At 43.8% G+C, this 407458-nt stretch carries 354 protein-coding genes, 3 tRNA genes and 3 pseudogenes; 210 read left to right on the forward strand and 150 right to left on the reverse strand.

The window, feature by feature from the left end:
• Nucleotide 1: 1 nt before the first annotated feature.
• The 5 genes from MD536_RS17190 (at nt 2) to MD536_RS17210 (ending at nt 4788) form a co-directional block, all read left to right on the forward strand.
• Nucleotides 2-769 carry an SDR family NAD(P)-dependent oxidoreductase gene (locus MD536_RS17190; protein WP_239602379.1) on the forward strand — a complete coding sequence of 256 codons (768 nt, stop codon included), beginning with the start codon at nt 2-4 and terminating at the stop codon, nt 767-769.
• Between the two features lie 133 nt (nt 770-902).
• On the forward strand, nt 903-2666 hold the full coding sequence (locus tag MD536_RS17195) for an alpha-L-fucosidase (RefSeq protein ID WP_239602381.1): 1764 nt from the start codon (nt 903-905) through the stop codon (nt 2664-2666).
• A 111-nt stretch (nt 2667-2777) separates the two neighbouring features.
• Nucleotides 2778-3188, forward strand: a complete 411-nt coding sequence (locus tag MD536_RS17200; protein WP_239602383.1) for a hypothetical protein — start codon at nt 2778-2780, stop codon at nt 3186-3188.
• 9 nt (nt 3189-3197) lie between these two features.
• Nucleotides 3198-3692: a hypothetical protein gene (locus tag MD536_RS17205; RefSeq protein WP_239602384.1), complete on the forward strand. Its 495-nt coding sequence runs from the start codon at nt 3198-3200 to the stop codon at nt 3690-3692.
• 22 nt (nt 3693-3714) lie between these two features.
• Entirely contained in the window at nt 3715-4788 is a 1074-nt protein-coding gene (locus tag MD536_RS17210) for a TlpA disulfide reductase family protein (protein WP_239602385.1), read from the forward strand.
• A gap of 20 nt (nt 4789-4808) precedes the next feature.
• Here MD536_RS17210 and MD536_RS17215 read toward each other — a convergent pair whose 3' ends face one another.
• Entirely contained in the window at nt 4809-5237 is a 429-nt protein-coding gene (locus MD536_RS17215) for a carboxymuconolactone decarboxylase family protein (RefSeq protein WP_239602387.1), read from the reverse strand.
• A gap of 79 nt (nt 5238-5316) precedes the next feature.
• The gene (locus tag MD536_RS17220) at nt 5317-5892 is read right to left on the reverse strand and encodes a Crp/Fnr family transcriptional regulator (RefSeq protein WP_239602389.1); all 576 of its coding nucleotides are present in this window, start codon (nt 5890-5892) and stop codon (nt 5317-5319) included.
• 112 nt (nt 5893-6004) lie between these two features.
• On the opposite strand from MD536_RS17220, the gene MD536_RS17225 reads away from it, so the two are divergent.
• Nucleotides 6005-8344: a glycoside hydrolase family 3 N-terminal domain-containing protein gene (locus tag MD536_RS17225; RefSeq protein WP_239602391.1), complete on the forward strand. Its 2340-nt coding sequence runs from the start codon at nt 6005-6007 to the stop codon at nt 8342-8344.
• A gap of 3 nt (nt 8345-8347) precedes the next feature.
• Here MD536_RS17225 and MD536_RS17230 read toward each other — a convergent pair whose 3' ends face one another.
• Nucleotides 8348-9541, reverse strand: a complete 1194-nt coding sequence (locus tag MD536_RS17230) for a hypothetical protein (RefSeq protein ID WP_239602393.1) — start codon at nt 9539-9541, stop codon at nt 8348-8350.
• 177 nt (nt 9542-9718) lie between these two features.
• Nucleotides 9719-10480: a response regulator transcription factor gene (locus tag MD536_RS17235; protein WP_239602395.1), complete on the reverse strand. Its 762-nt coding sequence runs from the start codon at nt 10478-10480 to the stop codon at nt 9719-9721.
• Nucleotides 10481-10623: 143 nt separating this feature from the next.
• Between MD536_RS17235 and MD536_RS17240 the strand changes: the two genes are divergently transcribed.
• The 3 genes from MD536_RS17240 (at nt 10624) to MD536_RS17250 (ending at nt 17147) form a co-directional block, all read left to right on the forward strand.
• The gene (locus tag MD536_RS17240; protein ID WP_239602397.1) at nt 10624-13254 is read left to right on the forward strand and encodes a glycoside hydrolase family 2 protein; all 2631 of its coding nucleotides are present in this window, start codon (nt 10624-10626) and stop codon (nt 13252-13254) included.
• Between the two features lie 6 nt (nt 13255-13260).
• Nucleotides 13261-14616, forward strand: coding sequence for a sulfatase-like hydrolase/transferase (locus tag MD536_RS17245; RefSeq protein ID WP_239602399.1), 1356 nt, complete (start codon nt 13261-13263; stop codon nt 14614-14616).
• A 74-nt stretch (nt 14617-14690) separates the two neighbouring features.
• Entirely contained in the window at nt 14691-17147 is a 2457-nt protein-coding gene (locus MD536_RS17250) for a glycoside hydrolase family 95 protein (protein WP_239602401.1), read from the forward strand.
• A 5-nt stretch (nt 17148-17152) separates the two neighbouring features.
• Here the strand turns inward: MD536_RS17250 and MD536_RS17255 are convergent, their stop codons facing one another.
• The gene (locus MD536_RS17255) at nt 17153-21259 is read right to left on the reverse strand and encodes a hybrid sensor histidine kinase/response regulator transcription factor (protein WP_239602405.1); all 4107 of its coding nucleotides are present in this window, start codon (nt 21257-21259) and stop codon (nt 17153-17155) included.
• Nucleotides 21260-21745: 486 nt separating this feature from the next.
• Here MD536_RS17255 and MD536_RS17260 point away from each other — a divergent pair, with 486 nt between their 5' ends.
• From MD536_RS17260 to MD536_RS17285, 6 genes are all read left to right on the forward strand, one after another.
• Nucleotides 21746-24853 (forward strand): SusC/RagA family TonB-linked outer membrane protein, encoded by a 3108-nt coding sequence (locus tag MD536_RS17260; RefSeq protein WP_239602406.1) that lies wholly within the window; start codon nt 21746-21748, stop codon nt 24851-24853.
• A 17-nt stretch (nt 24854-24870) separates the two neighbouring features.
• Nucleotides 24871-26655, forward strand: coding sequence for a RagB/SusD family nutrient uptake outer membrane protein (locus tag MD536_RS17265; protein ID WP_239602407.1), 1785 nt, complete (start codon nt 24871-24873; stop codon nt 26653-26655).
• Nucleotides 26656-26750: 95 nt separating this feature from the next.
• The gene (locus MD536_RS17270) at nt 26751-28202 is read left to right on the forward strand and encodes a vanadium-dependent haloperoxidase (protein WP_239602408.1); all 1452 of its coding nucleotides are present in this window, start codon (nt 26751-26753) and stop codon (nt 28200-28202) included.
• 20 nt (nt 28203-28222) lie between these two features.
• Nucleotides 28223-31549 carry a VCBS repeat-containing protein gene (locus tag MD536_RS17275; protein ID WP_239602409.1) on the forward strand — a complete coding sequence of 1109 codons (3327 nt, stop codon included), beginning with the start codon at nt 28223-28225 and terminating at the stop codon, nt 31547-31549.
• 2 nt (nt 31550-31551) lie between these two features.
• Nucleotides 31552-33609: a thioredoxin domain-containing protein gene (locus tag MD536_RS17280; protein WP_239602410.1), complete on the forward strand. Its 2058-nt coding sequence runs from the start codon at nt 31552-31554 to the stop codon at nt 33607-33609.
• A gap of 67 nt (nt 33610-33676) precedes the next feature.
• Complete coding sequence (locus tag MD536_RS17285) at nt 33677-35347, forward strand: glycoside hydrolase family 43 protein (RefSeq protein WP_239602412.1); 1671 nt, start codon at nt 33677-33679, stop codon at nt 35345-35347.
• A gap of 1 nt (nt 35348) precedes the next feature.
• On the opposite strand, the gene MD536_RS17290 is transcribed toward MD536_RS17285, so the two are convergent.
• Genes MD536_RS17290 through MD536_RS17300 form a run of 3 tightly spaced genes read right to left on the reverse strand, consistent with a single transcriptional unit; the run spans nt 35349 to nt 38665 of the window.
• Nucleotides 35349-36551, reverse strand: coding sequence for an MFS transporter (locus MD536_RS17290; RefSeq protein WP_239602414.1), 1203 nt, complete (start codon nt 36549-36551; stop codon nt 35349-35351).
• A 55-nt stretch (nt 36552-36606) separates the two neighbouring features.
• The gene (locus MD536_RS17295) at nt 36607-37173 is read right to left on the reverse strand and encodes a Crp/Fnr family transcriptional regulator (RefSeq protein WP_239602416.1); all 567 of its coding nucleotides are present in this window, start codon (nt 37171-37173) and stop codon (nt 36607-36609) included.
• 16 nt (nt 37174-37189) lie between these two features.
• Nucleotides 37190-38665 (reverse strand): arylsulfatase, encoded by a 1476-nt coding sequence (locus MD536_RS17300; protein WP_239602418.1) that lies wholly within the window; start codon nt 38663-38665, stop codon nt 37190-37192.
• A gap of 144 nt (nt 38666-38809) precedes the next feature.
• Here MD536_RS17300 and MD536_RS17305 point away from each other — a divergent pair, with 144 nt between their 5' ends.
• The 4 genes from MD536_RS17305 to MD536_RS17320 all read left to right on the forward strand — a co-directional run bounded on the left by MD536_RS17305 (nt 38810) and on the right by MD536_RS17320 (nt 45630).
• The gene (locus MD536_RS17305; RefSeq protein ID WP_239602420.1) at nt 38810-39397 is read left to right on the forward strand and encodes an RNA polymerase sigma factor; all 588 of its coding nucleotides are present in this window, start codon (nt 38810-38812) and stop codon (nt 39395-39397) included.
• Between the two features lie 67 nt (nt 39398-39464).
• Nucleotides 39465-40577 (forward strand): FecR family protein, encoded by a 1113-nt coding sequence (locus MD536_RS17310; RefSeq protein WP_239602422.1) that lies wholly within the window; start codon nt 39465-39467, stop codon nt 40575-40577.
• A 174-nt stretch (nt 40578-40751) separates the two neighbouring features.
• Nucleotides 40752-44024 carry a SusC/RagA family TonB-linked outer membrane protein gene (locus MD536_RS17315; RefSeq protein ID WP_239602424.1) on the forward strand — a complete coding sequence of 1091 codons (3273 nt, stop codon included), beginning with the start codon at nt 40752-40754 and terminating at the stop codon, nt 44022-44024.
• Nucleotides 44025-44043: 19 nt separating this feature from the next.
• The gene (locus tag MD536_RS17320) at nt 44044-45630 is read left to right on the forward strand and encodes a RagB/SusD family nutrient uptake outer membrane protein (RefSeq protein ID WP_239602425.1); all 1587 of its coding nucleotides are present in this window, start codon (nt 44044-44046) and stop codon (nt 45628-45630) included.
• A 73-nt stretch (nt 45631-45703) separates the two neighbouring features.
• On the opposite strand, the gene MD536_RS17325 is transcribed toward MD536_RS17320, so the two are convergent.
• Nucleotides 45704-47173, reverse strand: a complete 1470-nt coding sequence (locus MD536_RS17325; protein WP_239602428.1) for a sulfatase family protein — start codon at nt 47171-47173, stop codon at nt 45704-45706.
• A gap of 144 nt (nt 47174-47317) precedes the next feature.
• Here MD536_RS17325 and MD536_RS17330 point away from each other — a divergent pair, with 144 nt between their 5' ends.
• The gene (locus MD536_RS17330; RefSeq protein ID WP_239602430.1) at nt 47318-48703 is read left to right on the forward strand and encodes an arylsulfatase; all 1386 of its coding nucleotides are present in this window, start codon (nt 47318-47320) and stop codon (nt 48701-48703) included.
• Nucleotides 48704-48756: 53 nt separating this feature from the next.
• Here MD536_RS17330 and MD536_RS17335 read toward each other — a convergent pair whose 3' ends face one another.
• Entirely contained in the window at nt 48757-49206 is a 450-nt protein-coding gene (locus MD536_RS17335) for an SWIB/MDM2 domain-containing protein (protein ID WP_234867971.1), read from the reverse strand.
• Nucleotides 49207-49627: 421 nt separating this feature from the next.
• On the opposite strand from MD536_RS17335, the gene MD536_RS17340 reads away from it, so the two are divergent.
• From MD536_RS17340 to MD536_RS17360, 5 genes are all read left to right on the forward strand, one after another.
• A complete protein-coding gene (locus MD536_RS17340; protein WP_239602431.1) occupies nt 49628-50650 on the forward strand; it encodes a flavin reductase family protein in 1023 nt (340 codons plus the stop codon).
• 98 nt (nt 50651-50748) lie between these two features.
• The gene (locus MD536_RS17345; RefSeq protein WP_239602433.1) at nt 50749-52344 is read left to right on the forward strand and encodes a tetratricopeptide repeat protein; all 1596 of its coding nucleotides are present in this window, start codon (nt 50749-50751) and stop codon (nt 52342-52344) included.
• A gap of 214 nt (nt 52345-52558) precedes the next feature.
• Nucleotides 52559-55288 (forward strand): TonB-dependent receptor, encoded by a 2730-nt coding sequence (locus tag MD536_RS17350; RefSeq protein WP_239602435.1) that lies wholly within the window; start codon nt 52559-52561, stop codon nt 55286-55288.
• A 15-nt stretch (nt 55289-55303) separates the two neighbouring features.
• Complete coding sequence (locus MD536_RS17355; protein ID WP_239602437.1) at nt 55304-56332, forward strand: hypothetical protein; 1029 nt, start codon at nt 55304-55306, stop codon at nt 56330-56332.
• A 9-nt stretch (nt 56333-56341) separates the two neighbouring features.
• Nucleotides 56342-57421, forward strand: coding sequence for a phytase (locus MD536_RS17360; protein WP_239602438.1), 1080 nt, complete (start codon nt 56342-56344; stop codon nt 57419-57421).
• Here MD536_RS17360 and MD536_RS17365 read toward each other — a convergent pair.
• The 3 genes from MD536_RS17365 to MD536_RS17375 all read right to left on the reverse strand — a co-directional run bounded on the left by MD536_RS17365 (nt 57418) and on the right by MD536_RS17375 (nt 59796).
• Complete coding sequence (locus MD536_RS17365) at nt 57418-58290, reverse strand: helix-turn-helix domain-containing protein (protein WP_239602440.1); 873 nt, start codon at nt 58288-58290, stop codon at nt 57418-57420. The two genes, MD536_RS17360 and MD536_RS17365, sit on opposite strands and share 4 nt — an antisense overlap.
• 72 nt (nt 58291-58362) lie before the next feature.
• Nucleotides 58363-59412 carry an LLM class flavin-dependent oxidoreductase gene (locus MD536_RS17370; protein WP_239602442.1) on the reverse strand — a complete coding sequence of 350 codons (1050 nt, stop codon included), beginning with the start codon at nt 59410-59412 and terminating at the stop codon, nt 58363-58365.
• 3 nt (nt 59413-59415) lie between these two features.
• Nucleotides 59416-59796 (reverse strand): winged helix-turn-helix transcriptional regulator, encoded by a 381-nt coding sequence (locus tag MD536_RS17375; protein ID WP_239602444.1) that lies wholly within the window; start codon nt 59794-59796, stop codon nt 59416-59418.
• Nucleotides 59797-59843: 47 nt separating this feature from the next.
• Here MD536_RS17375 and MD536_RS17380 point away from each other — a divergent pair, with 47 nt between their 5' ends.
• Nucleotides 59844-60563, forward strand: a complete 720-nt coding sequence (locus MD536_RS17380) for a 3-ketoacyl-ACP reductase (RefSeq protein WP_239602445.1) — start codon at nt 59844-59846, stop codon at nt 60561-60563.
• A gap of 11 nt (nt 60564-60574) precedes the next feature.
• Here MD536_RS17380 and MD536_RS17385 read toward each other — a convergent pair whose 3' ends face one another.
• The 3 genes from MD536_RS17385 to MD536_RS17395 all read right to left on the reverse strand — a co-directional run bounded on the left by MD536_RS17385 (nt 60575) and on the right by MD536_RS17395 (nt 64031).
• Complete coding sequence (locus MD536_RS17385) at nt 60575-61042, reverse strand: DUF983 domain-containing protein (protein ID WP_239602448.1); 468 nt, start codon at nt 61040-61042, stop codon at nt 60575-60577.
• A 69-nt stretch (nt 61043-61111) separates the two neighbouring features.
• Nucleotides 61112-62491, reverse strand: a complete 1380-nt coding sequence (locus MD536_RS17390) for a UDP-N-acetylmuramoyl-tripeptide--D-alanyl-D-alanine ligase (protein WP_239602450.1) — start codon at nt 62489-62491, stop codon at nt 61112-61114.
• Nucleotides 62457-64031, reverse strand: coding sequence for an SUMF1/EgtB/PvdO family nonheme iron enzyme (locus tag MD536_RS17395; protein ID WP_239602457.1), 1575 nt, complete (start codon nt 64029-64031; stop codon nt 62457-62459). Before MD536_RS17395 ends, MD536_RS17390 begins: the two co-directional genes overlap by 35 nt.
• Before the next feature lie 148 nt (nt 64032-64179).
• Here MD536_RS17395 and porU point away from each other — a divergent pair, with 148 nt between their 5' ends.
• The 5 genes from porU to MD536_RS17425 all read left to right on the forward strand — a co-directional run bounded on the left by porU (nt 64180) and on the right by MD536_RS17425 (nt 72253).
• Nucleotides 64180-67596 carry a type IX secretion system sortase PorU gene (porU, locus tag MD536_RS17400; protein WP_239602459.1) on the forward strand — a complete coding sequence of 1139 codons (3417 nt, stop codon included), beginning with the start codon at nt 64180-64182 and terminating at the stop codon, nt 67594-67596.
• A 161-nt stretch (nt 67597-67757) separates the two neighbouring features.
• The gene (porV, locus tag MD536_RS17405; protein ID WP_239602461.1) at nt 67758-68915 is read left to right on the forward strand and encodes a type IX secretion system outer membrane channel protein PorV; all 1158 of its coding nucleotides are present in this window, start codon (nt 67758-67760) and stop codon (nt 68913-68915) included.
• A 185-nt stretch (nt 68916-69100) separates the two neighbouring features.
• The gene (ispF, locus tag MD536_RS22000) at nt 69101-70030 is read left to right on the forward strand and encodes a 2-C-methyl-D-erythritol 2,4-cyclodiphosphate synthase (protein WP_262916047.1); all 930 of its coding nucleotides are present in this window, start codon (nt 69101-69103) and stop codon (nt 70028-70030) included.
• 3 nt (nt 70031-70033) lie between these two features.
• The gene (gene lolB1 / locus MD536_RS17420; RefSeq protein WP_239602463.1) at nt 70034-70852 is read left to right on the forward strand and encodes a lipoprotein insertase outer membrane protein LolB1; all 819 of its coding nucleotides are present in this window, start codon (nt 70034-70036) and stop codon (nt 70850-70852) included.
• 48 nt (nt 70853-70900) lie between these two features.
• Nucleotides 70901-72253, forward strand: a complete 1353-nt coding sequence (locus MD536_RS17425) for a murein hydrolase activator EnvC family protein (RefSeq protein WP_239602465.1) — start codon at nt 70901-70903, stop codon at nt 72251-72253.
• Nucleotides 72254-72266: 13 nt separating this feature from the next.
• On the opposite strand, the gene bshA is transcribed toward MD536_RS17425, so the two are convergent.
• Nucleotides 72267-73403 (reverse strand): N-acetyl-alpha-D-glucosaminyl L-malate synthase BshA, encoded by a 1137-nt coding sequence (bshA, locus tag MD536_RS17430; protein ID WP_239602470.1) that lies wholly within the window; start codon nt 73401-73403, stop codon nt 72267-72269.
• 67 nt (nt 73404-73470) lie between these two features.
• On the opposite strand from bshA, the gene MD536_RS17435 reads away from it, so the two are divergent.
• Nucleotides 73471-74877 carry a M20/M25/M40 family metallo-hydrolase gene (locus MD536_RS17435; protein WP_239602472.1) on the forward strand — a complete coding sequence of 469 codons (1407 nt, stop codon included), beginning with the start codon at nt 73471-73473 and terminating at the stop codon, nt 74875-74877.
• 29 nt (nt 74878-74906) lie between these two features.
• Nucleotides 74907-75320 (forward strand): hypothetical protein, encoded by a 414-nt coding sequence (locus MD536_RS17440; RefSeq protein ID WP_239602474.1) that lies wholly within the window; start codon nt 74907-74909, stop codon nt 75318-75320.
• A gap of 1 nt (nt 75321) precedes the next feature.
• On the opposite strand, the gene MD536_RS17445 is transcribed toward MD536_RS17440, so the two are convergent.
• Together MD536_RS17445 and MD536_RS17450 are read right to left on the reverse strand one after the other, a co-directional pair.
• On the reverse strand, nt 75322-76032 hold the full coding sequence (locus MD536_RS17445; protein WP_239602476.1) for an SAM-dependent methyltransferase: 711 nt from the start codon (nt 76030-76032) through the stop codon (nt 75322-75324).
• A 2-nt stretch (nt 76033-76034) separates the two neighbouring features.
• On the reverse strand, nt 76035-76793 hold the full coding sequence (locus MD536_RS17450; protein ID WP_239602478.1) for an EI24 domain-containing protein: 759 nt from the start codon (nt 76791-76793) through the stop codon (nt 76035-76037).
• Nucleotides 76794-76851: 58 nt separating this feature from the next.
• On the opposite strand from MD536_RS17450, the gene MD536_RS17455 reads away from it, so the two are divergent.
• Complete coding sequence (locus MD536_RS17455; RefSeq protein WP_239602479.1) at nt 76852-77430, forward strand: DNA-3-methyladenine glycosylase; 579 nt, start codon at nt 76852-76854, stop codon at nt 77428-77430.
• A 4-nt stretch (nt 77431-77434) separates the two neighbouring features.
• Here MD536_RS17455 and MD536_RS17460 read toward each other — a convergent pair whose 3' ends face one another.
• Nucleotides 77435-78445, reverse strand: a complete 1011-nt coding sequence (locus MD536_RS17460) for a PorP/SprF family type IX secretion system membrane protein (protein ID WP_239602481.1) — start codon at nt 78443-78445, stop codon at nt 77435-77437.
• 53 nt (nt 78446-78498) lie between these two features.
• A complete protein-coding gene (gene upp, locus MD536_RS17465) occupies nt 78499-79149 on the reverse strand; it encodes a uracil phosphoribosyltransferase (protein WP_239602483.1) in 651 nt (216 codons plus the stop codon).
• Nucleotides 79150-79244: 95 nt separating this feature from the next.
• On the opposite strand from upp, the gene MD536_RS17470 reads away from it, so the two are divergent.
• Nucleotides 79245-80348 (forward strand): anhydro-N-acetylmuramic acid kinase, encoded by a 1104-nt coding sequence (locus MD536_RS17470; protein WP_239602485.1) that lies wholly within the window; start codon nt 79245-79247, stop codon nt 80346-80348.
• On the opposite strand, the gene MD536_RS17475 is transcribed toward MD536_RS17470, so the two are convergent.
• From MD536_RS17475 to ade, 5 genes are all read right to left on the reverse strand, one after another.
• Entirely contained in the window at nt 80345-81076 is a 732-nt protein-coding gene (locus MD536_RS17475; RefSeq protein WP_239602487.1) for a LytR/AlgR family response regulator transcription factor, read from the reverse strand. The two genes, MD536_RS17470 and MD536_RS17475, sit on opposite strands and share 4 nt — an antisense overlap.
• Nucleotides 81051-82112, reverse strand: coding sequence for a sensor histidine kinase (locus MD536_RS17480; protein WP_239602488.1), 1062 nt, complete (start codon nt 82110-82112; stop codon nt 81051-81053). The genes MD536_RS17475 and MD536_RS17480 overlap by 26 nt, the downstream gene beginning before the upstream one ends.
• Nucleotides 82093-82449 (reverse strand): DUF4288 domain-containing protein, encoded by a 357-nt coding sequence (locus MD536_RS17485; RefSeq protein ID WP_239602490.1) that lies wholly within the window; start codon nt 82447-82449, stop codon nt 82093-82095. The genes MD536_RS17480 and MD536_RS17485 overlap by 20 nt, the downstream gene beginning before the upstream one ends.
• A gap of 24 nt (nt 82450-82473) precedes the next feature.
• On the reverse strand, nt 82474-83217 hold the full coding sequence (locus tag MD536_RS17490) for a LiaF transmembrane domain-containing protein (protein ID WP_239602492.1): 744 nt from the start codon (nt 83215-83217) through the stop codon (nt 82474-82476).
• A 160-nt stretch (nt 83218-83377) separates the two neighbouring features.
• Nucleotides 83378-85009 (reverse strand): adenine deaminase, encoded by a 1632-nt coding sequence (ade, locus tag MD536_RS17495; RefSeq protein ID WP_239602494.1) that lies wholly within the window; start codon nt 85007-85009, stop codon nt 83378-83380.
• A 133-nt stretch (nt 85010-85142) separates the two neighbouring features.
• Between ade and MD536_RS17500 the strand changes: the two genes are divergently transcribed.
• The 5 genes from MD536_RS17500 (at nt 85143) to MD536_RS17520 (ending at nt 93691) form a co-directional block, all read left to right on the forward strand.
• The gene (locus tag MD536_RS17500; RefSeq protein ID WP_239602496.1) at nt 85143-85892 is read left to right on the forward strand and encodes a LolA-like protein; all 750 of its coding nucleotides are present in this window, start codon (nt 85143-85145) and stop codon (nt 85890-85892) included.
• 39 nt (nt 85893-85931) lie between these two features.
• A complete protein-coding gene (locus tag MD536_RS17505) occupies nt 85932-86654 on the forward strand; it encodes a LolA-like protein (protein WP_239602498.1) in 723 nt (240 codons plus the stop codon).
• Between the two features lie 61 nt (nt 86655-86715).
• Nucleotides 86716-89796: a WD40/YVTN/BNR-like repeat-containing protein gene (locus tag MD536_RS17510; RefSeq protein WP_239602499.1), complete on the forward strand. Its 3081-nt coding sequence runs from the start codon at nt 86716-86718 to the stop codon at nt 89794-89796.
• Between the two features lie 90 nt (nt 89797-89886).
• Complete coding sequence (locus MD536_RS17515) at nt 89887-93009, forward strand: WD40/YVTN/BNR-like repeat-containing protein (protein WP_239602501.1); 3123 nt, start codon at nt 89887-89889, stop codon at nt 93007-93009.
• Between the two features lie 13 nt (nt 93010-93022).
• On the forward strand, nt 93023-93691 hold the full coding sequence (locus tag MD536_RS17520) for a hypothetical protein (RefSeq protein WP_239602503.1): 669 nt from the start codon (nt 93023-93025) through the stop codon (nt 93689-93691).
• A gap of 3 nt (nt 93692-93694) precedes the next feature.
• Here the strand turns inward: MD536_RS17520 and MD536_RS17525 are convergent, their stop codons facing one another.
• The 5 genes from MD536_RS17525 to MD536_RS17545 form a co-directional block, all read right to left on the reverse strand.
• Entirely contained in the window at nt 93695-94060 is a 366-nt protein-coding gene (locus MD536_RS17525) for an iron chaperone (protein WP_239602505.1), read from the reverse strand.
• A gap of 73 nt (nt 94061-94133) precedes the next feature.
• Entirely contained in the window at nt 94134-94613 is a 480-nt protein-coding gene (locus MD536_RS17530) for a hypothetical protein (RefSeq protein WP_239602507.1), read from the reverse strand.
• A gap of 13 nt (nt 94614-94626) precedes the next feature.
• Complete coding sequence (locus tag MD536_RS17535; RefSeq protein ID WP_239602509.1) at nt 94627-95535, reverse strand: TraB/GumN family protein; 909 nt, start codon at nt 95533-95535, stop codon at nt 94627-94629.
• Between the two features lie 8 nt (nt 95536-95543).
• Nucleotides 95544-96269 carry a 2'-5' RNA ligase family protein gene (locus MD536_RS17540; protein WP_239602510.1) on the reverse strand — a complete coding sequence of 242 codons (726 nt, stop codon included), beginning with the start codon at nt 96267-96269 and terminating at the stop codon, nt 95544-95546.
• Between the two features lie 56 nt (nt 96270-96325).
• Nucleotides 96326-97381: a hypothetical protein gene (locus MD536_RS17545; protein WP_239602512.1), complete on the reverse strand. Its 1056-nt coding sequence runs from the start codon at nt 97379-97381 to the stop codon at nt 96326-96328.
• A gap of 72 nt (nt 97382-97453) precedes the next feature.
• On the opposite strand from MD536_RS17545, the gene MD536_RS17550 reads away from it, so the two are divergent.
• Nucleotides 97454-98242, forward strand: a complete 789-nt coding sequence (locus MD536_RS17550; RefSeq protein ID WP_239602514.1) for a hypothetical protein — start codon at nt 97454-97456, stop codon at nt 98240-98242.
• On the opposite strand, the gene MD536_RS17555 is transcribed toward MD536_RS17550, so the two are convergent.
• The 9 genes from MD536_RS17555 to MD536_RS17585 form a co-directional block, all read right to left on the reverse strand.
• The gene (locus MD536_RS17555; protein WP_239602515.1) at nt 98237-99394 is read right to left on the reverse strand and encodes a serine hydrolase domain-containing protein; all 1158 of its coding nucleotides are present in this window, start codon (nt 99392-99394) and stop codon (nt 98237-98239) included. The genes MD536_RS17550 and MD536_RS17555 overlap by 6 nt on opposite strands.
• A 110-nt stretch (nt 99395-99504) precedes the next feature.
• Nucleotides 99505-100059, reverse strand: coding sequence for a cupin domain-containing protein (locus MD536_RS17560; protein WP_239602517.1), 555 nt, complete (start codon nt 100057-100059; stop codon nt 99505-99507).
• 73 nt (nt 100060-100132) lie between these two features.
• Nucleotides 100133-100966, reverse strand: a complete 834-nt coding sequence (locus tag MD536_RS17565) for a helix-turn-helix domain-containing protein (RefSeq protein WP_239602519.1) — start codon at nt 100964-100966, stop codon at nt 100133-100135.
• Nucleotides 100967-101072: 106 nt separating this feature from the next.
• The gene (locus MD536_RS17570) at nt 101073-102050 is read right to left on the reverse strand and encodes a hypothetical protein (RefSeq protein ID WP_239602521.1); all 978 of its coding nucleotides are present in this window, start codon (nt 102048-102050) and stop codon (nt 101073-101075) included.
• A 24-nt stretch (nt 102051-102074) separates the two neighbouring features.
• Nucleotides 102075-102698, reverse strand: a complete 624-nt coding sequence (locus MD536_RS17575; protein ID WP_239602523.1) for a PEX28-32 family peroxisomal membrane protein — start codon at nt 102696-102698, stop codon at nt 102075-102077.
• Nucleotides 102699-102712: 14 nt separating this feature from the next.
• Nucleotides 102713-102997 (reverse strand): GldL-related protein, encoded by a 285-nt coding sequence (locus MD536_RS22190; RefSeq protein WP_369075811.1) that lies wholly within the window; start codon nt 102995-102997, stop codon nt 102713-102715.
• On the reverse strand, nt 102900-103664 hold the full coding sequence (locus MD536_RS22195) for a cbb3-type cytochrome c oxidase subunit I (RefSeq protein ID WP_369075812.1): 765 nt from the start codon (nt 103662-103664) through the stop codon (nt 102900-102902). Before MD536_RS22195 ends, MD536_RS22190 begins: the two co-directional genes overlap by 98 nt.
• A 9-nt stretch (nt 103665-103673) precedes the next feature.
• Entirely contained in the window at nt 103674-104024 is a 351-nt protein-coding gene (locus MD536_RS17580; RefSeq protein ID WP_239602525.1) for a hypothetical protein, read from the reverse strand.
• Nucleotides 104025-104163: 139 nt separating this feature from the next.
• Complete coding sequence (locus MD536_RS17585) at nt 104164-104457, reverse strand: hypothetical protein (RefSeq protein ID WP_239602532.1); 294 nt, start codon at nt 104455-104457, stop codon at nt 104164-104166.
• Between the two features lie 446 nt (nt 104458-104903).
• On the opposite strand from MD536_RS17585, the gene MD536_RS17590 reads away from it, so the two are divergent.
• Nucleotides 104904-106361, forward strand: coding sequence for an alpha-L-fucosidase (locus tag MD536_RS17590; RefSeq protein ID WP_239602534.1), 1458 nt, complete (start codon nt 104904-104906; stop codon nt 106359-106361).
• On the opposite strand, the gene MD536_RS17595 is transcribed toward MD536_RS17590, so the two are convergent.
• Nucleotides 106353-107120 carry a copper resistance protein NlpE N-terminal domain-containing protein gene (locus MD536_RS17595; RefSeq protein ID WP_239602535.1) on the reverse strand — a complete coding sequence of 256 codons (768 nt, stop codon included), beginning with the start codon at nt 107118-107120 and terminating at the stop codon, nt 106353-106355. The genes MD536_RS17590 and MD536_RS17595 overlap by 9 nt on opposite strands.
• A gap of 300 nt (nt 107121-107420) precedes the next feature.
• On the opposite strand from MD536_RS17595, the gene MD536_RS17600 reads away from it, so the two are divergent.
• From MD536_RS17600 to MD536_RS17615, 4 genes are all read left to right on the forward strand, one after another.
• On the forward strand, nt 107421-108014 hold the full coding sequence (locus MD536_RS17600) for an outer membrane beta-barrel protein (RefSeq protein WP_239602537.1): 594 nt from the start codon (nt 107421-107423) through the stop codon (nt 108012-108014).
• Nucleotides 108015-108100: 86 nt separating this feature from the next.
• Complete coding sequence (locus MD536_RS17605; protein ID WP_239602538.1) at nt 108101-110485, forward strand: glycoside hydrolase family 95 protein; 2385 nt, start codon at nt 108101-108103, stop codon at nt 110483-110485.
• 30 nt (nt 110486-110515) lie between these two features.
• On the forward strand, nt 110516-112681 hold the full coding sequence (locus tag MD536_RS17610) for a TonB-dependent receptor family protein (protein ID WP_239602540.1): 2166 nt from the start codon (nt 110516-110518) through the stop codon (nt 112679-112681).
• Between the two features lie 62 nt (nt 112682-112743).
• Nucleotides 112744-115401 carry a glycoside hydrolase family 3 N-terminal domain-containing protein gene (locus MD536_RS17615; protein WP_239602542.1) on the forward strand — a complete coding sequence of 886 codons (2658 nt, stop codon included), beginning with the start codon at nt 112744-112746 and terminating at the stop codon, nt 115399-115401.
• Between the two features lie 2 nt (nt 115402-115403).
• Here the strand turns inward: MD536_RS17615 and MD536_RS17620 are convergent, their stop codons facing one another.
• The 6 genes from MD536_RS17620 to MD536_RS17645 form a co-directional block, all read right to left on the reverse strand.
• The gene (locus tag MD536_RS17620) at nt 115404-117143 is read right to left on the reverse strand and encodes an alpha-L-arabinofuranosidase (protein WP_239602543.1); all 1740 of its coding nucleotides are present in this window, start codon (nt 117141-117143) and stop codon (nt 115404-115406) included.
• A gap of 91 nt (nt 117144-117234) precedes the next feature.
• The gene (locus MD536_RS17625; protein ID WP_239602545.1) at nt 117235-118518 is read right to left on the reverse strand and encodes a hypothetical protein; all 1284 of its coding nucleotides are present in this window, start codon (nt 118516-118518) and stop codon (nt 117235-117237) included.
• Nucleotides 118519-118528: 10 nt separating this feature from the next.
• Complete coding sequence (locus MD536_RS17630; RefSeq protein WP_239602547.1) at nt 118529-119677, reverse strand: glycan-binding surface protein; 1149 nt, start codon at nt 119675-119677, stop codon at nt 118529-118531.
• 35 nt (nt 119678-119712) lie between these two features.
• Nucleotides 119713-121383, reverse strand: a complete 1671-nt coding sequence (locus MD536_RS17635) for a RagB/SusD family nutrient uptake outer membrane protein (RefSeq protein ID WP_239602549.1) — start codon at nt 121381-121383, stop codon at nt 119713-119715.
• Nucleotides 121384-121394: 11 nt separating this feature from the next.
• A complete protein-coding gene (locus MD536_RS17640; protein WP_239602551.1) occupies nt 121395-124568 on the reverse strand; it encodes a SusC/RagA family TonB-linked outer membrane protein in 3174 nt (1057 codons plus the stop codon).
• A 137-nt stretch (nt 124569-124705) separates the two neighbouring features.
• A complete protein-coding gene (locus tag MD536_RS17645; protein WP_239602553.1) occupies nt 124706-128803 on the reverse strand; it encodes a hybrid sensor histidine kinase/response regulator transcription factor in 4098 nt (1365 codons plus the stop codon).
• Between the two features lie 98 nt (nt 128804-128901).
• On the opposite strand from MD536_RS17645, the gene MD536_RS17650 reads away from it, so the two are divergent.
• A complete protein-coding gene (locus MD536_RS17650; RefSeq protein WP_239602555.1) occupies nt 128902-129447 on the forward strand; it encodes a dihydrofolate reductase family protein in 546 nt (181 codons plus the stop codon).
• Between the two features lie 64 nt (nt 129448-129511).
• Entirely contained in the window at nt 129512-130540 is a 1029-nt protein-coding gene (locus MD536_RS17655) for an NHL repeat-containing protein (RefSeq protein WP_239602557.1), read from the forward strand.
• Nucleotides 130541-130619: 79 nt separating this feature from the next.
• On the opposite strand, the gene leuB is transcribed toward MD536_RS17655, so the two are convergent.
• The 18 genes and pseudogenes from leuB to MD536_RS17745 all read right to left on the reverse strand — a co-directional run bounded on the left by leuB (nt 130620) and on the right by MD536_RS17745 (nt 145911).
• Complete coding sequence (gene leuB / locus MD536_RS17660; protein ID WP_239602558.1) at nt 130620-131693, reverse strand: 3-isopropylmalate dehydrogenase; 1074 nt, start codon at nt 131691-131693, stop codon at nt 130620-130622.
• Nucleotides 131694-131712: 19 nt separating this feature from the next.
• Nucleotides 131713-133236 carry a hydroxymethylglutaryl-CoA lyase-like TIM-barrel protein gene (locus MD536_RS17665; protein WP_239602560.1) on the reverse strand — a complete coding sequence of 508 codons (1524 nt, stop codon included), beginning with the start codon at nt 133234-133236 and terminating at the stop codon, nt 131713-131715.
• Nucleotides 133237-133253: 17 nt separating this feature from the next.
• Nucleotides 133254-133850 carry a 3-isopropylmalate dehydratase small subunit gene (gene leuD, locus MD536_RS17670; RefSeq protein ID WP_239602561.1) on the reverse strand — a complete coding sequence of 199 codons (597 nt, stop codon included), beginning with the start codon at nt 133848-133850 and terminating at the stop codon, nt 133254-133256.
• Nucleotides 133851-133895: 45 nt separating this feature from the next.
• Nucleotides 133896-135299 (reverse strand): 3-isopropylmalate dehydratase large subunit, encoded by a 1404-nt coding sequence (leuC, locus tag MD536_RS17675; RefSeq protein WP_239602563.1) that lies wholly within the window; start codon nt 135297-135299, stop codon nt 133896-133898.
• A 309-nt stretch (nt 135300-135608) separates the two neighbouring features.
• Nucleotides 135609-135959, reverse strand: coding sequence for a DUF5615 family PIN-like protein (locus tag MD536_RS17680; RefSeq protein ID WP_239602564.1), 351 nt, complete (start codon nt 135957-135959; stop codon nt 135609-135611).
• Complete coding sequence (locus MD536_RS17685) at nt 135959-136189, reverse strand: DUF433 domain-containing protein (protein WP_239602566.1); 231 nt, start codon at nt 136187-136189, stop codon at nt 135959-135961. The genes MD536_RS17680 and MD536_RS17685 overlap by 1 nt, the downstream gene beginning before the upstream one ends.
• Nucleotides 136190-136277: 88 nt before the next feature.
• Nucleotides 136278-137111 carry a hypothetical protein gene (locus tag MD536_RS17690; protein WP_239602567.1) on the reverse strand — a complete coding sequence of 278 codons (834 nt, stop codon included), beginning with the start codon at nt 137109-137111 and terminating at the stop codon, nt 136278-136280.
• Between the two features lie 11 nt (nt 137112-137122).
• Nucleotides 137123-138532: a S41 family peptidase gene (locus MD536_RS17695; protein ID WP_239602569.1), complete on the reverse strand. Its 1410-nt coding sequence runs from the start codon at nt 138530-138532 to the stop codon at nt 137123-137125.
• Between the two features lie 11 nt (nt 138533-138543).
• The gene (locus tag MD536_RS17700) at nt 138544-139038 is read right to left on the reverse strand and encodes a hypothetical protein (RefSeq protein WP_239602570.1); all 495 of its coding nucleotides are present in this window, start codon (nt 139036-139038) and stop codon (nt 138544-138546) included.
• A 417-nt stretch (nt 139039-139455) separates the two neighbouring features.
• Nucleotides 139456-140379, reverse strand: coding sequence for a hypothetical protein (locus MD536_RS17705; protein ID WP_239602572.1), 924 nt, complete (start codon nt 140377-140379; stop codon nt 139456-139458).
• Nucleotides 140328-141044 carry a hypothetical protein gene (locus MD536_RS17710; protein WP_239602574.1) on the reverse strand — a complete coding sequence of 239 codons (717 nt, stop codon included), beginning with the start codon at nt 141042-141044 and terminating at the stop codon, nt 140328-140330. The genes MD536_RS17705 and MD536_RS17710 overlap by 52 nt, the downstream gene beginning before the upstream one ends.
• Entirely contained in the window at nt 141045-141533 is a 489-nt protein-coding gene (locus tag MD536_RS17715) for a hypothetical protein (RefSeq protein ID WP_239602575.1), read from the reverse strand.
• A 17-nt stretch (nt 141534-141550) separates the two neighbouring features.
• Nucleotides 141551-142545 (reverse strand): annotated as a pseudogene (locus MD536_RS22285) (IS30 family transposase).
• A gap of 219 nt (nt 142546-142764) precedes the next feature.
• Nucleotides 142765-143352 (reverse strand): hypothetical protein, encoded by a 588-nt coding sequence (locus tag MD536_RS17725; RefSeq protein WP_239602579.1) that lies wholly within the window; start codon nt 143350-143352, stop codon nt 142765-142767.
• 86 nt (nt 143353-143438) lie between these two features.
• On the reverse strand, nt 143439-143618 hold the full coding sequence (locus tag MD536_RS17730) for a DUF2625 family protein (RefSeq protein WP_239602580.1): 180 nt from the start codon (nt 143616-143618) through the stop codon (nt 143439-143441).
• 188 nt (nt 143619-143806) lie between these two features.
• Entirely contained in the window at nt 143807-144349 is a 543-nt protein-coding gene (locus MD536_RS17735; RefSeq protein ID WP_239602582.1) for a hypothetical protein, read from the reverse strand.
• A 43-nt stretch (nt 144350-144392) separates the two neighbouring features.
• Nucleotides 144393-144803: a ribosomal maturation YjgA family protein gene (locus MD536_RS17740; protein WP_239602584.1), complete on the reverse strand. Its 411-nt coding sequence runs from the start codon at nt 144801-144803 to the stop codon at nt 144393-144395.
• 388 nt (nt 144804-145191) lie between these two features.
• On the reverse strand, nt 145192-145911 hold the full coding sequence (locus MD536_RS17745; RefSeq protein ID WP_239602585.1) for a hypothetical protein: 720 nt from the start codon (nt 145909-145911) through the stop codon (nt 145192-145194).
• A gap of 104 nt (nt 145912-146015) precedes the next feature.
• Between MD536_RS17745 and MD536_RS17750 the strand changes: the two genes are divergently transcribed.
• From MD536_RS17750 to MD536_RS17780, 7 genes are all read left to right on the forward strand, one after another.
• Nucleotides 146016-147104, forward strand: a complete 1089-nt coding sequence (locus tag MD536_RS17750; RefSeq protein WP_239602587.1) for a Gfo/Idh/MocA family protein — start codon at nt 146016-146018, stop codon at nt 147102-147104.
• Between the two features lie 12 nt (nt 147105-147116).
• On the forward strand, nt 147117-147851 hold the full coding sequence (locus tag MD536_RS17755) for a glucosamine-6-phosphate deaminase (RefSeq protein WP_239602589.1): 735 nt from the start codon (nt 147117-147119) through the stop codon (nt 147849-147851).
• Entirely contained in the window at nt 147844-148683 is an 840-nt protein-coding gene (locus tag MD536_RS17760) for an ROK family protein (protein ID WP_239602591.1), read from the forward strand. The genes MD536_RS17755 and MD536_RS17760 overlap by 8 nt, the downstream gene beginning before the upstream one ends.
• Nucleotides 148684-148694: 11 nt before the next feature.
• The gene (locus MD536_RS17765) at nt 148695-150935 is read left to right on the forward strand and encodes a penicillin acylase family protein (RefSeq protein ID WP_239602592.1); all 2241 of its coding nucleotides are present in this window, start codon (nt 148695-148697) and stop codon (nt 150933-150935) included.
• A gap of 104 nt (nt 150936-151039) precedes the next feature.
• Nucleotides 151040-151864: a ZIP family metal transporter gene (locus MD536_RS17770; protein WP_239602594.1), complete on the forward strand. Its 825-nt coding sequence runs from the start codon at nt 151040-151042 to the stop codon at nt 151862-151864.
• A gap of 69 nt (nt 151865-151933) precedes the next feature.
• Entirely contained in the window at nt 151934-152155 is a 222-nt protein-coding gene (locus MD536_RS17775; RefSeq protein ID WP_239602596.1) for a hypothetical protein, read from the forward strand.
• Between the two features lie 46 nt (nt 152156-152201).
• Nucleotides 152202-152618, forward strand: coding sequence for a DsrE family protein (locus MD536_RS17780; RefSeq protein WP_239602597.1), 417 nt, complete (start codon nt 152202-152204; stop codon nt 152616-152618).
• A 70-nt stretch (nt 152619-152688) separates the two neighbouring features.
• On the opposite strand, the gene ypfJ is transcribed toward MD536_RS17780, so the two are convergent.
• On the reverse strand, nt 152689-153531 hold the full coding sequence (gene ypfJ, locus MD536_RS17785) for a KPN_02809 family neutral zinc metallopeptidase (RefSeq protein WP_239602600.1): 843 nt from the start codon (nt 153529-153531) through the stop codon (nt 152689-152691).
• 134 nt (nt 153532-153665) lie between these two features.
• On the opposite strand from ypfJ, the gene MD536_RS17790 reads away from it, so the two are divergent.
• From MD536_RS17790 to MD536_RS17800, 3 genes are read left to right on the forward strand one after another with little or no spacing between them, the layout of a single operon-like run.
• Nucleotides 153666-155945 (forward strand): GH92 family glycosyl hydrolase, encoded by a 2280-nt coding sequence (locus MD536_RS17790; protein WP_239602601.1) that lies wholly within the window; start codon nt 153666-153668, stop codon nt 155943-155945.
• A gap of 5 nt (nt 155946-155950) precedes the next feature.
• Nucleotides 155951-157384 carry a glycoside hydrolase family 125 protein gene (locus MD536_RS17795; protein WP_239602603.1) on the forward strand — a complete coding sequence of 478 codons (1434 nt, stop codon included), beginning with the start codon at nt 155951-155953 and terminating at the stop codon, nt 157382-157384.
• A gap of 2 nt (nt 157385-157386) precedes the next feature.
• The gene (locus MD536_RS17800) at nt 157387-157836 is read left to right on the forward strand and encodes an acetyltransferase (protein WP_239602604.1); all 450 of its coding nucleotides are present in this window, start codon (nt 157387-157389) and stop codon (nt 157834-157836) included.
• On the opposite strand, the gene trmD is transcribed toward MD536_RS17800, so the two are convergent.
• Nucleotides 157837-158514 carry a tRNA (guanosine(37)-N1)-methyltransferase TrmD gene (gene trmD, locus MD536_RS17805; protein ID WP_239602606.1) on the reverse strand — a complete coding sequence of 226 codons (678 nt, stop codon included), beginning with the start codon at nt 158512-158514 and terminating at the stop codon, nt 157837-157839. It lies immediately after the preceding gene.
• 62 nt (nt 158515-158576) lie between these two features.
• Here trmD and MD536_RS17810 point away from each other — a divergent pair, with 62 nt between their 5' ends.
• Nucleotides 158577-159509 (forward strand): hypothetical protein, encoded by a 933-nt coding sequence (locus MD536_RS17810; protein WP_239602607.1) that lies wholly within the window; start codon nt 158577-158579, stop codon nt 159507-159509.
• Between the two features lie 37 nt (nt 159510-159546).
• Nucleotides 159547-162303, forward strand: coding sequence for a CHAT domain-containing protein (locus MD536_RS17815; RefSeq protein WP_239602609.1), 2757 nt, complete (start codon nt 159547-159549; stop codon nt 162301-162303).
• Here the strand turns inward: MD536_RS17815 and MD536_RS17820 are convergent.
• The 5 genes from MD536_RS17820 to MD536_RS17840 all read right to left on the reverse strand — a co-directional run bounded on the left by MD536_RS17820 (nt 162264) and on the right by MD536_RS17840 (nt 166820).
• Entirely contained in the window at nt 162264-163016 is a 753-nt protein-coding gene (locus tag MD536_RS17820; RefSeq protein ID WP_239602610.1) for a tetratricopeptide repeat protein, read from the reverse strand. The two genes, MD536_RS17815 and MD536_RS17820, sit on opposite strands and share 40 nt — an antisense overlap.
• Nucleotides 163006-163632: an RNA polymerase sigma factor gene (locus MD536_RS17825; RefSeq protein WP_239602612.1), complete on the reverse strand. Its 627-nt coding sequence runs from the start codon at nt 163630-163632 to the stop codon at nt 163006-163008. Before MD536_RS17825 ends, MD536_RS17820 begins: the two co-directional genes overlap by 11 nt.
• Nucleotides 163633-163790: 158 nt before the next feature.
• Nucleotides 163791-164471: an ABC transporter ATP-binding protein gene (locus MD536_RS17830; RefSeq protein ID WP_239602614.1), complete on the reverse strand. Its 681-nt coding sequence runs from the start codon at nt 164469-164471 to the stop codon at nt 163791-163793.
• A 1-nt stretch (nt 164472) separates the two neighbouring features.
• On the reverse strand, nt 164473-165732 hold the full coding sequence (locus tag MD536_RS17835; protein WP_239602615.1) for an ABC transporter permease: 1260 nt from the start codon (nt 165730-165732) through the stop codon (nt 164473-164475).
• Complete coding sequence (locus tag MD536_RS17840; RefSeq protein WP_239602617.1) at nt 165729-166820, reverse strand: efflux RND transporter periplasmic adaptor subunit; 1092 nt, start codon at nt 166818-166820, stop codon at nt 165729-165731. Before MD536_RS17840 ends, MD536_RS17835 begins: the two co-directional genes overlap by 4 nt.
• A 55-nt stretch (nt 166821-166875) precedes the next feature.
• Between MD536_RS17840 and MD536_RS17845 the strand changes: the two genes are divergently transcribed.
• On the forward strand, nt 166876-167760 hold the full coding sequence (locus MD536_RS17845; RefSeq protein WP_239602619.1) for a TolB family protein: 885 nt from the start codon (nt 166876-166878) through the stop codon (nt 167758-167760).
• Here the strand turns inward: MD536_RS17845 and MD536_RS17850 are convergent.
• Nucleotides 167726-168985: a T9SS type A sorting domain-containing protein gene (locus MD536_RS17850; RefSeq protein ID WP_239602620.1), complete on the reverse strand. Its 1260-nt coding sequence runs from the start codon at nt 168983-168985 to the stop codon at nt 167726-167728. The genes MD536_RS17845 and MD536_RS17850 overlap by 35 nt on opposite strands.
• A 343-nt stretch (nt 168986-169328) precedes the next feature.
• Here MD536_RS17850 and MD536_RS17855 point away from each other — a divergent pair, with 343 nt between their 5' ends.
• Nucleotides 169329-170897 (forward strand): sensor histidine kinase, encoded by a 1569-nt coding sequence (locus tag MD536_RS17855; RefSeq protein ID WP_239602622.1) that lies wholly within the window; start codon nt 169329-169331, stop codon nt 170895-170897.
• On the opposite strand, the gene MD536_RS17860 is transcribed toward MD536_RS17855, so the two are convergent.
• From MD536_RS17860 to MD536_RS17895, 8 genes are all read right to left on the reverse strand, one after another.
• A complete protein-coding gene (locus tag MD536_RS17860; RefSeq protein WP_239602623.1) occupies nt 170881-171588 on the reverse strand; it encodes a sulfite exporter TauE/SafE family protein in 708 nt (235 codons plus the stop codon). The two genes, MD536_RS17855 and MD536_RS17860, sit on opposite strands and share 17 nt — an antisense overlap.
• Complete coding sequence (locus MD536_RS17865) at nt 171588-172034, reverse strand: FixH family protein (protein WP_239602625.1); 447 nt, start codon at nt 172032-172034, stop codon at nt 171588-171590. Before MD536_RS17865 ends, MD536_RS17860 begins: the two co-directional genes overlap by 1 nt.
• Before the next feature lie 4 nt (nt 172035-172038).
• On the reverse strand, nt 172039-173457 hold the full coding sequence (gene ccoG / locus MD536_RS17870; protein ID WP_239602626.1) for a cytochrome c oxidase accessory protein CcoG: 1419 nt from the start codon (nt 173455-173457) through the stop codon (nt 172039-172041).
• An 11-nt stretch (nt 173458-173468) separates the two neighbouring features.
• Nucleotides 173469-174656: a cbb3-type cytochrome c oxidase N-terminal domain-containing protein gene (locus MD536_RS17875; protein ID WP_239602627.1), complete on the reverse strand. Its 1188-nt coding sequence runs from the start codon at nt 174654-174656 to the stop codon at nt 173469-173471.
• A 22-nt stretch (nt 174657-174678) separates the two neighbouring features.
• Nucleotides 174679-174846, reverse strand: coding sequence for a CcoQ/FixQ family Cbb3-type cytochrome c oxidase assembly chaperone (locus MD536_RS17880; RefSeq protein WP_239602628.1), 168 nt, complete (start codon nt 174844-174846; stop codon nt 174679-174681).
• A gap of 76 nt (nt 174847-174922) precedes the next feature.
• Entirely contained in the window at nt 174923-177028 is a 2106-nt protein-coding gene (gene ccoN / locus MD536_RS17885) for a cytochrome-c oxidase, cbb3-type subunit I (RefSeq protein ID WP_239602629.1), read from the reverse strand.
• 20 nt (nt 177029-177048) lie between these two features.
• Nucleotides 177049-177213, reverse strand: coding sequence for a cbb3-type cytochrome oxidase assembly protein CcoS (ccoS, locus tag MD536_RS17890; RefSeq protein ID WP_239602630.1), 165 nt, complete (start codon nt 177211-177213; stop codon nt 177049-177051).
• A gap of 81 nt (nt 177214-177294) precedes the next feature.
• Complete coding sequence (locus MD536_RS17895) at nt 177295-179676, reverse strand: heavy metal translocating P-type ATPase (RefSeq protein WP_239602631.1); 2382 nt, start codon at nt 179674-179676, stop codon at nt 177295-177297.
• A gap of 128 nt (nt 179677-179804) precedes the next feature.
• Between MD536_RS17895 and MD536_RS17900 the strand changes: the two genes are divergently transcribed.
• The gene (locus MD536_RS17900; protein WP_239602632.1) at nt 179805-180860 is read left to right on the forward strand and encodes a response regulator; all 1056 of its coding nucleotides are present in this window, start codon (nt 179805-179807) and stop codon (nt 180858-180860) included.
• Here MD536_RS17900 and MD536_RS17905 read toward each other — a convergent pair whose 3' ends face one another.
• The 5 genes from MD536_RS17905 to MD536_RS17925 all read right to left on the reverse strand — a co-directional run bounded on the left by MD536_RS17905 (nt 180861) and on the right by MD536_RS17925 (nt 184615).
• Nucleotides 180861-181280, reverse strand: a complete 420-nt coding sequence (locus tag MD536_RS17905; protein WP_239602633.1) for a hypothetical protein — start codon at nt 181278-181280, stop codon at nt 180861-180863.
• A gap of 21 nt (nt 181281-181301) precedes the next feature.
• Entirely contained in the window at nt 181302-181718 is a 417-nt protein-coding gene (locus tag MD536_RS17910; protein ID WP_239602635.1) for an Hsp20/alpha crystallin family protein, read from the reverse strand.
• A gap of 116 nt (nt 181719-181834) precedes the next feature.
• Complete coding sequence (locus MD536_RS17915) at nt 181835-182209, reverse strand: RNA-binding S4 domain-containing protein (protein WP_239602637.1); 375 nt, start codon at nt 182207-182209, stop codon at nt 181835-181837.
• Complete coding sequence (locus MD536_RS17920; protein WP_239602638.1) at nt 182193-183575, reverse strand: dipeptidase; 1383 nt, start codon at nt 183573-183575, stop codon at nt 182193-182195. Before MD536_RS17920 ends, MD536_RS17915 begins: the two co-directional genes overlap by 17 nt.
• Nucleotides 183576-183598: 23 nt before the next feature.
• Nucleotides 183599-184615 carry a cation diffusion facilitator family transporter gene (locus tag MD536_RS17925; RefSeq protein ID WP_239602640.1) on the reverse strand — a complete coding sequence of 339 codons (1017 nt, stop codon included), beginning with the start codon at nt 184613-184615 and terminating at the stop codon, nt 183599-183601.
• Nucleotides 184616-184750: 135 nt separating this feature from the next.
• On the opposite strand from MD536_RS17925, the gene MD536_RS17930 reads away from it, so the two are divergent.
• Both MD536_RS17930 and MD536_RS17935 read left to right on the forward strand, forming a co-directional pair.
• Entirely contained in the window at nt 184751-185566 is an 816-nt protein-coding gene (locus MD536_RS17930; protein WP_239602641.1) for a phytanoyl-CoA dioxygenase family protein, read from the forward strand.
• Nucleotides 185567-185587: 21 nt separating this feature from the next.
• Nucleotides 185588-187438: a glycoside hydrolase family 2 protein gene (locus MD536_RS17935; protein ID WP_239602643.1), complete on the forward strand. Its 1851-nt coding sequence runs from the start codon at nt 185588-185590 to the stop codon at nt 187436-187438.
• A gap of 36 nt (nt 187439-187474) precedes the next feature.
• Here MD536_RS17935 and MD536_RS17940 read toward each other — a convergent pair whose 3' ends face one another.
• Together MD536_RS17940 and MD536_RS17945 are read right to left on the reverse strand one after the other, a co-directional pair.
• Entirely contained in the window at nt 187475-188239 is a 765-nt protein-coding gene (locus MD536_RS17940; protein ID WP_239602645.1) for a superoxide dismutase, read from the reverse strand.
• A 16-nt stretch (nt 188240-188255) separates the two neighbouring features.
• Entirely contained in the window at nt 188256-189704 is a 1449-nt protein-coding gene (locus MD536_RS17945; protein WP_239602647.1) for an LptF/LptG family permease, read from the reverse strand.
• A 36-nt stretch (nt 189705-189740) separates the two neighbouring features.
• On the opposite strand from MD536_RS17945, the gene MD536_RS17950 reads away from it, so the two are divergent.
• Complete coding sequence (locus tag MD536_RS17950; protein WP_239602649.1) at nt 189741-190337, forward strand: hypothetical protein; 597 nt, start codon at nt 189741-189743, stop codon at nt 190335-190337.
• Here MD536_RS17950 and MD536_RS17955 read toward each other — a convergent pair.
• Entirely contained in the window at nt 190334-190714 is a 381-nt protein-coding gene (locus MD536_RS17955) for an START-like domain-containing protein (protein ID WP_239602651.1), read from the reverse strand. The genes MD536_RS17950 and MD536_RS17955 overlap by 4 nt on opposite strands.
• 309 nt (nt 190715-191023) lie before the next feature.
• Here MD536_RS17955 and MD536_RS17960 point away from each other — a divergent pair, with 309 nt between their 5' ends.
• The 4 genes from MD536_RS17960 (at nt 191024) to rimM (ending at nt 194475) form a co-directional block, all read left to right on the forward strand.
• Nucleotides 191024-191899: a sigma-70 family RNA polymerase sigma factor gene (locus tag MD536_RS17960; protein WP_239602653.1), complete on the forward strand. Its 876-nt coding sequence runs from the start codon at nt 191024-191026 to the stop codon at nt 191897-191899.
• A gap of 81 nt (nt 191900-191980) precedes the next feature.
• A complete protein-coding gene (gene ffh / locus MD536_RS17965) occupies nt 191981-193309 on the forward strand; it encodes a signal recognition particle protein (protein WP_234864773.1) in 1329 nt (442 codons plus the stop codon).
• A gap of 116 nt (nt 193310-193425) precedes the next feature.
• Nucleotides 193426-193869 carry a 30S ribosomal protein S16 gene (gene rpsP / locus MD536_RS22105; protein ID WP_289623302.1) on the forward strand — a complete coding sequence of 148 codons (444 nt, stop codon included), beginning with the start codon at nt 193426-193428 and terminating at the stop codon, nt 193867-193869.
• 93 nt (nt 193870-193962) lie between these two features.
• Nucleotides 193963-194475 (forward strand): ribosome maturation factor RimM, encoded by a 513-nt coding sequence (gene rimM / locus MD536_RS17975; RefSeq protein WP_239602655.1) that lies wholly within the window; start codon nt 193963-193965, stop codon nt 194473-194475.
• Nucleotides 194476-194512: 37 nt separating this feature from the next.
• Here rimM and MD536_RS17980 read toward each other — a convergent pair whose 3' ends face one another.
• From MD536_RS17980 to MD536_RS17990, 3 genes are all read right to left on the reverse strand, one after another.
• Complete coding sequence (locus MD536_RS17980) at nt 194513-195088, reverse strand: DinB family protein (RefSeq protein ID WP_239602657.1); 576 nt, start codon at nt 195086-195088, stop codon at nt 194513-194515.
• 64 nt (nt 195089-195152) lie between these two features.
• Nucleotides 195153-195746, reverse strand: coding sequence for a Crp/Fnr family transcriptional regulator (locus MD536_RS17985; protein WP_239602658.1), 594 nt, complete (start codon nt 195744-195746; stop codon nt 195153-195155).
• Nucleotides 195743-196213 carry a hypothetical protein gene (locus MD536_RS17990; protein WP_239602660.1) on the reverse strand — a complete coding sequence of 157 codons (471 nt, stop codon included), beginning with the start codon at nt 196211-196213 and terminating at the stop codon, nt 195743-195745. Before MD536_RS17990 ends, MD536_RS17985 begins: the two co-directional genes overlap by 4 nt.
• A gap of 125 nt (nt 196214-196338) precedes the next feature.
• Here MD536_RS17990 and MD536_RS17995 point away from each other — a divergent pair, with 125 nt between their 5' ends.
• The 14 genes from MD536_RS17995 (at nt 196339) to MD536_RS18060 (ending at nt 213781) form a co-directional block, all read left to right on the forward strand.
• Nucleotides 196339-196881, forward strand: coding sequence for an RNA polymerase sigma factor (locus MD536_RS17995; RefSeq protein ID WP_239602662.1), 543 nt, complete (start codon nt 196339-196341; stop codon nt 196879-196881).
• A 47-nt stretch (nt 196882-196928) separates the two neighbouring features.
• Nucleotides 196929-198353 carry a FecR family protein gene (locus MD536_RS18000; protein ID WP_239602664.1) on the forward strand — a complete coding sequence of 475 codons (1425 nt, stop codon included), beginning with the start codon at nt 196929-196931 and terminating at the stop codon, nt 198351-198353.
• A gap of 43 nt (nt 198354-198396) precedes the next feature.
• Complete coding sequence (locus MD536_RS18005; RefSeq protein ID WP_239602666.1) at nt 198397-201669, forward strand: SusC/RagA family TonB-linked outer membrane protein; 3273 nt, start codon at nt 198397-198399, stop codon at nt 201667-201669.
• Nucleotides 201670-201698: 29 nt separating this feature from the next.
• Nucleotides 201699-203450: a RagB/SusD family nutrient uptake outer membrane protein gene (locus MD536_RS18010; protein ID WP_239602667.1), complete on the forward strand. Its 1752-nt coding sequence runs from the start codon at nt 201699-201701 to the stop codon at nt 203448-203450.
• 2 nt (nt 203451-203452) lie between these two features.
• Nucleotides 203453-204343: an endonuclease/exonuclease/phosphatase family protein gene (locus tag MD536_RS18015; RefSeq protein ID WP_239602669.1), complete on the forward strand. Its 891-nt coding sequence runs from the start codon at nt 203453-203455 to the stop codon at nt 204341-204343.
• A gap of 11 nt (nt 204344-204354) precedes the next feature.
• The gene (locus MD536_RS18020) at nt 204355-205962 is read left to right on the forward strand and encodes a hypothetical protein (RefSeq protein WP_239602670.1); all 1608 of its coding nucleotides are present in this window, start codon (nt 204355-204357) and stop codon (nt 205960-205962) included.
• Between the two features lie 2 nt (nt 205963-205964).
• Nucleotides 205965-206771, forward strand: coding sequence for an endonuclease/exonuclease/phosphatase family protein (locus tag MD536_RS18025; RefSeq protein ID WP_239602672.1), 807 nt, complete (start codon nt 205965-205967; stop codon nt 206769-206771).
• A gap of 91 nt (nt 206772-206862) precedes the next feature.
• Nucleotides 206863-208023, forward strand: coding sequence for a DNA polymerase IV (dinB, locus tag MD536_RS18030; RefSeq protein ID WP_239602674.1), 1161 nt, complete (start codon nt 206863-206865; stop codon nt 208021-208023).
• A gap of 63 nt (nt 208024-208086) precedes the next feature.
• Nucleotides 208087-208725 carry a peroxiredoxin gene (locus MD536_RS18035; RefSeq protein ID WP_239602676.1) on the forward strand — a complete coding sequence of 213 codons (639 nt, stop codon included), beginning with the start codon at nt 208087-208089 and terminating at the stop codon, nt 208723-208725.
• Between the two features lie 170 nt (nt 208726-208895).
• A complete protein-coding gene (locus tag MD536_RS18040) occupies nt 208896-209351 on the forward strand; it encodes a hypothetical protein (protein WP_234864781.1) in 456 nt (151 codons plus the stop codon).
• 42 nt (nt 209352-209393) lie between these two features.
• Entirely contained in the window at nt 209394-210671 is a 1278-nt protein-coding gene (locus MD536_RS18045; RefSeq protein WP_239602677.1) for a metal-dependent hydrolase family protein, read from the forward strand.
• 3 nt (nt 210672-210674) lie between these two features.
• Nucleotides 210675-211727, forward strand: a complete 1053-nt coding sequence (locus MD536_RS18050; protein ID WP_239602679.1) for an endonuclease/exonuclease/phosphatase family protein — start codon at nt 210675-210677, stop codon at nt 211725-211727.
• Nucleotides 211728-211797: 70 nt separating this feature from the next.
• Nucleotides 211798-212394 carry a 3-keto-disaccharide hydrolase gene (locus MD536_RS18055; RefSeq protein ID WP_239602681.1) on the forward strand — a complete coding sequence of 199 codons (597 nt, stop codon included), beginning with the start codon at nt 211798-211800 and terminating at the stop codon, nt 212392-212394.
• A 16-nt stretch (nt 212395-212410) separates the two neighbouring features.
• The gene (locus MD536_RS18060; RefSeq protein WP_239602688.1) at nt 212411-213781 is read left to right on the forward strand and encodes a Gfo/Idh/MocA family protein; all 1371 of its coding nucleotides are present in this window, start codon (nt 212411-212413) and stop codon (nt 213779-213781) included.
• On the opposite strand, the gene MD536_RS18065 is transcribed toward MD536_RS18060, so the two are convergent.
• The 5 genes from MD536_RS18065 to MD536_RS18085 form a co-directional block, all read right to left on the reverse strand.
• A complete protein-coding gene (locus MD536_RS18065; protein WP_239602690.1) occupies nt 213782-214501 on the reverse strand; it encodes an RluA family pseudouridine synthase in 720 nt (239 codons plus the stop codon).
• 1 nt (nt 214502) lies between these two features.
• The gene (locus tag MD536_RS18070; protein ID WP_239602691.1) at nt 214503-215615 is read right to left on the reverse strand and encodes a pseudouridine synthase; all 1113 of its coding nucleotides are present in this window, start codon (nt 215613-215615) and stop codon (nt 214503-214505) included.
• 89 nt (nt 215616-215704) lie between these two features.
• A complete protein-coding gene (locus tag MD536_RS18075; protein WP_239602693.1) occupies nt 215705-216217 on the reverse strand; it encodes a hypothetical protein in 513 nt (170 codons plus the stop codon).
• Between the two features lie 158 nt (nt 216218-216375).
• Nucleotides 216376-217419: a dual-specificity RNA methyltransferase RlmN gene (gene rlmN / locus MD536_RS18080; RefSeq protein WP_239602694.1), complete on the reverse strand. Its 1044-nt coding sequence runs from the start codon at nt 217417-217419 to the stop codon at nt 216376-216378.
• Nucleotides 217343-217549 (reverse strand): hypothetical protein, encoded by a 207-nt coding sequence (locus MD536_RS18085; protein ID WP_239602696.1) that lies wholly within the window; start codon nt 217547-217549, stop codon nt 217343-217345. Before MD536_RS18085 ends, rlmN begins: the two co-directional genes overlap by 77 nt.
• Nucleotides 217550-217900: 351 nt before the next feature.
• On the opposite strand from MD536_RS18085, the gene MD536_RS18090 reads away from it, so the two are divergent.
• A complete protein-coding gene (locus tag MD536_RS18090) occupies nt 217901-219091 on the forward strand; it encodes a thiolase family protein (RefSeq protein ID WP_239602698.1) in 1191 nt (396 codons plus the stop codon).
• An 87-nt stretch (nt 219092-219178) separates the two neighbouring features.
• Nucleotides 219179-219646, forward strand: a complete 468-nt coding sequence (locus tag MD536_RS18095) for a hypothetical protein (RefSeq protein ID WP_239602699.1) — start codon at nt 219179-219181, stop codon at nt 219644-219646.
• 11 nt (nt 219647-219657) lie between these two features.
• On the opposite strand, the gene hisS is transcribed toward MD536_RS18095, so the two are convergent.
• Nucleotides 219658-221025 (reverse strand): histidine--tRNA ligase, encoded by a 1368-nt coding sequence (hisS, locus tag MD536_RS18100; protein WP_239602701.1) that lies wholly within the window; start codon nt 221023-221025, stop codon nt 219658-219660.
• 7 nt (nt 221026-221032) lie between these two features.
• Nucleotides 221033-221488, reverse strand: a complete 456-nt coding sequence (locus MD536_RS18105; protein WP_239602702.1) for a low molecular weight protein-tyrosine-phosphatase — start codon at nt 221486-221488, stop codon at nt 221033-221035.
• Nucleotides 221489-221591: 103 nt separating this feature from the next.
• Here MD536_RS18105 and MD536_RS18110 point away from each other — a divergent pair, with 103 nt between their 5' ends.
• From MD536_RS18110 to MD536_RS18205, 20 genes are all read left to right on the forward strand, one after another.
• The gene (locus MD536_RS18110) at nt 221592-222407 is read left to right on the forward strand and encodes an energy transducer TonB (protein ID WP_239602704.1); all 816 of its coding nucleotides are present in this window, start codon (nt 221592-221594) and stop codon (nt 222405-222407) included.
• A 57-nt stretch (nt 222408-222464) separates the two neighbouring features.
• Nucleotides 222465-222701, forward strand: a complete 237-nt coding sequence (locus tag MD536_RS18115) for a hypothetical protein (protein WP_239602705.1) — start codon at nt 222465-222467, stop codon at nt 222699-222701.
• 17 nt (nt 222702-222718) lie between these two features.
• Entirely contained in the window at nt 222719-223639 is a 921-nt protein-coding gene (locus MD536_RS18120) for a PstS family phosphate ABC transporter substrate-binding protein (protein WP_239602706.1), read from the forward strand.
• Nucleotides 223640-223685: 46 nt separating this feature from the next.
• Nucleotides 223686-225341 carry a tetratricopeptide repeat protein gene (locus MD536_RS18125; RefSeq protein WP_239602708.1) on the forward strand — a complete coding sequence of 552 codons (1656 nt, stop codon included), beginning with the start codon at nt 223686-223688 and terminating at the stop codon, nt 225339-225341.
• A 160-nt stretch (nt 225342-225501) separates the two neighbouring features.
• Nucleotides 225502-225900 (forward strand): NADH-quinone oxidoreductase subunit A, encoded by a 399-nt coding sequence (locus tag MD536_RS18130; protein ID WP_234864800.1) that lies wholly within the window; start codon nt 225502-225504, stop codon nt 225898-225900.
• Between the two features lie 17 nt (nt 225901-225917).
• A complete protein-coding gene (locus MD536_RS18135) occupies nt 225918-226499 on the forward strand; it encodes an NADH-quinone oxidoreductase subunit B (RefSeq protein WP_234864801.1) in 582 nt (193 codons plus the stop codon).
• A gap of 20 nt (nt 226500-226519) precedes the next feature.
• A complete protein-coding gene (locus MD536_RS18140) occupies nt 226520-227035 on the forward strand; it encodes an NADH-quinone oxidoreductase subunit C (RefSeq protein ID WP_239602710.1) in 516 nt (171 codons plus the stop codon).
• Nucleotides 227036-227082: 47 nt separating this feature from the next.
• On the forward strand, nt 227083-228324 hold the full coding sequence (locus tag MD536_RS18145; RefSeq protein WP_239602712.1) for an NADH-quinone oxidoreductase subunit D: 1242 nt from the start codon (nt 227083-227085) through the stop codon (nt 228322-228324).
• A 166-nt stretch (nt 228325-228490) separates the two neighbouring features.
• The gene (gene nuoE / locus MD536_RS18150) at nt 228491-228988 is read left to right on the forward strand and encodes an NADH-quinone oxidoreductase subunit NuoE (protein WP_239602719.1); all 498 of its coding nucleotides are present in this window, start codon (nt 228491-228493) and stop codon (nt 228986-228988) included.
• 32 nt (nt 228989-229020) lie between these two features.
• Nucleotides 229021-230379, forward strand: coding sequence for an NADH-quinone oxidoreductase subunit NuoF (gene nuoF / locus MD536_RS18155; protein WP_239602721.1), 1359 nt, complete (start codon nt 229021-229023; stop codon nt 230377-230379).
• 70 nt (nt 230380-230449) lie between these two features.
• Nucleotides 230450-231571, forward strand: coding sequence for an NADH-quinone oxidoreductase subunit G (locus MD536_RS18160; RefSeq protein ID WP_239602723.1), 1122 nt, complete (start codon nt 230450-230452; stop codon nt 231569-231571).
• 9 nt (nt 231572-231580) lie between these two features.
• The gene (nuoH, locus tag MD536_RS18165; protein ID WP_239602725.1) at nt 231581-232654 is read left to right on the forward strand and encodes an NADH-quinone oxidoreductase subunit NuoH; all 1074 of its coding nucleotides are present in this window, start codon (nt 231581-231583) and stop codon (nt 232652-232654) included.
• 59 nt (nt 232655-232713) lie between these two features.
• A complete protein-coding gene (gene nuoI / locus MD536_RS18170) occupies nt 232714-233253 on the forward strand; it encodes an NADH-quinone oxidoreductase subunit NuoI (protein ID WP_239602726.1) in 540 nt (179 codons plus the stop codon).
• Nucleotides 233254-233287: 34 nt separating this feature from the next.
• Nucleotides 233288-233785, forward strand: a complete 498-nt coding sequence (locus MD536_RS18175; protein ID WP_239602727.1) for an NADH-quinone oxidoreductase subunit J family protein — start codon at nt 233288-233290, stop codon at nt 233783-233785.
• An 89-nt stretch (nt 233786-233874) separates the two neighbouring features.
• Entirely contained in the window at nt 233875-234216 is a 342-nt protein-coding gene (nuoK, locus tag MD536_RS18180) for an NADH-quinone oxidoreductase subunit NuoK (RefSeq protein ID WP_239602729.1), read from the forward strand.
• 1 nt (nt 234217) lies between these two features.
• Nucleotides 234218-236119 carry an NADH-quinone oxidoreductase subunit L gene (gene nuoL / locus MD536_RS18185; protein WP_239602731.1) on the forward strand — a complete coding sequence of 634 codons (1902 nt, stop codon included), beginning with the start codon at nt 234218-234220 and terminating at the stop codon, nt 236117-236119.
• A gap of 31 nt (nt 236120-236150) precedes the next feature.
• Nucleotides 236151-237608, forward strand: a complete 1458-nt coding sequence (locus tag MD536_RS18190) for a complex I subunit 4 family protein (protein WP_239602733.1) — start codon at nt 236151-236153, stop codon at nt 237606-237608.
• A gap of 22 nt (nt 237609-237630) precedes the next feature.
• On the forward strand, nt 237631-239007 hold the full coding sequence (locus MD536_RS18195; protein WP_239602734.1) for an NADH-quinone oxidoreductase subunit N: 1377 nt from the start codon (nt 237631-237633) through the stop codon (nt 239005-239007).
• A 125-nt stretch (nt 239008-239132) separates the two neighbouring features.
• Nucleotides 239133-240407: an ABC transporter permease gene (locus tag MD536_RS18200; RefSeq protein WP_239602736.1), complete on the forward strand. Its 1275-nt coding sequence runs from the start codon at nt 239133-239135 to the stop codon at nt 240405-240407.
• A 31-nt stretch (nt 240408-240438) separates the two neighbouring features.
• Nucleotides 240439-240933 carry a DUF4304 domain-containing protein gene (locus MD536_RS18205; RefSeq protein WP_239602737.1) on the forward strand — a complete coding sequence of 165 codons (495 nt, stop codon included), beginning with the start codon at nt 240439-240441 and terminating at the stop codon, nt 240931-240933.
• Here the strand turns inward: MD536_RS18205 and MD536_RS18210 are convergent.
• On the reverse strand, nt 240878-241276 hold the full coding sequence (locus MD536_RS18210; protein WP_239602739.1) for an FEKKY domain-containing protein: 399 nt from the start codon (nt 241274-241276) through the stop codon (nt 240878-240880). The two genes, MD536_RS18205 and MD536_RS18210, sit on opposite strands and share 56 nt — an antisense overlap.
• An 88-nt stretch (nt 241277-241364) precedes the next feature.
• Nucleotides 241365-243920, reverse strand: a complete 2556-nt coding sequence (locus MD536_RS18215) for a zinc-dependent metalloprotease (RefSeq protein WP_239602741.1) — start codon at nt 243918-243920, stop codon at nt 241365-241367.
• 293 nt (nt 243921-244213) lie between these two features.
• Here MD536_RS18215 and MD536_RS18220 point away from each other — a divergent pair, with 293 nt between their 5' ends.
• The 5 genes from MD536_RS18220 to mnmE all read left to right on the forward strand — a co-directional run bounded on the left by MD536_RS18220 (nt 244214) and on the right by mnmE (nt 248830).
• Nucleotides 244214-245071 carry a MotA/TolQ/ExbB proton channel family protein gene (locus tag MD536_RS18220; RefSeq protein WP_239602742.1) on the forward strand — a complete coding sequence of 286 codons (858 nt, stop codon included), beginning with the start codon at nt 244214-244216 and terminating at the stop codon, nt 245069-245071.
• A 149-nt stretch (nt 245072-245220) separates the two neighbouring features.
• Nucleotides 245221-245886, forward strand: coding sequence for an ExbD/TolR family protein (locus tag MD536_RS18225; protein WP_239602744.1), 666 nt, complete (start codon nt 245221-245223; stop codon nt 245884-245886).
• 27 nt (nt 245887-245913) lie between these two features.
• Complete coding sequence (locus MD536_RS18230) at nt 245914-246474, forward strand: ExbD/TolR family protein (RefSeq protein WP_239602745.1); 561 nt, start codon at nt 245914-245916, stop codon at nt 246472-246474.
• A 45-nt stretch (nt 246475-246519) separates the two neighbouring features.
• Nucleotides 246520-247356, forward strand: coding sequence for an energy transducer TonB (locus MD536_RS18235; RefSeq protein WP_239602747.1), 837 nt, complete (start codon nt 246520-246522; stop codon nt 247354-247356).
• 73 nt (nt 247357-247429) lie between these two features.
• A complete protein-coding gene (gene mnmE, locus MD536_RS18240; protein ID WP_239602748.1) occupies nt 247430-248830 on the forward strand; it encodes a tRNA uridine-5-carboxymethylaminomethyl(34) synthesis GTPase MnmE in 1401 nt (466 codons plus the stop codon).
• Nucleotides 248831-248849: 19 nt separating this feature from the next.
• Here the strand turns inward: mnmE and MD536_RS18245 are convergent, their stop codons facing one another.
• Nucleotides 248850-249950, reverse strand: a complete 1101-nt coding sequence (locus MD536_RS18245; protein ID WP_239602749.1) for a Fic family protein — start codon at nt 249948-249950, stop codon at nt 248850-248852.
• 95 nt (nt 249951-250045) lie between these two features.
• On the opposite strand from MD536_RS18245, the gene MD536_RS18250 reads away from it, so the two are divergent.
• The 9 genes and pseudogenes from MD536_RS18250 (at nt 250046) to MD536_RS18290 (ending at nt 256401) form a co-directional block, all read left to right on the forward strand.
• Nucleotides 250046-250909, forward strand: a complete 864-nt coding sequence (locus MD536_RS18250) for an AraC family transcriptional regulator (RefSeq protein ID WP_239602751.1) — start codon at nt 250046-250048, stop codon at nt 250907-250909.
• 91 nt (nt 250910-251000) lie between these two features.
• The gene (locus tag MD536_RS18255) at nt 251001-251225 is read left to right on the forward strand and encodes a putative antibiotic biosynthesis monooxygenase (protein ID WP_239602752.1); all 225 of its coding nucleotides are present in this window, start codon (nt 251001-251003) and stop codon (nt 251223-251225) included.
• Nucleotides 251226-251229: 4 nt separating this feature from the next.
• A complete protein-coding gene (locus MD536_RS18260; protein ID WP_317208134.1) occupies nt 251230-252234 on the forward strand; it encodes an NAD(P)/FAD-dependent oxidoreductase in 1005 nt (334 codons plus the stop codon).
• Between the two features lie 10 nt (nt 252235-252244).
• Nucleotides 252245-253249, forward strand: a complete 1005-nt coding sequence (locus tag MD536_RS18265; protein WP_239602754.1) for an alpha/beta hydrolase — start codon at nt 252245-252247, stop codon at nt 253247-253249.
• A 4-nt stretch (nt 253250-253253) separates the two neighbouring features.
• On the forward strand, nt 253254-254216 hold the full coding sequence (locus MD536_RS18270; protein WP_239602755.1) for an NAD(P)-dependent alcohol dehydrogenase: 963 nt from the start codon (nt 253254-253256) through the stop codon (nt 254214-254216).
• Nucleotides 254217-254314: 98 nt separating this feature from the next.
• Nucleotides 254315-254962: pseudogene (locus MD536_RS22290) on the forward strand (porin family protein).
• Nucleotides 254959-255621: a CPBP family intramembrane glutamic endopeptidase gene (locus MD536_RS18280; protein ID WP_239602758.1), complete on the forward strand. Its 663-nt coding sequence runs from the start codon at nt 254959-254961 to the stop codon at nt 255619-255621. The pseudogene MD536_RS22290 and the gene MD536_RS18280 overlap by 4 nt, the downstream one beginning before the upstream one ends.
• Complete coding sequence (locus MD536_RS18285) at nt 255579-255776, forward strand: hypothetical protein (RefSeq protein ID WP_239602760.1); 198 nt, start codon at nt 255579-255581, stop codon at nt 255774-255776. Before MD536_RS18280 ends, MD536_RS18285 begins: the two co-directional genes overlap by 43 nt.
• 28 nt (nt 255777-255804) lie before the next feature.
• Nucleotides 255805-256401, forward strand: coding sequence for a short chain dehydrogenase (locus tag MD536_RS18290; RefSeq protein WP_239602761.1), 597 nt, complete (start codon nt 255805-255807; stop codon nt 256399-256401).
• Nucleotides 256402-256457: 56 nt separating this feature from the next.
• Here MD536_RS18290 and MD536_RS18295 read toward each other — a convergent pair whose 3' ends face one another.
• On the reverse strand, nt 256458-257651 hold the full coding sequence (locus MD536_RS18295; protein ID WP_239602763.1) for an alpha/beta hydrolase family protein: 1194 nt from the start codon (nt 257649-257651) through the stop codon (nt 256458-256460).
• Between the two features lie 178 nt (nt 257652-257829).
• On the opposite strand from MD536_RS18295, the gene MD536_RS18300 reads away from it, so the two are divergent.
• Entirely contained in the window at nt 257830-258996 is a 1167-nt protein-coding gene (locus MD536_RS18300) for a helix-turn-helix domain-containing protein (RefSeq protein WP_239602764.1), read from the forward strand.
• Between the two features lie 31 nt (nt 258997-259027).
• On the opposite strand, the gene MD536_RS18305 is transcribed toward MD536_RS18300, so the two are convergent.
• A complete protein-coding gene (locus tag MD536_RS18305; protein WP_239602766.1) occupies nt 259028-259714 on the reverse strand; it encodes a LytR/AlgR family response regulator transcription factor in 687 nt (228 codons plus the stop codon).
• Complete coding sequence (locus MD536_RS18310) at nt 259711-260766, reverse strand: sensor histidine kinase (RefSeq protein ID WP_239602768.1); 1056 nt, start codon at nt 260764-260766, stop codon at nt 259711-259713. Before MD536_RS18310 ends, MD536_RS18305 begins: the two co-directional genes overlap by 4 nt.
• Before the next feature lie 188 nt (nt 260767-260954).
• On the opposite strand from MD536_RS18310, the gene MD536_RS18315 reads away from it, so the two are divergent.
• The 3 genes from MD536_RS18315 (at nt 260955) to MD536_RS18325 (ending at nt 263695) form a co-directional block, all read left to right on the forward strand.
• Nucleotides 260955-262505 carry a serine hydrolase domain-containing protein gene (locus tag MD536_RS18315; RefSeq protein ID WP_239602769.1) on the forward strand — a complete coding sequence of 517 codons (1551 nt, stop codon included), beginning with the start codon at nt 260955-260957 and terminating at the stop codon, nt 262503-262505.
• Nucleotides 262506-262639: 134 nt separating this feature from the next.
• Nucleotides 262640-263056: a DoxX family protein gene (locus tag MD536_RS18320; protein WP_239602770.1), complete on the forward strand. Its 417-nt coding sequence runs from the start codon at nt 262640-262642 to the stop codon at nt 263054-263056.
• 39 nt (nt 263057-263095) lie between these two features.
• Nucleotides 263096-263695, forward strand: a complete 600-nt coding sequence (locus MD536_RS18325) for a sugar O-acetyltransferase (protein WP_239602772.1) — start codon at nt 263096-263098, stop codon at nt 263693-263695.
• Here the strand turns inward: MD536_RS18325 and MD536_RS18330 are convergent.
• Nucleotides 263692-264033, reverse strand: a complete 342-nt coding sequence (locus MD536_RS18330; RefSeq protein WP_239602773.1) for a winged helix-turn-helix transcriptional regulator — start codon at nt 264031-264033, stop codon at nt 263692-263694. The genes MD536_RS18325 and MD536_RS18330 overlap by 4 nt on opposite strands.
• A gap of 113 nt (nt 264034-264146) precedes the next feature.
• Here MD536_RS18330 and MD536_RS18335 point away from each other — a divergent pair, with 113 nt between their 5' ends.
• A complete protein-coding gene (locus MD536_RS18335; RefSeq protein WP_239602776.1) occupies nt 264147-265040 on the forward strand; it encodes an SDR family oxidoreductase in 894 nt (297 codons plus the stop codon).
• Between the two features lie 185 nt (nt 265041-265225).
• Nucleotides 265226-265804: a DeoR family transcriptional regulator gene (locus MD536_RS18340; RefSeq protein ID WP_239602778.1), complete on the forward strand. Its 579-nt coding sequence runs from the start codon at nt 265226-265228 to the stop codon at nt 265802-265804.
• Nucleotides 265805-265875: 71 nt separating this feature from the next.
• On the opposite strand, the gene MD536_RS18345 is transcribed toward MD536_RS18340, so the two are convergent.
• From MD536_RS18345 to MD536_RS18355, 3 genes are all read right to left on the reverse strand, one after another.
• The gene (locus MD536_RS18345) at nt 265876-266892 is read right to left on the reverse strand and encodes a type II TA system antitoxin MqsA family protein (RefSeq protein ID WP_239602779.1); all 1017 of its coding nucleotides are present in this window, start codon (nt 266890-266892) and stop codon (nt 265876-265878) included.
• A 2-nt stretch (nt 266893-266894) separates the two neighbouring features.
• On the reverse strand, nt 266895-267248 hold the full coding sequence (locus MD536_RS18350) for a hypothetical protein (RefSeq protein ID WP_239602780.1): 354 nt from the start codon (nt 267246-267248) through the stop codon (nt 266895-266897).
• Nucleotides 267249-267318: 70 nt separating this feature from the next.
• Nucleotides 267319-267993, reverse strand: a complete 675-nt coding sequence (locus tag MD536_RS18355) for a VOC family protein (RefSeq protein ID WP_239602781.1) — start codon at nt 267991-267993, stop codon at nt 267319-267321.
• Nucleotides 267994-268039: 46 nt separating this feature from the next.
• Here MD536_RS18355 and MD536_RS18360 point away from each other — a divergent pair, with 46 nt between their 5' ends.
• Nucleotides 268040-268651 (forward strand): Crp/Fnr family transcriptional regulator, encoded by a 612-nt coding sequence (locus MD536_RS18360; RefSeq protein WP_239602782.1) that lies wholly within the window; start codon nt 268040-268042, stop codon nt 268649-268651.
• On the opposite strand, the gene MD536_RS18365 is transcribed toward MD536_RS18360, so the two are convergent.
• Entirely contained in the window at nt 268635-269264 is a 630-nt protein-coding gene (locus tag MD536_RS18365) for a hypothetical protein (protein ID WP_239602783.1), read from the reverse strand. The two genes, MD536_RS18360 and MD536_RS18365, sit on opposite strands and share 17 nt — an antisense overlap.
• 143 nt (nt 269265-269407) lie before the next feature.
• Here MD536_RS18365 and MD536_RS18370 point away from each other — a divergent pair, with 143 nt between their 5' ends.
• From MD536_RS18370 to MD536_RS18395, 6 genes are all read left to right on the forward strand, one after another.
• Complete coding sequence (locus MD536_RS18370) at nt 269408-269845, forward strand: DoxX family protein (RefSeq protein WP_239602784.1); 438 nt, start codon at nt 269408-269410, stop codon at nt 269843-269845.
• Nucleotides 269832-270227, forward strand: a complete 396-nt coding sequence (locus MD536_RS18375; RefSeq protein ID WP_239602785.1) for a nuclear transport factor 2 family protein — start codon at nt 269832-269834, stop codon at nt 270225-270227. Before MD536_RS18370 ends, MD536_RS18375 begins: the two co-directional genes overlap by 14 nt.
• 35 nt (nt 270228-270262) lie before the next feature.
• On the forward strand, nt 270263-271630 hold the full coding sequence (locus MD536_RS18380; RefSeq protein WP_239602786.1) for an NAD-dependent succinate-semialdehyde dehydrogenase: 1368 nt from the start codon (nt 270263-270265) through the stop codon (nt 271628-271630).
• A gap of 17 nt (nt 271631-271647) precedes the next feature.
• The gene (locus tag MD536_RS18385; RefSeq protein ID WP_239602787.1) at nt 271648-272679 is read left to right on the forward strand and encodes a LacI family DNA-binding transcriptional regulator; all 1032 of its coding nucleotides are present in this window, start codon (nt 271648-271650) and stop codon (nt 272677-272679) included.
• 118 nt (nt 272680-272797) lie between these two features.
• Nucleotides 272798-275716 (forward strand): PAS domain S-box protein, encoded by a 2919-nt coding sequence (locus MD536_RS18390; protein WP_239602789.1) that lies wholly within the window; start codon nt 272798-272800, stop codon nt 275714-275716.
• Between the two features lie 38 nt (nt 275717-275754).
• Nucleotides 275755-276141, forward strand: coding sequence for a DUF1801 domain-containing protein (locus MD536_RS18395; RefSeq protein ID WP_239602791.1), 387 nt, complete (start codon nt 275755-275757; stop codon nt 276139-276141).
• 3 nt (nt 276142-276144) lie between these two features.
• Here the strand turns inward: MD536_RS18395 and MD536_RS18400 are convergent, their stop codons facing one another.
• Together MD536_RS18400 and MD536_RS18405 are read right to left on the reverse strand one after the other, a co-directional pair.
• Nucleotides 276145-276957 (reverse strand): DUF2490 domain-containing protein, encoded by an 813-nt coding sequence (locus MD536_RS18400; protein WP_239602792.1) that lies wholly within the window; start codon nt 276955-276957, stop codon nt 276145-276147.
• Nucleotides 276954-278876, reverse strand: a complete 1923-nt coding sequence (locus MD536_RS18405; protein ID WP_239602793.1) for a hypothetical protein — start codon at nt 278874-278876, stop codon at nt 276954-276956. The genes MD536_RS18400 and MD536_RS18405 overlap by 4 nt, the downstream gene beginning before the upstream one ends.
• A 121-nt stretch (nt 278877-278997) precedes the next feature.
• Between MD536_RS18405 and MD536_RS18410 the strand changes: the two genes are divergently transcribed.
• Complete coding sequence (locus MD536_RS18410) at nt 278998-280254, forward strand: DUF819 family protein (protein ID WP_239602794.1); 1257 nt, start codon at nt 278998-279000, stop codon at nt 280252-280254.
• On the opposite strand, the gene MD536_RS18415 is transcribed toward MD536_RS18410, so the two are convergent.
• Nucleotides 280239-282812 (reverse strand): cation-translocating P-type ATPase, encoded by a 2574-nt coding sequence (locus tag MD536_RS18415; RefSeq protein WP_239602797.1) that lies wholly within the window; start codon nt 282810-282812, stop codon nt 280239-280241. The genes MD536_RS18410 and MD536_RS18415 overlap by 16 nt on opposite strands.
• Nucleotides 282813-282817: 5 nt before the next feature.
• On the reverse strand, nt 282818-283819 hold the full coding sequence (locus tag MD536_RS18420) for a sodium:calcium antiporter (protein WP_239602799.1): 1002 nt from the start codon (nt 283817-283819) through the stop codon (nt 282818-282820).
• A gap of 174 nt (nt 283820-283993) precedes the next feature.
• On the opposite strand from MD536_RS18420, the gene MD536_RS18425 reads away from it, so the two are divergent.
• From MD536_RS18425 to MD536_RS18450, 6 genes are all read left to right on the forward strand, one after another.
• Nucleotides 283994-285622, forward strand: a complete 1629-nt coding sequence (locus tag MD536_RS18425) for a sensor histidine kinase (protein WP_239602801.1) — start codon at nt 283994-283996, stop codon at nt 285620-285622.
• A gap of 116 nt (nt 285623-285738) precedes the next feature.
• Nucleotides 285739-287076, forward strand: coding sequence for an ethanolamine permease (eat, locus tag MD536_RS18430; RefSeq protein WP_239602803.1), 1338 nt, complete (start codon nt 285739-285741; stop codon nt 287074-287076).
• Nucleotides 287009-288370 (forward strand): glutamine synthetase family protein, encoded by a 1362-nt coding sequence (locus MD536_RS18435; RefSeq protein WP_239602805.1) that lies wholly within the window; start codon nt 287009-287011, stop codon nt 288368-288370. The genes eat and MD536_RS18435 overlap by 68 nt, the downstream gene beginning before the upstream one ends.
• Nucleotides 288371-288379: 9 nt before the next feature.
• Nucleotides 288380-289531 (forward strand): iron-containing alcohol dehydrogenase, encoded by a 1152-nt coding sequence (locus tag MD536_RS18440; protein WP_239602807.1) that lies wholly within the window; start codon nt 288380-288382, stop codon nt 289529-289531.
• A gap of 5 nt (nt 289532-289536) precedes the next feature.
• Nucleotides 289537-290244 carry a gamma-glutamyl-gamma-aminobutyrate hydrolase family protein gene (locus MD536_RS18445; protein WP_239602809.1) on the forward strand — a complete coding sequence of 236 codons (708 nt, stop codon included), beginning with the start codon at nt 289537-289539 and terminating at the stop codon, nt 290242-290244.
• Complete coding sequence (locus MD536_RS18450; protein ID WP_239602817.1) at nt 290241-291614, forward strand: aldehyde dehydrogenase family protein; 1374 nt, start codon at nt 290241-290243, stop codon at nt 291612-291614. The genes MD536_RS18445 and MD536_RS18450 overlap by 4 nt, the downstream gene beginning before the upstream one ends.
• 12 nt (nt 291615-291626) lie before the next feature.
• Here MD536_RS18450 and rbp read toward each other — a convergent pair whose 3' ends face one another.
• The 3 genes from rbp to MD536_RS18465 form a co-directional block, all read right to left on the reverse strand.
• The gene (rbp, locus tag MD536_RS18455; protein WP_239602819.1) at nt 291627-291905 is read right to left on the reverse strand and encodes an RNA-binding regulator; all 279 of its coding nucleotides are present in this window, start codon (nt 291903-291905) and stop codon (nt 291627-291629) included.
• A 145-nt stretch (nt 291906-292050) separates the two neighbouring features.
• Nucleotides 292051-293163 carry a family 20 glycosylhydrolase gene (locus tag MD536_RS18460; RefSeq protein WP_239602821.1) on the reverse strand — a complete coding sequence of 371 codons (1113 nt, stop codon included), beginning with the start codon at nt 293161-293163 and terminating at the stop codon, nt 292051-292053.
• A 2-nt stretch (nt 293164-293165) separates the two neighbouring features.
• On the reverse strand, nt 293166-294653 hold the full coding sequence (locus MD536_RS18465; RefSeq protein WP_239602823.1) for a S10 family peptidase: 1488 nt from the start codon (nt 294651-294653) through the stop codon (nt 293166-293168).
• A 291-nt stretch (nt 294654-294944) separates the two neighbouring features.
• Here MD536_RS18465 and MD536_RS18470 point away from each other — a divergent pair, with 291 nt between their 5' ends.
• The 3 genes from MD536_RS18470 (at nt 294945) to MD536_RS18480 (ending at nt 297616) form a co-directional block, all read left to right on the forward strand.
• Nucleotides 294945-295349 carry a hypothetical protein gene (locus MD536_RS18470; protein ID WP_239602825.1) on the forward strand — a complete coding sequence of 135 codons (405 nt, stop codon included), beginning with the start codon at nt 294945-294947 and terminating at the stop codon, nt 295347-295349.
• Between the two features lie 66 nt (nt 295350-295415).
• Complete coding sequence (locus MD536_RS18475) at nt 295416-296834, forward strand: sialate O-acetylesterase (RefSeq protein ID WP_239602827.1); 1419 nt, start codon at nt 295416-295418, stop codon at nt 296832-296834.
• A gap of 11 nt (nt 296835-296845) precedes the next feature.
• Nucleotides 296846-297616, forward strand: coding sequence for an NIPSNAP family protein (locus MD536_RS18480; protein ID WP_239602828.1), 771 nt, complete (start codon nt 296846-296848; stop codon nt 297614-297616).
• Nucleotides 297617-297620: 4 nt separating this feature from the next.
• Here MD536_RS18480 and MD536_RS18485 read toward each other — a convergent pair whose 3' ends face one another.
• Nucleotides 297621-298253, reverse strand: coding sequence for a class I SAM-dependent methyltransferase (locus tag MD536_RS18485; RefSeq protein WP_239602830.1), 633 nt, complete (start codon nt 298251-298253; stop codon nt 297621-297623).
• Between the two features lie 8 nt (nt 298254-298261).
• Nucleotides 298262-299302, reverse strand: a complete 1041-nt coding sequence (locus MD536_RS18490) for a LacI family DNA-binding transcriptional regulator (protein WP_239602832.1) — start codon at nt 299300-299302, stop codon at nt 298262-298264.
• A 52-nt stretch (nt 299303-299354) separates the two neighbouring features.
• Here MD536_RS18490 and MD536_RS18495 point away from each other — a divergent pair, with 52 nt between their 5' ends.
• The 15 genes from MD536_RS18495 to MD536_RS18565 all read left to right on the forward strand — a co-directional run bounded on the left by MD536_RS18495 (nt 299355) and on the right by MD536_RS18565 (nt 318767).
• A complete protein-coding gene (locus MD536_RS18495; protein WP_239602834.1) occupies nt 299355-300692 on the forward strand; it encodes a sugar porter family MFS transporter in 1338 nt (445 codons plus the stop codon).
• 96 nt (nt 300693-300788) lie between these two features.
• Entirely contained in the window at nt 300789-301619 is an 831-nt protein-coding gene (kduI, locus tag MD536_RS18500) for a 5-dehydro-4-deoxy-D-glucuronate isomerase (RefSeq protein WP_239602836.1), read from the forward strand.
• Between the two features lie 15 nt (nt 301620-301634).
• Complete coding sequence (locus MD536_RS18505) at nt 301635-302915, forward strand: DUF4861 domain-containing protein (protein WP_239602840.1); 1281 nt, start codon at nt 301635-301637, stop codon at nt 302913-302915.
• Complete coding sequence (locus MD536_RS18510) at nt 302912-303928, forward strand: sugar kinase (protein WP_239602842.1); 1017 nt, start codon at nt 302912-302914, stop codon at nt 303926-303928. The genes MD536_RS18505 and MD536_RS18510 overlap by 4 nt, the downstream gene beginning before the upstream one ends.
• The gene (locus tag MD536_RS18515) at nt 303921-304580 is read left to right on the forward strand and encodes a beta/alpha barrel domain-containing protein (RefSeq protein ID WP_239602844.1); all 660 of its coding nucleotides are present in this window, start codon (nt 303921-303923) and stop codon (nt 304578-304580) included. Before MD536_RS18510 ends, MD536_RS18515 begins: the two co-directional genes overlap by 8 nt.
• Nucleotides 304581-304594: 14 nt before the next feature.
• Nucleotides 304595-305887 (forward strand): MFS transporter, encoded by a 1293-nt coding sequence (locus MD536_RS18520; RefSeq protein WP_239602846.1) that lies wholly within the window; start codon nt 304595-304597, stop codon nt 305885-305887.
• A 25-nt stretch (nt 305888-305912) separates the two neighbouring features.
• A complete protein-coding gene (locus tag MD536_RS18525) occupies nt 305913-306830 on the forward strand; it encodes an ROK family protein (protein WP_239602848.1) in 918 nt (305 codons plus the stop codon).
• 14 nt (nt 306831-306844) lie between these two features.
• Nucleotides 306845-308059: a glycosyltransferase family 2 protein gene (locus MD536_RS18530; RefSeq protein WP_239602850.1), complete on the forward strand. Its 1215-nt coding sequence runs from the start codon at nt 306845-306847 to the stop codon at nt 308057-308059.
• A gap of 274 nt (nt 308060-308333) precedes the next feature.
• Nucleotides 308334-308738, forward strand: a complete 405-nt coding sequence (locus tag MD536_RS18535; protein ID WP_239602851.1) for a response regulator — start codon at nt 308334-308336, stop codon at nt 308736-308738.
• 27 nt (nt 308739-308765) lie between these two features.
• Nucleotides 308766-309929 (forward strand): sugar transferase, encoded by a 1164-nt coding sequence (locus MD536_RS18540; RefSeq protein ID WP_239602853.1) that lies wholly within the window; start codon nt 308766-308768, stop codon nt 309927-309929.
• 91 nt (nt 309930-310020) lie between these two features.
• Entirely contained in the window at nt 310021-311226 is a 1206-nt protein-coding gene (locus tag MD536_RS18545; RefSeq protein ID WP_239602855.1) for a glycosyltransferase family 2 protein, read from the forward strand.
• Between the two features lie 27 nt (nt 311227-311253).
• Nucleotides 311254-313374, forward strand: coding sequence for an ATP-dependent DNA helicase RecG (gene recG, locus MD536_RS18550; protein WP_262916048.1), 2121 nt, complete (start codon nt 311254-311256; stop codon nt 313372-313374).
• 74 nt (nt 313375-313448) lie between these two features.
• The gene (locus MD536_RS18555; protein WP_239602856.1) at nt 313449-317087 is read left to right on the forward strand and encodes a DUF7948 domain-containing protein; all 3639 of its coding nucleotides are present in this window, start codon (nt 313449-313451) and stop codon (nt 317085-317087) included.
• Between the two features lie 16 nt (nt 317088-317103).
• Complete coding sequence (locus MD536_RS18560; RefSeq protein ID WP_239602858.1) at nt 317104-318150, forward strand: PorP/SprF family type IX secretion system membrane protein; 1047 nt, start codon at nt 317104-317106, stop codon at nt 318148-318150.
• Nucleotides 318151-318164: 14 nt separating this feature from the next.
• Nucleotides 318165-318767, forward strand: coding sequence for a hypothetical protein (locus tag MD536_RS18565; RefSeq protein ID WP_239602860.1), 603 nt, complete (start codon nt 318165-318167; stop codon nt 318765-318767).
• Between the two features lie 2 nt (nt 318768-318769).
• Here MD536_RS18565 and MD536_RS18570 read toward each other — a convergent pair whose 3' ends face one another.
• Nucleotides 318770-319309 carry an LOG family protein gene (locus MD536_RS18570; RefSeq protein ID WP_239602862.1) on the reverse strand — a complete coding sequence of 180 codons (540 nt, stop codon included), beginning with the start codon at nt 319307-319309 and terminating at the stop codon, nt 318770-318772.
• Nucleotides 319310-319376: 67 nt separating this feature from the next.
• Here MD536_RS18570 and MD536_RS18575 point away from each other — a divergent pair, with 67 nt between their 5' ends.
• From MD536_RS18575 to MD536_RS18600, 6 genes are all read left to right on the forward strand, one after another.
• A complete protein-coding gene (locus MD536_RS18575) occupies nt 319377-320831 on the forward strand; it encodes a sodium:solute symporter (protein WP_239602863.1) in 1455 nt (484 codons plus the stop codon).
• Between the two features lie 102 nt (nt 320832-320933).
• On the forward strand, nt 320934-321629 hold the full coding sequence (locus MD536_RS18580; RefSeq protein ID WP_239602865.1) for an LOG family protein: 696 nt from the start codon (nt 320934-320936) through the stop codon (nt 321627-321629).
• A gap of 33 nt (nt 321630-321662) precedes the next feature.
• Nucleotides 321663-322304 carry an O-methyltransferase gene (locus MD536_RS18585; RefSeq protein ID WP_239602866.1) on the forward strand — a complete coding sequence of 214 codons (642 nt, stop codon included), beginning with the start codon at nt 321663-321665 and terminating at the stop codon, nt 322302-322304.
• A 4-nt stretch (nt 322305-322308) separates the two neighbouring features.
• Entirely contained in the window at nt 322309-323517 is a 1209-nt protein-coding gene (locus MD536_RS18590) for a glucosaminidase domain-containing protein (RefSeq protein WP_239602874.1), read from the forward strand.
• Nucleotide 323518: 1 nt separating this feature from the next.
• Nucleotides 323519-324061, forward strand: coding sequence for a hypoxanthine phosphoribosyltransferase (hpt, locus tag MD536_RS18595; protein ID WP_239602876.1), 543 nt, complete (start codon nt 323519-323521; stop codon nt 324059-324061).
• A gap of 193 nt (nt 324062-324254) precedes the next feature.
• Nucleotides 324255-325895, forward strand: coding sequence for a vWA domain-containing protein (locus MD536_RS18600; RefSeq protein WP_239602877.1), 1641 nt, complete (start codon nt 324255-324257; stop codon nt 325893-325895).
• On the opposite strand, the gene MD536_RS18605 is transcribed toward MD536_RS18600, so the two are convergent.
• From MD536_RS18605 to MD536_RS18635, 7 genes are all read right to left on the reverse strand, one after another.
• Nucleotides 325850-327832, reverse strand: a complete 1983-nt coding sequence (locus tag MD536_RS18605; protein ID WP_239602879.1) for an adenylate/guanylate cyclase domain-containing protein — start codon at nt 327830-327832, stop codon at nt 325850-325852. The genes MD536_RS18600 and MD536_RS18605 overlap by 46 nt on opposite strands.
• A 24-nt stretch (nt 327833-327856) precedes the next feature.
• Nucleotides 327857-333451, reverse strand: a complete 5595-nt coding sequence (locus MD536_RS18610) for a S8 family serine peptidase (protein WP_239602881.1) — start codon at nt 333449-333451, stop codon at nt 327857-327859.
• A gap of 204 nt (nt 333452-333655) precedes the next feature.
• On the reverse strand, nt 333656-334111 hold the full coding sequence (locus tag MD536_RS18615) for a Crp/Fnr family transcriptional regulator (protein ID WP_239602883.1): 456 nt from the start codon (nt 334109-334111) through the stop codon (nt 333656-333658).
• A 9-nt stretch (nt 334112-334120) separates the two neighbouring features.
• Nucleotides 334121-336874 carry an NTP/NDP exchange transporter gene (locus MD536_RS18620; RefSeq protein WP_239602884.1) on the reverse strand — a complete coding sequence of 918 codons (2754 nt, stop codon included), beginning with the start codon at nt 336872-336874 and terminating at the stop codon, nt 334121-334123.
• Nucleotides 336871-337488 (reverse strand): HD domain-containing protein, encoded by a 618-nt coding sequence (locus MD536_RS18625; protein ID WP_239602886.1) that lies wholly within the window; start codon nt 337486-337488, stop codon nt 336871-336873. Before MD536_RS18625 ends, MD536_RS18620 begins: the two co-directional genes overlap by 4 nt.
• A gap of 88 nt (nt 337489-337576) precedes the next feature.
• Entirely contained in the window at nt 337577-338749 is a 1173-nt protein-coding gene (dnaJ, locus tag MD536_RS18630; protein ID WP_239602888.1) for a molecular chaperone DnaJ, read from the reverse strand.
• A gap of 8 nt (nt 338750-338757) precedes the next feature.
• The gene (locus MD536_RS18635) at nt 338758-339348 is read right to left on the reverse strand and encodes a nucleotide exchange factor GrpE (RefSeq protein WP_239602890.1); all 591 of its coding nucleotides are present in this window, start codon (nt 339346-339348) and stop codon (nt 338758-338760) included.
• A gap of 140 nt (nt 339349-339488) precedes the next feature.
• Here MD536_RS18635 and MD536_RS18640 point away from each other — a divergent pair, with 140 nt between their 5' ends.
• Nucleotides 339489-340661, forward strand: a complete 1173-nt coding sequence (locus tag MD536_RS18640) for a class I SAM-dependent rRNA methyltransferase (protein WP_239602892.1) — start codon at nt 339489-339491, stop codon at nt 340659-340661.
• 74 nt (nt 340662-340735) lie between these two features.
• Here the strand turns inward: MD536_RS18640 and MD536_RS18645 are convergent, their stop codons facing one another.
• The 7 genes from MD536_RS18645 to MD536_RS18685 form a co-directional block, all read right to left on the reverse strand.
• On the reverse strand, nt 340736-341065 hold the full coding sequence (locus MD536_RS18645) for a T9SS type A sorting domain-containing protein (protein ID WP_239602893.1): 330 nt from the start codon (nt 341063-341065) through the stop codon (nt 340736-340738).
• Between the two features lie 132 nt (nt 341066-341197).
• Nucleotides 341198-341665 carry a redoxin domain-containing protein gene (locus MD536_RS18650; RefSeq protein ID WP_239602895.1) on the reverse strand — a complete coding sequence of 156 codons (468 nt, stop codon included), beginning with the start codon at nt 341663-341665 and terminating at the stop codon, nt 341198-341200.
• 114 nt (nt 341666-341779) lie between these two features.
• A complete protein-coding gene (locus MD536_RS18655) occupies nt 341780-342820 on the reverse strand; it encodes a PorP/SprF family type IX secretion system membrane protein (protein WP_239602896.1) in 1041 nt (346 codons plus the stop codon).
• 3 nt (nt 342821-342823) lie between these two features.
• The gene (locus MD536_RS18660; protein WP_317208137.1) at nt 342824-347236 is read right to left on the reverse strand and encodes a PKD domain-containing protein; all 4413 of its coding nucleotides are present in this window, start codon (nt 347234-347236) and stop codon (nt 342824-342826) included.
• 4 nt (nt 347237-347240) lie between these two features.
• Nucleotides 347241-347648: a hypothetical protein gene (locus MD536_RS18675; RefSeq protein WP_239602898.1), complete on the reverse strand. Its 408-nt coding sequence runs from the start codon at nt 347646-347648 to the stop codon at nt 347241-347243.
• Nucleotides 347645-349177 carry a carboxypeptidase M32 gene (locus tag MD536_RS18680; RefSeq protein ID WP_239602900.1) on the reverse strand — a complete coding sequence of 511 codons (1533 nt, stop codon included), beginning with the start codon at nt 349175-349177 and terminating at the stop codon, nt 347645-347647. Before MD536_RS18680 ends, MD536_RS18675 begins: the two co-directional genes overlap by 4 nt.
• An 87-nt stretch (nt 349178-349264) precedes the next feature.
• Complete coding sequence (locus MD536_RS18685; RefSeq protein ID WP_239602902.1) at nt 349265-349873, reverse strand: DinB family protein; 609 nt, start codon at nt 349871-349873, stop codon at nt 349265-349267.
• A gap of 83 nt (nt 349874-349956) precedes the next feature.
• Between MD536_RS18685 and MD536_RS18690 the strand changes: the two genes are divergently transcribed.
• The 4 genes from MD536_RS18690 to MD536_RS18705 all read left to right on the forward strand — a co-directional run bounded on the left by MD536_RS18690 (nt 349957) and on the right by MD536_RS18705 (nt 354539).
• Nucleotides 349957-351054 carry a Nif3-like dinuclear metal center hexameric protein gene (locus tag MD536_RS18690; RefSeq protein ID WP_239602909.1) on the forward strand — a complete coding sequence of 366 codons (1098 nt, stop codon included), beginning with the start codon at nt 349957-349959 and terminating at the stop codon, nt 351052-351054.
• 14 nt (nt 351055-351068) lie between these two features.
• Entirely contained in the window at nt 351069-351824 is a 756-nt protein-coding gene (locus MD536_RS18695) for a zinc ribbon domain-containing protein (protein ID WP_239602911.1), read from the forward strand.
• A 181-nt stretch (nt 351825-352005) separates the two neighbouring features.
• Nucleotides 352006-353664, forward strand: a complete 1659-nt coding sequence (gene recN, locus MD536_RS18700) for a DNA repair protein RecN (RefSeq protein WP_239602912.1) — start codon at nt 352006-352008, stop codon at nt 353662-353664.
• A 59-nt stretch (nt 353665-353723) separates the two neighbouring features.
• Entirely contained in the window at nt 353724-354539 is an 816-nt protein-coding gene (locus tag MD536_RS18705; RefSeq protein WP_239602914.1) for an enoyl-ACP reductase FabI, read from the forward strand.
• Between the two features lie 163 nt (nt 354540-354702).
• Here MD536_RS18705 and MD536_RS18710 read toward each other — a convergent pair whose 3' ends face one another.
• Entirely contained in the window at nt 354703-354924 is a 222-nt protein-coding gene (locus tag MD536_RS18710; protein ID WP_039131553.1) for a DUF2795 domain-containing protein, read from the reverse strand.
• Between the two features lie 123 nt (nt 354925-355047).
• Here MD536_RS18710 and MD536_RS18715 point away from each other — a divergent pair, with 123 nt between their 5' ends.
• Nucleotides 355048-355698: an ABC transporter ATP-binding protein gene (locus MD536_RS18715; RefSeq protein ID WP_239602915.1), complete on the forward strand. Its 651-nt coding sequence runs from the start codon at nt 355048-355050 to the stop codon at nt 355696-355698.
• A 543-nt stretch (nt 355699-356241) separates the two neighbouring features.
• On the opposite strand, the gene MD536_RS18720 is transcribed toward MD536_RS18715, so the two are convergent.
• Genes MD536_RS18720 through gatC form a run of 3 tightly spaced genes read right to left on the reverse strand, consistent with a single transcriptional unit; the run spans nt 356242 to nt 357850 of the window.
• Nucleotides 356242-356802, reverse strand: coding sequence for a cob(I)yrinic acid a,c-diamide adenosyltransferase (locus MD536_RS18720; protein WP_239602917.1), 561 nt, complete (start codon nt 356800-356802; stop codon nt 356242-356244).
• Between the two features lie 42 nt (nt 356803-356844).
• Nucleotides 356845-357558, reverse strand: a complete 714-nt coding sequence (locus tag MD536_RS18725; RefSeq protein ID WP_262916049.1) for an ABC transporter ATP-binding protein — start codon at nt 357556-357558, stop codon at nt 356845-356847.
• Nucleotide 357559: 1 nt separating this feature from the next.
• The gene (gatC, locus tag MD536_RS18730) at nt 357560-357850 is read right to left on the reverse strand and encodes an Asp-tRNA(Asn)/Glu-tRNA(Gln) amidotransferase subunit GatC (protein ID WP_239602918.1); all 291 of its coding nucleotides are present in this window, start codon (nt 357848-357850) and stop codon (nt 357560-357562) included.
• Nucleotides 357851-357890: 40 nt separating this feature from the next.
• On the opposite strand from gatC, the gene trpS reads away from it, so the two are divergent.
• On the forward strand, nt 357891-358898 hold the full coding sequence (gene trpS, locus MD536_RS18735; protein WP_239602920.1) for a tryptophan--tRNA ligase: 1008 nt from the start codon (nt 357891-357893) through the stop codon (nt 358896-358898).
• A 43-nt stretch (nt 358899-358941) separates the two neighbouring features.
• The gene (locus MD536_RS18740) at nt 358942-359577 is read left to right on the forward strand and encodes a deoxynucleoside kinase (RefSeq protein WP_234864991.1); all 636 of its coding nucleotides are present in this window, start codon (nt 358942-358944) and stop codon (nt 359575-359577) included.
• Nucleotides 359578-359790: 213 nt separating this feature from the next.
• Here the strand turns inward: MD536_RS18740 and MD536_RS18745 are convergent, their stop codons facing one another.
• The gene (locus tag MD536_RS18745) at nt 359791-360333 is read right to left on the reverse strand and encodes a DUF922 domain-containing protein (RefSeq protein WP_239602922.1); all 543 of its coding nucleotides are present in this window, start codon (nt 360331-360333) and stop codon (nt 359791-359793) included.
• Between the two features lie 157 nt (nt 360334-360490).
• Nucleotides 360491-362101: a phosphoenolpyruvate carboxykinase (ATP) gene (gene pckA / locus MD536_RS18750; protein ID WP_239602924.1), complete on the reverse strand. Its 1611-nt coding sequence runs from the start codon at nt 362099-362101 to the stop codon at nt 360491-360493.
• 285 nt (nt 362102-362386) lie between these two features.
• On the opposite strand from pckA, the gene MD536_RS18755 reads away from it, so the two are divergent.
• From MD536_RS18755 to MD536_RS18780, 6 genes are all read left to right on the forward strand, one after another.
• A complete protein-coding gene (locus tag MD536_RS18755; RefSeq protein ID WP_239602927.1) occupies nt 362387-363679 on the forward strand; it encodes an aminopeptidase P N-terminal domain-containing protein in 1293 nt (430 codons plus the stop codon).
• Nucleotides 363680-363705: 26 nt separating this feature from the next.
• Nucleotides 363706-364470 carry a CDP-alcohol phosphatidyltransferase family protein gene (locus tag MD536_RS18760; RefSeq protein WP_239602928.1) on the forward strand — a complete coding sequence of 255 codons (765 nt, stop codon included), beginning with the start codon at nt 363706-363708 and terminating at the stop codon, nt 364468-364470.
• On the forward strand, nt 364467-364712 hold the full coding sequence (gene purS / locus MD536_RS18765; protein WP_234865005.1) for a phosphoribosylformylglycinamidine synthase subunit PurS: 246 nt from the start codon (nt 364467-364469) through the stop codon (nt 364710-364712). Before MD536_RS18760 ends, purS begins: the two co-directional genes overlap by 4 nt.
• Complete coding sequence (gene rsmI / locus MD536_RS18770; protein WP_239602930.1) at nt 364712-365380, forward strand: 16S rRNA (cytidine(1402)-2'-O)-methyltransferase; 669 nt, start codon at nt 364712-364714, stop codon at nt 365378-365380. The genes purS and rsmI overlap by 1 nt, the downstream gene beginning before the upstream one ends.
• A gap of 60 nt (nt 365381-365440) precedes the next feature.
• Nucleotides 365441-365890 carry a PepSY-like domain-containing protein gene (locus MD536_RS18775; RefSeq protein WP_239602931.1) on the forward strand — a complete coding sequence of 150 codons (450 nt, stop codon included), beginning with the start codon at nt 365441-365443 and terminating at the stop codon, nt 365888-365890.
• A gap of 73 nt (nt 365891-365963) precedes the next feature.
• Nucleotides 365964-367898: a M1 family metallopeptidase gene (locus MD536_RS18780; RefSeq protein WP_239602933.1), complete on the forward strand. Its 1935-nt coding sequence runs from the start codon at nt 365964-365966 to the stop codon at nt 367896-367898.
• Between the two features lie 199 nt (nt 367899-368097).
• Here the strand turns inward: MD536_RS18780 and MD536_RS18785 are convergent, their stop codons facing one another.
• The 3 genes from MD536_RS18785 to MD536_RS18795 are packed head-to-tail and all read right to left on the reverse strand — an operon-like array spanning nt 368098 to nt 370559.
• Complete coding sequence (locus tag MD536_RS18785) at nt 368098-368748, reverse strand: response regulator (protein ID WP_239602935.1); 651 nt, start codon at nt 368746-368748, stop codon at nt 368098-368100.
• A 57-nt stretch (nt 368749-368805) separates the two neighbouring features.
• A complete protein-coding gene (rsmG, locus tag MD536_RS18790; protein ID WP_239602937.1) occupies nt 368806-369456 on the reverse strand; it encodes a 16S rRNA (guanine(527)-N(7))-methyltransferase RsmG in 651 nt (216 codons plus the stop codon).
• On the reverse strand, nt 369426-370559 hold the full coding sequence (locus MD536_RS18795; protein WP_239602939.1) for a glycosyltransferase: 1134 nt from the start codon (nt 370557-370559) through the stop codon (nt 369426-369428). Before MD536_RS18795 ends, rsmG begins: the two co-directional genes overlap by 31 nt.
• A 69-nt stretch (nt 370560-370628) precedes the next feature.
• Between MD536_RS18795 and tgt the strand changes: the two genes are divergently transcribed.
• From tgt to rhaM, 14 genes are all read left to right on the forward strand, one after another.
• Nucleotides 370629-371768 carry a tRNA guanosine(34) transglycosylase Tgt gene (gene tgt, locus MD536_RS18800; protein ID WP_239602941.1) on the forward strand — a complete coding sequence of 380 codons (1140 nt, stop codon included), beginning with the start codon at nt 370629-370631 and terminating at the stop codon, nt 371766-371768.
• 49 nt (nt 371769-371817) lie between these two features.
• Nucleotides 371818-372909, forward strand: a complete 1092-nt coding sequence (locus MD536_RS18805; protein ID WP_239602942.1) for an LptF/LptG family permease — start codon at nt 371818-371820, stop codon at nt 372907-372909.
• A 102-nt stretch (nt 372910-373011) separates the two neighbouring features.
• Nucleotides 373012-374337, forward strand: coding sequence for a citrate (Si)-synthase, eukaryotic (locus MD536_RS18810; protein WP_239602944.1), 1326 nt, complete (start codon nt 373012-373014; stop codon nt 374335-374337).
• A gap of 192 nt (nt 374338-374529) precedes the next feature.
• Nucleotides 374530-375057, forward strand: a complete 528-nt coding sequence (locus tag MD536_RS18815) for a YceI family protein (protein ID WP_239602946.1) — start codon at nt 374530-374532, stop codon at nt 375055-375057.
• Nucleotides 375058-375200: 143 nt separating this feature from the next.
• Nucleotides 375201-375277, forward strand: a tRNA-Ala gene (locus MD536_RS18820).
• Between the two features lie 150 nt (nt 375278-375427).
• Nucleotides 375428-376258, forward strand: coding sequence for a phospholipase D-like domain-containing protein (locus MD536_RS18825; protein WP_239602948.1), 831 nt, complete (start codon nt 375428-375430; stop codon nt 376256-376258).
• 25 nt (nt 376259-376283) lie between these two features.
• Nucleotides 376284-377090 (forward strand): hypothetical protein, encoded by an 807-nt coding sequence (locus MD536_RS18830; RefSeq protein ID WP_239602950.1) that lies wholly within the window; start codon nt 376284-376286, stop codon nt 377088-377090.
• 201 nt (nt 377091-377291) lie between these two features.
• Nucleotides 377292-379649: a hypothetical protein gene (locus MD536_RS18835; protein WP_239602951.1), complete on the forward strand. Its 2358-nt coding sequence runs from the start codon at nt 377292-377294 to the stop codon at nt 379647-379649.
• A gap of 6 nt (nt 379650-379655) precedes the next feature.
• Entirely contained in the window at nt 379656-381329 is a 1674-nt protein-coding gene (locus tag MD536_RS18840) for a glycoside hydrolase family protein (protein ID WP_239602953.1), read from the forward strand.
• Nucleotides 381330-381450: 121 nt separating this feature from the next.
• On the forward strand, nt 381451-382875 hold the full coding sequence (locus MD536_RS18845) for an AAA family ATPase (RefSeq protein WP_239602955.1): 1425 nt from the start codon (nt 381451-381453) through the stop codon (nt 382873-382875).
• 74 nt (nt 382876-382949) lie between these two features.
• Nucleotides 382950-383186: a hypothetical protein gene (locus MD536_RS18850; protein WP_239602957.1), complete on the forward strand. Its 237-nt coding sequence runs from the start codon at nt 382950-382952 to the stop codon at nt 383184-383186.
• A 26-nt stretch (nt 383187-383212) separates the two neighbouring features.
• Nucleotides 383213-383467, forward strand: a complete 255-nt coding sequence (locus MD536_RS22205; RefSeq protein WP_369075814.1) for a type II toxin-antitoxin system RelE/ParE family toxin — start codon at nt 383213-383215, stop codon at nt 383465-383467.
• Between the two features lie 2 nt (nt 383468-383469).
• Nucleotides 383470-384039: a GNAT family N-acetyltransferase gene (locus MD536_RS18855; protein WP_239602959.1), complete on the forward strand. Its 570-nt coding sequence runs from the start codon at nt 383470-383472 to the stop codon at nt 384037-384039.
• A gap of 29 nt (nt 384040-384068) precedes the next feature.
• Nucleotides 384069-384383 (forward strand): L-rhamnose mutarotase, encoded by a 315-nt coding sequence (rhaM, locus tag MD536_RS18860; protein WP_239602960.1) that lies wholly within the window; start codon nt 384069-384071, stop codon nt 384381-384383.
• Nucleotides 384384-384414: 31 nt separating this feature from the next.
• On the opposite strand, the gene MD536_RS18865 is transcribed toward rhaM, so the two are convergent.
• Nucleotides 384415-384651: a hypothetical protein gene (locus MD536_RS18865; protein WP_239602962.1), complete on the reverse strand. Its 237-nt coding sequence runs from the start codon at nt 384649-384651 to the stop codon at nt 384415-384417.
• The gene (locus MD536_RS18870) at nt 384632-385114 is read right to left on the reverse strand and encodes a hypothetical protein (RefSeq protein ID WP_239602963.1); all 483 of its coding nucleotides are present in this window, start codon (nt 385112-385114) and stop codon (nt 384632-384634) included. Before MD536_RS18870 ends, MD536_RS18865 begins: the two co-directional genes overlap by 20 nt.
• 115 nt (nt 385115-385229) lie before the next feature.
• Between MD536_RS18870 and MD536_RS18875 the strand changes: the two genes are divergently transcribed.
• Entirely contained in the window at nt 385230-385841 is a 612-nt protein-coding gene (locus MD536_RS18875; RefSeq protein ID WP_239602965.1) for an FXYD domain-containing ion transport regulator, read from the forward strand.
• A 658-nt stretch (nt 385842-386499) separates the two neighbouring features.
• Here MD536_RS18875 and MD536_RS18880 read toward each other — a convergent pair.
• Nucleotides 386500-386904 (reverse strand): helix-turn-helix domain-containing protein, encoded by a 405-nt coding sequence (locus tag MD536_RS18880; protein WP_239602974.1) that lies wholly within the window; start codon nt 386902-386904, stop codon nt 386500-386502.
• 1597 nt (nt 386905-388501) lie between these two features.
• Here MD536_RS18880 and MD536_RS18885 point away from each other — a divergent pair.
• From MD536_RS18885 to MD536_RS18930, 10 genes are all read left to right on the forward strand, one after another.
• Nucleotides 388502-388574: transfer RNA gene (locus MD536_RS18885), tRNA-Thr, on the forward strand.
• A 1347-nt stretch (nt 388575-389921) separates the two neighbouring features.
• A tRNA-Phe gene (locus tag MD536_RS18890) sits at nt 389922-390008 on the forward strand.
• A 160-nt stretch (nt 390009-390168) separates the two neighbouring features.
• Entirely contained in the window at nt 390169-390456 is a 288-nt protein-coding gene (locus tag MD536_RS18895) for a hypothetical protein (protein ID WP_239602977.1), read from the forward strand.
• A 335-nt stretch (nt 390457-390791) separates the two neighbouring features.
• Nucleotides 390792-393188 (forward strand): EcoAI/FtnUII family type I restriction enzme subunit R, encoded by a 2397-nt coding sequence (gene hsdR, locus MD536_RS18900; protein WP_239602978.1) that lies wholly within the window; start codon nt 390792-390794, stop codon nt 393186-393188.
• Nucleotides 393189-395330, forward strand: coding sequence for a GmrSD restriction endonuclease domain-containing protein (locus tag MD536_RS18905; RefSeq protein ID WP_239602980.1), 2142 nt, complete (start codon nt 393189-393191; stop codon nt 395328-395330).
• A gap of 186 nt (nt 395331-395516) precedes the next feature.
• Nucleotides 395517-396941 carry a class I SAM-dependent DNA methyltransferase gene (locus tag MD536_RS18910; protein WP_239602982.1) on the forward strand — a complete coding sequence of 475 codons (1425 nt, stop codon included), beginning with the start codon at nt 395517-395519 and terminating at the stop codon, nt 396939-396941.
• Nucleotides 396938-398410: a restriction endonuclease subunit S gene (locus MD536_RS18915; RefSeq protein WP_239602984.1), complete on the forward strand. Its 1473-nt coding sequence runs from the start codon at nt 396938-396940 to the stop codon at nt 398408-398410. The genes MD536_RS18910 and MD536_RS18915 overlap by 4 nt, the downstream gene beginning before the upstream one ends.
• Before the next feature lie 6 nt (nt 398411-398416).
• Nucleotides 398417-399226 carry a HipA family kinase gene (locus tag MD536_RS18920; RefSeq protein ID WP_239602986.1) on the forward strand — a complete coding sequence of 270 codons (810 nt, stop codon included), beginning with the start codon at nt 398417-398419 and terminating at the stop codon, nt 399224-399226.
• Complete coding sequence (locus MD536_RS18925) at nt 399223-400068, forward strand: DUF3037 domain-containing protein (RefSeq protein WP_239602987.1); 846 nt, start codon at nt 399223-399225, stop codon at nt 400066-400068. Before MD536_RS18920 ends, MD536_RS18925 begins: the two co-directional genes overlap by 4 nt.
• A gap of 29 nt (nt 400069-400097) precedes the next feature.
• Nucleotides 400098-400982 carry a DUF488 domain-containing protein gene (locus MD536_RS18930; protein WP_239602989.1) on the forward strand — a complete coding sequence of 295 codons (885 nt, stop codon included), beginning with the start codon at nt 400098-400100 and terminating at the stop codon, nt 400980-400982.
• Nucleotides 400983-401070: 88 nt separating this feature from the next.
• Here MD536_RS18930 and MD536_RS18935 read toward each other — a convergent pair whose 3' ends face one another.
• Nucleotides 401071-401601 carry a hypothetical protein gene (locus tag MD536_RS18935; protein ID WP_234865088.1) on the reverse strand — a complete coding sequence of 177 codons (531 nt, stop codon included), beginning with the start codon at nt 401599-401601 and terminating at the stop codon, nt 401071-401073.
• Between the two features lie 31 nt (nt 401602-401632).
• Nucleotides 401633-401851, reverse strand: a complete 219-nt coding sequence (locus MD536_RS18940) for an HTH-like domain-containing protein (RefSeq protein WP_234865090.1) — start codon at nt 401849-401851, stop codon at nt 401633-401635.
• Between the two features lie 749 nt (nt 401852-402600).
• Between MD536_RS18940 and MD536_RS18945 the strand changes: the two genes are divergently transcribed.
• From MD536_RS18945 to MD536_RS18975, 7 genes are all read left to right on the forward strand, one after another.
• Entirely contained in the window at nt 402601-403167 is a 567-nt protein-coding gene (locus MD536_RS18945; protein ID WP_239602991.1) for a hypothetical protein, read from the forward strand.
• A 52-nt stretch (nt 403168-403219) separates the two neighbouring features.
• On the forward strand, nt 403220-403447 hold the full coding sequence (locus MD536_RS18950) for a hypothetical protein (protein WP_239602993.1): 228 nt from the start codon (nt 403220-403222) through the stop codon (nt 403445-403447).
• 30 nt (nt 403448-403477) lie between these two features.
• Complete coding sequence (locus MD536_RS18955; RefSeq protein ID WP_239602994.1) at nt 403478-403987, forward strand: hypothetical protein; 510 nt, start codon at nt 403478-403480, stop codon at nt 403985-403987.
• A gap of 2 nt (nt 403988-403989) precedes the next feature.
• Nucleotides 403990-404415 (forward strand): DUF5675 family protein, encoded by a 426-nt coding sequence (locus tag MD536_RS18960; protein WP_239602997.1) that lies wholly within the window; start codon nt 403990-403992, stop codon nt 404413-404415.
• Between the two features lie 179 nt (nt 404416-404594).
• Complete coding sequence (locus MD536_RS18965) at nt 404595-405515, forward strand: AraC family transcriptional regulator (protein WP_239602999.1); 921 nt, start codon at nt 404595-404597, stop codon at nt 405513-405515.
• Entirely contained in the window at nt 405512-406285 is a 774-nt protein-coding gene (locus tag MD536_RS18970; RefSeq protein WP_239603000.1) for a FecR domain-containing protein, read from the forward strand. The genes MD536_RS18965 and MD536_RS18970 overlap by 4 nt, the downstream gene beginning before the upstream one ends.
• A gap of 17 nt (nt 406286-406302) precedes the next feature.
• Nucleotides 406303-406617 (forward strand): LytR/AlgR family response regulator transcription factor, encoded by a 315-nt coding sequence (locus tag MD536_RS18975; RefSeq protein WP_239603002.1) that lies wholly within the window; start codon nt 406303-406305, stop codon nt 406615-406617.
• 112 nt (nt 406618-406729) lie between these two features.
• On the opposite strand, the gene MD536_RS18980 is transcribed toward MD536_RS18975, so the two are convergent.
• A complete protein-coding gene (locus MD536_RS18980) occupies nt 406730-407314 on the reverse strand; it encodes a YceI family protein (RefSeq protein WP_239603004.1) in 585 nt (194 codons plus the stop codon).
• 25 nt (nt 407315-407339) lie between these two features.
• Nucleotides 407340-407458 (reverse strand): annotated as a pseudogene (locus tag MD536_RS22295) (IS30 family transposase); the annotation flags it as partial.

Raw genomic sequence — 407458 nt, forward strand, 5'->3', positions numbered from 1 at the left:
TATGACTACAGGAACTTTTCAAGATAAAACGGCTATTATTACCGGTGCAGGCATTGGTATCGGTTTTGAAATTGCCAGGCAACTTGCTGCAGCTGGAGCGCATGTGTTTTTAAATGATATCGATCCGGATACAGCTACCCAGGCTGCTGAGCAAATTCAAAATGAATCCGGCAGCTGTACCGCAGTACCTGGTGATTCCAGTGATAGCCAGTTTATAAGAAGCATTGTAGCAAAAGCGGTTGAACAAACAGGCCGACTGGATATCGCCATCGCCAATGCTGGTATAACTTTGTTTGGTGATTTTCTTACCTATCCGGAAGATTCCTTTAATCGTGTTATAAAAGTAAATCTGAATGGAAGTTTTTTTCTTGCACAGGCTGCTGCCAACCAAATGAAAATACAGGGGTTCGGGGGATCCCTTCTGTTTATGTCATCCGTAACCGGCCACCAGGCACATAAAGACCTGGCAGCCTATTCCATGACGAAAGCGGCCCTTGAAATGCTGGCCAAAAATTTGGTGATTGAGTTATCTCCATACAGAATTAATGTAAATACGATAGCTCCCGGGGCCACCTTAACTGAGCGAACCCTGCATGATAAAAACTATGAAGCCGTATGGTCGCGTATCACTCCTATGGGCAGGCCGGCTACTACTGTTGATATTGCAGCAGCAGCACTCTTCCTGGTAGCTGATCAGGCAAGGCATATAACCGGACAAAGCCTGGTTATAGATGGTGGATGGACCTCAGTGAGTCCGTCTCCGTTTTGATTACTGTTGTTCAATATTCACTAAATCTTATACCATTCTGTCTGGATGGCGTAATTATGCCGATTTGCTCATTCAATTCGGTAATTTCAGAATGATCATTCATTCCTCATTGGGTATTTAGCAATCAGATCATATGATAAGAATATCAGTAGCCGGATTGTTGATCCTGGCATCCCTTACGGCTTTCAATCAACAAACTGCCAGGGATACTATCGCGGTAGGTAGAAAACATCCTCTGAGCGATTGGTTTACCGAATCAAAATATGCGTTGTTCCTGCATTGGGGACTTTATTCCCAATATTCCAATCAATGGAAGGGCAAAACACTGTATGGAATTGGTGAATGGATTATGTACCTCGCACAAGCGGATATTAAAGAATATGAAGCTGCTGCGCAATTTTTTAATCCGGTTCGCTTCAATGCGAGTGAATGGGTTCAGATCGCGAAAAATGCCGGCATGAAATACATTGTGATTACGGCCAAGCATCACGAGGGATTTGCCATGTTCAACTCCTTTCATCCCTTTAACATTACCACTGCCACTCCTTTCAAAAGAGATCCGATGAAAGAGCTCGCCGCTGCCTGCGCTAAAGAAGGTATTGGGTTGGGATTTTATTATTCTCAATTCCAGGACTGGCATGAAATCAACGACTGGAGTAAAGACCTACCGAAGCAATCCTTTTCAGCTTATTTTAAGAATAAATGCATCCCACAGGTAAAAGAACTGCTAACGAACTATGGATCAATTTCACTGATCTGGTTTGATACCCCAGGCGAAATGACAAAAGAGCAATCGCTTGAACTGGTAAAACTCGTTAGAAAATATCAACCAAGGGCTTTGATCAATAGCCGGATTGGAAATGGGGTCGGAGATTATGAAACCTATGGTGATCACGAAATCCCGGTGAAAAATGTTCAGGGCTTATGGGAAGCGGTGAATACCTCCAATGATTCCTGGGGTTATGCGTGGTACGATGAAAACTGGAAAACCGCAGATGTAATGGCAAGAGACCTCGTTTCCGTAATTGCAAGAGGCGGCAATTATATGCTGAATATCGGGCCAAAAGCAGATGGTACCCTCCCGAAGTTTAATGTGGATCAAATTCTGACTGTAGGGAAGTGGATCAAACAATATCCCGATGCAATTTACGGAGCAACAGCATCTCCCTGGCTGCAGGCATTTCCCTGGGGTGATGTTACCGTAACAAAAAATAACCTGAATCTATTTGTGTTCGACTGGAAGCCGGGTGCCAGTATCTATTTAACCGGAATCGGAAATAAAATAAAAACGGTGGTCACAAAGAATACCAATGAAAAGCTTAGGTATTCTTTCAATAATGGTGTTTTGAAAATTGAGCTGCCGGTCAGAACCTCCAACCAATTGCTGGAATGTATTCGGGTTGAATTGGATGGTGAGCCCAGGGTTCAAGCTTCTATGGCGATTGATCCAAACTATCCGACAAGCTTATCAGCAGCATTTGCAACTCCCGAAGGAGCGGCTTTCAATAAACTAAGCTGGATGGAAAAATTTGGTGAATGGAAACATCGTACGGTCATCAATAAATGGAACCAGCAGGATGGGGCTGCCAGTTGGGAGGCAAACTTCATGGAGCCTGGCTATTACCAGGTGGAAATGGATTATCATGCCTGCAAAGAAAGCGATGGAACAGAGTTTGATTTGTTTAATAATGCCAGTGATACTTTGCGTTTATATTTAACAGCAACAACAGGTGCAAAAGAAGCGGATGGTGACCGGCCGAGATTCAGGCGAACAAAAGTTGGCATCATCAAAGTGGCTGCACCCGGAATGACAAAAATTTCATTGATTCGTCGGAATGCCGCTCAAAAAGGAGATATTCATATAGCCTCCATTCAATTAAACAAGACCAATTTTTGATACATAGAAATTACCATTGGGTAATTTTTTATCAATTTCTGCTTTCTAATTTCGAACTGTGCTACAAACTAAAATAGATAGATCGTACAGTTTGAAAATTAAACTTTGAGTATGAAATTGATCTTTTCCTTTAAGACCATCCTGATTGGATTTTTGTGTGTTGTTCTATTTACCGGTTGTGACAAAGACGATGATTCCGGTTATCCTAGAAGGGTTTCCATTGAGTACAAAATAACCGGACTTTCCGGCGTGAATGGTCCCCTCACATTTGTAAGTTTCACCAACGAAACGGGCGGTAATAATGATTTGGTGAATCAGTCGTTTCCATTTAGTCGGACAATTACCAGAACATTAAATTCCGGTGACAATGCCACGCTTTCTTTCCGCTATGGTAATGGTTCTGGCGGTACGAATGTTTCCATCAAATTGGAAATAATTGTTGACGGTAAAGTGATAAAAACCGAAACGGTTAATAGCAGTACTGCTGTTGTAATTGCAGCAATTGCACACGTTTTCATTTAATAATCCACTATGATAAACCTATCTAATCTCCAGCGTATAATTTATGGAATGCTGGCAGTTTTACTATTTTCCTGTAGTAAATCTGATGACAACAAAAATGACGGAAACTATTTTATCCGGGCTAAAGTAAACGGCGAACTGGTTGAATTTAACCAAACAGCCATTGCAAACAAAACCACTAAAACAATCACGGGAACAGCCTTCCGGAATGTGCAAAATAATTTTCCGTTTTTTAGTTTTGATATAGAATCGGATAATGCAATTTCTGCCGGAACTTTCAGGGAGAGCAATTATTCATATATCATGATTTTCCGTTACGGGTTAGGCGTCGATGAGCTTTTTCATTCCCAAATGGGTGAAGAGGAGGATTTTCTGTTTGTTGTCGATCGAATTACCAACGAGGTGGTTGAAGGTAGTTTTCAGGGTATTATAAGAAATGCGTATAATTCCAGCCAGTCGCTAAATGTAACAGAGGGTCGTTTTCTATTGAAAGTGGTACCCTGATTAGTCTTATTTTTGTTTATTCATGAAAACGCTGTTACTGATATTGTTATCGTATGCGTTACCAGATTACGGGAACTCAGTTCAAAAACGTGCGGAAATCCTGGGTACTGTAACCGGCTTTGAAGATGGTACCTGGATATATTTTTCCGCTGAGTTTCCTGTTAAGATATTCGATTCAATACAGATCCGTAGTAACAAGTTTAAGTATATTTCAACAGTTGAAGCTGATTACCCAATCAATGTAATGGTTCATACAAAGGATTACCGGGATAATAAAAGAATATGGATAGAAACGACCCGAATGGAGTTTATCGGATCTAAGGGTGATTTCAATAATTCCGTGGTAAAGAATAGCAGGACTCATACCTTACACGATAATTTTCAAAAACGTATTCAACCATATTTGTATGAAATAGATAGTTTAAGGAGAAACGTTGGAACCGATGATCCGGCTGTACAATTGAGAATTACTTCCCTTGATTCGAGTATTTACCATGAATCAGCTTCATTTATTGCTACCAATCCTAAATCTGTTATTGCCAGTTTTATACTGTTCAATAATCATCGGATCTGGGGAAAAGATAAATCCAGGCCCTTGTTTAATTTGTTATCCCAAGAAAGCAAAAAAAGTCCTTATGGAATATTAATTGATCAATTTCTAACACTTAATAAGGAAATTAATATTGGTGATAGATACACAGATATCAGGCAGCTATCTCCGGAAGGTAAAATGATAAGTTTATCTGATTATGAAGGAAAATTCATTTTACTGGAGTTCTGGGCCTCCTGGTGTGGCCCCTGCAGAAAGGAAAATCCATTACTTGTTAAGCTATACAATAAGTACCATGCCAGAGGATTTGAGATTTTTGGGGTCTCTGCTGATGCTGATAAGCTCAATTGGATCAATGCCATCAAAACTGATCAGTTAAACTGGCCCCAGGTTAGTGAATTAAACGGCGGTAATAATAGTGCTCTGCTCACTTATGGGATTGGAGAAATTCCTTTCAACTATTTAATTGACAAAGATGGTAAAATTATTGCTCAAAACCTTAGGGGAGCGGCGTTAGAAAAAAGGCTAACTGAAATCTTCAGGTGAGTTCCAGTTTTTTTATTTCTTTACTCCATTATTAAATGGCTACTTATTGCAATTCTATTCCAACAATTGATAGTTATTACTGCCATTACTATTTCAGCGATTTGCTTATCATTAAAAAACTGATTTGCTCGACGCAATGTTAATTCTGATAAGCCATTCTGATGAATTAAAGTTATTTCTTCGGTAATGGATAAAACAACCTGTTCCTCTTCAGTAAATAAATATTTCGCTTCCCTCCAGGCAGATAAGACTACAATACGCTGAAGTTTTTCCCCGTATTTAAACGCATCCTTCGAATGCAAATCAATACAATAAGCACATCCATTTATTTGGGAGGCTCTTATTTTGATTAGTTCTTTTAATGATCTTGGAATTGATGTCTGATTAATAAATTGCTCCAATTCCATCATTGCTTTAATAGCAAACGGTGCATCTGTCCGAATATTCATATTTCCTGTTTTGTATTTTTAGCTTCTACTATTTCAGTACAAAAATGAAAATATTTCGGACTAATATTCTTAAACCAGTTTAAGAAATCCTTTTCTTTCGGATTTCGCTTAAATATTCAGGAGTAAACCCGAGATAGGAGGCAATTAGGTATTGTGGTACCCGTTGAACAAATTCCGGATGCTTTTTCAGGAGATTGAAATAAAATTCTTCTTTTGTTAATGAGTAAAGATACTTAATACGTAATTGTGCAGCTGCATACGCTCGCTGATACACAAACCTGAAATACCGTTCCATTACTGGAAATGCGGAGACTAAGTTTTCCTGGTTTTCCTTGCTAATATAGAGCAATTCAGATTTCTCAACTGCCTGTATAAAAAAGTTGGAAACCTGTTTATGTTCAAACGCCAGATTATCGGTCAACCACCAGGTTTCAATGGCGAATTCAGTTGTTTGCTCTACTCCTTTTTCAGTAATAAAAAATTTTCGCAATAGACCAGTTTCAACAAAATAATGGTAGCGGCAAATTTGTCCCCCTTCTAATAAATTCTTTTTTTTAGATATTTTCATAGAATGAAAAAAGCTCATTATCCCTTTGAATTCTTCATCTCTAAGAAGGACAAATTTTTCTATATGTTTTCTGAATATTTCAGACATCTGATCGCTTTTATATCAAAATTCGGATAAAATCGAATCCTTTAATGATAGAAATGAATAGTGGTTCTGAATATCTATACGCTAGTTTTGGTTAATATTTATTTTTTTCCAAATGATTAATAGAATAATATCTGTTGCTTTTTATGTTATAGTTAATTCTGCACTATTTGGTCAGTCTACACTTCCTTATAAAAATCCAAAACTTTCCGCCTCCCAACGCACCGCTGATTTACTTAAGCGTATGACCGTGGAAGAGAAAATCGGTCAATTGCTTTGTCCCATGGGTTGGGAAATGTGGGAGAAAAAGGGCAATGAGGTCAATTATTCTCCCAAATTCAAACAGCTGATTGATTCCTCTTATGTAGGTGCCTTCTGGGGAGTATACCGCGCGGATCCCTGGACTAAAAAAACACTGGAGACCGGGCTCAATCCGGAATTAGCTGCCAAAGCAGGTAACGCCCTGCAAAAATATGTGATGGAGCATTCGCGGTTGGGGATTCCTATCTTCCTGGCTGAAGAATCACCACATGGACATATGGCCATTGGAACCACCGTATTTCCAACCGGAATTGGTTTGGCATCCACCTGGAATCCTGCATTGGTGGAAAGCGCTGCAAGAGTAATGGCCAAAGAAATTCGCCTGCAGGGTGGACATATCAGCTATGGCCCGGTGATGGATCTCTCACGTGATCCGCGGTGGTCGAGAGTAGAAGAAAGCTTTGGAGAAGATCCGGTATTAACTGCCGCTATGGGTGTAGCTGCAGTGAAAGGAGGCGGTGGTGGTGATCTCTCCAAACCCTCCAGCGTGATCTCCACCCTTAAACATTTTATCGCTTATGGTATACCCGAGGGTGGGCATAATGGAAATACCACAATACTCGGTCAGCGTGAACTCCATGAAAACTTTCTGCCACCCTTTCAGCAAGCAGTGAAGGCAGGAGCTCTTTCCATTATGACTGCTTATAATTCCATAGATGGGATACCCTGTACGAGCAATGAATACCTGTACCGCGACTTATTAAAATCGCAATGGGGTTTTCGTGGTTTTGTGGTGTCGGATTTGTTCAGTATAGACGGATTGGCGGGTAGTCATCGCGTTGCAAAAGATATCCGGGAAGCAGGTGAATTGGCACTGAAGGCCGGTGTGGATATGGATTTGGGCGCCAATGCATTCGCTAAGATGAAACAATCTGTAGCGGAAGGAAAGGTTTCGATAAAGCAACTAGACGAAGCCGTTAGCAGGGTTCTAAAACTGAAATTTGAAATGGGATTATTTGAAAATCCCTATGTCAATCCACAACTGGCAAAAGCACAGGTGCGAACAAATGAATCTATTGTCATTGCAAGAGAAACTGCGCGTCAGTCTATCATCCTGCTCGAGAATAAAAACAATATCCTTCCATTGAAAAAGACAATTTCCCGGATTGCGGTTATTGGTCCCAATGCTGATAATCAATACAACCAATTAGGCGATTATACAGCGCCGCAGGAGTCTGAAAATATAATTACGGTATATGAGGGTATAAAAACAAAATTTCCAGCTGCAACAATAAACTATGTAAAGGGTGTTGGCATTCGGGATACGCTTAACACCGATATTCCTGCTGCCATACAGGCTGCCAAAAATGCGGAAGTTGCCATTGTGGTAGTTGGAGGTTCCAGTGCAAGAGATTTTCAAACCAATTACCAGGAAACTGGTGCTGCCATTGCTGATACCAAATCTGTTCAGGATATTGAAAGTGGAGAAGGTTTCGATAGAGCTACATTAAACTTACTGGGAAAACAACAAGAGTTGTTGGAAGCAATAAAAGCAACCGGCACGCCTGTAATTGTAGTTTATATCCAGGGTCGTCCATTGGAAATGAACTGGGCAGCTGCTCATGCGGATGCCTTATTATGTGCCTGGTATCCCGGACAGGAAGGTGGTACAGCCATCGCGGAAATTATTAAAGGGGATATCAATCCTTCCGGTAAGCTGCCAATATCGGTTCCAAAATCAGTGGGCCAAATACCTGTTTACTACAATAAAAAAAATCCACGTGGGCATGATTATGTAGAGCTGAGTTCAGCGCCCTTATATCCTTTCGGTTATGGCAGGAGCTACACGAGTTTTGAATACAGTCAATTGAATGTTCAATCAATCGGCGTTCATCGTTTTGAAGTCAGCTTTATTGTAAAAAATACCGGAATGTTTGATGGGACGGAGGTAGTGCAATTGTACCTGCGGGATGAGCTGGCTTCTGTGGTACAACCCAACAAACAACTGAAACAATTTCAACGGATAGCTCTAAAAGCCGGCGAACAAAGAGCCATTCGGTTTACCCTGGGGCAGGAAGACCTTAGCCTAATTGATCAAAATATGAAACCTAAAGTGGAGGCTGGAGAATTTACCGTAATGATCGGCGGATCCTCTTCCGAACTACCATTGAAAGCAACCTTCCGTGTGCAATAAAATTTAAAAATCACGCATCAGGTTAAAGGTGCCCACCAGTTTACTTGATCCCAGGTATTCTCCATTGCCACTCTCGGTATTGGTTCTGCCTGCTTCCTGGATAAGAAGTGTACCACTTATTTTCTGACCAACTGATCCGGCTTTGGTAATGATGATGTCTCCCGAACTTACCGTGCGACCGTCATTAAAGAAACTCTGAAATGCCTGTTGAGGTGAAATACCAGTTGGTTCAAAAAGGAACATGGTGTTTTCTTCATTCCAGGAGTAGGTGCCGGTTGCATTTTGTTTCCAGGTCATACTACCCATGCCATCGGATCCCTCCCAGGACATGCCCATGCTTCCATCGTTATCCATACCGAGTTCTACCTGTGCATCATTAAAAAGGTATTGTGTGTTGCCAATCCAGATACTTAATCCGGTAACATCTGTTTGCACAAATACTTTCGCACTGAGTGGTTTTGGTGAGCTTTTCATATAAAAAAGAATTGTAGCAGGATTGATTTCAGGCAACTCGAAATCAGCAGTTTTATAAACTGCAGAACTACCGTTTGGCTGAAGTGTTCCGATACCTTCTCCCTCAGCAAGTAATATCCAACGGTCTGCCAGTGCAGGGTCCAGAAGATATTCCTCCGTCATTGCCACCGGGCTGGCACCTGTGCGGAAGAAATCGCAGATATCTGTTTGTGGGGCTATTACAATTGTTCCAACAGCTTCCAGCTCTATTTCTGACCGGGGTCTTAAGGTGCTGAAAGCAGGGGTAAGCTTTACAGGGGTAACAAGTGCAACATCTCCTGCTCTCAGGCCAATGGAAACAACCTGCTGTGCCAGATTAATGGTACGACCAGTGTGCATCCACCATACGCCTATCGAGTCCTGAACAGATAACGATAAGGTACATTCCGGATTTATTCCAATGGAATCAAGCAGGTCCCGGTAAGAATAGTTGATCGTTACTGGTGCATTTAACTCTGTATTGGTTGAAATTCTGAAAGCAGGTCCGATTGAACCCGGACTGGTATTGGAAATTTCCTGAACTGTTAAAATGGTTCCGGTAGCTGCCGCGCCTGCCGGAACATCGACTATGATAGGTTGGTTAGTTACTGAGAAGCTTCCCCCATTCGGACTTAGTGAAATGTTCGTGGCGGCACCAATTGCCTGTCCTTTATTTCGAACCGCAATCCCAGGTTGATCACTCATGCCCTGATCAGGTTTAGTACAACTTATAGATGCTATGCATACAATGCTTGATATTACTAAAGGCAATACGGATTTTGTCAGGTTCATGGTAAAATGAATATAATTTAGTTTTGGGGCAAAACTAGTCACTGTCTATACAGGGAAAAATACCTAGTGCTAGGTATTTAATTGCCTCAACTACAACCATCCATTATTAATCGTTCTACTGATAAGCTCAACTGTAGATTCTGCACCAGATTTAGCTAAGATGTTTTTTCTGTGCGTATTTACTGTATGGATACTAATAAAAAGGCTAGCTGCAATTTGCTCTGTTTTATACCCTTCAATGATCAGCCGAAGGATTTCCAGTTCCCTCTTTGTAAAAGGATTATTGCCTGCTCTGAATAGTTCTGGTGCTTTTACATCAATGTAGGAAGGCTCTCCATCAATTCCAATAAATGAAAGAGATGGTTTTCCCGTTTGTTTTATATGATTGATATTAGTATGAACTACCAGCGTTTTATAAAAATTCTTTTGATCATCGTAATTGATTAAAATGGATTGATGAAGAATACGGATATAGTTACCCTCGCTGTTTTTTAATCGGAAATCATATTGCACTTTATATTTGGCCATTTTCTCAACAGGCAAATTCCTTAAAAACTGAACAGCCGCGTGTTCGAAATTTAAAAAATAAGGATGATCATCCGGATGGATATTATTCATGAAGTCCTTTACACCAAATGAGGTTGGAAAACCCAGTACCTGCTGAATAGAAGGGCTCATCAATTCTATTTCAGTATTGGTGAAATCAAAAACAAAAGAATAAAAATCCCCTATCTGTAAAAACCGAAATAAATTTTTGTAGTGGTCAGACTGGATAGAGTAGCTGCTTCCGGCCTGAGACGGACCGATCTCTTCCCAAAGGATAACAGCATTGGAAAGAAATGCCTCACTCATTTTTTATAGCAAATAAGGACATGTTTTTTGACATGGGTCCAGATATTTTACCGGATCTGCATTCTTCTTTATTAACGGTCAAATATGCTTATATATGAACAGTGCTTGTCTGGTTAAGAATCACCGGGTATCTTTAGAATAGCATGAAAAAGAATTTATTTATCCTCTTTTGGCTTAGCGCCTGCTGTTATTCGCTAACAGCGCAAAAAAAATATGAATTGACGGGTGAATGGAAAGCGGCCTCTATTACCCAGGTAAAAGAAAACGGGCAGCATATTTCTGCTCCGGGTTTTGAACTATCCAACTGGCAGCCCGCAATTGTTCCCGGAACGGTATTAACCACGCAATTGGCGAATGGTCAGATACCGGATCCATTTATTGGGATGAATAACAAACGAATACCTGATATCTATGAAACCGGTCGGGATTATTATACCTATTGGTTTGTAAGAGAGTTTTCAGAAACCGCTGCTGCAGGTGAACAGGTCTGGCTTCATTTACGTGGAGTAAATTATAGCTCAGATGTATATCTCAATGGGCATAAACTGAACAGGCAACTGCATAAAGGTATGTTCCTGAGGCAGCAGTACAATATCACTAAGTTGCTTCGCAAGGACGGAAAAAATCGCCTGGCTGTAATTGTATTTCCGCCGGACGAACCAGGTAATCCAAATGGGGGTCAGGGTGGAGATGGAACCATCGCCAAAAACGTGGGACATCAATATGTGGCAGGGTGGGACTGGATCCAGCCAATACGCGACAGGAATACAGGTATATGGGATAAGGTCTTCATTGAAAAGACCGGCTCAGTGAATTTGCAGAACCCGCATGTAGTAACCCTGGTACCAGGTAAGAGAAAGCCATCTGGTAATCAGCAACCTGCCATCTTGAAAGTATCGGCTGAATTGCAAAATACAAGGTCAGTGCCTCTTACTGGAATCCTGAGATATACGATAGATGGTAAAACCGTATCAAAATCTATAAGCCTTAAACCAACTAGTACAACCGAAGTTAGGCTGCCGGATTTTTCCCTTGTAAATCCTAAACTTTGGTGGCCTAACGGTTATGGAGAGCCGTATTTGTATCCGTTGAAACTGGAATTCCTGGCCGAAGGAAAAATTGCTGACCGGGAAGAAATAAAAGTGGGTGTTCGTGAAATCACTGCCGATTGGAATACTACTACCCGAAGCAAACAGATTTTTGTCAACGGACAACCGGTTTTTATAAAAGGTGGTAACTGGATTATATCAGATGCGATGTTACGTTTCACTGAAGCACGTTATGATGCAGAGATCCGTTTTCACCGGGATATGAACCTGAACCTGATTCGTATCTGGGGTGGAGCCATTAGCGAACGCCCGGAGTTTTATGAGGCCTGCGACAAATATGGAATGTTGGTGATGCAGGACTTTTGGGGTTCGGGTGATTGTAATGGTCGCTGGTTAGATCCCATGAAAAAAGACGATCAGTGGACCAGAAGAAAGTATCCGGATGACCATACCCTGTTTTTGATTTCGGCAGCAGATCAGATTAAGATGATTCGCAATCATGCCTCGCTGGCAATCTGGTGTGGCGGCAATGAGATCACGCTTCCACAGAGTATTCAAACTCCGCTGCGCGATTCTATTCTGCCCAAACTGGATGGCACGCGCTGGTTCGTGGATTATAGCAACTCCGATGATATGTCCTATAATTTCCTCGGGGGTAATGGGGATGGTCCCTATGGTATCCAGGACATCAAAACATTTTTCAATCACCGCACCTGGCCTTTTAATTCCGAGATCGGATCAGTAGGTGCAGGGGACTATGCATCACTGGAACGGTTTATCCCCGCGCCCAACCTGGTGCCACCTGTTTACAAAACGGAGATACGCAGAGAAACAGTAGATTCTGTTTGGGAATATCATAAATACATCGGGTATGGAAAATACATTGATGCCTATGGAAAGTCCGCTGATTTAAAAGATTGGGGAATGAAAGCGCAGTTGGTGAACTATGATCAGTACCGGTCCTTGATGGAGGGATTCAGTTCCCGCATGTGGGACTGGTATACGGGAGTGATCATCTGGAAAACGCAGAATCCCTGGACTGCTTTACGCGGACAGATGTATGATTATTACCTGGATCCCAATGCCTGTTTGTATGGTTTGCGACAGGGAGGTGCGCCTGTCAATTTCTTCTACAATCCTGCCGATACAAGTTTACACCTGATCAATAATACATTTGTTCATCAGTATGATCTGATGCTGGTAATGAGCCTTTTTGATAAAGATGGAAAGGAGCGTAGCCTGGGTCAGGTCTTTGCGGAAATTGGTCCGGCAACTACCCGAAAAGTGATGGATATTCAGCGTGCAATCCGGCAGGCAGCCAAAGAAGAAGGCGTGTTTCTGAGTCTTAAAATATTGAATCTTGATAAAGAAGTCGTATCCCAAAATCTCTATTGGCTGCCGGATTCAACCGGACAGTATAGCGGACTTGCTAACATGCGCAAAGTTCAACCGGAGATCAGTGCCAAAGAAATGGAGAAAGGTAAAATTGCAGTAACCATCAGTGCCCCGGCAGGTGGACCGATCTCTTTTTTCAACCGGTTGTCGCTGGTTGATCCTGTTACGAAAAAACGCATACTCCCGGTCTTTTATGATGATAATTATGTGTCAGTGTTACCGGGGGAAAGCAGAACAGTGTTATTGGAATATAGTCCCGCGACTGGTCAGAAGCCGATGCTTTCGCTGGAGGCATGGAATATGCCTGAACAGTTTATTTCTATAAAATAAAAAAAGATGAGCATAAAGGTTGTAAAGCGGATACTGTTGACAGTTTTTCTTTTTGTAAAAATTGGAGAACTGGCAGCGCAATCGACAAAACCCAATGTTATTGTTATCTATTCCGATGACCAGGGGTATTCTGATCTGAACTGCTATGGAGCAAAAGATTTATATACACCGCATATAGATAAACTAGCCAGCGGAGGGGTGCGCTTTACTGAGTTTTATGCAGCGGCTCCTGTATGTTCTCCTTCGCGGGCAGCATTGTTAACGGGACTTGTTCCCCAACGTGCGGGATTGCCGGGTAATGCATCTTCTACGAAAGGAGTAGCCGGGATGCCAACAGAACAATATACAATGGCTGAGCTATTTAAAGCTGGTGGTTATAAAACCGCTCATATTGGGAAATGGCATATTGGGTATACTCCGGAAACAATGCCGAATGGTCAGGGCTTTGATCACTCCTTTGGATTTATGGGAGGATGCATTGATAATTATTCTCATTTTTTTTATTGGGATGGTCCCAATCGTCATGATTTATGGAGAAACGGAGTAGAAATTCATGAACCAGGAAAATATTTTCAGGATTTAATGGTAGATGAAGCTGCCAACTTCATGCAGAACAACCGGAAGGATCCATTCTTCCTTTATTTTGCGTTGAATACACCACATTATCCATTACAGGGAGATACCAAATGGCTGGAGTATTATAAAAAGCTCCCGTCTCCCCGAAGAGAATATGCAGCTTTTGTTTCTGCTATGGATGAACGGGTTGGAGCCTTACTGGCAAAATTGAATGAATTGGGATTGACTGAAAATACCATCGTGATATTTCAGTCTGATCATGGTTATTCTGAAGAAGTCAGAACCTTTGGAGGAGGTGGAACTGCCATTGGGAAGCGGGGATCCAAGTTCAGTTTGTTTGAAGGAGGCATCAGAGTGCCGGCGATCATCAGCTGGCCAGGACGCTTACCCATGGGTGTTACAAGAAACCAGTTTGCAGTCAATATCGACTGGTACCCAACACTAGCCGGGTATTGCGGGCTGGCACTACCTGATAAAAAATTAGATGGAAGGGATTTGCGCAAATTGATCGCATCGGAAACTGCAAAATCGCCCCATGAGCTTTTTGTTTGGCAAAGTGGAGGCACAAAAGAAGCGCCTCAGTGGGCAGTAAGAAAAGGCGATTGGAAATTATTGCATGCTCCTATGCAATCGAATCCTGCGGAACTGGATGCAAATGGACTTATGCTGGTAAATCTTCAATCGGATCCGGGGGAAAAGATCAATCTGGCCGCAAAATTTCCAAATAAGATAAAAGAGCTAAAGGCGGCGTATCAGGAATGGAGTATAAAAGTTGCTGAACAGTAATTTGCTGGTATATAAGAGTTGCAATCGGTTGAAATTTTCTGCCTACATTTAACTACCAGCAGGGAGGGCGCCATATGAATCGACTATTTTTGATGGTTTTTTCTTTTCTTTTTTTTAGTGCAGCAGCCCAAAAAAAAGAACCTTTAAAATTATGGTACAGGCAACCAGCCGGACAAATATGGGAAAATGCGCTTCCTGTTGGAAATGGTTTTTTGGGTGCTATGATTTACGGGAATGTTGAGGAGGAACTGATAGCACTGAATGAACATACCGTTTGGAGCGGAAGTCCGAACCGGAATGATAATCCGGCTGCTATAAATGCATTGACCAGCATTCGGAAATTGATATTTGAGGGAAAACAAAAAGAAGCTGAACAATTAGCCAATGATCAGATAATTACAAAAAAATCGCACGGCCAATTTTTTGCACCGGTGGGAACGCTGCATCTTGAAATGAAGGGCCAGCAGCAATACAGTAACTATTACAGAGAACTTGATATAGATAACGCAATAGCAAGTAGTAGATATGAATCAAATGGTGTTACCTTTAAAAGAGAAGTATTTGCCTCTTTGACGGATCGTGTACTCGTTATTCGGCTTACAGCGGATAGAGCAAAAATGCTCAGTTTTACAGCACGGTATTCTACACCTCAACCCCGGGCTGCAGTATTAGTTGAAAATGGCTTGCTGATATTAAAAGGCACTACCCCAGATCATGAAACCGTACCTGGAAAAGTCAAATTTTATACGGTTGCTCAGATTAAGACCACGGGTGGTAATATCTTAACTACTGACTCCAGCATTCAGGTGCAGCAGGCTGATGCGGCTGAAATCTATCTATCCATCGCAACCAATTTTAATTCGTATAAGGATCTGGGTGGTGATGAAATGGCGAGAAGTTTGTCCTGGCTTAAAAAAGCAGTCAATAAATCGTACAGCGTTTTAAAAAAGGAACATGTTCATCAATACCAGCAGTATTTTAACCGGGTGCAGTTTGCCCTCGGGACTAGTGCTGCAAACAATGAACCAACGGATGAACGATTACGCAAATTCAGAAACAGGAACGATCCTCAACTGGTTAGTTTGTATTACCAGTACGGAAGGTATTTATTGATTTCTTCTTCTCAACCTGGTGGTGAGCCGGCCAATTTGCAGGGAATCTGGAATCACCGGATGTATCCTCCTTGGGACAGTAAGTATACCATCAATATCAATGCAGAAATGAACTACTGGCCGGCAGAGAAAACAAATCTTTCGGAATTGCATGAACCCTTTCTGCGAATGGTAAAGGAACTTTCTGAAACAGGCAGGGAAACTGCTAAAACCATGTATGGCGCAAGGGGATGGGTAGCCCACCACAATACGGATATATGGAGGATTACAGGGCCTATTGATGGTGCTTTCTGGGGTATGTGGGTGGCTGGTGGCGCCTGGGCCAGCCAGCATTTGTGGGAGCATTTTTTGTACACTGGTGATCTCAAATTTCTGGCTACGGCTTATCCTGTTTTAAAGGAAGCAAGCCGTTTTTATATGGATTTTCTTATTCCACATCCGAAAGAAAAATACCTGGTAATCAATCCTGGCAGTTCTCCGGAAAATGCACCGGCTGCTCATGGTGGTTCCTCTCTGGATGCAGGTACCACGATGGATAATCAGCTTGCGTTTGACCTCTTCAGCAGTACCATCAGAGCAGCAGAATGGTTAAAAACGGATCAGGCATTTAGGGATTCCTTAAAGCAGTTAAGAGACCAGTTATCACCAATGCGTATCGGTCGGTTCGGACAGTTACAGGAATGGATGGAAGATATTGATGATCCGAATGATCATCACCGGCATGTTTCTCATTTATACGGATTGTATCCTTCCAACCAAATTTCACCCTATCGCAATCCCGACTTGTTTCAGGCGGCAAGGATTAGTCTGGAGCACAGGGGTGATGTTTCAACCGGATGGAGCATGGGATGGAAGATCAACTGGTGGGCAAGATTACAGGACGGTGATCGCGCCTTGCAACTACTCAGAAATCAACTATCACCGGTGGGCACTAACGGGGAAGGAGGGGGGAGTTATGACAATCTTTTTGATGCACACCCGCCTTTCCAGATTGATGGAAATTTTGGTTGTACCTCAGGTATCACGGAGATGCTTATACAGTCTGCTGATGGAGCAGTCCATATTTTACCTGCTTTGCCAAAAGAATGGGCGAATGGATATATAAACGGAATTAAAGCAAGGGGTGGATTTGAAATCAGGGAACTGAGTTGGAAAGACGGGAAAATTCAACATCTGGTAATACAGTCGCATTTGGGAGGAAATCTGCGTTTGCGGGTACATCAGCCCCTTCAGTTTTATTCAGGAAAAAAAGTTGAGATAAGTTCCGGGCTTAATACAAATCCATTTTTTGTTATAGAATCAATTCCGGCACCCCTGGTAGCGAAGAATTTACCAGAGGTAAAGACTGTCCTTAAAGTAGCCATGGAATACGATATCATGACAGAAAAGAACAAAACTTATACATTCACCAGCCAGTAGATTGATTAATTCAAAGTTTCTTTTCTCATTTTTACCATGTATTCGGATGGAAGTAAACTGTATTTTGCTTTGAAGGATTTAGCAAAATAATTAGGGGTTGAAAACCCGACTGAATAAGCGATTTCAGCAACATTCATATCCGATTTTTCCAGCAATACGGCGGCTTTTTCAAGTTTGATCGAACGAATGAATTCGACAGGCGTTTGCCCTGTTAGTTCTAACAATTTATTGTAAAGTGAACTTCTGCTCATGCCAACATGCCTGCTCAACTCTTCTACCGAAAGTTGGGAATTATTCAAATTTTCATCCAGGTACTTTAAAATCGTATGCAATAATTTTTCATCGGCCGACTGAATTTCAATTTCGGGGGTCAGGGCCTTAATTTGTTTTGAATAAGTTGTTTTTAATGTATCATTGAGTAGTAACAGGTTTTTAATTTTTGCATTTAACAGTTCAAAATTGAAAGGCTTGGTGATATAATCGCTGGCCCCTGTTTTTAATCCGGTAAGCTGGTCAGCTTCACCAGATAATGCAGTCAGCAGGATGATGGGAATATGCATGGTTCTTTTGTCTGCTTTGATTTTCTGACAGAATTGAATTCCATCCATTTCCGGCATACTAATATCACTTACTATAAGTTGGGGATGATGTGTAAGGGTTTTTTGCCATGCTTCCTTGCCATTGGTTGCTTCGAAAACCTTATAGTGTAAACGAAGATTGTCCTTGAGATAAAAACGAAAATCATCATTGTCTTCTACCAAAAGAAGGGAGGGTACAGGGCCGGTTGCAGCCTTGATTTCCGGTTTAACAATATCCTGCATTAACGTACCTGATGCTGAATTGTTATCTTCTACCAGTCTGGGTTCCTGCTCAGGCTCTTCCAGCAGGGTAAGCGGTAATAGAATCCTGAAAGTAGTTCCTTTGTCTGGAGTACTTTCCAGTTCAATGTCGCCACCATGCATTTTTACAAATTCCCGTGTTATGGATAATCCGATTCCCGTTCCCTGGTTTAAGATAGAGGCAGGTGACTGATGTTGAAAAAACAAGTCATAAATGCGGGATTGTTGTTCAGGCGGAATTCCAATTCCGGTATCTGCGATTGTAATTTCAACCCAGGTTTGTTCTGTGGTTGTGCGTTTTGCCCAGTTCAAAGACATGTGTACTGAGCCCCCTTTGTTAGTAAACTTAAACGCGTTTGAAAGAATATTAAATAATATTCGCTCTAATTTATCATGATCAAAACTGGTGTGTAGTTTCTCTATTAAACTGGTATAGCTGAAACCAATTTTTTTTCTTTCTGCCAAGTCCACAAAAGCCTGACTGATTTCCTGCATGAATGGAACCAGATCTCCTTCCGTTGAAAAGAGTTTTAATTCATGTTCTTCCATTTTCCGGAAATCGAGTAGTTGATTTACAAGATTCAGTAAGCGTTTTGCATTATGTTTTACCAATAGTAATTGTTTGGAGTCATGCCCATTTACTTCCCGCTGAAGTAAACTCTCAACCGGACCAAGAATCAATGATATGGGAGTTCTGAATTCATGACTAAGATTGGTGAGGAATTTTATTTTCAACCGGTCCAGTTCACGAATTCGTTCCACTTCCCGGCGTTCCTGTTCAATTTTTAACTGTTCCTGCTCACGGGCAAATTTCTTTTTCCATTTTTGGAGTGACAGGTATCGAATGTATAATAAAACGCCAAGGACAAGTAATACATAAAAGATATAGGCATAGGTGCTTCTCCAGAATGGCGGATGAACAATTATGCGGATGGATGTCCCTGCTTCATTCCACAACCCATCATTGTTGCTTGCCTTTATTCGAAACACATAATTCCCGGGATCCAGGTTGGTGTACGAGGCACTTGTTTTGTTGCCAACATCGTTCCAGTCCTTGTCAAAGCCCTCCAGTTTGTATGCGTATTTATTCTGTAATGGAGCAGTATAAGTCAACCCAATATATTCCAGTATGAAATTTTGTTTGAAATCCAGGTTGATTTCTTTTGCAACCGAAATATGATCACTAAGTGGACCGTCCCTGGAAGCCTGAACACTTTGATTTCCGATTTTCAAATCTGTGAGGGTAACTATCGGAATATTATTGTTTTTTATCAGTTTCGTGGGATTAAAATAATTAAAACCTGCTTTCCCTCCGAAGTACAATTCTCCATTTCTAAGCTTAATTCCGGCACCCCGAACAAAGTTATTTTCCTGTAGTCCATTGTGGGAACCATAATTATTTATTTTGCTCGTTTTCGGATCTATGCTGCTTATACCATTATTCGTGCTTACCCAGATCAATCCGGTTTCGTCTTCCAGTAAGGCATAAGCCATACTATTGGCAAGGCCGTTATTTTCAGCAAATGTTTGAAATGAATTTTTTTCTTTGGAGAACCTGGCAACTCCTGAACCAAATGTTCCCATCCATAAATCCCCCTTTTTGTCTCTGAGTATGCATTGTATTTTATCGTTTGGCAACTTGCTATTGCTGCTTTTGTAGACCTTGAATTCATTGTTCCTCTCGTTATAACAAGCTACTCCTCCGCCGTGTGTAGCGATCCAGATAGTTCCGTCGCTATCTTCCACAATGTCTCTGATATATCCATTGATTGGAAGCAAATTATCATTAGGCTGTTGCGGATGGGGTGTATAGCGACGAATCACTTTGAAATCCGAATTGAGTACATTGATTCCCTGACCATTCATGCCCAGCCAGATTTCTCCATTTTTCATTGGGCTCACTACAAAAACCTCATTGGCATTTAGCATGGTGGACTTATTTCCAGCCTTGATACGTCTAATGCCTTTTCCGGCTGGATCCATCACCAGAAGCCCATCCCCATACGTACCAATCAAAATGGTTCCATTCGAAAGTTTTTTAAGCGTTAATACATCAATTTCAGTGTTGGAGGTCCCACGTTCTGAAGGGATTAAAACCTGTTGGAACAATTTCTTTTTGGGATCAAACAAACTTAACCCTCCACCCTCTGTTCCAACATATATTTTTTCATCAGGGCCTTCAGCAAAGGCTTTTACAATTGGGTCATTCAGTCCATATTTATCAAATGGATTACTCCGGACATAATTAAAGAGATTCAGATTGCTGTCAAATTTATTGATACCACCTCCAACCGTACCAATCCAGTAAATGCCCTGATTATCAATAAACAGACTTCTTACCTGTTTGGCAGAAAGGCTGTGCAGATTTCGCTGATTTTGTCTGAAACGGCTGGTTTTTCCTGTTTTCAAATCCATGATTTCAAGCCCTTCAGATGTACCTATCCATAGGTTTTGACCATCGTCGGCGAGTGCATTGACAGAATAGGAAGCAATTTTTGAAAAGGATTGATTTGCAGGGTTGTACCGAAATAATCCTTGATTTGATCCAACCCAAAGGGTACCTGATTTGTCTTCTTTAATGGCATTAATTGTTTCGTCTGAATGGGTAGCAAAAGGATCCGCCAATCTTGTGAAATAGCTTACTGTTTTGGTAGCAGGATCATAGCGATGTAATCCTTTACCTGTTCCGATCCATATAATGTGCCGGCTATCTTCAAAGAGACAGGTTGGTGGGGTTTTGATAGAGGAGATGGCAGATGAGGAGCTAATTTCAAGGTCCCGGGTTGAACCAGTTGTCGGATCTAATAATGTTATACCATCGAAATGAGCAACCCAGATTATACCTTTTGAATCACTGATGACACTTCTGATTACATTGTTCTGGATTTCGTCTTTTTTTCTAATTGCCGGATAATGCTGAAAGGTATCAGTCCTGCGGTCGTACCTGCTTAATGAACCGCCACTGGTACCAATCCATAAATTGCCTTTCGAATCTTCGTGCAGACTCAATATTTCATTTGACTTTAAAGTGCCTTTTCTCGTTTCATTTCGCCGGTAAATGGTAAAGTTGGTGCCGTCGAAGCGGGCCAATCCATCTTCCGTTCCTGCCCACAACCAACCCGAGCGATCCTTCAGTAATACATTCACGGAATTGGATGACAGGCCATCTTTAGTAGTAATGGTTATAAGGTTAATCTGATTGGGTTGAGCCTGCCCCTTGAAGAAAAAGACCGGCACCAATAACAAGATGAGTAGTCCCAAAATTCTATTCATACAGCAGCTAGCATTCGTTCAAAATCAGCTTCTTAGATCAGACCGAAGAAATTTAAACATTTGTTCCATGAGTTTCAACAAATGTGCTATTGATCATTTTTCCTGGCAAATAACTTCACGATAAGTAATAGCCTTACGAAACAGTCATGGCTGAATTCCTAACAAATAAAAAACAATAAAATGTAAAAACGACATTTAAATTAAAACCTGATATAATTATTGAAACTAATATTAACTGCCAACAACCAAATACGATTCACATGCTGCCATTTCCAACAGTGCTCTCCTTTCAAATGAAAATCCGGGTTCCCCGGGGTTATTCCTCCCATTAGTAAAGTCCAACGCTCCAGAAAGGACTCCTGACTCATCCAAAAGCTGTTCAACAGATATGGACCGCTGAAAAAAAAGATTTCATAAATCATTATGAAAAAACAAACAAAAAGACGATTATTGCAATCGATTGCAAAAACCAAAATTCTAACGATTATGAAAGTACTAACGATTCTGCTTGTGGCGCTGAGCCTAATAGCAGTGCCAGTTTTTGCCCAAAGTCCGGTCACCGGGCGCATCACAGACGGGCAGGGAAGACCCATTCCCCAGGCTTCTGTGGTTATTAAGGGCACAGGTAACGGGGTTAGCAGCAATGACAATGGTGAATTTTCCATTGTTGCACCCGCTAATGGAACCCTGGTTATCTCTTCTGTCGGTTACCCTACTAAAGAGTTGGCTATCAATGGAAAAACTCAGTTTTCAATTACCCTGGAAGCAGGTGCAGACGATCTAAATCAGGTAATTGTAGTGGGTTATGGAACACAGCGGAAAAGAGATGTTACAGGTTCAACAGTTTCCGTAAAAGGAGAAACCTTGAATGAAATAAAAGCGCCAAATATTTTCAATCAGTTGCAAGGCCGTGCAGCCGGGGTGGATATTGTCAATAACAGCACCCAAATTGGAGCAGCCGGACAGATACGTATCCGTGGTAACCGTTCCATTACAGGAAATAATAATCCATTGATTGTGGTGGATGGAATGGTTTACGGTGGTAGTGTCAATGATATCAATCCTGATAATATTGCCAATGTGGACATCTTAAAAGATGCGTCCGCAACTGCCATTTACGGATCCCGCGGATCAAACGGTGTTATTATTATTACCACCAAAAGAGGTACCTCGGGTAAAGCAACCACTACCTACAATGGGTATGCGGGAATGTCGAAAGCTATTGATACCTGGCGTGTATTCAATGCACAGGAATACGCCCAATTTAAGGAGGATGCCCGCCAGGGACAACCAGCTTTCCAAACCAACCCAAATGTGATCAGCCCCTATGCACTTACACCAATTGAAGTTTCCAACCTCGAGGAAGGTGTAAATACAGACTGGCAGGATCTGCTGCTGACTACCGGCTTAAGAACCGGGCACGACATCAGCATTCGGGGAGGTACTGATAAAACCCAGTATTTCTTTGGATTGGGTTATTACCGTGAAACTGGAATCGTGCATGATCAGTCGCTCGATCGGCCTTCTTTCAGTGTCAACATTGATCACAAAATGAGCAACAAGCTGAAAATAGGGTTCACCAGCTTTAATACCATGTTTTATTCCAACCGGGTTGGTACTAATGCATTTGGAACTGCGACCCGGATCGGTCCGATTTACAAGCCTTATAATGAGGATGGGACACTTAATCTTCAGCCAACGGTTCAACAAGGGGTTGATAATAACACATTCAATCCGCTTACAGCCATTGGCAATAATGACCTTATTAAAGCAAGAAGCCGCCGTTACCAATTCCAGCACAATGTATATGGTGAGTGGCAAATTCTGAAAGAACTGAAATTCAGAACCACTTTTGGATTTAGCTGGTCCCAGACCTTCAACAGTAATTACAATGGTCCGGGTACCATCTTTAATACCAATACCAATACTGCAGGATCCAACCTGAGTCAGTCAAACGCCGAAGGTTGGCAGTATACGATCAATAACTCGCTTGAATACAATAAACTGTTTGCCGACAAACACAAAGTTCAGGCGCTCGTATTGCAGGAAGTGCAGAAGAACAGTTTTCAGTCGCAGGGCTGGACTGGTCAGGGAGTTCCTGCCAACTATATCGAAGACTATAATTTCCAGCTGGTTAATTCCATCAATCCACAGGCGGGTCAATACAGTGAATCCGGCATCATTGGATACATGGCCCGGATTAACTATGCATTTGACGACAAATACCTGCTGACTGCAACCTTCCGGGCAGATGGTGCTTCGGTATTGGCAAAAGGTAATCAATGGGTAACCTATCCAGCGCTTTCACTGGGTTGGAATATTGACCGCGAAGGGTTCATGCAAAACCAGGATATATTCAGTAACCTGAAACTGCGTGCCGGCTGGGGTATCAGTTCCAATGCGGGTATTAATCCCTATACTACCCTGGGAAGTTTGAGTACCGGTTTCTATAATTATGGACAGGGTACTACACCGCTTGTGAATTTTGTAAACGGTTACACTATCAATACAATTCCCAATCCTAATTTAACCTGGGAAAAAACAAGAGGTATCAACTTCGGACTTGATTTCGGATTGTTGAACAATCGGCTGACCGGTACCATAGAATATTATAATACCAGCACAACAGATATCCTGCTGAGTAAGAGTTTGCCCCGTAGCCAGGGTGCTAACTCCATTCTTACCAATGTGGGTGAAACAGCCACCAATGGTATGGAATTCAGTTTAAGCAGTTATAATATTCAGGCTAAAAAACCAGGTGGTTTTACCTGGCGGACAGATGTAAATGCATTTTTCAATCGTGAAAAAATTGTTGCCCTTCAACAGGGATTACAACAGGATATCGCGAATGGCTGGTTTGTTGGTCAGCCAATGACGGTGATTTATGATGTTCGGAAAATCGGTATCTGGCAATTAGGAGAAGAAGCAGAAGCTGCACAATACGGGCAGGCTCCTGGTGATATAAAGCTGGAAGACGTTAATAAAAACAATGCAATTGGTCCGGAAGACCGCCAGATTATTGGTGATTTTCAGCCGAACCTGGTAGCAGGTTTGACCAATAGTTTCAGTTTTAAAGGATTTGATCTGAACGTAGTAATGTTTGGAAGATTTGGTCAAACTGTAGCAGCTACTTATTTGTCTGCAGATGGTGGTGCTGCAGGTTATCCCTTCTTCCTGAACAGTCGTGTTAATCAGCACAAAATCAACTATTGGACACCAACCAATCCTACCAATGATTTTCCTCAGCCTGATGCAAGCCGTGACGCTCAATTGTATACTTCTACATTAACCTACAGAGATGGTTCATTCATTAAAATAAGAACCATTGATCTTGGGTATACATTTAAGAAAGCCTTGCTGGAAAAACTGAAAATGCAATCCTTACGGGTATATGTATCTGCTCAGAATCCGTTCATTTTATGGGCGCCGCTGGTTCGCGATGGATTGGGAATTGATCCGGAAGGAAACGGGACTGGTAATGCTGTCAACTCCAATGCTGGTGGTGGATCTCCTGTTCAAACCAGAGCCATTACTGTGGGTATGGGTGTTCCGCCAAGTCGGTTATTCATTTTTGGCGTAAACCTGAATTTCTAACCGAAAAAAATCAAACGATGCGTATAAAAATAATTAACTACAGTTTAGTTCTTGCCCTGATTTCAGTTATTGCGGCAGGATGTAGCAAGGTGTTGGATGAACAGCCCAGAGCGGGAATTGATCCATCCTATTTCCGCACCCCGGAAGGTATCCAGGGTGGTATTGCAGGTATTTATTCTTCCTTTCGCGGTCATTGGGGTACACAAATTTTCACACAGCTTTTTAATGCGGGTAGTGATGAATTTCAGAAAGGAGCGGCAGCGGACGTGCAGCATTGGTACACTTTCAATAATGCTCAGATCAGGACAGAAGCAAACAACTATGCCGGTTTCTGGAATTCCATGTTCATTAATATTAATACAGCGAATGGTGTGCTCGAATATGGGGCTGCAGCAAATATGCCTGAAGCAACCAAAACCCAGGTATTGGCACAGGCTAAATTTTTGCGTGCGTTCTGCTATTTCTACCTCGTAACTACTTTTGGAGATGTTCCATTGCACGTTGACTTTAATACAGAAGAATCCACCGCAGATTCACGTGCTCCGGAAGGAGAAGTATATGCACAGATCATCAAGGATTTAACGGAAGCTGCACAGGATCTTCCTAACCTCCCTGCGCCTGGAACAGGTAAACCAGCTACCAAGGCAACTGCTTTGTTTCTGCTTTCCAAAACCTATTTGTGGAGAGGCTGGTCAACTGCTGCACAGTCTGGTGATTTCAACAGTGCCTACACTATTGCAAAAGACCTGATTGATAACAAGGCTCAGTACGGTTTAGACCTGTTACCTTATTTCCCGTCTGTGTTTAAGGAAGGAAATGAGTACAGTCCGGAAGTGCTGATGGTAATTGATCGTACCAAGGATCTTAAATTTGGCCAGAATTCAAATCCGGGAACTTTTGCCTCCAATCCTCAGGAGAACAAATCGAATTTCTTCTTTCGCCCCAACTATCCTGCGATTAATGCCAACTATCCGGCAGGTGGTGGAGCCAATCTTACAGTGCGTGATGTAAACAATGGAAGACCTTTCCAGCGGATTCGTCCCAATACCCGGTATGTCATTGATGTGGCTTTCGCTAATCGGGAAACAGATTCCCGTTATGATGGCACCTTCCAAACAGTATGGTTATCGAATAGTTCTCCTATGTCTGCTGTGGGTTCACCTGGTGCTACTACTCCGCGTGGTCAATTGATCAATGGTGTCGATACATCCATCTGGATGGCTGACAGGGTGGTAACCAGCCAGGAAAGAGCTAACTTCAAAGGAGTAATTTTTGAACCGGAGCATCTGCCAGGCGCCACTGTTCGATACACTGCCAGTTATTATCCAAATCTTCGCAAATGGGATGATTCTACCAGGGCCGATATGAATGATTACTCGGATCGCCCATTCATACTCTTCCGTTTTGCAGAAGTATATCTGATAGCAGCTGAAGCAGCTATTCAGGGAGGTGCAACTCCACAGGATGCTGCGGCCTTAATAAATGTATTGAGGACAAGAGCCGCACTTAAACTGAATCAAACCCCGGCTGAATACAATGCGGCAGTTGCAGCTCAACAGGTTAGCGCAGCTGACATGACGATTGATTTTCTCCTCGATGAACGCAGCCGGGAACTCTTTGGTGAATATACCAGGTGGTGGGATCTGGCACGTACGAGAAGACTTGTACAACGTGTAAAAGCCTACAACCCTGAAGGTGCAGATGGGGTACAGGAACATCATCGGTTGAGGCCAATTCCCCAGGAGCAAATAGACCTGGTAACAGAAGGCCCGGCATTCCCGCAAAATCCTGGTTATGAATAATAAGTAAGAGGCTGAAAAGCATATGGCTTGGTTATCCATATTCTGGAACAGGAAGAATTTTTCTTCCTGTTCCTTTCCATTTTAAGCAGTTTAGTATGGTTAGGCATTTCTTCTTAATAGCGTTGCTTTTATTTTGCATACCCGGGTCTTCCCAACATTCGAGCCATAAAGAACCAACGGGAAAAGCCAATCGTGCGCATCAGTGGGGTGAAGTGATTATGACCTGCACCGCTAATGATACGGATCGTTTTCGGCCACGCCCCACCGTTACCTCCCGTTTTCTGGGACTTATCTGGACAGCTGCCTACGATGCTTGGTCGAGGTACGATGATAAAGCTGTTCCGGTTTATTTGTCTGATGTGAACCGTCGTCCGGCTGTTGAACGGACACTGAAAAACAAAGAGCTTGCGATTAGTTATGCAGTGTATCGGACTGCACTTATTTATTTTTATGCTGATTCGCTGCTGCTCAAAGAGACAATGATAAAAATGGGTTTGGATCCCTCTGATTTTTCACTTGACCCTGGTACTCCAATCGGTATTGGGAACCTTGCCGCGAAACAGGTAACCAACAAAAGGGCCCGTGATGGCTCTAATCAATTGGGTGATGCTCCAGATTCAGATGGAAAGGCTTACGCTGATTATACCGCGTATCAACCTGTAAACACTGCAGACAAATTAGTTGAGCTGGCGAGATGGCAGCCGAAATATTTTTCGGATGGAAAAGGAGGAAGATTTGCGCCAGCCTGCCTTACTCCTCATTGGGGGAGGGTAAAACCCCTATTGATTGATTCCGGTAGTCAGTTCAGACCGGGGCCGCCACCTGCAATTGGTTCTGAACAACTCAAAAATGAAATCCGCCAGGTGGTGGAACTTCAGAGTAAACTTACAGATGAACAAAAAGCCCTGGTAGAATTTATGCGCGACGGTCCAAAATCTGTACAACAGGCAGGCCATTGGTTTATGTTTGGGCAGCAGGTTTCTATCAGAGATCAACACACCCTGGATCAGGATGTTCAAATGTTCTTTCTGATTGAAGCTGCGGCGATGGATGCCTTTATCGCATGCTGGGATGCCAAAATGCACTATGATTTTGCAAGACCTTATTCACTGGTTCATGATCTTTATGCAGATTCCATCATTCAGTTGTGGGCAGGTCCGGAAAAAGGTATGATACTGGCACCTGGCCGGGACTGGCGACCTTATTCTCCTGAAACCTTTTTATGTCCGCCTTTTCCCTCTTATGTATCTGGTCACAGTACCGTTAGTGCAGCCTGTGCAGAGATCCTTCGCTTATTCAAAGAAAATGATCATTTCGGACATCGTGTTACACTGCTACCTGGTGCATTAACAGAGCCGGATCGTACGGGAAAGCCTGTGGAATTGTTTTTTTCCAGTTTTACTGAAACAGCAGAAATGGCTGGAATTTCACGTGTAATGGGCGGCTATCATATTCAATCTGAAAATACAGAAGGATTGAAATTGGGCCGAAGCATTGCAGGAGCCATCTGGCATAAATACCGCAAACTAGCCGGAAAAAATGAATAGCTTGAAAAATACTGAACATCATGCCTGTAAATAAAATAGTTCGTGACCTGGGTTTGCTTTTTGCACTGATTAGCCTGTTAATTGCCTGTAATCAAAATGAGACTGGCAAGACTTCCGAAGCAAAAATATTCCGCAAAGTGCCATCCTCTGAAAGTGGTATCAGCTTTATGAACCTGGTGGATGAAAATTATCACAAAAACTATTTTGACAGTTTTGCTTATGTGTATAACGGTGCCGGAGTAGCAGTTGGCGATATTAACAATGATAGTCTGCCTGATATCTATTTTACTGGCAATGAAGTCCCCAATAAACTCTATCTGAATCTTGGGAATTTAAAATTCAAAGACATTACAACGGAAGCCGGTGTGGATGGAGCTGAAGGCTGGGACAATGGAGTTACGATGGTAGACATAAACAACGATGGTTTGATGGATATCTATGTGTGTAAAGGGGGATACAGGGATACAGATGCATCCAGAAAAAACCTCTTATATGTAAACCAGGGTAATCTGAAATTTAAAGAGATGGCCGCTTCCTATGGCATCGCCGACAGTGGTTATTCACAGCAGGCATTGTTTTTTGATATGGACAATGACAATGATCTGGATCTTTATATTGCTGCACGTCCGGACTCCTTTTATCTTGGATTGTCCCAGATGGTGAAAGGAAAAAGAAATCCTCCCGATCATAGCCGAAACAAACTTTACCGCAATGACCAGGACAGGTATACAGAAATCGGTAAACAGGCCGGAATCGGAAACACCTATGGATATGCGCTTTCTGTTACCAATGCAGATTTGAATAATGATGGATATGAGGACATTTTCATCTCCAATGATTATGCGGATAACGACTACATGTTCATTAATCAGGGGGATGGTACATTTAAAGACCAGATAAAAACAGCAACCAATCACAACTCCCTTTTTTCGATGGGCGCGGATATAGCCGACATCAATAATGACGGAAGGGAAGATATTATGGTAATGGAAATGTTGCCGGAGAATTATAAAAGATCCAAAGTATCGATGCCCCGCATGGATGTGGAAGGATTCTGGGCAATTGTTGACAGTGGATTCCAGCGTCAGTACATGCACAATGTTTTACACCTGAATCAGGGAAATCTTTTCTTCAGTGATATAGCTCAGCTTGCCGGAGTTTCTAAAACAGAATGGAGCTGGTCAACTTTACTGGCAGATTTTGATAACGACGGACAGCGTGACATATTTGTAGCAAATGGATACAGACGTGATTTGTTTGACGGAGATATTCTTGAAAAACAAAACGCATATGTAAAAGCAAATGTGCATAAATACACATCGGCTGATGATATGTTTGAGCGCGGCTTTAAAGAGTATATTGAAATCTATGATCCGATAAAAGTTCGTAATTATCTGTTCAAAAATACAGGTGATCTGCATTTTGAGAATGTATCGGAAAGCTGGGGATTTGAAGACAGTACTTTTTCAAATGGTGCAGCGATCGCTGATTTTGATAATGACGGTGATATTGACCTTGTGATCAACAACCTGGAAATGGAAGCTCACTTGTATGAAAACACATCCAATGGAAAACAACGTTTTCTGCAATTGAAACTGGATGGTCCAAAGGGGAATCCGGATGGGATTGGAGCAAAAATATCCTTGTATTATGACGGAAAAATGCAGCAGTATTTTGAGCAGAAAACAGTTAGAGGGTATTTGTCATCCAATGATCCTGGGATTCATTTTGGCCTGGGTCAAATTAAAAAGGTTGATAGCATAGTAGTCAGATGGCTGGATGGAAAGGAAAATAGAATACTTGGAACTGAAACAAATCAAAAACTAAATATTTCGTATGCTAATGCAGTAATTCCGGTCACCAGCCCTGCTCTTGCTCAGCCTTTATTTGTAGCAGAAAATGGTTTGCTTTCTGCTCCCTTCGTTCACAGCGAAAACGAATACGATGAATATAAAGATCAGATCCTTTTACCACATATGTTTTCAAGATCCGGACCATTCATTGCCCTGGGAGATGTAACTGGTGATGGAAAGGAAGATGTATTTGTTGGTGGGGCAGCCGGACAGGCAGGACGTTTATACATTCAGCAGGGCGATAAGTTACTGGCACAACAACTGGCCGTGTTTACCGAAGATGCTGCCTATGAAGACGAAGGTGTACTTTTTGCTGATATGGATGCTGATGGAGACCTTGATTTGTATGTGGTAAGCGGAGGGTCAGCCTTTCCGGAAGGCGCTGAACAATATCAGGACAGGCTCTATATCAATAATGGAAAGGGACAGTTTACCAAAAAGCAACTATTGCCTACAGCCAGTAGTGGATCCTGTGTTTCAGCCTCTGATTTTGATGGTGATGGAGATCTGGATATATTCAGAGGGGGCAGGGTAGTTCCTCACCGTTATCCATATGCGCCGAGGAGTTATCTCCTGGTAAATGAAAATGGAAAGTTGGTGGACCGGACAAAAGAACTGGCACCAACACTAGTTGAACCTGGAATGGTACATACTGCCTCCTGGGCTGATTTAGACGGAGATAAAAAAGCAGAACTGATTGTTTCCGGCGAATGGATGCCGATTCGGATTTTCTCTTATATGGGTGGCAAAATGGAAGAGCGTACAAGTCAATTCCAGTTAACCGGTACGGAAGGATGGTGGAATAAAATCATTGCAGCGGATATTGATCAGGATGGAGATCTGGATCTTATCGCAGGTAATCTCGGTGAGAATTATAAATTCAAAGCGAGTGAAAAGAAACCGTTCGAAGTCTATGCAAAAGATTTTGATAATAACGGAACAAATGACATTTTTCTGGCCAAATATAACGGAACTACGCAGGTGCCTATTCGTGGAAGAGAATGTACCTCGCAACAATGTCCGTTTATTGCAGAGAAATTTCCAACTTTCTTATCTTTTGCTGAATCCGATTTGAAAACAATTCTGGGTGATCAGATTGAATCGGCACTTCATTATAAAGCGCATCAGTTTTCGAGTATGCTATTTATTAATGAAGGGGGGAAGTTTACGCAACAACGATTACCTGTTGAAGCACAATTTTCAACCGTTAATGGAATTATAGTACATGATTTTGATGCAGATGGGTATACTGATATTCTATTATCCGGAAATAAGTTTGATGTAGAGGTGGAAACTACTCCGGCTGATGCATCACCGGGTTTGTTCCTGAAAGGAACCGGTAAACTTCAGTTTCAACCTTTAGGGATTGAGGAATCTGGCTTTTTTGTACCCTACAATGTGAAAGATATGCAATTGCTAAAGCGTGGCTCCGGGTATACGGTTATGGTTAGTTCGAATAACGATTCTCTACGCTCATTCAAACTTGTCAGATAGAAATGCGCTGGTTGCTGTTATACCTGTTTTTTTTAGGTGCCTGTAGAAATACCGACCTGAACCGACTGGCTTCAGCAAGCAGTCCGTATTTGAAGCAGCAAGCCGATAATCCGGTGGATTGGTATGAGTGGGGAGAGGTTCCATTGACAAAGGCAATGCAGGAGAATAAGCCATTACTAATTAGCATTGGTTACGCTTCCTGTCATTGGTGTCATGTGATGGAAGAAGAATCCTTTATGGATACTGCAGTAGCTAGAATAATGAATGAGCAATTCATCTGTATAAAAGTTGATCGGGAAGAACGTCCGGATATTGACCGGATTTATATGAATGCCTGTGAACTTATAAGTGGTAATGCAGGATGGCCGCTCAATGCTTTTGCGTTGCCCGATGGTAGTCCGTTTTACGCAGGTACCTATTACGAAAAAGAGAGCTGGAAATCATTACTGTTGCAGATTAGTAAAACCTATCGGCAACAGCCTGGCAAGGTAAAATTGCAGGCCCAATCACTTTCTCATGGCATATCACAATTGGAATTTTCAGTGATAGATACCTCGGTTATTAGCAACTCATTCACATCAACTGATTATTTGAAGATTTATTCCGCTGTTCAACACAGACTGGATTCGACTTTCGGTGGATTAAAAGGAGCCCCCAAATTTCCAAACGCACCTTTGCTCGAATATCAATTACAGCATGCTGCCATCACACAGGATACTGTCGCTTTACAACAGTTGCGTACTACCCTGTATAAAATGGCTTTGGGCGGAATCTATGATCAGTTGGAAGGTGGGTTTGCAAGGTATACAGAAGACAGTACCTGGGCAACGCCGCATTTTGAAAAAATGTTGTATGACAATGCACAGTTGATCAGTATCTATTCCCAAGCGTTTAAATTAACCCGCGATCCGCTGTTTGAAAAGGTTGCGAGGCAAACAATTGACTTCGTTTTTAACACATTAAAAACAGAAAAAGGTGCCTATTTCAGTTCCACCAACGCCGTTTCAGAAGAAGGTGAGGGTCATTACTATACCTGGACCTACAAAGAATTGGAAACACAGATCCCTGATTTTGTATCCCAGTTCAGTGCATATTACCAGGTTACTAAATCCGGAAACTGGAAAAACGGAAGATCGGTGTTAAGAGCTGGTTTTACAGAGAAGCAATTTGCTTTATTGAATAATTTGAATCCTGAAACATTTTCAGCTCAATTAGCAGCAGCCAATCAAAAACTGCTTGCTTACCGGGGTAAAAGAATAAAACCATCGGTGGATACAAAAATTATAATTTCCTGGAATACGCTGATGCTAATGGCATATACAGATGCTTATGCTGCATTTAATGACATTACTTACCTGAATAGAGCAACTCAGTTAGGGGAGTTGCTGGCAGCAGAAATGAATAAGGGTATTCGCCATATAATAGAAGCAGGGAAAGAGGAAGTATTCCTGGAAGATTATGTACTGTTAGGCAAGGCATTTCTGGCGTTGTACCAGCAGGATTTTAATAAGGATTGGCTATTCAGATCCGCCACTCTTTGTGAACAGTTCATTGAAAAATTCTATGATAAAGAGGCCGGTTTATTTTATTTTACCAGTTTGGAGAAAGGTTATCCGGTAATCCGGAAGATTGGTTTGGCTGATACGGAACTTCCTGCTCCAAATGCAAGTGCAGCAATTCTTTTGTATCAGATAGGCTGTTTATTTGATAAAAATGAATATCTGCAGCTTTCAGCCCACCTTTTTAATAAAATCAAATATGAATTAGTTGGGGATAAAGCTCCGTATTACGGTACATGGGCCAAATTGGCAGCCTGGTATGGGCATGGGACAAAGGAAGTGGCGATTGCAGGCTCCGATGCACTCCTATTAAATAAGGAGCTCCAGCAAAGCTATTTGCCGCTGGCTATTTTTCTTGGAACTGAAAAGGAGGAGTTCATTCCCCTCCTCAAAAACAAAGTTTCAATCAACAAAACAATGATTTATGTATGTGAAAAGGGTGTCTGTAAACGTCCTGTTGAAAATCCTCAACAAGCTTTAAAGCAAATCAATCAGAAGTAAAACATTTCTTCCATTTAAATCGACAAAATTACTATCAGCTAGAATAGTTCACTACTAATTTTAAGTTATGAAAAGAGTTCTATGTTGGATGCTTATGTTGCTACTCATACAACAAGTAAGTGCCCAGGAAACCAAAACCTACACAAATCCGATTTTGACTGGATTTTATCCTGATCCCAGTATTTGTCGTGCAGGCGATGATTATTACATTGTGAATTCATCATTTGCATATTATCCGGGATTGCCTATTTTTCATAGTCGTGATCTGGTAAGCTGGAAACAGATCGGTCATGCTTTGGATCGGCCGGAACAATTACCATTAATTGGTGCAGGAGTTTCGAGAGGACTGTTTGCGCCATCCATCAGTTATTATAAAGGGATATTTTATATCGTTTGTACGCTGATTGATAAAGGAGGTAATTTTGTCATTACGGCAACCAATCCAGCCGGACCCTGGAGTAATCCGGTATACATAAAAGAAGTAAATGGAATAGATCCTTCTTTGTTTTTTGATGAAACAACGGATAAATCTTACATCATTTACAACAGTGATCCTCCCAATCGGAAGACGCTATGGAATGGCCATCGGACCATCCGGATGTATGAATTTGATTACAGGGCTAAAAAGGTGGTAGGTGAAGAGATGTTAATGGTGAATGGTGGTGTAGATACTTCCAAACATCCGGTATGGATTGAAGCCCCGCATATTTACAAAATAAATGATTGGTATTATCTAATGTGTGCAGAAGGAGGTACCGGTTACAATCATTCTGAAGTTATATTCAGAAGTAAGTCGGTAACAGGTCCTTTTCAACCCTGGGATCAAAATCCAATCCTAACACAACGACATTTGGACCGATCCAGGAAAAATCCTATTACAACTGCAGGACATGCAGACCTGGTAGAAACTCCGCAGGGTGAATGGTATGCGGTTTTTTTAGGATGTCGTCCCTATGAAGGGGATCATTACAATATTGGACGCGAAACCTACTTAACACCGGTAACCTGGACAGCGGATGGCTGGCCGGTGATAACCAAAGGAGAGGAAGAAGTACAGTATCGATATCCGTTACCAAAAGGTGTTAAGGGGCAACCGGATAATGCATTTAGCGGCAATTTTACCTTTAAGGATGATTTTAAAGAGAACGCATTGAATGTACGTTATACGTTTCTCCGAACAGTAACTGAGAACTGGTATTCAACAACCAGCCAGCCTGGTTGGCTGGAGATTTCGCTTCGTCCGCATACAGTAAGCGGACGAGATAATCCATCATTTATTGGATTTCGGCAGCATCATCATGAAGCAAGCGCCAGTGTCAAAATGAAATTTTCTGCCACAACTGAAAAGGAGAAAGCAGGGTTGGTCATTTTTCAGAATGAAACACATTTTTATTATTTGTGTAAATCTGTTGAATCAGGCAAACCGGTTGTGCAATTGTATAAATCCGACAAGGATAGTATGCAATTACTGGTATCAAAACCGGTTACCAATAATAAAGAAGCTGTTTATCTTAGGATTGAACCTAATAAAGCAGTGTACACATTTTCCTGGTCGCAAGATGGAAAGCGTTGGGAAACTTTGAAAGAGCTGGATGGTCGCTTTTTGAGTACGGCTACTGCGGGTGGGTTTGTAGGCGCTGTTTTCGGATTGTATGGAACTTCAATGGGTCAGCAGACCACCAATAAAGCTTCGTTTGACTGGTTTGAATACACTGGTAAGGATGCTGTATTTAGGTGATTTATTGTATCGTCATGCGAAAGCGTATAATCATGGCTGATAGAAAGGTGAGCAGCGCTACTGCATATATGGCAATATCCAGGTCAAAAATATCAGCCAATAATCCAGTTAACAAGGCTCCAACAGCATAACCCAGATCGCGCCAGAGCCGGAAAATTCCAATGCTGGCGGCGCGGTCTTTGGGGTGTGTGCAATCTGCAATGGTGGCTAAAAAGGTTGGGTACACCATCGCGGTACCTAATCCCAATAGAACCGATAAGGAAATATAATGCGTTATTGTTACTGCAACCGGGAAAAGTACAAGTGCAAGTGCTTGTAATAACATGCCCATAAACAAGAGTTTTTTCTTGCTGTACAGGTCTGCCAGATGCCCGGTGAACAGTTGCGCAAATCCCCATACCGCAGGATAGATGGCAGTAATGAGCCCGATTTGTCCGATGCTGAATCCTTTGAAGGCAAGCAGTAGGGGAAAGAGTCCCCATGCCATACCATCATTCAGGTTATTGATCAGTCCGGCTTGTGTAACAGCACCCAGGTTAGGATCAGACCAGGTTGTTTCGCGGAAAAGTTGTTTTCGAATGGGTATCGTACTATCGGCTGCTTCTTTTGCTACATGGTGAACTGTGTCTTTGACCAGGAAAATACTGGTCATCAATCCTGCCATTGCTAATACAATACCGGTATAAAAAGGAATGGGTCGGATACCATACTGGCCTGCGAGCCATCCGGTTAGAAAGGCTACGGCTGCAACAGCCAGATAACCTGCGAATTCATTAAGGCCCATTGCGAAGCCTCTTTTTTTCTCACCCACAAGGTCAATTTTCATTACCACCGTACTGCTCCAGGTAAGTCCCTGGTTGATACCCAGCAATATATTGGCGGCGATGATCCAATTCCAGGAAGAGGCGTAGATCAGTAGAAAAGGAACCGGCAAACCAATGATCCAACCGGCAATGAGTAAGCGCTTTCTGCCGAATCTGTTGGCCAATGTTCCGGTAAAATAATTGGTCAGTGCTTTCACTACACCAAACACGACAATAAAAGAGAGAATGGCGGTTTTTGCTGCCATCTGGAAAGCCTGTTCGGCAAGTAAAGGCAGGATAGATCGTTCGAGTCCGACCATTCCACCCACAAAGGCATTCACGATCACCAGCAGGGTGAACTGTTTCCAGTTTTCTATTAATCCAAGTTGAATGGAATGCATGTATATGCAAAGTTCCATTCGATTGCAGCCTGCAGATTTATCAAATGATAAAAAATCAACGGACTGCACGGATCCTGCTAAGGCTAACCTGGGTAATGCCCAGGTAGGAAGCGATGTATTTAAGGGGAACACGGTTGATTAAATCGGGACTGCTTTCAAGCAGGCTCTTGTAACGCTCTTCAGCACTGTTGAACTGGAGTGATTCAATCCGATTGATGGTGTCGATGTAGGCAGCTTCTATAATTTTTCGGAAAAGGCGTTCGATTTCGGGATAGGCATCAAAGAGGGCAAAAAACTTTTGCGAATCAATGGCAATCAGATCCGCAGTCTCCAACACCTGGATACCTTTTCGGCTAGGCCTACCCGTGAATAAACTTTCGGCGCGGGCGATGATGCTGTTCTCAAAATAAAAACCTTCGGTTATATCAATTTCATCTTTGAGGTAATAAATGCGTGCTATGCCGTTTTGCAGGAAGTATATAGTCTGGCAGGTTTGACCAATATGCTGAAGATTTTTGTTCTTCTGAATGGTGATGGGTTTACAAATGGTAGTGATTGCCTGTTCCGCTGTTTCGGAAAGTGATTGAAATTGATTGAAGTATTGTTGAAGTGCCCGATTCATGTCAGTACAATGTTACCTAAAAATTCCACGAAGCCAAGGGACTATCCTGCCGTTCACGGACAACAATCGTATCAAAGAGTTGCAACAGTTCAGGGTGTTGAGAAGCGAGGTCTGTTGTTTCTGCCGGGTCTTTGGACAAATCAAACAATTGCCAGGGAGCTGCCGGATTATTTTTCAGACCGGTTTTCACTCCTTTCCAGTTCCCATATCGAATAGCGCGTTGCCCGCCTTTTTCCGGGTACTCAAAATAGAGAAATTCATGTTGTTGTTGCTCCTTATTGTTGCCCAGCAGGGTAGGCAGAATGGAAATGCCATCATTGGGCGGGGCTGTGGCTCCTGTAAGATCTGCGAGGGTAGCCATGAGGTCGTATTGAACCGATACCAGATCTGAAACGGCTCCAGCTTCAATTTTTCCCGGCCAGCGCGCAATGAATGGCATACGGATACCGCCTTCGTACAAATCCATCTTTAATCCCCTGAAGCCTGCTGCACTGTTGAAAAAGCGGGCATCAACACCTCCATTAAATGTAGCACCGTTATCACTACTGAAACAAATCAGAGTGTTTTCTTCAAGTCCTAGTTCTTTAATCAGTGACATTATTTTTCCTACCTGTTCATCCAGGTAAGAAATCATTCCGGCATAGGTGGAAAGTGGATATTTACTAGGAGTGTATCCTTGCTGTCCATAGTATGGTTGTTCTTCAAATTGTCCTTTATAAACATTTACCCATTTTTCCGGAACCTGCAGGGAGGCGTGAGGAATGGTGTAGGGGAGGTAGAGAAAAAATGGTCCGGATTTTTTTTCCCGAATGAATTGTTCCGCTTTTTCAGTCATTTTATCGGGTGCATAATCTTTACCAATAAAGGTAGCAAATGCATCATCCGTTGCACTGTCAGGTGAAAGTTTACGATGTACATAAAAATAGGGTTGATCCAGTGTGTCCCATTTCCCGTTTTCCCATAAGTGCGAGGGGTAATAATTGTGCGCCTGCTTCTGATCAAGGTATCCATAACTGTAATCAAATCCGTGCAGGAGGGGATTTCCTTCTGTGTTGGCCATTCCTAGTCCCCATTTGCCGATAATAGCCGTACTGTATCCTTTTGTTTTTAAAACATCTGCAATTGTAACAGCTACTTTCGGAAGCGGAAATTGGCCGCGTTCAGCAGTATCCGCAAACCCACCTAGTTCATGATTGCCGCGAATGAAGGAATGTCCTCCATGTAAACCGGTCAATAACATGGCACGGGCTGGTGCACAAACCGGAGTAGACGTATAATGTTGGGTAAAGCGCATCCCTTCAGCAGCCATGCGGTCGAGATGCGGTGTTTTGATTTTTGTCTGCCCATAACTACCTAATTCTCCGTAACCCAGGTCATCTGCATAAATGTAAATGATGTTGGGGATAGCAGGTGTTTTGTTCGTAGGAACTTTGCAGGCTATAAATGCTGCTGTTAGGCAAAACAGAAAGAGTAGTTTGGCAGGCGATCTCATACTGATCTTTTTGAAGATTATAAATATCCTTTTTTATCTCCATCGATTTTTGAACAAACGTTTGCATTTGTAAGTGTTGTCAAGACTTGATATATTCAACATACGGTTACTGCTAATAACCGGGTTAACCAAACTCTGATTGCCATGTATCAGGATCAACGGCCACCATACGACTGCGAGCGGTTGTACCGGTATTTTGAGGAGGTGTATGAACAGCTTCTACAAATCGGAAGAACCCGCCAACTGGATGAATGGGTTCAAAAAGACCTGATTCATGAACTGTTTCTGTCCTTTTACGAGAAACAGGTTGATTTCGATACAATCAGTTATCCGAATTCCTATATCATTACTTCTTATAAACGAAAGATCATTGATCTTTTTCGGGAATTGCAAAAGTATTCCCAGGATGATAACTGGGTGAACCACCCTCTCACCCTCATCCCATCCCCGGAAACAACCCTCATGGAAAAGGAATCCATGCAGGAATTGACGCGGTTGGTCAGGAAAGCATACGACCAATTGCCGGAGCGTTGTAAGCGGGCCATCTTTCTGAAATACTATAAAGGGTTATCTGTTTCAGCTATTCAGGCAGAAACTGGCTGGTCGGCTCAAAGCATCTACAATTACTTATCCATTGGATTAAAGCAGTTGAAAGCTGAACTGGTGGTGCATCCAAATCTGGCAACTGGCGGGACGTCCATGCTGCTTTTATTCCTTTTCGCAACGAGTTAAAAAAACTTCATAAAAAGCAGGTAGATTCCTGTTTGCTTTCCGTCTTATCCTCATAACGCTACTTGTGATGGATAAAAAAACAAGGGATCAGTTATTGGAAGACGAATCATTTATTCGTTTTTGTACACGACCAACGGAATCAGACAAATCTCATTGGGCTGCTTACCTGGCTAACTATCCGGAAGAGTGGGCGACGGTGGAAGATGCCAGGCAGCTGCTAGTATCGCTGTATGGTGTACTTAAAGAAGAGGACAGAAAACAACAACTCGACCGGCTAAAGCAGTCTATTGCTGAACAAATTCCGGAAATCAAGTCAGCTGTTCCGGTTAAACGCTGGTTGGCTTATGCAGCGGCAATTTTGTTGCCGGCACTGATCTTGTACCAATGGTTTGGAAACTCGACCCAGCCACCCGCTACCCAGCCCCCAAAAATACTGGTAAAAAAAGCTTCGGATACCAAAAGGCTTACTGCCAGTCAACAATACCAGACAACAGCTGGAGGAAAACAATCACTGGTGTTACCTGATGGGTCAACAGTGGTATTAAATACCAATTCCACTCTAACCTTATCTACTTCATTTGGCAGTACGAACCGAACTGTTCAACTGATTGGTGAAGCTTTTTTTGATATAAAACATGATCCAGCTACTCCTTTTTTTGTAACCACCCCAAAGTTCACCGTAAAAGTTCATGGTACCGCATTTAATGTGAGGGCATTTAAGGGGGCCCGGCAGGTGGAAGCAGCATTAATCAGAGGATCGGTTGAAGTGATTTTACCTGCACAAAAGAATCGGTCCATATTTCTGGAACCCAACCAAAAGTTGGTATTGGAAGATAAGGATCTTACTCCGGCTTCAGTATCCGGTTCAGCCAGGGATATACTTCAGCCAATTGCTACAGTGCTACCCATCACCATTGGCAAAGATGGTAATTCCATAATTGAAACTATATGGACACGCAACTCCCTTGAAATCAACGATGAACGCTTTGATCAACTCAAAGAAAAATTTGAAAGATGGTTTCAGGTCCAGCTTGTTTTTGAAGACGAAGCCATTAAACAATACCGATTTACTGCCTTTTTTGAGAATATACCTCTGGATCAGGCCCTCGAGGCAATGCAGTTATCCAATTCCTTTAGTTACGAATTGAACGATAAAACACTAAAAATCAGATCAAAATGACAGATAAATGAAAAGGGAGTTGCGCTCTCCCTTTTCCATTAGTTTAACCCACAGAAGCAGTGTTCAATTGGAGTTGGCAACTGCTCTGTATAAAACCAGAACAAAAGTATGAAAAAAACAAAGGACCGCACGTGCCCTTTCCTGCCAAGGCAAGTGCTAAAAACACTGCTGCTTATGAAGTTAACGATCGCATTTATGCTGGTTACCTGTTTACAGGTGTCTGCAAATTCCTATTCGCAGGACCGAATTTCTGTGAATTTTTCTCAAACTCGCCTCAAAAAAGCACTGAAAGAGATTGAACAGCAATCTTCTTACCGTTTTGTTTATAGCAGCGATAAGATCCCCGGTAATGTAACCGTTGATTTTAAAGGGGAGAATGTTCGTGTAGTCGAAATTTTAGGATCGATCCTTGCTGCCAATGAATTAAAATTTAAGGAGCTGCCGAACCGAATTATAGTAATTACTGCTTCCGGTTCAGAGGATCAGAATAAAACGATCACAGGTAAAGTAACTGGCCCCAAAGGTGAACCCTTATCTGGAGCTACGGTTCAGGTAAAGGGAAGTTCTTTAGTTACCACTACGGATGATGCCGGTCAGTTTTCAATAGCAGTTCCTGACAATGATGCAATTCTAATGGTTTCTTATGTTGATATGCAAACTGCAGAAATCAGGGTTGGAGTAAATACAAGTCTTATTGTCCAGTTAAAAGCAGTGGATCAGTCGATGAATGAAGTGGTTGTTGTTGGATACGGTACTCAGAAAAAAGTAAGCATGACCAGTGCTGTTACCCAGGTTAAGGGTGAGGATCTGGTAAGAAGACCGGTTTCCAATTTGCAGCAGGCATTACAAGGGCAGGCTCCTGGACTAACGGTATTAGACCGGGGAGGAGAGCCGGGCCGATCTGCAGCCACATTGCGCGTTAGAGGTATTACCACTTTCTCCGGAAATAGTTCCGGAAATAGTTCCCCGCTCATTATTGTAGATGGTGTGGAGCAACAGATGTTTAACCTGAATCCGGAAGATGTGGAAAGTATATCTGTATTGAAAGATGCATCCTCGACAGCCATTTATGGTTCACGTGCCGCAAATGGAGTGGTTTTGATTACAACCAAAAGAGCTAAAACCGGAAAAGTTCAGATCGCTTATAATGGATATTATGCCATTCAGAAATCTGTCAATCAGCCGGAAAATATGGAGCTGGAAAAATACATGCGCTACCAGCAGCTTGCATATACCAACCAGGGACTTACAATTCCCGCTCGTTATACTGACGAAAGTATCGATACATGGGTAAATTCTTCAGACCGTTATAAATATCCGGATGTAAATACCTGGTTCCAAACAGTGTTGAAAGCTGCACCACAGCATAGTCATAATGTTTCCTTCAGCGGGGGAAATGAATTTTCCCGTACTCGCGTGAGTATGCGCTATATGGACCAGGGAGGAATTGCTCCGAATTATAGCGCATCCATTCGGGAGATCCGGATTAATAATGATATGCAACTCCACAAACGGCTGAAAATGAGTGCAGACTTTAACTATCGGTATAATATGTCCAGAAGTCCTTTTGCATCTGATGTGTTCAACCGTTTTTTTCATGGAACATTGTTTGCAGCTCCAAAGTATCCGGATGGCACATACGGGCTTAGTCAACAGGGATTTAATCCGCTCCTGCTTGCGGAAAAATCAGGTAATAATAATATAGCCAGTAACTATTTTTACGCTTCTGGTAAAATGGAATACCAGTTGTTGAAAGGACTAACACTAAGTGCCCAGGTTTCTGCAGTTATGGATTTTACAGAGCAGAAAGCTTACCGGAATGCTGTAAATAATTTTGATTCGCTTACCGGAAGGCGATATCAGGTAGCAAATAACGCACTGACTGAAACACGTAATCGATATAGGGAAATTACAACCAACTATCTGGCGAATTATGCTACTAGTTTTGGTCGGCATGAATTGAAAGCGCTTGTTGGATTTTCAGAATTGTATAATAATGGCTATAACTTGTCGGCTTATCGGGAACGGTTTTACAATAATGACATCCAATCAATAGGACAGGGGGCCAATGATCCAACCAAGGATAATTCCGGAAATGAATATAAATTCGGATTGCGCTCTTATTTTGCCCGACTTAATTATTCTTTTGACCAGAAATATTTACTTGAAGTTAACGGCAGGTATGATGGTTCATCCAGGTTTACCGGCAACAAACAGTATAGTTTTTTCCCATCATTTTCTGCAGCCTGGAGAATCACAGAAGAGGATTTTTTTGATAATCTGAATTCACCATTTAATGAACTGAAGATTCGGGGGTCATGGGGGCAAACGGGTAATCAAACCGTTCCTCTCTACAGCTATTTTGCGTCATTGACACAGGGATCTTACACTTTTGGAGGCGTGGCTGCTCCAACTTTCTCCCAAACTGTTCTTGCTGATCCAAGTATATCCTGGGAAACCAATACACAAACTGATATTGGAATGGAAGGAAGCTTACTGGGCTATAAACTTTCTTTTTCAGTTGATTATTATAGAAAGAGAACCAGTGGAATCTTGCTGGCATTACCATTACCTGTAGTAACCGGTTTTACCTCTTCCAATCAGAATGCAGGTGTAATTGATAATAAAGGTTGGGAGATTTCACTGGGATATCGTAACAATGAACATAAACTTACCTATTCCATCGGTGCTAATGTTGCCATCAACCGAAACGAAGTAATTGATTTGAAAGGTGGTGGTCCGTTTATCAACAGTTCCTATGATTTAGATCCCCGCTATATTGTAAAAGAAGGATTACCCTACAATTCGCATTGGGGTTATAAAACGAATGGCTATTTTCAAAGCCAGCAGGAAATTGACAATTATCCAACGATTGCCCCCAATACAAAACCAGGTGATGTTAAGTATGTTGACCTGAATAAGGATGGAAGAATCAATGCTAACGACTGGACAGTAATTGGAAACCCGTTTCCCAAATATACATTTGGTGCAACTGCTGAACTGGGGTATCGGAATTTCTCATTGAACGTGCTTTTTCAGGGGGCTGCAGATGTTGATACAAGATTATCAGGAGCTTTGTCGGAGTATGGAATATTTGAAGGGTTTACACATAAAATTGTAACGGATAATTACTGGACACCGGAACGTCCAAATGCGCGCTTCCCCTTACCCCGAAAAAGTGATCAACGAAATGTAAATACATCAGACAGATTAATAATTGACGGTTCCTATCTGCGACTCAAAAACCTGCAGTTAAACTATGCTGTACCTGCTTCGTTTGTAAAAAGAGCAGGAATCAATTCGGCAAGATTTTATTTGTCTGGTACAAATTTGCTAACATTTTCAAAGTTGAACGAATGGAACCTTGATCCCGAAGCGGAATCAGGAAGAGGAATCTATTATCCCCAAACCAGTTTGTACACCTTAGGCCTAAACCTGAATTTTTAATTCGTCAACTTGACTATTTATGAGACAAGCTAAAAATTTTATACTGCTATCCCTTTTTCTATTTTCAGGAATAATAAGTTCTTGCAAGAAGGATATTCTTGAAACAATTCCAAACGATCGGGTGTCTTCAACCATTTACTGGCGAACCGAATCAGATGCTATTTACGGCGTAAATTCAGTGTATTCTGCCCTTGATGCTGTGAATCTTTTTGTACTTGATGGTGTATCTGATATTGGACATACCAATACAACATTTACAGTTGAGTTCAATATTGAGAACGGCACCTATGACGCCTCCCACTCCCGCATTCAGACAGAGTGGCAAAATGGTTACAGAGGTATATTTCTGGCGAACGATGTATTGGCAAATATTGATAAAGTAACAACTGCTAATATTGCATTGCTTGACCGGCTAAAAGCGGAAACTAGGGTGTTGCGTGCCTACTACTACCTCAAACTTACGGGTTTATACGGCGATGTTCCTTTGATTACTACTCCAATAACAGCAACTGAAGGTTTGTCAATTACACGTACTTCACAGGTCGAGATATACGAATTTATATCTGCAGAATTAACAGCTGCAACGGCTTCACTGCCATCCACCTATCCAACAGCAGATAAAGGACGTATTACTAAGGGTGCAGCGCTTGCTTTAAAAGCAAGAGCTGATTTATGGTCGGGTAATTACAGCCAGGCGGCCGAAGCTGCCAAAGCTGTGATGGATTTGAATGTATATGGTCTGATAGATGAGTATGGCAAATTGTTTACGTATGCTATGGAGAATAGTAAGGAGGTTGTTCTGGATAAACAATTCCTGGCAGGCACACTGACTCATAATTCATTTGCCTACATGGGCCCCTACAGCCAGCGTAACAGTTCCAGCAATTTTGTGCCAACAAAAGCACTTGCTGATTTATACACCATGAAAAATGGTAAGGATATCAACGATCCAACTTCCGGCTTTGATCCGATGCAACCTTTCCTAAACCGTGATCCCAGAATGCGTTACACTATGTACCTCGATGGTGATCCTTTGCCTAGTGGAATTTTATTCAAACCGGTTCCCGGACAGGGTGGAGCAGATGAAGTAGGTAAGACACAATACAATACAAGTACTGGATATTCATTGAAAAAATATGTAGTTGCAGAAGATCTTCAAACGCCTGGTGCAAGCGGACTTAATTTTATCCTGCTTCGATATGCGGAAGTGCTATTGACATATGCAGAAGCAAAAATTGAATTGAACCAACTGGATGCCTCTGTTTATGATGCAATTAATGCTATCAGAACAAGACCAGATGTTGGACTTCCCGCATTAGAACCTGGTTTAACGCAGGAGGAATTAAGGCAGGTCGTTCGTCGGGAACGTACTATTGAACTTGCTTTTGAAGGTTGGAGATTATTCGATATAAGGCGCTGGAAAATTGGTGAGCAGGTAATGCGGGGCCCGGTATATGGAATTACCTATTTCGAAAATGGGAGCCCGGTTACTATTGAAGTTCCAAGTGTAATCCGGGTATTTGATCCGGCCAAACATTATGTATGGCCAATACCCCAAAAAGAAACCGAACTCAATCCTGCATTGGGGCAAAATCCTGGCTGGTAAAGCAATCAGTTATAAAAAAAGCTGGTACCCAATCGGGTACCAGCTTCATTTTATTTTTTTGATCGTATTAAGGCTATTTCATCACTCCGGCAGGACGCACTTCAGTACCGGTTGATTGGGTTAAGCCATCACCCAATGTTCGGCGATAGTAGTCAGCTCTTTGATTTAAAGTAGTAACCATTTCGGGATACATATCCTGCACATCACGGTCTTCTCCCGGATCAGTCCACAAATCATAGAGCGCAAGTTTTACGGTGTCTGTTCCATGCTTGCCTGGGAATCCATCTTTGTTCATTTTGGCAGGCGGACCATAGGTTTGAGATGTTGCCGGGAATACCAATTTAAAACGCTCATTGCGGATGGCTTTCAGGTTGTTTTTATCATAGTAATATACAAACTCTTTTCGGCCGCTTTCCTTCGAATTGCCCATCAGCATATCCGTAAGATTGATGCCATCAATTTTTTGTGCAGGAGAAGGAGCGTTGCAAAGCTGAACAAGCGTTGGCAGTATATCCATGGTGGTAGAAAGCTGGTTGTTAACCAGACCCTCCTGTAAACGACCTTTCCAACTCATGATACAGGGAACTTTTACACCACCTTCCCAGGCGGTACCTTTTCCCTCCCGTAATCCGGTGGTATTACCAGCGTGATTGCCGAAAGTAAGCCAGGGGCCATTGTCGCTCGTGAAGATGACCAGCGTATTGTTCAGCAACTTATTTTCCTCGAGTGTTTTTATGATAGCACCTACCGACCAGTCCACTTCTTCCATTACATCACCAAATAGGCCAGCTTTACTTTTTCCCCTAAATGCCTCACTAGCTGCCAGCGGAACATGGACCATTGGATGAGCGAGGTAGAGAAAAAATGGCGACTTCCGGTTTGCCTGAATAAATTGTGTTGCTCTTTCGGTAAACTTCCGGGTCAACATTGCCTGGTCTTCAAGAGTTCGGATATAAGAACTGGGTTTATTTCCTTCCAGCAAGGGTAAGATAGGATAGGTAAAACGATAACTGGTGGTGTCTGTCCACGGTGTACCATCGTAATAGACAGGCCACATATCATTGGAGTAGGGAATACCAAAGTATTCATCAAATCCATGCTGAAGGGGCAGGTAGGGTTCCTTGTGACCAAGATGCCATTTTCCTACCATGCCTGTTTTGTAACCCGATTTTTTCAACAGTTCCGGAATGGTTTCTTCACTGGTGTTTAACCCGAATTTTGCATTGTGATCAATTGCACCGGATATGCCGATACGGGTAGGATAACATCCCGTAAGCAATGCACTGCGGGAAGCAGTGCAAACTGCCTGCGCTGCATAAAAATTTGTGAAGCGAATGCCGTTGTGGGCCAACTTGTCGATATTCGGCGTTTGGTATGGACCACCTCCATAACAAACAGGGTCTCCATAACCCATGTCATCCATGAAGATAAGTACAATGTTTGGTTTTACCGGATCTGGAGGAGCGTCAGAAAGCTCTTTTTTCGGGTTAAATGATACCAATATGGCGCAACCGAAAAGTAATGAAAAATTTAATTTTCGCATATTGTTTAATTTAATTGAAGATACTTAAAAATCAGTCTGGATAAGCATTACAAGCTAAAAATGAAAATAAAAAAATCAATAAAATAGAAATAGTTCGGTATGAAAAAAATATCACGTAGATGCACATTCGAAAAATATTTATGGATGATACTTTATTTGATTTCTTCTGCAGCAATTGCCCAGCAAAAAAATCGGCCGCCCAATATCATTTATATCCTGGCCGATGATCTTGGATATGGCGACCTGGGTTGCTATGGACAAACAAAAATCAAAACGCCTAATATCGACCAATTGGCGGCGAGAGGAAGAAAATTCACAAGTTTCTATGCAGGCAGTACTGTTTGTGCTCCATCCAGAGCAGCACTTATGACAGGTTTGCATACCGGTCATGTTTCGGTTAGGGGTAATGGTGAGTTCCCGCTTCCGAAAGAAGAAAAAATACTTCCGGAGTATCTGAAAGAAAAAGGATACGTCAATGCAATGATGGGCAAATGGGGATTAGGACTTTCTGCTACCAGTGGCTCCCCTGAAATACGCGGATGGGATTATTTTTCCGGCCATGTACATCATGTGGAAGGTCACTACCAGCACCCGGATTCTGCCTGGCAAATCCAGGGAAATCAATTGCATAAAATTCGTATTCCCGGCGGCCAATATGCCAATGAATGGTTCACGAATGAAGCATTGAATTTTATCCGGAATGAAAAGGATCGACCTTTTTTTCTGTATCTCTCCTTTACCCTTCCACATGCTGAACTGGTGGTGCCGGATCAATTCATACAACCCTATCTGAATGCTAACGGGGAGAGTCTTTTTGCACCTGAGACAGCACACGCACCCGGACAACATTATGGTCCGCAGCGATTTCCAAAAGCCGCTTATGCAGCCATGATTACTCAAATGGATACCTATGTTGGAAATGTAATGAATGAAATCAGAAAACTTGCACTAGAGGAGAATACCATCATCATATTTACTAGCGATAATGGCACCCACCAGGAAGGTGGAAGAAAACGAGCTGATGCCATGGACTATTTTAAAAGTAGTGGTCCATTTAAGGGCATAAAAAGAGATTTGTATGAAGGAGGTATCAGGGTGCCCTTTATTGTTCAATGGCCGGGTAAAATTGAAGCAGGTTCCAGTTCCGATCTGCCGGCTGCTAATTGGGATATCGTTTCCACTTTCTGTTCATTGACTGGAATGCGCGCGCCGGAAACAGATGGAATTTCTATTGCTCCGGTTTTGTTGAACAGAACTAAAAAATCACTCCTGAAAAAAATGCAAAACAGGCCCTTTTATTGGGAGTTCTATGAACAGGGGTATAAGCAGGCTGTACGAAAGGGAAACTGGAAAGCTATCCGGTATTATCAGGGAGTACATCCGGTTCGGACTGAACTATACAATCTGGAAACAGACCCGGGTGAAAACCATGATGTATCATCTACCCATCAGGATTTGGTAAAAGAAATGGAAACTCAATTGGAAAAGCTTCGGAAACCTTCTGATAATCCTGCTTTTCAGATAAAATAAAAAAAACCATAACCGGCATTAGCTGGTTATGGTTTAACAAGTGTTAGTGAAAATTATTTCACGTTAGCACTCACGATTTTTGCCAGATCAAACATAGAGATCTGATTTTTGCCGCCGAATAGCGTTTTCAGTTTAGCATCCGCATTAATCATGCGTTTGTTGGTGCTGTCCTGAAGTTTGTTCTTTTTGATGTAATCCCAAATCTTCTTGGTGATGTCCGGGCGGGAAGCTGGCTTGGCGCCAATTACATCAGCCAGTGCTGCACTCGGAGTTAAAGGTGCCATAAAGGCTGCATTCGGAGTACGCTTTTTAGCGGCTTTTTTGGGAGCAGCTTTTTTAGCAGCTTTCTTTGGAGCAGCTTTTTTAGCAGGAGCAGCTTTCTTTGCAGCTTTCTTTGCAGGAGCAGCTTTCTTCGCAGCAGCTTTTTTAGGAGCAGCTTTTTTAGCGGCAGCTTTCTTTGGTGCGGCCTTTTTTGCGGCGGCTTTTTTGGTTGCTTTGGCCATGACGGTCTATTTTATAAGATTTTTGTTTACCGGAACAATTTAGGCATTAATAGCAGATTGTTACCAGTTCTCCTTCGGGTGTTAATAAGTTACCCTCTATTTTGGGGAAAACGCCCCTTTTTTGAGCCTTTTCCCCGGGGAAAACACCGAAAACTGGTCATTTTCCCTAGGGAAGGGACCATTTTATTGACAATTTGCCGCTCCCTTTCCCTGGGATAGAACCCTGTTTTGGGCCCCTGTGCAGGTGTTTTACCGGGGTTTAGTCTCTTTTCGGGGATATTAGTACGATTTCTCAGCCACGCAAAAAATGAGGTGTTTTACAAATGAAATACTAACCGGAAGAGCGTTTATACATCACTGTTATTAAACTTTACCCTGTTTATTTTTGTATTCTTGTATACCCATAACAGGTAGTGATTTCATGGAACTCATCATACAGAAAAGAATTCAGGAAACAAGGGATGCAGTGAGTCTTTCGATTGCAACTGCGGATGGAACTCCCATAGTTTACGAACCCGGACAATTTATCACGCTTATTTTTTCAACGCCATTTGGCGAAAAGAGAAGAAGTTATTCATTTTCTTCTTCACCAGCAGCCGGTGATCCACCAACCGTTACGATCAAAAAAATCACCAATGGAGAATTTTCTAGAAAGCTGGTAGAACTGTCGCGGTCAGGAGATCTGTTGCAGGCTAGTGCAGTAAGCGGCTTGTTCACACTACCAAAACATATCAATCCGGGACAACAATTTTTTTTCATTGCTGCAGGCAGCGGGATTACGCCCTGCTATTCTCTCATCAAAACCTTGTTGTATACTTCCTCCTGTCGAATCGTACTGATCTATAGTAATCGCGATCAGGATTCTACTATTTTTTATAATGAACTGCTTGAATTGAGAGAACGATTCAAATTCCGGTTCGATATTCGTTTCCTTTTTAGTAATCTCTTTGATGTTTACAATAGTCGCCTTGGTAAATGGTTGCTTCCCCAACTGCTTGAGCAATACCGTAAATCTGAGAAATCCCTGCTTCAATTTTATGTTTGTGGTCCATGGGACTATATGCAGATGGTTCAACTTACCCTGTTAAGTGAAGACATAAAAATCCAGCAGATTCATAAGGAGCAATTCAGTACACTGCCACGTATGCAAAAACCGGTTCCTCCTGATACCGATTCACATATGGTACGTTTTAATTACAAGGATCACCAGCAGAACTTAAAAGTTCAATATCCTGTTACCATACTGATGGCAGCCAAAGCTGCCGGTATTCCTCTGCCTTACAGCTGCGAATCCGGAAGATGCGGTAGTTGTGTTGCTACCTGCACCAAAGGGAAGGTGTGGATGGCCTACAATGAAGTGTTGATGGAAGAAGAAGTGCAAGCAGGTCGTTTCTTATGCTGCCAGGCATATCCGGTTGGTGGTGATGTAGAGATTCAGATGTAACGCACTGCCACCAATATTAATTTATTGTTTCCAATTCCGATTACTGGATTTTTTTCATGAATGCCGGTGAGTTTTGCAGGTAGGCTGACTGAATAACCATGAATCGAAATTTTATTTTCCTCTTCAATTTAACCTTGTTTTTCCTTTCATGGAGTACCATTATTTATGGCCAGCCTGTAGTAGATACCAGTTTTACTAAAATAAGGACCAAACTGGAACAATTCAGAAGATTGGAAGACGCTTTAGGTGAAGCCAATTGCTTGCAGGAAATGGGACAATTATACTATCACCTGGGTAATTATTCGGGCGCACTACAATATTTACTAAATGCTGACAAAATTTACAGGGAACTCTCCAGTACTGATCCACTGGCATCCAATCTCAATAGACTAGGTACGCTTTACTATTACAATCAACAACCTGATCTTGCCTGGAAACAATTCAAGGAAGCGCTGGAACTCTATACTAAATCAGGAAATACAGCCGGACTCGCAGAAACCTACGGCCAGGTGGGTCACCTTTATGAAAAAGAGCTGAAGTATGATTCTGCCTATTATTTTCAACGGCTTGCATTAAAAGAAGCACAGCGATCTGGTGATACGGCTATTCTTGCAAAAATTTATGAACACCTCGGATCAATTTTCGAAGACAAACAACAGTTTGATTCTGCCTACCTGTATTTTAACCGTTCCCTGGAAGCATACCGATCAAGTGGAAAAATTCTGGAACAGATTGAAGTAATTAATAACCTGGGTGATGTTTTTAGCAAAAACGGCAATCCTTCCCGTGGTATGCTCTTTGCCCGCCAGGCTGCTGAACTGGCGTTGCAAACCGAAGAAAAATATCAGCTGCAAAGTGCCTATCGCGATATTGCCCAGAATTTCGCAGCACTGAACCAATATGATAGCGCCTATGCCTACCTGGAAAAAAGCCGGCAACTGATCCAAACCATTTACACCCGTGAAAATGCAAACCAACTTGGTTTATTGCAAACGATTCATGAAACAGATAAGAAAAATGCCCAGATTGAACGCCTGCAGGCGGATCGACGGCTCAATCTGCTTTTACTCACTGCTTCCCTGGCTGTAGTGGTGTTGATTGCTGTAGTGGCTTTCCTGGCATATAACCGCCAGAAAATGAAGATTCGAAACGAACAACTGCTAAATGAACGGAATCAGCAGCTCTTTCAGACAGAAAAAGGATTAATGGAATCCGAATTAAAAAGGCAGCAATTGGAAGAAACTTCGCTTAAGCAACAATTGGATATCAAAAGCCAGGAGCTGTCCTCCCATATTCTTCACCTGATGCAAAAAAATGAAGTACTGGAAGAGGTGCGGTCGGGTTTGCAGGAGCTGCTCAAAGATGATAAAAGAGATCAGAAAAAAGCATTACGACAGCTTCTTCAAAAAATTACCATTAGTTTTTCCCAGGACAACTACTGGGAAGATTTTCGCCTGATTTTTGACAAAGTACACCCCACCCTGCTATCCGGCTTACAACAGCAATTCCCTAGTCTTACGCAAAATGAAATGCGATTGCTTGCCCTGGTGAAGATGAATATCTCATCCGCAGATACCGCCAAATTGCTGGGCATTACTACCGATAGCCTCCGGGTTGTTCGGTATAGAGTCAAAAAGAAATTGCAACTAACCCCCGAAGAATCACTTAGTGCCTTTATCCAAAGCCTTCCCTGATTACAGTTGATGTTACGGTAATATTCTGGTAATGATTCCTTAATGCCGGTTTTTCAATTTTGAAATGCTTTGATTTTCAATCTTATATCATCAGCATTAATGGCTTTGTTGCTATCCTGATAACGCCTGTTAACGGTCGGTTGCTGAATTGTTCACGCGCTAAAAATTGGAACACCAACCGCATGTGCAAGATTTGGGCCTGAAATAAACGCGTATGAAAAAAGCGGGAATACTTAGTTTTTTACTCTTTCTGACCAGTCTGATCTGGGCACAGCCTTCCAATGAATATGTACTCCTGAAAGGGGTAGTGGACGACGCGCAGAACAAATCAAAACTCGGTGGAGCTTCGATCCAGATCCGGGGAGCAAACAATGGAACGATTGCAGACCTGAATGGTGCGTTCACGCTGTATTCCTTACCCGGACAAATCCAGCTCGAAATTTCATATCTCGGGTACCGCGACACATTGCTGCAATTGAACCTGGAACCCGGCAGTATTCGCACTCTGCAGATTCACCTTACCAGCAGCACTCCCGAACTGAACAGTGTAGTGATCTCCGGTTATCTGCAGGGACAGGCGAAAGCCTTGAATCAGCAGAAAAACGCCGATAATATAAAGAATATAATTTCTTCCGATCAGATCGGGCGTTTCCCGGATCCCAATGCCGCAGAAGCTTTGCAACGGGTACCCGGTGTCAATATTGAAAGAGACCAAGGGGAAGGCAGATATGTCCTGGTACGTGGCCTCGCCCCACAGTTTACCAACATTAATATCAATGGCGAACAGATTCCGAGTCCGGAAGCCGATGTGCGATTTGTTGCCCTTGATGCGATACCAAGTGATCAGCTTGCCTCTATTGAAGTGAGCAAAACCCTGAGTCCGGATATGGACGGTGATGCGGTAGGAGGTTCTGTTAACCTGATCACCCGTATGGCACAATCCAAAACACCCCATATCAGTGGTTCATTGGCTGGTGGATACAATACACTAATGCAAAAACCCAACTGGCAGGGACAGTTGCAGTTTGATCAGCGTTTCGGAAAAAAAGAAAAACTGGGACTTTTAATAAATAGTAATTATTACCTTAATCAGCTAGGATCAGACAACTGGGAACAGGCACCCAACGATAATGAACTCGAACTCCGGGATTATGAATTGACCCGTACAAGGGCAGGATTAAGTGGTACTGTTGATTACCGGTTCAACAACCGGCACGAAGTATATGTGCGGGGAATTTACAGCCGGTTTACTGATCGCGAATGGCGTCGGCGCTATGTATTTATTCCTGAAGATGATGAGATCGAAAAACTGACCAAGGATCGTTTCGAATCTCAGAGTATTACGGCAATCAATATTGGTGGTAAGCATAAGTTTACCGGATTTTATCTCAATTATGAAGGACAGTATTCACGTGGAATTCAAAATACACCCTACGATCATGAAGCAGCTTTTATTGCTGGATTACCCTCTTCCTTTTCAGCAGCAAATGGAAAATTCCCGATACTGTCAGCCGATGGCTTTACCAACAGTAGCAATTATGAATTTGACGAAGTTTCATATGGAGGCAGTTATGCAAAAGACCAGAATATAACAGGGAAATTTGAAATTGGGATTCCTTACAAAACAGGTAGCTCCAATGGTATTTTAAAATTTGGAGCCAAAGCCAGGTTCAAGCAAAAATCCTATACCATTACCAGCGATATCTATGGAACTGATGCTGAACTTCCAACTGCAGACGCCTTTGATGAGGATCCTATTAAATCCGAGTTTCTGAAAGGTCGGTTTGATATGGGTCGCCCGATTCAAATGGGTTTATTCAATCGTTTTTTTAATGCCAATCCAGGCTTGTTTGAATTGGATGTAGAATCCAAATCCATAGACGAAGCACTCGAGTCCTTTGATGCTACTGAAAATGTGTATGCAGGATTTATTATGAGCAGACACCAGTTCAGCAAGTTAACCTTTACCGTAGGGCTGCGTTTTGAACATACCGATGTACAATATGATTCCAAAGATGTGATCATTGATGCACAAGGTGATCTGGAAGCCATTCGTCCGGTTTCAGGTACCAGTTCCTACAGTTTTCTTTTGCCACAGATTCAGGCAAAATATGAGCTATCCAGGTATACGAACTTGCGTGCATCCATCGCCAGTTCCTATGCCCGGCCTAATTTTGGAGAAATCATTCCGGCCCAGGAAATTAATCGGGAAGACCGGGTTGCCAACCTCGGAAATCCTGCTTTAAAACCAACCAGCGCGCTGAACCTGGACCTGATGCTCGAACATTATTTCGGAAATGTGGGCATTGCCTCAGCAGGTATATTTTATAAAAAGCTGGATGATTTTATCTATCGCCGGGTTATTTTCAACGGAACCTACCCATTAACCGGAACACCCATTGTCCCAAGAATTGATATCATCCAGGCACAGAATGGAAATACCGCTAACCTGGTAGGACTTGAATTTGCTTTCCAGCGGAAACTGGATTTCTTACCCGGATTCTTCAGTAAACTCAATCTCTACACCAATTACACCTATACCCATTCAAGAGCTACCATTCAAAGCCGCGAAGCGGATGAAACCAAACCGGATGCAACTGAGAAGTTTCGGCTACCCGGGCAGGCAACTCATGTTGGTAACCTGGCACTGGCCTATGAAAATAAAAAACTGGTGGTGCGCCTGGCAGCCAATTTCAATGGCGAATACCTGACAGAAGTAGGTGGTAATGCAAGCGAAGACCTGTATATCAAAAGCCGTATGCAATTGGATTTCAATGCCAGTTATGCGATCAACAATCGATTCAGGTTCTTTGCCGAGGCTCTTAATCTAACCAATCAGCCCTTTGAATCATATTATGGATCAAAAGCGGTTATGGCTCAGCGTGAGTTCTATCGCTGGTGGATGCGATTCGGCGTAAAATTTGACCTGGGACTATCTAAATAATCAAAAAATTTTGGAATGAAAAATAGTATGCTACTTCTTGGCAGCCTCCTGCTGTTATTCATAGCAGGGTGTGATAAAAAAAATACCGACCTGGTGATGCCATTGAAACCTGGCGACTTTCCGCAAGTGATCAAATTTTCTGATGAAGTGGGAGGCGAATTGGAAAACACAGATGAATTCAGTATTGCCTTAACACTAATTGACAGAGTAGACCCTTCCGGCGAGGAACCAGGGGGAACTATTGTTCCTCTTACAGAAGATGTTCGGGTCAACTTCACCATCAGTGATGTAAATGGTATTGCAGCTGTCGATTCTTACATAAAAGGAGGCAAAGCTTTATATGAAATTGATGATTGCACCAGTTCAGAGGATGAAGGTATTGACCTGGATTTTCAATTTGATCCCGTTACTGGAATTGGATCTGTTGTATTTCCAGAAGAGGTAGAAGAAATTGAATTGGTATTTGAGGTGGACGAAACCTACCTGGATGATGCGGAACTAAATGAAGAAGAGCGCTCCATTGAATTCAACCTGCTGTCAGTTGATGCTGCATCGGAAAATGTAGTCGTAAATACCGGAATGGTATTTACCTATGAAGTGCTGGACGATGAGGGAGTTGATGGTGCCTGGGACCTCGATCCTGAGAATCCTGAACAGTTTGCTGCTTTTAAAAATTTATTCGGCCTGGTCAATGAAGATATCGCCAACCTTGATGCAGCCGATATAGAGAAAATAGAAATTGAATTTGAACTCGAAGAAATAAAAGTAGTGGTTGAATTAAAAGAAACTGAACTGATTGATGAATGTGGCGAGCAGGAAGAAGTTAATATAGAAATCGAACTGGAACTGGAAATTGAAGAGTTGACTCGTCTTCTGGCAGAAGGCGAAATAGAAGCTATCGGGGAACTGGAGCAGGAAGACGGATCTTTACTGGAATATACAGTAAAAGGCAATTTTTGGATTGAAGGAAACCAGCTTCAATTGGAACTGGAAAATGAACTGGAGGATGAAACGGTTTCAGCCATTCTTCGATTAACCCGTTAAACTAATTTAATGAAAGCTCAAATAAGTTATATAGTAATCCTTGCCTGTTTTTTTGCTGGTTGTATCAATAACAGTTCATCTACTCCGGTAGCTGTTACTAAAATGGAACTGAGTCCCAGTTTTATTACCGATACACTTGAACATGATACAGATGATCCAGCTATCTGGATTCATCCGCAGGATCCCTCCAAATCACTGGTTATTGGTACCGATAAGGATTTAAATGGTGGTCTTTTTGTTTTTGACCTAAAGGGTAAATTAGACAGCAGCCGATCCGTAAAAGGATTAAAGCGACCTAATAATGTAGATATTGAATATGGCCTGGCAATTGGTGATACGCTGGTTGACATTGCTGTTGCTACAGAACGTCTGACACATAAATTGCGCATTTTCCGATTACCGGATATGAAACCAATGGATAATGGTGGTATTGAAGTTTTTTTGGGAGAAACTGGTACGGAATACCGCGACCTTATGGGAATTGCCCTGTATAAAAATAAAGCGGGTGCTATATATGCTATAGTTGGGAGAAAAAATGGTCCGACTGATAGCACCTATCTCTGGCAATATGAATTGAAGGGAACAAGAGACAGCCTGGTGCAGGTTAACTTAGTTAGAAAATTTGGTGCTTACAGCGGCCTTCATGAAATTGAGTCCATTGCTGTTGACGATCAGTTAGGATATATCTATTACTCTGATGAAGGTGTGGGTATTCGGAAATATTATGCTGATCCTGAAAATGGAAACCAGGAACTCGCTCTATTTGGTACTGGTAGCTTTAAAGAAGATAATGAAGGTATATCCATCTATACCCTTACTGACAGTACAGGATTTATCCTGGTATCCGATCAGCAGGATCATAGTTTTCATATTTATCCCAGAGAGGGGACAACCGAAAACCCTCATACTCATCCATTGCTAAGAAAACAATATGTGGCAGCCCGCGAAAGTGATGGCAGTGAAATTATCTCCATTCCGCTGCTTCCGGATTTTCCATTTGGGCTCTTTGTTGCTATGAGTGATGATAAAACTTTTCACTTTTACCGTGCAGACCAGGTAATTGGTGACAGCTTGCTGAAAAAAAATTAATACAACTGCTCCAGTAAAGAGTTTTTCACACGTATTGCCCCTGGTGATTCTCCTGTATATTTTTTGAATACAGTACAGAAATATTGTGGGGAGGAAAAGTTCAGTTCATAAGCGAGCTCGGTTAAATTCAATCCCGGATCCGCAGTTATTTTTCGTTGTGCTAACTCAATCTTTTTTCGCTGCATATAATCCGCCGGTGTAAAACCGGTTAGCTCCTTAAATAAATTTTTAAATCTTGACTCAGATAAGTTCATTTCACGGGCCAGTTCAGATACAGAAGGATTTTCGGTGAGTTTGGAATCAATAAACTGGAGAACCTTATTCAATCGCTCATTCTCAGCCTCTTTCGCCTGGCAATCGATCCTATCCAGGAGACAGAGCAATAATTGCTGTATCTCCAGATGAATCCGGATTCTTTTGATATCTGCCTCTTCCGGATTGGCAGCAATCGTATAAATATCTTCCAATACCCGTTTGATGTCTTTACTGCCACGGAAATGGCGCCGCTTCCGATCAATGATCAGGTTGCATAATTTCACCAGGTTATTGGGAATGGATTTATCCAGTTTGATCAGGATCCAGTACAGGCATCCCTTTTCTTCCGGATGACCACCTGAACCATGTACTTCACCCGGATAATGAATAAACACATCCCCGCCTTTTACCAGGAACTGTTTCCCGTTAACTTCAAAATACTGGCTGCCCTTGTCGTAATAACAGATTTCTATCATGCCATTGTGCACATGATTGGGAAGTTTTTCTTCCGCTTTATTGTAATTATACTTTCCCAGGATCTGTAAATCTTCAAACCCCAATTGTTTGAAATTGAGAATTTTTTTGCAGGATCCGGTTTCACGATCGAATAACATGACAAGCAGTTTTGGTTGGCAATCCGTTCTGAAAAGTTAGGAAATACCATCCAATTACGCAAGCCGATGATTTTATTGCGGATTTGGTACCGATTGCAGTGCTTTTTTTACTATTGGCGCCACTTTGGTACCCAGCAGTTCAATGGATTTCATAGCCAGCTTATGTGGGAGCGCTCCAATAGACAGCTGCGCCAGGTACCGGGTATGCCCAAATAATTCGTGCTCATACAGTATCTTATCAATTACCTGCTGCGGACTCCCTATCAGTAAGGCACCCTGTTTTCCTGCAGATGCATCATACTGGGCCCTGGACAAACCGGGCCAGCCTCTTTCTTTTCCGATACGCGTCATCACATCTGCATAGGGTGGAAAGAATTCGTCCAGCGCCTGTTGTGAATTTTCGGCTATATATGTATGTGAGTTTACCGCCAGTTGCAGTTTGGCCGGATCATGTCCTGCCTGTACATACCGGTCGCGGTATAATTGTGCATAGGGTTTGAACTGTGCCGGCTGTCCGCCAATGATAGCCAATGTCATCGGTAATCCATACTCTGCTGCCCGAACCACTGATTCCGGTGTGCCGCCAACTGCTACCCATATGGGTAAGCGCTCCTGTGCAGCCCTCGGGTATACGCCCCTGTTAGGTATGGTCTGGGTTAGTTTGCCTTCCCACCGTATTTTCTCTTCTTCATTGATACGCACCAGCATTTCCAGTTTCTCTGCATAAAGTGCATCGTAATCTTTCAGGTTGTAGCCAAACAAGGGAAAGGATTCAATGAATGATCCGCGTCCCGCCAGGATCTCAGCCCGTCCATCTGATAACAGATCAACAGTAGCAAATTGCTGATATACCCGCACAGGATCCTCAGAGCTTAATACCGTAACTCCGGATGACAATTTGATTCGTTTGGTCTTTACCGCCGCAGCTGCCAGTATAGTGGTAGGAGTGGAGACTGCATAATCCGGGCGATGATGTTCTCCTACCGCAAATACATCCAGCCCTAACTGATCAGCCAGTTCAATTTCTTCCAGTAAATTCTTCAATCGCTGCTGTGCTGAAACCGACTCCCCGGTTATTGGATGCGTTCCGAGATCCGCAAATGAACAGATTCCTATTTCCATACCTCAATTTTTTGTTTTTTGTTGCTCCTTACGGGCAAATTGTTTACGGGCTTTCTGGATTTCTTCCAGGTGCGCATGTGCCCATTCTGATAACAGAACCAATTGTTCGAGCAAACTTTCTCCCAGGGGAGTCAATGCATATTCTACGCGAGGCGGTCGTTCTGCATAAACAGTTCGTTTTACCAACCCATCTTCCTGCAAAGTCCTCAATGTGACCGTCAACATGCGCTGCGAAATACCTTCGATGGAAGATTTAAGCTCTGAGAATCGCAAAGTGCCATGCTTGCCAAGCAACAGAATACTGTGCATGGTCCATTTGTCGCCATAACGGGCCATGATGTCCTTAACCGGACAAACTGCTTCTATTTTTTTTCGATTTAACAATTGCTTCCTGCAAAGTTAAGTAGCTTTGGTTACTTAAAGTAACTATTATGCAGTCATTAACAAATAAGACCGCCCTGGTTACAGGGGCTGGTAAAGGAATTGGTAAGGCCATCGCATTGGCGCTGGCAGCAGAAGGTGTTCACCTGGGTTTGCTGGCCAGGACGGAAAAAGATGTGAAAGAACTTGCACATGCTATTGAGGCAAGAGGTGGTAAGGCCGCATATGCTACAGCAGATGTCAGCAACCGACTTGCAGTTGAAAATGCAGTGGCTAATCTGAAAAGCAAGCTGGGAAAATTTGATATTCTCATCAACAATGCAGGTACCGGTACATTTGGTGGTTTCCTGGATCTGGATCCCGAAACCTGGGAGCAGCAGGTGAAAGTAAATCTCTTCGGGGTGTATTATGTTACCCGCGCGGTATTACCGGATATGATTGAAGCAAAAGCAGGTGATATCATCAATATTTCCTCCACCGCAGGCAAGGCCGGCAGTCCGGTTACCAGCGCTTACAGTGCTTCCAAATTTGGTGTTTTCGGTTTATCCGAAAGCCTGATGCAGGAAGTCAGAAAACTCAATATCAGGGTAACTGCTCTGGCACCTAGCACCATTGTAACAGACCTTGCGCAAAGTGCCAACCTGATCAAAGGAGATCCGGAAAGAGTGATGCATCCGGAAGATTTTGCAGAACTCGTGATTGCACAGTTGAAACTTCATCCAAGATTATTGCTGAAAGAAGCCAGTATTTTTTCTACCAATCCAGGATAAAGAAAGGCGACTTACCAGTCGCCCATATGTTCCGGAACAATTCTTTCCAGCGTAGTTTGATCTATTTCTTTTTCTTTCCAGTTTGGATCGTATTTCACAAACCAACTCAACCACATAGAGCGGGAGAGGCGCATGAATACAGGTTGTAAAGCAATTAACAATACCGCATTGGTAATTCCCCAATACAAAACTCTGTAGTCCCCGTCTTCAAGTGAAAATCCTATCAATACCCACCAGGCAATAAAGGTTGCAACAGAAAACGCAACGGTAAGCGCATAACTTACATAAGCTGTTCCGTAATAGAATCCTACTTCAATTTCTGTGGGCTGCTGACATACCGGGCATTTGTCATTCATCTTCAGAATCTTTCCAAACGCATAAGGGTTGGAGGATTCAAATATCTTTCCCTCCCTACATCTGGGACAACGGTTCGATAATACAGTTGACAAATAGCCAGGGTGATTTGATTCTTTCGCCATATCCTTCCTGTTTTTTGCAAAGGTACCGGATGCAGCCGCAAGAAAAAGTGATTCTTATCACCCTGTTGGCTACAATACTTTTTCCATCTGCATACTGCGGGAGCCTTTGATCAACAGGTAAGCCTCTTTGAGTTCCTGCTGTTTCAGCCATTCATGCGCTTCACTACTGTTCTGAAGCTGGATATAGGGATGTGTAATCTTTCCAAAATCTCCTCCTACCAGCACCACTGCCTTCCAGTTGCCGGTACCAATCAGATCAATTATCCCCTGGTGTTCCGCAATACTTTCCTCACCTAATTCTGCCATAGCACCGAGAAAAAGGTATTTATTATCAACCTTTAATTGTTTAAAGTTTTCAATCGCAGCCCGCATACTGGTAGGGTTGGCATTATAAGCATCCAGGATGATATGCAGGCCATCACGCTTGATTAACTGGCTGCGGCTGTTCTCCGGCTGGTATGATTCGATGGCTTTTTTGATGGCCTCATCCGGAATACCGAAACATTTTCCTACTGCCACTGCTGCCAATACATTGGGTGTATTGTAATCTCCTACCAATTGCGTGGATATAAGACCGATAGCAGAACCTCTGCTCACCTGTACCTGCAAAAACTCCCGCTGCCCTTCCGGATCCGGAACAGCAGAACCTACTACATCTCCCTCTTTCGTACCATACCGGATAACGGTTTCAATGCCCTGGGACATCCGGCGCAGGTGTTCATCATCCCACATCACAAAGGCTGTTGCTTCATGGGCACGCAAGTAATCAAATAACTCACCCTTTCCTTTACGTACTCCCTCCACACCTCCAAATCCTTCCAGGTGGGCTTTACCCAGGTTGGTTATTAGTCCGTGTGTTGGCTCTGTATAGGTACAATAACCTGCAATTTCTTTCTGATGATTGGCACCCATTTCCACTACTGCCATTTCTGCATCGGGTTTAATTCGAAGCAGGGTTAACGGAATGCCTATATGGTTATTCAAATTGCCAACGGTTGTATAGGTCCGGTAGGTGGTGGCCAATACCTCGTGAATCAGTTCCTTGGTGGTTGTTTTCCCGTTGCTGCCGGTGATGGCCAGCACGGGAATCCTGAATTGCCTCCGGTGATGCAGGGCCAATTGCTGAAGGCAGCTCAACACATTGTCCACCACAATCATATGATCATTTTCCTTGTAAGCCGGTTCATCAATAATAGCATAGGTAGCACCTGCTTCCAGGGCTTTTTTTGCGAACGCATTTCCATTAAAGTTTTCGCCTTTCAGTGCAAAGAAGATATCTCCTTCCTTTAATTTCCGGGTATCGGTTTGAATGGAAGGGTATTGTAAAAAGAGTTGATAGATTTCTGGAATGGTCATATACGAAAATAAAAAAGAGCCGCCATACAGCGACTCTTTATAACGAAGGTTTGAAAAATTATCTCTTACGGGAATTCTGTTTTCTTTTACCATAGTTGATACCGGTTTTGCGACCGTTACCTTCAGGGCTACCTACGCGGTCCATTGCACAACGGAATCCTACAGTAGAACTAGCCTGATCTTCTTCCAGGAAACGACGTGTACCGGGGCTCAGCCAATAAGCACGATCATTCCAACTGCCACCTTTGATTACGCGGCTCTTGTCGCCAATCAGGGTAGTGATACCATATCCATAGTTTACACCCTGGATCAGAGAATCACCATCAAGGTAGTTGATCACATCAGCACGCTGGTAGTTACGACGATCTTTGCTTTCCTCATCTGTCATCATACGATATTTGATACGACCCAGGCTATCGCGGGTTGGTTTGTTCTCGCTTGCATCGATATCAACAGTTGAGAATTTGTTACCACGATAAGGAGCAACATCATCAAAGTCGGTCAGTGAAAGCGGACGATACACATCAGCAGTCCACTCGTTCACGTTACCACTCATGTTATAGACACCAAATCCATTTGGATAGAAAGACTCAACCGGAGCAGTGTATACAGCACGGTCATTCAATCCGCCTGCAACACCCATGTTATCACCTGATCCACGCTTGAAGTTGGCCATGAATGTACCCTGCCAGCTTCCTTTACGGGTATCACGCAAACCATTTACGTTGTTGTTCCAGGAATAAACCTGCTTATTGGCAACCAGTTCTTCACCACGCTTACCTTCTTTTTTGGAGGGTTGTGGATTCTGGTTTACATAACCCAGTGCTGCATATTCCCACTCCGCTTCTGTTGGGAGGCGGTAATTTGGCAAAAGGATACCATCTTCGAAAGTAACCTGTGTACGGGGTGTACCATTCGGGTTTTTAAGTGTATTCTTTTTAGACTTGGCAGCTTTACCAGGAGTAGCCTGGAATTCACCAGTCAGGTATGATTTGGTATTGAAGTTTTCTTCAGCAATACCGGAAATGTTCTTCAGTGATTTGTCGTTGATAAAACCTCTTTTAATCAACTCCAGCTCGTTCACGCGGTCAGTTCTCCAGAGACAGAAATCATTAGCCTGCTTCCAGGTTACACCAACCACAGGATAATAATTGTAAGAAGGATGGCGGAAATAATATTCAACCATCGGCTCATTGTAAGCCAGCTCACTGCGCCAAACCAGCGTATCAGGAAGTGCACCATTGCGGATTGGAGCATGTTCATCTCCATCGAATACAGTATTGATCCAGTATAAGTATTCGCGATAGTGAACGTTGGCAACCTCAGTGCGATCAATATAGAAGGAATTCACCGTTACACGGCGGGGGGCATTGTTCCAGTCGCCCATTACATCTTCTTCAGTTGCACCCATGGTAAAGGTACCACCCTGAACAAAGATGAGACCGGGACCGGTTCTCTGCTCTTTCTCTTTGGAGACCTGGTAGCCTCCCTGGTTTTTGTCATTATAATTCCAACCGGTTACGTCCGATTTTTCGGGTTTTTTGCCGAATAACTTCCCGTTTTTACAGGAAGCCACCATTGCGGCGCAGGATACAAGGATTGTGAGGTTTTTCCAGTTCATATTGATAGCCATTTAAGCTGGTTTTAGACAGTTATAACGGAACAGTTTATCTATTATTGTGTTATTTTCTTCGACCAAATGCGAATATAATCAGATAAAGCAATCAATACTCTTGCCAAAATCTTAAATCCGCAAGGCTTTATATTATTTTTGATCAACCATGCTGTTTTACCTCCGCGTGCTTATCCTTATTCACCTGTTTAGTTTGCCTTTGTTGATGCATGCACAGCGAAGCTACTCTCCGCACTCTGTGCTGGCGTCCGGACAATGGTTCCAGATAGCCACCACACAGGCTGGTGTTCATAAGATCAGCGGTACGGATTTACAGGCAATGGGTTTCTCTTTACCTATGCCCTCAAGCCAGTTGCGACTCTATGGCAGACCCAGTTTTCCCCTCTCAGAAGCCCCCGGTGGACCCTATTCTGATGACCTTACTGAACTGGCCATTCAGGTCGAAGACGGAGGTGATGGACAGCTACAAACCAACGATTTTCTCCTTTTTTATAGTGCCGGCCCACACTATTGGTTAACAGATACCCTTCACCAGGTGTTCACGCACCAGGTAAATATCTATTCTGATACTGCATATTATTATTTGACAAGAGGAGGCGCCGGTAAAAGGGTTGAGCTTGCTTCACCAGTCCCAACCCCAGCAACACATACAATTTCCGCGTTTCAATACCGCTACTGGTATGAAAAAGACCTGTTCAACCTGCTTTCCAGTGGCCAGGAATGGTACGGGGAACGTTTCCTGGCAGAGTCTAACCAGCCCCTGCAATTGCCGGTTGCGCTGCCTCAGCCTCTTGCCGGTAGCACCTTAAAGTTTTCTTCCACAGTGGCTGCGCGGTCAGTTGGTTCCGTGGTTGGCTTTGAATGGCTGGCCAATGGTACTATTTTCAGTACCCATACCATTGCCCCGGTGAGCGCTTCCAGTTTTGATCTGTTTGCGCGAGAAAGCAGGCTGGAGGCGGAATTCACGTCGTCGGCAACTATTAATCTGACACTGCGCTTTACATCTTCCAACGCATCCGCTATTGGCTGGCTGAATCGTTTCCAGTTGCTGGCGGATTGCAGGCTCGACTGGGCAGGACAACCACTTCCTTTCAGAACCTGGGAGGGAAGAGGGCCAGGTAGAGTGGCCCGCTATGAAATAAACAATGCGAATACGGCTTTAAGGGTCTGGAAACTTTCGAATAGCCTGGAACCGGTACAAATGAACCCTCAACTTTCAGGCAACAGGCTGAGCTTCACCGACCTGCATGAATATCCGGAAGAATACCTGGTGTTTGATCCGGCTGCCACCTTGCCAACTGTGAGCCGGGTGGGTCCTGTCAACAACCAGGATCTGCATGGTTCTGGTTCTGCGGATATGCTTATCATCACCGCCAGGGGCCTGGAACAACCGGCAGAACGACTGGCCGACTGGCACCGGCAACACGATGGGCTGAATTGCCTGGTAGTTCAGGTGGAATCCATTTATCATGAGTTTTCCGCAGGGGTGCCGGATCCAACTGCCATCCGGGATTTTGTAAAAATGCACTACGACCGTTCGGGTGGCAGCTCAGGAAATGGCCCAAGGTTTTTACTGCTTTTCGGAGATGCATCCTTTGACCCTAAAAACAGGGTGGCACCAGTTTCGGGCGGGATTCCCTCCTTTCAGAGCAGCTTCTCGCTGGACCCGCTGAGTACCTATGTGTCGGATGATTATTTCGGTTTCCTGGATGATGGAGAAAACATCAATGGCGGCTTGCAGACAAATCAGCTGGATATCGCCATTGGAAGAATTCCGGTCTCAACAGTTTCGGTTGCCAATCAATACATTGATAAACTTATTGCCTATCATGATCCCTCCGCCAGAGGTGCCTGGCGCAATGAACTGACTTTTATTGCAGATGACGAAGATGGAAACCTGCATCTCCAGGATATGGAAACGATTACGCAGGCAGCTGCCAGAGTGAATGACCGCTTTCAGCAACAAAAGATTTACCTGGATGCCTATCCCCAGGAAAGTGATGCAGCAGGAAGCCGTTATCCCCAGGTCAACCAGGCCATAAGCGACCAGATGCAAAAAGGTACCCTGATCTGGAATTATACCGGTCACGGTGGCTTCCGCCGCCTGGCGGATGAAGTAATCCTGGAGCAGCCCATTGTAGATGGATGGCAGCAAAATGGTAGACTACCCCTCTTTGTGACTGCAACCTGTGATTTTGCCCCTTTTGACAACCCTACTATTAACTCCCTTGGTGAGTACCTGCTAACCAAACCCAATGCCGGCGCGATTGCCCTCATGACCACCACCCGCCTTGTTTTTGCCTACAGCAACCGGATTCTTAATACCAATTATATGGAGGCCGCACTCCAGAGATTACCGGATGGTAGGTATCGTACCCTGGGAGAAGCGGCCCGGGATGCCAAAAACAAAACCTTCGCCAACTCCGGTGATCTGTTTAATAACCTCAAGTTTACCTTGTTGGGAGATCCTGCCCTCACATTGGCATTCCCCCGATACCAGGTGCTAACTACCCATATTAACGGACAGCCTGCCAACCATGTAGCTGATTCCGTGAAAGCCCTGCAGGAAGTTCGGGTGAGTGGATTGATTGCTGACTCCCTTGGCCAGCCTCTCAACAACTTTAATGGCTGGGTCTTTCCGATAGTGTTGGATCAGCCCTATGAAAAATCCACCCTGGGAAATGATCCGGGTAGCCAGCCGGCCAGGTTCAGGGTGCAGGACAGGGCGCTTTACCGGGGCCAGGTTTCCGTAACAGCAGGAAGGTTTGAATTTGCGTTTCTCATCCCGCGTGATATTGATTACAGTGAAGGGAATATGAGGATATTGTATTACGCCTCGGATAGTCTATCAGATGCCCAGGGCGGCTACAGCAACCTGGTGTTGGCTGGTTCTGATCCTGCTCCGGCAGACCGGGAAGGTCCGGTTATTACAGCTTTTCTGAATGACAGCTTGTTTCGTTCGGGGGATCTGACCGGCGACCGGCCAATTTTGGTGGTTCGCTTGTCTGATCCTTCCGGTATCAATGTACTGGGACGAGGATTCGGGCATGATATCAGTGTGGTGCTGGATGATGCCGAAGACCAGCCTTTTATTCTGAATGCATTTTTTGAAGCAGATGCGAATACCTATCAGTCGGGCAGCCTGCGGTTTCAATTACCTGCATTGAATGATGGCTGGCACCGGCTTCGTATAAAAGCCTGGGACCTGTTGAACAACAGTTCCGAAATGGAACTCAGTTTTCGGGTAAGAGCAGCAGAAGTTTTGGAAGTGGAGACATTGGAAGCCTGGCCAAACCCTTTCCGGGACCGGGTTCGGTTTGTTTTTACACATAACCAGAATCAATTGCCAATACAGGCTCAGATTGAGCTTTTTTCACTCCAGGGACAACTCATCAAAAAAATAAACGGTACAATAATTGCCAGTGGAAACCGTTCCTACATGGACTGGGATGGCCGGAACCAGCAAGGGTTTCCGGTTCCTAATGGGATCTATGTATACAGACTGGTATTGCGTTCAGCAAATGGCCAGACTGCCATCAGAGCCCGTCAGTTAATCAGATTTTAAACGAATTATTTATTAATCACTATTTTCGCCGCGTATAGAAAAAATTTACCCGAACTAATTATTGAAACGTCCAGGCTTTCTGTGCCTCCACAGGGTAAGTTTTTTATTCTATGGGCCCGTATCCGGCCGTTTCCCGAATTAAACTTGAAAGATTCAATACAATGAAACAAAAGTCCCTTAAACTGGCCTTATCGTTTGTGATTGGCTGTATGGCGATGAGTGAACTGAATGCGCAGGATGTACAACCAATCAACGTAGTAACTACTGCTGTCCCCTTTTTAAGAATTTCTCCGGATGCCAGAGCAGGTGGCATGGGTGAAGTAGGAATTGCTACCTCTCCGGATGTCAATGCACCTTTCTGGAATCTGGCGAAAACTCCCTTTAATACCAGTAAATTCCAGGTAGGGTTAACCTATACGCCCTGGTTAAAACGCCTGGGATTGAATGATGTATTCCTGGGATCCATGAGTGGATATTACAAACTCGACGATGACCAGGCGCTGTCTGCAACCCTGCGTTATTTCAACCTCGGAAGTATTCAGTTCACCGATAACCTGGGTAATGTTTTCAGTGAAGGCCGTCCGAGAGAGTGGGGTTTTGATGTGGGCTATTCCCGTAAACTATCTGAAAAAGTAGGTCTGGGTATTGCGTTACGATATATCCATTCCAACCTGGCAGCCGGACAAACCATTGATGGTAATACCTATAAAGCAGGTAGTGCTGTTGCCGGTGACCTGAGTTTCTATTACAATGGGCAGAATGAAGCCGGAAATGGTTTCAGTGCAGGTGCAACCCTGACCAACCTTGGAAGTAAGATTGGCTATACATCTGATGCTACACAAAAAGACTTCATTCCAGCCAACCTCGGCTTAGGAGTAGCTTATACCAAAGTGTTTGATGAGGACAATAAGATTACAGTGGGAATGGATGTGAACAAGCTGCTGGTGCCTACTCCGCCGAATGTGGGTGATTCAGCCGGACTGGTAAACTACCGTAACAAATCAGTTGTAAGCAGCTGGTTTAGTTCTTTTGGTGATGCTCCCGGCGGATTTGGTGAAGAAATGCGTGAGTTCACTGTTTCAACTGGTGCTGAATACTGGTACCAGGATCAGTTTGCACTCAGAGCCGGATATTTCTATGAAGATAAAACCAAGGGTAACCGTAAATATTTCACCCTGGGTGCCGGTATTCGTTACAATGTATTCGGACTGAATTTCAGTTATATCGTTCCTTCCGGATCTGGAGTAAACCAGAACCCACTTTCCAATACCCTGCGCTTCAGCCTGGTATTTGACCTCGATCAGGTAAGTGGAGAGTAAGCCCCTTAAATTTTAAGTAAGATTATAAGAAACGTCCTGCATCTTTGCGGGACGTTTTTGTATGGAGGAAAGGAAGAATGGAAGAGGGAGGAAAGGAAGAGGGAGAATGGAAGTTGCCATTTTCACCTTTCACTTTTCACCTTTCACCTTGCTGGGTGTACTGGAGTACTTGTAATATTTTTCTCATGAGTAGTAGTCATAAAATCGGTTTCGGCATTGATTTCCACCAACTGGTGGAAGGACGGGAATTAGTAATTGGCGGGGTAACCATCCCGCATACCAAAGGAGCGCTGGGCCATAGTGATGCGGATGTATTGCTTCATGCGATCTGTGATGGCATGCTTGGAGCCCTGGCACTCGGTGATATCGGGGTTCATTTTCCCAATACCGATCCGGCATATAAAGATATCGACAGCAAGAAACTGCTGGCCCATTGCCAGGAACTGATCCGTTCCAAAGGCTACCAGGTGATCAATGTGGATGCGGCCCTCACCCTGGAGAAGCCAAAAATCAAACCCCATGTCAGCGCTATGCAGGAAACCATCGCGAAGATTCTGGATATCTCTACTGAAAATGTTTCCATCAAAGCCACCACTACCGAAACCATGGGATTTGTGGGAAGGGAAGAAGGATTGGTAGCCTATGCAGCTGTATTGCTGGAAGAAATCAAGCCGTCGAAACTGGCAGTTAAGATTAAAAATGAATCTTCTTTTGAGTTGCCTGCCTATGCTACCAGCGGGTCGGCAGGTATGGATATCCGGGCCAATATTTCAGCACCTTTGAGTCTGCTACCGTTGGAAAGAACCCTGGTGCCAACCGGCCTGTATATGGAATTACCAGAGGGATATGAGGCGCAAATCAGGCCCCGCAGCGGATTGGCTATCAAGCAGGGCATAACCTGCCTCAATACTCCAGGCACGATTGATGCAGATTACCGGGGAGAGATTAAAGTAATCCTGGTTAATCTTTCCAATGAAACACAGGTCATAGCACCCGGAGACCGCATTGCGCAAATGGTGGTGCAGCATGTTCAACAGGTGAACTGGGTCTCTGTAGAAACTTTAACTTCAACAGAACGGAATGCCGGAGGATTCGGGCATACCGGAAAAGCATAAAGAATGAAGCAATTTGCATACCTGGCAATACTTATTGTAAGCATCGCATCCATTGGTTGCCGGGCTACCAAAAAGATCAATACCGTAATTGCCAAAAAAGATTCAGCCGTAACTACCATTATTGCAGATGCGCATGCCGATTCGCTGCGCTATATCAGGGAAGTATATGGGAAACTGGCAGAGAATACAATTGACTACAAAACCTTCAGTGCAAAGATGAAAGTGGAGTACTGGGACAAAGATGGCAAGGGTCCCGACCTCACGGTTTTTGTGCGTATGCAAAAGGATAGTATAATCTGGTTATCTGTGAATGCAACCGTATTCAGTTATGAAGCCTTCCGGATTTTAATTACGCCTGATAGTGTAAAGCTGCTCAACAAGCAGGATAAAATCGTACAGTTGCGCTCTGTAAAATACCTGGAAGAAGTGGCACAGATCCCTTTTGATTTTCATACCGTGCAGGAACTGATTATTGGAAATCCGCTCTTCCTGGATTCCAATATTGTATCGTATAGAAAAGGACCGGAAACTATCAGTCTGCTTAGCATGGGTGAATTGTTTAAAAACCTGATCACCATTGGAGTGGATAATTATCTGCTGCAGCATATCAAACTGGATGATCAGAATGCACGCCGGAATCGTACGGCAGATCTGAGTTTCAGCAATTATAACGGGCAGGGTGGTGTAGCTTTTTCAACGTATCGCAAGATGAGCTTCACCGAAAAATCAAAGATTGATGTGCAGATGGAGTTCAAACAGTATGCCTTTAACGAAAGTTTAAGCTATCCTTTCAGTATTCCGAAAAATTATAGCATTCAGTAAACGTTGTAGTTTTTATATTTGAAGCATTCCATCTTCCAATTGAACAGCATGATAAAAAAAATCTGGATACTCCTGTTAATGGTGGCCAGCAGCCTGGGCACATTTGCACAAAATGCCAGTAGCAGTGCCGACCTGAAAAAACAGCAGGCCGCCATTCAAAAGGAAATTGATGAGCTGAAACAACAGCTTGCTGAAACCAACAAATACAAGCGCAAAAGCCTGGCGGAACTTAACCTGGTGCAGAAAAAACTGCGTCTCCGGGAATCCCAGATCAAAGTAATCAATGATCAGATCAACCTGATTCAAAGTGATATCAACCAAAGCTGGCGCGATATTGTGAAGCTGCGCGCGGAGCTGGATACACTCAAGATCCAGTACCAGAAAAGTGTGGTGTATGCCTACAAAAACAGAAGTAACTACGATTTCGTGAATTTTATTTTCAGCGCCGGCAGTTTCAATGATGCCTTAAAGCGGATGGCGTATCTGAAATCGTATAGGGCTTACCGTGAGCAGCAGGCAATCAATATTGCGAATACTCAATCTCAACTGGAACAGAAGATCAGTAATCTTAACCTGAGTAAGAAGGAAAAGAGTTCAGCACTGGAAGAGCAGAACAAACAATTTAAGGTACTGGCAGAAGAAAGAGCTGAAAAGAATGCGGTGGTGAGTAAGATCAAGAGTCAGGAGCGGGAACTGACGAAAGAGATGACTGCTAAACGCAAGCAGGATAATAAATTGAAATCGGCTATTTCTGCTGCTATTAAAAGAGAAATTGCGGCTGAGAAAAAAAGATTGGCAGAATTGGAAAAAGAAAGGAAAGCTAAGGAAGAGGCCGCGCGTAAAGCAGCAGCTGCAGCAGCTGCTGCCGCAAAAAAGGAAGAAAGTAGTACCGCAGCTACGAAAACACCAGCAAAACCTGTTGAGGAAAAACCAGTTGCAAAACCTACCAGAGATGCCGATGTGCTGGAGATAAGAGAGGAAATAAAACTCGCTTCTGATATATTCGAAAAAAATCAGGGTGGATTACCCTGGCCTGTGAATTCACGCCGGATCACCATGAAATTCGGCAGGAATAAATATGAAGGCCTTAATGTTGATTATGAAAACGAAGGAATCACCATTGAAGCGGAAGCTAACAGCTCCATTAAAGCAGTGTTTGATGGCGAAGTTTCTGCAATTTTCACCATTGGCTCTGTACAGGCAGTAATTCTCAAACACGGAAAATATTTTACTACCTATAGCAATCTTTCACGCGTGCTGGTGAGCAAAGGTGAGAAAGTAAAAACAGGACAATTAATTGGCCGCCTGGAGGAAAAGGAAGGAGGCCGTGGCGAACTTGAATTCTTAATCACCAACGACAACCAGATTAACCTGAACCCCGAGCTCTGGCTAGGTAAATAATTCCACCCGTCGGTTACCCGACGGGTATATGATCCAGGCATTTTTCATACAATGCCTCATATTGCGGCACGATGAAGTGAATATCAAACCGATCACTCTGAACTTTTGCGTTCTCTTTAAACTGATCCAGCTGTGCCTGGTTGCTGAGTAAGTCTATTGCATAACGACTCATATTCTCCACATCTCCAATTCCACTCATGTAACCGGTCTCGCCATGAATATTAATTTCCGGCAATCCCCCCGCATTAGTTGAAATAACTGGTACACCTGCTGCCATCGCCTCCAGTGCCACCAGTCCAAAACTTTCGTATTCAGATGTCAGTAAAAACAAATCCGCAATGGCCATGATCTCCTCCATCTGCTCCTGCTTTCCTACAAACCGGATATGATCACAAATGCCCAGTTCACGTGCCAGGCTTTCTGCTGCCGGGCGCTCCGGACCATCACCCACAAACAACAATTTGCTGGGCACTTTTTTCACCACATTACCAAAGATCCGCACCACATCTTCAATGCGTTTGATCTTACGGAAATTGGAAGCATGCATCAGGATGCGTTCTCCCTGTGGTGCAATCACCCGGCGAAAAGCATCAATCCCTTTTCTGCGGAAACGAGCTACATCCACGAAGTTGTGGATCACTTCAATCTCTTTCTCAATCTTGAACCATTTGTAGGTTTCTTCCCGAAGGTTATCTGATACCGCGGTAATCGCATCACTTTCATTAATTGAAAAAGTAACAACTGGTGCATAGGTTTTATCTCTGCCTACCAGGGTAATATCGGTACCATGCAAGGTGGTTACCACTGGAATGGAGATACCCTGCTTCAATAAAATCTGTTTAGCCATATAGGCAGCCGAAGCATGCGGGATGGCATAATGCACATGCAGCAAATCCAGCTTGTTGTTGATGATCACATCCACCATGGTACTGGCCAGGGCTGTTTCATAGGGTGGATAATCAAAGAGAGGATAGGTTGGCACCCTCACTTCATGATAAAATATGTTGGCGTTGAATTCATTCAGTCGAACAGGCTGCTGATAAGTAATGAAATGCACCTGGTGGCCTTTATCTGCCAATGCTTTTCCCAGTTCTGTTGCCAATACACCACTTCCGCCAAAGGTTGGGTAACATACGATTCCGATACGCATAACTTTATTTAGTTCCTTGTGAAGGTACTGGATTAAAATGTTTAGGTAATTTTAAAAAAACGTTTACATGATTAGAATTGTTTGGTTGCTCGCTCTGTTGGTGCAGGTGCTTAGTTTCAGACCAACCCGTGCTCAATCTTTTGATTTTCAGCAGGATTCTATTTTTTTCCGCAAACTCGCAGATGATGTTTTGACTTCCCCGGCAGCTTATGAAAGTCTCCGGGTGCTCTGTAAAACCGTTGGTCCTCGCCTCGCCGGCTCCCCCGGTATGTATAAGTCTGAAGCCTGGGCTGAAAAGGCGCTGCAGGCTGCCGGTGCCGACAAAGTCTGGAAACAGGCGGTACAGGTTCCTCACTGGGATCGGGGTGGTAAGGATGAAGCCTGGTACCAGTATACTGATGCCTCCGGAAAAAAAGTGAAAGTGGTGCTGGATGTACTGGCCCTCGGAAACTCTATGGGTACCGGCAAAAATGGCCTCCTGAAAAAAGCAGTTCTCATTCATGATTTTGAAGAACTCGAAAAACGCAAAGAGGAGCTGAAGGATGTTATCGTCATTTTCAATAATGTATTTAATCCACGTAACCTCTCCGTAGGACAATCCTATGGCGAATCAGGTGCCTATCGCAGATCTGGTCCAAGCCGGGCTGCCAAATATGGAGCTGCTGCTGTATTGATTCGTTCGGTTACTGCCAGCGCAAATGACAACCATCCACATACAGGGGCATTGGCTTACGATACCGCCTACCCGAAAATTCCAGCAGCTGCTATGGGGTTAAAAGATGCAGATCAGCTCATCGCTCAACTGAAAGCTGGCAAACTGGTGCAGGTCTATTATAAAAGCATGGCACATTTCAAGCCGGATGCAACCGGTCACAATATCATTGGTGAGTTTACCGGTTCTGAATTCCCCGAAAAGTTTATCACTGTGGGCGGGCATCTCGATAGCTGGGATCCTGCCGAAGGCGCCCATGATGATGGTACCGGTTGTGTGCAATCCATTGAGGTGATTCGTGCATTTAAAGCCATGGGTTACAAACCCCGCCATACTATTCGGGTGGTTTTATTCGCCAATGAGGAAAATGGTTTACGCGGTGGCAATCAATATGCAAAAGAGGCCAAAGCCAAAAACGAACAACATGTATTCGCGCTGGAAAGTGATGCCGGCGGATTCACTCCCCGCAGTTTTGGCTTCACGCTGGATGCAGCCAAACTGGAGCGCATCCGGCAATGGGTACCGCTGTTTGTACCTTATGGAGTGTACCAGTTTGCCAATGGAGGTGGTGGAGCTGATATCGGTCCGCTTAACAGAAGCCTGGGAACACCGGTGGCTGGTTTAAGTCCGGATGGCTCCCGATACTTCGATCTGCACCATGCCCGCAACGATGTTTTTGAAGCAGTCAACAAAAGAGAGCTGGATCTGGGTGCCCTGAATATGGCTTTGTTGATTTATATGATCGACAAATATGGATTATGATTATTTTCATATATCATTAAATCAACACTATGGGAAGGTTTTTCACAATTGTTATTGTTGCCCTGATTGCAATCGGCGCGGGATTGTTCTACTGGCGTTTCTATTGGGTCTTCGGCGAAGGGGTAAAATCCGGGGAGCTGAACTTCGTGGTTAAAAAAGGATATGTCTTCAAAACCTATGAAGGAAAGCTGATCCAGAGTGGTTTTCGTGGAGGCATGGCCGGTAGTATCCAATCCTACGAGTTTGAGTTTTCAGTAGAAAATGAACAGATTGCTACCACGCTGATGGAAAACAGTGGCAAACAATTTGATCTGCACTACAAGGAATATTTAGGTGCTATTCCCTGGAGAGGAAATACCAACTACATCGTTGACAGTATTCTTTCCATGAGTGGACAACCGACGGAAAAAGTAATTAAACCCAAGGCACATACCACTGAATAAATCAGGAACCTATCAGGAATACAGCCGGACGCTTATGCAGCTCCGGCTTATTTTTTTGCCAGTCGCGCAGCGTGCGGGTCTGAATCACTTCATTCGTCCCGGTAATATCTACCGCTAGGCATAACCGTGAATCGGGCCGGCATTGTTGTAAAATCGCTTCCAGCAAGGCATTGTTGCGGTACGGTGTTTCAATGAAAATCTGGGTACATCCGGTCCGGATGCTTTCCTGCTCCAGCTCTTTCAATAATTTATTGCGGGCACCGGCATCAATAGGAAGGTAACCATGAAATTGAAAATGCTGCCCATTTAAGCCGCTTGCCATCAAGGCTAATAATATAGAACTGGGTCCTACCAGTGGTTTCACTGGCGCCCCCATTTGCTGTGCGGTGGCTACCAGGATTTGTCCCGGATCTGCAATGCCCGGGCAACCGGCTTCACTGATGATTCCGATGTTTTTTCCTCTTTGCAACTGTTGGCGAAACTGGTCCTTCACCTCCATTTCAGCTTTGTGAATGGCATACCAGTCATAGTTGTCAATCACCATTTCCTTCCAGATTCGTTTCAGGAAACGCCGGGCGGTTCTTTCATTTTCTACAAAAAACACCTGGCATTGCTGAACCGCTTCCAGCACATAGGGAGGAATCACTTCCAGGTGTTCCTCATCCAGGTAACAGGGAATCAGGTAAACAGCACCGAGCGCAGCACTTGCCATACTTATTTCTTTTCCATTTCACGAAAACTCAGGGTAGCAGCAATAACAGCATAGGAAGGAGCCAATACCCATCCTACAAAGGGGATGGCATGCATCAGGTAAAAAAGCAACCCATTTCCAATTGCCAATCCCTTGTGCTCACTGATAAACCGGATACTTTCTGCCGGCGATAATTTTCTTCTCTCACAACTGTAATCAACCATCGAGAAACCATAGTAATAACATTCAACAAAAAGAGAGATCAGCGGACTGATCCATCCTACCAATGGAACAAAGGAGAGCAGCAATATAGAAACTGTATACACTGTTTGCCAAAGGAGATTGCGCAATGCCAGTTTGATACCCCGAATGATATCTTTCAGCAATTGTTTAAAACTGAAGGGGAAGTCGCGGCCTTCTATAATGGATTCTGTCTTCTCACTCAGGTACGCAAATACCGGTGAGCCTACAATCAGAAAGAAAAACTTGAAAAAGGAGAAATAGAAAAATACCAGCAATACCTGCACCATGATCCCTCCCATCATAAATAAAAAACTGAGAATCCCACTTTTCTGTTCCTGTAACCACCTATCAATACCAATCAGGTTGGTCAGGTAATTCACGGCATCATTGGCAGAGCTGATAAAAAAATACATGCCCGTAACAAAGAGCAGCATGTAAATAATTCCGGGTATCAGAATCCATCTCCAGAGTTTATGCTGTACTATAAAATGATGCGCCTTATAGAAGGATTCAAATGCTATAATGAGTTCTTTCAGCAATAGTCGGTTATTTAAGCGCCTAAATTTATTACTTTGAACCTAGACCATTCGCAAAAAGATGACAAAACTCCCGCTTTCCTGGTTTGAGAGCACCGATGTGGTAGAAATAGCCCGCGCTTTACTGGGTAAGATCATTCTTACTGAATTCGATGGAATCCGCACCAGTGGCCGGATCAGCGAAACCGAAGCCTATGCAGGTGAGTCGGATCGGGCATCGCATTGTTATGGTGGAAGAAGAACTGCCAGAACCGAAATCATGTACGGTCCGGGTGGTTTTGCGTATGTCTATCTCTGTTATGGTATTCATCATTTGTTTAATGTGGTCACCAATAAGGCAGAAATGCCACAGGTGGTATTGATCCGGGCAATTGAACCGGTTGAAGGTATAGCAATCATTCGCGAACGGTTGGGCAAAGGAGAGCATATTCCTGTGCATAAACTTGCAGGCGGCCCCGGACTGGTTACCAAAGCTCTGGGAATCAGAACTGCCCACACCGGTCTGCCTTTAACTGAACATATCAGTATCTGGGATGATGGCTACAAGCCCCATGAAATAGTTGTCGGTCCGCGTATCGGTATCGACTATGCGAAAGAAGACAAAGACCTGCCTTACCGGTTTTTGTACAATATGAAATAAGGAATCAAAACTTCGGACAGGGGATTTCTTTCTGCCCTTCGGATGGCCGCTTGATATAGATCAGCGAAATCTCAATTCCACCCCGCCGTTGTGAAGCTGTTTTCAAACTGGATGTATTCACATCATAGGTCATGCCTAACCGAAAATCTGCCCATTCAAATCCCATATAAGGAATGAGTGCATCTCCGAATCGATACCAGGAGCCGGCATAAAAAGCAGTGGGCCGGTCAAAGTCATCATTCAGGTTAAAGGCAACTGCTCCACCGATCAAAGTTTCAAAAGCACCTGCCTGCCTGCTGTGCAGCGCTGATAAATGCAGGGTACTGGTTTGCCCAACCGGCAGGTAGCCACCACCGTGAACCGTTAAGCGCGGTTGCAGGGTATAAAAAACATTGGTGAAATTTTCCTGTGGCCGGTTGATATGATACACCGAAGCACCAAAATAAAAATTGTTATCACCGTTAGTTGAACCACTATACAACAAGCCGGCATTCACACCTATATAACTTACATTGATACGGGTGCCATCTACTGCTTCCCCACTTGGATTACTCCAGGTACCATCAAGCGCCAGTTCATTTTCAAAATTTAACTGTGATCCATCCAGGCGTTTGTTACTGTAGACTCCCTGAAATCCCAATCCCAACTGGTGAAACCCATCCTCATCCAGCGCTTTATGATAAGCAGTCGAGAAGGCTATATAGTTAGCAGTTAATACGCCATTGGCAGTACGGTCGGTCATGGCCATACCTCCAATACCCCAGGTATCATTGTTGAGCCGACCTCTCATGATAGGAGCATCCAGGCTGAGTGTAGAGGTGACAAAAGCTTTACTGATAGCGGGCCATTGATCGCGATAGTTCCCCGCAGCCCTGACTACCCCATTGAATTTACCCGTAAAGGCCGGGTTAAGGGTCATAGGAGAAGCAAAAAACTGCGAAAAATGTGGATCCTGGGCAAGCAAAGGCGAAGCAGAACATCCCAACAGCAGCAGTATTCCGACAAAAATTCTCATAATTAGGATAGGTAAAATACAAAAATTGCCCAATGCCGGGGAATAATTTTCAGTTATGCCTGCTGTTTGGTTCCGTATGCCAGGTCGCCTGCATCCCCGAGTCCCGGTACGATATAACTTTTTGCAGTCAGTTCCTCATCGATTGCCCCGCACCAGATCTTCACATTGGGTTCACTGCGGTGAACATACTCAATTCCTACCGTACATGCAATAGCGCAGACAATATGTACTTCTTTTGGTTTGCCTTCCTCCCGCAAAAACTGGATGGTTTTGACCAGGGAAGCCCCTGTAGCCAGCATAGGATCGGAAATGATCAGGATACGATCTTCCAAATCCGGACTTGACACATATTCCATGCTGATTTCAAAACTACCATCCGGATGGTGTTTGCGATAGGCAGATATAAAGGCATTATCGGCCCGGTCAAAATAGTTCAGCAATCCCTGGTGTAAGGGCAGTCCTGCACGTAAAATGGTGGCCAGCACAGGTTGCTCCTGAAGCAGCTTGCATTGAGATGTTCCAAGCGGGGTGGGGGTTTCCACCTGCTGATGGGCCATGTGTTTGCTGATCTCATAGGCAGCTACTTCCCCGATTCGCTCCAGGTTCCTGCGAAACCGCATCCGGTCGTGCTGAATGTCCACATTTCTGAGTTCACTTACAAAATCACACAACAGGGAATAATGCTTGCTTAAATTGACCACCATGATTTTCCAATTTTTCTGCAGCTGCCAATCGTTGTAATTTGCACCCGCCCGACAAATCTAAAGGGCAACCGGGTAAATCAAAAACTTTTTTGAGAATGGTATATAATGTAATTGGTTTGATGAGTGGGAGTTCGCTGGACGGACTGGATATCGCATACGTGCAGTTTCATGCAACCGGTGGAAAATGGTCCATGGAACTACAGCAGACTGCTACCTATGCCTATCCTGCGGAATGGGAAGAAAAGCTCCGGAATTGTACCAGCTTATCTGCCCAGGATTACCTGCTGCTGCACAGCGAATACGGACATTATACCGGTCAACTGGTGAATCGTTTTATAGAGGAAAATGGCCTGGAACATAAAGTGCATATGATCGCCTCTCATGGTCATACCAGTTTTCATCTGCCGGCAAAAGGGATGACTGCCCAACTGGGCGATGGTGCTGCCATTGCCGCGGAAACCCGGCTGCCGGTCATTTCAGATCTGCGCGCGATGGATTTGGCTGCAGGAGGGCAGGGTGCACCGATTGTTCCCATAGGAGAGAAACTGCTTTTTGGGGATTTCGCCTTTCTGCTGAATATCGGAGGGATAGCCAATCTCTCTATCAAAAATTCCGATGGATACATTGCCTTTGACAGTTGTGCAGCCAATCGCGTACTCAATATGCTGGCCCTGGATGCAGGAAAAGCCTATGACGAAAATGGGGCACTTGCAGCAAGCGGATTGATCAATGAAGCCTTGCTGGCTAAATTGGCCGCAATGGATTTCTATACACAGGAATATCCTAAATCGCTCGCGAACAGTTTTGGAATTGAACAGGTTTATCCCCTGGTGAAGGCGGCCGGATTGTCAGATGCCGATGCCTTGCACACTTACACGCAGCATATAGCCATTCAGATTGCTACCGATCTGAAACGGGCGGCAGCAAAAGAAGGGATTCCAACAGCAGGACAAGAATTGCTGGTTACTGGTGGTGGGGCCTATAATGGATTCCTGTTGGAATGCCTCCAACAACAGCTAACACCCCTCGGAGTTAGAGTGCAGGTTCCGGATGCCGCGGTGATTGAATTCAAGGAAGCCATCATCATGGCATTGATTGGAGTGCTTCGCTGGAGAGAAGAATACACCGTACTCGCTTCGGTTACTGGTGCCAGTCGCAATACTATTGGCGGTGCCCTCTGGTTAGGAAATGATGCCTAGATCCCCAGTTTTTCCTTCAGTTTCTGGTAACCTGTTTTGCTAACCGGTAATTGTTTGCCGTTTTTTAAGATGGCGGTATAGCTATCCTTTTCCATGGGAAATAGTTTGCTGATCTCCTGCACATTGGCCAGGTAGGAACGATGAATGCGTACGAATTGAGCTGCAGGCAATTGTTGCTCCATGGCAGCCATGGTTTTGTTTTTGAGCCAGTGTCCTTCTGCCGTTACAATCCTGATATAATCATCTGCCGCTTCAATGTAGTGCACCTGTGCAACCGGAATGATGCGAATAGTGGATTGATCTTTGATTACGATGCGATCCTGTTGCTGGGGCGACTGGCTGGCAGTGTTAAGTAGTTCTGAAGTAGCAGCACCTTGTTGTTGCTGCAAAAATTTCTGAACCGCTTTTTGAAATCGTTCTTTACTATAAGGTTTGAGTAAATAATCCACTGCATGTTGGTCGAATGCCTTCATGGCGTACTCATCAAAAGCGGTGGTGAAGATAACTGCGGGATGACTGTCCAGCAATTCCAGTAGTTCGAAGCCATTGATCTTCGGCATCTGTACATCTAAAAAGATTAAATCAGGTTGAACCTGCTGGATGGCTTTTAATCCACTAAAGCCATCGTGGCAAACTCCGGTTACCTGGAATTGCGGAAACTCAGCCAGGTATTCCTGCACCAGGCTACAGGCCAATGGTTCGTCATCTATGATCAGGACTTTCAACATACACTTGCGGAATGATTACAGTTGTGATAAATTGGTTGGACTCCTGTTTTACCTGGAGTAAATCCGATCTTCCGAAAAGCAGGTAGAGCCTGCGTTGTACGGATTGCAATCCGAATCCGGTGCCGGTTGTTCGTGTAGGTAAATCAGGGTCGTAAGGGTTACTAACGGTTATGAATAATTGCTTTTCAAGGATGGCTGTTTTTACTTCGATGAGCACCTCTCCGGTGGTTTCATACAATCCATATTTGATGGCGTTTTCAACCAGGGGCTGCAAGAGGAGTGGCGGTATTTTAGCATCCTGAAGTTGTTCATCAGAATCAATCAAAACCTGCAAACGATGACCGAATCGCATGCGTTCAATTTGTAAATAACGGTTGATCTGATCCAGTTCTTCTTGCAATGCTACCAGTTTATTTTCCTTTTGATGGATGGTTCCACGTAAAAAGGAAGCCAGTTGTTCTGTCATGGTACGTGCTTCCTGGGGGCGGGTGCCAATTAATGCATTGATGGAATTTAAGCTGTTGAATAAAAAGTGAGGCTGCAATTGTTGCCGGAGTTTGAATAATTCCGCTTCCGTTGCCAATTGCTGAATTTCCTGCCGGTGTTTCTTCTCTGCTTCCTCTTTTTGCAGCATGTTAAATAGTAGAATCAGCACGAGAATACTTGTAACCGTGAGCAGTGAAAATCCAATCCGGATTTGCATAGTGGAATTCAGCATTTCAACGTATTCCGGATTATCCGGGATTATGGAGCTCAGCATCAGTTTTGCAGCAATCGGCAGCAGGGTGGAAAATCCGGCTGTTAGTATAATCGCTGACCAGAACCCGGTAGCATTGGGTGTATAAAACCTGAAGATGCGTTTAAGGGTAACTGTTACAAATACCAACAGGAAGCAATTGGTCAGCGATTCCGTAATACTGATGGAAAAGGAATAGCCGTTGGAAAGCAGGGCAAAAAAATTGATCTGCCAGATCAGGTAAATAAAGATGCTGCTTAAAATCAGCAGCGATCTGTTATTAAAGGGAATCGATGGCATGTTCCTGTTTGTGTTGTAGTTGGATGGTCTTGTCTTTTACAAAATTGCGATAGCCTTCTGCATGTTCAATTTCCCTGTGTTGCTGGTAGAGTTCCGCTCCGTGGAAAAAACCGGGAAGGCTGATCAGTTCCTTTATTCCCAGGAATTTCCATTCTACTTTAGCGCAGTTGTTGTACTGCCAGACCAGCAATTCCTGCTGACCGATTTCATGCGCGGCTTTCAGGGCATCCGTTCTACTATCGCTTTCGAGTAACCGAACCTGTTCTTCAAACTGCGGTGTATGTGTGCCTTCACCGCAAATGATCTCATAACAAAGTGTAGCCAGGTAATAAGACATAAGGATGGTTTAATGGTTAATGGCTTATACGGTCGTAATCTGTATTCCTCCAAATACGGCATTGGCCTCGAGGTACATAATCTTATCAGAATAGATGCTGTGTTGCGGACGTTTGTCTTCCACTCCACCCAGTACCGCATTGTTCTCCATCTTCAATTGCCAGTGCGAGGGTACGATTAACCGGATGCTGCCAAATACAGCATTGAGTTCCAGTTTGGGTGGGGTATCAAAATCTGCCTGCAGCAGGTTGATTTCCGCACTACCAAATACCGCGGATACTTCTCCACCCCGGAAATTCTTGGAGATTACAAATTTGCGTACTGTGCCAAATACAGTGGATTCGTCTAGCTTGTCTGCTCCTGAAGTGTTGGTGGCAGTTTGTTCGTCCGTTTCAGTAGCTCCCATGGTATCATTCCAACCCTTTCCAAAGCGCCTTGGGCCTAGTACCAGGACAAGTCCCGCTATCACCATAAAGACCGGCCAGAAAAACTCACGTGGGAAGAAATTAGGGAAAGCGCGGTCGGCTAAGAAGAAAGCACCAATCGCCATGGGCCAGATCCAGCCGGTTCCTTTAAATCGCTGGCTTACACCCACCGCAAAACCTACTCCAATCAGGATCATAGGCCAGGAAAAAACCCAGCGCGGTATCAATAAGCCTGCTTTGCTGGCGAATAATAATCCGCCTACAATAATCAGCATGATGCCGAAAACATAACGCCCATTTTTATCTCCTCTGCAGGGCCGCTGTCTCCGGTATCTATTTTCCATATTCATGAGTTTCAAATTTTAAGTAAAACTAAGGCAGCGCAGTTCCCATGGCAAGTGTATTCCCGCCATTTCACCCCCTTTCTCGGTAAACGCAGGTTTTTCGTCGGTCACTCCACCCGTCCGGTGCCACCCGTCCGGTGCCACCGGACGGGTGGAGTGGTTAGAGGAACCGGAACTGGCGGCCATCAAAGAGACCGCGGTCAGAGAGTTTGAGTTCAGGGATCACCAGCAGCGCCATAAAAGAGAGGGTCATAAAGGGCGCAGACAAAGTACTGCCCAGCGCTTTAGCCATGGTATCAATTTGAGTGTAAGCTGCAGCTACTTCCAGTCCATCATCGGCACTCATGAGTCCGGCTACCGGCAAAGGCAATACCGCCGACTCGGAAGTATTCACACAACTTAAGCCTCCCTGCTCGCGGATCACCAGGTTGATGGCCTCCACCAGCGAGGCATCATCTGCTCCTACCGCAATAATATTATGTGAGTCGTGTGCCACAGAAGAGGCAATCGCCCCCTGCTTCAAACCAAAGCCCTTTATAAAAGCTTTGGCCACCGGAGCCGGCTGGTAACGATTCACAACTACCAGTTTCAATAAATCTTCAACCGGATTGCTACACCAACCACCTTCCTGCACCACCAAATCTGTTGCACTGATTTCCCTGGTGCCTGTTATTAATTGACCATCATAGGCCACAATCGCAGGTAGTGGTGTTCCAACTGCCGGCATAAAAACAGCAGGCAATTCAATTGGTGAACAATGAAACTGGTTGATCGGGTTCACAGCAATCGCAGGAATTTTGCTCTCCCCATTTTCATATACACATTCCCCATTGATCCAGGTGGATTCCACTTCAAAATGTTCCAGGTCGCGCAGCAACACAAAATCCGCCCAATCACCTTCCCGCAACAGTCCCACCTCCATTTTATAATGCTCCACCGGATTCACACAGGCAGCTTTCAATACATCAAATAAATCCAACTCATGGGTCAATGCCCGGGCACAGAGCTGGTTGATATGTCCCAGTAGCAAACTGTCCGGATGTTTATCATCACTACAGAACATAATCTGGTCAGGATGCGTACGCAGCAATTCAATCAATGCCTCAAAATTTTTAGCAGCACTGCCTTCGCGGATCAGGATTTTCATCCCCTGCTGCGCTTTGTCCAGCCCTTCTTCATACGTAAAACATTCATGATCGGTACTCATACCCGCCGCGATATAATGTGCTGCCTGCTCACCTCTTAATCCGGGTGCGTGCCCGTCGATTGGTTTGCCCAACTCCTGTGCAGCTACTATCTTGGCCATCACTTCCGGATCGCCATTCAATACCCCGGGAAAATTCATCATCTCACTGAGGTAATATATATCATCGCGTTCCAGCAATCGCTTTACTGCAGCCAGGTCCAGCACGGCGCCTGCAGTTTCAAATACAGTAGCAGGCACACAACTCGGCGCACCAAAATGAAATTTAAAGGGAACAGCTTTTCCATTTTGGATCATAAACTCTACACCGGCTTCTCCGCAAACATTGGCTATCTCATGTGGATCTGATATCGTGGCAACTGTTCCATGCTTCACAGCCAATTTCGCGAAGGCAGAGGGTACCAGCAAGGAGCTTTCAATGTGCACATGGGCATCCACAAAACCCGGACAGATATAATGCGCCGCCGTATTCGGGTTCTCAGAGAGATGACGGATTTCGCGGATCCGCTGACCCTCCAGGTGGATTTCGGCATAATATATGTTTCTGTTGGGGATATCAACCAGGTTGCCCTGCAGGATCTGTTCCATAGTGAAAGCTTGTACCCGCAATATACCCAACTACCACAGAAATGATAAAAAACCGTGTTTTCACTGTAATGATTTGGATGATCGGTCGACTAATAGATCAAGAACCGGCTAAATTTGAATGAAATTGCGCACTATGACGAAAGGAACTGCTTTTACCTTACTCACCTGCCTGGTCTTTGGCTTTTTTACTGTCCAGGCACAAACGGTGGATGAGGTATTGGCCGGATATGAAAAAGCATTGGGAGGAAAAGAAAAACTGCAAACACTGAAATCGGTTTATATGGAAGGCGTGTCCATCGCCGGCAATGGAAATGAAATCACTTCCAAAATGACCAAAGTCGATGGGCAGTTGATGCGGTCTGAAATTAATTTTGGGATGGGTTCTTTTCAGGTAGTGCTTACTGATAAAGGCGGATGGGTTTCCAATCCGCGTAATGGCGGAAAGTTTGAACCTATGCCAGAAGACCGGCACAAAGCAGCTCTTGGTGAGCTGGATCTGATCGGACCACTTTATAATTATGCAGCCAAAGGCCATAAAGCTCAACTGGAGGGAAAGGAATCCATCAATGGAAAAGAAGCCTATAAAATCAAACTGACCCTCGCAAACGGAAATGAGATAACTTACTTCATTGACGCAACCAGTTACCTGCTGGTACGTGAGATCCGCAAGGGTGGAGGTATGTTTGGGGGCGGACAAAGAAGAGGCGCCAATGCCGATCAGCAACCCCAGGAGCTTATTACCGATTACAGCGATTACCAATCCACCCCGGAAGGTTTTTTATTCCCTTTTACTGTTAAACGCAACGGAATGGGGGGAGAAACCATCTATGAAAAGATCGAGGTGAACAAACCGGTAGATCCTAAGTTATATAAAGCAGAATAAGGACACACTCAAATACCACTATACATTAAACAGAAACACATGAAAGCATTGAAACTTGCATTTTTAGGAGCTGCTCTTTTGGGAACGATGACTGGATTTTCTCAAACAGCAGATGAGATCGCCAACAAGCATATTGACGCTATTGGCGGAAAGGATAACTGGAAAAAAATAAAGTCCGTGATTATGGACGGAACCATGAGCTTCCAGGGTATTGATATCGCCGTTACTACCACTTCCGTACACAATACCGGTAGCCGCCAGGACCTGAACATCATGGGACAGGCCAACTACATCATCATGACGCCCACTGCCGGATGGATGTATATGCCGGTACAGGGACAAACCAATGTAGAGCCCATGACAGAAGAAATGGTGAAAAAAGGTGCTGATGAACTGGATACCCAGGGTGCCCTGGTGGATTACAAGGAAAAAGGCCATAGCCTGGAATACCTCGGTAAAGAAGATGTAGAAGGAACAGAATGTCACAAACTGAAACTGACCCTGAAAGGCGGAAAAGTAACTACTTACTTTATCGATCCTTCTTCTTTCCTGTTGCTCAAGTCTACTGCCAAGCAGGAAGTAAACGGACAGGAAATGGAAATGACTACCGGTTACAGCAACTACCAGAAATTACCGGAAGGTATCTCCATGCCAATGACCATCAGTGTGCCACTCGGACCAGGCATGAACGCTGACATGGTGATAAGCAAAATTCAAATCAACAAGGAAGTGCCAGCAACAACCTTCCAACCTGCCAAATAATTGACCGACTCCTGAAGCCCGGTTCATCCGGGCTTTTTTTTTCCTGACCAAAACACACAAGATGAAACAACTGCTTCTATCTATTTGCGTTTGTTCTATATCGTTAGTATCCTTCTCTCAGTCTAATGTTAACTCCGCCACCTTCGGCATGCTGGAAGCCCGCTGGCTTGGCCCAGGTACCATGAGTGGCCGTATTACTGCTATTGAAGGCGTGAACAAAGATGGCAAAACACTATACATAGGAACTGCCGGTGGCGGCATCTGGAAATCCACCAATGCAGGCGCTTCTTTTAAACCCATTTTTGATCGCTATTGCCAGAGTATTGGTGCCCTTGCCATTGACCAGTCCAAGCCAACAGTCGTGTATGCAGGTACTGGTGAAAGCAATATGCGGAACTCAGTTTCGATCGGTAATGGTTTATATAAATCAACCGATGCCGGCGATAACTGGACGAAGATCGGGCTGGATTCCACTGAGCATATTTCCAAAATCGTGATTGACCCCTCCAACTCCAACATTGTTTATGTAGCTGCTCCTGGTCCGCTTTGGAGTGATAGTGAACACCGGGGTTTGTATAAATCAACAGACGGTGGTAAAACCTGGACGAAATCCCTCTATATTTCAGATAAGGCAGGTTGTGCCGATGTGAGCCTGGATCCCAATAATCCCAATATTGTGTATGCCACTACCTGGGAATTTCGTCGCCTTCCTTACCTGTTTAATTCAGGAGGAAAAGGATCCGGCATTTTCAAATCAATGGATGGTGGTAAAACCTGGAAAGAACTCACTAATGGATTACCTGCTAAACCTTTTGGAAGAACTGCCTTAGCCCTTGCACCCAGCGCTCCGGAGAACCTGATCGCCATTGTGGAAGCAAAGGATACCAAAATGTATATCTCAAAAGATGGTGGCGAAAGCTGGAAAGAACAAAGTGCTACCCTCAATGTGGTATCCAGACCATTCTATTTCAGCACACTCGTAATTGATCCCAAAGATCCTAAGCGTGTTTATCGTCCGGCTTTCTCTTTCAGCTATTCCGATGATGGCGGTTATTCTTTTGCCGAAGCATCAGGAGAAGGGGGTTGGGTACATTCAGATCACCACGCCCTCTGGATCAATCCGAATAATACCAACCAATTATACCTCGGTACCGATGGTGGTGTATATATTAGCCTGGATAGAGGTGTTACCTGGATCTTTGTATCCAACCTCCCAGTCGGACAGTTTTACCATGTTGCAGTTGACAACCGCGAGCCGTATAATATTTATGGCGGCCTGCAGGATAACGGTTCCTGGTATGCGCCATCTGCTAAACCCAATGGAGTTAACAATGGCGACTGGACCGCGATTTATGGAGGGGATGGTTTCTGGACAGTGCCGGATCCTACAGACCCCAATATTGCGTATGCAGAATACCAGGGTGGAAATATGGCGCGGGTAGATTTGCGTACCCTGAAATCTGTTTCCATCAAACCACAGGCTGCAGCTGCTGATGGCAAACTGCGCTGGAACTGGAATACACCGATTCACACGGGACAAAAAAATCCAAAGAACCTGTACACAGGTGCACAGTATCTATTCAAAAGCACCGACCAGGGAAGAAACTGGGTGCGTATTTCACCAGACCTTACTACCAATGATAAGAAAAAACAGGAGCAGGATAACAGTGGTGGCTTAAGTGCTGATAATACCTCTGCAGAAAATCATACCACCATCTTTGCGATTGCAGAATCTCCGCTGGATGAAAATATCATCTGGGTAGGTACTGATGATGGTAACCTGCAATACACAACCGATGGTGGTAAAACATGGACAAATGTTGCTGCCAATGTTGCTGCAGCCGGCCTCCCAGCCCAAACCTGGGTAAGCAGTGTAGAGCCATCGCGTTTTGATAAACAGGTAATCTATGCCAGCTTTGATAATCACATGTATGGAGATCATAAAACCTATCTCGGAAAATCCTCCGACATGGGTAAAACCTGGACTCTTTTCAAAAGTGAGGAATTCACCGGCTTTGCGCATAAGATCAAAGAAGATCTGGTAAACAAGGACCTGCTTTTTGCCGGAACTGAAATGGGAATGTTTGCTTCGGTTACAGGTGGACGTGAGTGGTTCAGAATGAAGAACAGAATTCCCGAATATGCATTGGTGAGAGATATTGTGATTCATCCGAAAACACATGATCTCATTCTTGGTACCCATGGCCGGGGTGTGATTGTGGTTGATGATATTCGCCCGATGCGTGAACTCGCTGGTGAAACTTCCAACAAACCCGTGCATATTTTTGCCCTGGCACCTCAGCCCATCCGGGATGGCCAGTTTGGTAATGGAGGCTTTCCTCCAACTGGTGGCTGGTCGGCTGGAAATCCGGCAGGCATTCCGCCCATTCAGTATTACCTGAAAGACCGGATCATGTCAGGTGATGTGAAAGTGGAAATCTTTAATGATAAGGGAGAACTGATCCAGAGTATGCCGGGCTCCAAACGCAAAGGTGTAAACAAAGTGTACTGGAACCAGCGCATGACACCTAATAAGTCTGCAGCCGGCGGTACTAAAATGGATCGGGGAGGTATGGTGGCGCCACAGGTATTACCAGGTACCTACACGTTGAAATTAACCGTAGGGAAAGAAGAATACAAGCAGCCGATTGTATTGGTGCATGATGTTGATAACACAACGTATAGCATGGAGGATCGCCTTGCACAACACAAAGTATCCATGGAATTGTACAACATGCAGAAAGACCTGAACGGACTGATTGAAGAAGTAAACGGTGAGCAGAAATTACTCAAGGAAAGTGGAGAAAAAATCAAAAGTGAAAAAGTAAAAAAACTGTTGAAGACCTACAATCAATCACTGGAAGAATTCAGGGCAGGCTTACTGGCCACTAAACAAACCAGTATTTTTGCAGATGAAGAACAGTTGAGAGAGCGGTTGACTGAATTGTACACAACCATTGCCGGTAATGAGGCGAGGCCAAGTAATCTTCAATTGGAGCGATTGCAATCTCTCCAGGGAGAACTCTCTGCTGCCAAAGCCAAACATGCTGCCATCAGCAAGCAGTATGCCGATAAAGTTCGGCAGGCCATGGCAAAAGAAGGCGTTACAACCCCGGCGCTAAAAACTACGTCTGTTAAATAGTTTTTTTGTATCAGGTAACCTTGGCTGGTCGGCAGATGCTGACCAGCCATTTTTTTTAGTACTTTGAATACCTGATTTAAATACCTACACATGAGAAAATTACTGTTAGTAGCCTGTTTGCTGCCGGGTCTTCTGGCTCAGTCGCAGCGTAAAAAAACAGTGGCTGCAACCAAGGCTCCCAACTACGATTCGCTTTTATTTGCCAACACCCAATACCGGCTAATCGGTCCCTGGCGGGGCGGAAGATCTGCCGCGGTGGCGGGCTCCTTTACCAACCGGCAAACCTTCTTCATGGGGGCAACCGGTGGCGGACTCTGGAAAACCACCGATGGAGGCAGCAACTGGACTAATATCTCCGACAAATACAATATCGCCAACATTGGTGCGATTGCCCTGGCACCCAGTGATGAGCAGATCATGTATGTTGGTGAAGGCGAGAACACACTCAGAGGCAATGTGGCAGAAGGTCTGGGTGGTATCTGGCGCTCCGATGATGGAGGCCGGACCTGGCAGAACAGAGGATTGAAAGATGGGCGGCACATCATTCGTATCCTGGTGCATCCCCGCAATCCGGATATCGTTTGGGCGGGAGTGATAGGTCATCTCTTTGGGCCGAATGAAGAAAGGGGTGTATTCAAATCAACCGATGGAGGTAAAACCTGGAAGCGCACCCTCTTTGTCAACAATCAAACCGGGGTAAGTGACCTGGTGATGGATCCAACCAATCCATCTATTATGTATGCCGGCACCTGGAGAATCATACGCACACCGTATAGTTTGGAAAGTGGAGGTGAAGGAAGTGGTTTGTGGAAATCTACCGATGGCGGAGAAACCTGGACCAATATCACGGCCTCCAAGGGCCTCCCCAAAGGCGTATGGGGAATTGTTGGGGTAGCCATCGCGCCTTCCAATCCGGATAAAGTAGTTGCCCTGATTGAAAATGAAAATGGCGGTTTGTATACCAGTACAGATGCGGGTAAAACCTGGAGCCTGACCAGCAGTGATAACAATATCCGCCAGCGTGCCTGGTATTATACCAAAGTGTTCATCGATCCCAAAAATGAAAATGTGATCTATGCACCGAATGTTGGTTTCATGCGCAGCAGGGATGGAGGTAAAACCTTTCAGGGGATCCGCACGCCACACAGTGATCACCACGATTTATGGATTGATCCAAAAGATCCGAATCGTATGATTGTAGCAGATGACGGAGGCGGACAGGTAAGTTATGATGGAGGCAATAGCTGGAGTACCTATATGAACCAGCCTACTGCACAGATCTATCGGGTGAGTACAGACAATAGTTTCCCTTATCGAATTTTGGGAGCGCAGCAGGATAACTCTACGTTTCGCATTCGGCACAGAAGTTATGGTTCGGTTATATCTGACCGTGACTGGGAAGAAACAGCCGGAGCAGAAAGTGGATATGTAGTTGCCGATCCTTTGAATCCGGATATTGTATACGGAGGAAATTACGGCGGTTATCTATCACGGCTAGATCACAAAACAGGAGAGAACAGGGCCATCACTGTTTGGCCGGATAACCCCATGGGCGCGGGTGCCGATGTATTGAAATATCGTTTCCAGTGGAACTTCCCGATCTTCTTTTCTCCGCATAACCCCAAACGTTTGTATTGCGCGGGTAATGCTTTGTTTGTAACCGAGAATGAAGGTGCGAGCTGGGAGCAGATCTCTCCGGATCTGACTACCAATGATAAATCTAAACAGGGCCCAAGTGGTGGCCCTATCACAAAAGACAATACCAGTGTTGAATATTATTGTACCATTTTTACGGCAGCAGAAAGTGCGCTGGAAAAAGATCTGTTGTGGACAGGGTCGGATGACGGACTCGTACATGTAAGTAAGGATGGAGGTAAAAACTGGACCAATGTTAGTCCGGCTGGTGCCCCTAAATGGATCATGTGGAATGCAATCGAAACACATCCCACCAAGAAAGGAGTAGCCTATATCACCGGCACCCGGTACAAGCTGGATGATTTTGAACCTTATGTGTATAAGACAACTGATTATGGGGTTAGCTGGACGCGCATCACGCGTGGTATTGATCCGCTGCATTTTACCAGGGTGGTACGTGCGGATCACAAACGCGATGGCTTACTTTATGCAGGAACAGAATACGGCATGTATATCAGTTATGATGATGGCGCCAACTGGAGAAAATTTCAGTTGAATTTGCCGGAAGTGCCGATTACTGATTTGACCATCAAAGACAATGACCTGATTGTGGCTACACAAGGAAGAGCATTCTGGGTACTGGATGATTTAACCAAGGTGCAGGCCTATGATCCTGCAGTGGTGAATAAGGCATTGCATGTATTCCCGGTTCGGGAAACCTGGAGAATTCGTGCAGCAGGAGGATTCCGTGGAGCAACACCTGTGAATGCAGGAATGAATCCCCCAACCGGAGCCGTGATCAATTTTTATGCAGCCAACGTTACGGATTCAACAAAAGCGAGTGTAACCATCCTGGATAAACAAAAGGCGGTGGTAAAAACCTTCTCTACCCAATCAAAAGAAGACAAACTGGAATTGAATCCGGGTATGAACCAACTGGTTTGGAATCTCCTGTATCCGGAAGGGAAAAAAGTTGACGGAATGATTCTTTGGAATGGTGTGCCGGGTAGTATCCTGGCGCCTCCCGGTAATTATTTTGCAAGAGTAAAAATTGGCAACGATTCAACAGAAGTTCCCTTTATAGTGAAAGCCGATCCCAATTACAAAGTGTCAACGGCAGATTATGAAGCGCAGTTTGATTTCCTCAAGCAGGTGCAGGGTACATTTAATGAGGTACAGCAGGCCATTTTGGATATTCGTAGCCTGAGAAACCAGATCAATGATTTTACAGGCAGACAGGGTAAAGGCATTCCGGCGGAAGTGAAGCAGCAGGCGGATACCATCAACAAACAGTTGACCAAAGTGGAGGAAGCGCTGTATCAGACTAAGGCGAAAAGTTTCCAGGATGTGTTGAATTTCCCGATCCGGATCAATGATAAATTATCCGGTGTATTTGATGCAGCGAACAGTGGAAATATGGCGCCTAGTAAACAGGCGAAAGATGTGTATGCGGATCTGAAGCAGCAGGCGCAGGTGGAATTGAACCGGTTGGAGCAATTGAAGTCGGGACCCATAGCCGAATTCAACAAGCTGATCCGGGAGAAGAGTCTGCCTGTGATTGGGATCAAACCTGACTAATAATAATAGCGATATGCGATTACTGAATTCAGGAGAGCGTGCGTTTTGTAACCAGTTAGCTGGTTACAAAACGCCGCATTTTTATTTTGGTGAGCTGGTGGATCAGCGGTTGAAAAATGCGGCGGTAAGAGTAGATACGGCTAACAGAAAAGTATCACTGCTTTTGCCTATTGGTTCAAAAGAAGAATCAGAGCGACTCCGGTTTGAAGCGATAGCAGAATTAATTGTAATGATTTCTGTATTGGAATTATTGGAAAAAGATGGTTATGTTTTGTTATTTAGGGTGTCGGGCAGAACCCAGGAAGTATATGAATTTGGCAGAAAGGATTTAGAACCAGGCAATATAGAGGAGGTACCCGTCATTGACGACCGGACGCTTACCTTGTTATGTAAGTACAGCCGAAAGGACATTATCCCAACCGATGAATTCAGACGTTTTTGCAGTAGAGGGTTTATTGCAAGAGATGAGCAGCGCTTTCAGCGGCAGATTTATTTCACTGTATCCGCGCTTGCTGTTTCAACGATCTTGTTGTTATTGAATCTGGCTTTTACGTTCTGGCCAAAAATGACGGGAGAGTCAAAGAAAACCCTGATCAAACTGGATTCGATGATTACCGATATTCATGAAATCCGGTCGACTCTTTTTCCGCTTAAGAAGCCCGATAGTTTACAGGTAAAATGAGTCTTATTTTTTGATGGATTTCATAGCTTTATTTTCTTTCGCTCTGAAAGCAGTGATCTTCTTCACCAGGTCCAGCGGCATTTTTTTATCATAGGGAAACTGAATAGCTCCCTTGGAAGTTGGATAGCCTTCCAGTTCCTTTTCAAAATGAGTGATTCCACTGGGGGCCGGATAAAATCCGATATGATTTTTATTGGCGGCAAAATGCACCAGGTTGCCATGGAGCACAAAAGTGGGTATGCCATATTTGATGGCTTCTGTAGCCTCCGGAGCAGCCTGCTGAATCGTTTTCCTCATTTGTTTTAAGAGCTCCTGTATCTTCTGCGGAAAACCGGCGATATACGCGTCAATGGATTCAACTGTTTTCATGTTGAAGTGGTTTCCGCTAAGCTAACGCTGATTTTCAAAAAGCAGCAGGTGTAGTTCCGTCAAATAAGGGGTGTTAAAACCGCTTTCCATAAGAGAACCCGATATAGGGCAACGTATAACCATCATAAGTGGCAATAAAAGCACCCAAATTGATCCTCCACATATAATTGTTTCGGGTGTGTTTGCGAAATCCGAAAGTGGGCATGAATACATGATCTATTTCTATATCCACCTGGTTTTTTTGCGGTCTTTCATAAGTGAGGACAGGCGTAAGTCCCAATGCACCTTCCAGGAACTGGTACTCATTCTTTAGCGGAATAAGATAATTGATTGCGATGGGTATGGTAAGAGCTGGATCATACTCATGATAGAATCCCAATCCTGCGCGCATCCCAAATCCTGGTTTTTTGGAAAACTGGCGTTCGTAATTAAAGGATCCAAACAGTCCATTACCACCGGCTTCAAAATAGGTAAAATTGCGGGAGAAGGAAGATTGCGCCTGTGCGGCAAAGATAAGCCCCATGCTTAGGAGCAGCAGTGTACATTTTCTCATAGTGTGAATAAGGTTATCTATCTAAATTAATACATCCTTTACAATCTTGCAAATACAAAGGCATAAACTTAACACTATACCCCTTCCTTCTATAGTACTCGAGCAACCCATCCTGCTCTTCCAGGAGCAGATCAATTCCTGCCAGTATCAAATTCTTAGTCGCAGCGGTTCGGTCTATTTCACCTTTCCAATAGTGTGCTCTCCGATTCAGTAACTGAAACCATTCTGCCGGATGGGCTTTTATCTTTTCCCGCAAGCCCGCTTTCAGGCAAGCTGTATCCTGCTTTAGATAACAATCCCGCCGCTCTTTTAACTCCTGCACATAAGCACTATCATTTCGCGTCAGTTGCAGCAGCCAGGCCGGCGGATACAATCTTGCCAATGCTTCAAATGCTCCCTGGGTTAAAGCAGGCTGATCCAGGTTGTAAATGCGTTTTCCTTTCTTCTCTGCCTCGCGCAACAAATACCTGTCGGGTTTGATATACTGCTCATTCCCATACCGGATCTGCTGATCCATCACAATCGGTATATAATAGCTGAGTTGTTTGAATACCCTTTTCTTAATTCCAAATCTGGAGTGATAATAGGCATATACTTTTCCTGCTTCTCCCCGGCCCATAACATCTTCCAGTCGCTGTTGGTTGGGATAAGACATCATCCGGTTTCTTTCTTTCGCATGCACCAGTGGACGCAGTCCCTTGTCTTCATAAACGCTTTCCGTAAATACGATTGCTACCTCATTAAGCAGGGAATCCAACAATGGCGTAAATCGAAACTGATCCTTCATAAGAACGCTGTAGGTGCCAATTAGGTAGGTGACCGTATCTCCACCCGGACTAACAGCTTTATAAATTACCTGGCAATTGCTTATAGTAGAAATGATCACGCAGCCAAAAACAAGTATATACTTTAAGCAACCCATATTATTCGTTATCGGGTGAAGGGCTCAGTTTTTCCTTCTTCATGAAGTTGAATCTCTTTGAGTATTCTTACTTTATCTTTTCGCATGAACCAATCATTGAAAACGAGCTCCAGCGTATCTACTGTCTGCATTCCAAAATCATAATTTTGAAATTCACGGATTTTATATATCCATGCAGGAATATTTTCAATAGGATATTGATATCGCACTACACTGGAATGAGCAGTGATAATAGTATATCGCTCATCAATGGAATGTAATAAACGGGAAGCTTTGAAAGCGGTACGTATATTTTCCCGGATATGGTTTAATTGATCGTCAACTGGATGGCCGCGGACCAAAACAGCTCCGGAAGAAAGGGTAACACCTTTGAATTCGAGCTGAAAGGGTGAACAATCGTACAAGCTGTTTGCAACAAGATTTATGTAGTCATCTGCCTGGATCTGGTTCAATTGAAATCCGGGAAGGCAGGATATTATCGTTAGCACTGTTACATGAATATCCGAGCTGGGATAATAGTATTGGTTAGGGTCGATCTTTTTTAAAGCATCTAGAAAGTCCTGTATATTTAAATTAATAGCCGGTGCCGGCCTGATGAGTAAGCTGATGCCATATCGGTTATCATACTGAGATAACAGGTGAGGGTCGACAGCATAGTTACCGGTTTCCAGCAAGGAAATACCAGTTTCCATCGACTGGTCATACCAGTCATCAGCCTGTTGATTCGGATGCATAGATTAAAGGTACAACTGAACGAATAACATTATGGCCAACTGCTTTATGAATATTTCTACTTCCGGATCTGAAAATAGTTATTAGGGCAGCTACCTGCTATAAAAAACTGATCTTTGAAAATTGCAGGAGTTGTCACGCACATCGGGCTTGGAAGGTCTTCTTTCATCCATGTTTTTCCACCATCAGAAGAGATAAGGAAAGTATGAATTACTCCAATTGGTCCAATATTATCTTGACTGGCACAGATTGCCATTATTGTATTGCCGAAAGCGAATACTTTATCAGGGATACATTGAGCGTATTGACCAAGATCAATTACTTCATATCCGGCATTCGTTACTTTCAGGATGGTTCCAATTTGATTGTGGTTTGCTGCAAAATACAAATGATCAGCATGCTTACTGTAATAGGAAAAAGAAATATAATAGCTTATGTCAAACGGAATTTCTTTTCTATATCCGGTTTTTACGTCTGTTAGTATATAGCCACTGTATGCTGCCGTTGCCGTATCCCTCCGGAAAGAAATAACCTGATTCTGTAGGATAGCAAATACGTCATTCCCAATGAAGGTTTGAATAGTATCAAATTTAGTATTGTGATACTGTATTAAATATCCATGGGTACTATCAGTTGTCAGCAATCTACCGTCCTTACTATTGTTAAACTGGGTATCCCGGATTCGGCCATACTTAGTAAGTATTAGCAAATTGATCCAGTCCTTTCCCTGGTTATTGCTCTGGACTAACATTGTGGTATCATTATACGTGTTAATTTCCAGGATCAATGTGTCTCCGAAAACAGTAATTTTATCAACAGAACCTGAATATGGTAAAGGAATTTGTTTCCAGTTCTTACCTTGATTTTCGGTTTTATATAGTACCGCTATTTCCTTGAAATTGATTTTCTCGTTATTCACAACTTCTAACCAGTCAAATCTTCTGCCACCAATATATCCAACCTCATCATTCTGAAATAGCATATCATTGTAGACCTCATCTTTGTCCGGAAGTCCATTAGCTGAAAACGCTGACCAGTTTGAATTTATACTACAAGAAATGGACAGTAAGAATAATAGTAAAATGCAATAGGACCTCTTTACTTGCTCATACATGTAATAAAAATAACGAACCTGATTTTTTAACGCATCAGGAAAGTCCAGTATTTTTAAAGGAAAGTCGCTCCAATGAAAAAAATGCTGTTTTTTATTTTGTTAGGTAATTCAACCCTGCTTTTTTCTCAGGAAACTAACAAACGATTGACCTTATCTGTTGCGCCTGCTTTTCCATTAGGCAAGTGGGCGGAAAAAGAGCAGCCAATTGAAAGCGCCGGATATGCTTCATCCGGGCAATCCTTTCACTTGCGCTATACCAATGATTTTTCGGCCAACTGGGGATGGTTTGCGATGCTGAAGGGGCAGCGGAATCAATTGAATGCAGATAAGTTGAGCGACTATCACAATAACAATCCGTTTCCCGTAGGCGGCCTGGTAGTGGGGCCTGGACCTGGCCCCGGACCACTACCCCCGGCTGAAGTGGATATTGAGAATTGGTCATTTAAGAAGAAAAACTGGATGACCGCTACTGCAATGGGAGGGTTCTACCGGATCATTCCTGCTGGTAAGCGATCGGTGTTCCTGCCTGAACTGGGACTTGGATTGATCTACGCCAAACTGCCCGATTTCCTGGGTACTGCGCAGGATGGAAACAGACGCGCTTCACTTACCCGAAAAGGTAAACATGGAGTGGGATTGGCCTATTCAGTCGGACTGAATGCCAGGCATCACTTGAATGCGAAATACGATATCTTCAGCAGCCTGGCTTATTTTGGATCTTCCGCCGTAAAATTTAATAAGGTCAGCACTACCCGCTTTTATACTGATGGTACAACAGTGGCACAAACAGTACGAACAATAGATCACCAGCAGGTGTTTGCCTCACTGAATTTGTATATAGGAGTGGGGATTAAATTATAGCTTAATCATGTTGTTGACAATCTTATCAGCTATATGCCCCAGTTCTGTCTGAGCTGTATTGTCGGCCTGATTCGTTAGGAGTACAATTGCAATAGCAAGTTCTGGATAAATCACAGCATAACTGGAAAACCCAAATGTTCCTCCACTTTGCCAAATTTTCTTCTGTTTTTTGGAGGTTATTGTTTCCTGCCAGTTCAGTCCAATCGCATACTGGTTAATATCCCCTGTGGTAACTTGATGAGAGAGTGCTACTACTTCATTTGTTTCGTCCAAATGAAACTTTAAATACTGTAGCATATCAGGAATAGTGGAAAATATTCCTCCGGCAGCATCCAGGTTTTCAGGAATATAAGGCATAAAATTGCCTTTACTATTATACCCTTTTGCTAAATGCTTTACTTTAACCTCTTTGTATCGGGAAGTGGTATGCTTCATTTTTAATGGTTGTAAGAGGTAGATCTTTAATAGGTCTGCAAATGATTTTTGATACACGCGTTCCAGTATGTATTTCAACAGCTGGGGACTCGAATTGGAATATCGGAATTTGTAACCGGGAATGGTATCAAGCTTTACGTTGTGCAAATCGTTTAAAAAATCCTGTTTTGAGTAATTGTTGAGTATCCTAGAAAGAACAAAAGGCAGGCTATCTGAACTAGTAGTTTGGAATAGACCTGGATTATCCGGAAGAAAATTGGGCAGTCCTGAAATATGACTTACAAGATGTCCTACCCGAATAGGTTGTCCCTGATATGCTAGATTGGGGTAATCGCCATCAAGGTACATACGAACATCATCTTCTAATTTCAGTTTTTTATCTTTTACTGCCTGGGCAAGCAATGTACCGGTGAAAGTTTTTGATATGGATCCTATTTCATAAATGGTTTTATTTGTTGGTAAAACCTGCTTTTCTTGTTGGGTAGAACCATAATGATAGGTGATCGTTTCATTGTTATGGTAAATGCCAACAGAAAGTCCAAGTCTTGCAGTATTGCTTAAATAGGTTCTTGCAGCCTGATGGATAAGAGAATCGGTACTTGTTGTTAATTGATTAGTATACTGAAAATCTTTTTTGACAGTTTGTGCTTGTAAACTAAATGAAAGATTGGTTTGAGTTAGAAAAGAAATAAGCACAAAAAGTAGATATTTCTTCATGTCATAGCGGAAATACAAGGTATTCAGTTTTACGCAAGGTATCGGGTTTTTATATGTTGCCAGGGTCAAATATGCGTCATATCTGGCCAATCTGCTGAACTGTGGACCTTTTATAGCCCCAGGGGTAGTCCAACTACTAGCATTTCATGGTCAGCAAATAATTTAGCTCCTTCTTCAGGAGTTGGCTGGCCTTTGAATGTAGCGAGCTTTCTGAAATAGTCTTCCATTTTTCCAGATGGCTGGAACATAAAGAACATTTTCCCTTTTTCGGAGGTTTGAGCAAAAGTGTGCGGTACGTTTCTCGGTAAAAAGATAGTATCTCCCTTTGAAAGTTTATGAAGTTCATCACCAACCTTAAACGTATACTCCCCTTCAATTATAAAGAAAATTTCATCCTGTTTAGGATGCACATGTAATGGTGGACCACCCTGAACATTCCCAGTATATTCAAATAGGGTGAGTTGTCCATCGGTGTCCTTTCCGGACACTTTGATATCATTAGGGCTGGTACCACCAAAAAGTAAGGTTGTTTCCTTGAACCTGCTTTCATTGGCTTTTACAACAAAGCCATGGTCGGTTCGGCTTTCCTGGAGATGCAACTCACGCCCAAATGTTACGGCAGGAATTGCTGCTGCCGCAGTTGTAATAAATTTTCTTCTTTGCATATAGAAATGGTTGAGGTTTAATGCAAAGAAATATCGATCAAGACTGAAAATGGTGGTACAAATCCGACAACTTTTAATAGGTATCCGCGGCTCCGAATAAGCGTTCCGGAGCATTGCTGTCTATTTCATGAAACTGGTTGGGGGAGAATCCGGTTAACTCTTTATAATCTCTGGCCAGGTGTTGATAGTCGTAGTAACCGCAGGTTATGGCAATGGTAAACCAATCTAATTGAGGATTTTTATTTTTCATTCTGAAAGCATTTTCAAACCGCATCACCTTTAAAAAGTATTTGGGTGAAACTCCCATCCGCAGTTTAAATTGTCTTTCAAATTGACGGGTCGACAGGTAGGAGGATTTAGCTAATTCGTCAACTCCTGGAATAAAGTCGTTGGAAAAAAGATTTGTACTGGCAATATCTATAGCGTGCACAGCATAAGAACGCCGTTTAAATTCATTGAACAGAAAAGCTTCTACTACCTGGATCATGTCAGCAAAACACTTGCAATCATTGATCTTATCATTTACAAACTTGATTTCTTGTGAAAATATCGTTTGAGCATCGATGTATTGATTGGTCAGCTGGTGGGAGGGGATACCAGTTAATCGAAACAACCCGCCAGGTTTAAATACAACCTGTAGCAAGAGAAAATTATTCCCTACAAATCGGTTGGTGACTTCTGTTTGTTGTCCGAATAGTACAGTGGCAAGATTTCCGGTTTTTGTTCCGGCATGTTGGTACTCCACCGTTTCACAATCTCTTGCATAGAAACTCAGACAATGTTCGGGCCTGGGTGGATAAGCTTTTAAAGGAAGCGCTCCATCTGATTTATAGTCGTAGTGTACCAATCGGATAGTCCGAATGAATTCAGCAATAGTTAAACCGGGTTTATATTCCTGAAGTACCATTTACAAGCACCTGAAGTTGAGATGTTCCTTTTTCCGAAACCTATGCCTACTAAAGATATGCTGATTGTTTTGAATGTAAAATAGTTACAATAAAAGAGGGATATATTCAATTCTTTTCGGTCATGAGTTCAGTTAACCCCATAGGAGATAGTACGCTAATGTTTCCAGTTGCGTCAGTCGTAATTCTTATTTTGGTGAATTTTCCTTTATAATACCAAAAGTAGTCGGTAGAAATCCGTTGGTCGTGTTCCTGGTAATATTGTTCAACGATTGATTTGGTGAATTGTATGAACTTTACAAAATCAACCGGTTTGTTTTTGCTTATGGTGCAGATATTTACGAGCCCTTTATTTGGCATAGCAACAACAGATCCCCATTCACCGACAAGTTCAGGGGAGTTATTTCTTAAGTCCAAAGCATAGCTCGCTGCATAATTTTCTTCTCCAATGAAGTTCAATTCAATTTCGGATCCGTCCATTTCATAAGATTTGGTTACTTTCTCAACCGGGTGTTTGTTGATATTATCCTGAGCTATTTTGAAAACTGTTGTGGTGTCCAGTTTCCAAAGATCAAACATTTTTTGTTCGACTGCAGTAAAAGCCCCTGGCAGATCCAGCATTAAAAGCGTGTAGGTTCCTTCCAGATCTATCCTTGCTATTAAATTGGAAACACCTCCAAATGAGCTTACTGTTTTTTCGGGGTAAATTCGAATGCTTAAGTACTTTTTTACAGATTCAAAATTATTCGGATCAATATTTTTCTGTTCATCAAGGGATGAAAATATATTATTAAAATGCTTCAGGATAACCTCTTTCCATAAGGACTTATCTTGTACTGCCACACATTTCCCGATCAAATTGTGCAGATTAAATATTTCTCCTGTTTTAAGATGGACGGCACCTTCTTTTACATAATCAATACTAAATCGTTTTGCTATTGTCGGAACAACAATATCAACTATTTTTTTGTAGTCATTTTTGCTGATAACCTTTTCGTATCCTTCAGGGATATCATAGGAAATTTGTTGTGAATAAGCAGGATTGCGTGCTAAAAAAAAGAGAAAAAGGAAAAGTAGTATGCGCATGGTAATTGAATTTATAAGTACTTTTTAGTCCAGATTTTGAAATTTTATAAGCTGCTTCTTAATTTTTTTCCTTAACACTGATATTTCTATTTCAGGGAAAAAGAAGTCTTCAAGTTTATGGATCTGCGGATTTATTTCTTTTAATGTACTTCGATTCAGATCTATCAATGTATAGTTGGTAAATAGCGAATTTGTTTTTGAATATTTGAAGAGATTCAATTTTTGATGTTCAATGATTTCTAGAATAAGTACTTTGCCTGGATTTGAATAATCGTTTTTCCCATTAAACACATGATCAAGCGTGTCATGAATAAAAATATTCATATTCAGTACAGGTGATAATTTAAACTGATCAATCATTACTTCCTCCAGCCAGCCCATAGTAATTTCCTGAGTCGGCCACTTTTCTAATTCTACCAGATGGTTAGTTGATTTAAGAATTGATCGCCCAAATAAACTAAATTGATCAGTTGCTTCTGTAATTAGATTTAAGGATTTACATGCTACTAAGCTTGCTATACTTATTCCAAGAACATCAACGGCAAACTTTATAAATGGATCATACAAATGCCAGGAATCAGGATTAAATTTTGTGTGCGGGATTAATAGAATAGATATTTCGCTATTGATTAGTGAGGTATCCTTCATGGATCGATTGGAGATTATTGATCTGCTATTCTTTTCCTCCCAATAAAAAAATAGATAAATCCTGTAAAACCGCCAAAAAGTATCAAAGCGATTGTCCACAGGTTCTTTGAAGTAGTACTAATTCGCGTGGATGTTCTTATTTCAATAATGGCAGTTATAATAAATATTAATGTAGCTAATATGCCTGTTATTAAAATGGCATTAGCCGCCTCGTAATGCATGATCTTTAAGTATGCCCCTGTAATGGCTAAAATAAAACTTGTAATAAAGCTCCATTTTACGATAGTACAAAGATTCATAAGTTGTCAAATTTTTATTTTTGTTGCTTGTCAGGGAATAACAAAAATTATAAAGAAATAGTAGCTGCGCACCAATGATAATAAGTATAAAAGTAGAAATGAAGCTGTTTTGTATGTTTAAATAATTTATTGCATCTGGACTACTGTAATCAATATACCGACGGGGATTAGTGGAGAATTGTATTTGTTGTATTGATATTTGCAGAATATTTAATCCCAGGTATGTTATCCAAAAATGGGCGGATCCTAACCATCGGTTCATCTTTCTTTTAAAAATTCTTTCAAACCAATGATAAATAGCTGCAAATATTGCAAAGATTAATACAACTAGCATTATGGGGTATGAATATGAAATCAAATAGTAGGTATCATGTAAATGAATATCCAGGGTGGAATTTATATTGGATAAAGGAAATAATAACAACAAGCTTAAATAGCTAATCAAGGCACCTGTAAACAGCATATCTGGTGTAATGCTGATATGTTTACCTATGAAGTTTTTGATCCACAGTATCAACCCTGTAGCTAGCAATAAAATCAATATAAATATAATGGATCCAATAAATAGATTCAAGCCAATAACTAAATGCTTCTGTGACCAAATTATCGCTAATGGGAAAAGATAAAAAAATATGGAAAGAAAAATAATGATAATTAATCTTTTCACAGGGAGTATTTATTTGTTATGATACATGTTGTGGCTAGGAGATCCTAACACACTTGGATTAAGCATTTTTTCCAAACTCCCTCTTTTCAATAAATCGACTATTATTTTATGTATACACTCTCTGGTTAACTCTTTTACAAAAAGATCTGGAGGTATCATATAAAGACACTTCTTATCATCATTTTCTTGCTCATCATGTTTAATAGCTGTTTCCAGAAATTTAAAAGTCCACACATTTATTCCATAATGCCTTCCATCGGGAAAATCCACAATTACATTGGCGAATTCATTTTCAATGTCCCAATTTCCTGGATCTACTTCTTCAAATTCTAACCAAAGTTTAAATGGTGAATTATCCATTTTGATGTTTTAAATATTGCTTTGGCTTATTGCAATGAAACTCAGGCCCGTTTTTTTTCCTCCCAGGTTTTTATTATTTCTACTTTTTCTTCATCATATGAAATAATATCAGCAAGAACGAATTTGGAGAAGTAGATATTTATGCTTGTTTGCCAATTTCATTAATTTGCTCTTCCAGCAAAGCTCTTTTGGCTTTTCGTTGGCGTCGATAATCAATAAAAAATAATACCAGTGAGATTATCAGGAAAAAGTTTATTCCAATATAGTAACCAAGCATTTCTGCTGGTTCTGCATTTACTTTATTTTTTTGATTAAGATTTCCGACGTAGCTGAACAATTGCAATACCAATAATACCCATGCAACTATTCTGAATATCTTAATTTTCGAAGTTTTCTTTCTCATTTGTAAATATCCTCCAAAGCTTCGCCACATGAGTCCCATTGCAGGGAATCACAGGACAAGTTTTTCCAATATATGTATTCTTTGTAACCCTTGCAAGCCGTAAAATTGGATTTGTCATTCAGACCCCTTTTTAAGTCGTTCGTCATGGTTTTTTGTCTGTTCGCGAACTTTATTTTTTTAGGTCAACAGAAGGAACTATAGTTGTTATAGAATTTCTCAACTGACAGAAACCTCAGATAAATGCAGCTTGCCAGATCAGTGCCGAGCGGTTCCGGAACGGTTCACAAACGGTTCACTAACGGCTGAAGAACGGTGCCAAAGCGGTCAAACAACGAAGCCAGAACGGTCAGTGAACGGTCAAACCAGGCCGAATGGTTGCACGAATAAGCCCCAACGGTTAATTTTTTCCCAGTTTTCATCCTTTTCCATAATCCCCTTTCCACCCTTTTATGCTAGTTTCATTCAAACGATTCAACATGCCACGCCTTCTTCTCATCTGCTGCGTTTTGCTTAGCAGCCTGCTTTCGCAAGCCCAACAATTTGAAGCCAATTGGGAATCCCTCAACAAAAGAGGAATCCCCACCTGGTTCAACCAGGAAAAATTTGGCATCTTCATTCACTGGGGTGTCTTCGCGGTTCCAGCCTACGCACCCATCATTCCCAACAGCGGCGATAGCTATGCAGAATGGTACTGGTATCGGATCCATAACAAACAAAAGAACTTCTACGACTTCCATGTCAAAAACTTTGGTTCTTCTTTTGCCTATCAGCAATTTGAACCCCAGTTCAAAGCCGAACTTTTTAACCCCGATCAATGGGCGGATCTTTTCAAAAAAGCCGGCGCCCGTTATGTTGTACTCACTTCCAAACACCATGAAGGGTATACCCTCTGGCCCAGCGAACAGGCTGATAAAGCCTGGGGCCGGCCCTGGAACGCGGTTTCGGGTACTCCTCAACGTGATCTGCTTGGTGATCTCACCAATGCCGTTAGAAACAAGGGTATGAAAATGGGGTACTATTATTCCCTCTACGAATGGTACAATCCGATCTGGCTCTACGATAAAAAGAAATACGTGGAAGAACATATGTTCCCACAATTCAAAGACCTGGTAACCCGCTACAAACCTTCCGTTATTTTTTCTGATGGCGAATGGGATATCAGCTCTGCGGAATGGAAGAGTCCCGAATTACTGGCCTGGTTATTCAACGAATCTCCTGTTGCCAAAGAAGTGGTAGTAAACGATCGCTGGGGTAAGGAAACCCGGGAGCATAACACAGGTGCAACCTACACCACATCCGAATATGGCAGTGGCAAAGATGCCAGCGTAGTGTGGGAAGAAAATCAGGGTATCGGGCATTCCTATGGCTACAATCGTAATGAAAATCTAACTGATTATAAATCCAGTGAGGAACTTATCCTCATGCTGATTGATATCGTTTCAAGAGGCGGTAATTTGTTATTGAATGTGGGTCCCACTGCCGATGGTCGTATCCCTGTTATCCAGCAACAGCGCCTCCTTGATATGGGAGCGTGGTTAAACGTAAATGGAGAAGCGATCTATAATACCACCGCACATACAACGCCTTACCAGTGGAGCACAGGTAAAATGCCCGAAAAGAAAGGCGCATCTTATATGGCGGGGTATAGCATCGCAAAACTGACCGAGCCTAAAAAAGACGAAGCCTATGTGGAAGCTTTTTTCACCCGGAAAGGGAAGGACCTCTATGTAATTCTCCCACGCTATGTGTCCAGCTTTACCCTGCGCGATCTGCCCATTGCTGCTGGTGCTAAAGTGAGTTACCTGGGTAACGGCAAGACTGTTCCGGTTACAAGAAAAGGCCGGAACCTGGTCATGGATCTGAGCAAATTCCGGCCGGATGAATTACCATCCAAACATATCGTGCTTAAAATTCAGAACGCGGGATCATTTTAAGTACACCGCTTCAAACCTGGCCAGCGGCGCCATTTTGGCTTTATTCAGAAAGAGGGTATCTCCATTCAGGTTGTAGTTATCGGCCATTTCCAGCACTTGGCGGAAACGGTCTTCCACTTCCATATTCGGACAAGCCATCAATGTGCCTGCCATTTTGGTGAAGCGGATCCGATTTCCCGGTTGCAGCTCATAACTTCCCATGTAACTGTTGCATCCGCCATGTGCATTCACGCGTCTACCTGCGGTACGCAGAATCATATGCGGTTCCTTGCGCATGTCATCAGTTTTGGTGACAGGCTGGCCATTTAACTCAACCAGCTTCCAGTATTTTTCAGTGATGCCGCTTACGTCTTTGGCCAACACATAGTTGGCAGCTAATTCACCCGTAATGCGATTGCCGTCCTTATCTAAATGCATCAACTGATTTTCACCCACTTTGTATTTTCCCGGATCTTCCCCGGATAGTTGAATATTCGCCCCACTGGCATCCCAGGTGAAAGTTCCTGAACTGGTAACAGGTTCACTGGATTTACCAAGGTAATTTCTGGTAAGGGTATAGGTCTTGTCCTTCATCAACTGAAGCGTGGTTTCAATGCCTTCACAATCTGCACAGGGCAGTACACCAGTATACACACCATTCCAGTCGAGAGAGGTCATGCTGTTGTCTCCGGTTGGCAAACTATTGCTGGTTGCCGGTGTTTTACATGAGAATCCTGCCACTGTCAAAACAGCCAGTAAAAGTCCAGTTTGTAGTTGCATAATATAGTTTTTAACAATTTATAGATTATGAATGATTTATATGAGTTTTTTATTACATAATTTCGAACTATATTTTACCGTATTGAGACTTCCAATCCATGACTATGTTTAATCGGCTGCTTTTTTCCTCGAGGCACCATTTTTGCCTACAATCCTTGTATTGGCACCAAATGGGGAACTTATCCAAAAAATAGCGAATGAGTTCTCGAAGAAAATAATCATGACCCAATTGAAGGCTTTGCTAAATAGTTGAGGTAGTAGCTCAACATGTAAACCTGTAAACATCAAAATCAAATCGGTATGAGAAAAAAAATTGTATTGGCAGCAATGGGTGTACTCTTTATGGGCTTTTATTCCCAGGCCCAGGTAGTGATCAAACCAGCAATTGGTATTAACACAACAGATTTTTCAAAAGATCCGGGTACGGGTGAGTTTAAAGGGCGCGTTGGTTACCAGATTGGAGGCTCTGTAGCCATCGGTAAAAAAGTGTATTTCGAGCCTGGCATTTATTATGTCAAAAAGACCACGGAGTATGTAACCGAAAACACACCCGGATTAGAAGATCAGGATTTCAATATCAGCGGTATTCGCATACCCCTGACGGTTGGTTTCAATTTGCTGGGTAATGCTGGCTCGCCTGTTAGTTTAAGAGGATTTGGTGGAGTGTCAGCGTTTTTTCTGGCTGATATCAAAGACCTCGATAAAGATGACTTCAACACAGCCAGTTGGGGTACTTACCTCGGACTCGGGGTTGATTTCTCCATCCTTTTCGTAGAAGCCTCCTATGAATGGTCACTAACCAATGTTCAAAAAAATATTGAAACCATTGATATTGGTAAATCCCGCTCCCTTTTTGCACATGCAGGGGTTCGGATTCCCATCGGTACTAAATAATTGGTGGATTTTGTTCAAAATGGGCAACTGTTCTTCGAAGCAGTTGCCTATTTTAGTTTGACTCAATCCCCGATTAACTTCTTGCCATGCGAATCCTTTTCCGCCTATCGATCCTGCTCCTTGTGAGCAGCACCCTCTTTGCGCAGGACAGCAGCAAACTGGAACTTTGGTACAAACAACCTGCTGCCAACTGGAATGAAGCCTTGCCGGTTGGCAATGGTCGCCTGGGTGCGATGGTTTTTGGAAATCCGGTACGCGAGCGCATCCAACTCAATGAAGAGAGCCTATGGGCTGGCAGCCCGGTTGAAGCCAACGCCGATGCAGCAGCTCATCTGCCACAACTCCGGAACTTGTTGCTGGATGATTCCATTCAACAGGCCATGGATCTCGCAGAGAAAACCCTGCGCAGCAAACCTATGCGGATCAGATCCTACCAGTCACTGGGCGATCTGTTTATTGACTATTTCCCTACTGCAGATGCCCGGCCCAAACTGGAGAACTATGTGCGCAAGCTCGACCTGCAAACCGGTATTGCCAGCAGTTCTTATACTATTGCCGGTGTACGGTATCATTCTGAACTGTTTGCTTCTGCCCCTGCCAATTGTATCGTGCTGCGTATTCGCACAGAACAACCGAATGCTCTGCATGCAAGGGTATCATTGACCCGCGAACAGGATGCGATGATAATACCTGATGGTGAAAAAGGGCTGCTCATGAAGGGCCAAATCCTCGACCTGCCGGATGAAGATGCTGGTTCGGATGGCTTACACATGAAATTTGCCGCCAAACTAACAGCCATGCACAGTGGCGGATCGGTGCAGGCAGTGAATAATAGTTTATATGTGAAGGGAGCTACCGAACTCGTGGTTTATCTGACTGCAGCCACCAACTATAATTTATCGATGCTGGATATGGATCAGGCTATTGATCCGGTACAACGTTGTACTGAAATTTTGCGTGCGGTACCCTTAAATTTTGAGCAGGTTAAAACTGCGCATGTTGCAGACCATGCTTCTTTTTTCAATCGGGTTGCTTTGAAAATTGGTTCAGCTGCAGCTCGACTAACACCTACGGATGAACGAATTAAAAAAGTCAAAGCAGGTGCAGAAGATATTGATCTGGCTGTCCTTCAATTTCAGTATGGTCGTTACCTACTGATGGGCTCATCGCGCAAGCCAGGTGTACTGCCTGCCAACCTGCAGGGCATCTGGTGTAAGGATATGAACGCGCCCTGGAACTCCGATTTCCATACCAATATCAATATCCAGATGAATTACTGGCCGGTGGAATCGGCCAATCTTTCTGAAGCCTTTCTTCCCTTGTCTGATTTTGTGGATCTCTTACGCAAGCCAGGCAGGATTACGGCATCGAAAACATTTGGGTCCCGCGGCTGGACAGTCAATCATCTCACCAATCCATTCGGCCGAACCGCCATTGCGGATGGTGTGAGCTGGGGCACTTATCCTATTGCAGGTTCCTGGTTGTCCCTGCATTTGTGGGAACATTTTTTATTCACAAGAGATACTGCCTATCTCAAGGAAAAAGCCTGGCCCGTAATGAAAGAATCCGCTGAATTCATGCAGGGATTTTTAATTAAAGACAAAGAGGGTAATTGGGTGACTGCTCCTTCCACCTCTCCTGAGAACGCCTTCAAATTACCTAATGGTAAAGTATATGGCCTCACCTATGGAGCCACTATGGATATACAAATTGTTCGTGCGCTTTTTGAAGCCTGCCGATCTGCCTCCGCCATCTTAAAAACCGATAAAGAATTTGCCCGTGCATTGGCAGCTATTGAAAAAGAATTGCCTCCTGTTCGCGTGAGTAAACGCTATGGCATTGTGCAGGAATGGATTCATGATTACGAGGAATCAGAGCCCGGTCACCGGCATATGAGCCAGCTCTTCGGTTTATATCCTGCCAACCAGATTAACCGTCAGCATCCTGAACTGTTTGCTGCAGCACGCAGAACCATTGAACGCCGGCTCGAATACGCCAAAGGAGGAACAGGATCCTATACCGGCTGGAGTAAATCCTGGATCATCAATTTTTATGCGCGACTCTTTGATGGTGATAAGGCCTGGAGCAATCTCAAAGACATGGAGCGTTACCTGACCCTGCCGAATTTATTTGATGATCATCCGCCTTTCCAGATTGATGGAAATTTTGGACTCACAGCAGGTATGGCCGAGATGTTGCTGCAATCGCACACAGATACCCTGCAACTCTTACCAGCTTTACCTGCTGCCTGGCCCAATGGCTCGGTTAAAGGATTGAAAGCAAGGGGTAACCTGATCGTTGATATGGAATGGAGTAATGGGCAGTTGGTTGCCGCACGCATAAAAGCAGGATCACCTTATACCGGAGTTATCACCTATTCTAAAAAAACTCAGAAAATTAAACTGAAAGCAGGGGAAGAATGGGTACTACTCCCCAAAAATGGGGAAGGGCCGGCTGGCAGGAATAAGTAATTTTGCCGCATGAAAATGCGAATATGGTGTATGCTTTCTTGCTTAGTGGTGAGTGCTCCTGTTGTTGCACAGGAAGATACTACTAACCGAAAAACTAAAATGCTGGATGAAGTCATTTTCAAGTCCTGGTTGAGGAAAGATATCGGACGCTTACCCCTGTTGAAAGATGGCTTTTATCATGCAGGCAGAAAAAACGAAGTGGTCCATCTGGGAAGCGCTACTACCAATATGGCACTTAAAGCCGGTCGGCAACTCTTTGCTAAAATTCCAGGTGTATTTGTGTATGATATGGATGGCAGTGGCAACCAGCTCAATATCGCTACCCGTGGTCTTGATCCACATCGTAGCTGGGAATTTAATATCCGGCAGAATGGGGTCCTTACCAACTCAGACATGTATGGTTATCCCGCCAGCCATTATAGTGCTCCGATGGAATCCTATGAACAGATTGAACTTGTTCGGGGAACAGGAGCATTGCAATATGGTGCGCAGTTCGGCGGCATGCTGAATTTTATTACCAAGCAACCGGATAGCGCTAAACTGCTTTCTTTTGAATCGATCAATACAGCAGGATCGTACAATCTGTTAAGTACCTATAATGCTGTGAGCGGTACCTATAAAAACTTCTCTTACTACGCGTATTATTACAAACGACATTCTGATGGATACAGAGAGCAAAGTGGATCGGACGCAGAAGCACAGTATGTACAATTAAATTATCGGCCTGCTGCACATATAACTATTACAGCTGAATTAGGCAGATCGAACTATCTCTATAAAATACCCGGACAACTTACTGATAGCATGTTTGCCGCAGATCCCCGTATGGCGACGCGGAAACGTAATTATTTCAGTCCGGATATTTATGTCCCTGCCCTTAAATTCCGGTGGGATGTTACTAGTCGTACGAGTGTACATTGGATTAATTCTGCAGTACTCGGTACCAGAAACAGTGTTATGCTGGATGCTTTTGCTACAGTTCCTGACACCATCAACCGACTGACGGGTGAATATAAAAATCGCCAGGTAGATATTGATAAATTCAATAGCAAGACTTCCGAATTACGCATCAATCATCAGTATAAGCTGGCCGGACGTAATATGACCCTGGCTTCCGGTTTGGTGTTCATGTGGAATGATTTACATCGTCGGCAATTAGGAAAGGGCAGTACAGGAACGGATTTTGATTTGAAATTAGCAGAACCCGGCTTTGGAAGAGACATGCACTTCAAAACCCGGAACCTGGCTGTTTTTGTTGAAAATGCGATTCCGATACTACCCCGACTTACACTTACTCCTGGTTGGAGAATGGAAACGGGAACTACTCAGTTTGATGGTAAAATCAGTTATTATACGGAGTATCCAATCCCTAATACCATAAAACATAATTTTCATTTATTCGGGCTTACCAGCCAATTTGAAATCAATGAACAAAGTCAACTTTATGCAGGAATTAGTCGCGCTTACCGGCCGGTTATTTTTAAAGATATCGTTCCTGGATCTACTTATGAACAGATCGATAAGAATCTCCAAAATGCAACCGGATATAATGCAGAGGCCGGTATCCGGGGTAAATGGGGGGAGTACCTCAGTTATGATATCAGTTTGTTTCGGTTAGTATACAATAACAGGATGGGTACCATTGTTGAGCAGGATGAAAATGGGCAGCCCTATACTTTCAAAACGAATACAGGAGATAGCCGGACGAATGGCGTGGAGCTCTTTATTCAATATAAAAGACCCCTGGGCGCTCATGTATCAGCGGGTCTATTTACTTCCACTTCGTATATGGATGCTGTTTATACCGATGGCAAGCTGGCCACCGGTACGGGCAATACTTCGGTTAAGGGTAACAGGCTGGAGGCGGTTCCTACCTGGATTACCAGGAATGGACTGGAACTGATGTATCGCGGACTGAGTGCAACGGTCCTGTACAGTTATACCTCGGGAACCTATTCTGATGCCCTTAATACCCGCATTCCATCCAATAATGGTGCAAGAGGATATACTCCCGAATATGGGATTTGGGACCTGAATATGGCTGTTCAAACCAATTCGATCTTCTCCATTCGGGCCGGCGTCAACAATCTGCTCAATAAGTCTTATTTCACCAAGAGGCCCACGTTTTATCCGGGACCGGGTATTTGGCCCGCTGACGGTAGGAATCTGTATGTAACAATAGGTGTTAAAATTTAGGAAGTCTTTCTCCGGCGGCCTATTGCTTAATGCCTCAACTTTGAAGCAGCAAAAGTTGACGCATGAAGTACCTGATTTTAGCTCTTAGCTGTTTGGCGATGAGTGGTCTCAAGGCCCAGCAGCCCGCCTATAAAAATGCTGCCCTGCCCGTGGAGCAGCGCGTGGAAGACCTGTTGAAACGCATGACGCCGGAAGAGAAATTCTGGCAGTGTTTCATGATTCCCGGTGAGATCAAACCTGGTGATGAAGCCAAGTACAAAGCAGGCATTTTCGGTTTCCAGGTGAGTGCCGAGAGTAAGGGGGGAGAAGCTGCCCAGCAATTGCTGCAATACAATGCCAAAGAAGATGCCGTGAGCCTGGCCAGGAAGATCAATGGCATTCAGAAATACTTTATGGAACAATCCCGGTTGGGCATTCCCATCATTGCCTTTGATGAGGCGCTGCATGGATTGGTTCGCTCGGGTGCAACTGCCTTTCCCCAGGCTATTGCATTGGCATCTACCTGGGATACAAGTCTTATGTCAAAAGTTGCCAATGCCATTGCGCTGGAAACCAAATTGCGTGGTATACGACAGATTTTATCTCCGGTGATCAACCTGGCTCATGATGTGCGCTGGGGACGAACGGAAGAAACTTATGGCGAAGATCCTTTCCTAAGTGCCGCCATGGGCGTGAGTTTTATCGGTGCCTTTGAACGCATGGGAGTGGTTACTTCTCCGAAACATTTTGCTTTCAATGTGGGTGCAGGTGGCCGTGACAGTTATCCCATTGATTTCAGTCAGCAGTTTTTACTCGAAACCGAATTGATTCCTTTCAAAGCAGTATTTGAAAAAGCAGGTGCCCGCTCGGTGATGACAGCCTATAATTCCATCAACGGTCAGGCTGCTACTGCGAATAACTGGCTGCTGAACGATCTGCTGAAAAAACAGTGGGGCTTTAAGGGATTTGTGATCTCCGATGCCGGTGCAGTAGGTGGTGCTTTGGTGCTTCATAAAACGGCTAAGGATTATCCTGAGTCTTCGCAGCAGGCGATCAGCAACGGACTGGATGTAATCTTTCAAACTGATTATGCACATCATCCTTTGTTCATGCCACCCTTTGTAGATGGACGCATACCGCAAGCGCGCATAGACGATGCTGTTAGACGTATTCTGCGCATCAAGTTTGAACTGGGTTTATTTGAAAATCCCTATGTAGATGAAACCGCAATTGAAACCCTGATTGATATCGCCGCACATAAGCAATTAGCAGAAGAAGCTGCTGCCAAAAGTTTTGTATTGCTGAAGAACGAACAGGTGCTTCCATTACGCAAACAACCCAGCTCCATTGCCCTTATTGGTACCGATGCAGCAGAAGGAAGATTGGGAGGATATAGCGGTCCGGGTAATGGAATCATTTCCATCAAAGCGGCGTTGGAACAAAAATGGACCACAACCAAAATCAACTATGCAGATGGTTATGAGCGCATGGGAGCTGAGTTTGTTACCATCCCGGCAGCTCAGTTGTTCCATACCAGCAAGGGAAAATCAGTGCCTGGTTTATTAGGTGAGTATTTTGATCAGGCAGCTATTTCCGGTACTCCCAAATTGACGCGGGTTGATAAGCAGGTCCAGTTCAAATGGACCTTGTATGCACCGGATCCTTCCCTACGGAATGATTTTTATGCCGTGCGCTGGACAGGTGAAGTAGTGGCTCCGGAATCCGGAACATTTAAAATAGGATTGGAAGGGAATGATGGTTTTCGGTTATACATCAACGGTAAACTGGTAGTTGATAATTGGAGCAAGCAGAGTTTTTCATTACGTACTGCCGATGTTCAATTGGAAAAAGGCAAACGTTACCCAATTAAAATTGAATTCCGTGAACCGGTTGGTAATGCTGCGATCCGGCTGGTTTGGAATGCAGGTCATAGTTTTGACTGGAAGGAAAAAATAGCAGCCGCAGTGGCAGCAGCACAGCAATCTGAGGTTGCCATTATAGTTGCGGGTATCCATGAGGGTGAGTTTCAGGACCGGGCTTATCTTAGTTTGCCTGGTCACCAGGAAGAACTGATCCAGGCTGTGGCTGCAACCGGTAAAAAAGTTGTTGTATTGCTGGTTGGAGGGAGTGCAATTACCATGAAGTACTGGATGGATAAAGTGGGTGCTATCGCGCAGATCTGGTATCCGGGTGAGCAGGGCGGATTGGCAGTTTCCGATTTATTAAGTGGCCGCATTAATCCTGCCGGCAGGTTACCGATTACCTTTCCGGTGCACGAAGCACAATTACCCTTGACCTATTACCATAAACCAACCGGCAGGGGAGATGATTATCACAACCTGAGCGGAGAGCCTTTGTTTCCGTTCGGATATGGGTTGAGTTATACCGAATTCAAATACAGCAATCTTCGGGTACTCACGCCTTCAATTGGTTCCAAAGACACCGCGTTGATCCAATGTGTGGTTACCAATGTGGGACCGGTTGCCGGAGAAGAAGTGGTTCAGTTATACATCCGGGATGAGTTGGCTTCATTAGCCCGACCAGTTATGCAATTGAAAGGCTTTGAACGGATTGCTTTGCTAAAAGGGGAGAGTCGCACGGTGAAGTTCCGCCTGCCTGCATCCGAACTGGCTTTCCTGAACCAGCAATTGGAAACGGTGCTGGAACCTGGAAGCTTCCGGATTATGATCGGCGCTTCTTCCAGGGATATTCGACTGAAAGGGGACCTAGAGCTTAAGTAAACTTAGAGTACCAGTATCACTGCACCCAGTGCAGGAACGGTAATTTTGATCTGCTCATATACCGGGTGTGACCTCGCTTTCAATTGTGTGTAATTGGTTGGACCGCCTGCTGCCAGAGAAGGGCCTTCTCCATTTACCAGCACTTTGCGGGAGAACTCCCCATTATCATTGCTGCCCTCCAATTGGTAGTAATAGAGTCGCTTGCCGAAATTCAGGTTATTAGCTTTTAGCTGCACGGTTACTGGTTTATCTGAAGTGTTAATCAGGGTGAGGTTTGCTTCACCAGAACTATAGGTAGATGCATACGCCTTAATGGCTGTACTTCCGGTTACTTGTGCAGGAACCAATCGATCACCAATCAAACGCGAATAATAATACATGTAATAGAAAGAGGGGCGAGGTGTCCATTTGGGAATTCCGGGTTCATTGCCATCACTGAATAAGCCATGATCATTTCCATTCTCCCAGCCATTGAGCAGATCCCAGCGCAGGGCCATGCCATACTGATTCACCAGTGACTCACTCATCACTGCGAGTGCAAATAAACCACTCACATTGGATACCTGTTGCTTGGAATCCTTCGCCCACATATTCCATTCCGTTAGTGCTACCGGTAATACAGGCGCACCATAGGTTTGCATTTCTTTTTTGATATGCTGCATCATTTTCGCAGGCACAGTCAATCCTGCATTCATCACTACGGAAGCTGTAGAGTTCTCATTAAAGGGTGTGAAATAATTGTGCACGATGTAAAAATCCGCGGCACTTTTTAGGTTTTTTAATACCCCTTCATTCCAGGTTTTAGTGGTATTGGTCATCCAGGCTTCTGTTGGTGCATCGTAAATGGTTGCTCCAATAAATATCTCCTGCCCGACTTCAGCAGCCGCTTTTTTCATCGAGTCTACAAATACCTGCACATGTTGCGCATACAATTCACCGGTTACAAATTCCGGTTGCCCATCCTTGTTAGCTGATAGATCAATCCGGAAGCCCGCTTCCCAATCACCATAGGTTTCATTACCGATCTCCCAGTATTTGGTTCTGCCTTTATCATAGCGCACCCAATCGGCAGCCAGGTGAGCTGCTGCAGCCACCGGATCCGCACTGGTTCCATATCTCGCATATCCATAGTTGACAGTCAATACCCCGATGCTTCCGGATTGTTTCAGTACTTCATAATACTGATCTACTGAGGCAGTCCAGCTTTCATTGACCTTGCCATACCAGTAACCGGCTTCTTTGATCACGCCATCTTTATCCATCAGGTGTGAAGGTGCATCGGCAGGTGGTTGTCCAGGTTGCGCATTCCAGAAATACATATCACTTAAACTTCCCGCAGGGAATCGGATGAATTCTGGTTTTAGTGCTTTGATATGTTGCATGAACAGCGGTTCTCCTACCATATTGGTCATCCAGGTATTGGCATTATGTCCCCATACCGTTGGAGGAATTTTGGTTATGATCTTACTGGCATCAATGGTTACAGTTACGGTAGCCGAAGCCTGCGCAGGAGTTACTTCCGTGTAAGACGGAGCAGTAAAACTTCTCGGCTTCCAGTGTTGCTCAAAGAAACCAATGGTGGCTGCCAGTGGCGGATCAGCTACCGGTACCACAGGTGTTATAACCGGGCCGCCTGGTCCCGGACCAGGTTCGGGCTCGGGATCAGGGTCTTTTGTTTTGCTGCAACCCACTACATTACCTGTTACTAACAGTACTATACAAACGAAATAAAATACTTTCATAATAAGTAATTAAAAAGGGACCCTGCTTACCAATGGTTTTTCATTGTCAGAGGGCCCCTGTGCTTGCATATAACACGAGTTGATGCTGCTCTTATCTCAACCCAACATGATCCATGTAAATCGTGCCTGTCCAGTCAAAATTCTGGAAGGTCAGTTCACTGATACTTGCCGGGTTACCTAGATTCGCTTTGGTTAATTTGTATTCCACCCATTTTCCTTCTTCCAATGTGATGGTATAAGCTGGATTGCCTCCCGCGATCACATTGATACGTTTGCCATCGGTACCCGGAGTTCCGAAGATGGCAAAAGTGATCTCCGAATAATTTGCCAGCGACACGGTATTATTAGCAAATTTCAATGCACCCCACTGTCCGGTATAATTCACTTTAATAGCTGCATCGCCATCGCGGATATTATCCTTATTGGCAAAATCAACATTCGTACTCCAGCCCCAATTCTGCCAGTTGTTCTCCAAAGCATCTTTGTAAAACACATAACTCAATGCCGGCAGGGGAGGAAGATCTCCTACAAACAAAACCGCTTCTTCAGACTCCACTACCACATCAGAGAAAGCAATCAAGCTGATGGTACCCCTGTTGGCAGCTGCCGGTATTACCAGTTTGATTTCAGTTTCAGACTGACTTACAAAACTCGTTATGGGTTCTGTCAGTCCTTTGAATAACACTCCTTTTACGAGATCGAGATCAGTTCCTGTTATCGTGAATTCTTTTTCTCTTTCAGCAGGAGAGGGATCAAATCCGGTTGCAGCTGGTAACACGATTTCCAGCGGCTCCTCTGTTTCTACTGTCATCGGCTCTGTACCTTCAACGGATAGCGCAATTTCTCCTGTCTGCGCTTCCATAGGAACCGTTACCACCAGCTCATTTACTGATTTACTGACAAACTCAGTTACTACGATATCCTTATTAAAACGGATCTCGGTTACCCAGTTCAGAAACCTACCCTGGATCGTCAGGTTTTGTCCCGGCTTTACTTTAGGTGTAAACCCGGTAATTGCTAAGGGCACTTCCAGGTTCAGAGCAGATACGGATTCAATCTCTCCCTGGTCTGTAATCAATATTACTTTACCAGATTCAACGGTCTCTGGTAACACCAGCACAATGGTTTCCGGACTCTGCGATTTGAATCCGGCTTTTTCTACTCTTGCACCTACAAACTGGATGGCAGTCACTTTGTGCAGGTTGTTTCCAATGAATTGAATGTCTTCGCCATGCTGAATGCCAGACGGACCGAAACTCAATAACTGTACTAAGCCGTTATTGGTATCATCTTCTTTATCACAGCCGGCAAGTGCCAGTACACCAAAGCAGGCCAGCCATAAGAAGAGGTGTTGTATTTTATAGATTGCTTTCATTTCTCAGTGTTTATTTTTCCAATACTTTGGGTACCACGCGGAAATTATCAAAGGCGATATCACAGTCCAGGTCGCCCGGACCATGAAACAGTAACCTTGTGTAATAGCCATTCGGACTCACACTCAAATTGCCTCCATAACTGGCTGCGATTTCTTCAAAAGGAATTACTACCGTCTGCCATTGGCCCTTAGTATCGATGGGTGGCTTCCACTGGTACTGATCATTGTTGAAGGCGGTCAATCCCAGGTTCAGCTTGATCATGTTGTTATTGTAGGGCTTGAGTGTATTCACTTCAAACTTCAGGTTGTAGTCTTCCGGTTTCAGAATCGCTTCATCCGGAATGTTCTTACTGATTGGACCCATTGCATCGGGCGGACCGCCAGCTGCTTCCAGCCAGTTCCAGGCTCCGATAGCACGGGTTACCCGGATATAATTACCATTGATAGATGCAGGATCAGCCGGACCAGGATTGCTCACCACAAAACCTGCATTCCACCAACCAGTGAAGGGATCACTGCTGATGAAAATATTGCGGTTATCGCGGAACCAGAAATCAGAAACGGTTTCGCCAAAATTGGTGGTTACGGTAATAGGACCTGGTTGTGCACCTTCGGGTATCCGTACCTGTAAGATCTTGTCATCTACTTCAACCAATTCCCCATTTACGCCGCCTGCAAATTTTACAGTGAGGGGCGGATAGAAGAAATCTCCGCGAATGGTAGCAACTCCTCCTGTTAATACATATTCGCAATCCATACTACCAACAATCGGTTCACTGATCTGCACTTCGAATTCATGCAGCAGTTCAAAGCCATTCGCGAATACCAGTTTCATCGTATTGGTGATCTCCAATGGTATTTCATTGGGTATACTTACCAGGATGGTAGTATTAGTAATATAAGTTGGTGTCAGCACCGCGCGCTGGTCGTTGAACCAGATCTGTCTTGCATTTTGCAGATTTTCACCAACGATTGCAATCAGGTTTCCCTGGAATGCACCCACCAGTAAGGAGTCAGCTGATGCAGGGTCTGTAATCCGCACATAACGAATCCTGGGTATTCCATTATTAGGTGCATCATCGTCCTTGGAACAGGCTGTAAACAGGCCCATTACCAGGGAGAAGAATAAAATACTGTATGTTAATTTGAATAGTTTCATATGCCTTGTTTTTACGCTCACAGAATAATGTTGGATTAATAATCAACGGGCGGTTTATTCAGGTTCGGCGCCTGGCTCAACTCAGCCGCAGGAATCGGCAAGAGGAAATTTCCGCTGTTTGCATTGATCGTACGATCCTGTGTTGCCCAGGGTGTTTTGGTAAATGTCCAGTTGGTTGGATCCGGGAATTTATCCGGTTGAGTGAAGAACAATCCACGGTCCTGTGAATTCAGGATCTCATATGCCTTGGTTGGATTCCAGTAATGCAGACTCACCAGATCATACCAGGCCATGCCTTCCATTGCGAATTCAATGAAGCGTTCTTTTTGTATAACGTCAATGGTTAGTTCCTCTTCATATTCCGGCAATCCCGATCTTTTATGTACCGCATTGAAATAGGCCATTGCCTTTGCATCTGATGTGCTTTCCTGGTTACCCAATTCCGCTTCAGCATAGATCAGGTATACTTCTGCCAGTCGCATCATGTAGGTATCATACTCATAATACTGCTGTGCAGCTTTGCCATCCATGTCTTCTGCTTTTCCACATACGTACTTTTTAATCGAGAGGAAATTGTTATCAGATCCGGTAAAGGGAAATACCAGTTCCTGTTTTCCGCCCGGTATGGCCTGTGTAATTTCAGGATAATGAAATCCGGGTAACATGAAGGTTGCTTTCAAGCGCTGATCCAGAGTGCGTCCCTGTAATCCTCCACTGGGTGTAGCAGTGATGCCATCATACAGAGATATCATCCACCAGGTAGCGCCTTTATCACCTCCCCAGCCATCACCGTTTGCAATATCCGCACTATAAGCCAGGTAAGCCGGAGTTGAATTCTGTGATCCCCAGGCTCCGGGAGAATAAGCCCATTGCAGGGAGAAAATGGATTCCGAATTATTGTCATAAGGATATTTGAACAGATCAGCATAATTGTTCAGCAACCTGTAGGGACTTTGGGTAATCACACGCTCTGCATAATATTTCGCACTGTCCAGGAATTGCTGATTACGCTGACCATTTCCTTCTGCGCTTACTCCCGCCCTCGTGAGATAAAACCTTGCGAGCATGGCTTCTGCCGCCCATTTGTTTAAACGTCCCGGGCGCACAGAGGTCAATGGCAGGTCTTCCACTACCGCTCTCATCTCGTTGGTGATAAATCTCCATACACTGCTTACTGTGTTGCGGGTAATGGAGGTATCTGACAGCAGTGCCAGGTTGTTTTCGATAACCGGAACCGCACCCCAGTTCATTACCAGGAAACGATAGGCCAGTGCGCGCATATAACGTGCTTCTGCAATCGCCATCTTTTTTACTTCAGGTGAAACTCCTGCACCTGCATAGCGGTTGATGTTTTCAATCGCCAGGTTAGATTGTCCCACTACAATAAAGAACGAGCGCCAGGCTGTTCCATTCTCTGGTGTATTACCAGTTGTGTTAAATAATACGTTGCCGCGATCATTCCAGGCGGAATAAGCTGTGCCCGCACGAAAATCGCCCAGGTTATAGGATGCTTTATCATTGTAATCAAACCATACCCGGCTGTACAGCAGTGATGTGGCTGCAAGTACCTGCTCATCGGTCTGGTAAAAACTTCCATCCACAATGGCATCGGTTGGTGGTCGCTCAAGGAAATCCTTGCTGCAGGCGCTCAATCCAATTACCAGCAGCAGTAGAAAACTATATAGTATCGAATGAATTCTTTTCATGGCAAATAATTTTAAAAGTCAAGACCAATAGTGAATGCATACACCGGTGTCAGGGGATAGCGACCAAAATCCAGTCCGATTGCCTGGTTGGCTGCACTTGCATCCCTTCCTACATAGGCACCTACTTCAGGATCCAGTCCGCTGTAGTTAGTCAGCGTGAAAATATTCTGTCCACTGATCGACATTCTGGCTCCTTTTACAATGCGCTGTTTGGCGATCAGGTTTACCGGTAGATTGTAGGTAAGTGTTACGTTTTTGAGGCGGATAAAAGATCCGTCTTCCACCCACTTGCTGGTGGGACGTGCATGGTTGTTATTCGGTCCATAACTGATTCTCGGAACATCCGTACCAGGATTCTCCAACACCACTTTACCACTGTTATCAGTATGCGGTTTTGCATAATCCATCACCCCAACCAGCAGGTTGCGGCTCAGGTTGATATTGTTCGGATTGGAATTAACCTTCGCGATATAGTTATAGATATCATTTCCATAAGTGGCTGTGATTAGGATGCTCAGATCAAATCCCTTGTAAGAGAAACTGTTGGTAAAACCGGCGAATAATTTCGGCCAGGGATTACCAATAGTGGTCTGATCTTTCTCATCAATGATGCCATCACCATTGATATCCTTGAATTTGATATCACCCACCCAGAGACCATTGGCCTGATCAATTGGCAGCCGGTTGCCATTGTTGTCTACTGGAACCGGACTGTTTTCGATTTCTTCTATACTTCCGAAAATACCTTCTTCCACATATCCGCGGAACAGCCAGGGTGCTTGTCCAACTGCAGAACGCTGTGTCCAGTCTTCCAGCCACCAGGAGGTACGATCGATGAAAGCAGTTTCAGAATAGAATTTCTTAATCTTTGTTTTGAAACTGGAGAGGTTCAGGTTCGATTCCCAACGCAGTTTTTTGTTGTTGATATTAACGGTATTGATAGTGAGGCCCCAACCTTTGTTCTGTAATGTTCCGATGTTTACCTGTGGCGATCCTACTGAACCCGTACCATTGGTTCCCATGTACCAGGGAAGCGGGTTGTCGAGTAACAGGTTATCTGTATTCTTTACATAATAATCGAATTCAAAATTGATGCGGTTTTGCGCAAGGCCAATATTCAAGCCGATATTGTTGGTCTTGGTTTCTTCCCATTTCAAACCGGGATTGCTATACCTGCTTGGCAGGAATCCGGTTCCGGTTGGCGTGGGTGATGTTGCCATAGGAGAGTAGATATATCCACTTCCACCCTGGTTACCCGTGGTACCAGTTTCCAGTCGCAGTTTCAATTCACTGATAAAGCCGGATTTGAAAAACTTCTCTTGAGAAATTCTCCAGGCTGCTGAAACAGAGGGGAAGGTTCCCCACTTGTTCTCCGGACCGAAATTGCCGGAACCATCGCGACGAATAGTACCTACCAAAATATAGCGGTTATCATAGTTGTAATTCAGACGACCGAAATAAGATTCCATCGCCCAGTCGCCGGATCCTCCTGAGTTGGTAGCAGTTAAGGGATCACCTGCATTCAGATCAAGGATATCATTGGTCAGGAACCCGGTACGTACAGCACCTGTATTTTTCCAGTTGGATTCCTGTGCTTCGTGACTAACCATCACGCCTACCTGATGATCACCAAACTGTTTATTGTATTCCAGCATCTGGTTCCAGTTCCAATAGGTATTGGTACTGTTACCTTGGCTCAGGCTGGCGCGATCATTTACTGCCCATCCAATCCGGTAAGCCGGCTGGTAATAATCCGAATTGCCAAAGCCGAGGTTAGTGTTGAAAGATGTTCTGAATTGAAGATCCTTAGTTAGTTTGATACCCACATTCAGACTTCCCAAAATCTGGCGACGAACAAATTTATTGGTAGTCAGGGTTGCTATTGCGATGGGGTTCACAGGTGCAAACTGATTCGCACCATTGGTTTCATCCCCTCCACCCCAACTACCATCCAGGTTCTTCACCGGAATCTGTGGAGTTAAGCGCAACGCATTGGCGATGATATTCTCCTGGCTGGTAGTCAGGTTTTCATTGGTCTGGTTGAAACTCAGACTCGCACCAATAGTTGCCCATTCGCGAGGTTTGTTATCCAGGTTTAATCTTGCTGAGTAACGATCAAAGCCTGAACCTAATGCGATACCATCCTGCTTAAGATAATCTCCTGCCAGGTAGTAAGTTGTCTTTTCATTACCACCACTCACACTCAGCTGATGTTTTTGCATGGGCGCATTGCGGAACAATTCTCCCTGCCAGTCGGTTCCCTCTCCAAGCAGACTTGGATCCAGGAATTCAGCAGGCGTTTCACCACCCGCGATCGCATGAAACTGATTTACCATCGTCGCATACTCACGCAGGTTCATTACATCCATCTTTTGAGGTGGACGTTGAACACTGTATTGGTAACCATAATTGAATTTGGTATCACCGGATTTACCACGTTTAGTAGTGATCAGGATGACTCCATTGGTTGCACGTGAACCATATACTGCGGTAGCAGATGGACCCTGTAATACCTGGATATTATCAATGTCGTTCGGATTGAGTCCCGCGATTGGGTTGGAGGAACTTTGCGGACCAAAATTCACCGTGGATCCCTGTATCTGAACTCCGTCAATTACATAAAGGGGTTCATTACTTCCATTGATGGTATTCACCCCGCGAATATTCACAGAGATACCACCACCTGGCTGACCGGAGTTCTGTGTGATATACACACCCGCGGCACGACCCTGGATAGCCTGTTCCAGCGTGGTGTTGATCGTTCGATCCATATCCTTGGAGGATACTGTGGTTTGTGCACTGGTAAGGTTGGCTCTTTTGGTTGCACCATAACCGATTACCACCACTTCACTCATGTTGGCATTGGCCGTTCGCAGCGTGATGTTGAGGGTGTTGGAATTTCCAACCGGAACTTCCCGGGTTTCAAAACCTACATAGGAAATTACCAGTACCTCTCCTGTTTTGGCAGTTAACTTGAAATTTCCTTTTTCATCAGTGTTGTAACCCCGTTGGGTGTTCTTGATCATGATGGTGGCACCGGCCACAGGCAAATTATCAGCGCCGGTAATCCTGCCGGTAATGGTTCTGTCCCCTGTTTGTGCGGAGAGCGTCTGGGCCAGCAACAGGCCGAATAGAAAGACGCAGAGAGGAACCACCCACTTGCGTGTAGTTTTGGTTTTGTGCATAAGCAAGCTAATTGTATCGTTAAGAATGAACTAATTTATCCCCCTCTTCAAAAAAACAGGTATGCTAAACTGTTCTTTGAGGGTATCAAAATGTTCGCAACCCTCTATTTTTTGATCTTTTGTAGGGGTTGATTTGTTTAGTCGGTAGGAAAAGTACCAGGACCTGGTACAATTTTAGCTTTTCGTTCCTGCTGGTATTGTGAAGGAAGTTGTCCGAAAGCTTCTTTAAAGTAACGGGCAAAGTATTTTGGGTTGTTGAATCCAACCATATAAGCTACTTCCGTAACATTATGATTGGACTTTTCAAGCAATTGAGCAGCTCTTTTCAAACGAATCTGGCGAATGAACTCAATGGGTGTTTGTCCGGTTAATGCTAACACTTTTTTATACAGGCTGGTTCGGCTCATGTAAAGTTCCTGCCGCAGGTTATCTACATTAAATTCTGCATCCCCCATGTTTTTTTCAATAATTGCCAATGCCTTTCTGATAAACTGATCTTCTCCCTCTTCCTCCACTTCAGGTTCAGACGGATTTACTTCCAACTGTTTTTGATAAGTTTCTTTTACCACCGATTGGTAATTCAGCAGGTTTTTAATCCGTGAGAAAAGTATATCGTAATTAAAAGGTTTGGTCATGTAATCATTCGGACCGGTTTCCAGTGCCTGCAATTCTGTTACTTCTCCTTCTAATGCAGTTAAGAGTATGACAGGTATATGCCTGGTCCGGGAATCCGTCTTGATCTTTCGGCACAATTCAATACCGGAAAGGATGGGCATGCTGATATCACTCACCACCAGGTCGGGATGTGCGCTCAATACTTTTTTCCATCCCTCCATTCCCTGCACGGCTTCGATAATATTGAAATGTTCCCGTAAACTATTTTTTAAATAGGTGCGGAAATCGTCATTATCCTCTACCAATAACAGGGTTGGTTTCTTGAACAACTGCTGACTGCTTTCCAGCACATGTGTCGGATCTGAACTTTCAAGTGTACTTGCTTTGATGGGAAGATAAATTCGGAAGCAGCTCCCTTTGGGTGTTACCGGCTCCACTTTAATTTGTCCTCCATGCATTTCCACAAATTCCCGGGTGATCGATAAGCCAATTCCACTTCCCTGGTTTAAAATATGTTCCGGTGAGCCGGCCTGGTAAAATGGTTCGAAAATTTTATCTCGCTGATCAGCTGGTATACCAATACCATTGTCAGTTACATTGATTTCCAACAGAGGACCTGCTTCCCCCTTACAGGTCTTAACTTCCAATTTTACCTGTCCACGCTCTGGCGTGAATTTGAACGCATTGGACAAGAGGTTAAAAAGAATCCGTTCCAGTTTTTCCTTATCAAAATACATCTTAACAGGATCGGTAATCCCCTGGTATCGGTATTCAATGTGTTTGTTATTGGCCATATCATTAAACGATGCAGCCACTTCCTGGATATAAGCAATAATGTCAGACTCTGATACCTGCAGTCGCTGCTGATGTTCCTGCATCTTGCGGAAATCAAGCAGTTCATTCACCATGTTCAGCAATCGTTTCGCATTGCGGTTGATCATCTCGAACTGGTTGCGCATTTCCCCAGGAGCAGTTTCTGTGATCATCTTCTGAATAGGAATCAGGATAAGTGAAATAGGAGTTCTGAACTCATGACTCACATTGGTAAAAAATCGTGTCTTCATCTGGTCCAGCTCCCGGATGCGTTGTGCTTCCTGTCGTTCTATGGCTAATTGCATGCGCATCTGCTCTCTTCGGATGATCTGTCGGCGGGCAAAATAAATGACTGCTGTTATTGTAACTGCATACAAGAGATAAGCCCAGGGTGTTTTCCAGAATGGCGGTGCGATGGTTAGCTGTACTGAAAGCGCTTCTTCATTCCATCCGCCTTCCGCATTCGAGGTTCTAACCCGGAAGGTGTAGTCGCCTGGATCCAGGTTGGTATAAGTGGCCATCCGGGTATTGCCATTGGCAATGATCCAGTCCTTATTAAACCCCTCTAACAGGTAGGCATACCTGATTTTGGCTGCATTGGAATAACCCAGTGCTGCGAACTGGATGGTAAAATCATTCTGATTATGCGCCAGTTTCAATTCCTTTGTTTCGGTTATGGATTGCAGTAAGACATCACGGTTATTGACTTTTTCACCCACGCTTACTGTTCTGTTGAAGAGCTGAAAATCAGTTAAGACAACAGGAGGCTGATGAACCGGGGCTTTCAGCAACTCAGGTTTAAAGAGATTGAATCCATAAGCACCTCCGAATATCAATTCCCCCGACCTGGTTTTATAGGCAGCGTACCGGTTGAATTCCCGGCTTTGTAAGCCATCATGTTCATTATAATTCATGCAGCGGATGCCAGCCGCACTTCCATTCTCTATTAATATCTCAATTCTGGATAAACCGGACTTGGTACTCACCCATAGTTTTTTTTGATTGTCCTGCAGGATGTCCAGGATCGTGTTATCCGGTAATCCGTCTTTTAAACTGAAGGAGAGAAATTCAGTTTTGCCTCTTGGTAAAACATTGAGTCCGCGTTGCGTGGCTACCCAGATATTCCCGTTGTGATCTTCCAGTATGCCATTTACACTGTTATAACTCAGCTTGCTGTTTTCTGCCGTATAATTGATAAATCGCCCACTCGATTTATCCAATACATCAATTCCCCAGGAAGTTCCGATCCAGAGATTCCCTCTTGAATCTTCCATCAGACTGGTAACATTATCATGATGCAGGGTATTGGGAACACCCAGGTTGTGATGATAGAAAGTATTGGTCTTACGGTCCAGGCGATCCAGTCCCGAATTCAACATGCCGATCCAGAGATTCAGGTTGCTGTCTTCAAATATGGTAAATACATTGTTGGCCGCAAGGGAATTCGGGTCCTGCTCATTGTGACGGTAATGCATAAACGTTTTACCATCAAAACAGTCCATACCGCCCTGGTAAGTTCCAATCCATAATTTATCCTGGTGATCCAGGTAGAGTGTTACAATTACATCGTTGCTTAAGGAGTTTGGGTTTTCTGGTTGATGACGGAATTGCCGGAAGCTATTTTGCTGCCGATCGTAATAAATCAGGCCACCTCCATTGGAGCCGATCCAGAGATTTCCTTTTTTATCTTCTACAAAGGCATTGATATCTTCAAATGGCAAACTATTCCGGTTGGCAGGTTGATGGCGCACAAGAGGAAACTGCAAACTATTGGGGTCGTAATAAGAGATTCCTTTTTTGTAGGTGCCCAACCAAACAATGCCTTGATCATCCGGATACACTGCATAGAGTGCATTTTCTGCGATATAACCGGGGTCACCTTCTTTTGATTTCAAGACCTGTATAGCAGCGCGGTCTGCACTAATAATATTCACTCCTCCATGATCGGTGATGATCCAGATTTGTCCGGATGCATCCTGTGCAACTCCGGTAATGGTATTACTGCTGAGTGCAAGAGGAGTTGATTTTTCATGATACCGATGAATGGAATTACGGGCCGGATTGTAATGATAAACACCTTCTGAATTGTTTCTATGATAAATCCAGATTTCATCCTGTTTATCAATGAACATGGAAAAGCCTAGTATTGGTTTGATAGATTGCTTTTGTATGATCCGGGTCTGCACCAATACTTTATCCTGATCCACGTCATATTTTTCCAATAATCCATTGTACCTTACCAGCCAGAGATATTTTTTTGAATCCAGTGCCGCGCAGGTAATAGGATTTGGTATTCCTTTTTCTATTCGGGTGGTGCGAAGCTGTTTGGGTTTTCCTTTGTCTGAAACCTTGTACACGCCTGCATCTGCATAGATGAAATAATAATCCTGCTGTTGTTTGATGATGGTTACTAAACCATCTATTGGTAATCCTCGTGAAAGCAGGTAGCGATCCGAACGCCGGCTAAACTTTTCTGTAAAGGGATCATATAGGTTCCAGGTACTTTGCGTGCGGATCCAGAGTTTTCGATCCGGACCTTCCACAATCGTAGAAACATGATCATCCATGATGGTGGTGCTGTCTTCCTCGCGGTGCCGATAGGTTTTGAAGCCATAGCCATCGTAGCGATTGAGTCCCGACATGGTACCAAACCACATGAATCCCCGTTCGTCCTTAAAAATACAGTTGACCTGGTTGTTGGATAAGCCATGAGAAATATTGAGTTGTGCGAAGCGAAATTCAGTCGCCTGACCATTCATCATAAATGGCAATAGTAATGCAACGAATAAGGCAAGCAGGCGACTCATGTCAGCAGTTATAATTAGGGACCATTAATATAATGTAATTTTCAGATTGCAGCCAGCAGTATCAAAAAACAACCTGATTTTATCAAAATAATACTTTTATGAGCAAGGAAACTTCAAAACGTTTATGCATTCTTTACATCGCTATGAGTCTGGATGGGTACATCGCAGGCAAAGATGACAATCTTGATTTTTTAAGCAAAGTAGAATTAGCAGGAGAAGATTATGGGTATGCTTCGTTTCAACATGAGGTGGATACATTGATCTGGGGAAGGCGTACTTATGATAAAGTGCTCAGTATTGGTTGGGAGTTCCATCATCGCGACAAAAAATGTTACGTGGTATCAACGACCCGAAAAGGTTCAGATGAGAACGTGGAGTTTGTTACAGATCCGGTAGAATTGGTACGTTCCTTGAAAGCATCACCCGGGAAACATATTTACTGTGATGGAGGTGGGGGAGTTGTAGCAGCTTTACTGTCCGCGAAATTAATTGATCGGTTGATCGTTTCCGTTATACCTCATTTGGTAGGAGATGGGATTCGCTTGTTCAGAGAGGGGTTGCCTGAACAGGAGTTGGTTTTCCGGTCAGCCAATACTTTTCCAACTGGATTGGTACAGCTTACCTACGATGTTAAAATTGTTTAAGAATCGGGTAAGAGTTCGTAAGGTTGGGCTGATGGAGGCGGTGGGGATTCTGTATATTTAAGGTATGGATCGTAGAAAATTTGTCAAAAACAGCTCCCTTGCCATGGCAGGATTAATGATCAACCCGATTGATGGCCTTAGCCAGGAACCCCGCTTCGGGCATGGTCCTAAGCGCTATAAGATTGATACCCGCTGGAGTCAGGCGGATGTGTCGAAAACCCCTGTGAACGACTGCCATGAAATGGTGCAGGACGCCAAGGGGCGCATCATCCTGTTGACCAATGAAACCAAGAACAATGTGATGATCTATGACAAGGGTGGCAAGCTGCTCAGTTACTGGGGTACTACCTATCCAGGCGCACATGGTTTAACGCTATTCAATGAGAATGGAACAGATGTGCTGTTTATCTGTGATAATAACCGTCACCAGGTGATCAAGACAACCGTGGATGGCCGCGAGCTGATGGTACTGGATTATCCCAAAGAGGCGGGGATTTACAGCAAGGCGGATGAGTATGTGCCTACAGAAACAACCATCGCACCCAATGGAGATATCTTTGTAGCAGATGGCTATGGCAAGGATTATATCCTGCACTATGATGCTAAAGGGAAATTCCTGGGTTATTTCGGCGGACGTGGAGCTGAGTCCAAACACCTGAAGAATGCACACGGTGTTTGCTTTGATAACCGCGATAAAAAGAATCCCTGCCTGATTGTTACGTCGCGCGAAGAGAATGCCTTCAAGCGATATGATCTGAAAGGAAATTATCTCAATACCATTGCGCTGCCCGGTGCCTGGGTTTGTCGCCCTGTTATCAAAGGCGATTATCTCTATGCGGCGGTGCTGCAATCAAGTGATCGTCCCTGGCAGTCTTCCGGTTTTATCACCATCCTGGATAAGAACAATAAAGTGGTATCCAATCCCGGTGGAAATGAACCTGTTTACAAGAATGGGGTATTACAACCGCTCACGCAGCTGAATCCACTTTTTGCCTATCCCCATGATGTTTGTGTGGACGATGAAGAGAATATCTATGTGGCGCAGTGGAATTCACGTAAAGTGTATCCGTATAAACTTACTCCGGTAGTCTGATTTCACCGGTCGGGTGAATTTTCCGGTAGATTTTCCGGTCGGGTATATCCCGCCCGGTAAATCTACCACATGGAATACCTTATATCTCCGCCAATACCTTTTCCCCCATCGCCGCCGTTCCCAAAATTTTATCTTTCGGCGTATTAGCATCCGCAATATCTCCTGTGCGATAACCTGCTTTCAGCACCTTGTCTACCGCATTGATCACTGCTTCAGATTCTGCTTTCATTCCGAAGGAAATATCCAGCAGCAGAGCAGCGGAGAGAATAGAAGCCAGTGGGTTCGCAACTCCTTTTCCTGTAATATCATGCGCAGATCCGTGAATAGGTTCATATACACCAGTACCATCACCAATAGAGGCACTGGCCAGCATGCCCATGGAGCCTGCGATTTGTGAAGCTTCATCAGTCAGAATATCACCAAACAAATTGGCTGTAACCACCACATCAAAACGACGCGGATCCTTAATCAGCAACATGGCTGTTGCATCCACGAACTGGTGCTCCACTTCCACATCGGGATAATCCTGTGCTACTTTCTGTACCACTTCTCTCCAGAGACGGGAGGTTTCCAGTACGTTGGCTTTATCTACCGAACATAATTTCTTGCGACGCGTACGTGCTGCATCAAATGCCTTGCGTGCAATGCGTTCTACTTCATAGCGACTGTATTCTGCCAGATCATAGGCCGTATCACCCTCATTCTTGCGACCTTTTTCACCGAAGTAAATATCACCTGTCAGCTCCCGGAAGAAGAGGATATCAGCTCCACGAAGGATCTCAGGTTTGATGCTGGACGCATCCAGTAATTCATCAAATAATTTAATGGGGCGAAGGTTGGCATACAAGCCCAGCTCCTTGCGCATTTTCAGCAATCCCTGCTCCGGACGTACTTTCGCAGAGGGATCATTATCGTATTTAGGATGTCCTACTGCGCCGAATAATACGGCATCAGAGGCTTTCATTTTAGCGAGCGATTCATCCGGCAATGCCTGTCCGGTTGCTTCAATGGCTACATGCCCGATCAGCGCTTCATCATAGGTAAAACTGTGTCCGAATTTGGCCGCGATGGCATCCAATACCTGTTTGCCTACTGCTGTCACTTCCTGTCCGATGCCATCTCCGGGCACCACTAAAATCTTTTTATTCGCCATTGATTGAAAGGGTTATTGTTCAGATAATATTAAGCATTTTCTGTGTGGCTTTGATGGCCGATACAGTTTGGTCACTATCGAGTCCGCGTGTTTTAAATTCCTTTTGCTGATTCTTCCAGGTAATGACGGTTTCACAAAGTGCATCACTTTTTCCGCCGGGTGGAATCCGCACCGCATAATCGACCAGCAAAGGCAACTCGATTTTTTTCTGTTTGTAAATTTTCTTGAGGGCATTCATGAAGGCATCGTACTGGCCATCGCCCTGTGCCTGCTCCTCAAATTCCTCTCCGGCAATACTTATTTTGATCGTAACCGAAGGATTCAGGTTTTTGGCATGCACCAGGGCATAATTTTCGATGCGCACTTTGTCCTCGATAGTATTACTGTCAAGCACATCCGAAATGATATAGGGCAGGTCTGCCTGCGTTACCACTTCTTTGCGATCACCTAATTCAATGATACGTTGTGTTACTTTTTTCAGATCCTGGTCGGACAACTGGATGCCTAGTTGTGCCAGGTTGTTTTCGATATTGGCTTTGCCACTGGTTTTACCCAGGGCGTATTTGCGCTGGCGACCAAAACGCTCGGGCATCAGGTCGCTGAAATAGAGTTTATTCTTTTTGTCGCCATCGGCATGGATGCCGGCTGTTTGCGTGAATACGTTTTCGCCTACTACCGGTTTGTTCACAGGAATACGGAATCCGGAGAAGGTCTCCACCAGTTTGCTTACCGTGTAAAGCGATTTCTCTACCACATTGGTTTTAACTCCCGGCATGAAATCATTCAATACCGCGATGGCACTTGCCAGGGGCGCATTACCTGCGCGTTCGCCCATCCCATTGATAGTAAGATGTAAACCATGCGCGCCGGCTTTTACTCCTTCCAGTACATTGGCGGTACCGAGGTCGTAATCATTGTGCGCGTGAAAATCAAAATGGATACCCGGATAACGTTGTACAATAGCCGAAACATATTCCCTTACTTCATCGGGCGTAAGAATGCCCAACGTATCGGGCAGCATGATTCGTTTAACCGGCTGCGTTATGAGGAAGTCGAGGTACTGGTATACATAATCCGGCGAATGCCGCATACCATTACTCCAGTCTTCTAAATATATATTGGCATCGATTCCTTTTTTCTTCGCCAGCGCCAGTACTTCTTTTACATCCGCAAAATGTTCTGTGGGCTTTTTCTTCAGTTGATGCGTAAGGTGATTCAGTGATCCTTTGGTGAGCAGGTTCATCACTTTGGCTCCGGCCTGTTGCATCCATTGAATGCTGACATCACCATCCACAAACGTAAGCACTTCCACTTTGTGCAGGAGTCCGTTTGCCTTGGCCCATTTGGTGATTTTTTTTACTGCATCAAATTCGCCTTCAGAAACGCGGGCGGAGGCAATTTCAATACGATCCACTTTTACTTCGGTCAACAATAATTGCGCGATGGTTAACTTCTCCGAGGCGGAAAAAGAAACCCCGCTGGTCTGCTCACCATCCCGAAGGGTGGTATCCATGATCTCAAGGGAACGCTTGGCGGGTGACATGTTGGTAGGGCTTGCTATTAATAGGGGCTGTTCGCTGCAAAGGCTTTGATCTCTTCTTTCATCGCCTGCAGGTAATCGATATCATCGAATCCATTCATCAGGTTGTGTTTTTTATAACCATTGATATCGAAGGATTCTTTTTCACCGGTTGCCAGGATCGTAATGCTTTGTTCCGGCAGGTTTACTTCGATTTCAGTTTTAGGATCCGCTTCAATTGCTTTGAAGATTTTATCCAGAAATTCAGCTGAAATCTGCACGGGCAGAATACCTATGTTTAGTGAGTTGTTCTTGAAGATATCAGCAAAGAAGCTGGATACTACGCAACGGAAACCATAATCGTAAATGGCCCAGGCTGCGTGCTCGCGACTGCTGCCACTACCGAAGTTTTTTCCGGCTACAAGGATCTTTCCGGTATAGATGGGGTTGTTTAAAACGAAATCTGTTTTCGGGGTATTATCACTGTTATAGCGCCAATCGCGGAACAGGTTATCTCCAAAACCCTTGCGCTCGGTTGCTTTTAAAAAACGCGCAGGGATGATCTGGTCCGTATCCACATTTTCAATAGGCATGGGAACTGCGGTGGAACGGAGGATGGTGAAATTATCGTAAGCCATGAATGGAAGTATGAAGTATGAAGTGTGAATTATGAAGTAGGGTTATCAAATCAGTTCGCGGGGATCGGTTACTACTCCGGTTACTGCGGCGGCGGCTGCTACAAGTGGACTAGCCAGCATGGTACGGGCACCCGGACCTTGTCTTCCTTCGAAATTGCGGTTGCTGGTGCTCACAGCGTATTTGCCTGCAGGGATTTTATCATCGTTCATCGCCAGGCAGGCGGAACATCCGGGCTGACGCAAGGAGAATCCCGCCTCTGTCAGGATATCGAGAATGCCTTCCTCCTTGATTTGCTGCTCTACGATATGTGAACCTGGTACGATCCAGGCAGTAACATTATCTGCTTTTTTTCGACCTTTTACAATAGAAGCAAAGGCGCGGAAATCTTCAATGCGACCATTGGTGCAGGAACCGATGAATACATAATCCACCGGTTTGCCCAGCATGGGTTCGTCTTCATGGAAACCCATATAGTTGAGAGATTTTTCGTAGCTGGATTTGCCACTGCCGCTTTCATGGGAAACAGGAATATTTTTGCTGATACCGATGCCCATACCGGGGTTGGTACCGAAGGTGATCATCGGTTCAATGTTAGCAGCATCAAACACATATTCTTTATCAAAGCTGGCGCCTGCCTCGGTGTGCAGGGTTTTCCAATAATCCAGTGCTTTCTCCCAGGCTTCGCCTTTAGGAGCTTTTTCTCTGCCCTTGATATAATTGAACGTGGTAGCATCCGGGGCGATCATACCGCCTCTGGCGCCCATCTCGATACTCATGTTACATACTGTCATGCGGCCTTCCATGCTCATCTGCTCGAATACCTCACCTGCAAATTCAACGAAATAACCGGTAGCACCTGCTGCAGTCAGTTGTGAAATGATATAGAGCACCACATCTTTAGGAAGAACACCTTTATTGAGTTTACCATTCACGGAGATGCGCATGGTTTTGGGGCGGGGCTGCATGATACACTGTGAGCTCAGCACCATTTCCACTTCTGAGGTACCAATACCAAAGGCGATGGCACCAAAAGCACCGTGTGTGGAAGTATGGCTGTCGCCACATACGATGGTCATGCCCGGAAGGGTAATTCCATTCTCCGGACCAACAACATGTACGATACCATTTTTTGGGTTACCTAGTCCCCAATGTGAGATGCCATACTTGGCGGTATTGGTTTCAAGGGCTTTCAGCTGGTTGGCGGAAAGAGGATCGGCAACCGGCAAGTGTTGGTTGATGGTAGGGGTATTATGGTCGGCGGTTGCAAATGTTTTTTCGGGGAAGAGGACAGAAAGTCCACGTGTTTCCAGTCCGAGGAAGGCAACCGGGCTCGTAACTTCATGAATAAAATGACGATCGATCAATAAAACATCCGGTCCGTCCGGAATACTTTTCACCACATGTGCATCCCACACTTTCGCAAACAGGGTCTTCGGGCTTGTACTCATTTTTCAAAAATTATAATAGAACCGCTAATTTCTTAAAATTTGAGCAAATTCGGTGCAGAAAACTTGGGGGATGTCTAGAATAACTCCTAAATGCTTGAAAATTCTTTGATTAAAATACTAACTAGCATTTGTTTTTGCGAAGAAAGGGGGAAAGGAGGAGGGGGAATGGAGGATGTAGGAAAGGAGAAAGGGGCAATTGAAGATGGAGGCTGGGAGGGGGCGACTTCGCGTTATCAATTGTCCCATGGACTTTTGGGGTGATAGCCCCGAACTCCGATTGGTTCAAAATGAATTCTCAGGTAAATAGGATTAGTATACCCTTTGTCTGATGTTGTTTTGTTCAATTACAGAAAATGCGGCTTCAAATTTTATTGTCTCTTCCAGCAATAGTTTCAATAATTTTCTTCCTGCAAATAATGGATCAGCGCCTTTCTCTCTAAAGTAAATTACGCCGGGTTTATTAACAGACGAATACCGAAATACAATTTCACCGTAGTCTCGATCAAAAGTCAAAATGATTAAGTTTTCACGTAGGGCAATCTCAACCACTTCAATGTCAGCAATGCCAGGCTTTAATTCCTGTATACTAAGAATATGAAACCCTGCCTCACGTAATAATAGGATGCTGGGCTTGGGAAAATTTTCATTTGCAAGAAACATCAGGCAGAAATTGGAAAATATAATTCCTGTTGAAGGCAGTCCTTAAGGTAAGCAAAGACGGCGCGCAAAGAATCAGTTGTAAGATTCGGGTATGCTTCCAAAATTTGATTTTCTGTCCAGCCTGAACCAAAGAGTTCAAGAATTAATTCTACCGAAATTCTTGTACCCTTTATAATTGGCTTGCCCAGAAGGACCTGTTTATCTGAGATAATATGATTCTGCCAATCCATACTGCAAATATATAATATTTCAGGTGAAGGCAAATTGTTGAAAACTAGGTTATTAGGTTAAGTGAAATGAATTAACATGACCAGCTATTTACTGCCATTCAGGGTACCGTACATCGAATGAATCAAGTATTTCTTTTGCTGTATCATATAAATGTTGCCTGCCTAACTGCTCATAAGGCAATAGCATTTGATTTAGATATTTTTTAGCGAGTTCATAATTTGTCCATTCATACCAATAGAGTTCTTTCAAATAAAATAGCTGTGATCCATAAAATCCTTTACGTCTCATTTCTTCGGTTGATTCTTCAAAACATTCAACTCTTTTGGCGCTATTTATATCGTTTATAAATAGTTCATGTGAAGTGTCAAAATATTTCTCCTCTGCAAAAACGCCAACACCATCAGATGTATTAACAAATCTCCATCCATTTTTGGGCTGTACAGTTATTCTAAGTCCATTTCCGTTCGCGTCATATCGTTTTTGTTTCCTAATTATAGGTTCCAGTTCCAGCACTTTCAATAATTGTGAATGTTTATCAATTAAAATAGGATCTGTGAGCAAATTTTGAAATAATGCATGGGAGGTGTTGCCAATGTGTATTAAACCATCTGAATCCATGGGGCATAATTCACCTGAGGGATAGTCTTCATTGTCTTGGGTATGAATAACAAATCCGAAATGTGTTCCAGCAAATGCTGTTTTGCCAAATGGAAACAATTCTATAGGTGTTTGTTGGTATCTTGCTTCGTTTGCTTCAATTATTTCAAATCCGAAGAGGTCATCCAAAATGTCAAGTGGATGGTAGCCATTTCGATTACAGTAAGTTTCAACTGTAATCAGGTTATTAAAGAATAATTCAGGTATTTGTACTCCAAAATATTCAGTAGCATCGCTATACGTTTGGAATGGAAGAGGACTCAAAATTAGCGATTTTAAACTTTTCGAAACTTTTCTAAATAACCATCTTTGTGCTTGATTTGAATCTCCACTACTTCGTTGTTTGTATTTCTGACAAATCGTACAAACTTAAATCTTTCTGTGAGGAAAAAATCGATTGCGTCCGGAATAAGCAGTTGTCTTAAATAAAAATCATACGTCATGAATAATTTATCATTTTCCAGAGTGATTACTACTTTTCTGTAATCTCCAATATAACTGGAAAAATTTCTATGGAAATAGGGCTCTCTGTTATCGATAATTGTTCGTTCCTTTTTGTAATATTTTGTCTTTACTCCAGTTGTGTCAGTATTGGGTAATAAAGCTAATCCATACGCTATTGAAAATGCACTATCAGCACTACTTTGAATATCAGGTTTAATACCTATGCCTTCAATTGAGTGATTAAAATTGTTTTCGTCAAATACTCTAATATTGGGGATGACGGCGGTAAAGTAGTTATCAAAAAATGTTTCGCAATATCCGTTGCCACCACCCGTAGTTGCTTCTCCAACTACTGTTGTGTTCTGATTAAGTAGCCTCAGTTTTTGCGTTACCAGTTCGCCGGCCGAGAATGTTCTTTTGCTTGTAAGAATATATATATGTTTGGAGCCTACCAGGTTGTTTTTGATGGTAGTATCAGTGTAATATTTTCTCGGAAATTTATACTCTTTGTCACGTCCGCTTGAGTCTATTCTGAATAGAATCTCTGTTGTTATAAAATAAGCCCCTTTCGATTCAGCAAAATGAGAAGAAAATTTTGCAGCATGAAAAATATTGCCACCAAGATTTTCCCTGAAATCAAGTATAATGGAGTTGGAATTTTTTAGATAAGTAAGGACGGTTTCAATGCTTATACGGTTTTTATTTACTTTTTTGTAGAAAGATGCTGATTTGAAATCTTTAATCTCTACATAACCAATATTGCCAGGTAATATTTTAATTTCTCCATAATTAAACATATCCTGCTTCGTTCGGGCTCTATATTTTTTGTCGAATGCATCCTGTCTCCGTGTAACTTTTTTACGAAGGCGTTTCATTTTTTTTCTGCTTAGATTATCTAAGTACAAATATTTCGGATCAGTTGTCATACTTCTATGAGCTGGATCAATAATAATATGATTATCTCTGCTGACCCTTCTCAAGTCTTCGTTAATTTCATATACAAACTCGTCCATATTTAAAGTGGAATCATACTGTCCGGTACTCAGTTTGTATTTTATAGTATCACACATGGCTTTTGCTATATTGGCATCCAGGTATGAATTGTAGATTTTAATCGATAGATTTTCTACTAATTTGTGTTTAGTAGAATCGGTTTGGCTAAATGAGATGATGGGTATTAATATGATCACATATAATGCAATATAAATTGAGAATGATCTTGTATTAATATTTTTATTCATTGAAAATGAATTTAAGGGTAGATAATTTTATCTATCCAATTCTTTTCGGATTTGTAATTTCTTTTGTAGATAGTTATATGATCTATTAAGCCCTGATGCTTTGCCACTTCCCTAATTTTTAGTATCGCTTTTTGATAGTCTTTACCTACAATAAAATGAAAGTCATTTTCGACTGGAAAGTCGTTTTCAGCGAGTGTTCCTAATTTATTTGTTTCTAAGCTCCTTAATATAGCCTCATCAAGCTGTTTTTTATGAATTTTTTTATCTTGGATGGAATCGATAAGTTCCAATTTTATATAGATAATCGAATATTCTTCCAGAATTGGTTTATCCCAGCCAATTGCCTGGTTAAGGTTTTTCGGGTATCTACTTTCGCTTTCTGTGCAGGATGAAATAAATAAAACGGTAAATAACAGTAACAGTTTTATTTTACCCAAGGAACAGCTTTTATTAAATTTACCGGGCATCTGTTTATTAAATGCGTTTTCTTTGTAAGCTTCGAACATAATGAACAATAAATAGAATCTGCCCTAGTACAAACGAGATAGGGATTAGTAATTCATCTTTGCTTATAATGACTGAATTGAATATCATTAAGCCATACTTCAAAAAAATTATAGCAGGTATTGTCAAAATGAAATGAACAATAAAAAATATCCAGTTTATTGTGCCAGTTTTTGTTGAAAGATTCCAATATGCAATAGATACTAAAAGTATTATGAGCACAACTATGGATTGCCAGATAAAGTAAGGTGGAAAAATGCTGGTATGCCAGCCAGGCACAACGGATGTAGCATAATCCAATGACAATGGGAAGAACGACAGAAATATACAAATGAATATAAGTGAAGGGAGGTATGATAACTTCATAATGTATATTTCTAAATTACAAAAGTATCGTTAACGACTGAGCAAACATGCTACTAGTTTTCTTTTAGTTTATTTAGTTGGATCTTATAATTGAATCGAAGCACTTCTTTTCCCCAAAGTGTTAGCACCTGTTCGGCTAATAATATGTTATTAACTGCTTTTACATGTAAACAGTCGTGAAATGATTTTATATATTTCGTCCAATATTTCCCTTTAGCGTCTTTTAATAAAAAATATAATCCGGCTTCCCCAAACCTGTTTCCGGAAGACTCAAGAATCAACTCGCCATTATTACTTACTCTTGGAGTCATAAGGACGGTAGCATTCCCATTTGGTAGTGGGAAAATAGCTTTAATGCATCGTTTCCCGGAAGGTAGGGTGCTTACTCCGTAAATTCCAGAATAAATAGGTTGGTCGCTCGATTGAATATATCGAAGCCAGCATGTATACTTTGTTTCGTTGCTTTCTGATTCTACCAGGGTGATTATTTCACTTCTTAATTTTTGAAATGCTATTGAGTTGTTGGTGGGTAAATTTAACTGCCCCAATCTGCTACTAAATAAGCTGCTGATCAAAATTCCAAATACTTTGAACATTGAATTCCATTTCACAGTGAACTCAAAATCGTAGTTGGATGTTTTTTCGTAAAAATCTATTATTTGTTGGGATAATTTGGCTAGTTCATTTTCTGATAGTTTGAGCTTATTTATTGATGGTAATAAGCCTGTATTTCTATCAGATTGAATAATTGTTAGCTTTTCTTTTGCTGCAAGCTCCGTGATAAATTTATTGCCGGATACATTGTTTTCTCCAAAAGGACCAATTATCCAGGAATATGCTGTTGGGTCGATCTTTTTTCCAGTGGTGATAACCCATTGCTGCGTTATCCAGTCCTGGATATTTTGCATTGGTTTTGCGAATCCCATTAGTTTTTTTGAAAATCGGTTTTTGGAATATAGTTGGATACTCCATTCCATTCACCAAATTCTGAAATTGGTTTGAATCTCAGAGTTGTAAATTCAAAATGAAAATCTTTTCTGTCGCGTTCCTTCATGGCATTAAAATGCCTTTTAGGTTGAGGTACTTTGCTATGCCCTTGTACCATTTCAGTCATTTCTTTTAGAGATTTCCAAATTGAGAAAGTTGAAACTGTTCTGGGAAGCCTTATGGAAGCCATGGATAAGGTTGTGCCTGGGTGGTCACGGACCAGAGTTTCTACAGGTTTTCCCCAGCGAATAAATCTGGGAACTTCCATTAGTCTCATTCTGGCTAGAGTAACCGCAACTACAGGCGAGTTGTAGTCTTCTATTTCATTTGTTTCTTTTGGTATTTTAAATTCATTAATACTGCCCCATTGGCGTAAAAATTGCAATCGGATATGCCATCCTTTTGCCAAATCCTTTCCTAATTTCTTTTTGGTTAAGAAAGTATCGATAGCTTCTTCAGTTTCCCACTGAGCAAATAAAATTAGCTTTCTTAGTTGCATACGCGATGGCGAAAAGATATTTGAGCCCAACGTCATTGCAGTCATGCATTCTGCATGAACTAATCCGGGTGTATTGGATGCCGTAGGAGGGAATAAAATAGCCCGGAGTGCCGTAATATAGGATGTTGAAACGATGTGATAACTAAAAGTACTCATTTATTTTCTCAATTTTGAGTCCAAATCTCCAAGAAATATAGGTATTTCATTTCCTTCTTCCGAGAAAAAAAAGCTTGTTCTTGAACTTCCATCCAACTCTACCATCCTTGGTGATTCATCAGCAACGATTTGTTTTATAGGATTTGTTCCTGTGAATATGGCGGCTTTCCCCTTTAGTAGTAGAAATACTCCAAGATTAGATTTCAATAAACTGGCAAATTCAGTCTCTTTCTCAGAGACAACATTAATATCAATTGATGTAAGCTTATTATCTTTAATTAATGTCAATAAAAAAGTATTGTTTGTATTCAGTTTACTATCAATTTCTGAAATAGCTGAAATGATATCGCTTTTATTCAAGTAAATGTCATAGGTGCCATTTTTTATTTTAAAATCATTAGTGGATTTTGTTTGGTTCAATTGTATTGTTTGTCCCATTGATGATATTGATATTGTTAGGGATAACACAATTGTTAATAGATTATTCATTTTTTTAAAATCTAAGTTCAAGTAATTAGTGAAATTTTCTGTTCTAGCCCTGGTTAGGTGTTTTATAATTAAATTTTCGAACTGGTCTGTTAATTAGCAATAGTACTACTGATTTTATTTCTTCGTTTGTTACGTTGCTAAGGTCTGTCTTTTTAGGCAAGAATTGCCTAATCTGGCCAATCCGATTTGCAACAGTTCCTTTATCCTGGCTTGTATAGGGCCTGATAAAATAAGCTTGTAAAGCTTTAGAAACATCCCTATACCCAGCAAATCCTTTTTCATTGTCAAATGTAATTGTGTGAATTGGATATTGACATTTTACAAATTTCTTAATTAGGTTCTTAGCGACGTTTTCACTGCTTCTATTGTCAAGTTTATTCAAACTTGTGAAGGGTAGCCCTATCCGTTATAACTAATAATGCACCATTATGATTTTTACCCATCATAAAGTCAACTTCCACGTCTCCAGGTCTGCTTCGGCGATTAACAATGGAGGGACGATTTTCGATAGACCCCGGTTTGGGATAATTCCTCTTGAATCGTTTCTGGATCCTCTTTTTCGTCTACGTTTACCATTTTTTAGGGTAGTGTATAAATCTTTAAGTTGTCTGTCTTCGGCTTTGATTCCCTGTTTGCATTTCCATATCCATTGATAAATTACTTCATGACTAATGGGGCCTTTATCTGTTTCTTTTCCAACAATACTGATGATCTCCGGAATCCACTTATTTTTTGTAAGCCTGATAGAAATCTGTTTTTTCATGCAATCAGTAAACTAAGTAAATTTCGGCTTTTTCTTGTGTCTTAAGTCGGTTTTCATTTGGGCATTGGATGCGACATAAACACTTGCTATTCGCCCACTTTTTGCCTTATTACATTTTAATTCTCTACTTATAGTAGAGGGATCGACGCCAAGCTGTTCAGCGATTTTATTATATCTAATTGCTGCTTTAATCAAGGTTTCAATCTGGTATCTTTGTACCAAACTGAGTTGTGTGTATTTTTTTGACATAAGCAATCCAAAGATTGCACTACTCAGTCAAATGACAAAATGACCTCAAAATCATTTTGTCATTTGTTTTCAAAAATTGCACTTATCTGTTGAACTCAGCAAATTTATTATTAGTTCTATTTAGAATTCAAAAATTTCAAGCAATTTGAATCACTTTACAACCATGGTATAATAGATAATTCGATTGTATGTTCCGAACCTTGCCAATTTTTATTCTTTCTAATTATCTTCTGTGGGGGGAGGTGGTGGAAATACCATATTTGAAAATCTTGATTTCCATTTTACTTTATAGAAATCATAACTGCTGTTTTGTTTTTTTGCTCTTAGAACTTCTGTTTCTTCTTCAGTTGCCAATCGCACATTGTAGAGTTCTATTTTACGAGCTTTTAATTTCTTTAATAAATGAAAGAATACTTTATTTTGTAAAGTATCTGAAAAGGTTGCTATTTGTATATAATTAATGGACGGTTTAGGTTTATGTGTTATCGAATCTAATATTATTTCAAGGTCATCATCAGATACTAAATTCAAATCTGCAGGCATCAGGCCAATATAATCTGGATAACTATAGTTTGCTCCAGTCGAGCAACAATTCAGTAACGAATCTTTTTTATGTAAGTACAATTCACCACTGGTGTCCATAATAAAATTGAATTCACTATAGAATAAGTTCTTTTGCCTGTTTAAATTAGTAGTTCTGTCCTGTTGTGAAATAATATAAATGGAAGAATTATTTTCCTTGCAAGCTGTAAAGGAACCTACAATAGAAATAGCTATAAAATGAATAATAAATATTGATCTAGTCATATATGGTATGATTCCAGAATTTCAGGGGTTAAATAGTACAGTGGGCTAAAAATTTCTCTAAATTCATTAATAGATATTCCTTTATTCTAAACGGGTAGTACCCTGTTATGTCGGGTATCTCCAGAACTTAAAATGCGTATCCAGCCATGATCAATTAGTATTCCGCCTGTTGAATAATTGATTGCTCTCTTTGGAGAACGGGTAGTTACTTGTGTTTCATAAAGTGCATCCTTTCCTTTAAGAGAACCACCAAATATAATTTCCACTTTGTTTTAGCTTCTTTTATCCATCCCTGAACAAGTGGTCATCCAGGTTCATTGATGTTAATTAATTCTTCAACGGGACGCCTGGTATTTGGGTATAGCCCTGAATGTTGATTATGACAACTATTACAACTCCAGTTAGTTTAGTCATCATTTATTATTTAAATATTTATTCAGAGTTTAGCATATTCTTAGAATACAGCAGCTTTTACTCTTACTATTTTTTCCCAATCATTACCTTTTCGGGTGTAAAACGCGATTTCTTCAGATCCACATGTATTTCCGCAAAAATTGAGATAATAAACTAAAGCGCAGGTTCCATTTCTAAATACAATTGGTTTTATAAATTTCCAAACGCGTTTGGTTTGAGGGTATACTTGAGGTTTTTGAATTGACCGAATATTTAATAGCACTGCCCAGGCTGAATCAGCTTGAATTATTTCGGAGTTTGAAAATAGATTGGCATCCCAAATATTTGTTCTTAGTAACTTAAGTTGGGCTAGAATATATCTAAGCTCCTTCCGAGATAGCTGAAATGTATTTGTGTCGTTGGGTTTTAGGCTACTTGAATATTTTCTCTTCGTTAAAGATTTATGTATTTCATTATACGTATAATCTGTTAGTATTGAATCTTCATAATATATATGGTTAGTATCTTGCGTTTCCTTTATTACGTTGTATATAATTTCTATTGCTTCATTTTTATTTTGGGATATGCACAATGAATAGCTCATAGTCATCAGTAATATGATAATGAATGATTTCATCTAGTACTAGTTATAGAAATATCGGCGATTGAATAGTTTTCCTTCTTTTTTTCACAACGTAATAGGCAATGACTACTGTCAAGATTCCTAATGTATAAGCTATTATATCCATCCAGGCAAAAGAGTTACCTATTACAATATTTGCAATTCTTGAGTGCTTCAATCCGAGTTTGCCAACCAAATCAAAATATTGTAATGTTTCGATTAAGTACGCAAATAATAATACTCCCGCTGCCGTCCATAAAGTGGGTATTTTCAAAAATGTCTTTACAAAGCAGAAGAGAAGGATAACAACTAAATAGTCGCCTCCGTAGGGTCTTATAAAGTTGTCATCAACATAAATAGCTATTAAGACTTCAATTAGGAATAGAAGAACAGTTGCAAGAAAGTAAAAAGGATGGAATTGAAATTTTTCTTTCATGTTCAATGCTTCGCCACATGAGTCCCATTGGCTGGGAATCACAGGACAAGTAGCAACAATATAGGCTATCCCTTAAATTCCTGCAAGCGGGAAAGCGGATTATTTCAAATATCCTACCTGCATAAAAAAAGGGAAGAGCATTTCTGCTCCTCCCATTTAGCTTTTCGGATATTATTTTGTAAATTGTTATGTTCTTTCTTTCCACCCTCTTCCATTCCCCCTCTTCCATTCCTCCCAAACGGTTCCAGAGCGCTTCACTGACGGTTCACTGACAGTTGTAGAACGATCAAACAACTATCCCTGAACGATTCCGGATGACTGACTGGTTAGTCAACAGAAGCCGAATGGACGGTCAACTTATGCCGAATGGTCAAATGAACGTGGTTGCTTATCTACCTTTTTTACCATACCACATTGGAGCTTTGGTCAGGACCAGGCTGATCTGGAACCTGCCCAAACGATCCTCCGGTGCATTTGCCAAATCCTGGTTGCTCTTTCCCCTCCATTCACGATCCTGGAAACTGCCGATATATGCTGCCTGCAAACCTACTGAAGCTCCTTTTTCCTTAGGCGCGAACAGGTTCAGGCCCATACCCAGTTTGTAATTAAAAAAGGAATTGTTGAACGCCACAGGAGAAATCCCTGTTTGTACAATGGGCGATTGCAAAACATCATCAAAATTGACATTCGAGTTATCCCGGTAGAATTTTGCCTGGTACCAATCATATCCAATACCCGCGATTGGATACAACATCACCCTATCCTGCTTTAACAGATCATATCCAAAATCAAAACCAATTCCTGCAAATCGCGTCGTGCTGCTTTGGCGGTTGCGATCCCCGCTCATGCTGCTACCTAGCGTAATATTCGACATGGAAATCACCCGGTTTCTTTCTTTCATCCAACCCAATTGCAAAACACCTGTATAATCCCGCAGATCGCGGTACTGGGGGAAATTCGCAATCCGGCTATTCAATCCGTCAAATTCCTGGAAACCTACTCCAAGTCCAATGGTGGTCATTGGCAGGTAATTATCCCAATTTTTTTTCTTTTGTGCCATGCTGGTGCCGCTGATCAGTAGGGCGGCCGCAAATACCCATGCTTTCATATTGTATAGTTTAACCATGCTTAACAGGTTGTTCGTGGATTGGTTCTTTTTTTTCGCTGTTTGAAGTGCCAGTTCCTGCAATTTTTGCAGATATTTAAGCAAAAATGCGTCGAACGAAAGTTGCCATCCTGGGTTCCGGGTTCATTGCCGATATCCATATTGAAAGTTATCACCGCTTTGTTCCGGAAGCGGAAGTGGTTGCTGTTTACTCCCGAGATATCAAGAAAGCCCGGGACTTCGCCGATAAACACAAAATCACCCAGTTTTATGCTGATATCGATGAACTGCTTGAAAAATCAGGCGTTGAAGTGGTGGATATCTGCCTGCCCAATTTCAAGCATTGCGAAGCTACCCTCAAAGCCGCTGCCGCCGGTAAACATATCATCATTGAAAAACCCCTGGCCGTTACCCTCGAGGAAGCGGATTCCATGATTGAGGCCTGCAAAAAGGCCAAAGTGAAACTGATGTATGCCGAGGAACTCTGCTTTGCCCCCAAATACGAACGTGTGCGCCATATGGTGAAGGAAGGTGGGGTAGGGGATATCTACATGCTCAAGCAGGGGGAGAAACATTCTGGTCCGCATAGCGACTGGTTCTACGATAAAAATCTCTCCGGTGGAGGGGTTCTGATGGATATGGGTTGCCACGCCATAGCCTGGTTTCGCTGGATGCTCAACAATTGCAAGGCAACCAGTGTCTATGCCACGATGGCAACTGTTTACCACAAGGGCCGCACCGTTTGCGAGGATAATTCGGTGGTGATTATCGAGTTTGAAAATGGCGTGATCGGGGTAGCAGAAAACAGCTGGGCCAAACATGGCGGTATGGATGATCGTTGTGAAGTTTATGGCACCGGCGGGGTAGTATATGCTGATCTCTTCATGGGCAATGCGGCTGTTTCCTACAGTAAACACGGTTATGGCTATGCGATGGAAAAAGCAGATACCACCATTGGCTGGAGCTTCACCATTTTCGAAGAGGTGTTCAACCAGGGTTACCCGCATGAACTAAGGCATTTCATTCAATGTGTGCAGAACGATACCCAGCCCATGGTTACCGGTGAAGATGGTCGCGCTGTGCTGGAAATCATCTATGCAGCTTATGCTTCCGCAGCAGAAGGCAAAAAGATTTACCTGCCTTTCCATCCGAAGGTGGACCGGCCCATTGATTTGTGGTTGAATGCAAAAAAATAAACTACCTGCATTATGGATATTTTCCTTGAAAAGGATTACAATACACTTTCAGCCGCTGCTGCCAAACATTTGTTATCCCTGGCGCGCAAAAAGCAATCACCCCTGGTCTGCGTGGCTTCAGGTGATAGTCCGGCTGGACTCTATCGTGAACTCATTACACAACAAAATGCCAATGAAACCGACTCCTGGAACTTCGTCGGACTCGATGAATGGCAGGGCATGAATGCTTCGGATGAGGGTTCCTGCCAATGGCATCTTCACCAGCAATTGTTTCAACCGCTGAAAGTTGATGCCAGCCGGATCTGCTTTTTCGATGGCAGAGCTGCCTCCCTGGAAGAAGAATGCCAGCGTGTGGACCAGTTCATATCGGACCACGGGGGTATTGATATCGCGGTGATCGGCCTGGGCTCCAATGGCCATATCGGGATGAATGAACCCCAGCGCGATCCTACCTTAACCGCTCATATCGCTGAACTGGCTCCTTCCACCATCCAAACCGCGCAGAAGTATTTTAAAAAGGAAACAACCATTACAGGCGGACTCACACTCGGCATCGCTTCCATTCTGTCTGCGAAACATATTTTTCTGATTGTTTCCGGTTCACATAAAGCGGCTATCATCAAACAGCTGATGGAATCTGAGCCTACACCCGCTTTGCCGGTTACCTGGTTGAAGAACCATCCCAATGCCTACCTCTACCTCGATGAAGCTGCCGCCAGTGAATGGAAAACATCCTCCCATGCGTAACCGACAAATAGGCATCGATATTGGCGGTACCGGTATGAAAGCTGGTATCGTGGAGAATGGCCGCCTGCTGCAAAAGGTCGAAGAGAAAGTGCTGGCGAATGGAAGTGCTGATGAAGTAGTAGAGCAAGTGAAAGGATTAATTCTTCGGTTAGGCCTAAACGATATAACAGGTATCGGTATTGGAATTCCGGGACTGGTAAACCCTGTTACTGGCGTGGTGTACGATGTGATGAATATCCCGGCCTGGACAGAACTCGATCTTAAAGGCATTCTGGAAAAAGAGTTGGGAAATCCGGTTGCCCTGAACAACGATGCCAACTGTTTTGCTGCCGCGGCTTTTACCCTGCGACAATTGCGGGAGCGTACCTCTCTCCTGGGGGTTACCCTTGGTACCGGGATGGGCACCGGTATTATTTGGGAAGGTAAACTGATCTCAGGATTACATGGTGGGGCTGGAGAATTCGGACTGATTGAATACCGCGAGCAGAACATTGAATACTATGCCAGCGGCCGTTTTTTTGAAAATGTATACGGACTCAATGGCGTTGAGGTTTACCAGAAAGCCATGCAGGGAGATCAGCGATCATTGGAGCTGTATGCCGAACTTGGTTTTCATTTTGGCAACGCGGTTAAAACCCTGCTCTACGCACTCGATATAAATTATATTATTTTGGGAGGGTCGGTAAGTGCTGCCTGGCCCTTGTTCCGGGAAGCTACCCTGCAACAGGTGGGCGATTTTGCCTATCGCCAGGCCCGTGAAAGCCTGGTGATTGAAACTTTGCAGGAGATGGATGCCGGTATCATTGGCGCAGCCGCCCTGGTTACTTTATAACATACACACACATGCGAAAATTAGTATTAGTCCTGCTTTGTCTTCCCTTGGGGTTATTGGCACAGCAACCAGCTGAATTGGCAAGATGGGAAAAACAGGCGGAGAACATCACCATCATCCGCGATAAGATGGGCATTCCGCATATCTATGGCAAGACAGATGCCGATGCAGTTTTCGGATTGCTCTATGTCCAATGCGAAGACGATTTTGCCCGGGTGGAAATGAATTATATTGAAAAGCTGGGGAGATTGTCAGAGGTGCAGGGGGAGAGTAAGCTCTATGATGATCTCCTGATCCGACTGGTGATTGATGCCGAAGCCGCGCAACGTGATTATGCGAAAGCTCCGGCCTGGTTGAAAAAACTCTGTGTCGCTTTTGCGGATGGGATCAATTATTATCTCTACAAAAATCCCCAGGTAAAAACAGCTCTCCTAAACCGCTTTGAACCCTGGTTCCCCATGTTATGGACAGATGGTAGTATTGGTGCGATCACTACGGCTGATATCACCATGAAAGAGTTGGCTGGTTTTTACGGTGATGCATCGCCGTTAGTCGCAAGAAACATAAATGGTACTTCTCTTTCTGCGCAAGGAATCAGAGAAGGGTTGAGCACTGAAGTCGAACCAATAGAAGAGCCTCTTCCCACCGGCTCCAATGGATTTGCTATTGCTCCTGCCAAATCCGCCAGTGGCAAAGCAATGCTCTATATCAATCCCCATGTGAGTTTTTATTTTCGTCCCGAAGTGCATATGGTTTCAGAAGAAGGCCTGAATGCCTATGGGGCGGTTACCTGGGGACAGTTTTTCATCTACCAGGGATTCAATGAATACGCGGGCTGGATGCACACATCCTGTTATGTGGATGCTGCGGATTCCTATATAGAAAAAGTGGAGAAGCGTCCCTATGGGTATGCGTATCGCTATGAAGGTAAACTTCGTCCCTTTAGAACCAAACTGATTACGATTCGCTATAAAACAGCTACGGGAACAGCAGAAAAAAACATCACAGCCTACTTCACCCATCACGGTCCGATTATGGCGAAGCGCAACAACCAGCTCCTGAGCATGAAAGCGGATAACCGCCTGCTGGAGGGCGTAATTCAATGTTGGCAACGAACCAAAGTAAAGGGACTCAACGATTTCAAGAAAACACTGGATCTGAAAGGCAATCTTTCCAATAGTACGGTCTATGCGGATAGAGATGGCAATATCGCTTACTGGCATGGAAACCGGATTCCGAAAAGAGATCCTTCTATCGACTGGACGCAACCTGTTGATGGAACCACCAAAGCAACCGAGTGGAAGGGGTATCATGCTATCAATGAAACCGTTCATATGGTGAACCCCTCCAATGGATGGCTGCAACATTGCAACAGCACCGCATTCCAGATTGCAGGTACCAATAGTCCGGATCCTGCAATGTTCCCTGCCTACATGGCACCTGATGGTGATAATTTTCGTGGAGTCAATGCCGTTAGGGTGCTTTCCAATCTTGCCAAACTAGATCTAGACGCACTTATCAAAGCCGGTTATGATCCGCGTCTCGCTGCTTTTGAGGAATTGATTCCCGAGTTGGTGAAAGCATTTGACACTCAAGTGAAACCTGCTGATACCTTATATGCCTGGCTGGCCGGACCAATAGCCGTCCTCCGCAACTGGAATTACCAGGTGGATACGGCATCCATTGCAACTACGCTGGCTGTGGAATGGGGACAAAGATTATTGCCTTCCATCATGCGCGCAGGTCCCCAGGATGGCAAACCCCTGGACGCGGTGATAAAGACCCGTGCCTATATTTCGGGTACACCTCAGCGTGAGATGCTGCAGGCACTGTACCTGACCCTGCAGGATCTCACGCAGCGCTATGGAAAATGGCAGCTCGCCTGGGGTGGTATCAATCGCTTCCAGCGTATTTCGCCGGCAATTGATTTGCAGTTTGATGATAACAAAACCAGTTTCCCGGTTGCCTTTGCTTCCGGAACCTGGGGCATGTTGCCTTCTTATAATAGCCGGGTTTTCCCGGGCACCCGGAACCGGTATGGGGTCCATGGGAACAGTTTCATTTGTGCTGTGGAGTTTGGTGACAAAGTGCGCGCTAAAGCCCTGCTCGCAGGTGGACAGAGTGGTGATCCGGCTTCTCCCCATTTCAACGACCAGGTAGAGGCTTACAGCAAGGGGCAGTTCCGGGAAGTACTCTTCTACAAAGATGATGTGCTGCGGAATGCGGAACGTACTTACAAGCCCGGGAGATAGCTCACCCGTCCGGTGCCACCGGACGGGTGAGGGAATTGATGAGGCTAAAAATAAATTTAGGTGCATCTAATTATTTTGGATGATTTGGATTATTTTTATACGCCATGAAGCAACTAGAACAATTCCTAACCGAAATCGGGCCTGTATGGGCGGCCCTTATAGCAACAACATTTACCTGGCTGGTTACTGCCGCCGGCGCCTCCCTGGTATTCTTTTTCAAAACCATCAAACGCAGTGTATTTGATGCCATGCTCGGCTTTACGGGCGGGGTGATGGTAGCCGCCAGCTTTTGGTCGCTGCTGGCACCCAGCATTGAATATTCAGAGAAACTCTATCCCGATTTTCCCTGGATGCCCGCAGCTGTGGGCTTCCTGGTCGGCGCTCTCTTTATCTTTTCTCTCGACAAATTCATGCCCCACCTGCATATCAATTTTGGAGAGGATGAATCCGAGGGGATGAAAACCAAATGGCATAAAACTACCCTGCTGTTATTGGCCATCACGTTGCACAATATTCCGGAAGGCCTCGCGGTTGGTGTACTCTTTGGCGCTGCCTCAATTGGCGCCGGGGAACAACTGATTCCTGCAGCCATCGCCCTGGCATTTGGTATCGGATTGCAGAACTTCCCCGAAGGTATGGCAGTTGCTATGCCACTGCGCAGACATGGCGTAAGCAGGGCCAAGAGTTTCTGGTATGGTCAGCTCTCCGCGATTGTTGAACCGGTTGCCGGCGTATTGGGAGCTGTGGCTGTGATTTATATGGAACCTGTGTTACCCTTCGCCCTCGCCTTCGCTGCCGGTGCCATGATCTATGTGGTGGTGGAAGAAGTGATCCCAGAAACCCAGCGGGATAAATTCACCGATGTAGCAGTGCTCGGGTTCATCGGCGGCTTTGTGGTGATGATGGTGCTGGATGTGGCCCTTGGCTAAGTCCGCTGGGTAACTATTATCACATTCGGTTAACACCAATTCCTGCAACTTTACCAAAATGCCGTTGCTATGATCAAATCATTTATACTGAAAAACAAGTTGATGTTGTTGGGAGTTCTCCTCGGAGGAATTGCAGGATATCTTTACTATCACTTTATCGGGTGTGTGACCGGTACCTGCGCCATCACTTCCAAACCCCTGAACAGCACGGTTTATTTTGCCGTGATGGGAGGGTTAGGCTTTAGTATGCTGAAAAAAAGTGAGAAGTCAGACGTGAGAAGTGAGAAGTGAGAAAGACGAAACACCGAAAGAATAACCACCGAAAGAATAACTAAACATGAAACAACTCACTATACTGGCAGTTCTACTTTTATCAGTTATCAATGGTGCAGTTGCACAAACAGCAGAACCGAAGCACAAACTGGTGATGCAGTTAAATACCAGTGATACCCTGATCTGGAAGGGACTCATGAACAACCTCAAAAATCTCAAAGCAGGTTGGGGTGATTCCGTGAAAGTAGAAGTAGTGGTGCATGGTGCGGGTGTTCAGTTTATGATGAAAGACAAAACCACCCAGGCCGATAAAATCGCGCAGTTTAAAAAAATGGGTATTGAATTCGTTGTTTGCGAAAACACCTTGCGCGAACGCAATGTTTCCAAAGATCAACTCCTTCCCGAAGCCGGCTTCGTTAAAATGGGAGTGGGTGAAATTATATTGAAACAGGAGGCGGGCTGGAGCTATATAAAACTGTGAGATGTCAGACGTGAGATGTCAGACGCATGGACCGCCGTCTCACGTCTCACGTCTGACGTCTCACTTTTCCTCACCTCAACCTCGCATCATTAAACGTATCTCCCTGCCTGATATCCCCCGACTCATAACCTCTCTTAAACCAGTACATCCGTTGCTCCGATGTGCCATGGGTAAAGGACTCCGGAACGATATAACCCTGGGCCTGTTTCTGTAACCTATCATCACCAATCGCATTGGCAGCCCGCATGGCTTCCTCAATATCATTGGCATCCAGTAGGTTCTTATTCGCAGTATGATGCGCCCATACACCGGCAAGGAAATCCGCCTGCAATTCCAGCATCACCGAATACTTGTTGTACTCTTCCTGGCTCACCTGCTGACGGATCTGCGCCAGCTTCTGTGTTGTGCCCAATAAGGTCTGGATATGGTGACCCACTTCATGCGATACTACATAGGCCATCGCAAAATCACCTGGCGCCCCAAAACGCTGGGAGAGTTCATCGTAAAAGGAGAGATCTATGTATAATTTCTGATCACCCGGACAATAAAATGGTCCACTTGCCGCACTCGCAGAACCACAGGCAGATTGCACCGCACCACTAAAAAGCACCAGGGTTGGCTCCCGGTATTGTGATCCATTCTCTGCAAATACTTTATTCCATACATCCTCTGTTTCAGCCAGCACTACTTTCACAAAACTTGCCAGCTCATCCTCCCGCGCTTTGGCCTCCGCACTCATCGGAGCACTGCTGCCTCCTGGTGCCTGCAGTTGCGATACATCCACATCTCCACCCAAAAACAGGTTGAATAATAGGGCAATGATGCCAAGGATGCCGCCTCCGATAGCTACAGGTCCGGCCATTCCTCTACGATCTTCTACATTTCCGCTTTCGCGTCTTCCTTGCCAGCGCATAGGTTGTTATTTACGAACAAATTAAGGAGAAATCGCATACGAATTGTGACGAGCTTTGAATATTTTATAACGCATTTCAACCAAGTCATTTGGTTACAATTGAATATTTTTAGCACTTTTTAGAAAGAACCAACATGAAACAACTGAAATGGTATGTTACCCTTTCGATCAACCTGCTTGCATCGATTGTTATTGCCCAATCCCTTCAACCTGTAGACTATGTGAACCCTCTGATGGGTACCCAATCATTGTTCAGCCTCTCCAATGGGAATACCTATCCCGCTATCGCACGCCCCTGGGGCATGAATTTCTGGACCCCCCAAACCGGTAAAATGGGCGATGGCTGGGCCTATGTGTACACTGCGGATAAAATTCGCGGTTTCAAACAAACCCATCAGCCTTCTCCCTGGATGAACGACTATGGTCAGTTTGCTATCATGCCGGTTACCGGATCACTGGTGTTTGATCAGAACAAAAGAGCCAGTTGGTTCTCCCACAAAGCAGAAACCGTATCCCCCGATTATTACAGTGTGTACCTGGCCGATTATGATGTGACTACCGAAATCACGGCCACCGAAAGAGCTGCACAGTTTCGGTTCACGTTTCCCAAATCAGATAGCTCCTTCCTCGTGATTGATGCGTTTGATAAAGGTTCTTATGTAAAAATTCTTCCCAACGAAAAAAGAATCATTGGTTATACTACCAAAAACAGTGGGGGAGTACCCGCTAATTTCAAAAACTATTTTGTACTCGAGTTCGATCAGCCCTTCACGATCGCCTATACCTGGCACGATTCGGTGCTGGTGAAAAATCAGTTGGAAATGAAAGCCGATCATGCCGGTGCAGTAGTTGGTTTCAAAACCGTAAAGGGACAAAAAATCAATCTGAAAGTAGCTTCTTCTTTCATCAGCGATGAGCAGGCCCTGCTCAACCTGCAGCGTGAAATTGGAAAAGAATCCTTTGATCAAACACGGCAATCATCCCGCAAAATCTGGAATGAAACCCTCGGTAAAGTAAAAGCAGAAGGTGGTACGGATGAACAACTGCGTACCTTTTATTCCTGCCTCTATCGTACGGTTTGTTTCCCGCAGAAACATTATGAATACGATGCGAACAACAAGATCGTGCATTACAGTCCGTATAACGGAGAAGTGTTGCCTGGCTACATGTACGCCGGCACCGGTTTCTGGGATACGTTCCGCGCACTCTATCCCTTGCTGAATTTGCTCTATCCTTCTATCAATAAGGAAATGCAGGAGGGACTCATCAACGATTTCAAAGAAGGTGGTTTTCTTCCGGAGTGGAGCAGTCCGGGTTTCAGAAATGTAATGGTGGGCAACAACTCTGCTTCTGTTGTGTCAGATGCCTACATGAAAGGACTTCGCGGATACGATATCAATAAGCTATACGAAGCACTTTTACATGGTGCGAATAATGAAGGTCCATTGGATGCAGTGGGCAGAAAAGGAGTGAACTATTACAATGAACTTGGTTATGTTCCCTATGATGTAAAGATCAATGAGAATGCAGCCCGCACGTTGGAATATGCCTATGATGATTTCACCATCTGGCAACTGGCCAAAGCATTGAATCGGCCGAAAGAAGAGATCGCATTGTATGAAAAGCGCATGCTGAATTATCGTAATCTCTTTGATCCCGAAACCAAACTGATGCGCGGTAAAAACAAGGATGGCAAATTCCAGTCGCCATTCAATCCCTTAAAATGGGGCGATGCGTTCACTGAAGGAAATAGCTGGCATTATAGCTGGAGTGTGTTTCATGATATACAGGGACTCATCAACCTAATGGGAGGTGCAACTACCTTCGTGAATATGCTCGACTCCGTATTTGTGATGCCACCCCTTTTTGATGATAGCTATTATGGATTTCCGATTCACGAAATCCGCGAAATGCAGATCATGAACATGGGACAGTATGCACATGGCAACCAGCCCATCCAGCATATGCCTTATCTCTACAATTATGCCGGTCAGCCCTGGAAAACACAGTATTGGGTACGCGAAGTAATGAACCGCATGTACAAACCAACGCCGGATGGTTATTGCGGTGATGAAGACAATGGCCAGACTTCCGCCTGGTATGTTTTCTCCGCCATGGGATTTTATCCTGTTTGTCCGGGTACCGATCAGTATGTGTTGGGAACTCCGCTTTTTAAAAAAATGACCCTCCAATTGGAAAATGGAAAGTTGGTTACGATACAGGCTCCAGCTAATTCCGCTTCCAACAAATATGTGCGGGAAATCAAATGGAATGGTATAATCAATCCCAATACCTATCTAAAACACGGCGATCTCCTGAAAGGCGGTTCCCTTCAGTTCAGCATGCAGGCAACTCCGGATAAAAAAAGAGGAACAGATAAAAAGACCTTCCCTTATTCTTATTCTTCAAACTAACAAACATGGCAAGCAGAAGAAAATTTATACAACAGAGTGCGGTAGCAGCAGCAGGATGGGCGCTTTTGCCCTCCACTAGTTGGGCAATCAGCAAGAATGGATTTGAAAGCAAACGGCCACCCTTAGCCGAACGTAATTTCACCAGTGAGGCAGTGGAAGCAACGATCCAGCGCGTGAAGAAGCAAATAGCAGATCCGGAACTGGCCTGGTTATTTGAAAACTGTTTCCCAAATACGTTGGACACTACCGTTGAGTTGGAAATCATAAATGGCAAGCCTGATACTTATGTGATCACCGGTGATATTGATGCCATGTGGCTGCGCGATAGCACCGCGCAGGTGTGGCCTTATCTGCCTTTAATCAAAGAAGATAAAAAATTGCAGACCCTGATCGCAGGTGTGCTCAACCGGCAGAAACATTGCATTCAACTGGATCCCTATGCGAATGCGTTTTACAAGGATGTAACGAAGGAGAGTGAGTGGAAATCTGATATCACGGCTATGAAACCGGGTATACATGAACGTAAGTGGGAGATTGACAGCCTTTGTTATCCCATCCGACTGGCTTATCATTACTGGAAACTTTCAGGTGATACTTCTGTGCTGGATGCAGAATGGGTGAATACCATCCGCCTTACTGTGAAAACGTTTAAAGAGCAGCAGCGTAAAAATGGTGATGGCCCTTATACTTTCCAGCGTACTACTTCCTGGGCTACGGATGGCGTTCCCATCAGCGGTTATGGATACCCGGTAAAACCAGTTGGATTGATCTGCTCTACGTTTCGTCCCAGTGATGATGCTACCTTATTTCAGTTTCTGATCCCTTCCAATTTCTTTGCTGTGATCAGTTTGAAACAGGCAGCAGAGATCCTGAACACATTAAAACTGGATGCAGCGCTTGCAGCAGAATGTGCGGCGCTTGCTGCTGAAGTGGAGAAAGCCCTGCAGCAATATGCGGTTGTGAGTCATGCTAAATTTGGAAAGGTCTACGCCTTTGAAGTGAATGGATTTGGAAGTTATCATTTGATGGATGATGCCAATGTACCGAGTCTCTTATCACTTCCTTACCTGGGTGCAGTGAAGCCGGGTGATCCGGTATATGCAGCTACACGGCGCTATATCTTATCAACTGAAAATCCGTTCTTCTTCAAGGGCAAGGCGGCAGAAGGTATTGGCGGTCCGCATGGCGGGAATTATACCATCTGGCCGATGAGTATCATCATGCGCGGAATCACTTCCAATGATCCTGCCGAAGTGAAAAAATGCCTGCAGATGCTGAAAGCAACACATGCGGATACCGGTTTCATGCATGAAGCTTTTCATAAGGATGATGCCACCAAATTCACACGCAAATGGTTTGCCTGGGCGAATACCTTATTTGGAGAACTGGTATTGCACACGCATAAAAAGTACCCGGCCATATTGGCTGCAAAACTATAACTGTGGATGAACTTCAATTGGTCAAACCGGTTTCAACAGATTTTGAAGCTTTGACGGAACTCTGGGAAGCGTCTGTCAGAGCCACGCATGATTTCTTACCGGAATCCGACATTCAATATTTCAAACCACTGGTGCGGGATCAATTCCTCGCATCAGTGGATTTGCATGCTTTACAGGATGCATCCGGGCGTTTTCATGGATTTCTCGGCGTGCTGGATGGCAAGATTGAAATGTTGTTTGTGGATCCTGAAAGCAGGGGTAATGGATGTGGCAAGCGTTTGCTGCAAATCGCATTGGAACAATTGCAGGCATACGACCTGGATGTGAATGAACAGAACCCGCAAGCGGTAGGCTTTTACCAGAAAATGGGATTTGAAGTAGTGGGTCGGTCGCCGGTGGATGGCATGGGTAAACCTTATCCACTGCTGCACATGAAATACCGCGGAAAATAATCAGCTGTCCAGCAAATCGGGCCTTTTTTGTTCGGTTCGCTGGACAGCCTGTTCATAGCGCCATTCGTCTACTTTTTTCAGGTCACCACTGAGCAGGATCTCGGGCACTTTCCAGCCCCTGAAATCTGCGGGTCTTGTATATACAGGCGGTGCCAGCAGGTTATCCTGGAAGGAATCTGTGAGGGCGGAGGTTTCATCGTTCAATACCCCGGGAAGTAATCTTCCAACAGCATCTACCAAAACAGCCGCGGCCAGCTCTCCACCACTGAGTACATAATCGCCGATGGAAATTTCCATGGTTACAAAATGATCCCGGATCCGTTGGTCGATGCCTTTATAATGTCCGCAGATAATAATCAGGTTGCCCATCAGGGAAAGGCGGTTGGCGATTTTTTGAGAAAATCGTTCACCATCCGGGGTCATATAAATTACCTGTTCATAGGGGCGTTCGGCTTTTAATTGTTCTATCGCTTTGGCCAGGGGTTCGCACATCATCACCATTCCGGCTCCTCCACCATATTGATAATCATCCACTTGTCCGTATTCATTCACTGCCCACTGGCGCAGGTGATGCACCACAACCTCAAGGATGCCCTTTGTTTGAGCCCTTTTCATGATGGAGTGATTCAACGGACTTTCCAGCAATTCAGGCACTACCGATATGATATCAATTCGCATTTGGCAAAGATATTGGTTACATTTATCAACTTTGTGGCAACGAAGTAGAGGGACCCAAGATTATGTATCGAATACTATTCATTTTACTACTGGTGGGGTACGGACTGGCTTGTAACAGATCCAATGACACCCTGCCGAAAATCAGGCTCACCTATAGTGATTCCCTGTACTTCAAAGTACCTGGTACGGCGCAATCGACAGATCCGGTTACCAGACCTGCGGAAGCCGGTTATTTTAAAGCCATTCCCTTGGGATTGGCAATAGATAGCCTGACCGGTCGCATTAATATCACCGAAAGTGAAGGTGGTATCCGGTATAAAATATTCTATATCAGCGACGACCAGGAAACCGTGTTGGATAGCGCCAAACTGGTAGTTTCGGGTATTGATTACCGGGATAGTATTTACAATCTGTCTACAGCCGGCCTCTTATTTGCAACACCTATTTACAATGCAGATCCTACTGCTGTTTTGCCCTGTGCGGATGATGATGACGATGACGATGATGATGATCCCACTAATCCGGATGATGACGACGATTGTGAGTTTGATGAAAAAGATACCGATGATGATGGTGATGATGATCTGCCTGGGGTTAATGGAGATGGCTGTAAGGTAGATGTGGACAATGGTGTGATCGACCTGGCAGGCAGTTTTGCTGATGGGTTCCTGGGTAATAACCCGACCAATGGAACCACCCGCGATTTTGAATTTTTCTATCGTATAACGGATGCCAGTAACCGAAACCTGCAAGCTATTACCGTACGCTTTTATTATTTCAATACAGCTGCTGATATTCCTGCGAGTCTGAGGGCTGAACTGGGTAACAGGGATGCACAGGCGCGGGATGTATTGATGCGGAATCGGGATCGCTTTATTCAGGCTTCCCTGATGGCCACTACCGGTTTTAACAGGAGTGAAGACCTGATGCGCCTGGCAAGGGATATTACAAGTCGCCCTAAAAGACCCCCCATCATTATCCTGGTAGGCCGCTAAGCCGGGAGATTTTGTAGTTTCGGGACTCCTAAGAAACATGCCAAGAAGTTTCCAGTTGTTTGGAGTCCTGTTGTTGTTGCTGCTGATCTGGAAGGGATTTTCCCAGTCGAATCAGCAGGCAGCTGAGCCTGCTTACTGGTACCAGCAAGCCGAAAAAAACTATGCTGCGGAAAATCCTACCGGAACTACAGATAGTATTGCATTAGCTGCGTATGAAAAGGCCATTCAGTTGTTTTTACCAACTGCACCACGCAATGCTAAAGCCGGTGATGCTATGATCAAGCGAGGGAATATCTTCCAGGGGCAGCGTGCATTTGCCAAAGCGCAGCAAGAATATCATCGGGCTATGGACTGGTTTCGTAGCTATGGAGCTGATAGCCTGTTGTTTTACCAGGCCAGTTTGCACCTGGGTTCCAATTTCTACTATACCTATGGTATTGACAGTGCCCGGTATTACCTGGAGCAGGCAGCTCGATTGGCTTTGAATCATACTGACTACCCCGACCAGGAAGTGCTCTACAACTCCCTGGGTGCTTTGTATTTTCAGAGTTCCAATTTTCTGCAGGCAGCCAATTATTTTGAGAAAGCCAGGATGTTATTGGATCCGGCTGCTCCTGAATACCGGGAAACCTTTGATGGTTTCTCCAACAATATCGCTTTCTGCGAGTCGGCATTGGGAAATTATGAAGAAGCACTTTCCATCTACCGGACCCTGTTGAAAGATGCCTATATTAATAACCGGGTTATTCAAAATATCGGGCACCTCTATTATGAGAAAAATGAACCGGATAGCGCGCTTAGGTATTTTCAACAAGTGGTTCCCAATGCCACCAATGCAACGGTTCGGATGTACCAGGAGATGGCAAGAATATACCTGGACAAAAACCAACCTGATCAGAGTCGGGGTTTACTTGATAAAGCGGATAGCCTAAACCGTTTGCTGGGTGAAAGTCCCAGGGAGAAAGCAGTCAACCTGCTGCTCAGAAGCCGGCTTTTGGCAAGCAGCCAAAATTATCCGGAGGCACTGCAGTACCTTGAACAAGCAGCCGCCGGTATCAATGAAGACCTGGCTCCCTTAGTTTTGTTTGAGATCCATGAACAAAAAAGCGGCATTTACCTGTTGCGGCATAAACAGACAAATGCTACCGCTGACCTGAAAGCAGGTGCCCTTGCCTTACTGAAAGCTATTCGCCTTGCTTCCTATATCCGAAGCAACTATGATAATGATGAAGCGAAATTGTTTTTTAACCGAAGCAGGGAAGCGATTTACTGGAAAGCGGCTGAAGCTGTTTACAACTGGTATGCACAAACGAAAGAGCAGGAAGCGCTGGAATCTTTTTTCGAACTGGAAGAAGCCTACAAAGGATCAGTATTAAATGACCAGTTACGCCAGGCAAGGGAACGCTCTGCAATAAATCCCGGGCAGTCGCCATTGCTGGCAAAGGAATTTGAACTGAGGCAAACCCTTGCTTATTATTCTTCTCTGCTCAACACACTAACAGATGCAGAGGAAAAGGCCCGGATCGAAGGAGAGCTGATTTCTACCAAAGTTGCATTATCCCGTGTGCAGCAGGACTTGAATGCAGGTTTCAATGAAAGTAGCCTGGAGGATTCGGTATATGGCCTATCTGTTTTTCAACAGCGATTAGGAGGAAAGCAGGCAGTACTTAGTTTTCTGCAAACGGATGCTGCTTTATTCCGCTTCTTGATAAGACCTGGCACTATACAATTGGATCGGATACCGGTAACAGTAGCGCTAAGAGAGAGAGTTCAACATTTCATCAGTTCCCTGCATACCCAGCAGGAAGGGCTTCGTTACCAGGGAAACCAGGATGGTTATTATTTATACCAGGTATTACTGCAACCCCTGGAAGGGGAGCTGAAAAAACTCGAGTCCTGTACTATTCTGGTGGATGGCTACCTGCACCTCGTACCATTTGAAGCCTTGCCAGTAACGCAGGCAACGAACCGCTATTTGTTGCAAGACCTTACCATCAGTTATCATCTTTCCTTTGACCAGGTATATCAACAGCGTAAACCTGCAATAGCGAATGGGAAGGATAGTTCCTGGATGAGTTTTGCACCCTACGCGGAGGAGGATCCCTTAATCAGAAAAACCGGGCTGGCGGTGCTGCCTTTTTCTACCAGTGAAACCGGTAAGTCGGGCAGTGAATTGGCAATTGTAAAATCCGAAGCAACTAAAGCAGCTTTTCTAAGTTTGGGAGGCAGTAAAAAGATTCTGCATATAGCTAGTCATGCTGCTGCCAACAGGGAAGGCAATGGAGATTCCTGGATCAAGTTTTATCCGGAACAACCAGATTCTGTGCTGGGGTACACCCTGTTTCTACCTGAAATCTATCCGTTACCACTCAAAAACACAGAGCTGGTCATTCTGAGTGCCTGTGAATCGGCCAGTGGCATTGCCGCTTCCGGCGAAGGTTTGCTGAGTTTATCGAGGGCTTTTTTATATGCTGGTGCAAACGGTGTGATTGCTTCTCTATGGAAATCGGAGGACCTGGTAACGGCCTACCTTATCCGAAAATTCAGGGAAAGCATCAGTTCAGGACTACCAGTGGAGAAGGCCCTGCAACAAGCAAAATTAAATTTGTTATCCGATCCTGAAATACCGGTTCAGTTTAAACAACCCAATTATTGGGCACACCTGGTTTATATTGGTAATTGCTCTCCTGGTAAGTCAACCGGCAACTTTATCTGGTGGATCTTAGCTGGATCAGGAGCAGTTGTGTTAACAGTTTATTTTTTACGTAAAAGCGCTTCCAGTTCTTCTAACTGATCTGCCTGCACTTTTTCAAAGTACAAGTGTTGCGGATCCTGTTTGATGGCCCTGAACAATTCCAAAGCTTTGTCAGTAGCTCCTGCTTTCAGGTAGGCGAGTGCTCCGTAAAACTGGGCTTCATCGCGGAAAGCAGGTGATGCTGCATTATCCAGGATGCGTTCAAAACTCAAAGTAGCAGCCGTCCAATTTTTCATTTCCATATAACTGAGACCAGCATAAAAATGGGAACTGTTATCAACTGGTTTGGTAGCTTCATAGACAGTAACTAATTCCTGGTAAGCGCCTTTTTTGTATAAGGCAGTGAGGTCAGCTGCTTTTTCCTGTGACCGGAAAACCGGTGCCTGGTAAGGCTGATATACCTCTGCATAGAGCTGGTCTGCATTCATTGTATTTCCGGACTGCCAGAAATAGATACCCACCGCCAGCAAGAGGGAAGCTGCCATACCAATCCATTTGAGCCGGCCCATCCAGATCAGTTTCCTGTCGGCATGAATGGAGTTGTTTTCATTTAGAAACTGCTCGTGCAAGATTCCTACCTGTGCAATGATAGGGGCCCTTTCAAGAAAGGACTGGGCAGCGCGGTGGAGTTGGATCTCTTTTTCCAGTTCCTGCTCATTTAATGAGGGTGCCTGCTTTTGCAGCCAGTCGCGTGTGATGGTGCCTGTTGTATACTCATCTAGCAAATGATCTATGTGTAAATCAGGATTCATGGGCGTCGAGGTTTTTAAGTTGTTGAAGAATGGTTGGGTTTTTTGAGAGCATTTCTTTCAATGCTTTCATGCATTTGGATTTTTTATTTCGTAAAGCCTGCTCACTTGCAAAGGATACTTTATCCAATAACTCTCGCATCGACAGTTTTTCATAATAGAAACCCATCAGGATGGCTTTACATACTGAACCGATCGAATTAAAGAGCTGTAGCCAGGTTTTCTGCAATTCCTTATTGAAGATCCTTGCTTCGGTTGACTCAATCGTAGGGGAAGCCTGCTGAAATACCTGTTGCCGCCTGTTCCTGCGTTCGCTGCTCCTGATTTCTTCCAGCCAGAGGTTCTTGGCTATTCCGAAGAGGTAGGATTTGATACTGCTATCACCTTTGAATTTACCTGCCCTTGCCGCCTCAATAAATACCAGGATGGATTCCTGGAAAATATCTGCCGCTTCCTCCTGTGCTGCTCCTTTGGTTCTTAAAAAAGCGGTCAGCATTTCAAAATAGCTGTTATACAGTTCTTTCACCGGCCGGTTGATATCAGCCTGCTGTAAGGCGATCACCAGTTCCATATCTGGTGTTCGCTGTTCATTTCCTCCCGATTTATACGCTATCTGCATCTTGATCCTGCTTTTTTACCTAACAATAAGGCTGACTCCTGGTTTAATAGGGAGGCTGACTGTGCCAGCCTCCCGGGTTCTTTATAAGGATATAGGAGTGTGGACTGTTTGATATTGGTTGTTGCAGCCTTGGAAAATGTAACCAGTTTTGGAAAAAATTATTGCCGGATAATCCTGCCATCCTCCATTTCAATGATCCGGTTGGTTCGTTCCGCAAATTCCGGGTCATGGGTTACGATGAGCAGGCTCTGGTTGAATTCCTGGGCCAGCTGCTGAAAAGTGGAGAATACGATTTCGCTGTTCCGCTTGTCCAGGTTGCCGGTGGGCTCATCTCCCATAATGATAGCAGGCTCATTGATCATGGCACGCGCAATGGCAACCCGTTGTTTTTCACCTCCTGATAATTGCCGGGGGTTCTTTTCTGCCAGTTTGCTGATATCAAGCGTTTTTAGTAAGAAATGTGCCCGGTCTTTTAATGCTGCTTCCGGCTTTTTGGCCAGCTTCCTGGCGGGCAGTAAAATATTCTCCAACACCGTGAATTCATTGAGCAGGTAATGGAACTGGAATACAAATCCGATTTTTTCATTGCGCACCGCCGCCAGTTCTTTTTCTTTCAGTCCTGTCATTTTTTGTTCGTCGACATACAATTCTCCCTGGTAATCTGTATCCATGGTAGAGAGGATATAGAGCAGGGTGGATTTACCGCAACCCGATTTGCCAATCACCGATACAAATTCCCCCGCCTTTACCTGGAAATTGATGTCTTTAAGTACATCAAATTTTACCGGGTCGTAAAACTGTTTGTAAATATGTTTTGCTTCTAGTATGACGGAGTTCATATTATTTGCCTCTGATGATTACAACCGGATCCACTCTGCTGGCTTTTTTCGCCGGGAAGTATCCTGCCAGATAAGTAGTGATCAGTGAAAATGCACTGCCTATGAAATAATAGACCGGATTATAATTGATGGGATAGGTTGTTACGGTTGGTAATGCTGCTGTATTGAAAGGAATCTGATCGATCAATGAGGATAATAAATAGCCCATGAGCAAGCCCGTTAGTCCGCCAAAAATGCCTATTCCAAGTGCAATCATAATAAAGATCCGGTTCACATCCTTTCCGGAAAAACCGGTTGCTTTCAGTATGGCAATGGAGTCCATCTTTTCATAGATCATCATGTTCAGGATATTGTAAATACCAAACCCGGCTACCACCAATAGCGTGATGCCTACTGCATACGAGATGATATTCCGAACAGAGGTTCCTGTTTCAAATTGCGAATTGGCGGTTTGAATATCTTCCGCGTCGATCTCAAATACTTTATTGAATTCTTTCGCCATCTTTGGCGCCTGGTTGATATCGTTCAGCTTCACCTGGATATCTGTTACATAGCTATTGGGTTTGCCCATGATTTTCTGAACCGTAGTCAGGGATGCAAAACTTTGGGTTTTATCCAGCTCCTGTAAACCGGATTGAAAATGCCCTACTACTTTTAAGCGGAACTGTTCTCCTGATGAGGTTGTTAACTGCACCACATCTCCGATATCGGCCAATAGCTTATCAGCCAGTCCTTTCCCCAGGATAATGCTGTTTGCCACATTTTTGAGATCGGATGCCTGTCCTTTTACAACATAATCGGTAAAGAAAAACAGGCGGCTTTCTGCTTCCACATCTACTCCATATACAACACCTGTTATTTCGAGGTTACCTTCGTTGAAGAACACCTGGCTGGTTATTTTGGGGGCAATGCCGAGCACGCGCGGGTCTTGTGTTATGCGTTGCATGATGGCTCCGCTGTTATAAATTTCCTGGCGACTGTTTCCTGACTTTACAGAATGTATGATGTGGTAATACGACTGATATTCTGCTGCCTTCTGCACAGGTTGGATGCTATCCGGCCGAATCTCATTAAACAGGCGGACATGCGGTGTTCTGTTGATAACAAGTCCGTCCAATAATTTATTCAGTCCCGTCATAAAACTCAGCAGCGTGATGAACATCGTGATGCTAAAGGTTACGCCAATGGCAGCCACCAGGGTTTGTTTCCATCGCGCCATCAGCAATGCATAGGCAATTTTTAGTATGAGCGGCTTACTCATTGTAGGGGATCAACCAGTTTATCAGATGCGGTAATGCCTTCCAGTATTTCAACTTTCTTATAATCTTTAAGTCCGGTTACTACTTTTCTTTTTTCTTTGTTTTCAAGTAACACAAAGGAATCTTGCACCAGGTAGTTCCTTGGTATGGTCAGGGTCTTTGCTTTGGTTTGAATTACAATATTCGCTTCAGCTGACAGGTTGGGATACAGTTTCTCGGGTGCTTTTTCAAATGCGGCTTCCACGAGGAAACTCCGGGTTCTTTCATCCATAATGGGATCAATTCTCGTAAGGCTTGCTTCAAATACTTCTCCTTTGTAACTGTCCAGTGTTACAATTATTTTTTGACCGGTTTTGATTTTGGCAATATCATATTCATCCACCAGCAATTCGATTATGAAATTGTCTGCATCTCCCATTGTGGCGATGGCTTGTTGCGGATTGACAGTTTCTCCTTTTTCTTTCAGCAGTTTATAAACTTTACCATCCGACTCACTTTTGATGATATAATCATTTTGCTGGGTGCTGGTGATCTGTAATTGTTTTCTTGCCTGTTGCGCATTGAATCTTATCTGCCTTTCCAGTTCATCGTAACGGCGCCGGGTGGATTCTACATTGCTGGCAGCATTTTCCATGGCAAGTTCCCGCTGCTCCAGTTCATTCCGGGTGCCGATTCCCTGGTTCCATAATTCCTGCTGGCGTTTGTAAAGAGAAGAATCCGTTTTGAATTTACTGATAGCAAAATCAAGAGAAGCTTTCAGCTCTTTTAACCGGTTGCGATTGTTCTCCTCTGCTGAATAGTTGGCAGCCAACTGGGCGTTTTCTCTGTTTAGTCGAACCAGGTCATTGTTGATTTTATAAATGGGACTGCCTTTCTTCACCAGGTCTCCTTCATTTACGAGCACTTCTTCGATGATGCCGCTAACGGTGGAGTACAACTGGTATTGGTTGCGGGTTTTTATGGTGCCAGAGGCATATACCGATTCAGTTATGCCTTCCTCTGTCGGCTGAATCAGGTTTTCCTGATTGGAGCAACTGGAAAATACTGGTAATAACAGGAGTAGAAATGCCGGAAAAGGAGTTAGTTTCATGCTATCCGGAAAATTTGTGTCGGATAAAATTAGGTTTCCTTTCTAAATGATCCTTATGTTTTTACCGAATCTGATCCTGTTTAGCGTGTTTTTTTCTGATCCACAGGTTCCACAGCAGGTGCTGGACAACAAAATTAATACGGCTGCTTATGAACGCGACCTGGCCATCTCTCCGGATGGGCGGGATGTTTTTTTTACCAGGCAGGGGACTGACTGGAAGGATCAAACGATCTGGCATTTATCGAAATTGCAGGATGGCAGCTGGACGGAAGCAAAGCCTGCTCCCTTTAGTGGCAGGTTTCGTGATTTGGAACCATTTTTCGCACCTGATGGAAAACGCCTGTTTTTTGCTTCGGGACGTCCAAAGCCGGGAAGAACAGGTGAAGATGTGGATATCTGGATGGTAGAGCGACTGCCAACTGGCTGGTCGGAGCCCATTCATCTGGGACCAGCCATCAATTCTGAAAAAGATGAGTATTATCCTTCCGTAACAAAAGAAGGGCATCTGTATTTTACGTCAGAAAGGATAGGTGGCCCTGGTAAGGAAGATATTTACAGGGCGGAATACAAGAATGGTAATTGGTTACCGGCCAAAGCGTTGGATACAGGTGTAAATTCTGCCTATTATGAATTCAATGCCTATGTTTCACCGGATGAATCCCTGTTGATTTTTACTTCCTATGGAAGAGCCGATGATATGGGCAGGGGTGATCTCTATATGAGTATCCGAAATCCAGCTGGTTATTGGGAGCCCGCTAAAAACATGAAATCAGTGAATTCTGCAGACCTGGATTATTGCCCTTTTATATCCCCGGATGGGAAGACTCTTTATTATACAAGTGAAAAAGCAGGCAAAAAAAATGGCAACATTTTCATGTTGCCCTTCGAGACCCTGAAATTTCAACTTATAAACTCTCTGACTGAATCAGGTACTGAGTAGAATACTGCTTTCCACAAGTGAAACGCACTACATATACACCAGCAGCCAGCGTTTTGGTGTTCAGGTCCATCTGAACGCCATTGGAAGTATCGTTAATTTTTTTGATCAGCTCTCCTTTCTCGTTGAAGATCTCAACTGAGATCTGCTTTTGCTGCCAGGCCAGGGGAGTCAGCAATACAGTAGAACCGGTTTGAGGATCGATGCTCAGTTCGGTAGGGATGAAATCATCTTTCTTATCCATAGCTACCATCTTAACTGAAGAGTATTCGAAGTTACCTTCCATGTCGCGGGTGCGAAGGCGATAGAATACTGCACCCATAGTAGTAGCAGATTTGCTTTCATCTTTGAACTGGTACAATCCACCTTTTGGCATGTTAGCACGATTGAAGCGGGCAACCTCACGGAACACTTCACCATCCACACTCTTCTCAATGCTGATATCCTGCAGTTTTTCCTGAGTAGGACAAGACCAGGCCAGCTCAATGATATCGGTTTGCATACGGGCCTGGAAACCTACGATATGAGGCATGTAAACAGTAGCCAGATCAGGAGTAGAATTCTTCAGTTCAATTTTGTACTGAGCGCGACCAGCCCACTCATTGTTATTGCGATTAACACCCAGCTTAACACGAATCGTAGTAATATTTTTATTTACGATGCTGATTTTTTCGCTGCTGGTATTTTGCTTACCCCATTTGTTTTCAGCGCGGTAACCACTGTTAGCGGCAGAGATCATCAGGGAAGTAATTTCGTTGTCATATACCACTTTACTTCCATATCCAAGGTAACACTCTGCAAATTCGTGCGCAGCACCGTAGTTATTCAAACCAGAAACGGAAGTAGTGATTTCCGGCATGCTATAACCATTGGGCTGATCCAGGGGTTGGTTATTATTTACGAAAGTAAAGCTGAACTCGATCCAGGAAGGACCATTGATACCTGCGTATTCAACCTCTGGCTGAAATATAGAAGCGTTATTATTTGTATTGTGATGAAGTTGCTTCAGCACTACACCCGGAGTGATATTTTCAATTTTAACGATGCAATCAGCTTCTGCTTTTCCGAATGCATTCTTGGTAACAGAAGAAAACCGGTACATGGCTCCACGCTGTCCGGCTGCACCGCTTTCCAGCTTATAGTTGGTGAAAGAGATATCCTGTGCGGATACTTCAGTTGTGAAGAGACTTGCCAGGAAAGCCAGCAAAAAAAGGTACGAAGTTTTCATAATTCTACTTTGGGATGATGCTGGTTTTCTTAGGATCTTGATTTTTGTTTGCTAAGTGGTTTTTTGTAGGCATCCTGGATTTTCGATCAACAATACAAAGATCATCACGGACTTCGGAAAATACAAGTGGGCATGGGGTTTTTTCGATAAATGGGCGAAAAACGCAAGTGTTTGTCCTCGAATCACGCTTTTTTGGAAGATATTATCGTAGAATCCCTATGCGGGTTTGGGAGTTTTCCGGAATTTTGGGGCAGGAACACACTCCATAAAAACACTTATCTGTAAAATTACGGGGTGTATCAGTAAACCACTTAGCAGCTAAGTATTTGCCTTATTTTCGAGTATGTTCAAAGAGAACCCGCTTCCTATTATACTATTCAGTATCGCCGTTATTGGTGCTACTGCCTTTATGCAGTACCAGCAACCTGAATATAGTTTTTTTGATGGTGGATATATTATCGCCATTTTATTGACCATCTTTTTAAAGGACGATCTGTATACCCGCATCTTTGGTGTTACTGGTTTGATATTCACCATTATCTCAGTTTATTATCCCAATGCAGCAGAGCCGGATGTTCAGATCTGGATGCAGCATATTTTTTCTGCAGTGGTAATTGTGATGACAATGACTCTTGTCATTTATCTGAAGCGCTTATACCGAAGCCTGGAGAGAGAGGAGCGCCAGGTGAATGCGCTTTTTGAACATGCTACGGAAGGAATAATTCTTACTAATGGAAAGGGTCAGATTATTTTGGTGAATCCGGAAGCTGAACGATTGTTCGGCTATGAAAAACATGAGTTGCTTAACCAAACGATTGAATTACTAATACCCAAGCGCCTGCATAACAAGCATGAACATAGCAGGGCAGAATTCTATAAAAACCCGGGCAACCGGAAAATGGGACAGGGGCGTGATCTGTTTGCCAAACGCAAAGATGGTTCTGAATTTCCGGTGGAAATCAGCCTAAGTCATTTCAGTGATAAAAAAGGACAGTATGTAATTGCCTTTATCATTGATATTACGCAACGTAAAGAGGCAGAGAAAAAATTATTACATCAAAAAGAACAACTGGAAAGTATTACCAATGATGTACGCAAGCTGAATACGGAACTGGAAACCAAAGTGGAAGAGCGCACACTGATTCTTAAAGAAGCTTTGCATGAACTGGAACGCTCGCAATTGGAATTGGAAGATGCACTTAACAAGGAAAAAGAGTTAAATGAAATCAAATCCAGGTTTGTATCGATGGCCTCTCATGAATTCCGCACACCATTAAGTACCATATTATCTTCTGCAACCCTGATCAGTCGGTACCAGCAGGGAGAGGAGCAACCGCAAAGAGAAAAACATGTCAAGCGGGTAAAAGATGCTGTAAAACACCTGAACGATCTGCTGGAAGACTTTCTGTCTTTTGGAAAACTGGAAGAAGGAAAAGTGGAAACCAAACTGGAACCTGTAAACCTGGCTCAATTGCTGGAAGAAGTGGAAGATGAATTGAAACCTTCCATGAAAGAAGGACAATCATTCAACCGGGATATTCCGGAAACCATCACCTGCACCACGGATAAGCGATTAATGAAACATACATTGATCAACATCCTGAGTAATGCGATTAAATTTTCAGATCCGGGTAAATCCATTCATGTGCGAATGGTACAGGACAACGGGCGTTTAACCATTTCCGTGAAAGATGAAGGAATTGGGGTTGCAAAAGAAGACCAGGAATATTTATTTGATAGTTTTTTCCGGGCCAAGAATGCGTTCAATATTCAGGGTACCGGTTTGGGGCTACATATTGTAAAGCGTTACATGAACCTCCTCGGTGGTGATATCCGGTTTGAAAGTGAATTGAATCAGGGGACTACAGTTATTGTATCTGTACCCTGTAGTTCTATTAATGGCAATCAATAGCAGCGCCCCTGGCTGATTCCAAAACCGGACTAATATAGGGAATGCCCAGGTTCAGTCCCCTTAGTATTAATAATACACCCATTACCGCAATTACATAAGGTGTCAGTTGTTTCATACGGTTACGAAGGCTGATGCTGGCAAGGTGCCCGAACCAGTTCAATGCAAGAAGCGCAGGCAGTGTGCCCAATCCGAAAGCCGCCATAAAGAAAACTCCATCTGTTAATTGGTTGGTACTGAGTGCGCCTGCAATGGCAAGATATACCATACCGCAGGGTAATAATCCATTTGCCATTCCCAGCAGGAAAAAACTGCCGGATCGCTGGTCTTTCAACAAGCTGCTCATGGTATTCAGCAGCCGGGTTTGTAATCGTGTGATCCAGCCGGGTTGTATCCTGGTTTTCTGCTGCATGTATTGGATCAGGAGAAATAAAACCAATACTCCGAGAAGAATGGAGAACCATCGCTGAACTCCTGCCAGGTATACCTGTCTGCCTAACAACCCGAAGATCGCACCAAGTGCACTGTATGTAGTGATTCTACCCAGGTGATAACTTAGTGTTGATCCCATCCGGAGAATGGGAGAGAGGTGTTGTACTGGTAGCGCAAATGCAATAGGACCACACATCCCTACGCAGTGAAAACTGCTGATGAGCCCCAGGCTAAGTGCACCTATGATCAGTTCCCAGGTCATTACTGTAAGTTCATAAAGTTTTCCTGGTAATAAGCCTTGTCATTCGCCTGCCATTTAAATTTCAGTTTATAGGCGGCAGGAAGGATGCTTTTACCAATCTCAATTGATTGCTGTCCGCTAGCATCAGGTTGCAGGTCAAGTACAGTGTCTTTATCAGAATCAGACGGACAATAAAAAACAATTTGTCCCGATTGAACAATGCCTTTCATCTCGGTCGGCATCTGAATTTTCAGTATTTTATCGCGATAGCTTAACTGAATCGCAGCTGTTAAATTGGCTGCATTGGTTCGTGCATCAATAACCTCCTGATAAGCCAGTTCCTCTTTATAATAATCTTTGGAAACCAGTTCGAATTCTGTTTTTACACTCATATAAATCAGCGTGCCCATGAGCAATCCGAAAGCGATGAAAACCAGTACTAGTTTATGTCCAAAATTAAGTGCCATAGTTTTATTGGGTTACAGGTCCTAAAAAAGTTGTTTTTACCTGGTCGATCCGTTCATTGCCTCTGTACAATCCAAGTTGCAAAATATTTTTACGATCGTGGATAGCAGTGCGTGGTAATATGATGAAGAAGGATCCGGATCCCTGTCCTTCTTTTTTCACCACAATGGGTCCGCCTCCAATGATTTCCACTTTGCCCTGCTGGTCTTCCAGCTTGATTGTAAGTGGTACCTCCTCCATGGTTTTATTCGCTACCTTGATATTATAGAGATTCGATACGCTGTCAGTTCCTCTTTCCTGGAATAACATTCCGGGTGTTCTCATGATGGTGGCATCCACATCTTTTCTTGTAATCAGAAGGGTAGATAAAATTACCACTAAAACCAGCAATAAAGCAGTGTATAATTTCATCCGGGTGGTATACTTTAATGGCTCGCGATTCGCGATTCCATTTTCAGATGCATAGCGGATCAGTCCCCTTGGACGACCAATCTTGTCCATGATATTATCACAGGCATCAATACAAGCAGTACAGTTTACACATTCCAGTTGTGTGCCATTGCGGATGTCAATACCAGTGGGACAAACCTTTACACATTGCAAACAATCAATACAGTCTCCGAGTGACAGTTCTTCCTTGTCTTTCAGTTTTCCCCTGGGCTCACCTCTTTTATAGTCATAAGCAACAATCATGGAGTTGCGGTCGAGCAATACGCCCTGGAGTCTTCCATACGGACAAACAACTGTACATACCTGTTCCCTGAAAAATGCATATACTCCATAAAAAACAGCGGAGAAGAGCATAAGGGAAAGCAGCCCAAGAAAGTGCTCAGACACCGGTTCGGTAATAATTTTCCAGAGTTCTTTAATACCGATGATATAGGCCAGGAAAAAATTGGCAATGATAAAAGACATCAAAAAGAATACTACATGTTTGGTTGTCTTTTTGACAATTTTTTCTGTAGTCCAGGAGGCTTTTGCGAGCAGGCGCTGTTCAGATGCATCTCCTTCTATCAGGTATTCAATTTTTCGGAATACCATCTCCATGAATATGGTCTGCGGGCAAATCCATCCGCAAAACAACCGGCCAAATGCTGCGGTAAATAGAACAATGAAAATAACAAAGCTTACCATCGTAAGGCCAAAGATGAAAAAGTCCTGCGGCCAGAAAACGACTCCAAATAAAATGAATTTAGCTTCCGGAATATTAAAGAGAATGAGGGGCCGTCCATTCACATGAATGAAGGGTATGATAAGGAAAATAGCAAAGAATAACCAACTTACATAGTTTCTCCAGCTGGTAAACCTGCCTTTGGGTTTTTGTGCAAAAATCCATTTACGTTTACCAGATTTATCAACTGTCGCAATTCGGTCGCGAAAACTTTCCTCTTCTTCTTTTTCTATTTTCCCTTTTACCTCACTCATGAATAACGGATTTAGTTAGTAGCGCTTGATACGGAAGTAGAATCCACAATACTTGCCGGCTTTACTGAATCTCCAGCTGCCGGAGCTTCTTCTTTATACAAGTCCCCCTGTTTTTCTTTCGGGTTGGGAGGATTGCTTCCGTGAATGGATTTGATAAAGCTGCTGATTTGCGCCATTTTAACCGGACTCAGGTCTTCCTGCCAGGAGCGCATGCCTTTTTCAGGTACACCATACTTAATGGTTTTGAAAATATCATTGATAGAACCTCCATGCAACCAGTAGTCATCAGTGAGGTTCGGACCTACAGTACCTTCACCCTGTTTGCCATGACAGGCAGCACAATTCGTGATATAAAGAGCCTGACCAGCTGCTATGCCGGCAGCATCCATCATTACTACTGAATTCTCATCAATATTATTTGCTGCTTTTTTCAGGTATTCTTCTTTCTGCTTTTCAGCTATGGCCATTTCACGGTTGAACTCTTCAATGGAAGATGGACCGGTATGGGTAACATGGAATCTCCACAGGTAAATCACAGCGAAAATGATGCAGAGATAGAACCCATATAACCACCAGGGTGGAAGCCGGTTGTCCAGTTCACGGATACCATCGTAATCATGTCCCAGGTCGATATCAGCTTCCTGTTCAACCGGTTTGAATTTATTGAATTTTGACCACCAGCTTTCTTTTGGTTTTGCCGGAACCACCACTTCTTTGGTAATACCCGCACTTGCCATTTCAGCTCTGATCAATAACCTCAGGTTATACAACAGATAGAGAATGGCGATAAGCTCAACTGCAATCACACCGGTTAAAAAGTAGAAGGTAATTGAATCCATGCCACCAATTTGACTTGGACCGGTGGTTGCAGCTGCATCCTGTGCACCAGCACTGTTAGATCCAAGTAAAAATCCAAGAATCAGCGCTGAAACGATTCCTGATTTTGCTTTACGATACCTACTGATGAATACATCTGCTGCTCCATTTACTACCCATGCAAGCAGGATAATGATCAATGCCAGCACTGCAATGATGATCAGCAGGGTTACAGCCAATGGATTCTCCATACTGCTCACAGGCGCTGGACCGGATGCTCCTTTTGCCAGGGCCGGAAGAGAAAAGGCCAGTAAGCCGGATAGGATCAGCAAGATGCTGCCGGCTTTTTGTTTATGTTGACGTATGCTTTGAAAAAAACACATAGTGATTGATTTAGCGGTTAGTCTAGTTTCTGTTATCAAGCGGAATCCGGCTTATTTCGTCGATCATGTTTTTATCAGCTTTGATCGACCAGATCAAAACCAGTAAAAAGAATACACCAAATATGAGCAGGGAAGCCAGTCCGTATATACTGATCCCTGATATCGACTCTAAATAGTTTATGAATTTCATATTCTTACTTTTTCACTTTTTTCAAATTTTTCACCTCTTTCACTTTTCACCTCTTTCACTTTTCACCTTTCACCTTTCACTTCTTTATATCCGTTCCCATCCTTTGCAAATAAGCAATCAGCGCCACGATCTCATCATGCTTATCTACTTCAATCTTTTCCATTTTCAGATTGATGCGGATGGCATTGGCCTGCGTATTCAGTTCCTTGTTGGCAATATTCGCATAGTCCTTCTCGTAAGGAACACCCAGGGTTTGCATGGCTTTGATCATTTTCGGAGTCAGTGTGGTATCAATTTTATCTTCAAATAACCAGGGGTAGGCAGGCATAATTGAACCCGGACTCATACTGGTGGGATCCAGCATGTGGTTGTAGTGCCAGCTATCGGGGTATTTTCCACCTTCACGTGCCAGATCGGGACCGGTTCTTTTAGATCCCCACTGGAATGGGTGATCGTATACGAACTCACCAGCTTTACTGTATTCACCATAACGGGCTACTTCATCACGGAAGGGGCGGATCATCTGGCTGTGACAGGTATAACAACCTTCCCGCACATAGATATCACGACCGTGCAGTTCAAGTGGTGTATACGGTTTTACACTGCTGATGGTGGGCACATTTGATTTCACCAGGAAGGCAGGTACAAATTCCAGCACACCACCAATAGCAACTGCTACAAAACTCCATACCAGCATCTGGATAGGGCGTTTTTCAATCCAGCGGTGCCAGTGTTCCTTACCATGGGTTTTGATCTCTGCAGGCAATGGTGCAGCTTCTGCAGCTTCGTTATCAACAAAGCTACCAGCCTTGATGGTTTTGTATAGGTTGTAAACCATCACCAGTGCACCCGCGAGGTAGAGGGTACCACCAATGCTACGAGTGATATACATCGGAATGATATGCGTAACAGTTTCCAGGAACTGGAACTTCAGTTGTCCTTCTTCTGTGAATTGTTTCCACATCATGCTCTGTGCAAAACCTGCCCAGTACATCGGGATGGCATATAACACAATACCAATGGTTCCAATCCAGAAGTGCGTTCCTGCCAGTTTCTTGGAATAAAGCGGTGTGTTATACATTCTGGGGATTAGCCAGTAGAGAACTCCAAAGGTCAGGAAGCCGTTCCAGCCAAGTGCACCCACGTGTACGTGTGCCACAATCCAATCGCTGAAGTGTGCAATGGCATTCACATTTTTCAAACTCAGCATCGGTCCTTCAAAGGTGGCCATACCATAGCAGGTTACTGCCACAACAAGGAACTTCAATACAGGTTCTTCTCTCACTTTGTCCCAGGCACCACGAAGGGTAAACAAACCGTTCAGCATGCCACCCCAGGAAGGTGCGATCAGCATAACGGAGAAGACTACCCCAAGAGACTGTGCCCAGTCGGGTAAGGCGGTATATAACAGGTGGTGCGGACCTGCCCAGATATAAATAAAGATCAATGCCCAGAAGTGGATGATGGAAAGCCGGTAAGAGTATACCGGGCGATTCGCTGCCTTCGGCAGGAAGTAATACATGAGTCCGAGATAAGGCGTAGTCAGGAAGAAGGCCACCGCATTGTGACCATACCACCATTGTACCAGGGCATCCTGAACACCTGCATACCAACTGTAACTTTTAAACAGGCTGATAGGTAATTCAAAACTGTTTACAATGTGAAGCATCGCAACGGTAACCCAGGTAGCGATATAAAACCAGATGGCTACGTAGAGATGACTTTCTCTTCTTTTAAGAATCGTACCGAACATGTTGATACCAAATACCACCCAAATCAGGGTAATGGCGATATCAATAGGCCATTCCAGCTCCGCATATTCCTTACCGGTAGTATAACCGGCCCAGAGTGTTAATGCTGCAGCAACAATTATACCCTGCCAGCCCCAGAAATGGATCTTGCTGAGCAGATCGCTGAACATTCTGGCCTTACAGAGGCGCTGTAATGAGTAATAAACACCCATAAAAATACCGTTGCCTACAAAGGCAAAAATCACGGCATTCGTGTGTACAGGGCGCATTCTTCCAAATGTGGTTGGTGCAAAGTCAAGGTTGATGGCCGGATAATAAAGGGCAATGGCGGCCCATAATCCCGCCAGCATGCCTACAATACCCCATGTAATGGTTGCAAAGGCAAACCATTTCACGATTTTGTTGTCGTAACTGAATTGTTCAATCTGCATACAGGTTGCTGTTTATCGGTTTATTGTTCGGAACTTTTTTTAGAGGGTTTGTCATCAAATAAAATGCGCATTGGGGGGGAGTATTCATCTTCGTACTGTCCATTTTTTACACTCCAGATAAAACCAAACAGAAAGAGCGCAGCTACTGCGATGCTTGCTATCAGGAGTAATATGATTACAGCCATTTATAAAAATTTTTGGTAAAAGTAGCAGGTGACGTTGCGGGTGGTTATGATCACCCTCAGCGTTTTTTATGATTTTGATCACTATAACTTCAGTTTACGGGCATACAGGTTAGATGCACCGTAGGTTAGTAGTATAATACTGATAGAACTGGAGGGCATGAGGATGGCGGCAATCAATGGCGACAAATCTCCCTGCACGGCAAAATAGAGCCCAATTATATTATAGATGATACTCATAACAAAGCTTGCCATCACCACCTGCCTGTTTCCTTTGGCCAGTTGTAAAAACCGGTCGAGTTTCCCCAGGGAGGCAGCATTCAGGATGCCGTCGCTGGCTGGGGTGAAGCTGTTGGAGTTTTCAGCTATCGCTATTCCCATATTACTTTCCTGCAGGGCGATGGCATCATTCAATCCGTCGCCCACCATCATTAGCTTTTTACCTTTTTCCTTTTCGATTTCTATATAGCGGAGTTTGTCCTGTGGCTGCTGATTAAAAAGCAGGATGGATTTCTTTCCGGCCATTCTTTCCAGCTCGGGTCTTTCTGCATCATTATCGCCTGAAATTACTGCGAGTTCATAATCGGGCCGGATACGCGCCAGTAAAGCGTTTACCTCTTCCCGGTAGAAATTATGAAACTGGAAATAACCTTTCACCTGGTTATCCACGGATACATATACCCGCGTTCCGGAGCTCAGATTTTTCATACCGGTGATGAATGACTGCGAACCCAGGGCATAGCGGGTTCCATAGATCCAGCCTTCCAGGCCCTTCCCAATTCTCTCCCTGAACTGATCAACCGGTTTGCGATGTTGCCCCAGGTGTTGTATGAGTGCTCTGCTAAGGGGGTGACGGCTCCCATTGGCCAGAGAAGCAAGTGCAATAAGGTCGCTATCGCTTAATGGATCTCCTTCATATTCCACCGCATGTCTGGTGGTGGTGGTAAGGGTGCCTGTTTTATCAAATACAATCTGGTCGATCGCCGCCATTTCTTCTATCGCCTGGGCATTGCGCAGATAGAGGCCATTGCGTGAAAATATCCGCAAAATGGTTCCATTCGTAAATGTGTTGGAGAGTAATAACGCACAGGGACAAGCGATAATTAAAATAGCTGTTACTGCCGGCCAGATTTTGGAAGAGTCCTGTGCCCACCAGTAAAGTGCAGTTACAATAGCAATCGTAAATACGATATAAGTAAAATACCGGCTCAGCAGGTGTACAAAGGACACACCTTTTTCTTCCGGCTGTTTTTCAGCCTGGTTCCAGAGCCGGGTCAGGTAACTCTGGGCTACTTCCTTAATGGTTAGCAGTTCAATGGTCCCGGCTGTCTGTTTGCCCCCGGCATAAATAATTTCCCCTACTTCCTTCAAAACAGGAATGGATTCACCGGTTACAAAACTGTAATCGATATAGGCCCTCCCTCTGGTCAGGATACCATCAGCCGGAATCAGTTCATCCTGGTGAATGAGCAGGGTATCGCCCGGTTTGATTTGAGGAAGTGCGGTTGGTATTTCCTTATCGTTTTTTAAAACTGTTACCGCAATGGGGAAATAAGAAGTATAATCGCGCTCAAAGGAAAGCGACTGGTAGGTTTTGTCCTGTAACACCCGGCCAATCAGCATGAAAAAAACGATACCGGCAAAGGAGTCAAAATAACCTCCACCCGTATCGGTCAATACTTCCACCACGCTCCGGAAAAAGGTTACCCAAATGGCGAGCACAATAGGAGCATCAATATTCAGGAACCTGTGTTTCAGACTTATCCAGGCGCTGTTATAAAAGGGCTGCGCACTGAATAGTAATACCGGCAATGCGAGGATCAGGTTGAGATAACGGAATGCGTATTGCAGGTTTTTTTCCGCGTGTTCGAGTCCGAGGTACTCCGGGAAACTCATCAGCATGATATTGGCAAAACAGAAGCCCGCCACACCCAATTGATAAATCATGGTGCGCGGTATACGCGGTTTTGCCTTATTGAGTTGTTGCAGGGAAATATAGGGTTCGTAACCAATACTGGTCAGCAGTTCGGCTACCCCTCTCAGTGAGATCTTGGTGTGGTCAAATATTACATCCACCTCTTTTCGGGTGAACTGCACCGTTACCTTGATTACACCGGTATGTATTTTGTGCAAATTTTCCAGGAGGTAGAGGCAGGAACTGCAATGGATATGCGGGAGGTAGAAATTGACATGTGTATTGGTGGAGTCCTTGAAATGAATCAGCTGCTGCTCAATGCCCGGATCTTCCAGGAAAGCAAATTTGTCTTTGCGCACTTGGATACGCTGACTTAGCCCGGGATTCTTGTTTAGATCGTAGTACTCACAGAGCTCATGCTGGTTCAGCAACTGGTACACCATTTTGCAGCCTTCACAGCAGAAACTTTTGTCTTCAAAAGGGATGATGGTTTCAGCACAGGTTTCACCACAGTGATAACAGCTGATTTGTTCCTGTAATTTGGTAGCCAATTCTTTTCAGGTTTTGTGCGCTAAACTAATTCTGTACAGACGGCCTAGGGGTGAGTTGGCTCAGCGCTGGAACTGATTTTTCTCAATGACCGCATTTTCGTTTATTTGGGGAATCAACCAATGCAGGCATGAAACATATATTAATCATTGATGATCATACCGAAATCAGGGAAAACATAGCAGAAATCCTGATGCTGGGGGGCTATAAAACCACCACTGCCGAAAACGGGAAAAAAGGGGTGGAGCTGGCACTTCAGCTTAAACCCGACCTGGTGGTATGCGATATCATGATGCCGGAACTGGATGGTTATGGAGTGCTGCACCTGCTGCGCAAAAACCCTGATACGGAACATATTCCCTTTATATTCCTTACTGCTAAAGTGGAGAGAAGCGATTTTCGCAAGGGAATGGAAATGGGCGCCGATGATTTTATCACCAAACCCTTTGATGATATTGAACTGTTGAATGCCATTGAAGTAAGGCTTAAAAAACAGGATATCCTGCACCAGAAATACGCCGTTGGAGAAGAAGGGGTGAATGAACTGATGCAGGATTTGCAGGAGTCGGGTATGATTAAACTCGACCCCGCTGATTATGAAACTGTCCATTTTGCCAAACGCCAGCAGATCTATGGAGAAGGGAAGCGCCCCAAGTACCTGTATTATGTAAAATCAGGAAAAGTAAAAGCCTATCGCCTGCACGAAGACGGTAAAGAATACATCACCAATTTATACAGTGCCGGCGATTATTTTGGATACATCGCTTTGCTGGAAAATGGCTCCTATGAAGATCATGCGGAAGTGCTGGAAGATGCAGAGCTTGCCCTGATTCCGAAGGAAGATTTTATTCAGGCGGTTTTTAATGATATGACCATTGCGGGAAAATTCATCCGGCTCATTTCACAGAATGTAAAGGAGAAGGAAGACCGGCTGCTTCACTTGGCCTATGATTCCCTGCGCAAGCGGGTAGCCAAAGCGCTGGTGGATATTCATCATAAATTTAATGGGGAGGAAGTCCCGACTCCATTGGATATTCCCAGGGAAGATATTGCCCAATATGTGGGCACCGCCACCGAATCGCTGATCCGCACCTTAAGTGATTTTAAGTCGGAGAAACTAATTGAAATAAAAGAAGGCAAGATCCGGATTACGGACCTTGCCAAATTGAGTAATCTATTGTACTAATTAATCCTCGCCGCGACTTAATTCAAAATCGGGTGTAGGGGATTTTGTGCCGTTTTCAGAGGGAGTCGAAATTTCCCGTCCGTGTTCATTTTGTTGCCCCAGCGACCATTGGTCAGTCATCGTGGTTTCCAGCCACAGGTTTCCTGATTTCCTGAATACCTGGGCAGCGATTCCAAACCGGTTCATCAGAGTTTGTTCAAAAGCTGCAACTGTCATGGATGGCTGAATCTCCAGCTGGCCTTCCTCCCGTATAGTTAGCTCTTCCAGTAACTGTCCGTTCCTGATCATTTTGCTGGCAGAAGAACCTTCTTCCACAGCATGGCCACGTTTGAAGAATTCAATTTTAAGAAATGGAAACAGGGAATTAAAGTCCTGCTGTATTTCCTTAAAGGTTCGGGTTTTATTGATCCGGATGGTCATTGGGGTGATTTAATAGTTTTCTTAATAGATGAACACATCTACTTCCCCGCTGTCGATGGCAGCTTCATTTCTTGGGATGTGTAAAACAAGTTCACCGTTGATATAACTGGCTTGGGTTAGCGCTGTGTCTGCATCTTCGGGTAATCCAAAGGTTCTCTCCCAGGCAGAGTAATTGTATTCAAAGTCGGATTTTCCTACTGCTTCCCGGGTCTCTTCCTTCTTTCCGCTAATAACAAGTTCTTTACCACTGGCATGGATCTGGAAGCAGGGGCGATCCATTCCAGGCACTGCCAGCCGGATTACATATTCCTCCGCATTTTCTGATACGTTGGCGGCGGGAACCCAACTGGTAGTTTTTCTTCTGCGCTCAGTTGCATTTTCCAGCGCAAAGAGAGGCCTGCTCAGGCGATGATTTCTTTTTGAGGTAGCTGCTGTCATAAACTGTGGTTTTTGATATGAGCGGAAATTATCATGCCACAAATCTAGCAGCTCAGTTAAGTTTAGTTTATGACCTGTATTGGAGGAGAATATGACTTTGCTCAGTTGTGATGGGTTTACTCACCAGTAAACTCATCCAGATCGCGGCGGTCTTTTTTGGTGGGACGGCCTGTTTTGCTCAATCGTTTGCCGGTATAAAAGCTGGCCGCCTGGAACTGGATTCTTTCCAGTTCCTCCGGTGGTGTCAGATCTTCATAATGTTTGATGGCTTCGGGATAGGCAACCCGGTTTTCCAGTAGAGCTGTTACTTTTATTACCCATTTCCGGGCTTCCGTCCGGATTTCATATTCATCTCCCACAACTACTGATCGCGATGCTTTTACAGATACCCCATTCAATTTCACCCGACCCTTGTCAAGCGCTTCAGCAGCCAGTCCCCGGGTCTTGAAAATCCGGATGGCCCAGAGATATTTATCAATTCGAACCTTCATTGCTTACTTCAGACAAATACTGGTGGAAATAGGGTATGGTTTCAATGCCTTTGTAAAAGTTCGCGAGATCATATTTCTCGTTGGGAGAGTGCAGATTATCACTATCCAGCCCAAATCCAAGGAAAATAATCTTCAGTCCCAATTCCTTTTCAAACAATGCACAGATGGGAATACTGCCGCCACCGCGCACCGGGATCGGAGATTTGCCAAAGGTAGTTTCAATCGCTTTTGCAGCAGCCCGGTATTCCTTTGAATCGATCGGGGTCATATAAGGCTCACCTCCGTGATGTAAACTCGCTTTTACAGTTACATAGGGTGGTGCAATCGTCTGCAGGTGGTTAATCAGCAGATCGGTTATTTTATTGGAGTCCTGGTTGGGTACCAGGCGACAGGAGATTTTCGCAAAGGCTTTGGAAGGTAACACCGTTTTGGCTCCTTCACCGGTATAACCTCCCCAGATGCCATTGAGTTCCAGGGTGGGACGAATACCCGTGCGTTCATTGGTGGTAAATCCTTTTTCACCCCAGAGTTCAGCAACACCGAGGTCCTGTTTGTACTCCTGCTCATCAAATGGAGCTTCCGCCATCAGGTTACGCTCTGCGGGAGTAGCTTCTACTACATCCTCATAAAATCCGGGTATAGTGATATGATTGTTCTCATCGTGCAAAGAGGCAATCATTTTTGCCAGGATGGTAATCGGATTGGCAACCGCACCTCCATAAACACCACTGTGCAGGTCACGATTCGGTCCGGTTACTTCTACTTCAATATAGGAGAGTCCGCGTACGCCAATATCAATTGAAGGAGTATCCAGGCTGATCATAGCCGTATCAGAAATCAGGATCACATCCGCCTTTAACAACTCTTTATTTTCTTTTACAAAATCAGCGAGGTTGGGCGAACCTACTTCCTCTTCGCCCTCAATTAGAAATTTGATATTGGTAGGAAGGCTTCCAGATTGCACCATCACTTCGAGTGCCTTCACATGCATATAAAACTGGCCCTTATCATCACAAGCACCACGAGCATAAATTTTTCCATCCTTGATAACCGGCTCAAAGGGACCGCTATTCCAGAGTTCCAGAGGATCGGGTGGCTGCACATCATAGTGGCCATATACCAGGACAGTGGGTTTTGCAGGATCCGTGATGAGCTCACCATAAACTATGGGATGCCCCTTAGTCGGATAGAGCTCTGCTTTTGAAGCACCGGCTGCCAGCAAACTGGCTTTCACTGCTTCGGCGCAGTTAACCATATCGGCTTTGTTTTCAGAACGCGCACTGATACTGGGGATTCTCAACAGATCAAGCAGTTCCTGTAAAAAACGATCCTGATGTTGGTCCTGGTAGTTTTTCCAATCTTTCATATGCTCCAATTTGCGCCACGAATTTAGGCGGTTTTGGGCAAAGCAGCAGAACCCGTGGAAAGCTGGTGTTTCTGGTTGGATAGGATATTGTCCAGGGTCCACTCCACTTTTCGCTCAAAAGCATGCTTCCGGACCAGGCAATCGGTTTTGGTGCAGATCGGGCAGGAGAAGTCGAGGCAGCCATCCGAGTGAACAAAGAGTTCAATGCTGTCACCCAATTCCATTCTGATTTTTTCACTAAGTGCGTCTACTTCCTTGTGTGCTTCATGCACATTGAGGTACCAGGGTACTGTAAGATGACAATCCACATGCAGGATACTACCGTACTTGATCACCCGAAGATTGTGCAGATCTACCCAATTCGTCTGGCGGTGTTGGTTGAGGTGGGTCACCATGGTGTTTAGTAAGGCTCTGTCTGCTTCGTCCATGATGCCTGCCAGGGAAGCCCTCAAAATTTTATAACCGGTATAGATGATAAAAAAGCTGAACAATAAGGCGACAATAGTATCGAGCATCTGCCATTCGGTAATCCAGATAAGTAGTATGCCCAACAAAATGCCAATGGTTGAAAACGTATCAGATTGCAAATGTTTGCCACTGGCAATCAAAGCAAGAGAATTGTTTTTCTTTCCCTTTTTTATGGCGATGGCACCCATGATAAAATTTACGGCACCAGCAATGGCAACCAGTATCATACCCTTATCAAGTGAATGCAGGGAGGTAGGTTCGATAAACTGTTGAATACATTCGTATATGATAAACAGTCCGGCTACCAGGATCAGGGTTCCTTCCACGGCCGCTGAAATAAATTCAGCTTTCCCATGTCCATACGGATGATCCAGGTCCCGGGGTTTAGCTGCCACATAGAGACTGTACAATCCGATGAAACCGGAAATTACATTTACCGTGCTTTCCAGCGCATCTGTAAGGATAGCAACAGAATGGGTGATATAATAGGCAGCCATTTTCAGTGCAAATAGGATAACGGCCACCAGTACCACCCACTGCTGAATCCGAAAATTTTCTTTTTGAAGCTGCATGCGGCTTTGTTTGATTGAATTCAGTCGCGATAAAGATAGACTTATTAATTCGGGACTTTCAGGCCGTTACATTTTTTTGATCAGGAACACGGGTTAGGGAATAATATGTAATTTGTTAAACAAAATGATTGCGCCATGCCAGTTCTGAACCTTCCTTCCCTCGACAATGAAATACCTGTTTCCGCTGAGGATATTCTTTCATTTCGTAAAAATGGACACCTGCATGTGAAAGGATTGCTGAGTGCCGATGAGTTATCTGTTTACAGGACTGCGATCAATGATGCGGCCTATCGGTATAATACAGAAACAAGGGATATGAAGGACCGGGATACTTATGGAAAGGCATTTCTGCAGATCATGAATTTATGGGAGGTGGATGAGGCAGTTAAAAAATTCACTCTGGCTAGAAGATTTGCAAAAATGGCGGCCAGTTTGTTGGGAGTAGAACGTGTTCGTTTGTACCACGACCAGGCATTGTATAAAGAAGCAGGAGGCGGACATACACCCTGGCACCAGGATCAGTATTACTGGCCACTGGATACCACCAATACCATCACTATGTGGATGCCTTTGATTCCGATTTCAGAAGAGATGGGAATGCTGACTTTTGCATCTGGTTCTCATACCGCCGGAGAAGTTGACAACCTGGCAATCTCTGATGAATCTGACAAAGTACTTCAATCTTACATCAACGAAAAGAACTATCCTGTAACCAGGCCCTCTTTTATGGAAGGTGGTGATGCCAGTTGGCACTATGGCTGGACATTACATGCCGCTCCTGGAAATAATTCTGACGCAACCCGTGAAGTAATGACCATTATTTATTTCGCTGATGGAGCTACTGTTACTGCTCCCAAAAACCAGCACCAGGAAAATGACCGCCAACGATGGTTAGGAGGTATTGAACCTGGTGAATTAGCTGCATCGCCTTTAAATCCCTTAATACATTAACCCCTCTACAACTAATTTGAAATGACCTTAAAACACTGGTTCAGTAGCCTGATCGGAATTGTATTTTTTTTAGTTACTGCCGCACAAGAGTCCTGGAAGCCGGCCGGTACTAAAATCAAAACGGACTGGTCGGAAAAATTAGACATTGCTAATCCGCATGCTGAATATCCCCGTCCTCACCTGGTCCGAAACAACTGGACCAATTTAAATGGATTCTGGAACTATGCGCTGCAGGAAAGAACAAAAGAGGAAAAACCAGCTTCTTTTGATGGAAAAATCCTGGTACCATTTGCAATTGAATCCAGTTTGTCGGGCGTTGGTAAAACAGTTGGAAAAGATAAGCTGCTGTGGTATGAGAGAAGTTTTACACTTCCATCGACTTTTAAAGGGAAAAAGGTGATGCTTCATTTTGGGGCTGTCGACTGGCAATGCGAAGTTTTTGTAAATGATGTAAGTGTTGGTACACACCAGGGTGGATATGATCCCTTTAGTTTTGATATTTCAAAAGCATTAACAAAAAAAGGCAACCAGCGTATCCTTGTAAGGGTGTGGGATCCTACAGACGATGGCCCTCAGCCAAGAGGTAAGCAGGTTAAAAATCCGGAAGGTATCTGGTATACACCGGTTACAGGCATCTGGCAAACGGTTTGGCTGGAGGCTGTGCCGGAAACCTATATCACAGGAACCCGGCAAACTCCTGATATTGATGCCAAACAGGTTAAGATAGAAACTTCGGTTGCCAATGCCCGTGCCGGAGATCAGGTATTGATTACTGCCTATGATGGTCAGACAAAACTGGCAGAACAACTCACAAATGCAGGTGGTGCTGCAACTCTTACTATAGAGAACCCACGTTTATGGTCACCCGAAAATCCGGTTCTGTATGATTTAAAGATATCACTCTTAAGAAATGGCAAACCGGTGGATGCTGTTAGCTCTTATTTTGCCATGCGTAAAATATCCATGGAAAAAGATGCGAGTGGAATTCAACGCATGTTGCTGAACAATGAGTTTGTATTTCAATACGGGCCGCTTGACCAGGGCTGGTGGCCGGATGGTTTATATACTGCACCAACAGATGAGGCGTTGAAATTTGATATCATCAAAACCAAAGAGATGGGCTTCAACATGATCCGTAAACATGTGAAAGTGGAGCCAGCTCGCTGGTACTATCATTGTGACAAGGCAGGTATGCTGGTTTGGCAGGATATGCCCAGCGGCGATATGGGAAACAGTTGGGAAATGCGTCCGGGTATCTATGGAAAAGCAACTGATAAAAACAGGACACCCGAATCAGAAGCAATATTCAAAACGGAGTGGAAGGAAATTATGCAGGACTTCTACAATTTCCCTTCGATTGTAGTATGGGTACCGTTTAATGAGGCATGGGGACAATTTAAGACTGCTGAAATAGTGAACTGGACCATGAAGCAAGATCCTACTCGCCTGGTAAACACAGCAAGCGGTGGAAATTTTGAACCGGTTGGGCATATTATTGATTTGCACAATTACCCCGAGCCACTTATACCAGAACCCAGCTTATTTGGGGCGGATAGGATTCTCGTATTGGGTGAATTTGGTGGCCTGGGTTTACCGGTAGAAGGACATACCTGGCAGGACAAAAACAATTGGGGATATCAAAGTTTCAAAAACAAAGAGGACCTGTACAAGCGATATGCTGAATTTATTTCGGTGATACCACATTACATTGAAAAAGGACTTTCTGCTGCTGTTTATACCCAAACAACAGATGTGGAAGTTGAAACGAATGGATTGATGACCTATGATCGGAAAATCATGAAATTCTCACCGGCAGCATTAAATCAACTGCACCAACAACTCTATAATAAAGGACTCGTTAAAATGAAATAAATAAAAAGGCCGGTTTCACTTAACCGGCCTTTTTATTTATTTCATGGCTGTTTCATATCGGGTAGCCACATAGTCCCAGTTTACCAAGCTCCACCAGTTGTCGACATAATCGGCGCGCTTGTTCTGGTATTTCAGGTAATAGGCATGTTCCCAAACATCAATTCCCAACAAAGGAATTCCCTGGGTGCCTGCTACCGGCATCAGGGGATTGTCCTGGTTGGGTGTAGATGTTACAATCAGTTGTTTGTCCTTCATTAGTATCAGCCATGCCCAACCGCTACCAAAGCGGGATTTGGCAGACTCGGAAAACACGGATTTGAAATTAGCGAAGGAGTTAAACTTACCTTCAATCGCACTCAAGAGGGTGCCTTCTGGTTTATTATCGGTTCTTGCAGCGCGCATGGATTTCCAGAAAAGTTCATGGTTATAATGCCCGCCGGCATTGTTGCGCATCTTCTCTGAATATTTTTTAATGTTCATCAAAACATCCTCAACCGGTTTGCCTCTGTCTACCCCTTCTGCAACTGCTGCATCGTTCAGGTTCTTTGCATATCCGGCTGCGTGTTTTGTATGGTGAATTTCCATGGTGCGGGCATCAATGGCCGGTTCCAGTGCACTGTAGGAATAGGGGAGTGGAGCCTGCTCAAACCCGGTGCGGAAAGGATTGTTTCCACTGCTTTGAGCCGTTTTGCAGGAGCTCAATAATCCACTTCCAATGAAACTGCCTCCAATGCCTAAGGCTAGAGAAGCTTTTGAAGTGGTGGTCAAAAATTCTCGGCGTGATTGGGAAATCTTTTTCATACCAGTGTTGTTTATTTTATTGCGGCTGGACAGCTCCGCTTTTTTTATTGAACCGGCTGAGAAAAGGGCGCAACCGGCGAAATGTCCTGTAATAAAATTCTTTGTTGAACAATTGTGAATCCCGCATAGCCTTATACGTTAGAAATACTCCAATTGGCACCAGCACAAAGGTAGCCAGCCAGATACCATATATGGGTGCCATCACATCTTCTTTCACAAACTTCTTACCGAAATTATTCAGCAGAAAGAAAATCACGAAAAAGATTACTGCGAAAACCAATGGAGTACCGATGCCTCCTTTACGAATAATAGATCCAAGCGGAGCACCGATCAGGAATAAGACAAAGCAGGCGATCGACATGGAAAATTTTTCATGCCAGGCCATTTTGTGCAAACGCAAACTTTTCATCCGGTTCTGGTAATCGGTCTTTGTGATTTCAAGCGAACTTTTTACTATCGAGAGCTGTGATAATACCCTGTCGTTCATGGAAGAGTGCAAACTGTCGGGGATGATATCCCGTAAGGAATCAGCAGTAGCTTTGGTAGTGAGTGGTGTATAGGCCGTATCCATGTATTTGTAAAACTGCACATACATACCAATTTCATCAGATACCTTCTTTCTAAAAATCGTATGTACTTTACTGAGAGAATCAATGGCTCCATCCAATTGCCGTACACTTAGCATCTGGTAATTATCTTTGAACAGACTATCTTCTGTTTTATTAAAGGATAAGGAACTTAAATCAAACACTTTTTTAAATTCCTTAAAGCCCAACCGGATATACTCTGTGTTCGTGTTAACCCTGCTTCCTCTTTCCGTATATCTCCATCCATCCATCAGTTTGAATTCAAGGAAACGTTTGTCATCTGACACCCGCATAATTCCTTTATTCGCAATGATGATATTATCCTGCAGGTTGTAGTCTTTTTCAAAGATGATGATTTCCCGAAGCGTACTGTCATCTTTCTCTTTCTTACCTACTTTGATGGAATAACCGGGAATATTGGTATAAAAAGAACCTTCCCTTAAATCAAATGCTGGCTTTTTATTGATGATATCATATTTCAGCCGGTTCAATTTAAGGTTGGATACCGGTAACAGGTAGTTATTAAACAGGAAGGCAACACCACTCAGGATCAATGCTACCACCATGATCGGACGCATAAATCGCAACAAAGGAATACCGGCAGATTTAATAGCCACCAGCTCAAAGGTTTCACCCAGATTGCCAAAAGTCATAATAGAAGACAACAGTACAGCCAGTGGAAGGGCCAACGGCACAACGGTTGCTGCAACATAAAGAATGGCTTCTCCGATGGTTACAAGATCCAGTCCCTTACCTACAAAATCATCAATGTACAACCAGAAAAACTGAAGTACGAGCACAAAAAGGGTGATAAAAAAAGTGGCAATAAAAGGCCCTACAAATGCCTTCAGAATGAGTTTATCTAATTTTTTTATCACAGTTCTCCGGAAGATTTCTGACTACCTTTATTTTCTATGGACCGCGTAAAATTACAGTTTTCCAAAGAGGAATCGGTACTACTGACTGATCCTGCATTTATTTTAACGAAGAATAGGATCCTGGCCCGGATTTCAGATATGATGGGAGCCGTCAGTGATGAAGAAGTGAAGATAGCAGGTTTGCTGAGGGAACAACTGCCTCCGGAAGTATTTCAGTTTCCGCCGAAGTTATCACGTGGGGAACAATATCAGCAACTGCCCTGGCTGATGCTGGATTTTCCAAGAGTTTTCCAGGAACCCGATCAATTGGCGATACGGCAGTTCTTCTGGTGGGGAAAACTGTTTTCTTCAACGCTGGTGGTTAGCGGTCGCCATAAGGAAACAGTACTCAACTCGAACCTCCTACAATGGCCCGACCTGTATATCTGCGTACATGCATCTCCGTGGGAAAATCATTTTGAAGCAGATAATGCACAACTGATAAGTTCCCTTTCAGATGAAAAGTACCGGTCAATATGTAAAAAGGAATTCCTCAAGCTTGCCTTTCAACTTCCCGTGGAAAATTGGGAGCAGGCGCCTGAATTTTTTATCCGGTCTTATTCCAGTTGGATGCAGTTATTGGTTCGGCCTTAGTTACCCAGGCGGTGAAACAGGTCTTTAACCTGGTAGCCCCAAAGCTGGCTTTGATCCTTAATTTCCTTCTTCTCGGCAAAATCATTGATCACCAGTATGGTTTGGTTGGTTACTTCTGATTTCTCAATCCGAAATTCAAAAAATTCTTCTTTGGGTGCATGCAGCCAGTGAAAACGGATGAAACTATTCTCCTCACTTTCCAAAACTTCAGCTTTATCTACGGAACCATTCCAGGAAAAACTGAATACCTGATCCCTTTCATCCACTTTGTCAGCAAACCATTCCTGCAATCCGGCCGGGGTGCTCAAAAACTCATACAATATGGAAGGTGAACACCTGACAGGATATTCTAACGTATACATTTGTTTCTTACTCATCTCCAGTTCAAATCTGTCTTTAGGAATACAATCAATGCAATGTTAGAAAATTAAATGACACAGTAAAATAATCCGCCAAGTATTTTTTGTTAAAGAGGAGAGGGTTTAAAATTGAACAGGCTACCCGTGAAAACACTGGGATTCAGCAATTTAACCTCCGGAATTTTGGAAATCGAATACCTCCAGCCTAATTTCAGTCGTTCCAATAGGGAACGCAAACTGAATTTTAATACAAGAAAATTCTTATTTGTACGTTTCTCTATTGCATTAAACTACTTAACCTCTAGAAAAAAACCTAAAACCACACCTATGAGTATGCGGCAATTAAAGATTTCCAAATCGATCACGAACAGGGAATCTCAGAGTCTGGAAAAATACCTCCAGGAAATAGGTAAGGTGGAACTTATCGGTCCTGAAGAAGAAGTACGGCTCGCCCGGCTTATTAAACAAGGTGATCAGCGCGCACTCGACCGCCTGACAAGGGCAAACCTGCGTTTCGTGGTTTCGGTATCCAAACAATACCAGAACCAGGGACTTTCCCTTCCCGACCTTATCAATGAAGGAAACCTGGGACTGATCAAAGCTGCCCAGCGCTTCGATGAAACCCGTGGTTTTAAGTTTATTTCCTATGCGGTTTGGTGGATTCGTCAAAGTATTCTGCAGGCATTGGCTGAACAAAGCCGGATAGTACGCCTGCCCCTTAATAAGGTTGGACTGACCAACCGGATCCAGAAAGCCTTCTCCCACCTGGAGCAGGAATTCGAAAGAGAGCCTTCTGCCGAAGAGGTTGCTACTTTCCTGGAAATGGATACCGATGAAGTAGCTGCCAGTCTCAGTATGTCATCCCGCCATGTTAGCATGGATACCCCTCTTTCCGATGGGGAAGACAATACCATGATGGATGTGATGGAAAACCCTAATGCAGATCGTACTGATAAAGCCGTTGAGCATGATGAGAGCCTCCGGATGGAACTGGATCGCTCCATGCAGGTGCTGACCGAACGTCAGAAAGAGGTGATCTGTTATTTCTTTGGTATCGGGGTGGATCATCCCATGAGCCTGGAAGATATCGGCGAAAAGTTTAATCTTACCCGCGAACGGGTTCGCCAGATCAAGGATAAAGCCATTACCAAACTCAAAACAAACTCCAGATCGCAACAGTTGCGCACTTACCTGGGCGCTTAATCAATTGCATCCAATATATTTGCATTCCGATTTAAGGTGAACATTAGTTCACCTTAATTTTTTGGGTGAAAATTGACCAATATGTTTGAATCATTAAGCGAACGGCTCGAATCAGCCTTTAAACAGATCAAAGGCGAAGGACGGATTACCGAACTCAATGTGGCGGCCACAGTAAAAGATATTCGCCGTGCCCTGGTGGATGCCGACGTAAACTATAAAATCGCCAAGGAATTTACTGATAAGATCAAGGATAAAGCCATGGGAGAAAAGGTACTCACAGCTGTGAGTCCTGGTCAACTTATGGTGAAAATCGTAAAGGATGAGCTGGCCGAACTGATGGGTGGTACAGAGGCTGAACTAAACGCCAAGGGCAACCCGGCAGTGATCCTGATAGCCGGTCTCCAGGGTTCTGGTAAAACCACGTTCAGTGGCAAGCTGGCCAATTACCTGAAATCAAAGAAATTTTCTCCCCTCCTCGTGGCGGCAGATATCTACCGTCCGGCTGCGATTGACCAGTTAAAAGTGCTGGGTGGCCAAATTGGTGTGGAAGTATTCAGTGAACCGGAGAATAAAGATGCGGTGGACATTGCCCGCAAGGCAGTTGCCCAGGCTCGCACCCTCAACAAAAATGTAGTAATCATCGATACCGCCGGCCGTTTGGCTGTGGATGAGGCGATGATGACAGAAGTTAGTAATATCAAAGCAGCCGTAAATCCCCAGGAAATTCTTTTTGTGGTGGATTCCATGACCGGTCAGGATGCCGTAAACACTGCCAAGGCCTTCAATGATCGCCTGGATTTTTCGGGGGTGGTGCTGACCAAATTGGATGGTGATACCCGCGGTGGTGCTGCACTTTCGATCAAGTACACGGTTAACAAGCCGATTAAATTTATCTCCTCGGGAGAAAAACTAGACACCCTCGATGTATTTTATCCCGAGCGGATGGCTCAGCGAATCCTGGGGATGGGTGATATTACCACCCTGGTAGAACGCGCCCAGGCCCAGTTTGATGAAGCCGAAGCCAAAAAACTGGAAAAGAAAATCCGGAAGAATCAGTTTGATTTTGAGGACTTTAAGCAGCAACTGGAGCAGATCAAGAAGATGGGTAATATCAAAGACCTGTTAGGCATGATTCCCGGTGTGGGAAAGGCCATTAAAGATATTGATATCAGCGATGACGCCTTTAAAGGCATTGAAGCCATGATCAACTCAATGACTCCCTTCGAACGCGCCAACCCGGATGTGATTGATGGTAGTCGCCGCAAGCGCATTGCCAAAGGCAGTGGCAAGGACCTGACCGAAGTAAATGCCTTCATGAAGCAATTTGAGCAAATGAAGGAAATGATGAAGATGATGAATAAAATGCCGATGGGGCGGATGCCGGGATTGGGAGGTTTCGGTCGGCGTTAATCTTTTACAATTACTTAATTATTATTAAGTTTGTTCATATCGTTCGGATTGTTAATTTTGCAGTCCGTTTATTTTTTGAAACCCTATTTGTTCACGCATTTAAATGTCTATTTACGATGCCAGTTAAAATGAGATTGCAGCGTCACGGCTCCAAGAAAAGACCCTTCTACTTTATAGTAGTGGCGGACGCCCGTGCACCAAGAGATGGTAAATTCATCCAGAAAATCGGTACTTACAATCCCCTCACTGTTCCTGCTACGATCCAGTTGGACCGTCAGCGTGCGCTTGATTGGCTGCACAAGGGAGCTGAGCCTACGGATACTGTACGCCGAATCCTGTCTTTCAAAGGAGTTCTGTACCTGAAGCACCTGCTGCGTGGAGTTAAACTGGGCTTGTTCGATGACGTGACTGCTATGCAGAAATTTGAAGTTTGGCATAAGGAGCACGAAGCACAATTGAAGAAGCGCAGTGACGAACACCGCAAGCAACGCCAGGTGCGTCGTTTCCCTAACCAGGGAGCACGCCGCCCACAGCCTCGTCAGCAGGAAGGTGGAGAATAATTGAATAGTCCAGCTCATTCATACAAATCCCGGTAGTACCCCTACCGGGATTTTTCTCTTAACGAGTCTCACGTCTCACATCTCACATCTCACATGAAATACAACTCCATTGGTAAACTGGTAGCCGCTCATGGCATCTCCGGCGAACTCATCCTCAAACATGCCCTGGGTAAAAAGACTTCCTTAAAAGGACTGGAAACCCTCTTTATTGAGTTGCGAAAGGGTGAATTGCTGCCGTATTTTATTGTGTCTGCCAAAGCGAAGAATGAGCAGGAGATTATCCTGCAACTGGAAGGAGTTACTACACGAGAAGCTGCACAGAAACTGGTTAGTAAGGAATGCTGGTTAACAGAAGATGCCTTTCAGCAATATGCTGCGGCTCATGCTTCGATTTCTTTTCTTGGTTTTACTATTTTCAATGGAAACGAAGACCTCGGCGAAGTGCTGGAGGTAATTGAGCAGCCCCACCAGGTGCTCTGCCGAATTGATCTGAATGGTAAGGAGGCCCTGCTGCCGGTGCACCAGGACAGCCTCCTGGAGGTAGATCCCCGAAAAAAAATCCTCCGTGTCCAACTCCCGGATGGCCTCCTGGATATTTATCGCTAACCCCTCACCCGTCCGGTGCCACCGGACGGGTGAAGGATTAGCCGATCGCAACGGGCAGGCGGCCCAGCAATTGTTCAATTTGCACCCAGTGGCGCTGGTTGTGGGCAGTGATGAACATCAATACATCGCCCAAACGTAACCGGATAAAGGAAGCTATACTGATGGGAACCCGAATGGCCTGGATATCCTTCTGACGCGCTTTCTCCAGGATCAACAGAAATTTCCGTTGCCACTGTAAAAACTCACCTACCACTTTTTCTTTGTCAAGGTCGGCAGAAGGGGAATGACTTTTCATCGCCTTCATTTTGTTTTTTACCTGCCCTTGTTGAGGTAACATGCTCCTGGTAAAATATCCACCCAACCATCCCGGTTGAAAATGAGTGCGTGCCGGTTCGGTTGATTTTTCCAGCAGCCTGTCAATCAGTGGAATATAATACCGGTAATAGGTGTTGAGATGCTCCAGCACCTGCAGGGTGTTCCACCTTCCTGCACCATCGTTTGCTTCCAGTAGTTCTAGTGGTGTATGCTGGCCAATGGCTTCCACTTCGTTCAGGAGATAAAGTCCCTCTTCTTTCAATGTCTGCAACAGTTCTGCTGCTATCAATGCTTTCATGTAGATTAATTTTTCACAAAACTATCCGCCTGCCACTTCCTGAATCTTTGCCTGGACCAAGATTTTAGCCCAATCGGATCGTCCCCAGTAATTTACTGAAAGTAGTGGCATCAATTCCAAGGTAGGAAGCGAGGTATTTATGAGGAACCAGTTGTAAAATATGCGGACTCCTTTTCAGCAGGGTCCTGAATTTCTCTTCCGCAGAATACACCATTAATTCAATCTGCCTTTCCAATATGCCACTGGTGGTAAAGGCCAACGCCTTGTACATTGCTTCCGCAATGGAGGGATGCTGTAACCTGCATTCTTCCACCTGACGGTATGATGCCCTTAAAAACTGACTACTGGTAAGTGTTTCCAGGTAATAGCGGGAGGGTTGTTGCAGCAAAAAAGAATCAATGATACCAGAAAAGGAGCCAGGGTAGGTAAAGACTACTGTTGCTTCTTTCTGATCGTGCAGATGAAATCCACGTTGTACCCCTTCAATCACCCAATATAAATATCTCTCCACTTCTCCTGCAGCTGTTACTACTTCTTTTCGTTTATACGAAGCCGTTGACCAGATCGCCTGAAAGTCCAGCCAGGCAGTTTCCTCAATCGGATGTATAGCCGAAAGTTGCTGGTGCATTTTTTCGAGTGCTGCTGCTTTGTCTTTCATTTCATATCCGATTGAATAAAGTCGGCAGCCAGTTTCAAGCGATAGTATAAATTACTCAACATGAGTGCCGTATTGTTTCTAAGTTGACTAACAGTTCCACCATTCATTTTTTGCAGGGTTCTGACTTCCTCCAGCTTTTCATCAATCTTGTCGAAGAGTTGATCCAGGGTCCAGCCTATATATCGTTTGTTGCGATCTTCTTTTATATGGTAAGGTTCAATTTTGCCAGCTTTGAGTTTACTGAATTTAAAATTTGCTTTGATCGCAGCTTTGATGGCTTCGTTGTTCAGGTGTTGTATAATGGTATCTTCCGGAAACTGATTCATGTATCCATTTTTAAACACATTCAGATTGTGTTGCAGTTCCCGCAACAACTCTCTTTTTTGAACATCATTTGTTTTGGATCGGTCCTGTAAGAAACTGATTAATTTTTCCAAGGGACCTAATCCGGCTTTTAACCATTCCATTGATTAAGTATTCAATTTTTGTGATTCTTGCCTGCTTTAATCGAATAATGATAATTTCTTAAAATTAAATCAATAAATTAGAACGCGTATAAGTATAGGTTTGCACGATTTAAAGAGAGCGCCGTATGTTGACAAATCTGAAAGAAGGGGACCACCAGGCATTTACAGATGCCTATGACAGATGGAAACAAAAGGTCTATCATTATTGCCTGAAACGCACGCAGGATCCGGAAGCAGCTAAAGATCTCACCCAACAGAGTTTTATCAAACTCTGGCGCTACCGGCGGCAGTTGGACGAAGCCATCAGCTTTGAGCGGCAGTTATTTCAGAAAGTACGCCAGGTATACTTGGACTGGTTAAAAAAGGAAGCACAGTACCGCAAACATTTCAGTACCACCCAGGAAGCAAACGATCAGTCTGGCATTTATCAGATGAATCCTGAATTACGGTCCTCCCTGTCCGCAGCACTGAACCAGCTACCTGAAAAAAGAAAAAAGATATTTGAGCTCAAACACATACATGGTTACTCTTACAAAGAAATAGCAGATGCACTTGGCATATCAATAAAAACAGTTGACAATCAGTTACTGAAGGCAGTTAGTGATTTGAGAAAATCACTGAGCAGTTCTCAGTTTGTGCTTTTTTACATTTTATTTTTCTTTGAATAGGGAGATCGCTATTGCCGCGCGTACATATTGGTACGCTTATCACTGATTTGAACAAAAAAGCACTCATACAAAAATTTCTCAACAACGAGGCGAATGCTGCAGAAGCTGTTGAAGCGCAACAGTACCTTCAGGAAAATCCCGGGTTGTTGGATGAATTGCTCCCCCAATCAGAATGGAACGATCTCATAGAACAACCCATTCCACTGGATGTGGAAGCATCTATCCGAAAGGAAGTGCTTACCTCTACCAAACCCTTCCGAATACCTGTTCATGTAAAACAATGGGCAGTTGCTGCATCCGTTTTGACTGCCATTGTATGCCTTTTTGTAGTCAACAAAAACCAAACTACGCAACCTTCTTTAGCAGTTACTCCAATCGATGTACCTGTTAAGCAGCGCTTATTTGATACGCTCATCAATACTGGTAAGGGCCAGTTGGCTGTTGTGCTGGATGATGGCTCGAAAGTTCAACTTTTCGGTCACTCGAGCCTGGTAGTACCCGTTTCAATGAAGGATAGCAGGGAATTGCAATTGTATGGCAAAGCCATATTCCACGTAACAAAAAATCCGAAACTTCCATTTACGGTGATATCCGGCTCCATCAGCACTACTGCGCTTGGTACGGTATTTCTTGTTGATGCTACATCCAATCAATCCACCATACAGGTTGCATTATATGAAGGGAAAGTGGTTGTAAAACCAATTGATTATGCACTTGATTTTGAGGATACTTACCTAATTCCCGGACAACAATGCAGCGTCAACCGAGAGGCTGGCAGTATGTATGTATCAAGCATTCCGCAATTCGCCATCAGAACCATACCAGCTCCCAAAGCAATGCAGTCAGCAATTGAAGCTGACCCATTAACACTCAATTTTGTAAAAATTCCCTTGCGTAAGGTTTTTGAAAATCTGGAACGGCGATTTGGGAAATCTATTCGGCTGGATACCTCTCTTATTCAATCCAACCTCTTTACGGGTAGTTTTAATGAAGAGGATTCGCTCCTTCAAATACTTCAGGTTATTGGTACCATGAATGATTTGCAGGTAATACAGGAATCAACCGGATATGCATTAATAAAAACGGATGCAAGTAGAACATTACCTATATCCACTGAAACTGATTTCATAGCCGGTTTGCTTACTGCACACAGCAATGCTGAAATGGATTTGAAGCCGGTACTGAAGACAGAATTGATCAATAAGCCAGTACCTGTTACTAGTAGCATTACAAAAACTTCCGATGGCGAAAACTTCAGGAAAATGACGTTGGCTGACCTGTTTGATCACCTTCAGCAAAAACATAAAATTCGAATAATCTATAACAAGGAACAGATTCAGGGATTATTTTTCACCGGCACTATCCCAGATGATCAGTCCTATATCAATATGCTTCAGGTCATTTGCCGGATGAATGAATTGAAGCTGCATAAAATGAAACGTGGTATTTATTCCGTAGAGCCAGGAAGATAAATAGGCTCATTAAAGTAAGAAACATATATCAAAGCATACGACTATGAACGTAGAACTACATCGTCTCCGGGTGTTGGGGATATTCTTATTGCTGTTCCTGTTCCAGTCGCAATCAGGAATTGCGCAAAACAGGTTGCTTACCGGAACCGTACTGGACGATAAAGGTGCAGTCCTTTCCAATGTAACCGTTACAGCCATAAATACCCTGGATACTACCCAGCAATACACTACTATTACCGATGGCAAAGGAATTTTTTCTTTGCCACAATTAAAGCCCGGTGCATCCTATCATTTTCGGTTCAGTTATGTAGGGTATACACCCTATAATGTTAATAATTTTCTTATCCGTGAAGGTGAGAATAATTCAATTATGGTTCGGTTGCAACCTGCCCTTAAAGGACTCGACGAGGTAGTATTGGTAGGATATGGTACACAGAAAAAAATCAACCTTAGTGGTGCGGTTCAGCAGGTAGCTGGAGATGATCTCAGAGATCGTCCGGTTACCAATATGACTTCTTTATTGCAGGGTGTAATTCCCAACCTGAACATTCGTGTAGCCAGTGGAACACCCGGGCAAATGGGTAGTATCAACATTCGTGGTGCCTCTTCTATCAGCGGATCCAATGCAGTTTCTCAGGAACCACTGGTAATCATTGATGGGGTTCCAGGTACATTGGATCGGTTGAACCCGGAAGAAGTAGAAAGTATAAGTGTTCTGAAAGATGCTTCGGTTGCTGCTATTTATGGTGCACGAGGTGCTTTTGGTGTGATACTCGTTACTACCAAAACAGGTAAGGCAGGTAAAACCCAATTACGCTATAATAATAACTTCGGTTACTCCACACCCACAGTTAGTACTAATTTTCTTACCAATGGATACGACTGGATGCGAATCAACGATGCCGCACTGGCACATGTAGGTGGTTATTCAGGATATACCGAACGTGATTACCAGGAACTCTATGCACGGCGCAACGACAGAACAGAAGATCCCTCCCGCCCATGGGTAACTGTTCAGAATAGAAATGGAAAAGATCAATATGTCTATTATGGTAACTACGACTGGTGGGATATCATGTTTACAGATTGGCAGGCAGGACAAAATCATAACCTCTCTATCAGCGGAGGTAGTGAAAATATATCCTACATGATTAATGGTAACCTTAAAACCAGGGATGGTATCATGCGAATGAATACTGATAAATACAGTTCAAAAACTCTTCGTACCAAAATAACTGCAAAAATCAATCCCTGGTTGCGGATTTCAAACAACACCAATTTCTATTCCAACCGATATGCCTACCAGGGTAGGGAAGGTGGTGGTTCTGCCAACTTTATTCATGTGAACGTGCATGCTTCTCCTGCTTATGCACCTTTTAATCCGGATGGTACTGCCTCTTACAGAACGGGCCTGAATAATTATGATATTGGAGATGGAATTTTTGCTATGTTAATTAATGGCAATACGCGCGGAGAAGATCGAAAATATGAGATCACTACGATTAATGAAGTGGCTATTCAGCCAATGAAAGGGTGGAATATCATTGGTAACTACAGTTATAACTTATATACTGATCCAGGTTGGTACAGACAAACAGCCGCCAGCTATTCCCTGTACCCGGGTGTAGTGGAAACCGCCCCCAAATACAGCGTGGATATGCTGAAAGAAATGCAGCAGATGAATCATCGTCATGTAGTGAATATTTATTCTGATTATACCAAAAGTTTTAACAGGATTCATAACATTAAACTCTTGGCTGGTTATAACCAGGAACTACATATCGATAAACGTATACGGGGCGAACGAAACAATCTAAGTTCTGATGAATTGAATGATCTGAATCTCGGAACCGGTGATCAGCGCGTATTTGGTGGTTCTTCAGAAATGGCATTGGTAGGAATTTTCTATCGCATTAATTATGATTATAAAGGAAAATACATTTTTGAAACCAATGGACGTTATGATGGCTCTTCCCGATTCCCCAAAAAAGACAGATGGGGTTTCTTCCCCTCCATGTCTGTTGCCTGGAGAGTAAGTGAAGAAAATTTCTTTGAACCGCTTCGTGGAGTTGTCAGTGATTTCAAGCTGAGAGGTTCCATCGGTTCATTGGGCAACCAGCAGATCAGCAGTCGTTACCCTTACATCTCTTCTATGAATCCCGGTGTGGCGGATTATATCCTTGATGGGCAAAGAGCGAACTATTACAATCCGGCAAACCCGGTGTCTGCAACACTAACATGGGAAACTGCTACTACCTATAATGGCGGTGTAGATGTTTCCTTCTTTAAAAACCGGTTGAACATCAGCTTTGATAAATACGTTCGCATTACCGATAATATTCTTGGTGCAGGTGTAAAAATCCCCAACGTATATGGAGCAACCCAGCCCCTTGAAAACGTAGCAACATTGGAAACAAAAGGATTTGAACTGGCCATTAATTACCGGAATAAACTGGTGCTCGGTAATAAACCTCTTTCCTATAGTTTTAATGTTGCCTTAAGTGATAACCGTTCCTTTGTAAAAGAAATTAACAATCCAACGGCACTTACCTATAGCCTGTATAAAGGAAAAGAAATCGGCGAAATCTGGGGATATATCACAGATGGTTTCTTCAAGACAGATGCAGAAGCCAAAACCTATCCGGTGGATCAACGCTTCCTGAACAGAGTACGCCTGGATAATAATATACCCTTGCGGGCTGGAGATCTTCGCTGGGTAGACCTGGATGGCAACAACGTGATCAGTGCTGGTGCCAATACAATTAAAGATCCGGGTGATCAGCGCGTAATTGGAAACAGTACCCCAAGGTATTCCTATGCCTTTGGTGGAAATGCAAGCTGGAATAATATCGATTTCAGTTTCCTGTTCCAGGGACTTGGAAAAATGGACTGGTATCCAGGTAACAATGCTGATCGTTTCTGGGGCCCTTATTCCCGTCCTTATTTCTCCTTCATTCCGGCTGACTTCGAAAAAGATATTTATAGTCCCACTAATCAAAATGCCTATTTCCCTAATCTGCTTGCATATGTTGCCCTGAATTCCAACAATGAATTAAGAGCAACCAATAACCGGTACCTGCAGAACCTGGCTTACCTGCGTTTAAAAAATGTAACAATCGGGTATACTCTGCCGGCTACGCTTACCCGGAGAGCAGCTATAAAAGGACTCAGGATTTTTGCAAGTGGTGAAAATGTATTCACATTCACGAAACTCCGATCCAAATACATTGATCCCGAACAGGCTATGGCTAATATCGATGGCCGGGTGTATCCATTCAGTAAAACATTTTCATTCGGTATTGATATCACACTTTGATCTATCAGGTGACAGAAAAAATTCGAATTATGAAGCAACAACTTTTTACCATACTAATGACCGGTTCAGTACTGATATCCGGTTGTTCAAAAGATTTCATGGAGCGCTATCCAACAGACCAGGTAGCGCCTCAGAACTTCTTCAGATCTGAAAATGAATTCATTTCCTATACCAATGGATTTTACAGATACCTTCCGACTGCTGTAGATGTATATGGAGAATCTGCGGATAATATCATCAAATCAACCATAAACGCTGAAATCAGCGGTACCCGTATTGTTCCAACCACGGATGGCAGATGGGCCTGGGCAGAACTGAGAAATATTAATTTTCTCCTGAATAACCCAAGTGCACTCAACTATAAAGATCCGGCTGTGCGTGACCGTTATTTTGGTTTAGCCAAGTTCTTCCGGGCGGTTTTTTACTTTGAAAAAGTTAGATGGTATGGTGATGTACCCTGGTATGGAAAAGTCATTGAAAATAATGATGTGGAGAGCCTGATGAAAGGACGTGATTCAAGAACACTGGTGATGGATTCCATCATGGCTGATCTGGATTTTGCCATCGAACATCTGCCTGCTGCAAGAAGTGTCGAGCGAGTAACCAGATGGACAGCATTGGCCTTGAAATCCCGTATCGCGCTCTATGAAGGCACCTGGCGAAAATATCACACAGAATATAACCTTCCGGAATCAGAAAGATATCTCCAGTTGGCTGTTGAAGCTTCCCTCAGATTTATCAATGAAAGCGGTTATACGATTTACAATAAAACAACAGGTCCTTCCGGTAAGCCCTACCAGGATTTATTTGCCTCCCTGAATGCAGATGATGTAATGGAGGAAGTGATCCTGACAAGAAGATATTCCAATGAATTGGCACTTCGTCATAACCTGCAATTTTATATAACGGCCCGTACCCAGGGTAAACCAGGGTTGGAAAAAAGTCTGGTCAACAGTTACCTGATGGCGGATGGCACGCGTTTTACCGACCGCCCGGGATATGATACACTGGAGTTTTATGAAGAAGTACAAAACCGTGATCCGCGATTAGCACAAACAATCCGAACACCAGGTTACACCAGGATCGGTCAAACCACTTCTCTTGCACCCGATTTTGAAGCAACCATGACTGGCTACCAACCTATCAAATGGATGAATATCGTAGCAATGGATGGGAATAACCAGTCCTATCATGATATGGTGTTATTTCGCTCCGGTGAAGTGCTGCTTAATTATGCAGAAGCTAAAGCTGAATTAGGTACATTGACACAGGAAGATATTGATCGCTCTATAAAAAAATTGCGCGACAGAGTGGGTATGCCCAACCTGGATATGATGGCAGCCAATAACAATCCGGATCCTTACCTGGCTGATGCCTACCGGAATGTAAATGGACCATACAAAGGTGTAATCCTTGAAATCAGAAGGGAACGAAGAATTGAACTCGTAATGGAAAACAATTTACGTTGGGAAGATCTCATGCGATGGAAGGAAGGCCATTTGCTGATGCGGCCTTTCCTGGGTATGTACTTCCCTGGAGCCGGACTTTATGACCTCAACCGCGACGGAAGAAATGATGTTGAAATTTATAATGGATCAAGACCTCCTGCTACCGGTCCTTATCAGATCGCAACCAGTGATCTCACAAACCCTGATGGAGGGAATGTATTTACCAACCGGAATATCATTAAAACCTTCCGCGAAGACCGTGATTATTTGTGGCCACTGCCTATTGAAGATCTGGAGCTGAATAAAAACCTTCAACAAAATCCTAACTGGTAATCATGAAACTGATAAAAATAGTCCGATTTAGTTTAGTGCTGGCTATACTGTTTGGAACAGCAGCCTGCAACAAGGATCCTTACATGCCGAATAATCCACCTACCTATGTAGAACTCGTCAATAATGTGGCTGATTATGGAGCTGACAATGATGAACAACCGATTTTAAGCAGGATTAAATTAATGAGTTATAATATTCATGCGGCGGTTCCCCCTTCCACTCCGGGCACTGTGAATATGGAAGGTATTGCAACTGTTATCAAAAATGAGCAACCGGATATTGTATTGCTTCAGGAAGTAGATAAGAACACCGGTCGCAATGGATATAATAAAGATCAGGCTGCTGAGCTGGGCAAAATGACAGCTATGAATGTTGCATTTTTCTCAGCCACCAATGTTGGGCAGGGATTTTATGGCGTAGCAATTTTAAGTAAGTATCCATTGAGTAATATCCGCAAACAATTATTGCCTAAGGGAAACCCGGCTGAAGAGCAAAGGGTGGTTGGATTCGCTCAGGTTGACCTGCCTGGTAAAGATTCACTGGTAGCATTGGTAACCCACTTACAGCATAACAGTGCAGACTCCAGGCTCCTGCAGGTAAAAGAATTGGCAACAGTGGCCTCTGGAATCAAATTACCACTGGTAATAGGAGGTGATTTGAATGAACAGCCTACCGCTGCACCCTTTTTCTCTGTATTTGATAATACATTTACCAGGACTTGCACAACCGGACCCTGTCCGAATACATTTCCTGCCAATAATGCGACTTCCATAATTGATTATCTGGCCTACCGGCCTGCCGGAGCCTTCACGGTTTTATCACATAGAGTAGTGATGGAAACAGGTGCCTCCGATCACTTGCCACTGGTGAGTGAATTAACTATTAACCGATAAAAACGACACAGATGAAACTATTGTTTCGGTTTATTTGCCTGGCTGCACTCACAATTTTGGTGGCCTGCAATAAGAACGATGATAAAATGGTTGCCAAACCGGTAATCAACATTGAAGAAAAATATACCCAACTGGATGGTCTGAATGCAGGGGAGGAATTAACCATACCCGTAACTGTTCGGGCAGAAGGAGGTGTGAAAAGATTAGCCTATTACCTGATTACTAAAACTTCCAATGTAACGAGTTCAGGCAATGCTATCAACAATGATCCATCTGATATGCCGGTTGAATTAACAGATACCATCCGGTTTAAGGTTACAGAGAATTTTGTAGAGTTGGTGGTTATTGCCTTTGATCGTTTTCACAACAATAGTGAAATTCATATTGCAACAGATAATATCCGTTCCATTCCAACCATTCATTTTAAAGATAATATCGATCAGCGGGAATCTGTATTTGAAGGTAAGAACCTGGTGATTGAAGGGACTGTTGAATCTGAATATGCATTGAAGTCGCTGGTGTATCAAACGATAATAAATGACGAATCGTCTGCAGAAACCGCAGTAACGATTTCTAATCCTACTAATAATCCTTTTTCCATTCCGGTGAAAGTGCAGAAAGGACTATCTGCAGTCATTCTGAAAACTGTTAATGAGTATGATGCAGTGGTGCGCGATACATTTAAAATCGGCAGCGTTCAGGATGATGCAGTAGTCATTAGCCTGGCAACCGGTTCTTCCAAAATTGATAAGCTGTACACAACGGTTGATAATACTATTAGCGGAACTGTATTTTCAGGAACTGCTGTAACCCGCTTTTACTATGCTGTAAAGAAAAATGGGACCTATGGTCCTTCTCAGGATCTTGCAATTGGAACGCCTGCGGATGAATTCAGTTTCTCCTTTGATTTTCTTGGTGAAAAAGAGATTGAAGCGGTTAAGCTCTATGGTGAAAATGAAGGTGGTAAGGTTGCAGACCTGGAATTTGAAGTGGGTGCGGTGTACAATCCACTAAAGGTTTTCCGCAATATTGTACTGACAACGGAAATCGGTCCCGGTAAGAAAAATTTCTTTGCTGCTTACCAGGAACCGCACGTTTTTGAAGCTGCTGAATCTGCTCCTTTTGATGAAGTGATTGATCTCGGTTTCTTTAAATATACTGCCACCAGCAATAACATCATGCCGCCAGCCGTATTTGCTGCAGGTACCAATTATGCCAATGCATTGGCTCCTTATATGCAGGGTTGGGATAAGGCACCATACACCCTGGTTACTGCCAATCGTGCCAGTGTGAATACGGTTTCCTTTGATACCCTTGAATGGGATACCCAACTCATGGAACATGTTGCCAATAAGGTGGCTGCTTCCAGGGCTGCCGGTGGAGAGGGCTATAATATTTATGAAACCAATCGCCGCACGAATAATGTATTCAATGTGGGACAAGGTTTTTATATTGGTTGGGGGCGCTGGGATCCGATTTATAATTTCTCTTTCGGAATCGTATTGGTGAAAGACTATGTGATCAATGGCGATTATGCAACCATTACGCTGGACATAAAAGTTCCGGAAGAAAACATGCGATTAAAATACAATCCCTTATCATTGTTTAATTATCCATAAGCATGAAATTGATTCTTAAAAAATTACTAATCGGATGCAGTCTGCTGGCAGCCTGCAACGCTACAAAGCAGCCGGCATCCGGTTCAGCCGATCAATTGGTTGTTTTGAGTTACAATATTCATCATGCCAACCCTCCCAGCCAACCTGCCGGATTCATAGATCTTGATACGATTGTAGCTACTATCAGAACTTCCGGTGCAGACCTCGTAGCCATTCAGGAACTGGACAGCGTAACCAACCGTAGTAACAAAGAATTCCAGTTGAAATTACTAGCAGAAAAACTGGGAATGTATTACCGGTTTGAGCGAACCATTCCTTATGGTGAGGGTGCCTATGGAATCGGTCTCTTATCCCGGTATCCCATCAGTGAAACAATGGCTTACCCATTACCCAGTTTGGAAGGGATAGAAACTGAACCCCGCAAAATGTTGTTGGCAAAATTGAACGTAAAGGGTAGGTCCGTAATTTTTGGGTGTACGCATTTTGATTTCAAAAATGCAGCGGTAAAAATGGCCCAGTCCCGGGCCATGCTTGATAAGCTGCAGCAATACCGCGACTATCCCATAATCATTGCTGGCGATTTCAATGCCACGCCCGAAGATCCGGCAATCCAGCTGATTGAAGCAAGCCTGGCTTCCAGTGGAAAGATTACGGACTATACTATACCGGTAATAGAACCGCGCAAGAAAATTGATTTTATTTTCTATGACAGCAAACACTTTAAACTGATTAGCGACAGTGTGCTGCGATCATATAACTATGGATCGGATCACCTGCCCATCAGTGCCACCTTCCGCTTGATGAAGTGAGCGTTGTTCCTTTTAGCCTTTCTTACATTTTTCCATCTTCCATACACGCTTCCTTCCGCCTTCGGCGGAAGGAAGCGTGTATCTTTGTTCCATGCCTTCTCCCGCTCGTCGAATTGCACATTTTGACCTGGATGCATTTTTTGTATCCGTGGAGTGTTTGCTGAACCCGGCATTAAAAGGAGTACCCCTTGTTGTAGGTGGGAGAGGAGATCGTTCCGTGGTGGCGGCCTGCAGTTATGAAGCCCGCAAATTCGGCATCCACTCAGCCATGCCTATGCGAAAAGCGGAACAACTTTGTCCAAATCTGACCATTGTAAATGGCACCAGGAGTGAATACAGCCGGTATTCAAGAATTGTTACGGATATCATCCAGGAAGCAGCTCCGGTATTTGAAAAAGCCTCCATCGATGAATTCTATATTGACCTTACTGGCATGGACCGATTTTTCAATCCGCTTCAATGGACCCTGGAGCTGAGACAAAAAATCACTGATACTACCGGTCTTCCAATTTCATTCGGATTGGCTCCTAATAAAATGCTGGCCAAAATGGCCACCAATGCAGCCAAACCCAATGGCTGGAAAAAACTGGAACCCGACGAAATCCAGGCCTTCCTGGATCCCATGCGGGTAGATGCCATTCCCGGTGTGGGTGATCAAACTTTTCGAACACTGCTTCAACTGGGAATAGAAAGCATCCTGGAACTCCGGAATGCCAACCTGCAACTACTCCAGAAATACCTGGGTAAACATGGCGCCGATCTCTGGCAAAAAGCACAGGGCATACATACCAGCGAAGTGGCCCCCTGGCAGGAAGCGAAATCCATCTCCACTGAAACCACCTATGACCAGGATGTGCTGGATCCGGCTTTTTTGAAGCAGGAATTGATTCGCATGGCCGAAAAACTGGGCTTCGAACTTCGGCAGGATAATAAAATGGCTGGATGCCTTACTGTCAAAATACGCTATCCCGATTTTGAAACTACTTCCCGGCAAGCCAGCATGGATTATACCTTTTATGATGATGAACTAATTCGCCAGGCTAATTCCCTTTATGAGCTCCTGTACCGGAAAGGACAGCCAGTCCGGCTGCTCGGCCTCCGCGTCAGTGAACTGACTGAAGAAGCCCGACAAACCAATCTTTTCCAGGATACCCAGCGTAAAGCTGAACTCTACAAAGCCATCGATGCGGTAAAAAATAAATTCGGGAAAACAGCCCTATATAAAGCTGGGAGCACAAAAAATAACAAGTAACCCCTATAAATCTTGTAGGAATTTATTATTTTAGCCTTCCTTTGAATCTTTAAATTCCAAAATATGAGTCTACGTTTAGGCGATACGGCGCCCAATTTCAAAGCCGTAACCACAGAAGGTGAAATCGATTTTTATGAGTACCTGGGTAATAGCTGGGGCGTATTGTTTTCCCATCCTGCTGATTATACTCCAGTATGTACCACCGAACTGGGTAAGACTGCTTTGCTGAAGCAGGAGTTTGACAAACGTGGGGTAAAAGTGCTGGCTGTTAGTGTGGATCCGCTTGATAAACACCTGGGCTGGCGCAATGATATCAATGAAACCCAGCATTGCACGGTGGATTTTCCCATCATCGCTGATGAAAATAAAGAAGTAGCCAACCTGTATGGAATGATCCATCCAAATGCTTCTGAAACCTTTACGGTTCGCTCTCTGTTCATTATCGGTCCGGATAAAAAAGTAAAACTCATGATTACCTACCCGGCTTCAACCGGACGTAATTTCTATGAAGTATTACGCGTGATCGATTCCCTGCAACTGACAGCTAATTACAGTGTGGCTACTCCTGCCGACTGGAAAAGCGGTGAAGATGTAATTGTAGTTCCTGCAGTGAGTACCGAAGATGCGATCAAAAAATTCCCGAAAGGTGTGAAAGTGGTGAAGCCTTATCTGCGCTATACACCACAACCCAATAAAGATTAAGTGCTTTTTATAGTTGTGGAATCCGGTCCGCTTAAGGCGGACCGGATTTTTTTTGTGCAATTCCTTCCCCATGCTGTTGAGTTATGTCTCGCTAAATGCAATGTTCCATTCCACATAAGCAGTTATCAAAACTGGTATCATTTTGGGCCTCTTTCTGTAAACTCTTAGCTATGCAAATCAAATGGAAATGGATGAGTCTGTTGTCATTGCTTGGTGTACTTCTATTCAGTAGTTGCACAAAAGAGGAGGATAGTCCGGCCCTTCAAACCGCCAGTTTTGCACTCTTTAATCAATCCAGCGGTTCTTCTCAACCAGCCGGAACCTTTCGGATCCTTGAACAACGAAATGGAAATGCTGCTGTGGAAATCAATCTTTCAGAAGCCTATCGTGTCAATGGCGCCCGATTTACAGCAGTAATTGTAACTTTTGATGAAGCTTCCGACAGTGAATTGGTATATGCCAACCTGGGAGAGATCAATGGTGGTTCTGCCAGGGTCACCATTAACCCCGTCATCCAGTTGAGCAATAACCTGCCGGTTTCCTATTCGGATCTGATAGGACGAACCGGTTATACGCTTAAGGTTCTCAATGGTGCTAATGTGCAGGCATCCGGACAAATTCAGTAATGGTTTAAAAAAGGTAGTATATTCATGTACTATCCTTTTTTTATGCGATTACTCAGCTTATTTGCCATCAGCCTCTTCTGTTCCATTGCCGCCTTTGCTCAAAAGACCCTGTTGCACTGCGGACAATTGATTGATGTAAAATCAGGTAAAATACTGTCGGCCATGACAGTGACTATTGAAAAAAATAAAATTACGGATGTCCGTAACGGTTACCTGCAGCCGAATAAGGGAGATGAAGTAATCGACCTCAAGAATAAAACCGTGATGCCCGGCCTCATTGATATGCATGTGCACCTCGAGTCGGAAACCCGAAAAGGAAATGTGGCCGATAAGTTCATCCTGAATCCTGCAGATATTGCATTTGAATCGCTGCGATATGCCAAATCAACCTTACAAGCAGGTTTCACCACCGTACGGGACCTGGGTGGATCAGGAGTAAACGTCGCACTTAAAAATGCGATCGCGAGAGGACAGGTGGAAGGTCCGCGGGTATTTACAGCAGGTAAATCGATCGCTACTACAGGCGGACATGCAGATCCAACCAATGGTTATCGCAAGGACTTGATGGGTGATCCCGGTCCGCGTGAAGGAGTTATTAATAGTCCCTCGGATGCCTACCAGGCAGTACGGCAACGCTATAAAGATGGTTCTGATGTGATCAAAATCACTGCCACCGGTGGTGTACTCAGCCAGGCGAAAGATGGCGCCAATGCACAATTTACGATTGAAGAAGTGAAAGCAATTGTAGCCGCGGCAAAAGACTATGGATACAAAGTTGCTGCACATGCCCATGGAGCGGAAGGCATTAAGCGCGCTGTTATCGGAGGTGTGAATTCCATTGAGCATGGCACTTTTATGGATGATGAAGCCATTCAGTTGATGAAGCAGATGGGCACCTGGTATGTTCCTACCATTACAGCTGGCAAATCGGTTGCTGACAGTGCCAAAATTCCAGGTTATTATACGGATATCGTTACTCCCAAAGCATTGGCAACCGGACCACAAATTCAGTCCACTTTTGCAAAAGCATACAAAGCCGGCGTTAAAATTGCTTTTGGTACCGATGCGGGCGTTTTTGCACATGGCAAAAACTGGATGGAATTTGTATATATGACAGAAGCTGGTATGCCAGCAATGGAAGCGATTCAATCTGCCACAATCAAAGCTGCCGAACTACTTGGCTCAGATCAGCTCGGCGTAATTGAATCCGGTAAACTTGCAGATATTATTGCCGTTGAGGGTGATCCAACCAAAGACATAAATGCAATGGGCAGAGTACAATTTGTAATGAAGGATGGCAAGATTTTCAGAAGAAACTAAGTAATGACATTACTCTTACTCTTATCCTGGTTCATGATCCTGACGGTAGTATTACCGTTTGTGAAAAATGATTACTGGATTTTTAGAATCTGTGAGTATCCGCGTTTTCAGAAACTGATTCTTTGCAGTATCCTGCTGATTGTATGGATTGTGCTGGGCGATTATGGGCAGTTGTTTCAACATATCACATTTGTTTTGTTGCTCTTGTCAGTGGCTTACCTGCTATTCCTGGTCTGGCCTTATTTGCCCATGGCAAAACAGGAAGTAAAAACAGTTGCCACTTCAGATACAGATAACCAGCTTAGTATCTACACCTGCAATGTTTTCCAGGATAATAAAGACTTCGCGCGACTGATCAATCAGGTTAAACAAATCAAACCTGATCTGATTTTTTTACTTGAAACCGATACCGAATGGGAGACAGCAATGGATGAGGCTTTCGGTCACGACTACCCGAACCAGCTCAAACAACCACTGCCCAATACCTATGGTTTGTTGCTGTACAGCCGACTCCCTTTCAAAGAAGCCAAGATTCATTTCCTGGTGGAAAAAGATGTGCCATCCGCGCAGGTTCAGCTCCTGCTTCCTTCGGGTCATCCTGTTACCATTTGGGGCTTGCATCCCAAACCACCAGTTCCCGGTGAAGATGACCGGTCTACGGCCAAAGACAAGGAACTGATGAAAGTTGCGCTTAAAGTAAAGGACGCTAATCATTCTACCATTGTGATGGGAGATCTCAACGATGTTGCCTGGAGTTATGTAACTGACCTGTTCCGAAAAACCAGTGGCCTCCTTGATCCCCGCCGGGGCCGGGGATTTTACAGCACTTTCTCAGCTAATTATTGGTTCATGCGGTTTCCACTCGATTATATTTTCAGTTCAGCAGATTTTGGACTGGTACAAATGAAACGAATGCCGCATGTTGGATCGGATCATTTTCCCATGTTTGTACAACTCCAGTTCAATCCCTCACTCGAACATATTCATGAAAAACCTGTTGCGACACCCGAAGAAAAAGCCGAAGCAAAAGAGAAGGCAACAAACGCAATCGATTGATCTGGAATTTTTACCCGGTTTTTTTGTAATTGCGGGTATATCATTCTTATGCATTACTTAACTTGTAAGCATGAAATATACTGCTGTCTTATTGCTGGCCCTTTGCCTCAGCGGCTCGATTGTGGCCCAAAAATCAAAATCCCTTTTTAATGGTAAAAATCTAAAAGGCTGGACCATTCATGGTACTGAAAAATGGTACGTGGAGAATGGTGAGCTGGTTTGTGAAAGTGGACCCGATAAACAATACGGATATCTGTCCACCAACAAAACCTACAAAAACTTTGAATTGACGCTTCAATTTAAACTGGAAGCCAATGGCAACAGCGGAGTTTTTATCCGCTCCGGAATTGAAGGAACCAAGATCAGTGGTTGGCAGGTGGAAGTTGCTCCCGAGGGAAAACACACCGGCGGAATCTACGAATCCTATGGCCGTGGCTGGTTGATCAAACCTAAGCCGGAAGATGAAAGTAAACTCAATCCAACAGGCTGGAATGAAATGCGCATCCTGGTACAGGGAGATCGCGTTACCAGTTTCCTGAATGGTACACAGATGGTGGATATCACCGATGCCAAAATTGGTGCAGGCAATGGTTTTATTGCCTTACAAATCCACGATGGCGGCGGCATTAAAGTGCGCTGGAAAAATATCCGAATCAAAGAACTCTAACTCAGATTATAGTAGCATGAACAAAAAAGAACAAGCTTCCCGCAGAGGGTTTCTTCGCTCTATGGCGGCTGCAACAGCCGGACTCGCAATTGGTCATACAGCCATGGCTGCAGAAGAAAAAAACGTATTCATTCAATCCATTCGCAGTCGAACTGGTTTTGATGCCAATGACCAAATCAATATTGCTTTGATTGGTGCAGGTGGCATGGGTGTTCAGGATACCATTACTGCCTTGCAGGTGCCAGGTGTTAAACTGGTGGCTGTTTGTGATTTGTACGATGGTCGGCTGAAAGAAGCAAAAGAAAGATGGGGCGCGCAGATTGCCACCACGCGTAGTTACAAGGAAATCCTGAATCGAAAGGATGTGGATGCAGTGATCATTGCAACACCTGATCACTGGCACCAGCAGATCTCAATTGATAGCCTGAAAGCAGGTAAACATGTGTATTGTGAAAAGCCAATGGTGCATTCCATTGGAGAGGGTCCGGCTGTAATCAAAGCACAGCAGGAGTCCGGTAAAATTTTCCAGGTTGGCAGCCAGGGAGTATCTTCCCTTGGTAATGAAAAAGCAAAGGAATTGCTGAAAGATGGCGCGATTGGTGAGCTCAATTATGCAGAAGGTTTCTGGGCCCGTCATTCTCCTGTTGGAGCATGGCAATACCCGATTCCCGAGGATGCTTCTCCATCTACGGTAGACTGGGAAACCTTTATCAGCAATACTACCAAACGTCCCTTTGATAAAACAAGGTTTTTCCGCTGGAGAAATTATACTGATTATGGTACCGGTATGTCGGGTGATTTATTTGTGCACCTCTTCTCCAGTTTGCATTTTATAACCGATTCATTTGGTCCGAATAAAGTGTATTCTTCCGGCGGACTGCGATACTGGAAAGATGGTCGCGAAGTGCCGGATGTTTTGTTAGGAACCTTTGATTATGACGCTTCTAAAGCACATCCTGCTTTCAATCTATCCCTTCGTTGCAATTTCGTGGATGGTACCAGTGGTACTACTTTTTTGAAACTGGTCGGCAGTGAAGGCTCCATGGATATCACCTGGGATGATGTTACTGTTAAACGCAACAAGGAAGTGTCTTCTGATGATCCTTTCTTCATTGAACAGATGCGGAAAGCCGGTAAGGAAGTGGGTGGAAGAAAACGCATACTGCCTCCGCAGGAATTTACGTTCCGCGCAGAGAAAGGATACAAAGGTGGACCCTATGATCATTTCGCCAATTTCTTTGAAGCGATCCGCAAAAATGGCAAGGTAGTAGAAGATGCGATCTTTGGGTATCGCGCTGCTGCACCTGCTTTATTGTGTAACGACAGTTATCGCCAGGATAAAGCCATGCTCTGGAATCCGGAGAAAATGGAACTGGTGAAAAAATAATCAACCCTGCTTCTCCAATTGCTGAAGGCATGCCCGTAAGTCCTTCGGCAATGGAGCATGCAGTTCTATCTGCTGCCCATTTTTGTCTGTGAACTGCAGCGAACTTGCATGCAATGCCAGGCGGTTTAACAAAGGCTTTTCTTCCAGTACATCTTTTCCCAGCTTGAATTTTTTCTTGATATTAGAAAGCAGGAAGGGGTTGCCATCTCCATAATAGGGATCACATACAATCGGATGTCCAAGGTGCTGCATATGAACCCGAATCTGGTGGGTGCGACCTGTGAGAATAGTGAACTCCATCCAGGAATAGAGCGGGAATGCTTCCAGCGTTTTAAACAAAGTGATAGAGGGTTTCCCTTTTCGGATCACTGTCATTTGGCCGGGTTTGCCGGGATGCGGACCAATAGGCACATCAATGATGCCTTCTTCTTCATACACTTTGCCCAGCACCAGTCCGTTGTATTTTTTAACCGTTGAACGCTCTTCAAACTGTTTGGACAAATACTGATGACTGCTTTCATTTTTGGCAAATAGAATCACTCCACTGGTTTCGCGGTCTAAGCGATGTACAGTGAAGATAGTTCCATAAGCCGCCAGCAAAAGATCTTTCAGGGAAGGTGCTGATTGCTCCCGATCGGGTATGGACAATAAGCCGGCTTCTTTGTTGATGGCTACCCAGTCTTCCGTTTCCTGTATAATAGCAGATTTGATCGATTTCATCTTATTGACCGGATTTTTTAGGAGGGTAGGTCGTTTTCTTCACGGGCCTGTTGGGTTTACTGGCATCCGCCCTGGAGCTTTTTTCTCTTGCTCTGAAACCGGAGGATGCAGCTTTACTGGAGGAGGATCCCTTTTCCAAAGCCGGCTCTTCTGCTTTATCCGCTTTTTTCTTGAGGTCCTTGTTGAAATGTTTCAAGTTGCGGATTTCTTTTTCCGTGAGTAACCGAAATTTTCCGCGGTTCACATTTTTCTTGGTGAGGCCTGCATAACTCACACGATCCAATCCCTTAACATCATATTTCAGGTGTTCAAAGATTCTGCGCACGATGCGGTTCCGGCCACTGTGAATTTCTATACCGATGATGGATTTATCGCGGGGATCTGCATAACCAATGGCATCGGGTTGAATGAAACCATCTTCCAACGTGATACCATGAGCGATACTTTCAAAGTCTGTTTTGCTTAACGGGCGATCCAGTTTTACCTCATAGATTTTTTTCACCTGGTTTTTGGGGTGCGATAAGGTTTGTGCCAGTTCACCATCATTGGTAAGTAATAACACGCCGCTGGTGTTACGGTCTAGTCTTCCTACGGGATATACTCGTTCTGCAGTAGCTGTTTTGATCAGGTCCAGCACGGTTTTGCGGCCTTGCGGATCTTCAGTAGTAGTGATATAATCCTTGGGTTTGTTCAGCAGGATATAAACCAGGTTTTTAGTCAGGTGAATTTTCTTACCCTTGACTTTTACTTCGTCTTTTTCGGTCACTTTGAATCCAGGCTCGATGATCGCCTGACCATTTACGGTAACAACACCTGATTTAACGAGTTCTGCTGCATCCCGGCGGGCACAGATGCCAGCATGTGCAATGTATTTGTTGAGGGGCATGGGGCCACCAGGAGTTTCGGTTCCTGGTTTATCAAAAGAGCTGCCTGGTTTTCCCTGGGAGGGTTGATTTCTTTTTTCCAGTTTCAGCTTGCGCTTTTCTTCAAAGGACTGGTCGATGGCCTGCTCTCTTTCTTTCTTCTCTACTCTTCTTTCCTGGCGGTACTGTTCTTTAACTGTACCCGCTTTTTTCTTGTTGACGAATTTCTCGAATCCGGTTGATTTTTTCATGTTGTTGTGTTTACTGTTTTTCAACAGGAAGTGCAAAAATACAAAAGACAGCCGGGATGGCTGCCTTTTTGTCGTTTCCAGGGGTTGATTTATCGGGCCGGACCGTCCATAGGCTTTTGAGATCGTTGTTTTAATTGCTCGAGTTGTTCAGGAGTAAGCAGCTTGCGCATGTTCTCTCTATTGGCTTCGTGTAATGCTTTGAGCTTGACTTTTTTTTCAGCATCCGATAAGGTAGTGTTGGCCTTGATCAGTGCAGCTTCATCGCGTTGTTGTTGCTTTATTGCGCGCATACTGTTTTTCTGCTCATTGGTTAAATTAGAAACCATAGGGCCCTTGCGATGTTTACCTTGTTTCATACGCTCTCCCCGGTTTTTCCGGAGTTGCTCCAGTTTGGCTTTCTGTTCGGGCGTGTAAACCGCCATGCGTTTTTGCTGGTATTCTTCCTGCAATGCTTTCAGTTGTAACTTTTGTGCTTCTGTCAATTGCAGAATGGAATCCATGCGCGCTCCGCGCTGGTGCATCATGCCTTTACGATGAGATTGTTGCGCCTCAACACTCAGGAAACCCAATCCCAGCATGCTTAGTAGTAGTATTCTTTTCATTTTCCTGTCTGTTTATTAAATAGACGGAAAATGATCTCCTGGGTTTAATGCTTATTTGTAGAATGTTCCGTTATAACAACTGCTTAACAAATCCGCCTCCCGCCTCCTTTGTCTCCCTTCTCCTTTGTCTCCCTTCTCCTCTGTCTCCTCTTCCATACTCACTTATTTGCCAGCTGCCCACACGCCGCATCAATATCCTTGCCCCTGCTTCTTCTCAGTCTTACATTCACCCGGTGTTTTTCGAGGTATTGCATGAACTGCATGGTTTTGTCTTCATCGGGTTTTTCAAACAGGGCCAGGTCAATAGGATTGTATTCGATGATATTGATCAGATCGGCCGGCACCCGGCGATAGAGTTTAACCAGTTCTGCCGCATCTTCCAGGCTATCGTTGAAATCCTTAAAGAGAATGTATTCAAAGGTGATTTCATTGCCGGTTTTCTGGTAGAAATAATTCAGGGCTTCCACCAGGGATTGGATATCATTGGTATCATTAATAGGCATGATCTCATGGCGCTTCGCATCGGTGGCAGCATGCAGGGAGAGCGCAAGTTTGAACCGTACCTGGTCATCACCCAGTTGTTTGATCATTTTGGCAACACCGGCAGTGGATACAGTGATCCTTCTCGGGCTCATACCCAACCCCTCTGGTGAGGAGATTTTTTCGATGGCTTTCAGTACATTTTTATAATTGAGCAGGGGTTCACCCATACCCATGAATACGATATTGGTCAATTTCTTGCCATAAGTGGCTTCACTTTGCTGATTGATCAGCACCACTTCATCAAAGATTTCGTCAAATTCCAGGTTGCGTTTGCGATCCATATAACCGGTTGCGCAGAATTTGCAACTTAGCGAACATCCGATCTGGCTGGAGACACAGGCTGTTTTACGATCGTCGGTGGGGATGAGAACTCCCTCTACCAGGTGACCATCCACCGTGCGGAAGCGGCTTTTAATAGTGCCATCATTGCTGTGCTGGGTAAGATCCCCGGTTAAGGCAGGCAGGCTGAAGTTCTCGGCCAGCCTTGCGCGCAGGTCCTTACTGAGGTTGGTCATATCCTCAAAACTCCGGGCCTGTTTGGTCCAGATCCACTCATACACCTGCTTGGCCCGGAAGGCTTTTTCACCCATCTCCCGGAAATACTGCTCCAATTCCTCCTTCGATAACTGCCGGATATTCGGCTTTGCCAGCTTTAACATCCTGCAAAGATAAGCAGGGAAGGGGAGGAAGGGAAGAAAGGAGGAAAGGAAGAGGGAGGAAGGGAAGAATGGAAGAGGGAGTAAGGGAGGAGGGAGAAATGGAAGAGGGGGCAAGGAAGACAGGGAGCATAGCAGACTAAGGAGAAATAGAAGGTCTGATTCAAGTTCCCCGAAGTATCCTTATTCGGTTCCGGAACGCTTCACGGACGCTTCCCGGACGATCCCAGAACAGTGAAACAACAGTGCCGGAGCGGTTCCAATTGACTGACTGGACAGATGAAAGCTGCCGAATGGATAGAGAAAAGTGCCCGAACGGGAAAATTGCAGGCGAAACCATAGTCCATCCCGGGGGCAGAATTAAACCAGCTGGGAAAGCCTGTTTTTCACCCTGAAATACGGGGGGAAGAGCGTAAGGTTTGGTCTCCCGGTCTTCCGTCCTCCTTTCTTCCTTTCCTCCATCTTCCCTGCTTATCTTCGCCCCATGAATAATGTGTATGTAATTGACGCAGTGCGCACCCCGATTGGCAAATATGGGGGAGCGCTGAGCACCGTGCGTCCCGACGATTTGCTGGCCCATACGATTAAAGCCCTGTTGGAAAGAAATCCTTCCGTTGACCCCAATGCCATTGAAGAAGTAATAGCCGGTGCCGCCAACCAGGCCGGGGAAGATAACCGCAATGTGGCCCGGATGGCTGCCCTGCTGGCAGGATTACCCGTGACTGTTGCTGGCTCCACTGTTAATCGCCTCTGTGCTTCCGGCCTGCAGGCTATCATAGATGCAGCCAGGGCCCTTCAGTGCGGGGATGGAGAACTCATGATAGCCTGTGGGGTGGAAAGCATGACCCGCGCACCTTTTGTGATGGCCAAACAGGGCCAGCCCTGGTCGCGACAAACAGAAGTATTTGACACTACCATCGGCTGGCGTTTTACCAACCCGGCTTTAGCTGCTATCTACCATCCCTATTCCATGGGAGAAACTGCCGAAAATGTAGCTAAACAATGGAATATTTCCAGGGCAGCGCAGGATCAGTTTGCGTATGAAAGCCAGCTTAAATACCAACAAGCTGCTGCGGCCGGAAAATTCAAAGATGAAATCATTCCGGTAATGATTCCTGGTAAAAAAGAAGCTATCCTTTTTGATACGGATGAACATCCGCGACTTACACCTGTAGAGAAACTGGCTACCCTTTCTCCTGCTTTTGTAAAAGAAGGTACTGTTACTGCCGCCAATGCCAGTGGTATCAATGATGGTGCAGCAGCCATGTTACTCGCAACAGAAGCAGCCGTGCAGAAATACAACCTGAAACCATTGGCACGCATTCGCGCAATGGCTGTGGCTGGAGTAGATCCCTCCATCATGGGAATCGGTCCCGTTCCTGCTGTTAAAAAGTTGTTACAACGGGCAGGTATAAACGAAAAAGAAATTGATCTGGTAGAATTGAATGAAGCTTTTGCTTCACAATCGCTGGCCTGTATACAGGAACTCCAATTGGATCCTGCAAAGGTCAATGTCAATGGTGGGGCTATCGCACTTGGTCATCCTTTAGGATGCAGTGGTGTTCGTATCTCAACCACCTTACTACATGAGATGAAAAAACGGGGAGCAAAAACCGGAATCGCCACCATGTGTGTAGGCGTTGGACAGGGTGCCGCCATTTTATTTGAGGCATAAATTATCATGTCGAACGCACTCATCCCATTTTCACTTTCTTCTGCTGTAGGCGCATAGTAATTTACTGGTTCACCAACACCTTGTACTATGTTTAAGCTAACTATTTTTCGCAGCCTGTTGCTTTTTGCAACCATCGCTGCCGGTTCATCCTGCAGAACCGCCATGCAGACAGACAAAGTTGAATATGCTTTTGCGGAAGGATATGACAATCGCAAACTCGTATTGACCATTCCAAAAGGCTATGAATCTGAAACGCATTTCAGAGATGATGCAGGTGTTCTTATTCGCACGTTTCATTACAAGAATGGAGCAGAATTTTTCATTGCCTGCAAAGAAAAAGACCTGACACCCGTGATTTCAATTGAACGTACGGATGCCACCAGCAAGGAACTCAAAAAATCAGTAGGAGAAGAGGGTACAGGCAAAAACGCGAACGGCACCAGCTGGCGTAGAACATTGCGTGATTGCTTTATTGTCGGTTACGATTTTGTTGATCCCCGCGAGGCCAAATCCTTCGATCAGGCCATTCAAAGCATGAAAGTGCGCAGAGCCTGATGGCAGGTGTCTTACACCTTGGTAATGTCATCCACCTCGCGCTGCTCACCTGTTAGCAGGTTCTTGATGGTCAAAGTTCCCGATGCGAGTTCATTGCTGCCAATGAAGATCGCATTGGGAATTTTTTTCTGATCCGCATATTTGAACTGCTTGGGCAACTTCACTGCTTCCGGATACAATTCGCAACGCTTGCCCAATGCCCGCAGTTCCTGCATCAACTGAAAGGCTCTCCGGCTCTCTGCTTCACCCAGGTTAAAAAAGATATATTCTGTTCCCACTGCTATGGTTTCGGGGAATAGTCCCAGTTCTTCCAGTACATCATAAATCCGATCCACCCCAAAGCTAATACCAACCCCCGGAAGATCCGGAACACCAAATAAACCGGTAAGGTCATCATAACGTCCACCGCCCCCGATACTTCCCATCTTCACACCTATGGCACGCACTTCAAAAATGATTCCGGTATAATAGTTAAGTCCGCGTGCGAGCGTAAAATCACAAACCAACTGTGCCTTACCGTTAGGACCAATCGAAGTTGCTCCCGCCAGCTCCAGTACAAACCGAAGTTCCTGCAATCCCTGTTGCGCAATTTCTATATGCCCGAGCAACTGCTCCACAGCAGCCAGTTTTTCTTCATTCGAACCCTCAATCTTAAGGTAAGCTTCAATACTATTCACCTGGTCTGCAGTCAAGCCCCGCTCCTCCAATTCTTCCTTCACTTTCTCCATACCGATTTTGTCCAGCTTGTCGATGGCAATCGTGATATCCATCATTTTCTCCGCACCACCACAATGTTCTGCCAGCGCAGCCAGGATCTTACGATTGTTCAGCCGGATTTCCACAGGGATGCCTAACCGCTGAAACGCTTCTGCATAGATGGCCGTTAATTCAACTTCATTGTACAAACTTTTACTGCCTACCACATCCGCGTCGCATTGATAGAACTCGCGATAACGTCCTTTCTGCGGACGATCAGCCCGCCACACCGGTTGCACCTGGTAACGCCGGAAAGGCAATGCCAGTTGCCCGTGATTCATGGCCACGTATCGCGCAAATGGAATCGTCAGATCATACCGCAGGGCGCGCTCAGTCAGGTTCTTATCATTTTTACCGGCAATCACCTGCTCAAAGGCTGCACGAGCCTTATCCATGTTTTTAGGATCATTCAATCCGTTGTTCAGGATCTTAAAAATCAGTTTATCACCTTCATCACCATATTTACCCATCAGGGTATCCAGGTTTTCCATGGCAGGAGTCTCCAGCGGTTGAAAACCATAAATTTCAAATACCGATTTGATAGTATTTAAAATATAACTGCGTTTACGCACGGTATCCGGACCAAAATCACGAGTGCCCGAAGGCAGGGAGGGTTTTGACATCTAAAATCTATTGGTGGTTTTCAATCAGTTTATCACAAGCCTGGCTAATCATCGCATATACTTCATGGTAACCGGGTTCGGTTCCATACCAGGGATCAGGTACATCCAGGTTTTTGCCCGGGTGTAATACATTCATTAAAAGATCAACCTTAGCTGCATCAAATCGCTGGCGGGCAATGGACTTCATTTCATCTATCACATCCTCCGCCATTGCGTAGATCAGATCAAACTCTTCAAAGTCGGCTGCCCGAAACCGCCTGGCCCGTTGCTGGCTGATATCAATTCCATTGATCTTTGCCACTTTCTGAGAGAGGGGATGAGGCGATTCACCTACATGATACCCATTGGTACCGGCACTGTCGATCTGCCAATTCAAGCCGGCTGCTGCTGCTTTAGCCTGTAAAATTCCTTCTGCCAACGGGCTTCTGCAAATATTGCCCAGGCAGACCATCAAAATCTTCATGGCGGCAAAAATAGGACAGTTTACTGTATGGAATCTTGTAGCCCCTGCATCTTAGTTTCAACACAGCGCTGCGTTCCTATTTATCCACACAAAACTTATCAGTATGGAACCTTCTACCATTCTTCGCAGCGATGCGCTTGACATCCTTTTCGAAAATCGCAACAAACAATATGGTGCCTACCCTCTTAGGCGTGAATATCCGAGGCGTCTCCTGATGGCTTTAAGCGGGATGGCCTTAGTGGTAGCAACTGTACTCTTTGTTATGCTACAACCAAAAGCTCCCAGGCAATTGCAGGGACCAACAATTATAATCCCCGATTTTACTCCAGAACTTCCTCCACCTCCGGCTCCTGAACCACCCCCACCCCCAGCTCCTGAACCTCCAGCCCCCCCGGCAGCAACGGAGCAATATGTAAAACCGGAAATCGTACCCGATGAGCAGCAAACAGCCCCACTGCCCGAAATGGATGACCTGGTTGATAAAATCATCTCCACCGAAACCATAGAGGGACCTCTTTCAGATGGCATCACCCGCCCGCCACAACCTGAAAACACAGGAACCGGTGCAGCGCCCATCCAGCCTGCCAAAGAAGAAGTCCCGCCCATCCTGGAAAAAGCTGCTGTTATGCCCAGTTTTCCTGGCGGACTAGGAGCTTTGCAACGCTGGCTGTCCAAAAACCTGCGCCCCCAGGATGGCATCGAACCTGGCCAGCGGGTGAAAGTAATCGCACGGTTCGTGGTAGATGTGAATGGCAATATTACCGGTATCCGGCTGACCCAGTCGGGCGGTGATCCCTACGACCAGGAAGTACTACGCGTCATGAACAAGATGCCCAAATGGAATCCCGGTCAACAAAATGGAGAAACTGTGGCGGTTTGGTTTAATATCCCCATAATTTTCACCAGTCCGGAGGAGTAGTAAAAGCGATCCACCATATTTTTCCTAAATTGCCCAACGCTAAGCAAGCAGATTACAATGGCAAACAATTCACAGGATAACAGAAGAAAGCAATACAGCATGATGAGATCCATCCTGGATTATGGCATGGGAGGACTCATCCTGCTGTTTGGTTTCTTCTTTTTGTTTTCCGAAAAACTTGGCTTTGAATTTGAAATGGAACCCTTTTTCAAGTACTTCTTTTCCGCGCTCTGTATTGTATATGGTGCCTGGCGTATTTACCGGGGTTATCAGAAAAATTATTATTCCGAATAAGAATCAAGCGAACGTGTATGTATAGGAGTTGGAAAATAGGTTTCCTGGTCATAACCACAATGGTTGTGTTCATTCGTTGTAACAACCAGCCTGTTGTGTATAGAAATGATACGGCCAGTTCAGGTACCATCCATATCAGTGTGGATGAAACCTTCAAGCCGGTTATTGATTCCCAGATCAAAGTATTTGAATCCTCCTTTCCCAAAGCGAAAATCATTGCGCATTACAAACCGGAAGCAGAATGTTTGAAGGACTTGCTGGTTGACAGCATCCGGATGGTAATTGTTACCCGTCCCCTCTTAAAAGTAGAAGAACAGCGCCTGAAAGATACCCTGCGATTTATCCCGGTGCAAGGCAGGATGGCCTATGATGCGGTTACTGTGATCGTAAATCCGGCTAATAAAGATTCTCTCCTGGATCGTAGTGATCTGCGCTCCATCCTGAATGGGACCAGTGGCTACAAGTTCCGCCCGGTGATGGATGGCCGAACTGCCACCAGTACAGTGCGCTTTGCTATTGACTCCATTTTAGCAGGAGATAAACTCAGTGCAGAGGTAACCGCCGCAGACAGCAGCACCGGCGTAATTGACTATGTCTCCAAAAACAAAGATGCTATCGGTTTTATTGGAGTTAGCTGGATTGGTAACAATGATGACCCCGTGCAATTGAGTTTCCAGAATAAGGTAACCATCGCATCTATCAAATGTGAAATTTGTCCTAATGAGGCCTATGTAAAACCCTACCAGGCCAATATTGCTACCCGTCGTTATCCATTGGTACGGGGATTGCATTACATTTTAAAAGAAAATTATGAAGGCTTGGGCAGTGGGTTCGCGAATTTTCTCATCTATGAAAGAGGACAACTGATTTTCCGCAGGGCCTATCTCTGGCCGGCCAAAATGGCTTTTGAGATAAGAAATGCAGGAATCGACGAGTAATTCCATTATTTTAATATTTTTATCATCCGACTAAAAACAGCAACGAATGAAGAAATACCTCTACAGTCTGGTATTGTCCGCAGTAACTTGTGGTAATGCCCTGTTCGCGCAGAGTGTGGATCAGGGTAAGAAGTTTTTTTATTATGAGCGCTATAACAGCGCGAAAGAGGAATTAGGGAAAGTGCTCGCTGCCAATCCCAACAATATTGAGGCTACTTATTGGTTAGGCCAGACCTTACTGGAAACGAAAGATTCTGTAGCGGCCCGTGATCTCTATCAAAAAGCACTGGCTACTAATGGAAATGCCCCCCTTCTGCTGGTTGGTATGGGGCAGATTGAACTGATGGATGGTAAAAAAGAGGAGGCTCGTCAGCGTTTTGAAACTGCTATCAGTCTCACTAAATCAAAGGATGTTGATATTTTTAATGCAATTGGCAGAGCCAATGTGCAGGCAAGAAACGGTGATGCAGATTATGCCATCGAAAAACTGAACCAGGCAACCCAGGTGAAGAAATTCAACGATGCCAATACCTATTTGATTATGGGTGATGCCTACCGCAAAAAAGTAGATGGTGGTAGCGCTGTACAGAACTACCAGCGTGCGCTGGAGATGAATCCTACACTTGCAGCTGCCAAACATCGTATTGGCAGGATTTACCTGACTCAAAAGAACACCGATATCTTTCTGCCTGCTTTTGAAGATGCAGTAAGAATCGATCCGAATTATGCCCCCGCTATCTACGACCTGTATTATTATTATTTCAGTCGCGATATCAACAAGGCAAAAGATTACTACGACAAATACCTGGCTGTTTCTGATCCCAATCCGGAAAACGATTATGAGAAGACTGCTATTCTCTACGCTTCCCGCAGATATGATGAAGCGATCAGTACTGCAAATGGTTTCATCGCCAAACTGGGTGATCAGGCAGATCCCAAGTATTACAAACTCATCGCTTATTCCTATGATGAGAAAAAAGACAGTCTGAATGCCCGCAAGTACCTGGAGCAGTATTTCGCTAAGCAAAAGCCAGAAGGATTCCTGCCCAAGGACTATGAATTTCTCGCCAATACACTGGCCAAGTTCCCTGGTAACGAAGTACAGGCCATGGAGAACTACGACAAGGCCATTGCTATGGATACAGCTATGGAGTCCAAACTGGAACTCATGACCAATGCAGCTGCACTGGCTAAAAAGACCGGTAATCGGGCCGGAGAGGCAAAATACCTGGGGCAATTATATGCTACCAAAAAAGATCCCAATAACGTTGATTTGTATAACTGGGGCTTTGCCAACTACCAGGCAGCACAATACACTACTGCGGATTCCATTTTTGCAATCTACAGTGAGAAATATCCCAATGAAATTTTCGGCTACCTCTGGAGAGCGCGTGCTAACCAGGCAATGGATACTACCATGCAGCAGGGCTTAGCTGTTCCTCATTATGAGAAACTGGGTGAAATGGCGCTGAGCATTGATGCGGCCAAATTCAAAGGCCAGGCAATTTCTTCTTATTTCTACCTGGTACAATATTATAATGATATCAAGAAGGATCCGGCCAAGGCACTGGAGTACATAAATAAAGTGCTAGAAATTGATCCGGCAAATGAAACTGCTGTTAAGATCAGAGATATCCTGAACAAAGCAGTGAATAAAAAAGCTGTGATTCGAAAAAAGCCGGAAGCCTTCCTGCTAAGTTGACGATCAAATTAATTTAATTCTAATAAGAAGGCCTCCGGATTCGCTCCAGAGGCCTTTTTTAATCGATAAATGGACATAAATCAGGCACAATGAACTTATTTTCAATGTTCCGCGTTTTATTTGGCAGGCTATCTTATTTTTGCCCCACAACAGCAAAAGCATGAATCTTTTTTTCTTACAAACTGCGGTTGCATCCAATACCACAATCAACTATTTGCCCATCGCAATCCAATTGTTATTTGCGCTGGGATTTGTTGCCCTGACCCTTGGCGGCACCCATTTACTGGGACCTTCGCGTAAAACAAGTGACAAGCTGGAGAATTTTGAAAGTGGTATCGAAGCAGTAGGAAATGCCCGTCAACCTGTAGCAATCAAGTATTTCCTGGTTGCCATTCTCTTCGTACTGTTTGACGTGGAAGTAATCTTTTTCTACCCCTATGCAGTGAATTTCAAAGAATTAGGTTGGAGTGGATTCCTTGCTGTACTGATGTTTGTGGGATTCTTTTTATGTGGATTCTATTACATCATCAAAAAAGGCGCCCTCCGTTGGGAGGATTAATCTAAAAACAAAAGATTATGGCACGTCCGGTACAATACAATGTAAAAAATGAAGGCGGTAAGATTGTAACCATGGGAGAACTTCCCGATGGTCACATGGGGGAAGGTTTTTTTGCATCCAAACTCAGCGATATCGTTGGGTTGGCCAGGAAGAATTCCATCTGGCCCCTGCCATTTGCTACTTCCTGCTGCGGTATCGAGTTCATGGCTACCATGGCTTCTCATTATGACCTGGCTAGATTTGGGTCTGAACGCGTAGGTTTCTCTCCGCGTCAGTGTGATCTGCTGATGGTAATGGGTACCATCGCCAAAAAAATGGCTCCGGTTGTGAAGCAGGTGTACCTGCAAATGGCGGAACCCCGTTGGGTGATTGCTGTTGGTGCCTGTGCTTCTTCAGGTGGCATTTTCGACAGCTATTCTGTGTTACAGGGAATCGACCAGGTGGTACCTGTGGATGTATATGTACCCGGTTGCCCGCCCCGCCCCGAAGCTATTATCGACGGTGTGATGAAGATCCAGGAACTGGTTGGAAATGAGAGCCTCCGTCGCAGAAACAGTGATCGTTACAAAGCATTGCTTGAATCCTACGGTATACAATAATATAAATCAGCAACACCATCATGGTATTGACGAATGAATTTATTACGCAGAAACTGACTGAGAAATTTGGTGAAGCCATCATCAATATCGAAGAACCTTATGGTCTGCTGACCTTTGAAGTACCCAAGGAGATGAACCTGAAAGTGATGCAGTTCCTGTATGATGATCCGGACCTTCAATTCCGTTTCCTGACAGATCTTTGCGGCGTTCATTATCCTGATCAAACCGGTCGTGAACTGGGCGTGGTTTATCACCTGCACAACATGCCGGAAAATGTTCGGGTACGTATGAAAGTATTTACCAGCATTCAGCAACCGGATGTTTTCACTGCCACTAAACTGTATGAATCAGCCAACTGGCAGGAGCGCGAAACCTATGATTTCTATGGTATCAATTTCGTGGGACATCCTAACCTGAAGCGTATTCTGAATGTGGATGAAATGGATTATTTCCCAATGAGAAAAGAATACCCACTGGAAGACCAGACCCGGATTGATAAGGATGATGAGATGTTCGGAAGAGGAGGAAGCATCTGATCAGAAGAGGAAAACCACGACGCAACACCTTAAACAATTAGACAGCAATGTCAGAACTCATACAACAAGAACAGCAACACGTTAAGCTTCCGGAAGGCTCAATAGGGAAGCAAACCACCACGCTGAACCTTGGTCCCACGCACCCCGCCACGCACGGTGTATTCCAGAATATCCTGGAAGTAGACGGAGAAAGAATTGTGTCTGCGGAGCAAACGGTAGGGTATATCCACCGGGCTTTTGAAAAAATTGCTGAACGCAGGCCTTTATACCAGATCACGCCACTCACAGACCGACTCAACTATTGTTCGGCGCCCATCAACAACATGGGCTGGCACCTGACCTGCGAAAAATTATTAGGGGTTAAAACACCGAAGCGCGTGGATTACCTGCGCGTGATCATTATGGAGCTCTCCCGGATTTCAGATCACCTGATCTGTAATTCCATCGTAGGAGTAGATACTGGTGCCTTCACCGGTTTCCTCTATGTGATGCAGTACCGCGAACTCATTTATGAAATTTATGAAGAGATTTGTGGTAGTCGTCTGACAACAAATATTGGTCGCATTGGTGGTTTTGAGCGCGATTTCACTAACACTGCTTTTGAAAAAATTGAACGTTTCCTCAAAGAATATCCGGTTGTACTGAAAGAGTTTGAAACTCTGTTCCAAAGGAACCGCATTTTCATGGAGCGTACTATGGGAACCGGTGGTATCAGTGCAGAAAGAGCATTGAACTATGGTTTTACAGGTCCTAACCTGCGCGCTGCTGGTGTAGATTACGATGTTCGCGTTACAGCACCATATTCTTCTTACGAAGATTTTGAATTTGAAATTCCTGTCGGAACTACTGGCGATAACTATGATCGCTGGTTGGTACGTAACCAGGAAATGTGGCAGAGTCTGCGCATCATTGAACAGGCTTACCGCAAGGTTCAGGAGTTCAAAGGTGAAGAAGCAACCGTGTATCATGCAGATGTTCCTGAATACTATCTCCCTAAGAAAGAGGATGTATATACGAAGATGGAAGCCCTGATCTGGCATTTCAAAATCATCATGGGTGAAATTGATATGCCGAAAGGAGAAGTATACCACGCAGTAGAAGGAGGCAATGGCGAAGTTGGTTATTACCTGATCAGTGATGGAGGTCGGGCACCGTTCCGCCTGCATTTCAGAAGACCCTGTTTCATTTATTACCAGGCCTATTCTGAACTGACTAAAGGCGCCATGCTGAGTGACGCGATCATTACGCTGAGTAGTTTGAATTTGATTGCAGGAGAGATGGACGCGTAAGGAGAATTATGAAGTAGGAATTGTGAATTATGAATTGGAGCCCGGTAGTACAGGCAGTTTAAAGATGGGCGGGCACCCGATTGAAGTATAAAAATTTTATAAACAGATAAGGTTGAATTTGGAAGGATTGTTTCTTTCACTTTTCACCTTTCACTTTTCACTTTTTATGGTACCATTTTCAGAGGAAAAACTGGCCAAAGTACAGGAAATCATTGCAAGGTATCCGGAAGGAAAACAGAAGTCTGCCTTGCTGCCTGTATTACACCTTGCACAGGAAGTGCATGGCTGGCTGAGTGCGGAAACCATGGATTACGTGGCTTCCCTGTTGCAGCTTGAACCGATTGAAGTGTATGAGGTGGCTACTTTCTACTCCATGTACAACCTCAAGCCGGTTGGTAAATACATGTTTGAAGTATGCCAGACCGGCCCCTGTATGATTAATGGCAGTGATGATATCGTGGATTATATCAAACAGCGCTTAGGCATTGGTGTGGGTGAAACAACGCCAGACGGACTCTTTACCCTGAAAACAGTGGAGTGCCTGGGTGCCTGTGGGTATGCACCTATGATGCAGCTGGGCAAACATTATAAAGAACACCTGACCCGCGAGAAAGTGGATCAGATTATAGAGGAGTGTCGCAAGCAGGCAGGACAACTTAATTAGTGAATGTGTTACGTAAATGACGAATTTTCCATATGGGCGTTAAACTACTTTTAGAGAAAGCACATGTTGAGGGCATCCGCTCTTACGAGGTATATCGCAGAGAGGGTGGCTATCGTGCCGTGGAGAAAGCATTGAAGACCATGAGTCCGGATGCGGTTACTGAGGAAGTTAAGAAAAGCGGACTGCGGGGTAGAGGTGGTGCCGGATTCCCTTCCGGTATGAAATGGAGCTTTCTTGCCAAACCCGAAGGCGTTCCCCGCCACCTGGTTTGTAATGCGGATGAATCGGAGCCCGGTACTTTTAAGGATCGTTACCTGATGGAGTTTCTGCCCCACCTGCTGATAGAAGGCCTTATTGTATCTTCTTTCGCCTTAGGTTCCAACGCAACTTATATTTATATCCGTGGCGAATATGCCTGGATCCCCGATATCCTGGAGCAGGCGATCGCAGAAGCAAAAGCCAATGGATGGTTGGGTAAAAATATTTTGGGTTCCGGTTTCGACTGCGAAATCTATGTACAGCGCGGAGCCGGTGCTTATATCTGTGGAGAAGAAACTGCACTCATTGAATCCCTTGAAGGAAAAAGAGGCAACCCGCGTATCAAACCTCCCTTCCCGGCGGTGAAAGGTGTGTGGGATCGTCCGACTGTGGTGAACAATGTGGAAACATTGGCGGCTGTTGTACCCATCATCAATATGGGTGGTGAAGAATATGCCAAGATTGGTGTGGGACGTTCAACCGGTACCAAACTGATCTCTGCCTGCGGTAATATCAACAAACCGGGAGTATACGAAATTGACATGACCATTTCTGTAGAAGAATTTATCTACAGTGATGAATATTGCGGTGGTATTAAAAATGGCAAACGCCTGAAAGCCTGTATCCCGGGAGGATCTTCTGTTCCCATTCTTCCGGCTAACCTGCTGCTGAAAACAGCTAAAGGTGAAACCCGTTACATGAATTACGAGAGCCTGAGTGATGGTGGTTTTGCTACCGGATCCATGATGGGTTCCGGTGGTTTTATTGTGCTGGATGAAGATCAGTGTGTGGTGAAGAATACCTATACCCTGGCACGTTTCTATCGCCATGAAAGCTGCGGACAATGTTCTCCCTGCAGGGAAGGTACCGGCTGGATGGAAAAGATCCTGAAGAATATTGACATGGGTAAAGGCAAGATGAGTGATATCGATCTGTTGTGGGATATCCAGCGCAAGATTGAAGGCAACACGATTTGTCCTTTAGGAGATGCAGCTGCCTGGCCGGTTGCTGCTGCGATCCGCCATTTCCGTGATGAGTTTGAATGGCATGTTAAGAACCCGCAGGAATGTTTGACGAGGAATTATGGGTTGGCGAATTACGCCGATCCGTTGGAAGTGAAAAGTGAAATGTGAGAGGTGAAAGACGTGAGAGGTGAAAGGTGAAAAGTGAAACTGAACTTAATAAGAGGTTGACTATATAACTATGTCAGAAGAGAAAAAACTATTCAAAGTAACCATCGATAACATCACGGTGGAAGTAGAACCAGGAACTACCATCCTGAATGCTGCCCGCCAGATTGGTGGTGAAGTGACACCGCCCGCGATGTGTTACTACAGCAAGCTGAAAAACAGCGGTGGTAAATGTCGTACCTGCCTGGTGGAAGTGGCTGCAGGTTCTACTGCAGATCCCCGCCCCATGCCCAAGCTCGTAGCCAGTTGTCGTACTACTGTTATGGATGGTATGATCGTTAAGAACATTACCAGTGAACGGGTGCTCGATGCGCGTGCAGGTGTGGTGGAATTTCTTCTCTTAAACCATCCGCTGGATTGCCCGATCTGCGACCAGGCCGGTGAATGTCACCTGCAGGATCTCAGCTATGAGCATGGTAAGGAAGGTACCCGTTATGAGTTCAACCGCCGTACGTTCAAAAAACACGACCTGGGTGAATACATCCAGTTGCACATGACCCGTTGTATCCTTTGTTATCGTTGTGTGTTCACAGCTGATCAGCTGACCAACAAACGCGTGCATGGAATCCTGGACAGAGGAGATCATGCAGAGATCGCTACCTATATTGAAAAATCACTCGATAATGATTTCATCGGAAACGTTATTGATGTTTGTCCGGTTGGAGCATTAACCGATAAAACATTCCGCTTCAAAAACCGCGTATGGTTTACCAAACCGGTAGATGCGCATCGTGATTGCAGCAAGTGTTGTGGTGAAGTGCAGCTCTGGATGCGCGGTGATGAAGTATTCCGTGTTACCGCCCGCAAAGATGAATGGGGTGAAGTAAAAGATTCAACCAAGGGCGGTCCAGGTTGGATTTGTAATGAATGTCGATTTGAGAAAAAGGATGCGAAAGACTGGACTATTGATGGACCGACACAAGTAAACCGTCACTCGGTGATTTCCCAGGGACATTATGTAAACGTAGTGAAGCCCAAGGAAACCCTGCCAGATGTGATGGGTGGTCGCGGACCCAAATTGCTGATGAATATTCACAATGTCAGTGAAGTGAACCGTCCGGAGATTGAACTGAGTAAGATTGCCGGACCAGCTCACAGTGATGATTTCAAGAACAGTCTCGATAACGGTAAATAAGAGTAGGAAATGATACAACTTGCAATAGACCTGGCCTTTGTACTGGAGAAAGCTATCCTGATTGGAGGCATTATCTCCGTATCGCTGCTGGTGGCCATGTATTCTACCTGGGCAGAACGTAAGGTAGCCGGTTTCATGCAGGACCGCCTGGGTCCGAACCGCGCGGGTCCCTTTGGTTTGTTCCAGCCCCTGGCAGATGGTTTGAAACTCTTCATGAAAGAAGAGATCATTCCCAATGCTTCCAATAAGTTCCTTTTTATCCTGGGACCTGGTCTGGCTATGATGACCGCCATGATGACCAGCGCAGTGATTCCCTGGGGAAAACAGATTGAAATTTTCGGTCGCACAGTAGATCTGCAGATCGCTGATATCAATATTGGTATCCTGTACATTTTTGCTGTACTCAGCATGGGTGTATATGGTATCATGATTGGTGGATGGGCTTCCAATAACAAGTTCTCCCTGCTGGCTGCCCTGCGTGGTGCATCCCAGATGATTTCTTATGAACTGGCCATGGGCTTGTCTATCATCGCCCTGCTAATGCTGACCGGTTCCCTGAGTCTGAAAACCATTGTGGAGTTGCAGAGTGCATCCGGAGGATGGTGGAATATTGTGTATCAGCCACTAGGTTTTCTGATCTTCATCGTTTGTGCCTTTGCAGAATGTAACCGTACTCCCTTTGACTTACCGGAAGCAGAGAACGAATTGAATTTTGGATATCACCAGGAATATTCTTCCATGAAGCTGGGTTTTTACTTGTTTGCGGAATATATCAATATGTTCATGAGCAGTGTGCTGATGGCAACCCTTTATTTCGGTGGATACGATATTCCATTTGTTAATGATGCCAGTCTGATTGAAAGCATGGGAATGAATATGGTAGCTGTGTTGCAGGGCTTGTCGCTCTTCCTGAAAGCTGCCTTTTTCATATTTGTGTTCATGTGGGTGCGCTGGACCATCCCGCGCTTCCGTTATGATCAGTTGATGCACCTCGGATGGAAAGTAATGATTCCGTTGGCGCTGATCAATATGCTGATAACAGCCATCGTAGTATTGGTTCGTGAGAACGGATGGCCATTCTGATTGGAATCAAACTTGGCCTGTAACCAGTTTAAAAATATTTTTACGCCCGAATTATGCAAATGCTCACCAATAGATCCAAAGCAGTAGATCGTCATCCAATGACGGTGTGGGAGAAAATGTACCTGCCGGCGATTGCCAAAGGAATGAGTATCACTCTGTCGCATTTCTTTAAGAAGAAACCAACCATCAATTATCCGGAGGAGACAAGACCCTTCAGTCCGGTCTTCCGTGGCTTGCATATTCTCAACCGCGATGAGGAAGGCAGAGAGAATTGTACTGCCTGTGGTTTGTGTGCTGTTGCTTGTCCGGCTGAAGCCATCACCATGGAAGCGGCTGAACGTAAGGAGGGTGAAGAGCATCTGTACCGCGAAGAAAAATATGCAGCGAAATACGAGATCAATATGTTGCGTTGCATCTTCTGTGGATTGTGTGAGGAAGCCTGTCCGAAAGATGCGATTTACCTGAGTGAAACCTTTGCTCCATCCAATTATAAGAGGGAAGGATTTATTTATGGTAAGAACGATCTCCTGATTCCGGATCCGAAAAAAGAACCGGAGCTCTACCAGAAAGCGGTAGGGGAGAGAGCCCGAAAAAAGTAACAGACATCTTTACAAGTAACTGCGAACAACAAACATGAACATCACAGAAATATTATTTTGGTTGCTGACTGCGGTCGCCCTGGGGGGTGCCCTGTTGGTTGTTACCAGTAAGAACCCGGTTTATAGTGTGCTGGCACTCATCGCCACTTTCTTTGCATTATCCGGACATTATATCCTGCTCAACGCACAATTCCTGGCAGTAGTGAACCTGATCGTATATGCAGGTGCCATCATGGTACTGTTTCTGTTCGTGATCATGCTCATGAACCTGAACACTGAAACAGAACCACAGAAAAACAAATGGCTGAAGCTGGCGGGAACGATTGCCGGTGGCTGTTTCCTGCTAGTACTGGTGGCGGCTTTAAGAGATGCGGACAGTAAATCTACCATGGCGCTGGTGGGTAGTGGTGATACGGGATTGATTCAAAACCTGGGAAAGGCGCTTTTCAATGAGTATGTGATTCCGTTTGAAATCAGCAGTGTGCTGTTTTTGAGTGCGATGGTGGGGGCAGTGGTGCTGGGGAAGAAGTGAGAAGAAGTGAAAGGTGAAAGGTGAGAAGTGAAAAGACGTGAAAGGTGAAAAGTGAAAGGTGAAAGAAACAACTAAAAAGATTATATAAGATGCCTATAAATCTCTACATATTCCTGGCGCTGGCCCTGTTTTCGATTGGGGTGATTGGCGTGCTGACAAGGCGGAATGCCATCATCATTTTCATGTGTATTGAATTGATGTTAAATGCCGTGAACCTGTTACTGGTAGCGTTTTCTAAAATGCACCTCGCAGATAGCATGGCAGCAGGAGCAGCACCTACCCTTACCAATGGGGTAGACGCGCAATTATTTGTATTCTTTATCATGGTGGTGGCAGCAGCAGAAGTGACAGTGGGATTAGCCATTATAGTTATGATGTACCGTAATATCCATTCGGTGGATGTGAATTTCCTGAACAGACTGAAAAACTGATATGAACAATATTATCGATTACGTTTGGCTGGTTCCCCTCTTTCCGTTGGTAGGTTTCCTTCTAAACGGTTTGCTGAGAAATTATTTGTCTAAGTCGCTGAGTGGAATCATCGGCTCCGGTGTTATCCTGGCTTCCTTTGTTGTAAGTATCCTGCTTTTCATGCAGGTAAAGGGAGGCTCTACCGGTGTGGTAACCCTGTTCAACTTTATTGAATTTGGAAAAACGTCTATTCCTTTTGCGTTCCAGGTAGATCAGTTAAGCAGTCTGTTCCTGCTGATCATTACAGGAATCGGTTTCCTGATTCACCTCTATTCTACGGCTTACATGCACGAGGAAACAGCTCCTCATTTCGCGCGCTACTTCGCCTACCTGAACCTCTTCGTGTTCTCGATGTTGCTGCTGGTGCTGGGCTCCAACTATGTGATCATGTTCATCGGTTGGGAAGGAGTGGGACTCTGTTCTTATTTACTGATCGGTTACTGGTTTAAAAATATTGAGTACACTGGTGCGGCGAAGAAGGCTTTTGTGATGAACCGTATTGGTGATGCCGGATTTCTATTGGCGGTGTTTTATCTGCTCAGCAAACTGGGTACAGTTGGGTATGCCGATGTATTCAGCAAAGTGGATCAGTTATCCGGACAAGACCTCACGATTATAACCTTGTTATTATTTGTAGGTGCAACCGGTAAAAGTGCTCAGATTCCTTTGTACACCTGGTTACCGGATGCAATGGCGGGTCCGACTCCCGTATCTGCCCTGATCCACGCGGCTACCATGGTTACCGCAGGTATCTACATGATCGCGAGAAGTAATATTTTATATACACTGGCGCCCGTTACACAAACAGTGGTGGCGGTAATTGGAATTGCAACTGCCTTGCTGGCAGCCAGTATCGCGCTGAAGCAAAACGATATCAAAAAAGTACTGGCTTATTCTACGGTTAGCCAACTGGGTTATATGTTCCTCGCTTTGGGTGTGGGAGCTTATACCGGCGCTGTTTTCCACGTAATGACGCACGCTTTCTTCAAAGCCCTGTTGTTCCTGGGTGCAGGTTCGGTTATTCATGCCATGCACCACGAGCAGGATATTCGTAATATGGGTGGCTTGAAAAAATACCTGCCAACCACACATATCACTTTTCTGATTGCCTGTTTTGCGATTGCCGGTATTATTCCTTTCTCTGGTTTCTTCTCCAAAGATGAAATCCTGGCGGCCGCCTTTGCCAACAACCCCGTGTATTATGTACTGGGTGCGATTGGTGCACTGATGACCGCTTTTTATATGTTCCGTTTGTACAGCATGACCTTCCAGGGAAGCTTCAGAGGAACCCATGAACAGGAACACCACCTGCATGAATCCCCTGCAGCGATGACCATTCCATTAGTTATCCTGGCGATCTTCAGCTTTGCCGGTGGTTTGGTAGGTATCCCTGAAGTGCTGATGCATGGCGGTCACCAATTGAATGAATTTCTGGCACCCGTGTTTGCAGAATCAACCCGCAGAATGACTCCGCATACTATTGACCATACGCTGGAACTGATCCTGATGTTTGGCCTGATGGCGGTTATCCTGGTGATTATCATTTTTGCCTGGAAGAAATTCAGTAGCTATCAGAAAACAGATGCGGAAGAAACTGGATTGGGTAAAGTATTGCAGAACAAATGGTATGTGGATGAGCTGTATGAAGCAGTTATCACCAAACCGGTAAATGCATTTGGAAAAGGACTGGAAAAACTGGATCGCTTTGGAATTGATTGGGTGGTGAATGGAGTTGGAAGAAGTGTGCAGTATGCGAGTCGCCAGTTCCGCTTATTGCAAAGTGGCCAGGTAGGCAGTTATATATTGCTGATGGTGCTGGGTATGATCCTGTTGTTCGTGTTGCAGGTGTTCTTGAAGAAATAATTGATCAATTGAAAGAAACGAGATTCAAATAATGGTACCAGTTTTACTGATTTTGATTCCCCTGCTGACCGGTGTCGCCCTCTTTGCAATCCGGCAGGAAGCAACCGCTAAATCGATTGCCTTGTTCTCTACACTGGTTTCGCTGGCAGTGATGCTGGCAGGCATTAGTGTATGGAATGATGCGGCCCATCTCAGCTTCAATCAAACCTGGATCGGCGCACTAAACAGTCGATTCCATTTTGAACTGGATGGCATGAGCCAGTTGCTTTGTCTGTTGACAACCTTTGCCTTTCCACTGATCATTTACAGCACCTGGAATAACAGTTATGTAGATGGCAATCGTTTCTTTGGATTGATGCTCTTATCGCAGGCCGGTTTATTAGGTGTGTTCATGGCAATGGATGCCATGTTGTTTTATTTCTTCTGGGAATTGGCATTGATTCCGTTGTATTTTCTCTGCTCCCGCTGGGGTGGTGAGAGAAGAATCCAGGTTACCATCAAGTTTTTCATTTACACATTTGTAGGATCCCTCTTCATGTTGATTGGATTGATCCTGCTGTATTTCAAATCCGGCGGTTCTTTTGCCTGGGCGGATTATGTGAAGCTGACCTTATCAGCCCGCGAGGAAATGACCATCTTCATTTTACTGGTGGTAGCATTTGCGGTGAAAATGCCTTTGTTCCCTTTCCATACCTGGCAGCCTGATACGTATGAACAATCACCTACCGCCGTGACGATGATCCTGAGTGCGATCATGGCGAAAATGGGGGTATTTGGTTTACTGCGCTGGCTGGCTCCGGTAGTTCCGGTGGCAACTTACCAGTGGGGTGATAATTTCGCCACCCTGGCTGTGGTAGGTATGTTGTATGCTTCGTTTGTAGCCATCAAACAGGATGATTTAAAGCGACTGGTAGCCTGGTCTTCCATTGCACACATCGGCCTGATGATCCTGGCATTGTTTGCTCCCAGCTATAGTGGTATCCAGGGCATTATGATACAGATGTTCAACCATGGTATCAATATCCTGGGAATGTGGATCGTGGTGAACGTGATCGAGCAGCAGTTTGGTACCAGAAAGATTTCTGAATTAGGCGGCCTTGCACAAAAGGCACCTGTGCTGACAATATTGATGTTGATCGTAGCACTGGCAAATATCGCGATGCCATTGACCAATGCCTTCATTGGTGAGTTTATGATGTTCAATGGTATCTGGGGATCCACTGCTACCAAGTTCGGAATGATCTACGCAGTGGCGGGTATCATCACGATTATCTTAAGTGCGGTATATACCCTGCGCATGGTGCAGAATGTATTTTACGGACCAACCAATGAGCGTACTGCTAATGCTACCGATATCCGATTGAATGTGCAGATTGCACTGGCTATATTGGTAGTTGGTATTGTACTCATCGGTATCTATCCCAAACCCATTTTGTCGATGACCAGCGAGCTATCACAGCAGATTCTGGACAGGATGAATTTAAAATAAACAGCAAACGACCTGAAATAGTATGAACGCAATTATTCTTTCCGCCATATTGGGTGTAGTGCTGATGTTCACCGGCATTTTTACCACCAATAAATCCACTATCCGTGCCGTTGCTGTTGGTGGTATGCTGCTGCTCCTCCTGGCTAATATCGCTGAATTGAGAGGGATGCAGTTCTTTGATATCAATACCCGCGGTATGCTGGTATTTTCCAAACTCGGACTGCTCTTCAATACCATCGCCTTTGGAGCTATGTTGTTGTATTTTCTCTTATCCGCCCGAGATGTGCTGGAAGTAGGTGAGAACGGCGCTGATTATTTCGCCCTGATCTTCTTTATTCTTTGTGGTGTATCCATCGTTTCTTCTTTCAATAGCTTACTGTTGCTCTTCCTAGGAATTGAGATTATTTCCATTCCCTTGTACATACTAACAGGTAGCGATAAACGTAACCTGAAAAGCAATGAAGCGGCTCTGAAATATTTCCTGATGGGTGCTTTCTCTACCGGTATCATGCTGATGGGTATTGTGCTGATGTATGGTGCGAGAGCAACTTTCAGTATAGATCCAACTTTGCAGATCACCAATGCAGGCAGAGATGTTTGGTATACCTCCGGTTTGATGCTGCTGTTCATCAGCATGGCGTTTAAAGTATCCGCAGCCCCCTTCCATTTCTGGACTCCGGATGTATATGATGGTGCGCCCACTGTGTTCACTTCCTTCATGGCAACCATTGTGAAGGCTGCGGTATTCATTGCTTTTGTGCGCCTCTTTGAATTCAGCTACAGTGTTTCAGGATACGATTGGAAACTGATTGTATCTGTGGTGATCGCAGCTACTTTATTGATTGGAAATATTACCGCCATCTTCCAGCAAAGTGTAAAACGCATGCTGGCTTATTCCTCCATTGCGCAGGCAGGTTTTATGTTGTTTGCGCTGTTTAGCTCCAATTCGCTTTCCAAAGAAGGTATCATCCTGTATGCCCTGGGGTATAGCCTGGCTACGATTGGGGTGTTTGCGGTGCTGATCAAGATGAAGGATTATACCTTTGAAGGCTTTAATGGCCTGGCGCGCACCCAACCGGTGCTGGCAGCTACTACTTCGATTTTCCTGTTGTCGCTGGCGGGTATTCCTCTAACCATCGGCTTTTTTGCCAAATATTTCATGCTGGCCTCCGCGGTGAAAACCGGCTCCTATTTGTGGCTGGTCATTCTGGCCATCATTTGTGCCGCGATTAGCGTGTACTACTATTTCCGCGTAATCCAGGCCATGTATTTCAAGGAGGGAGCAGGTGAAACTGTTGAGGTAACCGGGGTATTCCGCTGGTTGCTGGTCCTGGTAGCCGGACTCATCATCCTCTTCGGTATCTTCCCGAACATGATTTTGAATTATTTATACTTCTGATTTTTCACCCGTCCGGTGCCACCGGACGGGTGGTATCTGCTGATTTTAGCTCCGTACGCCTCACATCTCACGTCTGACATTTCACTTTTGACGTCTGACATCTCACTTTTTCTTACTTTCATGGCATGAACATTGCCGACACGCTAAGCCTATCCATACGCACCATCCGGTCGAATAAACTTCGTACGGGTATTACGGTGTCAATTATTGCCCTGGGTATTGCAGCCCTTATTGGGATCAACACTGCCATACAGGCCATCTCTCAGAAGTTCATGGAGAGTTTTTCCAGCATGGGTGCCAATGGCTTTACGATCCGGTACCGGTCGGCTTTCCGGTTCGACAGAGGAGAAATGAAAAAAGAAGAGAAAGGCGGAAAAAAACTCAAGAAATCCAACACGAATAAGCCCATTACCCGCGACCAGGCAGAGGCTTTTAAAGAGCGGTATAAATTCCCTTCCAAAGTATCTTTGTCGCTAAGTGGGGGTAATAACAACGCGGCCTCCTTTGGTAATAAAAAAACCAATCCTACAGTATGGGTCAATGGAGGAGATGAGAACTACCTCGACATGAATGGCTTTGAAATAGCCGCGGGTCGCAATATCAATGAACTGGATGTAAGTACCGGCAGGAATGTATGTCTCATAGGTAAAGATGTGGCTGACAAACTTTTTGGCACCAGTAACCCAGAAGCACCTGTTGAGAAAATTATTCATGTTAACAATATTCCATTCCGGGTGATTGGCACCCTGGAACCCAAGGGCTCTACCTTTGGCCGAAGCCTGGATAATAACATCATCACCACCTATAATTCGGTGCGCCGTTTTTTCACCAGCAGTGCTTCCTCCACTTTTACCATTGGCGTAAAAACAGATGATATCAGCCTGATTGAAACTGCTATCGGAGAGGCAGAAGGCATCTTCCGGGTTATAAGGAAAAATGAAATCAAGGAAGAAAGCAATTTTCTGATCGATAAAAGTGATGCCTTTGTGGAGCTGGCTATGCGCCAGATCGGCTGGCTGACTGGTTCTGCAGTCGTGATTGGTTTCATCACCCTGATGGGTGCTGCGATAGGTCTCATGAATATCATGCTGGTGGCAGTTACGGAAAGAACTAAGGAAGTTGGATTGATAAAAGCCATTGGAGGAAAACAACGTAATGTGCGCTGGCAGTTCCTGCTGGAAGCCATTCTGATCAGCTTGCTGGGTGCAGTAATTGGTATCTTCATCGGTGTTTTACTGGGCAATATTGTAAGTATGCTGATGAGCACCGGGTTTGTTGTTCCCTGGCTCTGGGTCTTCCTGGGTGTACTGATCTGTTCCATTGTAGGCCTCGCCGCCGGTGCGTATCCCGCCTATAAAGCCAGCCGGTTAAATCCTATAGAGGCATTGCGGTACGAGTAAGGCTTTGCCTGCTATTGCAACGACAAATCTTATGACTTCAAAAGATTACAGGAAGATAATTTCAGACAATTTAAGCGCAGTTCTTAAAGAGCGACAGTTCAAGAAAAGAGGACCAGTGTTTAGCTATTCAAATGGTGACTTAACATATTTCATCGGAATTCAGAGTAGTCGAAGTTCCACGGCTGATGTTCTTAAGGTGACTGTTAATACAGAAATTACTTCAAGCTTAATTTTAAAGCTTAATGACACAAGTTTGCCGATAGAAAACCAACGACATTACACTCGACGCATCGGCAGTTACTTAAATGACCAACAAGATAAATGGTGGATTGTTGACAGTCAACAGTCAGCGGAAATAACAGCACGTGACATAATAGCAATCATTAAAGACAAAGTCCTTCCAAACTTTGAAGCGCTTGGCACTACAAATGATTTAGCAAGACTTTGGAAAAATGGCGGTTATATAGGAATTACAGAAGGTCAAAGAAAACACTTCCTAACTTTATTGGAGAAAGCCTCCGACTAAAAAGCAGCTGTAGGCAATAGTAGTTTATTTTGCTTGTAAAGTTTCTTTTTCTAAACTCTTCCATCACATAGTTGTATTGCTTAATCCCATTGATTTCCTGAGTGGTGATAACACAACCTAAATAAATAGTTTTAACACCAAGGGAGTCTTCAAATTTATGGATGGTATTATCAGCTATTGGCAAAAATGTCTCACCGAATTCAATATGTTGAATTTTTCCAGCAAACACATCTCTTTTCGCAGTAAAATAATTGTAAGGAGTAAACAATCCAAACTGATATGCAACAAACAGTGTTAGGTAAACCAATGAAATAGCAATAAATATTTTTTTGGATTTCTTCATCCCAACTAAGATTACAACCAGGACAAATTCCATAATATAAAAAAAGCCGGCTCACTCGAGCCGGCTTTTTTTGTATGTGACGCCTAACTTACTTCACTGTCAGCCCATCGTTAATTCTGTCCAGTAAATCCTGGAGGTGATAACGGGTAGCTGTATCAGTGTAAGAAGGAAGTGCGGTACGAATCTCGGTCTGCAGGCTGCGCAGTGTGCCGCGTGCATAGGAGAGGGCATCGCTGTTGCGGGAGATAGTCGGACCAAAACTGATCGTGATACCACCACCCAGTGATGCGGGCGCAGTAGCAGGTTTCAGGAAGGTCAGCAAACGCTCTACCATATTCTTCTGCAGGTTGCGACGATAGATATCAATCGGTTTGCGGGTTGGCAACTCGGTGAAGATAGAACGACGCAAATCTGTCATCATATCATTCAGCGTATAAGTCTTGGTACCCAGTGTAGCTTCTGCATTCAGCAACTTGTTGATGGTTCCTGCACTCAGTAAACGTCCCAGGGCTGCATCCTGCAAACGATTCACCACTGCTGTTCCATTATTGCCAGTTTTCGCGAAGATCTGCTGATCCAGCAACCAGGTGGGAGTTGTGAATACCTGTTTGTTCAGGAAGTCCATCGCTTCTTTCTGCTGCTCGCGGGAAACGATTTCATATACAGCACCTGCCTGCTCTACTGTTTTCGGAGTTTCCATCACGCCACCAACATTCTTGCTCACATGGCCTACATACCGGTTAAACTGAGTTACTACTTCATTGTACAGGGTGCTCAGTGTTTCGTAATTCTCATTCGGCTCTTTAGTCCAGGCCTGGAGATTCGGAATGATACGCTGCAGGTTCTTGATACCATAAGTACTTGCCTTCATGCTGTTGTCACCCAGGTCTTCATTCTGAGAACGCGGATCATCGGGATTGGTTTCGCGACCAAACCAAAGGCGCTTGTCTTTCAAACGCTCAATGGTCAAGGCATTCAGGATGGGTGTTTCTTCTTCAGCAGATTTAGCCTGCGGATACCATTTGTATCCCCACTCGATAGCCCATTTGTCATAATCACCAATGCGGGGGAACAATCCTTTTTCACCAACATTATCTTCCGGCTGTGCAACATAGTTGAAACGCGCATAGTCCATGATGGAAGGTGTGTGACCATTCTCTTCCAGCCATTTTTTATCGCGCAGTTTTTCAACCGGTGTAGAAGAAGAAGAACCAAAGTTGTGACGCAGGCCAAGTGTATGTCCCACTTCGTGAGAAGATACAAAGCGGATCAGTTCACCCATCAGTTTATCATCAAACTTGGGAGCACGTGCACGTGGATCATTCGGTGATGCCTGAACGAAATACCAGTTGCGCAACAACTCCATCACATTGTGATACCAGTTGATATGGCTTTCGAGAATCTCACCACTGCGAGGGTCATGCTCATGCGGACCACTGGCATTCGGAACATCAGAAGGCTTGTAAACGATAGCAGAATAACGGGCATCTTCCAGGCTCCATTCAGGATCATTCACAGGAGCTTCCTTCACAAAGATGGCATTCTTGAAACCAGCTTTTTCGAAAGCCGCCTGCCAGTCGTTCACACCCTGGATCAGGTAAGGCACCCATTTTTTGGGAGTAGCGGGATCAATGTAAAAAATGATAGGCTTTTTGGGTTCAACCAATTCACCGCGCTTGTATTTTTCAACATCTTCATCCTTAGGTTCCAGTCTCCAGCGGGTAACCATGCTAACAGACTCTACACCCTGGGGATTTTTTTCAAAATCAACATAACGACGGGTGAAGAAACCAATACGCTCATCGTAATAGCGCGGCTGCATGGGCTTTTCAGGCAGCAGCATCATAGAGCTGTTGATCTCCACTGTATAGGAACCACTTGGAGGTGTCATGGCTGCGGGTGGTTGTCCGGGTGTTGCACCGGCAGAGCGACCATAGGTTTTTACAGTTTTGATCTCTGTATTGATCGGGAAAGATTTCACTCCGCTGATATAAGACTTATCAGCCTGGTAATTACCAACCCGGAAGGTGCGCTTGGCACTGGCTTCAAAATTCAGAATTTCGTTATCACTGTTCAGGAAGCTGGTCACATCCAGAACAACTCCTGTAGAATCCGCACCAAAAGCAGCAATATCAAAAGACTGCGCAATGGGCTGGATATTGGAATTGGCAACTGCTTTAAACATGGAAGCAGTAGAGTCCCCGGCCATTTCATCATAAGAAATCAGGCGTAGGAAAACTTTGTTGTTAGGGCCTTTTTCAAAGCGGATGACATTGTCGCCGATTTTGTCACCTGCATAACCAAAAAAGAAATTCCGCATGCCGGCAGCTGCTTTGGAGAGGCGATTCACTACCAGGATATCGCGACCCAACACTTTATCCGGAATTTCAAAATAATATTTGTCCTCCACTTTGTGAACCGTGAGCAATCCATCATCGCTCACTGCCTTGGAAGTGATTACTTCCTTGTAGGGCTTGGGACCGCTGGGTTTGGGAGGAGTAGGGGTTGCTGCTGCTGGAGCCGGAGCCGTACCAGGTTTGGCATTAGCCGGATTGGGACGTTGCTGGGCGTCAGCACCCAGGCTGCCCATCAGCGCCAAAACCACTACCGGGATCCACTTTCCCGGTCTGATCTGTTGAACCATGTGTTGTGTGTTTTAATTGCTGGAAATAGGTGATTAACAATAAAATAATGGCCCATTATAACACAAATCTTCAAGAAAGGATGAGCCGCTCGTAAAAAACAGTAAAAAATCAATAAAAAGCCCTAAAACCCACACGGGACGCATTTTTTTTTAATTTGTACCGGATTCGGATATTTATTGTGTTAATTTGACTTTTTTAAAATTTTTTTATTTAGACTTGTGTCCCCAATAACGCGTTGGGTCCATTCAAGAACATTTTTACCTGTTTACAAAAAAACTAAAAACAAACGATTATGGCAGAGACTAAACCAACTGCAACAGCGAAAGCGACCACATCTGTTCAAGCGAAAAAAAGAAGCAACGCGATTTCATGGATTGCCCCTGTAATGTGTATTCTTGGGGGTTACGTAATCTGGAGATTTGGTATGGGCGCTACAAGCGGCTTTACAGCTCCGGACCCAGCTGGTGGATTCTGGCCTAGTCACGTTGGACCAATTAATGCCTTTCACAGTATCTATGAAGGTGGTATCGTAGTACCGGTACTGATTGCAAACTTCCTGATTGTAATTGTATTTGCGCTGGAGCGTCTGTTGACTATCACCAAAGCAACTGGTGCAGGCAATATCGATGAGTTTGTACGTAAAGTACAGTATCACCTAGCTAACAAAAATGTTGACGCAGCGCTGACTGAGTGCGACAAGCAAAAAGGTTCTGTAGGAAACGTAATGAAGGCTGGTCTGCGTAAGTACAAAGAAATGATCACTGAAACTGAACTGGACACTGAGCAAAAAGTACTGTCTATCCAGAAAGAAGTTGAAGAAGCTACTGCACTGGAACTGCCAATGCTGGAAAAGAACCTCGTATTCCTGTCAACTATCGCTTCCGTAGCTACCCTGTTGGGTCTGTTTGGAACGGTATTGGGTATGATTCGTTCCTTCTCTAAACTGGGTGATGAAGGTGGTGGTGATGCTGCCCGTGAACTTTCCCGCGGTATCTCAGAAGCACTTTATAACACAGCTTTGGGTATCGGTACTTCTGCCCTTGCGATCATCATGTATAACATTTTCACTACCAAAATCGATGGTATCACTTACGGTATCGACGAGTCTGGTTTCACATTGACTCAGAGCTTCGCTTCTCTTTACAAATAAGAGGCGGATCAGCTGGAAATCGTAAACAGGTCCTGCCTAACAGCTGTACCGTCTGCGTCCGGCCCTGAAGGTTCCCATAAAAATTTCGTAACTTTTATGGAAAATGGGGAATCTGGAATCTAAATGTGGAATACAATAACTAATTAAACATGCCAAAAGCAAAATTACCAAGGAAGAGTACGCATATTGACATGACGGCGATGTGTGATGTGGCATTCCTGCTTTTGTCCTTCTTCATCCTTACCACCAAGTTTAAGCCATCTGAGGCATTGGCGGTACAGACTCCGAGTTCAGTGGCATCCAAGGTAGCACCTCAGAAAGATGTTACCCAGATTACCATCGACAAGGACGGAAAGGTGTTTCTTTCTTTCTCGGAAGATGCTCCCCGGAAGGAAATAGTAGAAGCCCTGAATGCCTCCCGTAACCTCGGTTTGTCCGAAGGCGAAGTGACTGCATTGGCAACAGGTCCCTTTATTGGTGTACCGATTGCACAGCTGAAATCACTTGCATCCAAGCCAAAAGAAGATTGGCCTAGAATGGAGGTTCCCGGTATTCCGGTACTGGATACCCTGAATAATGAACTGGTTGACTGGATGCGTGCAGTTAAAACAGGATTTACCGGTATTAAAATGAACCTGCTCGTAAAAGGTGACAACGCTTCAAAATACCCTTCTTTCAAAGGTGTAATCGATGCCTTTAAGAAAGTGGATGAAATGAAGTTTCAGATGGTAACCAATCCCGAGGGAGTTCAGGAAGGTACAGAATTGTACCGTGAGAATATGAGTCGCGGTGGCAAATCTGCAGAAGCGGAATAAATTATCTAACACAAAAATTTTTGCATCATGGCAGAAATGGATACCTCGTCCCAGGGCGGGGGACATAAAAAAGGCCCAGGCGTAAAAAAGAGTAAAAAGCTCTCTACCCGTGTAGATCTTACCCCGATGGTGGATCTTGGGTTCCTGCTGATTACCTTCTTTATCTTTACGACCACGATGAGCCAGCCCACGGCAATGCGGTTATTCCTTCCAAAGGATACCGATAAGCCGGAAGAACAGAACAAAGCCAAGGAATCCGGTGCTCTTACCATCATGATGTCCAAGGATGACAACGTATACTATTACGAAGGAATCCTGTCACCCGATGGTGCTAACTTCAAGAGTTCCAATTTCAAGGAGATCCGGGATGTAATTCTGAATAAGAAGAAATCTACAGATCCGAAGGACTTTGTGGTAGTAATCAAACCCGGAAAGGAAGCCACTTATAAGAACGTGGTGAACATGCTGGATGAGATGCAGATCAATGTGGTAAAGCGGTATGCACTGGTTGACATTGCAGAATCTGAAGCCCTGTTGATTGCAGCAACTGAAGGCGGTCCGGCTCCGGCACCCGCTCCGCAACAATAAGTTTGTGGAAATTGAATAAACACGCATCTATTAAAAAAGCGAATCATGGACGTTAATAAAATTTTGAGTGCGGATGTGCTGGACATCATTTTTGATGGCCGGAACAAAGCATATGGCGCTTACGATCTTCGTAGGACCTATGCCAAACGCATGACTATCGCATTGATAGCTACCGCAGCGCTCCTGGTATTGTTTTTTGTTGGAACGATTTTGGCGAATAAGCTGAAAGGTGACAAAGACAAAACCGAGATGGTAGTGCAGGACGTGGAGCTGGAAGCCATCAAGCAGGAAGAACCTAAAAATGAACCCCCACCACCACCTCCGCCACCACCACCGGTAGAACCACCCAAAGTGGAAATGGCTAAGTTTACTCCTCCCAAAATCGTGAAAGACGAAGAGGTGAAGGAAGACGAAAAGCCACCAGAAGTGGAGAAACTGGAAGAAACCAAGATTGGTACCATCAACCAGGAAGGTATCAAGGATGAGGGTATTGTTGCACCACCTGTATCTGATGAAGGTAAGGGTGTGGTAGAAGCTCCTAAGAAGGTAGAAGAAGACTGGGATAAAACCTTTACCAAGGTGGAAATCGAGTCTGAGTATCCTGGTGGAGCAAGTGCCTGGCAGCGTTACCTGAACAAGAGCCTCCGTTACCCCCAGGATGCGATTGACAATGAGATCCAGGGTACGGTTGTGGTTCAGTTCATCGTGGACAAAGAAGGTAATGTGAGTGATGTGCAGGCAATCAGCGGTCCGAATGAACTGCGTGATGAAGCTGCCCGCGTAATCAAGAAGTCTGGTAAGTGGACACCTGCCGTTCAGAACGGTCGCCAGGTAAAATCTTACAAGAAGCAGCCTATTACCTTCCGTTTGGAAATTGAATAAGCTTCCTTACTGAATAAAATTTCAAATCCCTCTGCAGCTCGCAGGGGGATTTTTTGTTACCTACCTTTGCCGCATGAAATACAGCAATCCTCAGTGGGATGATACTATAGTGGCACTGGCCACGCCACCTGGAGTTGGAGCAATTGGTGTGATCCGGTTAAGCGGACCATCGGCATTTGGAATTGTCAATGCCTTGTTTCCCTCGAAGGACCTGGAGCAACAGGCAACACATACGGCACATGTGGGTTTGCTGAAAGAAAATGGGGAGGCCCTGGATGAAGTGGTGGTGACCTTGTTCAAAGGCCCGCGGTCCTATACCGGGGAGGATGTGGTAGAGATCTCCGGGCATGGATCTCCATATGTATTGCAGCGCATCTTGGATGCCTGCATGCGTGGGGGAGCCAGGCTGGCAAGGCCAGGGGAGTTTACCCAGCGGGCCTTTCTGCATGGCAAGCTGGATCTGGCTCAGGCAGAGGCAGTTGCTGACCTGATAGCAGCCAATACAGCAGCTACCCAGCGCAATGCCTTACACAATATCCGGGGAGGCTTTTCTGCCGAATTAAAGCAGCTAAGAGAGCAGCTGATCAGTTTCTCTGCATTGATCGAATTGGAGCTGGATTTTTCCCAGGAAGATGTGGAGTTTGCGGATCGCTCGCAGTTGTATGCATTGGTAACAGGAGCACATGAACGCGTGAGCAAACTGGCGGCATCTTTTCAGTTGGGCAACGTGATGAAAAATGGGGTGAGCGTAGCAATTGTAGGAAAACCGAATGCAGGCAAGTCAACCTTGCTGAATACTCTGTTGAATGAGAACCGTGCGATTGTGAGTGAGATTGCTGGCACTACACGTGATACGATAGAAGAGGTGCTGAATATAGACGGGATTTTATTTCGATTTATTGATACCGCCGGCATCCGTGAGCATACAGCAGACCAGATAGAGCAGATCGGGGTGGAGAAGAGTCGCGAGAAAATGCAGCAGGCGGATATCGTGATTTATCTGTTTGATGTGAATACCATGAAGCCTTCCGATCTGGAGCAGGTGCAGCGTGAATTTGAAACTGCGGGGTATAAGTACCTGTTAGTAGGTAACCAAGTAGATAAATCCACCGGACGGGTGGCACCGGACGGGTGGCACCGGACGGGTGGGGTAGACAGCAGCCGACTGATACTGATCTCCGCGAAGCAGGGCCTGCACGTGGAAGTCTTAAAAGAGCGCCTGGTGGATCTGGTGCTCGGAGGCCAGGTGAGCGGCGATACAACCATTGTTACGAATGCCCGTCATTACCATGCGTTACAGGAGATTCTGCGTTCCTTGCTGGATATCCGTAATGGGTTGGATAATCATCTGCCCGGAGATTTGCTGGCACTGGATATCCGGCGTTGTCTGCAATATGTGGGAGAGATAACAGGAGAGGTGAGCAATGAGGATTTACTGGATTATATATTTAGCAAGTTTTGTATTGGGAAGTAGATTCTGTCTTAAACGGCATTCAGATTTCCACCATCGGGAGATAGTAGCGTGTATGCCTCAGTTTTCCAGTTTTTTTTAAGGCTCCAAGAGCTACCATTTCCGCCAGATCTCTGGTTGCAGTAGCGGGGGAAGTTTTGCTAATACGAATATAGTTCTCTGCACTCAGACCACCTTTAAAACCCTCCGGTCCCTCTCGAAACAACCGCAGCGCCACTTTGGTCTGCCGTTCATTCAACTTGTTCCGGAAGTCCTCAAAGTAACGAGCCTTATCCACAATAAACTGAATCATTTTCCGGACATTAATTTGGGCCTTCAATACTTCTCCGGAAAAATAAACCAACCAATCTGTCACCTCCAAAGAATCATTTGCGCGCTGCAAAGCCTGGTAATATGCCTTTTTATTTTGCTCTAAAGTACTGGACAGTGAAGTGATTAAAGGATGCCTGGCTCCCATAGCCAGGGCTTTTTCTGCAATGGCGCGTCCGATTCTCCCATTTCCGTCTTCAAAAGGGTGAATTAATTCAAAAAACAAATGTGCCAATCCAGCATGAACCAACGTAGGCATTCCTTCTCTGAATGCACGGTTGAACCAAAGAAGATAATTTTCCATCTCTTTTGGCACTTTATGAGATGGTGGCGCCTCGTAGAAAACCTGAGGCGAATCCAACCTCCCCGATACAATCTGCATTGGATCTTCATGAACCCGGTAACCACCAACAATTTCCAAATCTATTCTTCCGTTCATTAACATTTGATGCCAGGAGAATAGGCGCTCCTGGTTAAGGGGCGCATTGTAACTCCTGTAGAGATCCACCATCATTCGGGAAACACCTGTTTCTTTGGGGCCAGACCTCCTTCCGTCAGTCTGCAATCCTAGCTGACCTCGGATGGATGATTGAACAGAATCTCTATCTAATATCTCCCCTTCAATTTTTGATGTATCCAGTGCTTCATTGCTCAAAATGGTCACCTGTAGTTCGTCAACATCCTGGGACGACACAGAACTTAGTGAACCTAATATCAAACCCGTATTCCGATGAAATTCGCGTTCTAATTGTATGAATGCTGCTGCGTCAAATCTGAAGTTTGGCCAATCCGGTCTCTCCCAAATCCATTTCATGAGCTATTAAAATTATTTCTATAGCTCAATAATACGAAATAAATGAGTTATAGGATGATTTTCTATCCTTGCAAATCAACTACTTTTACCTTCAAATGAAAAACATACCGGTCAGGCATATTGCACCCGAAAAAACACTGCAAAGCAGTGCCGGTAAGTTTAGTATCCGGGATCTCCAACAGTTGCTCAATGGCAAAGACCTGGTGCATGCACTTCATCGGCACGACTTCTATTTTGTGCTGGCAGTACAGCAGGGAACTGGTATTCATGAAATAGATTTTGTACAGTATCCTGTGAAGGCAAATACTGTCTTTATTCTTCGTCCCGGCCAGGTGCATCAACTTGAATTAACTGCTGATAGTACCGGCTTCCTGCTGGAGTTCGACCTGGCTTTCTATCAACCCAAACATTCCATTACCGAACATCGATGGAAAAAGGCCTCCAGTAAAAATTACTGTGAGGTAGAAGCTGCGCGCTTCCAAAAATTACATGCCTACCTGGCGAATATCTTCCATGAGTATTCCTCAAAACAGGAAGGTTATTTTGAAGCAATCAAAGCCAACCTCGACCTCTTTTTTTTGGAATACATCCGGCAAAGCAGCCATCCAAACAGCATCGCCCAAAGTGAAAAAGCTTATATACAGGAGCGTTTTGAAGAGTTGGTGCGCCTCCTGGAAACCAATATTGTACGCCTGAAAAACGTGGCTGACTATGCTGATCTATTAAGTCTTTCATCCTATCAACTCAATTCCATCGTAAAAACTTCTGTTGGCAAAACGGTATCCGACCTTATCAATGAGCAGATCATCCTCGAAGCAAAACGGCACCTGATCGCAACGCCTGCACAGGTCAAGGAAATTGCCGACCAATTGGGATACGAAGATCCTTCCTATTTCATCCGGTTTTTTAAAAAACATACCGGCCAATCCCCTGACTCCTTCCGGAAGAACTTCAAATAAGTCCTATCTAACTGCAGAACAGTCCTATCATCGCCCCTCTTGCCCGATGTACTTTTGTGAAAGCAATTCTTAGTATTCAAAAAATGCAATCATGAAGACAAAGGCAAAATTAATCATGTCCTTAAAAATATGGATGGTTATCTATCCTTCCATTACAGCATTCCTTTTTCTTTTCGGTCAACTGTTGGCGGAGTTACCCTTATACCAACGGACTTTTATCCTCACAATCTCACTTGTTCCCTGGATGATGTATGTTGGTGTGCCGGCCCTGGAATTTATGTTAAGAAGACTTTCCCGTAGATCAGAGAAGAACTAAGCTCATGTTAGACAGGCGTGATTTTCTACAGCAAAGCGGAATCGTAGTAAGTGGATTTGTAGCAAATATTCCCTTACTAAACAGTTCAAAAAAATCAAAAATGAAGCAGGATAAAACATTCGATGTAATCATAATAGGAGGCAGTTATTCCGGATTGTCAGCAGCCATGGCATTAGGCAGGGCGCTACGTAAAGTACAGGTGATTGATTCCGGAAACCCCTGCAACAAACAAACACCACATTCGCATAATTTTTTAACCAACGACGGTAAAACTCCGAAGGAAATAACCAGTCTGTCTAAACAGCAAGTGAAGCAGTATCCAACAGTCCGTTTATTGGATGGATTCGCCAGCAAGGGCACCCAAACAGCAGAAGGATTTACTATACAAACCGAGACAGGTGAACTATTCAGTTCAAGGAAGCTAATCGTCGCTACTGGTATCAAAGATAGTATGCCTCCCATTCCAGGCTTTGCTGAAAGCTGGGGAATCAGTGTGCTGCATTGTCCTTACTGCCACGGTTATGAAGTGCGGAATCAGACAACTGGTATCCTGGCAAATGGTGATGCAGCTTTTGAACTGGCTTCTTTGATTTCAAACTGGACAAAGGATTTAACCATTTATACAAACGGCTCATCATTACTTTCTGATCAACAGAAAGCCAAACTTGAAAAAAATCAAATTGGTATTGTAGAAACTGAAATAAATCGGCTGGATCATACCCATGGGTATATCAACAACATCGTTTTCAAAAACGGATCAAAAATACCCGTAAAAGCCATCTATGCACGACTTCCCTTTGTTCAGCACTCTTCGATACCACAAGAACTAGGAGCTGAGCTCACCCAGGATGGATTTATAAAGATTGACAATGCGCATCGAACCTCTGTTCAGGGGCTATATGCCTGTGGTGATAACACTACGAAAATGCGTACGGTAGCTAATGCAGTATCCATGGGTACTACTGCAGCATTTATGGTGAACAAGGAATTGATTGAAGAAGACTTTTAATATACATTTTATGAAACGATTCTTGTCTCTTGTAACTAGCCTGATCTTTATTTTTCTTGCATCCAGCAGTTATAGTCAATGCGGAAACAGAATCCTGGATCCCAATATTGGTGCTTTTTTAAAAGTTATTGCGTATAAGGATCTGACTATTGAGCAATTAAGGAGCATGCCTATTGAGCAATTGAAATATCCGCAATTGCCGCTGATTCCTTATCCAAAAGAAGATGTCAGGCGAATTAAAATTACAAAAGACAGTATTCCCGTAGTAGTGTTTAATCCGATGCACAAAACCAATCTTCCTGTTATCATTCACTACCATGGTGGTGGTTTTATTTCTCCTCTCGTAGAGGGCTTGGAATACTCCTTATGGCAGGATGCAAAAACCTACGAAGCAATTGTATTTGCCGTTGATTACAGGGTAGCACCTGAGTTTAAATTCCCCGCTGCAGTAGATGATAGCTACAACGCGTTCAAATGGATTTCAGAGAATGCACAACCATTCGGTGGTGATACCGGAAAAATAGTGCTAATGGGCAACAGTGCAGGGGCAAACCTGGTCTCCGTTATTACGCATAAGGCGAAGAAGGATAAGCTGGTCAATCGGATCAAACTTCAAGTAGTAAACGGATTGCCGGCTGATTTGAGTCCGCAAAATATGGAACGCTCTGTTTCTTATCAGGAAAATGCAGTCGGTTATTTTCAGACCAAAGCACTCTGCTATTTTGCGGTGGAGAACTATGCGCCGGATCAATACAATAATCCTGAAGTATCACCACTACTTAATAAGGACTTCGTCGGCTTACCACCTGCTGTTATAATTACAACAGAATTTGATCCGCTTCGCGATGATGGTACTGCTTATGCAGGCAAACTAAAAAAGGCAGGCGTGCAGGTTTGGGAAAAATGTTTTGCCGGACAAATTCATTGTTTGATTGGGTTACTGCCGGGCGCAAAACCCTTGCAGGAGTTTGAATCATTGGTTAAAACAGCTATGGCAGCCAGCTTCAAAAAATAGAACGATGAAAGCTTTTGTAAAAACCAAATATGGCGGTCCTGAAGTATTACAACTGGAAGAAGTTGAGCTACCAACCTTGAAAGATGATCATCTCCTTGTAAAGGTCTATGCAACTGCTGCCAATCCAGCTGACTGGCATCTTTTGAGAGGGAAACCATTCTTTGCAAGATTTACATCCGGACTTTTTAAACCAAAGGAAAAAATTCCTGGTGCTGATTTTGCCGGTATCGTGGTAGCTAAGGGCAGCTCCCTAACCAGTTTTGAAGTAGGTGATCATGTAGTTGGCGGAACCTTGTTGGGAGGAGCGTTCGCCGAGTTTATAAGCGTTCCTGCATCCATATGTGCGAGGTTTTCAAAAGAGATCAGCTTTGAACAAATGGCAAGTCTGCCAATAGCCGGATTAACCGCCTTTCAAGCTCTTTTAACCCATGGCAAACGCAAACAAGGAGAAACTGTTTTGATAAACGGGGCAGCAGGTGGTGTCGGACATTTTGCCGTGCAGATTGCAAAAGCCTATGGAGCAATAGTAACCGGCGTCTGTTCCGGCAGGAATGCTGATTTCGTAAAGTCATTAGGTGCCGATAAGGTAATTCCCTATGATACCGAAAACATCCATCTGCACAATGGGAAATACGATCTGGTTCTTGATGTGAATGGAAATCTTACTCATGAAGATTTCAACAGAATGGGTAGGAGGGGAGTACTGATTGGTTTTACTACGATGAAACATATGTTTTCAACACTTTTCAGAAAAGCATTCAGCAAATTCCCGTTGATCCAATTTACGGTCACTGTCAATACAGCTGATTTACAAACATTAGCAACAATGGTAGAAGAGGGAAAGATTAAACCCCAAATCGAAAAAATATTTTCATCTAGTGAAATACCAGAAGCTATCGGTTACATAGAAGCAATGCGTACCAGGGGTAAAGTAGTTATGAAATGGTTGGATGATCTAATTGGCTAGAGACATCGCAGTACTTCATTCATTTTATTAATAACAGAGGCAATAAAAAAACACCCACAAGATGGGATGGGAAAGCTATTGTCAATAAAACAAGCATCATGCAAAAAATCACATCATTTTGGACAGTATTAATTTTAGTGGCTCTATCATCAGTCACTTCAGTTGCGTATTCACAAACAAGCAAATTTAGCATCGCCCTCAATTCTCTGACGACCAACTTCAATTATGGCAGTGCTAATTCCGATCTGAAATCCTACAAGAAGGACTACCGGGGATTTCAGGCAGGTATTTCCTACCAGGCAGGTATCACACCCATTTTCTCTATTGTACCTGAACTCTATTTTGCAATGAAGGGGGGTATACTCCAGAAGAACAATCCGCTTACAGGTGGAAAGTCAACACTACGAATCAATAGTCTGGAACTTCCGGTTTTAGCTCGTGTACACTACAAAAAATTGTACCTGAATGCTGGTCCGTATGCTGGTTATAATGTTGGTGGGCGCTTGAAAGTGGAATAATCAGCCAATTCCGTTAAATCATCAACCAGGCTATCGTTCGGTACTGATGCTACAGATTTGAAACGATGGGATCTTGGCTTTCAGGCTGGCGCAGGATATAACTTCCCCCTTGAAAAGTCTACATTCACCTTAGATATTCGGTACGGATATGGATTGGTAAACATATCTCGGGAGGTGGACCGCTATAACAGAATGCTAAACATCAGCCTGCAAGTTTCAAGGTTATGAACATTTTTCTAAATAATCAGCAAGAGCTTAGAAGTGGTTGGTGGGTAGCAGTATTTTTCCTGGTACTGGCAGCTTTTACCTTTCCATTAATCCTTGTTTCGCAACACTACAATTGGGAAATCTCCATCCATCAGCAGGCTTTCATTGTGGTTGTAACAACGCTTGTTTGCCAGGCCATGCGAAAAAAGCCGATAGCTGAGTTAGTTGGAAAACTGAATCTAGACCTGGTTAAAAACAGCTTGTTAGGGTTGGTAGCGGGGGCGATTCTTATGCTCCTACCTGCCCTGGTTCTAACGGCATTAGGAATCGTTCACTGGCAACAGGGCACAGCAGGTCTTGATACCTTGTTAAGCTTGACAATGGTTTCTTTCTCTGTGGCAGTAGCGGAAGAATTTTTATTCAGAGGATTTATTTTTCAGCGACTCAGACAAAGCATAGGTGTATGGGCTGCCCAATTGCTGATCGCAGGCTATTTTTTACTCACACATATGGGCAATCCCGGTATGGCAGGAAGCATTCAACTACTTGCTTCTGTCAATATTTTTATTGCTTCGATTATGTTTGGGCTATCCTATATAAAACCAATAGTCTCATTATGCCAATTGCCTTTCATTTTATGGCAAATTGGGTACAGGGCACGTTGTTGGGATTTGGGGTAAGCGGCAATGAACAGGTTAGTTTATTAAAACCTGTTTTTACCAACACCTCAGCATGGTTGACAGGTGGAAACTTTGGACTGGAAGCAAGTGTGCCGGGTTTGATTTCAGTAATAATAGCAACAATACTACTCTATCGCTGGAAACCAATCCAGTAAGTATCGATTCATCAATTAAAATAGAAATATGAAAATCGTAATTGTGGGTGCTTCCGGCACCATGGGCAGCTATTTGTCCAATGCATTTGAAAAAGAGCATGAAATAGTTCGTGCAGGTAGAACCGGTGCAGACGTGAAAGTAGATATTACTTCCTCGTATTCCATTGAAGAAATGTATCAACAGATTGGAGCTTTTGATGCCCTGATCTCTACTGCTGGTCCGAGTTTTGTTGGTCCCTGGAAAAATCTAACTGCGGAAACCTTTCGGATTGGAATGGATGGTAAAATGCTGGGGCAAATCAACCTGGTTTTGATTGGGCAACATTATATCAATCCCAAGGGTTCTTTTACCCTGATCACCGGTGCCCTAACACATGATCCTCAGAAAAATTTTGCCAATGCTTCTGCAGCGAATGCTGCAGTGGAGGGATTTGTGCGGGCTGCTGCCATTGAATTGCAAAACGGGATCCGGATTAATGCAGTTAGTCCAACAGTAATTGAGGCTTCCCCTCAGTATTTCCCTTTCTTCCCCGGTGAACTTCCCGTTACTATGAAACAACTTGAGTTTGGGTTCAGGAAAAGTGTGTTTGGTGCTAATACCGGACAGGTTATTAAACCGTATTAAATTCCAACGAAAAACAAGCAAGTAACACAACTTGCTTGTTTCTGTTTAATTATTGATCAATCATTAATAAATCTCTCTAATTCTTTTTCCACACCAACCGGGTCCTTACTTCCCTTAAGATATCTGTTGAAAAATGAAAGCACTAATTGATTGGTTATTCTATGGTGCTCATCTCTGCTGGGAGCTGTAATAAATGCGAGTGGCATCATATAAGTGAAATCTGAAAAGCTCATGTGATTGGAACCTTTTACTGTAAAAGAATGGTAGCCATTTTTGGCAAATGCATTAATTCGCTTATTCCATTCGTCCCAAATCAGGTATTGATAGTATTCTCTGGATGCATCAAACTCTTTTAATTCTTTATCTGACATATCCTCTGTTCGTTTATTATCTGAACGCAACTGCATGAATGGTTGCTCGAATCCAATTTTATACGCATTTCCAAAATAAAAGCCATCCATGTTGATGCCAGCTTTGAAACGTTTATCGTAAACCAGGGTAGTAGCCGAAGTTGCACCACCAAAGGAATGCCCGAATACTCCAACCTGTTTAAGATTCATTTGATCCGCCAGGAAATAGTTTCCTCCCTGCTGTAATTGTTCCAACTGATCCAGTACAAACTGCTGGTCTTTGGTCCAGGTTTCCATCATGGCTGATGAAAATGAGGTATCCTTCATTTTACTCAGGGGCTCCACTCCTCCTTTATTTCCATCCCTGAAAACCGTTCCTGATGCATTGAAAGTATGTTCAATGCTAACTATTATATAACCATGGGATACTAATTCTCCATACATGAATGAATTCTGAAAGCGATTACCATCCCACCCATGCGAGAAGAATAATACGGGGAACTGCTTTTCAATAGGGGCTGCGTGTTGTTGGTCAAAGTATCCCGTTTTTGTTCTGGTTAAGCGTTTGATAAGAAGCTTCGGAACCCTGAAGACACTGTTGATATCCTCCTCTATTGCTACTGGTGAAGGAGAGTACGGCACTGTTGGACTGTTCTCTTTTATTGACGCAGGGTAATATATTTGTACCAACAGCCTTCGGTGATCAGCCGGGTTATGGGTATAAGGCTCCAATCTGGCGGTATCAACCAACTCCAGCAGAGTGGTGCCAACCTGGTATTGGCCGGAAGGTTTGGGAAATTTGGCGCGTGAGTATAAATCATAACTACCAAAGGCAAGGATAAATGTTGACAATAAGACAAGAACCAGCATTGATTTTTTTAAGTTTGACCACTTTTTCATAATGAATGTTTTTTTTGTTGATGAATGAGGACGCAAAAGTGGAAACTGAGGGAAGTTTATTCGCCCCGATTTATTAGATCGGACCAACTATTGGTTCTGATAATCAAATCGAACCGTACGAGTTTCTTAGGTTATTGATTGTCAATGCTATATTGCTTTACAAAAACTTGGTTTTCGGATGAATGCACTCAATCTGATGTTGACCATTACGGTGTTTGGAATCCTTCAGGGAGCTATTTTGGCCGGACTCCTGTTCAGTAGATCAAAGGGAAGTTCAAAGAGTAATTTTTTCCTGGCTTGTTTTGTGGGTGCCATTACGCTATACCTGTCTACTCCGGGCTTACAACAGATTTGGGGATGGCGGGTAATCTGGGTAACCGACCCGCTGACTTTTTTGGTTGGTCCCTTTCTTTACCTCTATGTTATCAGCTTTACCCAAAAAATCGGTACCAGGCAGGTGCTGTTGCATTTGTTATGGGCCATTATTTATTACCCGATCGTTTTTGTATATGTTAAATTGGTGGAACCTTTTGTTAATGCTCAGTTTGCTGTTGAAGCTTCCCCGTACGCCTGGATTTCGTTGTTAATTAGCTCAGTAAAATTTGGGCAACTGCTGTTCTACTTCCTGTTATGCAAAAGGGCCTTACTTGTTCATAAGAAAATTATTGCTGACAGTTTCTCAGAAACGAGCAAAATTGATCTGGATTGGGTTCGAAGGGTGGCAAATCTTTACCTAATACTGGTTTTAATTTCCATCGGTCTGTATATGCTAACCTATCGGTATCCTGCCCAGGTATATACCATTTCTTTGGTTAACCTGGTTTTACTTTCTGGCTTCCTGTATTATGTTTCAATTAAGGGTTTATTGCAGCCTGCGATATTCAGAAAAAGGGGAGAAGGAGTAACAACTGGTAAACAGTATGTCAGACCTGTTGTTCAAGAACTTTTAATGGACAATAAGCCTGGCAGGAAGTACCAGAAAAGTGGCATTGAAAGGGAAAAACAGGAACTAATTTGTCAAAGGGCAATAGAAGTACTTGAAAAGCAAAAACTTTATACGGAACCAGAGCTGACTTTACTCGAATTGGCTGATCAATTGAAATTTCCACCTTACCAGGTTTCGCAGTCGCTAAATGAATGTTTAGGCAAAAGCTTTTATGATCTGGTTAATGGATACCGGGTAAAGGAAGCAAAGCGCTTATTGAATGATCCTGAAAAATCGAACCTGACTGTTTTATCTATTGGCTTTGAAGCAGGTTTTAATTCAAAAACAACTTTTAATTCAGTTTTTAAACAAAAAACCGGGATGACACCAACTGCCTATAGGAAAAATAGTGCAGATTAATAGCTTTAAATGATGGATGCATTTTAAACACTCATCCCCTAAACTCCTCCTTATACTGCGTTCCAATTGGAATAATGGTAGCGCCGATTTCAATTTCTGCAGCAGTATAGGAGCTTATCTTGGTTTTATTGATAAGGAATGATTTGTGCACACGGACAAAATTCTTTGATAATTCCTGGTCTAGCTGACTGATTTTATATTTCAGTAGCAGTGAGGTGCCATCCACCTTGTGTAGTTTGACATAGTCCCGGATGCTCTCAACATATAAAATTTCATTTTCCGCCAGTTGATAGGTTTTAGCGCCGGATTTTATAAATACCGTTTTTTCTTTAGTTGGATCCTGCGCTACACTTTCTCTCTTTCTGTGCAATCTGAAATACTTATCAATTGCCTGGGAAAAGCGAATAAATGTTATAGGTTTTAATAAATAATCAACAACATCTAAATCATAGCCTTCCATGGCATACTCACGATAGGCAGTGGTTATTATTACTGCAGGTGGATTTTTCAATGCCTTTAGCATTTCGAGTCCCGTTAGTTTTGGCATCTGTATATCCAGGAAGAGCAGATCTACCGAATATTGCTGAAGGAAGGCCATGGCTTCTACCGCATTGGTACAGGTGCCCGCCAGTTGCAGGGTGCCAAACTCCTGCACATGTTTTTGCAGCAACTGGATGGCCAGGGGTTCATCGTCTACCAGTAAACAGCTTGCTTTCATGTTAAATCAATCGATAAGTGTGTACTAAAGATACCACTGTCTGTCTTCATGTCAAATGTATAGCGACCAGGATATAGCAAGTCCAGTTGCTTTTGCAAATTTGTTAACCCAATTCCCTGGCCTTCCGGTGAGCTTTCGTCAAATGAATTTTCTGCTACCAATTCCAGGCGATTGTTTGCTGCTTTGATGTCTACCAAAAAATGAATTTGTCCGTTTACACCGCCTGCACTGTGTTTCAGCATATTTTCTACAAGGGTCAATAATAGCAGTGGTGCTATCTTATAGGAATTGTCCGTACTAAAGGTAAAGGAAGGCTTCAATCGGTTGCCATATCGGATTTCACCCAGCTCCATATAGTTTCGTATTAATTCAATTTCTTTTTGCAGTAATACATAGTTGTCCGTACATCTGTATAATACATAATCCAAAATAAAGGAAAGCTTTTCAATAGATACTGCCGCCAGTGGAGATTGCTGTAAAGACAGTGAGTATATATTATTTAGTGTATTGAACAGAAAGTGTGGATTCAACTGGGATTTTAACGCAATAAGTTCTGCCTCTTTTTTCTGCTGTTCTGTTTCTAATTGTTTTCTCAATACCATTTGACGATCCAGTATCAGGTAGAATATGATAAAGGGTAGGGCACCAGCTATATTCCCAATAATATAATGCTGGATCAATACCGGGATGTCAGTAGCAATTTGAAACAGTGATTCCTTTTCTTTGTGAATGCCCAGCAAGGGTTCCAGCAAGTAGATTACCCCTATTCGGTTGATCAGTCCAATCAGGTAAACTGATACCATCAAATAAAGCGAGCCGGTAATCAAGGATTTTTTTTCCAGTAGTAAGGGCAGCACCTTTAAACAGATTACATAACTGGTTGCGCCAACTGCCAATAAGTGAAAGAATAGTTTCAGCAGTAAATCAGGGGAAATGGACTGAGCTACTCCGCCTTCATCCACCATAAAAATTCTCTGTGCTATATAAATGAAATAGATCGTGATCCAGAACAGGACATGTAGTATCCATTTATTGCTGTTTCCCGATACCATTGAGTTTTATTTAAAAATATACAAAAAGCAGCAGCGGAGGGACCCCAACATACAAACAAGTTCATTCCTGGCACAAACAAGCCTTTTCCGCAGACAAACCATTAAATCGCTTGTTTGTCTGCTGTATTCATTCGTATGCCGATTAGTCCGTGAAGAGGATTGCTGAAAAAATAAATTGCACTAAAAAAATGACTCGTACAATTATTTTGATCGCTGCATGGCTACTGCTTCTTTCAAAAAATGCTGATGCACAATCCGACAGGCAACAAATCCAGGAACTGCTTCAAACCTTTATGAAGGCCCTTAAGGATAAAGACAGCCTTACCATGTACTCCTTGTTTATTAATAGTCCGGTTACCTGGGTTCGGGTCTGGAAGCCCACTACCCTGGAAGCGAGGCGGAAACAAAACCCTAATGAAAAGGAGCTGGCTGAATCTGATCATAAATCCTGGTTTAGGCGGGTAATGCAGGGTGGTATAAAGGAAGAATATTTTCTAAACCCCGTTATAGCCGAAGATGGAAGTATTGGTTCGGTAACCTTTGATTACAGTTTTTGGAGTAATGGAGTGAAAGGGAACTGGGGAAAAGAAAGCTGGGCGCTTGTTAAAGAAAATGGTAAATGGAAGATTGCCAGTGTGATTTTTTCCGTTGAGCTGGAGAAAATAGTACCTCAAAAAGAGGGTGTGTTTTCCGATAAGCCAGTACTTCATCCCAAAATGGATGCCTATTTGAAAGCCCTTGTGGATACCGGCCGCTTTCAGGGTGTAGTGTTGGTAGCAAAAGGAGACAGTCTCTTACACCACCAGGCCTATGGAAAATTTGATTGGTCTACCGGCTCATCTAATCAGTTGGGAACACAATTTTTGATTGGCTCTCTCACTAAGTCAGTGGTGGCGGTTGCTATCATGCAATTAGTGGAAAAGGGAAAGATTAGTTTGAACGCACCCATAAAGCAATACCTGCCTGAGTTAAAGAATAGTATCGCCGATGGTGTTACTGTGCATCACCTGTTAAAGCAGCAATCCGGACTCAATCAATTCATTGAAGATTGCACTGAAATCGAGGTGATGGATATAAGCTCTCCAGAGTTGATTACTATTATCAATAAGGCGCGCAGGGCATTTGAGCCCGGTAAAAAATTTGCTTATTCCAACCTGAATTATAATTTACTGGGTATCCTTATAGAAAGAGTAACCGGACTTTCCTATACCGATTACATGCAGCAAAAAGTCTTTGCACCATTGGGCTTGCAGGCTACAGGAATTGAAAGGCTTTCCAATATCCCCACTAATAAGGCAGTAGGTTATCGTACCATGAATGGAATTTTCAGACCTATTCAGAATGTTACTTCCTATGCGCTTGGTACCGGAGATATTTATTCAACAGCTGCTGATCTCTTCACATGGGGACAAGCACTGCATAAGGGCCTATTGGTAAGCGATGAAAGCAGGAGGCAACTCTTCAACGGAGGAGATAAAGATTGGGGTTATTATGGATATGGTTTCCGAATACAGCCCTACCAGCGGGCATCTGGAATCAAGAATGCCGGTACCTTAATTCGACATGGAGGAACCATGAATGGTTATATTTCAAACTATCATTACTATAAGGAAGATGAGCTGACAGTTATCCTGTTATGCAATAACAGGGATATTCCTATTCGGAGAATCACTTATATACTGAAGGAAATAGCAATGGGAGAGCATTCATCAAACAGAATCAATAAACACCTGGAGTAAATGGATTCTTACTTATTAACAATTGTCAATCTGTAGCCTGCAGCTTTTCCCCAATTTTGACATCAAATCATAGTATGGCATTCTTCTTCGGGTTCCTTTCTTTGCAATTGGTTATCTGGTTGATAAGTAGATATATGAAAAGGGGACCCTTTCAGTCCTTTTGGGCTGCAGCAAGGCTGGCGCTGCCGCTTATGTTTACTCAAGTGGGTATGGTGCACATCCTGCAACCAGATAGCCTTAGCTATATGATTAATAGTTTGCTGCCAAATGCCCGAATGATTATTGTCCTTACAGGAATTTTTGAAATCCTGGTACCCTGGGGACTGCTTTTCCCCGCCTATCGCAAATGGACTGCCTATCTGCTGATTGCTTACCTGGTTGCCATTTTTCCTGCTAATATCCAGGTGGCTGTGAATGGACTTTCCGCCCCAGGCGGTTTACCCAGCGCTCCCTGGTACACCTGGAGCCGGTTGCTGTTTCAGCCGGTTTACATGTATTGGATTTGGAGAGCGTCAACCTACAGGCAATTGGCAGTAACCAATTTGCAGTAGTCGACTAACCTACGTACTTTACTTACAAAGTTTACACTGATGACTCCAGATAACCCCAACAATATTTTTGAGCGCCTTAGCAATGGCCATTCCATTTCACCACAAGATCCGGATCCACACCTTCTACTGCAAGCTTCCTATGCTACCAGGGCATTGTTGCTCAAAATGAATAACTCTGCTGATCCCGACGAAGTGAGGCAACTCCTCAGCCAGATTACAGGTGTTGAACTGGATCCCTCTGTTGCAGTGTTTACCCCCTTGTATATCAATTACGGCCGCAATACCCAAATCGGCAAAAATGTATTTATCAATTTTGATTGCGTTTTCCTGGACCTGGGCGGAATTACCATTGAGGACAATGTGATGCTGGCTCCCAGGGTTAGCCTTCTATCGGAGGGGCATCCTGTTTCTCCGGCAGAGCGACATGGACTGGTGCCCGGCAAAATACATATCAGGAAAAATGCCTGGATCGGAGCCAATGCCACCATTTTACCCGGCGTAACGATTGGTGAAAATTCTATTGTAGCCGCTGGCGCGGTGGTTAATAAAGATGTGCCGGATAATACGGTGGTGGCCGGCATTCCGGCTAAGGTGATTAAAACTATTGCAATCAATCAACCACACGGAATCCAGGATTAAGATCGGGCAAACAATTTTGTCCGGTGTTTTTTACCCCATTGCCGTAGGGAAACAATGACGTCATCTAATGATTTCCCATACTCAGACAAGCTGTATTCCACCGTGGCAGGCTTGGTATCGTATACTGTGCGTATTACCAGTTGATTTACTTCCAGATCGCGAAGCTCCTTCGATAACATCCTTGGCGTAATGCCTTCTACATCCCTTTCCAACTCCTTAAATCGTTTGTTGCCAAAAGATAAAGCAATTAAAATGGGTAGCTTCCATTTGCCATTGATAATATCCAGTACATCTCTCACAGGACGTATGTATTCAATACATTCTTTTGATGATTTCATACCAAGGTGTTTTTGCTATACTGTAGTATAGTAGTATACAATAGTATAGTAGTTACTAATGTATAGTAAAGGTAAATAGCTTTGCTTTATTATTTACTCCAATACATTAAAAAATGAAAGTTTTAGTTTATGGTGCAGGTGGTTCTCAGCAATTCCCTGTAATTAAAGCATTGAAAGAGAAAGGAGCTACTGTTATAGCTACTACGAGTCAGGAGGATAAGTTGGAACTCCTGCAACAGGCCGGTGCTGAAGCTCTACTGGCAAATATGGCCGATAAAGACCGCCTGTTGGAGATTACAAAAGGAGTCGATGCGATCTCCTTTTTGGTACCCTTCTTTTTACCTAATCCATTGGATGGATATGAGTATGCAAGGAATGCCATTGATGCTGCCGTTGCCAGTAAGGTAAAGTTATTGGTGTGGAACTCCAGTGGTTTTATCCTTCCGGTGAAAATTGGAAACCCGGCTATGGATATTCGTATTGACATCGCTGGCTATTTGCAGGAAAGTGGACTACCGCACATTATTATCCAACCCTCGGTATATGCTGAGAATTTGTTAGGCCCCTGGACTGCCCCCTTTGTAAAAACAGAACAAACCCTTACGTATCCTACTCCTGAAGCAATGCCGGTGGGATGGATTGCTACCCGGGATGTAGCCGCATTGGTGGCAAAAGCCTTATATAGTCCAAATTTAGCCGGACAGTCATTCCAGGTAAGTGGAATGGAAAACCTAACTGGAAACATGCTGGCCGATAAGTTTTCCATTGGATTGGAGAAACGAATTACCTATCGTCAATTGCCACCCGCTGATTTTGGAAAAATACTGGATGGGCTTTTCGGACCAGGTGTTGGTAAGGGAGCTGAAACTATGTACCAGGAAATTACGGATACGGGCAACTATCCGGTTATGTACAATCCGGACATGGCGGCTGTTTTGGAGAAGCTACCCATAACAATGACCCATATAGAAGAGTGGGTGAGGGAGCAGCATGCCGTTTTTAACTAATCACCACAACTGCATGCCGAAACCTAAGTTTTTGGCAATTCACCAGGCGTCCCAGGATATAAGTTGAACGCTCCTGGGACGTTCCTGGGTTATAGCTGGGCTGGTTCAAAGACGTAGGATGACGTAGGATTGCGAAGGATTAGGGAGGATCAAATTTTTTTCCTATATTAGAAAAAACTCATACAATGGCACATCTTCCTAAAAACCACCTCCTAAACGGAAGCCAGGGGGCGATCGGCAAAAGAGTAGTGTTGAAAACCATCGGTGGCGAGACATTCGCCTGTAAGTACCCCGATATGACTCGGGTTCAATTCAACGATAAGCAAAAAGAATGTCAGTCGGTCTTTGGACAGGCTGCCAAATACGGTAAGTCTGTTTTGATGGATTCAGAAAAAATAAAAGAATATCAGAAATTAAAAAGAGATAATAAAAACCTTCGTTCTAAAAGCATTTATCACCTGGCAGTGCAGGATTTTATTGACAAAAACAGTCCAAAGAAATCCAACAAGAAAATTAAACAGCTGCTTCGCTGGTATCAAAATGAATTTAACCTAACAGAGAGACAATACATTGCCTTGCAAGAGCTATTTGAAAATGGCTCCCTGACCAATTCCATCTACCAGCAAATCAACCAGGTTTCCAAAGCTACCGCCACCCGCGATTTGCAAAACCTGGTGCAACAGGGGATACTTACAACACACTCCAAAGGCGCCGGTGCTACCTATTCTTTAATTGGCTCATCGGGTGCAATAATTGGCTCATAAATCCTCGAAATTGGCTCAAAAAAGCCATTAATTGGCTCATAAAACTCAATAATTGGCTCAAGACTGCATAACTAAACCGATGCAAGTTCAAAGGCATAATCCTGGTAGCCTATAATGGCTTTTTTGGCTTCAAGCTCTTTCCACGCTTTTTCGTTATGACTTAATTCTACAATTTTCCAGGTTGAAGTATTTGCAAACCTGTCAGTTATAATGGAAAGTGTTTTTATTTCCTGCTCACTAAAAAGTGTATTATCAAATTCGGATTCCGAAATAAATAGCTCTCTGGCACCACCTGTGGACGTTTCTAAAAATTGAGAACTTATGACTTGTTCATTTTCAAGGTACGTGTAGATTGAATCATAGTTCGTTGGTACAGGTCCATATTTTATTGCCCGATAGCTCAACCCGGATATTGATACGCCATACATTTTGTAATGAGTAAAGTCGGCAAAAAATAACTGTTTGTTCAGTTTCAATTTATCGTTGAATTCTGATTTCGAATGCTGAATAAAATAGCTAATTAGGTTTGCAATTTTTGTGGCTTCAGGTTTTTTATAACCGGTAAAATTGTTAGGACGATTGTAAATATTCAGCATTTCGCAAGGATCATTTTTCTCCTTTTCAGATTGAAGGAGCCATACAACTCTATCTTTTGCTTTCTTAAACGTATTTTCTGAAAAATTTTCTTTTGCATTCTCCAGAAAATTCAAAAATGTTTGTGGTTCGGATGCAGCCCGTATTAAATTTCCGTATGCAGGCGTTGGAATTTCTCCATGTTCATAATTGCTATATCCATTGGCGCCTAACCCCAGCACTTCACTCATTTTGGAAGCAGCTAATCCATATTTCTCCCTGATTGCAGCGATTTCTTCAGGGAAAGGAATATTGTTCTTTTCCCGATATTGGTTATGAGCCTGCAATAAACTTATCGTATCTGTTTCCGTTGTTGTAAATTCTTCACCACATTTTTCACATTTATAAAAATGGGCAACAATTTTAAATATCTCCTTTCGGTATGCTAACTCTTTTGCTTCTTTCTTAAGAATAGCACCCCCATCACAATACGGGCATTCAATCCTTTGCTTCATGGTCATTTGGTTTTTAGTGGGTAGTTCATAGGGCGCTCTGCAATATGAAATGACATGCAATCAGCCGGCTTTTTTGGTTGTCCAGGACTGATTTTAATGTAGACTTCTTTTCCTTTTATTCGGATACCAAATTCATAATAGTCGGGTTTGTTAGAATCATATGTATCCTTATTTGGACCGGAATAATAATCTTCCGCTTTTAAACTCATCAGATATTCCTTTCTGGCAAATGCCGAGATATCTAATTCCGCCAAATCATTGAGATTCTTGTCTCTTGGCCTGAAGACAACATCAAATACCCTAATCTTTTCTTTTAGTTGGGTTAGGAATTGGTCAATCTCCTGTTTTGTGGCCATTCGGGCTGCAAAGTTATTTAATTATTCAATTATAATGTGTTAATAAGTTAAATATAATCATAAAAATCCACTATTTAGTGGATTTTAGGATTATGCCTACATCTTCTTTTCGTTCTGACAATTGGAGTTTCCAGTAAAAGGATTGCGCGGGCAGCTGTGTCGGAAACCAGTTTCTCCCTTCCTGCGAAAGTATCAGCAGGCCCGTTTCATTTCCAATCGCTGCGAAATTCTCCAGTACTGGTTGCTTCACAAAGGGAAGCAATCCATGTTCAGTTTCGAGCTTTTCCACCAGGCTGGGCACATGCGATGTGACGATGCCCAATTCACTCACGCGCAACAACTGTTCCGCACCAAATGCACCACTTGCTTCTTCTTTCTGATCGTGCCTCACAATACATTCCAGCAAATTGCCGGTTGTATCAAAAAAATAAAAGGACTCTGCCTGCCAGTTTGCAAAATTCATAATGTGACCCCCATCCGGCAGCAGCAATACCTCCACCCGCGCTGCGAACCATTCGAATGCCTCCTGCAGCTTATTACGGGGGATATCAAAAGCCATATGATAAACCGGCTCAGCCCCAACCGGCTCAACACCCTCCGCGTCCACAAATACCAACTTTGTATCCCCCAACTGAAAGGCCAGTTTTCCGGCCCCCCTTTCCACTACTTCCAATCCCAATACCCCGGAGTAAAATTCAAGCGTCCGCTTTAAATCAGGACTCGCCAGTTCCAATTCAACTATCATCGTTTCTGTTTTAATAAAGTTACTTGCATTCTGTATTTTCATAGTTATGTCGGCTCTCTTACTTCAGTCTATTCGCTCCCTGGTTTCGGTTACCGACGACCAATGGCAACGCATTGAAGCAGCCACCGTGCAACGCTCCTTCAAGAAGGATGAGTTTATTAGTCGCGATGGCGAAATCAACCGCTTCACCAATTTTATTGAATCCGGCAGCCTGCGCGTGTTTCATATCGACAGCGATGGCCAGGAACGTGTGATCCAACTCGGTGTGAGAGGCTGGTGGGCGAGTGATTTTGCCAGTTTTACCAACCAGCAACCCGGACTGCTTCATGTGCAGGCGCTGGAACCTACTGAACTTCGTTCCTTTTCCTATGAGGCAGTAAATCGCCTGTTTGAAGAAGTGCCAGTTTTTGAACGCTTCTATCGCCTGCTGATTCAACGTGCGTATGCGGCTTTCCAAAACCGGGTACTTCAAAACCTGGGTATGGATGCTGAACAACGCTACCTGCAATTCCGGCAACTCTATCCGGATCTGAATGACCAGATTTTTCAAAAACATGTTGCATCCTACCTGGGTATCTCAGCCGAATTTCTCAGTAAAATCAAAAAGCGGGTTTACGAACTGGACAAACAACAAAAAAGGGCTACCAAACCCTCCTAAAATACAAGCCATAATTACTGTAAACCCGTCCCTCTTTTCCAAATTCATCCAATGTGATACCTGCTCCCACCTGGTTCTTTTTTACCTGCATGCCTAACCGAAAAGCCTGGTAACTTCTATTGTGTCCCTTTACTCCCACACTGCTCATGCCCTGGTAACGAACTACCACCGGCCATTTTTTATCCGCTCCTAGTTTATATTCCACCAGGCTAAACAATTCATAAGCCTGTACCCGGGAAAGATTGGCTCTCGGTGATAAAAGCAGTATCCCCTGCTTCAGTTTCCATTTGAATTGAAAAGCTACGGATGGTTGATACCCGCCTACATTGGTATAAAACAAGCCGGATTTCACAGCAACTTTCTCTGATAAATGATAAACTAGATAACTCTGGTTCATGAGTTCATCTTTGGGCAGGTTCTTACCTGATCCCTTTTCATAGTATTTTATGATGGTTCCTAGTTGCTGCCAGCTGAATTTACCAGAAGCATTCAAGGGAAATTCCACCGAATGCATTTGGTGGAAGTATCGGTTGCCAGGCATCAGTTCTACATTCCCGGTTTGTGCAACCGCTGCACCTGAAAACAAAACCAACAGGAGTACAATTCTTATCATGGTGATCAATTGAGACACCAAAACTCATTCTCCTGACAACTATAAAAAATGAACCAGTTCAAGTTCTACGCTCCAACAACTTGAACCAGTTCATTTTTTTGCCTTCCAAATCGATTCAGTTTTGTGTTTCAAAATTTTTAAACATGAAAAAAGTATCTCTTTTATTACTCAGAATCACGTTTGCAGTGGTCGTTTTACCACACGGTTGTCAAATGTTATTGGGCTGGTTTGGTGGCTATGGCTTTGATGGCACCATGCAGTATCTCACACAAACGGAGGGACTTCCATGGCTGGTTAGCTTTGGTGTGATCCTCCTGGAATTTGCCGGTAGCCTGGCCATCCTGGCAGGAGCTGCAACGCGACTTATTGCTCTTGGTATGATTGGTCTCTTTATTGGTATGATTGTTACCAGTCACTGGAATCATGGCTTTTTCATGAACTGGTCGGGCAGCCAGGCAGGAGAGGGATTTGAATATCATATTTTGGTAATTGGAATTTCTGTTGCTTTGCTGCTCGAAGGTGCCGGCCAATGGTCGGTAGATGCTATCGTACAGAAAAAACAACAACATGTATTCCAATAAGGAAATTATTCAGCGTTTATACCAGTTCTTCAAACAAAAGGACTTTGATCAGCTTCGATTGCTGCTTTCCGAAACGATCCGTTGGGAACAAATGAAGGGATTCCCCAATGGAGGAATTCATACCGGAAGAGAGCAGGTAATTTCTCACGTGCTCGCAGGATTTGATACCAACTGGGAGGAGTGGAAAGCAGTGGTAGAAGAATTTATTGAAGCAGGTGATTCGGTACTGGTAACCGGCTATTATGAAGGCAGGTATCGCAACACCGGCAAATATATGAAGGCCGATTTTTTACATCTGTATAAGTTGGCATCCGGACAAGTAACCTCTTTTAAACAGTACACGGATACGTTTGAGATTTATGCGGCCACACAGCGAGGCTGACAGCCGTATATTTGAGGAGACTAAAAGCTGTCGCTATGCCGATTACTTCCATCAATCCTGCAACCGGTCAACCAATTCAATCCTACACGGAGCACAGTCCTCAGCAAGTGCAGGAAAAAATTGAACAAACTCAGGAAGCCTGGAAAGCATGGCGACTCACACCCATGGCTACCCGCACCGAAAGGCTCCGGCAACTGGCAACGGTGCTGCGCAACCGAAAAAAGCAGTTGGCTGAATTGATGGCAATGGAAATGGGCAAGCCTCTTCAACAGGGATTGGCAGAAGTGGAGAAGTGTGCGCGTTGTTGTGAGTACTATGCAGAACACGCAGCAATACATTTGCAGGATCAGCTCATACCTACAGAAGCCAGCAAGTCCTATGTGAGCTTTCAACCCCTTGGTATTGTGCTGGCCATCATGCCCTGGAACTTTCCCTTCTGGCAGGTAATCCGTTTTTTAGCTCCTGCCCTGGCTGCGGGGAATGCGGCCCTGCTCAAACATGCTTCCAATGTACCTGGCTGCGCCATCGCAATAGAAGAAATGGTAATCGAAGCAGGTTTCCCACAGCAGCTGTTTCAAACCTTGCTTATTAGCAGCAAACAGGTGAACGCTGTATTGGAGCATCCCCATGTGATGGCTGCTACTCTTACTGGCAGTTCTCCGGCCGGTAAACAGGTGGCACAGAAAGCAGGCTCTTTGCTCAAGAAGGTAGTACTTGAACTGGGAGGGAGTGATCCCTATATCATTCTTGCAGATGCCGACCTGGAAGCAGCTGCTGAAGCCAGTGTAAACAGCCGGCTTATTAACAGTGGGCAGTCGTGCATAGCAGCCAAACGATTTATAGTGGAAGCGCCCATCGCTGAAGCATTCACCCAGCTTATGCTTCAAAAAATGAAAGCCAAAAAGATGGGTGACCCATTGGATGAAACAACCGATATAGGTCCGCAGGCCCGTGCTGATCTCAGGGATGAATTGCACGAGCAGGTGAAGCATTCGATTGAAAAGGGGGCAGTTTGCCTCCTGGGCGGACAAATCCCAGAAGGAAATCATGCGTTTTATCCGGCAACCCTTCTAACAAATGTACAACCTGGTATGCCGGCTTATGAAGAGGAGTTGTTTGGTCCGGTTGCTGCTGTTATCAAAGCAAAAGATGAAGCCGATGCCATCCTAATCGCCAATGATACTGAGTTTGGTTTAGGTTCCGCCATTTTCACCAGGGATCTTGCAAAAGGAGAGCGCATCGCCCGAAATGAATTGCAATCCGGTTCCAGTTTCGTGAACCAGCTGGTGCAGTCGGATAGCCGGCTTCCTTTTGGCGGAATTAAAACCTCCGGTTTTGGAAGAGAACTCGGTATGTTTGGCATTCATGAATTCGTGAACATCAAAACGATCTCTATTAAGTAATTTTATTACTAAGAACCATGGCAGAAGATAAAGAAGTCACGATTTACGATATTGCCAAACACCTCAATTTATCCGCGGCTACGGTCAGTCGGGGTTTGAAAGGCAGTACGCTGATCAATAAGAATACCCGGAAAAAAATCCAGGAAGCTGCCAAGGAATTGGGGTATCGATCCAATACTTTTGCCAGTAACCTGCGCAGTAAACAAAGCCTCACGCTAGGCGTACTTACCCCCAGGTTAAATAGTCATTTTGTATCTGCTGCCCTCGCTGGCATGGAAGATGTAGCTAGTAAGGAAGGGTATCGGCTGATTATTTCTCAATCGCTCGAAGAGGTGGAGAAGGAGAAGCTGAATGCGCAGAACATGTTCAATAACCGGGTGGACGGACTCCTGGTTTCGCTGGCTGCCAATACCGAAAACCTGGATCATTTTGAGCCTTTTTTCAATCGCCGTATACCGGTGGTATTTTTTGACCGCGTGGCCAATCATCCGGATAGTATTTCTGTTGTAATTGATAATTATACCGCGGCCTATAATGTAACCAAACACCTGATAGAGCAGGGCTGCACCCGGATTATGCACCTCGGTGGCAACCTGCTGCGCAATGTGTACAGCGATCGCCTAAGGGGTTTTAAAGATGCACTGAAAGAGCATAATCTGTCCCTGCCGGCGAAATTCCACCAGGTGAGTAATCTCTCCAGCGAAGCAGGCGCCCAGGCTGCTGAATGGATTCTTTCTTTGCCACCGGATAAACGTCCCGATGCAGTGTTTTCTGCCAACGATACTGCCGCAGTTTTTTGCATGCTGCGGTTAAAAGCAGCTGGGATTAAGATCCCGGATGAGATCGCGTTTGCCGGCTTTAACAATGATCCTATTAGCCTGGTGATCGAGCCGAATCTAACCACGGTTGATTATTCCGGCTATAATATTGGGAAAACAGCTGCCAAGAACCTGATCAATCACCTGAAAGGCGTGATTGATATTTTTATGACGGATACCATCTCTTTACGCGCGGAACTAATTATTCGGGCGTCGTCGAAGAAGAAGTGAGATGTCAGACGTGAGAAGGGAGGAGGGAGACGGGAGACGGGAGGTCAAGAAAATATATTTCCGTAAAAAATACCGGAAAAAATTTAAATTCGGCAAATTTGTGGTTGGATAAGGTCATATGAAATTTGTAGCGCTGAAACAAAAAGGTTACCTGGTTCTGATACTGTCTTTGTTGTTGATTATTCTTGGATCGGTTCTTTATTTCCGGAATCTTCAGCATCAACAGGAGTTAGGCCGTCAATTGGTAGCCAATGAGCAGAAGTCCAACTTATTGCTCGAACTGAATACCCTGCAATTAAAAGCCTTGAGGGACAAAAGAGGGTATCAATTAAATCGCCTGGAGAGTATGCGATTCTCCTACCTACAGCACAAACAGCAAGCTGCTGCACTTTCCAGAAATTTAGTGAATCAATTTCGAACTGATTCTCTGCTGAACCAGATTGAATTGTTGAAGCGCATAACAGAGGAACGTTTTGCAGATTGGGACAGGCAATTAATGCTCTTCGCTACACTTCCCGAAGCAGAAGCCAATCAAAAAATCAGAGAGTATATCTCAAAGAATATTCCGCTGGCAGAACGTTGGGAAGAAAATTTAGTAGGGGTACAGAATGAATTGAATAAAAGAAGTGAAATTCTTTCGGGCAAACTTGATAAGCTATCTGATCAGAATAATATCAGTTTTATTATACTGCTGGTGGTAGTAATTGGATTGTTGACCTGGTCTTATTTTGCACTCCGGAATCAGGACTACATGAAAGAGCGAAATGAGACGGCCATGCGGATAAATGCTGCTATCCGTTCAAGCAGGCAGGAGTTTAGTTCCGCCTTTGAATTTGCATCCATTGGCATGGCGCTTGTAAGTTTGGATGGAAAATTTACAAGAGTTAACAGTAGCTTATGTAAACTCCTGGGGTATTCTTCCAAAGAGTTAAAAGCACTCAGCTTCCAGGAAATTACGCACCCGGATGATCTGAATACCGATCTGGGATATGTTGAGAAAATGCTCTCAGGAGAAATTGACTCCTATTCCATGGAGAAGCGGTATTTCCGTAAAGATGGAAGCATTATCTGGATCAATCTTAGCGGATCCAAAGTAAATGATGCGGAAGGAAAGCCCTTGTATTTTATTGCCCAGATTGAAAATATCAACGAGTGGAAAAAGGCGCAAACGGAACTGCTTCAGCAAAAGGAGCGTATTTCCAATATCCTGGAAGGTACCCATGCTGGTACCTGGGAGTGGAATGTTCAAACAGGAGAGACTCGCTTTAATGCAGTATGGGCAGAAATTATTGGTTATACACTGGAAGAGTTAGGCCCTATTAGTATTGAAACCTGGTTGAAATATGCGCATCCGGATGACCTGGCCGAATCAGAGAGGAGATTGAAAGCCTGCTTTAATCGCGAAGCTGATTTTTATGAATGTGAGTGCCGCATGAAACACAAGGATGGTCATTATGTTTGGGTGCTTGACCGGGGTAAGGTAATGAGCTGGACGGAAGACGGAAAACCGCTTTGGATGTTTGGTACGCATCTGGATATAACAAAGTCCAAAGAACTGGAACTTCAATTAGTGCAACAGAAGGCATTTATTGACTCGGTGCTGCAAACGATCAATGTTGGAATTGTTGTATGTAATAATGAAGGTCGGCTTACGCTCTTTAATAATGCTACAAGGCAAATGCATGGCATAGAAGAAAAAGATTTGCCTGCTGAGGAATGGGGGGCTTATTACCAGTTATTCGAAGCCGACAAAAAAACGCACCTAACTACAGAACGTATACCCTTATACAGGGCATGGAAAGGAGAAAGTCCCATAATTAGTGAAATGGCTATTAAGCACCGATCCGGTAAAATGATTGATGTACTGGCAACGGGTACAAAAGTAATTGGGGCAGGTGGGGAAACAATAGGAGCAGTGGTAGCCATGACAGATGTTACACAATTGAATACCATCCGGCAGCAACTAGCAGAAAGTGAAGCCAAGTTTCGGGGCATATTTAATTCCACCCTCCAGTTCATTGGTTTTTTGAAGCTCGATGGCGAATTGATAGAAGCCAATCAGACGGCGCTTGATTTTGCCGGACTTACAGTCGAGGATGTAAAAGGAAAAAAATTCTGGGACTGTTACTGGTGGCAGAAAGATGAGCAAACAAAAACAGAGTTGCAACAGGCGATTGCAAAAGCAGCAGCCGGTGAATCGGTGGTTTATGAAGTGGAAGTGCTTGGAAAAAATCAACAGATAATAACTATCCTTTTTAGCCTTAAGCCACTTTTTGATTCAAGTGGCAAGGTGGTAGCTATTATTCCCGAAGGCCGCCCTATTGATGAAATTGTTCAGGCCCGCCATCAACTGGAACAGAAGAATGAAGAATTGGAGCAGTTTGCATCCATTGCAGCGCATGATTTGAAAGAGCCATTGAGAATGGTTGGTAATTTTATGAGTTTGCTGAAGGCAAAACATTCTTCGCAACTGGATAGTACCGCACTCAAATATGTTGATTTTGCAGTCAATGGCTCCAACCGAATGAGCCAACTGATCACCGACTTATTGGATTATGCCAAGGTTGGTAGTGAAGAGGTTCCTTTTGAATCCATTGATCCGGAACCCATGTTGCTGGATATTCTCTCTTTAAATGACTCTTTAATTACGGAAAAGGGAGTTAAAGTCAGCTGGTCTAAACTTCCCAGTTTCCGGGGGCAACAAACAGCTATCAAGTTACTCTTCCAGAACCTGATCATGAATGGTATCAAATACCAGGAACCGGATCATGCACCTGTTATTCGTATAACGGGTAAAGAATTAGCTGAAAACTGGCTATTCAGCATCGAAGACAATGGTATTGGTATTCCGGCACAGTATCATGAAAAGATTTTCCAGGTATTTACCCGCTTGCATTCGAAAGACAAATACAGCGGTACAGGTATGGGTCTTGCTACCTGTAAAAAAATTGTTACCATTCATGGTGGCAGAATCTGGGTGGAATCAAAAGAAGGAGAGGGGAGTTGTTTTCATTTTACGATTAGTAAGTCGGTATAAACAAAAGCTGTATTTTCATCCCGGAAAATTCAACGGATATGAAAACCACAGATCTCCATACCTGGCTGGAAGAGCTGGAGCATCCGCTCAAACAGGAAATGTTGGAATTGCGTGAAATTATTCTGGAAGCGAATAAACAGCTTACTGAGCATATCAAATGGAATGCGCCCAGTTATTGTATCAATGAGGAAGACCGGATAACCTTCAATCTACGTGCTAAGGATAAGATCCGGCTCGTATTTCATTGTGGAGTAAAAATCAAAGCCCGTAAATTAAAAGGTAAAATAAGTTCAGACACACAGCAATGGCTGGAATGGGCTGCTGAAGATCGGGCATTGCTTTCCTTTAGCGACATGATTGAAATCATGCAGAAAAAAAAGACCATTCAGCAAATCATCAAAGAATGGATTAAGGTGACTTCCTGATGCTTAAAAATTTTCTGTCAGCAATACCGGTGCCTGTTTGCGGCGATTTAATTTTTTGGTGAAGAAATCAAGGTTGTGATACACACTGAGCCGTGGGATATGCCTGCTCTCATATACATTCGGTGCTCCCCGATGCCTGAAAGTCCACATATAGGCAAGTTGCAATTGTATATTATCATTCAGGATATATCCCAGTCCCGCTGTTACCCGGTTGTCTTCAAAATGATCATAGGTAATGGTCTTTCCCGCCTGCATAAAGATCTCTTCAGATAAAGCAAGAAACAGGGTTTTCTGCTTGAGTTCTGTGCTGTTCAACGGAACATAGGCCAGTATCTTATACCGGAACCGGTGTGTCAGATTAAAGGAGGAGTTTTTGGTGAAATCTCTTCTCCATCGTTGTTCCAGCCTGAACTGGTGATAGAGCTTGACATGGTTGATCGGTTGCACCAACAGGAACTGCTGCCAAAACCGGAATTGCGGCACTACTTTATCAATATTCGGAGCCTCCTTGTTTGGCGCCCAGTAAAAAGGTGTTACAATTCCCGCGGTTACTTCAAACTGTTTGTTTACCAGGTAGGTGAGTCCGAAGCGCAGGTACAATTGTCCCATGTCATTGATGAACTGGTTTCTTCTCCGGTAATTGTATTCACCATAATAAAACAACTTTTCACTTAGCCTGTATTTCGTATAGAGGCCAAGCCAGGTTTCTGTGTTATTGGTAATGGTTTTACCTGGCGCGGGTGCTTGCTGGCTAAATGCCTGGTAGTGCAACACCAATCCGATTATCAAAGTGTAATATCTCAGCTTCCTGCTCATACCTTTATCACTTCCAGTTTGTCCTGTATGCTGCTGCCTTTCCTCAGTTTTCGTTCGAGTTTGCGGGTGTCTTTATCGTGCAGAAATAGCAATCGTTCCTGGATATCATAGAGCCGGCGAATACCTGTCCGTACTTCAGATATTGATGGATTGATACTGATTTGTTTCAGCAAATCCGAATACAGTTCAACGGCAATGAGATCATATAATTTCTTTTTAATCCTGCGTGGAAATTTATCATTGAACGTGAAGGGATCGAAGGTGTAAATGGTGTACAGGCTGTCTATTCTTTTGGATCGAACGGGTAACCGTACTGCGATTTCCTGGATCATCTGCACGGATTCCAGCAAATAGGTGATGGAGTCAGCAACCATGGAATTCGTAAAACTTTCATAGAGTCTTGGATATTCCATTTCCATGAAATAATGCTTGAGGTGCGCCATAAGAGGCTCGATGGAAGCATCGTAACTACTGTCTTTCAATTGCTCTTCCACTTCTTTTTTGAGTGCGTTGACTCTTTGTATAAGTGCTTGTTTTTCCCGACTTACAGCCTGCTCGCGACTGATCCCTTTCAATTCACCCAGGATGGAATCTGCTTTTTGTTTTCGCAGCTCAAAATTGCTGCTGATATAACTGAGGAAATCCGTTGTACTGAATACGGGAACTTCATATTCAATTGTACGAATGCTACTGTCTGCTTTTCTGATTTCATCTCTGTCGAGTAATTCTCTGGCATATTTGATCAGTTCCCCTTTGCGATAATAATATTCGATCTCTTTCCTTGAAAGAATATTGTTCCAGGGTTTGATATAATCGAGGATGTATTCCTGCCGGTTGGTCCAGTTACGAATCCAGGTGAGTGCGGGAGCATTGGCAGTAGCCAGGCTGGTATCCAGTTCTGCTTTGATAGTATTCACTTTTTCACGGTAAGAATATTCGAGGTCGGGCCATTTATCCAGCAAGTTTTTTTCTTTCTGTGTAAGTACATAAAAACCGCGGTTGGTTCCAACTGGTAAACCATTGGTTGGTATATATCCGGGATCATACTGGAACAATTGCCTTAACATTTCTTCCAGGTACTGATTGGCATCTTTTTGTGCAAGCAGGTATTCAGAGGTTCTTGGGTAACCATCACTGAAACTGAGGCTAACCGGAAGATTGACTGCCTGGTCTTCTCCTGATGCTTCGTTTAAGGATGCCTGTATGAGCTGGCTGAGCGGGTATTTCAGGTTGGTGATGGTATCTGACTGAAATGCTTTCGTAAGTGAAAGCAGAAATCCTTTTTTATACTGTCGTTGTTCGCGGATCAGGCTATCGCCTTTCCGGATGTCAAAATTCCAGACACTATCCATCAGGCCGTTTTTGGCAAACCCGCTAACCCTGCCACTGCGGGTGGAATCCATTTGGTAGTACAATTCAATTGGTCCATTGATACGCTGATTTTGGAGGACCGTCTTTAATTTTTCTGTCTGTTGTACTGCTTCTTTATTTAGAAAAACTGTTCTGATTAGTTCCCATTCCTTATCAGGTAAATCATTGGTATAATGGGCTTTGATAATTCTTTCTTCTGTTTTTAACTGGTATTGTACATCCCATTCTTTTACATCTTCCAGTTGAACCCATTGGCGGGTTTTTTTATAGGTCCAGGTTCCCTGTTTTTTGTTACCTGCATATTGTCCCTTCCACTCTTCGTAAATGAAAAGAGATGGATTCAGACTGTCTCTTTTTTTGGATTGAAACTGAAAGGGGCCCTCTTTGATTCGTTTCCCTTCTTTATTGAGATAATAAGTAAACCGGGCATGTCCGGATTGTCCAAGTATGGGCTGATAACTACTGTCGTAGGATCTTTTTTCCTGAGCTGAGAGCTGAACAGCCAGAAAAAGTAAACAGGCAGTAAGGGTTTTAGTGTAGAGGTTCATAACATTCGAACCGCTATTTTCAAGAACAATGCCAGAACAGGCTGTTTATTTGAACGAAACCTTTTTATATTGCCGTTTTACCGGAAAAGCCGGAATTCTAATTTGGTTTTAATCTCATTACATGAAACATTCTCCTTTGATCAGCAATGATGCGGTTGTTTTTGGCATTTTGATGGGCCTGCTGGCACTGGTTTTTTATACTTCCAAACTGGAGCATAAGGGCTTTAAGAAATTTTATAGTGTGGTTCCGGCATTGCTGCTCTGTTATTTTATTCCGGCATTGCTGAATACATTTGGAGTTATTTCAGGAGAACAATCAGCTTTGTATCCAATGGCTTCACGGTACCTGCTACCAGCCAGCCTGGTACTGCTTACTATTGGAATCGATATTAAAAGTTTGCGCCGGCTTGGAGGCAAATCGGTCCTGATTTTTTTTGCCGGCACCATAGGAGTAATCCTGGGCGGACCGATTGCCATGGCTATTACAGGAGTTCTGTTTCCTGAATCACTGTATTTTGAAGGGGAGGAAACCTGGCGCGGACTGGCCACCATTGCAGGTAGCTGGATCGGTGGTGGAGCCAACCAGGCGGCGATGCTGGAAGTATTTGGATCTGGTAAATCCTTATTCGGACAAATGATTGCAGTAGATGTGCTGATCGGAAATATCTGGACCGGTGTGCTGCTTTTTGGGATCACGAGAAATAAAGCAATCAACAAATGGCTCAGGGCCGATGATAGTTCTATCGTAGAGTTGGAGCAACGCGTGGAGCAGATGAAACTGGAGCAGGGTGCCATGAAATCCGGCGTAAGTCCCTGGATCCAGGTGTTGGGAGTTGCTTTTGCCTTTACGGCAATTTCACATCTTGGTGGCGATTGGCTGGCCCCCTGGTTTGCTGAAAACTACCCTGCATCCGCCAGTTATAGTCTAACGAGTACTTTTTTCTGGATTGTAATCATTGCCACTACACTGGGCATGGTGGCTTCGTTTACCCCACTCCGTAAGTTGGAAAATTCCGGTGCTTCTGATATCGGTACTGTTTTTCTGTATGTGCTGGTGGCTACCATTGGCATGAATATGAACCTGAAGGCATTGGTGAATAGTCCGGTTTTCTTTCTTACCGGCATCATCTGGATGTTGGTGCATATCACTGTACTGTTGATTGTAGCCCGCTGGATTAAAGCACCTTATTTCTTTGTGGCAGTTGGAAGCCAGGCCAATATCGGGGGCGCAGCTTCCGCACCGGTGGTAGCCGGTTTCTTCAACAAGTTCCTGGCACCGGTAGGGGTGTTGCTGGCAGTACTGGGATATGCAGTGGGTACTTATGGTGCTTATATATGTGGACTATTAATGCAGGCCGTTTTTCATTTTCTGCGATAGTACCTGTTGCGGATCCATTTTTCGATTTCCACTGCATGAAAAATAACTGCAGCAATACCGATACAGATCAATAAATCCTCCAGGCTCAAGGGGGCAGTTTTAAAAATCTTATTGGCAAAAGGCAGGTAGATTACTCCCAATTGAATGAAGAAAGTTCCTATCACTGCAATGGCCAGGGATGGATTCGAGAATAGTCCTTTTTTATAAATAAAGGTATGATCACTTCGGATGGCGACTACATGTCCCAATTGTGCCAATGATAAAACCGTAAACACCATGGTCTGCCAGTTTTCATGATTGGTTTGTATGGCCCAGGCTTGTGTGCCAAGTGTTACCACGGCCATTAAGAGTCCCACCCATACGATATGATAACCTGTTCCTTCTGAGAACAAACCCTCATCTGTTCTGCGGGGTGGGCGTTGCATGATATCATCCTCGGCTTTTTCAGCACTCAGTGCAAGTCCGGGTAATCCATCTGTTACCAGGTTGATCCACAAAATATGAATGGGAAGCAGAGGGATTGGCATTCCTAATAAAGGCGCCATAAAGATGGTCCAGATCTCCGCACCATTACAGGTCATGATGTACTTCACAAATTTTCGGATATTGTCATAAATACGCCGGCCTTCTTTAACTGCTTTTACAATAGTGGTGAAATTATCATCCAGCAGTATCATATGCGCAGCTTCCTTGCTTACATCTGTACCTGTGATGCCCATCGCCACACCGATATTGGATGATTTCAGTGAAGGTGCGTCATTCACTCCATCTCCCGTCATGGCTACAAAATGATGTTTGCGTTGGAGCGATTGTACAATATGTAATTTTTGTTCTGGTGAAACCCGTGCATACACTTTAATTCGTTCCACTTTCTGATCCAGTTCTGCTTCTGTAAATTCTGCCAGCTCTCTTCCATTCACCACCAACTCATCTTTTTCCAGCAAACCAATTTCCCGGGCGATAGCTGCAGCTGTTTCGGGATGATCTCCCGTAATCATAACAGGCTGTATGCCGGCGGTTTTACAGGCTTTGATTGCATCTTTTACTTCTTCCCTGGGAGGATCAATCATGCCGGCCATGCCTGCAGGATGCAACTCCGTTTCCACCTGGTCGTAATCGAATGGTTCCGGCAACTGATTTACTACCCGGTATGCATAGGCGATTACCCGTTTGCCTTCTTTGGCCATGCGACTGGCTTCCTGCAGCCAGGGCTTGGGATCATAGGATTTCTCCAGTCTTTGTGCAATGGATTCAGAAGCGCCTTTTGAAACCAGGAGGTACTTATTTTCCCACCTGTGTACAGTGGTCATACATTTGCGATCTGAATCAAAGGGTAACTCAGCCACCCTGGGCAGGGTTTCCTGCAATTGGTCGTATTGTTCTTCTCCTTTGCTTTTATAAATGTATTCAACAAGCGCAATCTCTGTAGGATCACCAATCCATTTGCTATCAGCTCCTTTTTTTACATCCTGGTTCACGGCCATGCAGGTTTCGAGTAGGCCTGCGGGTAAGTTCGGTTCTTCCTTACCGTTATAGGGTACTGTTTCTACTACCGTCATCTTGTTCTGCGTAAGGGTGCCTGTTTTATCGGAACAGATGAAAGTGACAGAACCGAGGGTTTCAACAGCAGGCAGTTTGCGGATCAGCGCATTTTTGGCAACCAATCGTTTGGCTCCTCTTGCCAGGGCGATGGTGATCAGGGCTGGCAGTGCTTCCGGAATTGCCGCCACTGCAAGGGAGATGGCAACCAGTAACATGGATACAGGTTCTTCGCCGCGCAGCAAGCCCACAACAAACAAAGCAACACAGATGAGCAGAATCAGATAGGAGAGTTTTTTACCGAATTCATTCATGCGCTTTTGCAATGGCGTTAAGGCATCTCCTGTTTGCAGCATACCGGCAATTTTTCCGATTTCGGTTTGCATGCCGGTAGCAACAGCAATACCTATACCCCGGCCCGCACTTACCTGGGTTCCTTTATACGCCATATTGATCCGGTCGCCCAGGCTGCTGTCTGCTTCCTCCAGTGGTTTATGGATCTTATCAATAGGAATCGATTCTCCGGTAAGAGAGGATTCTTCAACCCGGAGACTGTGTACTTCCATCAGGCGCAAATCTGCCGGTACGAGGTTTCCTGCTTCAAGTACAACCAGGTCGCCGGGAACAATTTCTTTGGAAGATAGCAATTCCGGTTTTCGGTTGCGGATGACTGTTGCCTGCGGGGTGGCGAGCTGGCTCAAGGCATCCATGGCTTTTTCTGCCCGGTATTCCTGAACAAATCCCATAATCGCATTCAGCAGAACGATGATAAGGATGATGATGGTATCTGTAAGATCGCCTGCAATACCTGATATAATCGCAGCTGCTATTAATACCAGGATCATGAAATCATTGAACTGGTTCAGGAAAAGCAGCCAGGCTGGTTTCTTCTTTTTCTCCTGCAGTAAATTCCATCCAAACTGCGCCCGCTTTTGCTCTACAGCTGAATTGTCCAGTCCCGCTTCTGAGCTGTTTAACTCAGTGAGCACTGTTTCAATTGATTTGGTATGCCAGTTCATTGTAATTACGTATTCAGATGATACAATAGAATTAGGTTCAGAATGTATACAAAGAAAATCAGCAAAGCATCCCAGCCCAGTTTATATCGTTTACCGGCAGGCCGTACACTCAATCCAATGATAACAATTGCGGACATAATAATTGTTGCCAGTACCGATAACTGGTGACTATCCGACGCTTCCTTCAGTAATGGACCACCGGGATAAAAAATATCATCAAGTGAAAGTATCAGAATATTAAAAATATTACTTCCAAGCAGTCCTCCTACAGCCATATCTAATGCACCCATACGAACAGCAGCAATCGATACTGCAATTTCAGGTAAGGAAGTGCTTGCGGCGAGAAATAAAGTTCCTACAAAGGATTTATTGAGTCCGGCTGATTCTGCTAAATGATCTGCAAAAAAAGGCAGTGCCAGTGCAGCGAGGATAATTATTAAAGCAAAGAAAATATAATTACGCACAACCACTTTCAAAGGCATATCCGGACCTGGATGAGTTGTTTCACTGATTACAACTGCAGCTTTTAATTTCTGATCCTGCAGAAAAATGATGCGAATTGAAACCAGGTAGACAACAATAAAAATAATACTGAATATTCCAAGAATCGAACTTACTAATATATCTTCCGGGAGAAACAAACCCGCGCCTGCCAGTGTCAGTAGTATAATCCCAAGAGCAGCACTTACAATATGACTTGGGGATGCCTCACTGAAAATGGGTCTTCGTCTGGGTACAAATGCGTCCAATATAGCCAGTATGCCCAGGTTGAAAGCACAACTGCCCAATATATCGCCAACTGCCAGATCCGGTGATTTTACAATAACAACAGAGCTGATGCCTACCATCAATTCTGGCAGGGATGTGATAGATGCCATTAGAATCAGTCCTACCCAGGCTTTTCCCCAACCGGTATGTTCAGCTAACAGGTCGCCATATTTCGATAATTGCCTGCCGGCAAAGAAAATGATGAGGGCGCATGAAAGAAATCCTGCGATATAAAGCATACTAAACTCATTTATTGATTTTAATAGGCATCCTGCGAAAGTCTGGCAATTGCAAAGCCCTGCCCTTGATTCTTGTCAAGTTACACAATGATCCTGCTTAATTGACAATAAATGCGGCGCTGAGTTTGCTAATTCCCTGATTTTGTTGTATTTTTTAAAAAAATCCATCCTGGCATGAAAAAACACATTTCCCGTTCAGGGGGAATGAAGGATCGTTTAACTGGATTGCTTCAATCCGTACGCCAATGGTGGAATTCCTTCTATAGTGATGGTGTCAGAGAAAAAATCAACAATTCAAAATTAAGTTGGGAAGAGCGACTCCTGTTAATGGGGTTGGTAATCGTTGCCGGTATTTTATTGCTGGGCATCAAGTTGTATGAAAACAACCGGTCTAACCAGCAAGCCTATACGCAATTGGATGAGTCAAGGGCTGTGCTGATGGAAACGATCCAGCTAAGAACAGAGATCAAAGAACAACTGGAGGGCAGCCAGGAAAGTCCCGGTTTATCCAGGCTGAATGCACAGATTGCTACCATCCGTGCTATAAAAAAACATTCTGCTGTTCAGGAAAACCGGCTCAGGTCATTGCAGGGCATGTTGCTGAGTTGGCAGGCTTCCGGAAATCAAACCCAAACAGATGAAAAAAAGCTGCAAAACCTGCTGGATGGAATCATGGCTGAAGAACAGCGAAATCTGGAGATCCGAAAAGCCGACGTAGAGTTAGGCAATTCCATTGATCAGCGATTGTATGTGCTGTTGCTGGTAACCCTGGTAATTCTTGTACTTTTTGCCGGGTATGTGTTATATAAAAACCAGTTGGCTACACTACAGGCCAAACAACAACTGGAAAACAACAAACAGATTTTACAGTCGATCATTGATAACAGTTCCACCATGGTGTATGTAAAGGACATGCTGGGGCGCTTTATCTTCAAGAATAAAAACTTTGAAGAGGTTTTTGGCAAATCCGGAGAACACCTTAATGAAAGCCTGGATGAAACTGTTCTCGAAACGAGGACCACTACTGAGATCCAGGAAAATCTTCTTATCAATGGTGCTACCTGTCATTTTTATTCCATTCGTTTTCCATTGCTTAATAAACACAACCAGGTATATGCTACCGCCGGAATTCTCACAGATATCACGGAAATGATCCAGAAACAGGAGGCCAGTAAGGAGAAGGAGATCCTTAAAAATACATTGGCTGTTCAGGAATCAGAACGTATGGAAATTGGCATGGAGCTGCATGATAATATTACACAGCTGCTTGCTTCCGCTAAACTGATGCTGGATACAGCGATCCGTCAAACCAAGAGAAAGGATGAACACCTGGAAAAAGCCCGGGACGATGTGTTTACCGCAATTCATGAAGCAAGAAAATTATCGCATAGCCTGGTGGTACCCGGACTTGAAACCGAATCACTCACGGATGCGGTTATGCGCTTATTGGAAAGGCTCAAAACAGATAACCGGTTGATGGTTCAATTAAAACTGGTTGCCAGGAAAAAAATCAATAGCATGGAACCGGGTGTACGATTGGCCTTGTATCGTATTCTCCAGGAGCAGGTGAACAATATCATCAAACATGCGGAAGCCAGTTCCGTGCTGGTGGAACTGAGGCATGTATCGGATTCCATCCAACTGATTGTTCAGGATGACGGTGTCGGATTTGATCCAGATCAATATCAACCGGGCATTGGTTTATCCAATATCAATCGCAGGGTCAGGCACCTGGGAGGCGATTGCCGGGTACATAGCATGCCCGGAGAAGGATGCCAGCTAAAGATTCTCATTCCACTCTAGATTTTCCAAAAAAGCGAATTCCGTTTTTTCTTAAATTCACCGAAAAGCAAGTAATGGAGGCCCAACACCCAACAACAGCCTCCGAGACTCATCTGGCAAGGTCACTCGGACCCTTGATGCTATGGGGTCTTGGAGTTGGATATGTTATTTCTGGAATGTACTTCGGTTGGAATCTTGGATTAGCGGAAGGCGGCACATTGGGAATGGCAATCGCAACCGGTCTGATTATTCTTCTTTACATCACCTTTACTTTTTCTTATACTGAACTGGCTTGCTCCATCCCCAAAGCGGGTGGAGTTTTTGATTATGCACACCGGGCATTGGGAAAAAAATGGGGCTTTATTGCAGGCATGGCCCAGGTGATTGAATTTGTATTTGCGCCACCCGCCATTGCTGCTGCCATCGGGGCTTATTTTCATATTTTTTTGCCGGCTGTTCCGGTAGTAGTCATCGCTATCTTTGCCTATTTTGTTTTCACTACCTTAAATATAGTAGGAGTAAAAGCAGCTGCCAGTTTTGAATTAATCATTACGGTGTTTGCGGTATTGGAACTCCTGATTTTTGCAGGCATCACATTGCCTCATTTTGAATGGACTAACCTGGAGCAAAATGCATTGCCCCATGGTATTACGGGTATCTGGGCTTCTATTCCTTTTGCCATCTGGTTTTTTCTGGGACTGGAGGGAATTGCGAATGTGGCAGAGGAAACCATCAATCCGCAGAAGACCATCCTGAAAGGATTTGGTTCAGCCTTGCTCACCCTTATCATTCTTTGTGTATTAGTTTTTGTTTCAGGAATTGGAGTGGCAGGCTGGGAAGCCATCGTGTATGCATCACCGGGAGCGCCACCATCTGATTCACCCTTGCCACTGGCCATGGCAAAGGTAACCGGCAACAGTGGCTGGATTTATCATTTGCTGATCACTATAGGTTTGCTGGGACTCATTGCTTCCTTTCATGGTATCATCCTCGCCGCGGGGAGAGCCAGTTTTGAATTCGGCCGGATGGGTTATTTTATAAAAGCCATGGGGCGCATTCATCCCAAATTCAAAACACCTGCAACCGCCTTGCTGGTGAATATGGGTATCGGGATTCTTGCCCTGCTTACCGGTGAAACCGGTTCTATTATTACCATTGCCTGTTTTGGTGCTGTAACACTTTATATTCTTTCAATGATTACCTTGTTACGGTTACGTAAACAGGAGCCGAACCTGGAACGCCCTTTTAAAGTTCCGTTTTATCCTTATTTCCCTGTGATCGCTTTGATCATTGGCATTGTTTGTATGATTGCCATGATTACGCTGTATCCATTGTTAAGCCTGTTCTATTTTGGAATTCTGGCAATAGCTTATGCCTGGTTTTATTTCTTCGTAAAAAATAATGCTGATGAGCAACACCCAATCGCTTCAGGACCTGTTAACCTACCTGGAGAGCCAATCGATCACCAAGGTTAAGATCGCAGTTACGGATATGGATGGTATCCTGCGCGGTAAACTGATTAGCTGGGATAAATTCAAGTCAGTTGTACAATCCGGTTTTGGATTTTGCAATGTGGTGTTTGGATGGGATTCCAGTGATGTTGCCTACGACAATGTGCAATACACAGGATGGCACAGTGGTTATCCGGATGCACAGGCCACTATTGATATTTCCACCTTTCGCCAGATTCCCTGGGAAGAAAATGGTGCTTTCTTCCTGGCCGACTTTACCAACGAGCAGGGTTATAGCCTGGATATTTGTCCGCGTAGCCTGCTTAAGAAAATAGCAGCAGAAGCACAGGCTATGGGATTTTATCCTTCCTTCAGCCAGGAGTTTGAATGGTTTAACTACAAACGCCCATCCGAGATCCGGGATTTTCAATCCCTCGAACCGATTACCCAGGGCATGTTCGGTTATTCCATACTGAGAGCTTCCCAGCAATCCGCATTTTGCCAGGATCTTTTTGATCAGCTGACCAAATTTGGTGTACCCATTGAAGGTTTGCATACAGAAACGGGTCCGGGTGTATATGAAGCCGCCGTATTATATGGGCATATCCTGGAAGCTGCCGATCGGGCCGTATTATTTAAATCAGGCGTGAAAGAAATCGCGCACCGGCATGGGTACCTGGCTACTTTTATGGCCAAAGTGAGTGAAACATTACCCGGTTGCAGCGGCCATGTGCACCAAAGTTTATGGACACTGGATAAATCGGAGAACCTGTTTTATAGCAGCAGTTCGGCTAACCATATCAGTGGGTTAATGGAAAGTTATATGGCCGGACAATTGTATTGTCTTCCTTATATACTCCCCATGTTAGCACCCACGATCAACAGTTATAAGCGATTGGTAGAAGGGGCCTGGGCACCAACTACCCTAACCTGGGCAGTCGATAACCGCACAACAGCATTGCGCGCATTGCCGGGTAGTCCCTATTCAACGCGACTCGAAACAAGAGTAGTAGGTTCTGACAGCAATCCCTACCTGGCGATGGCTGCCTGCCTGGCTGCCGGTTTGTATGGAATAAAACACAAATTGAAACTGGAGATTCCTGAGACTGTGGGTAACGGATATGCGAATAAAGTACATGGTATATTGCCATCCAACCTGTATGAAGCTACCCAGGCTATGAAAAACTCACCGGTTGCCAGGGAATTATTCGGAGATGCCTTCACCGATCATTTCACTGCATCGCGTGAGTGGGAGTGGAGAGCATTTGCCAAAGTAGTAACCAATTGGGAAACACAACGATATTTAGAAATCATATAATAGCAGTTTATGACAAGTTTTGATGTAGTACGTCAGTATAATTTTCCAACTACCATTCGTTTCGGTGCAGGAGCCTCCGAAGAATTAGGACCTCATCTGAAAAGTGCTGGATTTAGTCGCCCTTTAGTAGTTACAGACCCTACCGTGCGGGATTTACCTTTCTTTAAAAAGATCCTTGCTGATCTGGAACGCCTGGGATTAAAGCCGGATGTTTTTTCCAACATTCATAAGAACCCGGTGAAGTCGGATGTACTGGCCGGCAAGCAGGCATTTCAGGATGCCGGTGCAGATTGTATTGTGGGTATTGGTGGCGGTGCAGGCATGGATGTAGCAAGAGCCATTACGTTAAGTATTCACCACCATCGGGATCTGTTTGATTATGATGATCTGATTGGTGGAGATAAATACGTTACAGAAGAAGTGCCCTATTTCGTGACATTGCCTACTACCAGTGGAACCGGAAGTGAGGTTGGTCGCAGTGCAATTATATCTGAAGATGAAACCCATCGCAAACGCATTCTTTTTTCTCCCAAGTTGCTCGCGAAGATGGTATTTGCTGATCCCGTACTGACCATGGATTTGCCACCTTTTATAACAGCAGCAACAGGAATGGATGCACTGACGCACAATATGGAAGCCTACATTGCAAAAGGATTTCATCCCATGTGTGAAGGCATCGCCTTGCAGGGGATGACCCTTATTAGTGAATCTATTGTGCAGGCAACCACTGCACCAGACCTGGCTTCCCGTTCCAAAATGATGATCGCTTCTTTGATGGGCGCCGTTGCCTTTCAGAAAGGATTGGGGGTTGTGCACTCCCTGGCGCATCCGCTTTCGTCGTTACTGGATACACACCACGGTTTGGCGAATGCAGTGAATCTTCCCTACGGAATGGATTTTAATGCACCCGGATTGGAGCCAGCGTTTCAGCGAATGGCACAGGCAATGAATGTAACAGGTGGTGATGCAGCTTCCCTGGTAGCTTATCTGTTTTATCTGAACGAACAGTTAGGCCTACCCGAAAATTTAGGAGCCATCGGAGTAAAAGAAGAGCATCTTGAAACGCTTGCGACCCTGGCGGAGGCGGATTTCTGTCACCCAAATAATCCCAAACCGGTAAGCAGGGAAGATTTCCTGGCGATCTATAAAAAAGCATTGTAAGTGTCATGAAGAAGAAAATCGGGATCAGTTTTTCTCGTACCAATTTCCAGCATTACTGGGATTGGTTTACGGAAGCAGATCTTGGCAAAGACCTGGAGCTGGTATTGTTATCGTTTGAAACACCTGATCACGAGGCGATTAAGCAATGTGATGCCTATGTATTAACAGGTGGTGTAGATATTGATCCTGTTTATTACCAGGGTGCCGCAGTATATCCAAATCAACCGGACGACTATCAACCTCATCGCGATGAGTTTGAAGCTACCATATATCGGCACGCCAAAGAAAAACAGGCACCGCTACTTGCGATTTGCAGGGGTATGCAACTGGTGCATACCCTGGAAGGAGGTAAACTGATCCAGGACCTGGGTGAGCAGAATCGCCGGCATAAAAAAGATAGTGACGAGGATAAACAACACGCGGTACAACTGCAACCCGGAAGCCGGCTGGCAGCATGGGCTGCGGATTCGGTTGGACAGGTGAATAGTGCACATCACCAGGCATTGGATAAAGAAACACTTTCAAATAATTGGCGAATCAGTGCGCTTGATGATACAGGTCTGATTGAAGCAATTGAGTGGAAAGATGAAAAGGATCAGCCCTTTCTCATTGGTGTTCAATGGCACCCGGAAAGAATGCTGAATAAAGAAAAGAATCCGCTATCACAAGCTATTAAAGAACATTTTATACAAACTATCCGAGAACAATCATGAGCACATTTAACGTTATAAATCCGGCTACTGAAGAAGTACTGGCAACGCTGGATGAAGACAACCAGCAAACCATACAGGAAAAATATAACCTGGTAAAAAAGGAACAAGCAGCATGGGCGGAAGTTCCATTAACCGATCGGATTAATTGCATCCGGCGGTTTGACCAGGCTTTGGGAGAGCAAATCGAAAAGCTGGCTGGTATCCTGAGTGATGAAGTAGGTAAGCCCATCCAGCAGGCCAGAAATGAAATTAATGGAGCAAGAGGACGCATTGCATTCTTCCTCAATAATTCAGAGAAATGGTTGCAGGATGAGTGGATGGTACTGGATGGTGCTACAAAAGAGAGAATCAGTTATGAACCGCTGGGTGTAATCGCCAATATTTCTGCATGGAATTATCCTTACCTGGTAGGTGTGAATGTGTTTATTCCTGCTTTGATTGGAGGAAACGCAGTACTATATAAACCATCGGAGTTTTCCAGTTTAACCGGACTCGCCATTCGTGACCTACTCTATCAGTCTGGCATACCCGAAAACGTATTCCAGGTAGTATTAGGCGGCGGACTGGTGGGAAGTTATCTGCTGGATCTTCCCCTGAATGGATATTATTTCACAGGAAGCAATCGCACCGGTAAAATCATTGCATCCAAAGTAGCGGAGAAAATGGTTCCCTGTCAGTTGGAACTGGGTGGCAAGGATCCCCTGTATGTTACGGATGAAGTGGCTGATATCAACCAGGTGGCTGCCGCTGCATTGGAAGGAGTTGTATACAACAATGGCCAGAGCTGTTGTGCAGTGGAAAGAATCTATGTGCACGAAAAAGTGTATGATGATTTCCTGAAGTCATTTACAGAACAGGCAAGCGCATTGAAAATTGGAAACCCAAAGGAGGAAGGAATTGATATTGGTCCGCTTACCCGCAAAGAACAACTGGCATTTATTCTGAATCAGATCCAGGATGCGCAAAACAAAGGAGCGGAATTAATAGCAGGTGGTTATCGTCTTCAGCAACCGGGTTATTATATGGCGCCGGCGGTTCTTTCTAATGTGAATCACAGCATGAGTGTGATGAAGGAAGAAAGTTTCGGTCCGGTTATTGGCATCCAGAAAGTAAGCAGTGATGCGGAGGCCATTGATTTAATGAAAGATACCAGTTATGGATTAACAGCGGCTGTATATACTTCCAATGAAGAGAGAGCAGAAAAGATCCTGAAGCAAATGAATACCGGAACGGTATACTGGAATTGCTGCGACCGGGTGAGTGCCAATCTTCCCTGGTCAGGAAGAAAGGACTCGGGTCTGGGTTCTACTTTATCTTACACTGGAATACGAGCTTTTGTTCAACCCAAAGCCTGGCATCTCAGAAAATAAAATCAGAAAGAATCAATAGAAGTTGCGGCCGCTAGACTTGCTACGGTCTTCGCGTGGCTTGGCTTCATTCACTTTGATGGTTCTTCCTTCCATGGAAACACCATTCAATTCTTTGATCGCGTTTTCAGCTGCAGTAGCATTGGGCATGTCTACAAATCCGAAACCGCGACTTCTATTAGTCACTTTGTCGATGATTACGTTTACAGAGGAAACTTCTCCATAGGGAGTGAATAACTTCTCTAATTCTTCGTTCTGAACCCCGAATCCGAGGTTGGATACATAAATGTTCATTTCAGTAAATTTTTTAATGAAAATTTTCTGAGGAAAAAAGCAGGAGGTAATTGAAGGCAATTAAGAAGGGATTCTTTTACAAGATGCTGATTAACTCAAATCGTTAACACGCTCAAGGTAGACTTATTAATCGGTATGGTGAGATTTATTTTGATTCTGTTGGAAACATTGTCCTGAAACAGTTCCAGGGAGTATTGACCTGCGGTTGTTTCCGATCGTCTTTGTTTTTATCGTAATAGCCTGTGAAGAAAGAAGTTACGGGCGACCAAACAGTTTCCATCACACCCAGGAAACGGTCTTTCATGGGGCCTGTTGCCGATTGCCGGAACTCTGCCATATCCCGCACCTGTTGTGCTCCTACAGCAGGTTTATTCCAGGAACAGGTAATTACCGAGAAACCTTTCATTGCAAAATAGACTGCCGTTTTATCCGGTCGTTCATAATGCCAGTCGCATATCACTACATCTTTTGGAATCAGATCAATGGCACGATGCGTGGAATTAAAACTTGCTTCCCACATACCTATTCCGGTTGTTTTTCCATCAATGAGACGATCACCCCAGATCCAGAGTTTACGGTTGCTGGTTGCCAATCGGTTACGGATGGCTGTTAGTTCTTTTGCAAATAATTCTGCTTTATCCAGTCCTCCGCAGCGTGGGCATTTTTCTTCACCTATATAAAATACTTCATCCATTCCGGCATGAAAAGCAGTTGATTCAAAAGCATCACATAATTCATCCATCAGGGCAAAAACAATTTTATGCACATCCGGGTGAGAGGGGCAATAGCTTTTGCAATAGAGCCCGTCTTTATTGGGCCACTCATATTTTTCAGGCATCTGCACCCAGGGAGTTTCATCAAATTGGGGGTACACCCGCAGGAGCTTACCTGTTTTACTGGCCCAGGATTGATGACCCAGCAGGTTGATCTGTGGAATAATTTCAATTCCATTGGTGCGTGCTGCAGTCACCAGCTTTTTTACATCTTCTTTCCGGAGAAAAGGAGTGTCAATAAGTTCGGGATGAGATTGAAACTGGTAAGCATAATCTACCCGTAAAACCAGGTGATTAATTTTTCTGGGTGCCAGTTCCTTTTGCATGAATACCAGGAAAGAATCCAGGTTTTGTTGTGTTGGGGCAGCAATGCTGAAAGCACGCACCGGGAAGGAATCGGTAAGCGGTTTTTGTGCTATCGCGTTCAAACCTGTAACAAGTACGAATAACAAACAAAACTGCCGTAGATAATTTACTGGTATCATGTTTAATATTTTGCCGGTTGATTGGATGCTGGCAGGCTTTGCTTAATGAATTGACGAATGTCTTCATTGCTGCTAGCCAGGTCTTCTTTTCTAAGATACATCATATGTCCGCTCCGATATCCTTTAAAACTCATCCGGTTCGTAAATCTTCCCGCCGCATCTAGTTGCCAGAGATTATATTTCGCATTAAAATAATCACAGGCACCATCATAATAGCCCGACTGCACCATCACATGTAGATAGGGATTCATAGCCATTGCTTTTCGCAGGTCTTCACCGGTTTGATCATTGTTGCGATCCCAGGGTGAAACATTACCAAATACATTGTATTTGAAATCCGTTTTGTATTTCAGGGTTTCTCTCAGATACATATTGATGGGTGGAGTAAAAGAGTGTAACCAGGAGTTTAATTCGGCATTGTAATCGGGGCGGTCTCCTGCATCTTTCCGGTCGATGCCCAGGTAACGGGAATCCAGCCGGCCGATGGTAAATCCTTTATCTCGCATCAACTCTTTCCAGAAAAAATTAACCGGTAGATCCAGGTTGTGCTGCAACCAAACCTGTTCAGCAATGCCGGAATACCTGGCCATACGAGCCGCAATTGATTTTTTTTCAGCGCTGCTTAATTGCCCGCCTCTGTGGATGGCAGGTAATACTTCACGCATGGTGAACTCTTCCACTTCCGGAAGCACTTGCAACAGATCCTTTTGTTGTAGATCTGCCGGCAGTTTTTTATGATACCAGGCAGTAGCTGCATAATAGGGTAGGCGCAAAGCAGCATCGGTTGCAGTTCCTCTTTCAATACCCAATTCAGTTGGAGATACCAGGATTACGCCATTCAGGTAAATCCATTGTGATTCCTGGAGTTCACGTGCGAGTCCGGATACCCGGGTAGTACCATAACTTTCACCAATCAGGTATTTGGGTGAGGCCCATCGCTGGTAACGGGATAGAAAACTGTTAATCCATCCCGCCAGGTATTTGATATCTGCCTGCACACCAAAGAAGGTTGACTTAGGAACAGTGGAATCCACTATCCTGGAGAAGCCGGTATTTACCGGGTCAATAAATACGATATCCGCTACATCCAGGATACTGTGGGGATTGTCCTTGAACCCATAGGGCTGCAACGGATAGCCCTCATCGTCAATGTGGAGGATTTTTGGTCCCGTATAAGCAAGATGCATCCACACGGAAGCGGAGCCCGGTCCTCCATTAAATGAAAATACCAGTGGACGGGTTGCCCTGTCCTTTATATCGGTTCGTTCATAATAAGTGTAAAAGAGTCCGGCTATTGCTTTTCCCTGCTCATTCCATACCGGTAAAGTACCTGCAATAGCCTTATAGGTGATTTTCTGGCCTTTTACCTGAACTTCTTGCGGGGTTACTATACTTGTATCAGGATTAAACGAAATAGAAAATTTGGATTGCGCCTGAGCAAAAATACCTGTTGTTAAGAGGGCAACCAGTAATCGGAGTTTGAAAAGCATAAAAAAGCAATTAGGAAATGAATGTAAAAAAAAGATTTATTCAGTTGGATGTCATATCAAAAATTCGCTGAAACCCTTTACTGTAGATGGTTTTAGTAATTCTTTAAGAGGTTTAAAGTCAGTAAAATCTATAAAACTTGGCTTGCACTACAGTAAATAGCGTTCTATGTTTGCATTATCCCTTCCGATTGCTACTTCCATAGCCAACTATTGCTACCATCTTCGATTGCCGCCGCAAAGAGTTTTTTAAATTATCTAACCGCAAAAAGAATTACAATGAAAAACACAAGTATGAATCTGAAATCAGTGCTGGCAAGTTTGGCAATCGCTGCATTATTGGCTGTATCTGCTAATCCTGTTTTGGCTAACACCGAAAAAAGAGCCAGCAAAAATCGCGTTCCTGTAGAAGTAAAATATGTTGGTAGCAATAACCAGTCTCCTGTTGTTGAAATCAGTCTTGATAACGAAGAAGGAAAAGAAGTAATTGTTCAATTAAGAGATCTCGACGGATATGTGCTGTACACAGCAACTACTTCTGAAAAGAAAATTACCCGCAAATTCCAGATTGACAACTACAGCCAGGAGCCAATTCAACTGAAAGTTGCAGTAACCGTAAATGGTAAAGTTCAAACCGAGGTTTTCCAGATCAATCGTAACCGCACGGTAGTTGAAGACGTAGTAGTTTCTAAATTATAAGATCAAGTGTAGGGTTAACCTTTAATTTTTTTGGGGCTTCCGGGCCCCTTTTTGTATTTTAGGAAAATGAAAAATTTCCTTCAGCGATGCCTGCCAGCGCTGCTGCTCCTGATCTGCAGTGCCGGTTTTTCACAATTGCGACTCCCCGCTATCCTTCAATCCGGTGTGGTTCTTCAACAAAAAGATTCTGTCAATCTTTGGGGTTGGGCCGGTCCCGGTGAAAAAGTAATAGTTACTACAGGGTGGGATAAAAAGCAATATGAAACAACTGCATCCGATCTGGCAAGATGGCTACTTAAAGTGAAAACGCCTGTCGCAGGAGGTCCTTATTCCATTACTATCACCAGCAGAAATACCATCGTACTGGAGGATGTGCTAATTGGAGAAGTTTGGGTCTGCTCAGGACAGTCCAATATGGAGTGGAGTTTTTACAATGGCGTCAAGGATATCGCGCAGGAATTTCCAACTGCGGCCAATGCTTCTATCCGACTCTTTCATGTAAATAAAACCGGTGCTGATTATCCGCAGGAAGACCTGAAAGCCTCCTGGGCCAAAGCTGATTCCAACCAGTTGAAAGCCTTTAGTGCAGTGGGCTATTTCTTTGGAAAAAATCTTCATGAAAAACTGAATGTTCCCATTGGTTTGATCAATGTTAGCTGGGGTGGTACACCTGCTGAAGCATGGACGCCGGAGGCAGTTGTTGCCGCTGATCCCCAACTCAAAGCAGCAGCGGCACAACTGAAAAAAGTAGCCTGGTGGCCTACAACTCCGGCGCAAGCTTATAATGGCATGATTGCTCCTATTACCCCCCATGGAATCGCAGGAGTAATCTGGTACCAGGGGGAAAGTAATACCGGCACCTATTCCACCTACCGGCAATTGTTTACCAGCATGATCGATAGCTGGCGGGCTGCCTGGAAAAAAGACCTTCCGTTTTATTATGTTCAGATAGCACCGTTTAAATATGGAACTACCGGTATCGGCGCACTTTTGCGCGAAGCCCAGGCAGCAGCAGCCTCCCATCCGAATACCGGCATGGTTGTCATAACAGACCTGGTAGATACGGTTACCGATATTCACCCTTCCAGGAAAAAGCCCGTGGGCACCCGGCTTGCCAATTATGCACTTGCATCAACGTATAATTTGCCAATAGGAGACTTCAGGAGTCCGGAGTATAGTTCATCCGCTATTGAAAAAGGTAAAATCCTGGTGAAATTCAATTATGCCGAGAATGGTATCCGCATGAAGGGGTCTAATCCGGAGGGTTGGTTAATCTCAGATATCAATGGTACTAATTGGCTGGCACCCAAAGTAAAAATTGAAAAAAATACTGTGATTCTCTGGCACCCGGATCTCAAAAATCCCATGTTCGTACGCTATGGCTTTGGAAATACCAGTATCGGAAATATGGAGTCAACTGCAGGGCTACCACTTGCGCCATTCCGGACAGATCATTTCCCCATTGAACAGATTCCTGAAAATTAAAAGTGGCAAAAATGTTACGTCTGCTCTTCTTTGCTCTTGCCTCCCTGCTGTTTGTCAACAGTCAGGCTCAAACGAAAAACGAGTTCTATGAGCTGAGAATATACCGCTATGAATCCCAGGAACAAAAAGCTGCCATTCTTCGCTATGCGGAAGAAGCCCTGCTGCCTGCTTTACATCGGTTGAAAATCAGGAATATTGGGGTGCTTGAACCGAGTCCGACTGATACTATCAGCCCACCTGCTATATACTTTATTCTCCCTGTCAATTCTGTTCAATCTGCTGCTGAGATAAGTGTGCGTCTTGAGAAGGATGCCGTTTACCAAACCGCAGCTGCATTTTTTATCAATGTACCTTTTGATAAGCCACCGTTTACCCGGCTTGAAACGGTCTGGATGAAATCCTTCAAGCTGGCTCCTCCTCTGCAGACGCCGGTTTTTTCTACCGAACGCCAAAGCCGAATTTATGAATTACGAAATTATGAATCGGCTACAGTAGACCGTTATAAAAGCAAAGTGCACATGTTCAATGAAGGAGGCGAAATTGAACTGTTTAAAGAACTGAATTTCAATGCTGCTTTTTATGGTGAAGTAATTACCGGGAGCCGGATGCCGAATTTTTATTACCTGACCTGTTTCGAAAATTTTGCTTCCCGGGAAGCGCATTGGAAAGCGTTTTTCAGTCATCCCAAGTGGAAGGAAATGCTTGCAAAAGACATGTATAAAAATAATGTGTCGAAAGCAGGTATACATTTATTAAGGCCGGCTGCCTGCAGCGATTGGTAATAAATCACAGCGAATATTTATAAACAGATATATCAGTTCCTTTTACTGTTCGTATTTCTGTATGCCTGCAAAATTCATGGAGCGACTGTAACAATTCCCTTGCTGCCAAACGGTGTGGGGTTGTCAGTAAGACCGTGGATCCCTGGTTCAAATAATGTCTTATGAGCTTTTCAACAGCAGCCTGATCTTCTGTGTCATAATTGGTATCGCTGAGTAAAATCAGTTCAGCTTTCCAATCAGGTAATCCATCTCTCCAATTGTAAAGGGCAGCTTTCATGTTGGTAAACCTGTTGGTATGTATGGATCTACTGATGCAATCAACTGCTTCCTCCAGGTAATCGGATGCAATGACAGATTCTGCTCGGGTTGCAGCCAAAAGAGAAGGCAGTCCAAGTCCGGCTGCAAATTCAATTACCTTTTTTTGATTGAATAATTCGAGGTGTTCATCCAGGTATTCAGTCATCGCCCAGGCGGATGGCCAGATTCGTGCCCAATAAGGAAATTCATTTTTTTTACCTTCGGCTACTGATTGCTGATAGTTCAGCCGAATACTTTCCTCATCAGGAATTGCTATCTGGATACTTCCACTAGAATATTCCAATTGATGAATAGGGTGGGTCAGCTTATTTACTGGCATACCGGATATTATAGGGTGATAGTCTGTCGAGTGGAAGCCCTCACCTGTAACTGAACCGGTAAAACTATTTTTTCAGGTGTGAAGGATTTATGCTTTTTTTCAATTCGTTCAATCAGCAGTACGGCTGCTCTTTTTCCCATTTCAAATGCGTCCTGAACCACTGTAGTGAGGGCAGGAGAAAATAGTTCAGGTGCATTAAAATTGCTGAAGCCAGCTAATGCTATATCCTCCGGAATTTTTTTGCCCTTTCTTCGTAAATATTGAAAACTGGATTGTGTCATCCGATCGCTGGCAGCCAGTATAGCATCAGGCAGTTGAGGTAGTGCAAATAACTCATCCAGCGCCTGTTCCACTTCTGCTACAATAGCCCCGCCGTGTGCACAATGTTTCAGTAAACTTTCGTCAACTGTTAAACCTGCTTCCCTGTAGGCTCTTCGGTAGCCTTTCAGTCGCTCCTGCGTCATTGCCAGATGAGTCGGACTTGTAATATGAGCTATTCGCCGGTAACCCTGATCAAGCAGGTGTTTGGTCAGTTCAAATGCACCTCCCTCATTATCGGATTGTACAATATGAGTAGGAAGTCCTTCACATATCCTGTCAAAAAATACGATAGGCAATCCGCGTTCATGATAGGCTTCCAGGTGTTTGACATCCCTGGTTTCGGTTGAGACCGAAATCAGCAGGCCATCAATCGCGCGCATGGTAAGATGATCCAGGGCTTTTTTTTCATTTTCCAGTGATTCATTGGTTTGCGTGATGATCACCAGGTATCCTTTGGAAGAAGCAACGGATTCGATCCCATTGATGACTTCACCCAAAAAACTGTTGGGGATGGTGCATAAAACCAGACCAATACATCTGCTGTTTTTATTCTTCAGGCTCTGGGCCAGCAGGTTAGGGCGATAGTTATGTTCCCTGGCATAAGCCAGCACTTTTTCCCTGACAGGTTCAGATATCTGGTAGCTTCCTTTCAGTGCCCTGGAAACAGTAGAGTACGAAAGATTCAGCGCTTTCGCAATATCTTTTATGGTAATCGATTGAATATTCACTAGTTTTTCTACAGTATATTTAAAGAATATTGCTCGCCTAAAATTACAATCAATGGGGAATAGCTCCGGAACTAATTTCGCCGTACGTGTTTCTCTTATCGCTGCACTGGGTGGTTTTCTTTTTGGATTTGAAACTGCCGTTATATCGGGTGCAGAAAAAACAATTCAGTCGTTGTGGAATCTGAGCTCAGGATGGCAGGGATTTACAGTTGCCTCCAGCCTGATCGGAACAGTCATCGGCTCACTGATTGCAGGTATGCCTGCACAGCGTTATGGAAGAAAAAAAGTACTGCTTATTATCGCATTTTTATACCTGTTATCTGCGATTGGATGTTCACTTACTTCCATTTGGGAATTATTCATTTTGTTTCGCTTTATAGGTGGATTGGCAGTTGGTGCATCCTCTGTGGTAGGACCCATGTATATTTCTGAAATCGCTCCGGCAGACATAAGAGGACGACTGGCGGGTTCTTTTCAACTCAATATTGTAGCAGGTATTTTCGTAGCCTACCTTACAAATTTTTTGTTTGTTGGTATGGGCGAAGATTCCTGGCGATGGATGCTGGGTGTGATGGTGGTTCCTTCTCTGCTCTTTGCTATTTTGTTGCGAAGCATACCTGAAAGTCCGCGTTGGTTATGGATCAATGGAAAGCCGGACGAAGCAAAAAAAATCTTTGAACGAACCGGTGATCTGCAGGCTGTTACTGAGATTCAGGAAGAAACCAGGAGCGATAGTAGTCCGGTTCCTGAAAAATTATTTACATCGAAATTCAGGAAACCCATTTTGTTTGCTGTACTGCTGGCGATGTTCAATCAACTGGCTGGCATCAATGCAATTTTATATTACGCTCCACGCATATTTGAAATGGCGGGATTTTCTCAGGCTGATGCCTACTTACAACCTGTTTATATTGGAGCTGCCAACCTGTTGTTTACCTTGCTGGCCATGACCATGATTGATCGTTTTGGTAGGAAAAAACTGCTGGTCATCGGTTCACTGGGTATGATTCTTTTTTTGGGCCTGACAGCAATGGCTTTCAGAGGGGATATGGCAGGAAATCAACTGGTGTTGATTTACCTGATCGGCTTTATTGCCTTCTTTGCTTTTTCACAGGGAGCTGTGATCTGGGTTTTCATTGCAGAAATTTTTCCCAACTCGGTGCGTTCCCAGGGGGGATCATTAGGCAGTTTCACACACTGGATCATGGCAGCCATTATATCCTGGACCTTCCCGATTATCGTGGAAGGGAGTCCGCAGGGTGGTTATTACTCCTTTCTTTTTTATACTGTGATGATGGTGTTGCACCTGATCTTTGTGGTTCGTTTTCTTCCTGAAACAAAAGGCAAAAGCCTGGAACAGATCCAGCAGGAGCTTGGTATTGAGAAGTGAAAATTGGCTCCGTGAAAACGTTTGCACAATTAAATAGCAGACGCTGCCGGTGTTTTGCTTGCTGAATCCTTAGTTTAGCCAGTAATGCAAAACAGTATGGAAATCCGATTTCAGCAAAGCCCGAAAGAAACCAGGTTGATGGATACTTCCGGGCTCAGGGAAAATTTTTTGATCGAAAGCCTGATGCAACCCGAACAGGTTACACTTGTGTATTCTCATTATGACCGGATGATCATTGGAGGAATTCATCCTGTGAGCCAGCCGCTTGAATTACCTAATCATCCTGAACTCAGAGCTGGATTTTTCCTGGAAAGAAGGGAAGCAGGTATAATTAATGTTGGAGGCAAGGGAATTATCATTGCGGACGGACAAACCTATGAACTGAATAAACTCGATTGTCTCTATATTGGGAAGGGTGTTCAGTCAGTAACCTTTCAGTCATCCGATTCATCCAGTCCCGCCATTTTTTATTTGCTGTCTGCCCCCGCACACATGGCATATCCAACCAGGCTAATGAAAAAAGAAGAAGTGGTACCTGTTCAGATGGGCGCTTCAACCACTTCCAATCAGCGAACCATTTACAAATACATTTTCGAAGAAGGCATACGGAGTTGTCAGTTGGTGATGGGACTCACAGTGCTTACCGAAGGCAGCGTATGGAATACCATGCCTGCGCATACACATACCCGTAGGATGGAAGCTTATTTTTATTTTGATCTGGATCCCAGCCAGCGGGTACTGCATCTTATGGGAGAACCCACCGAAACCCGTCACCTGCTGATAGCCAATCACGAGGCTGTTATATCTCCACCCTGGTCGATTCATTCCGGCTGCGGAACTGCGAGCTATTCCTTTATCTGGGGAATGGCCGGAGAGAATTATACCTATACAGATATGGATCCTGCTCCCATTGCTAGCCTGAAATAACGAATGCCGACTGCTATGCGAACTATTTTTCATTTATACTTTCTGTCACTGGGAATTGTATTAAGTGGCTGTTCCTTGCAAAAAGGAAATATTTCCATGGAAGTGGAAAATCCGGCCGAAACAGTTCGATCATCTGCGCTGGTGATTCTATCACGTTCGGCCATTACAAAAAAAGCAAATGGGAAACTCGCCCCTTATTACGAGGTGAACATCCATAACAAAAATATACCTGTGCAGTTTGACGATCTGGATGGTGATGGTCAGTGGGATGAACTGGTTTTTCTGCATGATTTCAGGCCTAAGGAAAAACTTACTGTTATCCTTCGTTCATCAGCAATTAAACCCATCGGAATCAGTGGTAGTAAAGCCCATGTACGTCATCAGCGGCTATTGGAGAATGGTAGTTTTGGTCCTTCACTTGCAGCAGATACTATTGATGGGAAACAAAAACCAACTGATTTCAGTAAACAGAAATTACCACCTTTTCTCACTGAAGGTCCCGCCTGGGAAAATGATCGCGTAGGTTTCAGACTCTATTTCGATACCCGCAATGGGAAAGATATCTGGGGTAAACTCAAACCAGAGATGGTGCTGGATAGCGTTGGAACAAATAGTACTGCCAATTACCATGCACTGAATGAATGGGGAATGGATCTGCTTAAAGTGGGGTCTTCCCTGGGTGCAGGCGCACTGGCCTTGTTTATTCCAGATATGGAAGGAAAGGATACCCTGGTTCGGGTGGGCGGTTCCAATATGGAAAATATTCTCTATGAACGCGTGGCAGATGGTCCGGTTCGGGCCATTTTCCGGATGCATTATAAAAATTGGAAGCTTCATCCTGCTCTCTCACCTGTATCCCTAACCGAGGAAATTCAGATCTGGGGCGGACAGTTATTTTATGAATCAGTTGTTCATGTTACGGGGCTGCCCGCAAATGCAGCACTGGTTACAGGTATCGTAAATTTGTATGATGCGCCTGAAAATGAAATACTCGAGGGTAAGGCGACTGCGATCTTCACTCATCATAAGCAGAGTGAGAACAAAGATAAACTCGCAATGGCCATTTTGCTGAATAAAGAGGAACTGCAGGAATTCAGCACGGCAAAAAATTCTGATACAGATATACGTAATACTTATCTTGTAAAAATGAAAACCCGGAACAATGAGCCGAACCGATTCCGGTTTTATGCTGCCTGGGAAAAATCAGTTCCCGCCCTGTCTGATTCGGCTCGTTTTGAAGCATTTTTGAGAGATGAGTTAAAAGCATTCCAGCAACCAATAATAGTTAATGAATGAAAAAGATTGCCTGCCTGGGAGAATTTCTTTTGCGGATGTCGCCGGAATTACCTGCTACCTGGATGCAACAGGCTTCCATGCCGGTTTACCTTGGTGGAGCCGAGTTTAATGTGGCAGCAGCACTCAGTCATTGGCAGCATCCGGTTAAATATATTTCTGCCCTGCCGGAGAACAGCATGGCCGATGATGTGCTAGTTGAAATGCAGCGCATGGGAATAGATACATCAGCTATACAGCGTATCGGAAATCGCATCGGAATTTATTTTCTTCCCCAGGGAGCAGATCTTAAAAATGCAGGGGTAATTTATGATCGCGCGGGTTCATCTTTTGCTACGCTGCAACCAGGAACCATAGATTGGAAAAACCTGCTCAGCGATTGTGAGCTCTTTCATTTCAGCGCGATTAGTCCCGCCCTGAATGCAACTGCCGCCAGGGTCTGCAAAGAAGCTGTTGAAGCTGCCGCTGCATTAGGACTCACCATCTCCGTTGATCTCAATTACCGGAATAAACTTTGGAAATATGGTACAGCTCCAAAAGAAGTGATGCCGGAATTGATTCAGCATTGCAGTATTGTAATGGGAAATATCTGGTCGGCAGCTGAATTACTTGGAGCACCACTGGATAATTCATTGATAGCATCAAAAACTAAAGCAGCTTATCTTCAACAAGCCACAACTACGGCTGCCTATATCCGTGAGTTGGCACCTTCCTGCAGTTGGGTTGCCAATACATTCCGGTTTGATCAACAGGACAGTATTCAGTATTACGCAACATTAGACACAAGGGATAGCCAGGTTGTTTCAAATGAATGGCAGATTCAGTATATAATTGACCGGGTTGGCAGTGGCGACTGTTTCATGGCCGGATTACTACACAGTTGGGTACAGCAGTCAGATATTGCTGCTGCTGTAAACCTGGCGGCAGCTGCTGCGGTTGGCAAACTGCAGGAAAAAGGCGATTTTACCCGACAAACCCTTGATTCGATTCATCAAAAAATGGCGCAACATGGCTGATCATTCAACTATTTACACCAAACTCAGGGAGCAGGGGGTATTGCCTTTGTTTTATCATCCTGACTATACTGTTTGTGAACAAACCATGCAGGCCTTGTATGAGGGTGGTATCCGAATGGTGGAGTTTACCAACAGGGGAGAGCAGGCGTTGGATCATTTTACGGAACTGATCAAAAAAAGAAATATCAGTTGGCCGGATTTGACCCTGGCAATTGGAACTATCAAAACACCTGCGCAGGCTACTGCTTTTCTTAATGCAGGGGCAGACCTGGTGATTTGTCCGGGTACTGTACAGATAGTAGGAGAAACCGTACATGCAGCAGGTAAACCCTGGATCCCGGGAGCAATGACCGTTTCAGAAATTTTACTGGCGCAAGCTACCGGTGCTGAGTTCATCAAACTATTCCCCGGAAATCTGCTCGGGCCATCCTTTATGGCAGGCATCCGGGATATATTTCCGGAACTTAGTTTTATGCCAACAGGAGGAGTAGAACTAACGATTGACAATTTACAGTCCTGGTTTAGGGCGGGAGTAAGCGCAGTTGGATTGGGCAGTAAATTTCTGTCGAAGGAATTGCTGGCCAGTGGCGATTATGCGCAGATCACAAAGGATGCCAAACGAGCGCTTGAACTGGTGAAGCAGGTAAAATAAATGTACTTGACCATATGAAAAATGAAAAAACAAAGTATCGGTGGACGATATGCGGACTGGTATTTTTTGCCACTACGATTAACTATCTCGACCGGGCAGTTATAAGTCTATTAAAAGGTCCGCTTGAACTGGAATTCGGCTGGTCTGAATCAGACTATGCAAATATTGTAATTGCCTTTCAGTTATCCTATGCCATTGGTTTATTGTTGATGGGTCCCCTGGTCGATAAGATAGGAACCAAAATGGGCTATGCACTTGCCATTATCGGCTGGAGTTTCGCAGCAGGTGGTCATGCGCTGGTGAGTTCCACACTTGGATTTATTGTTGCAAGAGCTGCCCTGGGTATAACTGAGGCTGGTAACTTTCCGGCGGCTATCAAAACCGTAGCGGAATGGTTTCCCAAAAAAGAGAGAGCACTGGCAACCGGTCTCTTTAATTCAGGCGCCAATGTAGGCGCCATCCTGGCACCACTGACTGTACCCTATATTGCAGCCACCTGGGGATGGGAGTGGGCATTCATCCTGACTGCTGCAACCGGTTTTATCTGGCTGATCTTCTGGTTTAAATCTTATAGCGCCCCTGCTGTACATCCAAAAGTTAACAGTGAAGAACTGGCCCATATCAATAGTGATACAGCTGCAGAACCTACGACTGATGAAAGTCCTAAACTCCCCTGGTTCAGCCTGCTTGGTTTCCGGCAGACCTGGGCCTTTGTGCTTGGGAAGTTTCTTACCGATCCCGTTTGGTGGTTTTACCTTTTCTGGCTGCCTTCTTTTCTGAAAGCGGAATACCAGATGGATAATACTGCCATCGCTATACCGGTTGCACTGGTTTACATGATGTCAACGGTAGGTAGCGTGGTAGGAGGCTGGTTGCCCTTATGCTTTATCAAATCTGGTTGGCCGGTATTCAGAAGCCGAAAAACAGCCATGTTCATTTATGCATTGGGAGCTTTGCCGGTGATGCTGGCTCAATGGTTGGGAAGTATCAATATGTGGCTGGCTGTTTTGATAATCGGACTGGCGGCAGCTGCCCACCAGGCCTGGAGTGCTAATATATTTACTACTGTATCCGATATGTTTCCCAAATCTTCTGTTGGATCAGTAACCGGATTGGGTGGGATGGCTGGCGCATTGGGGGGGATCTTAATTGCTAAGATGGCCGGACTGCTCTTCGATCATTATAAAGCGCTGGGCAAGATTGAAGCCGGTTATTTTATCATGTTTCTGGTATGTTCAATGGCCTACCTGGTTGCCTGGGGAATCATGCACCTGCTGGTTCCTAAAATGAAAGAGATCAAAGTTTGATTATTTTAGACCTCAAAAAGCAATCATGCCAACTGCCATTTGGGGAATCGATTTGGGAGGAACAAAAATAGAAGGGGTAATCCTGCCTGCTACCGGTGATCCGCAACCGATCCTTCGAACCCGCATTCCAACAGAAGCCGACAAAGGCTATCAACATATTGTTTCCCAAATAGGCGTACTGGTAAAGCGCATGAAAGAGGAATCCGGCCTTAAACCTGAAAGAATAGGAATAGGAACCCCGGGTGTACTGGACCCTATCCTGCAAACCATGAAGAACTGCAACAGTACAGCACTGAATGGTAATCCCCTGAAAGCGGACCTGGAAAAAGAGCTGGGAATACCTGTGGTGCTGGCAAATGATGCCAACTGCTTTGCCCTGGCAGAAGCCCAATGGGGAGCAGTAAAGCAGGTGGTTCCCGATGCCAGGATGGTTTTTGGTATCATTATGGGTACCGGCGTAGGTGGAGGCATTGTTCATAATGGACTCATCTGGGAAGGCAAAAATGGAATTGCAGGAGAATGGGGACATATCTTTCTCGATGAATCCGGTGGCCCCTGTTATTGCGGTCGCGCTGGTTGTGTGGAAACCATATTAAGCGGACCTGCATTACAGCGGTATTATACAAAGGAGTCCGGATTAAGAAAGACCCTGAAGGAAATTGTGGAAGCTGCCAGCCAGGGTGAAGAAGCAGCCATTATGACCCTGGACCGACTGCATCAATATTTCGGGAAAGCAGTATCAATAATCACCAATTTGCTGGATCCGGATGTAATCCTTGTTGGGGGAGGAGTTGGAAATATTGCCAGTATCTATACCGAAGGGAAAGCCAGCCTTGAAAAACATATCTTCAATAACCGGCTGGATACACCTGTTCTGGCACCGAAATTGGGCGACAGTGCGGGTGTTTTTGGTGCAGCTGCATTGGTAGCTGGGCCTCGCTAGGAGTCGGAGCCAACATGGAAGTTTTTTTTCAAATATTGTTTTGGGTTAGCCTGCTGTTACTCTTATATATTTATATAGTATATGGGCTACTGGTGTATATCCTGGCGCAAAGAAAACCGGGGTCCGCGCCAGGCAAGCTGACCGACAGGGAGCTGCCATCTCTCACAGTCCTGATCCCTGCCTTTAATGAGGCTGCCGTAATAGGGGGGAAAATCCGTAATACTCTTTCCCTTCGATATCCAAGGGAGAAATTCAGAGTGCTTATTATAACCGATGGGTCCACTGACGGTACAGAACAGATTGTGCGGGCATTTCCCCAGGTGGACCTGCTGCATGAGGCTGTACGGCTTGGAAAGGCAGCTGCTATCAACCGGGCTATGCAGGATATAACAAGTGACCTGGTTGTTCTGACAGATGCCAATACCGTGTTGAATGAAGAGGCGCTGCTGCAACTGGTACAATCCTTTGACAACCCAGCTATAGGTGCAGTATCAGGAGAGAAACTGGTAGTGAGTTCAGGAGCTGAAGAACTCTCATCAGAAGGAGAAGGCCTTTACTGGAAATATGAATCCTTTCTGAAGCAGAATGACGCCCGGCTTCACAGCATTGTGGGAGCCGCTGGAGAATTGCTGGCTTTGAGGACCAACCTGTTTACTCCGCTGGAACCAGATACAGTGCTGGATGATTTTATACTTTCCATGCGGATCTGTGAAGCGGGCTACCGGGTAGCCTATCAGCCGGATGCAAGAGCTGTAGAGGCTGGTTCTTTTAATCTGGCAGAGGAACAAAAAAGAAAGATCCGGATTGCTGCAGGAGGCTTCCAGGCGCTGGGCAGATTATCCAAAAGCTGGGAATACAGGAACAACCCACTTTTGTTTTTTCAATTCTTTTCCCACCGGGTTTTGCGCTGGGTGGCAGCAGCACCGGCATTGATACTGTTGGCGCTAAGCACGATTTACCTGGTTGTAAAAGGAGCAGGTGGGGTATACGAACTGGCTGGGTTGGTTCAGCTTCTCTTTTATGGCCTGGCTGTAATTGGCTGGCTGGGAGCTCGTACAAATACGAAATGGCCCATCGTATATATCCCCTATTATTTTGTTTTCATGCATTGGGCAATCCTGGCCGGACTAATAAAATATCTTACTGGCGGAACAGATGCCAGGTGGGAAAAAGCAAACCGCATAAGGGTTCCCGTTAATCCGGAGTCTGGGGATGCATCCGGTGAATAAGTATTTTTACGCTGAAATAGAAAAAAGTCCTCCGTAGATTTCTTAAAATCGAAATATATATTACTTTTACCCCACGATAGCCTAAGTACATGCACTTAGGAAGCTTGCTTACCGTTCCACAATCCTAAGAACTCGCCTCCATTAGTAGTATTTTTCTGATTACCCATCAGGTAGCGCTGATGTTGATTGTTCCAAGTACCCATTGAAAGCCTAACCGTTCCAATTGAACTCCTATTGAAAAATTGAGTTTCTAACAAAACTTAATTATTCAAGGATGAAAAGAAAAATACTCGTAATCACAGCTAGTAAATCGATTCGATTTTTACTGCACACTGTTTTGAGTGAACAATTTTCAGCCATCACTGCTTCAGAAGCAGGAGATGCCATGTATTGGTTAACCAGGTCAGAGCTGCCATCTGCTATTGTAGTAGATCCTGAACTGCCTGATACCGCTAACTGGGAAATTGTCGAATACTTTAAAACAAGTGAGCTGTATAAGAATATACCTATGGTAGTGATTTCGTCTTTGGAAGAAGAAGAAATTGCAACTGTATGTACCCGTTATGATGTGGAAGCAGCGTTTCACAAACCATTTAATCCCGTTGACCTTATAAAAACACTGGAAGCTTTGACCAAATCGCCTGTAGCAGGATCGAAAAAACTGTTGAAAGTGGTTTGATAAAACTTTCGAATAAATCTTACCTGAATGGAACAAACTTTACAATTAACCCCAATAGCTTCCCAGCAGCCAACCTATCGCAGGTATTCAATTACCCGCGAGCATCAGGCCGCACCGGTGGCTGTTTTGCATAACAGGGAATTTTTCTTTATTGGAAAAAATTCCCGCAATATTGATTATCTCGTTCACCTGTTTGAAGGTGGATATGCCGCTGAATCCGTTCCGAAGGCGATAGCTATTCTTCAGCGCATCGATTCTCAATCAAAAACTATACCACAAGTTATTATTGTGGAAGGAAATTTGGAATTGGCTGAAGCAGCTAACCTGAATGCCTACCTGAAGTCAATTGAAAAGTTCCGTGCTATACCGGTAATCATGGATTCTGCCGGTAAAATGGTGGAAGCAAAAGATAAGGCATTGCTGATGCGTTTATTCGATGACGTTATTGATACCCGCAAAGCAGACGACAAACTGATCCAGCGTGTTGATTTTCTTTCAAAAGTGAAAAAGAGGAACTGTTCCCGATCTGAATATAAAATGGAGCAGGTGGCTGAGCAGGCGAAACTGACGCCACTTGGAGTTGGAAGAAGATTGTTTGATATCCTGGTATCTTCAATAGCTCTGATTCTTTTGAGTCCGGTTATGTTACTGATCGCAATGATCATCAAACTGGAGAGCAGGGGTCCTGTTTTTTATATTTCGAAAAGAGCAGGTCGTGGTTATCGGATCTTCAACTTTTATAAGTTCCGCACCATGAAACTCGATGCCGAAGAGCTGAAAGATGCGGTTAAGCATAGAAATGAGTACAACGAGGACAATGGATGTGTATTCTTTAAAATCACCAATGACCCGCGTGCAACCCGCTTTGGTCGATTCCTGAGAAACTCCAGTTTGGATGAGCTTCCACAGTTTTTCAATGTATTGCTGGGGGATATGTCAATAGTTGGTAATCGTCCTTTACCCTTGTATGAAGCTGCAATGCTTACTACAGATGAATGGTCAAAGCGGTTCATGGCTCCAGCAGGTATAACGGGTTTATGGCAGATCCGTAAAAAAGATCGCCATTGCATGTCTGTGGAAGAACGCATCAAGCTGGACATCACTTATGCGCAAAAACAGAATTTCTTATTTGATTTATGGATCATAGCTCATACACCTCCAGCCCTGATTCAAAAATCAAATATTTCCTGAGCAACATATTTCCCAACCTAAAGCCGGCCTTACGCCGGCTTTTTAGGTTGTATTTAGAATACGGTTCTTTTTTTATACTTTTCCGATTAATGTGGTAACATTTTTATACATAGCCGGATTATTGATTTTTATCTACCTGTTTTGCAGCATAACCTATTTACTGGTTGTTGCAATAGCCGGACTTATGTACCGCGAAGACCCTATCCCGGAAGCCAGTGAACTGGCAAACATCCTGATATTAATTCCAAGTTTCCGCGATGATCACATTATCTGCCATACTGTACAGGAAGCAATTTTGCACAATTATCCCAGGGATAAATTTGATGTGATGGTTGTGGCGGATTCTCTGAAGCCGATGACTGTACAACAACTCCGGCATTTTGGTGCAAGTGTACTGGAGGTTAATACCAGGATGAAATCGCGCTCCATCCATTCCGCATTGGAAACATTGCTGCCTGGTCAATACGATCTGGTAATGTTGCTGGATGCAGACAATATTATGAAACCGGATTGCCTTCGCCTTGTAAACAATGCATATAAAGCAGGTCACCAGGCTATTCAATGTCATCGGACTGCAAAAAATGAACAAACCAGTGTTGCCCTGCTGGATGCAATCAGCGAAGAAATCAATAACCACCTCTTTCGCCAGGGGCAACAGGCGCTTGGTTTTTCAGCAGCACCTTCCGGCTCCGGAATGGCATTCGAATTTAACCTGCTTAAATCCATCTTCAACTGGAAGCCGATTTTGGAGAACCCAGGTGAAGACAGAGAAATTGATATGCAATTATTGAAAAGGGGTATCCAAATGCATTATCTGCCGGAAGCATGGGTGCTGGACGAAAAAGTAGCCAGTCACGATGTTTTCGAAAAGCAACGCCTTCGCTGGCTGGAAGCCCAGTGGTACCATCTTCGGATGTTTTGGGAACCGGATATGATTGGCATCTATAAAGACCGCCACTATTACAACAAACTGGTGCAAAACTTATTGTTGCCAAGGTCTTTATACCTGGTTGTTTTTTCGGCTATCCTGGTATTGGTAATCATTCGATATGCCACCGGATGGGCTTTTTTCTTTCCGGTACCCGGTTGGTGGCTGAGCCTGCTCCTGTTTTTCCTGCTAACACTTGCCATTGCCATGCCTTCCAGGTATTATTCTTCTCCCACCATTAAAGCATTACTCAGTTTACCCGCTTTGATGGTAGCCATGTTAAGAGCATTGCTGAAAGTTAAAACCGGTAGAAAAGAATTTATTCCAACACCCAAATCCTATACCGGGCTGAAAGAATCTCAGAAATAATCCCGGTATGCTAATTTTGAGCCCAAATTGTCTTCCATCAACTTTGATGCACCCATATTATCCAGTCCGATTGAATACCTGAAAGGGGTAGGTCCGCTGCGGGCAGACATCCTGAAAAAAGAATTGCAAATTTTCACCTTCCGTGATCTGCTGGATCATTTTCCCCTCCGGCATATTGATCGAACTAAAATTACTCAACTCGCTGCGGTTAGTCCCTCCATGGAATACATCCAGGTAGCCGGTACTATTCAATCCATGCAAGTCCTGGGAGAAAACCGGGGCCGAAGATTGGTTGCCCAACTCAAAGATGGAACCGGTGTATTGGAACTCGTCTGGTTCCAGGGAATTAACTGGATACAGAAAAACATACAAATCGGACAGGCTTATCTGGTTTATGGCAAAACAGGTTATTTCAATGGGATGCTCCAGCTTACACATCCGGAAATGGAAGTTTATACACCTGCCAAAGCAGGGGGAAAAGCATTTCTTGAGCCTATCTATCCAAGCACAGAAAAACTAAAAGCCAAATCCCTTGGCGGGCGGCAATTAGGCAAACTACTGTTTACCCTGCTGGAAGCTTTGCAGGAAAGAGATCTTCCCGAAAACCTGCCGGCTCGTTTGTTGCAGGAATACCAGTTTCCTACGAGATATGAAGCCTATCAGCAGATCCATTTTCCCATATCAGACCCGGCCTACCAGCGCGCACTTGCCAGGCTGAAATTTGAAGAATTATTCATTGCACAACTCCGGCTTGGATTGATAAAACTCGAACGGCACCGGTATTCAAGAGGAGTTGTCTTTTCTCAGGTAGGTGAACATTTCAATAACTTTTATCATAATCACCTGCCTTTTGCTCTTACCAATGCACAGAAACGGGTGTTAAAGGAAATCAGGCAGGATATGGCGCATGGAAGGCAGATGAACCGCCTCTTGCAGGGGGATGTTGGTAGCGGCAAAACCATTGTGGCATTACTTTCCATGTTACTGGCTGTTGATAACGGATTCCAGGCCAGCCTGATGGCACCCACTGAAATATTAGCCACTCAGCATTACCAGGGACTCTCTGCACTTTTAAAAGAGATGCCAGTTAAAATTGCATTGCTAACCGGATCCACAAAAGCAGCAGCAAGAAAAAAAATACTGAAAGAACTGGCGGAGGGTGAGTTGCATTTATTGGTAGGTACACATGCTTTATTAGAGGATCCGGTTCAATTCCGGCAACTGGGATTGGCCATAATTGATGAACAGCATCGCTTTGGTGTGGCACAAAGAGCGCGACTCTGGAAAAAAGCAAGCATTCCTCCCCATGTGCTGGTTATGACAGCTACGCCTATCCCAAGAACACTGGCCATGACTGCTTACGGGGATCTTGATTATAGTATTATTGACGAATTGCCTCCTGGCAGACAACCCATCACAACGGTTCATCGTTTTGACTATTCAAGGGCTCAGGTAATGGATTTCATAAAAGAGGAAATTCAGAAAGGCCGGCAGGCGTATTGCATTTTTCCACTCATTGAAGAATCTGAAAAACTGGACCTGGAGAACCTGATGCGGGGATACGAAAACATCAAAGCATTTTTTCCCGAGCCTAAATACTGGATCAGCATGGTGCATGGAAGAATGGCGCCGGATATCAAGGAAACCAATATGCAACGATTCGTGCAAAACGATACTCAGATCATGGTGGCAACAACAGTGATAGAAGTAGGTGTTAACGTACCCAATGCGAGTGTTATGGTTATTGAAAGTGCAGAAAAATTCGGTTTATCACAGCTCCACCAGTTAAGAGGAAGAGTCGGAAGAGGAAGTGAAAAGAGTTTTTGCATATTATTAACAGGCACCCAGCTAACCAATGAGGCACGCGAACGGTTGAAAATTATGTGTGCTACGAATGATGGTTTCCGGATAGCAGAAAAGGATCTGGAATTGAGAGGCCCGGGTGATATTGAAGGCACCCGGCAAAGTGGAATGTTGAACTTCAAGCTGGCAGATCTCATAAAAGATAAACAATGGCTGGATGCCGCAAAATACCAGGCAGCACAGGTGCTGGAGACAGATCCGGAATTGAAGCGGGAAGAAAACAGCGCGTTAAAATTCTACCTTCAGGCGCAGAAAGGAAAACTGGCCTGGAGCAGGATATCGTAAATCTACTGACTGGAATAATCGATTATTTGATGTAAATTCAATAGACCTTGAGACGCACAATCCAAATACTCATCTTGACCCTATGTTCTTTTGCAGGATTTACTCAAAAGAATACACTTGGCCTTGAGTTTGTTGAAAACAAAGGGCAATGGGATCCTTCTGTAACTTTTAAAGGGGATCTCGGCAACGGTGCTTTTTTCCTTCAGCATAAAGGATTCACGGTACTGCAGCACAATCCCGATGATCTAAAAAAACTGGCCTCTCTCGGGCATGGGCATATGCATGATGAACCATCCGGTGGAGGAAAAGGAAATAAGAATAAAGCAACGGCTTCCAAAGCAAGTATTGCCATACCAACAGAAGGCGGAGCAACGGATGAAACATTTGTATTGCGTTCACATGCTTACAGAATGGAATTGGTGGGTATGACTGCCAACCCGCAACTTATTCCCGAAAAACCATTGCCGGGAGTGGTATCTTATTTTTTAGGAAATGATCCTTCTAAATTCGGATCGAGTTGTCGTGTATACAGCACCGTTACTTACAAGAATGTATACCCGAATATTGATATTCGCTACTATTCCGATGAAGGTTTCCTCAAATATGAATTCATAGTGCAGCCTGGTGGTAATCCTTCCCAGATTGTAATGAAATACGATGGGGTAGATAAACTATCCCTGAGTAAAGGAGAACTGGTTATAAAAACAAGTGTAGGAGAAGTCCGGGAATTGCCCCCTTATACTTTTCAGGTTGGTCTAAAAGGCAGAACTGAAATTCCTTCGCGATACGCAGTGCGTGGCAACCAGGTTTTCTTTCAGCTGGAAGCCTACGATAAAACTGTTCCACTGATCATTGATCCTACGCTGATCTTTGCAACCTTCACCGGCAGCCGTTCAGATAACTGGGGTTATACAGCTACTTATGGTCCGGATGGTAGTTTATACAGCGGAGGAATTGTTTTTGGCGATGGGTTTCCTACTTCACCGGGAGCATTTCAGTCAACCTTCCAGGCAACCCGGGGCCAAAGTAAATTCAATATGGGGATCATGAAATTTGATCCTTCGGGAACCCAGCGTTTGTATGCTACTTATATCGGAGGTGATAATGCAGATCAGCCACATAGCTTAATCGTTGACCCACAGGGTGATCTCGTAATTGCTGGAAGAACCAATTCCTCCAATTTTCCCGCACTCCGCAGTTTTGGTCCGCAAGGCGGATATGATATTGTATTGGCAAAACTGAATCCAAGTGGTACCGGTCTTATTGGATCCATCCGGATCGGTGGTAGTGAAAACGATGGAGAGAATTCCGGCGACAGTCATACTGGTACTACAAGACAACTCATTAATTTCTATGGAGACGATGCCAGAAGTGAAGTGAATATTGACCGGGCTGGTAATATCTACCTCGCTTCCTGTACCCGTTCTAATAATTTTTTCACAACTGCCAATGCTCCTTATCGAACCTTTGGTGGCGGACAGGATGCTGTACTGATTAAAACAGATCCAACATTATCGAATATATTGGTATCCACTTACCTTGGAGGTTCAGCCTTTGATGCTGGTTTTGTATTGGGTATACATCCCTTCAATGGCGATATCTGGATTTGTGGTGCAACCCTAAGTAATAATTTCCCGGGTGACAAGTCGGGTACTTTAGGGCAAACATTTGGAGGAGACCAACCGGATGGTTTTATTGCCATATTCTCCAGCGATGGATCAGTACATAAAAAATCAACTTATATCGGTACACCACAACGGGATGCAGTACTGGGTTTTGAATTTGACCGGCAAGGTGATCCTTATGTAATGGGCATTACTTTTGGTGACTGGCCACGCATCAATGCTGTGTATGGTACAGATGGTGCCAAACAATTTATTGGTAAACTCCGCCCGGATCTTTCAGGCTGGGTATATACCACTACTTATGGTACCAATTCCAGCTTACCTAATATTTCACCTGTTGCTTTCCTGGTAGATCGTTGCGAGAATGTGTATGTATCGGGCTGGGGTGGCACCAACCTTGCCAATTTTAATATGGCAGGCACCAGCGGTATGCCGGTTACAGATGATGCAATTAAGCGTACCACGGATAACAATGATTTTTATTTCATCGTGATCAAACGCGATGCAACTGAGTTGCTCTATGGTAGCTTCTTTGGCCAGAATGGAAATTTCTCCGAACATGTGGATGGAGGTACCAGCAGATTCGACCAGGAAGGAGTAATCTACCAGGCCATGTGTGCAAACTGTTACAGTTCATCCCTGACTCCAACAAGGCCAGTATTTCCGGTGACTCCTGGTGCATGGTGTTGCTCCAATCGTTTTTCCGGTTCCCACAATACAGGGAATGGTGCGGAATGTAATCTTGCTGCCCTTAAAATCGCCTTTAATTTTGCAGGTGTTGGCGCTGGCGTTACTGCTGCTATCGGTGGCGTATTTGATACATCCGGTTGTGTTCCTCTTACAGTAACATTAAGAGATACGATCCGGAATGCGCAAAGTTATGAATGGAATTTCGGAGACGGTTCACCGGATCAGATTACAACTAATTTTGAAGTTCAGCATACTTATACGCGGGTCGGTAATTTCCGCGTACGATTAATTGCTGTGGATTCAAACAGTTGTAATATCAGGGATACTGCCTATATCAATATGCGGGTTCGGGCAGATGAAGCATTACTGGATTTCAATGCAGTCAAATTGGATCCCTGTGAATCCCTCTCATTCCGATTTGATAACTTATCTACTCCTCCGGCCGGTAAACCTTTTACCGATACCAGTTTCATATGGGATTTTGGAGATGGCACCAGGATTATATCCGGACCGCAATCGGTTACCCACAGTTACCAGTCTGCGGGTACTTACAGAATCCGGCTAATAATCAGAGATACGATCTATTGTAATTCGGGTGATTCTGTATTGAAAGAATTCAACCTGGCTCCCCTTGTAGAAGCCCGCTTTGAACTTCCAAACGGATGTGCTCCTTACACGGCGGAAATTGAAAATACTAGTATAGCCGGACAAACCTATTTATGGGATTTCGGGGATGGCACCACTTCCACAGAAAAAACTCCTGTCAAGATATTCCAGAATCCGGGAACCTATCGGGTAACCCTCACCGTTACTGATCCCAATACCTGTAATATTACAGATCAAACATTCAGGGATGTATTGGTTCAAAGTGCCCCAACTGCTGCCTTTACGCATAGTCCCGTTACGCCCATTGAAAATACGCCCACCATTTTCCGGAATAACTCTTCTGCAGATGCTATTGCATTTGCCTGGGATTTTGGAGATGGAGAAAGTCTGAATACCTCCAGCAGGTTGCCAATTGAACATCAATACAATCGTACCGGTCAGTACGATGCCTGCCTGGTTGCTGTTAATCAGTCTGGTTGTGCGGATACGCTCTGCCTTCCGGTGGAAGCACTGATCGTTCCCAAGGTGGATGTGCCGAATGCCTTCACACCACTCGGATCAGCTCCCAACAATGTGATCTTTGTCCGTGGATTTGGAATTGGCAGAATGCGATTCATGATCTTCAATCGCTTTGGTCAGAAAGTATTTGAATCCAATAGCACCAAACTTGGATGGGATGGTCGGTTTAACGGTGTCGTACAACCGATGGATGCCTATGCCTATATCCTGGAAGTTGAATTTACAGATGGCACCAGAACCACCAAAAAAGGTGATATAACCCTGATCCGTTAACACAAAAAGAAGTAGCATGATGAAACGTGGAATGTACTTGTGGCGCTTCGGATTCTGCATCCTGCTGGCGCTTTTTACAATGAACCTGAGTTTTGCACAGGATCTCCGGTTTTCGCAGTGGTTTAATTCTCCGCTGACTACCAACCCTGCCAACACCGGATTTATTCCGGATGCGGATTTTCGGATTGGTGCCAATTACCGGAGTCAGTTTATCAATGTGATGGATGTGCCATATAAAACCATCAGTATTTTTGGTGATGCGCAGATCATGCGCGATCGAATTGAAAATGGCTGGCTGGGTGTGGGTGGAGTTATCCTGAGAGATGTTGCCGGAAGTGGAAACCTTACTTCTACCAAGGTATATGGATCTCTTGCCTATCACCAGATGCTTGGGTTATCCAGTTTGCTTTCTGCCGGTTTTAACCTGGGATGGGCGAATAAACGCATTGATCCAACCCGCTTGAAATTTCCGGATCAGTTCAACCAGGCTACCGGTTTCTTTGATGCAGGTGTGCCAACCAATGTGGCTTTTAATTCTACCAGTATCGGTTATATGGATATGCAGGTGGGACTGAACTATGCCTATTTCCCGACAGAAGATCTTTATGTGAATGGTGGTTTTTCTGTTCATCATATCAATCGTCCCAGGGAAACATTCTTTACTGAAACGGGTTTTGACAATCGCCTTGCTCCCCGTTATATCGGTTTTGTGAATGCTAGTGTGAAAGTGAATCAGCAGGTAATCGTTAATCCCATGGCTTATTATACCAACCAGGCAAGCGCCTCTGAACTGGTTGGTGGTTTAAGTGCCAACTACAATCTGAGCGGGGATGGTGAAACCCAGGTAATCGGCGGAATGTACTACAGGGTAGGAGAGTCGCTGATTCCTTTAATCGGATTTCAATGGAAAAATTTCAGGATGAGTTTCACCTATGATGTTACCACTTCCTCTCTTGCACAATACAACGGTGCCCGCGGCGCTATTGAATTTTCTCTGTTGAAACATGGATTTTACAGTGAAGGCCAGGGTAATCTCCGGCAATCCCTCTGTCCGACTTTTTAGAGTAAATTTGAACCATGAAGAAAAGAATCGTACTTGCGCTAACCTGCCTATGCCTTGTTACAGGAAGCCTGTTTGCACAGGATGATACTGCAGAAGAAACACCCAAAGGATTTGAGAGAAGCCGCCTCTTTGTAGGAGGGAACTTTGGTTTGAGTTTTGGCAACTTTACCTTTATCAATATTTCTCCGCAACTGGGGTATCGGTTCAATGATATGTTTGCTGCGGGTATTGGAATCAATGGACAGTTTTCTCAAAGGAAATATCGTTTTAATGGAACCTTGGTAGAAAAAGACCGCTACGGTGTTGCTGGTATGAATCTATTCGGAAGATTTTACCCTATTAAACAAGGGTTTATTCAATTACAGCCGGAAATGAATTATATCTGGGGCAGTAATATTGAATATACCTCTCAACAGCAGGTGAAAAGATCCATTAATGGAAAGATCCTACCTTCCTTATTAGCTGGTGCTGGTGCCTACCTTCCAGCAGGCAGAGCTGGTGGTCTGATCATCATGGCCCAATATGATCTGCTAAACAAACAGGGAGCCTGGCCTAATCCGGGAACTCCATACGGCAATAATATTTTCATGACCGTAGGCTTCAACGCAGGATTCTGATCCTATTGAATCTTATTGAACAACTCTACCGGGTTATCACACACGATAATCCGGTCTTCAACAGGTTCATATAAAAACTGCTCCGTAGCAGCCTGCCGCATAAACAGGATGAGATGCTGATAATACCCTCCTGAATTCAAGAGGTATATTTTCTTATCATGAATCTTGAGCTGATTCCAGGTGAGCATTTCAAAAAACTCATCCATGGTGCCAAATCCTCCCGGTAAAATAATGGCGGCATCACTCATCTCATACATCATTCGCTTGCGGGTATGCATGTCGGGTACCACTGCCAGTTCTGTTATTCCGGTATGTTGTTGTTCCCATTCAGTCAATACCTTTGGAATCACTCCCATCACTTCTCCGCCATGTTCCAGCACAGAATCTGCAATAATGCCCATCAATCCTTTTTTCCCTCCGCCATACACGAGTTTGATCTGCAGCATGGCCAGCAATTTGCCCAGTTCTGCTGTGTGTTTCGCGAATATGGGGTTATTGCCGGTCTGCGATCCGCAAAAAACAGCAATTGCTTTTATATTCATAGATAATTGTGTCAAAGTAAGCGTATTCCTATTTACATTGTGTCAATTTTTATAAAATCTTTGTCGCATGTCCTCTACCTTGCTCTTCACTTTTGTGATCGCATATTTTGCTGTTTTACTGGTTGTTGCCTATATCACTTCCCGGAATTCCAATAACGAAAGTTTCTTTATCGGAAACAAAAATTCGAATTGGATGCTGGTAGCTTTTGGTATGATCGGTACCTCATTGAGTGGAGTGACCTTCGTATCCGTTCCCGGCACTGTTGCCACCTCCGCCTTCAGTTATATGCAGGTGGTTATCGGGTACCTGTTGGGTTATATTGTGATCGCCTATGTGTTGTTGCCGATCTATTATAAAATGAACCTGACTTCCATTTACAATTACCTGCAACAACGATTTGGCTTCACCGCCTATAAAACCGGCGCCCTGTTCTTTATCATTTCACGTACCATCGGCGCAACTGCCAGGCTTTACCTCGTGATAAATGTTCTGCAATTATTCATACTCGATGATTTGGGGATTCCTTTTGTAGTTACCTCCCTGATCATCCTGCTCATGATCCTGCTTTATACCTTTGAAGGGGGCGTAAAAACAATTGTTTATACCGATACGCTTCAAACCAGTTTCATGTTACTCGGATTGGTTGTTTGTGTTGTGTATATCATGAACAACCTGGGACTCAATTTCAGTGAAACCATGTCTGCGCTCTCCGTCAAAGGGTATACCAATATTTTCAATTTTGATGTAAACAGCAAGGGGTTCTTCCTTAAGCAGATACTGGGAGGTGCTTTTATTACCATCGCCATGACAGGCCTCGACCAGGAAATGATGCAGAAGAATATTTCAGTTAAAACGCTGAAAGATTCTCAGAAAAACATCATGACTTTCAGTGTGATCATCGTTTTCGTGAATTTTCTTTTCCTGCTGCTGGGCGGGTTACTCTATATTTTTGCTGCACAAAAAGGACTGAATGTAGCAGGCGATGATCTCTTCCCAACTGTGGCACTGAGTTATCTTCCACCGATTACAGCTGTGATTTTTATCATTGCCCTCATCTCCGCCCTTTTCCCCAGTGCAGATGGTGCACTTACAGCCCTCACTTCTTCTTTCTGTATCGATATGCTCGGAATTAAGAGAAATCCATCCCTGTCGGAAAAAGATCAAAAGCGCATACGAATGACCGTTCACCTGAGTTTTACGGTCATTTTCATGGTCTGTATCCTGATCTTCAAACTGATTGACAACAAATCAATTATAGGGGTGATACTGGATCTGGCAGGGTATACCTATGGGCCACTACTCGGACTTTTCTCCTTCGGTATCCTGACCAACAGGAAATTTGCTGACAGTATTACGGTTACTATTATCTGTCTGCTTTCACCGGTTCTCAGTTACCTGATCAGTGAAAATGCAGATCGTCTGTTTGGCGGATACCAGATCGGTATTGAACTGCTGCTTATCAACGGTTTAATCACTTTCCTGGGCTTGTTAATGATCTCCAAAAAACCTGCCCTGGCATAAACTAAAGCAGGAAAATCTACGTTTTAAGTAAGTAAACCTACGATGCCATCCATCGAATCATATGGGTGGCATTGTTGTCTCCTAACCTTAAAATGGAAGACTATGAACGATACGATCCGTATGACGAAGCAAAGGCGCTGGAGTGAATCAAAAGCGCAGTCGAGCTGGCAGATCTTTAAAATCATGGCAGAGTTTGTGGATGGATTTGAAGCCCTGGCTAAACTAGGACCCTGTATCTCCATTTTTGGATCCGCACGCACAGAACCAGGTCACCCTGCATATGAACTGACGGTAGATGTTGCCAAGCGATTGGCAGATGAAGGTTTCGGTATTATTTCAGGTGGAGGTCCGGGTATTATGGAAGCTGCCAATAAAGGTGCCCAGCTGGGTGGTGGAAAATCCGTGGGATTGAATATCGAGCTTCCTTTCGAACAGCATGCCAACCCCTACATCGACAGAGACGCCAACCTGCATTTCGAATATTTCTTTGTGCGCAAAACCATGTTTACTAAATATTCCCAGGGTTTCGTTATGATGCCCGGTGGATTTGGTACCATGGATGAATTCTTCGAAGTGGGTACCCTGATCCAAACAGGTAAAATGTTGCAGGTGCCGCTGATCCTGGTGGATAGCTCTTATTGGGGCGGACTTATGAACTGGCTCGAATCAACCATGCTGAAGGAAGGTTATATCTCTCCGGAAGACCTCGACCTGCTGAAAATGGTGGATACGGCTGATGAAGTAGCTGAACAGGTCTTACATTTCTACAGTAAACATCCGCTTCAACCGAATTTCTAAGAATTTGGGCCTATTTTTGCACAAATTGTCCACTTGGAGGAATTAATTGATCAGCCGATAAATGAGTATGCAGAGCGGTTCAGTTCTGCAGAATCCCCGTTACTGGAGGAGATCAACAGGTATACACAGGCAAATCATCCGCATGCGCATATGCTGAGCGGGCGGCTGCAGGGGCGATTTCTTTCCATGCTCAGCAAACTCCTGCAACCTCAATACATCCTGGAGATTGGAACTTTCACCGGATACAGTGCGCTTTGCCTGGCTGAAGGACTGGCTCCAATGGGTAGCCTGCATACCATTGAAATAAGAGAGGAAGATGCAGCAACTGCAAAAGGGTATTTTGATCGTTCTGCATATTCCAACCAAATTCATCTGATGGTTGGTCCGGCTGCCACCATCATTCCTCAATTGCCTTTTACCTGGGACCTTGTTTTTATCGATGCAGATAAAACCGGGTACATTGAATATTATGAACTGGTGGTACCAAGGCTCAGAAAAGGTGGACTGATTATCGCAGATAATGTGTTGTTCCATGGTCAGGTGCTTGAAACTGTGATCAGTGGAAAAAACGCGAAAGCCATACATGCATTTAATGAACATGTAAAGTCTGATCCAAGGGTGGAAACCAGCCTGGTTACCCTTCGCGACGGACTTTTATTAATCCGGAAAAACTAAGATCATGAAGCGTCCAATCCTATTGATTCTGTTTATCGCTTTTCTCAGCCGGACCAATGCCCAACAAAATCAGACGGTACTGGCTTATATTCAGGAATACCGGCAACTGGCAGTTGATGAAATGCTACGCACCGGCGTTCCGGCTGCCATCAAACTTGCCCAGGGAATTCATGAAACCATGGCCGGCCAGAGTGACCTGGTGATGCGTTCAAACAATCATTTCGGAATCAAGTGTAAATCTACCTGGACAGGTGATAAAGTTTATCATGATGATGATGCCGCCGGTGAATGTTTCAGAAGTTATTCTTCGGCTTCTGATTCATATCGTGATCACTCTGATTTTTTAAAGTCCAACCAACGCTATGGTTTTCTTTTCAAACTGGATCCAACCGATTACGAAGCCTGGGCATACGGACTCAAAAAAGCAGGTTATGCAACCAATATCAAGTATTCCCAGATTCTGATCAAACTGATTGAGACCTATAACCTGCAGGATTATACGCTGATTGCACTCGGTAAAAAAGCTCCATCTGATCAGCTGCTGGTTGGTATTCGTCCGCCAAAGGAAGATATTATAGAAATCCCCGTACCACCCGTTGTTACAAATTATCCTTCCGGAGTTTTTGAGATCAATCATACCAAAGTGTTATTTGCGAAGGCTGGAACCAGTTTGCTGGCCCTGGCAGATGAACATCGGGTATCTCTGGCACGCTTACTCGATTATAATGATATCACCCCGGGAGAAGGAGACCTCCTGGTAACCGATCAACTTATTTTTCTGCAACGTAAAAAGAAAACCGGCGCCGGACTTTTTCATATAGTTGGATCAAATGAAAGCTTGTATGATATCGCGCAGGCTGAAGGTATACGCTATGGTTCCCTCCTGGAATTAAACCACCTGCACCCTGATATGGAACCGGCACCCGGAGAACGTTTGTACCTCAAAGAAAAATCGCCCAAACAGCCACTGCTGGCGGGTGATAAACGTCCGCAACAACGATCCGAGCTGGCTTATACCAGTTCCAGGCCAACTGATCTGGTACAGCAGGCTTCCTTTAAACAAAAACCGGTACAGCACATCGTGCGGGAAAAGGAAACCCTCTATGGGATCAGTAAAAAATACGGGGTTAGTATTGAGCAGGTGAAAGAATGGAACCGGCTGAATTCTAATGGACTGAAAGCCGGCCAACAATTACTTATTTACACCAACTGATATGTCTGTTTTACAGGTTAAGGATAAACAGTTTGAGCCCTATCTGACGGCTGAAGAAATTAATGGGCAGGTACAGCGACTGGCAGCAGAAATCAACCGGGAGTATGAAGGAAAGAAACCCCTCTTCATTGCCATCCTGAATGGCTCCTTCATGTTTGCTTCAGATCTCTTTAAAGCCATCCGCATAGACGCAGAAATCTGTTTCATAAAACTGGCTTCTTATAAAGGAACCAAGTCTACTGGCCAGGTGATTACTGCTATTGGACTGGATACAGATATCCATGACCGGCACGTTATCATAGTGGAGGATATTGTAGACACCGGCAAAACCTTGCACGAGTTTTTGCCCCAGTTACACCACCAGCAACCAGCCTCGCTGGAACTGGCTGTTTTGTTGCACAAACCGGAAGCCACCCGATTCCCGGTTCCGATCCGATACCTGGGATTCAGTATCCCGGATAAGTTTGTGCTGGGTTATGGATTAGATTATGATGGGCTTGGACGCAATATTCCGGAGATTTACCAGTTAAAGGAGAACCAGTAAAGCTTATCCGGCTTTTTTGGTACCCCTAAAACCTAATATGACCTAATTTCGAGTAGAAATTCCCGCCGTCCTGAAAACTGTAGTTGCCATATTATTCCTTGTACTGGCAGGATCGTACGCAGATGCACAGTATTATTTTCGAGGTGAGATCAGGGATGAAACCCAGAAATCGCTTTCGAATGTAAAAATGACCATGCATTCTACGGGCTACCTCTTTTATTCCGGTGCTTCAGGAGGTTTTGGTATCACTTCTGCCAAAGCGGAGGACTCGGTTACCCTGAGCCTCGACGGCTATAAAGTTTCCACCTTTCTTCTTAAAAGCAATAAGGAAAATAACCTCGTTTTACCACTCCTGGTAAAGAAGGCATCCCAGCCTGAAAAAAGACTGATGTCGCTGGCCCGGGATATCAAACCTGCCGAGCTGGCAAAATTCTCCGTAGGTGGTGAAACCTATAGCAGCCTGCGGGAGAACGATTACATGGAAGCAGCTAAATTTCCCACTATTGATTTCGCAGTAAATACGGATAAAGCTTCCTATAGTAATATTCGTCGATTTATTAATATGGGTAGCACAGTACCGCCGGATGCTGTGCGTATTGAAGAAATGCTGAATTATTTTGCCCTGGAATATGAACAGCCTGAAGCTGGCCAGGATTTTTCTGTTCGGACCAGTTTATCTGAGTGCCCCTGGCGGCCTGCGAATCAGCTCTTCTATGTGAAGCTAAGTGCCCGCAAACTGGATATGACCCAAGTTCCGCCCAGCAACCTGGTATTTCTGATTGACGTATCAGGATCTATGGATATGCCCAACAGGCTGCCCCTTCTCAAAACAGCCTTTAAGCTGATGGTGAATAACCTTCGCCCGATTGATACCATCTCAATTGTTGTATATGGAGGCACAGTGGGCGTTTGGCTGCAGCCTACTTCAGGTGTTGAAAAAGAAAAGATCAATAAGTCCATTGAAGAATTATCACCTGGTGGTAGCACGGCCGGGGAATCAGGTATCCTGGCGGCTTACCGGCTGGCTGAAAGTACCTTCATTCCTAATGGAAACAATAGAGTAGTACTGGCGACGGATGGTGATTTCAATGTTGGACAAACATCTGAAGAAGCGCTGGAAAGGATGATTGTGCAACAACGACAAAAGGGAATTTATCTCACCTGCCTTGGAGTAGGCATGGGCAATTACAAAGATTCCAAACTGGAAGTTTTGGCCAAAAAAGGCAATGGAAACTTTGCCTATCTGGATAATGAAAAGGAAGCGGAGAAGGTCCTGGTAAAGGAACTTACCCAAACCATGTATTCTGTGGCGGATGATGCCTTATTACATGTGAGTTTTCATCCTGCCAATGTGAAGAACTACCGCCTGATCGGGTTCGATAATAAATTCAGTGCCTTATCAGCAGAAGGCGATGGTTTGCTCGAAGGGGGAGAGGTCGGTTCTGGGCATACCCTGATGGCAATTTTTGAATTAACCCCTGCAGAAAAATTTGATTCCAGTGCGGCCCTTGCAAAAATAGAATTGAGTTATAAACATCCGAATGACAGTATCAGGCAGAAGCTGATCCGCGAAGTGAAAGATAGCCGGATTCAGTCTTTTCAAACCCTTCCATACACCTATCGGATGGCGGCAGGTATTACACTGTTTGGATCTGTGCTAAAAGAATCGAGGTTTGTAAAGCCGGCTAATTTGCAGGATGTACTTACAATTATTAATCCCATCTCTAACGAGAACGATCTGGTACAACAGGAACTGATTGCCCTGGTGGAGAAAGCTAAAAAAATCTACTATAAAGGAAAGGCTTCCAAGCTTAAGCCCAATTTGTTTTGGTGAGTTGTTGGATGAACAAAGTACATATCAATTTCTCCAATGTTTTTTGCAGTAATTTTTCCTCTATAGGTACATGGATACTCGTTTTTGATAAGCTCATAAATATTTTCAGATACATTAACCTGGCCGGGTTCACCATTGCTTTCCATTCTGCTGGCAATATTTACCGTACTACCCCATATATCATAGGCGTATTTTGTTTTACCCACAACACCTGCCACAACCGGACCCACATGGATGCCTACCCGAAGCTCCCAGGGTGCCAGATTCTTCTTAGCTCTTTGCTGGTTCCATCTTTCCATATATTGAATGATTTCAAAGGCGGCAGCAACAATTTTTTTGACATGATCAGGATCCGGACTCGGAATTCCTCCCGCGCACATATAAGAATCGCCAATGGTTTTTATTTTCTCCAGCTGGTATTTTGTAATGATATCATCAAATGCCATAAAACATTCGTTGAGTTCGGCAAGTAACTCCTGCGGCGAAAGTACATCCGCCATTTTGGTAAAGCTTTTGAAATCGGTAAACAGAACAGAAACCTGCTCAAAATATTTGGGGGTTGCCACACCCTCTGTTTTTAATTCATTCGCTACTTCAGCAGGAAGGATATTGAGAAGTAATTTTTCAATTTCTTCATTTTTTTTGTCGAGGATAGCATTCGTCCGGGCTTTCATTCTATAGTTGCGGTAAAGCATTACAGCGAAAGCCACAATTACTAATAAACCAACTAAGGAAGCATTTTTAGCCAGCTTTTGCCGGTTAATCTCAAGTTCTTTTAATTGCTGGTCTCTGGTTAACAGATCGATTTCGTTTTCCTTTTTTTCAATTTCAAAATTGAAGATCAGTCTGGAGAGTCGCTGGTCTGCAGATGTATTGTAAATAGAGTCTTTGACACTGGAATACAGATTTTGGTATTTTAGTGCGTTAGTGAAATCTTTTTTCCGTTCATAGGTTTTTGAAAGACCTCCATAAATATTTTCCAGTTGATTAAATGAATTGGTTTCCCTTGCAAAAATTTCTGCCTGTAGGTAAGATGATATGGCCGTTTGAAAAAAGCCTTGTTCCCGATACCCATCCGCCAGTCCGATTAAGGATTCCGCCATCTCCAGTTTTGCATCGAGCTTTAATGTCATGTTATAAGCCTGCAGATGGTAGTCAATAGCTTTGTCCAGCTGGTTTTTTTTGAAATAGAGGTTCCCCATTTTATTCAGCGTATAAGACATGCTGATGCTGTCTGTAAAAGCTTTTAGTGCTTTATTAAAATACACCATCGCTGTTTTCTCATCATTTCTGGTTGAATATATTTCTCCCAGATTGGTAGCTGTAGTTCCATAGGCATCCATATCGCCTAATTCTTCCAGCATCGGAAGTGCTTTTAGAAAATAATCCAGCGCTTTATCATGTGTTTCCGGATTATCATGATAAACAGTACCCAGATTATTCAGGGCAATGGCCTCCCGTAACTTCAGTTTATTTTCTTCTGCAACTTTCAATGAGCGTAAATAATAATCCAGTGCCTTTATTTTATCGCCCTGATTATAATAAATCACACCGATATTACTCAACACAGTGGACACACCTGTTTTATCTCCAATACTGTCGTAGGTCAGGTGAGCTTCTTCCCAATACTGAATGGCTTCCACATAGTTTCCCTGTACATATCTAATATTGCCAAGGGTTTTAACTGCTATTGCAGCTCCAGCTTTGTAGCCTGATTGTCGCGCAACTTGGGCAGCCTCACTGGCATATAGGAAAGAGGAGTCGGCTGAGTTGCTCATGAATTCCCTACTGATATTGAGTAAAGATTCAACTCTAGCTGAATCGGTCTTTTGAAGCGAAAGGGATTTTTTTATGCTGTCAATAGTAGGCTGCTGCCCTTCTGTATGCATATTCAAAAACAGAAGTGGCAGCAGCAGAAAACTATAGTGTACTCTCATGCAATTGGATTTCTTTCAATGATTTTATAGTTTGGTAAAACGGAAGATTTTTCTGGTATTTTTCAGCTGTACACTTAAGATGTACTGACCTGCCGGTAATTGTTGAATATTTAGTTGCCATTTATTTCCATACTGCCGCTGTGGTGCCAGAAGCACTTGTTGCTGACCTGACAAATGGAATATCCGGAACTGACCTTCACCAATCGTTTCTGTGGTATTCAATTCAACCGTCAAAAACTGACTAGATGGATTAGGATATACCCTGTCTGTAAGAAGGATTGATTCATCTATTTGTGAAAACCCAGATTCCGTATTAATGCCTGATCTTCCTTTACCAGCACATTTTGATGAAGTTGAACTGGCTTCACTGGTCGCTGAAGCTTTTTGATTCACTTCAAAACTATAAACGATCCAGGTGAGCTTGTTGCCATCGAACAGTATTTCAAAGCTTCCACCTCCAGGCAGGAAAAGCTCAGGCTGCTGTCCGGAATAAGCTCCTCTTGCGATGATTGCATTGTCTGCTCCAATCGGAATGTAAATGGCAGCAGCATTTGCATTTTCATAAGCGAAGTTTGCTTTGTAGCTAAAGCCGTTAATAGGTGTTCTTAACTGTTCAACACACTTTAATATGGGTTTTATCTTTTTGGTGGAATTGCTGAACGGATTTACATAAAGAGAATCTTTCTCATAGATGACTACAAAACTGGAAGGGGCAGACAATACCATGGGCGACTGAATTTCAATCTTATATATACCCGGAGCTCCACCGGATGTATAAGTAGTTCCGAATACAGGTTCCTTTACCACCAGGTTTTGCAAATTTTGCAGATCCGTAGCACTGAGTCCGCGGAACTGATACGTATAGATTGGTACTGCTGCTCCTTCATTCAAAATAATGCTATCTGGGTCCACGCGTACAGTCAGGGCTGTAACTGTCAGTTTACCAGGTGCGTATTGGAGTTCGTAATTGCTTGGTTCTGTTAAAGCAATGCCAGATGGAATCACTGAGTAGGTACCGCCTGGTATTAGTCCAGTTACCGGTTGCTGATTTTGATCCAATATGGCAAAACCAAGTTCTCCCGATAGCACTTCAGACAATTGATCGTCGAATTGCAACCATTGTACCGTAGTATCGAAATTATTGTCAACAGTACCATAAGAATAGGTTTTGTCAGATACTCCAATTGTTAACTTTGATTTGTTGATGGTAAGGTTAGCCGGTACATAAACTACTTCATAATTTTCCGACAACAAGGCTGCAGGAATAATCTTATGCGTTCCTGCTGTTAATCCGGTTATTAGCGCGATGGATCTGTATTCTTCCAATACGCCTTCTGCCTCTTCAATATCATTTTCATCAATTATCACGGCGATATTGTTTTTGTTTCCCTCTCCGGAACCTTCATTGGAAACAATCGCAGAAGCGTTGGTTAAAGTGCTTACAATTCCTCTTAGACTAACGATTCCTCGCAGACTTACAATACCCCTTAAGCTTACAATACCACGCAGATTCGCTATACCCTCTGCCGCTTCCATAGTAATGATCGGATCTCCTCCAAGATATTGGGTTAGTGAGCCAGGAGCAATATCCAATACGTTGGTTGTTTCGTATTGAGGCACCCCGCTAACAATTCCCCGTAAACTTACAATGCCGCGCAGACTAACAATACCTCGTAAACTAACCAGGAAGCCCAAATCTTCCAGTCCGGCTAATTCATTTGTGGTCAACTGACTACCATCCAACAACGCACTGGCATCATTTACCAAATATTGCTCGTGGGTCGTTTTCAACGCATTTATTACCGCCTGTTGCAGATCGGCAGGAATTACATGTGTTCCTTCAACCAGCGAATAGGTATAACCGAAATCTGCAATTTTCTGTCCATATTCAAGGGTCTTATCCTGGACTTCAATCTTAACTGGCAGCTTGGTCACACGTAAGGTTCCATCCGGAGTGCCTGGTGCGATAAAGGTTCCATCTTCACTTGTTGGAGGATATGTATACAGTTCTGTCAAAGCCAGATCTCCAGGGTCTGCCAGGTTGAGTACTTCCATTTTCGCCCTTATAAAATAAGGTGAATTGATAGGTGAAAACTGGGTCGCATTTGTAGTGAATTGCAGATTGTCTAATCCGATAGATGCGGCAGTTATACCTAATTGTTCAATTGGTGTTCCATCAATTGAAATAATGGCACGGAATTTATCAATGGGTACCGGCTCACCGAATTTTTTGGTTGTATCTACTATTTCTATTGTGATCGTTTTCTTTTCAATTGATAACAATGGAACAGCTTCAGAACTTCCGCCATCCGTACCAGTTGCTGAAATTGGTGGTGTATATACCTGAACAGTCGGATTTCCCAGGATGGCGCCTGGTTTAACTACAATAGTAGAGCTGTTCACGATGCTATATTGATTAGCATCAATTGCCTCCGAGCGGATGAGCACCTGGCTAGTTGGTCTGAAATACGAACCGGTAATGGTGAATTCAAAATCAGGATCTGATGGAACTGGTGCGCCTGCTTCCTGGCTGAATTCAATCTTTTCCAGGATTGGAACAGGGGCCGCAAAACTGCCTATGGCTACAAGGGGCTGTACTAATCCTGCACCCGATTTTGCATCTGCTCCGGCAGTCTCAATATCCAATGCAGATGAACGCATTAATTGTTTTAATGCAGCAGGAGATAGGGGAGTCGGACTAACAAATTTCTTACTGGCTTCCAATATCAAAGCAGCAGCTGCAGCGGCGTGTGGTGCTGCGGCAGATGTCCCAAAAAAGTTAATAAAACCATCGCCGTCAAAATCATTTGTTCCCAGGGGAACAGTAGTATTTACACCGTTAGGAGCACTAAAGTCAGGTTTTGCCCGAATGACTCCATTTACCGGCGTACCTCCAAGAGAAGAAAAAACTTCTGTGCTGATTTGTCCGGTTATTGCACCATTCGTTGGTTTGGTATATCGAACAGCAGCCACTGTCATGGCTCCTGCTGCATTGGCCTGCCCAACAATGGTACTGCTTCCTTCCTGGTATTCTTCTATGGTTGCTTCCCCTCTGAATATGATATATTTCAAATTGACAGGCGTATTACTTGCATTTGGAGCACTGCCGGCTTTCACTATCAAAATGTTGGTAAAGGTGTTCGCTTCTGTATAAAATGGCATTACTTCAATAGGATCCCCACCAATATTATTCCTGTTGAAACCAAACAAGGTAGAGCCATTGTCATTTGTTAAGTAGATATCGAAATCATGCTGGGTTCCTGTTGCTTCCGGTCCTATGGAATATACATCATCCTGCCACTGGAGGACAATTGTATAAGTTCCCGGAACCAGCTTGATTCGTTGGAAAATATCACCTGTTCCACTGAAATCATGTGCCTCACCAATAATGCCGGCAGGAGCCGTGGTTGGTCTGAATGCCCGTTGGTAAGACTTATTCCCATAGTTCCCCGCAGCAGAAAAATAACTTACGCCTGCTGCTGTTACCTGGTCAACCGCCTGTGCTACTTTTCCATCTTTAAAGAAGGGTTCCGTAATAAAGGTGATATCATCTACCATTATATCACACTGAGCAATGGATTGTAGTTCGAGTATGCCTTGTGCAAAATCACCCGGACTGATAAACCCGGTTCTGAAAGCCAGGCTGGCTGCGGGCGCCAGATCGTGAATAATTTGCAGCATGGCTCTTCCTTCATCTGACCTTCTTCCGTAAGGAAATTCTTTTACTATTTCCACAGGTGTCTGAAAATTGGTGTTTTCAGGTCCTGGCAAATCTCCATTCTGAACATCTGTTCGCGCCGGACCTCCGTCTGGTGGATTCAGTGGCGTTGCTCCTGTTGTATTATAGCTGTCTGACAACACCCCGATTTTTACACCTGCCCCTGCCAACTGATAGGCAGCTCTTACCTGGTTGGTTGCTATAGAGGAATCACCCTGGCTGGAGGTCTGCCCAAAATCAGTAACTGGTGGATAAACCGGTCGGCAGAAGTTGATAAGTTTTTCATCCGGACTTCTTCTGTTATCCTCATTGAAGCTGTTTAGTTTCTGGAGATTGCTGATAGGTATCCGGCCAGTTATGATAAATTCATTACTGCCATTGGATATCAGGTTGTCAAGTCCATATGTAGATCCGGCTTGCGTGAGCAAATCAAGCACATACGCACGTTTGCCTGCAAATACAATGATTTCAACAAATACACCTTCATTTTGGATCAGGAACAAATCCTGGGTATTGGCACCCCCGCCAGGGTTTTTGGACAAAAAGTCCAATTCTGATCCGATCAGATCTTCCACTTTTCCGGTAACCGGAGGCTGATACAAAGGACATACATCTGAATTGTCTTCCACCAGCACATCATCTGTACTGCTGCATCCTGTTACAGGATCTGTAACTGTAAGCAAATAAACTCCGGTTGCTGAAACTGTGATACTGGAACTTGTTCCCAAAATGGTACCCCCTGCATTCTTCCATGTAAACAGGGCATTGGGAGTTTGCGTTCTTGCTGTAAGTGTAGCAGTTGGACTGCCTGCGCAGGAGAGGGTAGTGTTGGAACCTGCATCCACAACAGGTGGTTCGGAACAGGATTCCAATGCAACATGGTTTAATTCAACACTGCTGCCAATAGTGATTTTTCTGCCCGACCAAATTGCTCCTGTAATTTTTGAGGTACTGGATCCTGATCCGATCAGCACATTACCATTAGGAACATAGATAGTACCAAACCATTGCGATACAGTACTGCCAGTACTCCCGTTACTCTGAATCCAGGCAGTTTGTTTGTCTTTTGAACTGGAGCCATTTCCCTGTGCTTCTGCATAAATACGGGCGGCAGATCCACTTCCTTTTAAATCCACTGCCAGTTTTCCAAGATCAACATCTCCCTCTATCAGCAATTTGAATATGCCTGTGGTATTGGTTCCGAAATCAAAAATGAATTTGTTGAAATTTCCGCTGTTTCGAATAAGTTTAAACGTATAGGTACCCGGACCGTTAAACGTAATGGTTTTATTGCCGGTTAATTCAATTGCTCCGTATACACCCGGATTAATGCTTCTGGTATTAGTGATGGATGTACCTGCACTAGTTTGAATAACTGTCTGAATTGGTAAAACCGGTAAATTCGGTAAATCAGGTGTCTGCTGGCGCACCACCCCATTGATCGGTTGCGGTCCAGTATAGTTGGTTCCAACCGAATGTGTAATTGTCCCACTAATCGTTCCACCTCCCACAAAAATATTACCGGCGGCATCCAGGTTGCCAGTCACCTGTGAATTAGAACCAAGACTAATAGCCAGGGAATTGTTGCTTGTATTAGCAGCAGTCAAATTCCCGGTAACCGTGTTGCTGTTAGTTAATTGAATTATAGTGTTGGTGTGAATGGAGGCATTAATAGTTGCCGATCCGGTTGATCGTACTATTCCATATCCTCCAACCCTGCCAGATTTTAACTGATTGGCAGAACCGATTTCAATTCCACAGGAACTACAATTCGAATTCCCGCTAAATAAGAGGTAATCAGTTAGTTTGGTCTGAGCTTGTATCGGAAGTTGTGAGAATAAAAATAAGCTTACAGGCAATAACTGCAGCCTTCGGAACAGACGGGTGTCCTTCTTTCTCATGGTCAAACGTTTGGGAACCAATACTGGCACAGTTTGTTAAACCAGGTTGATTCTGGGTGATGGGGTTGTTGTACTGTTAGGGGTACGTTTGATCAATGACAGGAAAAAGGATTTGTAGCAGTTTTACTTAGTCTTTTAGCAGATAAATGGAAAGTTACATTTTTTACGAACGTTTAGCAAGGAAAAAATACCCATTTTCCACGATTATTTCACAATTTGGACGGATCGCTCATTTTGTGCTCTCAATCTCTTACACAGTATCTTAATAAATCCCCTTGCTATCTCAGGCCTTGAGTCAATTAGTTCATAAAATGGCTCCTGATTGATTCGGAACAGGGTGCAATCCGTTTGACAGGTAGCGCTGGCTGACCTGGTTTCGGCATCGAGTAGGGATAACTCTCCGAATACCTCCTTTTCTCCTAATTCTGCTAGCCCTACAGTACCTTTATGAATACTTATAACTCCTCTGTTTATTATAAACATGCAATCTCCAATTTCCCCTTCCCGGAATATGGTGGTGCCCTGCTCAAATTCTTCTTCTTCCATCAAAGGAGCCAGATCTGCCAGAATATTTTCCGGAGTATCTCTGAATATAGGAAGGGATTTGAGCAATAATACTTTTTCAATCAACAACAACCGATCTCCTGTATTCTGACTCATACGATTAATTTATGCTAACGCAAACGCTGCTGTCTCTTTAAGCAGACTGTTTTTTGAATTTAGAAATTTATCATAATTGCTGCTCTTTACCGGAATTTCATATTTTCTGGAAATATATAAAGTACAAGCAGTTGTCCAGTCGTGATAGCGGATTGGCTTTTCAGCTAGAATGCGTTGCATTACTGTGTCAATTTTGCTAAAGTCACTATCCTTGTAAATAGCCCGCAGGGCATTACAGCGTTCTTCAATGCTGGAGTTTTCAAATAAAATACAGAAGTATTTACTCAGTTCTTTCTTTACTGTCACTTCAATTATTTCCATTGCATTGGCAATGGTTTCTTTTTTATTTGCCAGTAAAGCATTCCTTGATTTTTGAATATTTTCCCGGTTGTATAATAAGCCAAACAAACACAATAAAAGCTCTCGAATTTCATTCAATTCAATTTGAATGGCTCCGTATAATAAACTGCTGGGCTGGTTATTGTCCTGCAACCCGCGTTGCATGAATAATAATTCAGTTGCATAAAATATATAGGCTTTGGTTAAATCTTCCAATTCAGATCGATTTGCAGTGGATGCTTTGAACTTACTTCTATAAAGTGCTTTTATTAATGTCGGCTGATTGCAGGAAGGTTTTGAAATTAATGTTCCAAGAAAATTTCTTGCCTCCTCGCCGCCAATTTGCCCTAGTACCTGAAGCAGTGGCACCTGTTGCGTTTCATCAAGTTGTTCGTTTAATAAATAGTTTTCTATGGGTTTCACTGCTTGTTTCCCTGCTCTGAATAAAGTTGCTTTAACCTGTTTCTCATAGCGTGGAAATAGTTGTAAACATGTCTGAATGGTTTCAAAGGAAGCTGCTTTTCCAACCGCATTAATGCCCATCTCAACCAGTTTGACTGATTTTTCTGTTTGAAGAAAAAGAGACAACAGTGGGTGGTCATATTCGTCAGCCGCTGTTTTCAATATGCTTAATCCATACAAGCGGTTTGCTGCATCAGGTGATCGCAGTAAGGTGGCAATCTGTTCTTCTGCAGAAAACCGTATGGCCCTGTTTTTATTCGATAGCATACCACAAAGTGCTGCTGCATTTTCCGGGCTGTTGGATTCCTGAAGAAAATTCGATAAGTCAGCATATTTATAAGATAGTTTGCTTATAGCATAAATTGCTTCCTCCCGAATCTGGCCGAATGCATATTCATTCAGTAATTGTTGAATTCCTGGCTTTAACTGGTGAATTTCTTTCTGGCTTATTAACTGGATCGCGTCTTTTTTTACCTGCACAGAGGGGTGCTCTAAAAACAGGGATAATAATTCAATGGATACCGGGTTCTGCTTGCTTGCTACCATGGAGAGTACACTTAATACTTCCTCTTCTGCTCCTGATCTGATTTTGTCTTTTATCTTATTTATTGTTTCCGGGTCATTTAAAGTGAATTCTTCCTGGCTGAAATATCGGCTGGATATCGTATTTACCAGCATATTCAAATACTCCCTGTTCACATATACGATTCCAATCAACCAGATACCTGCCAGCACCAACAATGTGAAAGAAAGGGTCAGTAAGTCAATTGTTTGCTGAATATTGAATAGCAATAGGAGCAGGAGTCCACAAAAAAGTGTCGCAAATGGATCCATGATACCTTTAATGATATTGTGCGCTCTCATTCGTTCGTGAATGGGCAAGGGCTGCATAATAGTGAGTAAGACAGGAGAATTTATTGCTGTTCTTAATACATCTACTGCAATGGAGGATGCTCCAAATATGTAAAAGATGAATCGTTCTTCTGAATTGAAAAAGGATAAACCGATTATCAGAGAAATTAATCCTACCAATAAAAATGGAGTTATAAACAGCGATTTTTGAACACCCAGATTGGTTGTGAGCCTGCCTGTAAATACCGTCTTCGTAATAAGTGCTATAATTCGTAAGCCCGCCATGAACAAAGCAATAAACCGGGCCAATTCAACATCATTTTTATAAGATTCCTTGATTTTTGCATAAAATCCGTAATTGATTAAAATGATACAGGCGGATGCCAATAGGGATATGATTGCTATTCTCCGTATTATTTTACTGCTGATAAATGTCTGGTATAAATTTCTGATGGGATGGTGACTATGATGGATTGAGTTATTTGAAGCCTGATGATCATGTGATTGATCCAACATTTCCATGATACGCCGATAATATGGAATGGAGAGCAACATGCTGATTACACCAAGAAATAAGAGGTTTAATGTTCCGGTATAGGGTACAAACAAGAGCGCCAATGTATAACCTATAAACTTGGCTGGTATATCCCCTGAACTTACTACCCCAAACAGACGTTTACTTTGCCGGATATTAAAAAGTCGTGCAGCAATACCCCAGAACTCCAGGTTGTTTAACAGGTAGAGTACATAGAACCAGGCGAGGCTGAAATAGTATAACCAGTTGTCTGTGATAGCAGTACTTCCAATTCGAACCAGCAACATGGTGCCAGCCATAAAGAGAATGATGCCTTCATTAAATTTCCTGAATGGAATATGATGCTCCAGTACCGTATAAGCAAATCCTGTGAACCAAAGCAAAGCAGCTGATAATACCATTACCCATGGTAACTCATGTACCGGAAACTTTTCAAGAAAACGGGCAAATTCAGCAGTAAAGAAAAATGAGATGCCGGCTCCCTGAAAAAACTGTAACCAGAACAATTGTTTTACTACTGGCCATTCCTGCTTTTGAATGTTGAGCAGATTCAACCAAAATCGGTTGCTTTTCATTTCCGATCCCTGTTTTGTGATGCTTTTCCCTGGCTGTCTTTCAGGATTTGCAAATGCCTTAGTTTTCCAGGTTGTCGGTTGATTTGAGAACTTTTTGTGAAGTACTGATGCTTTTCAAAAAATGCAATCTGAATAGGATCCCATTCCTGTTCTGTTTTAATGATGCCGTATTCCAGGAACTCTTTCATGAGATGCTGGCTTATTGGGGGAAAATCTTCTCTTCCCAGGTAATCGAGGTCGGCATCACAAATAATTTCTTCCAATAAATTGGCCGGTGACTGCGGAATCCTGGTTGCCATGATCATGCCTTTAATGGATTCCAATTCTTTTATACCAAGTGTTCCATTGCTGAAGTCATCCATTAATATTTCACAAGACCTTAGCTCATGTCCTTTGTAGGTATCCAGGAAGCCGATATCATGGTATAATGCTGCAATTCTAAGTAATAATAACTGCTTTTCATTGCTGATGCCCTCTTCTCCAGCAATCCGTACCGCTTGCTTTACTACATCTTTTGTGTGCTGCAGGTTGTGATAGGTTAATCGCTTATCCAGCCCTTTCTCAAGGCGTTGTAAAATTGATTGTTCCAGGTCCTGAAAGCCTGACTCGGTCATGGGTTACCCGTTTAAATGTGGGAAGGCTAAGAAAATTCTCTAGAAATATAACAAAAAAGCCGCAGATGTTTGTCTGCGGCTTTTATTATCAGGAGAAAATCTCTCTCACTTTATCAAAGAAACTTCGTTCGTTCTTGTCTGGCTTGGGCTGGAAATTATCCGACTGCTGCAACTTCTCCATCATCGCCTTTTCCTCACTGGTCAGATTCTGTGGGGTCCATACATTTACATGAATGAGCTGATCGCCCTTCTCATAACTATTTACCGCCGGAAATCCTTTTCCTTTTAATCTGAATATCTTCCCGCTCTGTGTACCTGCCGGAATTTTAATTTTAGCCCTTCCGTCTATCGTTGGTACTTCAACGTTAGCTCCAAATATAGCGTCCGGGATAGAGATATATAAATCATAGGCCACATTCAGTCCATCGCGATGCAACTGGCTATGTGTTTCTTCTTCAATCAGTACTATCAGGTCCCCCGGTGATCCACCACGTTCACCTGCATTTCCTTTTCCGGAAACATTGAGCTGCATGCCTTCCTGCACACCTGCCGGGATGTCAATGGTTACAGTTTCTTCGCCATAAACCCTTCCTTCTCCTTTACAGCTTCCGCATTTCGCAGTGATGGTAGAACCTTCACCGTTACAGGTCGGACAAGTAGTTACTGTTTGCATCTGCCCCAGGAAGGTGCTGGTTACTTTGCGAACCTGGCCAGATCCTCCACAGGTTCCGCAGGATTGAATACTGCTCTTATCCTTAGCGCCACTGCCGGAACAGGTGGAACAGGATACGTATTTTTTTACCTTGATGCTCTTGGTTACGCCCTTGGCAATTTCTTCGTAATTCAGTTTCAGCTTAACACGGAGATTACTTCCTCTTACACCCCTGGCTCTTTGTCCGCCACGTCCACGACCTCCTGCTGCCTGGCCACCAAAAAAGGAACCAAAAATATCATCCCCAAAGATGTCTCCGAACTGGCTGAAGATATCATCCATGTTCATGTTGCCACCACCCCCGAAACCACGGGCACCATTCCCTACACCGGCATGTCCATACCGGTCGTACTGCGCCCTTTTATCCGCATCACTGAGCACTTCATAGGCTTCCGCGGCTTCCTTGAACTTTTCTTCCGCAGCTTTATCTCCGGGGTTACGGTCGGGGTGATACTGCATAGCCACTTTGCGATAGGCTTTCTTGATCTCATCCGCAGAGGCTGTTTTAGCCACCCCCAATATTTCGTAATAATCTCTTTTTGCTGACATGTGTTTCTTTATTTACCGACTACCACTTTGGCAAACCGGATAATCTTATCGTTCAGGTAATATCCTTTTTCCACTTCATCTATCACTTTTCCAACCCACTCCTGACTAGGTGCGGGTATCTCCGTAATAGCTTCATGCAGGTCAGGATTAAATTCAGTGCCCTTCGCATTCATAGCTTTCAGCCCGCGACCCTGCAGTACATTTCTGAGTTTATTGAAAATCAGGGAGGCACCCTCTTTGAGGGCAGGCAGGTCTTCACTGCTTTCCATCTGTTTTTCAGCTCTTTCCATGTCATCCAGGACTTCCAGTAACTGCCCTATTACTTCCTTGCCTGCTGTCTGGATCATTTCCAGGCGCTCTTTGGCGGTACGCTTTCTGAAATTGTCAAATTCAGCAGCCTGCCGAAGGTATTTGTCCTTCAAATCGGCCAGTTCAACTTCCAGTTTTTCAAATTCACTGACTTCCTTTACCGGTTCGTTCAGATGCGTTGTTCCCGGAACATCGCTGTCGGAATTGATGTCCATTTCATTCTCGGTTGACTTGAATTCTTTTTCTTCCATATCGTACAAATTGGCAGCAAACCTAGCATTTTCTGCCATTATTGGAGGGATACCCCCCTGGCAGTTCAGCTGATTTGCCTTGTTTTTTGATCATCCTAATGGGGCAATTTTTTTGCCATTGATGGAAATCGGGACATTTTGTCCTATTCCTTCCTGTTCCATACTACCTTTGCGCATCTATGACGAAGGTATACCTCAAAAAGAAAGTCAGCAGGCGGATCGAAAATGGTCATCCCTGGGTATTTGCAAATGAAGTGGGCACAATAGATGGGCCCCTGGATGGTGGAGATATTGTCAGTTTGTTCACCCACGATAAAAAATTCATCGGGAAAGGCTATGCCAACCCTAAATCCCAGATCCTGGTTCGGTTGCTGACCCGTAAAAAAGAAGAGGAGATCAATGAGCAGTTTTTCTATAACCGGATTCAATCAGCCTGGGAATACCGGCAGAAAATTGGGTATACAGAAAACTGCCGCCTGATTTTTGGTGAGGCGGACTGGATGCCAGCACTGATCATTGATAAATTCAACGATTATTTTGTGCTGCAAACCCTGGCGCTTGGCATGGATAAGTGGAAGCCGGCAATTGTGGCCGCCCTCCAGGCTATTTTTAAGCCCAAAGGCATATACGAAAGAAATGATGTTCCGGTACGTGAACTGGAAGGACTTCCCCAAATCAAAGGTTTTTTGTCTGATCCCTTTGATACCCGGATCATTATTAATGAAAATGGGCTCAAGTTTTATGTAGATATTGAAAATGGACAAAAGACTGGTTATTTCCTCGACCAGCAGGACAATCGCCGCGCCATCCAGCATATTGTAAAAGGGGCAGATGTACTGGGCGCCTTCACCTATACTGGTACGTTTGAGATTCATGCCGCCCATTATGGAGCCAAATCTGTATTGGGACTCGATATTTCCCCCTCCGCAGTGGAGCAGGCCAACCTGAATGCAGCCCTGAATGGATACGAAGACCGCTGCCGGTTTGAAGCAGTGAATGCATTTGATGTACTAAAAGCCTGGGCCAAAGAAGGTCGCCAATACGATGTGGTGATGCTCGACCCGCCTGCCTTTACCAAAAGCAGGGAAACCATCCAGAAAGCCATTACCGGTTACAAAGAGATCAATCTCAGAGGTATGAAGTTGATCAAACCGGGAGGGTTTCTCGTAACTACTTCCTGTACCAACCTGGTACAGCCTGAACTTTTTCTTGAAATTATCCAGATGGCTGCCAAAGATGCCAAACGCACCCTTCGCCAGGTAGTTTACCAGACCCAGGCAAGTGACCATCCTATTGTATGGGGACAGGAAAATACACATTATCTGAAGTTCCTGATTGTGCAGGTAGTGTAGTATGGAAGAGGGAGGAATGGAAGATGGAGGAAAGGAAGACCTTCTCACGTCTCACATCTGACGTCTCACTTTTATTACTTCGCAACCTGAAACCTTCCTGTTTCAACAATCTTTCCGGTTTTATCTCTCAACTGGAAGATATAGATCCCGCGGTAATAATCACTGAGATCGATGGTTGTTTTAGGTTGAACATCTTTCTGTTCAAACACTTTTTTCCCAAGGAAATTAAACACCTGGAAAGTAAAGGAACGTTCTACTGTCTTATTGAAATCGAAAGTGATCTGAGTAACAGCGGGGTTGGGGTAAAAGCGAATTACCGGACGCTCAGCAACAGGTTTGCCGGATTGGCAATATCCAGTGCAGGCGATTAACAGACTTATGGATAGTGTAAAAAATATCCTCATTCTCGATTCCGGGTTTCAGCGTTTTGCACAAAATAAATCTAATTTTTCAAAGATACAATTGCTACCTGTTAAAATAAAAAGGGGGCAGAAACGTTCTCCTGCCCCCTGGGGATATTTTTCTATAAAACCAGCTTAATTCAAGCGTGCCAGAGTTTCCTGGATGGCATTGAAATCAGGCAAATCAGTCACTTTTTCAAGAATCTCTGCATATTGAATAATTCCTTCTTTATCAATAACAAAGGCGGCTCTTTTGGAAACCCCTTTCATATCGAACACAAAATCCTGGATCAATGAGTCATAACTGGCCGATGCTTCTTTATTGAAATCGCTCAGCAAAGGAAAATTTAACTGTTGCTCTTCCTTAAATTTTGCCAGGGTGAATACGGAATCCACGCTAATGCCATAAACCTGTGCATTTGTATTATTATACTGGCTGATTGAGTCTCTTACTGTACACAATTCTGTAGTACATACACCGGTGAAGGCCTGCGGGAAGAACAGCAATACAACATTCTTGCCTTTCTGATCAGCAAGATTTACTTTGTTCTTTTCCGAATCAAATAAACTAAATACGGGGGCTGGTTGTCCAACTTTGCTCATAACTTTTTTTGTTTATAACAGTTTTAATGGAGAATTGTTAAACAAAATCCCAGCCAAAGGCCGGGATTTGTTTTTTCAGTCAATAACCAAAAATAGGTCTTACTGAGGGACAGATTAAAAACGGGGACAGAAAACTTTCTCCCTTGTAGAGTTATCTCTGTTCAGGAATCCAATATAAGTAATTGAGAGTTCAAAACCTCCTCTTCCCTGGCTTGCTGTTTTTAATTGTGAAACATTCACATCATAACTAAGGCCAATCGAAAAAGGATTATAGTCGATTTTAACTGCAGGAATCAGGGCATCACGTAAACGCATAAACGCTCCCACGTGAACCACATAATCAGGCATTTCAGGATCCCCGATTTTGTATCCATACATCGCTCCGCCAACAATTTCGTCTGCTGGTCCCTGTTTGGAATAATCTGCCTGAAGGTTAAAGAATGCCTGGTCTCCCACTTCAAACTTTACACCGCCGGAAGCTACCCATTTCGGATGCAATGCTGCATTTACATTCCGGTAGAAGGAATTCCTGGGTCGGTTGATATGATGGTAGGCTAGTCCAAAAAACAGGTTGTTTTGTTGTTCGGGTCCGAAGCTGCTATTGAAACTGGCGCCCAGGCTGGCATCCAGGTTGCTGTAATTCGCATTAATAAAGGTTTCTCCATCTGCAAGCGCCGGATTAAAGGCGCCTCCCACATACTGATTATCGGTGGTGATCTTGGAACGATCAATACGACGCTGAACCAGTCCGCCCATAAAACCCACCGATAAATACATATTGCGTTCGCTGCTCAATGATTTATGATAGTTGATAGCAGGTAGCAAATGTGTGGTCGTTAGTGAAACTGTTCCTGCTTTATCAAACAGCATTTGTAAACCGGCAGTGATAAAATCATCTCCGCCACCAACCGGCATTTTATATTCGGCATTTACGGATCCGCTTTTAAATGCATTGGTCACACTGTTCCATTGATCGCGATATACAATTTGCGCACGCACATCTCCGGTAAAAATTCCTGCCAGTGAGGGGTTCCGAAGCAGGGGTGCTTCGTAGAACTGGGAGAAATGTATATCCTGCGCGGATGAACAGAGTCCGCAGAAAATCAGCAGTGCTGAGAGCAGGAGGTGAGTAATATGGTTATTGGTCTTTTTCATAGGTTATCTGATAAGCGTAACGTTTCCTTTTAACGCTACTACCTGTCCGTTTTCGCACACCACTTCAATGATGTATATATAGGCATCTGAAGCTGCCTGCTGTCCGCGAATCATTCCATTCCAACCTTCAGAAGCAGCATTTGGAGCAAAGTTTTTACGTTCAAATACCATTTCTCCCCAACGGTTAAAGATGCGCATGGATTGTATCCGGTCTAAACTTCTTCCTCTTGGATAGAACACATCATTCTGGCCATCATTATTCGGACTGAAAGTATTCGGAATGAAATAGTTTCTGTTTTCACAAATTACTCTTACTACAATATTGCTGGTAGCGCGACAACCATTAGCATCTACAACAGTTACCCTGTAGTTGGTTGTAAATTTGGGATTTGCAACTGGTGTCGGACAGTTTGTACAACTCAGCGCATCCGATGGAGTCCAGGTATATTGAGTTATGTTATCGCTGTAAGTAATTGGAAGTGTAGTTTCAAATCCAAGTGGCATCACGATTTCCGGAACATTCTGGATTGTTGGCAATGGCCAGATGGTAACATCTTTGCTCACTGAAGCAGAGCAGCCAAATGCAACTGAAGCTGTTAAATTCAAAGTTGCCTGGCCACTGTTGGTATATCGTACGGTTATATCCTGTGTATTGGCATTCTGACCATTCCCGAGTGTCCATCTATAAATAGTAGCACTATCTGGAACAACCGTTGAACCCGATTGCCCCAGGAGTTCAAAGAGGCAAATTTCATCCGGACCACTGATCACCGGTTCCGGCGTTCTGTATACACGTACTGTGTCTGTATAACTGTTTTCACATCCGGTTTCTGTTGTTACATATTGGGTAATTACATAACGTCCTGGCTGTGCAAAGGAATGTGAAGGATTTAATTCATTAAATACATTGGGCGAACCATCACCAAAATCCCAGCGGCGAAGAGTTACACTATCGTTACCAATACTGAAATCACTTAGTCTTACTGAACCCGTATCACAGAATTCTCGTTGGTCGGTATTGAACGCCGGGATTACACCTTTAACCATGATGGTCGGCCTGCTTCCTACCGGAACTTCGCAATTCAGGCTATCTACCAGCCGAACAAACGGACGATAGAAATTCGGGAATCGGTACGTATGTGTTATCAGGTTGGCTTGAGATGAATCTGCATTGCCATCACCAAAAATCAGGTAATACTTTGTATTGGGTGGAGGAACCACATTGAAGTTTACCGTGATCTGGTTACACTCCTCTATCGGATTGTAATTAAACACAAGATCAGTAAAAGGATTATAAATATTCACTGTTCCTATTGCAGTGTCTCTGCATCCTCCATTTCCAATCGCAATCTGGCGTACGGTATACCTGCCATAGGTATTGAAGAAGTTATTGGTATTGATCAGATTACTTGTATTGCCATCTCCAAAATCCCAATAAAGTGAATCATAGTCTGCTGCGTGCGAGGTGAACTTGGTTTCTAATGGCGGACAAATAGCTGATGTATCAATCATGGTAAAGTCAGCCTTGGGAGAAAGAATCTGAATATAATTCGGACGGATCAGGGAGTCTTCACATCCTTGTGCATCGCGGATAAATAATTTAACTGTGTAAACGGAATCCGGACCTGCATACTGATGCAACGGATTCTGATCTGTTGATGTACCTCCATCTCCAAATTCCCAGCGATAGGTCAGGTTATTTCCAGAAGATGAATCGCGGAAGGGAAGGTCTATACCCGGACAGAAAGTCGTATTCGCAGCAGCAAATCTTGCAAAAGGTTTGGTAATGTTGGCTGCCGCCTGTCGGGTGATAGTATCAACACAACCAATATTATCTGTTGCTGTGAGCTTGATCGAGTAGGAGCCCGGGTTACGGTACACATGATTGATAGGAGTGGAAGTGAAACTAGCGGTTTCGCCATCGCCAAAATCGAACTGCCAGTTCACAATGGATCCAACTGGAGTAGACTGGTCAGAAATAGTGACTTCACTGTTTACACAACCACCGTTATTGACAACAGAAAAATTCGGAGTAGCACCTACAACTGTTACCATATCGGTAATGGTTCTTGTTACTATACAACCATTAATATCTTCCATTGTAAGCGTAATATCGAACACGCCATTTACCGGCACCCTGGTCTGTAAGGTTCTGCCTCCCACAATAGGTGGTTGTCCTTCAATCTGCCAGGTATAGGAAGCAATATTGGCCGCATCTGTACCACTTGCAGTAAGTGTGAATAATTCGTTCCGACATACAGATGCTTTGCTGATTGAGAAATTATTGATTAGCTCAAATAAGTTCAGGGTTGCAGTTCGAGTATAGGTACAAACCGGATCTGTAACCGTTAGAGTTACTGTATACGTACCATAGCTGGCATAAGTTACAGAGGGATTAGTCTGCGTGGAGGTCTGTCCGTTTCCGAAATCCCATGAATAGGTGGCTGCACCATGTGTTGGATCCAGAATCGAATTGTCTTCAAAAGATACATTCAGTTTGTTGGCACAATTTATTCTTGGAGTAAACCGAGCCACCGGTGCCATCACGTACAACAAATTATTTCTGGTAATGGTATCCGGACAACCATTGTTTATTGCAATTAATCGCACATTAAAAAATCCGGTGTCCTGATATCTGTAGGAAGGATTTTCAGAACTACTACTACCTCCATCACCAAAATCCCATCTCCATTCGTCTGCGCCTGTGGAGGTTGACGTGAACTGGAAAGGCAAACCTGCACAGGAATTATCTCTATCTACAGTGAAATTGGCGGTTGGTTTGGTGCCAACTTTGATTGCATTTGGAATACTGATTGTTTCAACACATCCACCAAGTGTGGTAACTCGTAACTGGAGGGAATATGTACCAACGGCTGTATACGTTACACTTGGTGTTGGCGAAGTACTTGTTATGCCATTTCCAAAATCCCACTCGTAGCTTGCAATATCTCCAATGCTCGCAGGATCTAATTGCGGAGTATAGGTAAATGGCACACAACCACCCGCTGTTCCATTCAACAATTGTGGTGGAGTTGGTGAAGAGATTTTTACAAATGCCGGTTTGGTAATGGTAGACGTACAGCTGTCTGCTGTTGTAATGGTTAACCGGACATCGTATTCACCAAAATTGGTGTAAGTATGAGTCGGATTCTGCTCGGTAGAGGTATTCCCGTCACCAAAATCCCATAACCAGTTACTGGCACCTGCCCCTGAACTCTGAAAACGAACCTGGTGAGGTATCTGGCAGCCACTGGTATCTGTTGAAGTAAAATCAACACCAGGAGGGTTGGTGATGGTTATAGTTCGGGTAGTGGTACCATCGCAATCCGCATACCGGTTGGTAAGGCGTACCGTATAAGTGCCTGGGGTTGTATATAACTTAACCGGATTGGTTTCAAAAGAGAAAGTACCATCACCGAAATCCCATTCCGAACTATTGGGCAGGGGATTGCTGGTGTTTGTAAAATTCAATGGTTTATTAGGACAGGAACTGGCTGGCGCACTGAAACTGGTTTGATTACCAGTAATGGCGATGGACCTTGTAATACTGTCGGCACAGCCATAACTACTGTTCACAACCAACTTTACATTATAATTTCCAGTAGAGTTATAACTGGTAGAAGGATTTCTGTCTGTTGAAGTATTGCCATTCCCAAAGGACCAACGATGCGTTAGAGTACCTGGGCCGGTCGACTGATTATTGAAATTTACACCAATGGGAGTGTTGCAGGCATCCAGTCGAGTGAAATCAAAATTGGGAGTTACTCCTCCAATGATCCGGATAAAGCGGGGCCTGTCTGATGTTACCACACAACCATTATCTGTGGTAACTGTGAGTCGCACCCTGAAAAATCCAAGCGATGTATAGGTTTTAACCGGGTTGGGGTCAGTTGATGTGGTGCCATCTCCAAAATCCCAGGCATAAGAAGTGATCTGCCCAGGGCCCTGAACAGTTACGCCATTTTGAAATCGTATAACTGCAGGAATACAGGATACTGTAGTATTCGCCCGGAAATCAATTCTGGCAGAAGGAAATACGGTAATGTAATTTGTCTTGACAATGCCATCAACCCCGCGCGCATTGGTAACCGTAAGCCGAACGGTGTACACACCAGGCTGCGTATAGGTTACACTAGGATTCTGTTGATCGGATAAGGTTCCATTTCCAAAATCCCATGCCCAGGATGTAGGCGAATTAGTCGATTGATCTGTGAATCGAACCGTGAGATTCGCACAACCTTCAGTAATATTAGAAGTAAAGTTAGCAACAGGCGTCTGGGCAGACAGCGGACCGCCTGCAGCCAGCATCAACATGCAGAATATAAGGTTACGTATCAACAAGCTGTTTTTTGTTTTTTCAGAAAGCAACTTGTTTCCAAAGGGACTCGGAATTACTACGGATATTGGATTTTTCATGGTTCTACTTCTTCTTCAGATGCAACAGATTTTTAACTCCCTGGACCGTTGTCTCTGCTTTTACATAGTCCCATGTATTGTTGGTAATTTTCCAGGTCGCATTCAGCTTCGAAACCGGTTCTGATGCTGCCGGAAAATTGGTAATAATCGATAACGTATTTACATCTCCCACCCAAGTTCCCTTATCCTCTGTTTCTGTCGTGAAACCGCTGACCTTGCCATCGCGGTAAAATTGAAAGGTGTAAGGTGAAAATGAACTGGAAATGTCGGTACTTCCTTCTTTAAACGAATATATATACCACTGGCCATTTGTCATAGCATCGAGTATGATATCTTCCTTCTTTTCCTCGATGGCTTTTGCACATGCCCCTAACAGGCATACCATGATGCTTATCCAGACCAGTTTTTTCATAGTACTATACCCTCTTGTTTATATGCATAGATGAAACGGTATTTATCCCTGGCATATTGCATAAATTCTGCAGGATCTAACCCTTTTCCTGTGACCCTTTTACATAACTCTTCACTTGTATATTTTCTTCCGTGAATGTATATATTGTTTGATAGCCAGTCTTTTATAACATCGAACTGCCCCTCTTGTAGAAGTTTTTCGAATTTTGGCAGCGCCTTTTCCAAACAACGGGAAAGTTGAGCCGCATACAGGCTGCCCAGGCTGTAGGTTGGGAAGTAACCAAAACTGCCATGACTCCAATGCACATCTTGCAGGCAACCCCTCGCATCATCCGGCACTTTAATTCCCAAATACTGCGCATATTTTGTATTCCAGGCAGATGGCAGATCCGTCACCTCAAGGCTTCCTTCAATAAGGGCCTTTTCAATTTCATACCGGATAATAATATGAAAATGATAGGTTAGCTCATCCGCTTCGGTCCTGATCAGCGATGGCTGCACTTTATTGATAGCCCGATACAATTCTTCCGGTTTGCGATCTTTTAATTGCGCGGGAAAATAGGTCTGCAGTACCGGTAAAAAATACTGACACCAGGCCAGGCTTCTGCCTACATTGTTTTCCCACAAACGGCTTTGGGATTCATGGATTCCAAGGCTGGCTGCCTCACCTAATGGAAGACCATATTGTTCTTTTGGTAAGCCCTGCTCATATAGCGCATGTCCCAGTTCGTGAATGGTACTCCAGGTCATATAACTGATGTCTTGCTCACGAATCCGGGTTGTGATTCGGACATCCTCCGCACTGAAATTGACTGTGAAGGGATGTGCGGCTTTATCCTGCCTGCCATGCTGCAGATCATACCCCATTCGTTGAAGCATATCCATACTGAATGCCCACTGCGTTTCTTCCGGATACTGCTGAAACAGGAGGCTGTCATCCACCTGCTGATGTGCTTTTATGGTATCCAGCAATGCCGCCAGTTCAGGTTTTAATCCGCTGAACAATTGGTCCAGCTGTGAACTGGTACATCCTCGTTCATATTGATTTAACAACGCATCATAGGGGTGAGCACTGTATCCTAAATAATCCGCCTCTTTTCTCTTTAGCGCGGTGAGTTTTTTTAACCAGGGACTAAATATAGAAAACCGGTTCTGATGCCTGGCATCTGCCCAATGATTGAAAGCCTGTGATACGGTTTCACTGAGTTCTCTAACAAATGCGGAGGGCAGTCTAACCTGCTGGTTGTAATCATAGTTGCTTAACTCCAGGTTGGAGCGCTGTTCTTCTGTTAAATCAGCTCGTTCAAGTAAGGCTTTTAGTAACTCACCTACTGATGCATCCGTAAATTTTGTGTGTGCTAATTCAGATAAAGTGGCAATCTGCCTGGATCGTGTTGCCAGACTTCCAGCCGGCATATAGGTTTCCTGATCCCACTGGAGCAATGCAGTAGCATACCGGATGTCGGCAATTTCCTGTAAGCAGTTTTTGTACTTCTCGTACAAGGATGAGGTAGTCAACAGTTGGTCCATAGGCAGGAATTCTGCTGCAATCTAAGGAAAAACCGCCACCCGGTTGGTCAGGCAGCGGTTTGAATCTAAAGCAGGACAAAAAACGAGCTATTTCGGGAAGTTTGCATTCGCTTTTACTTCCTGCATTTGAAGGGTATGTCTTTTGGAATGAGCGGACAACATCAGCAAGCCCTGGTACGTATCAATAGTTCCGAATGCCGGATGTTGAATAAAATGATTTCGCAGGTCATCCTTAGTGGTTTTCGCATATTCCAGCGTTTTTGCTCTCGCTTCCTGGTAAGTTTTCAACAAAGCAGCCGCATTTTGCTGGCTTCCTTTTGGCTGCAGCATTTCCGGTGCATTGAATTTTTGACTGCGATCGGGTGTTTTTTCTAGCAGATCCGCGTCGCTCACTTTTACCTCTGAACGTTTGGATGGATCAGCCGGGGTTTGTAAGGACTGCTGCACCCAGCCTAGAAGGGCCGATTCAGATAGCGTGATATGCTCAAGGCATTCCAAAACCGACCATTTTCCTTCTGCAGCTCTGTAATTAAATTGTTCTTCACTAAGTCCTTCTACTGTTTTAAGTAGCAAGTCCCGGGTGCTTTCCAACTGGGCAACCAATTGTGCACGATCTGCATCTGAGATGGGGTCTGGTGCAATTGGTGTAAAGCTGAATAAGGTTACCAGTGCCAGCAGGCAGCTAATTTTTTTCATGGAGCAATAAGTTTAATGATTAAGAAGAGGGACGGGATAAACATGCAACAAAAATTGAGCCACAGGCTGTATATCTTTGGAGAATGAAAATTGCCACTATATTGGATGTACTGGAAAAGATGGCGCCCTTGCAATTGCAGGAGTCTTATGACAATGCCGGACTGATTACCGGAAACCGCGACTGGGATTGTACCGGGATAACTATTTCGCTGGACGCTACTGAAGAAGTAGTTCTGGAGGCTGCGGCAAAAGGGCATAACCTGGTGATTGCGCACCACCCTATTGTATTTTCCGGCTTAAAGAAAATTACCGGAAACGGCTATGTGGAAAAAACCATCATCACTGCAATTAAGAAGGATATCGCCATTTATGCCATTCACACTAACCTGGATAATGTAATAGATGGCGTGAATGGAAAAATGGCAGATCTCCTGAAATTGATTAACCGGAAACCTTTGCAGCCCAAGCGCGATTTGCTTAAAAAGCTGGTGACCTTTGTCCCGGTAGCACAGGCCGACCAACTGGCAACAGCCCTTTTTGAAGCAGGTGCCGGAACCATTGGCCAATACAGTGAATGTGGATTCCAGGTGGAGGGTGTGGGCAGTTTCAAGGCAGGGGAAGCCGCAAATCCCTATGTGGGTCAGCGGGGATCGCGGCACTATGAAAAAGAGTCGAGGATTGAGGTAATTTATCCGGTGATGCGGGAGTCCTGGGTGCTGGAAGCTTTGCTGGCGAGCCATCCCTACGAAGAAGTGGCCTATGATCTGTATAATCTTAGCAATAGTCACCCGGGTATTGGATCGGGACTGGTAGGGGAATTGGAGGAAGGGATGCCTGTCCGGTCCTTTTTGGAGCAGTTAAAGCAGGTTTTCCAGGTTCCGGTAATTCGGCACTCTCCGCTGGTGAAGGATTCCATCAAACGGGTAGCGATTTGTGGGGGAGCTGGTAGTTTCCTGATTAACAGTGCTTTACGAAATAAGGCTGACATCTATATAACAGGGGATATGAAATATCATGAGTTTTTTGAGGCCAATGGACGGCTGGTGATTGCCGATATCGGGCATTTTGAGAGTGAGCAATACACGGTTGATCTACTCTATGATATTTTGGCCAAAAAATTTCCTACCTTTGCCGTCTTCAAAACGGGGGTGAAAACCAACCCGGTGAATTATTATAGTTAATTCTAAACACTAATATGGCAACTGTCAAAGACTTTTCGGTTGAAGAAAAACTGGTTTCTCTCATAAGCTTGCAGAAGATCGAATCCAAGATCGATGAATTTCAGATCCTGAAAGGAGAATTGCCGATTGAGGTGAGTGATCTGGAAGATGAGATCCAGGGATTACACGCCCGTCAGACTCGTATCGAGGAAGAGATCAATGGCATCAATGAGTTCATCAACCAGAAAAAAGAAGCCATTAAGGAAGCGGAAGCGCTGATCAAGAAGTACGAAAAGCAAAGTACCAACGTAAAGAACAGTCGCGAGTTTGAAGCCATCACCAAAGAGATCGAGATGCAGCAGCTGGAAGTTAAACTGGCTGAAAAGCATATCAAGGATGCGAATGAAGAGATCTCTGATAAGGTAGTAGGACTGGACAAAGCGAAGAAAGCAATCGCAACCAAGGAAGGTGTATTGAAGCACAAGAAAGACGAGCTGGAAAAGATCATCGCTACAACAGAAGAAGAAGAAAAACATTTCAATAAAATGGCGTCTGAAGCCCGCGATAAAGTAGAGCCTCGTCTGCTGTTATCGTATGACCGTATCCGTGGTAACTACCGCAATGGTCTGGCTGTTGTGCCTGTTCTGCGTGATGCCTGTGGTGGTTGCTTTAATGCGATTCCCCCTCAGCGTCAGAGTGAAATCAAGCAGCGTAAAAAAATTATCGTGTGTGAGAACTGTGGTCGTATCCTCGTAGACAATGAGCTGAATGATGGAGTAGAGGTGAAGTGAGGAAGTGAGACGTCAGACGTGAGACGTGAGACGAGATTGGGCCCGCAGGTTGCGGGCCTTTTTCATGGGTTGCCTCACCCGTCCAGTGCCACCGGACGGGTGAGGCGTTTTTTGACGGATTTTTTTCATGGCGATTGAAGTGGCGGCAACTATTCCCTAAATTGCCGGCATATTTGAGTGTATGTTGCAGGAACTGAGAATCCGGAATTATGCTATCATTGATGAACTGGACATCCGCTTTGATGGAGGTCTTACAATTATTACAGGTGAAACTGGTGCCGGTAAATCCATTTTAATGGGAGCACTCTCCCTTATTTTAGGCCAACGTGCCGACAGCAGTGTAATCCTGAACCGCGAGAAAAAAACAGTCGTGGAAGGAGTGTTCGCAGTTCCGGATAAACAGGAAGTCAGAAAGTTTCTCGAAAAAGAAGAACTGGATCTCCAGGAAGAACTCATCATACGGCGCGAACTTAGTCCCAATGGGAAATCCCGCGCTTTCATAAACGATACTCCAGCCTCCCTTACGCAACTGCAGGATTTATCCTCTTTGCTGGTGGATTTGCATCGCCAGTTTGATACGCTTTCACTTGGTTCAGCAGATTTTCAGATGATGGTGGTGGATGCAATGGCCAATCACCAGGACCTGATCCATCAATATCAATTGAAATACCAGCACTGGCAAACCTGCAAAAAACAGTTGGCTACTATTGAGGAGCAAAAGTTGAACAGCACCAAAGAGCAGGATTATCTGCAGTTCTTATTCAATGAATTGGAGGAAGCTGGATTCAGGGAGAATGAACTGGAAGAATTGGAAGAAGAAAGCAAACTGCTCAATAGTTCGGAAGGTATCAAACTCGCGCTTTCCAATCTTACACAACAACTGAAATACAGTGAGCAGCCTGTTGTGCAGTCGCTTAAACAATTGGCTCAACAGGTAGCTCCATTTACAGATGCGATTGCTGAACTGAAAGAGCTGCAAGCACGCCTCACAGCAACGCAGATAGAGCTCGATGATATTGCAGAAGAAGCAGATCGCCTGGGGGATAAAGTGAATTATGATGCAGAACGGATTTCACAAATTGAAGAGCGATTAAACCTGGGTTATAAACTGCTCAAGAAACATGGATTCCAGGAGACAAAACAATTGGTAGTCTTACATGCAGAGCTAAGTGGAAGGCTTGGGAATATCGAAGAACTGGATGACAAAATCCGGTTACTAATCCAGCAAGTCGCGACTGCCGAACAGGAAATGAAAAACCTGGGCGCGCGTATAAGCGAGGGAAGAAAAAAACAACTCCCGGTTATTGAAAAGCAGGTAAATCAGTTGCTGGTAAGGGTCGGTATGCCGAATGCGCGATTAAAAGTACAGATCGAAACAGTGGAGCCTGGCACAACCGGAATGGATGCCATCGACTTTTTATTTGATGCCAACAAGAGTAACCAGTTTGCTTCCATCCGGAAAGTTGCCAGTGGGGGAGAACTGAGCCGGTTGATGTTATGTATCAAATCGCTCATTGCTAAAAAAGTGAACCTGCCTACCATGATATTTGATGAAATTGATACGGGCATTTCAGGTGAAGCAAGTTTACAGGTAGGTATGATTATGAAGGAACTGGCAGCCACCCGCCAGGTCATCTGCATCACGCATCAACCGCAGATTGCAGGAAAAGCAGATCGTCATCTGTTTGTGTATAAAGAAAAAGCCGGCAAATCAATCCAAACCAATATTAAAACGCTTTCAGCCTCTGAGCGTATAACAGCCATTGCGCAAATGATTGGTGGCGATAAACCATCTGCTATCGCCATAGAAAATGCCAGGGAACTGATAGCGAACGCCTAAAAGTACCAGTAACTGCTTATTTTCGCTGCGAAATAACTATTCAATCTTAAATTTTCATTATGTCCTATAACTTACTGAAAGGCAAAAGAGGCATTATTTCCGGCGCATTGGATGAAAACTCCATCGCGTGGAAAGTGGCAGAAAAAGCGCATGCGGAAGGTGCAACCATTGTTTTGACCAATGCACCTATTGCGATGCGTATGGGAGAGATCAAAAAACTGGCTGAAAAAACCGGTTCTGAGATCATTCCGGCCGATGCTACCAATATGGAAGAACTGGAAAATCTTTTCACCAAGTCGCAGGAAGTGCTTGGAGGAAAGATCGATTTCCTACTGCATTCAATTGGCATGAGTGTGAATATCCGAAAGAATATTCCCTATACAGAATTGAATTACGATTATTTTCAGAAGGGAATAGATGTTTCTGCTTTGTCCTTGCACAAAATGCTGGCCGCAGCCAAAAAGCTGGATGCCATCAATGAATGGGGTAGTGTGGTGGCCCTGACCTACATGGCTGCACAAAGAACCTATCCTTTCTACACCGATATGGCAGATATCAAAGCCATGCTGGAATCTATCGCACGCAGCTTTGGCTATCACTACGGAAAAGACAAAAAAGTTCGGATCAATACAGTTTCACAATCACCCACTAAAACCACAGCTGGTACAGGCATCAAAGGGTTTGGTGATTTTTATGATTATGCTAACGCGATTGCACCCCTTGGAAATGCCACTGCGGAAGATTGCGCGAACTACTGCATTACCCTCTTCTCTGACCTCACCCGTATGGTGACCATGCAGAACCTCTTCCACGATGGTGGTTATTCTACTACCGGGGTGAGTATGGAAGTGATGACCAGTTTGGGAGCGGAGTAAGGAAAGTGAGACGTAAGAATTAGGAATTATGAATTAGGAATTATGAATTAGGAATTAGGAATTATGAATTGGGGTGTTTTTAATTCATAATTCCTAATTCCTAATTCATAATTGAAAAGGCTGCGATATCCGCAGCCTTTTTATAATTCTTAGGGTTCCTATTCTAGTATTCGTCCTCGTTGAAGAAGAAATCTTCCTGGGAGGGATAGTCGGGCCAGATATCATCGATGCCCTCATAAATTTCACCTTCGTCTTCCAGTTCCTGCAGGTTTTCCACTACCTCAATAGGGGCCCCGCTACGGATGGCATAATCGATCAGCTCATCTTTAGTAGCTGGCCAGGGAGCGTCTTCCAGATAGGATGCCAATTCAAGTGTCCAGAACATCGTAGAGGTTTTAAATTTTCGGCAAATGTAGGGGTTAATACGAAATTTCCAAATCCTTTCGCTAACAACGCTTAATATTGTCAATTCGTATACCTATGATTTTCATCTTTTCAATATAGTTGCATGCTAGAAGCAAGAAATATTCATAAAGCCTATGGATCGGTAGAAGTATTAAAAGGAGTGGATTTGTCTGTACAGCAAGGTGAAATTGTTAGCATTGTTGGGTCCTCCGGCGCTGGTAAAAGTAGTCTGCTTCATATTCTCGGTACCCTTGATCAGCCCGACCAGGGAGAGGTGATGCTTCATCATACCCGGGTCACAGGCATGGGTGCCCGACAATTATCCGCCTTTCGCAACCAGTATATCGGTTTTGTATTTCAATTTCACCACCTTTTACCTGAATTCAACTCGCTGGAGAATGTCTGTATCCCGGGCTGGATCGCCAAACGGCCTAAAAAAGAGGTTGAAGACCGCGCGGAAGATCTCTTAAAGCGACTGGGCTTGGGACATCGGATTGATCATAAACCTTCCGCCCTATCCGGGGGTGAACAACAGCGGGTAGCTGTTGCCAGGGCACTGATCAATAACCCACGGATCGTATTTGCAGATGAACCCACCGGCAACCTGGATTCCTCCAATGCCCGCGACCTCCACGAACTCTTTTTTCAATTGCGAAAAGAGCTCAACCAAACCTTTCTCATTGTTACCCATAATGAAGAGCTCGCTCAAATGAGTGATCGGGTAGTGCATATGAAGGATGGGAAGATTGTTTGAGGGGAGACAAAGGAGGCATGGAAGAAGGAGGAAAGGAAGATGGAGGAAAGGAAGAGGGGGAAAGGGACCGGAAGCGGATCATGGGTGCTTCTGGGCTGGTGGTGGGTCAAAGGAAAGACGTAGGATGGCGTAGGATTACGAAGGATTACGCAGGATAAGTTCAATAAAATTGATCCATGGCAATTATAGAGCTGTATAGATTTTTCCCCCGAAAGTCCCTTTGCTACTGGTATTCAGGCCAAATTATAACAACTAATTTTGAAGTTTGAATTGGCTCATGAACCTCCTTAATTGGCTCATAAACCTCTTTAATTGGCTCAATATCAGTCAGATTTGGCTCATGAACTGTGATAATTGGCTCACAGAAAGAAAAATTGAATCACAGCATGGGTAAGGTCTCACCCCAAAACATAAAAGTGGGTACCAGACCCCTGGTACCCACTTTTTTATAAAATCACTTTCCAATTTTTACTCCCTAATTCTCCCCGGTTAATTTGTTTGCTGCTTCTGACGTCTCACGTCTCACATCTCACGTCTGACGTCTCACGTCCTCGGTTTCCACGGCACTTCCTCCACCCCCAGCAAATGCCCAGTGTACCTGCTCAATACAAACAGATAGTCACTCAACCTGTTGAGGTATTTAATTACCAGGGCATCTACAAATCCGCCGCTTTGTTGTAATTCAACACATAATCTTTCCGCACGGCGACAAATACACCTCGCCACATGAAGAGAAGAAACTGCCACATGACCACCAGGCAGAATGAAGGAACGCATCGGCGGTACTTTTTCATTCATCCGGTCGATTTCAGTTTCCAGTAACTGCACATCCGATTCCTTCAGATCCGGGATCTTCATCATTGGCTCGCGGTCCGGGTCACAGGCCAATGAAGAGCCAATCGTAAACAGGCGATCCTGGATCTCTTTTAGCATATGTTTTGATTCGCCATCCTGCAATTGATCATTGCAGAGCCCGATATAAGAGTTCAATTCATCCACCGTTCCATAGGTATCAATGCGAATATGGCTCTTGGGCACTTTGGTTCCCCCAATAAGCGACGTATTCCCGGCATCCCCGGTCTTTGTATAGATTTTAAGCGCCATGGTGTTCTACTTCCTTAAGAAACAAGAAACTATGCAGAATGTTTAGTGCATGGCAGGGGCAGGCTGCCTCACATTCGCCCGGTCTGTTTCAATCAGTCCATCACGCAAACGAACGATCCGGTGGGCATGTTGTGCAATATCTTCTTCGTGCGTTACCAATACTACAGTATTTCCGCCTGCCTGTATTTTATCAAAGATCGCCATGATCTCCACAGAGGTTTTGGAATCCAGGTTACCGGTCGGTTCATCAGCCAGGATCAACGTAGGATTATTTACCAACGCTCGCGCGATGGCCACCCGCTGGCACTGACCACCACTGAGTTCATTGGGTTTGTGATGACTTCTGTCTGCCAATCCAACCCGACTCAGTACCTCCAAAGCCATTTCAATCCGTTGCTTTTTAGGAACACCGGCATATACAAGGGGCAAGGCTACATTTTCTGCAGCTGTTAACCTGGGCAGCAAGTTGAACTGCTGAAACACAAACCCGATCTCTTTATTACGAACAGTGGCCAGGTCATCGTCTTCCATTTTGGAAACATCCTGGTCATTCAAAATGTATTTGCCCATAGTAGGTGAATCAAGGCAACCTAATATGTTCATGAGGGTACTCTTGCCGGAACCTGAAGGACCCATCAGGGCTACATAATCGTTCCGGAAAATATCCAGTGTAATACCTTTCAATACCGGAATCGCCTGCTTACCCATATAATAACTCTTATGGATACCTTCTAGATGTATAATGGATTCACTCATATTATTTTTTAATCACTTTTGGAACATAAATGTACTGATCATCTGCGTCTGGTGCAATGGCCAAAGCGGTTGAACGGCCCAGTGAAGGGCTGAGCTGATCCGGCCTTAACACATCCATATTATCCGTCATGTGAAGCAGAGGCTCCACTCCGGTAGTATCCAGCTCCTGCAGCTTTTCCACAAAATGGATCATTTTTCCCAGGTCTTCCTTCAGTCGCGGCAGATCAGCCTCCTCGATGTGAAGCCGGCTCAATTGAGCCAGTTGCTTTATCATTTCATTTGTCAGTTCCATATGCTATGAACAAAAATAAGGTTCTTATCTTCGCCGCGCTATGGAAAATGGAAAAAAAGGGATTGTAATGAGTGGAATCCGGAGCACGGGATTCCTGCACCTGGGTAATTATTTTGGCGCCATCCGCAACTATGTGCGGATGCAGGAGGAATATACCTGTTATTTTATGGTGGCAGACCTGCACAGTTTGACAACACATCCTGATACAAAGGAATTAAAACCCAATGTCCATAGAGTGCTGGCAGAGAATATTGCATGCGGACTCGATCCCGAAAAAGTAGCTCTTTATTGTCAGAGCCATGTATATGAAACGGCGGAACTCTACCTGCTGCTCAATATGCTGGCCTACAAAGGAGAACTGGAAAAAACTACTACGTTTAAAGATAAGGTTCGCCAACATCCGGAAAATGTAAATGCCGGATTGCTTACCTATCCCGTATTGCAGGCTGCTGATATACTCCTGCATCGCGCCAGCCTGGTTCCGGTTGGAAAAGACCAGGAACAACACCTTGAAATGAGCCGGAATTTTGCCAATCGTTTCAATCATCGCTATAGGGAGGTGTTTCCTGAACCCTTTGCCTTCAACTTTGGTGAAGCACTGATTAAAGTGCCAAGCTTGGATGGCACCGGCAAAATGAGCAAGAGCGAAAATCAATATGCTACGATTTTTCTTTCAGACTCCGATGATCTTATCCGGAAGAAGATCATGAAGGCTAAAACGGATGCGGGTCCTAGTGCACCCAACATGCCTATGCCGGATTATATCGAAAATATTTTCCTGCTGATGAAGCTGGTGAGCGGCGCTGATACCATTCAGAAATTTGAAGAAGATTATAATAAGGCTGCTATCCGTTATGGTGATATGAAAAAACAACTGGCAGAGGATATGATCCGCTTTGTGGCGCCAATCCGCGAAAAGGCAGAAAGCATCCGGCAGGATCAGGCTTACCTGAAGCGCATTATGGAAATGGGTGCTGAAAAGGCAAGAATCAGCGCAGCTGCTACGATGGAAAAAGTGAGAGAAGCAATCGGACTGAAATACTATTAATTTCCTATATTGAACACCCTGGTAAAGATCCAGGAAACATTTTATGGCGAAAGGAAAAAAACCAAAACATATTGCTGTAGCAGGAAATATCGGTGCCGGTAAAACCACGCTGACAGAGCTCTTGAGTAAGCACTATAAATGGATTCCACAGTTTGAAGATGTGGATCACAATCCCTACCTGAACGATTTCTATGAAGACATGCCGCGATGGAGTTTCAATCTTCAAATCTATTTTCTAAATAGCAGGATCAATCAGATCCTTGAAATTCATAGGGGAACGGAAACTGTTGTGCAGGATCGTACCATTTATGAAGACGCACATATCTTCGCGCCCAACCTGCACGAAATGCAGTTGATGAGCAAGCGTGATTTTGAAAACTATTTCCAGTTTTTCCAAACCCTGAAATCCATGGTGCAGCCACCTGATCTGCTGATTTATCTGCAGGCTTCGGTCCCTACACTGGTTGGACAAATTCAAAAAAGAGGAAGAGAATACGAAGAAAATATTCGCCTGGATTACCTGAAGCGCCTTAATGATTTTTATAACAAATGGATTGAAGGATATAAGGAAGGTCCGCTGCTGGTGATTGATGTTGATAAAAACAAATTTGCAGAAAAGGAAGAAGATCTGGGTGAGATCATTACCAAGGTGGATGCCCAGTTGTACGGGTTGTTTTAAAGCCCTGATATCACGCTTTCATTCTGGGTTAAAACACCTTGCCAACGAAGTTTCCCTACTTGTACCTTAGTGAAGAGGAAGATGTAACTGTCCATCCTGTTAAACTAGTGGGGTATGAGAAAAGAGGAAAAGAGGAACCTGCATAATACAGTTCTTGCATACATGCAAACATGGGTTCAGCAACGTTTACTCAGGAAAAGAAAAGTACAGGGATTATTGTTCCGGGTAATCCGCAAAGGCAGCAGTTTCTTTTAATTCCTTTTCTATGCGCTGTGACCAACTCTCTTGTCCGGCTACATTCCTTGAAAAATTGGTTTCCCTATCATATAAATTCTGATAGTCAGCCTGTTCCTGTGTGATGCGCTGATAAATTGCCTGCACATCTCTGTCCACCGTTTCCGACTTGAATTTATAAGCCTTCAATTCCTTGTACAGTTTCCTGGTAAAAAGTTGGCTGATATCAAAATGTCCCTGTTCATGTGCCAGTATATGAGAGGTTTTCACCTTGGTCCAGGATTTATGCGGATAAAACACACAGGTCAAATTGAACTGAAGTGATTCATCATTATACCGGTAATTTATAAGGATTGATGTGCTGGTCAGCGCCGCATTGGGAGCTGTTTGTACAGGCGATGCCTTAAAATCAGACCAGCTCAGTGTTCTCCGGTTTCTCCAGTTAATAGCATCTGCATCTTTAGCTTCACTTTCCTTTGCCGGCAGTAACATAAAAAAATGCATCAGAATTGCCCAAACCATTTTCCTCAGTGTTTTTCCAAAATAACGCAATTTGATTCCTGTTAGCTTACACCAAAGCGTTAAATCTTTTCTCCACCCGTCCGGTGGCACCGGACGGGTGAAAAAAAACCGCCCTGGGACCAGGGCGGACTGCAAGCAACGTTGAGACCGAAAATCGTTAGAAGCGCAGTTTGGGTCCGGCTGCCAAAATGGAGGCCGGTGTACCTGCTTCGTATTTTTTAAAGTTGTTGATAAATCGTTTCGCCAGTTCCTCTGCCTTTTCATCATAGGCAGCAGGATCAGCCCAGGTCTTGCGGGGATCCAGTAGTTCGGAAGGTACTCCGGCACAACGAACCGGCATCTTCATTCCAAATACTGGATGCACCACTGTTTCCACTGCATCCAGACTTCCATTTAAAGCAGCTGAAATCATCGCCCGAGTATACCCCAGCTTGATGCGGTTGCCAGTTCCGTACGGACCACCTGTCCAGCCTGTATTCACCATCCACACATTCACTTCCCCGGCCCGCAACTTTTCTCCCAGCATCTCTGCGTACAAAGCCGGGTGCAGCGGAATAAAGGGGGCTCCAAAGCAGGCACTGAAAGTTGCTTTAGGTTCTGTTACGCCTGCTTCTGTTCCGGCTACCTTGGCAGTATATCCAGAAATAAACTGGTACATAGCCTGCTCCGGGCTCAGTTTCGATATCGGAGGCAATACACCATAGGCATCACAGGTCAAAAAGAAAATGTTTTTTGGAGCCGGACCAATAGATGGTTCCAATGCATTGCTGATATAATCCAGCGGATAGGAAACGCGGGTGTTTTCAGTGATCGATCCATCATCAAAATTGATGGTGCAGGTACCAGGATAAAAACGGGTATTTTCTACCAGTGCACCCGGACGGATAGCACTGAATATCTGGGGTTCTTTCTCTTCACTAAGGTTGATGCATTTGGCATAACAGCCTCCCTCAAAATTGAAGATAGTGGTATCACTCCAGCCATGTTCATCATCACCTATCAGGCGGCGGGCAGGATCTGCACTCAGGGTAGTTTTCCCGGTTCCGCTCAATCCAAAGAACAAGGCAGTATCACCCTGCTCGCCCATATTTGCAGAGCAATGCATGCTCAGCACATGATGGTCTTTGGGCAGGATAAAATTCAGCACCGTGAAAATGCCTTTTTTGGTTTCACCGGTATAACCGGTTCCGGCAATCAAAACGGTCTTGTACTTAAAGGAGATAATCGCAGCATTGTGCTGGCGGGTTCCGGAAACAACCGGATCCAGCCTGAGCCCCGGAGCTGATAAAATCGTCCACTCGGGTTCAAAATTCTCCAACTCTTCCTCAGTCGGACGAATGAACATATTATAAGCAAACAAATTGATTGCCGGATGTTCATTCACCACCCGGATCGCCATGCGATACCGAGGGTCCGCACAGGCAAATGCATCTCTAACCCAGATCTCCGGACACTCACTCAAATATTCCGTGATCTGTTTTTTAACTGCAAAAAAGTATTCCTCACGTATGGGCAGGTTAAATTCATTCCAGTGAACGGATCCTTCACTGATCTCATCCTGCACAATGAATTTATCTTTTGGACTTCGACCTGTAAACTCACCGGTTTCAATCACCAGCGCCCCGGTATCGTTTAACATTCCCTGGTTTAAACGCAGGGTATCTTCAACTAATTCTTCGGGCTCGGATTGATAATGCACCTGGTCGCTGAGTTTTAATCCCATTGAAATCAGCTGATCACCAGGGAAAAAGATGGTAGGTACTGACATAGTATGCAAGCGTTTCTGCGGACAAATCTAAGAGTTGACCCTTAGTTCGCATAACAATGTGTCAGGTGTACGCATATGGTTTTGTTTAACTAAAAGCCTGTTCTATTAAAAAATATCAAAAACAAAAACGATTAAATTTTGATTTATTCAAACTAACGACTGTTAGTATTAGAGATTACCTATATTTTACAAATTCTGAAGCACGCCCCATCTTTAACAGAAAAGCAGAATTTTAGACCCATAAATAAAATCAGGCTTATTTTTAGAGCCCTGAAAATTAAGTACATGAAACACCTACCATTAGATTCCAACATCTTCATACAGAACCGCAAACGATTTGTCAAAGCCATGGACCCCATGTCCATTGCCATCTTCAATAGCAATGATGAGCTGCCAACAAATGGAGATGCCCTTTATCCCTTCAAGCAAAACTCTGACCTATACTGGCTGACCGGTATCCAGCAGGAAGATACCATGCTGCTGCTGGCGCCTTTTCACCCAGACCCTGCTATGCGCGAGGTATTGGTACTGGTGCGTCCCAATGAACTGAAAGAAAAATGGGATGGTCACCGCCTGCGCAAACAGGAAGCTACTGCCATCTCTGGAATTAAAAACATTATCTGGCTGGATAGCCTGGATGCAGTGCTGCAACCCATGATACATCTGGCTGATACCATTTACCTGAATACCAATGAAAATGATCGTAAGGCCAACCTGGTGCCGGTTCGCGATTATCGGTATGCAGAAGAGATGAAGCGTCGTTATCCCTTACATAACTACAAACGTTCGGCGCGCATCATGAAAGAACTCAGGGCGATTAAAACTCCCCAGGAAATTACTGTTATTCAACAGGCAATCGATATCACTGAAAAAACCTTTCGCCGCCTGCTCGGATTCGTGAAACCCGGTGTGATGGAATATGAAATCGAAGCTGAGATCTACCATGAATTCCTGCGCAACCGATCTGTTGGTCCCGCTTATGGAAGCATCATTGCCAGTGGTGATCGTGCCCGCACCTTGCACTATGTTGAAAACAGCCGCGAGTGCCTCGATGGTGAACTCCTGCTGATGGATTTTGGTGCTGAATACGGAGGTTATAATGCAGATCTTACCCGCACCATTCCAGTAAATGGTAAATTCACCAAACGTCAGAAAGAAGTGTACAATGCCTGTCTGCATTTGCACAATTATGCCAAATCCATTCTCAAGCCTGGTATCACTGTTTTGCAATACACTGATAAAGTAGGGGAAGAAGCCACCAAACAATTCCTCAAACTCGGCCTGCTCAACAAAGAAGCGATCAAAAACGAAGACCCGGAAAACCGCGCGTATAGAAAATACCTGTATCATGGTATTTCTCATCACCTGGGACTGGATGTGCACGATCTCGGAACCCGCACAGAACCTATTAAAGCAGGTATGGTATTCACCATTGAACCAGGCATTTATATTGAAGAAGAAAAAATGGGAATTCGCATTGAAAACAATTTCTGGATCACCCGCACCGGGAATAAAGACCTCATGGCTAATATTCCCATCAGTGCTGATGAAATAGAACGTTTGATGAAATCCAAATAAACTAACGCCCACCGCTAACCGATAACATGAAACAAATTCCCAACCTCTTTACCCTGCTCAACCTGGTGCTGGGTTTCCTTGCCATTATCACGATCCTGCAAAATGGTATCATCATCGCCAATGGACCGGCTGGTGAATACCTGCTCGATATGCCCGAGAAAATCTACCTGGCATCCCTGTTTATTGCATTGGCCGCTGTTGTAGATTTTTTCGACGGATTTGTTGCACGCCTGCTGAAAGCCAGTTCTGAAATGGGCAAACAACTCGACTCGCTTGCTGATGTAGTAAGCTTTGGTGTTGCACCCGGATTGATTCTCTATCAATTCCTACGGCTCAGCCTGGCAAAAGAGGTAAACGGATTGGATGCTTCTATTTGGTGGACCTTACCTGCTGTGCTGGTGCCCTGCGCTGCAGCCTATCGCCTGGCAAGATTCAACATTGATACCACACAATCATACGGTTTCAAAGGTGTTCCGGTTCCCGCAGTTGGATTATTGATTGCTTCTTTTCCGCTTTTGTATTGGTCTGCTAACACAGCCTGGGCAGCCAATCTCTTATTAAATAAATGGGTGCTCTATGCCATCATCTTACTGGTGAGTTACCTAATGGTTAGCACGCTGCCTATCATGGCATTTAAATTCAAAAGTTTTGGATTCAAAGAGAACATGCCCAAATACCTGGTGATTATCGTTGCCATTCTTGCAGCCTTCTTATTGAAATGGGCTGCCATGCCGGTCGTGTTCCTCGTTTATATTATTGTATCTTTGGCCTTTAAAAACAAAACAGAATGACTTTCGCAGTTCAGGTTAAAGTAATGCCTTTGAAAGAGTTGCTGGATCCCCAGGGTAAAGCCGTTATGGGCGGATTGGGAAATCTGGGCCTCAACGCTATCCAGGATGTTCGCATTGGAAAAAATATCAGTCTCCAGGTGGAAGCCAATTCTGCAGATGAAGCCCGCGCCATCGCTGAGCAGGCAGCTAAAAAATTATTGGCCAACCCCGTTATGGAGCAATTTGAGATAAGCGTGCAGTAATGCTTTATCTGGTTCCTTCGCCAATCGGCAATTTGCAGGATATCACCCTTCGCGCACTGGATGTGCTGAAACAGGTGGATGTTATCCTCGCAGAAGATACCCGAAACAGCGCCCGCCTGCTGAATCATTTTCAGATTCAAAAACCGCTGACTCCCTATCACCAGCACAATGAACACAAAGTGTTGCAACACCTCGTGGATCAACTGGTGGCAGGAAAAAATATGGCTGTACTCACGGATGCAGGTACTCCCGGTATCTCGGATCCGGCCTTCCTGCTGGTGCGTGAATGCATCCGAAACAATGTGAAGGTCGAAACCCTCCCGGGCGCCACTGCCTTTGTGCCTGCCCTGGTAAACAGTGGGCTGCCGATCAATCGCTTCTGCTTTGAAGGTTTTCTTCCCCTTAAAAAAGGAAGACAAACCCTGCTCAAAAAACTGGCTACCGAAGAGCGCACCATGGTTTTTTATGAATCCCCCATGCGCCTGGTGAAAACCCTGGAAGAACTGCAAACTTATTTTGGGCCTGATCGTCAGGCTGCTGTATCCAGGGAGTTGACCAAACTTTTCGAAGAAACCAAACGCGGCACCCTGGCAGAACTGGCACAATATTTCGGTACCAAACCGGTAAAAGGGGAGATTGTACTGGTAGTTGAAGGTACAACTGCCTGATTTTTAGGATTTCCTTATCATGTGGTTAAGGATATTTGTATATTATCAATGAACGTCAATATGAGATCTGTACTGTTTGGATTACTTGTTCTGACCGGAATTGCGATCACTCAGCCCTTAAATGCCCAGATCCGTAAAATTCCTGCCGTAGTTACGGATGCGTTTAAATACAAATACCGGAACGCGGAAAGTGTGGAATGGAAAGATAAACTCTCCCATTTTGTTGTTTACTTCCAATTAGGTGGCGATAAATACGAAGCCTACTTTAAAAACGATGGCACCTGGACCGGCTCCCAAAAAGAAATCACCCAGGAGGATCTGCCGGAGGAAGTAATGGAGGGACTTGACAAGAGCAAATACGCCGACTGGGAAATTGTTGGCTACTTTGAGCTCATCCAGCCCAGCGATAAAACCGAGTACCGCCTGCTGGTGAGTAAATCAGATTTGAATAAACGCGACCTGACCTTCTCCAAAGAAGGACGACTGGTACGCGATAAACTCACTCTCTAAGATTTCCAAAGCTCCCGCTTAAGTCTTGGCATTTTTTCTGAAATTTACCGTTTCAGCTTATCAACACGCGCATATGAAAAAACATTTGTCCTGGTTACTTATCTGTTTAGTGGTAGTCAACTCCTCTCTAACGGCCCAGCCTAGTCGCTGGCAGCAGGAGGTCGACTACAAAATGACGATCGATATGGATGTCAAGACCAATCGCTTCACTGGCAAGCAGGTTTTGACCTACACCAACAATTCCCCCGACACCCTAAAAAAGATTTACTACCATCTTTACTGGAATGCTTTTCAGCCAAACAGTATGATGGATGTGAGAAGCCAGGAACTGGGTAAAAACAAAATTGGCAATCGCGCCGACTGGGATCCCCGGGTACGCGATCGAATTGCCAACCTGAAGCCGGATGAAATAGGATACCAGCGGGTGAAATCTCTCAAAATGAATGGTGTGGATCAGCCCTTCAAAGAGCAGGAAACCATCCTGGAAGTGACACTCACCAAACCTATTCTGCCCAAAACCAAAGTGGTGTTGAATATGGACTTCGAAGCCCAGGTTCCCCTGCAGGTTCGTCGAGCTGGCAGAGACAACCCCAACACCGGTGTTCGGTATTCCATGGCACAATGGTATCCCAAACTGGCGGAATACGATTATGAAGGCTGGCATCCGAATCCCTATATCGCCCGCGAATTCTATGGCGTTTGGGGTGATTTTGATGTGAAGATCAGCATCGATCGTAACTATATGATTGGTGGTACCGGTTACCTGCAAAATGCACAGGCAATCGGATTTGGATACGAGGCTCCGGGTACCAAACCTGTGGTGCCAAATACACCCAAGCTCACCTGGCATTTCACTGCTCCCAATGTGCACGATTTTATGTGGGCAGCAGATCCAGAATTCAAACATGTAGTTCGCCAGGTTCCAAATGGTCCAACGATTCACGTATTATATAATGACAAACCGAATGATGCAGCAAATGATGCGGCCTGGACCAAAGTGGCGGATGCTGCTGTAGCGGTATTGCCATTCATTGAAAGCAAATTCGGTAAGTATCCTTATAAGCAATATTCGTTTATCCATGGTGGTGATGGTGGTATGGAATATCCCATGTCTACGCTCCTGGCCGGCCCCAGTCTTGGTACTGCTTTCCACGAATGGATGCATAGCTGGTACCAGATGATTCTCGGCACCAATGAAAGCAAATATGCCTGGATGGATGAGGGTTTCACTTCCTTTGGGGAAAGCCTGGTTACGGAATATTATCAAACGCTGGATAAAGAGAAAGCCGCTATTACATCAGCAGGAGTGAGCACTGGTCCCAAGCGTTCTATCGTGGATCCCGCCATGAAAGAGAATCCGCATGCAGGTTCTTATCAAAGCTATTTTGCGCTCGTTAGAAGCGGTCTCGAAGAACCCATGACTACCCATTCAGATCATTTCGAAACCAATTTTGCATATAGTATTGCCTCTTATTCCAAAGGAGAAGTATTCTTGGAGCAACTGGGTTATATTGTTGGCGCACAAGTGCGCGATCAGATCCTATTGGATTATTACAACCAGTGGAAATTCAAACATCCCAATGTGCATGATTTCATCCGGGTGGCAGAAAAGAGATCCGGTATTGAACTCGACTGGTACCAGGAATACTGGGTGAATACTACCAAAACCATCGACTATGGTATCGACAGTTTGTTTGAGCAGTCAGGTTCTACGAATATCCGACTGAAGAGAACCGGTAAAATGCCTATGCCAATTGATGTGGTGATTACATTCCGCGATGGCACCAAAGAATTACATTATGTACCCATGTACCTGATGTTTGGCAGCAAACCGGTGGAAGATCCTTCCATCACCCGCAAAGTATACGATGCCTGGAAATGGACACATCCTACTTTCCAGATCAGCACCAACAGAAAACTGCAGGATATAAAATCCGTTGAAATCGATCCATCCGGACGTATGGCGGATGTAAATCCGAGAGATAATAAACTGGAATTGAATTGGTAATTACACCAAAAAAGAAAAGTCCCTATATTAAAGCCGTTGCACTGCGACGGCTTTAATTATTGTGGACAGCATAAGGTGTTTCGAGTGGTTGAGGAGGTAAGGTAAGGCTAATGATTAACGTTATTTGAGGCATCCCTTCTCGAGCAACAAAAATAGACTAACCTAATTCCTGTCCTATACCACAAAGTGGGTATTTTGACTACCTTCCGAAGAACTTATTGACTGCTTCCACCCGGTTGTTAACATGCAGTTTTTCGTAAATATGATACACGTGTTTACGCACAGTCTCCTGACTGATAAAGAGTTGTGCGGAAATTTCTTTATACAGCAGGCCTTTTGCCAGCAATTCGAGGATTTCTTTCTCTCTGTTTGATAGTACGCCGAGTTTGGCATCATTTCCTCCAACCAGGCTCTCCTGCACCGGTCCCCGGTTTTGAAAAGCAGTTACCACTTTCCGGGCAATCTGGCTACTCATAGGTGCACCGCCTTCACTGAGTTCGCGGATGGATTCCAGTAATTTGATAGGAGAGGTCTTCTTCAGAATATACCCATTGGCACCTGCACTAAGGGCTTCGAAGATTTTTTCATCTTCCTCATACACTGTGCACATCATAAAGAGTACGTCAGGATTGGAAGGCTTGAGCCGTCGAACACACTCAATGCCACTGATTCCTCCCAGGTTGATATCCATCAATACCACATTGGGTTTCAGGATGGGAATTTTTTCCATTGCGGATTCCCCGCTTGCAAAACTGCCTAACAATTCATACTCGTCAGATAGCCGCACAATCTCTTCCAATGCATGCCGGATGTCATTGGTATCATCCACAATACAAACAGTAATTGCCATCGTACAAAGGTCTAGGAAATTTCGCGGGTATTCAATACTACTTTGTGGTAGTACAATTTATTTGTGAACGTACAAAAGGTATTTTTCCCGGTAGTAGTCAAGCGGAAACAGTTCATAGATTTCCATCACCCGGGGCCGCAAACGTGATTCAGATATCTCCTGTCCCAGGTCTCCGCCCTTCAAACAGATCAGCCCGCTTGCCGGGAAATTTCCCTCAGACGGACGTTTATTCAGCACCGGCCTGGCCCATTGCCATAAGTCTTTTAAAGGGGCTACTGCCCTGGAAACAACATAATCAAATTTGCGATCCTTGATGTCTTCTACGCGTGTATGGCGGGTGGTTACATTCATAAGGCCTATTGCTGCAGCCACTTCTTTCACCACGGTGAGTTTTTTATTGATGCTATCCGCCAGCAGAAATTCCACTTCCGGAAAATAGATCGCGAGAGGAATGCCTGGAAAACCACCACCAGTGCCAATATCCAATATTTTGGCACCTGCAGGAAATTCAAATGCCGCAGCAATTGCCAGGGAATGCAGCACATGATTCTCATACAGATGATCAATATCCTTTCTTGAAATCACATTGATCTTGCTGTTCCAATCGCGATACAGTTCATCCAGCGCAGCCAGTTGTTCCAGTTGGCGTGGGGTGAAATCCGCAAAGAATTCAGTTATCAGGTCCAGTTTTGACGAGGCTTTTTCCATATTGCTGGTGCAAAGATGCAATAATACAGGAACATCCAGATATCCAGTAACCACCACCAGCCAAAGAGATCTTTCTCTCCCAGCTTCTGCATGGTTTTATATTGAATGATTGCCTGCGAAATAAAACGCAAACCAAAAATGCCCAGCACAATTCTCCAGTCGGCCAATAACATCGCTACTATAAACAGAGGATAATAAAGGAACAAACTCAGCGAATAAGTCCCCAGCAAAAACTTGATCTTGCCTTTATAATACTTCCCGGTTGAATAATGTCTTTCTTTTTGCCGGAACCAGTCGCCAAAGGATTTCTTAGCCTCCGACAACGTAAAAGCTTCCGGGTCCAGCACTACGGTAGTATTGCCTTTATGTGCTACTTTATTAATGAACAGGTCGTCATCGCCGCCAGGCAAATGATTAATGGAAGAGAAGCCTTTGTTGTTAATAAACAATTCCCGCTTATAAGAAAGATTTCTGCCCACACCCATATAGGGTACCCCAGCCAGCGCATATGATAAATACTGTAGTGCGGTATGATAGGTTTCAAAACGGATCAGTTTATTCAAGAGGCCAGGCTTTTTGGTATAGGCTCCATATCCCAACACCACTTCAATGCCCGGTTTATAGGCATTCTGCATTTTATACAACCAGTGCTCGGAAGCAGGTACACAATCTGCATCTGTAAGCAACAGGATCTCATGATCTGCTTCTTTGATCCCAATAGAGAGTGGATATTTTTTTCCTGGTATGCCCTTGGCTTCATGTTCCAGGTTCACGATCTGCAATCCTTTAAAGGTTTTCTTGAATTCTTCCAGCAAATAGCGTGTATCATCCTGGCTGTTATGATTTACCACAATCAGTTCATGGCTCGAAGGGTATTGCTGAAACAACACGCCGGGCAGGTTGCGGGCCAGGTTGCCGGCTTCATCGCGCGCGCAGATGATCACCGATACCGGATGGGTTTGGGAATGGTCTTTTTCTTTGGGTTTGAAAAAGGCAAGGCGACTGAAAATACCCCAGTAATAAAGGAGTTGAATAAAACTTACCAGGCTGAACAGCACAAGGCTGATCAAACCCCAATCAAGATTGAGTTGCTGAAAATCCATAAACGTCCACGGTTGGTCTGGGTGATGATGCCGGCGGCGAAATTAAGATTAATTACCTTTGCTCCCCTTATGGCAGCACTATCATTTGAGCTCTGTGGAAAAGATGCGGCTTCAAAAGCCCGCGCAGGCACCCTTACAACCGACCATGGCAGGATCGAAACGCCCATATTCATGCCTGTTGGTACCGTGGGCAGCGTGAAGGCGGTGAGTCAGCAGCAGTTAAAAGAAGATGTCAATGCCCAGATCATCCTGGGTAATACCTATCACCTGTACCTGCGGCCTGGGTTGGAAGTGCTGGAAGCAGCAGGAGGATTGCACAAATTTATGGGTTGGGATCGCCCCATCCTTACAGATAGTGGTGGTTACCAGGTGTTTTCACTTGCTGGTAACCGTAAGCTGACTGAAGAAGGCGCCCTCTTTCAGAGCCATATTGATGGTAGCCGGCACCTGTTTACGCCAGAGTCGGTGATGGATATCCAGCGCGTAATCGGGGCCGATATTATTATGGCATTTGATGAATGTCCCCCTTACCCCAGCGACTATGCCTATGCGAAAAAATCCATGGATCTGACGCACCGCTGGCTGGACCGATGTTTTAAACGCCTTTCGGAAACTCCTGATAAATATGGTCACACGCAGAACCTGTTCCCGATTGTGCAGGGTAGCACGTATAAAGACCTGCGCCAGGCTTCCTGTGAATATGTGGCATCCAAAGGGGCTGTAGGCAATGCGATTGGTGGTTTGTCGGTAGGGGAGCCGGAAGAAATGATGTACGAACATGCGGCCCATTGTTGTGAATTTTTACCTGCTGATAAGCCCCGCTACCTGATGGGCGTGGGTACTCCCTGGAATATCCTGGAGAATATTTCCCTGGGCATCGATATGTTTGATTGCGTGATGCCCACCCGCAATGGCCGCAATGCCATGTTGTTCACCAGCAAGGGCGTGATCAATATCGATAATAAAAAATGGGAGAAAGATTTCAGTCCCCTCGATGATGGCATCGGTTCTCCTTTCAGTGAGTATTATACCAAAGCCTATATGCGCCACCTGGTGAAGGCGAAGGAAATCCTGGCACTGACCATCGCCAGTGTGCACAATCTTACGTTTTATCTCTGGCTGGTGAAGCAGGCAAGGGCACATATCCTGGCCGGTGATTTCAACAGCTGGAAGAAGGAGATGATCCCGGTACTCAAAACCAGGTTGTGAAAGCCTTAACCAATTTTCAACTAGATTTGAGCGCTTTTATCGGCATGGCATGAAGATCCTCGACTGGTATATATTTAAAAAATTCATGGTGACTTTCCTGTTCGCCATCCTCACCATTACAGTTATTGCAGTGGTGATTGATACCAGTGAAAAGACCGATGATTTTGTGAAATCCGGGTTGCCTTTCATGGGCATTGTAACCCAGTATTATTTTGGATTTGTACCCTTTATTATCTCGATGATCTTTCCCCTGATTGTATTCATCGCGGTGATCTTCTTTACTTCCAAAATGGCCGCACGTTCTGAGACCGTGGCGATCCTGGCAACCGGAATTCCCTACAGCAGATTCCTTCGGCCTTATTTGATGGGCGCCTTTTTATTGGCTGGTATCATGCTCTGGGCCAATGCAATGGTGATCCCAAGAGCGAATGAAATCTACAGCCGGTTCAAGCTGACCTATATCGATAAGAACAGTACCTATTCTGCGGGCATTGGCGGGAGCCGCGATTTCTATTTCCGTTCTGATTCTGTGACGTTCGTGGGCATGAAATATTATGACACCCTGAATAAATCTGCCAGTAATTTTTTCCTGGAAAGAATCAAAGGCAATGAGGTCATTTATAATATCAGGTCGGATTATGTTCGTTGGGATACAGCCACCAAAAAATGGCGGGCGGAAAATGTGTTTGAACGCAAGATCGATGGCCTCAAAGAAACCGTTCAGAAACATCCGTATATGGAAGTGGATCTGAATATGCGGCCGGATGAATTAAGGCGGGATGAATACCTCAAAGACAAACTCAATTCCTTTGAATTGTATGAGTTCATACGGCGCGAGCAAATAAGAGGTACGGAAGGATTGAATACTTACCGGGTGGAGTTCTGGCGGCGACTCGCAACTCCTGTTTCCGTAATCATCCTTACCCTGATGGGAGTATTTGTTGCGGCCCGTAAAACCAGGGGAGGATCTGGTCTTCAACTGGCTTTTGGAATTGTTTCTGCTGCCACTTTTGTGATCATGGATAAATTCTCGACAGTGTTTTCTACAAAGGGGAATTTTCATCCCATCCTGGCTGCCTGGCTCCCCAACCTGATCTTTATGTTGGTGGCCTTCTATCTTTATAAGAAAGCTCCTAAGTAATTGTTATTTACCGCTTTTTAATGGGATTCTAACGCAACACTGTTGAATATTTGTTTGTTGTACCATCGACAATAGCTAATTTTATTGGTTAAAATCTTCTTCATGGGAAGCTATAAAGAAAAACTGAAAGAAAAGGGAGACACGGCAGCAGCTGAGGTCAAATCCTTGCTGAAAGAACACGGAAATAAAGTAATCGGAGAAGTAAGCTTATCACAGGTTTACCAGGGTATGCGGGGTATAACCGGACTCGTAACTGAGACCTCTTTACTCGATTCACAGGAAGGTATTCGTTTCAGAGGATATTCCATTCCTGAGTTGCAGGCCAAACTGCCCAAAGCAAAAGGTGGTAGTGAGCCCCTGCCGGAAGGACTGTTCTACCTGATGCTCTTTAATGAATTGCCATCTGATGAGGATGTAAATGAGATGACCGCCAAATGGCAGCGCCGGTCGCATGTTCCTACCCATGTATTTAATACGATTGATGCACTTCCGCTTAGCACTCACCCCATGACCATGTTTGTGGTGGGCGTGATGGCCCTTCAAACAGAAAGTAACTTCGCCAAGGAATATGCGAAGGGCATGAACAAAAAAGATTACTGGGAACATACGTTTGACGATGCGATGGATCTGGTTGCCAGGTTGCCCCGCATTGCTGCGTATGTGTATCGCCGTAAGTATAAGAACAATGATCATATTCAGCCGAATGGCCTGCTCGACTGGTCGGGTAATTTCGCCCATATGCTGGGTTATGAAGATGAGGGCTTTAAAGAATTGATGCGCCTTTACATGACCATCCATGCCGATCATGAAGGCGGTAACGTATCTGCTCATACCACGCACCTGGTAGGATCTGCCCTGAGTGATCCTTACCTGAGTTTTGCAGCAGGTATGAATGGATTGGCAGGACCCTTACACGGACTGGCAAACCAGGAAGTGATCAAGTGGATCTTTGAGATGCAGGAGTCCCTGGGCACAGACAACCCAACAAAAGAGCAGATTGCACAATATGTACAGGATACCCTTTCCTCCGGCAAAGTAGTTCCTGGTTATGGTCATGCTGTGTTGCGTAAAACAGATCCGCGTTTTGAAGCCCAGATGGAATTTGGTAAAAAACACATGCCGGATGATCCCCTGTGCCAGACAGTTTGGAATATTTACGAAACAGTACCTCCCATTCTGCAATCCCTGGGTAAGGTGAAAAACCCCTGGCCCAATGTGGATGCACATTCCGGAGCCCTGCTGGTGCACTATGGACTGAAAGAATATGAATTCTACACCGTGATGTTTGGCGTAAGCCGGGCATTGGGAGTGATGGCCAGCCTGATCTGGGATCGCCTGTTAAGTTTCCCGCTGGAGCGTCCGAAGTCGATTACCACGGAACTGGTGAAGAGATGGCTGAAGGGAGAGGACCAGGTTTGGGGGGATTAGACAATTAAGAATTAAGAATTAGGAATTATGAATTGGGGATCTGTACACTAATTCATAATTCCTAATTCTCAATTCCTAACTATTTGTAAAATCCGGAGTAATCCGGATTTTTTGTTTGGTAGATTGATGTTGTAACATTAATTTTGTAATCTAATTAATTCTTATTCGTAAACAACTAAACAAATTAATAGCATGGCAACCTGGAAAATTGACGCGAGTCACTCTGAGATCACCTTTAAGGTGAAACACCTGGTAATTTCCACTGTATCTGGAAAGTTTAATGAATTTGATGCTACTGTAGAAGCTGAAAAAGATGATTTCAGCGATGCGCAGGTAAGCTTTTCAGCTAAGATTGACAGTATTTCAACAGGTAATGAACAGCGTGATGGACACCTGAAATCCGCCGATTTTTTTGATGCTGCAGGTCATCCCGAACTGACTTTCAAATCTACCTCGCTGAAACATATTTCAGGTTCAGATTATGAACTGACTGGTGATCTGACTATCCGCGGAACGACCAAACCGGTAACCCTGAAAGCTGAGTTTGGTGGTATTCAGAATGACTTTTATGGCAATACCGTAGCCGGATTTGAACTGACTGGCAAAATCAACCGCCAGGAATTCGGTCTCACCTGGAGTGCTGTAACCGAAGCAGGTGGAGTAGTAGTGTCTGATGATGTGAAACTGGCTGTAAACGTTGAGCTGATCAAGCAGAAATAAGGTTAAGGCTCCATTCATAGTTTACCGATCCGGATATGTTTCCGGGTCGGTTTTTTATTTGCTCTTGGCCTACCAGATTTTTTTGCTGAATGTGAGCGGGCACTCTATATTTGCAATCCCGCAAAGGGAAGTTCTTATCACGAGGGGAATTAGCTCAGCTGGCTAGAGCGCTTGCATGGCATGCAAGAGGTCACCGGTTCGACTCCGGTATTCTCCACCAAAAAAAGCCCTGTTTATCAGGGCTTTTTTATTTCCCTTAACTCCCGTCATCCCTTCTTCCCGTTTCATTCCTTCTAATCAGCTTCCTCAATAAAAATTATCCCTGGTCGTTTAAAGGGAAACGTTAGGGAATCCATTCATTTTATAGTTTATGCAATTAATAAAGCCAAGTCAGATTTCAGGTGAAATAATGACTTTAATTGAAGAAGCAGATGAAAAAATCATCATCGTAAGTCCGTATATCAAAATCAGTAAATGGCATAAACTTTTACAGCGGTTTGAAACAATTAAAAAAAGAAATATTGAAGTCGAAATCTTTGTTCGGGAAGGCGAAAAGGAAAGCATCGCGGAAGTAGTCCAAATTGGATTTGAGCCAATACTAATTCCTAATCTACATTCGAAACTTTATCTAAATGAAAAACAAGGTATTGTGTCTTCAATGAATCTCCATTACAGCTCAGATGCAAAGTCACTTGACATTGCATATAAAACGGAAAATCAAAAAGAATACGACGATCTAATTGCTTATTATTCGAGATATATAAAAAAAAGGATTGGTCAAAGCTTTCATACTGAATCCACCCAGTTTGATTGGAGAAATCATATGAATGATGCTTTAACTAAAGCTTTTGGTAAGAAGACTTATATTAATGAATATGAAGGGAATTTTGTGATAAATACCTCTAACAAGTATGAAGTATTTATCGCAAATGGTAGGACCAATGATCTCAAAGTAGCAGGAATATTAAGTAGCAGGGAGTTTGATTTTACGGTTAGAAATATAGGATTATTTCAAAGCTCAAAAATGGAGATTGAAATTGTAAAAGGCAAACAAGGTTGCTATGATATGGTTTGGGGTACAATGAGTGGGATCAAAAGTTGGAATGTTAACGATCTCCATCCTGGTGAAGCGCTGGAAATTGTTGATGCGATTGTGAAATTTATTTCCGGTATTGAGCAATTAAAGCAGATGGCATGTTAATACCTTTTCTAATATTGAATTGCCTATGCCAAAATTTCTGAAGTTTACTCTGATCCTGCTTCCGGCGTTAATCGCCTCATTGAGTTTGATGAGCGAGGATTTTGTAAAATTTTTATTATCCGGACACAGTGCCACAGAAAATGTGATCCTCATCAGGCATCACTATCTTTTAGTATTTGGATTAGCACTACTTCCTATACTTTGTGCTGCCTATATGAGAAGCATTAAATCAGGCTGGTTATACTTCTTTCTCTCATGGACGATTTTTATCTTTTCGCTACAAACCTATGCGCTTGATAAAAATGCGAAAAATGCAATCCTGATTTCTGGAATCGGAATACTTCCAGTGCAAAAATGTGTGTTAACTGAATCCAATAATTGTGCTTCCGGAATTTCATTTTTCCTTGGTGATAAGGTAGTACATGCTATTCATTCTTTGAATCGTTCAGGTTCTATAATTTACGAGGATCTTAATCATGTGGTTGTTGAGCGGTTGTCGGAATCAGATAGTATCTGCTATTATTATTCTACTCAAACAAACAAGTTGTTAAGCGTAGAAGAGAATATTGGTGGACGGCAGGAACGTTTTTGTATGGATCACGAATACCAGGATCCTAAATTGAAAAATAGAGCGGGAGATTATATTTATAAATCTTATTTCCATATGTATCCAGGATTTAAAATGATTTATCAGGATGAAGTTGAAAATGTAATCAAAACAGGAGATTCCCGCTTTGAACTGTTTTTGGATAGTATGATGCAAACAGACTTGGGAGTAAAATTGACAGCCTTTGAAAAACAAAATGTGTTTTACTATATAAGTCAATACTAGATCTTTTATACCCCCGCCAGTGGATATACCTCCTATTTTGCTTTATTTTAATTCGATTTTATCAAACGATTCGGTATAGGTGTAGAAAGCTATAATTTACAGGAGCCCTCTGCTGCATTGCTAAGGGTAACTCCTCCCGGGTGTTGCTGGTCCACTAACCGGGACATATTGATTGATTACTTTTTACCAAATACCACGAACATGCATAAGCGCCTCTTGCTGTTTTTAATTGGATTAGTCCTTACAACCACTATCTCTGCACAACTGGCTTTAAAAACAAAGAACTTCTCTATGGAGATTAGTCCCAAAGGAGAAATTCTTAAAATGGTTGATGCCGGTAGTGGTATGAACTATGTTCCCAATGGTCGACCGGGACAACTACTCCGTATTAAAAGCGCCAACAAGGAAATCAACCCGCAGCTTGTTAAGGTTCGTGGTAAACTGCTAACACTTAGCTATGGTAACGGCATTGAACTGCAGGTTACTGCCAAAGAGACTGCCGATTATATAAAATTTGAATTGACCAAAGTTGTCGGAAAGGAAAAGATAGAAGCTATTTTCTGGGGACCTTTTAATACTACTATCAAGGATACCATCGGCGAAGTGGTAGGGGTTGTTCGTAATAAGAACTTTGCGATTGGTATGAGGTCTCTGAATGCCAAAACAATCGGTGGAAAATTGAGTAATGAAGAAGGTGTTACTTCTCCCTCTGCCTCCATTGCAGGTAGTGCGGCTAGTGCTGAGGAATTTGGTTCTGCCATGCAGGCTTTTGCAATTAATCAATCCCTGGATAGAGTTATCAAAGTTTGGCATCATCATAATAACTGTCCGGTGCCTGGCCTTAAGGAGTACAAACTGGAAGGTAGTGCTATTGCAATTTTCGGTACTTCACCAGCAAACGCGCTTACCACCATGGGTCGCATCAACAAAACAGAAGGTCTTCCCTTTCCGGTGATTGACGGAGCATGGACCAGGGCCACCAGAATTACAGGACGACCCTATCTTATTACTGATTTTACAGAAGAGACGTTTGATGACTTACTCTCACTGACAGAACGCCTTGGTTTTTATTCCATTTACCAGGAGCATCCTTTTGATACCTGGGGCCATTTCGATCTGAATAAACAGCAATTTCCCAACGGCCGTATGGGAATGAAAAAACTAGTGGAGAAAGCCACAAGCAAAAATATCCGGGTCGGTGTACATACCCTCACCAATTTTATCACCACCAATGATCCATTTGTTACGACTGCTCTCAATAGCGGACTGATGGCAGCCGGCACTTCCAATTTATCTGCCGATATTGATGAAACCGCCACCAGCATTGTAGTTGACGGATATGAATATTTTGCACAGGGATCTACATTGAACAGTATTCTAATTGGCAATGAGATCATCCGGTACCAGGAAGTTTCAAAAGAAAAGCCCTATACCCTGATCAACTGCGTACGTGGAGCATTTAACACGAAACCGGCTGTTCATAAAAAAGGGGAGCAGGTTAAAAAGTTAATGGACTTTCCCTACAAAACCATGTTCCCCAATTGGGAAATGCAACAGCAGTTGATTAAGAATATGGCAGGCTTTTTCAATGAGACCGGAGTGTCTCATATGGATTTCGATGGGCATGAAGGAGCCTGTTATACCGGAAGGGGTGATTATGCAGAGAATTACTTTGCTGATGAGTTTCTGAAAAGCGTGAAACACATAGTGGTGAATGGCTCCAGTATTATCAATCATTTCTATTGGAATCACAACAGCTATATCAACTGGGGTGAACCCTGGTATGCCAGCTTCAGAGAAAGTCAATCGGAACATCGGTTCAGGTTGCAGCCTTTCTTTGAGCGTAACTATATGCCCAACATGCTGGGCTGGTTTTTGGTGAATGCTGATACACAGGTGGAGGATGTAGAATGGATGATGTCCGTGGCAGCAGGATACAATGCAGGGTACGCGTTGGTACTTCGTCACAATGCATATAAAAAGAATCCAAATCTCGATAAGATCATCGAAACAATTGTATTGTGGGAGGAAGCCAAGAACCTGGGCATCTTTAATACTGAGCAACGAATGGCCTTGAAAAATCCAGGGAATGATTTTCAACTCCGAAAACTGGCCAATAAAGAATGGTCGCTGGCGCATTATGATAAGGTGAAATTTAATCATCCAAAAAAAGTATTGCAGCCAGGAGAACCTACGCATACCCGTTTCGACTTCAACAACAGTGGCGAATCTCAGAAAATACAATTGCAGTTGCTGGTTGCAGGTGAAGAAGATGCGGAAGTCGCCAATATTGAATTGGAGATAGACAACTTCTTAAGAATTTCGGTTCCCGTTACTATGAAAAAGGGACAGACACTCGTGTGGGATAGCTCCAAAGAAATGAAATTATACTCGGACAAAGGAAGTCTGATTCGCAAAATCAATATTGAAAAAGAGTTGCCGGAGATGTCTCAGGGCAAACATTCCATCCTGATCGATGCCGGTTCTATGACAGGTGGTGAACCTGTCATCAAAGGCACTGTTAAATTGAAGGGAAAGGTGGAGAAGATTCAATTGTAGTTCCATATGATATTAGCTTACCGTCGCCGTTTCTTTCAACTCACTTGCGTATTGACTGCGCTGTTCGCAGTTAGTATTTCCTCCACTGCGCAAATCACTGAGCGCCCTCGTCCTGAAAGCTGGAAACAACTCGTAAAAGGTGCTGCCTTCAAGGATCGTTTTCTTCCTATGCCCAAGGGAAAATTAAGCAGTGCTTCCTGGGGAGGCGCAAATGTACTGCCACGTTACATCGACAATGGTATTGAAGACCGCGAGCGTTCTTATTGGGGCGGTAATATTGTGAAAGGCGCTGATGGTTCATATCATCTCTTTGTTTGCGGATGGCCGGAAAGCTCTCCCAAAGGCCATGGACAATGGCCGCGTTCTATTGTCTATCATACGGTCAGCAATAACCGCTTTGGTCCGTTTAGTATAAAAGATACCATTGGTGCGGGACATAATCCGGAAATTTTTCAATTGACAGATGGCCGCTATGTTTTGTACTGCATCGATAAAAATTATGTAGCCAATTCATTGGATGGCCCCTGGCTGGAAGGAAAATTTGAATTTGATCCAAGGGATCGCCCCATAATTGAAGGATTGTCCAACTTAACTTTTGCCAAACGTCCCGATGGCTCTTACCTGATGATTTGCCGGGGTGGGGGAGTCTGGATCAGCCAGACAGGTTTATCGACTTATCGGCAGGTATCCAACAAGAGAACCTACCCGAATGTGGCGGGTGAATTTGAGGATCCGGTGGTGTGGAGGGATTCAGTTCAATACCATATGATCGTGAATGATTGGTTGGGCAGAATTGCTTTTTACCTGCGTTCAAAAGATGGAGTGAATTGGGTAACGGATCCGGGAGAAGCTTATGTGCCGGGGATCGCTTTTCATGAAGATGGCAGGTTGGAAGACTGGTTTAAGTTTGAACGCATCAAGATATTGCAGGATGCGCAGGGCAGGGCGATACAGGCAAATTTTGCGGTGATTGATACTCTGAAGAAGGAAGATAAGGCCAGCGACCGGCACAGTTCAAAAAACATCTCTGTGCCGCTGAATCCGGGAGTATTAATTAGCCTGATGAATACCAGTTTGCCGGCAGCCGGAGAAACCATTCAAATCAAGGTCAGCGCTGAGAAAGGATTTAATCCGCATAAGGATATAGATCTTGGTTCATTACGATTTGGCAGTAATGAACAGGTGAATTTTGGAAAAGGAGCTAAGGTAGTAGCAAGTAAAAAACAGGGCCGCGATTTAATACTCACTTTTAGTGCAGAGGGGCATGGATTAACCAAAGAAGAGTTTGCACCTAAGCTGATCGGCAGGTACAAAAACGGAAAACTCCTGTTTGGCTACACCCGTGCTCCTTGGGTGGAATATGAACCGGGTATCTTGTCTGCATTGCGACCTGTATTTAGTCCGGGTACAGGTACAACAGCCATAACTGTAGTAGTAGAAAATTTTGGCCTGGCAACCTCTCAACCAGCCACCTTGAAACTTCAGGTACAAAGCACGGAAGGGTTAAATGAAATAGCGACAGGAACTATATCACCTATCCAGTCGTACGGAAAGTTGACCGTACAACTCAGTACTGCGTTTCCTTTTGAAAAGGGCCGGGAATATGAGTTTGTACTATCACTATCGGATGCTGATCCGTCAGCCCCTCCGTTTAAATTTAAAGCAATCCCCTTGCCTTAAAGTTTGGTGTTGAATGAGTCAATTTGGCTATAACTGGAAAAAAAGTTGACTTATAGCCAAATTGAACATTCATTTTGGCTATAAGTGCACAAAAAACTAACTTGCAGCCAAATTGAGGGATATGCAGCAGATCATTGGGAGGAAAGGGGAATTAGCTATCCTATCTGACCTGAAAGCGGGTAAAGCCTCCACCTTTGTAGCTGTGTATGGGAGAAGGCGGGTAGGTAAAACCTTCCTGATTCGTAAGGCGTTTGACAATCAGTTTGCCTTCCATCTGACAGGAATGGCGAATGTAAACATGGCACAGCAGCTGGCTAATTTTGCTGCTGCCTTAAGAAGATATGATACTTCGGCGGAACTCCAACCGCAGCCAGAAACCTGGCAGGAAGCCTTTGAACAATTAATCAATTGGCTGGAAAAATCAACGGATCAAAAAAAAGTGGTTTTTCTGGATGAACTTCCCTGGCTGGATACTGCACAATCCGGATTTATACCGGCACTGGAACATTTCTGGAATGCCTGGGCAAGTGCTAGAACCGATATTATCCTGGTGGTATGTGGTTCGGCGGCGGCCTGGATGATCAATACGCTAATCAATAGCAGAGGTGGCCTACATAATCGGGTCACTCATCGCATACGGCTCCAGCCTTTCACCTTACAGGAGTGCGAGGAATATTTCAAAGCCAGGTCGGCAGGTTTTGATCGTTATCAACTTGTTCTGCTTTATATGGTGATGGGTGGAATACCGTTTTATTTGGATCAGGTGAATACTGGTCTTAGTGCAGATCAGAATATTGACAGATTGTGTTTTACCAAGGATGGGTTGTTACGAGGTGAGTTTGATAACCTGTATCATTCTCTCTTTCAAAAAGCGGACCGGCATATTTCTATAATTGAAGCATTGAGTAAAAAAGCAAGGGGACTTACCCGTGATGAACTGCTGGAAGTTTCCGGAATGCCCAATGGCGGCGGTACTACCCGAATCCTGAAGGAGCTGGAAGAAAGCCATTTTATCCGCAAATATGTTTCCTATGGTAATAAAGAAAAGCTGAGTCTTTATCAATTATCAGATCCGTATTCACTCTTTTACCTGCGATGGATAAAAAGTTCTTCCACGCTGGATGAGAACAATTGGATGAACCACCTTGATAGTCCGCAGAAAAGAGCCTGGACCGGTTATGCTTTTGAACAGGTTTGCCTGGAGCATATAGGACAAATAAAAAAGGCATTGGGTATAACTGGTATTCAAACCACCACCTCTTCCTGGGTTAGCCGCGACAAAGAGCAGGGTGCGCAGGTTGACCTGGTAATTGATCGCAGGGATCGGGTGATCAATCTTTGTGAAATGAAGTTCTCTATTCATCCGTTTACCATAACAAAAGCATATGCAGCAGAACTGGCAGAGAAAATTCGGGTATTTAAAGAACAAACAAAAACTACCAAAGCAATTTATCTGACGATGATAACCACCTTTGGATTGGCATCCAATGCGTATGCATCCTCCATGGTGAAAAACAGTTTTGAGCTGGATATATTTTTTGATTAGAAAAAATAGTTCGTTCTGTTTCAATTTCTGGGGTAGTATATTTTATGTAAATTAGATGGTATAATTGATGCTGTATGACAATTGTAGCAATGCGTAAAAAATTATTATCCTATTTAGAAGTAGCTGAGGAGCAAAAAGTGAAAGCGATTTATGCCTTGGTTCGGGATGATATTGAGCGGGAGGAAGGTCGAATTGATATTGAGCAATACAATAAAGAACTAGCTGAAGCAGAAGCTGAATTCATAAAAGGCGACTATATCAGTAATGCCGAAATGAAAAAGAAAATAAAACAATGGCGGGGAGCAAAATAGTTTGGACACGCCGTGCTCAGCAAGAAATGGCAGCTCTCTACAGATACATTAGCAAAGATTCGCCCCAGAATGCTAATGTGGTTATTGATGAAATAATCGCCGCCATGGACAAAACACTAAAACACCCTGAATGCTATAACCCCGATAAGTATAAAAAAGAAAATAATGGTACTTACAGGGCTTTTGAAATTCATCGATATAGGATTGTATATCGATTTCATAAAAATGTCATTCGTGTACTCCGAGTTCGGCATACAAGTATGGAACCGAAGAAGTATTGAGTATGCACAAAGCAGTTCGTTCAGACAAGAAATCCGTTGTCGAAATCCTCGTTCAATCCTTTGCTGATAATAAAAGTGTTCAGTACATCGTAAAGCAGGATAGCCGAAAAGAAGAAAGGCTCCGAAAACTCATGGCCTATTCTTTTGAACTATGTTATCGGTTTGGTGAAGTATACCTGACCGAAGACAAAAAAGCCTGCGCGTTGATTTTATTCCCGCATAAGAAAAAAACATCCCTGTCAACTGTATTGCTGGATCTGGAACTGGCCTTCTCCGTAATCGGGTTATCGAATCTAAAAAAGGTATTGAAGCGGGAGTCGAAAATCAAACAACTATATCCTAAAACGCCCTTTTATTACTTGTGGTTTATTGGTGTGCATCCGGTTGATCAGCACAAAGGAATCGGGAAACGCCTGCTTATTGAACTTCTAAAAAAGGCTGAAAAGGACAGCCTGCCTGTTTATCTCGAAACATCAACCAGTAAAAATATCACCTGGTACGAGCAATTTGGATTTGTTACCTATAACAAGCTGGATTTTGGATATGAATTGTTTTGCATGCGGAGGGACTAATTGATATCTTTTACATTAAATTCTGAGCTATGCATCGCATATCGGTTAAAATGAAATTAATTAAAGGGAAGGAGGCGGAATACAAAAGGCGGCATGATGAAATCTGGCCTGAGCTGAAATCACTTCTCAAAGAGCATGGCATACAGGATTATTCCATATTTCTGGATGCTGAAACAGCGACTTTATTTGCTGTCATGAAAGTCGAAAACCCGACGATGCTGGAGGAACTCCCCAAACATCCTCTAATGAGAAAGTGGTGGACCTATATGAAGGATCTAATGCTTACCAACACAGATGACAGTCCGGTTGCCGAACCACTGGTAGAAGTTTTTTATTTGGAGTAATATGTAATAGTATTGCGCGGAACCGTCCCCCTCAATTACATGTATACAGGATCTTTTCACTGTAATTGGCTCCGCTGGTAGAACTCACTTGCCGGCGTATTATTTTACCCTGATCATCTTCTGAATAGCTGTGGTTGGTGATGGTGCCGGAGGGCGATTTTATAGATTTAATCCTATTCTTATTGCGGATGATTTTATAGCCTAATTCAAGTTCAGCGATGCCGGCATACTCTCCTTGCTGAAACAGTTCAATCGGGATCTGTTTCACCAACCATATTACCATCCAACCATTGATAATAGCTGTGTTTCGGTGAAATACTGCTATTAGTTGAAGTTGATTTTTTTACCACTCTGGTACCATCGTATTCATATAGTTCTTCTCTCCAGGTGCCATTGGGATTTTCCACTTTTATTTTGGTTGCAAAGCCCTTATCGTTGAGGGTGATCGTTTTTTTGTAATGCGGATTACCATTGGAAGTTTGAGTGTTTATCACAGTATTCCCGGTATAGGTTAATACATTTTCATAGCCGGCATATTCGTGTTTGATTAAACGCTTCTGGTTGTCATAGGTAAAAATATGCGGTTCAAATCCTTCTCGTTCAGTACGAGTAACCAGGCAGTTTGCAAATTGATTAGTTTCTTCAGGTGGGGTAGTGTTTGTGTCATCATCGCTTTTACTACAATGCACAAAGAAGAGCGCAACCAGCGCCGCGAATAAGGTTTGTTTCATGATTTAAGTAATTGTGGGCCTAAAACTATCTATTCGCGTTCGTTGGTGCAATACCGTAATAGGGTGACATGGAAGGATTCTTTTTTATTCAAATTAATTACTACTTTAAGGCAGTATGATAAGTAAAAGCATCTTCAATGGAGTAATCATGTTTTTCTCAGTCCTATTGCTGACCAACTCCTCCTGCAACTGCACCAAGGATTGTACGGCCATCTACTATAATTTTGAATTACCTGCTAAGGTTTTCCCGGATAATGATACCCTGCGTTTGGGCGATTCGCTCACAGTATTCATAGATGTGTCCAATTCCTTTGTGGAATTGCAATCCGGTACCCTGGTTCCTTTCAAGGGGGCGGCAAATTTAGGGTCAACGATTTCCTTTGGAAGAAAGAATCTAAGCACCGGTGCATTTGACCAAGTTGCCAATGATTTCGATTGTATACTGTTAAATGGTAAGGAATCCAGGGCAATCAATCCTTCCTTAACTAGGTCCTATTTTTTTACGGAGGAAAATAACCGCTACCGGTTCCACCTGGTTATTAAACCTAAAAAGCCGGGACTGTATAAAATGATCCTAAGTAATTCGATCAATACCTATCGGGAATCGGCTCCCTGTGATAAAGCGAATTTTACGATCAACTTAAAAGAGACCAGCCATAACCGGCATTTGTTAGGGTATACCGGTGAAGATCTGCCCGGTGGAGATTTTTATTTTGTAGTGAAATAAGCAATAAAATGGTAACCATTTCCAGAATGAAGGAGGGATATGAATTTATAAATAGGAATAAATGAAAATAGAGGTTCACAGTAAGTACATATATACCATAACCTTGGAGGTTTGGATTTTTATTTTAGTGATATTGTTTACAGCAGTCCTTTCGAGTTTAATCACTATTGCATTGTTAAAGAAAAAAGATAGGTGAACACCAAAAAATGGTGTAAAACAATAAACAGATTTATGACAAAGATCTGGATAAACACAATATCAGTTTTTCTGATAGTTTCTCTAATGCCGATAGCCACAGTGTACAAAATATCTTATCCTGTAGATGGAGGGCCGGATGCTGACTTTCAATACTGCGTTAACCAAATAGTTTACAACGACTACATATCCTTCAATACTAACAAGCAAAAGATCAAAGTTGGTAATAAATATTTGTTGAAATATTATCCACCTAATCCAAAAATTGCAAGAGTGCTTTTGGATCAACCTTTGGATTCTATACTTGATTTAAAATTTCAAATAGACACATGCAAAGGATACTAATCTATATTCAGAATTTGGGTTCATTCATCAGGTAGTATAATTTTTCATGATCTCCTGACTACCCTTTGACAAATGTCTTAGAAAGGATAAATATTCAATCAATATTTTAATTTGGCTTCTACTTCAACATTCTCTTCAACAACGCAATCTGCTCATCTTTTTCCTTAAGTAGCTCTGCGTTCAGACGTTTAATTTCTTCCAATCCTTCTATCCATTTTTCAATGGGGTTAATATTAAATTGAGGATAATAATTATAACCATTTGATTGGTCATTAAATGTATTCGATATGATGTTTATAGCCTGCTCCTCATCAAAATTTTGGATAGCTTCAACAGGTATTTTCAATACAGCAGAAATTTGCTCCAAAAGAGGCGCATCGATGCTTTCTTTTTGCTCCAGTTGTGATATTTTCTTTTGGCTCCAATCCTCGCCCAGGCTAAAAGCCAGAGCTTCCTGCTTAATACCCAGCATTTCGCGGAAGCGCTTTACGTTACGGCCCTCGTGTATTTTTTTATTTGCCATATTCAGAATTTTAAAAGGTCAAATTACAAGTTTCCCGGAGTTCCCAAGAATCACCCAGATTAGTTAAGTTTGGTTTACCAATACAAAACTTTCACTAATAGGTGAAATTAAAAAATTTCCCGGACAGCAGAGATTTTCTCAGATTTTAGAGTTTATTCCTCGACAACTGATTCATGGTGCTAACCGCAACACAAAGCTAGCCGGTAGTATAAAACCCTTTCATTGCGGATTCATCTGGTGAGTTTGCTATTTAGCGTATTCAGTAACTACAAAGGGCTAAGGGAGCTTTTTGAAGGGCTGCTATCCTGAGAGGCAAAGCTCTGTACCTTAAGTATTTTTACAAAAATGTTTATATCAGGATTAAAAATAATGATACAGGATATTCTGATTTGCTCGGTCTATTCTCTTAAATATTCTTTTCCTCTAAGAATTACATATGTTCACGGGCAATTGAGAGAAAGTAGGTTATTAGGTTTAGACATGTTTAGACATAAAACAGACGCAATATGTTGTTTTTCAATACTGAATGTCTAAATGCATGCAACAAGCCATCTAAAAAAATCTTTAAACGAACCGTTTAGACAATATCCTCCCTGTTCTTTTAATCGCCAGAAAGAGTATAAATCATTGTGTGATAACATAGGACATGTTATGGTTTTAATGGCGGAATTTGTAATTCTCGTGAGTATTATAAATCCTGTCCCCTCGATTTTGAACCTAATTCCCTTCCTTTGAAAAATGCTGAAAATGTGGATAACTACGCGCCTAACATTAGTTAAAATAAACGGTTGAAAAAATTTTTTCGAAGTTATGTGGGTACATATATTTGATGCGTTCCTGTTTCAATTTCTTATGAATCACTTGTACCAGATGATTGCATGTAGTTTATAGTTAATGAAGAAATGATATGGCAAAATTATTTTTTGCTGAGTTTGAGGATTTTCTACCAAATTCAGAGTGGGTGCGAGAATCAAAACTTCCCAGTCACTTATCCACATAGGTGGACATTTGCGGGTCGGTTTTTATTGAGGAGCCGACTACATTTGATTTACACCGGCTGCCTATGAAAACAGAATATATCAACCAGCTGTGTAAAACTAGTTTATTTAGCAGGTTGAAATATTAGGAAATTACAGTTTATAAGTTCTTTGTAATGGATGAAAACAACGAGATCCCAGATTTGGGACTGGGACCTCGCATAATTTTAGGAGAGGCATAAACGCAGTATAAATATATGTACCCTATCTCCCTCCTACAAATTGAGTTTTCCCCGAATGTTAATTATCTGAGACGCCTGCCCAAGGTGGGTCAAGTCTTAAAAATAGCTGTGTAATATTCATAGCCATCTGGTATTTCCCAGGTGATTTACTCACCCTTAATACCCAAGTTATGACACAAAGTCAAAACACGGCGTATCAAGGTTCTTGTGAATTCTGTCGCGGGACCGGTTTTATTTTCCGGAAGTGCATCAACAGAAAAGGGGTGACAATATGCCACCCCACGAAGTGTTACAAGATACCTTGTCCCCAGTGTAACGAATAGTTGGAGCTATTTGGTACACACCCCTGATGTTTCGCCATCCGGGGATTTTTTAAAGGAGCCGGTGGCCAAGCTGGTTAAGGCACAGGACTGGTACTCCTGGACCGCGGGGTCGTAGACCGCCCGGCTCTCTTCGAAGACTATCAGGAAAACCTGATAGTCTTTTTTATTTGAATTAGATGAAAGATCTGAGTAGAAAACGCTAGAAATAAGAGCATTATTATAACAGAACTCCTTTTGGATAGTTGGATAATAATTGGTTTTTCAGTGCTTAAGGAACCTTCTTAAGGAGATTCTCGCCCAAATATATGGGCAAAAATGATACCTGTATCTAGGTTTTGGGCATTTTTTGTCAAATCTGGGTCAATTTCAAGCTTTCTAAATCTAGTGGAATACTGTGAAGCATATTAAAATTCAGCTTCAAACATCCAACTTCAAAATAGCCTATATTGTCATCTACCTTTTCCGCAGAGTTAAATACATTTGGTATTTTAATAATTTTTTTGTATATTATTTTATAAGTTGAATCTCAGATTCTATCGAATCAATCTTCTTATATCACTCCTTCATTCGAGGGGGCTGTTATCAACAATAATATTTACTCCCGCAGCAATCATTGAAAAAATATTGCTTGAAGATCATTTTTGTGCTCAAATGCGTCTATTTATTAAAGTATGCCGGACAAAACCGGATTTTATATACAAACAATGGATAATGAAAAAATGTCCTTAATAGAATTATTTGGACAACTGATCGTAATGGGATACTACTCCCTGGGTTTTAGAAAATTTGTGTTGGATTTGTTCAAGAAATCCAACACAGAATAAGGTAGTTACAAAAGTTTCCGCTATGATGGAAAGTAAAGGTAGTTAATTTTTTATGAGAAACAAATCACCGCCAGTTAAAAAAAAACGCATATTAATTATAACCGAGTAATTGGTCCTGCCTTCCATTGATTTGAAAGCAGTTTAAAATTCTTTTGCTCTAACTTTTCAAAGAAAGTCAGATCACAGGTAAGATCGTAAACATAAGGGAGGAATATCTGCAGGGGCAATGCCTGTTCAAGGAGAATCATTGACAGCTGGATCTCGACCCAATCAGATATGATCTTCCATGCGGTTCTGGAGGCTTGCTCCCGGATACGTTTCTCTGTTGCTGATTAAGGACGCTTTACTTATTTCCAGAGTGCCTATTAGCAAAGCTCAATTCTTGCAGGCAGCTTGAAGATCATTGGCTGGGTATTTACCATAATCCGGAAGGTTATGGCTATTCACACACCATCCTCATACTTTTTGGAGATATATGTGGTTCCAGTTGCTTCCAAGTTCTGTTCCATCGCCCATGAAGGTGGATGCAGGAACGTTGGAAGTGTAATTTTTAAGGTTTATATTATGATTTTTTTAAGGTGTGGTTGTTGTTGTAATGAATTCATAAATGTATTATTGTAATGGTCACTCCGATTTGGTCAATGATCAATTCGGGGTGGCAGAGTGGCTTAATGCGCCCGATTGAAAACCGGGTATGCTCTTCACGGGGTATCGTGGGTTCGAATCCCACCCCCGCCGCTGCCGAAAGGCAAGCCCCCCCAGATAGAAATCACTAGGATTCTAACTGAGGGGGCTTTAACGGTTTTTAAACAGGAGCTGTTTAGTTTTCTCTTCAATAATTTATTTTTTAAGTTTAAATGAATGTTTTTTCATCTTCATTATTGGTAAAATTTCTGTTATGAATGAATTGACAATTAATGTGATACATCCCGTTCTTGGAGAGATAATTGTAAAAGTCCAAAAAGCGTATGGTAAATACCAACACCCAACATTTATTATATTTATTGGTGATAATTTTTTAGGTTACCTAATTAAAGATCTAAAATGGCAGTTCTTTATGACGCCAGAAAATGATGATATAAAAACTGAGGGATTTGCAGTTGCAATTGGTGAGCATATTGAAAAAAACTTCAACATAATTGAGGATAATTCTCATGAAGAATTAAACTCTGAAGAATTCAATTAGTACTTAGAAGCACCTGAGTTTGATAAAACGTGGAAAAACTGGCAGAAGCGACGTATTTATTGAGAACCTAATTGAATGATTGATGTAGGCCATCTTATTCATTAAGGGCAATTCATTTTCACAAATCCTAAAGGCTGACAGTAGGCAGACAGAATCCAAAGTCCAACTCATCACTTATTCTTTACCATTGGTAAAAGTTGCTTTTTAAAAGCCTGGTTCTATCGCAAATAGATAGTACTTCTCGCCAAGAACCAGGTAGCTACATACCACCTACCCATCATAACTACCACAAACTCAACATTTTTAGTATTTTGTGTCGTAAACCCTTCCACAAAATGCTCGATAAGAAGACCTTATCTGAACGGGACATTTGTACCAAGTTCATTACCCCGGCCATTGAAAAAGCTGGCTGGGATAAGATGTCCCAATATTTAGAGGAGGTATCCTTTACAGATGGAAAGATATATGTGAGAGGCCGAATAACTGCCAGGGGGGAACAAAAAAGGGCTGATTATATCCTCTACTTTAAGCCAAATATTCCCATTGCCATTATCGAAGCCAAAGACAACCGCCACCGGGTGGGTGCAGGAATGCAGCAGGCGTTGAATTATGCCCGAATTCTGGACATCCCCTGTGTATTCAGCAGCAACGGAGATGGCTTCTTATTTCATGACAGAACAGCCACAGATGGTAATCTGGAAACCGAACTGGCACTGGATGCGTTCCCAACTCCAGAAATGCTGTGGGAGAAGTACAAGACATTTAAAGGCATTGTTACCCCGGAGGCTGAAAGGATTACCATACAGGATTACTACTTCGATGGTTCAGGTCGCAAACCAAGATACTACCAGCAGATTGCGATTAACAGGACCGTTGAAGCCATCGCAAAAGGCCAGAACAGAATTTTACTGGTTATGGCCACAGGTACGGGAAAGACATATACAGCTTTTCAAATTATTCATAGATTATGGAAAAGCGGAGCCAAGAAAAGAATCTTGTTTCTGGCTGACCGGAATGCCCTGATTGACCAGACAAGACGAGGTGATTTCAAACACTTCAGGGATAAGATGACCGTGGTGAAACAACGGCAGGTGGATAAAAGCTATGAAATTTATCTGGCATTGTATCAGGGGCTATCCGGCTCCACAGAAGATGCCAACATCTACAAACAATTCTCTCCTGATTTCTTTGATTTGATTATCATTGATGAGTGCCACAGGGGGAGTGCCAAGGAAGATAGTGCATGGAGGGAGATTCTCAGTTATTACAAGAACGCTACACATATCGGTTTAACGGCCACACCTAAAGAAACAAAGGAAACCAGCAACATTGAATACTTTGGAGATCCTGTATATACTTATTCATTGAAACAGGGTATTGATGATGGCTTCTTAGCTCCTTACCGGGTTATCCGTATTGGGCTTGATATAGATTTGGAAGGATGGAGACCACCCAAAGGATTTAAGGATAAGAATGGCAAAGTAGTAGAGGACAGAATTTATAACCGAACGGATTTTGACACCAACCTTGTTGTAGAAGAACGAAGAAAGCTGGTGGTGAAAAAAATATCGGAGTTTCTTAAAGGGTATGATCGATTTGCCAAAACTATTGTATTCTGTTGCGATATTGAACATGCGGAAGCTATGACCAGCTTACTCAGAAATGAAAACGCTGATATAGCTGGCGAGAACTACAAATATGTAATGCAGATAACAGGTGATAATGATGAAGGTAAAAGAGAGCTCGACAACTTTATAAATCCGGAAGAAAAATACCCCGTCATTGCGACCACATCAGAATTAATGACCACCGGGGTAGATGCCCAGACCTGTAAAGTAATTGTGCTGGACAGTGAGATAAAATCAATGACCAAGTTCAAACAGATTATCGGTAGGGGAACCCGTATAAATGAAGAATATGGGAAGCTTTATTTTACCATCCTTGATTTCAGGAATGTGACCGACTTGTTTGCGGATAAAGACTTCGATGGTGATCCTATACGAGTAAAACCGGTATCTGAAGAAACTGACCTTGTAGATATTATTGATGAAGAGGAAACTGATACAACCCCGATAATAGATGAAATAACTGGAGCGGAAATAGAAATAGCCAAGCCAGCACCCCGGTACCCGCAAAATGAAACCTCAAGTACTGTTCAGGAAGGTCCAAGAGAAAAGGTATTTGTGAACGGCATAAATGTCTCTGTATTGGTAAGCCGGGAAATGTATTTCGACAATCAGGGAAAGCCTATTACTACCAGTCTGAAAGATCATACCAAGAAAATCATTCAGGAACAATTTGCTTCGTTGGATGAATTTCTGAGAAAGTGGAATAACATGGAAAAGAAGGAAGCCCTCATTGAAGAATTACAAAATCAGGGAGTATTGGTAGAAGCTTTATATGATGCCGTAGGAAGGGAAGTTGATTTGTTCGACCTCATTTGCCATGTAGCTTATGACCAGCCACCGCTGACAAGGAAGGAAAGAGCCAACAATGTGAAAAAGCGGAATTATTTTACCAAGTACGGTGAACAGGCAAGGAAAGTGCTGGAAGCCTTATTGGATAAATACGCGGATGAAGGAATAGAAAATATTGAAAGCATGGAAGTGTTGAAAGTGAAGCCCCTTACTGATTATGGCTCTCCGGTTGAAATAATAAAAGAGTTTGGCAGTAGGGAAAAATATCTGGAAGCTTTAAAGGATTTGGAAAAAGAACTCTATAAATCTGCTTAAATGAAAATTCGACAAATTTTGGATAAGATTGATGAAAACCAGTTATTCGTTCCGGCCTTTCAACGTGAGTATGTTTGGAAGAGAAATGATGCAAAGAATTTAATTTCTTCTTTAATAAAGGATTACCCAACCGGAACAATGCTTACCTGGGAAACCAACAATCCGCCTGAGTTAAAGGGCAAGTACAAATACAATGAAAACAAAGGAGCTGTAAAAATTATTCTTGATGGCCAGCAACGTATTACCACCCTTTATATGTTGATGAGGGGAGAGATACCTCCTTATTATACAGAAATGGAAATAGAAAATGACGTCCGTAATCTATATGTGAATGTTGAAACTCAAGAACTGGAATATTACAAAGTAAAAGTTATGGAGAATAACCCACTTTGGGTAAACATAACTGACATATTTAAAGGGAAAGTAAGGGAGCGGGACATTACAGATGAATTGGAAAAAAGGAACAACGGCGAAAGATTACCCCGTGAACGAGAAACTACTATTTCAAATAATATTCGAGCTATAGAACGAATAGAGGATAGAGATTTTTTAGAACAGATAATTCCGGTAAAAGCTTCAATTAAAGAGGCTATTGACATTTTCTACATTGTAAATGCCAGCGGAGTTAACCTTACAGATGCAGAATTGGCATTAGCCCAGATTTCAGGGTATTGGCCGAATGCAAGGAATTTATTCAAGAAGAAACTACAGGACTTAGAAAAGCAGGGTTGGGTGTTTAAACTTGACTTTGTTGTTTATGCCTTGCTGGCCGTTACTCACAGAATTGGCTCTAAAATGGAAAAGCTTCATACGGCAGACAATAAAGAAAAACTAATTGAAGCTTGGAACAAGCTTGATAACAGCGTACTAGACTATGTTTGTAATTTATTACAAAGTCAGGCGTATATTGACCATACCGATGAAATAAATTCAGTATATGCTCTCATTCCAATAATCACATTTACATTTAACAAGCCTGACAATAAACTGAATGAGGAGGAGATTAAAAAGGCTATCAAATGGTTTTACTATTCTCAAATAAGATTCAGATATATTAGCCAATTACCACAAAAGCTGGATAAAGACATTGGGATAATTTGTGATAATCCGAATCCTTTTGACACTCTGCTTGCCTTGATTGATGAGGAACGACCATTGGAAATTAAACCATCTGAGTTTATCGGACGTGATATTCGTCACCCACTTTTTTCTTTAATGAAATGGTACTTCAAAAGTAGAGGAGCAGTTTGTCTCGGTACCGGACTATCGCTGAGAAAGAATATGGGAAAGAAATATACTTTGGAACGTGATCACATTTTTGCATATTCTGTATTGCGTGACTCTGGTATCTATGATATGGATAACCAGTTTCATTATGCTATTGCGCAAGAAGTTACTAATCGAGCTATACTTACTTCTACAGAGAATAGGGAAAAATCTGCTACATATGCAGAGGTCTATCTTAAAAGAGTAAAAAAAGAATTCCCGAATGCTTTAAAACTTCAGTGTATTCCTGAAGATGAAAACCTCTGGAAAGTTGAAAACTATGAGAAGTTTTTGGATGTAAGAAGAGAAATACTAGCAAATGAGTTGAATACATATCTAACAAACATCTCTATTGGTCAGGTTAATGTATCAACTACTATTGATTTGTTGGATATGATACAGTCAGGGGAGCATGGGTTTCTTGAGTTCAAGTCTTCAATGCGTTGGAACTGGAAAGAAAATCGTCTTGACAAAAAGATAGAAGAAATTATTCTTAAAACTATTTCAGCCTTCAGTAATGCGCAAGGTGGCAAATTATTAATTGGTGTATCCGATGAGGGAGATATATTGGGTTTAGAATCTGATTACAATACTTTCAAGGAAGCAAACAAAGACAATTTTGAACTACACCTAAGAAATATCGTGAATAAGTCCTTTGGAAAAGAATTCGGGGCATTGAATCTCACAGTAAGGTTTCCTATCGTGAATGATATTGAGATTTGTGAGATTGATATCAAGGCTGGAAAAGCTCCCTTGTACTGTGATGTTGGTGATAAGAACGGTGCACTTCAGAAGAAATTCTATGTTCGTAGTGGAAACACATCTCAGGAATTGGATATAGAAGAGACTGCCTCATATATTAAAAAGCGTTTCTAAAACTTGTTGTCCGAAAGATTCCCAGCCTATTTTGGCGATGGTATCGATAATACTTGTATGACCTATGCGTGAAGTATCAGACAAACTACAAATTTGAACCTGTGCAAAGATTGACTTCGATAATGGAATATTTTATTGAGTATTAGAGCAAAACACGGAGTAAGAAAAAAGCAATAAAGAATAAAAATGACTAATATCTCAGGAACATTAAAAAGTATCCGTGACATCATGTGGCAGGATACAGGATTAAATGGCGATGCGCAGCGTATTGAACAATTAGGCTGGATGCTATTTCTGAAAATTTTCTCCGACAAGGACTTTGAAATGGAGATGCTGAGTACTAAGTATAAGTCCCCTATCCCGATAGAGCTTCAATGGGCTAATTGGGCCGGAGATGATGAAGGAATGACCGGTGATGAGTTATTGGAATTTATTGATCGAAAGCTATTCCCAACCTTAAGGAATATTAGTGTTCATTCTGGAAATAAAAGGGCTTTGATTGTTAGGGAGGTATTTGAAGGTAATCACAACTACATGAAGAGTGGTACCAATATTCGGAAGGTACTCAACAAACTAAACGAGATTGATTTCAATAAGGCCAAAGACCGCCATGCTTTTGGTGAATTGTATGAGAACATATTAAAAGAGTTACAAAGTGCTGGCAAAAGCGGGGAGTTTTATACACCCAGAGCCATTACACAGTTCATTACTGATATGATTGACCCCAAGCTGGGAGAAAGGATATTAGACCCTGCCTGTGGTACGGGAGGATTTTTGACCTGTGCCATTGAACACCTGATGAAACAGGCCAATAGTGTTGAGGACAGGCAAAGCATTGCAGAGAATCTGGCCGGGTGGGAATATAAGCCATTGCCTTATCTGCTGGCAACCACCAATCTTATCCTGCATGATATCGAAGTGCCCAATATAACATTCAGGGATGCCTTAGACCAGCCACTTACCAATTACACAGAAAAACACAGGGTAAATGCCATACTGGCTAACCCACCCTTTGGTGGTATTGTGGCCAATAACAATGAAGCCAATTTTCCGCAAACCTACCGCACAAAAGAAAGTGCTGACCTGTTCCTGATAATGATGATACACCTGCTGAAACAGGGTGGAAGGGCAGGCATTGTGTTGCCAGACGGTAGCCTGACAGGTGAGGGAGTAAAACAAAGGGTAAGGCAACGGTTGCTGGAAGAATGTAACCTGCATACCATTATTCGCCTGCCCAATTCTGTTTTCCAGCCTTATGCAACGGTCGCTACTAACCTGCTGTTTTTTGAAAAGGGAAAGGCTACCAAAGAAATTTGGTACTACGAACACCGGATGCCGGAAGGCTACAAAGCGTATAGCAAAACAAAACCCATACAGGTAAAGGAGTTTGACCCTATAAAGAAATGGTGGAAGAAAAGAAAGGAATCGGATGTATGCTGGAAAGTGGATATACAAACTATTAAAGACCGTGGCTATGATTTGGACATTAAGAACCCCACGAAGCAGGAAGAGAAACATGAATATACCAGTGCCGAACTAATGGAAATGCTGCACCAGTCTTTTTTGAAAAGTGATAAATTGTTGAACAAGTTGAAGGAGGCAGTGAAATGAAGATTAGTTACGCAGATTACATTAAGAAATCTGACGTTTCGGTATTAGTTGCCGAAGCAATTTTTCATGACCTCAATGAAAAATATCCTAATAAAAAAATTGAAGAAGTAGCCGATACCACAAGTGGTGGTACTCCTCTAAGGGGGAATCATGATTATTACGGGGGTAATATTCCGTGGGTTAAATCAGGAGAGCTTAACGATGGATTTATTGATCAAGCAGAGGAATATATTACTGATAAGGGATTGGCAAATTCATCTGCTAAATTACATCCAGAAGGTACATTGTTAATTGCGATGTATGGTGCAACAGCAGGAAAGACAGCAATCACAAGAATAAAAACAGCTACAAACCAAGCAATTTGTGCTGTTTTTCCCAAACCTTGCGTTGAACGGGACTACTTGTTTTGGTTCTTTAAAGCCCATCGATATAAATTTATCGAAATGAGCAAAGGCGGGGCACAACCCAACATTAGCCAGACAGTAATTTTGAAAACACCTTTACCGATTCCTGAAATAAATATTCAGAAAAAAATAATATCAATTCTCGAACGAGTAAGAAAATCAAATGACTTGGATTTGTCATTTATACCTGAAGAATACCGACCAACAGTATGCAAGGTATTTTCATCTAAGAACAATATTACCTCACTAGAAGCAGAACTTAATAACCAATACAGCTTACTCATCCAACTTCGTCAAGCCTTCTTGCGGGAAGCTATGCAGGGCAAACTGGTAATGCAAGATCCAAAAGACGGCCATGCAAGAGACCTGCTGGAGAAAATAAAAGATGAGAAAGCTAAGTCGGGTAAAAAAGAAAAAGAGCTGCCACCCATAAAACCGGAAGAAATACCTTTTGGGATTCCGGAGAATTGGGTGTGGTGCAGGTTGGGTGAAATATCATATATACAGACAGGAATTGCACTTGGAAAGAAATTTGCAGGAAAACTGCATAAATATCCATACTTAAGAGTTGCAAATGTTCAGAGGGGTTCAGTAGATTTAAGTACAGTAAAATATCTCGAACTCCCAATAGAAATAGCAAAAAAATACTATTTAAAGCAATTTGATATCCTTGTCAACGAAGGAGGTGATTTTGATAAAGTTGGCCGGTGTGCCATTTGGGGAGCCTCCATACAGCCGTGTATTCATCAAAATCACATATTTGCTGTTCGAATTGATGGAGTCAATCAGCAATATTTTGAATATGCCATTAATTCTGACTCCTCCAGAGATTATTTTTTGGGAACATACAAGAAGTCAACAAACCTTGCTTCATTGAACAAGACAAACTTGAACTTATTGCCCGTACCTCTTCCACCTCTTAATGAGCAAAATCGAATCGTAGAAAAGTTAAGCGAGTTAATGAACCTTTGTGATGACTTACAACAAAGCATACAGACTAGCCGCGATCAGAATGAGTATTTATTGCAGCAGGTGTTAAAAGAGGCATTAATGGTAAATAAGTAACAGTCCATGATAAAAATCACCGATATTGATTATTCGCTTCCGGTTGTTGAAGCCATCAGCTCGCACGAGCAGTTTACCACCGGGGCGAATAAACCTTTATTGGTTACAGCTGTTAATGAACATGGAAGCAAGGGTGATTATGTGGTAAAGTTCAGAGGAGCCGAACGAATGTCACCCGAAGCCTGTATGCGGGAATTGCTGGCAGCATTTATTGCCATGCAGATGGAAATTAAAGTGGTGAAGCCTGTCCTTGTCCATATTTCACCGGAGTTTGTTGAATTGTTAAAGGGAAGTGATGCATGGGGACTTGCCCACAAAAGCATTGGCTTTAATTATGGTTCGGAATATGTGCCGGGTTACAAAACCATTCTTGTTAATGAAGAACTGAATAATCACCAGTTACCATTTGCCCAGCAGCTATTCTGTTTTGATGTCTTTATCCAAAACTCTGACCGTACAAAGGAGAAACCGAACATGATTACCAACGGTAATGAAATGGTAATTTTTGACCATGAACTCGCTTTTGGCTTTGCATTGGATATATTTAAGAATCCGACACCATGGCAACTAAGTGCCAATGACTTAGAATGGATAAACCGGCATTGTCTGCTGCCTTTTTTAAAGGGCAGGGATTTTGACTATGCGGGATTCTCAGACAGGTTGAGTAACTTGAGCTCGGAATTCTGGCAGGCAGCAAAAGCCTTAATCCCGGAAGAGTGGCAATCCAAGCAATTTGAAACAATCAGGCAGTACCTGACTGCAATTTGTGAACACAAGGAATCGTTTATTACAGAACTCAAAAAACTGATGTTATGAAGACTTTACAGTATCAGGTTCTCCGGTATCTGCCGGACAGGGTGTCCGGTGAGTTTGTAAACTTGGGCGTAGTACTCTACGATGCTCAGGATAAAATACTGCGAGGCAAATTCATCAGCAAAATTGGCAAGATTTCTGAATTTTTCCCGGAAGTGAACAGTCGTTACCTGATTAAATGCATAAAATCCATTCAACAATCGATAGCAGAAATCTCCCGGCAATTAGAATCGGAATTTGAATTTGAGAAATACTCTTCTTTGGATGGTATTACAAAACAGGTTTTGCCGAAAGATGATAGTGCATTAATTTTCTCAGAAGTAAAAAAAACGCTGGATATAAATGCGGAGGTTGCGGTTAGTGATTTGTTTTCCCGTTTTGTCAGGATACAGGTAACCGATGAAGATGAAGAAATCAGAAGGGATAAAGAAGTGTGGAATAAGGTTTATAAGAAGCATTTTGATGAATCTGGTATTACTAAACATTTCCAGCATCATAAGGTAAAGACGCAAAATGATGAACTGGAGTTTGATAAAGCCTGGAAAAACGGAGCATGGAATTGTTTTGAATCAGTCTCGTTTAATTTAAACAGACCGGATGCCATAAAAAATAAAGTTTATAAATGGGTGGGAAAACTTGATGAACTCAGCAGTGCTACAGAGCCTGTTCATATTTATCTTTTAAGCGTTTTACCTCATGAACATCCCGAGTTAAACAATTTTATCACAAAGAAAATACAGTCGAAAAGCACTGATAAAACTAAAATTGAAATTATTTCTGAAGAACAATTGGAAATGGCAGCCAAGAAGATAAAACAGGAAATAGAGCAGCACATACAATCCTGAATTTTCGGTTTCTTTGATGCCTTTGTACCATGTTCTACCGACGAAAGGTTATATTAGCCCTCATACAAAGCTTTGGAGGCAGTTTGGGCAAAACCCAACTGCAAAAGCTACTACTGCTCTATACGCAGAAGCAGGAGAAGCCGGACTATCATTTTGTGCCGTATAAATTTGGCTGTTATTCCTTTCAGGCAGCTTCGGATATTTCCACCATGCAAAAGTACGGCCAGGTACAGGTTAGTAATAAAGGTATAGAAAAGGCTGACCCGGTGGATTATGTTAGCTTGCTAAAGGAAAAAGACCGGATGGCACTAAAGCAGCTTTATATCCTGCATGGTAACAAAGATTACAAAGACCTGATACATCATACCTATACACAGCATCCCTACTATGCTATTCATAGTGAAAGAGCAGAAAGATACCTGAATGCCGGAGAGCTTCAAAAAGTAGCTCAATATAGGCCCACCGCTTCCAAAACCATTCTTTATACAATCGGGTATGAAGGCATTTCTTTAGAGCAATACCTGAACAAACTGATTGGAAAAGCTGTGCGGGTATTGGTAGATGTACGAAACAACCCACAGAGTATGAAGTATGGCTTTACCAAAAGCCAACTGCTGAATGCTTGTACCAGTGTAGGAATTGAATACCTGCATTTACCGGAGGTAGGCATAATTTCGGAGCAAAGACAAGAACTAACCTGTCAGGCTGATTACGACAAGCTGTTTGCCAAATACAGAAAAGAAACATTGCCCTATACTGTTTCCACGCAGGAAAAGATATTACACCTACTAAAAGAAAAGAAACGCATTGCCCTTACTTGTTTTGAAGCCAATATTTGCCAGTGCCACCGCAAACATCTGGCTGAAGCAATTATACAACTCCCCGGATGGGATTACGAACTAATCCATTTGTAAATATCTCATCTCAAAGTATTGCTTACGTCCTGAAGAATGCATACCCATAAATCATTTCAATTATTTAAGTATATCGGCTATAATTTATTTAATATATGGCATAACTAGTTCCAACATTATCCAATAATTTCACAACATTACTACCGTTAAAATCACACGAAAATAAACTAGACCATGGGGCACTTGAAATAGTGGCTCTAAATATGATTTTTTGGTCAGTTGTTACTACGATAGCAGATCCATTTGTTTCAGGAGTTGCCTGGTTAAGACTAATTAAATAGCCACTCGGTAATGTAATATTTAATTTTTGGGGATTAGAACCATCAATATTTGCTTTCCAAATTTCATCTCCTCTAGTACCAGCAGGATTACTTCGGGAAAAGAAAATTAAGCTTGGTGCTGCGGATGTGGTGGTTTTAACTGACAATGTGCCATTGTTTGTGACATCTAAACCTTCTCCAACAATTATTCCGCCCAACCTGGATGAAGTTGCAGTGGGTAATATGTATGTACTCCCTCCAGATTGTGCATCTGAAGTCTTTTGGCAACTGACTTGAATAATGAAAATTGTTGTTGAAAAAAATAGAAGTACAATGGAGCTTTTTAGTATTTTATTCATGGGATATATTTTTTACAAAATTGAATTATTATTATCTCGGACTAACATACTTAGCTAAGTTTATTCCTTTATTTATTTCGGTGTTGTAAGAAATAGGTAGTCCGGATTGTTGAACTACTTCTCGTACACCAATTTTTTGGAGATGTTCTGCATATTTTATTCCGAATAAATGAACCATGGTTACTTGTTCATTTTTTGGTGCATTTGAGTACATTTCTTTTAATGTGCTACTAAGCTGGTTTAATGTCATTTGATAAAATTTAAATTGGTTAAAATTTATAATAAAGGTTACATAATTTAAATCTATTTGATTTATTTTAGTCTATTTGGGCTCAATGCTTTTGGACAATATTTTTCAATTTAGATATTCTAGATGCTTTTAGAATACGGGAAACCGGAAATCATTTCAATTGATATCCATTTTTTAGAAATTCCACCCCTTTCCTCCATTCCTCCCACCTCCATTCCCCCTTCTTCCATACCCCCCACATGTCGTTCAGAACCCCTTTTTGGTCGTTCGTCGTGGTTTTTTGTCGATTCGCGAAGTTTATTTTTTTGAGTGAAAATTGCTTTCTAATCTTGTTTTGTCATTCAGAACAAACAGAACAACTACCGGTTACGCCCGACCGCCTTATGTAGCAAAGGGAGATAAGGCCCCAATGCTGCTTCGGGATAAATTAAGTATCATTTCCAGTTGCTCTCTCTGATGATGCACTCCGGCAATGCTGGTCCTGTGTTTGGCTCGCCGGGTGATAGCCTCCCTACCCAATTCAAATTAGCATCGGTGTTATTTCCCGACTGGCCGGAACGGTTCCGGAACGATTCACTGACGGTTCCATAACGGTCAAGGAACGATCAACTAACGGTATAAGAACGGTACCTGAACGGTCAAAAAATTTCGCCTGCTTTTACGAGGCTAAACCCCGCCTGCCATACCCTCCAGTCTGCCCACTCTTTAATCCGCTTCCCCTTTTTTTCATCCAATTAAAACTTAAAACAATGGCACGTTCATCTAACAATGTCCTGACTCGTAATTACACCGGTACAGTAGCCGGACAGTATTCCCTTCGCATGAAGGGCGATCAATCTATCCTGGCCGGACTTCCAAAGCCGCGAAAAGAAAGATCTGACACTGAAAAAACAAAGGCAGTTAAACGTAAGTTTTCCCTTGCTGTGATCTATGCAAAAAAAGCAATCGCCAACCCGGAACTCAAAGCCGCCTACCAGGCAATTGCTAAGAAAAACCAGTCTGCCTATAATGCAGCGGTGCTGGATGCGCTCAAAGGTCCCGAAATCGACAACCTGCGTACAGATGGATACTCTGGTGCAGCCGGACAAGCACTCACTGTCCAGGCAACCGACAACTTCCGCGTTACCAAAGTGAGCTTTGGTCTCTTTGCTCCCGATGGTAGTCTGCTCGAAGAAGGAGATGCCATCATGGATGATAATGGTTTCGATTGGATCTATACCACCCAATCTGAAATCTCTTCTCCCGCCGGTACCATCATCCGGGTGATTGCAGAAGATGTGCCTAAAAATCGCAGCCAATTCGAGGCAGTGATCTAATCACCTGCTTCTCTTTTGAAAAACCAATTTTTTAATTATTCAATCTTCTATCATGAAACAACAGGATATCGATCAACTGAGCATTGCTCAAAGAGCCAGCGCGGAAACGCCGAAGTTTTTTCTGAAACTCAGAAATATCGGGCTCGCTCTTGCCGGCATCAGTGCTGCACTGCTGGCCTCTCCGGTGGCACTCCCCGCTATCATCACTACCATCGCCAGTTATATGGGTGTGGCAGCTACGGTTGCCAGCGCCGTTAGCCAGGTGGCTGTGAAAGGTTAACCCCGTTTTTAACTTCCAAAATCCTTTTCTATGGCTATTACGATTAAAGCACTGGTGGATGCTTTCCTCCAGGCTTTGAAGGAACACAAAAAAGCGAAGCGCAAAAACCATGTCTTAAACGAGGCCAATATTCGTTTTCGCAAGGCTGTTGCCTTTGCTAAAATGGTCCACAGGGATGCTACCTGGAGCCAGTTCTACCTGGAACAGGTTCCCAACTGCAAATCAGTCTTTCACCTGGCCCTGCGCGATGCACTGGTAGGGCCCCATCTCTGCCATCCGGTTATCCATCCCTCCAAACCTTGCAAGCCGCTTACTATGGAGGTACAGGCTTCCGATAATGTCGGGGTGGCACGGGTCTTCTTTCAATTCAAAAACAGCAAGGGTGAATTGCTCGAAGAGGGCAGGGGGATGCCTGGTGGTAAGGGCAGTACCTGGAGTTACTCCACCACAGCCCGCGCGAAAGACTTCAGTGCGTGTTTCGTCACCATCACGGCCTATGATCTGGCGGGTAACAAGGCAGTCATCCATAAATCGCTCTAGCTATGGAACTGCTTTTGGAAAGAGAATATCATTCGTCAGGTACGAATGGTATCCTGAGCTGCCGCGATCAATTCATCTGCTTCACCATCGAACTTCCCTGGCGCAACAATCAACGCATGATTTCCTGCATCCCGGAAGGACGGTATCAACTGGTGCTTCGCTTCAGCGACCGTCACCAGTGGCACCTCCTGGTGAAAGCAGTGCCGGACAGATCCCTGATCCTCCTGCACAAGGCTACTCATGCTTTGAAGGAGCTCAATGGTTGTATCGCACCGGTGACTGAATTGCTGGCTCCTGGTATTGGTAAAAAATCGGTGGATGCTTTTGCTTCGCTTATGTTACTGGTGCGGTCTGCACTGGAAGCAAAAGAGCGGGTATGGCTCACCGTTACCAACCTCTCAGATCGCTATGCTTCTGCTGCTGCGTAAGCATTCGATTCGTAAACCCCGGCTAGTCCTGGCTGGGGTATTTTTTCCAGAAAAAGCGACGGTTTTGGGAATATTTTCGACGGTTTCGGGAACCTTGCTCCGAAGCGCAAATTTCCCTGCCAATTGTTTGCGTGTATGCAGATCTGTTTATAGCATTGTATCACCTAAAATCATCCCACTTGTTAACCCGGATTTCAAACCCAGACCTTGGCAGCATCGGGCTGATCCCTTTTGAGGAGTCTGCTTCTGCATTGCCCGGTTTAGTATTGCACCAGCATCGGGGAGCCAGGATGGCACAGGGTACGATTGAATGGCAGGAATATGTTTCGTCAGATGGTTTGTTGCATCGGTGTTCCTATTCGCTTCATCCCGCTGCTGTGTTGGATCACGAGCAGGAAGCAGATGTTCTGAAGTTACTCGTTGTTACAGATGGTATGCTTCAACTCCAGGCGAATGGTGAAGACTGGTCCTTACACCCAGGTACCTGCTGTTTGTTTCGTTCCCGTTTTTTCCAGCTCTCCTTACCGGATCATGCCAAACTGAATTTTCTCCTCTACAACATCGAGCCGCTTGTCAAACGAATGGATCTCGGCTTGTTTACAGAGGGACGGTTTCAGCCTACAGCCAAGATGCAATCCATTGTTGCAGAAATCACACAGGCACCTGCTTCACTGGGCTTTCCCGAGAAATGGCTCTCCGTGCAATTATCGCATTTGTTGTTGGCTTTACTGGAGCAGATGGAGCAGCCAGTTCCCGTTCAGGAAGACAAACAGTTACTGCGTCAATATGCCTTGCTGGCGGATTCCTATATCCGGCAACATTTGACGGAGGATTTAACTACACTGCAAATTGCGCGGGCTGTCGGACTCAATGAGTGTTCGCTCAAGCAGCTTTTCAGTGAACAGTTTGGTACCGGTATGGCGAAGCGACAGAATCATTTACGCATTATGCTGGCAAAGGATTTACTCGTGCAAACCAATAAGTCCGTTCGTGAAATCATTCTGGAATGTGGCTACCAGCGGGAAGCCACTTTTCGTGAAAACTTTGATAAACTAACTCAACTCACCCCGGCTGAATACCGGAAAATGTATAAAAAATGACTACCATTAATGATCAACTTAAACTCGCAGCTACCCATGCAGATCTCAATGCGGAGTCTGCTCAACTGCTGCAGGATTTTTTCCTGAAGCTGGCTACTCCCCAGCAAAAGGACCAGTTGGATGGCTGGATCAATCAGCGCGAAGCCAACAGTCATTTCTTTGATCTGCTCCTGGAGCTGAACAGAGAAGGAACTGGCGCAGCTACTTTGCAGGTTTTGAATCAGTATAAGCAAAAGCCCAAACGAAAAGTGAATTGGATCAAGCGTATTCTGCTGTATCCGGTGTATGCTTATTTATTGCTATCAGTAGTAGATGCGTTTTTGCCAGGCGGGCCCTTCAAACAATTATTAAAGGGCAGGCCATTGGCTGAAATCAACTGGACAAGAATCACTACCAGCACGAAGGATCAGGCCATTACTTTTTACCTGAGTGATAGCACCCAGGTAGAATTGTTGCCGAATTCTTCACTTGTTTATCCGGCGGAATTGAATCCCATGGAACGTACTGTTGTCTTAAAAGGCAGTGCCCGTTTTGTAGTGAAAAAGCGACCGGGTGAGCCGTTCAAAGTGGAGGGCAGCAAAACCTTTGCTTCCTGTACGGAAGGAGAATTTCTGTACAAGCAATTGGGAGAGCAGCAGGCCAGTTTATCTACCAGTCGCGGTTATGTGAGTTTCGGTTATGATCAATATAATATCTGGGGAGTTGAACCGAATCAGCGTGCCTTCTGGATGCCAGATATGATTTCTCTGGAAACACCCATTGAAGAATAACCCTCAATCAACTTTCTATGTCTGAATTAGTATTTCGCCATGCTGGCAAATGGGACCTGGTTCCACAGAAAGAGATCCTCTACCTTGAATCCTGCAATAAGCTTTCCAAAGTGGTTACGGTACACCGGGAATATTTTTTGAGTACGCCCCTGCAAGTGCTGGCCGAACATTTACCCGCTGATCAGTTTATCAAAATTCATCGCAGGTATATAGTTTCAAAACTGCATATCCGGGGTATTGGCAATACCTATATTCTGATTGCCGACAAAGAACTACCCATTTCAAGACAGGGGCGGTCGGAGTTAAGGGATAAGTACAGGATGTTTGTCTAGCGGGGAATTGAACCTGAGAACAGCATCAACAATTTGGGAATTCCATGTGTGAGCATCAGGGCTGCTATACCAACCCGTGCAATTAATAATGCGATATCGATCATTTTCATGTTTACTTGGTTTCAGGTTGAATAAATTCACCATCCGCTTTGATGCGAACTTCATCACTGATTACAGCTGCCGGAAAACCCGGACCAACATTAAAATCAGAACGTTTGATGGTGCCTGTTAGCTGAAAACCTGCTGTCTGCTTTTTGCTCATCGGATTTTCAACCGTACCCTTATACAGCAGGTCAAAGGTTACGTGTTTGGTTACACCGTGAATGGTTAAATCACCACTGAGTTTGTATTTGTTCTTGCCTGCTTTTTTGATGCCGGTACTTTTGAAGTTCAACGTTGGATATTTCTCGGCATTAAAAAAATCGGCACTTTTCAGGTGATTATTCCTTGCTTCTACCCTTGTATCAATAGAGGCAGCCTTCGCTGTTAACTCAAAGCTGGCATCACTGAAGTCGGGTTGGGTGGATTGTACCAGTACATCAATATCATTAAAAGTGCCACTTACATCTGCAATTCCCAGGTGGGTAACGGTAAAGCCTAACTGCGAATGCGCATCGTCGTTTGTCCAGATAGTGCTGATTGTGGTAAATGCTGTTAATGCAACAAATGCTGTCAGAATTAAGAATAACTTTTTCATACGTGTTATTTATTGTTTTCTAAGTTCAAGTAATTAGTGCAATTTTCTGTTGTAGCACTTGGTTAGGTGTTTTATAATTAAATTTTCGAACTGGTCTGTTATTTAGCAATGTTTCCACTGTTTTTATTTCTTCATTTGTCACGT

This window comes from Flavihumibacter cheonanensis, assembly GCF_022352215.1.
GTDB lineage: Bacteria > Bacteroidota > Bacteroidia > Chitinophagales > Chitinophagaceae > Flavihumibacter > Flavihumibacter cheonanensis.

Coding starts and splice junctions, on each gene's coding strand:
- MD536_RS17190 (WP_239602379.1), top strand. CDS start 2: ATGACTACAGGAACTTTTCAAGATAAAACGGCTATTATTACCGGTGCA.
- MD536_RS17195 (WP_239602381.1), top strand. CDS start 903: ATGATAAGAATATCAGTAGCCGGATTGTTGATCCTGGCATCCCTTACG.
- MD536_RS17200 (WP_239602383.1), top strand. CDS start 2,778: ATGAAATTGATCTTTTCCTTTAAGACCATCCTGATTGGATTTTTGTGT.
- MD536_RS17205 (WP_239602384.1), top strand. CDS start 3,198: ATGATAAACCTATCTAATCTCCAGCGTATAATTTATGGAATGCTGGCA.
- MD536_RS17210 (WP_239602385.1), top strand. CDS start 3,715: ATGAAAACGCTGTTACTGATATTGTTATCGTATGCGTTACCAGATTAC.
- MD536_RS17215 (WP_239602387.1), bottom strand. CDS start 5,237: ATGAATATTCGGACAGATGCACCGTTTGCTATTAAAGCAATGATGGAA.
- MD536_RS17220 (WP_239602389.1), bottom strand. CDS start 5,892: ATGTCTGAAATATTCAGAAAACATATAGAAAAATTTGTCCTTCTTAGA.
- MD536_RS17225 (WP_239602391.1), top strand. CDS start 6,005: ATGATTAATAGAATAATATCTGTTGCTTTTTATGTTATAGTTAATTCT.
- MD536_RS17230 (WP_239602393.1), bottom strand. CDS start 9,541: ATGAGTGATCAACCTGGGATTGCGGTTCGAAATAAAGGACAGGCAATT.
- MD536_RS17235 (WP_239602395.1), bottom strand. CDS start 10,480: ATGAGTGAGGCATTTCTTTCCAATGCTGTTATCCTTTGGGAAGAGATC.
- MD536_RS17240 (WP_239602397.1), top strand. CDS start 10,624: ATGAAAAAGAATTTATTTATCCTCTTTTGGCTTAGCGCCTGCTGTTAT.
- MD536_RS17245 (WP_239602399.1), top strand. CDS start 13,261: ATGAGCATAAAGGTTGTAAAGCGGATACTGTTGACAGTTTTTCTTTTT.
- MD536_RS17250 (WP_239602401.1), top strand. CDS start 14,691: ATGAATCGACTATTTTTGATGGTTTTTTCTTTTCTTTTTTTTAGTGCA.
- MD536_RS17255 (WP_239602405.1), bottom strand. CDS start 21,259: ATGAATAGAATTTTGGGACTACTCATCTTGTTATTGGTGCCGGTCTTT.
- MD536_RS17260 (WP_239602406.1), top strand. CDS start 21,746: ATGAAAGTACTAACGATTCTGCTTGTGGCGCTGAGCCTAATAGCAGTG.
- MD536_RS17265 (WP_239602407.1), top strand. CDS start 24,871: ATGCGTATAAAAATAATTAACTACAGTTTAGTTCTTGCCCTGATTTCA.
- MD536_RS17270 (WP_239602408.1), top strand. CDS start 26,751: ATGGTTAGGCATTTCTTCTTAATAGCGTTGCTTTTATTTTGCATACCC.
- MD536_RS17275 (WP_239602409.1), top strand. CDS start 28,223: ATGCCTGTAAATAAAATAGTTCGTGACCTGGGTTTGCTTTTTGCACTG.
- MD536_RS17280 (WP_239602410.1), top strand. CDS start 31,552: ATGCGCTGGTTGCTGTTATACCTGTTTTTTTTAGGTGCCTGTAGAAAT.
- MD536_RS17285 (WP_239602412.1), top strand. CDS start 33,677: ATGAAAAGAGTTCTATGTTGGATGCTTATGTTGCTACTCATACAACAA.
- MD536_RS17290 (WP_239602414.1), bottom strand. CDS start 36,551: ATGCATTCCATTCAACTTGGATTAATAGAAAACTGGAAACAGTTCACC.
- MD536_RS17295 (WP_239602416.1), bottom strand. CDS start 37,173: ATGAATCGGGCACTTCAACAATACTTCAATCAATTTCAATCACTTTCC.
- MD536_RS17300 (WP_239602418.1), bottom strand. CDS start 38,665: ATGAGATCGCCTGCCAAACTACTCTTTCTGTTTTGCCTAACAGCAGCA.
- MD536_RS17305 (WP_239602420.1), top strand. CDS start 38,810: ATGTATCAGGATCAACGGCCACCATACGACTGCGAGCGGTTGTACCGG.
- MD536_RS17310 (WP_239602422.1), top strand. CDS start 39,465: ATGGATAAAAAAACAAGGGATCAGTTATTGGAAGACGAATCATTTATT.
- MD536_RS17315 (WP_239602424.1), top strand. CDS start 40,752: ATGAAGTTAACGATCGCATTTATGCTGGTTACCTGTTTACAGGTGTCT.
- MD536_RS17320 (WP_239602425.1), top strand. CDS start 44,044: ATGAGACAAGCTAAAAATTTTATACTGCTATCCCTTTTTCTATTTTCA.
- MD536_RS17325 (WP_239602428.1), bottom strand. CDS start 47,173: ATGCGAAAATTAAATTTTTCATTACTTTTCGGTTGCGCCATATTGGTA.
- MD536_RS17330 (WP_239602430.1), top strand. CDS start 47,318: ATGATACTTTATTTGATTTCTTCTGCAGCAATTGCCCAGCAAAAAAAT.
- MD536_RS17335 (WP_234867971.1), bottom strand. CDS start 49,206: ATGGCCAAAGCAACCAAAAAAGCCGCCGCAAAAAAGGCCGCACCAAAG.
- MD536_RS17340 (WP_239602431.1), top strand. CDS start 49,628: ATGGAACTCATCATACAGAAAAGAATTCAGGAAACAAGGGATGCAGTG.
- MD536_RS17345 (WP_239602433.1), top strand. CDS start 50,749: ATGAATCGAAATTTTATTTTCCTCTTCAATTTAACCTTGTTTTTCCTT.
- MD536_RS17350 (WP_239602435.1), top strand. CDS start 52,559: ATGAAAAAAGCGGGAATACTTAGTTTTTTACTCTTTCTGACCAGTCTG.
- MD536_RS17355 (WP_239602437.1), top strand. CDS start 55,304: ATGAAAAATAGTATGCTACTTCTTGGCAGCCTCCTGCTGTTATTCATA.
- MD536_RS17360 (WP_239602438.1), top strand. CDS start 56,342: ATGAAAGCTCAAATAAGTTATATAGTAATCCTTGCCTGTTTTTTTGCT.
- MD536_RS17365 (WP_239602440.1), bottom strand. CDS start 58,290: ATGTTATTCGATCGTGAAACCGGATCCTGCAAAAAAATTCTCAATTTC.
- MD536_RS17370 (WP_239602442.1), bottom strand. CDS start 59,412: ATGGAAATAGGAATCTGTTCATTTGCGGATCTCGGAACGCATCCAATA.
- MD536_RS17380 (WP_239602445.1), top strand. CDS start 59,844: ATGCAGTCATTAACAAATAAGACCGCCCTGGTTACAGGGGCTGGTAAA.
- MD536_RS17385 (WP_239602448.1), bottom strand. CDS start 61,042: ATGGCGAAAGAATCAAATCACCCTGGCTATTTGTCAACTGTATTATCG.
- MD536_RS17390 (WP_239602450.1), bottom strand. CDS start 62,491: ATGGTAAAAGAAAACAGAATTCCCGTAAGAGATAATTTTTCAAACCTT.
- MD536_RS17395 (WP_239602457.1), bottom strand. CDS start 64,031: ATGGCTATCAATATGAACTGGAAAAACCTCACAATCCTTGTATCCTGC.
- porU (WP_239602459.1), top strand. CDS start 64,180: ATGCTGTTTTACCTCCGCGTGCTTATCCTTATTCACCTGTTTAGTTTG.
- porV (WP_239602461.1), top strand. CDS start 67,758: ATGAAACAAAAGTCCCTTAAACTGGCCTTATCGTTTGTGATTGGCTGT.
- ispF (WP_262916047.1), top strand. CDS start 69,101: ATGAGTAGTAGTCATAAAATCGGTTTCGGCATTGATTTCCACCAACTG.
- lolB1 (WP_239602463.1), top strand. CDS start 70,034: ATGAAGCAATTTGCATACCTGGCAATACTTATTGTAAGCATCGCATCC.
- MD536_RS17425 (WP_239602465.1), top strand. CDS start 70,901: ATGATAAAAAAAATCTGGATACTCCTGTTAATGGTGGCCAGCAGCCTG.
- bshA (WP_239602470.1), bottom strand. CDS start 73,403: ATGCGTATCGGAATCGTATGTTACCCAACCTTTGGCGGAAGTGGTGTA.
- MD536_RS17435 (WP_239602472.1), top strand. CDS start 73,471: ATGATTAGAATTGTTTGGTTGCTCGCTCTGTTGGTGCAGGTGCTTAGT.
- MD536_RS17440 (WP_239602474.1), top strand. CDS start 74,907: ATGGGAAGGTTTTTCACAATTGTTATTGTTGCCCTGATTGCAATCGGC.
- MD536_RS17445 (WP_239602476.1), bottom strand. CDS start 76,032: ATGGCAAGTGCTGCGCTCGGTGCTGTTTACCTGATTCCCTGTTACCTG.
- MD536_RS17455 (WP_239602479.1), top strand. CDS start 76,852: ATGACAAAACTCCCGCTTTCCTGGTTTGAGAGCACCGATGTGGTAGAA.
- MD536_RS17460 (WP_239602481.1), bottom strand. CDS start 78,445: ATGAGAATTTTTGTCGGAATACTGCTGCTGTTGGGATGTTCTGCTTCG.
- upp (WP_239602483.1), bottom strand. CDS start 79,149: ATGGTGGTCAATTTAAGCAAGCATTATTCCCTGTTGTGTGATTTTGTA.
- MD536_RS17470 (WP_239602485.1), top strand. CDS start 79,245: ATGGTATATAATGTAATTGGTTTGATGAGTGGGAGTTCGCTGGACGGA.
- MD536_RS17475 (WP_239602487.1), bottom strand. CDS start 81,076: ATGTTGAAAGTCCTGATCATAGATGACGAACCATTGGCCTGTAGCCTG.
- MD536_RS17480 (WP_239602488.1), bottom strand. CDS start 82,112: ATGCCATCGATTCCCTTTAATAACAGATCGCTGCTGATTTTAAGCAGC.
- MD536_RS17485 (WP_239602490.1), bottom strand. CDS start 82,449: ATGTCTTATTACCTGGCTACACTTTGTTATGAGATCATTTGCGGTGAA.
- MD536_RS17490 (WP_239602492.1), bottom strand. CDS start 83,217: ATGGAAAATAGATACCGGAGACAGCGGCCCTGCAGAGGAGATAAAAAT.
- ade (WP_239602494.1), bottom strand. CDS start 85,009: ATGGAACAGATCCTGCAGGGCAACCTGGTTGATATCCCCAACAGAAAC.
- MD536_RS17500 (WP_239602496.1), top strand. CDS start 85,143: ATGACGAAAGGAACTGCTTTTACCTTACTCACCTGCCTGGTCTTTGGC.
- MD536_RS17505 (WP_239602498.1), top strand. CDS start 85,932: ATGAAAGCATTGAAACTTGCATTTTTAGGAGCTGCTCTTTTGGGAACG.
- MD536_RS17510 (WP_239602499.1), top strand. CDS start 86,716: ATGAAACAACTGCTTCTATCTATTTGCGTTTGTTCTATATCGTTAGTA.
- MD536_RS17515 (WP_239602501.1), top strand. CDS start 89,887: ATGAGAAAATTACTGTTAGTAGCCTGTTTGCTGCCGGGTCTTCTGGCT.
- MD536_RS17520 (WP_239602503.1), top strand. CDS start 93,023: ATGCGATTACTGAATTCAGGAGAGCGTGCGTTTTGTAACCAGTTAGCT.
- MD536_RS17525 (WP_239602505.1), bottom strand. CDS start 94,060: ATGAAAACAGTTGAATCCATTGACGCGTATATCGCCGGTTTTCCGCAG.
- MD536_RS17530 (WP_239602507.1), bottom strand. CDS start 94,613: ATGAGAAAATGTACACTGCTGCTCCTAAGCATGGGGCTTATCTTTGCC.
- MD536_RS17535 (WP_239602509.1), bottom strand. CDS start 95,535: ATGGGTTGCTTAAAGTATATACTTGTTTTTGGCTGCGTGATCATTTCT.
- MD536_RS17540 (WP_239602510.1), bottom strand. CDS start 96,269: ATGCATCCGAATCAACAGGCTGATGACTGGTATGACCAGTCGATGGAA.
- MD536_RS17545 (WP_239602512.1), bottom strand. CDS start 97,381: ATGTATGAGCAAGTAAAGAGGTCCTATTGCATTTTACTATTATTCTTA.
- MD536_RS17550 (WP_239602514.1), top strand. CDS start 97,454: ATGAAAAAAATGCTGTTTTTTATTTTGTTAGGTAATTCAACCCTGCTT.
- MD536_RS17555 (WP_239602515.1), bottom strand. CDS start 99,394: ATGAAGAAATATCTACTTTTTGTGCTTATTTCTTTTCTAACTCAAACC.
- MD536_RS17560 (WP_239602517.1), bottom strand. CDS start 100,059: ATGCAAAGAAGAAAATTTATTACAACTGCGGCAGCAGCAATTCCTGCC.
- MD536_RS17565 (WP_239602519.1), bottom strand. CDS start 100,966: ATGGTACTTCAGGAATATAAACCCGGTTTAACTATTGCTGAATTCATT.
- MD536_RS17570 (WP_239602521.1), bottom strand. CDS start 102,050: ATGCGCATACTACTTTTCCTTTTTCTCTTTTTTTTAGCACGCAATCCT.
- MD536_RS17575 (WP_239602523.1), bottom strand. CDS start 102,698: ATGAAGGATACCTCACTAATCAATAGCGAAATATCTATTCTATTAATC.
- MD536_RS22190 (WP_369075811.1), bottom strand. CDS start 102,997: ATGAATCTTTGTACTATCGTAAAATGGAGCTTTATTACAAGTTTTATT.
- MD536_RS17580 (WP_239602525.1), bottom strand. CDS start 104,024: ATGGATAATTCACCATTTAAACTTTGGTTAGAATTTGAAGAAGTAGAT.
- MD536_RS17585 (WP_239602532.1), bottom strand. CDS start 104,457: ATGTGGCGAAGCTTTGGAGGATATTTACAAATGAGAAAGAAAACTTCG.
- MD536_RS17590 (WP_239602534.1), top strand. CDS start 104,904: ATGCCACGCCTTCTTCTCATCTGCTGCGTTTTGCTTAGCAGCCTGCTT.
- MD536_RS17595 (WP_239602535.1), bottom strand. CDS start 107,120: ATGCAACTACAAACTGGACTTTTACTGGCTGTTTTGACAGTGGCAGGA.
- MD536_RS17600 (WP_239602537.1), top strand. CDS start 107,421: ATGAGAAAAAAAATTGTATTGGCAGCAATGGGTGTACTCTTTATGGGC.
- MD536_RS17605 (WP_239602538.1), top strand. CDS start 108,101: ATGCGAATCCTTTTCCGCCTATCGATCCTGCTCCTTGTGAGCAGCACC.
- MD536_RS17610 (WP_239602540.1), top strand. CDS start 110,516: ATGCTTTCTTGCTTAGTGGTGAGTGCTCCTGTTGTTGCACAGGAAGAT.
- MD536_RS17615 (WP_239602542.1), top strand. CDS start 112,744: ATGAAGTACCTGATTTTAGCTCTTAGCTGTTTGGCGATGAGTGGTCTC.
- MD536_RS17620 (WP_239602543.1), bottom strand. CDS start 117,143: ATGAAAGTATTTTATTTCGTTTGTATAGTACTGTTAGTAACAGGTAAT.
- MD536_RS17625 (WP_239602545.1), bottom strand. CDS start 118,518: ATGAAAGCAATCTATAAAATACAACACCTCTTCTTATGGCTGGCCTGC.
- MD536_RS17630 (WP_239602547.1), bottom strand. CDS start 119,677: ATGAAACTATTCAAATTAACATACAGTATTTTATTCTTCTCCCTGGTA.
- MD536_RS17635 (WP_239602549.1), bottom strand. CDS start 121,383: ATGAAAAGAATTCATTCGATACTATATAGTTTTCTACTGCTGCTGGTA.
- MD536_RS17640 (WP_239602551.1), bottom strand. CDS start 124,568: ATGCACAAAACCAAAACTACACGCAAGTGGGTGGTTCCTCTCTGCGTC.
- MD536_RS17645 (WP_239602553.1), bottom strand. CDS start 128,803: ATGAGTCGCCTGCTTGCCTTATTCGTTGCATTACTATTGCCATTTATG.
- MD536_RS17650 (WP_239602555.1), top strand. CDS start 128,902: ATGAGCAAGGAAACTTCAAAACGTTTATGCATTCTTTACATCGCTATG.
- MD536_RS17655 (WP_239602557.1), top strand. CDS start 129,512: ATGGATCGTAGAAAATTTGTCAAAAACAGCTCCCTTGCCATGGCAGGA.
- leuB (WP_239602558.1), bottom strand. CDS start 131,693: ATGGCGAATAAAAAGATTTTAGTGGTGCCCGGAGATGGCATCGGACAG.
- MD536_RS17665 (WP_239602560.1), bottom strand. CDS start 133,236: ATGTCACCCGCCAAGCGTTCCCTTGAGATCATGGATACCACCCTTCGG.
- leuD (WP_239602561.1), bottom strand. CDS start 133,850: ATGGCTTACGATAATTTCACCATCCTCCGTTCCACCGCAGTTCCCATG.
- leuC (WP_239602563.1), bottom strand. CDS start 135,299: ATGAGTACAAGCCCGAAGACCCTGTTTGCGAAAGTGTGGGATGCACAT.
- MD536_RS17680 (WP_239602564.1), bottom strand. CDS start 135,959: ATGTTTCTTGCAAATGAAAATTTTCCCAAGCCCAGCATCCTATTATTA.
- MD536_RS17685 (WP_239602566.1), bottom strand. CDS start 136,189: ATGGATTGGCAGAATCATATTATCTCAGATAAACAGGTCCTTCTGGGC.
- MD536_RS17695 (WP_239602569.1), bottom strand. CDS start 138,532: ATGAATAAAAATATTAATACAAGATCATTCTCAATTTATATTGCATTA.
- MD536_RS17700 (WP_239602570.1), bottom strand. CDS start 139,038: ATGTTCGAAGCTTACAAAGAAAACGCATTTAATAAACAGATGCCCGGT.
- MD536_RS17705 (WP_239602572.1), bottom strand. CDS start 140,379: ATGGAATGGAGTATCCAACTATATTCCAAAAACCGATTTTCAAAAAAA.
- MD536_RS17710 (WP_239602574.1), bottom strand. CDS start 141,044: ATGAGTACTTTTAGTTATCACATCGTTTCAACATCCTATATTACGGCA.
- MD536_RS17715 (WP_239602575.1), bottom strand. CDS start 141,533: ATGAATAATCTATTAACAATTGTGTTATCCCTAACAATATCAATATCA.
- MD536_RS17725 (WP_239602579.1), bottom strand. CDS start 143,352: ATGACTAGATCAATATTTATTATTCATTTTATAGCTATTTCTATTGTA.
- MD536_RS17735 (WP_239602582.1), bottom strand. CDS start 144,349: ATGAGCTATTCATTGTGCATATCCCAAAATAAAAATGAAGCAATAGAA.
- MD536_RS17740 (WP_239602584.1), bottom strand. CDS start 144,803: ATGAAAGAAAAATTTCAATTCCATCCTTTTTACTTTCTTGCAACTGTT.
- MD536_RS17745 (WP_239602585.1), bottom strand. CDS start 145,911: ATGAAAGCATGGGTATTTGCGGCCGCCCTACTGATCAGCGGCACCAGC.
- MD536_RS17750 (WP_239602587.1), top strand. CDS start 146,016: ATGCGTCGAACGAAAGTTGCCATCCTGGGTTCCGGGTTCATTGCCGAT.
- MD536_RS17755 (WP_239602589.1), top strand. CDS start 147,117: ATGGATATTTTCCTTGAAAAGGATTACAATACACTTTCAGCCGCTGCT.
- MD536_RS17760 (WP_239602591.1), top strand. CDS start 147,844: ATGCGTAACCGACAAATAGGCATCGATATTGGCGGTACCGGTATGAAA.
- MD536_RS17765 (WP_239602592.1), top strand. CDS start 148,695: ATGCGAAAATTAGTATTAGTCCTGCTTTGTCTTCCCTTGGGGTTATTG.
- MD536_RS17770 (WP_239602594.1), top strand. CDS start 151,040: ATGAAGCAACTAGAACAATTCCTAACCGAAATCGGGCCTGTATGGGCG.
- MD536_RS17775 (WP_239602596.1), top strand. CDS start 151,934: ATGATCAAATCATTTATACTGAAAAACAAGTTGATGTTGTTGGGAGTT.
- MD536_RS17780 (WP_239602597.1), top strand. CDS start 152,202: ATGAAACAACTCACTATACTGGCAGTTCTACTTTTATCAGTTATCAAT.
- ypfJ (WP_239602600.1), bottom strand. CDS start 153,531: ATGCGCTGGCAAGGAAGACGCGAAAGCGGAAATGTAGAAGATCGTAGA.
- MD536_RS17790 (WP_239602601.1), top strand. CDS start 153,666: ATGAAACAACTGAAATGGTATGTTACCCTTTCGATCAACCTGCTTGCA.
- MD536_RS17795 (WP_239602603.1), top strand. CDS start 155,951: ATGGCAAGCAGAAGAAAATTTATACAACAGAGTGCGGTAGCAGCAGCA.
- trmD (WP_239602606.1), bottom strand. CDS start 158,514: ATGCGAATTGATATCATATCGGTAGTGCCTGAATTGCTGGAAAGTCCG.
- MD536_RS17810 (WP_239602607.1), top strand. CDS start 158,577: ATGTATCGAATACTATTCATTTTACTACTGGTGGGGTACGGACTGGCT.
- MD536_RS17815 (WP_239602609.1), top strand. CDS start 159,547: ATGCCAAGAAGTTTCCAGTTGTTTGGAGTCCTGTTGTTGTTGCTGCTG.
- MD536_RS17820 (WP_239602610.1), bottom strand. CDS start 163,016: ATGAATCCTGATTTACACATAGATCATTTGCTAGATGAGTATACAACA.
- MD536_RS17825 (WP_239602612.1), bottom strand. CDS start 163,632: ATGCAGATAGCGTATAAATCGGGAGGAAATGAACAGCGAACACCAGAT.
- MD536_RS17830 (WP_239602614.1), bottom strand. CDS start 164,471: ATGAACTCCGTCATACTAGAAGCAAAACATATTTACAAACAGTTTTAC.
- MD536_RS17835 (WP_239602615.1), bottom strand. CDS start 165,732: ATGAGTAAGCCGCTCATACTAAAAATTGCCTATGCATTGCTGATGGCG.
- MD536_RS17840 (WP_239602617.1), bottom strand. CDS start 166,820: ATGAAACTAACTCCTTTTCCGGCATTTCTACTCCTGTTATTACCAGTA.
- MD536_RS17845 (WP_239602619.1), top strand. CDS start 166,876: ATGTTTTTACCGAATCTGATCCTGTTTAGCGTGTTTTTTTCTGATCCA.
- MD536_RS17850 (WP_239602620.1), bottom strand. CDS start 168,985: ATGAAAACTTCGTACCTTTTTTTGCTGGCTTTCCTGGCAAGTCTCTTC.
- MD536_RS17855 (WP_239602622.1), top strand. CDS start 169,329: ATGTTCAAAGAGAACCCGCTTCCTATTATACTATTCAGTATCGCCGTT.
- MD536_RS17860 (WP_239602623.1), bottom strand. CDS start 171,588: ATGACCTGGGAACTGATCATAGGTGCACTTAGCCTGGGGCTCATCAGC.
- MD536_RS17865 (WP_239602625.1), bottom strand. CDS start 172,034: ATGGCACTTAATTTTGGACATAAACTAGTACTGGTTTTCATCGCTTTC.
- ccoG (WP_239602626.1), bottom strand. CDS start 173,457: ATGAGTGAGGTAAAAGGGAAAATAGAAAAAGAAGAAGAGGAAAGTTTT.
- MD536_RS17875 (WP_239602627.1), bottom strand. CDS start 174,656: ATGTGTTTTTTTCAAAGCATACGTCAACATAAACAAAAAGCCGGCAGC.
- MD536_RS17880 (WP_239602628.1), bottom strand. CDS start 174,846: ATGAAATTCATAAACTATTTAGAGTCGATATCAGGGATCAGTATATAC.
- ccoN (WP_239602629.1), bottom strand. CDS start 177,028: ATGCAGATTGAACAATTCAGTTACGACAACAAAATCGTGAAATGGTTT.
- ccoS (WP_239602630.1), bottom strand. CDS start 177,213: ATGGCTGTAATCATATTACTCCTGATAGCAAGCATCGCAGTAGCTGCG.
- MD536_RS17900 (WP_239602632.1), top strand. CDS start 179,805: ATGAAACATATATTAATCATTGATGATCATACCGAAATCAGGGAAAAC.
- MD536_RS17905 (WP_239602633.1), bottom strand. CDS start 181,280: ATGACCATCCGGATCAATAAAACCCGAACCTTTAAGGAAATACAGCAG.
- MD536_RS17910 (WP_239602635.1), bottom strand. CDS start 181,718: ATGACAGCAGCTACCTCAAAAAGAAATCATCGCCTGAGCAGGCCTCTC.
- MD536_RS17915 (WP_239602637.1), bottom strand. CDS start 182,209: ATGAAGGTTCGAATTGATAAATATCTCTGGGCCATCCGGATTTTCAAG.
- MD536_RS17920 (WP_239602638.1), bottom strand. CDS start 183,575: ATGAAAGATTGGAAAAACTACCAGGACCAACATCAGGATCGTTTTTTA.
- MD536_RS17925 (WP_239602640.1), bottom strand. CDS start 184,615: ATGCAGCTTCAAAAAGAAAATTTTCGGATTCAGCAGTGGGTGGTACTG.
- MD536_RS17930 (WP_239602641.1), top strand. CDS start 184,751: ATGCCAGTTCTGAACCTTCCTTCCCTCGACAATGAAATACCTGTTTCC.
- MD536_RS17935 (WP_239602643.1), top strand. CDS start 185,588: ATGACCTTAAAACACTGGTTCAGTAGCCTGATCGGAATTGTATTTTTT.
- MD536_RS17940 (WP_239602645.1), bottom strand. CDS start 188,239: ATGAAAAAGATTTCCCAATCACGCCGAGAATTTTTGACCACCACTTCA.
- MD536_RS17950 (WP_239602649.1), top strand. CDS start 189,741: ATGGACCGCGTAAAATTACAGTTTTCCAAAGAGGAATCGGTACTACTG.
- MD536_RS17955 (WP_239602651.1), bottom strand. CDS start 190,714: ATGAGTAAGAAACAAATGTATACGTTAGAATATCCTGTCAGGTGTTCA.
- MD536_RS17960 (WP_239602653.1), top strand. CDS start 191,024: ATGAGTATGCGGCAATTAAAGATTTCCAAATCGATCACGAACAGGGAA.
- ffh (WP_234864773.1), top strand. CDS start 191,981: ATGTTTGAATCATTAAGCGAACGGCTCGAATCAGCCTTTAAACAGATC.
- rpsP (WP_289623302.1), top strand. CDS start 193,426: ATGCCAGTTAAAATGAGATTGCAGCGTCACGGCTCCAAGAAAAGACCC.
- rimM (WP_239602655.1), top strand. CDS start 193,963: ATGAAATACAACTCCATTGGTAAACTGGTAGCCGCTCATGGCATCTCC.
- MD536_RS17980 (WP_239602657.1), bottom strand. CDS start 195,088: ATGAAAGCATTGATAGCAGCAGAACTGTTGCAGACATTGAAAGAAGAG.
- MD536_RS17985 (WP_239602658.1), bottom strand. CDS start 195,746: ATGAAAGACAAAGCAGCAGCACTCGAAAAAATGCACCAGCAACTTTCG.
- MD536_RS17990 (WP_239602660.1), bottom strand. CDS start 196,213: ATGGAATGGTTAAAAGCCGGATTAGGTCCCTTGGAAAAATTAATCAGT.
- MD536_RS17995 (WP_239602662.1), top strand. CDS start 196,339: ATGTTGACAAATCTGAAAGAAGGGGACCACCAGGCATTTACAGATGCC.
- MD536_RS18005 (WP_239602666.1), top strand. CDS start 198,397: ATGAACGTAGAACTACATCGTCTCCGGGTGTTGGGGATATTCTTATTG.
- MD536_RS18010 (WP_239602667.1), top strand. CDS start 201,699: ATGAAGCAACAACTTTTTACCATACTAATGACCGGTTCAGTACTGATA.
- MD536_RS18015 (WP_239602669.1), top strand. CDS start 203,453: ATGAAACTGATAAAAATAGTCCGATTTAGTTTAGTGCTGGCTATACTG.
- MD536_RS18020 (WP_239602670.1), top strand. CDS start 204,355: ATGAAACTATTGTTTCGGTTTATTTGCCTGGCTGCACTCACAATTTTG.
- MD536_RS18025 (WP_239602672.1), top strand. CDS start 205,965: ATGAAATTGATTCTTAAAAAATTACTAATCGGATGCAGTCTGCTGGCA.
- dinB (WP_239602674.1), top strand. CDS start 206,863: ATGCCTTCTCCCGCTCGTCGAATTGCACATTTTGACCTGGATGCATTT.
- MD536_RS18035 (WP_239602676.1), top strand. CDS start 208,087: ATGAGTCTACGTTTAGGCGATACGGCGCCCAATTTCAAAGCCGTAACC.
- MD536_RS18040 (WP_234864781.1), top strand. CDS start 208,896: ATGCAAATCAAATGGAAATGGATGAGTCTGTTGTCATTGCTTGGTGTA.
- MD536_RS18045 (WP_239602677.1), top strand. CDS start 209,394: ATGCGATTACTCAGCTTATTTGCCATCAGCCTCTTCTGTTCCATTGCC.
- MD536_RS18050 (WP_239602679.1), top strand. CDS start 210,675: ATGACATTACTCTTACTCTTATCCTGGTTCATGATCCTGACGGTAGTA.
- MD536_RS18055 (WP_239602681.1), top strand. CDS start 211,798: ATGAAATATACTGCTGTCTTATTGCTGGCCCTTTGCCTCAGCGGCTCG.
- MD536_RS18060 (WP_239602688.1), top strand. CDS start 212,411: ATGAACAAAAAAGAACAAGCTTCCCGCAGAGGGTTTCTTCGCTCTATG.
- MD536_RS18065 (WP_239602690.1), bottom strand. CDS start 214,501: ATGAAATCGATCAAATCTGCTATTATACAGGAAACGGAAGACTGGGTA.
- MD536_RS18070 (WP_239602691.1), bottom strand. CDS start 215,615: ATGAAAAAATCAACCGGATTCGAGAAATTCGTCAACAAGAAAAAAGCG.
- MD536_RS18075 (WP_239602693.1), bottom strand. CDS start 216,217: ATGAAAAGAATACTACTACTAAGCATGCTGGGATTGGGTTTCCTGAGT.
- rlmN (WP_239602694.1), bottom strand. CDS start 217,419: ATGTTAAAGCTGGCAAAGCCGAATATCCGGCAGTTATCGAAGGAGGAA.
- MD536_RS18085 (WP_239602696.1), bottom strand. CDS start 217,549: ATGCTCCCTGTCTTCCTTGCCCCCTCTTCCATTTCTCCCTCCTCCCTT.
- MD536_RS18090 (WP_239602698.1), top strand. CDS start 217,901: ATGAATAATGTGTATGTAATTGACGCAGTGCGCACCCCGATTGGCAAA.
- MD536_RS18095 (WP_239602699.1), top strand. CDS start 219,179: ATGTTTAAGCTAACTATTTTTCGCAGCCTGTTGCTTTTTGCAACCATC.
- hisS (WP_239602701.1), bottom strand. CDS start 221,025: ATGTCAAAACCCTCCCTGCCTTCGGGCACTCGTGATTTTGGTCCGGAT.
- MD536_RS18105 (WP_239602702.1), bottom strand. CDS start 221,488: ATGAAGATTTTGATGGTCTGCCTGGGCAATATTTGCAGAAGCCCGTTG.
- MD536_RS18110 (WP_239602704.1), top strand. CDS start 221,592: ATGGAACCTTCTACCATTCTTCGCAGCGATGCGCTTGACATCCTTTTC.
- MD536_RS18115 (WP_239602705.1), top strand. CDS start 222,465: ATGGCAAACAATTCACAGGATAACAGAAGAAAGCAATACAGCATGATG.
- MD536_RS18120 (WP_239602706.1), top strand. CDS start 222,719: ATGTATAGGAGTTGGAAAATAGGTTTCCTGGTCATAACCACAATGGTT.
- MD536_RS18125 (WP_239602708.1), top strand. CDS start 223,686: ATGAAGAAATACCTCTACAGTCTGGTATTGTCCGCAGTAACTTGTGGT.
- MD536_RS18130 (WP_234864800.1), top strand. CDS start 225,502: ATGAATCTTTTTTTCTTACAAACTGCGGTTGCATCCAATACCACAATC.
- MD536_RS18135 (WP_234864801.1), top strand. CDS start 225,918: ATGGCACGTCCGGTACAATACAATGTAAAAAATGAAGGCGGTAAGATT.
- MD536_RS18140 (WP_239602710.1), top strand. CDS start 226,520: ATGGTATTGACGAATGAATTTATTACGCAGAAACTGACTGAGAAATTT.
- MD536_RS18145 (WP_239602712.1), top strand. CDS start 227,083: ATGTCAGAACTCATACAACAAGAACAGCAACACGTTAAGCTTCCGGAA.
- nuoE (WP_239602719.1), top strand. CDS start 228,491: ATGGTACCATTTTCAGAGGAAAAACTGGCCAAAGTACAGGAAATCATT.
- nuoF (WP_239602721.1), top strand. CDS start 229,021: ATGGGCGTTAAACTACTTTTAGAGAAAGCACATGTTGAGGGCATCCGC.
- MD536_RS18160 (WP_239602723.1), top strand. CDS start 230,450: ATGTCAGAAGAGAAAAAACTATTCAAAGTAACCATCGATAACATCACG.
- nuoH (WP_239602725.1), top strand. CDS start 231,581: ATGATACAACTTGCAATAGACCTGGCCTTTGTACTGGAGAAAGCTATC.
- nuoI (WP_239602726.1), top strand. CDS start 232,714: ATGCTCACCAATAGATCCAAAGCAGTAGATCGTCATCCAATGACGGTG.
- MD536_RS18175 (WP_239602727.1), top strand. CDS start 233,288: ATGAACATCACAGAAATATTATTTTGGTTGCTGACTGCGGTCGCCCTG.
- nuoK (WP_239602729.1), top strand. CDS start 233,875: ATGCCTATAAATCTCTACATATTCCTGGCGCTGGCCCTGTTTTCGATT.
- nuoL (WP_239602731.1), top strand. CDS start 234,218: ATGAACAATATTATCGATTACGTTTGGCTGGTTCCCCTCTTTCCGTTG.
- MD536_RS18190 (WP_239602733.1), top strand. CDS start 236,151: ATGGTACCAGTTTTACTGATTTTGATTCCCCTGCTGACCGGTGTCGCC.
- MD536_RS18195 (WP_239602734.1), top strand. CDS start 237,631: ATGAACGCAATTATTCTTTCCGCCATATTGGGTGTAGTGCTGATGTTC.
- MD536_RS18200 (WP_239602736.1), top strand. CDS start 239,133: ATGAACATTGCCGACACGCTAAGCCTATCCATACGCACCATCCGGTCG.
- MD536_RS18205 (WP_239602737.1), top strand. CDS start 240,439: ATGACTTCAAAAGATTACAGGAAGATAATTTCAGACAATTTAAGCGCA.
- MD536_RS18210 (WP_239602739.1), bottom strand. CDS start 241,276: ATGAAGAAATCCAAAAAAATATTTATTGCTATTTCATTGGTTTACCTA.
- MD536_RS18215 (WP_239602741.1), bottom strand. CDS start 243,920: ATGGTTCAACAGATCAGACCGGGAAAGTGGATCCCGGTAGTGGTTTTG.
- MD536_RS18220 (WP_239602742.1), top strand. CDS start 244,214: ATGGCAGAGACTAAACCAACTGCAACAGCGAAAGCGACCACATCTGTT.
- MD536_RS18225 (WP_239602744.1), top strand. CDS start 245,221: ATGCCAAAAGCAAAATTACCAAGGAAGAGTACGCATATTGACATGACG.
- MD536_RS18230 (WP_239602745.1), top strand. CDS start 245,914: ATGGCAGAAATGGATACCTCGTCCCAGGGCGGGGGACATAAAAAAGGC.
- MD536_RS18235 (WP_239602747.1), top strand. CDS start 246,520: ATGGACGTTAATAAAATTTTGAGTGCGGATGTGCTGGACATCATTTTT.
- mnmE (WP_239602748.1), top strand. CDS start 247,430: ATGAAATACAGCAATCCTCAGTGGGATGATACTATAGTGGCACTGGCC.
- MD536_RS18245 (WP_239602749.1), bottom strand. CDS start 249,950: ATGAAATGGATTTGGGAGAGACCGGATTGGCCAAACTTCAGATTTGAC.
- MD536_RS18250 (WP_239602751.1), top strand. CDS start 250,046: ATGAAAAACATACCGGTCAGGCATATTGCACCCGAAAAAACACTGCAA.
- MD536_RS18255 (WP_239602752.1), top strand. CDS start 251,001: ATGAAGACAAAGGCAAAATTAATCATGTCCTTAAAAATATGGATGGTT.
- MD536_RS18260 (WP_317208134.1), top strand. CDS start 251,230: ATGTTAGACAGGCGTGATTTTCTACAGCAAAGCGGAATCGTAGTAAGT.
- MD536_RS18265 (WP_239602754.1), top strand. CDS start 252,245: ATGAAACGATTCTTGTCTCTTGTAACTAGCCTGATCTTTATTTTTCTT.
- MD536_RS18270 (WP_239602755.1), top strand. CDS start 253,254: ATGAAAGCTTTTGTAAAAACCAAATATGGCGGTCCTGAAGTATTACAA.
- MD536_RS18280 (WP_239602758.1), top strand. CDS start 254,959: ATGAACATTTTTCTAAATAATCAGCAAGAGCTTAGAAGTGGTTGGTGG.
- MD536_RS18285 (WP_239602760.1), top strand. CDS start 255,579: ATGGCAAATTGGGTACAGGGCACGTTGTTGGGATTTGGGGTAAGCGGC.
- MD536_RS18290 (WP_239602761.1), top strand. CDS start 255,805: ATGAAAATCGTAATTGTGGGTGCTTCCGGCACCATGGGCAGCTATTTG.
- MD536_RS18295 (WP_239602763.1), bottom strand. CDS start 257,651: ATGAAAAAGTGGTCAAACTTAAAAAAATCAATGCTGGTTCTTGTCTTA.
- MD536_RS18300 (WP_239602764.1), top strand. CDS start 257,830: ATGAATGCACTCAATCTGATGTTGACCATTACGGTGTTTGGAATCCTT.
- MD536_RS18305 (WP_239602766.1), bottom strand. CDS start 259,714: ATGAAAGCAAGCTGTTTACTGGTAGACGATGAACCCCTGGCCATCCAG.
- MD536_RS18310 (WP_239602768.1), bottom strand. CDS start 260,766: ATGGTATCGGGAAACAGCAATAAATGGATACTACATGTCCTGTTCTGG.
- MD536_RS18315 (WP_239602769.1), top strand. CDS start 260,955: ATGACTCGTACAATTATTTTGATCGCTGCATGGCTACTGCTTCTTTCA.
- MD536_RS18320 (WP_239602770.1), top strand. CDS start 262,640: ATGAAAAGGGGACCCTTTCAGTCCTTTTGGGCTGCAGCAAGGCTGGCG.
- MD536_RS18325 (WP_239602772.1), top strand. CDS start 263,096: ATGACTCCAGATAACCCCAACAATATTTTTGAGCGCCTTAGCAATGGC.
- MD536_RS18330 (WP_239602773.1), bottom strand. CDS start 264,033: ATGAAATCATCAAAAGAATGTATTGAATACATACGTCCTGTGAGAGAT.
- MD536_RS18335 (WP_239602776.1), top strand. CDS start 264,147: ATGAAAGTTTTAGTTTATGGTGCAGGTGGTTCTCAGCAATTCCCTGTA.
- MD536_RS18340 (WP_239602778.1), top strand. CDS start 265,226: ATGGCACATCTTCCTAAAAACCACCTCCTAAACGGAAGCCAGGGGGCG.
- MD536_RS18345 (WP_239602779.1), bottom strand. CDS start 266,892: ATGAAGCAAAGGATTGAATGCCCGTATTGTGATGGGGGTGCTATTCTT.
- MD536_RS18350 (WP_239602780.1), bottom strand. CDS start 267,248: ATGGCCACAAAACAGGAGATTGACCAATTCCTAACCCAACTAAAAGAA.
- MD536_RS18355 (WP_239602781.1), bottom strand. CDS start 267,993: ATGATAGTTGAATTGGAACTGGCGAGTCCTGATTTAAAGCGGACGCTT.
- MD536_RS18360 (WP_239602782.1), top strand. CDS start 268,040: ATGTCGGCTCTCTTACTTCAGTCTATTCGCTCCCTGGTTTCGGTTACC.
- MD536_RS18365 (WP_239602783.1), bottom strand. CDS start 269,264: ATGATAAGAATTGTACTCCTGTTGGTTTTGTTTTCAGGTGCAGCGGTT.
- MD536_RS18370 (WP_239602784.1), top strand. CDS start 269,408: ATGAAAAAAGTATCTCTTTTATTACTCAGAATCACGTTTGCAGTGGTC.
- MD536_RS18375 (WP_239602785.1), top strand. CDS start 269,832: ATGTATTCCAATAAGGAAATTATTCAGCGTTTATACCAGTTCTTCAAA.
- MD536_RS18380 (WP_239602786.1), top strand. CDS start 270,263: ATGCCGATTACTTCCATCAATCCTGCAACCGGTCAACCAATTCAATCC.
- MD536_RS18385 (WP_239602787.1), top strand. CDS start 271,648: ATGGCAGAAGATAAAGAAGTCACGATTTACGATATTGCCAAACACCTC.
- MD536_RS18390 (WP_239602789.1), top strand. CDS start 272,798: ATGAAATTTGTAGCGCTGAAACAAAAAGGTTACCTGGTTCTGATACTG.
- MD536_RS18395 (WP_239602791.1), top strand. CDS start 275,755: ATGAAAACCACAGATCTCCATACCTGGCTGGAAGAGCTGGAGCATCCG.
- MD536_RS18400 (WP_239602792.1), bottom strand. CDS start 276,957: ATGAGCAGGAAGCTGAGATATTACACTTTGATAATCGGATTGGTGTTG.
- MD536_RS18405 (WP_239602793.1), bottom strand. CDS start 278,876: ATGAACCTCTACACTAAAACCCTTACTGCCTGTTTACTTTTTCTGGCT.
- MD536_RS18410 (WP_239602794.1), top strand. CDS start 278,998: ATGAAACATTCTCCTTTGATCAGCAATGATGCGGTTGTTTTTGGCATT.
- MD536_RS18415 (WP_239602797.1), bottom strand. CDS start 282,812: ATGAACTGGCATACCAAATCAATTGAAACAGTGCTCACTGAGTTAAAC.
- MD536_RS18420 (WP_239602799.1), bottom strand. CDS start 283,819: ATGCTTTATATCGCAGGATTTCTTTCATGCGCCCTCATCATTTTCTTT.
- MD536_RS18425 (WP_239602801.1), top strand. CDS start 283,994: ATGAAAAAACACATTTCCCGTTCAGGGGGAATGAAGGATCGTTTAACT.
- eat (WP_239602803.1), top strand. CDS start 285,739: ATGCTATGGGGTCTTGGAGTTGGATATGTTATTTCTGGAATGTACTTC.
- MD536_RS18435 (WP_239602805.1), top strand. CDS start 287,009: ATGAGCAACACCCAATCGCTTCAGGACCTGTTAACCTACCTGGAGAGC.
- MD536_RS18440 (WP_239602807.1), top strand. CDS start 288,380: ATGACAAGTTTTGATGTAGTACGTCAGTATAATTTTCCAACTACCATT.
- MD536_RS18445 (WP_239602809.1), top strand. CDS start 289,537: ATGAAGAAGAAAATCGGGATCAGTTTTTCTCGTACCAATTTCCAGCAT.
- MD536_RS18450 (WP_239602817.1), top strand. CDS start 290,241: ATGAGCACATTTAACGTTATAAATCCGGCTACTGAAGAAGTACTGGCA.
- rbp (WP_239602819.1), bottom strand. CDS start 291,905: ATGAACATTTATGTATCCAACCTCGGATTCGGGGTTCAGAACGAAGAA.
- MD536_RS18460 (WP_239602821.1), bottom strand. CDS start 293,163: ATGATACCAGTAAATTATCTACGGCAGTTTTGTTTGTTATTCGTACTT.
- MD536_RS18465 (WP_239602823.1), bottom strand. CDS start 294,653: ATGCTTTTCAAACTCCGATTACTGGTTGCCCTCTTAACAACAGGTATT.
- MD536_RS18470 (WP_239602825.1), top strand. CDS start 294,945: ATGAATCTGAAATCAGTGCTGGCAAGTTTGGCAATCGCTGCATTATTG.
- MD536_RS18475 (WP_239602827.1), top strand. CDS start 295,416: ATGAAAAATTTCCTTCAGCGATGCCTGCCAGCGCTGCTGCTCCTGATC.
- MD536_RS18480 (WP_239602828.1), top strand. CDS start 296,846: ATGTTACGTCTGCTCTTCTTTGCTCTTGCCTCCCTGCTGTTTGTCAAC.
- MD536_RS18485 (WP_239602830.1), bottom strand. CDS start 298,253: ATGCCAGTAAATAAGCTGACCCACCCTATTCATCAATTGGAATATTCT.
- MD536_RS18495 (WP_239602834.1), top strand. CDS start 299,355: ATGGGGAATAGCTCCGGAACTAATTTCGCCGTACGTGTTTCTCTTATC.
- kduI (WP_239602836.1), top strand. CDS start 300,789: ATGGAAATCCGATTTCAGCAAAGCCCGAAAGAAACCAGGTTGATGGAT.
- MD536_RS18505 (WP_239602840.1), top strand. CDS start 301,635: ATGCGAACTATTTTTCATTTATACTTTCTGTCACTGGGAATTGTATTA.
- MD536_RS18510 (WP_239602842.1), top strand. CDS start 302,912: ATGAAAAAGATTGCCTGCCTGGGAGAATTTCTTTTGCGGATGTCGCCG.
- MD536_RS18515 (WP_239602844.1), top strand. CDS start 303,921: ATGGCTGATCATTCAACTATTTACACCAAACTCAGGGAGCAGGGGGTA.
- MD536_RS18520 (WP_239602846.1), top strand. CDS start 304,595: ATGAAAAATGAAAAAACAAAGTATCGGTGGACGATATGCGGACTGGTA.
- MD536_RS18525 (WP_239602848.1), top strand. CDS start 305,913: ATGCCAACTGCCATTTGGGGAATCGATTTGGGAGGAACAAAAATAGAA.
- MD536_RS18530 (WP_239602850.1), top strand. CDS start 306,845: ATGGAAGTTTTTTTTCAAATATTGTTTTGGGTTAGCCTGCTGTTACTC.
- MD536_RS18535 (WP_239602851.1), top strand. CDS start 308,334: ATGAAAAGAAAAATACTCGTAATCACAGCTAGTAAATCGATTCGATTT.
- MD536_RS18540 (WP_239602853.1), top strand. CDS start 308,766: ATGGAACAAACTTTACAATTAACCCCAATAGCTTCCCAGCAGCCAACC.
- MD536_RS18560 (WP_239602858.1), top strand. CDS start 317,104: ATGATGAAACGTGGAATGTACTTGTGGCGCTTCGGATTCTGCATCCTG.
- MD536_RS18565 (WP_239602860.1), top strand. CDS start 318,165: ATGAAGAAAAGAATCGTACTTGCGCTAACCTGCCTATGCCTTGTTACA.
- MD536_RS18570 (WP_239602862.1), bottom strand. CDS start 319,309: ATGAATATAAAAGCAATTGCTGTTTTTTGCGGATCGCAGACCGGCAAT.
- MD536_RS18575 (WP_239602863.1), top strand. CDS start 319,377: ATGTCCTCTACCTTGCTCTTCACTTTTGTGATCGCATATTTTGCTGTT.
- MD536_RS18580 (WP_239602865.1), top strand. CDS start 320,934: ATGAACGATACGATCCGTATGACGAAGCAAAGGCGCTGGAGTGAATCA.
- MD536_RS18590 (WP_239602874.1), top strand. CDS start 322,309: ATGAAGCGTCCAATCCTATTGATTCTGTTTATCGCTTTTCTCAGCCGG.
- hpt (WP_239602876.1), top strand. CDS start 323,519: ATGTCTGTTTTACAGGTTAAGGATAAACAGTTTGAGCCCTATCTGACG.
- MD536_RS18600 (WP_239602877.1), top strand. CDS start 324,255: ATGCATTCTACGGGCTACCTCTTTTATTCCGGTGCTTCAGGAGGTTTT.
- MD536_RS18605 (WP_239602879.1), bottom strand. CDS start 327,832: ATGAGAGTACACTATAGTTTTCTGCTGCTGCCACTTCTGTTTTTGAAT.
- MD536_RS18610 (WP_239602881.1), bottom strand. CDS start 333,451: ATGAGAAAGAAGGACACCCGTCTGTTCCGAAGGCTGCAGTTATTGCCT.
- MD536_RS18615 (WP_239602883.1), bottom strand. CDS start 334,111: ATGAGTCAGAATACAGGAGATCGGTTGTTGTTGATTGAAAAAGTATTA.
- MD536_RS18620 (WP_239602884.1), bottom strand. CDS start 336,874: ATGAAAAGCAACCGATTTTGGTTGAATCTGCTCAACATTCAAAAGCAG.
- MD536_RS18625 (WP_239602886.1), bottom strand. CDS start 337,488: ATGACCGAGTCAGGCTTTCAGGACCTGGAACAATCAATTTTACAACGC.
- dnaJ (WP_239602888.1), bottom strand. CDS start 338,749: ATGTCAGCAAAAAGAGATTATTACGAAATATTGGGGGTGGCTAAAACA.
- MD536_RS18635 (WP_239602890.1), bottom strand. CDS start 339,348: ATGGCAGAAAATGCTAGGTTTGCTGCCAATTTGTACGATATGGAAGAA.
- MD536_RS18640 (WP_239602892.1), top strand. CDS start 339,489: ATGACGAAGGTATACCTCAAAAAGAAAGTCAGCAGGCGGATCGAAAAT.
- MD536_RS18645 (WP_239602893.1), bottom strand. CDS start 341,065: ATGAGGATATTTTTTACACTATCCATAAGTCTGTTAATCGCCTGCACT.
- MD536_RS18650 (WP_239602895.1), bottom strand. CDS start 341,665: ATGAGCAAAGTTGGACAACCAGCCCCCGTATTTAGTTTATTTGATTCG.
- MD536_RS18655 (WP_239602896.1), bottom strand. CDS start 342,820: ATGAAAAAGACCAATAACCATATTACTCACCTCCTGCTCTCAGCACTG.
- MD536_RS18660 (WP_317208137.1), bottom strand. CDS start 347,236: ATGAAAAATCCAATATCCGTAGTAATTCCGAGTCCCTTTGGAAACAAG.
- MD536_RS18675 (WP_239602898.1), bottom strand. CDS start 347,648: ATGAAAAAACTGGTCTGGATAAGCATCATGGTATGCCTGTTAGGGGCA.
- MD536_RS18680 (WP_239602900.1), bottom strand. CDS start 349,177: ATGGACCAACTGTTGACTACCTCATCCTTGTACGAGAAGTACAAAAAC.
- MD536_RS18685 (WP_239602902.1), bottom strand. CDS start 349,873: ATGAAAAAAATTAGCTGCCTGCTGGCACTGGTAACCTTATTCAGCTTT.
- MD536_RS18690 (WP_239602909.1), top strand. CDS start 349,957: ATGAAAATTGCCACTATATTGGATGTACTGGAAAAGATGGCGCCCTTG.
- MD536_RS18695 (WP_239602911.1), top strand. CDS start 351,069: ATGGCAACTGTCAAAGACTTTTCGGTTGAAGAAAAACTGGTTTCTCTC.
- recN (WP_239602912.1), top strand. CDS start 352,006: ATGTTGCAGGAACTGAGAATCCGGAATTATGCTATCATTGATGAACTG.
- MD536_RS18705 (WP_239602914.1), top strand. CDS start 353,724: ATGTCCTATAACTTACTGAAAGGCAAAAGAGGCATTATTTCCGGCGCA.
- MD536_RS18710 (WP_039131553.1), bottom strand. CDS start 354,924: ATGTTCTGGACACTTGAATTGGCATCCTATCTGGAAGACGCTCCCTGG.
- MD536_RS18715 (WP_239602915.1), top strand. CDS start 355,048: ATGCTAGAAGCAAGAAATATTCATAAAGCCTATGGATCGGTAGAAGTA.
- MD536_RS18720 (WP_239602917.1), bottom strand. CDS start 356,802: ATGGCGCTTAAAATCTATACAAAGACCGGGGATGCCGGGAATACGTCG.
- MD536_RS18725 (WP_262916049.1), bottom strand. CDS start 357,558: ATGAGTGAATCCATTATACATCTAGAAGGTATCCATAAGAGTTATTAT.
- gatC (WP_239602918.1), bottom strand. CDS start 357,850: ATGGAACTGACAAATGAAATGATAAAGCAACTGGCTCAATTGAGCCGG.
- trpS (WP_239602920.1), top strand. CDS start 357,891: ATGGAAAATGGAAAAAAAGGGATTGTAATGAGTGGAATCCGGAGCACG.
- MD536_RS18740 (WP_234864991.1), top strand. CDS start 358,942: ATGGCGAAAGGAAAAAAACCAAAACATATTGCTGTAGCAGGAAATATC.
- MD536_RS18745 (WP_239602922.1), bottom strand. CDS start 360,333: ATGGTTTGGGCAATTCTGATGCATTTTTTTATGTTACTGCCGGCAAAG.
- pckA (WP_239602924.1), bottom strand. CDS start 362,101: ATGTCAGTACCTACCATCTTTTTCCCTGGTGATCAGCTGATTTCAATG.
- MD536_RS18755 (WP_239602927.1), top strand. CDS start 362,387: ATGAAACACCTACCATTAGATTCCAACATCTTCATACAGAACCGCAAA.
- MD536_RS18760 (WP_239602928.1), top strand. CDS start 363,706: ATGAAACAAATTCCCAACCTCTTTACCCTGCTCAACCTGGTGCTGGGT.
- purS (WP_234865005.1), top strand. CDS start 364,467: ATGACTTTCGCAGTTCAGGTTAAAGTAATGCCTTTGAAAGAGTTGCTG.
- rsmI (WP_239602930.1), top strand. CDS start 364,712: ATGCTTTATCTGGTTCCTTCGCCAATCGGCAATTTGCAGGATATCACC.
- MD536_RS18775 (WP_239602931.1), top strand. CDS start 365,441: ATGAGATCTGTACTGTTTGGATTACTTGTTCTGACCGGAATTGCGATC.
- MD536_RS18780 (WP_239602933.1), top strand. CDS start 365,964: ATGAAAAAACATTTGTCCTGGTTACTTATCTGTTTAGTGGTAGTCAAC.
- MD536_RS18785 (WP_239602935.1), bottom strand. CDS start 368,748: ATGGCAATTACTGTTTGTATTGTGGATGATACCAATGACATCCGGCAT.
- rsmG (WP_239602937.1), bottom strand. CDS start 369,456: ATGGAAAAAGCCTCGTCAAAACTGGACCTGATAACTGAATTCTTTGCG.
- MD536_RS18795 (WP_239602939.1), bottom strand. CDS start 370,559: ATGGATTTTCAGCAACTCAATCTTGATTGGGGTTTGATCAGCCTTGTG.
- tgt (WP_239602941.1), top strand. CDS start 370,629: ATGGCAGCACTATCATTTGAGCTCTGTGGAAAAGATGCGGCTTCAAAA.
- MD536_RS18805 (WP_239602942.1), top strand. CDS start 371,818: ATGAAGATCCTCGACTGGTATATATTTAAAAAATTCATGGTGACTTTC.
- MD536_RS18810 (WP_239602944.1), top strand. CDS start 373,012: ATGGGAAGCTATAAAGAAAAACTGAAAGAAAAGGGAGACACGGCAGCA.
- MD536_RS18815 (WP_239602946.1), top strand. CDS start 374,530: ATGGCAACCTGGAAAATTGACGCGAGTCACTCTGAGATCACCTTTAAG.
- MD536_RS18825 (WP_239602948.1), top strand. CDS start 375,428: ATGCAATTAATAAAGCCAAGTCAGATTTCAGGTGAAATAATGACTTTA.
- MD536_RS18830 (WP_239602950.1), top strand. CDS start 376,284: ATGCCAAAATTTCTGAAGTTTACTCTGATCCTGCTTCCGGCGTTAATC.
- MD536_RS18835 (WP_239602951.1), top strand. CDS start 377,292: ATGCATAAGCGCCTCTTGCTGTTTTTAATTGGATTAGTCCTTACAACC.
- MD536_RS18840 (WP_239602953.1), top strand. CDS start 379,656: ATGATATTAGCTTACCGTCGCCGTTTCTTTCAACTCACTTGCGTATTG.
- MD536_RS18845 (WP_239602955.1), top strand. CDS start 381,451: ATGCAGCAGATCATTGGGAGGAAAGGGGAATTAGCTATCCTATCTGAC.
- MD536_RS18850 (WP_239602957.1), top strand. CDS start 382,950: ATGACAATTGTAGCAATGCGTAAAAAATTATTATCCTATTTAGAAGTA.
- MD536_RS22205 (WP_369075814.1), top strand. CDS start 383,213: ATGGCAGCTCTCTACAGATACATTAGCAAAGATTCGCCCCAGAATGCT.
- MD536_RS18855 (WP_239602959.1), top strand. CDS start 383,470: ATGCACAAAGCAGTTCGTTCAGACAAGAAATCCGTTGTCGAAATCCTC.
- rhaM (WP_239602960.1), top strand. CDS start 384,069: ATGCATCGCATATCGGTTAAAATGAAATTAATTAAAGGGAAGGAGGCG.
- MD536_RS18870 (WP_239602963.1), bottom strand. CDS start 385,114: ATGAAACAAACCTTATTCGCGGCGCTGGTTGCGCTCTTCTTTGTGCAT.
- MD536_RS18875 (WP_239602965.1), top strand. CDS start 385,230: ATGATAAGTAAAAGCATCTTCAATGGAGTAATCATGTTTTTCTCAGTC.
- MD536_RS18880 (WP_239602974.1), bottom strand. CDS start 386,904: ATGGCAAATAAAAAAATACACGAGGGCCGTAACGTAAAGCGCTTCCGC.
- MD536_RS18895 (WP_239602977.1), top strand. CDS start 390,169: ATGAATGAATTGACAATTAATGTGATACATCCCGTTCTTGGAGAGATA.
- hsdR (WP_239602978.1), top strand. CDS start 390,792: ATGCTCGATAAGAAGACCTTATCTGAACGGGACATTTGTACCAAGTTC.
- MD536_RS18905 (WP_239602980.1), top strand. CDS start 393,189: ATGAAAATTCGACAAATTTTGGATAAGATTGATGAAAACCAGTTATTC.
- MD536_RS18910 (WP_239602982.1), top strand. CDS start 395,517: ATGACTAATATCTCAGGAACATTAAAAAGTATCCGTGACATCATGTGG.
- MD536_RS18915 (WP_239602984.1), top strand. CDS start 396,938: ATGAAGATTAGTTACGCAGATTACATTAAGAAATCTGACGTTTCGGTA.
- MD536_RS18920 (WP_239602986.1), top strand. CDS start 398,417: ATGATAAAAATCACCGATATTGATTATTCGCTTCCGGTTGTTGAAGCC.
- MD536_RS18925 (WP_239602987.1), top strand. CDS start 399,223: ATGAAGACTTTACAGTATCAGGTTCTCCGGTATCTGCCGGACAGGGTG.
- MD536_RS18930 (WP_239602989.1), top strand. CDS start 400,098: ATGTTCTACCGACGAAAGGTTATATTAGCCCTCATACAAAGCTTTGGA.
- MD536_RS18935 (WP_234865088.1), bottom strand. CDS start 401,601: ATGAATAAAATACTAAAAAGCTCCATTGTACTTCTATTTTTTTCAACA.
- MD536_RS18940 (WP_234865090.1), bottom strand. CDS start 401,851: ATGACATTAAACCAGCTTAGTAGCACATTAAAAGAAATGTACTCAAAT.
- MD536_RS18945 (WP_239602991.1), top strand. CDS start 402,601: ATGGCACGTTCATCTAACAATGTCCTGACTCGTAATTACACCGGTACA.
- MD536_RS18950 (WP_239602993.1), top strand. CDS start 403,220: ATGAAACAACAGGATATCGATCAACTGAGCATTGCTCAAAGAGCCAGC.
- MD536_RS18955 (WP_239602994.1), top strand. CDS start 403,478: ATGGCTATTACGATTAAAGCACTGGTGGATGCTTTCCTCCAGGCTTTG.
- MD536_RS18960 (WP_239602997.1), top strand. CDS start 403,990: ATGGAACTGCTTTTGGAAAGAGAATATCATTCGTCAGGTACGAATGGT.
- MD536_RS18970 (WP_239603000.1), top strand. CDS start 405,512: ATGACTACCATTAATGATCAACTTAAACTCGCAGCTACCCATGCAGAT.
- MD536_RS18975 (WP_239603002.1), top strand. CDS start 406,303: ATGTCTGAATTAGTATTTCGCCATGCTGGCAAATGGGACCTGGTTCCA.
- MD536_RS18980 (WP_239603004.1), bottom strand. CDS start 407,314: ATGAAAAAGTTATTCTTAATTCTGACAGCATTTGTTGCATTAACAGCA.